The 454811-nt window shown below is 61.8% G+C and carries 409 protein-coding genes, 8 tRNA genes, 1 other RNA gene, 3 pseudogenes and 1 riboswitch (2 of these 422 running past the window's edge); of the genes and pseudogenes, 204 read left to right on the plus strand and 217 right to left on the minus strand.

The features are described from left to right. Nucleotides 1-301 carry the 5' end (the start) of a LysR family transcriptional regulator gene (locus AC1DS5_RS03120; RefSeq protein WP_477716799.1) on the minus strand. Its footprint begins 611 nt before the window's first position, so the window shows 301 of its 912 coding nt (coding positions 1-301); it begins with the start codon at nt 299-301; its stop codon lies beyond the left edge, outside the window. Between the two features lie 149 nt (nt 302-450). Here AC1DS5_RS03120 and AC1DS5_RS03125 point away from each other — a divergent pair, with 149 nt between their 5' ends. Genes AC1DS5_RS03125 through AC1DS5_RS03135 form a run of 3 tightly spaced genes read left to right on the plus strand, consistent with a single transcriptional unit; the run spans nt 451 to nt 3772 of the window. Next, on the plus strand, nt 451-1440 hold the full coding sequence (locus tag AC1DS5_RS03125) for a hydroxymethylglutaryl-CoA lyase (protein ID WP_477717218.1): 990 nt from the start codon (nt 451-453) through the stop codon (nt 1438-1440). Between the two features lie 57 nt (nt 1441-1497). Continuing rightward, nucleotides 1498-2706, plus strand: a complete 1209-nt coding sequence (locus AC1DS5_RS03130) for a CaiB/BaiF CoA transferase family protein (protein WP_477716800.1) — start codon at nt 1498-1500, stop codon at nt 2704-2706. Between the two features lie 46 nt (nt 2707-2752). Next, on the plus strand, nt 2753-3772 hold the full coding sequence (locus tag AC1DS5_RS03135) for a Bug family tripartite tricarboxylate transporter substrate binding protein (RefSeq protein ID WP_477716801.1): 1020 nt from the start codon (nt 2753-2755) through the stop codon (nt 3770-3772). A 4-nt stretch (nt 3773-3776) separates the two neighbouring features. On the opposite strand, the gene AC1DS5_RS03140 is transcribed toward AC1DS5_RS03135, so the two are convergent. The 8 genes from AC1DS5_RS03140 to AC1DS5_RS03175 all read right to left on the minus strand — a co-directional run bounded on the left by AC1DS5_RS03140 (nt 3777) and on the right by AC1DS5_RS03175 (nt 11217). Next, on the minus strand, nt 3777-3992 hold the full coding sequence (locus AC1DS5_RS03140; protein ID WP_477716802.1) for a TOBE domain-containing protein: 216 nt from the start codon (nt 3990-3992) through the stop codon (nt 3777-3779). 125 nt (nt 3993-4117) lie between these two features. Then, nucleotides 4118-4930 carry an ATP-binding cassette domain-containing protein gene (locus AC1DS5_RS03145; protein WP_477716803.1) on the minus strand — a complete coding sequence of 271 codons (813 nt, stop codon included), beginning with the start codon at nt 4928-4930 and terminating at the stop codon, nt 4118-4120. Between the two features lie 11 nt (nt 4931-4941). Further along, nucleotides 4942-5853, minus strand: a complete 912-nt coding sequence (ssuC, locus tag AC1DS5_RS03150; protein WP_477716804.1) for an aliphatic sulfonate ABC transporter permease SsuC — start codon at nt 5851-5853, stop codon at nt 4942-4944. A 16-nt stretch (nt 5854-5869) separates the two neighbouring features. Beyond that, nucleotides 5870-7117 carry an FMNH2-dependent alkanesulfonate monooxygenase gene (locus tag AC1DS5_RS03155; protein WP_477716805.1) on the minus strand — a complete coding sequence of 416 codons (1248 nt, stop codon included), beginning with the start codon at nt 7115-7117 and terminating at the stop codon, nt 5870-5872. Next, nucleotides 7117-8244 carry a sulfonate ABC transporter substrate-binding protein gene (locus tag AC1DS5_RS03160; RefSeq protein WP_477716806.1) on the minus strand — a complete coding sequence of 376 codons (1128 nt, stop codon included), beginning with the start codon at nt 8242-8244 and terminating at the stop codon, nt 7117-7119. Before AC1DS5_RS03160 ends, AC1DS5_RS03155 begins: the two co-directional genes overlap by 1 nt. Nucleotides 8245-8292: 48 nt before the next feature. Further along, nucleotides 8293-9330, minus strand: coding sequence for a sulfonate ABC transporter substrate-binding protein (locus tag AC1DS5_RS03165; RefSeq protein WP_477716807.1), 1038 nt, complete (start codon nt 9328-9330; stop codon nt 8293-8295). Between the two features lie 127 nt (nt 9331-9457). Further along, entirely contained in the window at nt 9458-10057 is a 600-nt protein-coding gene (ssuE, locus tag AC1DS5_RS03170; protein WP_477716808.1) for an NADPH-dependent FMN reductase, read from the minus strand. A 131-nt stretch (nt 10058-10188) separates the two neighbouring features. Further along, nucleotides 10189-11217, minus strand: coding sequence for a sulfate ABC transporter substrate-binding protein (locus AC1DS5_RS03175; RefSeq protein ID WP_477716809.1), 1029 nt, complete (start codon nt 11215-11217; stop codon nt 10189-10191). 132 nt (nt 11218-11349) lie between these two features. Here AC1DS5_RS03175 and AC1DS5_RS03180 point away from each other — a divergent pair, with 132 nt between their 5' ends. Then, nucleotides 11350-11625, plus strand: coding sequence for an oxidative damage protection protein (locus tag AC1DS5_RS03180; RefSeq protein WP_477716810.1), 276 nt, complete (start codon nt 11350-11352; stop codon nt 11623-11625). Nucleotides 11626-11666: 41 nt separating this feature from the next. Then, nucleotides 11667-13583, plus strand: coding sequence for a bifunctional tRNA (5-methylaminomethyl-2-thiouridine)(34)-methyltransferase MnmC2/FAD-dependent 5-carboxymethylaminomethyl-2-thiouridine(34) oxidoreductase MnmC1 (mnmC, locus tag AC1DS5_RS03185; protein ID WP_477716811.1), 1917 nt, complete (start codon nt 11667-11669; stop codon nt 13581-13583). 67 nt (nt 13584-13650) lie between these two features. Here the strand turns inward: mnmC and AC1DS5_RS03190 are convergent, their stop codons facing one another. Together AC1DS5_RS03190 and AC1DS5_RS03195 are read right to left on the minus strand one after the other, a co-directional pair. Beyond that, nucleotides 13651-14523 carry a response regulator gene (locus tag AC1DS5_RS03190; RefSeq protein ID WP_477716812.1) on the minus strand — a complete coding sequence of 291 codons (873 nt, stop codon included), beginning with the start codon at nt 14521-14523 and terminating at the stop codon, nt 13651-13653. Nucleotides 14524-14605: 82 nt separating this feature from the next. Next, nucleotides 14606-15823: an ABC transporter substrate-binding protein gene (locus AC1DS5_RS03195; protein WP_477716813.1), complete on the minus strand. Its 1218-nt coding sequence runs from the start codon at nt 15821-15823 to the stop codon at nt 14606-14608. A 289-nt stretch (nt 15824-16112) separates the two neighbouring features. Here AC1DS5_RS03195 and AC1DS5_RS03200 point away from each other — a divergent pair, with 289 nt between their 5' ends. The 9 genes from AC1DS5_RS03200 to AC1DS5_RS03240 all read left to right on the plus strand — a co-directional run bounded on the left by AC1DS5_RS03200 (nt 16113) and on the right by AC1DS5_RS03240 (nt 25582). Next, a complete protein-coding gene (locus AC1DS5_RS03200) occupies nt 16113-16904 on the plus strand; it encodes a sulfite exporter TauE/SafE family protein (protein WP_477716814.1) in 792 nt (263 codons plus the stop codon). An 81-nt stretch (nt 16905-16985) separates the two neighbouring features. Further along, entirely contained in the window at nt 16986-18812 is a 1827-nt protein-coding gene (locus AC1DS5_RS03205; RefSeq protein ID WP_477716815.1) for a nitrite/sulfite reductase, read from the plus strand. Between the two features lie 39 nt (nt 18813-18851). After that, nucleotides 18852-19259, plus strand: a complete 408-nt coding sequence (locus AC1DS5_RS03210; protein ID WP_477716816.1) for a DUF934 domain-containing protein — start codon at nt 18852-18854, stop codon at nt 19257-19259. Nucleotides 19260-19269: 10 nt separating this feature from the next. Beyond that, nucleotides 19270-20055 carry a phosphoadenylyl-sulfate reductase gene (locus AC1DS5_RS03215; protein ID WP_477716817.1) on the plus strand — a complete coding sequence of 262 codons (786 nt, stop codon included), beginning with the start codon at nt 19270-19272 and terminating at the stop codon, nt 20053-20055. After that, nucleotides 20052-21008, plus strand: a complete 957-nt coding sequence (cysD, locus tag AC1DS5_RS03220) for a sulfate adenylyltransferase subunit CysD (RefSeq protein ID WP_477716818.1) — start codon at nt 20052-20054, stop codon at nt 21006-21008. Before AC1DS5_RS03215 ends, cysD begins: the two co-directional genes overlap by 4 nt. Beyond that, nucleotides 21008-22324 carry a sulfate adenylyltransferase subunit 1 gene (locus AC1DS5_RS03225; protein ID WP_477716819.1) on the plus strand — a complete coding sequence of 439 codons (1317 nt, stop codon included), beginning with the start codon at nt 21008-21010 and terminating at the stop codon, nt 22322-22324. The genes cysD and AC1DS5_RS03225 overlap by 1 nt, the downstream gene beginning before the upstream one ends. Nucleotides 22325-22412: 88 nt before the next feature. Beyond that, entirely contained in the window at nt 22413-22742 is a 330-nt protein-coding gene (gene fdxA / locus AC1DS5_RS03230) for a ferredoxin FdxA (protein ID WP_477716820.1), read from the plus strand. A 68-nt stretch (nt 22743-22810) separates the two neighbouring features. After that, entirely contained in the window at nt 22811-23911 is a 1101-nt protein-coding gene (locus tag AC1DS5_RS03235) for an NAD(P)/FAD-dependent oxidoreductase (protein WP_477716821.1), read from the plus strand. A gap of 363 nt (nt 23912-24274) precedes the next feature. Continuing rightward, complete coding sequence (locus AC1DS5_RS03240; protein ID WP_477716822.1) at nt 24275-25582, plus strand: purine-cytosine permease family protein; 1308 nt, start codon at nt 24275-24277, stop codon at nt 25580-25582. Here the strand turns inward: AC1DS5_RS03240 and thiD are convergent. Next, on the minus strand, nt 25566-26411 hold the full coding sequence (gene thiD, locus AC1DS5_RS03245; RefSeq protein WP_477716823.1) for a bifunctional hydroxymethylpyrimidine kinase/phosphomethylpyrimidine kinase: 846 nt from the start codon (nt 26409-26411) through the stop codon (nt 25566-25568). The two genes, AC1DS5_RS03240 and thiD, sit on opposite strands and share 17 nt — an antisense overlap. 252 nt (nt 26412-26663) lie before the next feature. Between thiD and AC1DS5_RS03250 the strand changes: the two genes are divergently transcribed. From AC1DS5_RS03250 to AC1DS5_RS03265, 4 genes are all read left to right on the plus strand, one after another. Then, nucleotides 26664-27029 (plus strand): SPW repeat protein, encoded by a 366-nt coding sequence (locus tag AC1DS5_RS03250; RefSeq protein ID WP_477716824.1) that lies wholly within the window; start codon nt 26664-26666, stop codon nt 27027-27029. Between the two features lie 226 nt (nt 27030-27255). Then, nucleotides 27256-29643 carry a penicillin-binding protein 1A gene (locus tag AC1DS5_RS03255; protein ID WP_477716825.1) on the plus strand — a complete coding sequence of 796 codons (2388 nt, stop codon included), beginning with the start codon at nt 27256-27258 and terminating at the stop codon, nt 29641-29643. Between the two features lie 118 nt (nt 29644-29761). After that, a complete protein-coding gene (locus AC1DS5_RS03260) occupies nt 29762-30982 on the plus strand; it encodes an MFS transporter (RefSeq protein WP_477716826.1) in 1221 nt (406 codons plus the stop codon). A gap of 301 nt (nt 30983-31283) precedes the next feature. Further along, the gene (locus tag AC1DS5_RS03265) at nt 31284-32381 is read left to right on the plus strand and encodes a DUF2279 domain-containing protein (protein WP_477716827.1); all 1098 of its coding nucleotides are present in this window, start codon (nt 31284-31286) and stop codon (nt 32379-32381) included. Between the two features lie 188 nt (nt 32382-32569). Here the strand turns inward: AC1DS5_RS03265 and AC1DS5_RS03270 are convergent. Both AC1DS5_RS03270 and AC1DS5_RS03275 read right to left on the minus strand, forming a co-directional pair. Next, nucleotides 32570-32645, minus strand: a tRNA-Asn gene (locus AC1DS5_RS03270). Nucleotides 32646-32726: 81 nt separating this feature from the next. Then, complete coding sequence (locus tag AC1DS5_RS03275; protein WP_477716828.1) at nt 32727-32915, minus strand: hypothetical protein; 189 nt, start codon at nt 32913-32915, stop codon at nt 32727-32729. Here AC1DS5_RS03275 and aat point away from each other — a divergent pair. The 3 genes from aat (at nt 32914) to AC1DS5_RS03290 (ending at nt 35316) form a co-directional block, all read left to right on the plus strand. Next, nucleotides 32914-33681, plus strand: coding sequence for a leucyl/phenylalanyl-tRNA--protein transferase (gene aat / locus AC1DS5_RS03280; protein ID WP_477716829.1), 768 nt, complete (start codon nt 32914-32916; stop codon nt 33679-33681). The two genes, AC1DS5_RS03275 and aat, sit on opposite strands and share 2 nt — an antisense overlap. Then, a complete protein-coding gene (locus AC1DS5_RS03285; protein ID WP_477716830.1) occupies nt 33678-34445 on the plus strand; it encodes an arginyltransferase in 768 nt (255 codons plus the stop codon). Before aat ends, AC1DS5_RS03285 begins: the two co-directional genes overlap by 4 nt. 91 nt (nt 34446-34536) lie before the next feature. Further along, nucleotides 34537-35316 (plus strand): IclR family transcriptional regulator, encoded by a 780-nt coding sequence (locus tag AC1DS5_RS03290; RefSeq protein WP_477716831.1) that lies wholly within the window; start codon nt 34537-34539, stop codon nt 35314-35316. A 67-nt stretch (nt 35317-35383) separates the two neighbouring features. Here AC1DS5_RS03290 and pbpG read toward each other — a convergent pair whose 3' ends face one another. From pbpG to AC1DS5_RS03325, 7 genes are all read right to left on the minus strand, one after another. Next, nucleotides 35384-36445 (minus strand): D-alanyl-D-alanine endopeptidase, encoded by a 1062-nt coding sequence (gene pbpG, locus AC1DS5_RS03295; protein WP_477716832.1) that lies wholly within the window; start codon nt 36443-36445, stop codon nt 35384-35386. A gap of 208 nt (nt 36446-36653) precedes the next feature. Then, nucleotides 36654-38195, minus strand: a complete 1542-nt coding sequence (locus AC1DS5_RS03300) for a 2-isopropylmalate synthase (RefSeq protein WP_477716833.1) — start codon at nt 38193-38195, stop codon at nt 36654-36656. 38 nt (nt 38196-38233) lie between these two features. After that, on the minus strand, nt 38234-39928 hold the full coding sequence (gene leuA, locus AC1DS5_RS03305; RefSeq protein WP_477716834.1) for a 2-isopropylmalate synthase: 1695 nt from the start codon (nt 39926-39928) through the stop codon (nt 38234-38236). Nucleotides 39929-40104: 176 nt separating this feature from the next. Next, nucleotides 40105-40917 (minus strand): CDP-diacylglycerol--serine O-phosphatidyltransferase, encoded by an 813-nt coding sequence (gene pssA, locus AC1DS5_RS03310; RefSeq protein WP_477716835.1) that lies wholly within the window; start codon nt 40915-40917, stop codon nt 40105-40107. 305 nt (nt 40918-41222) lie between these two features. Next, nucleotides 41223-42239, minus strand: coding sequence for a ketol-acid reductoisomerase (gene ilvC / locus AC1DS5_RS03315; RefSeq protein ID WP_477716836.1), 1017 nt, complete (start codon nt 42237-42239; stop codon nt 41223-41225). Nucleotides 42240-42316: 77 nt separating this feature from the next. Beyond that, nucleotides 42317-42808, minus strand: coding sequence for an acetolactate synthase small subunit (ilvN, locus tag AC1DS5_RS03320; protein WP_011483239.1), 492 nt, complete (start codon nt 42806-42808; stop codon nt 42317-42319). A 104-nt stretch (nt 42809-42912) separates the two neighbouring features. Then, nucleotides 42913-44697, minus strand: a complete 1785-nt coding sequence (locus AC1DS5_RS03325) for an acetolactate synthase 3 catalytic subunit (protein WP_477716837.1) — start codon at nt 44695-44697, stop codon at nt 42913-42915. A 336-nt stretch (nt 44698-45033) separates the two neighbouring features. Here AC1DS5_RS03325 and AC1DS5_RS03330 point away from each other — a divergent pair, with 336 nt between their 5' ends. The 6 genes from AC1DS5_RS03330 (at nt 45034) to AC1DS5_RS03355 (ending at nt 48574) form a co-directional block, all read left to right on the plus strand. Then, the gene (locus tag AC1DS5_RS03330) at nt 45034-45600 is read left to right on the plus strand and encodes an RNA polymerase sigma factor (RefSeq protein WP_477716838.1); all 567 of its coding nucleotides are present in this window, start codon (nt 45034-45036) and stop codon (nt 45598-45600) included. Then, entirely contained in the window at nt 45597-46028 is a 432-nt protein-coding gene (locus AC1DS5_RS03335) for a DUF3619 family protein (RefSeq protein ID WP_477716839.1), read from the plus strand. The genes AC1DS5_RS03330 and AC1DS5_RS03335 overlap by 4 nt, the downstream gene beginning before the upstream one ends. 120 nt (nt 46029-46148) lie before the next feature. Continuing rightward, nucleotides 46149-46829 carry a DUF3106 domain-containing protein gene (locus AC1DS5_RS03340; RefSeq protein ID WP_477716840.1) on the plus strand — a complete coding sequence of 227 codons (681 nt, stop codon included), beginning with the start codon at nt 46149-46151 and terminating at the stop codon, nt 46827-46829. Between the two features lie 84 nt (nt 46830-46913). Beyond that, on the plus strand, nt 46914-47492 hold the full coding sequence (locus AC1DS5_RS03345; RefSeq protein ID WP_477717219.1) for an RDD family protein: 579 nt from the start codon (nt 46914-46916) through the stop codon (nt 47490-47492). A gap of 36 nt (nt 47493-47528) precedes the next feature. Next, a complete protein-coding gene (locus AC1DS5_RS03350; RefSeq protein WP_477716841.1) occupies nt 47529-47975 on the plus strand; it encodes a diacylglycerol kinase in 447 nt (148 codons plus the stop codon). Next, the gene (locus AC1DS5_RS03355) at nt 47972-48574 is read left to right on the plus strand and encodes an LOG family protein (protein ID WP_477716842.1); all 603 of its coding nucleotides are present in this window, start codon (nt 47972-47974) and stop codon (nt 48572-48574) included. The genes AC1DS5_RS03350 and AC1DS5_RS03355 overlap by 4 nt, the downstream gene beginning before the upstream one ends. 79 nt (nt 48575-48653) lie before the next feature. Here the strand turns inward: AC1DS5_RS03355 and AC1DS5_RS03360 are convergent, their stop codons facing one another. Then, entirely contained in the window at nt 48654-48992 is a 339-nt protein-coding gene (locus AC1DS5_RS03360; protein WP_011483231.1) for a P-II family nitrogen regulator, read from the minus strand. An 81-nt stretch (nt 48993-49073) separates the two neighbouring features. Beyond that, complete coding sequence (locus tag AC1DS5_RS03365) at nt 49074-50762, minus strand: NAD+ synthase (protein WP_477716843.1); 1689 nt, start codon at nt 50760-50762, stop codon at nt 49074-49076. A gap of 107 nt (nt 50763-50869) precedes the next feature. On the opposite strand from AC1DS5_RS03365, the gene AC1DS5_RS03370 reads away from it, so the two are divergent. Next, nucleotides 50870-52255, plus strand: coding sequence for a GNAT family N-acetyltransferase (locus tag AC1DS5_RS03370; protein WP_477716844.1), 1386 nt, complete (start codon nt 50870-50872; stop codon nt 52253-52255). 330 nt (nt 52256-52585) lie between these two features. Beyond that, a complete protein-coding gene (locus tag AC1DS5_RS03375) occupies nt 52586-52948 on the plus strand; it encodes a hypothetical protein (protein ID WP_477716845.1) in 363 nt (120 codons plus the stop codon). Between the two features lie 116 nt (nt 52949-53064). Here AC1DS5_RS03375 and AC1DS5_RS03380 read toward each other — a convergent pair whose 3' ends face one another. After that, complete coding sequence (locus AC1DS5_RS03380; protein WP_477716846.1) at nt 53065-53475, minus strand: low affinity iron permease family protein; 411 nt, start codon at nt 53473-53475, stop codon at nt 53065-53067. Nucleotides 53476-53764: 289 nt separating this feature from the next. On the opposite strand from AC1DS5_RS03380, the gene AC1DS5_RS03385 reads away from it, so the two are divergent. Further along, complete coding sequence (locus AC1DS5_RS03385) at nt 53765-54541, plus strand: hypothetical protein (RefSeq protein ID WP_477716847.1); 777 nt, start codon at nt 53765-53767, stop codon at nt 54539-54541. A 205-nt stretch (nt 54542-54746) separates the two neighbouring features. Here the strand turns inward: AC1DS5_RS03385 and AC1DS5_RS03390 are convergent, their stop codons facing one another. Further along, nucleotides 54747-55292: a phasin family protein gene (locus AC1DS5_RS03390; protein ID WP_477717220.1), complete on the minus strand. Its 546-nt coding sequence runs from the start codon at nt 55290-55292 to the stop codon at nt 54747-54749. 366 nt (nt 55293-55658) lie between these two features. Here AC1DS5_RS03390 and AC1DS5_RS03395 point away from each other — a divergent pair, with 366 nt between their 5' ends. The 3 genes from AC1DS5_RS03395 to AC1DS5_RS03405 all read left to right on the plus strand — a co-directional run bounded on the left by AC1DS5_RS03395 (nt 55659) and on the right by AC1DS5_RS03405 (nt 58652). Then, a complete protein-coding gene (locus AC1DS5_RS03395; RefSeq protein WP_477716848.1) occupies nt 55659-57395 on the plus strand; it encodes a wax ester/triacylglycerol synthase family O-acyltransferase in 1737 nt (578 codons plus the stop codon). Continuing rightward, a complete protein-coding gene (locus AC1DS5_RS03400) occupies nt 57316-58173 on the plus strand; it encodes an alpha/beta hydrolase (RefSeq protein WP_477716849.1) in 858 nt (285 codons plus the stop codon). Before AC1DS5_RS03395 ends, AC1DS5_RS03400 begins: the two co-directional genes overlap by 80 nt. Nucleotides 58174-58316: 143 nt before the next feature. After that, nucleotides 58317-58652, plus strand: a complete 336-nt coding sequence (locus AC1DS5_RS03405) for a four-helix bundle copper-binding protein (RefSeq protein ID WP_477716850.1) — start codon at nt 58317-58319, stop codon at nt 58650-58652. 253 nt (nt 58653-58905) lie between these two features. Here the strand turns inward: AC1DS5_RS03405 and ppa are convergent, their stop codons facing one another. Further along, on the minus strand, nt 58906-59445 hold the full coding sequence (gene ppa, locus AC1DS5_RS03410; protein WP_011483221.1) for an inorganic diphosphatase: 540 nt from the start codon (nt 59443-59445) through the stop codon (nt 58906-58908). Nucleotides 59446-59732: 287 nt separating this feature from the next. Here ppa and AC1DS5_RS03415 point away from each other — a divergent pair, with 287 nt between their 5' ends. The 5 genes from AC1DS5_RS03415 to AC1DS5_RS03435 all read left to right on the plus strand — a co-directional run bounded on the left by AC1DS5_RS03415 (nt 59733) and on the right by AC1DS5_RS03435 (nt 66749). Next, a complete protein-coding gene (locus tag AC1DS5_RS03415) occupies nt 59733-61931 on the plus strand; it encodes a sodium-translocating pyrophosphatase (RefSeq protein ID WP_477716851.1) in 2199 nt (732 codons plus the stop codon). A 516-nt stretch (nt 61932-62447) separates the two neighbouring features. Beyond that, complete coding sequence (locus tag AC1DS5_RS03420) at nt 62448-63920, plus strand: aldehyde dehydrogenase (NADP(+)) (protein ID WP_477716852.1); 1473 nt, start codon at nt 62448-62450, stop codon at nt 63918-63920. Next, nucleotides 63914-64207 carry a Dabb family protein gene (locus AC1DS5_RS03425; RefSeq protein WP_477716853.1) on the plus strand — a complete coding sequence of 98 codons (294 nt, stop codon included), beginning with the start codon at nt 63914-63916 and terminating at the stop codon, nt 64205-64207. Before AC1DS5_RS03420 ends, AC1DS5_RS03425 begins: the two co-directional genes overlap by 7 nt. 31 nt (nt 64208-64238) lie before the next feature. Further along, entirely contained in the window at nt 64239-65978 is a 1740-nt protein-coding gene (gene araD / locus AC1DS5_RS03430) for an L-arabinonate dehydratase (protein WP_477716854.1), read from the plus strand. Nucleotides 65979-66032: 54 nt separating this feature from the next. Further along, nucleotides 66033-66749 (plus strand): ribonuclease activity regulator RraA, encoded by a 717-nt coding sequence (locus AC1DS5_RS03435; protein ID WP_477716855.1) that lies wholly within the window; start codon nt 66033-66035, stop codon nt 66747-66749. A 9-nt stretch (nt 66750-66758) separates the two neighbouring features. On the opposite strand, the gene AC1DS5_RS03440 is transcribed toward AC1DS5_RS03435, so the two are convergent. Further along, a complete protein-coding gene (locus AC1DS5_RS03440) occupies nt 66759-67409 on the minus strand; it encodes a GntR family transcriptional regulator (RefSeq protein ID WP_477716856.1) in 651 nt (216 codons plus the stop codon). Nucleotides 67410-67618: 209 nt separating this feature from the next. Between AC1DS5_RS03440 and AC1DS5_RS03445 the strand changes: the two genes are divergently transcribed. The 9 genes from AC1DS5_RS03445 (at nt 67619) to moeA (ending at nt 77155) form a co-directional block, all read left to right on the plus strand. Continuing rightward, nucleotides 67619-68599, plus strand: a complete 981-nt coding sequence (locus AC1DS5_RS03445; protein WP_477716857.1) for a Bug family tripartite tricarboxylate transporter substrate binding protein — start codon at nt 67619-67621, stop codon at nt 68597-68599. An 80-nt stretch (nt 68600-68679) separates the two neighbouring features. Beyond that, nucleotides 68680-69648: a tripartite tricarboxylate transporter substrate binding protein gene (locus AC1DS5_RS03450; RefSeq protein ID WP_477716858.1), complete on the plus strand. Its 969-nt coding sequence runs from the start codon at nt 68680-68682 to the stop codon at nt 69646-69648. A gap of 44 nt (nt 69649-69692) precedes the next feature. After that, on the plus strand, nt 69693-70136 hold the full coding sequence (locus AC1DS5_RS03455) for a nuclear transport factor 2 family protein (protein WP_477716859.1): 444 nt from the start codon (nt 69693-69695) through the stop codon (nt 70134-70136). Nucleotides 70137-70161: 25 nt separating this feature from the next. Next, nucleotides 70162-71109, plus strand: coding sequence for a 2-hydroxyacid dehydrogenase (locus AC1DS5_RS03460; RefSeq protein ID WP_477716860.1), 948 nt, complete (start codon nt 70162-70164; stop codon nt 71107-71109). A 148-nt stretch (nt 71110-71257) separates the two neighbouring features. Beyond that, on the plus strand, nt 71258-72691 hold the full coding sequence (locus AC1DS5_RS03465) for an aldehyde dehydrogenase family protein (protein WP_477716861.1): 1434 nt from the start codon (nt 71258-71260) through the stop codon (nt 72689-72691). Nucleotides 72692-72760: 69 nt separating this feature from the next. Next, the gene (locus tag AC1DS5_RS03470; protein WP_477716862.1) at nt 72761-73522 is read left to right on the plus strand and encodes an SDR family oxidoreductase; all 762 of its coding nucleotides are present in this window, start codon (nt 72761-72763) and stop codon (nt 73520-73522) included. 369 nt (nt 73523-73891) lie between these two features. Then, entirely contained in the window at nt 73892-75016 is a 1125-nt protein-coding gene (gene moaA, locus AC1DS5_RS03475) for a GTP 3',8-cyclase MoaA (RefSeq protein ID WP_477716863.1), read from the plus strand. 139 nt (nt 75017-75155) lie between these two features. Beyond that, the gene (mobA, locus tag AC1DS5_RS03480; protein ID WP_477716864.1) at nt 75156-75803 is read left to right on the plus strand and encodes a molybdenum cofactor guanylyltransferase MobA; all 648 of its coding nucleotides are present in this window, start codon (nt 75156-75158) and stop codon (nt 75801-75803) included. Continuing rightward, nucleotides 75800-77155 (plus strand): molybdopterin molybdotransferase MoeA, encoded by a 1356-nt coding sequence (moeA, locus tag AC1DS5_RS03485; RefSeq protein WP_477716865.1) that lies wholly within the window; start codon nt 75800-75802, stop codon nt 77153-77155. Before mobA ends, moeA begins: the two co-directional genes overlap by 4 nt. A 16-nt stretch (nt 77156-77171) precedes the next feature. On the opposite strand, the gene AC1DS5_RS03490 is transcribed toward moeA, so the two are convergent. From AC1DS5_RS03490 to AC1DS5_RS03515, 6 genes are all read right to left on the minus strand, one after another. Then, nucleotides 77172-78305 carry a WD40/YVTN/BNR-like repeat-containing protein gene (locus tag AC1DS5_RS03490; RefSeq protein ID WP_477716866.1) on the minus strand — a complete coding sequence of 378 codons (1134 nt, stop codon included), beginning with the start codon at nt 78303-78305 and terminating at the stop codon, nt 77172-77174. A gap of 2 nt (nt 78306-78307) precedes the next feature. Beyond that, nucleotides 78308-78577, minus strand: a complete 270-nt coding sequence (locus tag AC1DS5_RS03495; protein ID WP_477716867.1) for a MoaD/ThiS family protein — start codon at nt 78575-78577, stop codon at nt 78308-78310. A gap of 7 nt (nt 78578-78584) precedes the next feature. After that, nucleotides 78585-81740, minus strand: a complete 3156-nt coding sequence (locus AC1DS5_RS03500; protein ID WP_477716868.1) for an efflux RND transporter permease subunit — start codon at nt 81738-81740, stop codon at nt 78585-78587. A gap of 34 nt (nt 81741-81774) precedes the next feature. Further along, the gene (locus tag AC1DS5_RS03505; RefSeq protein WP_477716869.1) at nt 81775-83127 is read right to left on the minus strand and encodes an efflux RND transporter periplasmic adaptor subunit; all 1353 of its coding nucleotides are present in this window, start codon (nt 83125-83127) and stop codon (nt 81775-81777) included. Between the two features lie 263 nt (nt 83128-83390). Then, a complete protein-coding gene (gene rnhA / locus AC1DS5_RS03510; RefSeq protein ID WP_477716870.1) occupies nt 83391-83870 on the minus strand; it encodes a ribonuclease HI in 480 nt (159 codons plus the stop codon). Between the two features lie 56 nt (nt 83871-83926). Continuing rightward, complete coding sequence (locus AC1DS5_RS03515) at nt 83927-84763, minus strand: class I SAM-dependent methyltransferase (RefSeq protein WP_477716871.1); 837 nt, start codon at nt 84761-84763, stop codon at nt 83927-83929. A 12-nt stretch (nt 84764-84775) separates the two neighbouring features. Here AC1DS5_RS03515 and AC1DS5_RS03520 point away from each other — a divergent pair, with 12 nt between their 5' ends. Together AC1DS5_RS03520 and AC1DS5_RS03525 are read left to right on the plus strand one after the other, a co-directional pair. Further along, nucleotides 84776-85186: a hypothetical protein gene (locus tag AC1DS5_RS03520; protein WP_477716872.1), complete on the plus strand. Its 411-nt coding sequence runs from the start codon at nt 84776-84778 to the stop codon at nt 85184-85186. Between the two features lie 14 nt (nt 85187-85200). Beyond that, nucleotides 85201-86754, plus strand: coding sequence for a transglycosylase SLT domain-containing protein (locus AC1DS5_RS03525; RefSeq protein WP_477716873.1), 1554 nt, complete (start codon nt 85201-85203; stop codon nt 86752-86754). Between the two features lie 35 nt (nt 86755-86789). On the opposite strand, the gene AC1DS5_RS03530 is transcribed toward AC1DS5_RS03525, so the two are convergent. The 3 genes from AC1DS5_RS03530 to AC1DS5_RS03540 all read right to left on the minus strand — a co-directional run bounded on the left by AC1DS5_RS03530 (nt 86790) and on the right by AC1DS5_RS03540 (nt 90314). Continuing rightward, on the minus strand, nt 86790-88409 hold the full coding sequence (locus tag AC1DS5_RS03530) for an AMP-binding protein (RefSeq protein ID WP_477716874.1): 1620 nt from the start codon (nt 88407-88409) through the stop codon (nt 86790-86792). Between the two features lie 4 nt (nt 88410-88413). Further along, nucleotides 88414-89229: a citryl-CoA lyase gene (locus AC1DS5_RS03535; protein ID WP_477716875.1), complete on the minus strand. Its 816-nt coding sequence runs from the start codon at nt 89227-89229 to the stop codon at nt 88414-88416. 107 nt (nt 89230-89336) lie between these two features. Further along, nucleotides 89337-90314, minus strand: a complete 978-nt coding sequence (locus tag AC1DS5_RS03540; protein WP_477716876.1) for a Bug family tripartite tricarboxylate transporter substrate binding protein — start codon at nt 90312-90314, stop codon at nt 89337-89339. Nucleotides 90315-90517: 203 nt separating this feature from the next. On the opposite strand from AC1DS5_RS03540, the gene AC1DS5_RS03545 reads away from it, so the two are divergent. Further along, nucleotides 90518-91321: an IclR family transcriptional regulator gene (locus AC1DS5_RS03545; RefSeq protein ID WP_477716877.1), complete on the plus strand. Its 804-nt coding sequence runs from the start codon at nt 90518-90520 to the stop codon at nt 91319-91321. Between the two features lie 57 nt (nt 91322-91378). On the opposite strand, the gene AC1DS5_RS03550 is transcribed toward AC1DS5_RS03545, so the two are convergent. The 7 genes and pseudogenes from AC1DS5_RS03550 to dnaX all read right to left on the minus strand — a co-directional run bounded on the left by AC1DS5_RS03550 (nt 91379) and on the right by dnaX (nt 96985). Continuing rightward, on the minus strand, nt 91379-91531 hold the full coding sequence (locus AC1DS5_RS03550) for a DUF3096 domain-containing protein (RefSeq protein WP_477716878.1): 153 nt from the start codon (nt 91529-91531) through the stop codon (nt 91379-91381). Between the two features lie 239 nt (nt 91532-91770). After that, nucleotides 91771-92208, minus strand: a pseudogene (locus tag AC1DS5_RS03555) (ATP-binding cassette domain-containing protein); the annotation flags it as partial. Nucleotides 92209-92293: 85 nt separating this feature from the next. Beyond that, entirely contained in the window at nt 92294-93343 is a 1050-nt protein-coding gene (locus AC1DS5_RS03560) for an ABC transporter substrate-binding protein (protein WP_477716879.1), read from the minus strand. Nucleotides 93344-93504: 161 nt separating this feature from the next. Continuing rightward, the gene (locus AC1DS5_RS03565; RefSeq protein ID WP_477716880.1) at nt 93505-93918 is read right to left on the minus strand and encodes an MAPEG family protein; all 414 of its coding nucleotides are present in this window, start codon (nt 93916-93918) and stop codon (nt 93505-93507) included. 140 nt (nt 93919-94058) lie between these two features. Then, entirely contained in the window at nt 94059-94685 is a 627-nt protein-coding gene (recR, locus tag AC1DS5_RS03570) for a recombination mediator RecR (protein WP_477716881.1), read from the minus strand. An 88-nt stretch (nt 94686-94773) separates the two neighbouring features. Next, nucleotides 94774-95106 (minus strand): YbaB/EbfC family nucleoid-associated protein, encoded by a 333-nt coding sequence (locus AC1DS5_RS03575; RefSeq protein WP_477716882.1) that lies wholly within the window; start codon nt 95104-95106, stop codon nt 94774-94776. 40 nt (nt 95107-95146) lie between these two features. Beyond that, nucleotides 95147-96985, minus strand: coding sequence for a DNA polymerase III subunit gamma/tau (gene dnaX, locus AC1DS5_RS03580; protein ID WP_477716883.1), 1839 nt, complete (start codon nt 96983-96985; stop codon nt 95147-95149). A gap of 223 nt (nt 96986-97208) precedes the next feature. Here dnaX and ffs point away from each other — a divergent pair. Continuing rightward, nucleotides 97209-97305: signal recognition particle sRNA small type (gene ffs / locus AC1DS5_RS03585), an RNA gene on the plus strand. A gap of 240 nt (nt 97306-97545) precedes the next feature. Here the strand turns inward: ffs and AC1DS5_RS03590 are convergent. From AC1DS5_RS03590 to AC1DS5_RS03610, 5 genes are all read right to left on the minus strand, one after another. Next, nucleotides 97546-97827 carry a hypothetical protein gene (locus tag AC1DS5_RS03590; protein ID WP_477716884.1) on the minus strand — a complete coding sequence of 94 codons (282 nt, stop codon included), beginning with the start codon at nt 97825-97827 and terminating at the stop codon, nt 97546-97548. Next, nucleotides 97824-98306: a response regulator gene (locus AC1DS5_RS03595; protein WP_477716885.1), complete on the minus strand. Its 483-nt coding sequence runs from the start codon at nt 98304-98306 to the stop codon at nt 97824-97826. The genes AC1DS5_RS03590 and AC1DS5_RS03595 overlap by 4 nt, the downstream gene beginning before the upstream one ends. 216 nt (nt 98307-98522) lie before the next feature. After that, a complete protein-coding gene (locus AC1DS5_RS03600; protein ID WP_477717221.1) occupies nt 98523-99938 on the minus strand; it encodes a TIGR03862 family flavoprotein in 1416 nt (471 codons plus the stop codon). Between the two features lie 301 nt (nt 99939-100239). Beyond that, nucleotides 100240-103533 carry a UvrD-helicase domain-containing protein gene (locus tag AC1DS5_RS03605; RefSeq protein ID WP_477716886.1) on the minus strand — a complete coding sequence of 1098 codons (3294 nt, stop codon included), beginning with the start codon at nt 103531-103533 and terminating at the stop codon, nt 100240-100242. Between the two features lie 201 nt (nt 103534-103734). Continuing rightward, nucleotides 103735-106314, minus strand: a complete 2580-nt coding sequence (locus tag AC1DS5_RS03610) for a PD-(D/E)XK nuclease family protein (RefSeq protein ID WP_477716887.1) — start codon at nt 106312-106314, stop codon at nt 103735-103737. A 174-nt stretch (nt 106315-106488) separates the two neighbouring features. On the opposite strand from AC1DS5_RS03610, the gene trxA reads away from it, so the two are divergent. The 5 genes from trxA (at nt 106489) to AC1DS5_RS03635 (ending at nt 112230) form a co-directional block, all read left to right on the plus strand. After that, nucleotides 106489-106821, plus strand: a complete 333-nt coding sequence (trxA, locus tag AC1DS5_RS03615) for a thioredoxin TrxA (protein ID WP_011483186.1) — start codon at nt 106489-106491, stop codon at nt 106819-106821. A gap of 291 nt (nt 106822-107112) precedes the next feature. Continuing rightward, on the plus strand, nt 107113-108375 hold the full coding sequence (gene rho / locus AC1DS5_RS03620; protein ID WP_477716888.1) for a transcription termination factor Rho: 1263 nt from the start codon (nt 107113-107115) through the stop codon (nt 108373-108375). Nucleotides 108376-108652: 277 nt separating this feature from the next. Continuing rightward, nucleotides 108653-108934, plus strand: coding sequence for a type B 50S ribosomal protein L31 (locus tag AC1DS5_RS03625; RefSeq protein WP_011483184.1), 282 nt, complete (start codon nt 108653-108655; stop codon nt 108932-108934). Between the two features lie 141 nt (nt 108935-109075). Further along, nucleotides 109076-110866 carry a hypothetical protein gene (locus tag AC1DS5_RS03630; protein WP_477716889.1) on the plus strand — a complete coding sequence of 597 codons (1791 nt, stop codon included), beginning with the start codon at nt 109076-109078 and terminating at the stop codon, nt 110864-110866. Continuing rightward, nucleotides 110863-112230, plus strand: a complete 1368-nt coding sequence (locus tag AC1DS5_RS03635) for an MATE family efflux transporter (RefSeq protein WP_477716890.1) — start codon at nt 110863-110865, stop codon at nt 112228-112230. Before AC1DS5_RS03630 ends, AC1DS5_RS03635 begins: the two co-directional genes overlap by 4 nt. On the opposite strand, the gene phoR is transcribed toward AC1DS5_RS03635, so the two are convergent. The 7 genes from phoR to pstS form a co-directional block, all read right to left on the minus strand. Then, nucleotides 112218-113576, minus strand: coding sequence for a phosphate regulon sensor histidine kinase PhoR (gene phoR / locus AC1DS5_RS03640; RefSeq protein ID WP_477716891.1), 1359 nt, complete (start codon nt 113574-113576; stop codon nt 112218-112220). The genes AC1DS5_RS03635 and phoR overlap by 13 nt on opposite strands. Further along, on the minus strand, nt 113573-114301 hold the full coding sequence (phoB, locus tag AC1DS5_RS03645; RefSeq protein ID WP_477716892.1) for a phosphate regulon transcriptional regulator PhoB: 729 nt from the start codon (nt 114299-114301) through the stop codon (nt 113573-113575). The genes phoR and phoB overlap by 4 nt, the downstream gene beginning before the upstream one ends. A 6-nt stretch (nt 114302-114307) precedes the next feature. Continuing rightward, nucleotides 114308-115009 (minus strand): phosphate signaling complex protein PhoU, encoded by a 702-nt coding sequence (phoU, locus tag AC1DS5_RS03650; RefSeq protein ID WP_477716893.1) that lies wholly within the window; start codon nt 115007-115009, stop codon nt 114308-114310. Between the two features lie 166 nt (nt 115010-115175). Further along, nucleotides 115176-115967, minus strand: a complete 792-nt coding sequence (gene pstB, locus AC1DS5_RS03655) for a phosphate ABC transporter ATP-binding protein PstB (RefSeq protein WP_477716894.1) — start codon at nt 115965-115967, stop codon at nt 115176-115178. 44 nt (nt 115968-116011) lie between these two features. Next, a complete protein-coding gene (pstA, locus tag AC1DS5_RS03660; RefSeq protein WP_477716895.1) occupies nt 116012-116872 on the minus strand; it encodes a phosphate ABC transporter permease PstA in 861 nt (286 codons plus the stop codon). Next, a complete protein-coding gene (gene pstC / locus AC1DS5_RS03665; protein ID WP_477716896.1) occupies nt 116869-117900 on the minus strand; it encodes a phosphate ABC transporter permease PstC in 1032 nt (343 codons plus the stop codon). The genes pstA and pstC overlap by 4 nt, the downstream gene beginning before the upstream one ends. 57 nt (nt 117901-117957) lie before the next feature. Beyond that, complete coding sequence (gene pstS / locus AC1DS5_RS03670; RefSeq protein WP_477716897.1) at nt 117958-118977, minus strand: phosphate ABC transporter substrate-binding protein PstS; 1020 nt, start codon at nt 118975-118977, stop codon at nt 117958-117960. A 214-nt stretch (nt 118978-119191) separates the two neighbouring features. Between pstS and AC1DS5_RS03675 the strand changes: the two genes are divergently transcribed. From AC1DS5_RS03675 to ppx, 3 genes are all read left to right on the plus strand, one after another. Next, nucleotides 119192-119674: a fasciclin domain-containing protein gene (locus AC1DS5_RS03675; protein ID WP_477716898.1), complete on the plus strand. Its 483-nt coding sequence runs from the start codon at nt 119192-119194 to the stop codon at nt 119672-119674. Nucleotides 119675-119814: 140 nt separating this feature from the next. Continuing rightward, nucleotides 119815-120960 (plus strand): ABC transporter substrate-binding protein, encoded by a 1146-nt coding sequence (locus tag AC1DS5_RS03680; protein WP_477716899.1) that lies wholly within the window; start codon nt 119815-119817, stop codon nt 120958-120960. Between the two features lie 78 nt (nt 120961-121038). Further along, on the plus strand, nt 121039-122538 hold the full coding sequence (ppx, locus tag AC1DS5_RS03685) for an exopolyphosphatase (protein WP_477716900.1): 1500 nt from the start codon (nt 121039-121041) through the stop codon (nt 122536-122538). Nucleotides 122539-122619: 81 nt separating this feature from the next. Here ppx and AC1DS5_RS03690 read toward each other — a convergent pair whose 3' ends face one another. Further along, nucleotides 122620-122748 (minus strand): hypothetical protein, encoded by a 129-nt coding sequence (locus AC1DS5_RS03690; protein WP_477716901.1) that lies wholly within the window; start codon nt 122746-122748, stop codon nt 122620-122622. A gap of 82 nt (nt 122749-122830) precedes the next feature. On the opposite strand from AC1DS5_RS03690, the gene AC1DS5_RS03695 reads away from it, so the two are divergent. Next, nucleotides 122831-123091, plus strand: a complete 261-nt coding sequence (locus AC1DS5_RS03695; protein ID WP_477716902.1) for a hypothetical protein — start codon at nt 122831-122833, stop codon at nt 123089-123091. Nucleotides 123092-123164: 73 nt separating this feature from the next. Here AC1DS5_RS03695 and AC1DS5_RS03700 read toward each other — a convergent pair whose 3' ends face one another. The 6 genes from AC1DS5_RS03700 to AC1DS5_RS03725 all read right to left on the minus strand — a co-directional run bounded on the left by AC1DS5_RS03700 (nt 123165) and on the right by AC1DS5_RS03725 (nt 129026). Then, on the minus strand, nt 123165-123638 hold the full coding sequence (locus AC1DS5_RS03700; protein ID WP_477716903.1) for a SixA phosphatase family protein: 474 nt from the start codon (nt 123636-123638) through the stop codon (nt 123165-123167). Between the two features lie 2 nt (nt 123639-123640). Next, on the minus strand, nt 123641-125752 hold the full coding sequence (gene ppk1 / locus AC1DS5_RS03705) for a polyphosphate kinase 1 (protein WP_477716904.1): 2112 nt from the start codon (nt 125750-125752) through the stop codon (nt 123641-123643). A gap of 41 nt (nt 125753-125793) precedes the next feature. Next, the gene (locus AC1DS5_RS03710) at nt 125794-126915 is read right to left on the minus strand and encodes a glycosyltransferase family 4 protein (protein ID WP_477716905.1); all 1122 of its coding nucleotides are present in this window, start codon (nt 126913-126915) and stop codon (nt 125794-125796) included. Next, on the minus strand, nt 126912-127772 hold the full coding sequence (locus AC1DS5_RS03715) for a UDP-2,3-diacylglucosamine diphosphatase (protein ID WP_477716906.1): 861 nt from the start codon (nt 127770-127772) through the stop codon (nt 126912-126914). Before AC1DS5_RS03715 ends, AC1DS5_RS03710 begins: the two co-directional genes overlap by 4 nt. Continuing rightward, a complete protein-coding gene (locus AC1DS5_RS03720; protein WP_477716907.1) occupies nt 127772-128638 on the minus strand; it encodes a GNAT family N-acetyltransferase in 867 nt (288 codons plus the stop codon). Before AC1DS5_RS03720 ends, AC1DS5_RS03715 begins: the two co-directional genes overlap by 1 nt. Nucleotides 128639-128735: 97 nt before the next feature. Beyond that, the gene (locus tag AC1DS5_RS03725; protein WP_477716908.1) at nt 128736-129026 is read right to left on the minus strand and encodes a hypothetical protein; all 291 of its coding nucleotides are present in this window, start codon (nt 129024-129026) and stop codon (nt 128736-128738) included. 289 nt (nt 129027-129315) lie between these two features. Here AC1DS5_RS03725 and AC1DS5_RS03730 point away from each other — a divergent pair, with 289 nt between their 5' ends. Beyond that, on the plus strand, nt 129316-129627 hold the full coding sequence (locus AC1DS5_RS03730) for a plasmid stabilization protein (protein ID WP_477716909.1): 312 nt from the start codon (nt 129316-129318) through the stop codon (nt 129625-129627). A 201-nt stretch (nt 129628-129828) separates the two neighbouring features. On the opposite strand, the pseudogene arsC reads toward AC1DS5_RS03730, so the two are convergent. After that, nucleotides 129829-130095, minus strand: a pseudogene (arsC, locus tag AC1DS5_RS03735) (arsenate reductase (glutaredoxin)); the annotation flags it as partial. Between the two features lie 96 nt (nt 130096-130191). Between arsC and AC1DS5_RS03740 the strand changes: the two are divergent. Genes AC1DS5_RS03740 through AC1DS5_RS03755 form a run of 4 tightly spaced genes read left to right on the plus strand, consistent with a single transcriptional unit; the run spans nt 130192 to nt 132380 of the window. Further along, nucleotides 130192-130554, plus strand: a complete 363-nt coding sequence (locus AC1DS5_RS03740; RefSeq protein WP_477716910.1) for an ArsR/SmtB family transcription factor — start codon at nt 130192-130194, stop codon at nt 130552-130554. Between the two features lie 43 nt (nt 130555-130597). After that, on the plus strand, nt 130598-131098 hold the full coding sequence (locus AC1DS5_RS03745) for an ArsI/CadI family heavy metal resistance metalloenzyme (protein ID WP_477716911.1): 501 nt from the start codon (nt 130598-130600) through the stop codon (nt 131096-131098). A gap of 14 nt (nt 131099-131112) precedes the next feature. After that, nucleotides 131113-131625 (plus strand): arsenate reductase ArsC, encoded by a 513-nt coding sequence (locus AC1DS5_RS03750; protein ID WP_477716912.1) that lies wholly within the window; start codon nt 131113-131115, stop codon nt 131623-131625. Then, nucleotides 131622-132380 (plus strand): aquaporin, encoded by a 759-nt coding sequence (locus tag AC1DS5_RS03755; protein WP_477716913.1) that lies wholly within the window; start codon nt 131622-131624, stop codon nt 132378-132380. Before AC1DS5_RS03750 ends, AC1DS5_RS03755 begins: the two co-directional genes overlap by 4 nt. A 51-nt stretch (nt 132381-132431) precedes the next feature. Here AC1DS5_RS03755 and AC1DS5_RS03760 read toward each other — a convergent pair whose 3' ends face one another. Together AC1DS5_RS03760 and AC1DS5_RS03765 are read right to left on the minus strand one after the other, a co-directional pair. Further along, complete coding sequence (locus tag AC1DS5_RS03760; protein ID WP_477716914.1) at nt 132432-132935, minus strand: GNAT family N-acetyltransferase; 504 nt, start codon at nt 132933-132935, stop codon at nt 132432-132434. Further along, nucleotides 132928-133911, minus strand: a complete 984-nt coding sequence (locus AC1DS5_RS03765) for a LysR family transcriptional regulator (RefSeq protein WP_477716915.1) — start codon at nt 133909-133911, stop codon at nt 132928-132930. Before AC1DS5_RS03765 ends, AC1DS5_RS03760 begins: the two co-directional genes overlap by 8 nt. A gap of 126 nt (nt 133912-134037) precedes the next feature. Between AC1DS5_RS03765 and AC1DS5_RS03770 the strand changes: the two genes are divergently transcribed. Further along, nucleotides 134038-135030 carry a Bug family tripartite tricarboxylate transporter substrate binding protein gene (locus AC1DS5_RS03770; RefSeq protein WP_477716916.1) on the plus strand — a complete coding sequence of 331 codons (993 nt, stop codon included), beginning with the start codon at nt 134038-134040 and terminating at the stop codon, nt 135028-135030. Between the two features lie 108 nt (nt 135031-135138). Beyond that, complete coding sequence (locus AC1DS5_RS03775; RefSeq protein ID WP_477716917.1) at nt 135139-136083, plus strand: alpha/beta hydrolase; 945 nt, start codon at nt 135139-135141, stop codon at nt 136081-136083. A 66-nt stretch (nt 136084-136149) separates the two neighbouring features. On the opposite strand, the gene AC1DS5_RS03780 is transcribed toward AC1DS5_RS03775, so the two are convergent. Both AC1DS5_RS03780 and AC1DS5_RS03785 read right to left on the minus strand, forming a co-directional pair. After that, nucleotides 136150-136974 (minus strand): amidohydrolase family protein, encoded by an 825-nt coding sequence (locus tag AC1DS5_RS03780; RefSeq protein WP_477716918.1) that lies wholly within the window; start codon nt 136972-136974, stop codon nt 136150-136152. Beyond that, nucleotides 136971-137975 (minus strand): aldo/keto reductase, encoded by a 1005-nt coding sequence (locus AC1DS5_RS03785; protein ID WP_477716919.1) that lies wholly within the window; start codon nt 137973-137975, stop codon nt 136971-136973. Before AC1DS5_RS03785 ends, AC1DS5_RS03780 begins: the two co-directional genes overlap by 4 nt. A 44-nt stretch (nt 137976-138019) precedes the next feature. Here AC1DS5_RS03785 and AC1DS5_RS03790 point away from each other — a divergent pair, with 44 nt between their 5' ends. The 7 genes from AC1DS5_RS03790 to AC1DS5_RS03820 all read left to right on the plus strand — a co-directional run bounded on the left by AC1DS5_RS03790 (nt 138020) and on the right by AC1DS5_RS03820 (nt 144166). Beyond that, entirely contained in the window at nt 138020-138562 is a 543-nt protein-coding gene (locus AC1DS5_RS03790; protein ID WP_477716920.1) for an RbsD/FucU family protein, read from the plus strand. A 9-nt stretch (nt 138563-138571) separates the two neighbouring features. Next, entirely contained in the window at nt 138572-139279 is a 708-nt protein-coding gene (locus AC1DS5_RS03795; RefSeq protein ID WP_477716921.1) for a GntR family transcriptional regulator, read from the plus strand. Then, the gene (locus AC1DS5_RS03800) at nt 139276-140211 is read left to right on the plus strand and encodes a dihydrodipicolinate synthase family protein (protein WP_477716922.1); all 936 of its coding nucleotides are present in this window, start codon (nt 139276-139278) and stop codon (nt 140209-140211) included. The genes AC1DS5_RS03795 and AC1DS5_RS03800 overlap by 4 nt, the downstream gene beginning before the upstream one ends. 86 nt (nt 140212-140297) lie before the next feature. Next, nucleotides 140298-141305: a sialic acid TRAP transporter substrate-binding protein SiaP gene (locus AC1DS5_RS03805; protein WP_477716923.1), complete on the plus strand. Its 1008-nt coding sequence runs from the start codon at nt 140298-140300 to the stop codon at nt 141303-141305. Between the two features lie 15 nt (nt 141306-141320). Continuing rightward, nucleotides 141321-141800, plus strand: a complete 480-nt coding sequence (locus tag AC1DS5_RS03810; protein WP_477716924.1) for a TRAP transporter small permease — start codon at nt 141321-141323, stop codon at nt 141798-141800. Further along, nucleotides 141797-143095, plus strand: a complete 1299-nt coding sequence (locus AC1DS5_RS03815) for a TRAP transporter large permease (RefSeq protein ID WP_477716925.1) — start codon at nt 141797-141799, stop codon at nt 143093-143095. The genes AC1DS5_RS03810 and AC1DS5_RS03815 overlap by 4 nt, the downstream gene beginning before the upstream one ends. A 132-nt stretch (nt 143096-143227) precedes the next feature. Further along, complete coding sequence (locus AC1DS5_RS03820; RefSeq protein WP_477716926.1) at nt 143228-144166, plus strand: ribokinase; 939 nt, start codon at nt 143228-143230, stop codon at nt 144164-144166. A gap of 279 nt (nt 144167-144445) precedes the next feature. Here the strand turns inward: AC1DS5_RS03820 and AC1DS5_RS03825 are convergent, their stop codons facing one another. Beyond that, nucleotides 144446-145456, minus strand: a complete 1011-nt coding sequence (locus tag AC1DS5_RS03825; protein ID WP_477716927.1) for a class I SAM-dependent methyltransferase — start codon at nt 145454-145456, stop codon at nt 144446-144448. Between the two features lie 602 nt (nt 145457-146058). Further along, a complete protein-coding gene (gene clpB / locus AC1DS5_RS03830) occupies nt 146059-148659 on the minus strand; it encodes an ATP-dependent chaperone ClpB (protein WP_477716928.1) in 2601 nt (866 codons plus the stop codon). A gap of 136 nt (nt 148660-148795) precedes the next feature. On the opposite strand from clpB, the gene AC1DS5_RS03835 reads away from it, so the two are divergent. Together AC1DS5_RS03835 and AC1DS5_RS03840 are read left to right on the plus strand one after the other, a co-directional pair. Beyond that, nucleotides 148796-149392: a hypothetical protein gene (locus AC1DS5_RS03835; protein WP_477716929.1), complete on the plus strand. Its 597-nt coding sequence runs from the start codon at nt 148796-148798 to the stop codon at nt 149390-149392. Nucleotides 149393-149589: 197 nt separating this feature from the next. Further along, nucleotides 149590-150102, plus strand: a complete 513-nt coding sequence (locus tag AC1DS5_RS03840) for a MarR family winged helix-turn-helix transcriptional regulator (RefSeq protein ID WP_477716930.1) — start codon at nt 149590-149592, stop codon at nt 150100-150102. A 3-nt stretch (nt 150103-150105) separates the two neighbouring features. On the opposite strand, the gene moaE is transcribed toward AC1DS5_RS03840, so the two are convergent. Then, nucleotides 150106-150582: a molybdopterin synthase catalytic subunit MoaE gene (gene moaE, locus AC1DS5_RS03845; RefSeq protein ID WP_477716931.1), complete on the minus strand. Its 477-nt coding sequence runs from the start codon at nt 150580-150582 to the stop codon at nt 150106-150108. Nucleotides 150583-150867: 285 nt separating this feature from the next. Here moaE and dapA point away from each other — a divergent pair, with 285 nt between their 5' ends. Next, nucleotides 150868-151770 carry a 4-hydroxy-tetrahydrodipicolinate synthase gene (gene dapA, locus AC1DS5_RS03850; RefSeq protein WP_477716932.1) on the plus strand — a complete coding sequence of 301 codons (903 nt, stop codon included), beginning with the start codon at nt 150868-150870 and terminating at the stop codon, nt 151768-151770. A 1-nt stretch (nt 151771) separates the two neighbouring features. Here dapA and AC1DS5_RS03855 read toward each other — a convergent pair whose 3' ends face one another. The 6 genes from AC1DS5_RS03855 to AC1DS5_RS03880 form a co-directional block, all read right to left on the minus strand. Beyond that, complete coding sequence (locus AC1DS5_RS03855) at nt 151772-152023, minus strand: MoaD/ThiS family protein (protein ID WP_477716933.1); 252 nt, start codon at nt 152021-152023, stop codon at nt 151772-151774. 10 nt (nt 152024-152033) lie between these two features. Then, complete coding sequence (locus tag AC1DS5_RS03860) at nt 152034-153308, minus strand: molybdopterin molybdotransferase MoeA (protein ID WP_477716934.1); 1275 nt, start codon at nt 153306-153308, stop codon at nt 152034-152036. Then, on the minus strand, nt 153305-153838 hold the full coding sequence (gene mobB / locus AC1DS5_RS03865) for a molybdopterin-guanine dinucleotide biosynthesis protein B (protein WP_477716935.1): 534 nt from the start codon (nt 153836-153838) through the stop codon (nt 153305-153307). Before mobB ends, AC1DS5_RS03860 begins: the two co-directional genes overlap by 4 nt. Before the next feature lie 78 nt (nt 153839-153916). Further along, nucleotides 153917-155332 carry a threonine synthase gene (gene thrC / locus AC1DS5_RS03870; RefSeq protein WP_477716936.1) on the minus strand — a complete coding sequence of 472 codons (1416 nt, stop codon included), beginning with the start codon at nt 155330-155332 and terminating at the stop codon, nt 153917-153919. Further along, on the minus strand, nt 155332-156675 hold the full coding sequence (locus AC1DS5_RS03875) for a homoserine dehydrogenase (protein ID WP_477716937.1): 1344 nt from the start codon (nt 156673-156675) through the stop codon (nt 155332-155334). The genes thrC and AC1DS5_RS03875 overlap by 1 nt, the downstream gene beginning before the upstream one ends. A 63-nt stretch (nt 156676-156738) precedes the next feature. Next, on the minus strand, nt 156739-157962 hold the full coding sequence (locus tag AC1DS5_RS03880) for a pyridoxal phosphate-dependent aminotransferase (RefSeq protein ID WP_477716938.1): 1224 nt from the start codon (nt 157960-157962) through the stop codon (nt 156739-156741). Nucleotides 157963-158202: 240 nt separating this feature from the next. On the opposite strand from AC1DS5_RS03880, the gene AC1DS5_RS03885 reads away from it, so the two are divergent. The 4 genes from AC1DS5_RS03885 to AC1DS5_RS03900 all read left to right on the plus strand — a co-directional run bounded on the left by AC1DS5_RS03885 (nt 158203) and on the right by AC1DS5_RS03900 (nt 161943). Continuing rightward, on the plus strand, nt 158203-158604 hold the full coding sequence (locus AC1DS5_RS03885) for an Mth938-like domain-containing protein (RefSeq protein WP_477716939.1): 402 nt from the start codon (nt 158203-158205) through the stop codon (nt 158602-158604). A 136-nt stretch (nt 158605-158740) separates the two neighbouring features. Next, a complete protein-coding gene (locus tag AC1DS5_RS03890; RefSeq protein WP_477716940.1) occupies nt 158741-159217 on the plus strand; it encodes a peroxiredoxin in 477 nt (158 codons plus the stop codon). A 179-nt stretch (nt 159218-159396) separates the two neighbouring features. After that, a complete protein-coding gene (locus AC1DS5_RS03895; RefSeq protein WP_477716941.1) occupies nt 159397-161085 on the plus strand; it encodes a PhoH family protein in 1689 nt (562 codons plus the stop codon). A gap of 348 nt (nt 161086-161433) precedes the next feature. After that, entirely contained in the window at nt 161434-161943 is a 510-nt protein-coding gene (locus AC1DS5_RS03900; RefSeq protein ID WP_477716942.1) for a CBS domain-containing protein, read from the plus strand. A gap of 136 nt (nt 161944-162079) precedes the next feature. Here the strand turns inward: AC1DS5_RS03900 and AC1DS5_RS03905 are convergent. From AC1DS5_RS03905 to uvrB, 10 genes are all read right to left on the minus strand, one after another. Next, nucleotides 162080-162154 (minus strand) — tRNA-Val (locus AC1DS5_RS03905). A gap of 47 nt (nt 162155-162201) precedes the next feature. After that, nucleotides 162202-162906 carry a DNA polymerase III subunit epsilon gene (gene dnaQ / locus AC1DS5_RS03910; protein ID WP_477716943.1) on the minus strand — a complete coding sequence of 235 codons (705 nt, stop codon included), beginning with the start codon at nt 162904-162906 and terminating at the stop codon, nt 162202-162204. A 90-nt stretch (nt 162907-162996) separates the two neighbouring features. Beyond that, entirely contained in the window at nt 162997-163335 is a 339-nt protein-coding gene (fdx, locus tag AC1DS5_RS03915; RefSeq protein WP_477716944.1) for an ISC system 2Fe-2S type ferredoxin, read from the minus strand. A gap of 41 nt (nt 163336-163376) precedes the next feature. Continuing rightward, nucleotides 163377-165239 carry a Fe-S protein assembly chaperone HscA gene (hscA, locus tag AC1DS5_RS03920; RefSeq protein WP_477716945.1) on the minus strand — a complete coding sequence of 621 codons (1863 nt, stop codon included), beginning with the start codon at nt 165237-165239 and terminating at the stop codon, nt 163377-163379. A 20-nt stretch (nt 165240-165259) separates the two neighbouring features. Continuing rightward, nucleotides 165260-165778, minus strand: coding sequence for a Fe-S protein assembly co-chaperone HscB (gene hscB, locus AC1DS5_RS03925; RefSeq protein WP_477716946.1), 519 nt, complete (start codon nt 165776-165778; stop codon nt 165260-165262). Nucleotides 165779-165865: 87 nt separating this feature from the next. Further along, nucleotides 165866-166189, minus strand: a complete 324-nt coding sequence (gene iscA, locus AC1DS5_RS03930; RefSeq protein WP_011483105.1) for an iron-sulfur cluster assembly protein IscA — start codon at nt 166187-166189, stop codon at nt 165866-165868. A gap of 29 nt (nt 166190-166218) precedes the next feature. Continuing rightward, nucleotides 166219-166605 (minus strand): Fe-S cluster assembly scaffold IscU, encoded by a 387-nt coding sequence (gene iscU / locus AC1DS5_RS03935; RefSeq protein WP_477716947.1) that lies wholly within the window; start codon nt 166603-166605, stop codon nt 166219-166221. 46 nt (nt 166606-166651) lie between these two features. Then, nucleotides 166652-167869 carry an IscS subfamily cysteine desulfurase gene (locus AC1DS5_RS03940; RefSeq protein WP_477716948.1) on the minus strand — a complete coding sequence of 406 codons (1218 nt, stop codon included), beginning with the start codon at nt 167867-167869 and terminating at the stop codon, nt 166652-166654. A gap of 99 nt (nt 167870-167968) precedes the next feature. Further along, complete coding sequence (gene iscR / locus AC1DS5_RS03945) at nt 167969-168505, minus strand: Fe-S cluster assembly transcriptional regulator IscR (protein WP_477717222.1); 537 nt, start codon at nt 168503-168505, stop codon at nt 167969-167971. Between the two features lie 278 nt (nt 168506-168783). After that, entirely contained in the window at nt 168784-170904 is a 2121-nt protein-coding gene (gene uvrB, locus AC1DS5_RS03950; protein ID WP_477716949.1) for an excinuclease ABC subunit UvrB, read from the minus strand. 199 nt (nt 170905-171103) lie between these two features. On the opposite strand from uvrB, the gene AC1DS5_RS03955 reads away from it, so the two are divergent. After that, nucleotides 171104-172300, plus strand: coding sequence for an amino acid aminotransferase (locus AC1DS5_RS03955; RefSeq protein WP_477716950.1), 1197 nt, complete (start codon nt 171104-171106; stop codon nt 172298-172300). Then, complete coding sequence (locus AC1DS5_RS03960; protein WP_477716951.1) at nt 172273-172872, plus strand: nucleotidyltransferase family protein; 600 nt, start codon at nt 172273-172275, stop codon at nt 172870-172872. Before AC1DS5_RS03955 ends, AC1DS5_RS03960 begins: the two co-directional genes overlap by 28 nt. Before the next feature lie 136 nt (nt 172873-173008). On the opposite strand, the gene ygiD is transcribed toward AC1DS5_RS03960, so the two are convergent. Next, the gene (gene ygiD / locus AC1DS5_RS03965) at nt 173009-173863 is read right to left on the minus strand and encodes a 4,5-DOPA-extradiol-dioxygenase (protein ID WP_477716952.1); all 855 of its coding nucleotides are present in this window, start codon (nt 173861-173863) and stop codon (nt 173009-173011) included. A 342-nt stretch (nt 173864-174205) separates the two neighbouring features. Between ygiD and AC1DS5_RS03970 the strand changes: the two genes are divergently transcribed. The 4 genes from AC1DS5_RS03970 (at nt 174206) to rsxB (ending at nt 178883) form a co-directional block, all read left to right on the plus strand. Then, a complete protein-coding gene (locus AC1DS5_RS03970) occupies nt 174206-175675 on the plus strand; it encodes a polyhydroxyalkanoate depolymerase (protein WP_477716953.1) in 1470 nt (489 codons plus the stop codon). 221 nt (nt 175676-175896) lie between these two features. Further along, on the plus strand, nt 175897-177534 hold the full coding sequence (locus tag AC1DS5_RS03975) for a hypothetical protein (protein ID WP_477716954.1): 1638 nt from the start codon (nt 175897-175899) through the stop codon (nt 177532-177534). A gap of 29 nt (nt 177535-177563) precedes the next feature. After that, on the plus strand, nt 177564-178145 hold the full coding sequence (locus AC1DS5_RS03980; RefSeq protein ID WP_477716955.1) for a hypothetical protein: 582 nt from the start codon (nt 177564-177566) through the stop codon (nt 178143-178145). Nucleotides 178146-178217: 72 nt separating this feature from the next. Then, a complete protein-coding gene (gene rsxB / locus AC1DS5_RS03985) occupies nt 178218-178883 on the plus strand; it encodes an electron transport complex subunit RsxB (RefSeq protein WP_477716956.1) in 666 nt (221 codons plus the stop codon). 71 nt (nt 178884-178954) lie between these two features. On the opposite strand, the gene cuyA is transcribed toward rsxB, so the two are convergent. The 9 genes from cuyA to scpA form a co-directional block, all read right to left on the minus strand. Then, nucleotides 178955-179992 (minus strand): D-cysteate sulfo-lyase, encoded by a 1038-nt coding sequence (gene cuyA, locus AC1DS5_RS03990; RefSeq protein ID WP_477716957.1) that lies wholly within the window; start codon nt 179990-179992, stop codon nt 178955-178957. 86 nt (nt 179993-180078) lie between these two features. Further along, nucleotides 180079-180549 carry a VOC family protein gene (locus AC1DS5_RS03995; RefSeq protein WP_477716958.1) on the minus strand — a complete coding sequence of 157 codons (471 nt, stop codon included), beginning with the start codon at nt 180547-180549 and terminating at the stop codon, nt 180079-180081. A gap of 167 nt (nt 180550-180716) precedes the next feature. Then, nucleotides 180717-182765 (minus strand): acetyl-CoA carboxylase biotin carboxylase subunit, encoded by a 2049-nt coding sequence (locus AC1DS5_RS04000; protein WP_477716959.1) that lies wholly within the window; start codon nt 182763-182765, stop codon nt 180717-180719. A gap of 2 nt (nt 182766-182767) precedes the next feature. Next, nucleotides 182768-183064 (minus strand): helix-hairpin-helix domain-containing protein, encoded by a 297-nt coding sequence (locus tag AC1DS5_RS04005; protein ID WP_477716960.1) that lies wholly within the window; start codon nt 183062-183064, stop codon nt 182768-182770. A gap of 24 nt (nt 183065-183088) precedes the next feature. Further along, the gene (locus AC1DS5_RS04010) at nt 183089-183991 is read right to left on the minus strand and encodes an alpha/beta fold hydrolase (protein WP_477716961.1); all 903 of its coding nucleotides are present in this window, start codon (nt 183989-183991) and stop codon (nt 183089-183091) included. Between the two features lie 34 nt (nt 183992-184025). Next, the gene (locus AC1DS5_RS04015; protein WP_477716962.1) at nt 184026-185558 is read right to left on the minus strand and encodes an acyl-CoA carboxylase subunit beta; all 1533 of its coding nucleotides are present in this window, start codon (nt 185556-185558) and stop codon (nt 184026-184028) included. Between the two features lie 31 nt (nt 185559-185589). Beyond that, entirely contained in the window at nt 185590-186618 is a 1029-nt protein-coding gene (gene meaB / locus AC1DS5_RS04020; RefSeq protein WP_477716963.1) for a methylmalonyl Co-A mutase-associated GTPase MeaB, read from the minus strand. Beyond that, complete coding sequence (locus AC1DS5_RS04025) at nt 186615-187088, minus strand: GNAT family N-acetyltransferase (RefSeq protein WP_477716964.1); 474 nt, start codon at nt 187086-187088, stop codon at nt 186615-186617. Before AC1DS5_RS04025 ends, meaB begins: the two co-directional genes overlap by 4 nt. Continuing rightward, nucleotides 187085-189256: a methylmalonyl-CoA mutase gene (scpA, locus tag AC1DS5_RS04030; protein WP_477716965.1), complete on the minus strand. Its 2172-nt coding sequence runs from the start codon at nt 189254-189256 to the stop codon at nt 187085-187087. Before scpA ends, AC1DS5_RS04025 begins: the two co-directional genes overlap by 4 nt. Before the next feature lie 178 nt (nt 189257-189434). On the opposite strand from scpA, the gene AC1DS5_RS04035 reads away from it, so the two are divergent. Beyond that, entirely contained in the window at nt 189435-190070 is a 636-nt protein-coding gene (locus AC1DS5_RS04035; protein ID WP_477716966.1) for a GntR family transcriptional regulator, read from the plus strand. Between the two features lie 56 nt (nt 190071-190126). Here the strand turns inward: AC1DS5_RS04035 and AC1DS5_RS04040 are convergent, their stop codons facing one another. The 4 genes from AC1DS5_RS04040 to AC1DS5_RS04055 all read right to left on the minus strand — a co-directional run bounded on the left by AC1DS5_RS04040 (nt 190127) and on the right by AC1DS5_RS04055 (nt 196439). Continuing rightward, complete coding sequence (locus tag AC1DS5_RS04040) at nt 190127-191656, minus strand: SpoVR family protein (RefSeq protein ID WP_477717223.1); 1530 nt, start codon at nt 191654-191656, stop codon at nt 190127-190129. Between the two features lie 29 nt (nt 191657-191685). Next, nucleotides 191686-192963, minus strand: a complete 1278-nt coding sequence (locus AC1DS5_RS04045) for a YeaH/YhbH family protein (RefSeq protein ID WP_477717224.1) — start codon at nt 192961-192963, stop codon at nt 191686-191688. Between the two features lie 47 nt (nt 192964-193010). After that, entirely contained in the window at nt 193011-194933 is a 1923-nt protein-coding gene (locus tag AC1DS5_RS04050) for a PrkA family serine protein kinase (protein ID WP_477716967.1), read from the minus strand. A gap of 402 nt (nt 194934-195335) precedes the next feature. Next, on the minus strand, nt 195336-196439 hold the full coding sequence (locus tag AC1DS5_RS04055; RefSeq protein ID WP_477716968.1) for a saccharopine dehydrogenase family protein: 1104 nt from the start codon (nt 196437-196439) through the stop codon (nt 195336-195338). A 221-nt stretch (nt 196440-196660) separates the two neighbouring features. Here AC1DS5_RS04055 and AC1DS5_RS04060 point away from each other — a divergent pair, with 221 nt between their 5' ends. Next, nucleotides 196661-197125 carry an Lrp/AsnC family transcriptional regulator gene (locus tag AC1DS5_RS04060; protein WP_477716969.1) on the plus strand — a complete coding sequence of 155 codons (465 nt, stop codon included), beginning with the start codon at nt 196661-196663 and terminating at the stop codon, nt 197123-197125. A gap of 214 nt (nt 197126-197339) precedes the next feature. Here the strand turns inward: AC1DS5_RS04060 and dusA are convergent, their stop codons facing one another. Beyond that, entirely contained in the window at nt 197340-198374 is a 1035-nt protein-coding gene (dusA, locus tag AC1DS5_RS04065; protein ID WP_477716970.1) for a tRNA dihydrouridine(20/20a) synthase DusA, read from the minus strand. Between the two features lie 149 nt (nt 198375-198523). On the opposite strand from dusA, the gene AC1DS5_RS04070 reads away from it, so the two are divergent. The 3 genes from AC1DS5_RS04070 to AC1DS5_RS04080 all read left to right on the plus strand — a co-directional run bounded on the left by AC1DS5_RS04070 (nt 198524) and on the right by AC1DS5_RS04080 (nt 201575). Next, complete coding sequence (locus tag AC1DS5_RS04070) at nt 198524-200389, plus strand: M14 family metallopeptidase (protein WP_477716971.1); 1866 nt, start codon at nt 198524-198526, stop codon at nt 200387-200389. A 146-nt stretch (nt 200390-200535) separates the two neighbouring features. Next, nucleotides 200536-200931, plus strand: coding sequence for an RNA-binding protein (locus AC1DS5_RS04075; protein WP_477716972.1), 396 nt, complete (start codon nt 200536-200538; stop codon nt 200929-200931). 80 nt (nt 200932-201011) lie between these two features. Continuing rightward, complete coding sequence (locus tag AC1DS5_RS04080; protein ID WP_477716973.1) at nt 201012-201575, plus strand: cupin domain-containing protein; 564 nt, start codon at nt 201012-201014, stop codon at nt 201573-201575. Between the two features lie 53 nt (nt 201576-201628). On the opposite strand, the gene AC1DS5_RS04085 is transcribed toward AC1DS5_RS04080, so the two are convergent. Together AC1DS5_RS04085 and AC1DS5_RS04090 are read right to left on the minus strand one after the other, a co-directional pair. After that, nucleotides 201629-203332, minus strand: a complete 1704-nt coding sequence (locus tag AC1DS5_RS04085) for a cation:proton antiporter domain-containing protein (protein WP_477716974.1) — start codon at nt 203330-203332, stop codon at nt 201629-201631. Nucleotides 203333-203502: 170 nt separating this feature from the next. Further along, nucleotides 203503-204471, minus strand: a complete 969-nt coding sequence (locus AC1DS5_RS04090; RefSeq protein WP_477716975.1) for a LysR substrate-binding domain-containing protein — start codon at nt 204469-204471, stop codon at nt 203503-203505. On the opposite strand from AC1DS5_RS04090, the gene AC1DS5_RS04095 reads away from it, so the two are divergent. Further along, nucleotides 204437-204919 carry a Bug family tripartite tricarboxylate transporter substrate binding protein gene (locus tag AC1DS5_RS04095; RefSeq protein ID WP_477716976.1) on the plus strand — a complete coding sequence of 161 codons (483 nt, stop codon included), beginning with the start codon at nt 204437-204439 and terminating at the stop codon, nt 204917-204919. The two genes, AC1DS5_RS04090 and AC1DS5_RS04095, sit on opposite strands and share 35 nt — an antisense overlap. A 107-nt stretch (nt 204920-205026) precedes the next feature. Here the strand turns inward: AC1DS5_RS04095 and phbB are convergent, their stop codons facing one another. From phbB to AC1DS5_RS04110, 3 genes are all read right to left on the minus strand, one after another. Then, nucleotides 205027-205764, minus strand: coding sequence for an acetoacetyl-CoA reductase (phbB, locus tag AC1DS5_RS04100; RefSeq protein ID WP_477716977.1), 738 nt, complete (start codon nt 205762-205764; stop codon nt 205027-205029). Nucleotides 205765-205932: 168 nt separating this feature from the next. Beyond that, the gene (locus tag AC1DS5_RS04105) at nt 205933-207111 is read right to left on the minus strand and encodes an acetyl-CoA C-acetyltransferase (protein WP_477716978.1); all 1179 of its coding nucleotides are present in this window, start codon (nt 207109-207111) and stop codon (nt 205933-205935) included. Nucleotides 207112-207284: 173 nt separating this feature from the next. Next, nucleotides 207285-209027, minus strand: coding sequence for a PHA/PHB synthase family protein (locus AC1DS5_RS04110; RefSeq protein ID WP_477716979.1), 1743 nt, complete (start codon nt 209025-209027; stop codon nt 207285-207287). A gap of 111 nt (nt 209028-209138) precedes the next feature. Between AC1DS5_RS04110 and AC1DS5_RS04115 the strand changes: the two genes are divergently transcribed. Then, nucleotides 209139-209501 (plus strand): hypothetical protein, encoded by a 363-nt coding sequence (locus AC1DS5_RS04115; RefSeq protein ID WP_477716980.1) that lies wholly within the window; start codon nt 209139-209141, stop codon nt 209499-209501. Here AC1DS5_RS04115 and pgeF read toward each other — a convergent pair. Together pgeF and maiA are read right to left on the minus strand one after the other, a co-directional pair. Beyond that, nucleotides 209409-210221 carry a peptidoglycan editing factor PgeF gene (gene pgeF, locus AC1DS5_RS04120; protein WP_477716981.1) on the minus strand — a complete coding sequence of 271 codons (813 nt, stop codon included), beginning with the start codon at nt 210219-210221 and terminating at the stop codon, nt 209409-209411. The two genes, AC1DS5_RS04115 and pgeF, sit on opposite strands and share 93 nt — an antisense overlap. A 190-nt stretch (nt 210222-210411) precedes the next feature. Further along, a complete protein-coding gene (gene maiA, locus AC1DS5_RS04125) occupies nt 210412-211050 on the minus strand; it encodes a maleylacetoacetate isomerase (protein ID WP_477716982.1) in 639 nt (212 codons plus the stop codon). Nucleotides 211051-211230: 180 nt separating this feature from the next. Between maiA and AC1DS5_RS04130 the strand changes: the two genes are divergently transcribed. After that, on the plus strand, nt 211231-212265 hold the full coding sequence (locus AC1DS5_RS04130; RefSeq protein WP_477716983.1) for an NADP-dependent oxidoreductase: 1035 nt from the start codon (nt 211231-211233) through the stop codon (nt 212263-212265). Nucleotides 212266-212325: 60 nt separating this feature from the next. Here the strand turns inward: AC1DS5_RS04130 and AC1DS5_RS04135 are convergent. Beyond that, nucleotides 212326-213307 (minus strand): annotated as a pseudogene (locus AC1DS5_RS04135) (LysR family transcriptional regulator). A 228-nt stretch (nt 213308-213535) separates the two neighbouring features. Between AC1DS5_RS04135 and AC1DS5_RS04140 the strand changes: the two are divergent. Continuing rightward, complete coding sequence (locus AC1DS5_RS04140; RefSeq protein WP_477716984.1) at nt 213536-214327, plus strand: aspartate dehydrogenase; 792 nt, start codon at nt 213536-213538, stop codon at nt 214325-214327. Between the two features lie 105 nt (nt 214328-214432). Then, nucleotides 214433-214735 carry an antibiotic biosynthesis monooxygenase family protein gene (locus tag AC1DS5_RS04145; RefSeq protein ID WP_477716985.1) on the plus strand — a complete coding sequence of 101 codons (303 nt, stop codon included), beginning with the start codon at nt 214433-214435 and terminating at the stop codon, nt 214733-214735. Between the two features lie 107 nt (nt 214736-214842). On the opposite strand, the gene AC1DS5_RS04150 is transcribed toward AC1DS5_RS04145, so the two are convergent. After that, on the minus strand, nt 214843-215289 hold the full coding sequence (locus AC1DS5_RS04150; RefSeq protein ID WP_477716986.1) for a MarR family winged helix-turn-helix transcriptional regulator: 447 nt from the start codon (nt 215287-215289) through the stop codon (nt 214843-214845). 138 nt (nt 215290-215427) lie between these two features. On the opposite strand from AC1DS5_RS04150, the gene AC1DS5_RS04155 reads away from it, so the two are divergent. The 8 genes from AC1DS5_RS04155 to AC1DS5_RS04190 all read left to right on the plus strand — a co-directional run bounded on the left by AC1DS5_RS04155 (nt 215428) and on the right by AC1DS5_RS04190 (nt 224529). Next, nucleotides 215428-216621 carry a 3-hydroxybenzoate 6-monooxygenase gene (locus AC1DS5_RS04155; protein WP_477716987.1) on the plus strand — a complete coding sequence of 398 codons (1194 nt, stop codon included), beginning with the start codon at nt 215428-215430 and terminating at the stop codon, nt 216619-216621. 26 nt (nt 216622-216647) lie between these two features. Beyond that, entirely contained in the window at nt 216648-217658 is a 1011-nt protein-coding gene (locus AC1DS5_RS04160; RefSeq protein WP_477716988.1) for a Bug family tripartite tricarboxylate transporter substrate binding protein, read from the plus strand. Between the two features lie 377 nt (nt 217659-218035). After that, entirely contained in the window at nt 218036-219403 is a 1368-nt protein-coding gene (locus AC1DS5_RS04165) for an FAD-dependent oxidoreductase (RefSeq protein ID WP_477716989.1), read from the plus strand. A gap of 52 nt (nt 219404-219455) precedes the next feature. Beyond that, nucleotides 219456-220550, plus strand: a complete 1095-nt coding sequence (gene gtdA, locus AC1DS5_RS04170; RefSeq protein ID WP_477716990.1) for a gentisate 1,2-dioxygenase — start codon at nt 219456-219458, stop codon at nt 220548-220550. Then, a complete protein-coding gene (locus AC1DS5_RS04175) occupies nt 220547-221242 on the plus strand; it encodes a fumarylacetoacetate hydrolase family protein (RefSeq protein ID WP_477716991.1) in 696 nt (231 codons plus the stop codon). The genes gtdA and AC1DS5_RS04175 overlap by 4 nt, the downstream gene beginning before the upstream one ends. 229 nt (nt 221243-221471) lie before the next feature. Further along, nucleotides 221472-221954 carry a TRAP transporter small permease gene (locus AC1DS5_RS04180; RefSeq protein ID WP_477716992.1) on the plus strand — a complete coding sequence of 161 codons (483 nt, stop codon included), beginning with the start codon at nt 221472-221474 and terminating at the stop codon, nt 221952-221954. Between the two features lie 120 nt (nt 221955-222074). Then, nucleotides 222075-223394, plus strand: coding sequence for a TRAP transporter large permease (locus tag AC1DS5_RS04185; protein WP_477716993.1), 1320 nt, complete (start codon nt 222075-222077; stop codon nt 223392-223394). 82 nt (nt 223395-223476) lie between these two features. Next, complete coding sequence (locus AC1DS5_RS04190; protein WP_477716994.1) at nt 223477-224529, plus strand: TRAP transporter substrate-binding protein; 1053 nt, start codon at nt 223477-223479, stop codon at nt 224527-224529. A gap of 128 nt (nt 224530-224657) precedes the next feature. Here the strand turns inward: AC1DS5_RS04190 and AC1DS5_RS04195 are convergent, their stop codons facing one another. After that, complete coding sequence (locus tag AC1DS5_RS04195; RefSeq protein WP_477716995.1) at nt 224658-225629, minus strand: LysR substrate-binding domain-containing protein; 972 nt, start codon at nt 225627-225629, stop codon at nt 224658-224660. Between the two features lie 138 nt (nt 225630-225767). On the opposite strand from AC1DS5_RS04195, the gene AC1DS5_RS04200 reads away from it, so the two are divergent. From AC1DS5_RS04200 to AC1DS5_RS04210, 3 genes are all read left to right on the plus strand, one after another. Then, nucleotides 225768-226577, plus strand: coding sequence for a maleate cis-trans isomerase family protein (locus AC1DS5_RS04200; protein WP_477716996.1), 810 nt, complete (start codon nt 225768-225770; stop codon nt 226575-226577). A gap of 67 nt (nt 226578-226644) precedes the next feature. After that, nucleotides 226645-227640 (plus strand): Bug family tripartite tricarboxylate transporter substrate binding protein, encoded by a 996-nt coding sequence (locus AC1DS5_RS04205; protein WP_477716997.1) that lies wholly within the window; start codon nt 226645-226647, stop codon nt 227638-227640. A gap of 138 nt (nt 227641-227778) precedes the next feature. Then, the gene (locus tag AC1DS5_RS04210) at nt 227779-228333 is read left to right on the plus strand and encodes an NUDIX hydrolase (protein WP_477716998.1); all 555 of its coding nucleotides are present in this window, start codon (nt 227779-227781) and stop codon (nt 228331-228333) included. Between the two features lie 80 nt (nt 228334-228413). On the opposite strand, the gene AC1DS5_RS04215 is transcribed toward AC1DS5_RS04210, so the two are convergent. The 13 genes from AC1DS5_RS04215 to AC1DS5_RS04275 form a co-directional block, all read right to left on the minus strand. Beyond that, complete coding sequence (locus AC1DS5_RS04215; protein WP_477716999.1) at nt 228414-229577, minus strand: DUF1501 domain-containing protein; 1164 nt, start codon at nt 229575-229577, stop codon at nt 228414-228416. Then, nucleotides 229574-231046 (minus strand): DUF1800 family protein, encoded by a 1473-nt coding sequence (locus AC1DS5_RS04220; RefSeq protein ID WP_477717000.1) that lies wholly within the window; start codon nt 231044-231046, stop codon nt 229574-229576. The genes AC1DS5_RS04215 and AC1DS5_RS04220 overlap by 4 nt, the downstream gene beginning before the upstream one ends. 256 nt (nt 231047-231302) lie before the next feature. After that, nucleotides 231303-231379, minus strand: a tRNA-Pro gene (locus tag AC1DS5_RS04225). 35 nt (nt 231380-231414) lie between these two features. Beyond that, entirely contained in the window at nt 231415-231894 is a 480-nt protein-coding gene (locus tag AC1DS5_RS04230; protein WP_477717001.1) for a MerR family transcriptional regulator, read from the minus strand. Between the two features lie 189 nt (nt 231895-232083). Then, a complete protein-coding gene (locus AC1DS5_RS04235; RefSeq protein WP_477717002.1) occupies nt 232084-232419 on the minus strand; it encodes an integration host factor subunit alpha in 336 nt (111 codons plus the stop codon). A gap of 50 nt (nt 232420-232469) precedes the next feature. Next, nucleotides 232470-234896, minus strand: coding sequence for a phenylalanine--tRNA ligase subunit beta (pheT, locus tag AC1DS5_RS04240; RefSeq protein WP_477717003.1), 2427 nt, complete (start codon nt 234894-234896; stop codon nt 232470-232472). A gap of 33 nt (nt 234897-234929) precedes the next feature. After that, entirely contained in the window at nt 234930-235994 is a 1065-nt protein-coding gene (gene pheS / locus AC1DS5_RS04245) for a phenylalanine--tRNA ligase subunit alpha (RefSeq protein ID WP_477717004.1), read from the minus strand. Nucleotides 235995-236202: 208 nt separating this feature from the next. Further along, nucleotides 236203-236562, minus strand: coding sequence for a 50S ribosomal protein L20 (gene rplT, locus AC1DS5_RS04250; protein ID WP_011483030.1), 360 nt, complete (start codon nt 236560-236562; stop codon nt 236203-236205). Between the two features lie 25 nt (nt 236563-236587). Beyond that, on the minus strand, nt 236588-236791 hold the full coding sequence (gene rpmI / locus AC1DS5_RS04255) for a 50S ribosomal protein L35 (RefSeq protein ID WP_007870723.1): 204 nt from the start codon (nt 236789-236791) through the stop codon (nt 236588-236590). Nucleotides 236792-236997: 206 nt separating this feature from the next. Continuing rightward, the gene (gene infC / locus AC1DS5_RS04260; RefSeq protein ID WP_477717225.1) at nt 236998-237597 is read right to left on the minus strand and encodes a translation initiation factor IF-3; all 600 of its coding nucleotides are present in this window, start codon (nt 237595-237597) and stop codon (nt 236998-237000) included. 105 nt (nt 237598-237702) lie between these two features. After that, nucleotides 237703-239610, minus strand: coding sequence for a threonine--tRNA ligase (gene thrS / locus AC1DS5_RS04265; protein ID WP_477717005.1), 1908 nt, complete (start codon nt 239608-239610; stop codon nt 237703-237705). A 383-nt stretch (nt 239611-239993) separates the two neighbouring features. Continuing rightward, nucleotides 239994-241313 carry an isocitrate lyase gene (gene aceA / locus AC1DS5_RS04270; protein WP_477717006.1) on the minus strand — a complete coding sequence of 440 codons (1320 nt, stop codon included), beginning with the start codon at nt 241311-241313 and terminating at the stop codon, nt 239994-239996. Nucleotides 241314-241645: 332 nt separating this feature from the next. Beyond that, nucleotides 241646-242125 (minus strand): gamma-glutamylcyclotransferase family protein, encoded by a 480-nt coding sequence (locus tag AC1DS5_RS04275; protein ID WP_477717007.1) that lies wholly within the window; start codon nt 242123-242125, stop codon nt 241646-241648. A 123-nt stretch (nt 242126-242248) separates the two neighbouring features. Between AC1DS5_RS04275 and AC1DS5_RS04280 the strand changes: the two genes are divergently transcribed. Beyond that, the gene (locus AC1DS5_RS04280) at nt 242249-243196 is read left to right on the plus strand and encodes a DMT family transporter (protein ID WP_477717008.1); all 948 of its coding nucleotides are present in this window, start codon (nt 242249-242251) and stop codon (nt 243194-243196) included. Here the strand turns inward: AC1DS5_RS04280 and AC1DS5_RS04285 are convergent. The 14 genes from AC1DS5_RS04285 to AC1DS5_RS04350 form a co-directional block, all read right to left on the minus strand. Then, nucleotides 243141-244019, minus strand: a complete 879-nt coding sequence (locus AC1DS5_RS04285) for an ABC transporter permease (RefSeq protein WP_477717009.1) — start codon at nt 244017-244019, stop codon at nt 243141-243143. The two genes, AC1DS5_RS04280 and AC1DS5_RS04285, sit on opposite strands and share 56 nt — an antisense overlap. A gap of 1 nt (nt 244020) precedes the next feature. Further along, complete coding sequence (locus tag AC1DS5_RS04290; RefSeq protein ID WP_477717010.1) at nt 244021-244962, minus strand: ABC transporter permease; 942 nt, start codon at nt 244960-244962, stop codon at nt 244021-244023. A gap of 10 nt (nt 244963-244972) precedes the next feature. Continuing rightward, nucleotides 244973-246088 (minus strand): ABC transporter ATP-binding protein, encoded by a 1116-nt coding sequence (locus AC1DS5_RS04295; protein WP_477717011.1) that lies wholly within the window; start codon nt 246086-246088, stop codon nt 244973-244975. Nucleotides 246089-246189: 101 nt separating this feature from the next. Then, a complete protein-coding gene (locus tag AC1DS5_RS04300) occupies nt 246190-247347 on the minus strand; it encodes an extracellular solute-binding protein (protein WP_477717012.1) in 1158 nt (385 codons plus the stop codon). A gap of 335 nt (nt 247348-247682) precedes the next feature. Further along, the gene (locus AC1DS5_RS04305) at nt 247683-249203 is read right to left on the minus strand and encodes a malonate--CoA ligase (protein ID WP_477717013.1); all 1521 of its coding nucleotides are present in this window, start codon (nt 249201-249203) and stop codon (nt 247683-247685) included. A gap of 44 nt (nt 249204-249247) precedes the next feature. Beyond that, a complete protein-coding gene (locus tag AC1DS5_RS04310) occupies nt 249248-250054 on the minus strand; it encodes an enoyl-CoA hydratase/isomerase family protein (protein WP_477717014.1) in 807 nt (268 codons plus the stop codon). Between the two features lie 193 nt (nt 250055-250247). Next, the gene (locus AC1DS5_RS04315) at nt 250248-251246 is read right to left on the minus strand and encodes a Bug family tripartite tricarboxylate transporter substrate binding protein (protein ID WP_477717015.1); all 999 of its coding nucleotides are present in this window, start codon (nt 251244-251246) and stop codon (nt 250248-250250) included. Nucleotides 251247-251303: 57 nt separating this feature from the next. Continuing rightward, a complete protein-coding gene (locus tag AC1DS5_RS04320; RefSeq protein WP_477717016.1) occupies nt 251304-252791 on the minus strand; it encodes a malonyl-CoA decarboxylase in 1488 nt (495 codons plus the stop codon). Further along, a complete protein-coding gene (locus AC1DS5_RS04325; RefSeq protein ID WP_477717017.1) occupies nt 252788-253456 on the minus strand; it encodes a GntR family transcriptional regulator in 669 nt (222 codons plus the stop codon). The genes AC1DS5_RS04320 and AC1DS5_RS04325 overlap by 4 nt, the downstream gene beginning before the upstream one ends. Nucleotides 253457-253675: 219 nt before the next feature. Continuing rightward, complete coding sequence (locus tag AC1DS5_RS04330; protein ID WP_477717018.1) at nt 253676-256168, minus strand: patatin-like protein; 2493 nt, start codon at nt 256166-256168, stop codon at nt 253676-253678. 159 nt (nt 256169-256327) lie between these two features. Continuing rightward, on the minus strand, nt 256328-257170 hold the full coding sequence (gene lgt, locus AC1DS5_RS04335; protein ID WP_477717019.1) for a prolipoprotein diacylglyceryl transferase: 843 nt from the start codon (nt 257168-257170) through the stop codon (nt 256328-256330). A 75-nt stretch (nt 257171-257245) separates the two neighbouring features. Continuing rightward, nucleotides 257246-257785 carry an N-acetyltransferase family protein gene (locus tag AC1DS5_RS04340; RefSeq protein ID WP_477717020.1) on the minus strand — a complete coding sequence of 180 codons (540 nt, stop codon included), beginning with the start codon at nt 257783-257785 and terminating at the stop codon, nt 257246-257248. Between the two features lies 1 nt (nt 257786). Next, nucleotides 257787-258389: a helix-turn-helix domain-containing protein gene (locus AC1DS5_RS04345; protein WP_477717021.1), complete on the minus strand. Its 603-nt coding sequence runs from the start codon at nt 258387-258389 to the stop codon at nt 257787-257789. A 152-nt stretch (nt 258390-258541) separates the two neighbouring features. Next, nucleotides 258542-260569 carry a penicillin-binding protein 1A gene (locus AC1DS5_RS04350; protein WP_477717022.1) on the minus strand — a complete coding sequence of 676 codons (2028 nt, stop codon included), beginning with the start codon at nt 260567-260569 and terminating at the stop codon, nt 258542-258544. Nucleotides 260570-260903: 334 nt separating this feature from the next. On the opposite strand from AC1DS5_RS04350, the gene AC1DS5_RS04355 reads away from it, so the two are divergent. Beyond that, nucleotides 260904-262604: a SpoIIE family protein phosphatase gene (locus AC1DS5_RS04355; protein WP_477717023.1), complete on the plus strand. Its 1701-nt coding sequence runs from the start codon at nt 260904-260906 to the stop codon at nt 262602-262604. 103 nt (nt 262605-262707) lie between these two features. On the opposite strand, the gene AC1DS5_RS04360 is transcribed toward AC1DS5_RS04355, so the two are convergent. After that, entirely contained in the window at nt 262708-263289 is a 582-nt protein-coding gene (locus tag AC1DS5_RS04360; RefSeq protein ID WP_477717024.1) for a DUF2889 domain-containing protein, read from the minus strand. Between the two features lie 107 nt (nt 263290-263396). On the opposite strand from AC1DS5_RS04360, the gene AC1DS5_RS04365 reads away from it, so the two are divergent. From AC1DS5_RS04365 to AC1DS5_RS04410, 10 genes are all read left to right on the plus strand, one after another. Then, nucleotides 263397-263786, plus strand: coding sequence for a tautomerase family protein (locus AC1DS5_RS04365; protein ID WP_477717025.1), 390 nt, complete (start codon nt 263397-263399; stop codon nt 263784-263786). Between the two features lie 425 nt (nt 263787-264211). Beyond that, on the plus strand, nt 264212-264856 hold the full coding sequence (locus tag AC1DS5_RS04370) for a hypothetical protein (RefSeq protein ID WP_477717026.1): 645 nt from the start codon (nt 264212-264214) through the stop codon (nt 264854-264856). A 3-nt stretch (nt 264857-264859) separates the two neighbouring features. Further along, the gene (locus AC1DS5_RS04375; protein WP_477717027.1) at nt 264860-265513 is read left to right on the plus strand and encodes a hypothetical protein; all 654 of its coding nucleotides are present in this window, start codon (nt 264860-264862) and stop codon (nt 265511-265513) included. A 12-nt stretch (nt 265514-265525) separates the two neighbouring features. Continuing rightward, nucleotides 265526-266074, plus strand: coding sequence for a hypothetical protein (locus AC1DS5_RS04380; RefSeq protein WP_477717028.1), 549 nt, complete (start codon nt 265526-265528; stop codon nt 266072-266074). Nucleotides 266075-266350: 276 nt separating this feature from the next. Beyond that, nucleotides 266351-266776: a CopG family transcriptional regulator gene (locus tag AC1DS5_RS04385; protein WP_477717029.1), complete on the plus strand. Its 426-nt coding sequence runs from the start codon at nt 266351-266353 to the stop codon at nt 266774-266776. Between the two features lie 61 nt (nt 266777-266837). Next, nucleotides 266838-267917 (plus strand): extracellular catalytic domain type 1 short-chain-length polyhydroxyalkanoate depolymerase, encoded by a 1080-nt coding sequence (locus AC1DS5_RS04390; RefSeq protein WP_477717030.1) that lies wholly within the window; start codon nt 266838-266840, stop codon nt 267915-267917. A 190-nt stretch (nt 267918-268107) separates the two neighbouring features. Next, entirely contained in the window at nt 268108-269178 is a 1071-nt protein-coding gene (locus AC1DS5_RS04395) for a 3-deoxy-7-phosphoheptulonate synthase (protein ID WP_477717031.1), read from the plus strand. Between the two features lie 37 nt (nt 269179-269215). Then, nucleotides 269216-269917, plus strand: a complete 702-nt coding sequence (locus AC1DS5_RS04400) for a tetratricopeptide repeat protein (RefSeq protein ID WP_477717032.1) — start codon at nt 269216-269218, stop codon at nt 269915-269917. A gap of 98 nt (nt 269918-270015) precedes the next feature. After that, nucleotides 270016-270807 carry a hydroxyacylglutathione hydrolase gene (locus AC1DS5_RS04405; protein WP_477717033.1) on the plus strand — a complete coding sequence of 264 codons (792 nt, stop codon included), beginning with the start codon at nt 270016-270018 and terminating at the stop codon, nt 270805-270807. Nucleotides 270808-270815: 8 nt separating this feature from the next. Then, nucleotides 270816-271514, plus strand: coding sequence for an NUDIX hydrolase (locus tag AC1DS5_RS04410; protein ID WP_477717034.1), 699 nt, complete (start codon nt 270816-270818; stop codon nt 271512-271514). A gap of 93 nt (nt 271515-271607) precedes the next feature. Here AC1DS5_RS04410 and AC1DS5_RS04415 read toward each other — a convergent pair whose 3' ends face one another. After that, a complete protein-coding gene (locus AC1DS5_RS04415; protein ID WP_477717035.1) occupies nt 271608-272576 on the minus strand; it encodes a LysR family transcriptional regulator in 969 nt (322 codons plus the stop codon). 215 nt (nt 272577-272791) lie between these two features. On the opposite strand from AC1DS5_RS04415, the gene ilvD reads away from it, so the two are divergent. Continuing rightward, nucleotides 272792-274486 carry a dihydroxy-acid dehydratase gene (gene ilvD, locus AC1DS5_RS04420; protein ID WP_477717036.1) on the plus strand — a complete coding sequence of 565 codons (1695 nt, stop codon included), beginning with the start codon at nt 272792-272794 and terminating at the stop codon, nt 274484-274486. 112 nt (nt 274487-274598) lie between these two features. Here the strand turns inward: ilvD and AC1DS5_RS04425 are convergent, their stop codons facing one another. Further along, the gene (locus tag AC1DS5_RS04425) at nt 274599-274838 is read right to left on the minus strand and encodes a TIGR04438 family Trp-rich protein (RefSeq protein ID WP_477717037.1); all 240 of its coding nucleotides are present in this window, start codon (nt 274836-274838) and stop codon (nt 274599-274601) included. A 130-nt stretch (nt 274839-274968) separates the two neighbouring features. On the opposite strand from AC1DS5_RS04425, the gene AC1DS5_RS04430 reads away from it, so the two are divergent. Further along, on the plus strand, nt 274969-275283 hold the full coding sequence (locus tag AC1DS5_RS04430; protein WP_477717038.1) for a c-type cytochrome: 315 nt from the start codon (nt 274969-274971) through the stop codon (nt 275281-275283). 217 nt (nt 275284-275500) lie between these two features. Here AC1DS5_RS04430 and acs read toward each other — a convergent pair whose 3' ends face one another. Then, nucleotides 275501-277498: an acetate--CoA ligase gene (acs, locus tag AC1DS5_RS04435; protein ID WP_477717039.1), complete on the minus strand. Its 1998-nt coding sequence runs from the start codon at nt 277496-277498 to the stop codon at nt 275501-275503. Nucleotides 277499-277669: 171 nt separating this feature from the next. Here acs and AC1DS5_RS04440 point away from each other — a divergent pair, with 171 nt between their 5' ends. After that, the gene (locus tag AC1DS5_RS04440; RefSeq protein WP_477717040.1) at nt 277670-278299 is read left to right on the plus strand and encodes a YqhA family protein; all 630 of its coding nucleotides are present in this window, start codon (nt 277670-277672) and stop codon (nt 278297-278299) included. 25 nt (nt 278300-278324) lie between these two features. Here the strand turns inward: AC1DS5_RS04440 and oxlT are convergent, their stop codons facing one another. After that, a complete protein-coding gene (oxlT, locus tag AC1DS5_RS04445; protein ID WP_477717041.1) occupies nt 278325-279659 on the minus strand; it encodes an oxalate/formate MFS antiporter in 1335 nt (444 codons plus the stop codon). 25 nt (nt 279660-279684) lie between these two features. Here oxlT and AC1DS5_RS04450 point away from each other — a divergent pair, with 25 nt between their 5' ends. Next, the gene (locus AC1DS5_RS04450; RefSeq protein ID WP_477717042.1) at nt 279685-280224 is read left to right on the plus strand and encodes a hypothetical protein; all 540 of its coding nucleotides are present in this window, start codon (nt 279685-279687) and stop codon (nt 280222-280224) included. A gap of 68 nt (nt 280225-280292) precedes the next feature. Here the strand turns inward: AC1DS5_RS04450 and fumC are convergent, their stop codons facing one another. After that, the gene (fumC, locus tag AC1DS5_RS04455) at nt 280293-281711 is read right to left on the minus strand and encodes a class II fumarate hydratase (protein WP_477717043.1); all 1419 of its coding nucleotides are present in this window, start codon (nt 281709-281711) and stop codon (nt 280293-280295) included. A 146-nt stretch (nt 281712-281857) separates the two neighbouring features. Between fumC and AC1DS5_RS04460 the strand changes: the two genes are divergently transcribed. Both AC1DS5_RS04460 and murI read left to right on the plus strand, forming a co-directional pair. Beyond that, a complete protein-coding gene (locus AC1DS5_RS04460) occupies nt 281858-283411 on the plus strand; it encodes a fumarate hydratase (RefSeq protein WP_477717044.1) in 1554 nt (517 codons plus the stop codon). A gap of 133 nt (nt 283412-283544) precedes the next feature. After that, entirely contained in the window at nt 283545-284309 is a 765-nt protein-coding gene (gene murI / locus AC1DS5_RS04465) for a glutamate racemase (protein WP_477717045.1), read from the plus strand. Here the strand turns inward: murI and AC1DS5_RS04470 are convergent. Together AC1DS5_RS04470 and AC1DS5_RS04475 are read right to left on the minus strand one after the other, a co-directional pair. After that, nucleotides 284306-285631: an MFS transporter gene (locus tag AC1DS5_RS04470; RefSeq protein ID WP_477717046.1), complete on the minus strand. Its 1326-nt coding sequence runs from the start codon at nt 285629-285631 to the stop codon at nt 284306-284308. The genes murI and AC1DS5_RS04470 overlap by 4 nt on opposite strands. 239 nt (nt 285632-285870) lie before the next feature. Further along, a complete protein-coding gene (locus AC1DS5_RS04475; RefSeq protein WP_477717047.1) occupies nt 285871-286776 on the minus strand; it encodes a LysR substrate-binding domain-containing protein in 906 nt (301 codons plus the stop codon). Between the two features lie 150 nt (nt 286777-286926). Here AC1DS5_RS04475 and AC1DS5_RS04480 point away from each other — a divergent pair, with 150 nt between their 5' ends. Genes AC1DS5_RS04480 through metC form a run of 4 tightly spaced genes read left to right on the plus strand, consistent with a single transcriptional unit; the run spans nt 286927 to nt 291491 of the window. After that, entirely contained in the window at nt 286927-287514 is a 588-nt protein-coding gene (locus AC1DS5_RS04480; protein WP_477717048.1) for a cysteine dioxygenase family protein, read from the plus strand. Nucleotides 287515-287567: 53 nt separating this feature from the next. Continuing rightward, nucleotides 287568-289187 (plus strand): rhodanese-like domain-containing protein, encoded by a 1620-nt coding sequence (locus AC1DS5_RS04485; protein ID WP_477717049.1) that lies wholly within the window; start codon nt 287568-287570, stop codon nt 289185-289187. Nucleotides 289188-289237: 50 nt separating this feature from the next. Beyond that, entirely contained in the window at nt 289238-290233 is a 996-nt protein-coding gene (locus AC1DS5_RS04490; protein ID WP_477717050.1) for a Bug family tripartite tricarboxylate transporter substrate binding protein, read from the plus strand. 49 nt (nt 290234-290282) lie between these two features. Further along, on the plus strand, nt 290283-291491 hold the full coding sequence (metC, locus tag AC1DS5_RS04495; RefSeq protein ID WP_477717051.1) for a cystathionine beta-lyase: 1209 nt from the start codon (nt 290283-290285) through the stop codon (nt 291489-291491). A 65-nt stretch (nt 291492-291556) separates the two neighbouring features. Here metC and oppF read toward each other — a convergent pair whose 3' ends face one another. From oppF to AC1DS5_RS04535, 8 genes are all read right to left on the minus strand, one after another. After that, nucleotides 291557-292546: a murein tripeptide/oligopeptide ABC transporter ATP binding protein OppF gene (gene oppF / locus AC1DS5_RS04500; protein ID WP_477717052.1), complete on the minus strand. Its 990-nt coding sequence runs from the start codon at nt 292544-292546 to the stop codon at nt 291557-291559. Continuing rightward, on the minus strand, nt 292539-293543 hold the full coding sequence (locus AC1DS5_RS04505) for an oligopeptide/dipeptide ABC transporter ATP-binding protein (RefSeq protein WP_477717053.1): 1005 nt from the start codon (nt 293541-293543) through the stop codon (nt 292539-292541). Before AC1DS5_RS04505 ends, oppF begins: the two co-directional genes overlap by 8 nt. A gap of 16 nt (nt 293544-293559) precedes the next feature. Further along, nucleotides 293560-294480: an ABC transporter permease subunit gene (locus AC1DS5_RS04510; RefSeq protein ID WP_477717054.1), complete on the minus strand. Its 921-nt coding sequence runs from the start codon at nt 294478-294480 to the stop codon at nt 293560-293562. A 39-nt stretch (nt 294481-294519) separates the two neighbouring features. Beyond that, nucleotides 294520-295440, minus strand: coding sequence for an oligopeptide ABC transporter permease OppB (gene oppB / locus AC1DS5_RS04515; RefSeq protein ID WP_477717055.1), 921 nt, complete (start codon nt 295438-295440; stop codon nt 294520-294522). A 168-nt stretch (nt 295441-295608) separates the two neighbouring features. After that, the gene (locus AC1DS5_RS04520; RefSeq protein ID WP_477717056.1) at nt 295609-297222 is read right to left on the minus strand and encodes a peptide ABC transporter substrate-binding protein; all 1614 of its coding nucleotides are present in this window, start codon (nt 297220-297222) and stop codon (nt 295609-295611) included. Between the two features lie 548 nt (nt 297223-297770). Then, a complete protein-coding gene (locus AC1DS5_RS04525) occupies nt 297771-299249 on the minus strand; it encodes an efflux transporter outer membrane subunit (RefSeq protein ID WP_477717057.1) in 1479 nt (492 codons plus the stop codon). Continuing rightward, nucleotides 299242-302421 (minus strand): efflux RND transporter permease subunit, encoded by a 3180-nt coding sequence (locus AC1DS5_RS04530; RefSeq protein WP_477717058.1) that lies wholly within the window; start codon nt 302419-302421, stop codon nt 299242-299244. Before AC1DS5_RS04530 ends, AC1DS5_RS04525 begins: the two co-directional genes overlap by 8 nt. Before the next feature lie 12 nt (nt 302422-302433). Continuing rightward, a complete protein-coding gene (locus AC1DS5_RS04535) occupies nt 302434-303729 on the minus strand; it encodes an efflux RND transporter periplasmic adaptor subunit (protein ID WP_477717059.1) in 1296 nt (431 codons plus the stop codon). Between the two features lie 178 nt (nt 303730-303907). On the opposite strand from AC1DS5_RS04535, the gene AC1DS5_RS04540 reads away from it, so the two are divergent. Then, a complete protein-coding gene (locus AC1DS5_RS04540; RefSeq protein ID WP_477717060.1) occupies nt 303908-304591 on the plus strand; it encodes a TetR family transcriptional regulator in 684 nt (227 codons plus the stop codon). Between the two features lie 6 nt (nt 304592-304597). Here AC1DS5_RS04540 and AC1DS5_RS04545 read toward each other — a convergent pair whose 3' ends face one another. The 18 genes from AC1DS5_RS04545 to AC1DS5_RS04630 form a co-directional block, all read right to left on the minus strand. Further along, nucleotides 304598-305233 (minus strand): DUF6806 family protein, encoded by a 636-nt coding sequence (locus AC1DS5_RS04545; RefSeq protein ID WP_477717061.1) that lies wholly within the window; start codon nt 305231-305233, stop codon nt 304598-304600. A 60-nt stretch (nt 305234-305293) separates the two neighbouring features. Further along, nucleotides 305294-305385: transfer RNA gene (locus tag AC1DS5_RS04550), tRNA-Leu, on the minus strand. A gap of 73 nt (nt 305386-305458) precedes the next feature. Beyond that, nucleotides 305459-305532: transfer RNA gene (locus AC1DS5_RS04555), tRNA-Cys, on the minus strand. Between the two features lie 112 nt (nt 305533-305644). Further along, nucleotides 305645-305720, minus strand: a tRNA-Gly gene (locus AC1DS5_RS04560). A gap of 74 nt (nt 305721-305794) precedes the next feature. Further along, the gene (lon, locus tag AC1DS5_RS04565) at nt 305795-308224 is read right to left on the minus strand and encodes an endopeptidase La (RefSeq protein WP_477717062.1); all 2430 of its coding nucleotides are present in this window, start codon (nt 308222-308224) and stop codon (nt 305795-305797) included. A 115-nt stretch (nt 308225-308339) separates the two neighbouring features. Beyond that, nucleotides 308340-309605 (minus strand): ATP-dependent Clp protease ATP-binding subunit ClpX, encoded by a 1266-nt coding sequence (gene clpX, locus AC1DS5_RS04570; protein WP_477717063.1) that lies wholly within the window; start codon nt 309603-309605, stop codon nt 308340-308342. 136 nt (nt 309606-309741) lie between these two features. Then, nucleotides 309742-310398 carry an ATP-dependent Clp endopeptidase proteolytic subunit ClpP gene (clpP, locus tag AC1DS5_RS04575; RefSeq protein ID WP_477717064.1) on the minus strand — a complete coding sequence of 219 codons (657 nt, stop codon included), beginning with the start codon at nt 310396-310398 and terminating at the stop codon, nt 309742-309744. A gap of 103 nt (nt 310399-310501) precedes the next feature. After that, entirely contained in the window at nt 310502-311812 is a 1311-nt protein-coding gene (gene tig / locus AC1DS5_RS04580) for a trigger factor (RefSeq protein WP_477717065.1), read from the minus strand. Nucleotides 311813-311934: 122 nt separating this feature from the next. Further along, nucleotides 311935-312021: transfer RNA gene (locus tag AC1DS5_RS04585), tRNA-Leu, on the minus strand. 118 nt (nt 312022-312139) lie between these two features. Further along, complete coding sequence (locus AC1DS5_RS04590) at nt 312140-315421, minus strand: efflux RND transporter permease subunit (RefSeq protein WP_477717066.1); 3282 nt, start codon at nt 315419-315421, stop codon at nt 312140-312142. A gap of 7 nt (nt 315422-315428) precedes the next feature. Further along, nucleotides 315429-316601 (minus strand): efflux RND transporter periplasmic adaptor subunit, encoded by a 1173-nt coding sequence (locus AC1DS5_RS04595; RefSeq protein ID WP_477717067.1) that lies wholly within the window; start codon nt 316599-316601, stop codon nt 315429-315431. A 535-nt stretch (nt 316602-317136) separates the two neighbouring features. Beyond that, the gene (locus tag AC1DS5_RS04600) at nt 317137-317493 is read right to left on the minus strand and encodes a RidA family protein (RefSeq protein ID WP_477717068.1); all 357 of its coding nucleotides are present in this window, start codon (nt 317491-317493) and stop codon (nt 317137-317139) included. Nucleotides 317494-317557: 64 nt separating this feature from the next. Next, a complete protein-coding gene (speB, locus tag AC1DS5_RS04605; protein ID WP_477717226.1) occupies nt 317558-318619 on the minus strand; it encodes an agmatinase in 1062 nt (353 codons plus the stop codon). Nucleotides 318620-318676: 57 nt separating this feature from the next. Continuing rightward, nucleotides 318677-319675 (minus strand): bifunctional Delta(1)-pyrroline-2-carboxylate/Delta(1)-piperideine-2-carboxylate reductase, encoded by a 999-nt coding sequence (gene lhpI, locus AC1DS5_RS04610; protein ID WP_477717069.1) that lies wholly within the window; start codon nt 319673-319675, stop codon nt 318677-318679. Nucleotides 319676-319689: 14 nt separating this feature from the next. Next, a complete protein-coding gene (locus AC1DS5_RS04615; protein ID WP_477717070.1) occupies nt 319690-320748 on the minus strand; it encodes an ABC transporter ATP-binding protein in 1059 nt (352 codons plus the stop codon). Between the two features lie 41 nt (nt 320749-320789). Then, nucleotides 320790-321593: an ABC transporter permease gene (locus tag AC1DS5_RS04620; RefSeq protein ID WP_477717071.1), complete on the minus strand. Its 804-nt coding sequence runs from the start codon at nt 321591-321593 to the stop codon at nt 320790-320792. Nucleotides 321594-321685: 92 nt separating this feature from the next. Then, on the minus strand, nt 321686-322543 hold the full coding sequence (locus tag AC1DS5_RS04625) for an ABC transporter permease (protein ID WP_477717072.1): 858 nt from the start codon (nt 322541-322543) through the stop codon (nt 321686-321688). 64 nt (nt 322544-322607) lie between these two features. Next, the gene (locus tag AC1DS5_RS04630) at nt 322608-323699 is read right to left on the minus strand and encodes an ABC transporter substrate-binding protein (RefSeq protein WP_477717073.1); all 1092 of its coding nucleotides are present in this window, start codon (nt 323697-323699) and stop codon (nt 322608-322610) included. A 154-nt stretch (nt 323700-323853) separates the two neighbouring features. Here AC1DS5_RS04630 and AC1DS5_RS04635 point away from each other — a divergent pair, with 154 nt between their 5' ends. The 4 genes from AC1DS5_RS04635 to hpnE all read left to right on the plus strand — a co-directional run bounded on the left by AC1DS5_RS04635 (nt 323854) and on the right by hpnE (nt 327932). Further along, nucleotides 323854-324711, plus strand: a complete 858-nt coding sequence (locus AC1DS5_RS04635) for a LysR substrate-binding domain-containing protein (RefSeq protein WP_477717074.1) — start codon at nt 323854-323856, stop codon at nt 324709-324711. A gap of 101 nt (nt 324712-324812) precedes the next feature. Further along, a complete protein-coding gene (gene hpnC, locus AC1DS5_RS04640) occupies nt 324813-325646 on the plus strand; it encodes a squalene synthase HpnC (protein WP_477717075.1) in 834 nt (277 codons plus the stop codon). Nucleotides 325647-325788: 142 nt separating this feature from the next. Further along, complete coding sequence (gene hpnD, locus AC1DS5_RS04645) at nt 325789-326631, plus strand: presqualene diphosphate synthase HpnD (RefSeq protein ID WP_477717076.1); 843 nt, start codon at nt 325789-325791, stop codon at nt 326629-326631. A 20-nt stretch (nt 326632-326651) separates the two neighbouring features. Continuing rightward, nucleotides 326652-327932, plus strand: a complete 1281-nt coding sequence (hpnE, locus tag AC1DS5_RS04650) for a hydroxysqualene dehydroxylase HpnE (RefSeq protein ID WP_477717077.1) — start codon at nt 326652-326654, stop codon at nt 327930-327932. A 99-nt stretch (nt 327933-328031) separates the two neighbouring features. Here the strand turns inward: hpnE and AC1DS5_RS04655 are convergent, their stop codons facing one another. Together AC1DS5_RS04655 and AC1DS5_RS04660 are read right to left on the minus strand one after the other, a co-directional pair. Continuing rightward, nucleotides 328032-328697, minus strand: a complete 666-nt coding sequence (locus AC1DS5_RS04655) for a glutathione S-transferase family protein (protein ID WP_477717078.1) — start codon at nt 328695-328697, stop codon at nt 328032-328034. A gap of 30 nt (nt 328698-328727) precedes the next feature. Next, on the minus strand, nt 328728-329423 hold the full coding sequence (locus AC1DS5_RS04660; RefSeq protein WP_477717079.1) for an HAD family hydrolase: 696 nt from the start codon (nt 329421-329423) through the stop codon (nt 328728-328730). A 49-nt stretch (nt 329424-329472) separates the two neighbouring features. Between AC1DS5_RS04660 and hemH the strand changes: the two genes are divergently transcribed. Continuing rightward, complete coding sequence (hemH, locus tag AC1DS5_RS04665) at nt 329473-330576, plus strand: ferrochelatase (RefSeq protein WP_477717080.1); 1104 nt, start codon at nt 329473-329475, stop codon at nt 330574-330576. 24 nt (nt 330577-330600) lie between these two features. On the opposite strand, the gene AC1DS5_RS04670 is transcribed toward hemH, so the two are convergent. From AC1DS5_RS04670 to AC1DS5_RS04690, 5 genes are all read right to left on the minus strand, one after another. Next, entirely contained in the window at nt 330601-331365 is a 765-nt protein-coding gene (locus AC1DS5_RS04670) for an MHYT domain-containing protein (RefSeq protein ID WP_477717081.1), read from the minus strand. A gap of 461 nt (nt 331366-331826) precedes the next feature. Beyond that, nucleotides 331827-332852: a Bug family tripartite tricarboxylate transporter substrate binding protein gene (locus AC1DS5_RS04675; protein ID WP_477717082.1), complete on the minus strand. Its 1026-nt coding sequence runs from the start codon at nt 332850-332852 to the stop codon at nt 331827-331829. A 49-nt stretch (nt 332853-332901) separates the two neighbouring features. Further along, the gene (locus AC1DS5_RS04680; protein WP_477717083.1) at nt 332902-334407 is read right to left on the minus strand and encodes a tripartite tricarboxylate transporter permease; all 1506 of its coding nucleotides are present in this window, start codon (nt 334405-334407) and stop codon (nt 332902-332904) included. A 1-nt stretch (nt 334408) separates the two neighbouring features. After that, complete coding sequence (locus AC1DS5_RS04685; RefSeq protein ID WP_477717084.1) at nt 334409-334963, minus strand: tripartite tricarboxylate transporter TctB family protein; 555 nt, start codon at nt 334961-334963, stop codon at nt 334409-334411. Nucleotides 334964-335054: 91 nt separating this feature from the next. Then, entirely contained in the window at nt 335055-336014 is a 960-nt protein-coding gene (locus tag AC1DS5_RS04690) for a tripartite tricarboxylate transporter substrate binding protein (protein ID WP_477717085.1), read from the minus strand. Nucleotides 336015-336125: 111 nt separating this feature from the next. Here AC1DS5_RS04690 and AC1DS5_RS04695 point away from each other — a divergent pair, with 111 nt between their 5' ends. From AC1DS5_RS04695 to AC1DS5_RS04705, 3 genes are all read left to right on the plus strand, one after another. Beyond that, nucleotides 336126-336806 carry a response regulator gene (locus AC1DS5_RS04695; protein ID WP_477717086.1) on the plus strand — a complete coding sequence of 227 codons (681 nt, stop codon included), beginning with the start codon at nt 336126-336128 and terminating at the stop codon, nt 336804-336806. A gap of 167 nt (nt 336807-336973) precedes the next feature. Then, nucleotides 336974-338362, plus strand: a complete 1389-nt coding sequence (locus AC1DS5_RS04700; protein ID WP_477717087.1) for a sensor histidine kinase — start codon at nt 336974-336976, stop codon at nt 338360-338362. 141 nt (nt 338363-338503) lie between these two features. After that, entirely contained in the window at nt 338504-338917 is a 414-nt protein-coding gene (locus AC1DS5_RS04705; protein WP_477717088.1) for an RNA-binding S4 domain-containing protein, read from the plus strand. Nucleotides 338918-339138: 221 nt separating this feature from the next. On the opposite strand, the gene AC1DS5_RS04710 is transcribed toward AC1DS5_RS04705, so the two are convergent. Continuing rightward, a complete protein-coding gene (locus AC1DS5_RS04710; protein ID WP_477717089.1) occupies nt 339139-340125 on the minus strand; it encodes a Bug family tripartite tricarboxylate transporter substrate binding protein in 987 nt (328 codons plus the stop codon). Between the two features lie 39 nt (nt 340126-340164). Continuing rightward, the gene (locus AC1DS5_RS04715; protein WP_477717227.1) at nt 340165-341520 is read right to left on the minus strand and encodes an FAD-dependent oxidoreductase; all 1356 of its coding nucleotides are present in this window, start codon (nt 341518-341520) and stop codon (nt 340165-340167) included. A gap of 137 nt (nt 341521-341657) precedes the next feature. Between AC1DS5_RS04715 and AC1DS5_RS04720 the strand changes: the two genes are divergently transcribed. After that, nucleotides 341658-342584, plus strand: coding sequence for a LysR substrate-binding domain-containing protein (locus AC1DS5_RS04720; protein WP_477717090.1), 927 nt, complete (start codon nt 341658-341660; stop codon nt 342582-342584). Between the two features lie 6 nt (nt 342585-342590). On the opposite strand, the gene AC1DS5_RS04725 is transcribed toward AC1DS5_RS04720, so the two are convergent. The 3 genes from AC1DS5_RS04725 to pcaB form a co-directional block, all read right to left on the minus strand. After that, nucleotides 342591-344111 carry a fumarate hydratase gene (locus tag AC1DS5_RS04725; RefSeq protein ID WP_477717091.1) on the minus strand — a complete coding sequence of 507 codons (1521 nt, stop codon included), beginning with the start codon at nt 344109-344111 and terminating at the stop codon, nt 342591-342593. 77 nt (nt 344112-344188) lie between these two features. Further along, entirely contained in the window at nt 344189-345184 is a 996-nt protein-coding gene (locus tag AC1DS5_RS04730) for a tripartite tricarboxylate transporter substrate-binding protein (RefSeq protein ID WP_477717092.1), read from the minus strand. A 66-nt stretch (nt 345185-345250) separates the two neighbouring features. Next, nucleotides 345251-346624, minus strand: coding sequence for a 3-carboxy-cis,cis-muconate cycloisomerase (gene pcaB, locus AC1DS5_RS04735; protein ID WP_477717093.1), 1374 nt, complete (start codon nt 346622-346624; stop codon nt 345251-345253). 146 nt (nt 346625-346770) lie between these two features. Between pcaB and AC1DS5_RS04740 the strand changes: the two genes are divergently transcribed. Then, on the plus strand, nt 346771-347523 hold the full coding sequence (locus AC1DS5_RS04740; protein ID WP_477717094.1) for a GntR family transcriptional regulator: 753 nt from the start codon (nt 346771-346773) through the stop codon (nt 347521-347523). Between the two features lie 126 nt (nt 347524-347649). Here AC1DS5_RS04740 and AC1DS5_RS04745 read toward each other — a convergent pair whose 3' ends face one another. Together AC1DS5_RS04745 and AC1DS5_RS04750 are read right to left on the minus strand one after the other, a co-directional pair. Next, nucleotides 347650-348387 (minus strand): aspartate/glutamate racemase family protein, encoded by a 738-nt coding sequence (locus AC1DS5_RS04745; RefSeq protein WP_477717095.1) that lies wholly within the window; start codon nt 348385-348387, stop codon nt 347650-347652. A gap of 191 nt (nt 348388-348578) precedes the next feature. Further along, nucleotides 348579-349463 (minus strand): transporter substrate-binding domain-containing protein, encoded by an 885-nt coding sequence (locus AC1DS5_RS04750; RefSeq protein ID WP_477717096.1) that lies wholly within the window; start codon nt 349461-349463, stop codon nt 348579-348581. A 252-nt stretch (nt 349464-349715) separates the two neighbouring features. Between AC1DS5_RS04750 and AC1DS5_RS04755 the strand changes: the two genes are divergently transcribed. Then, the gene (locus AC1DS5_RS04755) at nt 349716-350927 is read left to right on the plus strand and encodes a D-amino acid dehydrogenase (protein ID WP_477717097.1); all 1212 of its coding nucleotides are present in this window, start codon (nt 349716-349718) and stop codon (nt 350925-350927) included. Nucleotides 350928-350982: 55 nt separating this feature from the next. Here the strand turns inward: AC1DS5_RS04755 and AC1DS5_RS04760 are convergent, their stop codons facing one another. Then, nucleotides 350983-351882: a LysR family transcriptional regulator gene (locus tag AC1DS5_RS04760; RefSeq protein WP_477717098.1), complete on the minus strand. Its 900-nt coding sequence runs from the start codon at nt 351880-351882 to the stop codon at nt 350983-350985. A gap of 208 nt (nt 351883-352090) precedes the next feature. On the opposite strand from AC1DS5_RS04760, the gene AC1DS5_RS04765 reads away from it, so the two are divergent. After that, nucleotides 352091-352954: a class I SAM-dependent methyltransferase gene (locus AC1DS5_RS04765; RefSeq protein ID WP_477717099.1), complete on the plus strand. Its 864-nt coding sequence runs from the start codon at nt 352091-352093 to the stop codon at nt 352952-352954. A gap of 57 nt (nt 352955-353011) precedes the next feature. Here the strand turns inward: AC1DS5_RS04765 and AC1DS5_RS04770 are convergent. The 7 genes from AC1DS5_RS04770 to cysS form a co-directional block, all read right to left on the minus strand. Then, nucleotides 353012-353104, minus strand: a tRNA-Ser gene (locus AC1DS5_RS04770). A gap of 35 nt (nt 353105-353139) precedes the next feature. Continuing rightward, a complete protein-coding gene (locus tag AC1DS5_RS04775) occupies nt 353140-354408 on the minus strand; it encodes an aspartate kinase (RefSeq protein WP_477717100.1) in 1269 nt (422 codons plus the stop codon). 144 nt (nt 354409-354552) lie between these two features. Continuing rightward, on the minus strand, nt 354553-355554 hold the full coding sequence (gene tilS / locus AC1DS5_RS04780) for a tRNA lysidine(34) synthetase TilS (RefSeq protein ID WP_477717101.1): 1002 nt from the start codon (nt 355552-355554) through the stop codon (nt 354553-354555). After that, complete coding sequence (locus tag AC1DS5_RS04785) at nt 355523-356329, minus strand: phytanoyl-CoA dioxygenase family protein (protein ID WP_477717102.1); 807 nt, start codon at nt 356327-356329, stop codon at nt 355523-355525. The genes tilS and AC1DS5_RS04785 overlap by 32 nt, the downstream gene beginning before the upstream one ends. Before the next feature lie 31 nt (nt 356330-356360). After that, complete coding sequence (locus AC1DS5_RS04790) at nt 356361-357341, minus strand: acetyl-CoA carboxylase carboxyltransferase subunit alpha (protein WP_477717103.1); 981 nt, start codon at nt 357339-357341, stop codon at nt 356361-356363. 43 nt (nt 357342-357384) lie between these two features. Next, nucleotides 357385-358080, minus strand: coding sequence for a DNA-3-methyladenine glycosylase family protein (locus AC1DS5_RS04795; RefSeq protein WP_477717104.1), 696 nt, complete (start codon nt 358078-358080; stop codon nt 357385-357387). Nucleotides 358081-358147: 67 nt separating this feature from the next. Next, a complete protein-coding gene (gene cysS / locus AC1DS5_RS04800) occupies nt 358148-359524 on the minus strand; it encodes a cysteine--tRNA ligase (protein WP_477717105.1) in 1377 nt (458 codons plus the stop codon). 315 nt (nt 359525-359839) lie between these two features. Between cysS and AC1DS5_RS04805 the strand changes: the two genes are divergently transcribed. The 5 genes from AC1DS5_RS04805 to AC1DS5_RS04825 all read left to right on the plus strand — a co-directional run bounded on the left by AC1DS5_RS04805 (nt 359840) and on the right by AC1DS5_RS04825 (nt 363650). Continuing rightward, nucleotides 359840-360475, plus strand: coding sequence for a tetratricopeptide repeat protein (locus AC1DS5_RS04805; protein WP_477717106.1), 636 nt, complete (start codon nt 359840-359842; stop codon nt 360473-360475). A 185-nt stretch (nt 360476-360660) separates the two neighbouring features. Then, nucleotides 360661-361386 (plus strand): peptidylprolyl isomerase, encoded by a 726-nt coding sequence (locus AC1DS5_RS04810; protein WP_477717107.1) that lies wholly within the window; start codon nt 360661-360663, stop codon nt 361384-361386. Between the two features lie 29 nt (nt 361387-361415). Continuing rightward, entirely contained in the window at nt 361416-361925 is a 510-nt protein-coding gene (locus AC1DS5_RS04815) for a peptidylprolyl isomerase (RefSeq protein ID WP_477717108.1), read from the plus strand. Nucleotides 361926-361959: 34 nt separating this feature from the next. Continuing rightward, nucleotides 361960-362814, plus strand: a complete 855-nt coding sequence (locus AC1DS5_RS04820) for a UDP-2,3-diacylglucosamine diphosphatase (RefSeq protein ID WP_477717109.1) — start codon at nt 361960-361962, stop codon at nt 362812-362814. A gap of 50 nt (nt 362815-362864) precedes the next feature. Continuing rightward, on the plus strand, nt 362865-363650 hold the full coding sequence (locus tag AC1DS5_RS04825) for a M90 family metallopeptidase (RefSeq protein WP_477717110.1): 786 nt from the start codon (nt 362865-362867) through the stop codon (nt 363648-363650). Between the two features lie 343 nt (nt 363651-363993). Here the strand turns inward: AC1DS5_RS04825 and AC1DS5_RS04830 are convergent, their stop codons facing one another. Both AC1DS5_RS04830 and AC1DS5_RS04835 read right to left on the minus strand, forming a co-directional pair. Continuing rightward, nucleotides 363994-366870: a DUF349 domain-containing protein gene (locus tag AC1DS5_RS04830; protein ID WP_477717111.1), complete on the minus strand. Its 2877-nt coding sequence runs from the start codon at nt 366868-366870 to the stop codon at nt 363994-363996. 242 nt (nt 366871-367112) lie between these two features. Next, complete coding sequence (locus AC1DS5_RS04835; RefSeq protein ID WP_477717112.1) at nt 367113-371195, minus strand: DUF748 domain-containing protein; 4083 nt, start codon at nt 371193-371195, stop codon at nt 367113-367115. Nucleotides 371196-371935: 740 nt separating this feature from the next. Here AC1DS5_RS04835 and AC1DS5_RS04840 point away from each other — a divergent pair. From AC1DS5_RS04840 to nrdR, 3 genes are all read left to right on the plus strand, one after another. Next, nucleotides 371936-372799: a lytic transglycosylase domain-containing protein gene (locus tag AC1DS5_RS04840; protein WP_477717228.1), complete on the plus strand. Its 864-nt coding sequence runs from the start codon at nt 371936-371938 to the stop codon at nt 372797-372799. 129 nt (nt 372800-372928) lie between these two features. After that, nucleotides 372929-373060, plus strand: a riboswitch (ZMP/ZTP riboswitch). A 47-nt stretch (nt 373061-373107) separates the two neighbouring features. Continuing rightward, on the plus strand, nt 373108-374352 hold the full coding sequence (gene glyA / locus AC1DS5_RS04845) for a serine hydroxymethyltransferase (protein ID WP_477717113.1): 1245 nt from the start codon (nt 373108-373110) through the stop codon (nt 374350-374352). Between the two features lie 27 nt (nt 374353-374379). Then, nucleotides 374380-374829, plus strand: a complete 450-nt coding sequence (gene nrdR / locus AC1DS5_RS04850) for a transcriptional regulator NrdR (protein ID WP_477717114.1) — start codon at nt 374380-374382, stop codon at nt 374827-374829. A gap of 43 nt (nt 374830-374872) precedes the next feature. On the opposite strand, the gene AC1DS5_RS04855 is transcribed toward nrdR, so the two are convergent. The 7 genes from AC1DS5_RS04855 to AC1DS5_RS04885 all read right to left on the minus strand — a co-directional run bounded on the left by AC1DS5_RS04855 (nt 374873) and on the right by AC1DS5_RS04885 (nt 382966). Further along, nucleotides 374873-375430 carry a GspH/FimT family pseudopilin gene (locus AC1DS5_RS04855; RefSeq protein ID WP_477717115.1) on the minus strand — a complete coding sequence of 186 codons (558 nt, stop codon included), beginning with the start codon at nt 375428-375430 and terminating at the stop codon, nt 374873-374875. 181 nt (nt 375431-375611) lie between these two features. Next, nucleotides 375612-379871: a pilus assembly protein gene (locus tag AC1DS5_RS04860; protein WP_477717116.1), complete on the minus strand. Its 4260-nt coding sequence runs from the start codon at nt 379869-379871 to the stop codon at nt 375612-375614. Between the two features lie 18 nt (nt 379872-379889). Then, on the minus strand, nt 379890-380426 hold the full coding sequence (locus AC1DS5_RS04865; RefSeq protein ID WP_477717117.1) for a hypothetical protein: 537 nt from the start codon (nt 380424-380426) through the stop codon (nt 379890-379892). Next, nucleotides 380423-381520, minus strand: a complete 1098-nt coding sequence (locus AC1DS5_RS04870) for a PilW family protein (RefSeq protein ID WP_477717118.1) — start codon at nt 381518-381520, stop codon at nt 380423-380425. Before AC1DS5_RS04870 ends, AC1DS5_RS04865 begins: the two co-directional genes overlap by 4 nt. A gap of 1 nt (nt 381521) precedes the next feature. Next, nucleotides 381522-382100, minus strand: a complete 579-nt coding sequence (pilV, locus tag AC1DS5_RS04875) for a type IV pilus modification protein PilV (protein WP_477717119.1) — start codon at nt 382098-382100, stop codon at nt 381522-381524. Continuing rightward, entirely contained in the window at nt 382100-382552 is a 453-nt protein-coding gene (locus AC1DS5_RS04880) for a GspH/FimT family pseudopilin (RefSeq protein WP_477717120.1), read from the minus strand. The genes pilV and AC1DS5_RS04880 overlap by 1 nt, the downstream gene beginning before the upstream one ends. Nucleotides 382553-382564: 12 nt before the next feature. Then, nucleotides 382565-382966 carry a type IV pilin protein gene (locus AC1DS5_RS04885; protein WP_477717121.1) on the minus strand — a complete coding sequence of 134 codons (402 nt, stop codon included), beginning with the start codon at nt 382964-382966 and terminating at the stop codon, nt 382565-382567. A 147-nt stretch (nt 382967-383113) separates the two neighbouring features. On the opposite strand from AC1DS5_RS04885, the gene ribD reads away from it, so the two are divergent. The 10 genes from ribD (at nt 383114) to tolA (ending at nt 391167) form a co-directional block, all read left to right on the plus strand. Further along, on the plus strand, nt 383114-384253 hold the full coding sequence (gene ribD, locus AC1DS5_RS04890) for a bifunctional diaminohydroxyphosphoribosylaminopyrimidine deaminase/5-amino-6-(5-phosphoribosylamino)uracil reductase RibD (protein ID WP_477717229.1): 1140 nt from the start codon (nt 383114-383116) through the stop codon (nt 384251-384253). Nucleotides 384254-384354: 101 nt separating this feature from the next. Beyond that, on the plus strand, nt 384355-385002 hold the full coding sequence (locus AC1DS5_RS04895; protein WP_477717122.1) for a riboflavin synthase: 648 nt from the start codon (nt 384355-384357) through the stop codon (nt 385000-385002). A gap of 2 nt (nt 385003-385004) precedes the next feature. After that, a complete protein-coding gene (ribBA, locus tag AC1DS5_RS04900) occupies nt 385005-386108 on the plus strand; it encodes a bifunctional 3,4-dihydroxy-2-butanone-4-phosphate synthase/GTP cyclohydrolase II (protein ID WP_477717123.1) in 1104 nt (367 codons plus the stop codon). A gap of 41 nt (nt 386109-386149) precedes the next feature. Then, nucleotides 386150-386614, plus strand: coding sequence for a 6,7-dimethyl-8-ribityllumazine synthase (ribH, locus tag AC1DS5_RS04905; RefSeq protein WP_477717124.1), 465 nt, complete (start codon nt 386150-386152; stop codon nt 386612-386614). Nucleotides 386615-386653: 39 nt separating this feature from the next. Beyond that, on the plus strand, nt 386654-387169 hold the full coding sequence (nusB, locus tag AC1DS5_RS04910) for a transcription antitermination factor NusB (RefSeq protein ID WP_041388839.1): 516 nt from the start codon (nt 386654-386656) through the stop codon (nt 387167-387169). A 24-nt stretch (nt 387170-387193) separates the two neighbouring features. Beyond that, the gene (locus AC1DS5_RS04915) at nt 387194-388390 is read left to right on the plus strand and encodes a pyridoxal phosphate-dependent aminotransferase (RefSeq protein WP_477717125.1); all 1197 of its coding nucleotides are present in this window, start codon (nt 387194-387196) and stop codon (nt 388388-388390) included. Then, nucleotides 388387-388863, plus strand: coding sequence for a tol-pal system-associated acyl-CoA thioesterase (gene ybgC / locus AC1DS5_RS04920; RefSeq protein WP_477717126.1), 477 nt, complete (start codon nt 388387-388389; stop codon nt 388861-388863). The genes AC1DS5_RS04915 and ybgC overlap by 4 nt, the downstream gene beginning before the upstream one ends. Nucleotides 388864-388890: 27 nt before the next feature. Beyond that, entirely contained in the window at nt 388891-389583 is a 693-nt protein-coding gene (gene tolQ / locus AC1DS5_RS04925) for a protein TolQ (RefSeq protein WP_477717127.1), read from the plus strand. A gap of 190 nt (nt 389584-389773) precedes the next feature. Next, complete coding sequence (locus tag AC1DS5_RS04930) at nt 389774-390208, plus strand: ExbD/TolR family protein (protein ID WP_477717128.1); 435 nt, start codon at nt 389774-389776, stop codon at nt 390206-390208. A 68-nt stretch (nt 390209-390276) separates the two neighbouring features. Further along, nucleotides 390277-391167 (plus strand): cell envelope integrity protein TolA, encoded by an 891-nt coding sequence (gene tolA / locus AC1DS5_RS04935; protein ID WP_477717129.1) that lies wholly within the window; start codon nt 390277-390279, stop codon nt 391165-391167. Between the two features lie 103 nt (nt 391168-391270). Here tolA and dnaE read toward each other — a convergent pair whose 3' ends face one another. Next, nucleotides 391271-394753: a DNA polymerase III subunit alpha gene (gene dnaE, locus AC1DS5_RS04940; protein ID WP_477717130.1), complete on the minus strand. Its 3483-nt coding sequence runs from the start codon at nt 394751-394753 to the stop codon at nt 391271-391273. A gap of 85 nt (nt 394754-394838) precedes the next feature. Between dnaE and AC1DS5_RS04945 the strand changes: the two genes are divergently transcribed. After that, nucleotides 394839-395594, plus strand: coding sequence for a sulfurtransferase (locus AC1DS5_RS04945; RefSeq protein ID WP_477717131.1), 756 nt, complete (start codon nt 394839-394841; stop codon nt 395592-395594). A 50-nt stretch (nt 395595-395644) separates the two neighbouring features. Continuing rightward, the gene (egtB, locus tag AC1DS5_RS04950) at nt 395645-396976 is read left to right on the plus strand and encodes an ergothioneine biosynthesis protein EgtB (protein WP_477717132.1); all 1332 of its coding nucleotides are present in this window, start codon (nt 395645-395647) and stop codon (nt 396974-396976) included. A 117-nt stretch (nt 396977-397093) separates the two neighbouring features. Here the strand turns inward: egtB and AC1DS5_RS04955 are convergent, their stop codons facing one another. The 6 genes from AC1DS5_RS04955 to AC1DS5_RS04980 form a co-directional block, all read right to left on the minus strand. Further along, on the minus strand, nt 397094-397789 hold the full coding sequence (locus AC1DS5_RS04955) for a DUF599 domain-containing protein (protein ID WP_477717133.1): 696 nt from the start codon (nt 397787-397789) through the stop codon (nt 397094-397096). A gap of 75 nt (nt 397790-397864) precedes the next feature. Next, nucleotides 397865-398749 (minus strand): pirin family protein, encoded by an 885-nt coding sequence (locus tag AC1DS5_RS04960; RefSeq protein WP_477717134.1) that lies wholly within the window; start codon nt 398747-398749, stop codon nt 397865-397867. Beyond that, the gene (locus AC1DS5_RS04965) at nt 398746-399153 is read right to left on the minus strand and encodes an OsmC family protein (protein ID WP_477717135.1); all 408 of its coding nucleotides are present in this window, start codon (nt 399151-399153) and stop codon (nt 398746-398748) included. The genes AC1DS5_RS04960 and AC1DS5_RS04965 overlap by 4 nt, the downstream gene beginning before the upstream one ends. 75 nt (nt 399154-399228) lie before the next feature. Then, complete coding sequence (locus AC1DS5_RS04970; RefSeq protein ID WP_477717136.1) at nt 399229-399783, minus strand: flavodoxin family protein; 555 nt, start codon at nt 399781-399783, stop codon at nt 399229-399231. A 98-nt stretch (nt 399784-399881) separates the two neighbouring features. Continuing rightward, nucleotides 399882-400292, minus strand: a complete 411-nt coding sequence (locus AC1DS5_RS04975) for a DoxX family protein (protein ID WP_477717137.1) — start codon at nt 400290-400292, stop codon at nt 399882-399884. Between the two features lie 126 nt (nt 400293-400418). After that, nucleotides 400419-401120 carry a pirin family protein gene (locus AC1DS5_RS04980; protein ID WP_477717138.1) on the minus strand — a complete coding sequence of 234 codons (702 nt, stop codon included), beginning with the start codon at nt 401118-401120 and terminating at the stop codon, nt 400419-400421. A gap of 122 nt (nt 401121-401242) precedes the next feature. Between AC1DS5_RS04980 and AC1DS5_RS04985 the strand changes: the two genes are divergently transcribed. The 5 genes from AC1DS5_RS04985 (at nt 401243) to AC1DS5_RS05005 (ending at nt 406122) form a co-directional block, all read left to right on the plus strand. Further along, on the plus strand, nt 401243-402199 hold the full coding sequence (locus AC1DS5_RS04985) for a LysR family transcriptional regulator (RefSeq protein WP_477717139.1): 957 nt from the start codon (nt 401243-401245) through the stop codon (nt 402197-402199). A gap of 157 nt (nt 402200-402356) precedes the next feature. After that, nucleotides 402357-403433, plus strand: a complete 1077-nt coding sequence (locus AC1DS5_RS04990; protein WP_477717140.1) for an NAD(P)/FAD-dependent oxidoreductase — start codon at nt 402357-402359, stop codon at nt 403431-403433. Nucleotides 403434-403478: 45 nt separating this feature from the next. Further along, nucleotides 403479-404447, plus strand: coding sequence for a tRNA glutamyl-Q(34) synthetase GluQRS (gene gluQRS, locus AC1DS5_RS04995; RefSeq protein WP_477717141.1), 969 nt, complete (start codon nt 403479-403481; stop codon nt 404445-404447). A gap of 9 nt (nt 404448-404456) precedes the next feature. Then, nucleotides 404457-405197, plus strand: a complete 741-nt coding sequence (trmB, locus tag AC1DS5_RS05000) for a tRNA (guanosine(46)-N7)-methyltransferase TrmB (RefSeq protein ID WP_477717142.1) — start codon at nt 404457-404459, stop codon at nt 405195-405197. 7 nt (nt 405198-405204) lie between these two features. Then, nucleotides 405205-406122, plus strand: coding sequence for an RluA family pseudouridine synthase (locus AC1DS5_RS05005; protein ID WP_477717143.1), 918 nt, complete (start codon nt 405205-405207; stop codon nt 406120-406122). Between the two features lie 114 nt (nt 406123-406236). On the opposite strand, the gene AC1DS5_RS05010 is transcribed toward AC1DS5_RS05005, so the two are convergent. Continuing rightward, nucleotides 406237-407163, minus strand: coding sequence for a LysR family transcriptional regulator (locus tag AC1DS5_RS05010; RefSeq protein ID WP_477717144.1), 927 nt, complete (start codon nt 407161-407163; stop codon nt 406237-406239). A gap of 144 nt (nt 407164-407307) precedes the next feature. Between AC1DS5_RS05010 and AC1DS5_RS05015 the strand changes: the two genes are divergently transcribed. The 10 genes from AC1DS5_RS05015 to AC1DS5_RS05060 all read left to right on the plus strand — a co-directional run bounded on the left by AC1DS5_RS05015 (nt 407308) and on the right by AC1DS5_RS05060 (nt 418813). After that, entirely contained in the window at nt 407308-408291 is a 984-nt protein-coding gene (locus AC1DS5_RS05015; protein ID WP_477717145.1) for a Bug family tripartite tricarboxylate transporter substrate binding protein, read from the plus strand. A 198-nt stretch (nt 408292-408489) separates the two neighbouring features. Continuing rightward, the gene (gene hpaH, locus AC1DS5_RS05020; RefSeq protein WP_477717146.1) at nt 408490-409293 is read left to right on the plus strand and encodes a 2-oxo-hept-4-ene-1,7-dioate hydratase; all 804 of its coding nucleotides are present in this window, start codon (nt 408490-408492) and stop codon (nt 409291-409293) included. Between the two features lie 11 nt (nt 409294-409304). Further along, nucleotides 409305-410108 carry a 4-hydroxy-2-oxoheptanedioate aldolase gene (gene hpaI, locus AC1DS5_RS05025; protein ID WP_477717147.1) on the plus strand — a complete coding sequence of 268 codons (804 nt, stop codon included), beginning with the start codon at nt 409305-409307 and terminating at the stop codon, nt 410106-410108. Nucleotide 410109: 1 nt separating this feature from the next. After that, nucleotides 410110-411528, plus strand: a complete 1419-nt coding sequence (locus AC1DS5_RS05030) for an FAD-binding oxidoreductase (protein ID WP_477717148.1) — start codon at nt 410110-410112, stop codon at nt 411526-411528. 58 nt (nt 411529-411586) lie between these two features. Next, entirely contained in the window at nt 411587-413062 is a 1476-nt protein-coding gene (locus AC1DS5_RS05035) for an aldehyde dehydrogenase family protein (protein WP_477717149.1), read from the plus strand. A gap of 18 nt (nt 413063-413080) precedes the next feature. Further along, the gene (locus tag AC1DS5_RS05040; protein WP_477717150.1) at nt 413081-413956 is read left to right on the plus strand and encodes a DODA-type extradiol aromatic ring-opening family dioxygenase; all 876 of its coding nucleotides are present in this window, start codon (nt 413081-413083) and stop codon (nt 413954-413956) included. Then, nucleotides 413953-414903 carry a fumarylacetoacetate hydrolase family protein gene (locus AC1DS5_RS05045; RefSeq protein ID WP_477717151.1) on the plus strand — a complete coding sequence of 317 codons (951 nt, stop codon included), beginning with the start codon at nt 413953-413955 and terminating at the stop codon, nt 414901-414903. Before AC1DS5_RS05040 ends, AC1DS5_RS05045 begins: the two co-directional genes overlap by 4 nt. Next, nucleotides 414900-415886 carry a 2-dehydropantoate 2-reductase gene (locus AC1DS5_RS05050; RefSeq protein WP_477717152.1) on the plus strand — a complete coding sequence of 329 codons (987 nt, stop codon included), beginning with the start codon at nt 414900-414902 and terminating at the stop codon, nt 415884-415886. Before AC1DS5_RS05045 ends, AC1DS5_RS05050 begins: the two co-directional genes overlap by 4 nt. Continuing rightward, nucleotides 415883-417331 (plus strand): aldehyde dehydrogenase family protein, encoded by a 1449-nt coding sequence (locus AC1DS5_RS05055; protein WP_477717153.1) that lies wholly within the window; start codon nt 415883-415885, stop codon nt 417329-417331. Before AC1DS5_RS05050 ends, AC1DS5_RS05055 begins: the two co-directional genes overlap by 4 nt. 42 nt (nt 417332-417373) lie before the next feature. Continuing rightward, nucleotides 417374-418813 carry an FAD-binding oxidoreductase gene (locus AC1DS5_RS05060; RefSeq protein ID WP_477717154.1) on the plus strand — a complete coding sequence of 480 codons (1440 nt, stop codon included), beginning with the start codon at nt 417374-417376 and terminating at the stop codon, nt 418811-418813. A 49-nt stretch (nt 418814-418862) separates the two neighbouring features. On the opposite strand, the gene AC1DS5_RS05065 is transcribed toward AC1DS5_RS05060, so the two are convergent. The 4 genes from AC1DS5_RS05065 to AC1DS5_RS05080 form a co-directional block, all read right to left on the minus strand. After that, nucleotides 418863-419975: a transglutaminase-like domain-containing protein gene (locus AC1DS5_RS05065; protein ID WP_477717155.1), complete on the minus strand. Its 1113-nt coding sequence runs from the start codon at nt 419973-419975 to the stop codon at nt 418863-418865. Between the two features lie 165 nt (nt 419976-420140). Further along, the gene (locus tag AC1DS5_RS05070; protein WP_477717156.1) at nt 420141-420689 is read right to left on the minus strand and encodes a TlpA disulfide reductase family protein; all 549 of its coding nucleotides are present in this window, start codon (nt 420687-420689) and stop codon (nt 420141-420143) included. 161 nt (nt 420690-420850) lie between these two features. Beyond that, nucleotides 420851-421765, minus strand: a complete 915-nt coding sequence (locus AC1DS5_RS05075) for an amino acid ABC transporter substrate-binding protein (RefSeq protein ID WP_477717157.1) — start codon at nt 421763-421765, stop codon at nt 420851-420853. Between the two features lie 16 nt (nt 421766-421781). Then, entirely contained in the window at nt 421782-422216 is a 435-nt protein-coding gene (locus tag AC1DS5_RS05080; protein WP_477717158.1) for a VOC family protein, read from the minus strand. Between the two features lie 112 nt (nt 422217-422328). On the opposite strand from AC1DS5_RS05080, the gene AC1DS5_RS05085 reads away from it, so the two are divergent. Next, complete coding sequence (locus AC1DS5_RS05085; RefSeq protein WP_477717159.1) at nt 422329-423219, plus strand: LysR family transcriptional regulator; 891 nt, start codon at nt 422329-422331, stop codon at nt 423217-423219. A 148-nt stretch (nt 423220-423367) separates the two neighbouring features. Further along, nucleotides 423368-424411: an L-histidine N(alpha)-methyltransferase gene (gene egtD, locus AC1DS5_RS05090; RefSeq protein WP_477717160.1), complete on the plus strand. Its 1044-nt coding sequence runs from the start codon at nt 423368-423370 to the stop codon at nt 424409-424411. 106 nt (nt 424412-424517) lie between these two features. Here the strand turns inward: egtD and alaS are convergent, their stop codons facing one another. After that, nucleotides 424518-427142, minus strand: a complete 2625-nt coding sequence (gene alaS, locus AC1DS5_RS05095) for an alanine--tRNA ligase (protein WP_477717161.1) — start codon at nt 427140-427142, stop codon at nt 424518-424520. 658 nt (nt 427143-427800) lie between these two features. Between alaS and AC1DS5_RS05100 the strand changes: the two genes are divergently transcribed. From AC1DS5_RS05100 to AC1DS5_RS05155, 12 genes are all read left to right on the plus strand, one after another. After that, nucleotides 427801-428715 (plus strand): dihydrodipicolinate synthase family protein, encoded by a 915-nt coding sequence (locus tag AC1DS5_RS05100; RefSeq protein ID WP_477717162.1) that lies wholly within the window; start codon nt 427801-427803, stop codon nt 428713-428715. 40 nt (nt 428716-428755) lie between these two features. Further along, complete coding sequence (locus AC1DS5_RS05105) at nt 428756-429889, plus strand: branched-chain amino acid ABC transporter substrate-binding protein (protein WP_477717163.1); 1134 nt, start codon at nt 428756-428758, stop codon at nt 429887-429889. Nucleotides 429890-430011: 122 nt separating this feature from the next. Beyond that, complete coding sequence (locus AC1DS5_RS05110; RefSeq protein WP_477717164.1) at nt 430012-431079, plus strand: proline racemase family protein; 1068 nt, start codon at nt 430012-430014, stop codon at nt 431077-431079. Nucleotides 431080-431081: 2 nt separating this feature from the next. Continuing rightward, a complete protein-coding gene (locus AC1DS5_RS05115) occupies nt 431082-432182 on the plus strand; it encodes an NAD(P)/FAD-dependent oxidoreductase (protein ID WP_477717165.1) in 1101 nt (366 codons plus the stop codon). Between the two features lie 67 nt (nt 432183-432249). Further along, the gene (locus tag AC1DS5_RS05120) at nt 432250-432528 is read left to right on the plus strand and encodes a (2Fe-2S)-binding protein (protein WP_477717166.1); all 279 of its coding nucleotides are present in this window, start codon (nt 432250-432252) and stop codon (nt 432526-432528) included. A 3-nt stretch (nt 432529-432531) separates the two neighbouring features. Then, entirely contained in the window at nt 432532-433803 is a 1272-nt protein-coding gene (locus AC1DS5_RS05125) for an FAD-dependent oxidoreductase (protein WP_477717167.1), read from the plus strand. Between the two features lie 24 nt (nt 433804-433827). Beyond that, entirely contained in the window at nt 433828-434586 is a 759-nt protein-coding gene (locus AC1DS5_RS05130; RefSeq protein ID WP_477717168.1) for an ABC transporter ATP-binding protein, read from the plus strand. Further along, nucleotides 434579-435292: an ABC transporter ATP-binding protein gene (locus AC1DS5_RS05135; protein WP_477717169.1), complete on the plus strand. Its 714-nt coding sequence runs from the start codon at nt 434579-434581 to the stop codon at nt 435290-435292. The genes AC1DS5_RS05130 and AC1DS5_RS05135 overlap by 8 nt, the downstream gene beginning before the upstream one ends. Nucleotides 435293-435367: 75 nt before the next feature. After that, nucleotides 435368-436561, plus strand: a complete 1194-nt coding sequence (locus tag AC1DS5_RS05140) for an ABC transporter substrate-binding protein (RefSeq protein ID WP_477717170.1) — start codon at nt 435368-435370, stop codon at nt 436559-436561. Between the two features lie 81 nt (nt 436562-436642). Next, nucleotides 436643-437545, plus strand: coding sequence for a branched-chain amino acid ABC transporter permease (locus tag AC1DS5_RS05145; RefSeq protein ID WP_477717171.1), 903 nt, complete (start codon nt 436643-436645; stop codon nt 437543-437545). After that, complete coding sequence (locus AC1DS5_RS05150) at nt 437546-438571, plus strand: branched-chain amino acid ABC transporter permease (protein ID WP_477717172.1); 1026 nt, start codon at nt 437546-437548, stop codon at nt 438569-438571. Continuing rightward, entirely contained in the window at nt 438564-439220 is a 657-nt protein-coding gene (locus AC1DS5_RS05155; protein WP_477717173.1) for a GntR family transcriptional regulator, read from the plus strand. Before AC1DS5_RS05150 ends, AC1DS5_RS05155 begins: the two co-directional genes overlap by 8 nt. A gap of 109 nt (nt 439221-439329) precedes the next feature. On the opposite strand, the gene AC1DS5_RS05160 is transcribed toward AC1DS5_RS05155, so the two are convergent. Then, nucleotides 439330-440745, minus strand: coding sequence for an aminotransferase-like domain-containing protein (locus tag AC1DS5_RS05160; RefSeq protein ID WP_477717174.1), 1416 nt, complete (start codon nt 440743-440745; stop codon nt 439330-439332). A 181-nt stretch (nt 440746-440926) separates the two neighbouring features. Between AC1DS5_RS05160 and gabT the strand changes: the two genes are divergently transcribed. The 12 genes from gabT to AC1DS5_RS05220 all read left to right on the plus strand — a co-directional run. Then, a complete protein-coding gene (gene gabT / locus AC1DS5_RS05165) occupies nt 440927-442228 on the plus strand; it encodes a 4-aminobutyrate--2-oxoglutarate transaminase (RefSeq protein ID WP_477717175.1) in 1302 nt (433 codons plus the stop codon). A gap of 30 nt (nt 442229-442258) precedes the next feature. Continuing rightward, on the plus strand, nt 442259-443368 hold the full coding sequence (locus tag AC1DS5_RS05170; RefSeq protein ID WP_477717176.1) for an ABC transporter ATP-binding protein: 1110 nt from the start codon (nt 442259-442261) through the stop codon (nt 443366-443368). 87 nt (nt 443369-443455) lie between these two features. Continuing rightward, nucleotides 443456-444484 carry an ABC transporter substrate-binding protein gene (locus AC1DS5_RS05175; RefSeq protein WP_477717177.1) on the plus strand — a complete coding sequence of 343 codons (1029 nt, stop codon included), beginning with the start codon at nt 443456-443458 and terminating at the stop codon, nt 444482-444484. A gap of 19 nt (nt 444485-444503) precedes the next feature. Beyond that, nucleotides 444504-445754 (plus strand): ABC transporter permease, encoded by a 1251-nt coding sequence (locus AC1DS5_RS05180; RefSeq protein WP_477717178.1) that lies wholly within the window; start codon nt 444504-444506, stop codon nt 445752-445754. Nucleotides 445755-445780: 26 nt separating this feature from the next. Further along, nucleotides 445781-446605, plus strand: a complete 825-nt coding sequence (locus tag AC1DS5_RS05185; protein ID WP_477717179.1) for an ABC transporter permease — start codon at nt 445781-445783, stop codon at nt 446603-446605. A 291-nt stretch (nt 446606-446896) separates the two neighbouring features. Continuing rightward, on the plus strand, nt 446897-448375 hold the full coding sequence (locus AC1DS5_RS05190; RefSeq protein WP_477717180.1) for an NAD-dependent succinate-semialdehyde dehydrogenase: 1479 nt from the start codon (nt 446897-446899) through the stop codon (nt 448373-448375). 23 nt (nt 448376-448398) lie between these two features. Beyond that, entirely contained in the window at nt 448399-449085 is a 687-nt protein-coding gene (locus AC1DS5_RS05195) for a response regulator (protein ID WP_477717181.1), read from the plus strand. Then, nucleotides 449066-450682: a sensor histidine kinase gene (locus tag AC1DS5_RS05200; protein WP_477717182.1), complete on the plus strand. Its 1617-nt coding sequence runs from the start codon at nt 449066-449068 to the stop codon at nt 450680-450682. The genes AC1DS5_RS05195 and AC1DS5_RS05200 overlap by 20 nt, the downstream gene beginning before the upstream one ends. A gap of 347 nt (nt 450683-451029) precedes the next feature. Continuing rightward, complete coding sequence (locus tag AC1DS5_RS05205) at nt 451030-451458, plus strand: tripartite tricarboxylate transporter TctB family protein (RefSeq protein ID WP_477717183.1); 429 nt, start codon at nt 451030-451032, stop codon at nt 451456-451458. Between the two features lies 1 nt (nt 451459). Then, the gene (locus AC1DS5_RS05210; protein WP_477717184.1) at nt 451460-453016 is read left to right on the plus strand and encodes a tripartite tricarboxylate transporter permease; all 1557 of its coding nucleotides are present in this window, start codon (nt 451460-451462) and stop codon (nt 453014-453016) included. Between the two features lie 337 nt (nt 453017-453353). Further along, complete coding sequence (locus AC1DS5_RS05215; protein ID WP_477717185.1) at nt 453354-453794, plus strand: DsrE family protein; 441 nt, start codon at nt 453354-453356, stop codon at nt 453792-453794. Nucleotides 453795-453919: 125 nt separating this feature from the next. Continuing rightward, on the plus strand, nt 453920-454811 hold the 5' portion of the coding sequence (locus AC1DS5_RS05220) for a CYTH and CHAD domain-containing protein (RefSeq protein ID WP_477717186.1). 599 nt of this gene lie beyond the right edge of the window; the window shows 892 of its 1491 coding nt (coding positions 1-892); its start codon is at nt 453920-453922; the stop codon falls past the right edge of the window.

Raw genomic sequence — 454811 nt, forward strand, 5'->3', positions numbered from 1 at the left:
TGGCCAGGATGCGAACCTGGCCGCGCACGCCCAGCGCATAAGCGGCCATGTCGCGCTCGATCTGCTCAGCGCTGGCCAGCATGGTACGCGCGTGTTCCAGCAGGCTCTCACCGGCGGGTGTGGGCTCGACGCCGCGGCGCCGGCGCACCAGCAGCGGCGTGCCGACGGTGTCTTCCAGCTGGGCCAGCCGCTTGCTGATGGCTGAGCCGACAATGTTGGCCTGCTCGGCGGCCCGGGCGATGCTGCGCGTCTCGCACACGGCGGCGAACAGCCGCAAAGTGGTCATGTCCAGGTCTCTCATGGGCAGCTCCGGTTGCGCAGGACTCGCTTGTCTGCTTTAAATATTCCGATACGGAACGCTGGAGGTTCCAAAATTGATAACCATAAGCAATCGGGAAATTCTAAACTGCACCTCTGAATTTCAAAATACCTGGAGACTAGTCAGTGAACATGCTTTCAAGCGCTACGGTGTCCCCCCAAGCCGCCCTGTCCGCCCTGTCCGTCAAGCCGGCCCTGCCCCGGCAGGTCAGCATTCGCGAGGTGGGCCTGCGTGACGGGCTGCAGAGCATCGCTACCGTTATGCCCACTGCCCGCAAGCTGGCCTGGATACGTGGCGCCTACGAGGCTGGCCAGCGCGAAATCGAAGTCGGCTCTTTTGTGCCGGCACGGCTGCTGCCGCAACTGGCCGACACCGCGGAGCTGGTGGCCTATGCCAAAACCCTGCCGGGACTCGTCACCTCGGTGCTGGTGCCCAATCTCAAGGGTGCCGAGCGCGCCATCGACTCAGGCGCCGACCTGATGCTGCTACCGCTTTCAGCCAGCCATGCGCACAGCCTGGCCAATTTGCGCAAGACACCCGATGAAGTGGTGCAGGAGATTGGCCGCATCCGGGCGGCGCGTGATGCCTCGGGCTCAAAAATCCTGATCGAGGTGGGCTTTAGCACGGCGTTTGGCTGCACGCTGCAGGGCCGGGTCGAACCGTCCGAGGTGCTGCGCCTGCTGCAGGCGGTGCTGGACGCGGGGGCGGACCGCGTGGGTCTGGCCGACACGGTGGGTTATGCTGATCCGGCCATGGTGCAAGACCTGTTCGTGGCCGCATTCGCCATAGCCGGCGACCGGCTGGCCTGCGGCCATTTTCATGACACGCGCGGCATGGGGGTGGCCAATGTGTATGCCGCGCTGCAAACCGGGGTGACGCGTTTTGACGCCTGCCTGGCCGGCATTGGCGGCTGCCCGCACGCACCAGGCGCCAGCGGCAACGTGGCCAGCGAAGACCTGGTCTACATGTTTGCCAGCATGGGCATCGGCACCGGCATCGATTTCGACAAGCTTATGGCGCTGCGCACCCAGGTGGCCGGCTGGCTGGAGGGCGAAACCCTGCACGGCACGCTGTGGCGCGCAGGCCTGCCCAAAACCATGCAGGCAGTCGCCACGGCGTAAACATTCCAGATCAACGATCAACGCGATTAACGCGATCAACATATAACGAGTAGCTGCATGCAGAACCATCAAACCTCAGCCGTACCCCAGCCACTGGCCGGCTTGCGTGTCGTCGAATTCACCCACATGGTCATGGGCCCCACCTGCGGCATGGTGCTGGCCGACATGGGGGCCGAGGTCATCAAGGTCGAGCCGATCGACGGCGACCGCACCCGCCGCCTGCTGGGTGCCGGTTCGGGCTTTTTCCCGCTGTTCAACCGCAACAAAAAAAGCATAGGCATTGATTTGCACGATGCCGCGGGCGTGGAAGTGGCGCGCAAGCTCTGCGCCAGCGCCGATGTGGTGGCCGAAAACTTCAAGCCCGGCACCATGGCCAAATACGGGCTCGACTACGCCACCTTGAGCGCCGCCAATCCACGCGTTATTTACGTCAGCCACAAGGGGTTTTTGCCCGGCCCCTACGACCACCGCACCGCGCTGGACGAGGTGGTGCAGATGATGGGCGGCCTGGCCTACATGACAGGCCGCCCCGGCGACCCTCTGCGCGCCGGCACCAGCGTGAACGACATCATGGGCGGCCTGTTTGGCGCCATCGGTGCGCTGGGCGCGCTGATCCAGCGCGGCATCAGCGGCAAGGGCATGGAAGTTCAGTCGGCGCTGTATGAAAACAATGTGTTCCTGATGGGCCAGCATATGTTGCAGTACGCCATGACCGGCAAACACCCTGCCCCCATGCCCGCCCGCGACAACCCCTGGGCGGTGTACGACGTCTTCACTGTGAAAGACGGCGAGCAGATATTCCTGGCCGCCGTGAGTGACGCGCAGTGGCAGACCTTTTGCACCGTGCTGGGTTTTGACGACCTGAAGTGCGATGCCGCGCTGGCGACCAACAACCAGCGCGTTGAGGTGCGCCCGGCGCTGCTGAAGGATTTGGCCGCACGGCTGGCCCCGCGCAGCGCCGCCGAGCTCTCAAGCCTGATGGAAAAAGCCGGCCTGCCCTTTGCGCCGATTCGCCGGCCCGAGGACCTGTTCGACGACGAGCACCTGCTGGCCACCGGCGGCCTGGCCGATGTGCGCCTGCCCGACGGCCCGAAAGCCGGGCAGACCGTTAAAACCACCCTCTTCCCCATCACCATGCAGGGCCAGCGCCTGGGCGTGCGCCTGCACCCACCCACCTTGGGCGAACACACGCAGGAACTGCTCTCGGGACTGGGCTACAGCGCCAGCGCCATCGAGAATTTGCATTCGCAGGCGGCCGTGAGTTGAGCGGCCAAACGATTTCAGCAACCCACCCCAAAGACGGAGACAAAAAATGACAACCCAAACGACCACCCTCAACACGAAACAAACGACCCGGCGCCAGACCCTGCAACGCCTGGGTGCCCTGGCTTTTGGCAGCACGCTCCTGAGCACACCGCTGGCCCTGCTGGCCCAGACCACCGACAAGGTGGTGCGCTTCATCCTGCCGGTAGGCGCAGGCTCCGGAGTGGACACCATTGTTCGCGCCGCCAGCGTTGCGCTGGGCAAGGCGCTGGGTCATCCGTTGGTGATTGAAAACCAGCCCGGCGCCGGCGGCATAGTCGGCACGGCGACCCTGGTCAAGTCGGCGCCCGACGGCATGACGCTGAGCGTGGTGTCCAACAACCATGTGATTTACCCCAGCGTCTACAAATCACTGCCGTTTGACCCGATTGCCGATATCACCCCCATCACCATCATCGGCACCACCCCGATGGTGCTGGTGGTCAACCCGGCCAAGATGCCGGCCACCAACGTCAAGGAACTGGTGGCGCTGCTCAAGGCCAAACCTGATGGCTACAACTACGCCTCATCGGGCAACGGCACCATCCTGCATCTGGCGGCGGAAATGTTTCTTGACGAGGCCCAAGTCAAGGCCAAACATATCCCCTACAAAGGGGTGGGCCCCATGGTGGCTGACCTGATTGGCGGGCAGGTCGAGATGGGCGTGCTGGCGCTGCCGTCGGTGCAGGCGCACCTGAAAAGCGGCGCCCTGCGCGCCATTGGCATCGGTGGCAGCGCCCGCGTGAGCGCCGCACCGGATATTCCCACCATTGCCGAACAGGGCCTGCCCAACTACAACATGGAAGGCTGGTTTGCCGTGATTGGTCCGGCCAAGCTGCCAGCGGCAGAGGCCAGGCGCATCCAGGCAGCCGTGGCCGCCGCCTACGCCACCCCCGAGGTGAAAGAAGCCATGGCCAAACAGGGCAACACCATCAATCCAGGCACACCCGAGGCGGCCGCGCAGTATTTCCGCAGCGAGTTGGTGAAGTACGCGAAGCTGGTCAAAAAGGCGGGCGTTGAACTGCAGTGATGCACTAGAGCTTGGCAATGGAGACTTCGGTCGACTTGACCAGCGCCACCACGTCGCTGCCGGTGGCCAACTCGAGCTGGTCGACCGAGCGTGTGGTGATGACGGAGGTGACGATGCCCCAGGGCGTTTCGATATCGATTTCAGAGACCACGTCGCCGCGGATAATTTCTTTGACTTTGCCGCGGAACTGGTTGCGCACGTTGATGGCCTGGATGGACATGAATAAACTCCTTTGGGTTAAAAAAACACGATTGAAAGCACTATCAAAAACGCTATGAAATCGCTATTGAATAAATAGCTCCCATGCGCCTGTAAATATTGGTCTAGCGCCACTTTCCTTATCACTCAGACAGCCCAGCGCAAACCATGCGCCAGCGCACCCGGCCAGGCCGCCTCGCTCGGTGATATTTCTTCACCCGGTTGCTGCAGCACACGGTCCAGGATCCTCTTTTCAAGGACACCAAACTGCGGGTTGCTGCGCTCCCGGGGGCGGGCCAAAGGGATGCGCTCATCCAGCGCAATGCGGCCGTCTTCAATCAGGATGACGCGGTCGGCCAGTGCCACAGCTTCCTGCACGTCGTGCGTCACCAGCAGGGCTGTGAAGCCGCTTTGCTGCCACAGGCCTTCAATCAGCTGGTGCATTTCGATGCGGGTCAGCGCGTCGAGTGCGCCCAGCGGTTCATCGAGCAGCAGCAGGCGCGGGTTGTGCACCAGGGCTCTGGCCAGCGACACGCGCTGGCGCTGCCCGCCCGAGAGCCGGGCCGGCCAGTCAGGCAGGCGGTCGGCCAGGCCCACCTGGGCCAGCACCTCGGCCGCCGCCGCATGGCCGCCGGGCGGCAAGCCCAGCGCCACGTTGTCCACCACGCGCCGCCAGGGCAGCAGGCGCGAGTCCTGAAACATGATGCGGGTGTCGTTGCTCAGGCTCTTGACGTCCTGCCCACCCTGCCGGATATTGCCTTGCGTGGCTGGCTCCAGCCCGGCCACCAGGCGCAGCAAGGTACTTTTGCCGCAGCCGCTGCGGCCGACGATGGCGACAAACTCGCCGGGTTCAATCGTCAGCTCGGTGTGTTGCAGCACCTGGCGCTTGCCGTAGCGCTTGGACAGGCCGCGCACTTCAAGACGCACGCCACGGGATTCGGTTTTTTTAGCAATGGTCATGGCTTTCCTCCTTAAACGCCAGCGCTCTGGTAGCCGGGGTGCCAGCGCAGCCAGTAGCGCTCCAGCCCGCGGGCAAACACGTCGGCCAGCTTGCCCAGCAGGGCGTAAAGCAGAATGCCGACCAGCACCACATCGGTCTGCAAAAACTCCCGCGCATTCATCGTCAGGTAGCCAATACCGGCCTGTGCCGAAATGGTTTCGGCCACGATGAGAATCACCCACATCAGGCCAAGCGAAAAGCGCAGCCCCACCAGAATGGACGACAGCGCGCCCGGCAGAATGATTTCGCGGTACAGCTGCCAGCGCGACAGGCCATAGGTACGGCCCATTTCGATCAGGCCCGGGTCCACATTGCGGATGCCGTGGAAGGTGTTGATGTAGATCGGGAAGAACACCGACACGGCAATCAAAAAGAGCTTGGCCGTTTCGTCAATGCCAAACCACAGGATCACCAGCGGAATCAGCGCCAGCGCCGGGATGTTGCGCACCATCTGGATGGTGGAGTCGAGCAGGGTTTCAAAAAACCGCACCGAGCCTGTCAGCAAGCCAACAGCCAGGCCCAGCCCGCCGCCAATCGCCAGCCCGGCCAGCGCCCGCCAGGCACTGACCTTCACATGCGTCCACAACTCACCGGACACCGACAGCGCCCAGGCGGCCTTGATCACCTCCAGCGGCGCGGGCAACACGCGGGTAGACAACCACCCCAGTGATGAGGCCACCTGCCAAAGCGCCACCAAGCCGAGGGGTACCGCCCAAGGCAGGAAGCGCTGGGCCAGGTCACGCAAGAAAGCGGCGACAGAAAACTGCGGCCAGGCCAAACCGGCCAGGGACCGAAAGCCCAGCCCCGGCGTATCCACGCCATCAGGAAAATCAGGAAAGCCAGGCACAGGTGTGACCTGCAGTTCACGGATATGGTTGGTCATCAGATCGTCCTTGAGCTCAGCTTTGCGAGACACGCGGCAGGTAGTTGTTGGCCACCACCTCGCCAAACGGGCCATTGAGCGCCGTCCCCGAGAGCTTTTGACGCAACTTGCGCGGCAGCAGCGGAAACACCAGCTCGGCAAAGCGGTAGGCCTCTTCCAGATGCGGATAGCCCGACAACACAAAGGTGTCCAGCCCGAGCGCCGCGTATTCTTCAATGCGCGCCGCCACGGTCTGCGGGTCACCGACCAGCGCGGTGCCGGCACCGCCGCGCACCAGGCCCACGCCGGCCCACAGATTGGGGCTGATTTCCAGGTCGGCGCGTGTGCGACTGAACGCCGACGGGCCGCCCCTAGGCGTGAGCGCCCCCTCGGGGGGCAGCGAGGACACGTTAGTGCCGAGCGTGGGGGCCTTATTCCTTGCCCCCGCGTGAAGCGCCGCCATGCGGCGCTGGCCTTCGGAGTCCATTCTGGAAAACGCCGACTGTGCCCGGATCACGGTGTCGTCATCGAGCCGGCTGATCAGGTTCTCGGCGGCTTTCCAGGCCTCGTCGTCGGTTTCCCGAACGATGACATGCAGGCGGATGCCAAAGTTGACGGTCCGGCCATGCTTCGCGGCACGCTCGCGCACATCGGCCACCTTTTTGGCGACGTCAGCAGGCGGCTCACCCCAGGTCAGATAGGTATCAACCTGCTCGGCAGCCAACGCGTGCGCCGGGGCCGACGAGCCGCCGAAATACACCGGTGGGTAAGGTTTTTGCACCGGCGGATACAGCAGCTTGGCGCCCTTCACGCTCAAGTGCTGGCCTTCGTAGTCAAAGCTCTCGCCATCATGGCTGCGCGCAAGGATCTCACGCCAGATACGAATGAACTCAGCCGATTGCTCGTAGCGCTGGGCATGGTCCAGGTAGACGCCATCGCCTTCCAGCTCGGTCTGGTCGCCGCCCGTCACCAGGTTGATCAACAGGCGGCCGCCCGAGAGCCGGTCAAAGGTGGCGGCCATGCGGGCTGCCAGGCTGGGCTGGTGCAGGCCGGGTCGCACGGCCACCAGGAACTTGAGGTTTTTGGTCACCGGCAGCAGGCTGGAAGCCACGACCCAGGGGTCTTCGCAGGAGCGCCCCGTGGGGATCAACACGCCTTCGTAGCCGAGGTTGTCGGCAGACTGCGCAATCTGCTTGAGATAGTCGTAGTTGACTTCACGGGCGCCTTCGCCCGTGCCCAGGTAACGGCTGTCACCGTGGGTGGGGATGAACCAGAAAACCTGCATCAGAAACTCCTTGTTGATGCGCTGGCGAGGCGCGTTCCAGCGGCCACCGCAGAACCGGCTTTGCCGGGCTGCTGGTGGCGCCCCCCTGGGGGGGAGGCGGCCGCCAGGCCAATTCGGGGGGGATTCCCAGGCTGCCACACGATGTCGGCCACACGGACTGGCTTTGGAATAAGGCCCAACTTCAGGAAGGCGTCGGCCACGCGTTGCTGGTCGGCCACGGCCGTCGCATTGAGCGGGCCGACCGGTGAGGCCGGACGGCGCTGAATGAAAAGACTGACCACGCCCGCATCGAGGCCACTGAAATCGGACACCAGCTTGATGGCCTCTTTGCGCTTGTTCTGCGCGATGGCGTCGGCACGCGTCAACTCGTCAAACAGCACCGCCAGGGTCTTCTCATGCTGCGTGGCAAAAGGCCTTGAGGCGAGGTAGAACGAGTTGTTGCTTGACAGCTCACGCCCCGTAGCCAGCACGCGTGGCTTGATGGCCAGCTCTATCGCCGCATAAAACGGGTCCCAGATGGCCCAGGCGTCCACGCTCTTGCGCTCAAACGCGGCCCGTGCGTCGGCCGGCGCCAGGTAAATCGGCTGGATGTCGTCCCACTTCAGACCGGCCTTGTCGACCGCACGCACCAGCAGGTAGTGCGCGCTGGAGCCTTTTTGCAGGGCGATTTTTTTGCCCTTGAGTTCTGCCAGAGAGCGCACCGGCGAGTCGTTCAACACAAGAATGGCCGAACTGTCGGGTTTGGGAGGCTCGACACCCACATACAGCAGGTCTTTGCCTGCCGCCTGCGCAAATACCGGCGGTGAGTCGCCCGTGAGGCCAAACTCCAGGCTACCGACCGACAGGGCCTCCAGCAACTGCGGGCCGGCCGGGAATTCGGCCCACACCACCTTGGTGCTGGGGAAGCGCTTTTCGAGCACGCCCAACTGTTTGAGAATGACCAGATTGACGGCGGACTTCTGGTAGCCAATCCTTAGCTGCTCGGGTGCTTTCTCAGTGGTAGCAGAGGGCTGTTGCGCCTTGGCGGCCTGGATGCCCAAGCCCCACAGGGCTGCGGTGGTGCCGACAATTTTCAGAAAACGGCGGCGCAAAGAAAAAGAGGCGGGCTTGCTGACGGACTTGCTCATGGTGTGTTTCCTTCTCGTGTTTCTTGTGTTTCTTGTGTTTTTCGTGTCTTAGGGTGCAGGCCGGTAAGCCGCATCACGAACCGCAATGGCTTTGGGGATCAGCTTGAGGTCAAAAAAGGTGTCGGCCAGTTTTTGCTGGTCGGCAATCACGCTGTCGGGCACAGGCCGGACGTTGAACTCATAGCGCTTGAGGCTGAGCTCGACCACTTCGACGGGTAGGCCTTGCAGCGGTGCAATCAGCTCGGCCGCTTTTTTCAGATTGGCCTTGAGCCAGGCGCCCTGCTCCACCGAGTCGTCAAACAGCGCCTGGATCACTCTGGGGTTTTTGGCGACGAAACTGCGCTCGGCCAGGTAGTACTGGTAGTTGTTGACCACGCCCTTGCCGTCTGCCAGCACACGGGCGCCAATGGCTTTTTCTGCGGCCGCCGAGAACGGATCCCAAATCACCCAGGCATCGACGTTTTTGCTTTCAAATGCGGCCCGCGCATCGGCCGGTGGCAGGTAAACCGGCTGAACATCACTGAGCTTGAGGCCATTTTTCTCCAACAGCCTGACCAGCAAGTAATGCACGTTGCTGCCTTTGTTGAGGGCGACTTTCTTGCCCTTCAGCTCAGCCACCGACTTGATGCTGGAATCCTTGGGCACCAGAATCGCTTCGGCTTCCGGCGCCGCCGGGTCGTAGCCGATGTAGGCAAATTTGGCACCGGCAGCTTGCGCAAAAATCGGCGGCGCTTCACCCACATAACCGACATCCACCGAGCCCAGGTTCAGGCCTTCGAGCAGTTGCGGCCCGGCCGGAAACTCCACCCATTTCACGCTGGCGTTCAGCGGTGCCAGGCGCTTTTCAAGCGTTCCCTGGGCTTTTTGCAGCACAAAGAGGCTGGCCGCCTTCTGGTAGCCGATGCGCAGCTCGACTTTCTCCCGGGCACTCTGGGCGCGGGCCACAGGCATCAGCAAAAAACTGACGATCAGGGCGAGCGCTGCCACGGTGAGCGCTGCGATGGCCAGGTCACGCACGGCCCGCAGCACCCAGCCTTGCCGGCTGGGGCTTTCATGGGGCGCGCTCGTGGTTGTATCAGTTGTCATGGTCATGTCCTTTGGGTGGTGCGCAGGCAAGGCTTGGCCCTGCCGGCAGCGCAGCATTCTTGAAAAATTGGAAGAGATTTAAAAATCGGCCTCAAAAGCCGGGGCCGAAAACCGGGGAACGTGCGCGTCAGACGCTACATCGCACCCTGGAGAAATGAACCGGCTCAAAGCCGGTCGTGGCCGGCATTCGAAAGCTCTCGGCCAGCAGGGTCAGGACCGCGTCATCAAGCCGGGCGGCAATGTCGGGGCCGACCGTATAACGCTGGTCGGCTGCCTGCGGGACTTGCGCGTCGGTGGCGTACACACCCGGCAAGATGTGGCGGGCCGACAGGGACTGCAGCACCGGCCGCAGCGTGTAATCAAGGGCCAGCATGTGATGGGGGCTGCCGCCGGTGGCCAGCGGCAGCACAGTTTTTTCTTTCAAGGCGGTTTGCGGCAGCAAGTCCAGCAGCACCTTGAGCAGGCCGCTGTAAGCCGCCTTGTACACCGGCGTGGCCACCACAATGGCACGGGCCCGCGCCACCTGCGCTATCACTGCGGCAATGGCCGGATGCCCCCATTCCGCCAGCAGCAGCGCCTGGGCGGGCAGCTCGCGGATGTTCAGGCGGTCGACCGCCAAGCCGCCCCGCAGGGCCAGCCGGTGGCTGACCGAGTCGAGCAGCGCCGACGAGCGCGACTGTTCGGATGGGCTGCCGGCGATCAGCAGGATGGATTGTTGCGCGGACATTGTTTAAAGTTTTCCCTGATTAATAAGCTCACCCCGAAGCGGCCTGCGGCCGCCTCCCCTCAAGGGGCGCCAGCTGCGGCCCGGCAAAGCCGGTTCCGCGCTGGCACTGGGAAAGAGCTGACACGCGCTACTTATTTCCGGGTGTAAATTTGGTCGAAGGAGCCACCATCGGCGAAGTGTTCCTTGTCTGCCTTGGTCCAGCCACCGAAGGCCTGGTCGATGGTGAACAGGTTCAGCTTGGCGAACTGCTTGGCGTACTTGGCCTTGGCCTTCTCGGAAACCGCCGGGCGGTAGAAATTCTTGCCCGCGATGTCCTGGCCTTCTTCCGAATAGAGGTACTTCAGGTATTCCTCGGCGACGGCACGCGTGCCTTTTTTGTCGACGTTCTTGTCGACGATGGCAACCGCAGGCTCGGCCAGGATGCTGAGCGACGGGGCGATGACATCGAACTTGGTGCCAAATTCCTTTTCCAGCAGGTAGGCTTCGTTCTCCCACGCAATCAGCACATCCCCCTGGGCGCGCTGCGCAAAGGTGATGGTCGATCCACGGGCGCCGGTATCCAGCACCGGCACATTGCCGTACAGCTTGGCCACAAAGTCTTTGGCCTTGGCGTCGCCGCCATATTTGCGCTTGGCAAACTCCCACGCCGCCAGATAGTTCCAGCGGGCGCCACCCGAAGTCTTGGGGTTGGGCGTGATCACGCTGACGCCCGGCTTGACCAGGTCATCCCAGTCCTTGATGCCCTTGGGGTTGCCCTGGCGCACCACCAGCACGATGGTCGAGGTGTAGGGCGAGGAGTTGTGCGCCAGTTTCTTTTGCCAGTTGGGGGCGAGCCATCCGCCGTTTTTCACCAGCGCGTCGGTGTCTCCCGCCAAGGCCAGCGTGGCCACGTCGGCATCCAGGCCATCGATGATGGAGCGGGCCTGCTTGCCGGAGCCGCCATGCGACTGCTTGATGGTCACGTCCTGGCCGGTTTTGGCTTTCCAGTGTTTGGCGAAGGCGGCGTTGTACTCCACATACAGCTCGCGGGTGGGGTCATAGGACACATTAAGAAGCGTCACCGCCGGTTGCTGGGCATGGCTGGCCAGGACTGACCCTGCCAACGCTACGGCCAATGCCGCATGGGTGGAAACATTGATAAAGTGACGGCGTGTACTCATGGTTGCTTTCCGGTCCAAAAATGCATGTTTATGCGGGAAACTGGATTCTGGAAGCAGCCATTGAAAACAGGAACGAATAAGAAATCAGCTTGTTATTCCTAAAACATCTTATAACCACGAAAGAATATTCAAATGGCACGCATGGTCAAATGCATCAAACTGGGCAGGGAAGCCGAAGGCCTCGACTTTCCCCCCTATCCCGGCCCACTGGGCAAGCGCCTCTGGGAAGAAGTCAGCAAGGAGGCCTGGGCCGATTGGATGAAACAGCAAACCATGCTGGTCAATGAAAACCGGCTCAACCTGGCCGATGCCCGCGCCCGCCAATACCTGGCCCGGCAGATGGAAAAGCATTTTTTTGGCGAAGGCGCCGATGCGGTACAGGGCTACGTGCCACCCTCCCAGCCGTGAGCGCGTAAACACCCCGAAGATTTACATCCTGAACATTTCGGATGCCCGAGCGCATTGAGTGGCTGAAAGACGGCACCCCCTACAGCCCGCGTTTTGGCGACCGCTACCGCAGCGAATTGGGTGGGCTGGACCAGGCTCGTGAAGTTTTTCTGAAGGGCTGCGGCCTGCCCGCAGCCTGGGCCGGGCAACCGCAATGGTGTGTTCTTGAAACCGGCTTTGGCCTGGGCCTGAATTTCCTGGTGACTTGGGCAGCCTGGAAAACCGACCCGCAGCGCCCTGGCCTGCTGCATTTCGTATCTACAGAAGCATTCCCGGCCAGCGCGGAAGATGTGCTGCGCAGCGTTCGGGTTCACCCCGAATTGCTGCCTTTTGCGCAGCAACTGCAGGAGCAGCTCTGGGGCCTGTTGCCGGGGTTTCACCGCCTGGCCTTCGAGGAAGGCCGGGTGCTGCTGACGCTGTGCATCGGTGATGCCAAAGCGATGCTGCGCGAACAATCGTTTGAAGCCGATTCGGTCTACCTCGACGGTTTCAGTCCCGGGCTTCAACCGGAAAATTTACCGGATATCTGGGATCTGCATACCTTCAAGGCAGTCGCGCGCTGCTGCAGGCGCGGTACCCGCGTGGCCACCTGGACGGTGGCACGCAGTGTGCGCGATGCGCTGGCGCAGTGCGGATTTGTGGTGCAGAAAACGCCGGGCATTCCGCCCAAACGCGACAACCTGCAGGGAGAATTCAACCCCGCGTGGGAACCCAAAAAATCGACGCAGCCGCTGCTGCGTCACCGGGCGGGCCGTTGCGTCGTGATCGGCGCTGGCCTGGCCGGCGCGGCGGTGGCGGCGAGCCTGGCGCGCCGTGGCTGGCAGGTGGAGGTGCTGGATGCGGCAGACGCACCTGCCGGCGGCGCGTCCGGCCTGCCCGCGGGTGTGCTGGCGCCGCATGTGTCGCCCGACGACAGCCTGCTCTCGCGCCTGTCGCGCAGCGGGGTCAGGGCCACACTGCACCAGGCCCAAACGATGCTGCACGCTGGCAGCGACTGGAACCCCACCGGGGTGCTGGAGCATTGCGTGAACCATGCGCGCAGGATGCCGGCCGCCTGGCAGTCCGATCGGGTCGAGGCCGCGCAAGACTGGACCTGTTCGGCCACACCCGGGCACCTTGCACAATGCCACCTGCCGGCCTCGGCACCTGCCCTGTGGCACGTGCGGGCGGGCTGGATCAAACCCGCCAGTCTTGTTAAAACCTGGCTGGCATCGCCAGGCGTTGAGTTTCATGGGCGCGCAGTCGCGAGCCGGCTCGTCCGCCAGGCGGACTCCTGGCAAGTGCTGGATGCCCGCGGGCAGGTGCTGGCGCGCGCTGAGCTGGTGGTGCTGGCTGCGGGTTATGCCAGTCGTGCACTGGCCGAAGCAGCCTTGCCGCCAACAGCCCCGCCGCTGGCTCTGCAGGCCATTCGTGGCCAGGTCTCCTGGGCATTGCACCCACCGGGCTCCGCTGACGCGCTGCCGGCATTTCCGGTCAACGGCCACGGCAGCCTGATTCCCGCGCTGCCCATCAACGGTATGGCCAACGAGCTTGCGTGGGTCACGGGTTCGACCTTTGAACGGGACAACGTCCTCAATGAGCTTAAGCCTGAAGACGACCGGCACAATCTCGGCCGGCTGCAGACACTGCTTCCCGATGCGGCACACAAACTGACCGCGCAATTTGAGGCGGGACAGGTCAAGGCGTGGGCCGGCGTGCGCTGCGCAACACCCAGCCGCCTGCCCGCGCTGGGACCCTTGGCGGCGGCGCCCGGCCTGTGGCTATGCAGCGGCATGGGATCGCGGGGACTGACCTTTGCCACGCTCTGCGCGGAGCTGCTGGCCGCCAGGCTTCATGCGGAGCCTCTGCCACTGGAGCAGCGCTTGGCCGAGGCCTTGCTACCTCAGTACGGCGAGGCAAAGCCGGTGTCGAAAGACTGAAGGAATTTGTAGCCGGGTCAGCTCACCAGCGTGCGGGGGCGCCGGGGCGCGGGGAGAAGCGACAGCGTCAGGTCAGGCTGAGCAGCAGGTGCTCGAGCTTCCCGGGATGCAAAGGCTTGCACAGGCAGGCGCGGGCGCCCGCCAACCAGCCGCGCGCCGCATCGAATCGCGAAGCCTTGCTTCCGGTCAGTATCAGGAAATCGACTGCCGGGCGTGCCTCGCCCATCTGCTTGACCAACCGCCAGCTGTCCATATCCGGCAGCTCCAGGTCCAGGATGACCAGCTTGTAGAGCCGGTTATTCAGCCATTGCAGCGCTTCTGCGCCGCTGGCGGCTTCGTCAACATGCATCAGCCCGGCCATCGCCAGCCGAGCCCGCATATACAGACGGGCATCATGGCTGGCATCGACCACCAAGGCGTGGGGCCGGCAGATCCCGGACGCTGGCTCCAGTAGTGCCGAGGAGGTGGTGAACTCAAAATCCAGGTCCAGGTCCAGGTTCAGGTTCAGGTTCAGGTTCGTATCCGGCACGGGAGAGGATTCAGGCCCGAGAGGCAAGTCGAGGTCGAACTCAGGAAGGTCATGTTGAATTGCCGGCGACATGTCCAGCGCAAACAGCTCATCCATGCCATCAATCACGGCTGCCCATTGAAGCGGGCGGGCCACGACAAGGCTCGCCCTGGCAGGCGCCCTGTCACCAACCCAAATGAGCTTGAGACTGTCATGGGCGGGGTTGGCCAGCTCCAGCGCGGCTTCCCAGCTGTCTCCATCAATCAGCGCCATCTCTGCAGCCTGGGGAGCCGCCGCCGTCCAGAGCGCATAAGCCGTTGACCGGCTCTCGGAAAGGCGAAACATCGTGTTCAGGGCGTGGCGCTCCACGTCACTGAACCCGAACACCTTGACAAAAATTCGATTGACTGCCTCGCCGCCCATATCGCCCATGCATGCCATTTGGAGGTGATTATGCGGGGATTCAGCCAGCTTTTTCATGTCCCGAAAATTCAGAGTGCGCATCACCAGCAGATCACTTCATGGCATCAGGCGGACGGCGTGCCTTGACATAGGCATCGCTGGGCAAATAAGCCTTGCCATCCGCATAGCGCCACTGCACCATCGTGCCCTTGTGGCCGCGCAGGTCGAGCTTGCCCACGTAGGCCCCCATGGTGGACTGGTGATCCACCGCCCGGAATTCAGCCGGTCCAAATGGCGTGGAGAACTTCAGGCCGCGCAGGGCCGTCACCAGTTTCTCGTTGTCGGTGGAGTTGGCTTTTTTGATCGCTGCAAAAATGGCCTGCATGGTGGCATAGCCCACCACCGAGCCCACCTTGGGGTACTCATTGAAACGTCGGTAGTAATTGGCCGCAAAACTGGCGTGCTCCCGCGAATCGATCTGGTCCCAGGGGTAGCCGGTCACGATCCAGCCCTTGGGTGTTTCATCTTTCAGCACATCCAGGTACTCGGGCTCGCCCGAAAGCAGGGAAACTACAGGCGTTTTGGGGAAAATTCCACGCTGGTTGCCTTCCCGGACCAGCTTGGCCAGATCGGCGCCGAAGGTCACATTGAAGATGGCGTCGGGCTTGCTCTGCATGGTGGCCTGCAGCGTGGTGCCGGCATCCAGCTTGCCCAGCGCCGGCCACTGCTCACCCACAAACTCCACATCCGGCCGCCTGGCCTTGAGCAACTCCTTGAAGCTGGCGACAGCGCTCTGGCCATATTCATAGTTGGGGGCAATGGTGGCCCAGCGCCTGGCGGGCAGCTTGGCCGCCTCCTCGACCAGCATGGCAGCCTGCATATAAGTACTCGGACGCAAGCGGAAGGTGTAGCGGTTGCCCTTATCCCACACAAGGGCGTCGGTCAGCGGCTCGCTGGCCACATACACCCTCTTGTTCTTCTGGGCATGATCGGCCAGCGCCAAGCCTACATTGGACAGAAAGCCGCCGGCCAGGACGTCCACTTTTTCCTTCGATGTGAGCTCGATGGCATGGCGCATCGCTTCCTCGGGTTTGCCGGCGTCATCGCGCGCGATTACCTCCACCTTGCGCCCCAGCAGGCCACCCGTCACATTGATTTCCTCCACGGCGAGCTGCCAGCCCTGGCGATAAGGTTGGGTGAACTGTGGAATGGTCGAATAGCTGTTGATTTCACCGATTTTGATCGGCGGCTTTGAGCCGGCTTGCGCCAGCACCCCAGTCACCGAGGCCAGCAACAGACTGCCCAGCCAGGCGGATTTCGTAAATTTCACGGTTTTCTCCAAAAATAAGCCATTCGGTCCAACTGGCAAGGATGCTGGCCGTGGGTGACAGTGGGGTTGGCAGTGTGTTGGCAGGCGCGGAAGGCCCCGGTCAGGAAGAGGAAGCACGGACTGTACCAGCGCCTGCAGCTCCTTGTTGAGTCCGATCTCCGCAGCCAGGTTCACGCCCCACCCAAACCGGGCAAAGCGTTATAAACACATGCAAATAAGCTTATTCGCATAAAGGTAGAACAAATGTGTAGTTTGTTTTTATAAGCCGCCCACTTACATTTTCCGGCTTATGCATGAATTTGCCTTTGTATTTGCAGGATTTGCCGTGGGCCTGGTCGTCGGCCTGACGGGTGTGGGCGGCGGATCGCTGATGACGCCGCTCTTGATCTTCTTTTTCGGCATCAAGCCCCATCTGGCCATCGGAACAGACCTGCTGTTCGCCGCCTTCACCAAAATGGGCGGCACCGTCAGCCTGGCGCGCGCCCGGGTCGTGGACTGGCGCATTGTCGGCCAGGTTGCCGCCGGCAGCCTGCCCGCGTCGCTGCTCACCCTGTACGTGTTGCAGCGAATGGGGCCGGCCAATCCGACAACCCAGACCATCATGACGACAACGCTAGGCCTGGCGCTGCTGCTGACGGCTATTGCGACGTTCTACAAGGTCTTTCGCGGCAAAGTGGTGCCCAAGAAAATCGCCGCCGAACTGCTGGGCGAGGCGACCCGTGCCCATCACTGGGCGCTGCCCGTACTGTTTGGCGCCGTTATCGGCACTCTGGTCACGATGACTTCTGTGGGCGCGGGCGCCATTGGCGTGATCGTGCTGATGCTGCTTTACCCAACCCTGCCCCTGTCGCGCATTGTGGCTGCCGATATTGCCCATGCGGTGCCGCTCACGCTGGTGGCGGGCCTGGGGCACGCTTCCATAGGCTCAGTAGACTGGTCTTTGCTCATCAAGCTGCTGGCCGGCTCGCTGCCTGGCATCTGGCTGGGCTCGCACCTGATGCATAAAACGCCTGACCGCGTGATCCGCTCCCTGCTGTCCGTCCTGCTGGCCTACGCCGGCGTGAAGCTCATTTCGATATAGTCGGCTACTATTTTTCCTTCCGTAGCTCACGCAGCTCCCTGAAAACCGTTTCATCCTGAACCGTTTGATACCCCGACAGCCATGTACCAATACACAGAATTTGACCGCCAGTTCGTAAAAGCCCGCGCCGACCAGTTCCGCGACCAGCTCACGCGCTGGCAGGCCGGCCAGTTGCCCGAAGACGAATTTCGGCCACTGCGACTGCAAAACGGCTGGTATGTGCAGCGTTATGCGCCCATGTTGCGCGTGGCGGTGCCTTACGGCGAGCTCTCCAGCGCCCAGCTGCGTGTGCTGGCCAAAATTGCCCGCGAATACGACCAGCCCAATGCCGCCCTGCTCGAAGGCGCGCAGGCCACCCAGGACAAGCTGGGCGCCATTCCGCTGAAAAACGGCCAGTCGGTGCATTCAAAACTGACCACGGGCTACGCCCACTTCACCACGCGCCAGAACGTCCAGTACAACTGGATTCCGCTGGACAAATCAGCCGACGTGATGGACCTGCTGGCCAGCGTCAACATGCATGGCATCCAGACCAGCGGCAACTGCATCCGCAACATCACCAGCGACGAACGTGCCGGCATTGCGGTCGACGAGATCGCCGACCCTCGCCCGTTTGGCGAAATCATGCGCCAATGGAGCACGCTGCACCCCGAGTTCTCTTTTTTGCCGCGCAAGTTCAAGATCGCCATCAGCGGCGCCAGGGAAGACCGTGCCGCCATTGGCTGGCACGACGTGGGCTTGCAACTGCTGCGCAACGCCGAGGGCGAGCTGGGCTTCAAGGTGCTGGTCGGCGGCGGCATGGGCCGCACGCCCATCATCGGCACGGTGATCCGCGAGTTCCTGCCCTGGAACCAGATCATGAACTACCTGGAAGCCGTTGTACGCGTGTACAACCGCTATGGCCGCCGTGACAATATTTACAAAGCCCGCATCAAGATTCTGGTGAAGGCTGAAGGGCAGCGCTACATCGACGACGTCGAGGCCGAATACAAGCAGATCATGGAGCACGACGGTGGCCCGCACACCATCACGCAAGCCGAATACGACCGCGTGGCCGCCTGCTTCGTGGAGCCCACCCTCAGCTGCGACCGCAAGGAAGCCGACGCCAAGATCGCCCACATCCTGCGCGCTGCGGCCGAAGACGATGTCGAATTTGGCCGCTGGCTGCAGCAAAACGTCGCGCCGCACCAAAACCCGGACCTGCGCGCCGTGACGCTGTCCTTCAAGCGCCTGGGCCAGGCCCCCGGCGACGCCACGGCGGCCCAGCTTGAGACTGCCGCCGACCTGGCCGAGCGCTTCAGCGCCGGTGAAGTGCGCGTGACGCACGAGCAAAACCTGCTGCTGCCCTGGGTGCGCTGCGACGAGCTGCCCGAGCTCTGGCGCGCCGCCCGCAAGGCAGGCTTTGCCAAGCCCAACATCAAGCTGCTGACCGACATGATTGCCTGCCCCGGCGGCGATTTCTGCGCACTGGCCAATGCACGCTCCATTCCTATTGCCGAAGCCATCACCGAGCGCTACCAGGACCTGGACGAGCTGCATGACCTGGGCGAGATTGACCTGCACATCAGCGGCTGCATCAACTCCTGCGGCCACCACCACAGCGGCCACATCGGCATTCTGGGTGTCGACAAGGACGGCAAGGAGTGGTACCAGGTGTCGCTGGGCGGCTCGGACGGCTCTACGTTGTCTGGCCCTGCCGTGCCCGGCAAGGCCGTTGGCCCCTCTTTCTCGGCGGCGGAAGTGCCTGAAGTGATCGAAGCGGTGCTGGAAACCTACCGCCAGCAGCGCGAAGGGGGCGAGACCTTTATTGCAACGCTGCGCCGCGTCGGTGCCGAGCCCTTCAAGGCTGCTGCGAATGGTGCGCGTTTTAGCGCCACCCGCGCCGAGACGGCCGAAACGGCCGCCTGAGGCGCCCACCTTGCCGCACCTTCCAAGGACAAAATTACCATGAAATTAATAGCTTCTAGCGCCCACTCGACAGGGATGGCAGGCCAAAATGTCATTGAACTGGCAAATGACGCCGATCCATTCCAGGTCTCCCTTGAGGGCGTGGACCGCATTGACCTGAACTTTCCCAAATTCACTGACGGCCGGGCCTTCAGCCAGGCATTCCTGCTGCGTCGCCGGCTCGGCTTCAAGGGCGAGATCCGCGCCACTGGCGATGTGCTGGTCGACCAGCTGGCGCAAATGGAGCGCAGCGGCTTTGACGTGGCCGTGCTGCGCGCCGACCAGGACATGGCCATCGCCCAGCGCGTGCTGGCCGCCTACCCCGGCTACGGCGTGGGCAAGTACCAGGGCGATGCAATCGACATCCAGCCGCATTTTGTGACCGCGGCAATATCCTCTGCAACCTGAAAGTCAGACCATGGGTGCCATTTCCCTTTACGCGAAGGCGTCGCCAGACTTTGCGGAAAAACTCGCGCGCAGCCTGGCCTTGCTGAAGTCATCCGCCGCCAGCCATGCCCCGCTGACCCAGGCCTCCAGCCTGGGCGCGGAAGACATGGTGGTCACGCATTTGCTGCAGGAAGCCGGCATTGACTGCAGCATTTTTGTGCTGGACACCGGCATGCTGCACGCCGAAACCGTGGCGCTGATTGGCCGCATCGAAGAACGCTACCAGCGCAAGGTCGATGTGTATCGCCCGGTCGAGAGCACCGCCTCGGCCTTCGTGCAAACGAACGGCCCGGATGCAATGTACAAAAGCCTGGAATTGCGCAAGGAATGCTGCCACTTTCGCAAGATGGAGCCGCTGGAGCGCGCCCTCGCCGGCAAAAATGGCTGGCTGACCGGCCTGCGCCGTGAGCAGTCCAGCGCCCGCGCCGAAGTGCATGACATCGAACAGCAGGCCGAGCGCGTGAAAATCAATCCGCTGGCCGACTGGACCTGGGGCGATGTATGGCACTACATCGCGCTGAACGCCATTCCCTACAACCCGCTGCACGACCAGTTCTTCCCCAGCATCGGCTGCGCGCCCTGCACTCGCGCCGTCACGCTCGGTGAAGACTTCCGCTCGGGCCGCTGGTGGTGGGAGCAGGAAAGCGCCAAGGAATGCGGCCTGCATGTGGCGGCCGACGGCACCCACGAAGCCCAGGAGCCTGCAGCCTTCGAACCCCTGTCCAGCATCATTCCCATCCGGCAGGTCCCCACATGAACGCCCGCACCGAACCCCATATGCTCAGTAATCCACCCCATGTCCTAAGCAACGCCCATCTTGACGCGCTGGAGGAGGAAGCCATTTTCATCCTGCGTGAAGTGGCCGCCGCTTTCGAGCGCCCCACCCTGCTGTTTTCCGGCGGCAAGGACTCGCTGGTCTTGCTTAAATGCGCCGAGAAGGCATTTATCGACAAAGAACGTGGCGGCAGCATCCCCTACCCGCTGCTCATGATCGATACCGGCCACAACTTCCATGAGGTGACCGACTTCAGGGACTACCGCGCCAAGCAGCTGAGTGCCAACCTGGTGGTGCGCAGTGTCGAAGATTCGATGAAGCGCGGCACGGTGCGCCTGGCACATCCGGGCGAGTCTCGCAACGTGCACCAGTCGGTGACGCTGCTCGAGGCCATTGACGAATTCCGCTTTGACGCGTTGATCGGCGGCGCCCGGCGTGACGAAGAAAAAGCCCGCGCCAAGGAGCGAATTTTTTCGCACCGTGACGCCTTTGGCCAGTGGCAACCCAAGGCGCAGCGCCCCGAACTGTGGACGCTGTTCAACACCCGCCTGCAACCCGGCGAGCATTTCCGCGTGTTTCCGATTTCCAACTGGACGGAACTGGACGTGTGGCAATACATCGAGCGCGAGAAGATCGAGCTGCCGTCGCTGTATTACGCCCACCAGCGCCAGGTGGTGGAGCGCAAGGGCCTGCTGGTGCCCGTGACCGAATTGACGCCATTGCGTGACGGTGAACAGGCCGAAGAAAGAACCGTGCGTTTTCGCACCGTGGGCGACATCACCTGCACCTGCCCGGTGGAAAGCCCGGCAGCCACAGCGGCCGAGATCGTGATTGAAACGCTGGCCGCCGATGTCAGCGAGCGCGGCGCCACCCGCATGGACGACAAAACCTCCGATGCCTCCATGGAAAAGCGGAAAAAAGAAGGATATTTCTGATGAGCACGCCCCTTGTTGAAACCGCCAGCCTGGCCGCCGCAGCGACGGCCCAGGACACGCGTGCCGCCCTGCGTTTTGTCACCTGCGGCAGCGTCGACGATGGCAAGAGCACGCTGATTGGCCGCCTGCTGGTCGACAGCCGCGCCGTGCTGCAGGACCACCTGGCCGGCGTGCAGCGCGGCGGTGAGACCGACCTGGCCCTGCTGACCGATGGCCTGTCTGCCGAGCGCGAACAGGGCATCACCATTGACGTGGCCTACCGGTACTTTTCCACCGAGAGCCGCAAGTTCATCATTGCCGATGCCCCGGGCCACGAACAATACACCCGCAACATGGTCACGGCAGCATCGAGCGCCGACGCCGCTGTGGTGCTGGTTGACGCGACCAAGCTGACCTGGGAGGCGCCTTCGCCCGAACTGCTGCCGCAGACCCGCCGCCATTCGCTGCTGGTCGACCTGCTGCGCGTGCCGTCCATCGTCTTTGCCATCAACAAGCTCGACGCGGTTGCCAATCCGGCCCTGGCCTTCGCCCATATCAGCGCAGCCTTGAGCCAGTTTGCCGATGAGGCGAAAATTCCGGTCAAGGCCATCGTGCCGGTGTCGGCCCTGATTGGCTACAACGTGGTGGATGCGCATCCCGGCTGGTGCGATTACCAGGGCCCCAGTTTGCTGGAGATTCTGGAGCACCTTCCCGCCACGCCGGCCGATACGTCGGAGGCTTTTGCCTTTCCGGTGCAATGGGTGGAGAAGTTTTCATCCAGCGCCGACACCTCGCAGGGACGCCGTATCTTTTGGGGTCGCATTGCCAGCGGCGCGGTACAACCGGGCCAGCAGATTACTGTGCTGCCGGGCGGGAAAACCGCCACCGTGGCCCAGGTCCTGGACCACACGCGCCAGCCCAAGGCGGTATTGGCCGGGCACGGCGCCGGCATCATCCTGGACCGCGAACTGGACGTATCGCGCGGTGACTGGTTGCTGGCCGAGGGTGGATTCGAACCGCCGCTGGGCGTGCGCGAAATCACCGCAGAGGTTGCCTGGATGGATGACGAACCCCTGGTACCGGGCCGCATGTACTGGGCCTTGCAGGGCCACCGCTGGGTCAAGGCCAAAATCAAGCGTATCGTCCACCAGGTGAACATCAATACCCTGGAGACCCACGACGCAACGCACCTGGACGCGAACGCCATCGGCGTCGTCGAGTTGGCCCTGTTGGAGCCGATTCCGGCACGGCCCTACCTGCAGTCCCGCATTCTCGGCTCGCTGGTGCTGGTGGACACGGCGTCACACAAAACATCCGGCGCCGCACTGGTTCTTTAAGCTGCCAAGGCACTTTCAATTCACTGCTTCAACCCTATTACTGGAAACCTCTTAAAATCAAGGGTTTCCACCGATCAGCCAATACAACATGACACACATCGTCTCCGAATCCTGCATCCGCTGCAAATACACCGACTGTGTTGACGTTTGCCCCGTGGACTGCTTCCGCGAAGGCCCCAACATGCTGGTGATTGATCCGGACGAGTGCATTGACTGCGCCGTGTGCATTCCGGAGTGCCCCGTCAACGCCATCTATGCCGAGGAAGATGTGCCGGCTGACCAATTGCAGTTCATCAAGCTCAATGCCGAACTGAGCCGCGCCGCGGGCTGGAAAAGCATCACCAAGCGCAAAGACGCCCTGCCCGACGCGGAAGAGTGGAAAGACAAGACCGCGAAGCTGGACGAGCTGGTGCGCTGAAACTCGCGCGCTGCCGATCCCGCCCGGGCTATTTAGCCCGAGCTATTTAATAAGCAAGTCAAGAAAAAATGGAACCTCAACTGAATCAAGAAGTGATCAATACCGCAGCCCAGCATGATGGCCCCATCGAAACCGATGCCGTCATTGTGGGCGCCGGTCCTGTCGGCCTTTTTCAGGTGTTCGAACTGGGCCTGTTGGAGATCAAGGCCCACGTGATCGACTCCCTCGCCTATCCCGGCGGCCAATGCATTGAGCTCTACCCCGACAAACCGATTTATGACATTCCTGCAGTGCCCATGTGCACTGGCAAAGAGCTGACCGACTCACTGCTCAAGCAGATCGAGCCGTTTGGCGCGACCTTTCACTTTGGCCAAGAAGTCAGCGTTGTCGAAAAACAGGAAGACGGCCGCTTTTTTGTCGAGACATCCAAGGGCACCAAATTCCTGACCAAGACGATTTTTATTGCTGCCGGCGTGGGCGCTTTCCAGCCCAAGCTGCTGCGTGTCGACGGCCTGGAGCAGTTTGACAATACCCAGCTGTTTTATCGCGTCAAAAACCCGGCCGACTTTGCCGGCAAGAATCTGGTGATTGTTGGCGGTGGTGATTCCGCGCTCGACTGGGCATTGAACTTTGTGGCTGAAGGCCCCAACAAGGCTGAAAGCGTGATCCTGGTTCACCGCCGTGACGGGTTCAAGGCGGCGCCTGCCAGCGTAGCCAAAATGAAGGACCTCTGCGACGCTTACGAGATGCAGTTCATCGTGGGCCAGGTGACCGGCTACGACGAAAAGAATGGAAAAATGACCGGTGCCAAGGTGACGGGCGCCGATGGTGTGACCCGCGTCGTACCGCTCGATGTGCTCCTGGTATTTTTTGGCCTCAGCCCCAAGCTGGGACCCATTGCCCACTGGGGGCTGGATATCGAGCGCAAGCAGCTCATGGTGGACACTGAAAAGTTTTCCACCAACATTCCAGGCATCTTTGCCGTGGGTGACATCAACACCTACCCCGGCAAGAAAAAACTGATTCTCAGCGGATTTCACGAATGTGCCCTGGCCGCATTCGGTGCTGCGCCCTTTATTTTCCCGGACAAGAAAATCCATCTGCAATACACGACAACCAGTCCCAAGCTGCACAAGGTGCTGGGTGTCGAGTCGCCGGTGTTTGACTGAGTCCCGGTAGACGCCTCCGAAAAAAGCCCGCCGCGTGCGGGCTTTTTCGTGCCTGCGGATGGTTGCGCGGGACCGGTCTGTCACCGCCATCGGTTTGGCTTATCAGTTGACCCATCCATCACCTTCCGTCGTTTAGCCTGTTGTTTAGCCCCTCTGTGGGGTCATCATCTAGAATCAAAAACCGCATTGTTCGTGCATCCGCTGGGAATGTCGCTGCTTGCCGCCGTGGCGCGCAGCAACTGAGAAAGTCCCTTTGAACCCGTTTGAAGTCATCCTCGCGCAGGCAAGCATGTGTCCAGTTGCTGCCTCGCGGCGCCCACCGTGCCGACCAGTCATGGACGAACGGAGCAGTTGATGGCCACCATGCCGACATCACCCCCCTCTCCCCCCTCCTCCAGCGCAGGCAATACCGCACTCACGCCGCTGGCGGCGCATGAGCGCCTGTTCGGCTGGCGCGATCATGCCGCGCTCTGGCTCAGCCTCGGCGTCGGCCTGCTCGTCATGCAGGTCGGTGCCTACCTGGTGCCCGCACTGGGCGCCAGGGCAGCCCTGGGGGTCATTGTCTGCGGCTCGGTCATTGGCGCGGGTTTGCTGGCCTGGACCGCCAGAATCGGCTGTGACAGCGGTCTCTCAAGTGCCGGCCTGATGCATGCCACTTACGGAAGCAGCTTCGCGCGCCTGCCCGTGCTGCTGAATATCGTGCAGCTCATCGGCTGGACCACATTCGAACTCGTCATCATGCGCGACGGCACAGTGGCCATTGCACGCCAGTCCGGCGGTTTTTCCGGCACCTTCTGGCCCATCCTGGCCACGGCGCTCTGGGGCGGCATACTGCTGGCCCTGCTGTCGGGCTCCATGGTGAAACTGGTGCGCAAATTCATAGGCCGCTACGGTCTGCCGCTGGTGATCGCCTCCTTGTTGTGGCTAAGCTGGCAGTTTCTTGCAAGGGCAAACCATCAGGGCATCGCCGCGCTGTGGAATCGCCCCGGCGAAGGCGGCATGAGCACACTGCAAGCGCTCGATCTGGTGATCGCCATGCCGGTCTCATGGTTGCCCCTGGTCGCAGACTTTGCGCGACACGGGCGTGACGGCAAAAGCGCCCTGCGCGGCACCTGGCTGGGCTATGCCATTGCCAATACCTGGTGCTATGCGCTGGGCGTGCTGGTGGCCCTGACGACGCCCGGCACCGACCTGGTGGCGGCGCTGTTGCTGGCGCAAGGCGGCCTGCTTGCGCTGGGGCTGATTCTGATCGACGAAGTGGACAACGCGTACGGCGATGTTTACTCAGGCTCGGTCGCAGGCCACAGCCTCAAGCCCAACTGGAGCGTGCGGGCCTGGGGCATGGCGCTGGCTCTGCTGTGTACGGCGCTGGCCCTGGTGCTGCCCATGCACAGCCTGGAGCCGTTTTTGCTGATGCTCAGTTCAGTCTTTGTACCGCTGTACGGCGTCATTCTGGCGAGATTGGCCGGGCACCCCGAGGTGGCGCTGCTCGTTACCAGGCGCAAGGTCAACACCAGCGCCGTGCTTATCTGGCTGCTGGGGATTGCCTGTTACCACCTCTGCGCACAACTGGCGCCTGGCTGGGGCGCCGCCCTGCCCACGCTGGTACTGACGTTTGTGCTGGCGGGCCTCACACGTGTGAGCCGTCCAGGGGTCAACCTAGAGGCTTGAGCCGCATGGCTTGGGGTGCGTAACCATGGTTGAGGGGCCCGCTGCCGGCACCGGTGCGCACGTTGGCACCGGCCTCCAACGCCGCGCGCACATAGGCCCGTGCCAGCTGTACAGCGCCCAGCAGTGAGGCCCCCAGCGCCAGGTGCGCGGCAATCGCGGACGACAGGGTACAGCCCGTGCCATGGGTGTTGCGGCTATGAATGCGCGGGGCGCGCATCCAGTGCAGCTCCCCGCTGCTGGTAACCAATAAATCACTCACCACCTCGCCGGCCAAATGCCCCCCTTTAAGCAAAACCGCCCGCGCGCCTTTTGCCAGCAGCTCTTGTGCAGCGATCTGCATTGCCCCCTCGCTGTCCAGCGGCCGGCCAACCAGCAATGAAGCCTCATCCAGATTTGGCGTGACCACGGCTGCACGCCAAAACAGCTCATTGACCAGTACAGCAATAGCCGGGTTGTCGATCAGCATGGCACCGCTGGTGGCAACCATCACCGGGTCCAGCACCACATTTTTGAGCCCATGGCGATCGATGGCCTGAGCCACGGTTTGCACAATATCCGGGGCATGCAACATGCCAATCTTCACCGCGTCCAGACCCACATCCTCGACCACTGCATCAATCTGGTCCCGCAGCATCGCCGGCGGAACGCCGTGAATAGCCCGAACGCCCAAGGTGTTTTGAGCGGTCAGCGCGGTGATCGCCGTCATGCCGTAGCAACCCAGCGCGGCAAAGGTTTTCAAATCCGCCTGAATGCCGGCGCCGCCGCTGCTGTCGGACCCCGCAATCGAAAGTACGCGCGGGTATTCAAATTCAAAAACTTGATTCATCATTCCTGATTCCGGTCCATTTCACGCTTGCAGCCGGCCCACTGTATACGGGATGGCTACCTCCACTGAAGTGTATTGCGCCGGCCTGAACAGATGCCACAGACGCCAGCAAGGCTGCTTTTCCGCCCAAGGCGGCCTTCCCGAACCTTTGTACCCAGGAACCGCGGGGGAAGCGATGAACGGGGGAACAAAGTTGGGGGTGACCGGTCTAAATTCTGTCACTTGGTGATATTTCCAGTGACAGGAGGTGTAATCATGAGGCAACCGAAGCATTGGCAAGACCCCTTAAATGCCCTTGTCGGGGTATGGGTCATTCTTTCACCTTGGGCTCTGGGATTTCAGGACACACAGGTGGCCATGGCGAATGCGGTCGTCTTTGGGCTGGCCCTGCTGGCCGCGGCGCTGGGGGCAACCTTCGTTCCGCGCGCATGGGAGGAATTGACCGAAGGCGCAATCGGGCTGTGGCTGATGGCCTCGCCTTGGGCACTCGGGTTCAGCATGCATCGCAATGCCATGCTGAGTACGCTGATTGCGGGGATAGTTGTCGCCGCGCTGGCTCTGTGGACGCTGTTGATTGACAAAGACTACAACGGCTGGTTGCGCGAGCGAATAGCGCACTGATCCACGTACCGACCGCTGCCCTGGCCGGTGCGGGCGGGCCTTGAACTTCTGGACAGTGCAGCTTATTGCAGCACCGGCTGAGTGCGTACCTGCTGAGCATTGCAATTACCAATAACCCCATGCAGTGGGCGGGGGTGCTGCTGTTTCTGAAAACCATGTCGGACCATGCCGCCAGCACGCCCGGCACGCGGCCCCCGCCAGGCGCTCAGCCCTACACTGGGGGCTGATGAAAAAAATTCTTGTCCGCCTCCAACCCCTTGCTATTGACGTACTTCACCGACTGCGCCACCCTACCCGGCGCGGCGTGGTTTTAGCGCTGGCGGCCTTGCCTGTGCTGTTGCTGCTGTATGTGCTGGTCCTGATTCCTTTTACCCCGAGCATCAAGGACGTCAGAAAAGCCAAATTGCAGCAGCCTGCGGTGGTCCTGTCAGCGGATGGGAAAGAACTGGCCCTGTTCAAGCGCGCCAACCGCGACTGGGTCAAGCTCGCCGACATTTCGCCCAACGTGGTAGCTGCGCTGATCACCACCGAGGACCACCGTTTTTATGAGCACCACGGTGTCGACATCAGGCGAACGGTCTCCTCGGTGTTTCATACTTTTACCGGCGACCTGCAGGGCGGCTCGACCATCACGCAGCAACTCGCGCGCAACCTGTACCCCGAGGAGGTCGGTCGCGCGCGGAGTTTGACGCGCAAGTTCAAGGAGGTCATCACGGCATTGAAAATTGAGGCCGTTTATACCAAGCAGGAGATTCTTGAAACCTACCTGAACACCGTGCCCTTCCTCTACAACGCCTATGGCATTGAAATGGCGGCGCGCACTTATTTCGACAAATCGGCTGACGAGCTGGATGTGCTGGAGAGCGCCACGCTGATCGGCATGTTGAAGGGCACCAGTTATTACAACCCGGTGTTGAACCCTGAGCGCGCCGTGCAGCGCCGCAACACCGTGCTCGGCCAAATGGCCAAGCACCAGAAGCTGGACGCCAACAGGCTGGAGGCACTGAAGAAAAGGCCGTTGAAGATAGATTTCGAGCGGCAGACCGAGCCGTTAGGCATGGCGCCTCACGTTGCGCAGCACCTGCGCAAATGGCTGATCGAATGGGCCGACCGCAACGACTACAACATTTACGCCGATGGCCTGGTGGTACGCACCACCATCGATTCGCGGCTGCAAAGACTGGCCAGCCAGGCGGTGGTGCGCCAGGCCAACAGCCTGCAGGCCTCAGCCAACGCCGAGTGGGGACCACGGGCCTGGGGCACAAGAAAAGAGCTGGTACGCGCCCTTGTGCGGGACACGCGCGACTACAAAACCGCACGTGAGTCAGGACAGACCGACGAGCAGGCGCTAAAGCAGGTACAGGCCGATGCGGCCACGATGCGGGCGCTGCGCGAGGACAAGACCCGCCTGCAGGCCGGCTTTGTGGCCATGGACCCGAGAAACGGACATGTGATGGCCTGGGTCGGCAGCCGTGACTTTGCACAGGACCAGTTCGACCACGTGCAACAGGCGCGCAGGCAGCCCGGCTCGACCTTCAAGCCCTTTGTTTACGGCGCAGCCTTCGAGCAGGGCGCCCAACCCACCGACGCTTTTGTAGACCAGGCGGTGGAGATACCGCTGGGGGGCGGCACCGTCTGGCGACCCACCGACGCCGGCACGCCCAGTGGATTGACGATGACCCTGCGCGACGGGCTGGTGTATTCCAAGAACACCATCACCGCCCAGGTCATGCAGACGGTAGGGCCCGCGAAGGTAGCCAAACTGGCCCATGCCATGGGCGTGCGCCAAAGCAAGCTGGAGGAGGTGCCATCGCTCGCACTCGGAACCAGCCCGGTCACCTTGAAGGAAATGGTCTCGGCCTACAGCACCATCGCCAATAGCGGCAACTACATTGAGCCGATTCTGGTCACCGCTGTAGAAGACCGCCATGGGAAGGTGCTTGAAGCGTTCCAAGCCAAACCGCCGGAGCAGGCCATGTCGCTGGCCCATGCACAAACGCTGGTCGATGTGATGCGCGGCGTCATTGACCAGGGCACCGGTGCCGGCATTCGCAGCCGGTACGGCATTCAGGCCGACGTGGCGGGCAAGACCGGCACCACCCAGGACAACACCGATGGCTGGTTTATCCTGATGCACCCGCAGCTCGTGGCCGGGGCCTGGGTCGGCTTCAACGATAACCGGGTGACGATGGGCGACTACTGGGGGCAAGGCGCCCGCAGCGCACTGCCCATCGTCGGTGACTTCTTTGCGCAGTCGCTGCGTACACGGGTGATAGACCAGCAGGCACGATTTTCCGCACCGCAAAACGGTGGCATGGCGGGTCAGGTAAATGACTGGTTCAGCAGCCTGTTCCCCCCCAGCCCCGCACAGCCACCAGCACCGGTTCCCGACGCCGAGGTTATTCCGGCACCCGAACCAGCCACGCCGCCCACGCCCGCGGCGCCATCAGTCCTTGTTTTGCCTAACGCGCCTTCGCAAGCGGGGGCGCCCCCCGGCGCCACGGATCCGCGGTTCGTGTTCGTCCCCTCCCGACCGACCGCCCCACCCGATCGCGGCGGCGTCCCTATCCTGCGAGAATCCACGGCACCTGAAAACCCCAGCACCGGGCAGTAAGCCCTCAAACACCCCCGGCAGGTACGTTGGCCGGCGCTGCCTACAATCTACCGGCACAGGCGTCCGGCTCCAACCCGTACTGAACTGGCGCACCCGATCTGCCTGACTTCATTCATCAATGAACACCGCTTCTGTCACCCTCTCTGCGGCTACGCGACGTTCCGTCCTGCTGCTGTCGTTTGCCACCTTTGCCAGCATGGCGGTACAGCGTATTTGCGACGCAATGCTGCCCGAGCTGTCGCGCACTTTTTCCGCAAGCCTTGCGCAGGCAGCGCAGGTGGTCTCGGTATTTGCGGTGGTGTACGGCCTGGCCCAGCTGGTTTATGGCCCACTGGGCGACCGGTTGAGCAAGTTCGGCATCGTCACCTTTGCCACGCTGTCGTGTTGCGCTGGTAGCCTTATGTCGGTTTTTGCTGTCAGCCTGGACATGCTGGTGCTGGCGCGTGTCATGGTTGCGCTGGGCGCCGCGGCCATTATTCCGCTATCCATGGCATGGATCGGCGACACAGTCGCCTACGAGCTGCGCCAGGAAACGCTGGCACGTGTCGGCCTTGGCACCACGCTGGGCATTGTGTGTGGCCAGCTGGTAGGTGGCTTGCTGACCGACACGCTGGGTTGGCGCTGGGCGTTCGGTCTCATGACGCTGCTGTTCGGCGTGGTGGGATCGCTTCTCTACGTCGACCGGCGCCGCCAGCAAGCTGCGCACGTACCGGTCACCAGCACCGAACCCATCGTTCGCCCTGGTTTTGTGGCGCAGGCGCTCATCATCGTCACCGGGCCATGGTCGCGCATCGTGCTGGCAGTTGCTTTTGTCGAAGGCGCGGCGGGCTTCGGCGTTCTGGCCATCTGGGCGTCGCATCTGCACCGGGCGCAGGGCCTGTCGCTGTCGGCGGCTGGTGCCATTGTGGCGCTGTTCGGTCTGGGCGGCATGCTTTATATGGCGGTGGCGCGCCACCTGATTCGCCGCCTGGGTGAACAGGGGCTTACCGTGCTGGGGGTCTGCCTGATGGGGCTGTCTGCCCTGGTGCTGGGGTTCACGCCGCACTGGTTGCCCAGCCTTCCGGCGTGCCTGATCGCCGGCTTTGGCTTCTTCATGTTCCACAACACCATGCAGACCAATGCCACGCAGATGGCGCCCAAGGCGCGCGGCACAGGCGTGTCGCTTTTCGCCTCGGCACTCTTCATGGGCCAGTCGGTCGGCGTGTTGCTGGCCGCCGGCCTGGTGGAGCGGATTGGCTCCGGTTCCGTGATCGCGCTGGGAGGTGGCGTGCTGGTAACCATCGGCATTTTCTTCGCGCGGGCCTTGCGCCGGCGTGAGGAGTTGATGCGCCGGCAGTGAATTCAGGGCGCGATCACAGAAAGACAAAGGGCCTGCACTTTACCTTTACGTGCGGGCCCTTGCTTTCTTTATATCGCTCCTCAACCTGGGCTCGAGCCAGGGGCCTACGGTGAAACAGGGGGGATAAAAATCCTTACTTTTCAATAACTTATACCCACCTTCGCTCATCACATTTCGCCAGGAACTGCCAAGCTTGTCACGGCAAAACCGCACCTTTGGAATTAGAGGACCCGCACAGGAGTAGCTGAAAATACACTGCGACTCTCATAATGCCTGCAGGCAATTAACAAGGACCAGCGGCATGTACATCCTCCTTAAGCCTCGAAACCTCTGCGCAGGCTTGCTGATCGCCGCAGTCAGTCTATTTTCTACCTCCAGTATTGCATCGCCGCCGTCCACCATCGACGAAAGACTGATCTTCGCCTCGCAACTTTCAATAGCGCTGCAAGATGACCGGGAAGTTGCTGTACTGAACAACGCCACCGCCGCGGCTATGACACCGGATACCGCCGGGACTCCCGCTGCCCAGCCAGCAGGCGATCAGCCGCGAACGCTTGTAGACGAAGCATCTGCTGCAGCAGAACCTGTACCCGCGCAGCCTGCAGTGCTCAATGAAAGAACCACACGCTTTCGCACTGCTGCGCTGATGGCCACCAGCATCGGCGGAACGCTGGCCTACGGGCGGGCCAAGTGGTGGCGAAACGGGTTCGCCGGCGGCTTTAAGACCGTCAATGAAGGATGGTTCGGCCAGGACACGAATTCTGGGGGCGCCGACAAGCTCGGCCATGCCATGTTTGCCTATACCGGTACCCGGTTGTTGACGCGGGCTTTCGAGTGGGCGGGCAACGATTCAACAACCGCCTTGAAGCTGGGTCTATGGACATCGGTCGGTACCTTGATGGGGGTCGAGCTGATCGATGGCTTTTCCAAGAAATGGCGCTTCTCAAAAGAAGATGCCGTGGCCAATCTTGCAGGCGGCGCACTGGCTTATATGATGGAGCGCAACCCGAAGCTGGACGCGCTGATCGATCTACGACTTCAATACAGCTCGCCGTCAGGAGGGCACAAATTCGATCCGTTTGGCGACTATTCCAGCCAGCGCTACCTGCTGGTGCTCAAGGCCAGCGGCGTGCCGGAATTCAAGCAGCACCCGCTGCTCAAGTACCTTGAGATTAACCTCGGCTACGGAACGCGCAACTTCGACACAAACTCGCGTGCGCTGACTCCGCCGGCCCGCCACGCCTACTTCGGCATATCACTCAACCTGTCGGAACTGCTGCGCAACACGGTTTACAAGGGCAACGCCAGTCCCTCGCGTACCCAGCGCGTGACCGAGACCTTCTTCGAGTTCATACAAATCCCCGCCGCCACAATGCAGGCCGATCACGTCATCCGTTGACTGGTTGACGGCTACCCGGTGGAAACCGAGCCCGACATAAGCCAGTCGCGCCAAGCTGACCACAGCCGCCAACAAAGTTGAGTACCTGTGAAGCACTGGATATTAGACAGCTGCCTAATACTTGTCTAAAAGTAAAAAAGCCCACTACCATTTCGATAGCGGGCTTTTCAATGCCGATGCGGCTTATATGGCTCCTCAACCTGGGCTCGAACCAGGGACCTACGGATTAACAGTCCGGCGCTCTACCAACTGAGCTATTGAGGAATACAGCCTTAGATTATAGCGTCATTTTTCTCCACTTTTCCGTGCGACGCATTCTTATCAACGCACCTCATCGGCAGTCTTTTATTCCACAAACAACAAACAAGGATCGCCGATTTTTATACAGGACACATTTGCTATCGATTTAATAGCAAAAACATCAAGCCCTGCCAATCCACTGCGCCCACTCAAAGCTGCCAGCTCAGCTACCATCTGCAGATGTCTCTCCTGAAACATTTTTAAAGCCCTCATGTTGCCGAGATTCTGAGCCATGGGAAAACTGCCGCGCCCCGTACCCTGGCTTGCCGCCGGGGAGAATTTTCCTCCGCTGGAATTCGCTTGGGGGCGTCACGACCCTGCCCCCGGTCTGTTGGCCGCTGGCGCGGCGCTTGATGTGCCAACGTTGATTCAGGCTTATTCGCGCGGGATTTTCCCCTGGTTTAGTCTGGGCCAGCCGGTGCTCTGGTGGAGTCCAGACCCTCGCATGGTGCTGCATACCGAAAAATTCAAGCTGCATCGATCCCTGCGCAAAAGCCTGAATCGTTTTTTGGACGATCCAGAATGCGAAATACGGTTTGACAGTGCCTTTGACCGCGTTATCAAAGCCTGCGCCAGCCAACCCCGTGCGGGCCAGCCAGGCACCTGGATTGTTCCGGACATGGTGCAAGCCTACTGCGCCCTGCATCGGGCCGGGCACGCCCATAGCGTAGAAACATGGTCACGGGGCGAGTTGGTTGGCGGCCTGTACTGCGTGAAGCTGGGGCGGATGGTCTTTGGAGAATCCATGTTCGCTCATCAGACCGACGCCTCCAAGATTGCACTGGCTGCGCTGGTGGGCTTTTGCCGCGCCCACCAGATCACCATGATCGACTGCCAGCAAAACACCCGGCATTTGGCATCCCTTGGGGCGGCTGAAATTGACCGCACCACTTTCGCGACCCATCTCGGTCAAAACGTGGGGAAAACCACTCCCGCCTGGCAATTTGAAACCGTATACTGGAATCAGATACTGGCGGCTGAAAAGCCGAGGCTACCGTGACGCACCTCAAAGATCTGCCCCTGCAAACCTTGCAGTTTTATGCAACGGCACCCTATCCCTGCAGCTACCTGCCGGGAAGGCAGGCCCGTTCTCAGGTTGCTACCCCGAGTCACCTCATCCACAACGACGCCTATTCGGAGCTTGTGACCAACGGGTTTCGGCGTAGTGGCATGTTTACCTACCGGCCTTATTGCGATGGATGCCAGGCCTGCGTTCCGCTTCGTGTGCCCGTCAAAAGCTTTAAGGCAGATCGCAGCCAGCGACGCGCGTGGAACCGGCATCGCACGATGCAGGCACGCGTACTCAAGCTGTGTTTCATGCCAGAGCACTACCAGCTCTACCTGCGCTACCAGAACGGCCGGCATGCGGGCGGGGGCATGGACCACGACAGCATCGACCAGTACACGCAATTCCTGCTGCAAAGCCGCGTGAATTCGCGTCTGGTGGAGTTTCGGGAAAGCCTGCCCAATGGCGAGGCAGGCGCCCTGAAAATGGTCTCCATTCTCGACGTGCTGGAAGACGGGATCTCGGCGGTTTACACGTTTTACGAACCGGACGCCCGAGCCAGCTATGGCAACTACAGCGTCCTTTGGCAAATAGAGCAGGCCAGGCGGCTTGAGTTGCCTTACGTGTATCTGGGTTACTGGATCGCTCAAAGTCCCAAAATGAGCTACAAGGCCGGATTCAAACCGAACGAAGTACTGCTGAACGGCCAATGGACACTCTCCCACCCCGCTATGGCCCCGGAACATAAAACGGATTGATCTGGCCGAAGGACTCATCACCGAAATAGCCTCGAACAAAATCAATAGGTGCATTGCGATTTCACAGGGTAAAATTTAGTACGTAATACCCATGAAAAAGCCAGACACTGCCCTTGCCTCTACCCCAACCGTTCAGGTGATTGAACGCATGTTCACTTTGCTTGAAATTCTCGCCAATCGCGAAGAGGCGGTCTCCCTCAAGGAGATCAGTGAAAAATCAGGGCTTCACCCCTCCACCGCCCACCGTATCCTGAACGACCTGGCCACCGGGCGTTTTGTGGACCGTCCGGCAGCAGGCAACTATCGGCTGGGCATGCGTCTCCTGGAGCTGGGCAATCTCGTCAAAGCGCGGTTGAACGTACGCGACGCAGCGCTTACGCCGATGCGCGAGCTGCACAAGCTCACTCAACAACCCGTCAACCTGAGCATGCGCCAGGGTGATGAAATTGTGTACGTAGAACGTGCTTACAGTGAGCGATCCGGAATGCAGGTGGTGCGTGCCATCGGTGGGCGGGCACCGCTGCATTTGACTTCGGTCGGCAAGCTGTTTCTGGCTTTTGACGACCCACAACGGCTGCGCGCCTACGCCACTCGTACCGGCCTGTCGGGCCAAACCCGTAACAGCATCACCCAGTTATCGGTACTGGAGCGCGAACTGTCAAAGGCGCGACAATACGGCATTGCGCGCGACAATGAAGAGTTGGAGTTGGGCGTGCGCTGCATGGCAGCCGGTATCTACGACGATCAGAACAGGCTGGTGGCTGGTCTTTCCATTTCGGCCCCCGCCGACAGGCTTGATGAGCACTGGCTACCCAAGCTGCAGGCGACTGCCAACGAAATTTCAGCGGCGCTGGGCTACAAAGCCAAGTAAAAGAGGCTGTCCACCCGGCTCTGCGCATGGGCCGCGATGACACAACGCGGGGCACCCCCGCCAGACATCAACCACCAATTTGCTTGGCTGAAGCGCTGATGTCTATCTTGTTATCGGTCAAAGGAGTTGACTCTACCCAGCGACGCACGCGCTCGGCATCACCCAGGCGACTGAGCTTGCCAGCGGAATCGAGAAACACCATGATCAGCTTGCGGCCCGCAATTTTGGTCTGCATCACGAGACATTGACCCGCTTCAGAGATATAGCCGGTTTTCTGCAGGCCGATATCCCACTCCGGATTCTTCACCAAACGGTTCGTGTTGTTGTACTGCAGCGTACGCTTGCCGACAGCCACCTGATAGCCGGTCGACGTGGACAATTCACGAAGCATCGGGTCTCCATGCGCCGCATTGACCAGCGCGGCCAAATCTTGCGCGCTGGACTGGTTACGGCTGGAAAGGCCCGTTGGTTCGACATAGCTGGTGTCATTCATACCCAGCATCTTTGCCTTGGCGTTCATCAGATTGACGAATGTGGGCATGCCGCCAGGGTAAGTACGGCCCAGGGCATGCGCTGCACGATTCTCGCTGGACATCAGGGCCAGATGGAGTAATTCTCCGCGGGTCAGCGTGGTGCCGACCCTGAGCCGTGAGCTGCTGCCTTTTTCGGTGTCGACGTCATCCTGCGTCACCGTGATCATCTCGTCCATGGGCAGCTTTGCACCGCTGATGATGACGCCGGTCATCAATTTGGTGAGTGAAGCAATCGGCAATACGGCGTGGTCATTTTTACTGAACAGTACTTCACGCGTATCCTGGTCAATGACCAGCGCCACACTAGACTTCAATTCCAGTGGATCCTGGGCCCCATGCAGGCCGGCCATCTGACCGAAAGAAGGTTTGCCGGGAATAGCCGCGCGAACAATGGTTCTACCTTTTGTGCCCGCTGTAAACCGGGCACTCTTGCGGGCCGTGACAGCTTTTTTGGTAACAGTTGTCTTCGCGGCGCGCTGCTTTTTTACAATTTCGGTCTTGTCAGTTGCCGCGTTGGATACCGGCATTGCAAGTCCAGCAAACAAAGCCAGGAATCCAACGATTTTTAATGCGCGATTGAAAATCTGATGAGACATGGTGAATTTTGCCTGCCGTGGATTGCAATGTAAGTAATGGATGCAGTGTATACAAATAGAAAAAGTCACGCAATATCAAAAACTTGCGTGACTTTCCTAAAAACTCATCAGTTTCGGGGGGAAGTTCTACAACTCAGATTGAGATTTTCGCTATGACATCACTCTAAGTCATTGAATATAAACAATATTTAAGCCAACGACTGGGAGATCAACCCTGTGCAGCAACGCGGTCAGCCTTGCTCTGAAGCTTGTTCAACGCGCTAAGGTAGGCTTTCGCCGACGCCACCACAATATCCGGGTCCGCCCCAACGCCATTCACCACGCGTCCATTATTTTGTAACCGCACGGTCACTTCACCCTGGCTCTCGGTGGATCCGCTGATGGCGTTCACGGAATACAGCACCATCTCCGCTCCGCTTTTCACATGCGTTTCGATGGCCTTGAGCGAGGCATCTACCGGGCCGTTACCGTCTGACTCGCCGCGCATTTCCTTGCCAGCCACGGTGAATACAACGACCGCATGCGGCCGCTCACCGGTTTCGCTGTGCTGTGCCAGGGACACGAATCCATATTGCTCCTGGTCATGATGAATGATGCTTTCGTCACTGACCAGCGCCAGGATGTCTTCGTCGAAAATCTCGCTTTTCCGGTCGGCCAGTTCCTTGAACCTGGCAAATGCCGTATTGATGTCGGCTTCGCTTTCCAGCGACACGCCAAGATCCTGCAATCGCTGCTTGAAGGCATTGCGGCCACTGAGCTTGCCCAACACCATTTTGCTGGCACTCCAGCCCACATCTTCGGCACGCATGATCTCGTATGTCTCGCGCGCCTTCAGCATGCCGTCCTGGTGAATACCCGACGCGTGCGCAAAGGCGTTTGCGCCCACCACGGCCTTGTTGGGCTGCACCACGAAGCCGGTGGTCTGGCTGACCATGCGACTTGCAGCCACGATATGCAGCGGATCAATGTTCATGTCGAGCTTGAAATAGTCCTTGCGTGTTTTCACGGCCATGACGATTTCTTCAAGTGAGCAGTTGCCGGCGCGTTCACCGAGTCCGTTGATCGTGCATTCCACTTGCCGCGCACCGCCGATCATCACGCCCGCCAGTGAATTGGCAACCGCCATGCCCAAGTCATTGTGGCAATGAACGGACCAGATGGCCTTGTCACTATTGGGCACGCGTTCACGCAGCGTCTTGATGAAGTGACCGTACAACTCCGGCACGGCATACCCCACGGTGTCCGGAACATTAATGGTCGTGGCGCCCTCGTCAATCACGGCTTCAAGGACGCGGCACAGGTAGTCAACGTCGCTGCGATAGCCGTCCTCGGGACTGAACTCGACATCCGCCACCAGATTGCGCGCAAAACGCACCGAGAGCCTGGCCTGTTCAAGTACCTGCTCCGGTGTCATCCGCAGCTTCTTTTCCATGTGCAACGCACTGGTAGCGATGAAGGTATGAATACGGGCGTTGTTGGCGCCTTTGAGTGCTTCAGCGGCGCGAGAAATATCACGGTCATTGGCGCGCGACAGCGAGCAGATGGTGGAATCCCTGATCGTATTGGCGATCGCCTGCACGGCCTCGAAATCGCCGTTGGAGCTTGCTGCGAATCCGGCCTCGATCACATCAACTTTGAGACGCTCCAGCTGGCGCGCAATGCGCAGTTTTTCATCTTTCGTCATGGACGCGCCGGGCGACTGCTCGCCATCGCGCAAGGTGGTATCAAAAATGATAAGTTTGTCGGTCATGGCAAGCTCCTGATGGGCTGGTCGGTGTACTGTAGGTCTCAATGCGCAATGGTAGCCGTAGCGACGCCCTGTCCGGCCCTGCTGCGCTGCAGGCCCGAAACGATCGCCTTGAGCGACGCCGAAACGATATTGCCGTCCATGCCGATGCCAAAGAGCGTCTGGTCGTTGATGCGCAGTTCCAGGTAAGCCACGGCCTGCGCGCTGGCACCGGAGCCGATGGCGTGCTCGTGGTAATCGAGAACGCGAACCGCATGGCCAGTCGCCGCATTGAGGCCCGCGACAAAGGCATCAATCGGGCCTGTGCCCCTGCCTTCGACCTGGTGGTTGCGGCCGGCGATTCGCACGTCGGCCTTGATGTTGAACGACTTGCCATCGGCGCCGCCCGTTTCCTCGATCACAAGATGCTGAGGTGCGGCGACCGTCTGAACGCCATATTCTTTTTCAAGCAACGCAAAAATATCTTGCGCCGTCAGTTCCTTGCCTGTGGCATCCATCACGCCCTGCACAACCTGACTGAATTCGATCTGCAGGCGACGCGGAAGCTCCAGGCCGAACTCGCTTTCGAGCAGGTAGGCAATACCGCCCTTGCCCGACTGGCTGTTGACGCGAATCACCGCTTCGTAGCTGCGGCCGAGGTCCTTCGGATCGATGGGCAGGTAGGGCATGTCCCAGATATCGCCCTCCTTGCGCGCGGCGAAAGCCTTTTTGATTGCGTCCTGGTGCGAACCAGAAAACGACGTGTAAACCAGGTCGCCCGCATAAGGATGACGCGGATGCACGGGTAACTGGTTGCAGTACTCCACCGTGCGGCGTATCTCGTCGATTTCCGAGAAATCGAGGCCCGGCGATACACCCTGGGTGTAAAGGTTGAGCGCAACGTTGACGAGGTCAAGGTTGCCCGTGCGTTCACCGTTGCCGAAAAGACAGCCTTCGATGCGATCGGCGCCAGCCATCAGGGCAAATTCCCCGGCCGCTGTACCCGTTCCCCTGTCGTTGTGCGGATGAACAGACAAGACAATGGCATCGCGCCGCGCCAGGTGCCGATGCATCCACTCCATCATGTCGGCAAAGATGTTGGGAGTGGAATGCTCCACCGTCGACGGCAGGTTGATGATGCACTTGTGTCCGGGCGTGGGCTGCCATACCTCGGTTACCGCATCGACGACACGCCGGGAAAACTCGAGTTCGGTTCCCGACCACATTTCAGGCGAATACTGGAATGTCCAGTGCGTGCCGGGCTGCTCGGCAGCCAGCTGCATGAAAAGACGCGCGTTATCTGTGGCGAGTTTGACGATTTCGTCCTCGTCCATGCCAAGCACGACCCGGCGCATGACGGGCGCGGTGGCATTGTAGAGATGGACGATCGCTTTTTTGGCGCCCCTGAGCGCCTCGAACGTGCGACGGATCAACGGCTCTCGGGCCTGCGTGAGTACCTGGATGGTGACGTCGTCAGGGATCAGCTTGTCGTCGATCAGGTGGCGGAGAAAGTCGAATTCAGTTTGCGAGGCCGAGGGGAAACCGACTTCAATCTCCTTGAAGCCGATCTTCACGAGTGTCTCGAACATCTTGAGCTTGCGCGGGATATCCATCGGCTCGATCAGCGCTTGATTGCCATCGCGCAGGTCGACGCTGCACCAGATCGGAGCACGTGTCAGCACCGCATCAGGCCAGCTACGGTCGGCCAGGCGAATAGGGGGAAAGGACTTGTATTTGCTCGAAGGTGTTTTCAACATGTTCATCTCGTCAACTCTGAAGATTTCAAAAAAACAGCAACCCAAAGAAAAACGGCCCGTTGCTGTTGCAAACGGGCCGTTGAATTGGGTGTACGCGTGCGCGCTACCGTCTCCGCCCGTGGGGAGATAGCAGTAGTGCCAGCGAAATTTGTTTCATGAAATAAATATACCACACTTTATTTGTGAAGACCGCGCTCGTCAGGCTCATCCGTGGACGTCGAGATCACGCTGGTCTGCAGGCCCTTGGCCCTGCGCCAGCCGTACAAGACATAACCGGACAAACCATAAAGCACAAACAGCGCAAACATCACGGTGGGTGGGTGAATGTTGATCACCGCAATTCCCAGCGCAATCAGCACAATGACGACAAACGGCACACTGCGCTTCAGGCTGAGGTCTTTAAAGCTGTAAAACGGGACATTGGTCACCATGGTCAGACCGGCGTAAAGCGTCAGGCCAAAAGTAATCCAGCGAACCTCCAGTCCCTCGACTCCCGCGTCGGTCATCAGCCAAATAAAACCAGCCACGAGTGCCGCGGCGGCCGGCGAAGGCAGGCCTTGAAAGAAGCGCTTGTCAACCACGGCGGTGTTGACGTTGAAGCGGGCCAGGCGCAATGCCGCGCAGGCACAGTACACAAAGGCACCAATCCAGCCCCAGCGCCCAAGACTGGTCAGCGCCCACACATAGGCAATCAGTGCAGGTGCTGCGCCAAAAGACACCATATCCGACAGGGAGTCCATCTGCTCGCCAAAAGCGCTTTGGGTATTGGTCATGCGTGCCACCCGGCCATCCAGGCTGTCGAGCACCATGGCGCAAAATACACCAATGGCGGCCTGGTCAAAACGCCCGTTCATGGCCATGACGATGGCATAGAAGCCACCAAAGAGCGCAGCCAGCGTAAACAGGTTGGGCAGTATGTAAATGCCTTTACGCCGTTTGCGCACGACTATCTCGTCGGGCACTGAATTCGATTCCTCGCCGTCATGCATAAAAATACTCCTGAAGCACAAGCCTTGTGTGCAATGGTTACATGCTATTCAATTCATAGCATTTATTGGCGTCTGTAGCGCACACCAAATCAATAGCACACCAATATCCGCCAAACGTGGCCCAGAAATCACACCCTGCGTTAAAAGGTGTCCTTTGAAGGTTGACTGTCTGAGGATACCAAATCAATTGCCCGGATAAAGGCAAAGCGACAGGGAACCTTGCCCGAGTTTCGCGCAGCCAATAAAAAGGCCGCGCAAGAAAATTGCGCGGCCCTTTGCAGGACAAGGCCTGATGGATCGTGAAATCAGTTGCGCGTCTGGTCGACGAGCTTGTTTTTGGCGATCCAGGGCATCATGGCGCGGAGTTTTTCGCCCACGATCTCGATCTGGTGCTCGGCGTTCAGGCGACGGCGGCTCAGCAGCGTTGGCGCACCGGCACGGTTTTCGAGCAGGAAGCTCTTGGCGTATTCACCGGTCTGGATGTCCTTCAGGCACTTGCGCATGGCTTCCTTCGTAGCGGAGGTCACGATGTTCGGGCCCGTCACGTACTCGCCATACTCGGCGTTGTTGGAGATTGAGTAGTTCATGTTGGCGATGCCGCCTTCATAAATCAGGTCCACGATCAACTTGAGTTCATGCAGGCACTCGAAATAGGCCATTTCCGGGGCGTAGCCAGCTTCCACCAGCGTCTCAAAGCCGGCCTTGATCAGTTCGACCGTACCACCGCACAGGACAGCCTGTTCGCCGAACAGATCGGTTTCGGTCTCTTCGCGGAAGTTGGTTTCAATGATGCCGGCCTTGCCGCCGCCATTGGCCATCGCGTAGCTGAGCGCCAGATCGCGCGCCTTGCCGCTCTTGTCCTGGTGTACAGCCACCAGGTGAGGCACGCCGCCACCCTGGGTGTAGGTGTTGCGGACGGTGTGGCCTGGCGCCTTGGGAGCGACCATCCAGACGTCGAGGTCGGCGCGCGGAATCACGGCGCCGTAGTGCACATTGAAACCGTGGGCAAACACCAGCGAAGCGCCCTGCTTGATGTTGGGTGCCACGTCGTTGGCATAAACCGCGCCGATCTGTTCGTCGGGCAGCAAAATCATGACCACATCGGCGGCCTTGACGGCATCTGCAACCTCGGCAACTTTCAGGCCGGCTTTTTCGACCTTGGGCCACGAAGCGCCGCCTTTGCGCAGTCCTACGACCACTTTCACGCCGCTGTCGTTCAGATTCTGTGCGTGGGCGTGACCCTGGCTGCCGTAGCCGATGATCGCAACCGTTTTGCCCTTGATCAGGCTCAAATCACAATCCTTGTCGTAAAAAACTTTCATCTCTGGCTCCTAAGTAATCACAAATAAATCAAACAAATCCGGCAAAAGCGCCGCAAGCGATGCCTTTACCGGCAACTTCAAACTCTCAGAATTCGCTCGCCACGGCCGATGCCGCTTGAACCGGTTCGCACCGTTTCCAGGATTGCACTGCGGTCAATCGCCTCCAGAAACGCATCGTTTTTGGACTGGTCGCCCGTCAACTCAATCGTGTAGCTTTTTTCAGTCACGTCAATAATCCGCCCGCGAAATATATCAGCCATGCGTTTCATTTCCTCGCGCTCCTTGCCGACGGCGCGCACCTTGACCATCATCAGTTCCCGCTCTGTGTAGGAGCCTTCGGTCAGGTCGACCACCTTCACCACTTCGATCAACCGGTTCAGGTGCTTGGTGATCTGCTCGATCACGTCATCAGATCCGGTGGTCTGGATGGTCATGCGCGACAGGCTCGGATCCTCGGTGGGGGCGACGGTCAGGCTTTCGATGTTGTAGCCGCGCGCCGAGAACAGGCCGACCACGCGGGAAAGAGCGCCCGGCTCGTTTTCCAGCAAAACTGCAATGATGTGCTTCATAAGAAGATTCCTCTTTTCGTTGCCCTCCCCCGCGCACGGTAATGCGCAGGCTTGGCAGACAATAGATTCGTCAGTTGACGGTTGATAAATAGAACGGTGCGGGTTTACAGGTCTTCAGAGCCCAGCAGCATTTCCGTAATGCCCTTGCCGGCTTGCACCATCGGGAACACGTTCTCAGTGGGATCCGTGCGGAAGTCCATGAACACCGTGCGGTCCTTGAGCTTGCGGGCCTCACGAAGCGCTGGTTCCACATCCTGCGGTTTTTCGATCAGCATGCCGACATGCCCATAGGCTTCGGCCAGCTTCACGAAATTAGGCAGCGCGTCCATGTAGCTGCTGCTGTAACGCCCGGCGTATTCCACTTCCTGCCACTGGCGAACCATGCCCAGATAGCGGTTGTTGAGCGACACGATCTTGATCGGCGTGTTGTACTGCAGGCAGGTGGAAAGTTCCTGAATGCACATTTGCACCGAACCTTCACCGGTGATGCAGAACACTTCCGAGTCGGGTCTGGCCAGCTTGATGCCCATCGCATAGGGAATGCCAACGCCCATGGTCCCCAGGCCACCCGAATTGATCCAGCGCCGCGGCTGGTCAAACTTGTAGTATTGCGCGGCCCACATCTGGTGCTGGCCCACATCCGAAGTGATGTAGGTGTCGGCGTCCTTGGTCATGTTCCAGAGCGTCTCGACCACATGCTGGGGCTTGATCACATCGCCCTTGCCCATGCTGTACTTCATGCAGTCGCGCTTGCGCCAGCCTTCAATCGTCTCCCACCAGCCGCCCAGTGCATTGGCATCGGGCTTGAGACCGGACTCCCGGATCATGCTGATCAGCTCGGTCAGCACGTCCTTGACATCGCCCACGATTGGAATATCGACCTTGACGCGCTTGGAAATGCTCGAGGGATCAATGTCGACATGAATGATCTTGCGTTCGTTTTGCGCAAAGTGCTTTGGGTTCCCAATCACGCGGTCGTCAAAACGGGCCCCTACCGCCAGCAGCACATCGCAATGCTGCATCGCGTTATTGGCTTCAATGGTCCCGTGCATTCCCAGCATGCCGAGAAACTTCTTGTCGCTGGCCGGATAGGCGCCCAACCCCATCAGCGTGTTGGTGCAGGGATAGCCCAGCATGTCCACCAGTGTGCGCAACTCCTGCGAAGCATTGCTGAGCAGCACGCCCCCCCCGGTGTAGATGTACGGCCGCTTGGCAGACATGAGCAGTTGCAGCGCCTTGCGGATCTGCCCGCCATGCCCCTTGCGCACCGGATTGTAGGAGCGCATTTCGACGCTCTGCGGATAGCCGGTGTACGACGTCTTGTTGAACGAAACGTCCTTGGGGATGTCAACCACCACCGGGCCCGGCCGGCCGCTGCGGGCGATATGGAACGCCTTTTTAAGCGTGTCGGCCATCTGGCGCACGTCCTTGACCAGGAAGTTGTGCTTGACGATGGGTCGGGTAATGCCGACGGTGTCGCATTCCTGAAAAGCATCCAGGCCAATAGCGTGGGTTGGCACCTGGCCGGTGATGATCACCATCGGGATGCTGTCCATATAGGCCGTGGCGATGCCGGTCACGGCATTGGTTACGCCCGGGCCGGAGGTGACCAGCGCGACCCCGACATCCCCCGTAGCACGCGCATAACCATCGGCCGCATGCACCGCAGCCTGCTCGTGGCGCACCAGGATATGCTGGATCGAGTCCTGCTTGTAAAAAGCATCGTAGATATGAAGAACTGCGCCGCCCGGATAGCCCCAGATGTACTTGACACCCTCAGCCTGAAGCGACTTCACGAGGATTTCTGCGCCCCGGAGTTCCTGTGAATTTGCGTTTGTGTTGGCAGACGCGGCTGCCGCGGAAGCAATTTCCGCCTTGGAGACTTCCATGATGAACCTTTGTGAATTTCTCTAACGAAATACCTTGGGTGCCTCTTCGCCCACTCTTGTGAAGCGGCGTTGAGACTTGAGGCCAGAACCATAAGCAGAGACATAATCCGCCGAGTCATGACCCGTTTGCCGTTTGAATTGCAAGCCGTATTATGACATTTCGCGTTGCGCAATAGCAGCAATGGCGGAAAAAGTGTCCGGCGAGGGCTATGCGCAGGTACCCTGATGCGATAATTTTGAGGCTGAATCCTTGAGATACATGCTTGGCAGGCATGTTTAGGCGGTATCCGCAAACACAATAATGACAGTGCTGGGACAAACCGGAACCCCAAACCGTTGGCAACTGAACAAGAACTTTCTGATTTCCTGAAAACCGTTGAAAAGCGCGCTTTCAAGCGCAGCGTTTATCACGTACGGGACGAAGAAGCCGCTCTGGATATCGTTCAGGACAGCATGATGAAACTGGCGCAGCACTATGGCGACAAGCCAGCCGCCGAACTCCCCATGCTGTTTCAGCGCATTTTGTCCAACACCACCCTGGACTGGTTTCGCCGCCGCAAGACCCGAAACGCCCTGTTTTCAAACATGAGCGACTTCGAATCGCCGGGTGAAGACGGAGATTTCGATCTTCTGGAAACTTTAGAGGCCCTGACAAACTCTGAAGGTACAGAAAGCGCCCAGGACGCCACAGAACGGGCCCAGGTATTGCGGGAAATCGAACTGGCGGTCAAGGAGCTGCCCGGCCGTCAACGGGAAGCGTTTCTGATGCGTTACTGGGAGGAGATGGATGTGGCTGAAACGGCTGCTGCCATGGGTTGCTCGGAAGGAAGCGTGAAAACGCACTGTTCCCGTGCAGTTCAGGCCCTCAGTAAAGCATTGAGCGCCAAAGGTTTAAAACTATGACTAATTCATTACATAAAAGAAGAGCCGATATCCTGCAGGATCGTTTTGGCCTGAAAACCGTCTCGTACCTGTCCTCTGGAGCAGCGGACCTGCCTTACGACGTCTCCGAACGCCTGCGTGCTGCCCGCGCCCAAGCGATTTCCCAGCGAAAAATCGCAAAAACCGAAACCGCCGGCAGCGTTGTCAATGCCGGCGGCGGCGCTGCGCTCACCTGGGGTTCCGATGACGGCCTGAACTGGTGGTCCCGTATTGCCTCGGTGCTGCCGCTCATCGCGCTGGTGGTCGGCTTGCTGGTCATCAATTCGATTCAAAACGACAACCAGGCCCGGGAACTGGCCGAAGTGGACGTGGCCCTGCTGACCGATGAACTACCGCCCGACGCATTCGCCGACCCTGGCTTCGTCCAGTTTCTCAAGGCTACGCGCTAAGCCCCGACGTTCCTCATTGCTCAAATGATCGCGCAAGCAGCCTTACACGTCCAACCGCTAGCGAACCGTCCACCTTGTTTGATGCGCCAAGCGCCGGGTGGCCGGGTTTTGAGGCTGCGGTTGCTGTCGCTTGGGCTGCTGGTGAGCAGCCTGCTGGCCTTGCCCACCTTCTGTTTCGCCCAGGCAGCCCAGCCTGCAGCCCCCGCCAGCGCACTGGTAACCGGCAAGCCATCCCTGGCGCCGCCGCAGGTCAAGCCCGCCATATCTCGCCCTACCTGGACAGAACTCACGCCCATGCAGCAGCAGGCGCTCAAGCCGCTGGCTTCAAGCTGGAACGCCATCAATGAGGGGCAAAAGCGCAAATGGCTGGAAATCTCCAAAAATTACCCCTCGCTGCCTCCCGAAGGCCAGGCCACCATGCACAGCCGCATGAACGATTGGGTCATGTTGAGCCCCCAGCAACGCGCGCAGGCACGGCTCAACTTTGGCAAAACAAAGGAACTGTCCGGGCAATTGACGCCGGAAGAGAAAAAAGCCAAGTGGGAAACTTACCAGGCCCTGAGCGCCGAAGAAAAACAGAAGCTGGCTGCCAAGGCCAGCCCCAAGCCGACTGGCGCCGCCACGGCTGTCAAGCCGGTGGCTCCGCAGAAACTCGCCGCCGTTCCGCCCCATACCAACAAGCCGGCCCCCAAGCCTGCGCCTAAAATCATGCCTTCACAACCGGCGGAGGCCGGCAACCCATCGGCACCGCGCCCGGGTGAAGCCGCCAACAGCCGACCCGGTACCGCACCCCAGCGCTGAACCCGCCAGTGTGCATACTGGCCGAGGTTATTTAATAAGCAGTGCCGCAGCCATTTGGGGCGCCTACTTGGCGCTATAAAATTGATAGTATCCAACACTCCGGTTAACACACCTACCCCTCTTCCGCCTACACCATCACTTCCCAGGCGCATGGCCTGCTGGGTCTATGAAGGCCTGCTCATGTTCGGGGTGGTCTTCATCGCCGGCTATCTGTTCGGCACCCTTAGCCAGACGCGCAATGCGCTGGACAATCGCCATGCCTTGCAGGCCTTTGTTTTTGTCATTTTCGGCATTTACTTTGTCTGGTTCTGGGCGAAAGGCCAGACACTTGCCATGAAGACCTGGAACATCCGCGTGGTCGATGTAAACGGCGCTCCCATTACCCAGCAACGCGCCCTGCTGCGCTACCTGCTGAGCTGGCTGTGGTTTCTGCCGCCGCTCGGTGCGAGCTGGCTGCTCGGCCTTTCAGGTGCGGAAGGGGGCGTATTGACGCTGGGCTGGGTCGCCATTTGGGCGATTTTGGCGCGCTTTCATCCCGAACGGCAATTCTGGCACGACGCCTGGGCTGGCACGAGGCTGGTGACCTGGGTGGCGCCCGAAAAACAAAAGCGCGAAGGCAAGCGCAAGCCGAAGAACAACCCAGTAGCCCCCGATCCGTCCTAACATCAACATGCCACAAAGCTGCGAGACAATGCCCCCATGTCCGAACAAGCCCCGTTTTCAGCTACCGCAGCAGCCAGCACCATCCCTCGAGTGACCACCAACGACCCCGTCAACCCTCAAAAACACCGCAAGGGCCTCTCCCGCGTCTGGCACGCCTTGGGCTACTCTGTCGCCGGTTTGCGCGCCGGCTGGCACGAAGTGGCTTTTCGCCAGGAAGCCATTGCCTCCATCGTGCTGGTTCCGACCGCCTTCTGGTTGGGTCGAACCTGGGTCGAAACCGTTTTACTGGCCGGCACGGTCATTCTCATCATGATTGTCGAGTTGCTCAATACCGGGATTGAAACCGCGATTGACCGCATTGGTCCCGAGTGGCATGACCTTTCCAAGCGCGCCAAGGACATGGGCAGCGCCGCCGTGCTGCTCAGCCTGCTGCTTTGCGCAGGCACGTGGGCTCTGGCCCTGTTTCAGCGGTTTGCAGCATGAATTCCAGCACCCTGAAACCCGCTTTTTCCGTCTGTGTCTACTGCGGCTCCCGGCCCGGAAATACCCCTGAATTTGCCGCGGTGGCGCGTGAAGTCGGCAGCTGGATAGGCAGACACGGCGGCCAGCTGGTCTACGGCGGTGGCCGCAATGGGCTGATGGGCATCATGGCAGACGCTGCACTGGCAGCGGGTGGGCGCGTGCTGGGCGTGATTCCCAAGGCACTGGTGGAAAAGGAATGGGCCCATACCGGTTGCACAGAGCTGCACATAGTGGACACCATGCACGAGCGCAAGCGCATCATGGCTGAGCATGCCGATGCGTTTTTGGCGCTGCCGGGCGGCATCGGCACACTGGAGGAGTTTTTTGAAGTCTGGACCTGGCGCCAGCTCGGCTACCACGACAAACCCGTGGGCCTGCTCAACATGGCCGGCCATTACGACAGCCTGCTGGCGTTTCTGGGCTCTGCCGTCAAAAGCGGCTTCATGAGCGACTGGCAGATGGAACTGATTTGCACCGGCCAGGACGCGCAGGCGCTGCTGGAGCAACTGGTGCAGGCGGCGGGCATGACGGCGTCCACCGCACGGCTGGACCAGATTTAACGCTGCCCGGCAGAACGCCGTAGCCACCGAACGCAGCGAAGGGCCGCCTCATACACGAAGTGACGGGCGTGGGGGCCGGTTAAACGGCCGCTTCGTCCTCTTCGCCGGTACGGATACGCACCGTGCGCTCGACGGCGGTGATGAAAATCTTGCCGTCGCCGATCTTGCCGGTGCGTGCCGCGCGCACGATGGCGTCCACGCAGCGTTCCACGTCGTCGGTTTTCACGACCACTTCCACCTTGACCTTGGGCAGGAAGTCGACCACGTATTCGGCGCCACGGTAGAGTTCGGTATGGCCTTTCTGGCGACCGAAACCCTTGACTTCGGTCACGGTGAGGCCAGTGACCCCACATTCAGCGAGGGCCTCCCGGACTTCTTCCAGCTTGAAGGGTTTAAGGATCGCGGTAATTTGTTTCACTGAAAGATCTCCGTTGGTTCTGAATTCTGAATATTGGCTACTGCCTTGAATGTAGCGCCAATGCGGCTCCCAAGCCCGGCTCTAGGCGCGAAATTTGCTGGTAATAGGATAGCGCCAATCCTTGCCAAAACTGCGGTGTGTGACCCGGATGCCCACCGGGGCCTGGCGGCGTTTGTACTCGTTGATCTTGATGAGCCTGGCCACGCGCTCAACTACCGCGCGCTCATAGCCGGCGGCAATGATGGCTTCCACGCTCTGGTCGTTTTCCATGTAGCGCTCCAGGATCGCGTCCAGCACCTCGTAGGGCGGCAGGCTGTCCTGGTCGGTCTGGTCGGGGCGCAGCTCGGCACTCGGCGGCCGCGTGATGACACGCTCGGGAATCGGATTGGCACCCGTCCCATACGGATCATTTTCGTTGCGCCAGCGCGCCAGCTTGAACACCGTCGTCTTGGCAAGATCCTTGATGACCGCAAAGCCGCCAGCCATGTCGCCATACAGCGTGCAATACCCGGTGGCCATCTCGCTCTTGTTGCCGGTGGTGAGCACGATGGAGCCAAACTTGTTGCTCAGCGCCATCAGAAACACCCCGCGAATGCGCGCCTGGATGTTTTCTTCGGTTGTGTCTTCCTTCAGGCCCTTGAACTCATGGGCCAGCGAGCCCTTGAAAGCTTCAAACTCGGGAACAATGGAAATCTCGTCATAGCGCACCTTCAGGCGCTGCGCCATCTCACGCGCATCCACCCATGAAATGTCAGCCGTATAAGGGGACGGCATCATGACCGTACGCACCTTGTCGGCGCCCAGCGCGTCCACCGCGATGGCCAGCACCAGAGCTGAGTCGATGCCACCTGACAGGCCCAGAATCGCGCCTGGAAAGCCATTTTTGCCCAGGTAATCGCGCACGCCGAGCACGAGCGCGTCCCACAAGTCGGCTTCGTTGCTGCGATCTGGTTCAATATCAGCTACTAATTTGATAGCATCCGGCGTACGTTCCGCCTGAACTACAAAAAAATTCTCCTTGAAACTTTCAGCCCGTCCGGCCAATGCGCCGTCGGCTTGCAGTGCAAACGAATGGCCTTCGAACACGATCTCGTCCTGACCACCCACCAGATGCGCATAGACCAGCGGCAGGCCGGTGGCCTGCACCCGGCTGCGCATCATCAGCTCGCGCTCGCCTCCCTTGCCCACGTGGAACGGCGAGGCGTTAATGACGGCCAGCAGTTCGGCGCCGGCCGCTTTGGCCAGCCGCGCCGGTTCTTCAAACCAGGCGTCTTCGCAGATCAGCAGGCCGATGCTGATAGCGTCTTCGCCCTCCCCGGCCTGAAACACGCACACGCCTTGCCCGGGTGTGAAGTAGCGGCGCTCGTCAAACACCTGGTAATTGGGCAGCTCACGCTTGGCATAGGTTTCAAGGGTGCGCCCTTCATGCAACACCTTGGCGGCGTTGTAGCGCTGCTGTACTTCCACGCTCTTGGTGCGCAGGCCCTTGCCGTTGTCGCCGCGCGTAGGTGTGCCCACCACCACCGTCAGGCCTTTTAACCCGGCCAGCTCACGGGCCACCAGATTCACGGCATCATCACAGGCTTGGATGAAAGATGGGCGCAAAAACAGGTCTTCGGCCGCGTAGCCGCAAATCGCCATCTCGGGCGTGAGCAGCAAGCGCACACCATCCGCATAGGCAGTGCGGGCCGCATCAATGATTTTTTGCGCGTTACCCGGCATGTCGCCCACGCAGTAGTTCAATTGGGCAACGCAGATTTTGAGGGTCATGAAAACAACAAATTCCGTTCGGGCTGAGCTTGTCGAAGCCTTGGTCAATCAATGCACACAACCCCTGGCCCCGGCGACAAGCTCAGGGCAGGCTGAACTCAGGGTGTATGGGGGATTGCGTGCCTGAAAACAATTATGTCATCCGCGTGCTGGATTCGCCGCTGGCAATCAGCAGCACTGCGTGGAATTCCCTGCTGATGGCGCAAAGTCCGGACAGCGGCATGAACCCCTTCATGCGCCATGAATACCTGGCGGCAATGCATGAGAGCGGCAGCGCCACGCCCGAGACCGGCTGGACGCCCCGCATCATCACCCTCTGGCAGGGCGATGTGCTGGCGGGCGCCTGCGCGCTTTACCTCAAGACCCACTCCTACGGCGAATACGTATTTGATTGGGCCTGGGCCAACGCCTACCAGCAACACGGCCTGGCCTACTACCCCAAAGCCGTGGTTGCCCCGCCCTTCACCCCGGTACCCGGCGCGCGGCTGCTCGCACGCGACGCGGCGACACGCACATTGCTGATCCAGGCGCTCGTGGCCTGGTGCGAAAAAGAAAAGCTGTCGTCACTGCACCTGCTGTTTGCCGCCGACGAGGACGTAGCGGCCTGCGAAGAAGCAGGCTTGATGCTGCGCCACAACGTGCAGTTTCACTGGCAGAACAAAAGCAAAAGCAATAACCTCCCCCCGACCACTGAAACCGGTTCCGGTCGGGCTGAGCCTGCCGGTGCAACTCCCGCCTCGGTCAGCTCTTCCGCCCTTTCGGTGCTGCACAGGACAGGCAGCTCAGGGAGCACCGGAGACACTTCTTGCCAAAACGATAGCGGATGCGGCTACCGCGACTTCGACGACTTCCTGATGACCCTCAGCCAGGAAAAGCGCAAAAAAATCCGTCAGGAGCGACGCAAGGTCGCTGAAGCTGGCGTGACCTTCCGCTGGTCTCTGGGCGAGGGCATCAGCAAAGGGGACTGGGACTTCTTTTACCGGTGCTACGAACGCACCTATTACGAGCATGGCAACGCGCCATATCTCAGCCGCGACTTCTTCGCGCGCATGGCCCGCACCATGCCCGAGAACTGGCTGCTATTTGTAGCGGAACGACGGGGACGCAAAATAGCTACTAGTTTGATAGCTGTCGATCCAGGATCTACAGGGGCTGAGGCTACAGATCAGTCGAACTTAAAAAATTCACCCAAAATAGCCTATGGCCGCTACTGGGGCGCCCTGGAGCGGGTCGACTGCCTGCACTTTGAAGCCTGTTACTACCAGCCGCTGGCCTGGTGCATAGAACACGGCTACCAGCGCTTTGAAGGTGGCGCGCAGGGCGAGCACAAAATGGCCAGAGCCCTGTTGCCTGTCAAAACCACCAGCGCCCACTGGCTGGCACACCCCTCGTTTGCCGACGCCGTCGAGCGCTTCCTCGCCCGCGAAGGCGCAGGAATTGAAAACTACATGGAAGAGCTGGAGCGGCGCAGCCCCTTCAGGCAGGCCACGTAAGGCGCCATCCAGGCAGGGCACCCGTCATTCACTACGTCACTGCGCCTTCGCCTCATCTCCCGGACGCACCATGAATGGCCAGGCATGGGCGGTTTTCCCGGACGGTGCAGGCTGTTTCGCTGCTGAAGCCGAGGTTTGTAACGCTGGAGCTGCCGGGCTGGCAGGTTTGGCGTCGGGTCGGCTGAGGTCTGCATTTTGTATGGCCATGGGCAATCGGAAGTCTGAAGGAGGAGAGGAGATGAGTTAATTTAAAGACTAGCATGCACGCCTGCTGTCAGACACCAGTGATTTCACTGTAGGACGGCGCACCCGCCAGACACAAACTGCCTGATGGCGCCCGGATGGCGTCATTCGCCCGCGACAATTGGCCATGACTACTGCCCCCCCCCCGCCGCCTACACCGTCAAACTGGTCGACGCCCCCGGCCTGAGCGCCGCCCAGCGGAGCGCCGCCGAACTGCGCTTTCGCATGGCCCTTGAATTTGCCTTGGGCGGGCCCGATAGCGTGCTGCCCACGCTGCAGGCCTGCCTGCTCGTGCGCACACTCAACGAAAACTCGCCCCTTGAATCGCTAGCCGAGGCTGAGCAACAGGTCATCGCGCTGTGGGAAAAGGCTGAAGCCGATGCCATCGTGGCCGCGTTCAGGCCATTGGGCAAAAAGATGGGAGATGCGCGGTTTGAGATTCGCGGCTGAGGGCACATTGGTACCGGCTCATACCAATCCTCTCCAATCAGCAACTGCCCGAATGGCCGGTCCGGACCCACCACTCCCGGGTGTTTCAACTGCGGCGCGTTTCAACTACGGGTGCTTCAGGGCTCTGGCGTTCCGGTGTCCTGCAATCCACGCGTTAACTCCGCCCTCGCTACCGCGGCAAGTGCTTCGTACCTGGCCCGGAATGCATCGAGACTCCCCTCCTCCAGTTCCTCCAGATCGAGAAGCGCGTTATGCGCACCCTGGGTTGCACGAATGAGTTCATCGAGTTTCACCTGGATCGCCTCCGTATCCCGGTTCTGGGTGTTCTGAATCAGGAAGACCATCAGGAAGGTAATGATCGTGGTGCCGGTATTGATGACCAATTGCCAGGTGTCACTGAAACCGAACAGAGGTCCGGTCACAACCCAGGCTGCGATGACGGCAACGGCAAGAACAAACACCCTCGGCCGGCCGCAAAAATGCGCCGCCGCCTTCGCAAATCGGGAATACCAAGCGTGGTTATGCATGCTGGACCTCTCTTTCGACGCCGGATGAATACGGCAGGGCTTGCAAGCCGGGGGCTATCGGGCCAACAGGCTGGATAGAGATGCACCTGATGTCTGCATGCTGTGTGGCCATGATCAATGTGAAGAACGGGGACAAATCAGTGTCAAGATTAGCACGCAGGGTGGCCGTCGGGCACGTGTGATTTCATTGCGGCCGGTAGAGCCTGCCCCCTTGCCGCGAATCCTGGCCATGCAGCGACCATGCAGTGCATATGCCCCAGCTGCGAGGCAAAATCGAAACTTCTGAGCCATGACCGACACCCAGCCCGCCACCACCCCCCTGGAAGCATCGTTTACTGCGCCGCTCGGCCGCGCGCACGCCCGGCGCCTGCGCGAGGTCTACCGCTCGGCCGGCTGGCCCTGCCAGGATGTGCTGGAAATTGAACTGCTGGCGGCCGGCCTGCTGCAGCGCATAGCCGGCCCGGCAGGCCATGAAACCCTGCGGGTCACCGATACGGGCGTGGCCTACCTCGCCGCCACCCTGGTACGCAACCGCGCGGCATTGTCGAAGCACGAAGCACTGGTAGAGCGCGTGGCCTGCGAGATGGTGCGCGCAGGTCGCATCACCTGGCGTGGCCTCGGCCTACGTGCGCAATTGCCTGCCGCTGGCGAAGGCGTGCCAGCGCGCTGGTGCATGGCACGCCCTGACGTGTTCTCTATCCGCAATACCTCGGTGCAGGAGTATGTGGACCCCATCGTTCACGAGGTCAAGGTCCATCGCGCCGACTTGCTGGGCGACCTTCGCCGTCCCGAAAAACGTGCCGCCTATCTGGACCTGGGCGGCGAATGCTGGTACGTACTGGGTTGCGACGCCAAAGGCCGGCCCATTGGCACGGCCGATGAGATCCCGCTGGAGTGCGGCGTCATGGTGATGGATGCCGATCGCCTGGCCGTCGCCCGCGCAGCGCCCCGGCGCTCACGACAGCCCTTGCCGCTGGGGGTATGGATGGCACTGGCCAAGGCTACGCCTGTGGCTGGATTAACCGATGATGAACAGGGAATGCTCGCGGATGCCGAGCGGAATTGAGACAGGAATTGAGACAAGTTCCGCTGCCGCTGAAGATCGGCCAGGGGAAAACGCAAAAACAACGGAGCCAGCAACAAAAATGAAAATGCCCCGCGATAGCGAGGCATTTCTTGAGGGACTGTTCCAGAGTTTTCACTGCCGGAAAGCAGTTGCTTATTGATGCCTTTATGCCTTTATGCCGTAAGGCAATCAACCCAATCAACCATTAACGCTTCCTGGAAGCAGCGGCGCCTGCACTGACAGCCTGCTTGGTCACGGCCGTGAAGTTGGCCTCAGCCAGTTCGACGGCCTTCTTTGCCGTTCCCTGGGCGGTTTCGATAGCGTTCTGGCTCACGTTCACAGCGCTCTTGAAAGCAGCAACAGCGGACTCGGTTCCAGCGGGGGCGTTCTTCGTCATATTTTCCACCGCAACGGCAAAAGCTTTTTTTGCTTCGTCCACCTTGGCTTCAAAAGCCTTGGTGAATACGGCTCCGGTTTCAGCGGCAACGCTGTAGACATGGTTGCCATAGGAAGCCGACTTCTCGGCCAGGGGCTGAAGCAAGCCGGTTTGCAGGGCCAGCAGCTGCTGCGCATCTTTGGCGCCCAGAGCGGCTCGCGCGTAGTTGAAAGATTCAGCCAAAGCAGCCTTGGAGGCCGCCAGGTTCAACTCGACCAGTTTTTCGAATCCGGCAAAAGTGTGGGTCGTCAGGCCTTCCAGGGCGTCGACGTTAGCTTGGTTGGTCGCGATGAGTTGTTCAGCTGTGTAGGTCATTGAAAGCTCCTGGGTTGATGGACGTTCTGGGCGTCTGCCCTGCATAAACCCGTTTCCGGTTATTTATGTTGCAGTGCAGCATGGACTCTATTATGGAGAAAACCAGAACATTCGCAAGTAATTTTGTTGCGCCGCAGCAAATTCTAGGGAGACCGGTCTAGCTGTTGAATTGCAACAGCTTGTACTTGCGAAGGCGCAAAGCCACGGCGGGTGTCCTGACGTGCCATGACGCAGTGGCTGGGGGCGATGCGCCACAGCTTCCGGGGTGTCCCTGCGCAGCGGCTCATTGGGTTGGGCTTCTCTACGGCAAACCCTACTGTCGCAACCCTCCCCGCTCGGTTAACGTCCTCCACGGAGACAATAACCATGAAATCGCTCACCGGCCTCGATGCGACCTTCCTCTACCTGGAAACTCCCGAAATGCCCATGCATGTGGGCTCGCTGAACCTGTGTGAACTGCCGGCCGGCTTCAAGGGCAGCTTTCATAAAGAAGTCACCAGGCACATTGCCAAACGCATGCACCTGGCGCCAGTGTTCAGCCGCAAGCTGGTGTTCATGCCGCTGGACCTGGGTCATCCGCTGTGGGTTGAGGCTGACTCGGTGGACATCGGCTTTCACATTCGCCGCGCCGACGCCACGAAAAAAGGCGCTGCACCCATGACGCTGGCCGAGGTGCACAAGCTGTGCGCGCAATTGCATGGGGAGCTGATTGACCGCAACTTTCCGCTCTGGGAGTTTTATATTTTTGACCGCATCAAGCTGCCTGCCAGTCAGGGAGGCAAGATCGTGGCCGGTTTTTTCTCCAAAATCCATCATGCGGCCCTGGACGGAAAAGGCGGCGTGATGCTGGCCAACGCCCTGCTGGACGTCAGCCCGGTGCCACGTGACGTGCCTCCGCCCGACCCCGGCCGCCGCCGCAGGCTGGAGGCTGATCTCAAGGTCGGCAAGATGATCGGCTCGGTGTTTTCCAGCTCGCTGGGCCAGTTGGTCAAGGTGGCCAGGTCATTGCCAGCGGCAGCCGGCACCCTCGGCCGCACGCTGGCCAAACAATCGCTTGGCAGTTCGGCCACCGGCGTGCGGCCGAAGATGCCGATGAAGCTGGCGCCGCCCTCGCCGTTCAATGCGGGCATAGGCTCGGGCAGGGTTTTCGTCACGGCCACCATTCCGCTGGCTGAATGCAAGGCCATGGGCAAGGCAGTGGGCGGCTCGTTTAACGACGTGGTGCTGTGGATCTGCTCGACCGCCCTGCGCGATTACCTCACGCAGCATCACAGCCTGCCCAAAAAATCCCTGGTGGCGGCCATGCCGGTCTCGCTGCGTGAAAATGGCGCCACCGACACGAGCAACCTGGGCAACCAGGTGAGCATGAGCCTGGTGGATCTGGGCACGCACCTGGCGCATCCCCTCAAGCGCCTGAACGCCATCATGGCGTCCACAGGCAAGGTGAAAGATTCCCTGCAAAGCCTGAAAGGCCTGCTGCCGACCGACTACCCTTCGCTGCTGGCGCCGTGGCTGGTGGGCGGCGCGGCCAGGCTGGCGCTCAATGCCTATGGCAAAAGCGGCCTGGCCAGCCGCCTGCCGATGGTGGCAAACCTCGCAATTTCCAATGTACCAGGACCAGCGGTGCCCCTGTACCTGGCCGGTGCCCGCTTTCTGACCTTCCACCCGCTGTCCATCATCATGCATGGCCTGGCACTCAACATCACCATCCAGACCTATGCCGGCCATGTTGATTTCGGCATCATTGGCGACAAGAAAGCGCTGCCGCATACACAGGATCTGGCCAAGGCGATCGAAGCTGCTTTCGAGCAAGCGCAGGCATTGATGGTCGGTACAGCACCCGCTCCCGCTGCAACCCCAAGTGGGCCGCCGGCGGTAAAAACACCCGTAAAAACCCGCAAAACTGCCGTCCTGAACGTGACCAACGCAGCCAGGTTAGAGGAGCCTCCCTCTGGAAAAAGACGCAGACGCCCCGATACTGTTTCCATCCATAACAGCACCAAAACGTCCAATGCTCCGAGCCATGGCAAGCACGTTCCGCAAAAAACCCACACCCCACGCATCCAGCGCACAACAACCCCCAAGCCAGCCAGGCCCGCATGACATTGCGCCGCCCAGCGCCTGGCTGCTGGCGCTGGAGTTGCGTGCTGTCTGGGAATTTGGCGCCCTGCTTCCCTCATGGCCGCTGCTGGCACGCGCGCCCGAGGGTGATGGGCATGCCGTGATGGTGTTTCCGGGCCTTTCTGCCAACGATGTCTCCACCGTGCCGCTGCGCCATTACCTGCAGTCGCTCAGCTACAAGGCCTGGGGCTGGGAGCAGGGTTTCAACCTGGGCCCGCGCGCCGGCGTGATTGACGAAGCCAAGGCCCAGCTCACGCGCACTTTTGAATCCACCGGTCGCAAGGTCAGCCTGGTCGGCTGGAGCCTGGGCGGCGTGTACGCGCGGGAACTGGCCAAGGAATTGCCTCACATGGTGCGCGGCGTGATCACATTGGGAACGCCCTTTTCCGCTTCACACAAATCCACCAACGCCTGGCGTATTTACGAACTGGTGAGCGGCCGCAGCATTGAGCGCGAAGCGGAAAACTACGACCTGCCCACCGCACCGCCGGTGCCAACCACCAGCATCTATTCGCGCACCGATGGCATTGTGGCCTGGCAAGGGAGCATTCAGTCGCCCTGCACGAGCAACCCTTACACCGAGAACATCGAGGTGGTGGCCAGCCACATTGGACTGGGAGTCAATCCCAGCGCCTGGTGGGCCATCGCCGACCGTCTGGCGCAGGCCGAGGGCCAGTGGCGCCCCTTTGCAGCAGAAGACAAAGGCCGCAGAGGCCGAATCCACGGCCTGATTTATCCCGATCCGGCACGCACCGCCTGAGCACCGCCTTGCGGGCAGTCGCTGGCCTCAAACAGGTGGCGGCGTCAGCCCGCGCCTACAACAACAGTTGACACCGTCTGCTAGCCGCGGGATGGCTGCGCGACCCACAATGAATGGCCACGCACTTCATCGCGGAACATTCAATGGACCACACCATCACCAGCATGCAGCCTTGTATCGAGGCCTGTACCCACTGCCACCAGGTGTGCCTGCAGACGGCCATGACGCATTGCCTCCAGGTCGGCGGCAAGCACATCGACCCCGACCATTTCAGCCTGATGCTGACCTGTGCGGATATCTGCCAGACATCGGCCAATTTGCAGCTCAGCGGCTCTGAGTACGTGCCCAAACTTTGCGCCCTGTGCGCCGAAATTTGCGAGGCTTGCGCCACCAGTTGCGAAGCCATTGGCGAGATGGATGACTGCGTGCAGGCCTGCCGGAAATGCGCGGAATCCTGCGCCGGCATGGCCGTGGTGTGAAGTTGCCAGGCATCCTGACATCCCACCCTGGCGCCACGCGCTGAAAAGTCCGCAATGCGCCGGTTCGGACACCCCTGCCACGACCAGGCGCCATAAAAAAGCGCCTGCACAGTTCAGTGCAGGCGCTTTTTGCAAGATGTGTGCGGTGGTTTTTTGCTATCTTTTTTATAGCCATCCTGGATCTATCTGAAGTTGAAGAGGCAAGAGCACCAAAAAAGCGCCAGCCCCTTCAGCAATTTACCAGCCCCTGGCCTCAGGCCTTGTTCGCCTTGGCGTAGTTGGCAATGCCGTCGGTAATTTCCTTCTTCGCAGCCTCCGGGCCTTCCCATCCCTGCACTTTGACCCATTTGCCCTCTTCGAGGTCTTTGTAGTGCTCAAAGAAATGCGCGATGGTTTTCAGGCGCAGCGGGTTCATGTCTTCAGGCTTTTGCCAATGACTGTAGAGCGAGCACTTCTTGTCGATGGGCACGGCCAGCACCTTGCCGTCTTCGCCAGCCTCGTCGGTCATTTTCAAAATGCCGATCACGCGGCAAGTCACCACCACGCCGGGAATCAGCGGAACGGGCGTGATGACCAGCACATCCACCGGGTCGCCATCGCCGCTGATGGTTTTGGGCACATAGCCGTAGTTGGTCGGGTAGTGCATGGACGTGCTCATGAAGCGGTCCACAAAAATCGCGCCCGACTCCTTGTCGACTTCGTATTTCACCGGGTCAGCGTTCATCGGGATTTCGATGATCACATTGAAGGAATCAGGAACGTTTTTTCCAGGAGAAACTTTATCTAGGGACATGGTCGATTGATGTTGATAAAAAAAAGAGGGAAAGACAGGAACACGAAACGTTGCAGCAGGCGGTGTTGGCTGAGGGAGTCAACCGCTGGATTTAGCTACTCAGGATTTACCCTCATTTTACTGATTCATACCTTACGGGTCGTCAATTTGTCATGTTTTGGCAGTAAATTGCGCGAGTTGGCCAATCGTCTCCAAGCATGTTGGAAGCAGCGAGGAAGCAACGCAGCGGGGGTTTCACACCACACTAGCGTTGCTACCCCCTCCAAGCGAAAAACAAGGAGATCTCTATGACAGGCAACTCAGCGCTCATTCTTGCGCTCGTCTGCGGGCTTATTGCCGTGGGGTACGGCATCTGGGCACGCAGCTGGATTCTTTCCCAGGACGCCGGCAATGCACGCATGCAGGAAATTGCGGCCGCCATCCAGACCGGCGCCGCGGCCTACCTGGCCCGGCAGTACAAAACCATCGCGATTGCTGGCGTGGTCCTGGCCCTGCTGATCGGCTTCTTCCTGGATGGAAAAACCGCCATCGGCTTTGTGATCGGAGCCGTGCTGTCAGGGGCCTGCGGCTTCATTGGCATGAATGTATCGGTGCGCGCCAATGTACGCACCGCACAGGCCGCCACCCGCGGCATTGGCCCGGCACTCGACGTCGCCTTTCGCGGCGGCGCCATCACCGGCATGCTGGTGGTCGGTCTCGGCCTGCTGGGTGTGACCTCCTTTTACTGGTTCCTGGTGGGCAACGGCAACTACACGCCCGACCGCAAGCTGGCTGAATTGCTCAACCCGCTGATCGGCCTGGCCTTCGGCGCTTCGCTGATCTCGATCTTCGCCCGTCTGGGCGGCGGCATTTTCACCAAGGGCGCTGACGTCGGCGCCGATCTGGTGGGCAAGGTCGAAGCCGGCATTCCCGAAGATGATCCGCGCAACCCGGCCGTGATCGCCGACAACGTGGGCGACAACGTGGGCGACTGCGCCGGCATGGCGGCCGACCTGTTTGAAACCTACGCGGTGACGCTGATTGCCACCATGGTGCTGGGCGCCCTGCTGGTGGCGGCTGCCCCGCTCAACGCTGTGGTCTACCCGCTGGCACTCGGTGCCGTGTCCATCGTGGCGTCCATCATCGGCTGCTTCTTCGTCAAGGCTTCGCCCGGCATGAAGAACGTGATGCCGGCGCTGTACAGGGGCCTGGCCGTGGCCGGCGTGCTGTCGCTGATCGCCTTCTACTTCGTCACGATGTGGCTGATGCCTGACAACGCGATTGCCGCCTCCGGCACGCAGATACGCCTGTTCGGCGCCTGCGCCGTCGGCCTGATACTCACCGGTGCGCTGGTCTGGATCACCGAGTTCTACACCGGCACTCAGTACTCGCCGGTGCAGCACATCGCGCAAGCTTCCACCACCGGTCATGGCACCAACATCATTGCGGGTCTGGGCGTGTCCATGCGTTCCACCGCGTGGCCGGTGCTCTGCGTCTGTATCGCCATCATGACGGCCTATTCGCTGGCCGGCCTGTACGGCATTGCCACCGCAGCCACCGCCATGCTGAGCATGGCCGGCATTGTGGTGGCGCTGGACGCCTATGGCCCGATCACTGACAACGCCGGCGGCATTGCCGAAATGTCCAAATTGCCCGCCAGCGTACGAGAGATCACCGACCCGCTGGACGCGGTGGGCAACACCACCAAGGCCGTGACCAAGGGCTACGCCATCGGCTCGGCCGGCCTGGCCGCGCTGGTGCTGTTTGCCGACTACACCCACAAGCTGGAAGGCTATGGCAACGCCATCAGCTTTGATCTGAGCGACCCGATGGTGATCGTGGGCCTGTTCATCGGCGGCCTGATCCCCTACCTGTTCGGCGCCATGGCGATGGAGGCCGTGGGCCGCGCCGCCGGCTCGGTGGTGGTGGAAGTGCGCCGCCAGTTCCGCGAGATCAAAGGCATCATGGAAGGCACGGCAAAGCCCGAGTACGGCAAGGCCGTGGACATGCTGACCACCGCGGCGATCAAGGAAATGGTGATCCCGTCGCTGCTGCCGGTGGTGGTGCCTATCCTGGTCGGCCTGGTGCTGGGCCCCAAGGCGCTGGGCGGCATGCTGATGGGCACCATCGTGACCGGCCTGTTCGTGGCGATCTCGATGTGCACCGGTGGCGGTGCCTGGGACAACGCCAAGAAATACATTGAAGACGGCAACCATGGCGGCAAGGGTTCGGAAGCGCACAAGGCCGCCGTGACCGGCGACACCGTGGGCGACCCCTACAAGGACACCGCTGGTCCGGCCGTGAACCCGTTGATCAAGATCATCAACATCGTGGCGCTGCTGATCGTGCCATTGATGATGAAGTTCCATGGCGGACCGGCCAACGCAGCGCCGGTCATGCCGGTGGCGGCGCCTGCAGCAGTGTCTGCGCCAGCTCCGGTGACGCCTGCACCAATGGCGGCCACACCCATGGCTCCGGCAGCACCAGCAACGCCAGCATCCAAATAAGGTGTCTTGCGCATCAGGAGCCCGCTTCGGCGGGCTTTTTTATTGCCCGGTTTCAATAATGAATGACGATTTCTGGCGTCATGACACTTTTGACTCAAAACCAGCGTCGCGAGGATGAAACGGCCAATCGATCCAGCCGTTGGCGGCGCCTGCAGCCCTGCCAGTTCCACGCGCCCGCTATCACCTCTACCTCTGTTAAACGACCAAACACCCCATGCCCAAAAGCAAGCCACCAGCTTCGGCAGTGCTTCGTACAGGGTGCGGTCAATGACCGCAATGCCAGCATGAGCGGACTTGCCTTGGTGGACTTTGCGAGACTTCGCGGGCCGGGACGATTACCACCCGCCCCTCCACCTTTTCAACGCCATTTTTTCTCCAGGGCAAGTGTTTATACTAATGTCCATGCCAATTGTTAGCGCTAACATATAGCACAAACTGCCAGCAATTGAAGCGTCCGCCCGTCCCGATCAGGGCACTTTTTCTTTCAATTTAGCCATCCAAACCATTACCTTGCCCATGAAAACCCTGCAATCTTTTACAGCCCGCACAGGCGAACCCCTTGGCGCGCCTCTGCCCGCAACCACGCCGGAGCAGGTCGATGCCGCCGCGGCCGCTGCCCACGCGGCCTTTGCCAGCTGGTCAGCCAGCACCGGCAACACCCGCGCGGCGCTGCTGCGTGCGCTCGCCGCCGCGCTGGAAGCTGACCGGGAAGACCTGGTCGCCGTGGCCGACGAGGAAACCGCACTGGGCCCGGTGCGGCTCAATGGCGAACTCGACCGCACCGCCTTCCAGTTGCGCCGCTTTGCCGATATCGCCGAGCGCGGCGTGCCCTTTGCCACCACGGATGATCCCGCCGTGGCCGGCCCCCCGCCCGCCGGTCACCCCGCCATGGTCCGCCTGCGCGTGCCGCTGGGCCCTGTCGCCATGTTCTCGGCCAGCAATTTCCCCTTCGCGTTCTCGGTGCTGGGTGGCGACACCGCTTCGGCACTGGCCGCCGGTTGCCCGGTGGTCGTCAAGGCCCACTCGGGCCACCTGCTGTTGTCAAACCGGGTATTTGGCCTGGTCCAGCAAGTCCTCAAGGCCCAAAACCTGCCCGCGGGGCTGATCGGCATGATCCAGGGCGGTGGCTCCGATGTGGGCGTGCGTCTGGTGCGCCACCCGGCGATGGCCGCCGGCGCCTTCACCGGCTCGACGCGCGGCGGCGCGGCCTTGCAGGCCGAGGCCAACGCCCGGCCACGCCCGATTCCGTTTTATGGCGAACTGGGATCGACCAACCCCGTTATCGCTCTGCCCGGCATCCTCGCTGCACGCGGAGCCGAACTGGCCGCCGTGCTCGCCGGATCGATTTCCCTCGGATGCGGCCAGTTCTGTACCAGTCCCGGTGTGATCGTGCTGCTCAAGGACCCTGCGAGCGATGCGTTTATGCAGCAGCTGACCAGCGCCCTGGCCACGCAAAAACCCCATGCCATGCTGACCCCGGGCATGCGCAGCGCCTTCGATGCCGGCGTAGCCCACATGACCGCCGCCGGCGTACATCCCCTGCTGCAAGAAGCCGGCAGCGCCGAGGCGCCGCGGCCTTTCCTGGCCCAGGTGGACGCCGTGAATTTCATCGCCAAAACCGAGTTGCGCGAAGAGCTGTTCGGCCCGTCCAGCCTGATCGTGCGTGCCGATTCCATCGCGCAGGTGCTCGACGTGCTGCACGCCGTGGGTGGCAGCCTGACGGTGACCCTCTGGGGTGCGGAAGACGACAACGCCGACACCCGCGCACTGGTGCGCGGCGCCACAGCCATTGCGGGACGCGTGCTGTTCGCCGGTGTGCCCACGGGTGTGGCCGTCACGGCCGCGCAGCAGCACGGCGGCCCATGGCCTTCGTCGACCCAGCCCATGACCACCTCGGTGGGTGACGCGGCGATGGAGCGCTTTCTGCGCCCTGTGGCCCTGCAGGACGCGCCGGCCTGGCTGCTGGCCCGCAACGGACAGCCATGCTGAACCACATCGTGATGTTCCGCCGCAAGCCGGACGTCACGGCCAATACCGGGCTGGAGACCTCGCTGGTCGAGCGCATGGACGCGCTCGGCACGCAGATTGCCGGCATTCGGGGCTGGAAACTCAGCACCAACGAACTGGACCGGCCCATTTGCTGGGGTTACGTGCTCGAATCGCAATTTGACGACGCAAGCGCGCTGAACGAGTATCTGTTCCACCCCTTGCACCAGGCCCTGATAGCCGATCTCAAGCCCTACTTTGAATGGGCGGCGGTGGATTACACGCTGTGAACCCCGATACCAAAGGACCCCAAGGACTGACATGAGCAAAAAAACCTACGAATCGCTGCGCAGCGCGCGCTGGTTCGCCCCCGACGATGTGCGCTCTTTCGGCCACCGCTCGCGCGTGATGCAGCTGGGCTATGGCCCCGAAGACTGGGTCGGCAAGCCGGTGATCGCCATTGTGAACACCTGGAGCGACATCGGCACCTGTCACGGCCACTTCAAACAGCGCGTGGAAGACGTCAAGCGCGGCGTGCTGCAGGCCGGCGGTTTCCCGATTGAACTCCCGGCAATATCGTTGTCGGAATCCATCGTCAAACCCACCACCATGCTTTACCGCAACATGCTGGCCATGGAGACCGAAGAGCTGCTGCGCAGCCACCCGATCGACGGCGTGGTGCTGATGGGCGGCTGCGACAAGACCACGCCCGGCCTGCTGATGGGTGCCATGAGCGCGGGCATGCCCTGCATCTACCTGCCGGCTGGCCCCATGCTGAGCGGCAACGTCAAGGGCAAGGTGCTGGGCTCGGGCTCAGACACCTGGAAATACTGGGATGACCGGCGCGCCGGCAAGATCAGCGCGGCCCAATGGCTGGAAGTGGAAGGCGGCATTGCCCGCAGCCACGGCCACTGCATGACCATGGGCACGGCCAGCACCATGACGGGCATTGCCGAGGCCTGCGGCTTCACGCTGCCCGGTGCATCGTCCATTCCCGCGGTGGATGCCAACCACATCCGCATGGCGAGCGAATGCGGCCGCCGCGTGGTCAGCATGGTCTGGGAGGATCTGACCCCGGCCAGGATGCTCAGCCGCGCCTCATTTGAAAACGCCATCGTGATCGCCATGGCCATGGGTTGCTCGACCAACGCCATCATTCACCTGGTGGCCATGTCGCGCCGCGCCGGCGAACACTGCGCCGTGGGCCTGGACGACTTCGATGCCGCCAGCCGCAAGGTGCCCGTGATCGCCAATATCCGGCCCAGCGGCGACACCTACCTGATGGAAGATTTCTACTTCGCGGGCGGCATGCGCGGCATGATGAGCCGGTTGACCAGCCATCTGAAGCTGGATGCGATGACGGTCAGCGGCCGCACCCTGGGCGAAACACTGGAAGGTGCCGAGGTCTACAACGACGACGTGATCCGGCCACTGGACAATCCCATTTATGCCGAAGGCGCGCTCGCCGTGCTGCGCGGCAACCTGGCGCCCGGCGGCTGCGTGATCAAGCCCAGCGCGTGCGCCCCGAGGCTCCTGAAGCACACTGGCCCGGCCCTGGTGTTTGACGACTACCCCTCCATGAAGGCAGCCGTTGACGACGAGAACCTTGACGTCACAGAAAACCATGTCATGGTGCTGCGCAATGCCGGCCCGCAGGGCGGCCCGGGCATGCCCGAGTGGGGCATGTTGCCCATTCCGCTCAAGCTGGTGAAGCAAGGTGTGAAGGACATGGTGCGCATTTCAGACGCCCGCATGAGTGGAACGAGCTATGGCGCCTGCATCCTGCATGTGGCGCCTGAAGCCTACATCGGCGGTCCGCTCGCACTGGTCAAAACCGGTGACCTGATTTCGGTGGACGTGCCAGGCCGGCGCATTCACCTGGAAGTCAGCGACGAAGAGCTGGCGCGGCGCCGAGCCGCCTGGACGCCGCTGCCCAAACGCTATGAACGCGGCTACGGCTGGATGGCCGCGCGCCATATCCAGCAGGCCGACCAGGGCTGTGATTTTGACTTTCTGGAAACCTCGTTTGGCGCGCCGGTGGGCGAGCCCGACATTTACTGACACGAACAGACACGACCTGACACAAACCAACACGAAGTGATAGAAAAGACTCCCATGACCCTCAAATCCGAAACCCGCGACAAGCTCAAAACCGTCAGCACCGCCACGCTGTGCACCGCCCTCTTCAAGCGCGGCCTGCGCAACCAGTTCATCCAGGACGTGCACCCGCTCAACGCCAACCTGCCCAACATGGTGGGCGAAGCCTTCACGTTGCGCTACATCCCGGCGCGCGAAGACCTGAATCCCATCACGGTGTTCCAGAACCCCAAACACCCGCAGCGCGTGGCGGTCGAGCAATGCCCCGAAGGCGCGGTGCTGGTGATTGACAGCCGCAAAAACGCCCGCGCCGCATCGGCCGGCTCCATCCTGATCACCCGCCTGATGGTGCGTGGCGCTGCCGGCATCGTTACCGATGGCGGCTTTCGGGATTCGCCCGAGATTGCGGCCATGCCGTTTCCCACCTATCACCACCGCCCGTCGGCGCCGACCAACCTTACGCTGCACCAGGCGCTGGACATCAATGTGCCCATTGGCTGCGGCGATGTGGCGGTGTTTCCCGGCGACGTCATCGTCGGCGACAAGGAAGGCGTCTTTGTGATTCCGGCCCACCTGGCCGACGAAATTGCCGATGAGGCGGTGGAGATGACCGCCTTTGAAGACTTCGTTTCCGAGGAAGTCCTGAAAGGCCGGCCCATCATTGGCCTGTATCCGCCCACCGAGCAGCAATCGAAAGACGACTTCGCCGTCTGGCGCAAGGCCAGGGGACGATAGAACCTCATCTCACTCCTGCACAAAGTACTCCGGGTACCGCTCGCTGATGGCGTCCACAAAACGCAGCGGCGAGCGGATGTGCAGCAGCATCTGTTCACGCGCCTTGGCGCGGTCGCCGCCCACAATAGCACGCACCAGCTGCCGGTGCTGCTCGATGGCGATCCGGTTGCCGCCCAGTTCCGGGATGGCGATGTGGCGGATCCGGTTCATGCCCGTCCGTGCCAGCATCAGCGGATTCCAGGCATGCGGATGGCGCGCCAACACGAGTATCTGGTAATGCAGGTCTTCGTCCGCTTTCAGGTGCCCGCCAAAGTCCTTCTGGTCTGAAGCCGCAATCTGCCGCTCCAGCACGTCATGCAGCTTCTTGCGCTCCGCCAGTGGCGCCTCGCAGGCCAGTTCCGCCGCCAGGCATTCAATGGCCTCGCGCACAAAAATGGCATCTTCAATGCGCGCCCGGCTCAGCCGCGTGACAAAGGTTCCGCGCTGCGGCGTGACCTCCAGCAGGCCTTCGCCCACCAGGCGGCGAAACGCATCGCGCACCGGTGCCCGGCTCACACCCAGTTCCTCCGACACCGCCAGTTCCGACAGCGCCATGCCCGGCGTGAATGAACAGTTGAGGATCGCCGTGCGGATGCTTTCATAGGCTTCCTGGCTGATCATTCCCCGGCCGCCTGACCGGTCAGTCAATGCGGAGTTGGCAGGGATTTCAGGGAGGTGCAGTCGTGAGCGGGCCATGGGGCGAGTTTACTGTTTGGATTTCCGTAGTATTCTGGCATACTAGAATACTACAAAGAAATTTCGGCGCAACAACCCGATAAACCGCCCATCCGCCCAAAACGGACAGGGCCTACCCACCGCGAGGAGACACCATGAAACACTTACTGTCCGCCCTGCTCACCACACTGGTCGCGTGGTCTGCTGCGCCCACCCAGGCGCAAGCGCCTGCTGCGCAGCCCTTTCCCACCCGGCCCGTCACGGTGGTCGTGCCCTTCCCGCCGGGCGGCGGCACCGATGTCGGCGCCCGTCTCGTGGCCCAGAAACTATCGGTCAAATGGGGGCAGCCGGTGCTGGTCGACAACAAGGCCGGCGCCTCCGGCATGGTCGGCGCTGATGTCGTCGCCAAGGCCAAACCGGACGGCTACACACTGCTGGCCGGCAACGTTGGCACGCAGTCGGTCAACCCTTCGCTGTACAAAAAAATGGCCTACGACCCGGACAGGGCGTTCGCCCCCATCAGCATGATTGCCGAGCTGCCGCTGGTGCTGCTGATCACGCCGTCCCTGCCCTACCAGTCGGTCCGGGACCTGATGGCCGCTGCCAAATCGGAGCCCGGAAAGCTCAGCTACGCCAGCTCCGGCAGTGGCGGCGCGCCTCACCTGGCGGCCGAAATCTTCAGGAAGTCCGGCGGCCTCAGCATGCTGCACGTGCCCTACAAAGGCGGTGGCCCCGCCGTGACCGACCTGATGGCCGGCCACGTCGACATCCTGTTTGCCACGGTGCTGGAGTCGATCGGACACCTCAAGTCGGGCAAGCTGCGCGGCTTGGCGGTCAGTTCCGCCAGCCGCTCGCCCGCCCTGCCCGACATGCCCACCGTGGGTGAAAGCCTGCCGGGCTTTGACACCGGATCCTGGATCGGCATGCTGGCCCCGGCAGGCACGCCACCCGCACTCGTGGAAAAAATTTCTGCCGATGTCCGCGAAGTGCTGGCGCAACCCGATGCCCGCCAGACCCTGATCATGCAGGGGGCTACACCCCTGGGGCTCACGCCCGCGGCCTTCCAGGCACGCATCGATGCAGACCGGCAGCGCTACGGTCGCATCATCCGCGACAGCGGCATCTCGATCGAATAGAGCAAAACTCAAAAGCCCAAAAGTTTCAACCCCAATACCCACCCGCAACCCACAACCCATCCATAGGCCGAGAAATCAACATGAACAAGCTTTTTACAGCCATCGCCGTCACCGTCACCGCCCTGTCTGTCAGCGGCGCACTGAATGCGCAAACCTTTCCCAGCAAATCCATCACCATCGTCGTACCGGCTTCCCCCGGAGGCGCCATTGACCTAGCGGCGCGGTTGATCGGCCAGAAGCTGACAGAATCCACCGGCCAGCCGGTGGTGATTGACAACAAGGCCGGCGCCACGGGCATCATCGGCACCGACTTCGTGGCCAAGTCGGCCCCCGACGGCCATACCCTGGCCCTGGTGGCCAGCAGCCATGCCATCAATCCGAGCATGAAGAAAGTGCTGCCGTTTGACACGCTCAAGAGCTTTGAACCGGTGGTGATCACGCACGTCGTGCCCCTGATGCTGGTGGTGTCGCCGACGCTGCCGGTCAAGACCCTGAAGGAACTGGTGGCCTATGGCAAAGCCAACCCCGGCAAGCTGTCTTTTGCATCCAGCGGCTTGGGCGGCGCGCCCCATTTCAGCGGCGAACTGTTCAAGACCATGGCCGGGATCGACATGGTGCACGTGCCTTACAAGGGCAGCACGCTGGCCCATCCGGACCTGATCAGCGGCCGCACGTCCCTGATGTTTGACACGGTGGCAGCCATCAACACCCAGGTCAAGAGCGACAAGGTCCGCGCGCTGGCCGTGACCACGGCCAGGCGGTCCGCTGTTGCCTCCGACGTCCCCACCATGGCCGAGGCGGGCATGTCGGGTTACGAGACCAGCACCTGGGGCGGCATCCTGGCGCCCGCCGGCACGCCCAAGGCAGTCGTCGCCAAACTGAACGCGGAAATCAACAAGGCCCTCAGCGCGCCGGACGTGCGCCAGCGCCTGCAGGAAGCCGGAATTGAAGTGGGCGGCGGTACGCCCCAGCAATTTGGCAGCTTCATCCAGTCTGAAATGGCCAAGTGGGCCAAAGTGGCCAAGGACGCCGACATCCAGCCCGAGTAAGGCCCGAATAGAGATAGCCTGAGGACTGATTTGTGAATCACAGCATGAACCACAACACCGCCCCGGCGAGCACCCAGCTACTGGCCAATGGCTCATGCGAGCCCACGGCTGCTGCGGAAGCGGCCGTGCTGCAAGCCATGCACGCACTGAGCCAGGCTTGCCTGGATGCCAGCCGGGCCGACCTTGCGGAACTCACCATGGCCAGCCTGACCTACAGCCACACCGATGGACGCATCCAGACACGTGAGGCGTTCATTGACGCGCTGGTCAACGGTCAGTCGGTCTTCCGCGGCATCAAGTTGCGCAATGCGTCCGTACAGCTGGCGGGCGAGATTGCGCTGGTGAGTCATCGCGCGCTCTACGACATCTTCAACCGGGGCGAGCCCGGCACGTCTGACGTACAGGTCAGCCAGATCTGGCAATTGGACGCCGGTGCCTGGCGCCTGCGGCTGCGCCAGGCCCGAAAAACCCAACCACTGACTGTTTGACTCCTTGACTCCCTCTTCCAAACCCATGAAACCCAGACTCCTCCAGCACGTAGCCATCCCCCCCCTGCTCGCCACCGAATTCAACACCCGCTACGACGCGCATCCCCTCTGGAAAGAAGCCGACCCCTCGGCCTTCCTCGCCCGACATGGCCATGAATTCACCGGCTACGTGACCAGCGCACGCTTTGGCGTGGACGATGCCACCTTGGCGGCCATGCCCAATCTCCAGGTGATTTCCAGCTTCGGCGTAGGCACTGAAACCCTGCCTCTGGAGGCCGCCCAGGCCCGCGGCATTGCGGTGGGCTACACACCGGATGTCCTGAATGACTGCGTGGCCGACACGGCTTTTGGCCTGGTGATGGATGTGGCGCGCCGCTTCAGCGCATCAGACAGGTTCGTGCGTGCCGGGCGCTGGCTGCAGGGCGCTTATCCGCTGGCCACGCGCGTCAGCGGCAAGCGGCTGGGCATTCTCGGGCTGGGCCGCATTGGCCAGGTCGTCGCGCGCCGTGCCAGCGGTTTTGACATGGAAGTGCGCTATCACAATCGTCGCCCCAATCCGGCGGTGGCCTACACCTATGAACCCTCCATCGAGTCACTGGCCCGTTGGGCGGACTTTCTGGTAGTCGTGAGCGCCGGCGGCCCCGAAACCCGTCACCTGGTATCGGCCAGCGTGCTGCGCGCGCTCGGCCCCGAAGGCTTCCTGATCAATGTGTCGCGCGGTTCGGTGATCGACGAAGACGCGTTGATTGAGGCGCTGGAGGCCGGCACCATCGCCGGCGCCGGTCTGGATGTGTATGCGGATGAGCCGCGCGTGCCAGAGCGATTGCTGGCGTTGGATCAGGTGGTGTTGCTGCCGCATCTCGCAAGCGCCACGAATGAGACACGCCAGGCCATGGCCAAGCTGGTGGTGGACAACCTGGACTCTTTTTACGCGACCGGCAAGCTACGGGCCAGCGTTCCCCTGCATATCTGAATCTGAACTTGCTCCCCGGTTTTCGCATAGCGGTTGCGAACGAGGCCGGCGCAGCGATGTGTACATTTTTGCAACGGGATGCACCGCCCCGGCAATAACCTATTGAGGTTTGACTGGGGGCATGTGCTTTTCACGCAAAATCATGCCCATGCAGCTCAATTACATTGCCAACGCGTCCATCCCTTCGTCCTCCGGTAAAACCATTCCCGTTCTCGACCCGTCCGATGGCCAGGTCTTTGACGTCATCCAGCGCAGCAATGCCTACGATATTGACATGGCTGTCAGCGGCGCACGCAGCTGCCTGGAACTGGTTTGGCGGCGCTTCAGCGCCGCAGAGCGTGGCCGGCTGCTGATGCGCCTGTCGGCCAAGGTGGCGCAGCATGCCGATGAGCTGGCACTGATCGAGCAGCGCGACTGCGGCAAACCCGTCAAACAGGCCAGGGCCGATGCGGCCGCGCTGGTACGCTACTTTGAGTTTTATGCCGGCGCCTGTGACAAGCTGCATGGCGAGACCATTCCCTACCAGGACGGCTACAGCGTGATGACATGGCGCGAGCCGCACGGCGTCACGGGTCACGTCATACCCTGGAACTACCCGATGCAGATTTTTGGGCGCAGTGTGGGCGGCGCATTGGCGGCCGGCAATGTCTGCGTCGTCAAGCCGGCTGAAGACGCCTGCCTGTCGCTCATCCGTGTGGCCCAGCTCGCGGCCGAGGTCGGCTTTCCCGCAGGGGCGATCAACATCGTGACGGGTTACGGCCATGAGGTCGGCGACGCGCTGGCCCGCCACCCCGGCATTGACCACATCAGCTTTACCGGCAGCCCGGCGGTCGGCACGCTGATCCAGCAAGTGGCGGCCGAGCGCCATTGCCCGGTAACACTGGAGCTGGGCGGCAAAAGCCCGCAAATCGTGTTTGCCGATGCCAACCTCGACGAGGCCATTCCCACGATCATCAACGCCATCGTGCAAAACGCCGGGCAAACCTGCTCGGCCGGCTCCCGCCTGCTGGTGGAGCAGGCCATCTACGAGCCCCTGCTGGAGCGGCTGGGGCAGGCCTTCGAAAACCTGCGTGTCGGCCCGGCCTCCATGGACCTGGACGTCGGCCCGCTGATCCGGCAAAGCCAGCAGCAGCGTGTGTGGGATTTTCTAAGCGACGCACAGGTCGCCAACATCCCCATGGTGGCGCAAGGCCAGATCGTGGAAGAAGCACCCGACACCGGTTTTTACCAGGCGCCCACCTTGCTGCGCGACGTGCCGGTAATGCACCGGCTGGCGCAGGAAGAGGTCTTTGGCCCGGTGCTGTGCGCCATGAGCTTCAACAGTGAAGACCATGCAGTTGAACTTGCCAACGCCACCCGCTTTGGCCTGGTGGCCGGCATCTGGACCCGCGACGGCGCCCGCCAGTTCCGCATGGCCAAGCGCGTCAAAAGCGGCCAGGTGTTCATCAACAACTACGGCGCCGGCGGCGGCGTGGAGCTGCCCTTTGGCGGCGTGAAGTCATCGGGTTATGGACGCGAGAAGGGATTTGAGGCGTTATATGGATTTACGACTTTGAAGACGGTGGCGGTGCGGCATGGTTGACATGCCTGCCCGGCCCAGCCTGGCAGATGCACTAAGCTCACGTATCAATAAAAACCTGGAGATCATCCCATGCGGGTCAAAGACAAATCCATCATCGTCACCGGCTCCGGCGGCGGTATTGGCGAAGGCATAGCCAGACGGCTGGCGGCTGAAGGCGCCAAGGTCATCGTCAATGACATCAACGTGGCAATGGGCGAAAAAGTGGTGGCCGCCATTGTCAAGGCCGGTGGTACCGCTTCCTTCTTTGCCGCCGACGTCACGAAATCCGAGGAAGTCAAGGCGCTAGTCGATGCGGCCCTGCAGCGCTACGGCAAGCTCGACGTGATGGTCAACAACGCGGGCTGGACGCACCGCAACCGGCCCGCGCTTGACGTGAGCGAAGAAGAGTTCGACAAGTGCTACGCCATCAATGTCAAAAGCATTTACCTGGCCACCATTCATGCCACGCCGGTGTTTCGCAGCCAGGGTGGCGGCAGCTTCATCAATATCGCCTCCACGGCTGGCGTGCGCCCGCGGCCGGGCCTGACCTGGTACAACGGCTCCAAAGGCGCGGTCATCACCACCTCCAAATCCCTGGCGGCCGAACTCGGGCCTGACAACATCCGGGTGAATTGCATCAACCCGGTGTTCAATCCCGATACCGGCCTGTCGGCCGAGTTTGCCGGGGGGCCGCTGGATGAAGAACGCCGGGAGCGGTTCCGCGCCAGCATCCCGCTGGGCCGCTTTTCCACGGCACTGGATGTGGCCAACGCGGCCCTCTACCTGGCCAGCGACGAGGCCGATTTCATCAGTGGCGTGTGTATCGAGGTGGACGGCGCGCGCTGTGTATAGAGCCCCCACGCTCGTATAAAGCCCCCACGCTCCCCACTGCGTGTGGTTCGCTGCCCCCCGAGGGGGCGCTGCGCCTGCGGCCCGGCTGAGCCGGTTCCGCGGCCCCTGCTGGAATGGACTTGGCCCCCCGCTCCCCACTTGCGCGTGGTTCGCTGCCCCGAAGGGGCGCTGCGCCGGCGGCCCGGCATTTCGACAGGCTCAGGCCCAGCAAAGCCGGTTCCGCGGCCCCTGCTGGGAGGAGAGCCCCATGCAAGGGCGGGACGGCCCGGCGGTCAATAACGCTCAGCGCCTGGGGATAAGGGCGGAACTTTTCCGCTTGGCCGGGCCAATGGAGTAAATTCTCCCTTTAGGCCCTTTATGCCTTTCACCATGACCGACAAAGTAATTCCCCTGGCAGATATCCGCTACGCAAGCCGCGTGCCGCATATCCCTGCCCGGCTGCAGGCCCCCACGGGCCTGCTGAGCGACACGCGGGGCCGGCCGCTGCACGATTTGCGCATCAGCGTGACGGACCGCTGCAACTTCCGCTGCAGCTACTGCATGCCGCGTGAGGTCTTTGACAAGGACTACGCCTTTTTGCCGCAGAGCTCGCTGCTGAGCTTTGAGGAAATTACCCGGCTGGCCAAAATTTTTGTGGCGCATGGGGTGGAGAAAATCCGGTTGACCGGCGGCGAGCCGCTGCTGCGCAAGCACCTCGAGGTGCTGATCGAGATGCTGGCAAAACTGCAAACACCGGACGGCAGGCCGCTGGACATCACGCTGACCACCAACGCATCGTTGCTTGCCAAAAAAGCGCAGTCGCTCAAGGATGCGGGGCTCCAGCGCGTCACGGTGAGCCTGGACGGACTGGACGATGCCACATTCCGCCGCATGAACGATGTGGACTTTCCGGTGGCCGACGTGCTCAAGGGAATTGAAGCGGCCCACAGGGTGGGCCTGGCGCCCCTCAAGATCAATATGGTGGTCAAGCGCGGCACCAACGATGCCGAGATTCTCCCCATGGCGCGGCATTTCCGCAACACGGGTGCGGTGCTGCGTTTTATTGAATACATGGATGTGGGCGCCACCAACGGCTGGCGTATGGACGAAGTGTTGCCGTCGGCGCAGGTGATTGAGCGCCTCCAGGCCGAATTCCCCCTGGTAGCCGTCAACCCGAACTACACCGGCGAGACCGCCGAGCGCTGGCGCTATGTTGACGGCGCGGGCGAAATTGGCGTGATCAGCAGCGTCACCCAGGCCTTTTGCAGCGACTGCAACCGGGCACGGCTGTCGACTGAAGGCAAACTGTTTCTGTGCCTGTTTGCCAGCCAGGGGCATGACCTGCGCGCCCTGCTGCGCGGTGGTTTTGCCGACGACCAGATCGCCGCGGCAGTAGGCCACATCTGGCAGGCCCGCACCGACCATTACTCGGAGTTGCGCGCTGCCATGCCGGCAGACACCAGCCCGTCGGATGGGACACCCAAGCGGGTTGAAATGAGCTACATCGGGGGCTAAAAATATATGACCCCCACGCTTTTCACTTCGTGTAATACGCTGCCCCCCGAGGGGGCTAATTTTCCTTGGAGCGGCCCGGCGGAAAATTGTCGACTGAGGCATGACTGCGCTCATGCTTGGCAGTCCATTGGAGGCAGATTTGGCAAACATTGATATCACCGCCCCGCTCCATGCGGAAGCCATTACCGGCGTGATCCTCGCGGGCGGCCGCGGCTCGCGCATGGGCGGCGTGGACAAGGGCCTGCAAAACTTCAACGGCGTTCCGCTGGCGCTGCACACGCTGCTGCGGCTGAGTCCGCAGGTCGGCGGCATCATGATCAACGCCAATCGCAACCTGGCCGCCTACGAGTCGTTTGGTGTTCCCGTCTGGCCCGACAGCACCGACCTGGGCGACTATGCCGGGCCGCTCGCCGGTTTCCTGACCGGCCTGGAGCGCTGCGAGACACCCTACATGCTCACCGTGCCCTGCGACACCCCCCTGTTTCCGGAAGACCTGGTGGCACGCATGGCAGAGGCGTTTGTGCGGGAGGGTGCCGATTTTGCGGTAGCTTCTGCGCCCGAGGAGGACGGACAGCTGAGACCGCAGCCGGTGTTTTGCCTGATGCACACCGGCATGCTCGAGAGCCTGGTGCGTTTTACCAAGGATGGCGGCCGCAAAATCGACGCCTGGACCGCACAGCACAAAACAGTCCTTGTGCCATTCGACCGGCCCACCGACGACGCGCATGGCTTTTTCAATGCCAATACGCTGGCTGAACTGCACCAGCTGGAATCCCGCCTGCCGTGAAAACACTGGACCAGATTGCCGCGGAACTGCAGGGCTACGACCCCCAGTCCATATCCGCCGCCGATGTGCTGGTCTTCCTGTCCAGGCTTGTCGAGCCTGTTCAGGAAGTCGTTGAGCTGCCTTTGTTCGACGCCTTCGGCCGGGTGCTGGCCGACGACGTGATTTCGCCGTTCGACGTACCGCCTCATGACAACTCGGCCATGGACGGCTATGCCTTTGCCAGCCAGCAACTGACGGTCGATGCCGCACTTGAACTGGAGGTGGTGGGCACGGCGCTGGCGGGCAAGGCGTGGCAAGGCAGCGTTCTGTCGGGCCAGTGCGTCAGGATCATGACGGGCGCCATCATGCCGCCGGGGCTGGACACGGTGGTGCCGCAGGAGTTCGCCACACTGCAGCCTGCCGGGGAATCCGCTGAAAGCACCCGTATCAGCATCCCGCCCGGCCTGTTACGCGCCGGGGACAACCGCCGGCTGCGTGGCGAAGACCTGATGCAGGGCAAGCCGGCGCTGCGAAAAGGTGAGCTGCTGACGCCCGCCCGCCTTGGGCTGGCAGCATCTTTGGGCCTTAAAACCCTGAAGACCTGGCGGCCGCTGCGGGTAGCCTACTTTTCCACCGGCGACGAGATTTTGTCGCTGGGTGAGGCACCCCGCGAAGGCGCCGTGTACGACAGCAACCGCTACACCGTCTTCGGCATGCTGAGCCGCCTGGGGTGCCAGGTGATCGACATGGGTGTGGTGCGCGACGACCCGGCCCTGCTCGAAGCGGCATTTTCCCGCGCAGCGGCACAGGCCGATGCCGTCATTACCTCGGGCGGCGTCAGTGTGGGCGAGGCCGACTTCACCAAGGCCATGATGAAGAAGCTGGGTGATGTGGCCTTCTGGCGCATTGCCATGCGACCAGGCCGTCCCATGGCCGTCGGGCGCATCCTGCCATCAAAACCCGCACTCAGCCCAGGCTCAACCGGGCAAGACGGTTATCAACGACGTGGCAACCCTCACGGCGCAATCCTGTTCGGCCTGCCGGGCAACCCGGTGGCGGTGATGGTCACTTTTCTGGCGTTTGTGCGCCCCGCCTTGCTGCAGATGATGGGCGCGAGCGCACTGCCACCACCGCTGCTCAGGGCGCGCAGCACGGAAGCCATCCGCAAAAAGCCGGGCCGTACCGAATACCAGCGCGGCTGGGTATCCACAGCGCCCGACGGCTCGCTACAGGTCAGGACCACGGGCAACCAGGGCTCCGGCGTGCTCAGCTCCATGGCCGAGGCCAATGGCCTGATCATGTTGCACCACGGTCAGGGGAGCGTGGCGGTGGGTGACGAGGTTGATGTGATGATGTTCGAGGGCGTCCTCTAATCCGCCCAGTAAACCACTAAACCAGCCGCAGCACGGCGATCGGCGGCAAGTCCCGTGACAGGCACTGCCAGGAAACCCCGGCGTCTTCGCTGACCCACAGGCCGCCCGTCGTGGAACCCATGGCCAGCATCTGGCCGTCCTCGCTGGACGCCAGGGCGTGGCGATACACCAGATGGAAAGCAGCCTGCTGCGGCAGTCCTTCACCGTGGCTGGCGAACGTGGCGCCGCCATCGCGGGTTTCGTTCACGACCAGCCGTCCCCCAACGGGTATGCGCTGGGCATCCGAATGCGCGGGCACAAACCACGCGCGTGCGGGATCGAGCGGATGCGCCGCCACGGCAAACCCGAACCCGCTGGGCTGCGGCGCGGCGACCGCGTCCCAGAACTCCCCACCGTTGGTCGAGCGCCAGATGCCGCAATGGTGCTGGCACCACAGCACGTCCGGCTGCCCCGCGCAGTGCACGACGCGGTGCACGTCCTGGATGTTGGGGTCGGCGCGCCGCTCGGGCGGCATGTATCCGGCCTCCAGGCCTTCGGAGGTATTGCGCCAGCTGGCGCCGCCATCACGGCTTTGCCACACCCCGCCGCAGGAGATGGCCACCGTCAGATGCTGGGGGTCGCGCGGGTCGATCAATATCGAATGGATGCCGGCATGGTCATAACCCCCGCCAAGCCACTCCTTGCGCTCAGGCCGCAGCCACAGGTTTTCAGCCAGTTGCCAGCTGGCGCCGCCATCGGCAGAACTGAACAGCCCCGCCGGCAGGCAGCCGGCCCAGAGAATGCCAGGCCCCGCTTCCAGGCCCCACACCATGTCCACGCTCCACGGCGTAGGGTCGTCCTTCCAGAAACCATGGTCGGGTTTGGATGGGAACGCGGGCGCCGCGATGGCCTGCCATTGAACGCCGGCATCGACACTTTTCCAGAGCTTGATACCGAAGTGCCCCAGGCGCAGCGCCACGTACCAGGCCCCGTTGTACGGGTCTATGAGCAGTTGGCTGACCGGCTCACCGGGAAAGTGCGGCTCGCCGATCTGCCAGCCCGCATCGGACCGGCGCACGACAAACAAGCCTTTGCGCGTGCCCACCCAGAGGGTGTGTGCCGCCACAGGAGTCACGGGGGCGGCTTGCGCCGCCGGAGTCGGGGTTGCCATGTCTAACCTCCCGAGAGCGCCTGAATCACCACCACCTTGTCCTGCGGCTGCAGTGCAACGTCCAGTTGCGTCCGGCTGGCTATCTGGTGCGCATTGATGAACACAGCTACATGCTTGCGTATCGCGCCCTGCTCGTCAAGTACGTAGCTGCGCAAGGCGGGTGCCGCAAGGAATGCTGCATCGAGGGCCGCACCCAAGGTGGCCGCAGCCACCTGCTGGGGTGGGCATGCAGCATGGCGTGTGAGGGCCGGGGCGAACTCAACAGTGGGCATGACAGCCCTATTTTGCTACCAGATCGCCCTTGTGGTGTGACACCGCATCCTTGACCACGGCCTTGTTGGCACCCGGAATTTTGGCGCGGGCAAACAGCGAGTACATGGTCGGGACGACAAAAATGGTCAGCAAGGTGCCCAGCGACATGCCGCCCACAATGACCCAGCCAATCTGGATGCGGCTTTCGGCGCCGGCGCCATGCGCCATTGCCAGGGGCATCGCTCCCAGCACCATGGCACCGGTGGTCATCAGGATTGGGCGCAAGCGTTGCGACGATGCCTTCACGAGCGCATCAATCATCTCCATGCCCTGCCCGCGCAGCTGGTTGGTGAACTCGACAATCAGGATGCCGTGCTTGGTGATCAGCCCCACCAGCGTGATCAGCCCGATCTGGGAATAAACGTTGAGCGAGCCGCCGCTCCATTTCAGGGCCAGCAGCGCGCCAATCATGGACAGCGGCACCGACAGCATGATCACCAGCGGGTCCACAAAACTTTCAAACTGCGCAGCCAGCACCAAAAAAATGAACACCAGCGCCAGCACGAACACGATAGCCAGCGCACCCTGGGAGTTCTTGAATTCGCGTGAGGTGCCGTTGAGGTCGGTGCTGTAGCCCGTCTTCAGCACTTTGGTCGCGGTCTGGTCCATGAACTTCAGCGCCTCGCCCAGGGAGTAGTCGGCCGCCAGGCTGGCGGTAATCGACACCGACCGGCGTTGGCCGAAGTGGTTCAGTTCGCGTGGCGACACGCTTTCATGCACCTTCACCAACGCCGACAGCGGTATCACCACGTCGTTGCGGCCGCGCACGTAAATGCGGTCAATGTCTTCGGGTGTGCTGCGCCCGCTGGCCTCGGTTTGCACAATCACATCGTACTGCTCGGCATCGCGCTTGTAGCGCGTCACATTCCGCCCACCCAGCAGGGTTTCAATCGCCTTGGCCACCACTTCGACGCTTACACCCAGGTCCGCCGCCTTGTCGCGCTCCACCTCGATGCGCAACTCGGGCTTGTTCAGGCGCAAGTCCACATCGGGAGAGACGATGCCGGGATTCCTGGCAATCTCATCGAGCATCTGGCGCACGACGGTATTGAGGTTCTGGTAGCTGTCCGAGGTCTGGATCACAAAGTTGAGGGGCCGCTCGCGAAAGCCCTGGCCCAGGGACGGTGGCGTGATCGGAAACGCCGTGACGCCGGGCAACGCGTTGAACTTCGGTTGCAGTTCGCGCGCCATCTCCATGGTGGTGCGCTTGCGGTCATCCCAGTCCACCGTCCGGTACACCACGCTGGCCTGCGCGACCGTCGGATTGCCCACGTTGGCGAAAATGCGGTCGAACTCCTTGAAGGACTGCCCCATTTTCTCAAGCGCCTGGGCATAGCGGTTGGTGTAGTCCAGTGTGGCGCCGTCGGGCGCATTGACGTTGGCCAGGATCACGCCGCGGTCTTCGATTGGCGAGAGCTCCTGTTTCATGGACGGGAAAACCAGCGCGATCGCCAGTCCGCTCAGCAACATCACCGCCACCACCATCCAGCGCGCCTGAAATACCCAGCCCTTGATCCGCTGCCCCATGCCACCGCCAGCCTCTGGCTGGTAGCGTGTGGTGACCAGCCAGCGCAGCACAGCCGCATAGCGGTCCGAGGTGGACGTCAGCACGCGCTCCATGGTGCGGTCAAACAGATTGGGTTTGGGGTTATGCCTGAGCAGCTGGGTACACAGCATTGGCGTCAGCGTCAGCGCCACAAAGCCGGACACCACCACGGCACCGGCCAGCGCCAGCGCAAATTCCACAAACAGGCGCCCGGTGCGCCCCGGCGTGAACGCCAGCGGCGCATACACCGCCACCAGCGTTGCGGTCATGGTGATCACCGCAAAGCCGATTTCACGCGCGCCCTTGATGCCCGCAGAAAACGGGTCCATGCCCTCTTCAATGTGGCGGAAAATATTTTCCAGCATCACGATGGCATCGTCCACCACCAGACCGATCGCCAGCACCAGGGCCAGCAGCGTCAGCGTGTTGATGGTGAACCCGGCCAGCGCCATCAGGGCAAACGTTCCTATCAGGCTGACAGGAATGGTGACGATGGGAATGAGCGAGGCGCGCAGTGTGCGCAAAAACACAAAAATCACCAATGCCACCAGCGCCACCGCTTCGGCAATGGTGCGATAGACGTTCTTGACCGAACGGTCAATGAAGACCGAGTTGTCATTGGCAATATCAATCAGCATGCCCGGCGGCAGATCGGCCTTCAGCCTGGGGATGACGTCCCGTACACCCTTGGACAGGTCGAGCGGGTTGGCCGTGGCCTGGCGAATCACGCCAACCGCCACTGCCGAGCGGCCATTGAGCCTGACAGCAGTGCGCTCGTCAGCCGGGCCTTCTTGCACCCGGGCCACATCGCGGACCTTGACGGAAAACCCGTTGACGTTCTTGATCACAATCTCGCCAAATTGCGAAGGCTTCACGAGGTCGGTTTGCGAGGTCACGCTGAACTCGCGCTGCTGCGATTCGATCCTGCCAGCGGGCAACTCCAGGTTGCTGCGGCGGATCGCATCCTCGACATCCTGGGTGGTCAGCCGGTAAGCGGCCAGCCTGTCGGTGTCCAGCCAGACCCGCATCGCGTACTTGCGTTCGCCAAAAATGCGGACATCGGCCACACCCGTGACGGTCTGCAAACGTGGCTTGACAATGCGGTTGACCAGGTCGTTGATCTGCAGCGGCGTCATCGAATCGCTGGAAAAAGCGATTTGTATGACCGGGAAGGCGTCAGCCTCGACCTTGGCAATGACGGGCTCGTCAATCGCTTGCGGCAGGCGGTTGCGCACACGCGAGGTGCGGTCACGCACCTCGGCGGCGGCTGAGTCGGCATCTTTTTCGAGCCGGAAGCGCACGCTGATCTGCGCCTGGTCGGCCCGGCTGATGGAGGTGATCACGTCCACCGCATCAATACCCGCAATGGAGTCCTCCAGCGGCTTGGTCACTTGCGACTCAATCACCTCGGCGGAGGCCCCGGCGTAGCGCACGCTCACGGTGACCACGGGCTCGTCGATCTTGGGATATTCACGCACCGTGAGGCGGTTAAAGCTCACGGCGCCAATCAACACGATGAGCAGCGACAGCACGGTGGCAAATACCGGGCGGCGTATGGAGACTTCAGCGAGTTGCATAAGTATTTGTTGCGTCAATCACTCGGGTTCGCACTCAGGCAGGGTCGCGGCCCGCCGGGCTGGCGGGTCGACGCTCCGGCGTCGCGGCGTTGCGGGTCGGCGCAGGCGTTGCCGGGACGACTTCGGAGACCAGAACCCCACAGGGGTTGGGGCCCGACAGCACCGCCGGGGCATTGGCAAGCGCGCTATCAGGCCGAGGTGCCGATGCGGCGGATGCTGCGCCGGCCGCCGGGCGAGCCGCGCGGGCACTGGCCAGATCCACCACCGTCACCACGGTGCCATCACGCTGCACGCGCTGCTGACCGGTCGTTACCACGGTTTCGCCGGGCTCAAGTCCGGAGAGAATTTCCACCTTGCCGGGGCTGCGCAAACCCACTTTCACTTCCACGCGCTGGGTTGTTCTCGTCTGCTCGTTCGGGTTGCCCTGCAGCTTGATGACGAACTGCCTGCCGCCCAGCGGCACAATCGCCTCTTCGGGAATCACCCTGGCGTTGTCGCGCACGCCAAAGACCGTGTTGACGCGGGCAAACATGCCGGGACGCAACTGCAGCTGACGGTTGTCAATGCAGCCCCGAACCCCTACAGAGCGGCCATTGGCGTCGATGAGGGGATCAATGGCCTGAATCTGCGCCGTGTAGGGGCGACCTGGTAGCGCATCGATGTCCAGCACCGCCGTCTGGCCGCGCTTGATCTTGCTCTGAAAACGCTCCGGCAGCCGGAAGTCAACATAGATGGCCTCGATGTCTTCAATGTTCACGATGTCGGCACCGTCCTTCAGGTAGTCCCCGACGTTGACCTGCCGGATACCGGCTATGCCGTCAAATGGCGCCACGATCTTCAGGCGCGCCGCGGTGGCCTTGGCCAGCGCAAGCTTGGCTTCGGCGACCTGCAGATTGGCCGCACTTTCATCGAGAGAGCGCTGGCTGATGAAGTTTTGCGCCACCAGTTCCTGGTTGCGCTTCTGGTTGGCCCGGGCAATCGACAGCTCAGCCAGGCTTTGCTGGACTTGCGCCAGCGGCAACTGGTCATCAAACTGCACCAGCACCTGGCCTTTGCGCACACGCTGTCCATCGACGAAATTGAGTTGGGTAATACGCCCGCTGACCTCCGGACGCAACACCACTCCCCTGCGCGAACGCAAACTCCCCACGGCCTGGGTATCGTCCACGAGCCGGGTGAGCTCCACACTGGCAACCTCCACAGTCGGCGGCTTGCCGCCTCCATTTGCGCTGGCAGCGCCCTGAGCCGGCGCAGCCGGCGGTGATGCCGCCGAGGACCCCCCTGCGGAGCCCTCACTGGATTTGGGTTGCTGGTACCACCATGCAACGCCCGAGGCAACCGCAATGCCCGCAACCGCGACCGCCGTGTAAATTGCTTTGGATGCCATGAACGAAGTAACTTGTTAGGAAAAGAAACAAGCTTTCAATGTAGCAGGACGCGGCGCCGGGTGCAGCTTATCCGGGCCCTTGACCACGAAGTTGTGGACAGCTTTACAACGCCTTTACCAAACCGCAGACACACCGGGCCCGGTCGGGCCGGGGCAATGCTATGTACGCATACTTGTGGTGCGCCTTTCCCCCTTTTATTCCCCCCTTTTATTTCCCCTTTTTTCCTCTCCTGCCCGGGATAATCCGTGGCAGCTCAAGGAAGTCAGCGACGGCCGAGGGCACGCTCCACGCCCCGGTTGGCCAACGCATCAGCGCGCTCGTTGCCGGGATCGCCCGCATGGCCCTTGACCCATCGCCAATCAATTTTGTGACCGCTGGACGTCACCAGCGCATCCAGCCGTTGCCACAGATCCACGTTTTTGACGGGCGCCTTGGCGGCGGTACGCCAGCCCCTGGCCTTCCAGCCGTGGATCCACTCGGTGATGCCCTTGCGGACATATTCGCTGTCCAGGTACAGCGTGACACGGCATGGCCGCTTCAATGCGGCCAGCGCCTCGATCACTGCGGTCATTTCCATGCGGTTGTTGGTGGTGACGGCTTCACCGCCAAACAGCTCTTTCTCGGTATCGCCCATCGCCAGCAACACCCCCCAGCCACCGGGCCCGGGATTACCCTTGCATGCGCCATCGGTGTAAATCACTACCTGTGTTTGTGTTGTTGTGCCTGCTTGTGTGTCGGTCATGAGTTGTCGTGAATTCCAGGGGGACTCGAAGGTCTGGCCCACGGGGGTTGAAAAATTCAGGCCTGCGGCCTGGAGCGCGTTGCCGGCTGCTTGTTGGCCACGGCGGTTGGCGCCGCGGCCGGGTTTTTGCGCGCCTTCCAGGCGGGCTCCAGCAAACGGACACCCCGCACGCGCTTGACCGCGACCAGGAAGTAAACGGCCCCAAAGATGGGCCACCAACGCTCTCCCGCCGCATCCATCCACTCAAAACGGTCCAGCCATTTCTGGCTGGTGAGCGCCGGTCGGTAGCAGCCAAAGCGCCCCGACTCTACCTCAAAGTCAAGCAGCCTGAGCCAGTCGCGCAAACGCCAATAGCCAATGAACTCACCGGTTTTTGGCAGAAACAGGTCCTGATAACCCAGGCGCTGGTAAAAGTGGCCGCGCGACTGGCGAAAACCCCAGAGGCTGGTCGGGTTGAACCCGCTGATGACCACGCGCCCTTCGGGCACCAGAACCCGCTCCACTTCACGCAGCGTGGCGTGGGGGTCGCTGCTGAGCTCGAGCGTGTGCGGCAGGACCACCAGGTCCAGGCTGTTTTCCGGAAACGGCAGTGCCGCGGAATCCGTGATCAGGGCGGCACACGGGGAACTTCGAATGGCGGCCGAGGTCGCATCAGGGGCGCCGTCAGCCACAGGTGCCGAAGAAGTCGTTGTCAATGGGGAGTCCAGCGCCAGCCACTTGTGCGGCATGCGATTGGCTTGCAGGGTGTCGAGTTCGGGCAGGCCCAGCTGCAAGGCATGGTAGCCAAAAATATCATTGACCACCTGGTCGAAATGGGTACGTTCCCAGCGCAGCAGGTATCTGCCAGGCGGGGTCGTCAGCCAATCGGTCAATCCTATAATTTCCGAGTTCATCGAAGCCATTGCATGTATTTGATCCCCATTCCCGCGTTGACCGACAACTACCTCGGGTCGTTGCATGACGGCAAGCGCGCCCTGATCGTGGATCCAGGTGATGCCGGGCCGCTACTACACGCACTGAAACAGCACGCATTGCAATTAGAGTCGATTCTAGTCACGCACCACCCTGCGGACTACACGGGACGTGTAGACGCTCTGCCTAGTGCCGCCGGGGCCGCGGTGTTTGGGGGCACGCCGACGCCAATACATTCAGCGCCCGATCAGCGGGCGGCCCCGCCACCCTTGCCGACGTCCGTCGGCCGGGAACTCCTCATTAACCCGTTTCTTGCCAAGCAAACCACTATCATGGCAGCTGCCCGCCGCTTTGCTGCATCGGCCCATGATGACGCCACGGTATTTGCCGCCACAAGGCAGTAGAAAAACCAATTCAAATGATGCCTTCCCCACCAACCGCAGTTGCCCCCCGCTTTTTCATCCCGCACGCCTGCTTCGTGTCTCTTGCGTTCCTTCTCGTGCTCGCAGTGCTGGCGGGCTGCGCCAGCCCGCCGGGCATGCCAGGTGATCCGGTGCTCATGACGGGGCAACAGGGGACGGGACAACAAGGCCCGGCGAAGGATCCCGGCCCCAAGCCGCTGGTCCCCAATGGCCCACTACAGGTCATCACGCCGGGCCAGGCCGGCTCGCACCAGATTGCGTCCACCGAGCCACCCAAGGAGTTGTGGGACCGGATTCGCCGCGGCTTTGCCATGCCCAACCTGCAGAATGAGCTGGTGACTGACCGTGAGCAATGGTATGTCAGCCGGCCCGACTACATCCAGCGCATGACCGAGCGCTCCAGCAAGTATCTCTTTCATATTGTTGAAGAACTCGAGCGCCGCCAGATGCCTACCGAACTGGCCCTCTTGCCCTTCATTGAGAGCGCCTTCAATCCCCAGGCAGTCTCCAGCGCCAAAGCCGCCGGCATGTGGCAGTTCATGCCTGCCACGGGCAAGTACTTCGACCTGAAGCAAAACGCTTTTCGCGATGACCGCCGGGATGTGCTGGCCTCGACCCGGGCGGCGCTGGACTATCTGCAAAAGCTCTATGGCATGTTTGGTGACTGGCACCTGGCGCTGGCCGCCTACAACTGGGGCGAAGGCAGCGTGGGCCGGGCCATCGCCAAAAACCAGCGAGCCGGCCTGGGCACCAGTTACCTTGACCTCAACATGCCGGCGGAGACCCGGCTTTACGTTCCCAAGCTGCAGGCCGTGAAAAACATCGTGGCGAACCCGCAGGCGTTCAGCACGGAATTGCCGCTGATCGAAAACCACCCCTATTTCCAGCAGGTCATGATCACCCGGGACATTGACGTTACCCTGGCCGCGCGGCTGGCGGACGTCAAGCTTGAAGACTTCAAGGCGCTCAATCCCTCGGCCCATCGCCCGGTCATCATCGCGGCAGGCACCCCCCAAATTTTGCTGCCGTGGGACAACGCCATCGTCTTCCTGCGCAATTTTGAAGCCTACAGCCAGGGGCAGTACGCCAGCTGGACGGCGTGGACAGCCCCGAAGACCATGAACCCGGCCGAGGCAGCGCGCCGCACCGGCATGAGTGAGACCGATCTGCGCAGCGTCAACAACATACCGCCGCGCATGCTGATCAAGGCAGGCTCTACCCTGCTGGTGCCGCGCTCGGCAAAAATGGAAGACGATGTGACGGGTCACGTGGTCGACAGTGCCCAGATGTCATTGGCGCCTGAAATCGTCACGCGGCGTACCACCGTCAAGGCGCGCAAGGGTGAATCGGTAGCCACCATCGCCAGGCGCTACAAATTGAGCGCGGCCAACGTGGCCGAATGGAACGGTGTCAGCACCTCTGCCGCCTTCAAGCTGGGGCATCAGGTGGTTGTGTTTTTGCCGGTCAAGAGCACGTCCTCCGGCCGCAACAACGTCAAGGCCGTCAAGCGCAGCACCAGCAAAACCGTGGTCAAAACCAAAAGACGCTGAGCACGCCGACGAAACAGCCACGACGCAATACGGCGTCAGGAGTTGATGGCCTGAAGATCGACCGCCAGGGCCCTGACCGAAGCGTCGTCCCGCAATTTGAATTTGGCCACCCGGTGCGTCGGCGTGTGCGGCAGCGTCTCGACCAGCGCCACATAGCGTGGCACCTTGATGGCAGCGAGCCTTTCACGGCACCACTGGGCAATCTCCTCGTGCCTGAGCGCCATGCCCGGCCGCACCACCACCGCCACCAGAATCTCGTCCTCACCCAACTCCGAGGGGACCGGTATGGCTGCTGACTCAAGTACGGCCGGATGGTTGCCAATCACGCGATCCAGCTCCGCGCCAGAGATGTTTTCACCACGCTTGCGGATGATGTCCTTCTTGCGGGCGACAAACCAGAAATAGTGATCCTCGTCGACATAAGCCAGGTCTCCCGTGAGAAACCAGCCGTCGCGGAATGCCGCGCGGGTTTGCGCCTCGTCCCTGAAATAGCCCTGCATCACCATGGGCGTGCGCACAACCAGTTCACCCACCTGCCCTGCCGACAAAAACTGACCGGCATCGTCGGCAATACGCAGTTCGGCGAGCGATACCGCCGGGTCAGGATGCCGGCTGGGCTTGCCCATGCTGAGTACCTTGTGCGGACCGCAAAACGGGTTGTTCAGGGCGCCCGGGATTTCCGACATGCCGTAGCCCTCAATCAGGGTCGGCACATGAAACTCCTGCTGGAAGACACGAAAGGTTTCCTCGTCAAACGGTGCGCCGTACATTTTTTGCAGACGATGGCCCGGCACGTATTCGGTGCGGGGTCGCCGCATCAGAATGCTGCTGGCCGCCGCGATGGTATTGACCTCGGTCGCGCCGGTGTCCTTCACGGTTGTCCAGAATTTCGATGCAGAAAACCTGGGCTCCAGAATCAGGGTCGCGCCAGCCGCCAGCGAACCCGCCAGCGAATAAAAAATCGCATTGACATGGAACATCGGGAGCACGCACAGCAGTCTGTCATTCGGCTGCAGGTACATGCGCTCCACGAAGCCCTCGCCGGCGGTCAGGAAGCTGCGCTGGCTATGCATCACGCCTTTGGGAAAGCCCGTTGTACCCGAGGTGTAAATGAACACGCTGGTCGCGTCCGGACTCTTCAGCGGCACCGGCGCCACGTCAGGGTAGGCCCTCGCCTCCACCGACAAAACCGGCAGGGCTTGCAGCTCGGAGCCGTTCCCCGCTTCGTTCAGCATCAGCCAGGGCATCGCTTCCAGCCGGTCGCAGGCCGCGCGCACCGTCGGCAACGCCACCGGGGAGCAGATTACGCCGTATACCTCTGCATGGGTGAACACATAACGCGTTTCTTCCACGCCGTAGTCGGGGTTGACCGGCACCATGATGGCCCCCAAGCTGGCCAGCGCAAAAAAAGCAAAAACGGTAGACGGATGGTTGAGCGACATCACACCCACCCGGTCGCCCGCCCTCACCCCTTTGGCTGCGAGCACGGCCGCCGTACGCCCGACCTCGTCCAGGACCTCGGCATAGCTGATGGAACGCCCCTGGTAGACAATGAATTCGTGCGCACCCGCGACGGCAACGCGACTTCGCAGCATCGATGCCATCGTGCCGTCATGCGGCGGATACAGCTTTAAAACATCGAGTGGTGACAGCATGGCTTCAGGCATTCTTGCCACGCAGGTGACCACGCGAATGGGTTGTGGCCTCCTCCTCGGTACGATGCCAAAGCTCCATGGCCATGGGCTGCCGCGCCTCTTCCAGCACATGGCCGACCAGCCCCACCGCCCGGGCCATCACGCCCAGGCCGTGCGAAACCTTCCAGGACAGGCCCATCTCACAGCACAGCGCACCAATGGCGCCGGTGGCATTGATAGGCAGCTGCTTGCCGTAGGAAGCACCTGCAGCGTCGGCCACACCCTGCATCAGTTCAACATAGCGTCCGTGAAAACCGGTCTGCTGCGCAATGGCAAACAGACGCAGCGTGCGGGGATCCACCGGCTTGTGAATCGGATGGCCCAAACCCGGAATGATTTTTTTCTGCTCCCTATGGGTTTGCACGATGTCCTGCGCGAGCTCCTGCAGAGAGGCTACCGGCGGCTCATCCGGCCCGCCCTTTGGCTGCGGCAAAGCGGCGGCCAGCATGCGCGCCGATCCTTCTGTCGAGCCGACAAAGACGCTGCCCAGGCCAAGCAGGCCCGCAGCCACAGCGGCCTGCATGGCCTCCGGTGCGCCGGCGTACGTCATGCGGGCCGCGAGGGTAGACGGGACAATGCCGTGCTCCACCAGCGTGACCAGGATGGCATTGAACATCCTCGATTCGTTGGTGTTGGGCAGGCGCCCCGTCACCTCGAGAAACGCCATGTCGCCGAAATTGACCTCACCCATCAGGTCATTGCACAGGTCATAGCCATGCACACCAATGGCTTCGGGCGTGCTCCAGGCAATGTCCGAACGCAAAGGGGCTCTTTTACTCATATGTGTCCTCATGTCCTCATGTGGTCTATAGCTCTGTAGCTGGATGGCCGGGGTCGGCCCTCCGGCGCCAAAGGGCGAACCCTTTTCCTGCCAACGGTTGCCTTCGGTCAGTCAAGCTTGGCGCCGGACACCTTGACCTTCTGCGCGCCGAGTTCACGGTCGGAGGTGAGAAAGGCCGCGAACTGCTCGGGCGTGTCGCCCACCGCGTCAAAGCCCAGCGGCTGCAGGTATTTGCTTTTGAAGTCCGCGGCGTTGATGATCTTGCTCATGTCGCGGGCAAAGCGGCTGGTGATGTCGGCCGGTGTTCCTTTGGGAGCCACCACGCCGAAATAGTACGAGGCATCAAACGAGGGATAACCGACTTCGGCGAAAGTAGGCACGTTCGGGGCCGCGGGTTGTCGGTTGCGACCCGAAACCGCCAGCGCCTTGATCTTGCCCGACTCCAGGAAAGGCGCCACGCCGCCCGTCACCGCAAACATCACGTCGATGCGGCCGGCCATCAGCTCCTGAACAGCCGCAGGCAAACCCTTGAACGCGACATGCTCCATCTGCAAGCCGTTGATGCTGTTGAACCAGGCCGAGGCCAGGTGGTTCACGCCGCCTGCACCTATCGAGCCGTAGTTGAGCTTGCCCGGGTTGCGCTTGACGTAGTCGATGAACTCCTTGACGTTGGCGGCCGGAAAGTCGGGACGCGTCACCAGCATCAGATTGCCGACGGCCAGCTTGGCGACCGGCACGAAGTCCTTGACCGGGTCATAGGGAATCTTGGGGTAGAGGTTCTGGTTCAGGCTGTAGGCGCCGTCGGAGGCCACCAGGAAGGTATAGCCGTCTCCCGGGCTTTTGGCCACCAGGTCGGCGGCAATGATTTCATTGGCACCCGGCTTGTTGTCGACGATGAAGGGCTGGCCCCAGCTGTCACCAAGCTTCTGGCTGATGGCGCGCACCATCACGTCAGCAGGACCGCCGGCGCTATATGGCAGAACGATGCGAATCGGTTTGGAGGGATAAGTCTGGGCCTGCGCGATACCACCCCACGCCAGCCCCGCCAACACACCCAGCACCATCGAACGACGCAGTAATTTCATGTTTGTCTCCATGTATATGATTAATAAAAAATGAGGTTTCAAAAATAAGTCCTATATATGAACTTATTTTTCAACTTAAATTTTATGAATTTACGAGTTAACACCCTAGGAACAAGATCATTTGTTTCATCGTATTTTTCGATTTCTTATAAAAACGTACGTTATTTGGACTTTTTTTTTGATTTACCCCTATGCTCCAGGACATGAAACATGAACTTGAACCTGAAGCCGAGCTGGTTACCGGCGCGCAGACTGTCGACCGGGCCTGCGAGTTACTGCGCGAAATCGCGCGCACGGGCGGGCGCGGCATACGCCTCCTTGATCTGTGCAACGCCGCGGGACTCAGTCGACCGACGGCGCACCGCATCCTGCGTTCATTACAGATGGCCGGGTTGGTGCAGCAAAGCACCGAGAACCGCCGTTATGCATTGGGTAGCGGGATGTTCGAACTGGGGCTGGCGGCGCCCAACCCGATCACCCAATTTCCGCAGGTGCGCAGCATCGCGGAAGAACTGGCAGCCAGCACCAATGACACGGTCTACCTGATGCTGCGGAGTTACGACGACGTGGTGTGCGCATGGCGAGCCCAGGGGGCCTACCCCATCAAGGCCAATGTGGTGGCACTCGGTGATAGACGCCCGCTCGGCGCGAGCGTGGCCGGACTCGGCATTCTGGCTTGCCTGCCACGGGAAGAATCCGACGCATTGATTGATACCCACGGCGCCAGTCTGGCGGACTTTTGCAGAATGACACCCGCTGACGTGAAGCGTCACGTCGAAGAGGCTCGCCACAAGGGCTACGCGGTCGGGGTGAATGCCGTCATGGAAGGCGTGACAGCGGTCGGGATGGCCGTGCCGGCGAGCTACCAGCGGCCCTATATGGCGTTAAGCGTCTCAGCGATCTCATCGCGGATTCCACCGGAGCGGATCCCCGAACTGGTCACCCTGCTAAAGCACTCCACCGCAAAGATAGCCGCGGTGACGGCAAGCAACCATGCTGCGCGGTAAATGCTGCCGCAGTGCTTCAGGACGGTCAAGCTGCCGCGCACGGAACCCGGCGAGGGGTTAAAGCCGAAGCGTCCCCACCCCAAACAGGCCAATGAGCCCGATGACGATCAGGTAGATCGCCACGATGTAGTTCAAAAGGCGTGGAATGAGCAGAATCAGAATGCCGGCTGTCAGGGAGACGATCGGACCGATGCTGATTGAGGCGTTCATGGTGTCTCCTGTAGTCTTGGGGCGGGCTCTGGAACTGTCTCCGTCTTGTACGAAGGCGATTCCCGGAGAGGCCTACCCTCAACTGTACTGAACCGCGCGAGCCATCGCTGTAGGACGGCAGGATGAGCTTCGAAAACCGGCAGACAGCAGGTGTTTGCTGAAAAATTCAGCGCATTCGGATCAGCGCTTTCCGGCTGCGTTGGTCAGCGGCCCCTTTACCGAGCCAGAACCGCCCCACTTCCCACCAGCTGGTGCGGATAGCAGTCACCGAACTCGCCCAGGCCGACCCGTCCCAGCCAGGCCTGCGCCCGTGTGCGTGCCTCGCTGTCGGGCACACCGCGGTATTGCAGGCCCATCATGACATTGCCGATGGCGCTGCGCCAAGGCATCAGGGCGTCCGTCTGGAACATGTAGCCCGCACGCGTGTTGATGCCTTGCAGCGGCTGGCTAAATACCCTCACTTCACCCGAAGAAGGTTGCAGCAGGCCCGCGCCCATATTGAGCAGCGTGGACTTGCCGCAACCCGTCGGACCAACCACCGAGACAAACTCGCCCGCCTTGAAGCGCAGTGTGGTGTTGCTGACAGCTGTGTAGCGCGGGCCGCCATCATTCTGCGACACGAAGGTGCAGGTGATGTCGTGCAACTCAAGCGCGCAGGCGTCAGCTATGTCTGACATGGCGCGAGCCTGCCCCATGCTTTCCGCCCGGCAGAGGCCAGTAGAGGCCAGTAGAGGCCGGCACCGGGAGCCTACAGGGTATTGCTCAAGCCTTGAACCGCTCTTTGGCCCGGCGCGCGAATTCATTGGTGTAGGTTTTGGCCAGGTCTATCCTGTCGGCTTTGATGCTGGGGTCAAAACTGGCCAGCGCCCTCAGGGCCGTACGCGCACCGTCATCAGGAATGATGCCGTCAAGCGCAATCGACTCGCGCACCTTGTTGAATGAGGCGAGGTACAGCGCACGGTCACCCAGCAGGTAGCTTTCTGGCACGGTCTTGATGATGTCGCCGGGACCAGCCGTCTGCAACCACTTCAGGCCGTGGACGATGGCATTGGCCATCGCCTGGCAGGTATTCGGATTTTTCTGGATGAAGTCCGCGGGCGCGTAGAGGCATGCGGCCGGCATCGGCCCGCCGAATACGTCAAGCGTCCCTTTGAGCGTGCGTGTGTCTGAAATGATTTTGACCTCGCCCTTTTGCTCCAGCATGGTCATGACCGGGTCGGTGTTGCTCATGGCATCAATCTGGCCGGAGCGCAGCGCAGTGAGCGCCCCGGCAGCGGTTCCCACACCGATAAAGCTCACGTCGCTGGCCTTGAGGCCGCCGCGCGACAGCACCAGATTGGCCATCATGTTGGTGGACGAGCCGGGCGCCGACACACCGATCTTCTTGCCCCTCAGGTCGGTAATCGATTTGTAATTGGGGAGGTTTTTGGTAGAAACGCCAAACGCAATTTGCGGCGCCCTGCCCTGCAGCACGAAAGCCCGGAACATCTGGTTCCTGGACTGCAGGTTGATGGTGTGCTCGAAGGCACCCGAACAGACATCGGCCGAACCACCCACCACCGCCTGCAGCGCGCGCGCGCCGCCAGCGAAGTCACTGATCTCGATATCCAGGCCTTCGGCCTTGAAGTAACCAAGCTGCTCGGAGATTGTCAGGGGGAGGTAATAAAACGCGGCCTTGCCGCCGACGGCGAGCGAGATTTTTGTTTTTTCAAGCTTGGGCTGTGCACGCAGGACCGACAATGACAACGTAGCCGCGGCCAGCGCGGCGCCACCGGCAAAGATCCGGCGCGAAATCAAGGGTGGGCGGGTCATGCGAAGTCCTCTCTTTGGTCAAAAAGAAGGATATCGGGACGTTAAAAAACCCGCATCGGGGTCATCCCGTGCGGGTTTTTACCGAAGGGCGGCGCTCGGTTACCAGTGGTTACTAGCCCTTGCCAGACATAACAGATCAGGCGCGCCGGACGCCCCTGGTTTCACCGATAGCCGGAGAAGAGGATGCCGATGTTGACCAGCATCGCCAGGGCCCAGATTGCAGAGCGGGCTTGGGCCAAATCGGCGATGTACATCATGATGTAGGCGATACGCAGCACGATGAACAGCAAGGCCAGAATGTCCAGGCTTGTCTGCCCGGCCTGCAACAGGTGCGCAATGATGACCGCGGCAAAGAAGAAAGGCAGCGCCTCGAAGGTGTTGGCCTGGGCTGCATTGGCCCGACCGCGCCAATCAGTCTGTCGGGCCAGCCAGCCGCGCGGGTTGTTGTTGTCAAAGCCTCCCTGGCGTTTGGGGGTGGTCATCATGCCGTACTTCGCAAGCCCGGCGCAGGCCAGGGGCAGCAAGGCAGCGATCAGTACACACCAATAGGCAATGGTGAAACGTGCAAACGTCATGGTGAATCCCTCGTCCAGTTTTTTTGGGCTTAGTTTTTTTCGCTTTCGCCCTGTTTTTATTCAATGCATCGCGCAGACTATGAAAATGATAGCAGCCTGCCCCTCCACTGTTTCAGTTGCATCTATCGCCATCGCCGCCGTCATCGGCGGTCCACCAGCGCGTGGGCAATCGTGCCCAAATCCACGTACTCCAGTTCACTGCCTACGGGAACACCCCGGGCCAGGCGCGTCACCTGTACGCCGCGGCTTTTCAGCGCCTGGGCAATCACGTGCGCCGTTGCCTCGCCCTCGGCGGTGAAGTTGGTGGCCAGAATGACCTCTTGCACCTCACGCGAGGCCGGCGGCACCGGCTCGCCATGCTCGTCCCGGGGCACGACGCGGTCAAACAGTTTTTGCAGGCCGATGTCGTTCGGTCCAATGCCATCCAGCGGACTGAGCTTGCCCATGAGCACGAAGTAAAGGCCCCTGTAGGCCAGCGTCCGCTCCAGTGCCGCCTGGTCTGCCGGAGTTTCCACCACACACAGCTTGCTCCGGTCGCGTTGCGGATTCGCGCAGGTGGCACAAACCTCCTGCTCGGTCAGGGTGTTGCACAGGGTGCAATGCCTGATGCTGCTCACCGCATGCTCCAGGGCCCGCGCGATCTGCAAAGCGCCGGGCTTGTCGTGCTGCAGCAGATGAAAAGCCATGCGCGCAGCCGATTTGACACCCACCCCCGGCAGCTTGCGCAGCGCCTGGGTCAGGCCTTCGAGAGCGTTGGAGTCAGCCATTGGAAATGCGGGTCCGCCGTGGGTGTCGAGTTCGCACAAATACCCGGCTACAAGCCCGCAACGGCAGCCTCAGCCAGACCGGAGACGATCAGAATGGAAACTTCATGCCCCCAGGCAGTCCCGGCATGCCGGCTGTCAACTTGCCCATTTTTTCCTGGCTGACTTCCTCGGCCTTGCGTACTGCCGCGTTGAAAGCAGCCGCCACCAGGTCTTCGAGCATGTCTTTGTCATCAGCCAGCAAACTGGGGTCAATCTCAATGCGCTTGACGTCGTGCTTGCAGGTCATGGTGACCTTGACGAGGCCGGCGCCGGCTTCCGCCGTCACTTCGACAAAAGCCAGTTCTTCCTGCGCTTTTTTGAGGTTGTCCTGCATCGCCTGCGCCTGTTTCATGAGGCCTGCGAGTTGTCCTTTGTTGAACATGGTTCTTTCCTTTAAATTCCGGCTTTACAACGGGTGTCGATCATATCGGCTTGGGGGCAAGGGGCCTGATGCTGCCCGGAACGATCCTGGCCCCCCAATCGCGAATCATGTCCTGCACAAACGGGTCGTTCTGAATCATCTCTTCGGCAGCCCGCTGGCGCTCGGCCGCCGCGGCAGCGTTGCGGCGTGCCGGGGTGTCACTCACGGGGCCTATTTCCACCGTCAGCCTGATGGCCGTGTCGTCGAGGGCCTGTTGCAATGCAGCCTGCAATTTCTCGCGGGCTGCGGTCTGGTTCAATGACTCCCGCTCCACACGCAAGATCCATGAGCCGTCGTCCCGGCTGCGCAGCTCTGACTGCAGCGCCAGCTCGCGTGTCAGCGCGGCAACCGCCTCGGCCACCACCAGTTGGTTCACGGTCTGGCTCCATACATCGCCGAGCGGCGTGATGGCCAGGGGTACGGCAGCGGGTGCGGTTGGCTGCATCCGCTGTGCGGGCGTCGGCCCGCGAGGCGGCTCCACAGACGCTTCTGAATTGATAGCAACAGGCTCAGCTTTTACTGTAGCGGGAGCCTCGTTGCGTCCTTGACCCTGGCTTGGGAAGCGTTCCGGCGCCATGTCAGGCACTGGCCGGGACATCGGCGCCGCCACAGCCGGCTCAGGCACCGCATGCGCGGCAGCAACGGCCGGCTCAGGCTGCGGCTTTTTTTCGGGCTCGGCGGCGCTCCCCGGCGAGGAGCCTGGTGACCTGGGCTGTGCGGCAGGCACCGGAATGGCCGACGGCTTGAACGCCAGCAAGCGCAACAGCACCATGGTCAGACCCGCATACTCATCGGGCGCCAGGCCCAACTCGCCGCGGCCATGCAGGCACAGGCTGTATAGCAGCTGTGTTTCGTCGGCTGGCAAGGTGCGGGCCAGCCGGGCTGTTTCGGCGATTTCGGGGTCGGCATCATCGCCGGCCCCCCTGTCCGGCACAGCCTGCAGCACCGCCATGCGCTGCAGCACGGTGGTCATTTCTTCGAGCGTGGAAGCGGCGCTCAGGCCATTGAGCCGCAAGGCTTCGGAGGTTTCCACCACCGTTTTCCCGTCGCCGCGCGCCAGCGCATCCAGCAGGCGAAACACATAGCTGCGGTCCACGCTGCCCAGCATGGTGCGCACACTGGCTTCCAGCAATTGGCCAGAACCAAAGGCAATGGCCTGATCAGTCAGCGAGAGCGCATCGCGCATGGAGCCTCGGGCCGCACGCGCCAACAGGCGCAGGGCCTGGGGCTCGGCGGGCACATTTTCGGTGCCCAGCACCAAGGCCAGGTGCTCCAGCACCGTCTCAGGCGCCATGGGGCGCAGATTGAACTGCAGGCAGCGCGACAGCACGGTGGCCGGCACCTTCTGCGGATCGGTTGTGGCGAGCACAAATTTGAGGTACTCGGGGGGTTCTTCAAGCGTCTTGAGCATGGCGTTGAACGCCGTGTTCGTGAGCATGTGAACCTCGTCAATCATGAAGACCTTGAAGCGTCCGACCACCGGCTTGTAAACCGCCTGCTCCAGCAACTGCGCAATTTCATCCACCCCCCGGTTGGACGCCGCGTCCAGTTCGGTGTAGTCGACAAAGCGGCCGCTGTCGATGTCGATGCATGCCTGGCAAACGCCGCAGGGCTCGGCGGTAATGCCGCCCTGCCCGTCAGGTCCTGTGCAATTGAGCGACTTGGCGAGAATGCGTGACACAGTGGTTTTGCCAACGCCCCGCGTGCCGGTGAAGAGATAGGCGTGGTGCAAGCGCCGTGTGCTCAGCGCATTGCCAAGTGCCTGCACCACATGCGACTGACCCACCATTTCAGAGAAATTTCGGGGACGGTATTTGCGGGCAAGAACTAGATAGGACATTCAGCCATTCTAAATTGCCGTGGGATTATGCGGTTGAAACTGCTGAGGCGGCGGGCGCCCGGCATCAGCCCCCGCGAGACGGTGTGGGCGATAGTTTTTTATTCAACACGACACGCCAAGCTCCCTTGGACCATGGGTAAACGACTGGTAAAAATGGTTTGACAGGTGTCGCGGCTTGCAACGCCGCAGCAAGGTCATTCCCAACTCCCTTACAATAACCGGTGACGGGCCTTCCCGCATGATAAAGCGGCCAACCGGGTCAGGTGGGGAACCAAGCAGCCCTAACTGTGGAGTCAGTGCCGGGGTCAAGGCTCGTCACCTTATTCATCAAAAACCGTGTATTCATGCGGTTTCCAAGCCCATCGGGGCTCTCGCTTCGGCTTTTGTATCACTTCGTTGTGTCACTTTCTTAATCTATGACTACGGATAAAGACATGGCACAGATAGAAGGGCTTCCCTCACGCGCGCTGCGCGGCCTGTGCAACCCATGGATTGAACCCCTTGCCCAACGCCGGCGACCATCTGGCGGACGGCCCCAAAGACAAGACGTCGCGCCGCTATCAGCGTAAAAGCTCTTCGATGGCCGCCGTGGTGTTCAGCGCGTGTTCGGCGATCTGCGCCGACATCAGCGCCAGCGAAGCCAGGGGGTAAGTGCCGCTGACAATGCCGCAGTAGGCGACCTCGGCGGCCACCGCATCCTGGCCCAGTCCTTCGGTGGCGGCGGTGATGCACTCCTCGGCACTCGCCAGGCCTGCGTCGCCGAAGAGCTCCTGGCCTTCATGGCTTACGCGGTAGTCAAAACGTCCCGCCCCGTCAGGGTCAATGGAAAAACGAACAATCATGCCAGCAGGTCTTTCTCAGGAAATCCATCGGCCTCGGGCATGACCACCACGGTCAGCCAGTAACCGGCCAACTCGCCGATCACTTTGACAAAGCTCTCAAAATCGACGGGTTTGGTAATGTAGGAGTTGCAGCGCAGACTGTACATTTTCTGGATGTCGGCGGCTTCGTAAGAGGTGGTCAGCACCACCACCGGCAGATGGCGAAGTTTTTCGTCCTTGACGATTTCAGACAGCACTTCATGACCATCCATTATCGGCATGTGCATGTCCAGCAGGATCAGGTCAGGGGTGGGAACATTGGCATAAGGACCTTGCTTGCGCAGAAACTGCATGCATTTTTTGCCGTCGTCGACATGATGCAGATTGACGCGCAGACTGGCCGAGTCAAACGCTTCGCGGGTTAAAAAAACATCGTCCTCGTTGTCTTCAACCAGCAAAATTTCTGCAACGCGGCTGCCGGCGAGGGGTCGGGTCTTCATGAAGGGCTGCTCTTGGAAAGCATATCCGGGATTGTGAAGCAGAAAGTGCTTCCTTCACAGGGGGCTGACTTTATCCAGATTCTGCTACCGTGGCGCTCAATGAGCGCTGCGGCAAACAGCCAGTCCAATGCCAGAGTCAAAAAGCAATTGAAGAAGTTGAAGCAATTGAAGCAATTGAACCGCTATCAAATCTGCGGTCAGATCAACAGCGATGGGTCAATAGCGATTGCCGGCATCCTTCTGCTGGAGATCAAAATGACGCAGGACGCCCTGCCCGGCCACATATCCGCTGGCAAAACAGGCCGTGAGCAGGTAGCCGCCCGTGGGCGCTTCCCAGTCAAGCATTTCGCCGGCGCAAAATACGGGTTGGGCTATACCTTTGGGTGCCTGAAGTTGCAGCTGTGCGTCCATTGCTTCAAAAGGCACGCCACCGGCGCTGCTAATGGCTTCGTCGATCGGCCGGGGAGCGAGCAGCGTCACCGGTAATGCCTTGATGGCGTGGGCAAGCTGGACGGGGTCGTTGATGGCGTCCTTGCCGAGCAGTTCATGGAGGATGGCGGCCTTGATGCCGTCGAGGTTCAGGCGGCTTTTCAGGTGGCTGGACAGCGAGCGCGAGCCACGCGGGTGACGCACCTCAACCAATACCTGCTCTGGCGATTTGTCCGGCAGCAAATCGAGCTTGAAGGTGGCGCTTGCGTGCGTCGCAATCTCATCACGCAACAGGCTTGAAACGGCATAAACGAGGCTGCCCTCGACACCTGTGGCAGTCGCCACGAATTCCCCCTTGCGGTGGAAAGTGCGGTCGCGTGAATCCGTGAAGTGGATGGCGACCGACTTGAAAGGCTGACCGGCAAAGCGGCTGGTGAAATGTTCGGTCCAGCCCACTCGCGGCAGCGGTGCGCTGCCGATCAGCTCCTTCAAAAACTCACGGCGGCTCTCGACAGGCCCCGTCATGACCGGCTCCGCCTCGCCGGCCGGCCGTGCGACCACGTCAAAGCCACAGTTGGAAGGCTTCAGCGGTGCAAGCGCTACGCCGCGCTCGGCCAGCAGCGGCACCCACGCACCGTCCGATCCCAGGCGCGCCCAGCTGGCGCCGCCCAGTGCCAGCACCACGGCGTCCGCCTGTACCAGCACCTCACCGGCGGGTGTTGAAAATTTCAGGGCGCCGCCCAGGTCGCCGTCATCGGCCCAGCCCAGCCAGCGGTGCCGCATGGAAAATTTCACGCCCGCACTGCGCAGGCGGTGCAGCCAGGCGCGCAGCAACGGCGCGGCCTTCATGTCCTTGGGAAACACGCGGCCTGAACTGCCGACAAAGGTTTCCACACCCAGTGTTTCGGCCCAAGCGCGCAGCTGGGTCGGACCAAAAGCGGCGAGCAAAGGCTGCAGTTGGCCGCTGCGCTCGCCGTATCGGCCCAGGAAGGCCGGCGGCTCTTCAGAATGCGTGAGGTTGAGGCCACCCTTGCCGGCCAGCAGGAACTTGCGACCGACCGAAGGCATGGCGTCATAAACGGTGACCGACGCGGCAGCGCCGGCGCCTGCCAGCACCTCCGCGGCCATCAGGCCCGCGGGGCCGCCACCAATGACGGCAACCCGCAACGGACCCTGCCGCGGCGTGTGCTGCGGGGACTGCAGCGATTTATCAGGAGAGGTCAAGTGGTTCAAGTAATTTCCGTCTGCCCTGGGTGAGCATGGTTGTGCGTCAAGGTCAAAAAGCCGCAGTCGCGGCAAACCGGGGCCATTTCGTGCGGCACGAGCTTGTCACGGTTTTACTTTGCTTTCTGCTCTTTGTTCTTGATAGCTGGAAGCCCGTAAATCAGGACAACAGCGTAAAAAGGTTGATAGCCCCAGCCAGGGGCGATACGCCGCCAGCCTGGCCATTGGTTCAATTATTGCAGGCCGGTGCGCGTCGCTCCGCGCAACGCATCGGCCCCGGTCAGGAAAGTTCCACCACCGTTCCCGATCCCGTCAGGAAAGCGGCCTTCACCATGGCCGCCGGGTAAATCTGCTGCACCGCCGCGCGGTAGGCCTGCATCTGTGCCAGCAAGGTCGGCTGCAGTTGTGGCGCGCCGGCCGACTTGTAGTCCAGCACCCACCAATGGCCCTCGTGGCCGGCGTCCTTGCGCTGCACCAGACGGTCCAGCCGCAGGGGCTGGCCTTGGTAGACCAGATCAACCTCGTTGCCCTGCCAAGCCACCATCTCGGGGTTCCAGGCCCAGGCGCCCTCACCCGTCACAATGCGCCGCGCCAGCTCGGCTGCCCGCCCGGCCTGCGCCGGGCTGAGGTGAAATTCACGCGTGACAGCCGCCACCTGCTGAGCGGAAAACGGTGCGCCCCATTCCAGCAGGCGGTGCATGGCCTTGCCGACACGGGCAACGGCACTGTCTTCTTGCTCAGACAGCGCTGCCAATGCCTTGGGGGTCGCCGTGTCAGGCAAGACGGGCAGCTCGGGCAGGTAGAAAATGCGGCCATCCACAGCGCCAGCGGCGACCGAGCCAGCGGATTCAGCCACCGGCGCCGGCAACTCGCCGACCAGCCCGTGCAGGCGCTGCCACCAGCTTTCGCTGGTCTCGCGGTGCGGTTCGATTGACGAGATCACCAGCGTGTGGCGCGCGCGGGTCAGGGCCACGTACAGCGCATTGAGCTCTTCACGCTTGCGCGCCAGCAGCTCTGCGGCCAGCAGCTCTTCCGCGCAGGCCGGCGGCCGGCTTTCACTGACCAAAAACACAAATTTATGCGGCGCGGCAGCTTCGCCGGGCCAGTCGACCAGCACGCCCATGCTGTCGGCATTGCGCTCCACCGTGTCGGTATCCAGCAGCAACACGGCATCGGCCTCCAGTCCTTTCGCGCCGTGAATGGTCAGCAGCCGGACGGCATCGTTGCTGACGGCCGCAGGGGCCAGCGTGCCGCCCGCCTTCAGCGCCCGCACAAAGGCATAAGGCGTGGCATAGCGCCCGCCGTCACGGTCCAGCGCCACACCCAGCAGCGCGCGCAGGTTGGCCAGCACGGTGCTGCGCTGGGCGGCCGGCGCGGCAGCCGCAAAACGCGCCAGGACATCGCCGTCGTCGTAAATGCCTTGTAGCGCATCATGCGGCGGCAGCTGGTCCAGCCAGCCCTTCCATCGGGTAAAAATAGCGCCTAGTCCTTGCAGTTCACCAGTAAGCAGCTCTGTTTCTTGTAGCACCTGGTACCACGGAACCCGCAGCTCACGCTGCAGCAGGGCAAGCTGCACCAGGCTGGTATCGGCCACGCCAAACAGCGGCGAGCGCAAGGCTCGCGCCAGCGACAAGTCGTGCTGCGGCGACACCAGCACATCCAGCAGCGCCACAACGTCCAGCACCTCGCAGCAGTCGATGAGGTCGGTTTTTTCACCAATCTGCGCTGGAATGTGTAGCGCGCGCAACTCGTCCTGCAAGGGCAGCAGGCCGGCGCGCTTGCGCGACAGCACCATGATGCCGGACGGCTTGAGCCCGCTGGCCAACTGCCCGGAGATCCATGCTGCGGCCTGCCGCGCCTCGCGCGTGCGCAGGGTTTCCTCGGGCAGCTCGCGCGGCGTGGTCAGGCTGTCGCGCCAGCCCGAATCCAGACCATCCGGGGCTGCTTCGCCCGTGTCTTTCTGCCTCGGTATCGGCGGCAGGCGTCCCGTCGCGCCGGCGCGGCCAGACGCCGTGGTGTGCTCGCGAAAGCCCTCATACCCGTCTGCCTCGCGAGCCGTCACCATGGCGGCGTTCACCATGTCAATCACCCCCTCGGCATTGCGACGGGTATGGTCGCAGCTCAGCAGGTCGCCGCCGAGGCCCTCAACCACAAAGGCCTGCGCGGCACGGAACACCTGCGGTTCGGCGCGTCGAAAGCGATAAATGCTTTGCTTGGGGTCGCCCACCAGAAACACGCTGGGCGCCGACCCGGCGCCGGAATAACCGATCAGCCAGGAATACAGCGACTGCCACTGGAGCGGGTTGGTGTCCTGGAACTCGTCAATCATCAAATGCTTGATGCGCGCATCCAGCCGCTCCTGCACCCAGCCCGACAGCACCGGGTCGCCCAGCATGACGAGCGCCGCGCGCTCGACATCATTCATGTCGATCCAGCCACGCTCGCGCTTGAGGCCGGTGAACTGCGTGATCAGGGCACGAGTCAGACGGACCATGCGCTGCTGGTGCAGCCAGGCCTCATGCTGCTGGCCGGCCGCCATCGCGCGCAACGCCAGTTCCTGCGCCTGCCGCACGATGTCGATGCCGACGATTTTCTCGCCGAACTTGCGCGGACTTCCCTTCTCGGTCAGCAGCGCACCGAAAACGGCGGACATGTCCATATCCTCCGCCGACAAAGCCTGCATCAACTCCACGCCCTTGGCCGAGAAAGTGGGAGCACTGGCCCGGCCCAGCGCCTTTGCCGCTTCCAGCAAAGTCTGGCGGCGCACGGGATGGACCAGCCATTCCCCGGGCGCATCCAGCCCGCCGAAGTCAGGGTACTGCACGCCAAAGGGCAGCACCGAGGCATCGATCACGCCCTGCTCGTCGGCCAGCGTGAATTCGGTGCGCTTGTCGAGTGCGGTCTGCAGGGCCTTGTCGGTCTGGAAACGGCCATGTGTCAGCACCACCGCCTCAAAGTCCGCCTTCAGCGAGTCATGGGCCGCCACCGCGGCGTAAAACCGCCGCCACACCAGCGCGCGTGCCGGGGCATCGTCCTCCAGCAGTTCGTAATTGACCGGCAGGCCCAGCCTTTGCATCACGGCCACGGGCGCGCTGCGCAGCAAGGCGGCAAACCAGCTGTGGAAGGTACGGATCTGCACCGAGCGCCCACTGGTCAGGATGGAACGGTATAAATTTGACAGCCGCTTGCGCATTTCAAGCGCAGCTTTCAGGCCTTTTCCGCTTGAATCGCCAAACCGGACACCGCGTATTTCCAGCTCGCGCTGCAGCATGGCATCGTCGGCGTGGGTAAAAACCTTGAGCCAGTCGTCCAGCCGTTCACGCATTTCACCAGCGGCCTTTTTGGTGAAGGTGATGGCGAGTATTTCGTGGGGCCGAACTTGCGCATCGGGATCACTCCCTGCACCGTCCAGCAGAGCGCGCACGATGCGCGACACCAGCATCCAGGTTTTGCCAGCGCCGGCGCAGGCCTCGACCGCAACGCTGCGGCGCGGATCGCAAGCGATGGCGTAGAACGCGTCAGCGGAAATCGGCTCACCGTTGCACTCGTAGGCGGCATGATGGACGACCTTCATCGCCCGAACCTCCTGACGGGCGCAGGCATCTCATCCCAGCAGGGACAGCGGAACCGGCCTTGGCCTGCCCTGAGCCCGTCGCAGGGCCGAGCCGCAGGCATTCCATACCAACAGGGGCCGCGGAACCGGCTTTGCCGGGCCGCAGGCGCAGCGGTCCCCTCGGGGGGAAGCGTAGTACACGAAGTGACAAGCGTGGGGGTCCTACTCATTCCAGAAATCCTTGCGGCACAGGCCCCGCGCCGCACAGTACCCGCAGGCCTTGCCCTCGCCCAGTGCAGGTAACGGAGCGCCGCGCGCAATGCGGTCCATGTCGGTCAAAATGCTGTCAATCAGCGCGTCGCGCAGGCCCACGATCTCCGGTTGCCCGTAGGTGCGGGTGGCCTCTTTCTCGCCGAGGTTGACATAAGCGGCCGCCAACGTGTCGTCATCCATCAGCGCGGCATAAAACGCCAACTGGGTGTCTTCCTGCCCATCCTTGATGCGCTCGGCCGTCACTGTGCGCGGCTCGGTCTTGTAGTCAATCAGCAGCGTGTGGCCATCGGCCTGGCGGTCGATGCGGTCCAGCTTGCCGATCAACTGCAGCTTGCCCAGGGGCATTTCACGCTCGGCTTCCGCCTCCTCAAAACGGGCGCCCACCGCCTCGTGATCGGTGAGCCAGGCCAGGTAGCCCTCGCGCACGCGCGGCCAGATCGCGGCGAATGGCAGGAACTCGCTGTCGCTCAGGGCCAGCTCCTGCGTGGCCCGCTCTGCCGCTGCATTGATCATGGCTACCCGCGCAGGTAAATCCTGGGCTGGGGCCGCTTTCAGTGCTTCATGAAAGTGGTGCAGCAGGCTGTGCAGCCAATTGCCGAAGTCGCGCTTGCCCAGTTCGCCCTCCAGTTCCTCGGGCTCCTGCAACCTGAGCTGGCGCAGCGCAAAGAAACGGTAGGGGCAGCGGCGCAAGTCTTCATAGGCGCTGGCCGACAGCCGGGTCACCGGCAGGGCCTCGCCCGTGGGCGCGGGATGCGGCGTGGGTCGCACGGCGACGGCGCGCAAGCTGCGGGAGTCACTCGCCAGGGCCGGGCTTTCGCCATGCCCGGCTTGTGCAAGCAGCAGTTCCTGCACAAACCCACTGGGAATCAGGTGCTCACCACCCTCGCTGGTGCGCCAGAGCAAATCCACATGCGGCAGCTGCAAGGCATAGTGCCAGGCCTGGCGGGCTGCCCCGGCCAGAGTTTCACGCGAGGGCAGGCCGAGCACTTCGCGCTGCCCGGGTGTCCAGAGACCCGCAGGCTCGGGCGAAACCGGCAGGCGGATTTCATCGCAGCCCGGCAACACGACCGCCTGCATGGGCCGCCCCAGGAGCTGCGCCAGCGGCAGGATCACCACCTGCTCGCCCTGTGGGTGCTCGGGGGAAAACTTGCCACCCTCCAGCGCCTGGTTCACCCAGCTGGTGAAGGCAGCCAGCGTCATCGTGGGTGCGCTGTCGAACTCCGCCTCGGCGCCTTCGTGCAGGCGGAGCACGTCGAGCACCGTCTGGCCGGCCTCATCGAGCGCCAGTGCCTCCCACTGCCCCGCTGACTGCAGGGCGGCGCGCAGGTCGCGCAGCCACACGGCCAGCGGACGGGCGCGGGCCGAGGCCTTGCGCAGCCCATCCACCCGTGGGGCAAGCTGCTGGATGGCGGCGAAAGCCGGCTGCGGCGTGGCGGGCAGATCGCGCCAGGCGCGCAGGCCAGCCTTGCGCAATTCGATTTCCGCTGCAGTTACCTCGCCTGGGCTGAATGCGGGCGCGTTCTTCAGCCAGTCCAGCACCGCATCGGTGGAGGCGTCCCAGGGCATGGCGCGCAGCAGGCCCATCAGGCTGGCCGCAGCACGCGTGGTGGACAGCTTCCAGCCCGTTTCATCGCGCATCGCGATGCCGCGCTCGGCCAGCATGGCGCCAACCCGGCGAGTGAGGAGCCGGTCCTGCGCAATCAGCGCGACGGGACTGCGCCCCTCGGCCAGGTGCGTCAGCACACAGGCGGCGGCCCGCCAGGCCTCGTCTTCGGCATCCATCGCGGCGTGTAGCGACGGCAAGGGAAATTCGCCTTGGGCCGGTAGGTCCTCCGGCAGGCAGAGCGCAATGGAGACGGACCGCTCTCCAAAATGAGCCTTCAGTGCGTCGGTCAGCGGTTCAGCCTGAAAGCCTTCGAGTACCGCAAACAGCGCCGGCCGGGCCTGGAACAGGCGATCGGATGCGTAGGCCGAGGTCGCCGCCCAAGCCAGCGCAATCTGTCCCACAGCGGCTTCCAGCGCCAGCACCGGGGAATCCTGGCCAGCCTGCAGCGAGACGGCCAGGCGTTGGCTCCAGGCCTGGCGCTCCGCGGGCAACACGGCCGCCGCCACCCGCGCCAGGCTCCATGCGGCGTCGACGAGTCGCCCGGCGAGTGCGTCCTGTTGCGCCCCCAAACCGGCCCGCTCCAGCAGCGAGGCGGCAGTCAGCATGTCTACCGCCACATCCATGCGCAAATCGTCACCCGATGGCGTGAAAAGCCCCAGCGTGCCACCCAGGCTGCTGGCCCAGTTCATGGTGGTCTCAAACCGGGGCACAAAAAAAGTCTCGCCTGCGGCGGCTGCCCATGCCTGCCGCGCCTGTTGTATCAACTGCACGTAAGGCAGCAGCACCACGGCCTCGGCGGGATGCACATTGCGCGCTTTCAGCGTCGCGGCCAGTTGCGCCACGACGCGCTGCCAGCAGAGCACATCCGGGGAAGTCACGGCGTTCACGGCGATATCAGCGGTCTTTGGGGTCTCTGGCGGCATGGATTGATCAGGGAACTCGGAAACAGGAAAAACGGGCGGCGAGCGATACGCAGGGCATATTTCAGAGGACGGCTATCGGGGCCATAGCGGCTGCATAAGCGACCCGGTTACTTGCTTTCTGACACAATGACTGCAACTTTAGCCGTATCTCGTAACTAGACCAAAGGAGCCGTCATGGCGAGCGAATTGATCAAACATACCACCGATGCCACTTTTGAAGCCGACGTGCTGAAATCCTCGACGCCCGTCCTGGTGGACTATTGGGCCGAGTGGTGCGGTCCCTGCAAGATGATTGCCCCCATTCTTGACGAAGTGGCCACCGGCTATGACGGCAAGCTGCAGATCGCCAAAATGAATGTCGATGAAAACCGCGACATTCCCGCCAAGTTCGGCATTCGCGGCATTCCCACGCTGATGCTGTTCAAGGATGGCCAGCTGGCGGCCACCAAAGTTGGCGCCATGAGCAAGGCCCAGTTGACCGCGTTCATCGACCAGCAACTGGCCTGAACATTTCGCATTGCCATCAGGAAGCCGGGCCTGCCCCGGTTTCCTGATCCGGCACTGGCTTGTTTCTTGCCCAGCGCAAATCCCTTGTCCCTTTGAGCCCGCGCCCCGGGCGCCTGCCGGGGACGCCTCGATACCCCCGATTTACATCCTGATTTTCCTGTCATAATGCGCTTTATTCGCCAGACGGTTGTTACCGGCTGGTTCGAGTTCCCGGTTTGTAAGCCTTTCTCCTCTGCGGCTTCTTTTCAAACCTCCCCCGTTTTTTAAATGAACTCCGCAAGGAGTAATTCCATGCACTTAAACGAACTCAAGGCACTGCACGTGTCTGAAGTCCTCAAGCAGGCCGAAGCCCTGGAGATCGAAAACGTTGGCCGCATGCGCAAGCAGGAGCTGATGTTTGCCATCATCAAGAAGCGGGCAAAAACCGGCGAAACCATCGTCGCCGATGGCGTGCTGGAAGTGCTGCCGGACGGTTTTGGCTTTCTGCGTGCGCCCGACTCGAGCTACACCGCCAGCACCGACGACATCTACATCAGCCCAAGCCAGATCCGCCGCTTCAACCTGCACACCGGCGACATGATCGAAGGCGAAGTGCGCACCCCCAAAGACGGCGAGCGCTACTTTGCACTGAACAAGCTCGACAAGGTCAACGACGGCGCGCCGGAAGACAACAAGCACAAGGTCATGTTCGAGAACCTGACGCCGCTATTCCCGCGCGAGCAGTTCAAGCTCGAGCGCGACATCAAGGCCGAAGAAAACCTGACCAGCCGCATCATCGACATCATTGCCCCCATTGGCAAAGGGCAGCGCGCCCTGCTGGTGGCACCGCCCAAATCCGGCAAGACGGTGATGATGCAGAACATCGCCCACGCCATCACCGCCAATTACCCCGAAGCGGTGATGATGGTGTTGCTGGTGGATGAGCGTCCTGAAGAGGTCACCGAGATGCAGCGCAGTGTGCGCGGCGAAGTGATTTCTTCCACCTTCGACGAACCCGCGGCGCGCCACGTGCATGTGGCCGAAATGGTGATCGAGCGCGCCAAGCGCCTGGTCGAACTCGGCAAGGACGTGGTCATCCTGCTGGACTCCATCACCCGCCTCGCCCGTGCCTACAACAATGTGCTGCCCTCATCGGGCAAGGTGCTGACCGGCGGTGTCGACGCCAATGCACTGCAGCGCCCCAAGCGTTTCTTTGGTGCGGCCCGCAAAATCGAAGAAGGCGGCAGCCTGACCATCATTGGCACGGCGCTGGTCGATACCGGCAGCCGCATGGACGAGGTGATCTTTGAGGAATTCAAGGGCACCGGCAACTGCGAGATTCACCTGGATCGTCGTTTGTACGAAAAACGCGTGTTCCCGGCCATCCACCTCAACCGCAGCGGCACCCGCAAGGAAGAGCTGTTGCTAGCGCCCGAAATTCTCCAAAAGTCGCGCATTTTGCGTCAATTCATGTACAACATGGATGAAATCGAGTCCATGGAGCTCATGCTGAAGAACATGAAAGCGACGAAAAACAACCACGAATTCTTCGACATGATGCGGCGAGGCGGCTAAAGCCGACTCGCCAACTATGGCCCCCACGGCTCACTTCGTGTAGCTTCCTGCCCCCCCCGAGAGGGCCGTTGCGCCTGCGGCCCGGCMAAGCCGGTTCCGCGGCCCCGGCTCGGTTAAATCCAAGCCCTTCGAAGCCCCCGGAGCTGCTTTCGCCACAAAATCACCCCTCATGAGGCCAAAACCGCTGTAAGTGGTTGATTTCATGCCATAATATTAGGCTTAGCGGAAAGTGCCCAGGAATGGCTTGAGTGGCTCCCGCAACGAATAAGGAAAGATCATGAAAGAAGGCATTCACCCCAATTACCGCGAAGTTTGTTTCCTGGACCTGTCCAACAACTTCAAGTTTGTGACCCGCTCCTGCGTGAACACCAAAGAAATGGTGAAGATGGAAGACGGCCGCGAGCTGCCCCTGTACAAGCTCGATACGTCCAGCGAATCGCACCCCTTCTACACCGGTACCCAAAAATCCGTGGACAACATGGGTGGTCGCGTTGAGAAATTCCGCAACCGCTTCGGCAAAACCGCTGCCAAAGAGGCAACGCCACCAGCTGCCGAGTAAGCTGCGAAACATTCTTTCGCCAGCCTGCAAGAAGCAGCCTGAATTTCAGGCTGCTTTTTTTTCGGCTAAAACTGCCCTTGCTTGCCATGAAAATCGCTATCCGGCCCCCCTGCAGACATCTTTCCTGAGCACCAAGCCGTTTTGAACAAACCTTCGCCCGCCATCATTGCCCAGTCTGCCGTGCGCCGCCTGCCGCGGCTGGCGCTGTTGTTGTTTTGCGCGGCCTACGTGCTGCCGGGATTTTTTGGCCGTGGTCCGTGGAAATACGAGGACATCGCCGCCTTCGGCGTCATGCGGGAGTTGACGTCCAGCGCGGCCAACTGGCTGCAGCCTCAGCTGCTCGGACAGGTCACCGATTTTGAAGCACTTGTGCCCTATTGGCTGGGCGCCCTCGCGATCAAATGCCTGCCTTTTCTGGACCCGGCCTTTGCCGTGCGCATTCCGTTCGGCCTGCTGCTGGTCCTGACGCTGCTCACCACCTGGTACGCCATCTACTACCTGGCCCGCAGCCCACAAGCGCAGCCGGTAGCCTTTGCCTTCGGCGGAGAAGCCGGCCCGGTGGACTACGCCCGCGCCATTGCAGACGCCGGTTTGCTGGCGCTGATTGCCAGTCTGGGCCTGGCACAGTTGTCTCACGAGACGACCCCCGCGCTGGCGCAGCTGGGCTTTACGGCCCTGGTGTTTTACGCAATGTCTGCCAGCCCGTACCGCCGGGCGACCAAAATTCGGGGCCCTGCACTGGGCCTGTTGATCGGTCTTGCAGGACTTACCCTGAGCGGCGCGCCCACACTGGCCCTGCTGCTGGGTATGGGCGGTGTACTGGTCGAGGCGGCTCATCTTCGCTGGGGCTACGACCAGGATAGCCAGGGCAGCCAGGCCGACGCTGACAGCAGGCGGCAGTCCTGGCATTGGGTGCTGCTGATTGCCGGCGCCACGCTGCTGGCCGCACTGCTGGCGTACAAGCTGGACCTCTGGCGCTGGCGAATTCAGCTGCCCGGCGCCAGTGATCAACCGGCCTGGAGAGACTGGCGCCGGCTGGGTCGTCTGCTGCTGTGGTTCACCTGGCCGACATGGCCGCTGGCGCTGTGGACACTGTGGCGCTGGCGCAGACAGCTGGCGAGCCGCCACGTGGCCCTTCCCCTGTGGTTCGCGGGCATGGCTGTGGCCGCCACGCTGACCACCACAGCCTCCGACCGTAGTCTGCTGCTGAGCCTGCCACCGCTGGCGGCACTGGCGGCATTTTCCCTGCCAACGCTCAAGCGTAGCTGGACCTCGCTGATTGACTGGTTCACGCTGCTTTTTTTCACGGGCTGCGCCACCATCATCTGGGTGGTCTGGATTGCCATGCAAACCGGCGTGCCGCGGCAACCCGCGGCCAATGTGGCCAAGCTGGCGCCAGGCTTCGAACCCAGCTTTTCGTGGTTTGCTTTTTTGGCAGCAGTGGCAGCCACGCTGGCGTGGACCTGGCTCGTCAAATGGCGGGCCGGTGCACAGCGCGCAGCCATCTGGAAGTCGATGGTCCTGCCTGCCGGCGGCGCCACCCTCTGCTGGTTGCTGCTGATGACACTCTGGATGCCCTTGCTCGACTACGCGCGCAGCTATGCACCGATGTCGCGGCAGATCGCCAGCCTGGTTGACAAAAAAGCCTGCGTCGAGATATATGGGGTGGACAGCGCCCAGGCTGCTGGGCTGCAGTACCACGGCCAGCTGGAGCTGCGCCAGGCGACGCCTCATGCGAGCTGTCCTTACCTCGTCGTGGATGTCGATGCCCAGTCGACCCTCAGCAGCACCGTGAATATGCCGGACTGGGCGTTCCTGGCCACCGTACGCAGACCGACGGACAAAAACGAAAATGTCCTGGTGTTCAAACGGGTCAGCACAGATACGCAGGCCCGGGCGGCCAAGCCAGCCAGCTCGCCTGCCCACCCTTGAGCGAACTCAAAATCATCAGCCAGCACGCGGGAACTGTGCTGGTGGGCCAGCTGGCCGTGATGGCCTTTGGCGTGGCAGACACCGTGATCGCCGGGCGCTACAGCGACGAGGCCCTGGCAGCGCTGTCGGTAGGGTCGGCCATTTACATCAGTGTCTACGTCGGGCTGATTGGCATTGTCCAGGCCCTGCTGCCCATCTGGGCCGAGATGCGGGGCGCCCGCGAATACGAAGCTGTCGGGCGATCCTTGCGGCAAAGTCTTTACTTGTGCAGCTTGATCACTGCCGTCGGCATGGCTGCGCTGCTGTTTCCCGGCCCGCTGCTGCGCTGGGCGCAAGTGCCCGAACTCATGCAGGAGGAAGTGCAGCACTACCTCGCCATTCTGGCCTTCGGCTTTCTTCCCTCGCTGTTGTTCCGGGTTTACAGCACGTTCAACCAGTCGCTGGGCAAACCACTCCTGGTCACCTGGCTTCAGGTCGGTGCCCTGGCGGTCAAAATCCCGCTCTCAGTCTGGCTGGTGGCCGGCGGTGGCGGCGTCGCGCCCATGGGTGCCGCCGGCTGTGCCTGGGCCACGCTGACCGTCAACTACCTGTTGCTGGTACTAGCGCTGGTGATGCTGCGCTCGCAAGCGCTGTACAAGCCGTTTTACCTCTGGCGACGCATGGAGCGGCCCGACTGGCCGCAGATTCGCGGCTTTGCCCGGCTCGGTATTCCGGGTGGACTGGCCTATCTGGTGGAAGTGACCTCCTTTACCTTGATGGCGCTGTTCATCGCGCGATTGGGAACCACGGCCTCGGCAAGCCACCAGATCGCGGCCAGTGTGGCGGCCGTGCTTTACATGATGCCGCTGTCCATGGCCATTGCCTGCAGTGCGCGCGTGTCGTTCTGGTTGGGTGCCGGACGGCCTGACTACGCCGCGCGGGTAGTTGTTCTGGGCCTGAAACTCACAGGCCTGGCGGCCCTCGCGCTGGCCGCTACTATTTCGGTAGCAGGGAAGTTACTGGCAGGCTGGTATTCGGGCAACCCGGCGATCATTTCCCTCGCATCATCCCTGCTGGTATGGGTGGCTTTTTATCATGTGGCCGATGCAACCCAGGCGCTGTGCGCATTTTTGCTGCGTTGCTACCGCATCACGCTCACGCCGCTGGTGCTGTATGGAGTTTTGCTGTGGGGGCTGGGTCTGTTTGGCGGTTACCAGCTCGCCTATGAAGGTGTTGCAGGCCGGGCCGCCACGCAATCGGCCGGCAGTTTTTGGGCTGCCAGCACCATCGCCATCGGACTGGTGGCCACCTGCCTCCTGGGTTTGCTGTGGCACGCCGTTCGGCAGAGCCAGCGGGCAAGCCTTCAGAAAATTCAGGCAGCGTGAGCCCGACGTATGCGTGCCGCCGGAAAAATGATTGAAAAACGCGAACCGTGCCCCGGCTGGCTCTCGATATGCAGTTCAGCGCTGTGGCGCTGGACTACATGCTTCACGATGGCCAGACCCAAGCCCGTTCCGCCGGTTTCACGCGAACGACTGCGGTCAATGCGGTAAAAGCGCTCGGTCAGACGCGGCACGTGTTCGGGCTCAATACCCGGCCCGGTGTCCCTGACCTGAAACTGGCCACGCCCATCCTTGAGCAGCGTCCAGCTGACGCTGACCAGGCCCGTCTCCGGCGTGTAGCGCACGGCATTGGTCACCAGGTTGGACATGGCGCTGTAAAGCTCCGTCTGCACGCCCGCGATCTCACAGGCCGGCCCCGGGTCAAACTCCAGCTGATGCCCCTGCGGCGTAATCACGGCCGACAACGCCCTGGCCTCCTGCTCGCACTGGGCCAGCAGTGCATTGGTGGTGATCCAGTCATTGGCGCCGGGGAACGGGCTTCCTTCCAGGCGCGACAGGGTCAGCAAGTCACTCACCAGCGTTTGCATGCGCTGGGATTGCTGCGCCATCAGCGCCAGGTAACGGGCGCGCTCCGGCTCCTCCAGCGGCAGGGTTTGCAGGGTTTCGATGAAGCCGGACAACACCGTCAGCGGCGTGCGGATCTCATGCGACACATTGGCCACGAAATCCCGGCGCATGGCTTCCGCCAGCTCGACGGCGGTGATGTCCCGCGACAGCAGCAACTTGCGGTCTTTGCCGTAAGCGTGCACATGTACCGACAATTTCACGGGTCGCGCCGGTGTACTCAGGCTGCCAGGGATCACAACGTCATGCGAATAATTGCCCGAGGCCAGGTAAGCCTTGAAGGCAGGCTCGCGAACCAGGTTGGCAATATGCTGCATCACGTCGCGCTGCGCGTCGAAACCGAAATGCTGGGTTGCCATCTGGTTGCACCACTCGATGCGCCCCTGCGCATCCAGCAACACCACCCCGCTCGGGGAAGCCTGCATGGCCGCCAGAAACTCGTCCAGGCGTGCCTGGCTTTCCTGCAACTGCTGATCGCGGTTCTTGAGCAGCCGGCGGGTCCGGTCAACCACCTCCCCCCAGACACCGGGCAAGCGAGGTAGCTCCTGGCTATTCACCACTGCCGGCACTTCCCTGCCCTGTTCGGTACGCAGCCACCGGAGAAGTCGCCCCATGTAGAGGCTGTCGATCATCAACCAGACCAAAGCGCCCAGTGCGAGGCCCCCACCCAGACTCCACGCGAGCCCACCCTTCGCTGCAGTCCACCAACCCAAAGCGCCACCGGCCAACATGCAGGCGGCAAAAGCAATCCAGCGGTTGATCATGTGCCGGATTGTGCCGCAGCAGCGACCCGGCTGGCAGTGGCCGCCGCGGTCAGACGGTAGCCCGCCCCGCGAACGGTTTCGACCATCGCACCGGCAGCGCCCAGCGCTTCCCGCAGGCGCTTCACGTGAACATCCACCGTACGCTCTTCAATGAACACATGGTCACCCCACACCTTGTCCAGCAAGGTACTGCGGCTGTGCACACGCTCCGCATGCTTCATCAGGTAATGCAGCAGCTTGAACTCCGTGGGGCCCAACTTCAGTTCCTGGTTCTGGAACGAAATACGATGGGTGCCGGCATCCAGCACCAGCGCACCCACCGTCACGCTGTCGTTCACCGACTCGGGTGCGCGGCGGCGCAGCACGGCGCGAATACGGGCGAGCAGCTCCTGCGTTGAAAACGGCTTGGTGATGTAGTCGTCGGCACCGGCATCCAGGCCCGCGACCTTGTCAGGCTCATCGCCGCGGGCGGTCAGCATCAGGATGGGAATGGCCTTGGTGCGCGCCTGCTTGCGCCAATGACGCGCCAGCGCCAGGCCGCTCTGCCCTGGCAGCATCCAGTCGAGCAGGATGGCATCGGGCAGCACGGCGTCGAGTTCGCGCTGGGCCGCCACACTGTCCTGCACGACAACAGGTTCAAACCCACCATGCCTCAAGTTGACCGCAATCAGTTCGGCAATCGCTGGCTCATCTTCAACAATCAGTATGCGGGCTTGATGTTTCATGCGGCCTTACTTGACGGCGGACTCGATCTGGTCCATGGAGGTATGCCTGACATCCGCACCTTTGACGATATAGATGATGAACTCGGCGATATTCTTGGCATGGTCGCCCACACGCTCGATGGCCTTGGCGACAAACAGCAAATCCAGGCTGGCTGAAATGGTGCGCGGATCTTCCATCATGTAGGTGATCAGCTTGCGCACAAAACCGTCAAACTCCTGGTCAATCAAGTCGTCCTCCTTGAGGATGGATACCGCCGCAGCGGTATCAAGCCGGGCAAAGGCGTCCAGCGCCTTGCGCAGCAAGCCGGAAGCCAGTTCGGCGGCAACGCGAAGATCGGACGACGGCAGGACGCGTGCCGAACCGCTGCCGATGATCGAATTGACCATGCGCGCGATTTTTTCGGCTTCGTCGCCGGCACGCTCCAGGTTGGCCGTGGTCTTTGAAATGGCGATCAGCAGGCGCAAATCGCGGGCAGTAGGCTGGCGGCGGGCAATGATGGAAGACAGCTCGCGGTCAATGTCGATTTCCATCGCGTTGACACGCGCCTCAGCCTCTATCACCTGGTTGGCGCTCTCGGTGCTGAATTGCGACAGCGCATAGATGGCCAGACGGATCTGGGATTCAACCAGGCCGCCGAGCTCCATCACACGCGAGGACACGCCGTTGAGTTCGCTGTCAAACTGGGTCGATAGGTGTTTATCAGGCATATTTTCCCTTTGAATTATTCGCCGCTGCGATCGAAACTGCAACGCATGGAGCACCGAGTACGAGGCCAGCAGGCGCCGCGGAACCGGCTTTGCCGGGCCGCAGGCGCCGTCCCCCTGAGGGGGATTCCGGCTACACGCAGTGAGCCGAGACAGGGGGCAACTTTGTTCATCCGAAACGGCCGGTGATGTAGTCTTCCGTCTCTTTACGCTTGGGTTTGAAGAAGAGGTCTTCCGTGGCACCAAATTCAACAAGATCGCCCAGGTACATATAGGCCGTGTAATCACTGCAGCGGGCGGCCTGCTGCATGTTGTGCGTGACGATCACCACCGTGTAGTCGTTTTTCAACTCGGCAATCAACTCCTCCACCTTGGCCGTGGAAATAGGGTCCAGCGCCGAGCAAGGCTCATCGAGCAGCAGCACCTCGGGCTTGATGGCAATACCGCGGGCAATGCACAACCGTTGCTGCTGGCCTCCGGACAGGCTGGAACCGCTCTGGTTCAGCTTGTCCTTGACTTCCCCCCAGAGAGCCGCCTTGCGCAATGCCCACTCGACCCGCTCGTCCATATCCGAGGCGTTGAGGCTTTCAAACAGCTTGACCCCAAAAGCAATATTGTCATAAATCGACATGGGAAATGGCGTGGGCTTCTGAAAGACCATACCGACCTTGGAGCGAATCAGTGCCACGTCCTTTTTGGAGGTCAGCAGGTTTTCCCCGTCAAACGTAACGTCCCCCTCCGCACGCTGCTCGGGATACAGTTCATACATGCGGTTGAAGATCCGCAGCAGGGTGGATTTTCCGCAGCCCGAGGGGCCAATGAAGGCCGTGACTTTTTTCTCGGGAATTTCCAGGTTGATGCCTTTGAGGGCATGAAATTTCCCGTAATAAAAGTCGAGGTTTTTGACCGATATTTTCGATTTCTCGGCCAGCTTTTCGCGTGAGGCAGTGAGGGTATCCATCTTTGACCTTGTCTTGGTATGTGGGTCGACCGTCGGTCAGCCCATCAATGTTTGGTGCGCGTCAATACACGCGCCAGAATGTTCAAGCCGAGTACCGCGAGCGTGATCAGGAACACGCCAGCCCAGGCAAGTTGCTGCCAGTTCTCGTACGGGCTCATGGCAAACTTGAAAATCGTCACCGGCAAGCTGGCCATGGGCTGGCTCAGATCCGATGTCCAGAACTGGTTGTTGAGCGCCGTGAACAGCAAAGGCGCTGTTTCACCCGCGATACGCGCTACGGCCAGCAGGATGCCGGTCACCACACCCGAGCGGGCCGCCTTGAGCGTAATGCTGGTGATCACCTTCCATTTGGGCGCACCCAGCGCGTAGGCAGCCTCGCGCAGCCCGGCCGGAACCAGCTGAAGCATGTTTTCCGTGGTCCGGATCACCACCGGAATCACAATCAATGCAAGCGCTATCACACCGGCCCATCCTGAAAAGGACTTGAAGCGCGACACCACCACAGCGTACACAAACAGGCCGATCACGATGGAGGGCGCCGAGAGCAAAATATCGTTCACAAAGCGCGTGACCGATGCCAGCCAACCCTTGGTGTTGTACTCAGCCAGGTAAATGCCGGCCATGATGCCGATCGGTGTGCCGACGCACGTCGCCAGCAGCACCATCAGGAACGAACCATACAGCGCATTCGCAATGCCGCCGGCTTCATTGGGCGCGGGCGTCATTTCGGTGAAGGTCGCCAGCGCTATGCCGCCGATGCCCAGGCGTATCGTTTCCCACAGAATCCAGAACAGCCAGAACAGCCCGAACGACATGGCTGCCAGGGAGAGCACCAGCGCAATCTGGTTGACCCGTTTGCGGCGGGCAAACTTGGCCAGGCGCGCATCATGCATCACGGCACTCATGATTTGGCTCCCTCGTTTTTCCTCAACTGGGCCAACAGGAGCTTGGACAGCGAAAGCACCACAAAAGTGATAAAGAACAGCACCAGGCCCAGGTAGATCAATGCAGCCTGATGCAAACCATCAGCCGCCTCGGCAAACTCATTGGCCAGCGCCGACGTGATGCTGTTGGCTGCCTGAAACAGGCTCAGGGAATCGAGCTGGTTGAAGTTGCCGATCACGAAGGTCACCGCCATGGTCTCGCCCAGCGCACGCCCCAGGCCCAGCATGATGCCGCCCACCACGCCGGCTTTGGTGTAGGGCAGCACCACCTTGAAGACCACTTCCCAGGTTGTGGATCCGAGGCCGTAAGCCGATTCTTTCAGCAGCACCGGCGTGACCTCGAACACATCGCGCATCACCGAAGCGATGAACGGAATGATCATGATCGCGAGAATGATGCCGGCCGACAATATGCCAATACCCACCGGCGGCCCCGAAAATAGTGCCCCCAAATAAGGCACATTGCTGAAAAGACTTTGCAGCGGCTGCTGCACGTAGGTAGCGAGGATGGGCCCGAACACCAGCAAGCCCCACATGCCGTACACGATGGAAGGCACGGCGGCCAGCAGTTCAATAGCGGTGCCCAAAGGCCTTTTGAGCCAGGCGGGCGACAGCTCGGTCAGGAACAGCGCGATGCCAAAACTCACGGGCACGGCGATCACCAAAGCGATCAATGACGTGGCGAGCGTGCCATAGATCATGATCAGTCCGCCGTACTCGTCTTTGACAGGGTCCCAGACGCTGCTGGTCAAAAAACCGAGCCCGTACTTGCTGATGGCTGGCCACGCTCCGACGATCAGCGACAGCAAAATACCGATCAGCAAACCGAGCGTCAGCAGTGCTGCCCCCTGGGCGGCCCAGCCGAAAAGCCGGTCAGCCAGGGAGCTTCTGCGCATAGCCTTTACAGGAGGAGGATTGGTCATGTCACGTCCGGTCGCATTCGCCGGGTGATCAAAAGCGGCCCGGCTAGCCGGAAGTGTAGAGGACACTTAAAAAAACCCCATGATTCGTCGTCACTTTCAGGGAAAACAGGCTATGCAGCAGGCTTACTTGTAAGCAACAACCTTGCCCGACGTGTCCTTGATGTCAGCCCATGATTTTTCGATGATCGCCTTCACGCTGGCGGGCATAGGCACATAGTCCAGGTCATCGGCGATCTTGTCGCCATTTTTGTAAGCCCACTCAAAGAATTTGAGCGAGGCAGCAGCCTGCGCGGGCTTGTCCTGCGCCTTCTGCATCAGGATAAAGGTGGCGCCCGTGATGGGCCATGCATCCTTGCCAGGCTGCTCAGTCAGGATCTGGTAAAAACTCTTGGACCAGTCAGCGCCCGCAGCAGCAGCCTTGAATGCCGCATCATCCGGCGACACGAAATTGCCGGCAGCATTCTTCAGCTGGGCAAACGTCATCTTGTTCTGCTTGACATAGGCGTATTCCACATAGCCAATCGAGTTGGGCAGACGGCCGACGAATGCAGCGACGCCCTCGTTACCCTTGCCGCCAGCACCCACCGGCCAGTTCACCGCCGTGCCTTCACCCACTTTGGCCTTCCACTCGGCGTTGGCCTTGCTCAAATAATTGGTGAAAATAAAGCTGGTACCCGAACCATCAGCGCGGCGGACCGGCGCGATGGCCGCATCCGGCAAGGCCAGTGCAGGATTCATCGCCTTGATGGCGGGGTCGGTCCACTTGGTGATCTTGCCCAGGTAGATGTCACCCAGGACCTGACCGCTCAGCTTCAGTTGGCCCGGAGCGATGCCCTTGATATTGACCACGGGAACCACGCCACCAATCACGGTCGGAAACTGCACCAGTCCTTTTTTGGCGAGCTCTTCATCCTTCAGGGGCGCGTCTGATGCGCCAAAATCCACGGTTTTGGCCTCAATCTGGCGCAAACCCGCGCCAGAGCCGACCGACTGGTAATTAATCTTGATGCTGGTGGCCTTGTTGTAGTCAGCAGCCCATTTGGAATAAAGCGGAGCGGGGAAACTGGCTCCAGCGCCCGTGACATCCTGTGCAGCCGACAGCGTGGCAAACGACATGACGGCAACACCCATCACAGCAGTCATGGAAGCTTTGAAACTCAATTTCATCGAAACACCTTTTGGGTTGGTAGGAAAGATGCACGAACTGTAAAAAACTTGTGTGACAACGATGTGACAGACACTTTCCCGGGTCAACGCATGGCAATCCACGGGGTTGTCACAAAACCTTCAAATTTTCGTCACGGATCTGTCATCGACTCCTCCTACGCTTGGCCCTGTCTTAATCAGGAGAATTTCCATGCCCAATTTCCGCATTCTGCTCGTCGCCGCAACCGTTGCCGCCCTCGCCGGCTGCGCTACTTCCAGCGCCCCGGTATCGGTAGCGGACACTATCGCCGCCAAACCGCAATTGAGCACCCTCACCAGCCTGGTCACCAAATCAGGACTGACGGACACCCTCAAGGGTACGGGCCCCTTTACCGTCTTCGCGCCTACCAACGAGGCCTTCGCCAAGGTTCCGGCAAAAACCATGGACGATCTTGCCAAGGATCCAGCCAAACTCAAGGCCGTGCTGACCTACCATGTACTGCCCGTCAAGGTCATGGCCGCCGACGTCAAAAATGGCAACAGCAAAACCGTCAATGGCGCCAATGTCGCGATCTCCAAAGCGGGTGATTTCGTCACGGTGGAAGAAGCCATGGTTCAAACCGCCGATATTTCTGCGACCAACGGTATGGTGCATATCGTCGACAGCGTTTTGATTCCTCCTGCGACCCGCTAACGCCAAGTCACCACAAGGCCCAAGGGCCTTGTCTTCTGGCTGTTTCAGGCCAATGCCCGCGCTGTAACTGCGCTGGCCGCTCCAAATTCCATAGCTTTTCAAACCGGACGGCGGGGACTGCCCCGCTTGGGGATTCACTCATGCCTTCACAAAATCCAGTCATCAGCCGTCGCCAACTGCTGCAGCGTGCCAGCATGCTGACGGCGGGTGCGGCCACGACGGGCTGGGCACAGCCTGGCAAACCGGCCGCTTCACGCGGCGTCGTCGTTGCACAGGTGGTGGACTTCTCGCCCGCGCAACAGGACGTGTCCAAAGACTTCCTGATCGGGTCACGCGCCGCCTGGCAGGACATCAACGCTCGCGGGGGCATACGCGGCCGGCAGGTGCAGCACCTTGCGCTCGAAACGGACGGCACGCCAGCCAGCCTGCGCGCGGCACTCGACTCCGTCCGGGACAATCCATCCTGCGTCGTCCTCTCCGGCAGTGTCGGCGACCAGATTGCCAGCCAAATTGCTACCCCATCGCGCCAGGGAAGTCTGGATATTGCTCACGCAGCGCCCTGGCTGCAAAACTCCAGCCTCGAAATCGATGACAAGACGTTCCCGATTTTCGCGGCGCGCCAGGAACAGATTGCCTATGCACTCAAAACCCTGTCGGTCATGGGTCTGAAGGAACTGGGCGCGATTTATGCGACTGCCAAGGACCACGCGGCCTACCGCGTCGAGGTCGAACGCATTGCTGCCGGCATGCAGCTCACGCTGCAGTCGTTTCAGGGCGACGGGGACTTGCGCGTGCTCGGCCAGAAGCTGACGCCCAGCACGCCGGCTGTGCTTCTCTTTGTGGGAGGCACACCCGAACTTGCCGCGTTCACGCAAGGCCTGGAAAAGCAGGCACGCCAACGCTACGTCGTCGCGCTGGCCGACGTCAACCTGCAGACCATGCTGCAAATGGGCGCGGCGCGCAACACGCCGGTGATTGCGACCCAGCCGGTGCCGCTGGTCAATGCCAGTCTCCCCGTGGTCAGAAGCTACCGCGATACGCTCGCACGCCTGTTTGACGAGCCCCCCGCCCCATTGAGCCTGGCCGGCTTCATTGCCGCCAGGTACACCTATGAAGTGCTCCATGACATTGATGGTCCGCTGACACGCCAGAGCACGTTGGCCGCCTTTCAGCGACGCTCCAGCATAGACATAGGAGGATTTCGCATCAGTTTCAACCCGCAGCGCAGAAGCGGCAGCTACGTCACGCAGAGCATGATGACGGTCGACGGCCGGCTGATCGGGTAAGCAGCCCGAATACCGAGGTAAGTGCCGATGAGAGTGCCGCGTGAATGCTATGCTGAGCCCGGAAAAAGAAACTCAGACATGCAAAATGGAACACTGCTCGCGGCTGTGGATCTGGGATCCAACAGCTTTCGCCTTGAAATTGGCCGCTTTGACCACGGCCGGGTGCACCGCACTGAATACATCAAGGAAACGGTCCGCCAGGGCAACGGACTGGATGGCGACCGCAACCTGACGCTGGACGCCATGCAGCGCGGCTGGGACTGCCTGGCCCGCTTCGCCGAGCGGCTGGCCGGGTTCAAGAAGACGCAGGTCAGGGCCGTAGCCACGCAAACCTTGCGGGAGGCACGCAACCGGGAAGAATTTCTGACCCGAGCCCACCAGATCCTGGGCTTCCCCATTGATGTCATCTCAGGCCACGAAGAAGCCCGATTGATTTACCAGGGCGTAGCCCATCTGCTGCCGCAGTCGGATGAGCGCAGGCTGGTCGTGGACATTGGCGGTCGCTCCACCGAGATGATCCTGGGCAAGGACCTGGAGGCACTCACAATGGAGTCTTACCGTGTGGGCAGCGTGGCCTGGTCCATGAAATACTTTCCGCACGGGCAGTTCACACCGCGTGCCTTCGAAATGGCCGAAATTGCGGCCAAAGCGGTGCTCGACGAAGCGGTCAATGCCTACCAGCCTGGGTTCTGGGATGTCGCTTATGGTTCGTCCGGCACCATAGGCGCCGTCAGCGATGTACTGACCGCCTCAGGCTGGCCTGCCGGCTTGGTCACGCGCGATGGCCTCGACTGGTTGCTGGATCGCCTGGTCAAGGCGCAAAGTGCCGACCGCCTGAAGCTCGACGGCATGAGGGATGACCGGCGCGCCGTCATCGGTGGTGGCGTCAGCGTGCTGCGGGCTGTGTTCGGGCTGCTGGGCATTGAGCAGATGGCAACAGCCCAGGGCGCCCTGCGCCATGGCGTGCTCTATGACCTACTCGACCGGGAGCAGGATTTAACCGACTTGCGTTCCACCAGCGTCCAGCGCCTGGCCAGCAAATTCGATACAGACGCTGTACAGGCCCAGCGCGTCAGCAGAGTTTCGCAGCATCTGTTCCTGAAGGCTGGTGCGGGCCTGCCCGATGCAGCATTGGAACGCTTCCAGCGCAAGCTGCAGTGGGCCGCACAGCTTCATGAGATTGGCAGCCAGATCTCGCACAGCGACTACCACAAGCATGGCGCCTATATTCTGGACAACGCCGACGCGGCCGGTTTTGCGCTGCCCGAACTGCACCGGCTGAGCCTGCTCGTGCTGGGCCATCGCGGGAAATTGCGCAAACTGGAAGTCGACTTTGAAGACCGCGTGTTTGTCCAGCAGCTGCTTTGCCTGCGCGTGGCCGTCATTTTGTGTCATGCCCGGCGAGACCCAGACCTCAAGGGCCTGCAGCTCGAATGCGGTGCAGAGCCCGGCCGGATTTTTGTGTTGAACTGCAGACCGGGTTGGGCTGAAGCCTTTCCCCAATCGGCGCATTTGCTGCGCGAGGAAGTGCTGGCCTGGCAAAAAACGCCGTGGACCCTGATCGTCTCCGGCCTGTAGACCGCGCAAGCCCTGACGGCAGGGGTCTTGACGGTTCTTTTTTAAACGGTATAAACTGTATATACGGTTTATATCGTTTATTCAAAAGGACAAACTCATGGCAACCTCGAAAAGAGCTTTTGCATCACCGGCGACCAGGAGCCCGGCCCAGCCAAAGATGGCGAAGCCTGCACTGAAAAAATCGCCCATCCGCAAAGCCGCCACGGGCAAGCCCCTCTCCTCCGCTCCCCTTGCCAAAAAGGCTGGTGCAAAAGCTGGCGCTAAAGCTGCGAAAACGCCGCGGTCCAAGGTGTTGACGACAGCAAAGCCTGACAAGGCAGCCAAGCCCAAGAAACCCAAACTGGTACGCGACAGCTTTACCATTCCCAAAGCCGAATACCTGGTGCTTGAGGGCCTCAAACAGCGCGCAGCCCAATTAACCCGCCCAGCCAAAAAAAGCGAAGTGCTGCGCGCCGGCATCAAAGCCTTGGCAGCCCTGTCCGATGCTGCCTTCCTGATGGCGCTGGAGCAGGTTCCGGCCATCAAGACTGGCCGCCCGACCCTGTCCAGTTAAGCAGGGGACGCTGACTGCGGCCGTCGAACGTCGTCAAACGATCTTCCTCCCGGCACGCCCTTAGAGCACCCTTTTAAAGCACTTCAGGCGACTGCACGGTGACCACGACGGTCTGGCTATGGCCGTCACGTTCGCGGTTGCGAAGCCACCAGAGAGAGCCCTTTTTGACGGGACAATCGCTCTCCTGCAGCCCCAGCAGTTGGGCAATCGTCTGTCCCAAGGTGGGTTGATGCCCCACCACCAGGATGGGCGACCGACTCAGGGGCCATTGCACCAGCTCCAGCAACTGCGCGGGCGTTGCATCCGGTGCGAGTTCGGTCCGTATCTTGTATTTGCGTCCCAGCGCCAGCACCGTCTGCTCGCAGCGCCGCGCCGGGCTGACCAGGATGCGCGCGCCTTCCGGGAGCTGCCGGTCCAGCCAGCCGGCCATACGGGCCGCCTGCTTCTCTCCTCGCGGCGTGAGCGACCGGCCCAGATCACTGCCTCCCTCGGGATCACCTTCAGGCCAGTCTTCCGCCTCCGCATGACGCCACAAGATGAGGTCCATGGCTATTTTTCCCTTTGGTGGGCTGGCAAATAACGCGCCATCAGGGCCGCTTGAGCACCGTGCCCTCCTGCCTTGGCACGTTGATCCACCCGCAGGTAGGTACCGTCAGGCTGCAAATCCCAGGCATCGCACCCATCATGCAAGTAGGCCACCAGGCATTCATCGATGATGCGCTGGCGAATGACAGGATCGATGACCGGCCAGGCCAGCTCTACCCGGCGCAGCATGTTGCGGTTCATCCAGTCTGCGCTGGAGAGATAGAGAGATTCTTCCGCGGCACAGCGGAAATAAAACACCCGCGAGTGCTCCAGAAACCGGCCAATCACCGAGCGGACCCGGATGTTGTCCGTCACGCCCGGAACCTGGGCGGGCAGCATGCAAGCGCCGCGCACGATCAGGTCTATTTTTACGCCACGCTGCCCGGCCCTGACCAGGGCCAGCATCAAGTCTTCGTCGGTCAGTGCATTCATCTTCGCCACAAGCCGGGCATCCTTGCCCTGCAGGGCCGCTTCGCCCAGTGCATCGATTTTTTCAATCAATTTGCGCTGCAGCTGAAACGGCGCCAACCAGAGGTGATGCAATTTGGGCAGGCGGCTTTGGCTGGCCAGGTGCACAAACACATTGTCAATGTCCAGCGTCAGCAAGGAATCGGCAGTCAGGTAACTGATGTCGGTGTACAGGCGTGCCGTGCGCGGGTTGTAATTTCCGGTAGACAGGTGTGCGTAACGTACGAGATGCCGGCCCTCGCGCCGGGTCACCAGCAGCATCTTGGCGTGGGTCTTCAAGCCCACCACCCCGTAAACCACCTGCGCACCAATCGACTCCAGCATCTCCGCCCAGTTGATGTTGGCCTCCTCGTCGAAGCGTGCCTTGAGCTCCACCACGACGGTGACTTCCTTGCCGCGCCGAACAGCCTCCCGCAGCAGCAGCATCAGTTCGGAATCGGCGCCGGTGCGGTAAATAGTCTGCTTGATGGCCAGGACCTGCGGGTCGTTGACCGCCTCGCGTAAGAAAGCCAGAACACCCTCAAAACTCTCGAAGGGCTGGTGAATGGACACATCACCCTGCTTGAGCCGTTCAAAAAATGATTGCCCGGGTTGCAACTGCGTGGGATAGCTGGCGCTGTAGTGCGGGAACAGCAGCTTGGGATCATTGACCAGGTCCACCAGCTGGGTCAGCCGCACCAGATTGACCGGCCCCTGGACCCTGTAGAGGGAAAGCTCCGGCAAGTCGAACTGCTTGCGCAAAAAGTTCGCCAGGTATTCCGAACATCCAGCCGCGACTTCCAGCCGGACAGCCTGGCCATAATGGCGCTGCTCCAGGCCCTGGCGCAGGGCCGTGCGCAGGTTCTTCACATCGTCTTCATCCACCGCCAGGTCGGAGTGCCGGGTCACGCGGAACTGGGAAAACTGCCCGACCTCCCGGCCTGGAAACAGTTCTGCCAGATGAGCCCGGACCACACTGGACAGCGAGACAAACAGCCTGCCCTTGTTGGCGCCGGGCGTTGGCATCGGGATCATGCGCGGCAATACCCGCGGAATCTTGACGATCGCGATTTCGTTCTGGCGCCCGAAGGCATCATGGCCACCGAGCCGGACGATGAAGTTCAGCGACTTGTTGGCCACCTGCGGAAAAGGATGGGAAGGGTCGAGCCCGACCGGCACCAGCAGCGGCCGGACTTCCCTTTCAAAATAAGCCTTCACCCAGCGGCGCTGGGCGGCGTTGCGCTCGCCGTGCGAGACGACGCGAATGCCCAGCCGCTCAAATTCCGGCATCAAATCGTCGTTGTAGAGGGAGTACTGGCGCGCCACCATGGCATGCGCGGCAGCCGACAGGGCTGCGAAGGACTCGACGGTGTACAGGCCTTTTTGTTCGTTGCCCTGGGCCGCCGTCAGGTGAGGTGCCGCGCGGACCTCAAAAAACTCGTCCAGGTTGGACGACACAATGCACAAAAACCTCAGGCGCTCGAGCAGCGGCACATCCGGGCGCCTGGCCCAGTCCAGCACCCGCTCGTTGAAAGCCAGAATACTGTGGTCACGGTCGAGAAACCTGACAGGTCGCGCAGCATCGTGGATTTGAGCAGGCAAAGTAAATGAAGGGAGCAAATCAGACATCAGCAAGATAAGTCTTTGTAATCAAAGGTAATTCCGAGTGTTTACTGGTTTGATGACAAAGGTGTGACAGTACTTTTAACTGATGCTATGCCCCCGCTGAGCGGCTTGCAAGAACTGCCTTTGGCAGCCAACACCAGATAGCTTTCAAACAGGTGTGCAGCCTGCTCCCAACTGAAGTCGAATGCCCGCCTGCGGGCCTGATGCCGCGGTACCGCCAGCGCGCTGTAGCAGGCTTGCTGCAAATCGGTGTTCATGGCACCGCCGTGACAGCTTCCCCCTTCGCCCTCCTCTCCCTCTTCTTTACCCAGCACCTCCAGCGGGCCATCTACCGGATAGGCCGCCACAGGCGTGCCTGTCGCCATCGCCTCCAGCATCACCAGGCCGAATGTTTCCGATCTGCTGGGAAATACAAATACATCAGCCGCTGCGTACACCTTGGCCAGTTCGTTGCGGGGCATCACACCCATCCATCGCACCTGCGGATAGCGCTCCCTGAGCGCGACTTCCAGCGGCCCCACGCCGCAAACGACTTTGGTGCCGGGAATGTCCAACTTTAAAAATGCCTCGATGTTTTTCTCGTACGACAAGCGCCCCACGAACAGCGAGACCGGGCGAACCAGCGTGCCCATGGGCGGGTACAGCTGCGGTACGGGCTGGAACGCAAACAGTTGGGTGTCCACGCCGTGCGTCCAGCTCCGCAGATTGCAAAAACCCCGTTGCTCCAGCATGCGCAACACGCCTTGCGTGGGCACCATCACGCCGGATGACGGCTTGTGAAAGTAACGAAACAGCGCGTAACCCCACGACAGCGGGATCCTGAGCGCTGCATGGAGGATTTCAGGAAACTTGGTGTGAAATGCTGTCGTGAACTTCAAACCGCGTTTGCCGCAGTAGCTGCGCGCCGCCCAGCCCAGCGGGCCCTCGGTCGCGACGTGAATGGCGTCAGGCTCAAAGGCATCGAGTTTTTCAGTCAGGCCGCGCCGAGGGCGGACCGCCAGGTCAATCCCCGCATAACCTGGGCATGGCCGGGTCTTGAAAAGACCGGGGTGAATCACCTCGACCACGTGCCCCAGTTGCTCCAGTTCGCGCATCAGTTCCACGAGCGTGGTCACCACTCCGTTGACCTGGGGCTGCCAGGCGTCCGTGATCAGGGCGATCTTCATGCGGTCACCGCCTGCACGGCATGGCCACGGCCCTGGGTTTCATGGGCGGGAGCCCAATGCACCAGTTCCAGGCTGCCGTCAAAATTTTCAACCAAAGCCGTGCGGCTTTCGACCCAGTCGCCGTCATTACAGTACAGGACGCCGTTGATGTCGCGCATCTCGGCACGATGAATATGGCCGCACACCACGCCCTGGTGGCCGCGGCGGCGCGCTTCGCTGGCCACGGCCACTTCAAAGTCGGTGACATAGTTCAGCGCGCTCTTGACCTTTTGCTTCAAGTAGGCCGACAGCGACCAGTAGGGCAAACCCATTCGGGCGCGCAGACTGTTGAGATGCCGGTTAAGTTTGAGCGTGAATTCATACAGGTTGTCGCCCACGTAGGCGAGCCATTTGGCGCATTGGACGACCGCATCGAAATAATCACCGTGGATAACCCACAACTGCAAGCCGGCGGCCGTGGTGTGCACCGCTTCTTCCATCACTTCGATGCCGCCAAACTGGTGGCCCATAAATTCACGCGCAAACTCATCATGGTTGCCGGGCACATAAATGACGCGGCAACCTTTGCGGGCGCGCCGCAGCAGCTTTTGCACCACGTCGTTGTGGGACTGCGGCCAGTACCACTTGCGGCGCAGCTGCCAGCCGTCAACGATATCGCCCACCAGGTACAGGTTGTCGCTGGGATGGGCTTTCAGGAAGTCCAGCAGCGCGGCAGCCTGGCAGCCTGGCGTGCCCAGATGTAGGTCGGAGATGAAAATCGTGCGGTAACGCTTGCGCAACGACTCATCGTCGCTGTCGTCTTCGCCCGGCACATTCCCGTTGGCAAATGAACCGATGGCATCGAACATGTGCCGCATCAGGCCTCCGCGGAATTGGCAGGAAGGGGCTTGCCCGAAAAATGCTTCAGGTAGCGCGGCGGCAAATCGGCGATGCGCATCATCATGGGCAGATCGGCCGAGTTGAAGTCCGGATCCCAAGCCGGCGCCCCGAGCACCTTGGCACCCAGGCGCAGGTAACCCTTGATCAGCGCCGGTGGCTCTACATCCAGAGAGTCGTCGAGCTGCTCCACCGGCAAGGCCAGGCGCGGCGTCACGCGGTATTCGATGGCGGCCAGGTGGGTTTGCCGCACCTGGCGCCAGATACTGGCTGCTGCATGCCCACTGGAGACACCGTTGTGCTGCATCGGGATGCTGGCACAACCAATCATGGTGTCGAGTTGATTGCGCGCCATGAATTCGGCCAGCGCGCCCCAGAGTGCCAGGATCACGCCGCCATGCCGGTGGTCGGCATGCACGCAGCTGCGCCCGAGTTCCACCATGCGCTCGCGCAGGGAGCGCAGCCGGGTCAGGTCGAATTCGGTGTCGCTGTAGGTGCTGCCCACGCGCTTGGCCTGGGTCGGGGTGAGCACACGGTAGGTGCCAATCACGTCGCCGCTGGCCTCGTCACGCACCAGCAGGTGTTCACAATAATCATCAAACAGGTCAATGTCGTGACCAGGCAAGGTCCTTGACAGGGTGGCGCCCATTTCGAGGGCAAACACCTGGTACCTCAGGCGTTGCGCCTGCCGGACCTCGTCCTGGTGCCGGGCCCAGCTGACCGAGATTTTCCCCACTGGAGCCCTTTGAACAGGGGCTGGACTGACAGCATGACCGCTTTGATGAAGTGACCCCCGTGGCATTGCGACGGGCGACAATGCAAAGGTGGGATTGGGCAGTTCTTTCATGGCTAACTCCTTGGTTCCTTGTGTCAACAACTTCAGCGACTCCACGACTCAACATCACGCGCGCTGTAAAAAAGCCCCAAAAAAGGGGCTCTGACTCTCAATCGCTGGCGGCCAGCGACACCGCTTTATTCCGTCGCCCCAGACTGGCAATCAGCACTGGCCGTGCATTCGAAAGCCCTTCGAGCCAGGGCCGGGTGCCCGCCTTGAAGCGAAAACCACCAGGACTGTTGGCCAAAGCCTGGGCCGTGCAGCGCAGGATGCGCAGGCACTGCTGGTTGAGGTCATGGATGCCGGCGCTCAAGGCGCTGGCGGCGCCTTGCTCGTGCTTGCCCTGTTCACCGGCGTGGTTCAAATACCGTCCCATCGCGTGCTCCGTCATGCTGGTCATGGCGTGATTCTGAAAGCCGGGGGTGACGTGTTCGTGTCAGTTCGATGGCAGTTGTGTGACAGTGCAAGAAAATCACCTTGGTGCCGCCTTGCGCCGGCAAAACTGCGCGCAAACATTTTTTCTTTGCTATCAAATAGATAGCTTGGCGCCGCATACCCTGCCCGCGGGGGCCGTACGGCGTAGGAAATGGCCGACCTCTGCTTGGGAACGCGGCGCGCAGCATGACGGAGCCCCTAGCGGTAATTTCAGGATCCCAGCATCAAGACTTATGCAGCCAAGGAGAATCGACATGCCAAGAGGCGACAAATCGGCCTACAGCGACAAGCAAAAGCGCCAGGCTGAACACATTGAGGAAGGCTACGAAAACCGCGGCGTCAGGAAGGAAGAAGCCGAACGCCGCGCCTGGGCTACCGTGAACATGGAAACCGGTGGAGGCAAGAAATCCGGCTCGGGGCGCGGCAAGGCTGAAAACCATGCGCCGTCACGCAAGGGCGGGCGGCTGGGCGGCGCCGCTTCAGCGGCGCGCACGGCCGCTGAACGCTCAGCTTCCGCAAAAAAAGCCGCCGCCACCCGCAAGCGCAATGCGGCCGCGGCAAGGTAAAGGCAGGCCGATGCGCCGGTGCAGGCCGCCTGACGCTTCATTCGCTAAAGGGCGTGCTGGTTGACCCGCTTGGCCAGCGCATCCGCGCTCTCTCTGCGCTCGCTGTAGCGGTCCGTCAGCCAGGACGATAGGGAAGGTCCGCAACCCCCACAGAAGATTCAGCGCCCGGCAACACGCTCTCCCCGCTCATTGACGACCTGTGGGGTGGGCCAGCATGGCGTCGATCAACACGTCATCGCCCAGCGCGGGATCGTCCAGGCCGAGGTCCTTGTAGGCGGCTTCCTTTTGCCGGATCACCTCGCGGACGGGCACCGCCATCTGCGCGACCAGCTCCCGCAGCTTGTCCCGCGTGGGTGGCGTTTTGAGGTACTCGATGACTTCGGGTTCGATGCCGGCATTGCGGATCAGCGCCAGCACATTGCGCGAAGTGCCGCATTGGGGGTTGTGGTAAATCGTGACGGGCGGCATGCGTTTCACTCCTGGTAGTAGAAAACTGGCAGTAGAAAAGTTGGGGCAATAAGGCAGGCGGTTGCCTCGATTCAATAATTCAATTATATTTGAACTATGGAATCTTTTACGCAACCCCCCGAACCGGGCACTCTCGATGAAAGCGCCGCCGTCAAGGCGCTGGCCGCCCTGGCCCAGGCCCAGCGCCTGCGGGCTTTCCGCTCCCTCGTCGTGGCCGGCCCCGATGGGTTGACGCCGGGGGCCATGGCCGAACAACTGGGCGTCGCGCCCAGCGCGCTGTCCTTTCACCTCAAGGAGCTGTCGCATTCAGGCCTGGTCAGCAGCGAAGCACGCGGCCGCAACCTGATCTACCGCGCCAACTTCAGCCAGATGAACGCGCTGCTGGGCTACCTGACGGAGCACTGCTGCGAAGGCGGCGCCTGCGAAGTGGGCCCGCGGGCCGATTGCGCTGCCTGCTAACCATCACCACACCCCCACACATCACCACTCCCAGGAGAGCACCATGAAACGCCTCCATGTCCACGTCCACGTGCAAGACCTCGCGCAGAACATCGCCTTTTATTCGGCCATGTTCGACCAGCAGCCCGCGCGCACCGAAGCCGACTATGCGAAGTGGATGCTCAGCGACCCGCCGGTCAACTTTGCCATCTCCACGCGTGGAAGCGCGCCCGGCGTGGACCATCTGGGCATCCAGGTCGACAGGCCCGAGGAACTCGAAGCCCTCAAGGCCAGCGCCACCCGCGCCGACATGACGCTGCTGAATGAAGGCCCCACCACCTGCTGCTACGCCCGCAGCGACAAATACTGGCTGACCGACCCGCAAGGCATCGCCTGGGAGCAGTTCCATACGCTGGACAGCATTCCAGTGTTCAGCGAATCAAAACCCGCATCAAATGAGGCTGACGCCCAATCCTGTTGTGCGCAATCCGCTACAAATAATGTAGCGACCATGCAATTTTCCAACATCCCGCAACAGGTCAAGGGCGCCAAAGCCTGCTGCTGAGAGACATCAAAAACATGATCCCGCAACCCATCAACGTCCCCATCAATGTCCTTTTCCTGTGCACCCACAACTCGGCCCGCAGCATTCTTGCGGAAGCCACGCTGAACCACATCGGCAAGGGCCGGTTCAAGGCCTATTCGGCGGGCAGCAGCCCGCGCGCAAACCAGCAACCCAATCCGCTGGGCCTGCAGGTCCTGCGCGCCGCGGGCATTTCGACGGAAGGCCTGCGCAGCAAAAGCTGGGATGAATTTGCCCAGCCGGATGCACCGCACATGGATCTGGTCATCACGGTTTGCGATAACGCGGCGGGTGAGGCATGCCCGTTCTGGCCGGGTCACCCCGCCACCGCGCATTGGGGTTATCCGGATCCGTCTGAAGGCGACGGCACCGAGGCGCAAAAGCTGGAGGCCTTCCGTAACACCCTGCACGCGATTCGCCGCCGCCTGGATTTTCTGGTCAATCTGCCGCCAGCCGGGCTCGACAAGCTGATGCTGCAGACCCAGGCACGCGATCTGGCTCACTCATGAGCCACGCCCCGTCCCACCCGGCCCCTCAAGTTCTCACCAAAACCCGCGGGCCTCAACTCAAGCACCAACTGCTCGCGGAGTTCCTGGGCACGGCTGCCCTGCTCTGCGCCGTGATTGGCTCGGGCATCATGGCCGAGCGCCTGAGCGCCGGCAACATGGGTGTGGCGCTGCTGGCCAACACGCTCGCTACCGTCTTTGCGCTCTATGTCCTGATTGAAGTGTTCGGCCCGGTGAGCGGCGCCCATTTCAACCCGTTGGTGACCCTGGTCTTATGGTCAAGAGGCATGCTGCCCCAGGAAAGGCGGGCGCAAGTCGCCATGCTTTTCATAGCGACTCAGTTGCTGGGAGCCATGGTGGGCGCCTGGGCTGCGCACGCCATGTTCGACATGAACCTGCTGCAGTTCAGCAGCAAGCTGCGCGGCGGCTGGAGTACCACCGGTGCGTTCAGCGGCTGGGGCCAGTGGCTGGCCGAAGCCGTCGCCACCGCCGGGCTGATCCTGGTGGTGTTGCGCGCGCCTGCACACAAGGCGCCAGCGCTGGTAGCCTGCTACATAGGCGCGGCCTACTGGTTCACCGCCAGTACCTCGTTTGCCAATCCGGCCGCTGTGCTGGGACGCATGCTGTCAGACAGCTTTGCCGGCATTGCACCCGCCAGTGCACCGGGTTTTGCGATGGCTGAAGCCGCCGGGGCGGTGGCGGGTGTGCTGCTCAACCGATGGCTGGGTGCCACGGGTACGCCATCCCACCCGGACTGAATGCAGCACCCTTGATCAATCCTCAGGGACGCCGATGGCCTCAGGTGCGCATCATTCCAGCCACTTCTGGAAAAACTGCGCCCGCCCCATGGCCGGGTCGAGCTGGTAGCCGGCAAAGCCCACGCGCTCATAGAGCCTGATGGCGCTGCGGTTGCCGTGCAGGACTTCCAGCGTGAGCTTGCAGGCACCCCGTTCGCGTGCAATCTGGTCGACCAGTGCCAGCATGCGCTCGCCCACCCGCTGGCCGCGGTGGCTGGGCAGCACGGCCACATCGTGGATGTTGACCAACGGGCGGCAGGCAAAGGTGGAAAAGCCCTCGATGCAGTTGATCAGGCCCACGGGCTGATCTCCATCAAAAGCCAGCACGCTGAACGCCTGGGGACGCGCGGCCAATTCCTTCACGAGGTGGGTTTTCGCATAGTCGCTGAGCGGCTTGGCGCCACCCGCCGCGTCCTGCGCGTAGGCATCCAGCAACTGGACCAGTGCGCTGGCATGCACAGGGTTGGTGTAGTCAGCCCGGCAGATGCGCAGGCAGGATGCTGAAGATTCAGTCACGCGGTCGTGTCTCCATGAAATGAGGACGTGATTTTAGGGCTGCACCGGTGTCGCCGCGCAAGAGCGTTACTTCGTCAGGATCGAAAGCCTCGAACGACTCCCGCACGAAGTCGAGAAAGGCATTGATTCGCGGCGCAACACTTGCACCTCGCCGGTGCAGCGCATAGACGTTGAAGCCATCGGTGCATTCCCAGTCGGGCAGCAAGCGGCGCAACCTGCCGCTCTCGATCAGAGCAGGGTCGAAGCAGGCCATCCGAATGACGCCTGCGCCACCCATCGCGGCAACAATCAGCCCTTCGCGGTCTGGCGTGACGACCCGCGGCGTGACGCGTACTGTGCTGGTGGCGCCGTCGCGCCTGAAGCTCCACTCGTAGGCGGGAACCTGCATCCACGGCCCGTGGAAGACCAGGCAGCGATGCGCGGCGAGATCCGCAGGTTCTTTGGGCTCCCCGAACCGGCGCAGATACTCAGGTGCTGCGTAAATGCCGGGCCGACCGAGTGCGAGGTGCCGCGCAACCAGGCGACTCGGCGGTGGCTCGCCGGCCATCAGCATCACATCGAAGTTTTCTGTCTGCATGGCCTTGGGATCCTGGATCGGTTTGCAGTCCAGTTGCACCTCCGGGTACCGGCTCAGGAACAGTGCCAACCGCGGCCACAGGATATAGCGGCCAATGGGTACCGGCATGCCGACCCGCAGTTTGCCGCTGACCCTCTGCGTCCGGCTTGCAACGGCTGACTCCAACTCCTGAAGGCGCGCCAGGATGTCGAGCGCGCGCTCGTACACCTGTACCCCGTCTTCCGTGAGTTGGATGCGCCGCGTGCTGCGGTGTAGCAATGTGACACCCAGCGTTTTCTCCAGGTCGGCCAGGCCGCGACTCACGGCAGAAGACGTCAGGCCCAGACTGCGGCCAGCGGCCACGAGGCTGCCTTGATCCACCACCCGCACCAGCATCTCAAGTCGGCCGCTCTTGTCCATGCAAACTCCTTGTTTCGTGGGCTTACCAGATTATTGAGAATATCTCACGATCGGTTTGCGCCAAGTTGGCTCGACAGGCGCGGCATCAGTGCCTACAGTGGCGCTAATACTCATTGCTGTACCACCATGGATACCTGCCGAACACCTCCAGTGCAGTCGCGCCGCCAGGCGATGGTTGCCGTCGCGGGCACGTTTGCCAGCCTGTGGGCACCGTGCCAGGCACAGACTGGCAAGCCCCCGCCGCTGCGCATCCTGGTCGGCGCGGCGCCGGGCACGGTGATGGATGTCGCGGCCCGCCAGATCGGCGATGCCCTGGAGCAGCAAACCGGTCAGGCCGTCGTGATCGACAACCGGGTTTCTGCCGGTGGCATCCAGGCCCTTATCGCACTGCGACAGGCACCTGCCGATGGCCTGACGCTCAGTTTGGTTCATGCGGTGCAGATGACCGCCGCGCCTAGCCTGTTCACGACGCTGCCCTACGACACGCTACGGGACTTCACGCATCTGGGAATCCTGTTCACCGGCCCTCAAGTCCTGGTCGTGCATCCTGCCGTGCCGGCGAAGTCCTGGCAAGAACTGCTCAACCTGCTGAAGGCGCACCCCGACAGGTACCGCTACGCGACACCGGGCAACGGCTCACCCGGGCATGTGACGATGGAGCAAATCAAGGCCACGGTGGGCGCCGAGGTACAGCACATCCCTTATCGCGGAGCAGCTGCGACCACGGCCGTGCTCGCCGGCGAGGTGGAACTGATGCTCGAAGGCGTCATGCCGTTGCTGCCGCACATCCGGGCCGGCAAGCTGCGACCGCTGGTCATCGGTGGCGCGCACCGGGTGCCGGCGCTACCCGACGTCCCGACGTTCGCGGAACAGGGGGTGGCGGGCATAGGCACCGTGTGGGTGGGCATGGTCGGGCCGCCGAACATGGCACCAGCCCTGGTGCGGCGCCTGAACGGCGCTTTGGCGCGCGCCGTGCTGTCGCCTGCGCTGCGCGACGCCTTCGAATCCACGGGCCGGGTGGTTGCGCCCGGTTCACCCGAAGCGATGGCGGACGCGATCCGCAGCGAGACCCCCATTTGGCGCGACGTGGTTCAGCGCGCACACATCAAGCCCGGCTGACGTCGCCCGACAGTCACAACTGCCCCTTCACTGTGCAGCCCCCTGAATGCAGCGGGTCGGGCTGCTGCATGCCTGCAAACCCCGCTGCGAAAGCGAAAGGACCAACGCATGTATGCCATCACGAGAGTTACCCTGGCCACGGCCCTTGCCGCCGCGGCCGGTCTGGCACCGGCCCAAGTGCCGCCGGACCTGGCCGAAAGGCTCAAAACCATGGGTCCGGTGGTGAACCCGGCCGCAACCGCCCAGCTGTATGCGGCCCGCAGCCTTGCGAAGGAGCCCTATGTGGAAACGCTGGTCGAACGCGACATCGCCTACGGCCCGGACGAGCGTCATCTACTGGACGTCTTCAGGTCATCGGTCGGCACCAATGCCGCCAAGCCGGTGCTTGTGTTCGTGCACGGCGGCTCCTTTGTCGGTGGCAATCGGCGCACGGGCCCGGGCAGTCCGTTCTATGACAACGTCATGCTCTGGGCCCTGCGCAACGGGATGGTGGGGGTGAACATGACCTACCGGCTGGCGCCAAAGAACCCCTGGCCGGCGGGCGCCGAAGACATCGGCCAAGCCATCCGCTGGGTGCATGAGAACATTGCTCACCGAGGCGGCGACCCGGCGCGCGTCTTCCTTTTCGGCCATTCCGCGGGCGCGTCACACGTCGCTGCCTATGTCGCCAAGCCGGAGTTTCATCGCGTGCCGGGATCCGGCCTGGCCGGCGCAATGCTCCTGTCGGGCGTCTATCGCATCACCCCCGAGCTGGTGGCGCAATCCCCAACCTATCCGCGCTACTTTGGCACCGATACCGACAAGTACGCCGAGCGCTCCTCGCTCGAGGGCTTGCGGGCCACGCCTGTGCCCTTGTGGGTAGGCAGTGCGGAGCTTGATCCACCGCCATTCCGGGAGCAGGGCGAACTGCTTCGCGACAGTTTGCGCAAGGCGGGGAAAAGCTTCCGCTCTGTCGAATTTGCAGCCCACAGCCATATGTCGGAGGCGTACTCGATTCACAGCGACGACCACTCAGTGGGTGATGCGCTGTTGGGTTTTGTTCGGGGGCAATAAGCGGCTATCGACCCGAGCGTCGTATGCGCGCACGGCAGGGGCAAGAACCTGGGCTTCCTGCGGCCCTTAAAGCCGGTAAAGCCGTTTGGCGTTTCCCCCCAGGATGGCGGCCTGCTCCTCCGCGCTCAACCCGGCCAGGAGCTGCCGTGTTTCGCTTCGCCACTGGCTGTAGCTGCCGGCGAGTTCGAGCACCGGCCAGTCGCTGCCCCATACCAGCCGCGAGGCACCGAAGCAAGCCAGCACATGCGCAGCCCAAGGCCGCACCGTGCCGGGCAGAGGTGACGGGCCGGCCTCGGTCATCAGCCCGGAAAGCTTGCACATCGCCTGCGTTTCAGCAGCGATGTGTGCGATGCCGTCGGCCCAGGGCTGCCACTCGCCCGCCGCAATGGCGGGCTTGGCCGCATGGTCAATCACCAGGCGCAAATCCGGGTAGCGCAGGGCCAGCGTGAGGATGTGCGGCAGATGGGCCGACTTGACCAGGGCATCAAACACCAGGCCGCAATCCGACATGGCACGCAATGCGGGTGCCAGCGCGGGCTGCAGTATCCATTCGGCGTCATCGATGTCCTGCAGCATGGGTCGCAAACCTTTAAGGCGCGGATGCCGCGCCAGCGCCTCAATGCGGGCTGGCGCATCGGCAGCCAGCAAATCCACCCAGCCCACCACGCCCAGCACCGCCGGATGGGCATCGGCCTGCGCCAGCAGGAAATGCGTTTCAGCTTCTGTTGGTGCGGCCTGCACCAGCACGCCGCCGGTCACACCATGCGGGGTGGCTTGGGCCTGCCAGTCGCTCACGGCCACGTCACGGTAGATCGGCGCCAGGGCGGGATTCAGCCAGCCGTAATCGCCGCGGGCCAGTTGCCAGCAATGAAAGTGCGCGTCGATGCTCATGGGGTGGGTGCCTCGGCGGGTAGCAGGCCCTGCTCACGCAGCGCCGTCCAGAAGCCGGGCTGAATCCGGTGCTGCAGCATGGCCAGCGCGTCGTCCCACTCGGCAACCTGCCGAGCGCCCAGCATCACGATTTCCACCGCGGGATGCCCCAGCGGAAATTGCAGCGCTGCTGCGCGCAGCGGCACGCCGTGGGCCTCGCACACCGCTTCGATCTGCGCCGTGCGCTCCAACCACGCCCGTGCGGCCGGCGCGTAATTGAACGTCGGCGCGCCGCGACGGGTTCCTGTGGCGAGAATGCCCGAGTTGAAAACGCCGCCCAGCGCAATGCGCACGCCGCGCGCCACGCATTGCGGCAGCAGTTCGGGCAGCGCGCTGTGGTCCAGCAGGCTGTAGCGTCCGGCCAGCATCAAGACATCCAGGTCGGCCTCCCGCAGCACCTGCAGCACCACCTCCACGTCGTTGGTGCCCAGGCCGATGGCGCGTACCAGGCCTTCCTGCTGGAGCTGGCGCAGGGCAGGCAGGGTTTCGTCAATGACCTGCCGAAGCACCTCTGGCGCACGCGCGCCGTGGGTCGCGGCATCGGGGTCATGCACATACGCCACGTCCAGCCGGGGCAGGCCGAGGCGCTGCAGACTGTCTTCCACACTGCGTCGGGTGCCCGCCGCACTGAAGTCCCAGGCCTGCCGGAAAGGAAGGATGTCGACATAGCCATGCTGGGCGCGCGGCGCGCTGGCATCCGGCAGCAGCACACGCCCCACCTTGCTGGACAGCACAAATTCGTCACGCGAATGGCGGCGCAGTGCGTCGCCCAGCCGGCGCTCCGACAGGCCGTGCCCATAGTGCGGCGCGGTATCAAAACTGCGACAGCCGCTGGCCCAGGCGGCGTCGACCAGCGTCCGGGCATCGTCATCGGTGACGGCGGTAAACAGGTTGCCCAGGGGCGCACCGCCGAGGCCAAGGCGTAGCCGGCTGGCGGCGCAAGGAGGAAAAAAAGACGACATGGCAGGGTAAATCCTGATAAAAGTTCAGCTATGTTATAGCTAACATGTCAGTCATGAACACGGGGAAATCCCGTGGTTCGACCACTTTATTGATCACAAGCGCCCAACTCACGCAAACCAGCCTCTCCCTGCGCCACCCCATGCTGAAAAACATTCCGCCACTGCTCACACCCGACGCCCTCCACGCGCTGGCCAGCATGGGCCATGGTGATGATGTGGCGATTGTCGATGCCAATTTTCCGGCGGCGCGCGTGGCGCAGCAAAGCGGTGCCCGCCTGGTGCAACTCGCGGGCGCCAGCGCACCGCAAGCCCTCAAGGCCGTGTTGCAGCTGCTCCCGCTGGACGATTTTGTGCCCGATGCCGCCTGGACCATGCAGGTGGTTGGCAACGCCACCGCCATTCCCGAGCCGGTGGCCGAATTTGCGTCGGCGCTGGCCCAGGCTGGCGAGCGTCCTGCGGTTTCCCTGGAACGCTTTGATTTTTACGAACGCGCGCGGTCAGCCTACCTGATCCTGCAAACCGGCGAGCAACGCAAGTACGGCAACATCGTGCTGCGCAAGGGCGTTATCGCCAGCGACAGCGAATAAGCGCGGGACATGAACAGCACGACCCACCCCGCTCCCACCAGCCTGCGCGCGCAAGCCTACGAGAGCTTTCAGCAGCAGATCGTCGACGCCAACATCCGGCCCGGCCAGTTCATCTCGCAGCGCGAGCTGATGCAACTGCTGGGCATGCCACTGGGCGCGGTGCGCGAGCTGATTCCACGCCTGGAGGCTGAAGGCCTGCTCAAGACCGTGCCGCAGCGCGGCCTGCAGGTGGCCCATGTCGACTTGAAGCTGATCAACAACGCCTTCCAGTTGCGCCGGCTGCTGGAGCGCGAGGCGGCGAGCCGCTTTGTCACCACCGTGTCCGATCGCGACCTGGCCGCCATCGAGCAGGCGCACCTGGACATCGTGCGGCGGGCACGCAAGACGGCGATCGACGACGACCTGCTCAAGGACGCCACCGCGGTGGACTGGGGCCTGCACGACCTGATGATTGACGCTCTGGGCAACGAGCTGATTTCCGAGGTCTACCGCATCAACAGCCTGCGCGTGCGCCTCATCAAGCTCGAAGGCTCCACCCTTTCACCCGAAGTGCTGATTCCCGCCATGGAAGAGCACCTCTGGTTTATAGATGCCCTCAAGCGGCGCGACCCGCAAGCCGTGGTCGACCGCCTGAGCCACCACATCGAGAGTGCGCACCGTCGCGTACTCGGACTGCCGCGGCCGGACATGCCGTGGTCTTTGGAGAAACTTGTATGACCGAACCCCAAACTTCCACCAAATCGCTGGCTTTCCGTGGCATCTGGCCCGCCCTGCTCACGCCGCTGCATGCCGACCTGAGCATTGACCATGCCAAATTCGCAGCCCACTGCAAGTCGCTGATCGCCAGTGGCTGCCCCGGCGTCACCGCTTTTGGCACCACCGGCGAAGGGCCTTCGTTTTCCCTGGCCGAGCGCAAGGAAGCGATTGAGCAGCTGATTAAAAATGGCATCCCTGCTGCTCAGATCATGGTCTCCACCAGCTGCGCAGCCCTGCCTGAAACCCTGGAGCTCACGCGCCATGCCGTGAATGCCGGCGTGCACGGTTGCCTGATGCTGCCGCCCTTCTTCCTCAAGGGCGTTTCAGACCAGGGTGTCATCGACTGCTACCGCTATGTGATTGACGGGCTGGCCGACGACAGGCTCAAGCTCTACCTGTACCACATCCCGCAAGTCACCGGCGTCGGCCTGTCGCACCATGTCATTGCCACGCTGAAAAACATGTACCCCAATACAATTCTGGGCATCAAGGACAGCGCCTGCAACACGGCGCATTCCGTGGGCCTGGCCGAGGCTTTCATGAAAGACCTGACGGTGTACGTCGGCTTCGAGCCCGACCTGCCGGAAATGGGGCGGCGTGGCAGCACGGGCGCCATCAGCGGCCTGGCCAACTTCATGCCGCGGGTGGTCAAGCGCCTGGTAACGCAGCCCGACGCTCCGGCCACGCCTGCGGAGCGCGAGCGCATCATCAAGCTGCTCGGCCTGCTCGAGGGCTATTCCCTTATGCCGGCGCTCAAGGGCATCATGGCCATGTTGAGCGGTGACCAGACCTGGCTGCGTGTGCGTGCACCGCTGGTTGCCTTGACGCCCGACGAATTCAAGGCGCTCGAAAAGAGCATCACTGCGTTCGGTATTGATACAAAATCCGACTGACCCGCATCAAACACTGCCTGATCCGCATTCAGCCCGTATTCAACGAGTTTGCAAGCAACTTAACGATTAACGACAAAGGAGACACCATGAAAACTTCCCTGCTTCGCCGCACCCTGCTGGCCACCGCTTCTGCCGTCATGCTGATGGGCGCCCTGCTGCCCGCCGCGCAGGCGCAAAACAAGATGGTGCTGCGCGTCTCCACGCCGGCCGTTCCCGACGACTGGCATGCCAAGATGTGGACCGTTTTCAAGGACAACCTGGAGAAAAGCGCGCCCGGCGAATTCGACGTGCAGATCAATCTGAACGCGTCGCTGTTCAAGCAGGGAACCGAGCCGGCGGCCATGGCCCGCGGAAATCTGGAGCTCTCCTCGATCTCCGCCTTTGACATTGCCAAGCTGATTCCCGAGTTCTCGGTCTTTACCGCCGGCTACATCGTGCGCGACCCGGACCACCAGCAAAAAGTGTTCAACGGCCCCATTGGCACCGAGATGTTCAAGACGGTGTCTGAAAAAATGGATGTGACGCCGCTGTCCACCGTGTACCTCGGCACCCGGCAGGTCAACCTGCGTGAGGCGCGTAATGTCAAGACCCCTGCCGACCTCAAGGGTGTGAAGCTGCGCATGCCCGGCTCCAAGGAATGGCTGTTCCTCGGTGAAGCACTGGGTGCCACCGCCACGCCCCTGGCTTTTGGCGAGGTCTATCTGGGCCTGAAAACCGGCACCATCGATGGTCAGGACAATCCCCTGCCTTCCGTGCGTGCCGCCAAGTTCTATGAAGTGACCAAGCAGATCGTGCTGACCAGCCATCTGGTGGACGGCATCTTCATTGCGATCTCCAACAAGGCGTACAACGCCATGAACGCAACGCAAAAGCAGAAGGTCAAGGCGGCTGCGCAGGCCGCCTCCAGCTACAACAACGAGAACCGCATCAAGGAAGAAGCGCAACTGGTTGACTTCTTCAAGCAGCAGGGTCTGCAGGTCACCACGCCCGATGTGGACGCCTTCCGCAAGTCGGTGCAGGCCACTTACCTGAACTCCGAGTACGGCAAGAGCTGGCCCAAAGGCCTGCTTGAACGCATCAACGCCACCAAGTAAGCACCCCGTCAAAGCATGAAAACCTGGCCAAAAAAAGCCGCCGACCTGATCGGCGGCGGGTTATTCCTGACCCTGTTTATCGTGTTTGTGATCCAGGTCACGGCACGGTTCGGGTTCAACAAGCCGATGGCATGGACCGACGAAGCCGCCGTGATCCTGTATGTCTGGGTCATTCTCTGGGCGGCGGCGTTCGTCGTTCCCGAGCGTGAGCATGTGGTGTTCGATCTGCTCTGGAACAGCGTCAGCCAGCGTGCACGGCAGGTGATGCAGATCGTCGGCAACCTCACGATTGGCGGCCTGGCGCTTTGCGGCATTCCGGCCAGCTGGGACTATGTCCATTTCATGGCCCGCGAAGGAACGCCCGTGCTGGGCCTTTCCTTCATGTGGGTCTTTTTGCCTTTTGTGCTGCTGCTGGCGGCACTGGTTGTTCGCTCTGCGTGGGCCATCTGGAACGCGATTCGGGGTATTGGTCTTGAAGCGGAGCTGCGCATATGACATCCGGAATCCTCGTTCTAGTTCTCGTGCTGGCGGGCGGCATGCTGCTGCGCATGCCCATCGGCTTTTCCATGCTGGCCTCCGGCATTGCCTACCTGATGGTCAAGGGGCAGGACATCGGCCTGGTGGCCGAGCAGGTGGGTAATGGCCTTTACAACAGCTACGTGCTGCTGGCCGTTCCGCTCTTCGTGTTTGCGGCCAACATCATGAACGCCGGCACCGTGAGTGAACGTATTTTTGACTTCTGCCGCATTCTGGTCGGGCGTGTGCGCGGTGGCCTGGCCCAAGTGGATATTCTGGTCAGCGTGGTGTTCTCGGGCATGAGCGGCAGCGCCATTGCCGACGCGGCCGGGCCCGGCCTGGTCACCATTCGCCAGATGCTTAAAAAGCCGGAATACACACGCGGCTTTGCGGGTGCCGTGGTCGTGGCCAGCGCCACGCTGGGCCCCATCATCCCGCCTTCCATTCCCATGGTGATTTACGCACTGGTGTCGGGCGCCTCGGTCGGCGCGCTGTTTCTCGGTGGCGTGGTGCCGGGCTTTTTGATGGCGATACTGATGATGGTGGTAGTGCATTTCATTGCCGTCAAACGCAACATGCCGCGAGAGGACAAAATCCCGCTGAGCGAATGGCCGGCCATCGTGTTTCGCGGCGCCCTGCCGCTGTCCATGCCCATCGTGCTGCTGGGCGGCATTTACTCCGGAATTTTCACCCCCACGGAAGCCGCCGCCGTGGCTGCTTTTCATGCGCTGATTCTGGCCGGCGTGGTCTACCGCGCCCTGACGTGGCGTGCCTTCTGGGGCGTGGTGATGGAGTCCACCCGCGGCAGCGCCGTGATCACCATGATCCTGGCGGGCTCCTTCATGCTCAACTATGCGTTCACGGCCGAAGGCGTGCCGCAGGCCATGGCCATGTGGGTCGACAGCATGCACCTCTCGCAGATCAAGTTTTTGCTGCTGGTCAACGTGATGTTCCTGGTGCTGGGCTGCTTTCTCGACGTGTCTGTGCTGCTGCTGGTGTTTGTGCCCATGCTGCTGCCCGCCGCCAAGCTGCTGGGCGTGGACCTGGTGCACTTTGGCGTGCTGGTGGTGCTCAACATGATGATCGGCCTGATTCACCCGCCCTTTGGCATGCTGCTGTTTGTGACCAAGGCGCTGACCGGCATCCCGATTGGCGAGATGATGAAGGAAGGCTGGCCTTTCCTGGTCATGCTGCTGCTCTTGCTGCTGGCCATGACATGCTTTCCGCAAATTGTGCTGTGGCTGCCGCAAACCATGGGCTACGGAGCGAAATGACTCTCCCCGAAGCGCCTGCGGCACCTCCCCTCAAGGGGCGACTCCAGCGGCCCGGCAAAGCCGGTTCCGCGGCGTCCGCTTGGCGGCATCGGGCACGCCTCACATCTGGCGCTTCACCAAGGATGCCGCGATATGAATGACGACGTGAATGCCGAGGTGGTCTGCGTGGCCAGCTGGAATGCCGACCTGATTTCGCACGTGGCTCGGCCTATTGCCCGCGGTGAGACGCTGATGGCCAGTGCGTTCAACATCAGCCCGGGCGGCAAAGGCAGCAATGCGGCCGTCGCGGCCGCCCGCCAGGGTGCACGCGTGGCGCTCATCGCCCGCATTGGCGATGACGACTTCGGGCGCATGGGCATGGCGCTGTGGCTGGCCGAAGGCATTGCCACCGACCATGTGGAGCGCGCCGCCGGCGAGCGCAGCGGCGTGGCCCAGATCCTGGTCTATGACGATGGCGACAACAGCATTGCGGTGTGCCCCGGTGCGGGTTCTGGACTCGGAGCACCGCAAGTGCAGGCGGCCCAGCGCTTGCTGCGCGGCTGCCGCGTCGTCATGGCATCCTGTGAAGTGCCTGTAGAAGCCACGCTGCAAGCTTTCCGGCTGGCCCGTGAAGCCGGGGCCATCACCCTGCTGAACCCTGCGCCGGCACGTCCGCTGCCAGAAGAGTTGCTGGCATTGGTCGACGTTCTCACCCCGAACGAAAGCGAGCTCTATCAGCTCGCCGGTGCGGCGCATTCAGGGTCGGTGGACGCCGCTGCGAATCACCTGCTGGCAGGCGGTACCCGCGCCGTGCTGGTGACGCTGGGCGCCGCCGGCTGTCGCCTGTATCAAAGCGGGCATGCCCCGACGGGCCTCGCCGGCCGCAGCATGGCCGTGCTTGACACCATAGGCGCCGGCGACACCTTCACCGGTGCGCTGGCAGCGGCCCTGGCACGCGGTGAGCCGCTCGGGAGCGCCATGCAATGGGCCAATGCCGCGGCGGCGCTATCGGTGACCCGACGCGGTGCCATTGACGGCATTCCCGTACGCGCAGATGTTGCGGCCCTGATGAACCAGGTCGCCGGGCAATAATCCGCCCGGCTTCAGGCGCTGAATCCGCCTCCATGCTCCAATCAAACGGCCATGCACATGGCCATATTCGCTATTATTTTTATAGCACAAAGCACCCTGCCTAGTTGCAGCAAGGTCTAGTACTTCGACACAGAGGTATCGGAACACAATGAAAGCGATGGATTCGGGCCCAGGCCTAGGCGCAAACCGCAGACATAGCCGTAGCTATGGCGAGGATTTGCAACGACGGCATGGGCTCGAAGGCGCGCTTTCATGTTTCGATATTTCTGGGTCGGAGTACTAGGCATGCTCAAAGTAGACGAACGTGCTGCGGGGAAAGATGTGCCGATAGAAAGGACGCGCAAGAACACGCGCGAGGTTTTTGGCTGCAAGCAGGCCGGATGCGCTGTTGTACAGCTTGAAGAAATTTGGCCGTACGGGCTTCAGGCCCAGCGTTTTACCGAACGCAACCAGTGAATCGTGATTGAAGGCGTTGACGTGCTCAAGCGGCGCGATGGGCATTTGATGCGCTGGCGACAGGGCATTGAAATCACCATGCCGGGCCAGCTTTTTCAGCGAAGGCCCTGCGTTGGGCACGCTGATTTTGATGAGTCCATCCACAGCCAGAGCCTGCGCCAGGCGCTCAAGAACCGCCCGGGGCTCAGTGAGGTGCTCGAAGACCTGTTCTGTATGGATGAATCGGAATTTTTTAGCGGGTAGATCGGCGAGTTCTACAACCTTGATCCCCACCGATTGGCCATGCCGAAGGCGTTCCTCAGACAGCTCAACACCATACACATCACAGCCATACGCCATGGCCATGCGGGACCAGTGTGCCCATCCGAACCCAAAGTCAAGAACACTCAATTCACCCGGTGGAACGCCGAAGTATTGAATGACATACTGAACCTGCTCGGCCAGGTAGCGGTAGTCGTCAAGACTGTAGTTTCGGTGGGTCCTGTCCAGTTCGGTTCCGGGAACCCAGCCGTTGTAGATTTCGTCCAGCAACCGGTCATCAGGCACCTGTTTTTGAAAAGCCAGGGTACAGCTGTTGCAGCGTACCAGTTCGTAGGAACAGGCATCCGCAGCGTCGCCGGCATTGCCTTCGTAGTGCCTCGCCATGTAGTTCCTGATGCCCGGACCCCCATATGACTCTTCGTAAACGACAGACAGCGAATCCGACAGGCAGCCGGGACAATGGTTTCGGGATTTCATGACAGGGCGATAAGGCATTGACGTTCCGTGTGTAAAAAGGAATACGGTGAACGCCGAGGGGCACGCCGGACGAAGGTCACGGGTGCAGTCGCACATTCAACGCGCATCGGAAAAGCAAGGCAAGCGCACTTGCCAGCCATTGTGCGACCGCGTGAAGAAATGGTCAGGAGCCTGACAAAACCCGGTTGCGCACGCAGCCACTCTATCGCTCATGAGGTGAGCGGTGGTAACCCTCTGTAATGAGGTGCTCGCTTAAGTTTGTGCGGCCTGGGTCGGTACTGCCACAGCTGCTTAGCCTCTGCACAGACTGTGGCGCAGGACTCCGTACGATACGGAAGGACCCTGCTTTGGGCAACCGGCCCCGCAGGCCTCACGCCCGGGTAAAGGATCTCGTCGCCTAAAAGCCCCTTCTCCACAGACGGCGGTATTCGTGCTCAGGGACTCGCGGCTGGTTTGCCCGCATCGGAGTTTGAACGCTGGCAGTCCTGAAGCAGTGCTCGATGCGAGCTGAAGGCTCTTACACAAGCCAGTACTTGGTTACACAAACACCCTGCGCCTTTCATCGATGCCGGCTCACCACACCCGCGTCCTGCCTGCACAAGAGCGGGTTTTATCTTCAGCGAAAAACCTCCACAACCAGCCACTGAATGGCGGTCGCTGGAGACTACAAACTCAATAGCGCCCTGCGGCGCCAGCGCTTAGTGGGCTGTTCGCTCGAACTTGAAAACGCCCGGCTCGCGCACGGGATCCACCTCGACCGGGATCACGCTCTTGGGCGGGAAGCGCCCTTCGAGCAGCAGCTTGGACAGCGGATTCTCGATGCGCTGCTGGATGGCGCGCTTCAGGGGTCGTGCGCCAAACACCGGGTCGAAGCCGACCTTGGCCAGCTCGGCAATCGCCGCTTCCGAGACGTCCATCGTCAGGTCCATTTTCTGCAGGCGCTCCATCAGCACCTTGAGCTGGATACGCGCGATCGACTCGATGTTCTTCGCGTCGAGCGCATGGAAGACCACGGTCTCGTCGATACGGTTCAGGAACTCGGGACGGAAGTAGTTCTTCAGCTCGTCGATCACCGCGTCCTTGATGTCTTCCGAGTCACGGCCAACCATGGACTGGATGATGGGTGAACCGATGTTGCTGGTCATCACAATCACCGTGTTCTTGAAGTCGACAGTACGCCCCTGGCCGTCGGTCAGGCGACCATCGTCCAGCACCTGCAGCAGCACATTGAACACATCGGGATGGGCTTTTTCGACCTCGTCGAGCAACAGCACGCTGTAGGGCTTTCGGCGCACGGCCTCGGTGAGGTGACCGCCTTCCTCGTAGCCCACATAGCCCGGAGGCGCGCCTATCAGTCGGGCGACCGAGTGCTTCTCCATGAACTCGCTCATGTCGACGCGAATCAGGTGGTCTTCGCTGTCAAACAGGAAACCAGCCAGTGCCTTGCACAGCTCGGTTTTGCCCACACCCGTCGGGCCGAGGAACAGGAAGGAGCCTGTTGGGCGGTTCGGATCGCTGAGGCCCGAACGCGAGCGGCGGATCGCATTGGCGACCGCAGCTATGGCCTCGTCCTGGCCGACCACGCGCACATGCAGCTTGCCCTCCATCAGCAGCAGCTTGTCGCGCTCGCCCTGCATCAGTTTGCTGACCGGAATGCCGGTGGAGCGCGCAACGACCTCGGCGATCTCTTCGGCGCCGACCTGGGTGCGCAGCAGCTTGGGCACATCGCTGGTCTCCTTCTGCGCCTCGCTGTCCTGCGCCGCCTTCAGGCGCTTTTCAAGTTCAGGCAGCTTGCCGTATTGCAGCTCGGCAACCTTGTTGAAGTCGCCCTTGCGGGTGAACTCTTCAATCTGGAAGCGGATGCGGTCGATCTCTTCCATGACGTCCTTGGAACCGAGCGCCTGGGCTTTTTCGGCCTGCCAGATTTCATCGAAGTCAGAGATTTCCTTCTGCAGCTTGGCAATCTCTACTTCGATCAATCCAAAGCGCTTTTGCGAAGCTTCGTCTTTTTCGCGGCGCACGGCTTCACGCTCGATCTGCAACTGGATCAGGCGCCGGTCAAGGCGATCCATCACCTCGGGCTTGGAGTCCATCTCGATCTTGATCTTGGCCGCCGCCTCGTCAATCAGGTCGATGGCCTTGTCGGGCAAAAAGCGGTCGGTGATGTAGCGATGGCTGAGTTCGGCCGCAGCGACGATGGCCGGGTCGGTGATCTGCACACCATGGTGGACTTCGTATTTTTCCTGCAGCCCGCGCAGGATGGCGATGGTGGCTTCCACCGTGGGCTCGTCCACCAGGATCTTCTGGAAGCGGCGCTCCAGGGCGGCGTCCTTTTCGATGTACTTGCGGTATTCATCCAGTGTGGTGGCACCCACGCAGTGCAGCTCGCCACGCGCCAGCGCGGGCTTGAGCATGTTGCCGGCGTCCATGGCGCCTTCTGCCTTGCCGGCGCCGACCATGGTGTGCAGCTCGTCGATAAAGACGATGGTCTGGCCTTCATCCTTGGCCAATTCATTGAGCACGGTTTTCAGGCGCTCCTCAAACTCGCCGCGGAACTTGGCCCCGGCCAGCAAGGCAGCCATGTCGAGTGACAGCACGCGCTTGCCTTTCAGCGACTCAGGCACCTCGCCCGCCACGATACGCTGGGCCAGGCCCTCGACGATGGCCGTCTTGCCGACACCGGGTTCCCCTATCAATACCGGGTTGTTTTTGGTGCGGCGCTGCAGTACCTGGATGGCACGCCGAATTTCATCGTCGCGGCCAATCACCGGATCGAGCTTGCCCAGACGCGCGCGCTCTGTCAGGTCCATGCAGTATTTCTTCAGGGCTTCGCGTTGGCCCTCCGCATCGGCGCTGTTCACGCCCTGCCCGCCGCGTACCGCGTCAATCGCGGCTTCCAGCGACTTGCGGCTCAGGCCGTTTTCGCGGGCGATCCTGCCCACGTCGGCCTTGCTGTCGGCCACGGCCAGCAAAAAGAGTTCACCGGCAATAAATTGATCATTGCGCTTGATGGCTTCTTTTTCCGTGGCCTGCAGCAGCCTGGCCAGCTCGGGGCCGACCTGGATCTGGTCCTGGCCCTGCACCTGGGGCAGCTTTTTGACGGCGCTGTCGGCCGCCTGCGTCAGGCCGTTGACGTTGACCCCGGCCCGCTCCAGCAAGGCGCGGGGGCCGTCATCCTGGCGCAGCATGGCCGCCAGCAAATGAGCCGGCTCGATGTAGGCGTTGTCGTTGCCAAGTGCCAGCGACTGTGCATCGCTGAGCGCTTCCTGAAATTTGGTGGTGAGTTTGTCCTGGCGCATGAGGCGTCCCTTCGAATTTGATTGCTGTTGATCTGGGGCTGGAACAAAGCTTTTTCAATAGCGCCGACAACCGGCCGGTCTGGCCTGCGGCTACACCGAGCCCCCACACGCGGGCATGCGGTCTAGAATCATTGGCATGAACATACATCAGGTTTCGGTCAACTACGCGCCGGAACAGGACCGTTTATTGATACGGATCAATGGCAGGGAAGGCGGTGAGTTGCGCGCCTGGCTGACCCGGCGCCTGGCCCTGGCCCTGTGGCCGGTACTCAGCCAGACGGCCGTCGCCCAAATGACAAAACTTGCGGGCCCTGCGGCGCCGGCAGCCAGCCTGGACGAGCAGCGAGGCCAATTGCTCGATGCCTTCCAGAAAGAGGCGTCACTACGCACCGGCGACTTCGAGACGCCTTACGAAGATCGGCGGGGCCAGCCCGCCGATGCAGTACTGGGCCCCGAGCCGCTGCTGCTGACTGAAGTCAAGGTCACGCTGATGGGCACTGGGCAGCTGCGCCTGCAAATGCTTGAAAAACTGCCAGGCGGTGACGCGGTGCGAAATTTTCAGCTCATGATGGATGCGCAACTGACCAACGGCTTGCTGCACCTGCTGCACCAGAGCCTGAATGCGTCGCAGTGGCTGGAGCCGCTGACATCCCCTGCCCTCCAACCAGCCGCCGCCAACGCCGACGTGCCCGAACTGGCCATGGACCCCGCCAAGCCCAGATACCTGAACTGAACTGAATGACTGCAGGGGGTGGCACCTCAGTCCCGGATGGGTATCACGCGGGCCGCAAACAACCTTATTTGGCTTGCATGCCAACCAGCATTTGACAAAATCAACAGGGCACAATCCATGAATTCCCTGAGCCTCCGAATACTTGAATACCGTAGTCTTTCCCTAGCCCCTGAGTTGACCGGCCCTGACCAGATACTGTGCCTGCCTTCCATAATCTTTCCAAACTGTACGCGCGCCCCGGTTTTTTGCTGCGTCGCGCGCACCAGATCTCGGCCGCCGTTTTCGAAGATGAATGCCGCAGTGTCGGGCTGACACCCGCGCAGTTCGGCGTGCTCAGTGTGCTGCGTGCCAGCCCCGGCCTGGACCAGTCCACGTTGGCACGCGCGCTGGGTTTTGACAAGGTGACGGTGCTGCGCGTGTTGCGCGGCCTGGAAACACGGGGACTGATAGAGCGCGTGCCCGCACCTTCGAGCCGGCGCAACTTGTCGATCTCGCTGTCAACCGAGGGGCTCGCCCTGCTGAAACAGGCGCAGGAACCGGCCGAGCGCGCCTACAGCCGCCTGATGGCGCCGCTGGACAATACGCAGCAAAACCAGCTGGTCCACCTGCTGCAGTTGCTGACAGCCGGGCTGGAAGACGAGGCGCGGGCCCCTTTTGTGCCGCCAGCGCAGGATACGGATGAGCCCAGGGGCATGCCGGGAGCCAAGTAATTTCTAGCCATTGGTGGCTTGTATGCCCCATTTGGCCAGCGCTGCATCGTCGCTAACGCGCGCATCGACCCAACGCGCGCCCTCCGGCGTCTGCTCTTTTTTCCAGAACGGCGCCTGGGTCTTCAGGTAGTCCATCAAAAATTCGCAGGCCTTGAAGCTTTCACCGCGGTGAGCGGAAGTCACCGCCACCATGACCACCTGATCCAGCGGCTGCAAAAGTCCGACACGGTGGATCACCCGGACGCCAAAAATATCGAAGCGCACCATCGCCTCGTCGATCATGGCCTCAATGGCTTTTTCGGTCATGCCGGGGTAGTGTTCCAGTTCCATGCTGCTGACGCTCTGGCCGTCATTGCGGTCCCTCACCGTGCCCGTGAAAGTGCATACGGCGCCGACCCGGGTGTCATTCGCGCGCAGAGCGGCCACCTCATCGGCCAGATTGAAGTCTTCGGTCGTGATCAGGACGCGGGATAAAGCCATAGTTGCAATTTTGCCACCACCACCCCAAAAGCCGCATGCATGCCGTAAGATTTGTCGCATGACTGGCTGCACAAACCTCCTCACCGCCTGGATGCCCAACGGCAGCCGTGGCCATGAGGCGTGCGCCAGCAAGTCAAAAAAACCGTTGCTCATTTGACCGGGGCTGCGGTTCCGTCGTCGAATGAGCGATGGAGCCGCCAGCTACTTTCAGGTCTTTCCCGCGTGCACCACCTCTTGTTCTGACGATGGCCTTCCAAGCCGGTCAGTTTTTAAGGATGTGTCTTCATGCAAACAGCGCGCAATGCAAACCAGGTAACCCCGGTAACTCCAGATTTTTCGGGGCTCTGGCTCCCGCTTGTCACCCCCTTTGACCACGGCGAGGTCGACCATGCGTCCTTGAAGCGCCTGGTGGCGCACTACCGCGGCAGCGGCATTGCCGGCCTGGTGGCCTGCGGCTCCACTGGCGAAGCAGCCGCCTTGAGCGACGAAGAGCAGCTGGCCGTGCTGCAGGCCATCATGCGGGAAGCGCCTGAACTGCCGGTGGTCATGGGCCTGTCGGGCTACCACCTGGGAAAAACCGCGGCGCGCATCAGGATGGTGGGCGAGCTGGGCATTGCCGGCATCCTGCTGCCTGCGCCCCACTACATCCGGCCTGCCCAGGCCGGCCTGATCGAGTGGTTTACCCAGCTGGCCGACGCCAGTGCCGTGCCGGTCATCCTGTATGACATACCCTACCGCACCGGCGTGAAGATCGAACTGCAGACCCTGAGGGCGCTGGCCAGCCATCCACGCATCTGCGCCATCAAGGACTGCGGCGGCGACGCGGACAAAACGCGAGCGCTGATCAGCGACGGCCGCCTGCAGGTCTTGTGCGGCGAGGATGTCAATATTTTCTCCACCCTGGCGCAAGGCGGGCATGGTGCGATTGCGGCGGCAGCCCATGTGCACACGCGGCGTTTCGTCCAGGTGATGGATCTCATCAAGACCGGCGATGAGGCGCAAGCCCGCACGCTGTGGGAACCCCTGCCGCCGCTGATTGAAGGCCTGTTTGCCGAACCCAGCCCCGGCCCGCTGAAAGCGCTACTCGCGCGCCGGGGACTGGTTCGCGAAGAACTTCGCAGCCCCATGACCCGGGCTTCCGGCGCGCGGGTTGAGCGCCTGCAGCGGCTGGATGAATTGATCGGGTAAATCAGCCGCCGGTGACGGGCGGGAAGAAGGCGACTTCGCAGCCTTCGCTTAAAACAGCCGACTCGTCACTCATGACCTGATTCAGCGCCATGCGCACAGACTTGCCGCGCGCCAGGCTGCCGGCATGCGCGGGGCTGGCGGCCAGCAGTTCGTCGCGCAGGGCCGCCAGCGTACCGGCGGAGGTTTCGCGCAACTCGCTGCCCTGCCCGATGGCTTCACGGATGGACGCGAAATACTTGACCGTGACTTTCATGCGGAGGCTTTCACGACAGGAGCGCTGAAAACGGGATGAACTGCACGCTGTCGCCGTGCGTGATGGTCTGCCCCGCCGGGTTGTCCACCAGACCGTCGCCCCAGACCGCCGAGGTCAGCACCCCGGAACTCTGATTGGCAAACAGGTCCAGCCCGCCAGCCGCATTGCGTTGCACCCGCAGGAACTCGCGGCGCTTATCGGCGCGGGGCCAATTGAAATGGGCGGGAACAGGGACTGATTTCAGGGCCACCTGGCGCGCACCCTGCAGCGTGAGCAGAAAGGGCCGCACCAGCAGCAGGAAGGTCACAAAGCTGGAGACTGGGTTGCCCGGCAGGCCGATGAAGTGCGCCGGCCCGACCTTGCCATAGGCAAACGGTTTGCCGGGCTTGATCGCGATCTGCCAGAGATCGAGTGAACCGAGCTGCTGCACCGCGGGCTTGATGTGATCTTCTTCACCGACAGATACGCCGCCGCTGGTCAGGATCAAATCGTGCGCCTGGCTGGCGCTGCGCAGCGCGTCCAGCGTGGCGTCGCGCCGGTCCGGCACGATGCCCATGTCCGTCACCTCGCACCCCAGGCGCGACAGCAAGGCACGCAGGAAGAAGCGGTTGGAGTTGTAGATGGCGCCCGGCCGCATCTGCTCCGGGGCAACCTCGCCGGGCATGACCAGCTCATCGCCGGTGGAAAACAGCGCCACCCGCGGCCGGCGCGCCACCTGCAAAACATTCATGCCAACACTGGCCGCCAGCCCAAGTGCGGCTGGCGTGAGCCGCTCACCTTTTGAGAGCACGATGGCGCCACGCGTGACATCCTCGCCGGCGCGGCGAATCCACTGCGCGGGTCTGGGCGGCTGCGTGATCTTGATAAAACCTTGCGGCTCCGCCAGCACTTCGCAGTCTTCCTGCATCATCACCGCGTCGGCCCCGGCCGGAATGGGCGCGCCCGTGAAGATGCGCGCGGCCGTGCCCGGCTCCAGCGCAGGGCCTGCGCTGCCGGCGGGGATGCGCTGCGACACACGCAAAGCGGTACCGGCCTGCTGTACATCGGCAGTACGCACCGCATACCCGTCCATCGAGCTGTTGTCTTCGGGTGGCACCTGCAGCGCGGAGACCACGTCTTGCGCCAGCACGCGGCCGTCGGCCTCAAATGTGGAGACCGTTTCCAGGCCTGCCAACGGGGTGGCTTGGGCCTGCAACTCGGCCAGCGCATCGTCCAGTGGCTTAAGCGCGGGACGGGCAGCTGGTGCGGTGGAGGTGGATGCAGGGGTGATTTGGGAAGTGTTCATGCATACGACTCGGGGCGGTAGGCAAAGCGTTCCTGATTGTCGATCAACCACAGCGCGAGGGCATCGGCGTCATTCAAATCCAGCACCGGCCTGAGGGTAGTTTGCGGCAGCTGCTCCGGCGAGTCGGTGGCAATTGCCACCACAAAATCGTCGTCCGGATAACGTGCCGGCTTGCCGGACGCGGCGCGCCAGACTTCCACCTTCAGCAGGTCGCTGCTCTTGAAGCCCTCCACCAGCACCCAGTCCACACCCTCGTACAGCTCGGCAATCAGGTGGTGCACCGACAGCGTCGTCGGCCGTTCGAACTCACGGATCAGTGCCAGCCTGTTTTCCGACGCGACAACCACCTCGAAGGCCCCGGCCTCCCGGTGACGGTAGGTGTCCTTCCCCGGGTGGTCAATGTCGAATTTGTGGTGTGCATGTTTGACGACCGAGACACGCAGGCCACGCAGCTTAAGCGCGGGAATCAGCCTTTCCACCAGCGTCGTCTTCCCCGAGCCGGAATAGCCGGCAAATGCAACCACGTTCATAAACAGTTTTTCACCGATCCTGGTTTGCTACTGATTCACTGGCTGGCCATGGCCATCCGAAAGGGACTGGAGAGCCACTCAATGCACGTTGTTGGCAATATAGGCCTTGACAAGGTCAACGTCGGCGGGCATGACCTGCACACGCTTGGGCAAGTCCTCTATGCCTTCGAACTTTGCGGGCCGGGTCGGCAAGCGGCCCAGCGCCTCTTCGATGGTTTCGGCGAACTTGATCGGCAGGGCCGTCTCGAGCACGATCATGGGCACACCCACCTGCAGGTGCGCACGCGCCACCTTCAGGCCGTCAGCGGTGTGCGTATCGATCATGGTGCCCAGGCGCTGGAAGGTGTCGCGAATCGTCTGCAGCCGGTCGGCGTGGGTGCTCGTGCCGCTGGCAAACCCGTAGCGCTGCGCGGCTGCCTGGAAGGCGGCATCGCGGCTCAGGTCAAAACTGCCCTGTGCCGACAACCGGTTTCCGAATAGCTCGGCGATGCGCATCGCGTCCCGGCCCAGCAGGTCGAACACAAAACGCTCGAAGTTCGAGGCCTTGGAAATGTCCATTGACGGGCTGGAGGTCTCATGCGTGTCGGCGCCAGCCCGCACACGGTAGACGCCGGTGCGAAAGAATTCGTCGAGCACGTCGTTCTCATTGGTCGCCACCACCAGCTTGTCGATGGGCAGGCCCATCATGCGGGCAACATGGCCGGCGCAGACATTGCCGAAGTTGCCCGACGGCACGGTAAAGCTGACCTTGTCGGCGTTTGATTTGGTGGCCTGGAAGTAGCCGGCGAAGTAATAAACCACCTGCGCCATCAGGCGCGCCCAGTTGATGGAATTGACCGTGCCGATTTTGTACTGGCGCTTGAAATCCAGGTCATTGGACACCGCCTTGACGATGTCCTGGCAGTCGTCAAACACGCCGTCCAGCGCGAGGTTGTGGATGTTTTCGTCCTGCAGGCTGAACATCTGCGCCTGCTGGAACGGGCTCATGCGGCCATTCGGCGATGTCATGAAAACCCGCACGCCCTTTTTGCCGCGCATGGCGTATTCGGCCGCACTGCCGGTATCTCCGCTGGTGGCGCCCAGGATGTTCAGCTCTTCACCGCGGCGCGCCAGTTCGTATTCGAACAGGTTGCCCAGCAATTGCATGGCCATGTCCTTGAAGGCGAGCGTGGGCCCGTTCGACAGAGCCTCGAGGTACAGGCCCTCCTGCAGTTTTTTCAGCGGAACAATCTCTTTCGTTCCAAAAACATCTTCGGTATAGGTCTTCTCGCAGATCGCCTTCAGGTCCGCTGGCGGAATGTCATCTATATACAGTGACAGGACTTCGAACGCGAGATCCGCATAAGGCAGGCTGCGCCATTTCGTCAGCGTCGCATTGTCAACCTGCGGATAGCGCTCCGGCAGGTACAAGCCGCCATCCGGTGCCAGGCCTTCAAGCAGGATTTCACAAAAGCGCTTGCGGTCAACATGACCACGGGTGGAGATGTAGCGCATCAGGCCAATTCCTCCTTGCGGATGCGCGTGATAGGCGCCAGCACCGTGGGCAAGCCCTGCATCTGTGCCAACGCGTCGTTCATCTTCGCTTCCACACAGTCGTGTGTGAGGATGATGAGGTCGGTCTGCGTGGAGCCTTCGCCGCCCACTTCATCGGCCTCGCGCTGCAGCACGGCGTCTATGCTGATGCCCAGCGAGGCGAGAATACCGGTGACCCTGGCCAGCACGCCGGCTTCATCGGCCACCTTCAGGCGCAGGTAATAACTCGTGACCACATCACCCATGGCCAGCACCGGCGTATCACTCATCCAGTCGGGCTGGAACGCCAGATGCGGCACGCGATGCGCGGCGTCAGCCGTGTGCAGGCGGGCAATGTCGACCAGGTCGGCAATCACGGCACTGGCGGTGGGTTCGCTGCCGGCGCCCTTGCCGTAGTACAGCGTGGTGCCGACGGCATCGCCATGCACCATCACGGCGTTCATGGCGCCTTCCACATTGGCAATCAGGCGCTTCATCGGCACCAGGCTGGGATGCACACGCAGCTCGATGCCCTTGGCGGTATTTTTGGTGATGCCCAGCAGCTTGATGCGGTAGCCGAGCTGCTCGGCGTACTTGATGTCCTGCGCATCCAGCCGGGTAATGCCTTCGACATAGGCTTTGTCAAACTGCACCGGAATGCCGAAGGCAATCGCCGACATCAGCGTGACCTTGTGCGCCGCGTCCACGCCCTCGATGTCAAAGGTGGGGTCAGCCTCGGCGTAACCCAGGCGCTGCGCCTCCTTGAGCACCACGTCGAAGTCCAGGCCCTTGTCGCGCATTTCGCTCAAGATGAAATTGGTCGTACCGTTGATGATGCCGGCGATCCATTCGATGCGGTTGGCCGTCAGTCCTTCACGCAGCGACTTGATGATGGGAATGCCACCCGCCACCGCAGCTTCAAAGGCCACCATCACGCCCTTGCGGTGCGCAGCGGCAAAAATTTCGGTGCCGTGCACCGCCAGCAAGGCCTTGTTGGCGGTCACCACATGCTTGCCCGCTTCAATGGCTTCCATCACCAGCTGACGGGCGATGCCGTAGCCGCCGATCAGCTCAATCACGATGTCGATTTCGGGATTCGCGATCACCGCGCGGGCATCGGCGACGACCTGCACGCTGTCACCCACCACAGCCTGCGCGCGGGCGGTGTCGAGGTCCGCCACCATGGTAATTTCAATGCCCCGACCGGCACGGCGCAGGATCTCTTCCTGATTGCGCCGCAATACGTTGAACACACCGCCGCCTACGGTGCCTATGCCCAGCAAGCCGACCTGGATGGATTTGAGATTTGTCGATTTCGGTTTCATGTTGCTCAATAGTCAAAAATGCCTGCGGTACTTTCCGTACTTTCCGTACTTGCCAGTACCGGCTCAGATGTTGTTGTTTCGATAATTCTCGAGGAATTTTGCAATCCGGCCCACGGCCTCGCGCAGGTCTTCCTCGTGCGGCAGGAAGACGATGCGGAAGTGGTCCGGCGCGGCCCAGTTGAAGCCGGTGCCCTGCACCAGCATCACCTTGGTTTCCTTGAGCAGCTCGAGGAAGAACTGCCGGTCGTCCTTGATCGGATAGACCTTGGGATCGAGTTTGGGGAACATGTAGAGCGCCGCGCTGGGCTTGACGCAACTCACACCCGGGATGGCCGTGATCAGCTCGTACGCCAGATCGCGCTGGCGGCGCAAGCGCCCGCCCTCGCCTGTCAGGTCGTTGATGCTCTGGTAGCCGCCCAGGGCCGTCTGGATGGCCCACTGACCCGGCACGTTGGAGCACAGCTTCATGTTGGCCAGCATGTTGAGGCCCTCGATGTAGTCCTCCGCCCGCTTCTTGGGGCCGGACACCACCAGCCAGCCGGCGCGGTAGCCGCACGAGCGGTAACTCTTGGACAGCGAATTGAAAGTCAGCGTGAGCACGTCCGTCGACAGGCTGGCGATGGCGGTATGGTGGGCGCCGTCATACAGCACCTTGTCGTAAACCTCGTCGGCCAGGATAACCAACCCGTGCTCGCGCGCGATCTCCACGATCTGCTTGAGAAGTTCGTCGGAATACAGCGCGCCGGTCGGGTTGTTGGGGTTGATGACCACAATGCCCTTGGTCTTGGGCGTGATCTTGGCGCGAATATCGTCAAGGTTGGGCATCCAGCCGTTGTTTTCATCACAGAGGTAGTGCACCGGTTTGCCGCCCGACAGGCTGGTGGAGGCGGTCCACAGCGGATAGTCAGGTGCTGGCAGCAGCAGTTCGTCGCCGTCGTCGAGCAGCGCGTTGGTGGCCATGGCGATCAATTCGCTGGCGCCGTTGCCCAGGTAAACGTCATCGAGCGTCACGCCCTTGATGCCCTGTTTCTGGGTCTCGTGCATCACCGCCTTGCGTGCCGCAAAAATGCCCTTGCTGTCCGAATAGCCGGCCGACGAAGGCAGGTTGCGAATCATGTCCTGCTGGATTTCTTCGGGCGCATCGAAACCGAACACCGCCAGATTGCCCAGGTTGAGCTTGATGAGATGGTGCCCTTCTTCCTCCATCTGCTTGGCGGCGTCCATGATCGGGCCGCGAATGTCGTAGAGCACATTGGCCAGCTTGGCGGATTTGGTGATCGGTTTCATATGCATTGTCGAATAGGGAGCCAGGACCACACCGTCAAACGCGCTGACAAACCCACTCGTAGGTGGGAGAACGCCAGCATGCCAACGGGAAATTCGGGCGGAATCTATAATTTGACCACATAAAACGCGTATTTCGCCCGCGTTTCACAGGCAAATAGCCCTTGCCCATTGCCCGCTTTCCCGCATGACAGGTCTTCCTGAGCCCCTGAACCCCAAACCCCTGAGTCCTCCAATCCCCGCATGAAACTTCAACCAGACCGCCTCGACGTGCAATCCATCCTCGGCTACGGTCCCGGATGGGTCGGCCTGGGGCACAACGGCGTGGCTGAAAAAATCGAACACAGCATCGTGATCGGCTCACGTGGCGAAAAATTCGACTGGAATTGCGCACGCTTTGACGATCTCACTGCGGAGCATTTCGCGCTGCTTGCCGCAACCCGGCCCGAACTGGTGATTTTCGGCAGCGGCACGCGCTTGCGCTTCCCGCCTCCGGCATTTTTGCGGGCCTTGATGGACCAGCGCATCGGCATTGAAACCATGGACACGCTGGCCGCCTGCCGTACCTACAACATCCTGGCGGGTGAAGGCCGGCAGGTTATTGCGGCCCTGCTGATTGAAAGAGAAGAAGGCCAGGCGAACTGAAAGACCGGCTCTTTCAGGGTAAAATGTAGGGTTGCGTTTGGTCTCACACCTTCAGGACTAGCACCAGGGGTTGCGTATCAAAAAGCATTGCCAATAGCCGGCTAATTACAACTACTTTCGTCAGGGTCTACTCAGTATGGCAGTCGTCGTCAATAAACCACTCCCCGAATTTGAAGCGAACGCCACGGGTGGCATCAAGGTGTCCAACCAGTCCCATCTGGGAAAAGTCGTCGTGCTGTACTTCTACCCCAAGGACAACACGCCCGGTTGCACCACCGAGGCCATGCAGTTCCGCGACCACTACAAGGACTTCGTCAAGGCCGGTGCGACCGTATTTGGCGTCTCGCGCGACAACATGAAGTCGCATGACGAATTCAAGTCCAAGCTCGAGCTCCCCTTCGAGCTGATTGCAGATACCGAAGAAAAAATGTGCCACATGTTCGGCGTGGTCAAGAACAAGATCATGTACGGCAAAAAGGTCAAGGGCATTGAGCGCAGCACCTTCCTGATCGGCGCCGACGGACAGCTGAAAGAAGAATGGCGCGGCCTGAAGGTGCCCGGCCATGTCGAGGATGTCCTCAAGGCCGTCAAGGCCCTCAAAAAGGCTGCCTGAAAGCCTGTTGACGCCAGTGCGCAACAGAGCCCGGCAACACTGGATTGCCCTGTCACCTCAGTTGTGCATAATGAACTCATGCTGTTGACCTTCGCAACTGCGTCAAAACAAAAAGCCGCCCCGGCCTTGAGGCGGCTTTTTTGCTTCTGGAACCACCCTTCAAGAGAGTTTTAAGCACTATGCCTCTGCCCCCCGCCCCGACCAAGCGTGCCGCCCTGCTCTCCACCGACGTCCTGGATGCCCCAGCCCGTTCGCCCTCCAAAGCCGCACGAAAGACGGACAACGCCGAATCAGGCCGCAAGCCCCCTGTACTGGACCTGTTTGACAACCGTACGGTGACGGCCGGCGGTGGTGATCATCCCGTTGCTTACAAGGGAAAAGAGCCTCCCCGCCCAGGAAAAGCCGGCGAAGACAGCTATGAAAAAGAGAGCATTTCGCTGCCCCAGCCAGCCCTGAAGCCGAAAAAAAGCAGGCACCCCGGGCCCGCCAAGCTGTTTGTCCTCGACACCAACGTGCTGATGCACGACCCGATGTGCCTGTTCCGCTTCGAAGAACATGACATCTTTCTGCCGATGATCGTGCTCGAGGAGCTCGACGGGCATAAAAAAGGCATGACCGAGGTGGCCCGCAATGCGCGCCAGACCAGCCGCACGCTGGATGCGCTGGCCGGCGCCCAGGGCGCCGACATTGGCAAGGGCCTCAAACTGGACACCACCGGCCACCCGGAGGCAGGCGGCAGCCTGTTTTTCCAGACCAAACCGATGGACTACACGTTGCCGATGAGCCTGCCGCAGGGCAAGGCCGACAACCAGATCCTGGGCGTGGTCGAGGCCCTGCGCAAGGAATATGCGCCGCGCGAAGTGGTGCTGGTGTCCAAGGACATCAACATGCGGGTCAAGGCGCGCGCGCTGGGTCTGGCCACTGATGACTACCAGAACGACAAAACCCTGGAAGACGGGGATCTGCTGTATGCCGGCTCGCTGGCCCTGCCCCCTGACTTCTGGACGCGGCAGAGCAAAACCGTTGAAAGCTGGCAACAAGGCAGTCACACCTTTTACCGCATCACCGGCCCTATCGTGGCCAGCCTGCTGATCAACCAGTTTGTGTTTTTCGAAGCCCCGGGCGAACCTCCGCTGTATGCCCGTGTCACGGAAATCCGGGCCAAAACCGCCGTGCTGAAGACCCTGAAGGATTACAACCACCTGAAAAATGCGGTATGGGGTGTGACCACGCGTAACCGCGAGCAAAATTTTGCGATGAACCTGCTGATGGACCCGGAAGTGGATTTCGTGACGCTGGCGGGTACGGCGGGTACCGGAAAAACACTGATGGCTCTGGCCAGCGGTCTCACGCAGGTGCTTGACGACCGCCGCTACACCGAGATCATCATGACGCGAGCGACCGTTTCGGTCGGTGAAGACATTGGCTTTTTGCCGGGCACCGAAGAGGAAAAAATGGGTCCATGGATGGGCGCGCTTGACGACAACCTGGAAGTACTGGGCAAAACCGACAGTGGTTCCGGCGAGTGGGGACGCGCAGCCACCAATGAGCTGATCCGTTCGCGCATCAAGGTCAAGAGCATGAACTTCATGCGCGGCCGCACCTTCCTCAACAAGTACGTCATCATCGACGAGGCGCAAAACCTGACGCCCAAGCAGATGAAGACCCTCATCACCCGAGCCGGCCCCGGTACCAAGATCATCTGCATGGGCAACCTGGCGCAGATCGACACCCCCTACCTCACCGAAGGCTCCTCGGGAATGACCTTCGCGGTCGATCGCTTCAAGGGCTGGCCGCATGGCGGGCACATCACGCTGGCGCGGGGGGAACGCTCACGGCTGGCCGACTTTGCCAGTGAGGTGCTGTAGCCGCCGGAGCAACGCGACAGCGAATCGGGAAACGTAAAAAGTAAAAAGTAAAAAGTAAAAAGTAAAAAGGCCAGGTTGCATGACCTGGCCTTTTTTACGCCCGAAATTCAGTCCTGAAAATACGACCCCGGTTAATCCTGAATTCCCCGGAACGCCAGTTCCCGTCGTACAACACGATGCCGCGATGCCGCATTGGAACCCTCAGGCTCCTCGCCTAAAGACAGGCCCCTTGCCTTCTTAGCGCCAGTCCTACGCCGGTTTGCGAGCTTGCCGACAGGCTCGACTGATAGTCCTATTAGGCTTGAATCACGCGCTGACGCTGTGCCGGCGCAACTCAAGGAGTTTGAGATGACAACAGTTTCCGAGCTTATGACTCGCGGTGTGCGGACCTTGATGCCCGCCGATACCGTGACATCCGCGGCGCGAGCCATGGATGAACTCAATGTGGGCGTCATTCCTGTCTGCGACGGTGAAAAGCTGGTCGGCATGGTGACCGACCGCGATATTGTCGTGCGCGGCTTGGCGCAGGAACTCGACGCAAAGACCACCGTCCTGGCGGATGTGATGAGCACAAACGTGCGCACGGCGCGCGAGGACGAGGACGTGGACGAAGTTCTCAGCGAGATGGCTGAGAGCCAGATTCGCCGGTTGCCGGTGGTTGATGGTCAGGATCGGCTGGTCGGAATTATTTCCCTGGGCGATATTGCAGCCAAGGACCCCGATGAGGATGCAGATGTCGCCGCGTCCTTGGGAAATATCTCCATGCCTGCGGAGCCGGACCGTTCAAACCAGCCGCAAGCGAGCGGTGCGGCAGGTGGCAGCTCTGCATCAGGAAAAAAGCGCAGGCAGCCCGGCTGATCCATTAACACCATTGGCAGGCCTTCGGACGGGGGAATCCCGGGGCTGTAAGGCGACCATCGACCAAATGATGGCACCATCACACGGGCAAAAAAAAGACCTGCGGAATCCCGCAAGTCATTTGAGTTCAAAATTCTGGTGGGCGGTGCAGGCTTCGAACCTGCGACCCCTGCAGTGTGAATGCAGTGCTCTACCCCTGAGCTAACCGCCCTATTGGTCAGCCTTCGATTATAGGCTGTTTTTGAGTGATTTTTCGGCCTAGACCGTGGCGGCACGCCAAACTGTTTTCCCCTTGCTGGCCTTGTCAATATCGGCCAGCAATACTTCATGCGCGGCAATTTCCTGGTCATTGGCCAACAGCAGTGGCAAATCAAAACCGCTCAGGTCAATCAATGGGGCCATGTCGCCGTCCTGCGCCGGACCGCCCACGTCCATCATCAAGGAGTTTTGCCCCCGCGTGAGATTGATGTACACGTCGGCCAGCAGTTCGGCATCGAGTAACGCCCCGTGCAGCGTTCGGCCCGAATTGTCAACGTCCAGCCGGTCGCACAGTGCGTCGAGCGAGTTGCGCTTGCCCGGGAACAGCTCCTTGGCCATCATCAGGCTGTCCGTCACCTTGGCCACGCAGTGCCGGATCGGGTCCCTGCCGATGAGCTCCAGTTCCTTGTTGAGGAAGCTCACATCGAAGGGCGCGTTGTGGATGATGATCTCGGCGCCCCGCAGGTACTCCAGCAGATCTTCTGCCACGGCAGCGAACTTGGGCTTGTCCTTCAAAAACTCATTGCTGATGCCGTGCACCTTGAGCGCATCCTCATGGCTGTCGCGCTCGGGGTTCAAGTAAAAATGCCTGTTGTTGCCTGTGAGCTTGCGACCCACCAGCTCCACGCAGCCAATTTCAATGATGCGGTCGCCGTTTTCAGCGGAAAGACCCGTAGTTTCTGTGTCTAGAACGATTTGGCGCATGACCTGGATTATCGCTCTCTGCCGCAGCCGCCTGCGGATCCGGATGAGCCGGTTTTCCGCTTCAGGCCAGCCGCACTGCCAGCCGCACTGTCAGTGGTTTTCCTTGGCGTGATTGATGGAGTATTTCGGTATTTCAACCGTCACATCGGTCTGCGCCAGAAACGCCTGGCAGCTCAGGCGGGAATTGGGCTCCAGTCCCCAGGCGCGATCGAGCAGGTCTTCTTCGCTTTCGTCGAGCCCGTTCAGGGAGTTGAAGCCTTGGCGCACGATCACATGGCAGGTGGTGCAGGCGCAACTCATGTCGCAGGCGTGCTCAATATTGATCTTGTTGTCGAGCAAGGCCTCGCAGATGGACGTGCCTGCAGGCGCCGAGATTTCAGCGCCCTGCGGGCAGTATTCGGAATGGGGCAGTATTTTGATGATGGGCATGGTGTCAATCTGACTTGTTGGGGCTTGGCGCAAACGCTCGCTCAGACCGCCTCGATGTTTTTCCCCGCCAGGGCTTGTCGAATGCCGCGGTTCATGCGTTGCGCCGCGAAGGACTCGGTGCCTTTGGCCAGCGCCTGGGTGGCGGCTTCAATGGTGGCGACGTCGCCATGGGCACGCGCATCGGTGAGTCCGACGACCAGGTTGTCAACCTGCGCCCGTTCATTGGGGCTCAGCAGGTCCGCGTCCGCCGCCAGCGCGCTTTGCGTGGCAAGAATCATGCGGTCGGCGTCGACCTGCGCCTCGGCCAGGGCACGCGCCTGCATGTCCTGCTGGGCGGTGGAAAAACTCTCCTGCAGCATGCGGGCAATCTCGTCATCAGACAGGCCGTAGGAGGGCTTCACGTCAATACGTGCCTCCACCCCGCTGCCCTGCTCTTTGGCATTGACGCTGAGCAGGCCGTCCGCATCCACGGTGAAAGTCACCCGGATGCGCGCAGCGCCAGCGGCCATGGGCGGTATGCCGCGCAACTCGAAGCGGGCAAGGCTGCGGCAATCGGCCACCAGATCACGCTCGCCCTGCACCACATGCAGGGCGAGCGCCGTCTGGCCGTCCTGGTAGGTGGTGAAGTCTTGCGCCATGGCCGTCGGGATGGTCTGGTTGCGCGGCACAATGCGCTCAACCAGTCCGCCCATGGTCTCGATACCCAGCGAGAGCGGAATCACATCGAGAAGCAACAAGTCGCTCCCGCCATGGTTGCCAGCCAGCTGGTTGGCAGAAATGGCAGCGCCGAGGGCCACCACCTCGTCGGGATTGAGGTTGGTCAACGGCTCACGGCCGAAGAAACTGGCCACCGCCTTGCGCACCTGAGGCATGCGCGTGGAGCCGCCCACCAGCACAACGCCGTGAATCTCATCCTTGGCCAGTTTGGCATCGCGCAAGGCCTTGCGCACGGCCGACAGTGTGCGCTGGGTCAGATGAGCGGTTGCGGCCTCAAAATCTTCCGCCTTCATCTCCAGATTGACCAGCGCCTTGGCCAGCTGCACGGAAAACGGGGCCGAATCTGCGGCAGACAAGGCCTCCTTGCAGGCGCGCGCTGCCCGTTGCAGGGCCGCCTTGTCCGAGGGCGTGAGGACATCGGCCGCCAGGCCGGCTTTGGCCAGCACCCAGTCCACCAACGCGCGGTCGTAATCGTCGCCTCCGAGCGCGGAGTCGCCACCGGTGGACACCACCTCAAACACGCCCTGCGTGAGGCGCAGGATGGAAATATCAAACGTCCCCCCGCCCATGTCGTAGACGGCATAGACGCCTTCGCTGGCATTGTCCAGGCCGTAAGCGATTGCAGCCGCCGTGGGCTCATTGATCAGACGCAGCACGTTCAGGCCGGCCAGTTGCGCCGCGTCCTTGGTCGCCTGGCGCTGGGCCTCGTCGAAATACGCGGGTACCGTGATCACGGCACCGTAAATATCATCATTGAAGGTGTCTTCAGCGCGATAACGCAGCGTGGCCAGAATTTCCGCGCTGATCTCGACCGGGCTCTTTTCTCCCGCAACAGTCTGCAGCGTGACCATGCCCGGCTTGTCGTTGAGCTGGTAGGGCAACTGCGCGCGGCTGCCAATGTCGTCAATGCCCCGCCCCATCAGGCGCTTGACCGACGAAATGGTGTTGCCGGGGTCTTCGACCTGTGCCGCCAGCGCCTCAAAACCGATCTGGCGTCGATTGGCGTCCAGATAGCGCACCACGCTGGGCAAAATCACGCGGCCTTCGCTGTCAGGCAGGCACTCGGAGACGCCGTTGCGCACGCTGGCAACCAGGGAATGCGTCGTGCCCAGGTCGATGCCGACGGCAATGCGCCGCTGGTGCGGATCTGGCGTCTGGCCGGGTTCGGATATCTGCAGGAGTGCCATGTCGTTCTTCGGATGATTCTTCATTGTCCCAGCTGGTCGATGCGCGCATCCACCTCGCTGGCAAAACGCTCAATAAACATAAGGCTTCTGACCTGCTGCGCCGCAGCGGAAAAGTCCTTGTTGATGTCAAGAGCGTGCTCTATTTTTGATAGCTGCTTTTCCGCAGTCAATAAGGACTCGGAGGCAATATCCTCCAGGTCTTCAATGGTTTGGGCTTCATCCAGCGCTTCTCGCAACTGCATTTGCTGGACCAGGAAATCGTGCGGCATGGCCGTGTTTTTCTCGGCGTGGATCGGAGCCCCATGCAACTCGCACAGGTAGCCGGCGCGCTTCAAGGGGTCCTTGAGTCGCTGGTAAGCCTCATTAATGCGTACCGACCATTGCATGGCCACACGCTGGGCGGCCGCGCCTTGGGCTGCGAACTTGTCGGGATGGGCCTCGCGCTGCAGCTCTTTCCAGCGGGCATCAAGCGCGGCACGGTCCTGCGCAAAGCGCACGGGCACGCCAAACAATTCGAAATCGGTGGATTGGAGGTTCATGTCAAGAAAAAGCCGCCAGCACAGTCAGTGAAGGCGGCTCTGCGAAAACGGCTGTACTGGATGTCTGGGCTGGCGCAAGTGCGCCCGTCAAACCCGAAAGCTTTCACCACACCCACAGCGATCACGCTCGTTGGGATTGATGAACTTGAAGCCTTCGTTCAGCCCCTCACGCACAAAGTCGAGCTGGGTCCCGTCGATGTAGGCCATGCTTTTGGGATCCACCAGCACCTTGACGCCGTTGTCTTCGAACACCACATCTTCAGGCGCGATCTCGTCGGCATATTCAAGCTTGTACGCCAGGCCCGAACAGCCTGTGGTCTTGACGCCCAAACGCACGCCCACACCCTTCCCGCGTTTGGCCATATAGCGGGTCACGTGGCGGGCAGCAGCATCGGTGAGAGTAACGGACATTTCAATGACTCAAAAATTAGGCAGGGCTATCAGTGCGTGTGCTTTTGCTTGTAGTCGTTCACGGCAGCCTTGATGGCGTCTTCCGCCAGAATGGAGCAGTGGATCTTGACCGGCGGCAAAGCCAGTTCTTCGGCAATGGCACTGTTCTTGATACTTGCCGCTTCGTCCAGCGTTTTGCCCTTGACCCACTCGGTCACGAGTGAGCTGGAAGCAATCGCCGAGCCGCAGCCATAGGTCTTGAAACGCGCATCTTCAATCACGCCCGTGACCGGGTTGACCTTGATCTGCAGTTTCATGACGTCGCCGCACGCGGGGGCGCCCACCATGCCGGTACCTACCGTTTCGTCACCCTTTTCAAAAGAGCCGACATTGCGGGGATGTTCATAGTGGTCTACCACTTTTTCGCTGTATGCCATTTGTTTACCTCTTTAGCTGTCTGATCTGCTGATTTGGCGGGCCGATTCAGTGGGCTGCCCACTGGATGGTGGACAGGTCAACCCCGTCCTTGAACATCTCCCACAGGGGGGACAGTTCACGCAACTTGGCCACGTTTTCCTTGATGGTGGCGACCGCATAATCGATTTCTTCCTGGGTGCTCCAGCGGCCAATCGTCATGCGCAGGCTGCTGTGCGCCAGCTCGTCGCTGCGACCCAGGGCACGCAACACATAGCTGGGCTCCAGACTGGCTGAGGTACAGGCCGAGCCACTCGATACAGCCAGACCCTTGATGCCCATGATCAGCGATTCGCCCTCAACATAGTTGAAACTCATGTTCAGGTTGTGCGGCACGCGCTTTTCAGCATGTCCATTGAGGAACACTTCCTCCACATCCTTGAGACCGTTGAGCATGCGCTCGTGCAGGGCGGCGATGCGCTTGTTCTCTTCGTGCATCTCTGCTTTGGCAATGCGGTAAGCCTCGCCCATGCCCACGCACTGATGCGTAGGCAAGGTGCCGGAGCGCATGCCGCGCTCGTGGCCTCCACCGTGCATCTGGGCCTCCAGGCGCACGCGGGGCTTGCGGCGCACATACAGCGCCCCAATGCCTTTGGGGCCGTAGGTCTTGTGCGAGGTCAGGCTCATCAGGTCCACCGGCAGCGTCGCCAGGTCGATGTCCACGCGGCCAGTCGCCTGCGCAGCATCTACATGGAAAATAATTCCCCGTTCGCGGCACAGGGCGCCAATCGCAGGGATGTCCTGGATCACGCCAATTTCGTTGTTGACGTACATGACGCTGACCACAATGGTGTCGGGCCGCATGGCGGCCTTGAGGGCCTCCAGGTCAAGCAGGCCATCGGCCTGCACATCCATATAGGTGACTTCAAAACCCTGACGCTCCAGCTCACGGCAGGTGTCAAGCACAGCCTTGTGCTCGGTCTTGACCGTGATGAGGTGCTTGCCCTTGGTCTTGTAGAAATGGGCGGCACCTTTAAGCGCCAGATTGTTGGACTCGGTCGCACCACTGGTCCAGACGATCTCGCGCGGATCGGCGCCAATCAGTGCGGCAACCTGCTCGCGCGCTTTTTCAACGGCAGCTTCTGCTTCCCAACCCCAGGCATGGCTGCGGGAAGCCGGATTGCCGAAATGCTCGCGCAACCAGGGAATCATGGCATCCACCACTCGCGGATCGCACGGGTTGGTAGCGCTGTAGTCCATATAAATAGGAAAGTGTGGGGTATCCATTTAGCTAGCTTTTTTAATTCACAAGGTTGGCTGGCAGCTCAAAACGACGACCTCAGTTCATCCGCAGGTCGACACCGGCAAAATACCGCGTTAAGGCCCTCAGGATTTGGAAAATGCGTTCCCCAGGGCGAATACGGAGTTGGGCGCATTGACGCGGATGGGTTTGACCACCGGTGCAGCAAAAACGGCCTTTTTCACCTGAGGAGTATTCTCGACCACCACGCCTTTGGCCAACTGGTCTTCCACCAGTTTTTGCAAAGTCACGGAATCAAGGAATTCCACCATGCGGCTGTTCAGGGAGGCCCACAGCTCATGCGTCATGCAGCGCCCGCCGTCACCCAGGCAATTCTCCTTGCCACCGCACTGGGTCGCGTCGATCGGCTCGTCCACCGACACAATAATGTCGGCAACGGTGATCTCCGAGGCCTTGCGGCCCAAGGTATAGCCACCACCAGGACCCCGGGTGGACTCCACCAGCTCATGCCGGCGCAATTTGCCAAAGAGTTGCTCAAGATAGGACAGGGAAATCTGTTGACGCTGGCTGATGGCAGCCAAGGTGACCGGGCCACTATTCTGGCGCAGTCCCAAATCAATCATCGCAGTGACCGCAAAACGGCCTTTGGTTGTGAGGCGCATAACAAGCTCCTTTAAGTTGGCTTGACTGTCGTTTTCACCCTGAAAGCTTGTGACCCTCAGAGAACTCGTCCTCCAGCAGCCCAGGTCAGTCAACGGGGTGTCGCAGGGGCTCTTTTTGTTGCCAGGTTGTTCTTGACTGTTTTCGTCAAGTATAACATAGGCGCGATTTCTGCATGGGTATGCCCCCTGGGACGGGTAGTAACCCGTAGCAGGCGGCATTTTTGCACCATTTAGGTGCAAAATAATCACGCAAGTGCTGACGCGACGGCGCAGACAAACTACCGCTGGCCTGAGCCTGCAGCGGCAATAACCGCGACATTGTCCACGCCCGGCGCGCCAAAAGCCTGCTCTTTCAGTATGTGCAACTGGTCGCGGATCCTGGCGGCTTTCTCGAACTCCAGGTTTTTGGCGTGCTCGATCATCTGCTTTTCCAGACGCTTGATTTCCCGCGCGATGTCTTTCTCGCTCATGTCCTCCACCAGCGCTTTTTGCATTTCGAGCTTTTCCGCTTCCTTGCCGGATTTTTCGCTGTATACGCCGTCAATCAGGTCTTTGATGCGCTTGACCACGCTGCGCGGGGTGATGCCGTGCTCGAGGTTGAAGGCGATCTGCTTGTTGCGGCGTCTTTCCGTCTCATCCATGGCCTTTTTCATGGAGTCCGTGATGCGGTCGGCGTACAAAATGGCGCGGCCGTTCAGGTTTCGGGCGGCTCGGCCAATGGTTTGAATCAGGCTGCGTTCGGCCCGTAAAAAGCCCTCCTTGTCGGCATCCAGGATGGCAACCAGCGAAACCTCGGGAATATCCAGCCCCTCGCGCAGCAGGTTGATGCCGACCAGCACGTCAAACGCGCCCAGCCGCAGGTCGCGCAGGATTTCCACCCGCTCCACCGTATCCACGTCGCTGTGCAGATAACGCACTTTCACCCCGTTGTCGCCAAGGTAATCGGTGAGCTGCTCGGCCATGCGCTTGGTCAGCGTGGTGATCAGCACCCGTTCGTTCCGCTCGACCCGGATGCGGATCTCCTGCAGAACGTCATCAACCTGGTGGGTTGCCGGCCGCACTTCAACCTCGGGATCCACCAGGCCCGTGGGCCGCACCACCTGCTCGACCACGTTGCCGGCATGCGCCTGCTCGTAAGCCGCGGGTGTGGCCGATACAAATATGGCCTGCCGCATCTTGGACTCGAACTCTTCAAACTTGAGCGGCCGGTTGTCCAGCGCGCTGGGCAACCGAAAACCATACTCCACCAGCGTGGTCTTGCGCGCCCGGTCGCCGTTGTACATGGCGTTGAGCTGCCCGATCATGACGTGGCTCTCGTCAAGAAACATCAGCGCATCCTTGGGCAGGTAGTCACACAGCGTCGACGGCGGCGAGCCCGGCGCGGCGCCGCTCAGGTGGCGGGTGTAGTTTTCAATCCCCTTGCAGTGCCCGATCTCGCTGAGCATTTCGAGGTCAAACCGGGTGCGCTGCTCGATCCGCTGGGCCTCGACCAGCTTGCCGTCCGCAATAAACTGGCCCACCCGTTCTGACAGCTCCAGCTTGATGGTTTCCACCGCCGTCATGACCTTGTCGCGCGGCGTCACGTAGTGGCTCTTGGGATACACCACAAAACGCGGAATTTTCTGCCGGATACGCCCGGTGAGCGGATCAAACAGCTGCAGGGATTCAATCTCGTCGTCAAACAGCTCGATGCGGATGGCCAGCTCGGAATGCTCGGCCGGAAAAATGTCGATCACATCGCCGCGCACCCGGAAAGTGCCGCGCGCGAAATCCTGCTCGTTGCGGGTGTACTGCATGCGGATCAGGCGGGCAATGACGTCGCGCTGCCCCATCTTGTCGCCAATACGCGCAATGAAGCGCATCTGGGTGTAGTCCTCAGGCGCCCCAATGCCATAAATGGCGCTCACCGTGCCGACGATGATGGTGTCGCGGCGCTCCAGCACGCTCTTGGTGGCTGAAAGGCGCATCTGCTCGATGTGCTCGTTGATGGCCGAGTCTTTTTCAATAAAGAGATCGCGCTGCGGCACGTAGGCTTCGGGCTGGTAGTAATCGTAATAACTGACAAAATATTCCACCGCGTTCTTCGGGAAAAACTCCCGGAACTCGCTGTAAAGCTGTGCCGCCAGGGTCTTGTTCGGCGCAAACACGATCGCGGGGCGCCCCAGGCGTGCAATGACATTGGCCATCGTGAACGTCTTGCCGGAACCCGTCACGCCCAGCAGGGTCTGAAACACCTCGCCATCGTTGATACCCTCCACCAGTTGGGCAATCGCGGTCGGCTGGTCGCCCGCCGGCGGGTAAGGCATGAACAACTCAAAGGGCGAATCAGGAAAGCTGACAAATTCTCCGGCAGGGGATAAATCAGGCAAATCCGTAATGACTTCAGTGACTTCTGGCATAGAACCTCAATCTGGGCCCGTTAAAATCAAGGGCAACTAAACAGAATACGACATTCGGACGAAATCTGAAATAACAAGCTCAAAACCCCCGAAATGCCCGCTCCGCAGTAAACCCAGTAAAACCGGCCTGCCTGCATTGATTGCTTCTTCCGCTCTCTTCCGCTGATTCTTTCTTTCATTACTTCCTGAGGATTTTTTCATGTCTTTGTTTACCGCTGTCGAAATGGCCCCGCGTGACCCGATTCTGGGCCTGAACGAGCAGTTCAACGCAGACACCAACCCGGCCAAAGTCAACCTCGGGGTAGGTGTTTATTTCGACGACAACGGCAAGCTGCCGCTGCTGCAATGCGTGCAAGCCGCTGAAAAAACCATGATGGCCACGCCAACGGCCCGGGGTTACCTGCCGATTGACGGTATTGCCGCTTATGACGCGGCCGTCAAGGGCCTGGTATTTGGCGCCGACAGCGAACCTGTGACCTCCGGCCGTATTGCCACGGTCCAGGGCATCGGCGGCACCGGCGGCCTGAAGATCGGCGCAGACTTTCTCAAGCACCTCAACCCCGATGCCAAGGTGCTGATCAGCGACCCCAGCTGGGAAAACCACCGCGCCCTGTTCACCAATGCAGGCTTCACGGTCGACACCTACGCCTACTACGATGCGGCCAAACGCGGCGTGAACTTTGAAGGCATGCTGGCCAGCCTGAACGCCGCCGCACCCGGCACCATCGTCGTGCTGCACGCCTGCTGCCACAACCCGACCGGCTATGACATCACACCCGCCCAGTGGGACCAGGTGATTGCCACGGTCAAGGCCAAAGACCTTGTGACCTTTCTTGACATGGCCTACCAGGGCTTTGGCTACGGTATTGCCGAAGACGGCGCCGTCATCGGAAAATTCGTGGCTTCCGGCCTGGATTTCTTCGTCTCCACGTCCTTCTCCAAGAGCTTCAGCCTCTATGGTGAGCGCGTCGGCGCCCTGAGCGTGCTGTGCAAGAGCAAGGAAGAAGCCGCCCGCGTGCTGAGCCAGCTCAAGATCGTGATCCGCACCAATTACTCCAACCCGCCCATCCATGGCGGCGCGGTGGTCGCTGCGGTGCTGAACAACCCCGAATTGCGTGCGCTGTGGGAAAAGGAACTCGGCGAGATGCGGGTTCGCATCAAGGCCATGCGCCAGAAACTGGTCGACGGCCTGAAGGCCGCTGGCGTCAAGCAGGACATGAGCTTTATCACCACCCAGATCGGCATGTTCAGCTACTCCGGCCTGTCCAAAGACCAAATGGTGCGCCTGCGCAACGAGTTTGGCGTGTACGGCACCGACACCGGCCGCATGTGCGTGGCCGCGCTCAACAGCAAGAACATCGACTACGTTTGCGCGTCCATCGCCAAGGTCATCTAAGCGCCGTGCCGGCCGACGGCGAACAGTTCGCCCGGGACGTGCTTGAGAACCCGCACAACCGCGCGATCCTGGATCGCCTTCCCCGCCTGAACCTGCCCGATGCCTGGCTGGTGGCGGGCTGTCTGTTCCAGACCGCCTGGAACCTGCGTTCAGGCCGCGAACCCGGGATCGGCATCAAAGACTATGACCTGTTCTATTTCGACGCCACCGACCTGTCGGAGTCGGCCGAAACCCGGGTCAACCAACAGGTTCAGGCCTGCTTTTCCGACCTTGGCGTGCTGATCGAGGCTAAAAACCAGGCCCGCGTCCATACCTGGTACGAAGCGTATTTCGGTTTCCCCTACCCGGCCCTGCGCAGCTCGCGCGAGGGCATAGACCGTTTTCTGGTGCGCTGCACCTGCGTGGGCTTGAAGCCGGGCCCTTCAGGCCTCGAGCTTTATGCGCCAAACGGCCTGGACGGACTGTACCAAGGGCTTTTGAGCCCCAACCCGCTGTGCAACCATCGCCCGCTGTTCGAGCAAAAGGCGCTGGACTATCAGGCACGCTGGAGTTGGCTCGAAATCCGCCACTAGACAGCTTGCTGGCCGCCTTGAGATTTTCTTGACGAAAAAACGGCTGCAACCCCCTGAATAGATACACATCATGCTGTCGAATTAATAGCAAATTCAGGACAGCCTGAGCACTGGGCATGAAGGCCCTTTGCACTAATTACCCCCAAATGGCCGAGCGCATCGAGATCGAGCCGGCCTGAAAACTCGTGTTGAAAAAACGCATCGGCTCCCGGGCCTCGACGGCTCCCGCCGCGTATAACAGCGGCAGATAGTGCTCGTGGGTCGGGTGGGCCATTTTGGCCACCTGCCCGAGCTTCTGGAAACCCTGCAGGGCGGCGAGGTTACCCTGCTGCAGGTAGCCGCCAATCGTCTGGTCAAATTCCAGGGCCCAATCGTAGGCTTGGCTGCCAGTGGCACCCCGCTGCATCTGGCGCAGGTTATGGACGATGTTGCCGCTGCCCACGATCAGCACGCCCCGGTCGCGCAGTGGCTTAAGCTGCTGCGCCAGCGCATAGTGGTCCTCGGGCGCCCGGCTGTAATCCATGCTGAGCTGAATGACCGGGATGCCCGCATCGGGAAACATGGGCTTGAGTACCGACCAACTTCCGTGGTCCAGTCCCCATTCACCCACGTCCAGCCCCAGCGGTGCCGAGGCGCGCTGCCGCACCAGCAGGCTGATGGCCTGCGCCGCCGCGGGGTCGCCCGGTGCAGGGTATTGCTGGTCAAAGAGCTCCTGCGGAAAACCGCCAAAGTCATGGATGGTCTTGGGCTGCGCCATGGCCGTCAGCCACCAGCCTTCGGTCAGCCAGTGCGCGGAAATGCACAGAATCAGTTGCGGACGGGGCCACCTGGAGCCGAATTCGCCGCCCAGAGCCTGCCAGCTACGCCGGTATTCGTTGTCGCCAAGCACGTTCATGGGACTGCCATGGCCCAGAAAAAACACCGGCATTCTTTCTGATTTCTTCAGGGCTGCGAGCCGGTCCAGCGTGGCGGCGTCAGGGATGGGAAGCATGGGTGTTTTCCTGTAGCGGGGTGTTGCAGCACCGGGGACATTACCGGTTCGCAAACATGTTCAGATATTAAGCCTTGCAAACAGGGACTTGTTGCCAGCGGGACAAGGCGGCAAGTTCTTTTTGGGGAATAGGGAGGACCGGAGGCCGAAGACGAACCACCAAATGAAGTCAGCAGCCCCACACAAGTGGCACTTTGGCCGAATCCCTGTTAAAAACGGCCCCAAATGGGTAGTACCCCTCAGGCCTGAAGGGGTCAACGCCTGTTATATTGCACTGCAACATGCACCGATTTCGCACAGATTTCGCCCCAGATTAATCCAGAAATTACGAAGGTTTGTCCCATGCTCTACCAAGTCTATGAAGCCCAGCGCACGTTGATGGAGCCCTTTGTTGATTTTGCGCAAGCGGCTGCGAAGCTCTACAGCAACCCCTTGTCGCCGATGGGGCAAAACCCTTTTGCGCAGCGTGTGGCCGCCGGCTACAGCCTGATTTACCGCTTGGGCAAAGACTACGAAAAGCCGGCATTCGACATCAAGACCGTCGATGTGAACGGCACGGATGTGACCATCCACGAACGGGTGGAAATCAACAAGCCGTTTTGCGAGCTGCGCCGCTTCAAGCGCTTCACCGACGACCCTGCCACGCTGACCGGCCTGAAGGGCGAGCCGGCGGTGCTGATCGTCGCGCCGCTGTCGGGCCACTACGCCACCTTGCTGCGCGACACCGTCAAAACCATGCTCAAGGACCACAAGGTCTACGTCACCGACTGGAAAAACGCCCGCACAGTCCCCCTGTCCGAGGGTTCTTTCCACCTCGATGACTATGTCAATTACGTGCAGGAATTCATTCGCCATCTCCAGGGCATTTACGGCAACTGCCATGTCATCAGCGTCTGCCAGCCCACCGTGCCGGTGCTGGCGGCCATTTCGCTGATGGCGTCGCGCGGCGAGCTGACCCCCCTGAGCATGACGATGATGGGCGGGCCGATTGACGCGCGCAAGTCGCCGACCGCGGTCAACAACCTGGCAATGAACAAGAGCTTTGAGTGGTTCGAAAACAACGTGATCTACCGGGTGCCCAGCAACTTCCCGGGTGCGGGACGGCGGGTCTACCCCGGCTTTTTGCAGCATACCGGGTTTGTAGCCATGAACCCCGACCGCCACGCCAGCAGCCACTACGACTATTTCAAGGATCTGCTCAAGGGCGACGATGCCAGCGCGGAAGCCCATCGCAAGTTTTACGACGAATACAACGCGGTGCTCGACATGGACGCCGATTACTACCTTGAGACCATCAACACCGTATTCCAGGAGTTCAAGCTGGTCAACGGTACCTGGGATGTCGTGGGTGTGGACGGCAAGATCGAACGCGTACGCCCCGAAGACATCAAAACGACAGCCCACTTCACCATTGAAGGTGAACTGGACGACATTTCCGGCTCTGGCCAGACCGAAGCCGCCCATGACCTCTGCTACAACATTCCGAAGGCCCGCCAGAAACACCTGGAAGTCAAAGGCGCCGGGCACTATGGCATCTTCAGCGGCCGCCGCTGGCGCGAGATCGTTTACCCGCAGGTCAAAGCCTTTATTTTTGAGCAACACGGCCAGCGCAAGGCCGCCAACACATCACCTCCTCTGGCTGCACAACCGGCAAAGCCAGCCGCGCCATCGGGCGGCACGGCGAAACGCCATACCGGCAAAGTGGCCGCAGTAGCTGCCTCAAAGGCAAAACCAACGGCAAAACCAACCGCAAAAGCGGCGGCAAAACCGTCAGGCCGTGGAGCCACAAAGACGGTGCGCAGAACAAGCTGATCAAAACAAGCTGCTCTGGTGTTTGAACTTTACGAAGCCGCTTCACCCTAAACCTGGATAGCTGCTGCCGGTGCGGGCACGGGTTCAGGATTGAGTTCAAGCAATGCACCGCCGGGCCGGGTAACCAATGAATGGCATGAGGCCCTGGCATGAAGGGGCCGCGCCGTGACGGCGAACCTTGTCGTGGCGCCTGTTGATACTTCGTTCGAGGATAAGCAAAAATGCGACAACTGGCGGGTGCCTGTGTGCTGTGTTTCCTGCTGGCAGCCTGCGGTGGCGGTGGCGGCGGGTCCTCCAGTTCCGGCACAGGCGGCCCGACGGTGGTCAGCGGCAAGGTCACCTTCGATTTCGTGCCCGTCGCACTCACAGGCGCGCTTCCGCGGCTCGACTATGACCACACGGCCCGCCGGCCTGCGCGTTCAGTCGTCGTTGAGGCGGTCGATGCGGGCGCCCAGTCGATCCTGGCCACGGCCAGCACCAATGCCGCAGGCGACTACACCTTTACCCTGGCAGCTGGACGAACCGTGTTTATTCGCGCAAAAGCCACCATGAAGGCGATTGGCGGCAATGCAGCCGACATATCGGTGATCGACAATACCAGTGCCGGTGCGCAGTGGGCCATTGACGGCGCCCCCTTTGCAACCGGCGTCAGCCCCGCCTTGACCCAGAACCTCCACGCCGCCTCGGGCTGGAACGGCAACGCCTACATCGATGCCGAGCGTGCCGCGGGCCCGTTCGCGATTCTGGATACGATTTACCAGGCCGCCCAGAAAATCATCTCGGTAGATCCGGCCGTCAGCTTTCCCAAACTGACTGTGAACTGGAGTCCCAACAATGTTGCGTCAAATGGCGATGTTGCATTGGGACAAATAGGGACATCGTCTTACCAGCGTTCGACAAGCGGCAACACCGTGCTCCGCAACCTCTACTTCCTGGGATTTGCCGACAACGACACCGACGAGTACGACACGCATGTGGTGGCGCATGAACTCGGGCACTACCTGCAGGAAGCCTTCGCACGCGACGACTCGGTGGGTGGCCTGCATGGGGGGCCCGACGACCCCCTTGACCTGCGCGTGGCGTTCTCGGAAGGCTGGAGCAACGGCTGGTCGGGCATTGCGCTCAACAACCCGATTTACTCAGACACGATTGGGCCCAGCCAGGCCAGCGGCGGCAGTTTCAATGTGTCCGTCGGCGAAAGCACAAACCCGGGCTGGTTCAAGGAACACAGCGTGGAAAAGATGTTCTGGGATTTCAGCAACCACGCGTCGATTGGCTTCAGCCAGGTCTGGAGCACCCTGAAGACGGGGCTGAAGGTTTCAGCCGCTCTCTCCAGCATCCACTCATTTGCCCGGGTGCTTGCAAATGACACGTCCAACAATGCTCTCGTCGCCAGCATTCTGGCCACGCAGAGCATCGCTCTACCCACGACACCCTATGCCGACAATGAGACCAACTTCGGCAGCCCGGTGATTGCCAACATCAATCCGATCTACCTCACCTATGGTTCGCTCAATACCGTCCTCGCCAATGTGTGCGTGGGCAATGCGGTCGATCCCTACCTTGACGCCAACAAGGCGGGGGAATATCGCCACGTCCGCCTGACGCTGCCGGCGGGCAACCGCACCGTCGTTGTCGCGCAAAGCAGCAGCACCACCAATGTGAGCGATCCCGACTTCGTCCTGTACAACAGCGCGGGCCGGCTGCTGGAGGCCAACGGGACCGTGTCCAATTCAGAAACGGCGAACTGGAATCTGCCGGCTGGTGACTATGTGCTGGCCATCACCGATTTCAGGCTTTTCCGCCCGACGTCCAGCGGCGGCAATACCAGCGCCTGCTTCAGCCTGACGGTGCAGTAACCAGGACGCCGTGGGCCCAGGAGTTCGCCATGAAAAATAGCCAGGTTCTTTCCCCCTTCCCTCCTCGTTCCCCTCTTTCCCCCCTCATCCCGGTCTGTGTGCTGGCCTGCATGCTGTCCTCACCTGCCCTTGCCGGGGGCAGCATGGTAGCCGGCCAGCTCGTACCGGCCGAACAGCAAGTCGCCGGGAAGCCGGTACAGGCCACCACCGGGCTGGCGCGTACGGCCAAGACCAACATGGGCGTTCGCATCCGTTATGCCGTCGACAGTCCCACCGTGGGCGGTCGAAGCCAGGTGCGCCTGAAGGTGCAGCGCCCTGCCTCCGGACAGCCACTGACCATCGAACTGGCTCCCAGCGGCGGCCTGCGCCTGGACAGCAACCTGCCGGCGAGCAATGCGGTGCAAACGGCGGCGTCAGTGGACTATGTGCTGAGCCTGGTGCCGCAAAGCGAAGGACTGCATTACATTCATGTGTACCTTCGGTCCGGGGAAATGGCCGAAGCGCTGGCTATCCCGGTGCAGGTCGGAAAAACGAAAAAGAACACCAAGGCGGCAGACATAAAAACAATGCCCGACGGCCAACGCGTGATTTCCATTCCGGCCCAGCAATAAGCCGACCCGATCAAACAATTCCCCACACCGGCCTGAACAAGGGCTTATCATCTCCGGCCGCCGCACACCCCCATGAACGACTTGACTGCCCGACTCCATGCCGCATTGCCGCAAACGCAGTGCACCCGCTGCGGCTATCCCGACTGCGCGGCCTATGCGCAGGCTATTGCCAGCGGCGAAGCCGCCATCAACCAGTGCCCGCCCGGCGGCGCCGAGGGTATCCAGCGGCTGGCAAGCATCACCGGGCTGCCCGTTCTGCCACTGAACCCCGTGCACGGCACCGAAGCCCCGCGGGGGGTTGCCATCATCGACGAAGCCTGGTGCATAGGCTGCACGCTGTGCATCAAGGCCTGCCCGACCGATGCCATTGTGGGCAGCAACAAAATGATGCACACCGTGATTGAGCCTTATTGCACTGGCTGCGAGCTCTGCATCCCGGTGTGCCCGGTCGACTGCATCAGCCTGGAAAATGTCACGGGCACGCGTACCGGCTGGGGTGCCTGGTCGCAGGAAGCGGCCGACACCGCCCTCGCACGCTACTCTTTTCACAGCAAAAGACTGGGGAAAGACGAGGTTGAGGTCGCCCAAAAACCTGAAAGTGCGGAGAAAAAACCAGAGCTTCCGGCTGCGGGCCTGCCTGCACGGCCAGAGTCGGATACCGCTATCGTGGAGCGCAAGCGTGCGGTGATTGAAGCGGCGCTGGCCCGGGCCCGGGCACAGCGACAAAATAAACCATAGCCGAAAAATTCGGGCAGGCCACGACACAAGCTCGGGCCAAGCCCTTCACCTGCTCCGGCTACTCAGGCCACTCAAGCCCGCAATTCAGTCAGGCCCAAAACCTCGGCCTCATAGGCATGCAGCGAAGGTGCCCCGCCGGTGTGGATGAACAGCACGTTTTCATCCTGCCGGAAATAGCCCTTGCGGGCCAGTCCGATCAGCCCTGCCATGATCTTGCCGGTGTACACCGGGTCCAGCAAAATTGCCTCGGTGCGCGCCAGCATTTGCACGGCCTCGACCATGGCCTGGTTGGGCACCGAATACTTGGGCCGCCACCAATCGCCAAAACTCACGACCGCTTCGCGCGGAATGGTCATGTTCAGGCCCAACAGGTCAGCCACGGCCTGGGCTTCCTTGTGCACGAGAGGATCCTGGTCCGCCGGGTCGCGGCTCACGCCAATGCCGATAAGAGGAATGTGGATGTGGTTACCCAGGAAGCCGGCCAGCAGGCCGCCGTGCGTACCCGAGCTGCCGGAGCCCACGACGATCTTGTCGATCTGCACGCCCTGCTCGAAAAACTGTTGTTGCAGTTCCTGCGCGCAGGCCACGTAGCCCAGGCCGCCAACCGCGTTGGAACCACCACCCGGCACGATATAGCCCTTGCGGCCTTCTTTGGCCAGGTCGGCGGCGACTTTTTGCATGGCCTCCATCATGTTGGTACCCGCAGGCACGACGGTAATGGCCTCGACGCCCAGCAGGCGGAAGAGAAAGTTGTTTCCGCTGGCCTCTGGCTTGTAGCTATTGGGCACCCGTTCTTCAATCACGAAGCGGCATTTGAGCCCTTCCTTGATGGCGGCGCACAGCGTGGCGCGGCAATGGTTGGACTGTGGCGCGCCGCAGGTAATCAACGTGTCGGCTCCCTGGGCCAGTGCGTCGGCAGCCAGGAACTCCAGCTTGCGCGTCTTGTTGCCGCCGGGCGTCAGGCCCAGCATGTCGTCGCGCTTGATCCAGATATTGGGGCCACTGCCGGAGGGGCAAGTGGCGCGGAGTGCTTCAGTGAAGCGGGGCAGAAACTCCAGCGGCGTTGGCCCCTGAGTGTAACGACGGCGAGGGAAACGGCTCAAATCCATGAAACGATGCTCCAGACGAATCGGTTTTATAAAAAAGCAGCCTGTATTGTGCCGCCTGCCCGATTCGCCCACCGGTGCGGGGCCGTTCAGCCCATGGCGGCAAATGCCTTGATCACTTCCGGCGGCGCCTGCACCATCTCGATCAGCACACCTTCTCCCGAAATTGGAAACTCGTCATTTGATTTCGGGTGCAGGAAGCAGATGTCAAAGCCGGCGGCCCCCTTGCGTATGCCGCCTGGGGCAAAACGCACGCCCTGCGCCGTCAGCCATTCCACCGCCTTGGGCAGGTCGTCAATCCAGAGCCCGACATGATTGAGCGGCGTGGTGTGCACGGCCGGCTTTTTCGCCGCGTCCAGCGGCTGCATCAGATCCACCTCGACCTTGAAGGGGCCGCTGCCCATGGCGCAAATGTCTTCATCGACATTCTCGCGCTCGCTGACAAAATTGCCGGTGACTTCCAGGCCCAGCATGTCGACCCACAAGGTACGCAGACGCTCCTTGCTGGTTGCACCTATGGCGATCTGCTGGATGCCCAGCACTTTAAAGGGACGCGTCATATTATTTTCCTCAACGAACAATCATCGCCGCCGATCAACCCGAGGTGACAGGCGCGGGCTGTCTTATCCAAGCAAGGGCCGCGGAACCGGCTTCGCCGGGCCGCAGGCGCAGTGGCCCCCTCGGGGGGCAGGAAGCTACGCAAAGCGAGCGACCGTGGGGGCCACATTCATGCGAACTCCACAATAGGCTGGTCCACTGCCAACGACTCACCCTTCGCTGCAAGCACCTTGCCGACCACGCCGTCAGCCACGGCAAACAGCACGTTTTCCATTTTCATGGCTTCAATCACCGCGACCCGTTCCCCGGCCTGCACCTTCTGCCCCGGTTGCACGGCCACTTCGACGAGCAGGCCTGGCATCGGCGACAGCACATAGCGGCTCATGTCTGGAGGCGCCTTGTAGGGCATCAGGGCATGAAGCTGTGCGGCACGAGGCGACAGCACCAGGGCATCCAGCCGTGTGCCGTTGTGCGCAATGCGGATGGCCAACGGGTTTTTGCCCACGCCGCGCTCAACCTGGGCCGCGAAGGGCTGGCCGTTCGCCGTGCCACGGATGCGGGCGCCGCCCAGATGCCAACCGCTACATATTTCATAGCACTTGTCACCTGTTTCCACGACGCTGGAGCCAGACTCCGCTTGATAATCCCGAACCAGCGCCGGACGCGGGCTGTTCTGCCCGTCCGCCCCCAGGCTGATGACCACAAACTCTTCCCCCACCGTCAAGCCGTGGCCCGGCAGCTGGCCGCTGATGCCCGCAGCCCGGCCCAGCAAGCGGCGATTCACATAGGCTGCCAGCGCCACCAGGAAGTCCGGGTCGTCATGTGGCACATCCTCGGCACGAAAACCCTTGCCATAGTTTTCCGCGATAAATCCGGTATTGAAATCCCCCGCGACAAACTTCGGGTGCGCCAGCAGCGCCGCCTGGAACGGGATGTTGCTGCTGATACCGCGGATCACAAATGCATTGAGCGCCTCGCGCATTTTGGCAATCGCATCGTGGCGGTCCTTGCCATGCACGATGAGCTTGGCAATCATCGAGTCATAGAACATCGGGATTTCGCCGCCATCCTGCACGCCGGTGTCGACCCGCACGCCAAAGAGTTGCGAGGGGTCGGCTGAAAACATGGTTTGTTTGGGCGGCTGGAAGCGCACCAGGCGCCCGGTGCTCGGAAGGAAACTGCGGAATGGGTCTTCCGCGTTGATGCGGCATTCGATGGCCCAGCCATTGCGCTGAACGTCTTTTTGTTCGATCGGCAGTTTCTCGCCGGCCGCCACGCGAATCATCAGCTCCACGAGGTCCAGCCCGGTGATGCACTCCGTTACCGGATGCTCCACCTGCAGGCGAGTGTTCATTTCCAGAAAGTAAAAGCTCTGGTCCTTGCCAACGACGAACTCCACGGTGCCGGCGCTCTGGTATTTCACCGCCTTGGCCAGCGCCACCGCCTGCTCGCCCATGGCCCGGCGCGTGGCGTCGCTGATGAAGGGCGACGGCGCCTCTTCAATGACCTTCTGGTGGCGGCGCTGGATCGAGCATTCTCGCTCGTTGAGGTACACCACATTGCCGTGGCTGTCGCCCAGCAACTGGATTTCAATGTGCCGCGGCTCTTCAACAAACTTTTCAATAAAAACGCGGTCGTCGCCAAAGCTGCTGCGCGCCTCGTTTCGGCAAGAGGTAAAGCCCTCCAGCGCCTCCTTGTCATTAAAGGCCACCCGCAGGCCCTTGCCGCCACCGCCTGCGCTGGCCTTGATCATCACCGGGTAACCAATCCCCCTGGCAATCTCCACCGCTTTTTCGGCGGTTTCAATGGCATCGTTCACACCGGGGATACAGTTCACGCCTGCTGCACCCGCCAGTTTTTTCGATTCGATCTTGTCGCCCATCGCGGCAATCGAATAGTGCTTGGGCCCAATGAAGATGATGCCCTCTTCCTCCACCCGCTTCGAAAACTCGGCGTTTTCGCTCAGAAAGCCGTAGCCGGGATGTATGGCCTGCGCACCCGTCTGCTTGCAGGCAGCAATGATTTTGTCGGCCTGCAAATAGCTCTCGCGGCTGGGCGCCGGGCCGATGTTGACAGCTTCGTCGGCGAGCTCCACATGGCGCGCGTCCTTGTCAGCGTCGGAATAGACGGCAACCGTCTTGATGCCCATCTTGCGGGCGGTCTGGATGACGCGGCAGGCGATCTCTCCCCTGTTAGCAATCAGTATTTTCGTAAACATGTTTATCTCCTATCGTGTTTTGCCAGCAGCGCCTTGCGCTCTGCCGTGAAGTCCCACCAAGGTTGGCGTGGACCACCATTCATGAATTTCTTGGCTGCCATAAAAGTATCGAGTACACAGGGGTCATGGCGATGGCCCATGGGGGTGCGCAGGGCTTCAAACACCGCCAGCGGGTCCATGTGTGCCACATCCGCCGGCGTGTTGATGCCAACCGATTGCAGGTCTTGTGCAATCGACGCGCCGATGTTCGGAATGTCCGTCAAGACTTTGGCGCGGGCGGCGGTTTCGGCTTTGGGCATGGTGAGTCGTTGAGCTGGGCAATCTCAAGCGTGCTTGTAGCGGGCCATCTGTGACAAGAGCGTCTGAACGAACAGTTGCGGGTTTTCCAGATCAGGGAAATGACCGCAATCGTCAAACCGGACGACCTCGGCATGCGGGACATCGCGCAGGATAGCCAGCGGGTCGGTCAGCCGATGCGAGCGGTCTTGACTGCCCCACAGCACGGTGCAGGGTGTGCCGATACCTTGGGTGGCATCGACGGACTCGCCTATCAAACCTTGCACCACACCAGCCAGACTGAAGCAGCCGCCGCAGCGCAAGGCGTGGCGTGCTGTTTGTTGAAATGGCGCGCCGTCGGTCGTCTTGGGCAATGCAATGCGGTACCAGGACACCGCCATTTTTTGCCGAAATACCCGACTCACCAGCTGCCCCAGCACGGGCACCGTCAAAGGCCGTGGCACGACCCGCTCAGTCCAGCGGTGCATGGCCTCGACCGATGGCGTTTGTGACAGCAAAAGACTGGCGACGCGATGCGGCGCGCGCTGTGCCACCCGCATTGCGTAGAACCCATTGGCGCAGCTCAAAGCCAGCGTCGCTTTGGCGATATTCAGCTGATCCAGAACCGAGAGGATGGCCGCTGCGCCTTGTTCCAGCGAGTGGTCATACGCTGCACTCGGCGCTGAAAATCCAAAGCCCGGCATGTCAAAACACACCACGCGCACCTGCGGCGCCAACAAGGCGAACAAGCCCTGGTAATGCTCAAGCACGTTCGGGCCGTCGGGGGCCATGACAACGCAAGGCTTGTCACCCCCAGAGTCAAATACGCGCATCGTGCCGGCGGGTGTCTGCAGCCACCGCGTGTTGAGCGCAGGTGATTGAATTTGACGATGTTGCTTGACGGACCCTGCGGCCAGTTTGGCGTCAAGCCAGATGCTCAGGCTGGCCATGTCAAAGGAACGCTCATGGGTTTGGCGATTTGCATCACAGCGGAATATTCCCGTGCTTGCGCCACGGGTTCTCGATCTTCTTGTCACGCAACATGACCAGCGAACGGCAAATGCGTTTGCGCGTTTCGTGCGGCAGGATCACGTCGTCGATAAAGCCGCGTGCACCGGCGACAAACGGATTGGCAAAGCGGGCTTTGTATTCCGCCTCTTTGGCCGCCAGCTTGGCCGGGTCGCCCTTGTCTTCGCGAAAAATGATTTCCACCGCGCCCTTGGCGCCCATCACGGCGATCTCGGCGTTGGGCCAGGCAAAGTTCACGTCGCCGCGCAAATGCTTGGAACTCATCACGTCGTAGGCACCGCCGTAGGCCTTGCGGGTGATGACCGTGATCTTGGGCACGGTGCACTCAGCATAGGCGTAAAGCAGCTTGGCGCCGTGCTTGATGATGCCGCCGTATTCCTGGCTGGTGCCGGGCATGAAACCTGGCACGTCGACAAACGTAATGACCGGGATGTTGAATGCATCGCAAAACCGCACAAAGCGCGCGGCCTTGATCGAGCTCTTGATATCCAGGCAGCCTGCCAGCACAAGCGGCTGGTTGGCCACGATGCCGACCGACTGGCCCTCCATGCGCGCAAAGCCGATGACGATATTTTTGGCGTACTCGGGCTGGATCTCGAAGAAGTCGCCATCGTCCACAGTCTTGACGATCAGCTCCTTCATGTCGTAGGGCTTGTTGGGGTTCTCGGGCACCAGCGTGTCCAGGCTCAGGTCCATCCGCCCGGCCGGGTCGGCGCTGGGGCGCACCGGGGCTTTCTCGCGGTTGTTCAGCGGCAGATAGTTGTAGAGGCGGCGCAGCATCAACAGTGCTTCGACGTCGTTCTCGAAGGCCAGGTCGGCCACGCCACTGCGGGTGGTGTGCGTGATGGCACCCCCCAGTTCCTCGGCGCTCACCTCTTCGTGCGTGACGGTCTTCACCACTTCGGGGCCGGTGACGAACATGTAGGAACTGTCCTTGACCATGAAGATGAAGTCGGTCATGGCCGGTGAGTACACCGCGCCGCCCGCGCTGGGCCCCATGATCATACTGATCTGCGGGATCACGCCGCTGGCCATCACGTTGCGCTGGAACACGTCGGCATAGCCGCCCAACGAGGCTACGCCTTCCTGGATGCGCGCGCCGCCCGAGTCGTTCAGGCCAATCACCGGCGCGCCGACCTTCATGGCCTGGTCCATCACCTTGCAGATTTTCTCGGCATGGGCTTCGCTGAGTGCACCGCCGAATACCGTGAAGTCCTGGCTGAAGACAAACACCAGCCGGCCGTTGATCATCCCGTAGCCGGTGACCACGCCGTCGCCGGGAATCTTGTTGTCGGCCATGCCGAAGTCAGTGCAGCGGTGCTCGACAAACATGTCCCATTCTTCAAAGGTGCCTTCATCGAGCAGCAGCTCCAGGCGCTCACGCGCGGTGAGCTTGCCCTTGCCATGCTGGGCGTCAATGCGCTTCTGACCACCGCCGAGGCGGGCTGCAGCACGTTTTTTTTCGAGTTGTTCGAGGATGTCTTGCATGGTTTACTTTCTGTACCTTTTGAGATGCTCTTTATTTGATGGCTGCCGACGCACATCCCAATTGGGCTGCAAGCAGATTCCGTGCTGCGGTTGAGGCGGGGATGCTGCCGTTCTCCACCTGGGCCACCAGTGCGGGCAGCATCGCGCTGACGGCCGGGTCGTGCCTGAAAGCCTGCTTGAGCCCAGCATCGATGCGCTCCCACATCCACGACAGCGACTGGTGACGGCGGCGCTCCGCGAGCCTGCCATCGCTGGTTTGCAGGTTCTTGAACTGCGTCACCGCTGCCCAGAAGGCGTCGACGCCCTTGTTGTGCAGCGCACTGAGCTGGACGACCCGGGCATGCCAGTGTTTGTCGAACTCACCGGCCTGTGCGCTTCCCATGGCGTTGTTGACCAGGCCAAACAGGCGCATGGCCGAGGTGATTTGCGCCTCGGCACGCATGGCGGCATCGGCATCAAGGTCGGCCTTGTTGATGATCACCAGGTCGGCCAGCTCCATCACGCCCTTCTTGATGGCCTGCAGGTCATCGCCGGCATTGGGCAGCTGCATCAGCACGAACATGTCGGTCATGTTGGCGACGGCGGTTTCGCTTTGGCCGACACCCACGGTTTCGACAATCACCACGTCATAGCCGGCCGCTTCGCAAACCAGCATGGCCTCGCGCGTCTTCTCCGCCACGCCGCCCAGCGTGCCGCTGGACGGACTGGGGCGGATGTAGGCGCGCTCGTGGACCGACAGTTTTTCCATGCGGGTCTTGTCTCCGAGGATGGAGCCGCCGGAGACGGTAGAAGACGGATCGATGGTGAGTACGGCGACGCGGTGGCCCTGCGCTATCAAATACAGGCCCAGCACCTCAATAAAGGTGGACTTTCCCACGCCAGGCACGCCGCTGATGCCAAGGCGGAATGATTTGCCGGTGTAAGGCAGCAGGCTGGTGAGCAATTCATCGGCCTGGGCGCGATGGTCGGCGCGCGTCGACTCCAGCAAGGTAATAGCTTTGGCGATGGCGCGGCGCTGGGCCAGCGCCGCGCCGTGAATGATCGATTCAAGCGTGCTCACGCCGGCACTCCGCGTGATTGGGACCAGCGGTAATCCAGATCAAACTCGCTTTCGCCAACCTGAATGAATCCGTGACGCAGATAAAAGCGATTGGCTGCGCTTTGTTTCAGTGCAGACAATGTAATGTCACAGTCTTGCAGTCCAGCCTGCGCCTTGGCCCAATCCAGCGCCCATGCGCCTATGCCACCGCTTTGGAAAATGGGCCGGATGTACAAGTGATCCAGCTGCAAAGTGGGCGGCACCTGCCCGGATGCCGGACGCAGCGTGATGTAGCCCACACGCTGGCCGTCCTGCACAATGTGTCGCATGTATTCTGGCGCAAATCCAGCCTCCAGGCGCTCGCGCGCACGGGCCGGATCAAAGCGCCCCAAGCGCTCAAGACTTTCGCGCAGGGTCTCCATGCGAATTGCCAGCATCTCCTCGAAATCGCAGGCAGCAACGGGGGCAAGAGAGAGCATGACCTGGATCAAGCCTTCACCGCAGCCTTGATCTGCTCCAGCACATCCTTGGCACTGGCCGGAATCGGTGTACCCGGGCCGTAAATGCCCTTGACGCCTGCCTCGTAAAGCATTTCGTAGTCCTGCCGCGGAATCACGCCGCCGACAAACACGATGATGTCGTCGGCGCCCTGCTTCTTGAGTTCGGCGATGATGGCCGGCACCAGCGTCTTGTGCCCTGCAGCCAGCGTCGAGACGCCCACCGCGTGCACATCGTTTTCAATCGCCTGGCGGGCACATTCCTCGGGCGTCTGGAACAGCGGCCCCATATCGACGTCAAAACCCAGGTCGGCAAAGGCAGTAGCCACCACCTTGGCGCCGCGGTCGTGGCCGTCCTGGCCCAGTTTTGAAATCATCACGCGGGGCCGGCGGCCTTGCGCCTCGGCAAAGGCGTTGATTTCAGATTTGAGGGTTTCCCAGCCTTCGGCTGAGTCATAGGCAGCTGCATACACACCGGTCACCTTTTGCGTATCGGCGCGGTGGCGCCCGTAAACCTTCTCCAGTGCATCACTGACCTCGCCCACGGTGGCGCGCAGACGTACGGCCTTGATGCTCAGGTCCAGCAGGTTGCCGTGGTTATTTTCAGCCGCAGCGGTCAATGCGTCCAGCGCGGCCTGCACGGCGGCCCCGTCGCGGCTGGCCTTGATGGCCTTCAGGCGCTCAATCTGCCCGTCGCGCACAGCCACGTTGTCGATGTCGCGCGACTCAATCGCGTCTTCGGTTTTGAGTTTGTATTTGTTGACGCCGACAATCACGTCCTTGCCGCTGTCGATGCGTGCCTGCTTCTCAGCCGCGGCCGCCTCAATCTTGAGCTTGGCCCAGCCGCTGTCCACCGCCTTGGTCATGCCGCCCATGGCTTCGACTTCCTCAATGATGGCCCAGGCCGCATCAGCCATGTCCTGGGTGAGTTTTTCCATCATGTAGCTGCCGGCCCAGGGGTCGATCACGTGCGGAATGTGGGTTTCTTCCTGGATGATGAGCTGGGTATTGCGGGCGATACGGGCGCTGAACTCGGTCGGCAGCGCAATCGCCTCGTCAAACGAATTGGTGTGCAGGCTCTGCGTGCCGCCAAACACGGCGGCCATGGCCTCGATGGTGGTGCGCACCACGTTGTTGTAGGGGTCCTGCTCGGTCAGGCTCCAGCCGGAGGTCTGGCAGTGCGTGCGCAGCATGAGCGATTTGGGGCTCCTGGCGTTGAAGCCCTTCATGATGCGGCACCACAGCAGGCGCGCGGCCCGCATCTTGGCGACCTCGAGGTAGAAATTCATGCCGATGGCCCAGAAGAAGCTCAGGCGCCCGGCGAAATCATCCACGTCCAGGCCCTTGCCCAGCGCGGTTTTCACGTACTCTTTTCCGTCGGCCAGCGTGAAGGCCAGCTCCAGCGCCTGGTTGGCGCCGGCTTCCTGCATGTGGTAGCCCGAGATTGAAATCGAATTGAACTTCGGCATGTTCTGTGCCGTGTACTCGATGATGTCGCCGATGATGCGGATGCTGGGCTGGGGCGGGTAAATATAGGTATTGCGGACCATGAACTCCTTGAGGATGTCGTTCTGGATGGTTCCGCTCAATTGATCCTGCGAGACGCCCTGCTCTTCGGCGGCCACCACATAGCCGGCCAGCACCGGCAGCACCGCGCCGTTCATCGTCATCGAGACACTGACCTTGTCCAGCGGGATATGGTCGAACAGGATCTTCATGTCCTCCACACTGTCGATCGCCACGCCGGCCTTGCCGACATCGCCGGTTACCCGCGGATGGTCGCTGTCATAGCCGCGGTGCGTGGCCAGGTCAAAGGCGACCGAGACCCCCTGCCCGCCGGCAGCCAGCGCCTTGCGGTAGAACGCATTGGATTCTTCCGCAGTGGAAAACCCGGCGTACTGGCGGATCGTCCAGGGACGCACGGCATACATGGTGGCCTGCGGACCGCGGATGAAGGGCTCAAAGCCCGGCAAGGTGTTGGTGTAGGGCAGGCCCTCGATGTCCTCAGCGGTGTAAAGCGGCTTGACGCTGATGCCATCAGGTGTGTGCCAGTTCAGCGCACTCACATCACCGCCAGGCGCTGATTTGGCAGCCGATTTGGCCCATGCTTCGAGGCTGGCGGGATTGAAATCGGGCTGGGGGAAAGGTTTTTTGGAGCTCATGACGGGTGTGCGGCAAGAGGATCGAAGCACTCTATCGAACCACTTTACCTGTTTACCTTGCGTTTTAACAATTCGGCAAGTTTACATTATTTATAATTATTGATGCAAAATTCAGTTTGACGTAAGATACAACATCCGACGCCACCAGGCGTCACGTCAGCACCAACCAGTCACCCCTATGGCCGCAACGTCCCTCACCCCCCGAGCGCTTTATGAAGAAGTCGCTGAACTTTTGCGTCAGCGTATTTTCAACCGCGAACTGGCCCCGGGCAGCTGGATTGACGAGCTCAAGCTGGCGGAGGAATACGGCATCAGCCGCACCCCCCTGCGTGAAGCCCTGAAGGTGCTGGCCACCGAAGGGCTGGTCACCATGAAAGTGCGGCGCGGCGCCTACGTCACCGAGGTCTCCGAGCGTGACCTCGCGGACGTCTACCACCTGCTGGCCCTGCTGGAAAGCGATGCCGCAGGCGTCGTGGCCGCAGCCGCCACTGCGGCCCAGCTCAAGGAATTGCAGGGCCTGCACCAGGAACTGGAAAAAGCAGTGGTCGACCGCGAACGCTTTTTTCAGATCAATGAAGCGTTTCACATGCGCCTGCTCGAAATTGCCAACAACCGCTGGCGCGATCAGATGGTCGCCGACCTGCGCAAGGTGATGAAGCTCAATCGCCACAATTCCCTGCTCAAAACCGGGCGCATTGAAGAATCGCTGCAGGAGCACCGGGCCATCATGCAGGCGCTGGCGGCGCGCGACGCCGAGGGCACGGCGCAACGCATGCGCGAACATTTCAAAAATGGACTGGAAGCGGCAGCTTAGGAAAGAGAAAGTCCTGCCGGGCGGCCTCTCGCTCCCGACCACACATTCCCAGCCGTTCAGACGTGTGGCAGCGCCTCCCAGTGCTGCAGCACCTTCCCGTGCTTGTCCACACTCTCGAGCAGCACCCGAAAACCCCACAGGCGGGCAACATGCTTCAACACTTCCTGGGCTTCGTCAATAAGCGGGCGGTCATTGTTGCGAGAATGGCGCAAGGTGAGGGAGCGGTCGCCACGAACGTCCACGTTCCAGACCTGGATGTTGGGCTCGCGATGATTCAGGTCGTGCTGGCGCGACAGCGCTTCACGCACCCGCCGGTAACCCGCTTCGTCGTGGATCGCCGACACTTCCAGCTCTGTCTCGGCGGCATCGTCCAATATGGAGAAAAGCCGGAACTCGCGCATTAAATGAGGCGAGAGGTATTGCCCGATGAAACTTTCGTCCCGGAAGTGCCGCATGGCGTGATCCAGCGTCTTGAGCCAGTCGGTTCCGGCGATGTCGGGGAACCATTGACGGTCTTCCTCGGTCGGCGCAACGCAAATCCGCTTGAGGTCGCTGAACATGGCAAAGCCCAGCGCATAGGGGTTGATCCCGCTGTAGGCCGGGTGTGTGACCGGCGGCTGGTAAATGACGTTGGTGTGCGACCGCAGGCACTCGATCATGAAGCCATCGGTCAGCAAGCCCTCGTCGTACAGGGAATTGAGCAGCGTGTAGTGCCAGAACGTGGCCCAGCCTTCGTTCATGATCTGGGTCTGCCGCTGCGGGTAAAAATACTGGCCGATCTTGCGCACGATGCGAACCACCTCGCGCTGCCAGGGCTCCAGCAGCGGCGCGTTCTTCTCGATGAAATAAAGAATATTTTCTTCCGGCTCTATCGGAAAGCGGCGGCTGGTTTTTTCAACCTGCTTGTCCGCTGACTTGGGCACGGTGCGCCACAGATCATTGAGCTGCTGCTGCAAATAGGCCTCGCGGTCCTTGCGCCGCGCCTCCTCCTCCGCCAGCGAGAGCTTCTGTGAACGCCGGTAACGGTCCACACCGTGGCTCATCAGGGCATGGCAGGAGTCCAGCAGCTCCTCAACCGCTTCCCACCCATGGTGTTCCTCGCACTCGGCGATGTAGCTACGGGCATACACGAGGTAGTCAATGATCGAGCTGGCGTCCGTCCACATGCGGAACAGGTAGTTTCCCTTGAAGAAGGAGTTGTGGCCATAGCAGGCGTGAGCCATCACCAGCGCCTGCATCGGCATGGTGTTTTCTTCCATCAGGTAGGCGATGCAAGGGTCGGAATTGATCACGATTTCGTAGGCCAGCCCCATCTGGCCCCGACGGTAATTTTTCTCGGTGGCAATGAACTGCTTCCCAAACGACCAGTGCCGGTAGTTCACCGGCATGCCGACGGATGCATAGGCGTCGATCATCTGCTCGGCCGTGATCACCTCGAGCTGTACCGGGTAAGTGTCCAGGCCGAACTTCCGGGCTGCCCGCGCGATCTCGGTGTGATAGGTCTCTATCAGCTCGAAAGACCAGTCCGGCGGGCTGGGCAGGCGCTCAGGCCGGCGTTCGATAGCCGGCAGTTCCGCCTGCGGCATTCCGGAGCGCACGCGCGGCTTTGTTCTGCTCATGTGCTGGCGCCCTTCTTGAACAGTTCCCTGAACACCGGGTAAATCTCCGCGGCATCGCTGATCTTGCGCATGGCGAAGTTCTGGCTGGTATCTTGCACCTGGGTGTACTCTTCCCACAGGTTCTGGTCTTCCTCGCCCACCTGCACATAAGCGAAGTACCGCGACACCGGAAGCAGCTTGCCCATCAGCAACTCGCGGCACCTGGCCGAGTCCTGATGCCAGTTGTCGCCATCCGAAGCCTGGGCTCCGTAGATGTTCCATTCGCCCGGCGGGTAGCGGGCCTGGATAATCTGGTGCATCAGCGTCAAGGCACTGGACACCACCGTGCCACCGGTTTCAGTCGACTGGAAGAATTCTTCTTCGGAAACCTCGGTGGCCTGCGTGTGGTGGCGAATGAAGATGACGTCGGTCCTCTCGTAATGGCGTTTCAGGAACAGGTACAGCAAAATAAAAAACCGCTTGGCAATATCCTTGCGCGCCTCGTCCATCGAGCCCGAAACATCCATCAGACAGAACATCGCCGCCTTGGCAGTCGGCAGAGGCACCCTGACCCGGTTACGGTAACGCAGGTCAAACGGATCAAAAAACGGGATCTTCCCAATCCGTCGACGTAGCGCCTCAATTTGCACGGTCAGCGCATGAATCTCTCCAGGCAATGCCGGCGTCTGGCGCATGGCTTCTGCCAGCTGCGCTTCCAGCTCCAGCAGCCGCCGCCGGGTATCCCCGCCCAAGGCAATACGCCGGCTCAGCGCGACCCGCATCGAACGCACCACATGCAGGTTGGTCGGCGTTCCCTCGGAGATGAAGCCCGCACGCCGGAACTTCCACTCGGGTGCATCGGGCAAGAGCTGGGTCCGCACCAGATGAGGCAGCGCAAGATCGTCAAAGAAGTACTGCATGAACTCTTCGCGTGTGATGCGGAACACGAAGTCGTCTTCGCCGGTGGCGTCCTGGCTGGCACCCGGACCTGGCCCGCCGGCTCCACCGCCCGACGGACGCTCGATCCGGTCGCCGCGCACATAGTCACGGTTACCGGGGTGGACGGTCTCGCGAATGCCGCCGGATCCATGTCCAAACACCGGCTCGGACACGTCGCGCCGCGGCAGTGTGATGTCCTCGCCCTGCTCGATGTCGTGAATACTGCGGCCAGCCACGGCACGGCGAACGGCTTCCCGGATCTGCGCGCGAAAGCGGCGCAGGAAGCGTTCGCGGTTGCCGATCGATTTGTTCTTCCCCGACAACCGCCGATCAATGACTTGCTGGAGCACTGTGATCTCCGGTCTGATGCAAAATGGCGCGCCCGTGCGACAGGCTGCGAACTTCAGGAGCTTTTGCGAACGCGCAGGTACCAGTCACACAACAACCGGACCTGGCGGGTGGTATACCCCTTGGCGACCATCCGGTTGACAAAGTCCTCGTGTTTTTGCTGCTCGTCCGCACTCGCCTTGGCATTGAATGAAATCACGGGCAGCAAGTCTTCGGTGTTCGAGAACATCTTCTTCTCAATCACGCTGCGCAGCTTCTCATAGCTTGTCCACATCGGGTTCTTGCCCGCATTGTTGGCCCGCGCGCGCAGCACGAAGTTGACGATTTCGTTGCGAAAATCCTTCGGGTTGCTGATGCCTGCCGGTTTTTCAATTTTCTCAAGCTCGGCATTGAGCGCAGAACGGTCGAAGATTTCCCCGGTATCGGTATCCCGGTATTCCTGGTCCTGAATCCAGAAGTCGGCGTAGGTGACGTAGCGGTCGAAAATGTTCTGGCCATATTCCGAATACGACTCCAGATAGGCCGTTTGAATTTCCTTGCCGATGAACTCGGCATAACGCACCGCCAGGGTTTCCTTGATGTAGGCCAGGTATTGCTGCTCGGTCTCGGGCGAAAACTGTTCGCGCTCGATCTGCTGCTCCAGCACGTACATCAGGTGCACCGGATTGGCCGCGATTTCGGTGGAATCGAAATTGAACACCTTGGACAGGATCTTGAAGGCAAAACGCGTCGAGATGCCGCTCATGCCCTCATCCACACCCGCGTAGTCGCGGTATTCCTGGTAGCTCTTGGCTTTGGGATCGGTGTCCTTCAGGTTCTCACCGTCATACACCTGCAGCTTGCTGAACAAGCTCGAGTTTTCCGGCTCTTTCAGACGCGTCAGCACCGCAAACTGCGCCATCATCTTCAGCGTTCCGGGGGCACAGATCGCGTTGATCAGGGAAGAGTTGCGGATCAGCTTTTCGTATATCTTGACTTCTTCCGACACGCGCAGGCAGTACGGCACCTTGACGATGTAGATGCGGTCGAGGAAAGCTTCGTTGTTCTTGTTGTTTTTGAAAGCCTTCCACTCGCTTTCGTTGGAGTGAGCCATCACAATGCCATCGAACGGGATGGCGCCAAAGCCCTCGGTACCCTTGAAGTTGCCCTCCTGGGTCGCAGTGAGCAGCGGATGCAGCACCTTGATGGGGGCCTTGAACATCTCGACAAATTCAAGCAGACCCTGGTTGGCCAGGCACAGCCCACCGGAATAGCTGTAGGCATCCGGGTCGTCCTGGGCGTAGGTTTCCAGCTTGCGGATATCGATCTTGCCCACCAGCGAAGAAATGTCCTGGTTGTTTTCGTCGCCAGGCTCGGTCTTGGAAATGGCACATTGCTTCAGGATGGAGGGGAAACGTTTGACCACACGGAACTGGCGGATGTCCCCCCCGTACTCGTCAAGCCGTTTGACCGCCCATGGCGACATCACCCGCTGCAGATAGCGCGGCGCAATGCCGTACTGGGATTCGAGCACCGGGGCGTCTTCGGCATTGTTGAACAGGCTGAGCGGTGACTCATTGACGGGCGAGCCTTTCAATGCATAGAAAGGCACTTGCTCCATCAGTTGTTTGAGCCGCTCGGCGATCGACGATTTGCCGCCGCCCACAGGCCCCAGCAAATACAGGATCTGCTTTTTCTCCTCCAGGCCCTGTGCGGCATGGCGGAAGTAGGACACCACCTGCTCGATCGGATCTTCCAGCCCGTAGAAGTCCCGGAATGCCGGGTAGATCTTGATGACCTTGTTACCGAAAAGGCGTGACAGCCGCTGATCATGCCGGGTGTCCAGCAGCTCAGGTTCACCAACGGCTGCGAGAATTCGCTCAGCCGCCGTTGCATAGACAAGAGGGTTGTGCTTGCACGCCTCGAGGTATTCCTCGATGGACAACTCCTCCTCCCGCGTTTGCTCATACCGCGCCAGGAAATTGCGAACGACATCCATAGGGCCTCCTATGTATGCGGCAAATGAAGGTTCTCGACCCGTGGCAAAGAATCTCTTCAATTACCGCTTATGACTCGAATGTATACCTCAAGTCTTGGTGCTAGGTAGATTTTAAGGTCAGATAAAAGTTCCGGTAAAGGAGCATTGCACGCCACTCCTTCTTTTTTTCAAATACGCAACGGTTGACGCGCACACCGAACCTCCAGCGTAATGCCAAATGGCGCCGTCCTCCGGCAAAACACCTCGGAAAGAGTTTCACGTTGTTTCGCAGAGCCGCTCGAAGATGCTTCGCCAGCAGCAGCGCAACAGCAAGGCAGCGCCACCCTGACACGACTGCCAGCATGCTGCATTTACCGTAGCATGTCCTCACGGGAGCCTCGATGCGGAGCTTGAAGCAGGTCGTCATACGGATTTTGCCTCCGCAAAATTTTCGATGCAGGCGCGGCCAAACCGGTTCTGCAAAAACTCGTCGAGCGCTATCTGCTCCTGCCCGATAAAGCCGGCTTGAGGCAAGGTGCCCTTCGCCACCAGGTCGAGCGCGGTGCAAATTCCGGCGGCTGTCGTCAACTGTATGGCGCTCAGGGAGTTCCCGTCAATCTCGGTACCCACCATGCGCGCGAAATACGACTCCTCAACCAGACGCTGATTGCGGTAGCCAGAAGCGGAGGCAAACACCACAATGACGTCCTGCCCCGTCACCGGGATCGCTGCCTCCAGAATATCCTTGAGCAAGTCCCGGCGTTCACGCAGCCGCAAGTCGTTCAGCAATAACTTCATGACGGCGCAGTGCCCGGGGTAGCGGGCCGATTTGTAGTCGACGTTGCGCGCCTTTCCGCGCAGGGTCTCCGCGAGGGTACCCAGCCCGCCCGATGTATTGAAGGCCTCATATTCCACGCCGTCCAGTACAAAGGTCTCGTAACCTTCGAGTGCCGTGACCTGCGTGGGCTCGCCATCCACGATGGCGTTGCACGGATTGCAGTATTCATTAATGAGTCCCTCGGTGCTCCACGTCAGGTTGTAGCGCAACCCGTTGAGGCAATAGCGCGGCAGCGCGCCGACGCGCAGATGCAGGTCCAGCAGACGGTCAAACCGGCGCGCAAGATCATGCCCCACGACGCCAATGAAGCCGGGTGCCAGCCCGCACTGGGGCATCAGCACGCTGGCGGCATCCACCGCCAGTGCGCGAATGGCCTGGGCACTTCCTACGTCCTCGGTCAGGTCGAAGTAATGGACACGCGCCTTGGCGCACATGCCGGCAACGGTAAGGGCGCAATGAAAGGGCAGCGCGTTCAGCGTGGCGTAGCGCCCAGACAGGGCGCGGGCCAGCGAGGCCTCGTCATTTACCACCATCACATCAACACCCAGGGCGGCCAGCGGTTTCAGCCGGTTGCTGTCCTGGTCGGCCACCAGAATCTCATAATCGCCGGCCTGCTTGAGCAACACGGCCATGGCAAAACCGATTTGCCCGGCACCCAGTATGGTGATGGGCTTGACAGTGGTGGCCATACCCTTTCCTTTCATGCTGTTTTTCGTGCTGTTCTCGTACTGTTGCGGCTATGGAGGACTAAACACCTGCTTCAGCCCACTTCATCACTGCTCCATCTCGAAGCTCCATCCAGGCCTCATTCACCTTCATCGTACGACTCATCACTGTCAATGTGTATTGACAATTCCGTCGAAAACGTGTTTTATATTGGTCATAACGACTTTATTAACAGTCAATTTGTATGAGCATGCATCTGGATGACACTGACCGGCGCTTGCTGAGCCTCCTGCAGGCGAATGCGCGCGAGCCTGCCGCCACCCTGGCGCGCAAACTGAAGCTGGCGCGGACCACGGTGGTGGCGCGCCTGGCACGGCTTGAACGCGACGGCGTGGTGGCGGGGTACGGCGTGCGACTGGGCCAAAGACTGGACAGTGCCGCTGTGCGCGCCTACTGCAGTCTGAGCATCCTGCCCAAGACAGCAGCCTCCGTCCTCAAAGCACTGGCGCAGATGCCCGAGATTGAAGAGGTGTCGGCCGTCAGCGGACAGTTCGACTACCTGGTTTTCCTGCGCTGTGAAACCCATGAGCAGCTCAACACGCTGCTGGACCGCATCGGCCTGATTGAGGGCGTCAACCACACACAGACGTCCATCGTGCTCAGCCGCAAGATCGACCGGCGCAGCGCCGTCGGGCTCTCACAGACCTGAGGGAATCAAGGGGAGTACAGAAGCAAGGGAGGCTGCGCACGCCGCATCAGCAATTTGCTCCCGGCGCACCAGGCCATCCTGGCCGCCCTCCCCGGCGCTTCCAAAAGCTGCAACCAGCTCCAGGCAGCGCCAACTGCTACATTTTTAATAGCTGATTGCCCTACATTAACCAAGGGCTAATGGTCAATTTAGTCTCAAACAAGGGGTAACCGGCTTATGCAGCCTCCTGCACAGCTCCATGCGCCAGCGCCATCACATCGCGCGGATGCAGAGCCTTGAGCTTGTGGTCGCTCCATACCTGCCGCCAGCGGCGTGCACCGGGCAGGCCATGGCGAAGGCCCAGCATATGGCGTGCGATGCCGCTCCAGGGCGTGCCGTGCTCGGCGGCTTCGCGTGCCATGTAGTCCACCATCTGCGCTTCAACGGATTCTCGCGTCCGCCCGACATCAGTCGCACCGTAGAACGCCGCATCCCAGACGCTGAGCCACCAGGGGTTGTGATACGCCTCGCGGCCAATCATCACCCCGTCGAGTTGCTGCAGCTGCTCGGCCACCTGGGTGCTGGTGGTGATGCCGCCGTTGATGGCGATGGTGAGTTGCGGAAACTCGGCCTTGAGCCGGTGCACCAGTTCATAGCGCAGCGGCGGCACTTCGCGGTTTTCCTTCGGGGAAAGGCCCTTGAGCCAGGCATTGCGCGCATGGATGATGAAGGTGCTGCAGCCCGCCTCGCTGACCGCGCCCACAAAATCACGCACGAAACCGTAGCTTTCGCCCTTGTCGATGCCAATACGGTGCTTCACCGTCACGGGAACGGACACCACGTCGACCATGGCCTTGACGCAATCGGCCACCAGTTGCGGCTCGGCCATCAGGCAGGCGCCGAAGGAGCCGCGCTGTACCCGCTCGCTGGGGCAGCCGCAGTTCAGGTTGATCTCGTCATAGCCCCACTGCTCGCCCAGCGTGGCGCACTGGGCCAGTTCGGCCGGCTCGCTGCCGCCCAGCTGCAAGGCCACCGGGTGCTCCTCCACGCCAAACCGCAGATGCCGCGGCACGTCGCCATGAACCAGGGCGCCCGTTGTCACCATCTCGGTGTACAGCAAGGCGTGGCCCGTCAGCAGGCGGTGAAAGTAGCGGCAATGCCGGTCCGTCCAGTCCATCATCGGGGCAACGCTCAAACGCCACGGCGAATGCGCGCGGCTATCGGTAATTGAAGGCAAAGAATCGGCTAAGCCGGGAACAGGCGTTGACATGGGTCCAATTATCCCAGCAGAGTAAAAAGCCTACAGTTACCCCCGTTGTCTCTGGGCAAGACGGGGGCACGCCAGCGAGGCAGACCGCGTCCCCAAGCCGGGTAACATGTCCTGAAACGGCTGGCGCACAACACGAAGGAATTGACAGCATGAGCAAACCCGCGGTACCCCCCCATGCATCCGGCACCCGGTCGCCAGACCAGCGGCCCTGGGCCGGACGAATCGGGTTGGCGGCGGTGCCGCTGGCCTTGCTGGCGGCGTGCGCGTCGGTACACCTGCCACCCTGGACACCTTCCTCGCCAGCTCCGGTCGCAAGCGCACCGGCAAGTCCCCGGCCCATTGCTGCCACCGTGGCACGACCGGCTGCGCCCTCTGCGGCCGTGCAGATATCGCCGGTCGCCCCACCCTCATCCCTATCGCCGTCTGCCGCCGCTGCTGCAACGCCCTCCACAGCGCCCGCCGATCCGCCAGCACCGTACAGCGCCGCTGTCGCTGCCCGCTTTCCGGCACCCTCGGTGATTTACAACACACCCGGCCTGCAAGCCGGCCGCACCAGCTTCACCACCCAGACTGAAATCCAGACCTGGCTGCGCGATCAGGCGATGGCCGCGTCGCGTGCGCCGGGCGTCACGGCGGCCGTTTTGCCCATCGGGCGGTCCCAGCGTGGCGAACCCCTTGAGGCGCTGGTCCTGACCCATGCCGGCGGTACAGACCCGTCCGCCCTCCAGACGGCAGGCCGGCCCACGGTATTGCTGGTGGGGCAGCAGCATGGCGACGAACCCGCCGGCAGCGAGGCGCTGCTGATCATTGCCACGGAGCTTGCACAGGGCCGTTTGCGGCCTGTGCTGGAACACATCAATGTTGTCATTGTTCCGCGTGCCAATCCCGATGGCTCGGCCAGTGACCAGCGGGTGACCACCGGTGGGCTGGACATGAATCGCGACCATTTGCTGCTCAACACGCCTGAAGCCCAGGCACTGGCCCAGCTTACGCGTGACTACCGCCCCATGGTGGTCGTGGATGCACACGAATACACCGTGGTCGGCCGCTTCCAGCAAAAGTTTGGCACGGTGCAGAAGTTCGACGCGCTGCTGCAATACGCCACCACTGCCAATATCCCCGAGTTTTTGACCAAAGCCGCCGAGGAGTGGTACCGCCGCCCCCTGCTGGCAGCCCTTAAAACCCAGGGCCTGAGCACCGAGTGGTACTACACCACATCCACCGACCTGGCCGATAAAAAGATCTCCATGGGCGGCACACAGCCTGATACGGGCCGCAATGTGAACGGCCTGAAGAATGCCGTGAGCCTGCTGATCGAAACACGCGGTGTGGGCATCGGGCGGCTGCACATACAGCGGCGCGTGCATACCCACGTGACGGCCATCAGCAGCGTGCTCGCCAGCACTGCTCAGCGCGCCAGCGACCTGAACCAGCTCCGCCCCTACCTCGACAAGGAAGTCAGCGCCCAGGCATGCAAGGACGAAGCCATTGTGGAAGCGGCAGCTACGCCCGCCCAGTACGAGCTGCTCATGCTGGATCCCGTGAGCGGTGCCGACAAGGCTGTCACAGTGGACTGGGACTCGGCGCTCGCGCTGCGCAAGGTCAAGGTGCGCGCTCGTCCCTGCGGGTACTGGCTGTCCGCAGACTCGGGCAAAGCCGTGGACCGGCTGCGCCTGCACGGCGTACAGGTGTTGCGCGTGGCAGAGCCCGGCTCCCTGCTGGGCGACAGCTACCGGGAAAGCTCGCGCACGACAGGCGAGCGGCAGGACGTGCGCGGCACGATCGCAGGCGGCGCACCGGTCATCAAGACGCAAGTGAGCCTGCTGCGCGGTGTGGTCGATGTGCCGCGCGGAAGCTACTACGTGCCGCTCAACCAGCCTCTGGGCAACCTCGTGCTTGCCGCGCTGGAGCCCGACACACAGAGCAGCTATTTTGCCAACCAGATCGTGGACAGCCTGCAAAGCACCGTGCGCGTGATGGCCGAGCCGGCCATCAAATTCGAAGACTTGCCTTGAGCCATTCTCTTGAGCCGTTCTGCGGTCCACCAACTGGTGGGCGATGGTCTTGACGCCTGAGTCTGACAGGAAGAGGATGTCATGGCTGACCGGGCGCAGAGGATTTTCGCGCCTTAATGATCAGGTTGATGCAAAAAGGACAGGCCATGAAAAACTTTGAATTGACCAAAAAAATACTGAATATGGGCGGTGTTTTTTACCCGACGGGCTACGCGGTCATCATGTTTCCGGATGCCGCAGACGCCCGCAAGGTTGCCAGTGAACTTGAGGCAGGCAACGACGGCGTCATGCTTCTGAGCCCGGAAACCATCCTCAAGGAAATCAGCCCGGCCGATGGACATTCAGATGTACATCTGCCGTCTGTGGGTACCGAAGGGGCGACCGTCCATAAATTCGGCGATCTGGCACGGGAAGGCCACTATGGACTGATGATTCCCGTGCACTCCGGGGAGGACACCGAGCGCGTGATGGCGGTGGTGCGCAAGGTGCCGTTTTCCTATGCCCAGAGATACCACTCGCTGGCCATGGAGGACCTGGAGTAGCCTCTGGCCTCATCCCGAGAAGCCTCTCTCTCTGCGAGATGGGGGTGAAGGATCATCGGACTTGAGGCAAACTGCGCCCCATGACCCAGACCCAGCCTCGCCTTACCGGTGAACAGCGCGCCCGGCAACTGGTTGCCTGCCTGCAACTGCAGCCCCATCCCGAGGGCGGCTGGTACCGCGAAGTCTTCCGCTCGGACCTGCAGGTACAGCCTGCGGATGGGCGGCCGGCGCGCCAAGCCCTCACGTCCATTTACTTCCTGCTGGAGGCCGGGCAGCATTCCCGTTGGCACAAGGTGCTTTCAGATGAGGTCTGGGTATACCTCGAAGGCGGGCCGCTTGAACTCTGGGCGTGGGATGCGACCCGCCACCAGGCAAGCTGTATCCCGCTCGGTCGCGTCAGCGCCTCGGAGGACATGGCCGGGCCACTCTCGCATCAACCCCAGCACGTCATTGCGGCGGGCCTCTGGCAAGCCGCCCGGCCCCTGGCCGGTCATCCCGACGGATTCACCCTCGTGGCCTGCATGGTTGGCCCCGGATTCGATTTTTCCGATTTCCAGATGATGCATACCGATGGCCACGAAGCGCAGTTGATCAGGCGTGAGCACCCTCACCTCTCGGTCTTCATTGAAAACGCTGCTTCATGAGCAACCCCACGTGTCCGCCGCGCTTCGTTCGTGTGCGGGCTTAAAAGCCTCCGCTAATGCACAACACTGGCGGCCGAGCGCTCAAGCACATGGCGCGTCATCGCCTGTGCCAACTCATGCTCCCTCAGAAACACCTTGCCGGCATTCTCCTGATCCAGCAGCTTGGCCTCCGCCTCGTTGTGTGTGCGCACCACGGTTTCAATCGCCGGGTTAAGCGCCCGGGCCGTCGCAATCATCTGCCGCACATCCAGCGTGTCGGGTGTGGCGATCACCAGCATGCGGGCTTGCGCAATATGCGCCTGAATCAGCACATCAGGCTCCGACGCGTCACCTGACACCGCAGGCAAACCCTGCTCCCGCAGCCGTTCAACCGCCTCGCGGTTTTGCTCGGCCACGACAAAAGGGATGTGGTGGGCCCCAAGCGCCTCCGCGATGCGCCGCCCTACCCGCCCATAACCGACCAGCACCACATGGTGCGAGAGATACTTCGCTTCAGTGCTGGCCGGCAGCTGGGCCGTCGGGTCGTCACGTGCTTCCAGTTTGCGTGCCAGTGCGGACTTGCCCAGTATCCATTGCTGAAAAGGTTCAACGGCCTTGAAGACCAGTTGGTTCAGCGCAATCGAGATCAGCGCTCCGGCCAGCACCAGGCTTTGCCCCTCCGGTGGCAACAGTCCAAGCGACGCACCCAGGGCTACCAGAATGAAAGAAAATTCGCCGATCTGCGCCAGGCTGGCAGACACCGTGAGCGCGGTATTGAGCGGGTAGCGAAACGCCATGACGAGCAGCCCGGCCGCCAGCGATTTGCCCACGATGATGATGCCCACCACTGCCAGCACCTGCAGCGGGCGCTCAAGAAGCACCCAGGGGTCAAACAGCATGCCGACTGAAACAAAGAACAGCACCGCAAAAGCGTCACGTAGCGGCAGCGACTCTTCTGCGGCACGGTGACTGAACTCGGACTCGCGCATCACCATGCCGGCAAAAAATGCGCCCAGCGCAAACGACACACCAAACAGCGCCGTCGCACCAAACGCAATGCTGACGGCTGCCGCCACCACGCACAAGGTAAAGAGCTCACGCGAACCCGTGCGCTGCACATGCCACAGCACCCACGGAAAAAACCGCCGCCCTACGACCAGCATCAGCGCGACAAAGCCGCCAACCTGCAACAGCGTCATGCCCAGCGTTTTCCACAGCATGTTGACATCGGCGGAGGCATCGGTTTTACCAGATAGCCAGCTGCCCAGCGGCGGCAACAAGACCAGTACCAGCACCATGGCCAGGTCTTCCACCACGAGCCAGCCCACGGCAATGCGCCCGTTGACGGAATCAAGAATCCCCCGACTCTCAAGCGCGCGGAGCAACACCACCGTACTGGCCACCGACAGCGAAAGCCCGAACACCAGCGCGCCGCCCAGGTTCCAGCCCCACCAGTGCGCCAGCCCCATACCCAGCGCAGTCGCCACAGTCATCTGCACCACAGCGCCAGGCACGGCAATCTTGCGTACCGCCAGCAAATCATCCAGCGAGAAATGCAGACCGACACCAAACATCAGCAGCATCACGCCAATCTCGGCAAGCTGGCTGGCAATCCCGGCATCGGCCACAAAGCCCGGCGTGAAGGGCCCGATGATCACGCCCGCCAGCAGATAGCCAACGATGGCGGGCAAGCGAAACCGTGCAGCCGCAAAGCCAAAGATCAAAGCCAGACCCAGGCCGGCGGCGATGGTGCTGATGAGGGAGACGCTATGGGGCATGCGGGAGGGGTTCCTTCAACAAGAGGCGGAGAGAGGCGGGCGCGAACGAAAGCCGCGCAAGGCAGTGCGCCGATCTAATTTACTACAGTCAGAAGGAAACAAGGCGAAGCAAAAATAGTACGCGATAGTCCGGGACAGTGCGTGGTAGTGCGCGTTCTGAAGCACCGGGTTCACGGCTTTCGCTGGTGCGCAGCATCGCCGTAATATTGTTCGCACAGCTCCCGCGTCAGGCTCACGAGAAACCGGCTCAGGCGGGTAGCCGGGCGCGCCTTGGGAACCGCAATACATAGGCGGTTGCGAATCACGGGTGCGTGGATGGCAGCCATGAAAGGCGGTGTGTCATGCGTCCACTCCCGTATGGCGCTGGCCGGTAGCACGGTTGCGGCCACGCCGCGCGCAACCAGCGACAGCACGGTTTTGATCGAATCCACCTCCGCCACCACCTTGAGCAGGTAACCTCGGGGCTTGACCTCGTTTTCAAGCAGTTGTCGCAAGGAATTGGGCTTGCTGGGCAGGACCAATGACAGTGCCGCCACCTCGGCCAGCCGGATGCGTGGTGGCAGGGAGGTTGAGGCCATCAGCACCAACGGCTCACGCACGATGGTTTCAATATTCAGCAGCGGCGACGCGGGTGGGTCAAACAGCACCGCCACATCGAGGCGGCCGGCCACCAGCCATTCACGCAGACGAATGCTGAGCCCCTCTTCCACGCTGATGGCGGCATCAGGGAACTCGGCGCGAAAGCGCTCCACCAAATCCGCCGTCATGGCGTGGGCGACGCGCGGCGGCAGGCCGATGGTGATGCGACCGCTGGGGATGAGCTTGCGCTCCTGCATGTCAGCCCGGGCCCGTTCCGCCAGCTCAAAAATCGCCCGCGCATGCGTCAGCAGCGCCAGCCCCGCGTCGGTAGGCTCGGCGCCACGCCCTGTGCGGTCGAGCAGGCGTTGACCGATTTCCTGTTCGAGCAGGGCCACCTGCTGGCTAAGCGCGGGCTGCGACATCACCAGCACCGCTGCAGCCTTGCTGAAGCTGCCGGCCTCGGCAACGGCCACAAAATATTCAAGACGGCGTAAATCGATGATGGGCTCCTGCTGAACAGTCGAAATGGATCCACATGGCCGGTCGATCCTGCTGGTCACCGGCACCTTCATGACACATATTCCCTACCGCGGCACCGGACCGGCGCTGACCGACCTGCTGGCAGGGCGGACGCAGGTTTTCTCTGCCGGAACACCAGCGCTTCTGCCGCACATCCGCAGTGGCCGCCTGCGCGCGATTGCCGTGGGCACGCCGGCCAGACTGCCAGCCCTGCCGGACGTCCCCACCGTGGCCGAGATGGGCTACCGCAACTTCGAGTCTGTGCAGTGGTACGGCATTCTGGCCCCGGCCGGCACACCCGTCGAGATTGTCCAGCGCCTGCAGCAGGAGTCGGCCAAGGCGCTGCAATCACCCGCAACGGCTGAGCGCTTTGCGGGCGACAGCGCAACCATTGGCGGGCAGCCGCCGGCAGAATTCGCAGCCTTCATTCGCGGTGAACAGGCCATCTGGAAGGACATCGTGCGGCAGGCGCGCATCAAGCCTGATTGAACCTCCGCTAAAAATTTGGCCGTGACCGGTACGATCTGCAGTCATCAAGTCAAGTGCCCAATAAAAAAACCCGCCGAAGCGGGTTTTTTTATCCTGCATGCGGGCACTCAGCCCATGTGCAAACCGCCATTGAGCGAGAAGTCCGCGCCGGTAGCATAACCACCTTCTTCAGACGCAATCCAGGCAATGATGGAGGCAATCTCTTCTGGCTGGCCCAGGCGCTTGGCGGGGACGCCAGCCACAATTTTCTCCAGCACATCAGGGCGTATGGCCTTGACCATGTCCGTGCCGATATAGCCCGGGCTGACGGTGTTCACCGTCACGCCTTTGCTCGCCACCTCTTGCGCCAGCGCCATGGTAAAGCCGTGCAGGCCGGCCTTGGCGGTAGAGTAGTTCACCTGGCCAAACTGGCCTTTCTGGCCATTGACCGATGAAATGTTGACGATGCGGCCGAAGCCCGCCTCAATCATGCCTTCAATGACCTGCTTGGTCACATTGAACATGCTGTCGAGGTTGGTCGAAATCACCGCATCCCAGTCGGCCTTGCTCATCTTGCGGAACTGGCCGTCGCGCGTGATGCCGGCATTGTTCACCAGCACACTCACCAGGCCATGCTCTGCCTTGACTTTGTCAAAGGCGGCCACCGTGGAATCCCAGTCGCCCACATTGCCGACGGAGGCGTAGAAGGTGTAACCCAGCGCCTTCTGCTCGTCGAGCCATTTGGTGAAATCACGCGTGGGTCCGCAACCTGCGATCACCGTGAAGCCATCTTTGGCCAGCCGCTGGCAAATGGCGGTTCCAATACCACCCATGCCGCCGGTCACATACGCTACTTTTTTGCTCATGTCGTTCTCTCCTTGATATGCAATTTTGCGAAATTGTTCTGCTTTGCTCTGAGTTGCTCTGCGTTGCTCTTGTTTACCCTAATCTACTCTGCTCCATTCCGATCGGCTATCTATTCAATAGCCTTCAGCGGGGTAATTGCGCGGGCATCGGGCTGTTTTACCTGAGGTTCAGCGCTCCAGCGTGAGCGCCACGCCCATGCCGCCGCCAATGCACAGGCTGGCAATACCTTTTTTGGCATCGCGTCGCGCCATCTCGTGCAGCAGCGTCACCAGGATGCGGCAACCGGACGCACCAATCGGGTGGCCGATGGCAATTGCGCCCCCATTGACGTTGACCTTGCTGGTGTCCCAGCCCATTTCCTTGTTCACCGCGCAGGCCTGCGCGGCAAAAGCCTCATTGATCTCCAGCAAGTCCAGATCCTGCGCCTTCCAGCCGGCGCGTTGCAGCGCCTTGGTCGATGCCGGAACCGGGCCCATGCCCATGTAGGCCGGGTCCAGGCCGGTCGTGGCGTAGCTTGCAATGCGTGCTAGCGGCTTGAGGCCGAGCGCAGCAGCCTTTTTGGCCGTCATGACCATCACCGCCGCCGCACCATCGTTCAGGCCCGAGGCATTTCCGGCCGTAACGCCACCGGCCTTGTCAAAGGCGGGGCGCAGGCCGGCCAGGCCCTCTGCATTGGTTTTTCGGTTGATGAACTCATCGGCCGCAAACACCAGCGGGTCGCCTTTTTTCTGCGGAATGGAAATCGGAATAATCTCGTCCTTGAATTTACCGGCGTCCTGAGCAGCGGCGGCCTTGGTCTGACTGGCCAGCGCCAGGGCGTCTTGCGCCTCACGGCCAATGCCGTATTTTTTGGCAACATTCTCGGCGGTGATGCCCATGTGGTACTGGTTGTAGACGTCCCACAGGCCGTCCACAATCATCGAGTCAATCATTTTCCAGTCGCCCATGCGCTGGCCGTCACGCGAGCCGTTCAGCACGTGCGGCGCCGCACTCATGTTCTCCTGACCGCCGGCAATCACAATTTCGCTGTCGCCTGTCGCCACGGACTGCGCCGCCAGCATGACGGCCTTGAGGCCGGAGCCGCAAACGGCATTGATGGTCAGTCCGGGAATGCCGTTCGGGAAGCCCGCCTTGATCACGGCTTGGCGCGCCGGATTCTGGCCCACCCCAGCCGTCAAAACCTGGCCGAGGATGACTTCGCCCACCTGCTCGGAACTCAAGCCTGAACGCTCGAGCACCGCCTTGATCACGGCTGCGCCAAGTTCGGTTGCAGGTGTTTTCGCCAGGGAACCGCCAAATTTTCCAACGGCCGTGCGGCCTGCTGAAACGATAACAATGTCTTCCATGATGTCTATCCTTGGTGTGAAGTCGTGTTGCAAAGTCTTGTCGTGACATTCTCCCGGAGGTACCCGTCGGTTGAACGTCTGCCATGGGCTTTTTTGATACCTGAGCCCTGTAAATTATTGGATACTTTCCATGTTTTTATGGAGGTTTGAGATGAAGATTGAGACGGTCATCCTCAGGCCTTCACCTTGACGTACCGGCCCGGCGCGGGCTCGATCTTCTTGTGCTGGCGACCGCCGTAGCCCTTGGGCGCGGCAATTTGCTTGCCGGCATAGCCCTTAAGCCAGTCGGACCAGTCCGTCCACCAGCTGCCGGGGTGTTCCGTGGCATTTTTCTGCCACTCAGCCTGCTCCGCGGGAAACTTGCCCTGCGGCAGCTTGTCGTTGGTCCAGTAGCTGCGTTTTTTCTTGGCCGGTGGATTGATCACGCCAGCAATATGGCCCGAAGCGCCCATCACAAAACGCTTTTTGCCCGGCAGCTGCTGCGTTGACGCATAGGCCCCGCCAATTGGCACGATATGGTCCTCGCGCGAGCCGTAGATATAAACCGGCATGTCGAGCTTGCCCAGATCGACCTTTTGGCCGCACACCACGGTTTTGCCTGGCTTGATCAGGTTGTTCTCAAAATAGGTGTTGCGCAGGTACCAGGCGTAAAACGGGCCCGGCAGGTTTGTGGAGTCGCTGTTCCAGTACAGCAGGTCAAACGGCGGCGGCGTTTCGCCTTTCAGGTAGTTGCCCACCACGTAGTTCCAGACCAGGTCATTGGGTCGCAGGAAGCTGAAAGTAGCCGCCAGGTCCTGCCCCTTGAGCAGCCCCCCTTTTCCCATCTCCGCCTCACGGTACTTGACGGAATTTTCGTCGATGAAGATATCCAGGATTCCGGTGTCGGTGAAGTCAAGAAGCGAGGTCAGCAACGTGACGCTGGTCACCGGCTTTTCACCGCGTGCGGCGAGCACGGCGAGCGCCGTTCCCAAAATCGTGCCTCCAACGCAAAATCCCAGCGCATTGATGGTCTTGGCGCCGGTGATCTCCTGCACCACCTCAATAGCTTTGATGGCGGCGTGCTCGATGTAGTCATCCCATGTGTTGCCGGACATGGACTCGTCGGGGTTACGCCAGCTCACCACGAAAGTCCGGTGGCCCTGGCTGACTGCATAGCGGATCAGCGAGTTTTCGGGCTGCAGATCCAGAATATAAAACTTGTTGATGCAGGGCGGAACAAGCAGAAAGGGCTTTTCATAGACCTTCTCCGTCAGTGGTTTGTACTCCAGCAGCTGGAAGAATTCATTTTCGAATACCACCGCGCCTTCGGTCGTGGCAACATTTTTGCCCACCTCGAAAACACTTTCGTCCGTCATTGACAGATGGCCCTGCTTCATGTCGTGCAGCAGGTTCTGGATACCCCGGGCAATGCTCTCGCCCTTGCTGGCAATGGCTTTTTGCTGGGCTTCGGCGTTCAGGGCCAAAAAGTTGCTGGGCGCCGTTGCCGCCATCCACTGCTCAACGGCAAATCGGAGGCGCGCCCTGGTTTTTTCATCGCCCTCCACCGCCTCGGCCAGTCCCATCAAGGTGCGGGCATTGAGCAGGTAGGCGGAGGCCGAGAACCTGGAGACAGGGTTGGCATTCCAGGCTTCACCGGAAAAGCGCCGGTCAGAGACGGCGGCGGCGGCGGTACCGGTCTGAACGCCCTGGTTCCAGAGCGCTGAGGCGTCTTGGACGTATTGCTGCTGCAGTTCTTGCAGCTTGACAGGATCGAAGCGGAGGGACGGGAGAGCCTGCTGGAATGTGGACAGATCGATTTGCGGCAAACCGGCTGGTGGGTGCGCTGTGCCGAATGCGCCCAGCACCTGCTGGAAGCCCGCGCCAAAAGTTTCTTGCATCTGTCGGGCCGCCTGGGACCACTGCGCGTCAGAATTCATCTTGCCTCCTTGATGAGATGGAGTCCTGAAGACCCTTTTTTCGCCTTTTTACACAGGCTTTCAGTATCGTAGGGTTTTCTTCGAAATTTCTGACCGAACTCAGAGTTTTATATGTATTTGATTGTCATCGCCTGGATCTACGTCGTGCTCATGATGAGCGTTGCTGAAGCCACCAACAGCAACGGAACGGTGTTGGGAGCGCTTATTACCTTTGTACTCTATGGCGCGGGTCCTGCGGCATTGGTGGTTTACCTAATGGGTGCCCCGGCACGCAGCAGGGCGATCAAGAAACGCGAGGCCGAAGAGTTCGCGCAGCGAACGCGCGCCGATGCAGGTGATGATGTTGACGCCGCCGGTGCGATCTCGGACACGGCAACCCCGTCATTCCATCCAGATGCAGGCAGCCATGCGCCCCGTAGTGCCGAAACCGTTGCCGCCAACGCCCGCGTCCCGCCGGTGGGAAAAGAACCTTGAAGGATTGCTCACGGTGCACCAGGGAGCACTGCCGTCATTGCCATAAATTTGCGTGACACCCAAGGCCAGCAACCGGAGGCGGGCCAGCGCGGGCAGATCGGCCAGGTACTTGCCAGCCCCGGCCAGCGCAAACAGGCTACCGGCTTCAGGCTGTGCAGCTTCAAATGCCGCCTTGACTTCAGGGCCCACCTCAAACGCCGAGGGCCCAATGCACGGACCCAGCCAAGCTACTATTTTGATAGTATCCTGCGCCCGCCTCTTCCTGGCGAGCGCGGTAAAAGAGCTGTAAACCGTCTCCAGAACACCTCGCCCACCCTGAGTTCCACTACCCGCCAGCCCCCGCCAGCCGGCATGCGCCGCGGCTACCACGGCCCCGTCTTCAGTGGCCAGCAGCACAGGCAGGCAATCGGCGACCATGATGGTGCAGGCCAGCCCGGACTGCACCGTGACGCAGGCATCGGCCTGCTGGCCATCGGCGGTGTCCGGGCCAAGCTCCAGCACCTCGCTGCCATGAACCTGCTTGAGGAATACGGAGCGGGTGCCGGTTGCACCCTGCAAAAGCGAGCGGTTGGTGGCCACGCGCTCAGGCAAGTCGCCCACATGGTCACCCAGATTCATGCTGTCGTAGGGCGCGGCAGACACGCCTCCTGAACGGGTTGTGAACACAGCCCGAACACCTTTGGGCGCAGGCCAGTCGGGAATCAGCCAGCGTGCATCCATAGCGACCTGGTCTGCAGAGCAATTTTCCGACGGGCCGCCCCTAGGAAAATTAGCCCCCGAGGGGCTGGAGCCTGCGGCTCCGAACCTGCTTGAGCAGGTTTGGACAGGCGACGGAGGCGACGCGTCCCGCGAGCCGCGGCCTGCAAGGCCTCGCGAACCACACGGAGTGGGGAGCGTGGGGGCCACATTTTCAGGCTTCGTTATCGGGGCAGGCCGAAGGCTGGGCCTTCTGGAACGCCGGGAGCGCCATGCAGGCGTCATACGCCGCCATGGTGCGCGGCAAACCGTCGAAGTTCACATTGAAGCGTTTGGCGTTGAAAATCTGCGGCACCAGGCAACAGTCGGCCAGCGTGGGGGTGTTGCCGTAGCAATAAGTGGAGGCCGGCAACTGGGCCAGCTGCCGCTCGAAGGCTTCCAGCCCTTCGCGGCACCAGTGGCGGTACCAGGTGTTTTTGGCCTCTTCCTCCACCTTGAGCTCCCGCACCAGATACTTGAGCACGCGCAGATTGTTGAGCGGATGAATTTCGCAGGCAATCGACTGGGCCAGCGCACGCACCTTGGCGCGGCCTGCCGCATCGGCGGGCAGGAGTGGTGGCAACGGATGCTTCTCGTCCAGGTATTCGATGATGGCCATCGACTGCGACAGCTTTTCACCGTCCACCTCCAGCAGCGGCACCAAAGTGTCGGCAGAAAGGGCTGCATAGGGTTCTTTTTTATGGTCACCCCGGGCAATGTGCACGGCAATGTACTCATAGTCCAGGGCCTTGAGTTCCAGCGCAATCCGGACGCGGAAGGAGGCGGAGGAGCGGAAATAGTTGTGAAGCTTCATCCTGAAAGCATAAACTGAAATGCTGGGTGCCAGCCATCCGCGCAGCCTGTAAAAGTGTTGCCGACCTGTACAGGTTCCGCCGAATCACCTGCGCGACTCGCGGCCGGGCCTGGCGCGGCTACCATGCGCAGCTGCCGCAAAAAGCGGTCACCTGCAACCTGCCCTCCATGGAGACACCTCATGAGCGCCATCACCGAATTAGTTAACCGCCAGATCCGCCTGGCCAGCCGCCCGGCGGGCCTGCCCACCCGCGCCAACTGGGACTTCACCACCGAACCGGTGGCGGAACCCGGCCCAGGTGGCGTGCTGGTTAAAACCCTTTGCCTCTCCCTCGACCCGGCCATGCGCGGCTGGATGAACGACGCCAAAAGCTATATCCCGCCGGTCGAGCTGGGCGCGGTCATGCGCGCCGGCGGCGTGGGCAAGGTCATCGCCTCCCAAAACCCGGCATTTGCCGTGGGAGACTATGTCAATGCCGGGCTGAATGTGCAGGAGTACTGCCTGATTCCGGCGGACCAGGTCAAGCGCAGCGGCATGTTCAAGATCGATCCGCGCCTGGGACTTACCCAGTGGCTCAATGTGCTGGGCATGCCGGGCATGACGGGCTACTTTGGCCTGATGGACGTCGGCCAGCCCAAGGCGGGCGAGACTGTGGTGGTCTCTGGCGCGGCCGGGGCCGTGGGGCAAACCGTGGGCCAACTCGCCCGGCTCAAGGGCTGCCGCGTGGTCGGCATTGCCGGTGGCAAGGCCAAGTGCGACTGGGTGGTTAACGAGTTGGGCTTCGACGCCTGCATCGACTACAAGAACGGCGACGTGCGGGCCGGCCTGAAGGAGCACTGTCCCAAAGGCGTTGATATCTACTTCGACAACGTGGGCGGCGAGATTCTCGACCTGGTGCTGGCCAAACTCGCACGCGGCGCGCGCATCATCATCTGCGGCGCGATCAGCCAGTACAACAACACCACGCCCGTCAAGGGTCCGGCCAACTACCTCTCGCTATTGGTGAACCGGGCGCGCATGGAAGGGATTGTCGTGTTTGACTACGCCGACCGCTACCACCTGGCCGTGGCTGAGCTGGCGGGTTACCTGAGGGCCGGCACCATGAAAAGCAAGGAAGACGTGGTGGTCGGCCTGGACACCTTTCCCGAGACGCTGCTCAAGCTTTTCAACGGGGAAAACTTTGGCAAACTGGTGCTGCAGGTGGCCCAGGACTGAAACGGTCTTGCTGACACTGCCATCCGTCTGGGGTGTCCCCAAAGGACAGGGCACCTGCGCTCATTTGCCGATTTTCACACCCGTCAGTGAAGCCCATGGCCGACCGGCCAGGATGAGGTCAACGAACGCCTGCGCGGCCGGGGACAGCGAGCGCCCCTTCAGGGTTGCGATGTAAACACCATCGGTGACCGCAGGGCCGACCATTGGAACAAACCGCGCCAGCGTGCTGTCAAGCGACCGCGCAATATGCAAGGGGCAGATGGCGATCCCCAGCCCCTCCTGCGCCAAGCCGATGGCTGTGCCCATGTAGGCCACTTCGTAGGCGGGCTCCTGCATCACCTCGGCCCGCGACAAGGCTTGCTCGACCACCCGGCGGAAGGCACTCTCCTTGTTCAACAGGTATCAAGGGCTCTCCGACGAGCTGCGCCCAGTTCACGCCACGCTGGGCGGCGAAACGGTGCCCGCGGGGAACGACAACGCCAACCCGGCTGCCTTCAATCAATGTCAGCGCGATGTCGTCACTCACCGGGCCGAAGTTCCCTATCGCCAGATCGGCTTCGCCCGAGCGTACGCCATGGATGTTGTTTGCCGCCAGCCGGTCGTGAACCACCACACGCAGTTCGGGGAACCGTCGGCCGAGCGCCGCGCACAGCGATGGCACGAAGCTGGCCGCCAGCAGCGGCGTCACGGCAACTGTGACGCGGCCCCTGCGCTTGAGGTTCAGGTCACGCAGCACCTCCAGGCCACCGTTCAGGTCGTGCAGGACGCGTTGTGCCACAGGCAGCAACTCCAACCCGGCGACCGTGAACTCGACGCTGCGTGTGGTCCGGTCGAACAGACGAGAGCCGACTTCCTCCTCGAGCTCCCGGACCAGCGCGCTTAGCGCGGACTGGGTGATGTGAATCTGTTTCGCCGCAGCCGTAAAGCTCTTGGCCTGCGCCAGGGCAACAAAGGCGCGAAGCTGTCTCAAGGTCACATTGGCCCGTGCCAATGGCGACGCTGTAAAAAGGCTGTCGATCAACCCCGACTTGTTGCTGGCCATGTGAATATAAATTTGCGCGCAGTTAAATCCGATGGCAACGATACCCGATCGTTCGGATTCGACGCAGCCGTTAACCGCAGTTTTGACATTCAGCGCGCCAGGTGATCAATCCAGCAAAAAAATCCGTTTGTATGGAGACAGGCCTCCCACTTCTAATTCGGCATCAGCGGAAACAAGGCCACAAAATCACCATGTCACAGGAAATCCCCACCACCCCTGCGGGTCGCATTGATCGGTTTTGGCGCGATCGGCGCCGAGTTGTACCGGGTGCTTCAAACGTCGCCGGACCTGGTCGATGTGCAAGGCGCGCTGGTCATGGGCGGCACAGCCATCACCCCCCCTCCCCCAGGCTCGGATCCCGGCCCACCGCGATGGAACTCGCTTGCGGACCTGCTGCACAGCGCGCCGGACATCGTTGTTGAATGCGCGGGCCACCAGGCCGTGGATGCCTACGGTGAACAGGTCCTGCGCGCGGGATGCGACTTGCTGCTGGTTTCGGCCGGCTCATTGGCGGATGCCGCGCGCCACAACAGGCTCTGTCGGGCCGCTGAGAACAGTGGCCGCCAGCTGTTGCTGGCCTCTGGTGCCGTCGGCGGCATAGACATCCTCGGCGCGGCGCGGCGGGCCGGACTCAGTTTCGTCCAATACCGCTCACGCAAGCCCCCTGCCGCTTGGCGCGACACGGCCGCCGAATCCTGCATCGACCTCGACGCGCTGACCGGGCCCACGGTGTTCTTCAGCGGCAGCGCTCGCATGGCGGCGCTGGCCTATCCGAAAAATGCCAATGTCGCAGCAACCATTGCACTGGCGGGCCTGGGTTTCGACGAAACCCAGGTCGAACTGATCGCAGACCCACAGGTGGACGGTAATGTCCATGAAATCGAGGCCGATGGCGCGAGCGGGCGCATCTCTATCCGCATCGATGGCCGAGCTTCTTCGACCAACCCGAAGACCTCGATGGTGACAGCCTACAGCCTGGCCAACGCGTTGCTGAACCGGCGTGCGGCTGTGGTGATTTGACAGCTGCCAGATCAGGCTGACCGCAGCGCTCGATAGTTTGGCGCTAGAGTTACCCCCTACGCAGTATTGACCCCGATAGTGCGCAACATCAACACAGGACCGTTCATGATTCTCGAACTCGCCGACATCCGCATCCACCCCGGCCAGCAAGCCGCTTTTGACGAAGCCATCCAGCGTGGCGTCAGCACCGTGATTTCCAAGGCCAAGGGATTTCAGGGTTTCAAAGTCAACAAAGGCATTGAGAGCCCCGAGCGCTACATCCTGCAAATCTTCTGGGAGACGCTGGAAAATCACACCGTGGACTTCCGCCAGTCACCAGCCTTTGCCGATTGGCGCGCCATTGTCGGGCCGTTTTTTGCCGGCCCGCCCACCGTGGAGCATTTCGACCTGCTGGCCAAATCGGCCTGAGCCAACCGTTCGACCAAAAGAAAAGCGGGGTTTTTTAGCCCCGCTTTTCTTTGTTTTTCTTTGTTTTTCTTATTTACTGCCTTCAGGATGCCATCATTGAGATGCCATCATTGCCTGGCAGCTTTTTCGTGCCCGGCGATCATCTTGCCGAGCAGCGCGCCCAGTTGCGCCCGCTCGTCAGGATCCAGCGGACCCACAATGCGCTGCTGGGCCCGGCTCACCGCGCGTTTCATCTGCAGCGCAACCTTCTCCCCTTCCGGCGTGATCCAGAGCAGTTTGCGGCGCTTGTCGCCCGGATCTGCCTCACGCTTGACCCAGCCTTTGGCCTCCAGCCGCCCGATCACCGAACCGAAAGTGGCTGGGTCGAACGCCACCCGCCCTGACAGCGTGATCTGATCTTCGCCAGGGTCATCCATCAGCGCGTTCAGGATGGCAAACTGCACCGGCGTCGCGTCAAAACCCGCCGTCTCCTCCATGAAGATCGCCACTGCAAGCTGTTGTGCCCGGCGAATGAGGTGCCCCGGAGCGTCACTGAAATTAAAGCTTTTTGCCATGTGCGGAGTTTAAACGCTCAGGGTAAGTACTAAGTCAATAAATGATATGTATACTTATCATTTATGGGCGCCCTGGTATTTCCCGGGCTATTCCCGAACCTCTCCCGAACCCTTCCCGATTTTCATCCTGTAAAAATCATGGCACAAACATCTCCCCTCATCATCTCGGGCGGCGGCATTGGCGGCCTGGCGGCGGCCCTGGTGCTGGCGCAGGACGGCCATCCCGTCACCGTGCTGGAGCAGGCCGCCGCTTTTGGTGAAATCGGCGCCGGCATCCAGCTCGGTCCCAACATCTTCCGAATGTTCGACTATCTGGGGTTGACCGAAGTCGTTAATCGCGTGGCATTTTTCCCGGCGGGTCTGGGCATGAACGATGTGCGTACCGGCGAGAAAGTCGTTCGCGTGGCGCTGGGCGACATGGCCCGGGCCACCTATGGTTTTCCGTATGGCGTCATTTACCGCGCCGACCTGCATCAGGTGTTCCTGGATGCCTGCCGGGCGCAGCCCCATGTAACCTTGCGCACCCATGCCAAGGTCGAGTCGTTCGACCAATCCGAAGGGGGTGTCAGCGTTCGCCTGGCCGATGGCGAAACCGTGCAGGGCAGCGCGTTGATTGGCGCCGACGGCCTCTGGAGCAGGATACGGGAAGTCGTTGTGGGTGACGGCAAGCCGCGCGTGTCGGGCCACATCGCCTACCGCGCGGTGCTCAAGCGCGAAGACGTGCCCGCCCATTTGTGGAGTGACGACGTGCTGCTGTGGGGCGGCGAAAAAACACACCTGGTGCACTACCCGCTTCGCCGGGGCGAGCTGTTCAACCTGGTGGCGGTGTTCCACAGCAACAAGTACGACGAAGGCTGGAACACCTTTGGCGACACGGCCGAGCTGAACGAGCGTTTTGCCGAGGCATGCCCGCAGGTCAAGGAACTGCTGGGCAAGATCGAAACCTGGAAAATGTGGGTGTTGTGCGACCGTGAACCCGTGAAGAACTGGACGGACCGGCGCGTGACGCTGCTCGGCGATGCGGCGCACCCCATGATGCAGTACCTGGCCCAGGGCGCCGGCCAGGCCATCGAAGATGCCGTGGTGCTGCGCGAAGCACTGCGCTTTACCCGCGGCGACATCCAGAAGGCCTTTTTGAAGTACCAGCAGGCCCGCTACCTGCGCACCGGCCGCGTGCAGCTGACAGCCCGCTTTTATGGTGACATTTACCATGCGGCGGGGGTGCAGCGCGAGCTGCGCAACCAGTTGTTCCAGAGCGGAACGGAGAGTGCCGGGTTTGCCGGGCTGAAGTGGATGTACGACGGAATCGAGCCCTCAAAACTGTTCCAATAAAAGTTTTACAGTTTCCGGAGAATCCCATGAAAACGCTTGCCGCGCTCTCCAACGCCGCAATCCGCGCCACACTTTTGATAGCCGCCTGCACCATTCCCGCCTGGGTTGGAGCACAAAATAGCTCAAAAAAAGCAGAGATTGCCAGCCCTTGGCCAACCCGGCCGGTCCGTATTCTGGTCGGTTTTCCCGGTGGTTCGACGCCCGACATGGCCGCGCGCACCCTTGCCGAGCCCTTGGCCAAAGTACTGGGCCAGCCGGTCATTGTTGAAAACAAGCCCGGCGCCTCCGGCAACATTGCCGCCGACCAGGTAGCCAAGGCCACCGACGACCATACGCTGGGCGTTGTCATCAACGGCAACCTGACCTCGGCCAAGCTGCTGTACCCCAAGCTGCCCTACGACCCGGCCAAAGACTTTGCCCCCATCTCGCTACTGACCACCGCACCGCTGGTGCTGGTGGCGCCGGCCGGCCAGCCTGGCGGAGCCGCATTCTTCACAGCCGCCCGCGAGGGTGGCGGGCAGTGGAACTACGGCTCGGTGGGTAACGGCTCGGTCGCCCATCTGGGCATGGAACTGCTCAAGAGCCGTGCGCCGGGCGTGCTGCCGGTGCATGTGCCGTTTCCGGGCAACCCGCAGGTGGTGACCGCCATGCTGGGCGGGCAAATCCAGATGGCGCTGATCCCGCCGGGTGTGGCCATGCCGCATGTGCGTTCCGGCAAGCTCAGGGCCATTGGTCTGGCGGGTGGGCGCTCCTCGCTGGTGCCCGACGTGCCCCCGCTCTCGGAGGCCGGCTTGCAGAATGTCAACCTGGAAGTCTGGACAGCACTGATCGGCCCGGCCAGCCTTTCCAAAGCCGCCCAGGCGCGGCTGGCGCAGGAAGTGCCACGCATCATCCGCGACGCGGACACGCGGCAAAAACTCTTCAACCAGGGCTGGCAAGCCGTGGGCACCTCGCCCGACGGCTTGAAGAGCCGCGTCAAGGATGAGGCCGCCATTTTGGGCAACATCATCCAGACGCGCGGCATCAGGATCGAATAAATGATGCCCCCACGTTCGCTCACAGCGTGTAGCTCTCTGCCCCCCGAGGGGGCCGCTGCGCCTGCGGCCCGGCAAAGCCGGTTCCGCGGCCCCTGCTGGGTTGGAGAGCCCCCACGTTCGCTCACTGCGTGTAGCTCTCGAGGCCTTGCAGGCCGCGGCTCGCGAGACGCTTCGCCTCTGTCGCCTGTCCATGCTGGGTTAAAGACTTCAGGGAGCACAACCAGGGTGCCGCGGGACTGGCTTTGCCAGACCGCAGGCGCCGCCCCCTTGAGGGGGGAACAAGCTACACGCAGTGAGCTTGGACAGGGGTGGGCTAATTCACCGCCCTCTCGAGGGAGGAACAGGCTACACGCAGTGAGCCTGGACGGGGGTCCAACTTGAACTTCATCACCGAACCCGCCCGCACCTTGCCCGTCTATGGCGAATTTGACGTGGTCGTGGTGGGCGGCGGCCCTGCCGGCCTGGCGGCCAGCGTGAGTGCCGCAAAGCATGGCGCACGCACCCTGCTGGTAGAGCGCTACGGCTTCCTGGGCGGCATGGGCACGGCGGGCGGCGTCACCAACTTTGCCGGCCTGTATGGCCGAAAAAACGGCGAGATGCAGCAGGTGGTGCACGGCGTGGTCGATGACCTGCTGGCGCGCATCGACGCGCTGGGCGGCCTCAACGCGCCGCAGGATGGCATGCAGGGCCGCATTCGCGTTCGCTCCTACGATGTATCGGCCTACAAATGCGCGGCCGACCAGTTGCTCCTGGCCTCGGGTGTGCAGTTGCTGTTTCACGCCTGGGCCGCGGCTGTGGTCATGCAAGACCGGCAGATCAGCGCACTCGTGGTGGAAACCAAATCCGGCCGCCAGGCGATTCGCGCGCGGTGCTTTATCGACTGCTCGGGCGACGCCGACGTGGCGCACTTTGCCGGCGTGCCGTTTGAACTCGGCGACGGGCATGGCAGCGCGCTGTTTCCCTCGACCATGTTTCGCGTTGGCCATGTGGATGCAGCACGCGCACTGGCAGCCGTGGGTGACTTCAAGGCCATCAACGCGCTGATGGCGCAAAGCCAGGCCCGTGAACCGGGCCGCTACCAATTCCCGCGCGAAGGCGCCATTCTTCGCCCCCAGAAAAACCCGGCCGAATGGCGTGCCAACGTCACGCAAATCCGCAATGCCCAGGGCACGGCCATGGACGCCACCGATGCGCGCCAGCTCAGCGACGGCGAACTGGAGGGCCGGCGCCAGATCACGGAATATTTCCGCTTCCTGCGTAACGAAGTGCCGGGCTTTGAACGATCAGCCATCGTCGACATCGCGCCACAAGTGGGTATACGCGAAACACGGCGGATTCAGGGCCAGTACGCGCTGAGCGGCGAAGACATCCTTTCGTCGGCCCGCTTCGACGACACCATCGGCATCAATGCCTGGCCCATGGAACTGCATGCCGACGGCCGCATCGACTGGCAGTTCCCGCGCAACGTGGATGCAGCCGAAGGACGCGCCTACAACGACCTGCCCTGGCGCATGCTGGTGCCCACCACCACGGGCAACCTGCTGGTGGCCGGACGCTGCGCCTCCATGACCCACGAAGGCCAGTCGGCGGCCCGCGCCAGCGGTGGCTGCTTTGTGATGGGCCAGGCGGCGGGCACGGCGGCAGCGCTGCTGAATAAAGACCAGACTTTTGCCGACATCGACATCCGGCAACTTCAGCAACTGCTCAGGCAGGACGGCGTTTACCTCGACGAAAGCGCCGACTGAGCAGCCACCGGCGAGCAAGTCAACAGGATTTAACCAGCGGCGGAACACCCTCATGGACATGACACCTCCCCCCAACCCAGGCCAGCCGGCCCGCGCCGACAACCCGGCACGCAAGGCCTTCTATGACGCCATCTCGTTCCACAGCATGACGCCGCTGTGGGAGGTGCTGCACGCGCTGGTGCCCCCATCCCCCACGACGCCGTGCCAGCCCGCGCTCTGGAAGTACGCCGAGGTACACCCTTTCCTGATGCAGGCGGGCCAGCTCATCACCGCCGAAGAGGCGGTGCGCCGGGTGCTGATCCTGGAAAACCCCGGCATGCGCGGGCAGTCCTGCGTGACCCAGTCGCTCTATGCCGGCCTGCAGGTCATCATGCCGGGCGAAATCGCACCCAGCCACCGGCACACGCAAAGCGCACTGCGCTTTGTCGTCGAAGGCCAGGGCGCCTACACCGCGGTGGACGGCGAGCGCACACAGATGAAGCCAGGCGATTTCATCATCACCCCGAGTTGGACCTGGCACGACCACGGCCACCCCGGCCGTGTGGAATCAGATGCGCCCGTGGTCTGGCTGGATGGCCTGGACATCCCCATGCTGCGCTTCTTCGACGCCGGCTTTGCAGAAAACGGCAGCGCCCAACAGCAAGCCGTGACCAAGGCCGAAGGCATCAGCTACCAGCGCTACGGCGCCAACATGCTGCCGGTGCGCTACGACGCGCCCTTTGGCCAGACCTCTCCGATCTTCAGCTACCCCTACGAGCGCACGCGCGAGGCCCTGCACCAGCTGGAAGCCCATGCCGAGATCGATGCCTGGGACGGCACCAAGCTGCGCTATGTCAATCCGGCCATGGGCGGCTCGCCCATGCCAACCATGGCCACCTTCATGCAGCGCCTGCCGGCGGGCTTTGCGGGCAAGCCCTGGCGCCAGACCGACGGAGCGGTGTTCAGCGTGGTGGAAGGCCACGGCAGCGTCACCATCGAGCGCAATGGCCAGTCCTGGACATTCGACTTTGGCCCGCACGACCATTTTGTGATTCCGTCGTGGCACACTGCCCAACTGCACTCGCAGCAAGGTTGTGTGCTGTTCAGTTTTTCAGACCGCCCGGTGCATCAGGCCCTGGGCATACACAAAGAGGAAAGGTTGTCATGAGTTATGTATTTACCCCACCCGCCACGGTTTCCGTACCCGTCGTGGGAGTCAAAGAACGCTTCCCCGTCCACCGCATTTACTGCGTGGGCCGCAACTACGAAGAGCATGCCAAGGAGATGGGTTTCACTGGCCGCGAACCCCCCTTCTTCTTCCTGAAACCGGCAGACGCCCTTGTGGTGGTTGACGCCGGCAGCACGGGCACCATTCCCTACCCGAGCCTGACCAACAACCTGCACCATGAAATTGAACTGGTCGCGGCGATTGGCACGGGCGGCAAAAACATCAAGGCCGCCGATGCCCACAAGCACATCTACGGCTATGCCGTCGGCCTGGACATGACGCGCCGGGACTTGCAAGGCGAGATGAAAAAACAGGGCCGTCCCTGGTGCATCGGCAAGGCCTATGACCACTCCGCGCCCATCGGCCCCATCACGCCCGTCGCCCAGGCCGGCGATGTGAGCAACGCCGAGATCTACCTGCAGGTCGGCGGAAAAGACCGCCAGCGCAGCAATGTCTCCAAACTGATCTGGAACATCGCCGAAACCATAGAACACCTGTCCGTGGCCTGGGAGTTGCAGCCCGGCGACCTGATTTACACCGGCACACCAGAGGGTGTGGCTGCCGTGGTGTCGGGTGACACCATGGTGGGCGGCGTGGCCGGCCTCGGCACGCTGACGGTGCGCGTCGCCTGAAGTGGCGCGCCGGCCGCGGTGCCAGGCTCCCGCCCCGGCGCGGGCGACCTGATGCCGCAGCCTGCTTGCGCGATGGACGCACACCCACTCCGATCATCGCGCAAATACCCGTTGCGCTGCGGGTAAGCCACCTGCCCGCAGCGTGCAGGTATTTGCATAATCGGCCGGACAAATTGCGGGGCCCTCTCCTGTCACATGGCCCGCAGACGCTTACTTCGGGAGACCTCGCTTGAATCTACTGCAACACCTGGCAAAGCTCTGCGCTGTGCTGGCCGGCCTCTTGCTCACGGTGATCACGCTCATGACCTGTGTCAGCCTGATTGGCCGCAATGTCGCCGGAGCCACACTGGCCGGCGATTTTGAGCTGACCGGCGTCGCCGCTGGCGCTGCCATTGCGCTGTTCATGCCTTTTTGTCAGATCAGGCGCGGCAACATCATTGTTGATTTCTTCACGGCAAAACTCAGTGATGCGAGCAACGACAGGCTGGACCGTTTCGGCGCCCTGTTGCTGGCATTGCTGTTTGCCTTGCTGGCCTGGCGCACCACGCTCGGAGGCCTCAACTCCTGGCGCACTCATTCCGAAACCCAGATCCTGGGGTTTCCGGAATGGGTGGTATATGCCGCCATGGTGCCGCCCTTTGTGCTGACCAGTGTCATCGGCCTGTACCAAACGATATTCGGATTTGGCAAGGATGTGGAGGCGCACCCATGAGCCGCCGGGCCGCTCCCAAGGCGAATAACACCGCAGCGCGTAGCGCGGAGGGTAACCCATGAGCCGCCGGGCCGCTCCCAAGGCGAATAGCACCGCAGCGCGTGGCGCGGAGGTTAGCCCATGAGCTCCATCACGCTTGCCCTGATCATTTTCGGCGTCATGCTGGTCTTCATGGCCGTGCGGGTCCCAATTGCGGTGGCCATGTTCGCGGCCGGCAGCATTGGCTATGTCATGCAGACGGGCTGGGCTCCGTTTTCAAATTTCATCAACACCCAGGCGTTTGCGCGCTTTGCCAGCTATGACCTGTCGGTGATTCCGCTGTTCATCCTGATGGGGCACTTCGCGACACAGGGTGGCATCAGCAAGTCGCTGTTCCAGTTCGCGGCGGCCGTGATGGGTCGTTTCAAGGGTGGGCTGGCGATGGCCTCGGTGCTCGCCTGCGCCGCATTTGGGGCGATCTGCGGTTCTTCGGTGGCCACCGCCGCCACCATCACCGGCGTGGCCCTGCCCGAAATGAAGCGCCATGGCTATTCGGGCCGGCTCGCCACCGGTACGCTGGCTGCGGGCGGCACGCTGGGCATCCTGATTCCGCCTTCCGTGCCGCTGGTGATTTACGCCATTTTGACCGAACAGAACATTGCCAAGCTGTTTGCGGCGGCCATGGTGCCGGGCATCATCGCGATGTTCGGTTACATGGTGGCCATCGCCATTTACGTCAGGCTGGTACCCGGTCAGGCCCCCGAAGTGGACGAGGAGCGCACGGCCCTGACTCTTGCGACCATGGTGGGCGTCCTGCCGATTGCCATCATTTTCGTGATTGTTTTTGGCGGCATTTATGGTGGCTACTTCACGCCGACGGAAGGCGCTGCCGTGGGTGCGGCGGCGACTTTTGTGGCCGCGCTGCTCAAGCGCGAAATGACCTGGGCCAAGTTCAAGCAATGCTTTTATGCCACGGCCGAGAGCTCAGCGATGATTTTCCTGATCTTCATTGGTGCCGACCTGATGAACTCCGCACTGGCACTGACCCAGGTGCCGGGCCAACTCGCAGGGGTCGTCGGCGGTTGGGGCCTGTCCCCAATCATGGTGGTCACGGCCATCCTGCTGTTTTACGTCGTGCTGGGAGCAGTCATGGACGAGCTGTCCATGCTGCTGCTGACCATTCCGATCTTTTTTCCAATGGTGATTGGGCTGGACTTCGGCATGCCTCGGGAATCCGTGGCGATCTGGTTCGGCATCATGGTGCTGATGACGGTGGGATTCGGCCTGTTGGCACCGCCCGTCGGGCTCAATGTCTACATCGTCAACGGCCTGGCCAAAGACGTGCCGATCAGCGAGAGCTACCGGGGCGTCATGCCGTTTCTTATCAGCGACACCCTCCGCACCATCGTCTTGCTGCTGTTCCCGGCCATCTCGCTCTGGCTGGTGCAGTACATCGGTTAGCGGCGCCCCCCTCAGGGCATTCACGGCTTCTCAAACCAGCCTCGTTCCATTAAGTTAAGACCATCAAAACCGGAGACAACCCATGATTCAGCGACGCACCCTTCTCAAATCCGGCGCAGCTGCGGCCCTTGGGGCACCGACGCTGTCGGCGCTGGCCCAGCAACCCGTGACCCTGAAGTTCCATACCTTCATGTCACCCCAATCGAACGTCTGGCTGGGCATGCACAAGCCCTGGATGGAGAAGGTCGAAAAGGAATCCGGTGGCCGCATCAAGTTTGAAGCTTATCCCGCCATGCAACTGGGTGGCACGCCGGTCCAGCTGTACGACCAGGTCAAGGACGGGGTGGTCGATGTGGTGTGGACCTTGCCCGGCAACACCGCGGGCCGGTTCCCGCGCATCGAGGTGTTTGAACTGCCCTTCATCATGAGCAACGCCGAAGCCACATCCAAGGCCTACTGGGAGTATGTGCAGACCATGGCGGCCGACGAATTCAAGGACACCCAGGTCCTCGCCCTTCATGTGCATGGCCCGGGCGTGATCCACACCGTCGACAAACCCGTGAAGTCGATTGCCGACATGCGCGGCCTCAAGCTGCGCGCCCCCACACGCCAGGTCACCAAGCTGCTGGGCATTCTGGGCGCGACGCCAGTGGGCATGCCGTTGCCGGGCATTCCGGACGCGCTGAGCAAAGGCACCATCACCGGCTGCGTCATCCCCTGGGAAGTGGTGCCCTCGGTCAAGGTCAACGAACTCACCAAGTTTCACGCCGAGTTTGACCCCGCCGGTGGCAGCCTCTACACCACCACCTTCGTGATGGCCATGAACAAGGCCAAGTACAACTCGCTGCCACCCGACCTGAAAAAAGTCATTGACAACAACTCCGGCATGGCCACCTCGGCCTGGCTGGGCAAGGTACAGCAGGGCAATGACGTGCCCGGCCGCAAGAGCGCCAGCGACCGCGGCAACACCATCTACACCGTGAGCGCAGCCGAGGCTCAGGATTTCCGCCGCAAGTCGCGTACGGTGGAAGTCGAGTGGGTCGAGGACATGAACAAGAAAGGCTTTGACGGCAAAAAACTGCTGGACACGGCGCGCAGCCTGATTGAAAAGCACACCAAGGCCACCAAGGCCTGACCCCCTGCCCTTGGGGGCGACAAGAGAAAAACCGGGCTGTGGCCCGGTTTTTTTTATGGTTTTTGCCGTCCAGCCCAAAAAAGACGAGGCAAGTGGCTATCAACCTGGCATCAAATCAGCGCAGGCCATCAGCGCCCCGTCTGCGGTGGCAAGGCGCGTGCCCAGTCCAGCAGCTGCGTCCTGAACGTCGTCACCGCAGGCGCTGCGTCCTCGCGACGCCACAGCACGTACACGTCACCATTGATAGTGCCCGGACCGTTCCCGTTCAGGCCGCCCGTCATTTTCGTCTTGCCCTCCGCCTGCGCGCGCTTGGGCATGGATGGACTGAGGCTGCATATGCCCACCGCATCGGCACGCAGCTGCGCCAATGAACCCGGCACCAGGGCCACGCCCAGGCCCGCCGCCACCAGGTTGAGCGCGGCCGGCACCTCGACCACCTGCTGCGCGATGTGCGGAGCAAATCCCGCCTGCACACAAGCCTCAAACAAGCGCGCGGCAAAGGGCGAGGAGTCCAGGCGCAGAAATACAAATTCTTCATCCTTCAGCTCGGCCAGCCGCAGGCGGCTGCGCGCCGCCAGCCGGTGACCCGGCGGCAGGGCCACCACGACCGGATCACGCCATAACAGCGCGGCGCTGATCTGCGCGTCTTCCAGCGGATTGCGCGAGACGCACAGGTCCAGCCGGCCATCGCGCAAGGCTTGCAGATGGTCCGACGGTTTCATCTCGTGCAGGGCGATCTCCACGGCGGGACGCTGCAGGCGAAACTGCTGGATAAATTGCGGAAATGGCCCCAGAAAGTGCGAACCCGCCAGGCCCACCTGCACCCGTCCCTGCAGGCCGCTGGCCACACGCTGCACGTGGCCGCGGGCCTCCTCCAGGCGCGCCAGCACGGCTTGCGCATGCGGCAAAAAGGCTTTGCCCGCCTCGCTCAGCGCGACGCTGCGGCTGGTACGGTTAAACAGGCGCGCACCGAGTTCGGCCTCCAGGCTGGCAATCTGAAAGCTCAGGGGCGGCTGCGACACGTGCAGCCGGCGCGCCGCCCGCGTGAAGCTCAGCTCATCGGCGAGAACGGTGAAGTAGCGAATCTGGCGCAGTTCCATGGTCTGGATTGATCAGTGATTGATCCGTTGAATGTGATTGATCTGGTTTAAGTATGGATTTATCTTGATTATGTATTTGCCAGTATGGATCAAACCACCAAGAATAGGCAAATTCACAGCCATTCAGGAGACAAGCCCATGCCATCCGCCGCACAACAAGCCACACTTCCCGACACACGGCTCGACACACTGCCCGTCGCCAGAAATTACCGTGTCGGCCTGATCGTGCCGAGCTCCAACACCACCATGGAGACGGAAATCCCGGCCATGCTGCGCGCCCGCGAACAGGTGCTGCCCGAACGTTTCACGTTTCACTCCAGCCGCATGCGCATGAAATCAGTCACCAAGGAAGAACTGGAAGCCATGGACCGCGACTCGGACCGCTGCGCGCTCGAGCTGTCAGACGCGCGCATGGATGCCATGGGCTACGCCTGCCTGGTGGCCATCATGAGCATGGGCAAGGGCTACCACCGCGAATCCCAGCGCCGCCTGCACGAAGTCACCGTGACCAACGGCGCATCCACACCGGTGATCACCAGCGCAGGCGCGCTGGTCGAGGGCCTGCAGGCCATGGGCGCCAAGCGCGTGGCCATCATCGCGCCGTACATGAAACCGCTGACCCGCCTCGTCATCGACTACATCGAAAACGAAGGGATTGAAGTGATTGACAGCATTTCGCTGGAAATCCACGACAACCTCGCGGTCGGTGCGCGCGACCCGAAGGCACCGGCCGAGTTGTGGAAGCAGCTCAATGTCAAGGGCGCCGATGCCATCGTCGCCTCGGCCTGCGTGCAGATGCCCTCGCTCGCTTCCGTGCCACTCATCGAGGCTGCGAGCGGCCTGCCCGTGGTGTCCAGCGCCGTGTGCACGACTTATGCCATTCTCAAGAGCCTCGGGCTGGAGCGCCGCGTGCCCGGCGCCGGCGCATTGCTGTCGGGTCGCTACTAAGCAGCACCCCGCGCACAACACCTCGAGTAACAATACAAGCACACAACTAATACAGGAGACTTTCCCCATGATCACGCTTACCCAACACCTGCCGCTACACCGCATGCTGGCAGGCGCAGCCACCGCCGTGCTCGGCACCCTGCTCGCGGGCGCAGCCCTCGCCCAGGGCTACCCTTCCAGGCCGGTGACCCTGGTGGTGCCCAACCCGCCCGGCGGCTTTGTCGACGCTTCGGCCCGCATCCTGTCTGATTCGCTGGCCAAGGTCACGGGGCAGGCAGTGGTGGTTGACAACCGCGGCGGCGGCAGCGGCAACGTGGCCTACCAGTTCGTGGCGCGCGCCAATCCCGATGGCTACACGCTGCTCAACTCCTATTCGGCCTACCACGTTGGCAACCCCAACCTCACACCCAAACTGCCCTGGGCGCAAAAGGATTTTTTGCCCGTGGCGCTGATCACGGTCGCCACCAACGTCATCACGGTTCACCCGTCGGTACCGGCGAACAATCTTGGTGAATTCATCAAGTACCTCAAGGCCAACCCGGGAAAGCTCAGCTATGCCAGCCAGGGCAACGGCTCGCTCTCGCACATTGGCACCGAAATGTTCAAGCTGCAAACCCAGACCAGCATGGTGCACATTCCCTACCGCGGCTCCGGCCCTGCCCTTCAGGATGTGCTCTCGGGCCAGGTGCAGGTGTTCATCACCACACCGCCGTCGGTGATGGGGCAGGTGCAGGTCGGCAAGCTCAAGGGGCTGGCCGTGGCCGGCAAGAGCCGCCATCCCGGCCTTCCTGCCGTGCCGACCACGGCGGAGGCGGGCCTCAAGGGCTTTGAACTGGAGGCCTGGGTCGGCATCTTCGCGCCGGCCGGCACACCCGCCGATGTTGTGGGCAAACTCAGTGGCCAGATCAAGGCTGCGCTTGAGCTGCCGGAAACCAGGACCCGCGCCGATGGCGCCGGCGTTGAATTGCGCTACCTCCCGCCGGCGGCGCTGGAAGCCCTGGTCAAAAAGGACACCGACTTCTGGGCCAAAACCATCCAGACCGCAGGCATCAAGCCGGAGTGATCTCGGCGGTGCTGTGGGGTTTTGCGTTTCTCAAGCAAACAGGTCGGCCGCCGTGCGCTATTTTTTTAATAGCAAACACTTCGGCCGGTAGGGTTGCGGGCGGTGCCCGTCAGAGGCAAAGCCGCTACACTTATTTGCATGCACCGCCCTCCCCTGAAACACTGCCGCGTTTGCGGTACCGCTGTCGCTTACCGCCTCCCCGATGATGGTGATACCAAGGAACGGGCCGTCTGCCCGGCCTGCCACACCGTGCACTATGAAAACCCGCTCAATGTGGTGGGCACCGTGCCCATCTGGGGCGAAGACGGCGGGCAGGTGCTGCTGTGCAAGCGCAATATCGAACCCCGCTGGGGCAAATGGACGCTGCCTGCGGGCTTCATGGAACTGGGCGAAACCACTTCGGAAGGCGCTGCGCGCGAAACCCATGAGGAGGCAGGTGCACAGTTTGAACTGCAATCGCTCTTCACCGTGATGAATGTAGTGCGCGTCGGACAGGTCCACCTGTTTTACCGTGCGCGGCTGCTGAGCCCTGACTTCAACCCAGGCCATGAAACCATAGAGGCCAGGCTGTTCATGGAGTCGGAAATCCCCTGGGAAGAAATCGCCTTCAGAACGGTCCGGGAAACGCTGGAATGCTACTTCGCCGATCGCCGGGCCGGCACGTTCGGTGTGCACACCCTGGACATCACCTGACAACAGGATTACTCACCATCCAGCACCGCCGGGGCGGCCGACTCACCTCGTTACGCTGCGGGGGCTGCGGATTCAGCTGCTCAGGTCTTGAACAGGTTTCGAGCCAGGGGCGCTGCGGCATGGGCGAGAACCCCGTCCCTGATCTGCCCTGACGTCAAGCCAAAGACACTGCTCAGCGCTTCGGCATAGACAGCGTTGGCATCCACCGTGGCGGCCAGGTCCCGCCCCTCGAAGAGCCTGGCTTTCGCCAACCCCGGCCAATCCGCCACAATCCCCGCCGTCTTGACTAGGCCACCCGCCGCCAGGATGCAGCTGGCCCAGCCATGGTCTGTACCTGTCGTTCCGTTCTGCGCGGCCGTGCGGCCAAACTCGGTCACGGTCAACACCAGCGCATCGTTCCAGCGCTCTCCCAAGGTGGTCTTGAATGTGCCCAGCACGTCGTCGACCATCTTCAGGCGGTTGGCATGCTCGCCCTCCGTCGCGCCCTGGCTGGCGTGCGTATCGAATCCCACGAAGTCGATGAGGCCCACCATCGGCCCGTCATCACGAGACATCCTGAGCCCGGCCTGATGCGCAAGGCTCTTGGGCGAACGCATAAGCTGATTGCTTTCGGGTGTGCTCATTGGGCTCATTGATGCCGAAGCAGACAAGCCTTGGCCTCCTGCAATCCGTTGGCTGATCGATGAAAGATCGGCATCCCGGCCCCACAGCTCCTGCACGGCCGAATAGGTCGCTGGCGGAGGCTTTTCCAGCCACGTCGGAAATTCGGTTTCAGCCGAAGGGTCGCCACGCAAGATCAGCGGCATCGGGATTGAAATGGCGACGCCGGTGCCGACACTGGCTTTTTGCAGCGCCCGCCCCAGCCAGCCCGATGGCGAAGTGAAGGGTTTGACAAGCCCGCTTTGCATGATGTCCTGGCCTTCGAAGTGCGATCGCCCCCGGTAGCCGAAGCCCGCGGCGTGAATGGCCAGGGCCTGCTTGTCCGCCATCAGCCCCGCGAAAGTCGGCAAGGCGGGATGCACGCCGAAAAAGCCGTTGCCAGGCAATGCATCGGGTGGCACCAGGCTGCCCCGGATGCCCTGAAGCTCGGGATCACCCAGCGGGGGGACCGCTGACAGACCATCCATTGCGCCGCGCAACAGCAAAACCAGCAGACGTCTCTGGCTTTGACCATTGGCCGCGAGCGCCCCGGCGCCAACCAGCGACAGGCTTGCCCCACAGCCGAGAAAGGTACGACGCTTCATGCTTGGCTCCACAAGAATGCAGGTGACGTAAGGTAGGCGGTCCACAGATCCTTGGCATCCAGGCCCTTGGCCTTGAGGCCGTTCAGCTGCTTGACCAGGTCGCTGTCAGGACCATGCTGGCGCGCCAGAACCTGAGGCAACAACTCGGCAGGCTGTGCGATGCGCCGGGTCAGGTGATAGCCATAGCGCAAGCGCCGTTCCATCATCTCGCGGGAGATCCAGTCCTGGCTCTGCAAAGACCAGCCATTGGGTTGAGGGCAGTCATGAACCGCCTGCCCCAATTCATCCAGCGTGCCGTGAATGCGCTCGCCCGCCACGCCTCGTTGCGGCGGCGCCGTCGGCAAGCGGGCACCGCTGACACGATGCGCGGTCCAAAGCCAGGTCTGGGGATCGACGAACTTGCGCAATGTGGGACTCGACTCGGCGACCTCCCGCACGACAGCTTTATGCAACGCGGGAAGATTGCCCTTGGTGCTGCTGAAAACCGTGACCAGCCTGGCAATGCTTGACGGATGCGGCTTGTCGGCCAGGAACGCGGTGGCAATCTTGGTGCAAATGTGCTGCGCCGTTAACGGATGGGCAGCCAGATCGTCAATGAGATCGTTCAGTTTCCCGTCGTGCCTGATGACGGCGCTGTAGCTCTTGCCCATGAAAGTCTGGTTGCCCGGCTCGTGGCGATCGTAATTGAAGTAGCTGCCCAGGGGTATGCCCGGGCGGGCGGCCCTGTTAGGGAGCTGCACACCCCACCCCGTCAGGATGTGCGTCACCGCATCAACATCCTGCTGGCTGTAACCCGCTGCCGTGCTGACGGTGAACAGTTCCAGCAGCTCCCTGCCGAGGTTTTCATTGATCTCGTCCGTGGTGGCCCGGGACCGCCGGGCAATCGAATTGGCTCCGGTCGATCTCGCATTGTCCAGGTAAAGGACCATGGCCGGGTGCGTGACCGCCTCGAACAGCATGTCGCGAAAGCTGCCGGTCATGTGCCTGCGCAGCATGCGCATGTACGGCCCTACCGCCGTATGGCTGTTGTTGTTGGCGGACGGCGCCACTGTGAAATGATTGGTCCAGAAATGCCAGAACCTCTCAAAGACCGGTGCCGGGCCATTCACGGCCATGCAGCCGCGTGCCAGCCCTTCCTGCCATCCGGTCAGGTTGAGAAACGGTTGCATCGTCTGGAACCGCAGGGCCTCCCACTGCGGCTTGGGCATCGTGCGAGAGGCCGCAAGCACCGCCAGCCGGCTATCAATGTGGCGCTGAAGCGCGTGGGCAACCTCTTCCTGACTCTCCAGCAACCGGATCTCGGGGGGCATAGCTAACTCGTCCCCTGCCCGGCTGGCCAGAAACTTCACCTTCGGCGCAGAGTCAAGCTGCCCACTGGCCCATCCCACGGCGTCCGGGGGTGTTGCTTCGTCGGGGCCCAGACCAAACCCCACCTGCCTGGCAAACCGCGCGGTCGCTAACTCATTCATATTCGGACCCCGGAATTGATTCGTTACCTGTCCCGGCCTAGTGTTACAGACGCAGCGCTCCCGTCAAGGACTTTCGGAATGAGAGGGCCGGGCACGGGCCGCCGGTTATCAACAACCACGCCCACTGTTCCGCTGCCGGGGTGGAGTCAATGGTGGTTGGTGGGGCTCGCGGCTGTGTGAGCCTGCAATCCCGATGAAAATTCCCAATGAAAAAGGCCTCCAGGAATTTCTCCCCGAAGGCCTCTGTCAGAACTAATGGTCGGTGTGAAAGGATTCGAACCTTCGACCCCTTGCACCCCATGCAAGTGCGCTACCAGGCTGCGCCACACACCGACAAGCCTTAAATTATAACGCGGCCCAGACGGGTTCTAACTGTTCGAGCTAAGTAGATCGCGTATTTCGAAGAGTTCGCGTCGCACCAGTTGCAGTCTTTGCAGCGCAGCGCTGGCGGTGGACAGATCGGCGTTCTCGGCTTCGCTGTCCTGAAAGTCAATAGAGTCGCCAAAATCCTCCAGCACGGAGTCGCTCACTTCGAGAACTTCCAGGCCCTCCAGCATGACTTCGCCATTGCGTCGCTTGTCACGTTCGGCTTGTACGATTTCCTGCAATTTGTTGCGGGCACCGCTGATCGTGAAGCCCTGGTCATACAGCAGATCGCGGATTCTGCGGATCATCAGCACTTCATGGTGCTGGTAATAACGGCGGTTACCGCGTCTTTTCATCGGACGCAGCTGCGTAAACTCCTGCTCCCAATAACGGAGAACATGAGGCTTGACGCCGCACAAGTCGCTAACCTCGCCAATGGTGAAGTAACGCTTTGCGGGGATGGGGGGAAGGGTTTTCTCCAATTAAATCAATGCGCTAAGGAGGAAACTTTCAAATCTACTCTAAGTGGAAAGTAAGCGCAAAGGGTTATGGCGGTTTTTTGAAATGTGTTGTTATGTCACAAACATGACATTCAGTTACAGCCCGCCTCTGTCGGCATTCTCTCCCGGAATACCGGAGTTGGCGGGACACTGACGGGGCCGTTGCCCTGACTACTCGGCAGAATCGGCAGCGCTGTCGCCCTGGATTTGGTCTTTAAGCTTGTGGCTGGCGTGAAAAGTCACTACCCGGCGGGCCTGGATGGGAATCGCCTCGCCTGTCCGCGGGTTGCGGCCGGGACGCGGCGCCTTGGTGCGGATCTGGAAATTGCCGAACCCGGAAATCTTCACATCATTGCCGTCGACCAGGCTGTCGGAAATCAGGTCAAAAAACGCGTCAATCATGTCTTTCGATTCGCGCTTGTTGAGCCCGATCTGCTCAAACAGCAACTCAGCCAGATGCGCTTTGGTCAGCGCCGGGGTTTCCAGGCTTTCAACAGAAAATTCCATGAGGCGATCCTCCAGTCGGCTATTGTTTTTGTGGCGGCTGCATGCACGCTTCAAGCACGAAGACGGGCCTGCAGTTGTTGCTGCAGATTGGCAAGCACTGCCTGGACGGCTGCTTCAATATCGTCGTCGGTCAGTGTAGCGGCATCGCTGGAAAGCACCAAGCGCACAGCGAGGCTCTTCTCGCCCAGATGCATGCCGGCACTGGCCTGCTGCGGCCGATAGACGTCAAACAGGGTCGCGCCCTTGAGCAAGCCTCGCGTGTCAGCGCCATGGACAGCGGCCATGAGGGCACTATGCGTCACACTCTCCTGCACAATGACAGCGATGTCGCGCTCTACCGGCTGCAGCTTGCTGACCGGTTTGAACGATGGCACCTGGCGCTGCAGCACGGCGTCGAGCTCCAGCTCAAACAGCAGCGGTGCCTGGGCCAACTCGTACCCTTGCCGCCATTGCGGATGGAGTTCGCCGACGAAGCCGATTTGCCGGCCCGCCACCGACACGCTGGCACAACGGCCAGGGTGCATGGCGGGGTGCACTGCAGGCGCAAAAACGGCCTGCAATGGCGCCAGCAAAGCCTCGACATCGCCCTTGATGTCGAAGAAGTCCGCCGCCTTGTCAGGTTGACCCCAATGCAGCGCGGCGCGCGGGCCATAAGCCAGGCCGGCCACTCGCATGGGCTGATGGAAGCCGGCCACCGTCGTATCGGTGTTCAGGCTTTGTGCATCGCGCAAAAACACCCGGCCCACCTCGAACACATTCACCCGGGGTGCCTTGCGGTCCAGGTTGAACTTGAGTACCTGCAACAGGGATCCCAGCAGCGAGGAGCGCATCACGCTCATCTGGCTGGCAATGGGATTGAGCAACTTGATGGGGTTGGGGTTGCCCGCCAGTTCATGCTCCCAACGCTCTTCCACAAAACTGAAATTGATCGTTTCCTGGTAGCCCAGCGAAGCCAGCGCGCGACGCACGGCAAACGGGCTGCGTTCGGCTTCCGGCCGGATCCTCGCCGTGATGGGCGCCAGCGGCGGCGTCTCGGGCAGCGCGTTGTAGCCCACCATGCGCACCACCTCTTCAATCAGGTCTTCTTCGATCTGCATGTCAAAGCGATAGCTGGGCGGCGTCACCGTCAGCGTACCCTCGCCTTGCGCCACCGGCAGGCCGAGGCGCTGAAGGGCATCGAGGCATTGCGCCTGCGTCAGCGGCATGCCGATCACCTTGGCCGCGCGCGCCACGCGCATGGTGACGGGCGCGGCCTGGGGCATGTTGACCTGCGCATCGTTCATGGGTCCGCACACCGTATCGGGCGTGCCGCAAATGTCGATGATCAGCTGGGTGATGCGCTCGATGTGTTCCACGGTCTGGCCCGGGTCCACCCCGCGCTCAAAGCGATGGCCGGCATCGGTGGAAAAGTTGTAGCGGCGTGAACGGCCGGCGATGGCCTTGGGCCACCAGAATGCGGCCTCGACATAAACATGCCGGGTGTCGTCCGACACAGCGGTCGCGTCGCCGCCCATGATGCCGGCCAGGGATTCGACCTGCGCGTCATCGGCAATCACGCCTACTTTTTCATCGACCGTGACCGTGTTGCCGTTGAGCAGCTTCAGCGTTTCGCCGGCTTTGCCCCAGCGGACGTCGAGCCCGCCATGGATCTTGTCGAGGTCAAAAATATGCGACGGCCGGCCCAACTCGAACATCACATAGTTGGAAATGTCCACCAGCGCCGTCACGCTGCGCTGGCCGCAGCGCGCCAGACGGTCCACCATCCAGGACGGGGTGGCCGCCTGGGTGTTGACGTTGCGCACGACGCGGCCCGAGAAACGGCCGCACAAATCCGGCGCACTGATTTTGACGGGTACTTGAGTCGCGTCGGCTACCGGCACGGGAGGAAATGAGGGCGCCTTGAGGGGTGCCCCCGTCAATGCCGCGACCTCACGCGCCACCCCATAGACACTCAGGCAATGGGCCAGATTGGGTGTGAGCTTGAGGGTGAACAGGGTGTCGTCGAGCCGCAGGTGCTCGCGGATGTCCTGGCCCAGCGGCGCGTCCGCGGACAGCTCGAGTAAGCCACCATGGTCTTCCGAGAGCTTGAGCTCGCGCGCGGAGCACAACATGCCCTGGCTCTCTACGCCACGCAGCTTGCCCACCTGGATCAGGAAGGGCTTGCCGTCTTCGCCGGGCGGCAATTCTGCACCGACCAGCGCGCAGGGCACCTTGATGCCTGCACGAGCATTGGGCGCACCGCAGACGATGTTCAGCAGGTTGCCCTGCCCCACATCGACCTGACAGACGCGCAGGCGGTCCGCGTTGGGATGCTGGGCGGCTTCCCTGATTTCACCCACGACGATTTTGGTGAAAGGCGGCGCCACCGGCTTGAGCTCTTCAACTTCAAGCCCGGCCATGGTCAGGGTTTCAGCGAGTTGCTGCGTATTGAGCGGCGGATTGCAAAATTCGCGCAACCAGGATTCTGGAAATTGCATGGTCTTACCTTGATTTTTTCTTGTTCTTGTATTTCAGGACTGGAACTGGGACAGGAAGCGGATATCGCCGTCAAAGAACAGGCGCAGGTCATTCACACCGTAGCGCAGCATGGTCAGGCGGTCCGGGCCCATGCCGAAGGCAAAGCCGATGTATTTTTCGGGGTCCAGCCCCATGTTTCGCACCACGTTCGGATGCACCTGGCCGGATCCGGCCACTTCCAGCCAGCGGCCGGCCAGCGGGCCGGTCTGGAACTGGATGTCGATTTCGGCGCTGGGTTCGGTGAACGGGAAAAAGCTGGGGCGAAAGCGCAGCACGAGGTCGTCGCTTTCAAAGAAGGTGCGGCAAAAATCGGTGAAGACGAACTTCAGATCCTTGAAGCTCACGTTTTCGCCTATCCACAGGCCTTCACACTGGTGGAACATCGGCGAGTGGGTAGCATCGCTGTCCACGCGGTAGGTGCGCCCCGGTGCAATGACGCGAATCTCGGGCATCCGGCCGCCCGCGTCGATGAGCGCACGGTGCTTTTTGACATGCTGGACCGCATAGCGGATCTGCATGGGGCTGGTGTGGGTGCGCAGCAAATTGGGCGCAGTTTCGGTGCCGCCTTCGACATAAAACGTGTCGTGCATGGAGCGCGCCGGATGGTCTTCCGGCGTGTTGAGCGCGGTGAAATTGAACCAGTCGGTCTCTATCTCCGGGCCCTGCGCCACGTCAAACCCCATGGAGCCGAAAATGGCCTCGATGCGCTCAAGCGTGAGTGACACCGGATGCAGCCCGCCCTGTGCGCGCTGGCGACCCGGCAGGCTCACATCCAGGGCCTCAGCCTTGAGCTGCTTTTCGAGTTCGGCATCGGCCAGAGCCTGCCGTCTATCGTTGAGCGCCGCCTCAATCGCCTGCTTGGCCAGGTTGATGGCCGCACCGCGGGATTTTTTTTCGTCCACGCTGAGGGCGGCCATGCCTTTCATCAACTCGGTGACACGGCCCGATTTACCCAGAAACTGCGCCTTGGCGTTTTCCAGGTCGGCAGGCGTGGTGGCCTGCGCAAAACTGGCTTTGGCGCTGCTGACCAGGTCGTTGAGGGCATCAGGTTGATTCATACATTCTCTTGTTCGACATAAGGAAACAGCTCAGGCGTTTTCAACAACACTCTCACCATTCAGGCAACCCGGTGAGCAAACAGGTCAGCAGGTCAGCAAGTGAGCGCTGTAGAAAAGGCCATGAAAAAGGGCCAGAGCCTTTTCAAGCTCCAGCCCTTTATTTTCGTGCGCAAGCAGCTATTTATTCAATAGCATACTGCCCTGAAAATCAGGCAGCCAGCTTGGCTTTCACCTGCTCGACGATGGCGCCGAAAGCGGCGCTGTCGTGAATGGCCATATCGGACAGAACCTTACGGTCAATCTCGATGCCGGCTTTTTTCAGGCCATTGGCGAATTGGCTGTACGTCATGCCGAATGAACGGCTGGCAGCATTGATACGGGCGATCCACAACTGGCGGAACACGCGCTTTTTGGTACGGCGGTCACGGTAGGCATATTGCCCGGCCTTCATCACCGCTTCTTTGGCGATGCGGAAGACATTACCGCGGCGGCCGCGGAAACCTTTTGCAAGGGCTAAAACTTTTTTGTGGCGGGCGCGAGCCGTTACACCACGTTTGACGCGAGGCATGTGTGTACTCCTTGTTCGTCGTTAATTAAATGCCCTGGCCTGGCAGCATCTGTGCCATGTGACCCATATTGGTCTCATGAACAGTCACCGCACCACGCAGATGGCGTTTGTTTTTGGTGGTCTTCTTGGTCAGGATGTGACGTTTGAAGGCTTGGCCGCGCTTGACGGTGCCACCAGGACGAACGCGGAAACGCTTTTTAGCGCCGCTCTTGGTCTTCATTTTGGGCATGTAAATGCTCCTTTTCATTTGTGCTCGTGAGGCGCTGCGAACCTTCCGCAGACTTGATGGCCCCGAGACACTTGTTAAGTGAAAAATCTTTCGACTTTTCACTGGCCGCAAAAGGTTTGACCCCTTCACTTTCGGAAAGCCGGCTTGCGCCTGCTTTCACCGGAACGCCACAAAGCGCCCCTTATCCTTATCTTCTGTCCGCCACCTCAGGCTGCGGACGGTGCCGGAGCCGTTTCGGCTGCCGGTTTTCCCGCACCTGGCTTCTTGCGGCCCGGCGCGATCATCATGACCATCTGCCTGCCTTCAAGCTTGGGGAACTGCTCCACCACAATCAAATCCGCCAGCTCATCGCGGATACGCGCCAACAGGGCCAAGCCCAGTTCCTGGTGCGTGATTTCCCGACCACGAAAGCGCAGGGTAATCTTGCACTTGTCGCCCTCTTCCAAAAAGCGCTTGATGTTGCGCAATTTGATGTTGTAGTCGCCATCGTCAGTGCCGGGCCGGAATTTGATTTCCTTGATCTCGATCACTTTTTGCTTGGACTTCGCTTCGGCCGCCTTCTTCTGCTCGGCGTACTTGAACTTGCCGTAATCCATCAACCTGCACACCGGCGGAACCGCCGTGGGGGAGATTTCAACAAGGTCCACGTCGGCCTCACCTGCCAGGCGCAAGGCCTCCATGATGCTGACAATGCCCAAAGGCTCGTTGTCTGGCCCGGTCAGACGCACTTCAGGGGCCATGATTTCACGGTTCAAGCGGTGCTTGCGTTCTTCACGGTGACGGCGGTCACGAAATTCAGTAGCGATGGTTCTATCCTTTAACTCTTGCTATAAAAGCTATAGCGGCTTGCGCCCGTCCTGCAATGACGAGAAGCTTTAGTGCCGGTAAATTCTGGTGAATTTTCCAGCGGCTCAGGCTTTTTGTGCGATGTCAGAGGCAATTTGCTGGGCAAACGCATCGAGAGGCATCACTCCAAGGTCTTTGTTACCCCGGGCGCGCACAGCAACGGCTCCGGCGGCCTTCTCTTTGTCACCCACGACAAGGATATAAGGCAGCTTTTGCAATGAGTGCTCCCGTATTTTATACGTAATTTTCTCATTGCGCAGATCCAGGTTGACCCTAAGCCCTTGATTTTGCAGCATTTTGGCAACTTCTCGGGCATATTCAGCCTGGGAATCGGTGATATTGAGCACTGAAACCTGAATGGGCGCCAACCAGGTTGGCAGCGCGCCGGCGTGTTCTTCGATCAAAATCCCGATAAATCGCTCCAGACTGCCCACAATCGCGCGGTGCAGCATCACCGGGCGATGGCGGGCACCATCTTCGCCCACATATTCGGCATCCAGGCGCTCCGGCATGGAGAAATCGACCTGCATGGTGCCGCACTGCCACTGGCGGCCAATCGCGTCTTTCAGCGTGTACTCAATCTTGGGACCGTAAAACGCACCCTCGCCCGGGGAAATTTCAAATTCACAGCCTGAAGCGCGCAGGCTTTCGATCAAGGCCTGCTCGGCCTTGTCCCAGCTTTCGTCGGAGCCAATACGGGCGTCGGGCCGGGTAGCGACCTTGTAGATGATGTTTTTAAAGCCGAAGTCGGTGTAGACCTTTTGCAGCAAGGTCGTGTAGTCCACGCACTCCTTGAGAATCTGCTCTTCCGTGCAGAAAATATGGCCGTCATCCTGCGTGAAGCCGCGCACCCGCATGATGCCGTGCAGCCCGCCCGAGGGTTCATTGCGGTGGCATTGGCCGAATTCACCGTAGCGCAGCGGCAGGTCGCGGTAGCTCTTGATGCCCTGCTTGAAAATCAGGATGTGGCCGGGGCAGTTCATCGGCTTGAGCGCGTACTCGCGTTTCTCGCTCTCCGTCGTGAACATGTTGTCGCGGTACTTGTCCCAGTGGCCGGTCTTCTCCCACAAGGTCTTGTCGATGACCTGCGGGCCCTTGACCTCCTGGTAGCCATTGTTCTGGTAGACCTTGCGCATGTACTGCTCCACGCCCTGCCAGACCGTCCAGCCCTTGGGATGCCAGAACACGAGGCCAGGCGCATGGTCGTCAATGTGGAACAGGTCCAGCTCCTTGCCCAGCTTGCGGTGGTCGCGCTTTTCGGCTTCCTCCAGCATGGTCAGGTACTGCTGCAGTTCGTCCTTCGTGGCCCAGGCCGTTCCGTAGACACGCTGCAGCATCTCGTTGCGATGGTCGCCGCGCCAGTAGGCGCCAGCCACCTTCATGAGCTTGAAAAATTTCAGCTTGCCGGTGCTGGGCACGTGGGGGCCGCGGCACAGGTCTTCAAACGCGCCTTCCCGGTACAGCGACACATCTTCATTGGCGGGGATGCTGGCAATGATCTCGGCCTTGTAATGCTCGCCAATGCTCTTGAAGTGCGCCACGGCTTCGTCGCGCGGCAGCACACGGCGCGTCACCTGCTCGTCTTTGGCCGCCAGCTCGGTCATGCGCTTTTCAATGGTCGCCAGGTCTTCCGGCGTGAAAGGACGCTTGTAGGCAAAGTCGTAGTAAAACCCGTTTTCAATCACCGGCCCGATCGTGACCTGCGCCTCGGGAAACAGCTCCTTGACCGCATAGGCCAGCAAGTGCGCCGTGGAATGGCGGATCAGCTCCAGCCCATCGGCATCCTTGGCGGTGATGATGGACACCGAACTGTCTTTTTCAATCAGGTAGCTTGTGTCGACCACCTTGCCATCGACCTTGCCGCCCAGGGCGGCCTTGGCCAGGCCGGTACCGATGGATGCCGCGACTTCGGCTACCGTGACGGCTTGCGGGTATTCGCGCCTGGAGGCATCGGGGAGCGTGATTTGAATCATCGGATGGGCTTTTAAAGTTAAGCGGTCAAACAAAAAGCGCGGAACTTGCCGCGCTTTGATCTGGGAGTGTGTGGATTGATGCTAATTTAATTTTTAGCTATCACTATCAGTCAGCCAGGGATGCGGGCTAGCGCCCTGGATGACTCCAGAAACAGGACGCTGTACTAGTTCGCGGTGTCATAACCCGAACTGTCCTTTCTGTTTCTTGATTGGTTAATTGCATGGCCCTATTTTACGGCAGGTCGAGCAGGCCGGTTGCGGGTCTTAAGTGCCGTCCCAGGCAAGCCGCGCCACAAAAAAGCCCGGACAGGCGGGTAAGCACTGTCCGGGCTGAAAGCTGCGCGCCAACTCCGGCAGGAGCTGTGCGCTTTTGAAGGCGTGATTTAGTGGAACTGCTCTTCTTCGGTAGAGCCGGTCAATGCGGTCACGCTGGACTTGCCGCCCTGGATCGCCGTGGTCACTTCATCGAAATAACCGGTGCCCACTTCCTGCTGGTGCGACACAAAGGTGTAGCCGCGGTCGCGCGCTGCGAACTCGGGTTCCTGCACCTTCTCGATGTAGGCCGTCATGCCGCGCTTGACGTAGTCTTGCGACAGGTCGTACATGTTGTACCACATGGAGTGAATGCCAGCCAGCGTGATGAACTGGTACTTGTAGCCCATCGCGCCGAGTTCGCGCTGGAACTTGGCGATGGTGGCATCGTCCAGGTTTTTCTTCCAGTTGAACGAAGGCGAGCAGTTGTAGGCCAGCATCTTGCCAGGGTGGACCTTGTGCACGGCATCGGCAAACTTCCTGGCGAAGTCGAGGTCTGGCGTGCCGGTTTCACACCACACCAGATCGGCGTAATGCGCATAGGCATTGGCACGGGCCACAGCCTGCTCCAGGCCCTTGCGGGTCTTGTAGAAACCTTCTGCGGTGCGCTCACCCGTCAGGAAAGGCTTGTCGATCTCGTCATAGTCGGAGGTCAGCAAGTCGGCCGCCTCGGCATCGGTGCGTGCAATCACCAGGGTAGGCACGCCGCACACGTCGGCCGCCATGCGCGCGGCGATCAGTTTCTGGCAGGACTCGCGGGTCGGCAGCAACACCTTGCCGCCCATGTGGCCGCACTTCTTGACCGAGGCAAGCTGGTCTTCCCAATGCACGCCGCCGGCACCCGCCTTGATCATGGCCTTCATCAGTTCGAAGGCATTGAGCACGCCGCCAAAGCCGGCTTCAGCGTCCGCCACGATGGGGGCGAAGTAGTCAATGTAGTCTTTCTCGCCGGCGTCAATGCCCTTGGAGTGCTGGATCTCGTCGGCACGGCGGAAGGTGTTGTTGATGGTCTCCACCACCTTGGGCACCGAGTCCACCGGGTACAGCGACTGGTCCGGGTACATCGACGAGTAGGTGTTGTTGTCAGCGGCCACCTGCCAGCCCGACAGGTAGATGGCCTTCACGCCGGCCTTGACCTGCTGCATGGCCTGGCCACCGGTGAGCGCGCCGAGGCAGTTCACGTAAGGCTCGGTGTGCAGGAGGTTCCACAGCTTTTCAGCGCCGCGCCGGGCCAGCGTGTGCTCAATCGGAAAGGACCCACGCAGGCGCACCACGTCGGCGGCGCTGTAGCCGCGCTTGATACCTTTCCAGCGCGGGTTGGTGGCCCAGTCTTTTTCCAGGGCAGATATCTGCTGGTCGCGGCTCAGTTGTTCAGTGAAGGTCTGTGGCATGGTGGGCTCCGTAGGTTGAAGAAAAGTGACTGATGACGTGGATCTACTTTAAGTCTTCTACAAGACCTTTGGAAGCTCTTATGTCTTATATAAGACAAAAATTAACTTCAATAAAATCAATGGCCTTCAGTTATTTTTCCGTATTATGAAATTTAATTTCTTGTATTGAGAAATTTTTTTGCACTGCACCAATTCAGTATTTCACATTGAAAAATGCATTTACCGGATTATGAAATTCAGCGCGCCATCGGCGATGCAAAGGCAAGAGGTATGCACCGGAGATGATTCGCCGGCCTGGCTGCCTGCCGGGCGCACCGGTCCACCGCCGTGATTCAGCGGCTGTGCCCAGCCCGATACCGCGTCCAGTCGCCACCCACAATCACCGGTTTGCCCCTGGCATGCCCGGGCGCAATTTCATAAAGAAGGCAGATCACTGTTCCGGCTACTTCCTGCTGCGACGAGGCTGGTTCATGGGTTGGTTCATGGGCAGGTTGATGGGTCGGCGGGTGGTCAAGCACCACCAGAACTTCGCGCCGGATGTACTCACCACTCTGCTGGGGCCACACTTCCTCGATTTCATCGAGTTGCCGCTCCAGCTCAGGACTGATTTCATACACCTCCCCCCACACCACGCCCTCCCCGCCCAACACCAGGCCAGGGTAGGCGCCCAGATGGTGCAGTGTGCCGGCCACGCTCGCCTGCCCGACCCATCGCGGCGCAGGCATCAGACGGTTGATATCGCGCTCTTCACCCCGGCGCAGGGTGCCGTAAACGAAGACGTGACGGACATGATGTACAGGCTGTGGCGACATGGTTGACGGATCAGGGCGGCTCAAAGTAAGGCATCATTTCAACCTGCGCATGGCCGCCAGGTCCGCGACTTAACCCGACTCGCCGCAAGGCCGGTGCAACATGCAACAGGAACCCCCAGTTTAATGAATCGCCTTGTGGCCTACACCTGCCTCGCGCTCAGCATGTCTCTCGTGGGCAGCTATGTAGCGCTTTCCAAACCCCTGGTCGCCGCCTTGCCGGTCTTCCTGCTGGCCTGGCTGCGCTTTGGCATCGGCGGTACCGCCATGCTGCACTGGCTCAAAAAACCAGCGGAAGAAACACCCATGAGCAGCCAGACCCGGCGCCTGCTCTTTCTGGAGTCTTTTCTGGGTAATTTCCTGTTTTCGATCTGCATGCTGTTTGGCGTCAGCATGACCAGCGCGGTCGCGGCAGGCGTCATCATGGCTTCCATCCCCGCTGCCGTCGCCTTGATGAGCTGGCTGTTCCTGCGTGAGCGCATTGGCCTGCGGGTGTGGAGCGCCATTGCCTGCGCGGTGATCGGCATCGGCCTGGTTTCGCTATCGAGAAATGAGCTGCCCGCGTCCGGGCATATGGGGCCAGCGGGTGATCTTTCCTCCAGAGTCTCGTGGCTGGGCAACCTGCTGCTGGTGGGTGCCGTGCTGTGCGAGGCGGCCTATGCCGTGATTGGGAAAAAACTCACCGGTGTGCTCAGCCCCAAGCGCATCACCGCGCTCATCAATCTGTGGGGCTTTGCCCTGATCACGCCGCTGGGGCTATGGATGGCCTGGAGCTTTGACTTTGCGCGCGTGGAAACGTCAAGCTGGTTGCTGCTGCTGTTTTATTCGCTGGCGGCCAGCGTGTGGACGGTGTGGTTGTGGATGACCGGGCTGAAGACCATCCCCGCCAACCAGGCCGGGGTGTTTACCGTGCTGTTGCCCGTCAGCGCTGCTGCAGTCGGCGTCGTGGTGCTGGGGGAAACACTGAACGGCCCCCAGATCGGCGCATTCGCCATCGCGCTGGCCGGCGTGGTGCTCGCTACCCTGCCCGGGCGGGGTCGGGGAAGTTCTGTTCCGGTCGAGCCGCCGCACTGATTTCACGGTCCAGCCGTTTCTGCCAGCGCATCACATAGATGCTGTACGTGATGATGCCCAGCGAAACCACGGCAATCAGGATGGTCGCTGCCGCATAGATGGACGGGTTCACGCCACGGCGCGCGTAGCTGAAAATCACCTGGGGCAAGGTCGTCACGCCCGGGCCTGACAAAAACTCCGAGATCACCACATCGTCAAATGACAGGGTGAAGGTCAACAGCCAGGCCGAGACCAGGGCCGGTGCAATATTGGGCAGGGTCACCAGGAAAAAAACCTGCATGGGCCGACATCCCAGGTCCATGGCCGCCTCCTCCAGCGAGCGGTCCATCTCGCTCAGGCGCGACTGGATCACGACCGTGGCATAAGCCATGCCGAGCAGCGTGTGGCCGGTCACGATGGTGATGAAGCCGCGGTCGGGCCAGCCCACCGTGCGCTGCACAGCCACCATCAGCAGCAGCAAAGACAGTCCAATGATGACTTCGGGCATCACCAGCGGTGCATTCACCATGCCGTAAAACAGCGTGCGCCCCGTGAAGCGCAGGTAGCGCACCAGCACAAATGCGGCAAAGCTGCCCAGCACCACCGACAGCGTGCCGGTGATCAACGCCACCTTGAGCGACAGAAAAAACCCCTCGACCAGCCGGGAGTCCGCCAGCAGGGCCTGATACCAGCGCAGTGAAAAGCCGGTGAACACGCCATCCTGCCGGGTGCTGTTGAAGGAAAAGACGATCAGGAAAAACAGCGGTATGTAAAGGAAAAGATAGACCACGCCAAGCCAGAGCCAGCCGATCTGCTTTTCCGCAAAACGCCACAGCTTTTTCATGTCAGTGCTCCCTGCCGTCACCGCGACCGCTGTTTGCGCGGTAGTAAAAGGCCAGAGGCACCAGGATGAGCAGAATCATCACGACCGCCAGGGCCGCCGCGCGCGGCCAGTTGTTGCTGCTGAACATTTCGTCCCAGACCACGCGGCCGATCATGATGTTTTCGGCGCCGCCCAGCAGCGAAGGAATGACGAACTCACCCACACTGGGAATGAAGACGAGCATGGAGCCGGCGATGATGCCGGATTTGCTCAGCGGCACGGTCACCAGCCAAAATGCCTTCCACGCGCTGGCCCCCAGGTCGTGGGCCGCTTCCAGCAGGCGGAAATCCATCTTCACCAGATTGGCATACAGCGGCAGGATCATGAACGGGCAATACACATAGGTCATGCCGACCAGCATGGACACATTGGTGTAGAGCATCACCACGGGTTCATCGATGATGCCCAACGCCAGCAGCAGGTTGTTGAGCACGCCCTGGTCCGCCAGGATGCCCTTCCAGGCATAGACACGCAGCAGGAACGAGGTCCAGAAGGGCAGCATGACCAACATCAGCAAGGCCGGGCGAATGGACGGCCGCGACCGGGCAATGAAATAGGCAAACGGATAACCGATCACCAGGCACGACAGTGTGGTGAACAAGGCGTATTTCAGGGAGGTTTCGTAGGCCTCCATGTAGATGGTGTTGCCCCATCCGGCATCGGCCCCCTGCCCTGCATCATGAAAAATGGAAACATAGTTGGTGTAGCGCAGCATGACGCGCCAGGAACCCGAGACGGCCTCCACCAACGGCGCAAAAGGATCCACGCCATTGCCCATGTCCGTCACGCTGATGCGCAGCAGGATCAGGAAAGGCAGGACAAAAAACAGCAGCAGCCAAATGTAGGGCACGCCGATGACAAAGCGCCGCCCGGGATTGAACTGGAGCCAGGAAGGGATTTTCATCGCAGCGGCTTTATTGGGTCAGCACCACCGGTGCATCGCCGTCCCACCAGAAAAAGACCGGGTCATCCCAGGTGATCGCGCTGCCTTCATGCCGCGTGGTGTTGGCTTCCGTGATCTTGACGGTGCGGCTTTGGCCGCCCTCCCCCTTCACTTCCACAATGAACGTGTTGTAGCTGCCGAAATAGGCGATTTCGCGCACCTTGCCGCTGAACAGGTTGACGGTGACGTCAGGCCGGGTTTTGGAGATGTGGACCTTCTCGGGGCGCACAGCAACGGCAACCGACATGCCCTGGGTGCCGCTGATGCCATGCCCCACGTGCACCACGCCGTACCCGGTGGTGACCTCGCAACGGTCCGCCTCGTCCAGCGTGAGCTCACCCTCCATCAAATTGACGTTGCCAATGAAGTCGGCCACAAAGCGGCAATTCGGGTGCTCGTAAATTTCCTTCGGCGTGCCCACCTGCAGCACCCGGCCGTGGCTCATGACGGCAATGCGGGAAGCCATGGCCATGGCTTCTTCCTGGTCATGGGTCACCATGACACAGGTGACGCCCACCGATTCCAGGATGTTGACGAGTTCAAACTGCGTGCGCTCCCGCAGTTTCTTGTCGAGCGCACCCAGCGGCTCATCGAGCAGCAGCAATTGAGGTTTCTTGGCCAGGCTGCGCGCCAGGGCCACGCGCTGCTGCTGGCCGCCCGAGAGCTGGTGCGGCTTGCGCTTGGCAAAAGTCTCCAGTTGCACCAGCTTGAGCATCTCCTGCACACGCGTTTCAATCTGTGCCTTGGGCATTCCCTCGCGCTTCAGGCCAAAGGCAATGTTGTCCCAGATGTTGAGGTGCGGAAACAGTGCATACGACTGGAACATCATGTTGATGGGCCGCTCGTAGGGCGGAAACGAGGCGATGTCCACCCCATCGAGGATGACCGAGCCGGAGGTCGGCTTCTCAAGGCCGGCCAGCATGCGCAGCAGCGTTGATTTTCCGCAGCCGGAACTGCCGAGCAGGGCAAAAATTTCGCCTTTATGGATGGACAGCGAGACATCGTCCACGGCCGCCACGCCGTCAAAGCGCTTGACCAGCTGGTCGGTTCTCAGATAACCGTCGCCAGGCGACGCAGATAAATTCATGAGGCGTAGTTCCGAGGTTGCAAAACCACATCAAAAAGGCTGTGCATGCTGGGTCGCATACACAGCCTGATCAGCCAGCCCAAGGGGCGTGGCCCGAAAACTCAACTACCCTTTTTGAACAGGGTGAAGACGTTGCTCATGGATTCGCGCGCTTCGTTGCTGAAGCTTGCGGGAGAGACCATTTTCTGCAGGTTGGCGGCATCGGGGAACACCGCTTTGTCCTGGGCGATTTCCGGCTTGACGTTCGCCAGGCTGGCCTTGTTGGCCGTGGCGTAGCCCAGCTCATTGGTCAGCGAAGCAGACACTTCGGGGCGCAGCGAATAGTTGATGAACGCCAACGCGTTGTTGGGGTGCTTGGCATCCTTGGGAATGGCCAGGGTGTCAAAGAAAATCAGGCCGCCGGTGCTCGGCAGCAGCGCCTGGACCTCGTTGCCGCTCTTGTTTTCAAGCGCGCGGCCGCGGGCGATGTTGATGTCCCCCGCCCAGGCCAGCGCCACACAGGCTTTGCCGCCGGCCAGGTCATCAATCATGGTGCTGGAGAACATGCGGATGTGCGGACGTACCTTGGCCAGCATGGCGGCTGCGGCCTTGTGGTCGGCCGCATCGTTCGAATAGGCGTTCTTGCCCAAATAGTGCATGGCCGGGGGAATCACCTCGGTCGGCGAATCCAGAAAGGCGATGCCGCAGGACTTGAGCTTGGCCGTATAGACCGGGTTGAACACCAATTCCCAGGCGTTTTCAGGCATGGGCGTTGAGCCCAGCGCCTTGGCAACCTTGGCTTTGTTGATGCCCACGGTGGTGAAGCTCCAGGCCCAGGGCACCAGGTAGGCGTTGCCCGGGTCAATGGTGTTCAGCTTTTCCATGATGGACGAGTCGAGGTTGCCATAGTTGCCGATCTTGGACTTGTCCAGCTTCATCAGCAGCCCGCCATCAATTTGCGGCTTGGCAAACACGGCGCCAGGCACGACGATGTCGTAACCGGTATTGCCGGCCACCAGCTTGGCGTGCAGGGCTTCGTTGTTTTCAAAGGTCTGGTAGTTGACCTTGATGCCCGTTTCCTTCTCGAAGTTCGCCACCATGTCCTTGGCGACGTAGTCCGGCCAGTTGTAGACGTTGAGTACCTTCTCCTCGGTGTTCACCGCCACAGCCGCGCTGGCCGGGGCGGCCGGCGTTGCCACTGCAGGGGCCTCCTCCTTTTTGCCGCAGGCACTCAGTGCCACTGCGGAAAAGGCAAAAATCCACAAATGCTTTCTTATCATGTCCGGGCTCCGTCAGGAAAGGTAACAACAGAAGGTAAACACACGCGGCGCTGGCGCCACAGGATGCACAGGCCAGCCAGCCGCAGATTGTATAAGAGCGGTTTGTCGGGTAAACCGCATCCGGGCCGTTCCTGGCAGCGCCGGCCCCGCTCCGGATGCCTCCGGCGTGATGCAAAAGCCGTACCAGTTGCAGCATGCCATAGCCGTCCCCCAAATACTCCACCTTCCGGTCTTCATTGCCCGGCTCAGGCTCCGCCAGTCGGGCTCACCGGCCCGCTGCACCGACCTGCCGCTGCGGCGCGACCCTCCCAATGCGGCAGCCTGAACGGGCAGTCTCAGGAAAACAGGCCTTTTTGCTGGTCGCGCAATACGTTCTTCTGGACTTTCCCCATGGTGTTGCGGGGCAGTTCGCTGGCGATGAAGCAGCGCTTGGGAATCTTGAAGTTGGCCAGCCGGGATTTCAGGCCGGCGATGATCTGGCCGGCGTCCAGCGAGACGCCAGGCTTGGGAACGACGATGGCGACACCGACCTCCCCGAAATCAGGGTGCGGCACGCCGACCAGCGCACTCTCGGCCACGCCCGGCATGTCGTTGATGTAGCCTTCAATCTCGGCCGGGTAGACGTTGTAGCCCCCACTGATGATCAGGTCCTTGCTGCGCCCGACGATGGTGATGTAGCCGCGCTCGTCAATTTTCCCCACATCGCCGGTTTTGAAGTAGCCGTCGGGCGTGAACTCTTCCTTCGTTTTCTCGGGCATGCGCCAGTAGCCCTGGAAAACATTCGGCCCCTTGACCTGAATGGCACCGATTTCGCCAACCGGCACCGGCCTGTCATCTTCGCCCTGCACCCGCAGGCTCACGCCCGGCAGCGCCAGCCCCACGGTGCCGCCGCGCCTCTCGCCGCCCTCGTACGGATTCGAGGTGAGCATGGCCGTTTCGGACATGCCGTAGCGCTCGAGAATGGTATGCCCGGTGCGCTGCTGCCACGCGTTGAAAGTTTCAATGAGCAGCGGCGCCGAACCCGCCACGAAGAGGCGCATGTTGCGGCAAGCCTCGCGATCGAGTCCCGGCTCGGCGAGCAGGCGTACATAGAGCGTGGGAACCCCCATGAACACAGTGGCCTCGGGAAGTTTTTTCACGACCAGCCGGGGGTCGAATTTGGACAGCCAGATCATCTTGCTACCGTTGATCAGCGCGCCGTGGACGGCCACAAAAAGGCCGTGCACGTGAAAGATGGGCAAGGCATGAATCAGCACATCGCCCTTCTTCCAGCCCCAGTAGTCCTTCAGGACCAGCGCATTGCTGAGCATGTTGCCATGCGACAGCATGGCACCCTTGCTGCGCCCGGTGGTGCCGCTGGTGTAGAGAATGGCCGCCAGGTCGCCCGGCTTTTTCACGGCGATGTCGTGCCGGTCGCTGCAATGCGCGGCGCGCTCCAGCAGGGAACCGGTGCGGTCGTCGTCCAGCGTGAAGACATTTTGCGTGCCCGCCTTGAAAGCGATTTTGCTGACCCAGCCGAAATTCTTGCTGCTGCACACCACGACAGCCGGCTCCGCATTGCCGATGAAGTACTCGATTTCTGCGCTCTGGTAGGCCGTGTTGAGCGGCAAAAACACATAGCCGGCACGCAGCGTCGCCAGGTAAAGCATCAGCGCTTCGACGGATTTTTCAACCTGCACCGCCACCCGGGCGCCGTCCGGCAGGCCCAGCGACTGGAGAAGGTTGGCCATCATCGCCGTGGCGCGCTCCAGGTCACGCCACGAGTAGGTCAGGCCGTTGTCGGTTTCAAGGGCCACTTCATCCAGCGAGGCGGGAAACGCGGCGCGCAGCGCAGCAAACAGGTTATGGTTTTTCATGGATCAGGCTGTCGAAGGTTGAGGATTCAAAAAGTTCAGAAAGTTCAGCAAGCGAATCGGGGCTGGCGCTTTTCAACAAAGGCCATCACGCCCTCGCGGTGTTCGGCCGCGGCCGCGTAAGCATAGGCACTCGCTATTAAATTTGCAGCAACCGATGGATCAGCGGCAGGCACCAACGCCCTGAAAGTCTGCTTGTTCAGACGCGCCGCCTGAGGTGCCAGCTGGCTGATACGAGCCGCATACGCCAGAGCCGCCCGGGCGACTTCACCCGCCGGCACGACCTGGCTGAGGAAACCGCGCTGCTTCATCTCGGCCGCGTCCAGCACGGCTGCCGACAGCAGCATTTCGCGAGCCGTCAGCTCGCCGGCAGCGCGCATCACCAGCGCCGCCTCGCGCGGGGCCATGGGAAAACCCAGTTTGGCAATCGGCGCGCCAAAGCGGGCCGTCTCGCTGGCGATGCGGATGTCGCAGCAACTGGCAATTTCCATTCCGGCCCCCATGCAGTTGCCCTCGATCTGGGCAACGATGGGAATGTCGCAGTCAAGCATGGCACGCAGGCCGCCCCATACGTCGTTTTCATGGAAGTCGCGCAGGCTGGCTTCATCGAACCGGAAATCAGCATATTCAGAGATATCGCCCCCCGCGCAAAAGTGGCCGGCGTCTTCTGAGCTGGCTGGCACACGTTGGCCGCATATCAGCACGCAAGTCACATCATGGCCGCGCTGGAGCTGCTCGAACGCAGCCCGCAACTCGCCCCACATGGCTCGCGACATGGCATTGAGCTTGCCGGGGTGCGACAGGGTCACTGTCGCAACCGGGCCCTGCCTCTCCAGAAAAATGGCGCCGCTCATCGTATGAAAAGTGTGGGAAACATGCAATTTTCCGACGGGCCGCCCCTAGGAAAATTAGCCCCCAAGGGGCTGGAGCCTGCGGCTCCGAACCTGCTTGAGCAGGTTTGGACAGGCGACAGAGGCGAAGCGTCTGGCGAGCCGCGGCCTGCAAGGCCTCGCGCATTACACGAAGTGAAAAGCGTGGGGGTCATACCTATTCGAGCTTGGCGCCCGAGGTTTTCACCACATCCGCCCAACGCTTGATTTCCGAGTGGACAAAAGCACCAAACTGCTGCGGCGTCAGGTTGCCAAACTCCGCACCGTTGCTGGCCCAGATGGCCTTGAGTTCGTCGGTCGCTGCAGCCTTGCGCAGGTCTTCCACGATGCGTGCCTGGATATCGGGAGGCGTCCCTTTCGGCGCCCACATGCCGTACCACGTGGTCACGGTGTAGTCCGGCAGGCCCACCTCGGCGGCGCAGGGAACATCCGGAAAAGCCGGATTGCGCTTGCTGCCCGACACCATCAAGGCCTTGATGCGGCCGCCCTTGATGTGGGCTGCAGACGAACCCAGGCCGTCGAACATCATGTCCACATTGCCGGAAATCAGGTCCTGCAAGGCCGGGCCGGCACCCCGGTAAGGAATGTGCGTGATGAAGGTCTTGGTCTGCTGCTTGAACAGCTCGCCGGCCAGGTGATGGGAGGTGCCGGCGCCGGCGGAGCCGTAGTTGAGCTTGCCGGGATTCTTGCGGGCGTACTCGATGAAGGCCTTGATGTTTTGCGCCTCTGCCCGCTTTGGATTGACCACCACCACCTGCGGCACGTTGGCCATCAGGGCAAGCGGCACAAAATCCTTCTCGAGGTCGTAGTCCAGCTTGGGATACATGGAAGGCGCAATGGTGTGGTGCACTGCGCCCATGAACAGGGTGTAACCATCAGGCTGTGCTTTCGCTGCAATGCTGGCGCCCAGCGTGCCGCCGGCGCCACCGCGGTTGTCGATGATGAGCTGCTTGCCGGTGAGCTTGGAAAACTGACCCGACAGCGGCCGGGCAAACGCATCGGTACCGCCACCGGCCGGGAAAGGCACGATCACCGTGACCGGTTTGGTCGGCCAGCCCGACTGGGCACGGCTGTTGATGGCAAATAAGGCAACGCTGGCAGCCGTGGCGCGCAGCACGTCGCGCCGCGAACCCTTTAGCCCAAGGCTGAATGTCATTTTTTGTCTCCTGTCGTTGTTGAAATCAGAAATCCGGAATCAATGTTAAGTACACATTCAAATATACAAATCTTCCACGTCACCTGATACGGGGATTTTCCCCTGCGCAAGCATGGCGCGGTGCTTGTCCAGGCGCTTGAGATCGTAGAGGTAATTCACCATGAGACCATAGGACTGCTTGAGCCCTTTGGGCGATGGATCACCGGCCCAGTTGAGCCGCTCAACGCGGGCACCGTTGCCGAGGTGAAAGCGCGCTACCGCATCGATCGATTTGCCGTCGTCCAGCGCGCGGCCCAGGTAATGCGCCGCGCAGTGCAGCAGCATCTGGCGTACCGGCGATTTTTCATGCAGAGCCAGTGCGCCCTCTGCAGCGCTGAGAAAATGCCCTGCCCCCGGCGGTTCAAACCCGACAGCACGGCCCAGTGCCACACGCTCCTTCTCGCCCAGACTCTCCAGCATGGCCGCAGCGTTCTTGCCCAGCCAGCTTCTAAAGCCCGGAATCGGCGAGAGCGTGGCAAACGTCCTGAGCCGCGGAAATTCTTCCTTCAGGGTCTCAACGACACGCTTGATCAGCGAGTCCCCAAAGCTCACGCCACGCAGGCCGACCTGCGTGTTGCTGATGGAATAAAAAATCGCCGTGGTTGCCGTGTTCACGTCCACTGCGTCGGCCGACTCGTCAAGCAGCGGCGTGATGCTATGGGCCATCGCATCGACCAGCGCGACTTCCACAAAAATCAACGGATCGTCGGGCAGGCGGGGATGGAAAAAACCGTAGCAACGGCGGTCCGAATCAAGCCGGTTCTTCACATCGGCCCAGCTCTTGATGTCGTGCACCGCCTCGTACTTGATCAGCTTTTCAATCAGGGATGCCGGTGAATCCCAGCTGATGCGGCGCAAGTCCAGGAACCCCACGTCAAACCACGTGGAGAACATGTATTCCATCTCGACGTCCAGGGCGTGCAGGCGCTTGTCGGCCTTCAGGTAGGGCAGCATGTCGGCGCGCAAATCCACCAAAAACCGGATCCCCTCGGGGAACGCGCTGAAACGCTGAAGCAGGCGCCTGCGCGGCGACACCGTGGCACGCCGATAGCGCACCTCGGCCACGGCCTCGTCAGGGGTTCCGACAGCTGCGGCAAACTGGGCTTGCGCGAGTTTGACTTTTTGCCCGTCGGCGACGAACTGCTCGCTCATCAGGAGCCACATGTCGCGCCGCTCATTCAGGGCGGCGCTGGCGTACCACCCCGCAACGCCCTTGGCCCGGCGCCCACCTTCGACCTCGCTGACCTGCGGATCCACAATCGCCTTCAACTCCTCCAGCGTACGGCGCAAGACGCGCGGCGACAGGGCTTCCTCCTTTTGCCGCAGCGTGGCCTTGAGCCGCTCGCGGGTCGAGCGTCCTGCCGGCAAGGCCTCGGCCAAGGTTGCAGCCGCTATCTTTTTAGGAGCAGCCTGCGGGTTAGGTACGGCTACTTCGGGTGCTTTTGATGCTTTTTTCTCGCCCGCAAGACGCGACACACTACGGTTAAGCCAATCTGCCGCGCTCATGAGGCCACCCGCGAACGCTGGTTGCGGGCCAACTCGCGCAAGGCTTCGCGCTGGCGCGTCAAATGGGTGCGCATGGCGGCCTCGGCGCCTTCGCTGTCGCGGCTTTTCAGCGCGGCAAACACGGTCATGTGCTCGGACAGGCTTTGCGCCAGCCGGCCCGGCGCCTGCAGCGACTGCAAGCGTGCCAGCTTCAAAATCTTGCGCAAATCGGCAATCGCCTGCGCCAGCCAGCGGTTGTTGGCCAGCAAAATAATGGCCTCGTGAATCGCGAAGTTCGCCGCGTAATAGTCAGTGATGCGGCCGGCCTGCGCGTGGCTGGCCAGCCGCTCATGCAGCGTCGTGAGTGCCGCCAGATCGGCATCGCTGGCATTGCGCGCCGCCTCATAGGCACAGCGCCCTTCGAGCAGCGCGATCACCGGGAAAATATCGTCCAGATCCTGCTCGGTCACTTCATTGACGAAGCAGCCGCGCCGCGGCTCATGGCGCAGCAACCCTTCGGCGGTCAAGACCTTGAGAGCCTCGCGCAGCGGCGTGCGGGAGATTTCCAGCCGCTCGCACAGGGCAACCTCATCCAGAAAGCTGCCCGGCGCGAACTGGCCCGCAAATATCTGCTCGCGCAAGGTGGCGGCGACCTCCTGGTGCAATGAACTTTGGACAAGACGCATGGCAAGGGTTCCTCTGGGCTGAGTTGATATGAACACTGCAAATCACGGCTGTAATTTCATGTAATTACGCGTAATTATGAACAGGTCGACGCGTGACCGCAAGTCTTGTTTCATCCGGACAAACCCTCACCTCACCTCACTCCGGCGCCAGAAAATAGGATGGGAATGGTCGACAACCGGTGGCGATGGCGCCCATGGATAGCGACCGGGTCAAAGGGATCAAAGGCGAGCAACGGCCTCCCCGAGTTGGGCCAGCAGCTCCGGGACGAACCTGAGCCGCTTGGCCTCCTCCTCAAGCACCTTCCCGAACGCACGTTTTTTCAGGGCGGCGATATCGAAATCGCCGCGCCTGTTCGCCGGAACCGTGCCGTCCAGAATATCGAAGAGCCGGTCCACCGCATGGAGCCGGCCCCACAAATAGTCATTTTCACGGATCGACCGGCTGAGAAAACCGCCAAAGCCGGCGAATGACCCGCCTTGCAGAACACTCTTCTGATCATGGAGCCCGAAGGTGGTCGAATCTTCGGGGCTGATGCGGTCGATCAGAATCTCGTCGATCGGGCCCGCATCCAGTGACAGGGCACTGGCCGTTGGGCGCAGGATGATGTCCCAGTAAAGGTAGCCAAGATAGCCGGTGAGTATGGCAACACGCCACCGCTCAGCCATACGCAGGAGCAAGGGAGATGCCAGCACGGCATCCGTATTGTCCATTGTCCGCTCCATGTCGCACTCCTGGCCCAGCCTTTCAACCAGCTTTGAGATTTCATCAAGGTCTTCTTTGCCAAGAAAATCAACCGCGCCAGAATCAATGTTCAATTTTTCATGGGCAAACCTGCCGACGAACAACCTTCGGCACATGGAAACGGCCTGGCGACTCAAAAAATTCATGTCGTCATAAACCGACAACTCGTCAATGCATTTTTGTACTTTTATTTTCAACAGATCGAGCGACTGCGGATCGGTCGCACCGGAGCCATCCGCTGCAATGTTTTGGTAGAGGTCGTTGATTTCATGCAAGACAAAATTCAATCGCCTTTTTTTGTAGATGACACCAAAATTCCCGATGATTTTTCCGAAGCTCGGCAACTCGGAATACTCATGAACATGTTCCGGCATGGAGTAGGAAGCGGCGATGACCCCCTGATTTCTGGCCCACTCCTCGACAATCTCCTGGATCTGGCGCGCGTCCCGCGAATCGGCAGCGTACTGACAGGCGCTGACAATGAGCTGAACGAGAAAGTCCAGCCCCTCAAGGACCAGAGAACGCACCCAGGCGTCATAGACAATCGCTGTACCGGACAGGAGGTTCATGGATGAGAGCCGCCAGTGCCGCAAATCATCGGCCGTGAAGTTGCCTTTGAGACCGCCCGCGGTCATCTGCTCGATCATCCTCGCGACATGGGAGCGCGCGTCCAGGATGGCAGCCTTCAAGCGCCGGGCCTGCCGGTTGTACCGGCTGATCACGGCCAGTTCGTTGTAAACGGGATCGTGACGAGGCAGGTCCGAGAGCGCCGCGCGCAACGTGGCGAAAAAACCCGGAACGCCATTGCCGGACGCCGCTTTCTCGCGCCTGATGTGAGGGTCTATGAAGACGAGGCGGCGATCCACTTCACGGAAAGCGCCATGGGTGCGGATGGCCTCCACACAGGCCATGATGGGCTTGTTGTCGAGAACGCTGCCATCGACCAGTACCGCGTCTTCGGGATTTTCTCCCTGCTCAAGGTACCTGCGGAAATTGCGCGCCAGGAAGTGCGTGCGCGCCGGCCACGGCCTGCGGCGTTCTGCCAGAATGTCGTCGATCTCGCGGATCTGCGCTGGCGGAAAGGCCCCGGGGTACGAAGCCGACGCCCGGGCGGCAAAGGCAAGAGACGGGAGATTATCAACATCGAAATCGCTCTGCAGATGGCCGGTTCTGCGATGGTCCAGGCTGAAGCGAAGAACGTGGCGATGCTCCCTTTCATGCGCAACCGGCGGATCATGGATGAAGATGGGCCGGTCCAGCCCTCTGAAATCGGTCACGGTGACCAGAAGGTCAAGCCTGGCTCCCGTGGGCAACAGCGACTCCGAAGCCGAGCCGGTTTTCCCCATCGCCACCAGGCCATCCAGCATCAGCGCGGTCATGCGGCGACCGTCAAGCGGAGGCTTGAACCAGCGAGAGCGCAGGAAAATCGAGACCCGCTCCTTCATTTCAGCGTCGGCCTTCCCGGGTAGCAAGCCCTCGCGGTCGAGCCGGGTAAGCAGGGGACGCATGAGCGGCCAAAAATACCACTTACTCCAGAGTCGCGCCCTGGCCTCAGGCGCCAACAGATTGAGCATGTCGGCATCGGTCAGCCACATGTCCGTGATAGGCGCCAGACTCAGGTCATGGGCCAGCGCCGTAGCCAGGGCCACGCCGTTGATGCCTCCCGCGGAGGCTCCCGCTATGACGTCGACGATGACCCGAAGATCAATCTCCCGCCCAAGGGTTTCCAGAAATTCAAGGTAAATGTCTCCGGTCGAGCTTTCCGGCTCATCAGGGTAATAGTCGTGAAAGCCAGACGCTGCAGACGCTGCAGATGCTGATGTCTCGTCGCTTTCATAGGATTTATCCCTGTGGCAGATTTTTGACGCTCTGACCAGATTGAGGATTTCGCGATTAATACCGTGCTGGTAAATCGCCAGCGATACGCCGCCGAAGAAAACGACGGCCAACCGAAGTTCTTTTTCTTTCATCGCTGCGCTCGCTTTCAGCCCCCTGGCAACGGGCGGCGAAATCGGTACCCCGCATATCAGTCTGCCCCCCTGCGACCCAAAAAGCAACAGCCGGCGCAAACCGGCTGACCGGTCGCGCCGGCCTTCTCGCGCGAGGCGGGAGACTAGGGCCCGTTCACCCTACTCAGGCCACTCAGACCGTGCCGCCGGCGCCGAAGCAGCCCGCTGCGAAGCCCACCACCACAGCCAGGCGCCAGCAGCGATCATGGGCACACAAAGCCACTGGCCCATGCTCATGCCGAGGGCCAGAATGCCGAGAAAGTCGTCCGGCTCGCGGAAAAACTCGGCGATAAAGCGGAACACGCCATAGCCCACCAGGAAGGCCCCGGAGACCTGCCCCATCTTGCGCGGTTTGCGCGCATACAGCCACAGCAGCACAAACAGCAACAGCCCTTCCAGCAGGAACTGGTAGACCTGCGACGGGTGGCGCGGCAGCATGGAGCCGCTATTCCTGAACACCATGCCCCACGGTAAATCAGGCGAGCTGAAACGCCCCCACAACTCGCCATTGATGAAGTTACCCACCCTCCCCGCCGCCAGCCCCGTGGGCACGCAGGGCGCTACGAAGTCCATGACCTGCAGCCAGGGCCGCTGGCGCGTGCGCGCAAACCAGAGCTGCGACACCAGCACGCCCAGCATGCCGCCATGAAAGCTCATGCCGCCCTGCCAGACCGCCAGAATTTCGAGCGGGTGCGCCAGGTAGTAGCCCGGCTTGTAGAAAAGACAGTAGCCCAGGCGCCCCCCGACGACGACACCCATGACGCCCAGGAACAGGATGTCTTCGATGTCCTTGCGCGACCAGGCGCCGGGGCCGGTGATGGAGGCATAGGGTTCATGCCGGAGACGCCGGGTCGCCAGGAAAAAAAACAGGCCAAAAGCCGCCAGGTAAGTCAGGCCATACCAGTGAATCGCCAGTGGGCCGAGTTGCAGGGCAACGGGATTGATTTGAGGGTGAATCAGCATGGGTTGCCATTGTGCACGCAAGCAGGCTGCAAGTCGGGCATGTCGGGCAAGCGGGTGATTGGCACCAGCCGAGGCTCAGCTGTCCAACACCCGATAGAAGTAGGTGGTGTCGCACAGCCCCCCGTGCGGCAGCAGCGCGTAGCCGGGAATCACGCCGCAACGCTGCCAGCCGAGCCGGGCATAAAGCCGCTCGGCATCGCCGCTCGCGGTGTCGAGCACCAGCAGTGACTTGCCGCACTCGCGCCCCAGTTGCTCGGCCGCTTGCATCAACAGCGCACCCAGCCCCTGGCGCCGGGCCCGGCGGTACACCAGCATCTTCGACACATCAGCGCGGTGCGGTTGATTTTCGGGTTGGTCCAGCACCAGTTGCACAGTCCCCACGATGCCGTCGGCATCTTCGGCCACCAACAGGCCGCGTTCGCCCTGCGCTACGCCATCCGCCACGCGGCGCCAGAACGCCAGCGCCTTGGGCATGGACAAGGGGAGCATGTAGCTCACCGATGCGCCACCGTCGACACAGTCGATCAGCAGTTCGGCCAGCGCCTGCACCTGTGCGTCGGTCACGGCCAACAGCCGGCGAATGCGGGGGGTGGGGACTGGGGTGTTCATTGACATGTCATTTCCAGAAGGCGGCAACGGATGAAGGCAAAGTGGTGATCACGACGGCATAGCGCGCGGTCTTGCGAGTGGGGTTGTGGTAGCTCACAGGGCGGTCCAGCACCAGCGCCAGGCAGTCGCCGGTGCCAAGCCGATGCTGGTCGTCACCCACAGTGACTTCGATGGAGCCCTCGAGCACCCACACCTGCTGGTGAATCTGTGGCTCCCGGGCGCCGGTTTCGTAGGCCACACGCGCTTTGGCGGGAAACGACACCTCAACGATCTGGATGGGCGAGGCAACGCCGCTGGGAGATACGTTTCTTCGTACATAGCCGGAATGGGGATCCCGCCACGACAGCTGGTCGGCCAAACGCGCCACGGGATCTTGGGTGGGCTGGGGTGCCTCGAACAGTGATGCCAGCGGAACGTTCAGACCCGTCGCCAGTTTCTCAAGCAGCACGGCGGTTGGACTGCTTTCGCCCCGCTCAATCAGCGAGATCATGGAGCGGCTAACCCCACAGTGCGTGGCCAGGGCATCAAGCGAGAGGCTGCGAGCTGCCCGCAAATCCCGCACGCGCTGCGCAATGCGGTCGTTCAAGCTGGCTGACTTTTGTTCTTTCATGATGGAATTATTTTCCATCATATTGGATTTCAGGTCAACCGAATCGAACTACTGCTTCACTGCGCAATAACGCGGCGTTGTTCGTTGTTGAGTGTGCAGTTCGAAGGCGTTGCTTACTTGTTAGCCAGCTACATTTTTGGTAGCAATTTTGGTCAATTCCCCTGCAACTGCCGGAAAATCCTGCCAAACAAGCCATTCATGATCTCCACGATCGGCGCCTGCGCCGGCGGAGCGGGCCGCGGGCGCGGAATGTCGAATTCGGCGTTCTGGTCTAGCCAGCGGTTGCGAAACCCTTGCTGAAAAACTTCGCCCACCATGGGCAGCGCGCTGCGGGCGCCCTGCCCCCAGGCGCCCATCGTCACGCTGTTGTCGTTAAAGCCGACCCGGGCGCCCGCCACCAGTTGCGGGTTCATCATGATGAACCAGCCGTCGGTGTTGTCTTGCGTGGTGCCGGTCTTGCCGGCCACGTCGGCCTGGATGCCATAGCGCTGGCGAATGGCCACGCCCGTGCCCTCGTCAATCACTCCCCGCATGGCGTTCACCAGGGTCAGCGCCTGCGCACGCGGCATGGCCAACTCGCGCTCCCTGACGGGCTCGAACTGTTCGAGTAGCCGGCCGTTGCGGTCTTCCACCCGCAGCACCAGCACCGGCGACATGTAGCTGCCGCCATTGGCAATGGTGCCGTAGGCGGTAACCATCTCCAGCAGCGTGACGGGGCTGGTGCCCAGCGCGAGTGACGGCACCAGGTCCAGCTTGCTCTGCCGCACCCCCATGGCCTGCGCCAGCGCCCCTACTTTGGCGGGCCCCACTTTCTGCATCAGCTGGGCCGTGATGGTGTTTTTGGAATACACCAGCCCGTCGCGCAGGGTGGTGGGCAGGCCGGTGGGCGGCGTCGCATCGCTGGGCGTCCACACCTCGCCGCCTTGCTGCGAGATGGCCACAGGCTGGTCAATCAGGGTGTCCAGCGGGTCCAGCCCCAGCATGAAGGCCGCGCCATAGACAAAGGGCTTGAAGGTCGAGCCCGGCTGGCGCCGCGCCTGGCTCACATGGTCAAACTGCTCCTGCGCAAAGTCGCGGCTGCCCACCCAGGCCCGCACGGCGCCGTTGCGCGGGTCGAGCGCGAGGAAGCCGGCCTGCAGCACGGGACGCTCCTGCCCCGCCTTGCGCCGGCCGTCTGCCAGCGTTTGCAGTTGCGCCATCTGCCGCGCCACCGCCTGGTTGGCCGCCTTCTGGATCTTGGCGTCAAGCGTGGTGCGCACCCGCAGGCCGTCTGCATGAATGTCGAAACCCCTGTGGTCGGCCCAGGCAATCAGCCATTTGCGCAAATGCTGGGCCACGTGCGGCGCCGGGCCCAGCGCCTCGGTCTGCCGCTCAAAGTCCAGCCGCAGCGGCCGCCTGGCCAGCGCTTCAACCCGGGCCGGGTCGAGCTTGCCGTGTTTGGCCATCTGCGCCAGCACCAGGTTGCGGCGCTGCACGGCGCGCTCCGGATTCAACACCGGGTTGTAGTAACTCGTGCCCTTGAGCATGCCGATCAGCGTCGCGCTCTCCAGCACGTCGAGCTTGTCGGCCGACTTGTCGAAATAAGTGCGCGCGGCCATTTCGATGCCGAAGGCGTTGTAGAGAAATGGCACGGTGTTGAGATAGGTCTCGAGGATCTCGCGCTTGGAATACACCGCCTCGATCTTCAGCGCGGTGATCGCCTCCTTGACCTTGCGCGTGATGCTGGCGGCGCGGCCGATTTCTTCAGGGTAAAGGTTGCGCGCCAGCTGCTGCGTGATGGTCGAGCCACCCTGCAGGTTGCCCGACAAAGTGCTGAGCACCGCCCCAGCCGTGCGGCGAAAGTCAATGCCGTGGTGCTCATAAAAGCGGTGGTCTTCGGTGGCGATCAAKGCGTTCACCACATAGGGCGAAATCTTGTCCAGGGTGACCCACTGCCGGTTGATGCGTTTGTATTCGGCCAGCACCGTGCCGTCAGATGCCAGCAGCACCGAGGGAGCTTCAGACTTGGCCTTGCGCAGGTCGCCAATGCCGGGCGTGAACGGAATCAACACCAGCACGTACAGCAGCATGAGTACGGGCAGCACCAAAGCCGCCCGCACGGGATGCCGCCTGACGGCACCCATCAGGCGGCGGGCCTGTTCAGTGGCGAAAGTGGCTGCGCGGTGGAGGGCCGGGGTCATGGACCAAGTTTAAGGTGACAGTCAACCCAGTTTGTAACTTTGCCGACCCTCCGGGGTTACATCTGGCTGCAGTCTCGTGGGATGGTCGCCATAAGCTACTTTTAATAGCGAGAAGAACTCACCGGCGCATCAATCTGCAGTTGCCGCCAGGCAGTGCAGAGACAATAATACGGCGCGGGACCTCCAATCCCAATACGGCAGCGGCAACTCGATCAACGAGGAGGAAACCGATGATGCGTATAGAAGAAAAAGAAGAACAACAGGGCGCCGCACGGCATGTGCGACACACGGCCTGCGCCCCCTACCCCCGTTACCCCCGTTATCCCCGTATCCCATGACTCCCGACGCCGCCCCCCTCGCGCTGGTGGTGGACGACCTGCCGGTGACCCGCCTCCTGATGAAGCGGGCGCTGGAGCGCCTCGGCTGCGCTCCGGTACTGGAGGCCGCCGACGGGATCGCGGCGCAAGCGATTTTGCGCGAGCACCCGGATGTTGCGCTGGTTCTGACGGACATCATGATGCCCAGGATGAACGGGCTGGAGCTGCTGCGCTGGGGGCGCGAGGCGGCGCCGGGCACCATCTGGATCGTCCTCTCCGGGCTGGACACCTTCGACTCGGCGGTGGCGGCGATCCGGCTCGGGGCGTTCGACTTCCTGGCGAAGCCGCCGCGGATGGAAGAGCTGGAGGTCTCGGTGCGCAACGCGCTGGAGCGGCGGCGGCTGCTGGCGGAGCAGGCGCGGCTGCACGCGGAGCTGCAGCGAAAGGTGCAAGAGCTGGAGGAAAAGTCGGAGCTGCTGCGGCGCGACCTGGAGCGGGCGGAGGTGATCCAGCGTGCGCTTCTGCCGGGCAGCCCGCCGCTGGTGGAGAGCTACTGCGTCCAGGCAGTCTACCGGCCGGGACAGCACGTGGGCGGCGACCTCTATGACGTGGTCCGTCTCGGCGAGCGGCACCTGGCCTTCTACCTGGCGGACGCCACCGGTCACGGCGTCACCTCGGCGATGCTCTCGGTGCTGTTCAAGCAGCGGCTGGTACTGGTGGACCCGGAAACGGGCCGCGCACTGGCGCCGGCGGCGGTGCTGGACGCGGTGAACCGCGCGCTCTGCCAGTCGATCGAGGCGCCGGGGCTCTTTGTGACCGCCGTCTTTGGCCTGCTCGACACGGTGGAGGGTAGCGTGACGCTGGCCTCCGCGGGGCACCCGCCCGTGCTGCACGTGCGCGAGGGCCGGGAGACGCGCCTGATCCGGCGCACGGGGCCGGCGCTGGGGCTGGCGCTGGATGCGCGCTTCCAGGAGGAGCGGCTCCAGCTGGCGCCGGGCGATCGAATGCTCCTCTACACCGATGGGCTCCTCCCGTCGGGGACGGAGCAGGAGCTGGAACGGCTCAAGCGGGTGCTCTCCATGCCGCTCTCCGGCGCGCAGGAGATGCTGGGAGAGCTGCGCGGTGGCGCCGCCGCGGACCCGGACCCGGACGACGTGACCCTCCTCCTGATCGACGCGCACGCCGGCCTCTCCTCGTTCGACAACGGCGCCGCGAGCCCCAACCTGGCCGGCTCGGGCGCGGCGCGGCCGGGCGGCGAGGTCGTCTTCTACGGGGAGACGGAGGACGCCGTGCACCTCGCGCTGCGCGGCCGGGCCACCTGGATGCACTGCGACGCCTTCTACGAAACCGCGCGTGCCGTACTGGAGGAGGGGCGGCCGCTGGTGCTGGACCTCTCCGGCTGCGACTACCTGGACAGCACCTGCCTCGGCACGGTGCACGAGTTGGTCGGCCGGGGCCGCGTGGTGCTCGCGGGGGTGACGCCTGCGGTGCGCGCGCTCTTCGAAGAGCTGAGCATGGATAGGGTGCTGGCCGGCATCCGCGAGGACATTACCGCCGTGCCCGAGCTCTACGCGCTGAGCACCCGGCACGACGACCCGGCGGCGTGGCGTGAGCGGATTCTGCACGCGCACGAGGCGCTCTCGGGGCTGAGCGAGCACAACCGCGAGGAGTTCCGGGGGGTGGTCGAGTCGCTGCGCGGGGAATTGGGCGGCGGATGATCGCCTACGCAGATCCCCGCCTGGTCCGCGCGCCGATGAACCCGCTCCTCAAGCAAGGTGCGGCCGGCACCGCGACTTCAACAAAACCCGAGCCGGCGGCCCCTCAGCCCTGCCGCTTCAGCGGCTGCCAGCCCGCGAACTTGGGGTAGTGCCGCTGCACCACCGGGCCGTCGAAATCCCAGGCGATGCATTTGCCCAGGTGGTAAGGCGGCGCAGCGTTTTCAGGCTCGGGCAGGCCGGCTTGCCTGCGCAGGCGGTCGCGGTAAGCGGGAATGGTCTGGTAGGCCGCGGTCGCCATGTTGAACAGCAACTCGCGCAGGTGCGTGCAACCCTTGATGCCGCCCAGCGCCCGCTCGATGGCCTGGCGCCAGCCCGGCCCCATGGTCACACCCACCATCTGCTGCATCGGGTCATTGCCCTGCTGGCATTCGCCAAAGGGCGTGTGGTCCATCGAACTGGCGATCTCGCGGATCGTCAGGGTGTCATCCACCGTCGCCCTAATCGCCATGCCGTGAAGTGGCGTGCCCGGCGGCAGTTCGCCCTGTTCAAAGCGGTCCAGCGCATAGGTCTTGGTGTCGGTCAATTCAGCCTCGATGTCCCACAGGCCGTCCTCGCGGTGATAGCCGCGAAAGACGACGGCGCGCGTGTGCAGGTGGGATCGGGCTTGGGGTGCGGGGAGTGGCATAAGAGACTTCGTTGGACGGGAAAGTATGATTTTCCCAGAATGCCCGCACTGGTGCAGCCAGCCGCCAGGTTCCCGGGCTGATCGATCAGTGAGAGAGGAAAACCGCCATGCCTTACCTGCAACTTGACGTCAACGGCCGTTACCCCGTGGACCAGAAGAAGGCCCTGGCCCGCAAGCTGTGCGACAGCTACGCCGCCATGATGAAGGTGGACATCCGCCGCATCAGCATTGCCATCCGCGAATGCGGCGACGGCGGCGTGTGGCGCACCATCGACGGCGAGCCCACGCCGGTCTCGGTGCTGATGTGCGACATCCGCAAGGGCCGCCCGCCCGAGTTGCGGATGGAGCTGGCCAAGCAGCTGATCAACGACTGCGTCGAAGTACTGGGCCTGCGCGAAGACCGGCTGAACGTGGAGTTCACCCAGCACACGGGCGACGAGATGTACCACCCGACGCTGGGCGGCTACAGCCCGGAGTGGTCGGCGGACGAGGGATAGTGCGTTTCGATACAAGCTGCACCGAGCGGGGTGGGTCTGGCCTTCGTTTTCCTGTGGTTCTGTTCGCCCTGACACTGGCGGTAAGCCCGGCGCACATCTACATGCTGCTGCAGCCCGGGGGGTTTCCTTCTGTGCCGTACTGGCGCTGGTATTACGGCTGCCAGTAGAGGTGGCGTTGCTGACGCTGATTGCATGAAAAACTTACACGGCTCGGCTATTGGAGATCAATTGGAATTTGACCCCGAATACTTAGGTTTCAACGATCACTGGAGTCGGTGAGGTAGCGGTAAAACCGGCAGTGAGGGCGTTGTCCCCCGATCGAGGGATGGGCCTGCTGGCAAATTTCTTCTAGACTCACCTAATCGCGACTGCCAGGGATCAGGCTGTGCTCCCACCACCTGGAGCGCGAACGCGGAGTCATATCAATGAGAAGGCCACCGTACTTAAACCACATATCCATGCAGCATGGGGGGAAAGGTATCCCCTATGGAGGTTCTGGTATTCTGCGAGAGGACGGAGACGCAAACTATGGCTTCAAAGACCTAAAGTCGAAGCCCGAGCTGCTAGTCTCAATTCCAGAACTCTCACGCGACCGCGCACTGATGGACTTAGTCTGCGCGATCAACCTCGAGGAAACTGGCCTATTCTCCGTTGGCTGTGTAAGCGATCAGACAAAAGATGAGAGCGGCTTTCGCGATTCGGGCTATGTTGAGATTTGCATCAACTCAGCGTCCGCAATCTCTGATGCTCGTTCGTATTTCACACTTTGGTTCCACTTCGAGAACCTGCTTCACCAAAGCGCATTCAATGCGCGAGTGGCGTTTGACTGGGAACTCGAACTGGCTACGTTCTATGAGATCGACGTGACTGGCTTCACCTGTTCGATCTTTGTCAATACGGACTACTCGAAGACCAAGGAAGAGGCCGATGCCAATTGGTCCGCCGCTTTAGCGATCTTGGCAAAGTTCTTGAGTAGCGTCCCGCAAGCACGCACAGATCAGCTCTTTAGGCCACCTAGCCCGTCGCAGCGGGGCGCAGATCCATTGAAGTCGCCCCCACCCCTTAATTGAGAGATGGCATTCATGAACGCCGCTGAAACTGTCCTTGCCGCCCTGGGCGGGGCCACCATCTTGGTCGGTGCTGCGGCTTGGCTGGCCCGATCGCTGATTGGTCAACTCTTGTCGAGGGATCTGGAGAGCTTTAAGTCTGAGCTCTCCTCAGCTACCGCCGTCTCCGTTGAGAGAACGAAACACGAGCTGCAGCTCGCCGCACAAGAGCGAAACCTCTTGCTGACGAAGCTGCATGAAAAACGGGCGCAGGTGATTGCGGAACTGTATGGGCTTCTGGTGGAGGCACAGTGGGCCGCGCAGGACTTCGCATCTCCTATGGAATGGGCAGGCGAGCCGAACAAGCGCGAAAAGTACGCTACTGCTCTGACCAGGGCTACCGACTTCTATCGATTTTTTGATAAGAATCGGATATACCTGCCGAAGGATTTGTGCTCGAATCTCGACGAGTTCCTGAGGGCGATGCGATCGAAGGTTATTGGGTTCGGCGTTTACCTATCGCGAGAGGAAGAGCACATGGCCGACGCCGCTATAGAGAAGAAGCACGACGCTTGGGGCAAAGCATCCACCTACTTCGACGAAGAAGCGCCAAAGACACGTGAGGCGCTTGAAGCAGCACTCCGCCATCTCATTGGCGTTGTGGAGCGCGGTAACACGTAAGGCTGGTAAGCAATGAACTCCGACGAACTCACAGTCCGGCACTACCTGAAGTCTCGCTTCGAGACAACGTTTGAAGAAAGAGTGCAACGTGCGCTTGAAGTCCGTCAGCAATCCATCGTTCCTCATCATCACTTCACTTGGGCGTCAACCGAGTGCATCTATCTTTACCGGGACGGCTACTTCATGGCTACTGCGATGGCAACGCAAGCGCTGAATGAAGGGCTCATTCGCTTCATCACTGAACGAAACGGTATCCCTCCGAATCAAGAGCCCGGTGTGCTCGTCGATCTATTCGCTAGCAAGAACATCATTTCGACTGCTTGCGCCGACGCTATGCGCCGCATTCTGCGAAGCTTTCGCAACGACTTCCACCACCTCAACCCGTCCATTTCGAAGGTTCCAGTCCAAGCGATTGCGAAGCGCAATATCGAAGACATTGCCTCCATTGAAAAAGAGATATTTGAGCACTCTTACCAAGACGGGAAGATCAACCCTAGGCACGAGAAATACTGGGACGTCACGCCTCAAGGCACGATGCTGGTTAACTTACGCCCTGGATGACATGACGCCCAACCCATCAATCCACCGGAGCTGCGCAAGAAGCCGCGCAGCCCGGTGATTTCAGACGTTGAACGACTGCTACCCCCGGCAATATCTCCGTGGAACGTAATACCTTTTTGGGAGCGGTACTTACCGTTCTGGGTGGCAGGGCCGACCTCTACCGGTAGCGGTCGCACTCATGCTTTCGTCTAAAAGGCTTAGATCCGTTAAGACAGTCCGCCGCGCCGTCATTTACCATCCAATAAACATCCACTTGGATGGTGTTAAGATGGCCAAATGCCAAAACCCAGCAAAACATCGCAAATTGCAACGCCCAAGCCGGTCGACGAAAAGATCACGATCAACCTCGGCTGTGTTGACCTTGGCCAGATTGACTTGCTGGTGCAGGAAGGGTTTTACGCGAACCGGACCGACCTGATCCGCACGGCAATTCGCAACCAGCTCACCACGCACAGCGAGGTCGTGCGCCAGGTCGTTTCGCGCAAGACGCTGGTGCTGGGAATCCAGCACTACACCGAGGCGGACCTGCTGGCCGTGCAGGCGGCCGGGGAGAAGTTGCAGATCCGCGTGCTGGGGCTGGCCACGATCGCGCCCGAGGTATCGCCCGCGCTGGCGCTCGCCACCATCGAATCGCTGACCGTGCTGGGCGCCCTGCATGCAAGCCCCGCCGTCAAAGCCGCGCTCGTGCAGCGTATCCGCTAATACAGCGAATACAGCGAATACAGCGAGTCAACGAATCCACGAATCGAACCGAAAGAAGCTGATGACCCCTGATTTTCAACGCCTGATGAAGGATGCCGCCCAGCTCACCCGTGCGGGCGACCTGCAAGCCGCCACTGCCGCAATCCAGGCCGCGCTGGGCGGCGGTGTGGCAGCAGCAACAGCAGCCGCACAAGACCTGCGCGACGTGATCGACGTTGCGGCGCGCGAGGTGACCGACTCCGCGCGGGCATTTGACGACGAGGCGCCACTGGCGCCGGTCCGCGACGCACTCGACGCAGGCCGCTTCATTGCCGGCAGCCATGGCGACGCGTCGGGTCACCGGGACTTCAAGCTCTACATTCCGCCGGGCGCCGGCGAGCGCCCGTTGCCGCTGGTCGTGATGCTGCACGGCTGCACCCAGAACCCGGACGATTTTGCGGCGGGCACCGCCATGAACGATGCGGCGCTGGCGCAGGGCTTTTTTGTACTGTACCCGGCGCAGTCGCAGCAGATGAATCCGCAGCGATGCTGGAACTGGTTCAAACACAGCCACCAGGCCCGCGGGCGCGGTGAGCCGGCGCTGCTGGCCGGCATGACGCGCGAGGTGATGGCGCGCCATGCGATTGACCCGAACCGCGTCTATGTGGCGGGCCTGTCTGCGGGCGGCGCCATGGCCGCCATCCTGGGCGACGCCTACCCTGACCTGTATGCCGCGGTGGGCGTGCACTCGGGGCTGGCGGCCGGCATCGCAACAGACCTGTCGTCGGCGCTGGGCGCGATGAGGGGTGGCGGCACCCAAGTGCGCGCCGATGCAAGCGGCGTGGCGACCATCGTTTTTCACGGCGATGCCGATACCACAGTGCACCCAGGCAACGGCGAGCAGGTCATCACGGCCAGTGTTGGCACGGCGGCCGCTGTCGAAGTCGAACAACTGAAAGGAACTGACGGCCGCGCGACCACGCGCCGCGTGCACCGCGCAGACGATGGCTCGGTGGTGGCCGAGCACTGGCTGGTGCACGGCGCGGCGCACGCCTGGTCCGGCGGCAGCGCAGAGGGTTCATATACCGATGCCCGTGGGCCGGATGCCAGCGCCGAGATGGTGCGGTTTTTTCTGGAGCATCCGCACCGCCAGGCACATTAAGGGCCCGTTCAGTTCATAACCTGCATAAGCCTGTCCTGACCTTGTCGAAGGGTCGAAGTGACGAAGCCCTTCGACCAGGCTCAGGGCGAACGGTAGCGAAGTGCCTTCAAGATTTATGAAAATCTCAATGACGCAAGTGGGCTATAAAGTGAAGGGCTGAAGAACGCAGCCTGCGAATCACGGAGACACCATGCCCACCAAAATCTCGGACATCCACATCGCCCAGGCCGATCCGCTGCCGGAGCCCCGGCTGCTGCGTGACGAACTGCCGACGGGCGACACCGAAGCCGAATTCATCGCCGCGTCGCGCGCCGCCACCCGCAACATATTGCGCGGACTCGATGACCGGCTGCTGGTGGTCGTGGGCCCCTGCTCTATCCACGAGCCCGAGTCGGCGCTCGAGTACGCTGCGCGGCTGCGCCAGGAAGCAGCGCGCCTTGGCGAATCGCTGCTGCTGGTGATGCGCGTTTACTTCGAAAAGCCGCGCACGCGCATGGGCTGGAAGGGCCTGATCTATGACCCGGGGCTAGACGGCCAGGGCGACATTGGCGAAGGCCTGCGCCATGCGCGGCGCATTTTGCTCGAATGCGCGCAGCTGGGCGTACCCGCGGCCTCTGAAATCCTGGACCTGGTGACGCCGCAGTATTACGCCGAGCTGCTGACCTGGGGCGCGATTGGCGCCCGCACGGTAGAAAGCCCGCTGCACCGGCAGATGGCTTCGGCCCTGTCGGCGCCCGTGGGTTTCAAGAACGCCACCAACGGCAGCGTGGGCGCGGCCATTGATGCCATCCACGTCGCCGCCCAGCCGCACCGCTTTCCGACCATCTCGCTCGAAGGCCGGGCCATGGTCATCACGACCACCGGCAACCCCGATGGGCACCTGGTGTTGCGCGGCGCCAGTGATGGACCGAACTACGATGCCGCCAGCGTCCAGCGCGCCACCGAAGCCCTTGAGAAATCCGGCCTGCCGCCCCGTCTGGTGATTGACTGCAGCCACGGCAACAGCAACAAGGACTATTCCCGGCAGCCCGCCGTGGCGGCCGACATTGCGCAGCAGGTGGCCGGCGGCTCGACCGGCATCTGCGGCCTGATGATTGAAAGCCACCTGGTCGAGGGCCGGCAGGACATCGTCGATGGCCGCAAGGGCCTGCACTATGGGCAAAGCGTGACCGACGCCTGCATCGGCTGGGAGGCGACCGTGGCCGTGCTGGAGCAGCTGGCGGCGGCCGTGCGCCAGCGCCGGGCGGGCGCCATCAAGTAATTTGCCGGCGCGCCTCCCGGCGTATAGGATGAGCAGCATGAGCCTCATGTTGCGCGCGCTGACCCTTTGCGTCGCCCTGGCCACCCTGGCCGCCCCGGGCACGATGATGGCTGCGCAGCCGCTGCCTGTGGCCGGGCCGCCTACGCCACTAACTCCACCTACTATTACGCGGCTGCAGGCGCGCAAGGCGATCGAGCACTCCGAGCCCGCCGTCCGGCGCGCTGCCGTCGTGCGCCTGGGCGAAGTCGGCGTCATGGCCGATGCCGACCGGCTCGTTGCCCACCTGGGAGATGATGACGCGCCGGTGCGCGAACTCGCCGAAGCTGCGCTGTGGCAGATCTGGAGCCGCTCGGGCGACCGCGCGATCGATGCCCTGCTCCTGCGCGGCGTCCAGCAGATGGAAGCGCACCAACTGGTCGAGGCGGTGGCCACGTTTTCAGAGGTCATCCGCAGAAAGCCCGCCTTTGCCGAGGGCTGGAACAAACGTGCCACCGCTTACTACTTGCTTGGCCAGTACGAGCTGTCGATCAAAGACTGCGACGAAGTCATGAAACGCAACCGCCACCATTTCGGGGCGCTCTCGGGCTATGGGCAGATCTACCTGGCGCTGGGTGACCCCGACCGCGCCCAGCCCTACCTTGAGCGCGCGCTGAAGGTGAACCCGAACATGGCTGCGGTGGCGGCGACCATCCTGATGATCGAGCGGCACCGCGAGGCAAGGCTGCGCCGCACGATCTGAATCCAGCCCCTTTGCGGCTACTTCGCAAGCAGGCCATCCATTGCAGGCATGCGCCCTAAAATGGTCCGCTCACCGTCAACAAGCCCCTGGAGCCCGCGATGATCGTCGAACGCATCTGGACCGGTAACGCCTACCGCAACTTCAATTACCTGATCGCCTGCCCCGAAACCGGCGAGGCACTGGCCATCGACCCGCTGGACCATGAAAAGACGCTGGCCACCGCCAAGGTCAAGGGCTGGCAGATCACGCAGATTCTCAACACCCACGAGCACCACGACCACACCGGCGGCAACGCGGCCGTGATTGCGGCCACCGGCGCCAAATTGATCGCCCACCACAAGGCCGGCGGGCGTATTGCGGGCGTGGACCGGGGCGTGAAGGCCGGCGACGTGATCAAGGTCGGCAAGACCGTCGAGCTGGAATGCCTGGACACGCCCGGCCACACGATGTGCCACATCTGCCTGCGCTCGCACACCGACCAGCCGGCGCTGTTTTCGGGCGACACGCTGTTCAATGCGGGCGCCGGCAATGTGCACAACGGCGGCGACGTCAACGCGCTGTATGCCACCTTTGAGGAACAGCTGGCCCGGCTGCCGGACAACACCCTGGTCTATCCGGGCCACGACTACATCGAGAACAACCTCCGGTTCACCCTGGCGCGCGAGCCCGACAACACCACCGCGAAAGCCCTGTTGCCCAGCGTGACTGACCATGAGCCCGCGAAGTCGGCCGTTACCACGCTCGCGCAGGAAAAGCTGATCAACACCTTCTTGCGCCTGAACAGCCCCAGCCTCATTGCCAAACTGCGCGAGAGCTTTCCCGACCTGCCGGACGAACCCGATGCGAAGACGGTGTTTACCAGGCTGCGGGAGCTGCGCAACCAGTGGTGACCGGAGGAATGACAGACACGCCAGGCACAACAGACACGAGCCGCAACATGCAGCAGGACCAGCATCTCAGGACACGCATCGAGGAGACGCTGCGCGCCTTCACGCTGCAGGTGGCCGCGCGCGACCAGCAGCATGCGGCGGCGGTGGCCGTGGTCATCACGGACGAAGGCCATGGCGCCGAACTGCCGGGTTTCCCGCAGCATGCGGCGTGGAGCACCCAGGCGGCCCTGCTGCTGACGCGGCGCACCCGCCACCTGCGCAAGCATGCGGGGCAATGGGCGCTGCCCGGAGGGCGCATCGACGCCGGCGAAACAGCAGAGCAGGCGGCCCTGCGCGAATTGGCCGAAGAGGTGCACCTGGAACTCGATGCCAGCTCCATCCTGGGCCGGCTCGATGATTTTGTGACCCGCTCGGGTTTTGTGATCACGCCGGTCGTCGTCTGGGCCGGCGCGGCGCAGCACATTCGGCCCAATCCGGCCGAGGTGGCCAGCATTCACCGCATTCCCATCGCGGAGTTTCTGCGCGCGGACGCACCCATGCTGGCCGATGAAGGACACGGCGCGCATCCGGTGCTGCGCATGCCGGTCGGCGACCACTGGATTGCGGCGCCGACGGCGGCGATCATCTACCAGTTTCGCGAGGTCTGCATCGAGGAGCGGCCCACCCGTGTGGCGCATTTCGAGCAGCCGGCGTTTGCCTGGAAATAGGCGCCGACACTCCGCCGACAACCCGCCCACAGCCCACCGACAGCCGCGCCCTCACAGCGCGAGCCGTCCGCGCTGCCCGCCCGGCGAACGCTTTCAACCCGGCGCAAACGCCATGAACCGCTGCAATGCAGGACTGGCCGCCCCGGCAGCCCACACCAGGCTCGTCTCACAGCCCGGCACCACCTGCCCCTTGCCCCTTTTGAGTTCCCGGTACACCACGCCCGGCCGCTGGAACTGCCGCACACTGTCGGGCACCCAGGCCACGCCCAGGCCTGCGGATACGAGATTGACGATGGTTTGCATCTGGATGGCCTCCTGGGCCACGCGCGGCAGATGGCCAGCCGCGTGGTACAGGGCAAAAATCGCGTCGTAGAGCGAAGGCAGGATGTGCCGCGGAAAAATCACCAGCGGCTGCTCCAGCAAGTCCTGCAGTACCAGCCCGGGCTTGCCAGCCAGCACGCTTTGTTCCGGCACGGCCAGCACCAGCGGATCCTGCGAGATGCGCCGGCAAACCAGGCCGGGGGGTGCAAAGCCGGGCGAGTGCAGCATGAAGCCGGCGTCGATCTCGCCGCGCTCCAGGGCCTGAAGCTGCACATCGCCGGTGGCCTCAATCAGCTCCAGCTGCACCTTGGGATAGCGCTCGCGAAAGGTCCGCACCCAGCGCGGCAGCAAATCAAAACCCACCGTTGACACAAAGGCCAGCCGCAAGCGCCCTGCTTCGCCATCGGCCGTGGCGCGCGCATACACGGGCAAGGCCTGGGCACGCGCGAGCAGGTCGCGCGCCTCGGGCAGCAGCGCGGCCCCCGCCGCGGTCAGCCGCACGCTGCGCTTGGTGCGGTCGAACAGCTTCAGGCCCAGCATCGCCTCAAGATGGGCAATGGCCTGCGTCAGCGGCGGCTGGGTCATGTTCAGGCGCAGGGCGGCACGGCCGAAATGAAGCTCGTCGGCAACGGCTGCAAACTGGCGCCACAGGCGAAGCTCGATCAAGGGAGGGTTGCGGGATTCGCCACCTACGGCAGGAACGGAATGAGCTGAATGAGCGAAATGGGCTGAATCTGTCATATGCCATACATATTAATACAGCACAAATAATGGATTGGAAAGAATCAATCAAAACACGCATACTCGGCTTTCCGGTAGAAATATCCTCGCGTATATCCTCGCGTATATCCTCGCGTATATCCTCACGTATATCCTCACGTATAGCCCCACGTACTCCGCCCTGCCCGCATGTGACATCCGGCGCGGCAACAACCTCACAACCTCACGAGACATCCATGGAAACCAAGACCATTCAGCTCAATCCCCGCAGCAAAAACATCACCGAAGGCAAATCGCGCGCGCCCAACCGCTCGATGTACTACGCCATGGGCTATGAAGAGGCCGATTTCAAGAAGCCCATGGTTGGCGTGGCCAACGGCCACAGCACCATCACCCCCTGCAACAGCGGCCTGCAAAAGCTGGCAGATGCGGCCATTGCCGGCATCGAAGAAGCCGGCGGCAACGCCCAGGTGTTCGGCACGCCCACCATTTCCGACGGCATGGCCATGGGCACCGAGGGCATGAAGTACTCGCTGGTGAGCCGCGAAGTGATCTCCGACTGCATCGAAACCTGCGTGCAGGGCCAGTGGATGGACGGCGTGCTGGTGGTTGGCGGCTGCGACAAGAACATGCCCGGCGGCCTGATGGGCATGCTGCGCGCCAACGTGCCGGCCATTTATGTCTACGGCGGCACCATTTTGCCGGGCAGCTACAAGGGCAAGGACCTTAACATCGTCAGCGTGTTTGAAGCCGTCGGCGAAAACGCAGCGGGCCGCATGAGCGATGAAGACCTGCTGCAAATCGAGCGCCGCGCCATTCCCGGTACCGGCAGCTGCGGCGGCATGTACACGGCCAACACCATGTCCAGCGCTTTTGAGGCGCTCGGCATTTCGCTGCCCTACTCCAGCACCATGGCCAATCCGCACGACGAGAAAATGAACTCGGCCAAAGAGTCCGCCAAGGTCCTGGTCGAGGCCATCAAGAAAGACATCAAGCCGCGCGATATCGTCACGAAAAAAGCCATTGAAAACGCGGTCGCCGTGATCATGGCCACGGGCGGCTCGACCAATGCCGTGCTGCACTTTCTGGCGATTGCGCATGCCGCCGGGGTGGACTGGACAATCGACGACTTCGAACGCGTGCGTCAGAAAACGCCGGTGCTGTGCGACCTGAAGCCGTCCGGCAAATACCTGGCCGTGGACCTGCACCGCGCCGGCGGCATTCCTCAGGTCATGAAGATCCTGCTGGCGGCCGGCCTGCTGCATGGCGACTGCCTGACGATCACCGGCCAAACCATTGCCGAGGTGCTGAAGGATGTGCCCGACGCGCCGCGCGCCGACCAGGACGTGATTCGCCCCATCAGCAACCCCATGTATGCCCAGGGCCATCTGGCCATCCTGAAGGGCAACCTCTCGCCTGAAGGCTGCGTGGCCAAAATCACCGGTCTGAAAAACCCGGTCATGACGGGCCCGGCCCGCGTATTTGACGACGAGCAGTCGGCGCTGGCCGCCATCCTGGCCGGCAAAATCAAGGCGGGCGACGTGATGGTGCTGCGCTACCTCGGCCCCAAGGGCGGTCCGGGCATGCCTGAAATGCTGGCGCCCACCGGTGCGCTGATTGGTGCCGGGCTCGGCGAAAGCGTGGGCCTGATCACCGACGGCCGCTTCTCCGGCGGCACCTGGGGCATGGTGGTTGGCCATGTGGCCCCCGAAGCCGCCGCGGGAGGCAACATCGCCTTCATCAACGAGGGCGACTCCATCACCATTGACTCAAAACAGTTGCTGCTGCAACTGAACATCAGCGACGCGGAGCTGGAAAAACGCAAGGTCGGCTGGAAGGCGCCGGCACCGCGCTACAACCGCGGCGTGCAGGCCAAGTTTGCCTTCAATGCCTCGAGTGCCAGCAAGGGCGCGGTGCTGGACGACTATTGATGCCAGCTGACCTGTAAAACAAAAAAAGAGCCCGTAAGTCACAGACTTCACGGGCTCTTTACTTTGGTAACAGGGCAACGCTTAGGGGAACTCCTGGCGGCCCGAAATACAGTTATTTTCGTTTTTTGAGCATGCCCATGGCATCGCGCTGCTTGTCAATGCGGTCCTGCTTGCGCTTGGCCATCTTGTCAACTTCCTTCTGCTTGGTATAGCCCGAAGCGTCCGCCCAGGCCCACCAGGCCACCGCCAGCGCAAACGGCGACAGCACGATCCACCAGCTCCAGGCTGCGACCGGGTCTATTTCCAGGTACTTCATCACCAGGCCAACAATGCCGATCAATAACAAATACATGGGTAACTCCTGAGGATTTTGAGGGGAAAGCGGCCGGGTATTCCCCTGCAACACGGGGTCAACCGGCATCACTACAATCGCGTTAGTTGACTGTAACTGAATCTATAACTCTCCCTCACGAGGACAATCCATGAAACGCATTCTTTTGGCAATCGCTTCCGTGGCTACCGGCTTTGCCGTATCGACTCCCGCGCTGGCAGACCTGCAGCTGGCAACCGCCAAGAATTGCATGGCGTGCCACGCTGTCGACAAAAAACTGGTGGGCCCTTCGTACAAGGATGTGGCCGCCAAATACGCCGGCCAGAAAGACGCGGCCGACAAGCTCGCAGCCAAAGTCATCAAGGGCGGCTCGGGCGTGTGGGGCCCCGTGCCCATGCCGGCCAATGCGCAGGTCACCCCTGACGAGGCCAAAAAGCTGGTGGCCTGGATCCTGGCACAAAAGTAATTCTGGCTCACGACCTGCCCCGCATTGGCGGGTACCGGCAAATGAAAATGAAAAAGGCCCGTCAAATGACGGGCCTTTTTTGTGGGCGCTACGGGGTGACCGTACGGCCGACCAGCCCGATGGGCATTGGTCAGTCTCATTAGTCAGTAGTGAGTGGTCAGTGGTCGGCCGGTACCGACCCCTCTCAAGGATCTCTCAAAGCCTCCTCAGAAACCTCTCAAAGGTTTTCAGACAGCTGATCGAGAATGGCGGGGTTTTCCAGCGTCGAGGTGTCCTGCGTGAGGGCCTCACCCTTGGCAATGCCACGCAGCAGGCGGCGCATGATTTTGCCGCTGCGCGTCTTGGGCAGGTTATCGCCAAACCGGATGTCCTTGGGCTTGGCAATCGGGCCAATCTCCTTGCCGACCCAGTCGCGCAGCTCCTTGGCAATCGCCTTGGCTTCATCGCCCGTGGGCCGCGAGCGCTTGAGCACCACAAACGCCACGATCGCCTCGCCGGTCAGGTCATCAGGACGGCCCACCACGGCAGCCTCTGCCACCAGGGTTGAGTGCGCCACCAGTGCCGATTCGATTTCCATGGTGCCCATGCGATGGCCCGACACATTGAGCACATCGTCAATCCGGCCGGTGATGCGGAAGTAGCCGTTGTCGGCATTGCGCACCGCGCCGTCGCCGGCCAGGTACATCGTGCCGCCCATCTCCTCCGGAAAGTAGCTCTTCTTGAAACGCTCGGGGTCGTTCCAGATGCCGCGAATCATGGACGGCCATGGGCGTTTGACCACCAGCAGGCCACCCGAGCCGTTGGGCAAGTCCTTGCCGGTTTCATCGACGATGGCAGCCATGATGCCGGGCAGCGGCAAGGTGCAGCTTCCGGGCACCAGCGGCGTCGCGCCAGGCAGCGGCGTGATCATGTGCCCGCCCGACTCGGTTTGCCAGAAGGTATCCACGATCGGGCAGCGCTCGCCACCAATGTTTTTGTAGTACCACATCCAGGCCTCGGGGTTGATGGGTTCGCCCACCGTGCCCAGAATGCGCAGGCTGCTCAGATCCGAGCGGGCCGGGTGTATTTTTTCATCGCCTTCAGCGGCCTTGATCAGCGAACGGATGGCGGTGGGCGCGGTGTAGAAAATCGTGACCTTGTGCTTCTCGATCATCTGCCAGAACCGGCCGGCGTTCGGGTAAGTCGGAATGCCTTCAAAGATGACCTGCGTCGCACCAGCCGCCAGCGGACCATATGCCACATAGGTGTGGCCGGTGATCCAGCCGATGTCGGCGGTGCACCAGAACACATCAGCGGGCTGGATGTCGAAGGTCCAATCCATGGTGAGCTTGGCCCATAGCAGGTAGCCGCCAGTGCTGTGCTGCACGCCCTTGGGCTTGCCGGTGGAGCCCGACGTATAGAGGATAAACAGCGGGTGCTCGGCGCCCACAAATTCCGGTTCGCAGGTGGCTGCGGCCTTGGCCGTGATCTCGTGCATCAGGCTGTCGCGCCCGGCCACCATGTTGCAGGCCGTGGCGGTGCGCTGGTAGACCACCACGTTCTTGATCGACTCGCAGCCGCCCATGGCAATGCCTTCGTCCACAATCGCCTTGAGCGGCAACTCCTTGCCGCCGCGCAACTGGTAGTTGGCCGTAATGACAGCGGCAGCACCAGCGTCCTGGATACGCTCCTGCAGGCTCTTGGCCGAAAAACCACCGAACACCACCGAGTGCGTGGCGCCAATGCGGGCGCAGGCCTGCATGGCCACCACGCCTTCAATGGTCATCGGCATGTAAATAATGACGCGGTCGCCCTTTTTCAGCCCCAGGTCCTTGAGCGCACTGGCAAACTGGCTGACTTTCGCATGCAGCTCCTTGTAGGTGACATGGGTCGCCTTGCCATCGTCGCTCTCGAAAATAATGGCCTTCTTGTTCTCCGTCGGGGTGCCAAGATGGCGGTCCAGGCAGTTGTAGGAGGCGTTCAGTTCGCCATCGGCAAACCATTGGTAAAACGGTGCATTGGACTCGTCCAGAACCTGGGTGAAAGGTTTTTTCCAGCTGAGATTGTCCTTGGCCAGCCTGGCCCAGAAGCCGTCAAAATCCTCGTCGGCCTCCCGGCACATCGCGTTGTAAGCCTCCATGCCGGAAATGCGGGCGGCCTTGACGATGGCTGGGCTGGGCGGGAACACGCGGTTTTCAACCAGCACGGACTCGATGTTGGACGGGGCGGAACTCATTGCTTTTGTCTCCTGTTTGTCATTGGGATGCGTGATACTGTCGATACTGTCATATCTCGCACTTACAAGCCACTGACTGGCTTGAACCTTACAACATTCCGCAAAGCGGAGGGTCTTCGCTGCACCCCTCCCGCTACCTTACAATTTTCCAACCTTTCAGTCACGCGCCCCATGTCAGAACCCGCACAAACAAAACCAATTTCGCTTCGTCCGCTTCCTAATTCAACGCCGCTTCGTCCCCTTCCCAACCTGATTTTCGCAAGCCGCTGGCTGCAATTGCCGCTTTACCTGGGCCTGATTGCGGCTCAAGCCGTCTATGTGGTTCACTTCCTGGTGGAGCTCGCGCACCTGATCGAGGCTGCGTTTGGCAGCGAGACGGCCCTGCAGGCGCTGATCACCAGCATTGGCTACAAGACGGCCACCCCGATTGCCGCCCTGAACGAGACAGTCATCATGCTGGTGGTGCTGGCCCTGATTGACGTGGTCATGATCTCCAACCTGCTGATCATGGTGATTGTGGGCGGCTATGAAACCTTTGTGAGCCGCATGAACCTGGAAGGCCATCGCGACCAGCCTGAATGGCTGAGCCATGTGAATGCGTCCGTGCTCAAGGTCAAGCTGGCCACGGCCATCATCGGCATCAGCTCGATTCACCTGCTCAAGACCTTCATCAATGCGGACAACTACAGCGACCGCGTGCTGATTGCACAGACCGCCATCCACATCACCTTCCTGCTGTCAGCGTTGGCCATTGCCTACACCGACAAGGTGATGTCGGCCATTGCGGCCCAGCGCCACTGAAGACGCAGGGCCGCAAGGCCTTGCCTCATTCCGCCGACGGGGCAATCCGGCCGAAGCTGGCAACGCGGCTCGGTGTGGTTGCCGGCAGCACGGCCTTTTCCATCTCGGCACGCCGCATCGGGCGCAGCACATACCAGGCCATCAGCGCCGCGATCGCGTTCATGACGCTGCCAACAATGAACACGGCGTGCCAGTTGCCCGTCATTGCGGTGAGCACGCTGGACAGCGGAACCAGCAGCGACGCCGTGCCTTTGGCGGTGTAAAGCAAGCCGGCGTTGGAAGCGGCGTACTTGGAGCCAAAGGTATCGGCACAGGTCGAGGGAAAGAGGCTGTAGATCTCGCCCCAGGCGAAGAACACCATGCCCGTCAGGATCACGAAGGCGATCGGGTTGTGGCCGAACTGGTACAGCGCCAGGATGCCGATCGATTCGATGCCAAAGGCGATCAGCATGGTCTTTTCACGGCCGATCTGGTCCGACACCCAACCGAAGAAAGGACGGGTGAGCCCGTTGAGCACGCGGTCGATGGCCAGGGCGAACGTGAGCGCAGGCAGCACCAGGCCCATGATGCTGACGGGCACGTCACCGACGTGGAAATCCTTGGCGATGGGGCCGAGCTGGGCCGTAGCCATCAGGCCACCGGCCGCCACCATCACGAACATGACGTACATCACCCAGAACACCGGTGAGCGCAGGACTTCGGACGGCTTGTAGTCGCGCCGGCTCTGCTGCACATTGATCGTGGAGATCGAACTGCTCTTGGCCAGATTCTCCGGTGCCCGCGTCAGCAGGAACGACACAACAAATACGACCGCCCCCTGGATGATGCCGAAATAGAGGAATGCGGCTTCATAGCCACTGCCCTTGATCATGGCCGAAATCGGGAGAATGGTGAGCGCGGAACCCGCACCGAAACCCGCGGCCGTCAGGCCGGCAGCCAAGCCGCGGCGGTCCGGAAACCACTTCAGGGCATTGCCGACGCAAGTGCCATACACCGCCCCGGCGCCAATGCCGCTGACCGCGGCGGCGACGTAGAGCAGCATCAACGAATCGGCGAACGAATTGAGCACCCAGCCCACGCCGCAAAGAATGCCACCGACCATGACCACCGGGCGCGGCCCGAAGCGGTCGACCAGGTAGCCTTCAATCGGCACGAGCCAGGTTTCAGTCAAAACGAAAATCGTGAAGGCAACCTGGATGGCGGCCTTGCTCCAGCCGTGCTTGTCGGCTATCGGGTTCACAAAAAGGGTCCAGCCGTATTGCAGGTTCGCGATCATCGCCATGCAGACGATGCCCATGAGAAGCTGCATCCAGCGATGTGCGCTGGACGGCGCGGTAAGTGCCTTGTTGGCGTATGTCATTCATGTCTCCTGTCGCTTTTGTACCGTGGAAATTGCAATCGGAATTGCAATGGCTAATGGTGTTGTTGTTGTCGGCCGATTGTCAGAGCGTGATTTCAAAAGCCCCTTGACCACGATCAATTTTGGAAAATTTTTACGCGATGTTGCATGCGATACGAATACGGCAGGGCCGAACAAGGCACAGTCCATTGCAGTGGACTTCATTGCAGTGAACCTGATTCGTGAAATTGGAGGGCGTAACAAACGCGGAGCCGAGCCTGGCGCGCAATGCGTGGATCAGCAAACGCCCGGCGTTGCACCGGGCCTGGGAAGCACTTGGAAAAAGAAGCCGCGCAACGCAGCCTGCCGCCGCTGGCGCAGACCGGCCGACAGGAGGCAGTACTTAGCGGCTACGCAGTGCGCAGATGAAGATGTACAGCGGCGTGGCGGCGATCAACTCACGCAGCAAGTTGCGTACGCGTGCACCAAATGCGGGCTGGACAATCTTCGAATACAGGGCGAAGGTGATCATGATGTTCCCTTGGTGGTCAGAAGATTCCTGACCGTCAGCGCAATCATAGGGTAAACCCTATGACCCTGTCAATTGATCAAATGAGTCAAGGGGGCAACTGCCGAACCGGGTTGCCGCCAGCCTCAGCCCACCATGTTCTCAGGCCGCACCCAGGCGTCAAACTGCTCGCCCGTGACATAACCCGAGGCGAGCGCGGCATCGCGCAGCGTGCTCCCCTCCTTGTGCGCTTTTTTGGCAATGAACGCCGCCTTGTCATAGCCAATGTGAGGGTTGAGCGCTGTCACCAGCATCAATGACCGCTCCACCAGTTCGGTGATGCGCGCCCGGTTGGGCTCAATGCCGGCGGCGCAATGGTCGTTAAAGCTCACCATGCCGTCGGCCAGCAGGCGCACGCTCTGCAAAAAATTGTGCGCAATCATGGGCCGGAACACATTCAGTTCGAAGTTGCCCGATGCCCCGCCAAAGTTGATGGCCACGTCGTTGCCGAACACCTGCGCGGCCAGCATGGTGACCGCCTCGCTTTGCGTCGGGTTGACCTTGCCCGGCATGATGGATGAGCCGGGCTCGTTTTCCGGAATGCTCAGCTCCCCAATGCCGCTGCGCGGCCCGCTGGCCAGCCAGCGCACGTCATTGGCAATCTTCATCAGGCTGGCGGCCAGCGTCTTGAGCGCACCGTGCGCATGCACCAGCGCATCGGCAGCAGCCATCGCCTCGAATTTGTTGGGTGCCGTCACAAACGGCAGCCCGGTCAGGCTGGCCAGCTCGGCCGCTACCTTCTCGGCATAACCCTTGGGTGCATTCAGGCCGGTGCCCACCGCCGTGCCGCCCAGTGCCAGTTCATAGAGGTGCGGCAGTGCCGCGCCCACATGCCTTTCACCCTGCTCCAGTTGCGCCGCATAGCCCGAGAATTCCTGGCCCAGCGTCAGCGGGGTGGCGTCCTGCAGATGGGTTCGTCCAATCTTGACAATGTCACCAAAGTCGCTGGCCTTCTGGGCCAGCGTGGCGCGCAGCTTTGCGATGGCCGGCAACAGCCGGCGCGTGATGGCCTCGACCGCCGAGACATGCATGGCCGTGGGAAACACGTCGTTGGAGGACTGGCTGCGATTCACGTCGTCATTGGGGTGCACCAGCCGGCTTTCGCCACGCTCGCCGCCCAGCAGCTCGCTGGCGCGGTTGGCCAGCACTTCATTGACGTTCATATTGGTCTGGGTGCCCGAGCCGGTCTGCCAGACCACGAGCGGGAATTCGTCGGGATGCCGGCCTGCGATCACCTCATCGGCGGCGGCCACAATCGCCTCCGTCTTTTTTTCGCCCTGCAAACCCAACGCGTGGTTCACCCTTGCGGACGAACGCTTGATTTCCGCCAGCGCCCGGATAATTTCGCGCGGCTGCTGCTCGCCGGAGATGTCGAAATTCTGCAGGGAGCGCTGGGTTTGTGCCCCCCACAGCCGCTCGGACGCGACTTCAATCGGCCCAAAGGTGTCGTGTTCAGTACGTGTTTTGCTATGTGTGCTGCTATGTGTGCCGGTACGGGTTTTCATGGTCATTTCCTCATGGCGCAGGGCCACCTGTTCACACCTGTCAAAATACGGGGTTGCGGCTACCGTAGCACAGAGTGACCGCCCCGAAAAGACCGCCCCGAAAAAGCAACCCGGAAAAAGCCATTCCCCCACCCAAGCACCTGACCATGACGACCATCATCAAACAAGCCGACCTGATTGAATCCGTTGCCGCCGCCCTGCAGTACATCAGCTACTACCACCCCACCGACTACATCGCCCATCTGGCCCGTGCCTACGAGCGCGAACAGAGCCCGGCGGCCAAGGACGCGATTGCGCAAATCCTGACCAACAGCAAGATGAGCGCCACGGGCCAACGGCCGATCTGCCAGGACACCGGCATCGTCAATGTGTTTTTGAAGGTTGGCATGGACGTACGCTGGGAGGGTTTTACCGGCAGCGTGGACGACGCCATCAACGAAGGCGTGCGCCGCGGCTACAACCACCCCGACAACACTTTGCGCGCCTCCGTGGTGGCCGATCCCCAGTTCGACCGCAAGAACACCAAGGACAACACGCCCGCCGTGATCTTCACCGAGCTGGTGACCGGCAACACGGTTGAAGTCACGGTGGCAGCCAAAGGCGGCGGCAGTGAAAACAAGAGCAAGATGGTCATGCTCAACCCCGGCGACTCGGTGGTCGACTGGGTGCTGAAAACCGTGCCCACCATGGGCGCCGGCTGGTGCCCGCCCGGCATGCTGGGCATCGGCATCGGCGGCACCGCCGAAAAAGCCGTGCTGATGGCCAAGGAAAGCCTGATGGACGACCTGGACATGTATGAGCTGCAGGCCAAATCGTCTTCGGGTGCCAAACTGACCAAAACCGAAGAGCTGCGCCTCGAACTGTTCGAGAAAGTCAACGCGCTCGGCATTGGCGCGCAGGGCCTGGGTGGTCTCACCACCGTGCTCGACATCAAGATCAAGATGTACCCCACGCACGCGGCCAGCAAGCCCGTCGCCATGATCCCGAACTGCGCGGCCACGCGCCACGCGCATTTTGTGCTCGACGGCAGCGGCCCGGTTTACCTGGACCCGCCGTCGCTGGACCTCTGGCCCAATGTGAACTGGGAACCCGACTACAACAAGAGCAAAAAGGTCAACCTCAACACACTCACGAAGGAAGAAGTCGCCAGCTGGAAGCCCGGCGACACGCTGCTGCTGAACGGCAAGATGCTGACGGGCCGCGACGCCGCGCACAAGCGCATCGCCGACATGCTGCTCAAGGGCGAAAAGCTCCCGGTCGATTTCACCAACCGCGTGATTTACTACGTCGGCCCGGTGGACCCGGTCAAGGGTGAAGCGGTCGGCCCCGCCGGCCCGACCACCGCGACCCGCATGGACGGCTTCACCGAAATGATGCTGGCGCAAACCGGTTTGATTTCGATGGTGGGCAAGGCTGAGCGCGGCCCCGTCGCGATTGAGGCCATCAAGAAGCACCAGAGCGCTTACCTGATGGCCGTGGGCGGCGCCGCCTACCTGGTGTCCAAGGCCATCAAGCATGCCGAAGTGGTGGGCTTTGCCGACCTGGGCATGGAGGCGATTTACGAGTTTGACGTCGTGGACATGCCGGTTACCGTGGCTGTGGATGCCGGCGGCACCAGCGCGCACATCACCGGCCCAGCCGAGTGGCAGAAGAAAATCGCCACCGGCGAGTTCAAGCAGATTCCGGTCACCAGCGTTTGAGCATCGGCAAGATGCGTGAGTCCCTTCTTCACTTCAAGCCGGGGCCGCGGAACCGGCTTTGCCGGGCCGCAGGCGCAGCGGCCCCCTCGGGGGGCAGGGCGCTACACGCAGTGAGCAACCGTGGGGGCTCTTCTTGATCGGCGTTTTCGACAGCGGCGTCGGCGGCCTGAGCGTCCTCGGGGCGCTGCGCGCCGAGTTGCCGGCCGAGGACTTCATCTATCTTGCCGACGCCGGCTTTGCGCCGTACGGCGAGCGTGGCGACAGCTACGTGATCGAGCGGACGCGCACCGTGGTGCGGCGCCTGGTACAGGAGGATCGCGTCAAGGCCCTGGTGATCGCCTGCAACACAGCAACCGCTGCCGCCATTCACCTGGTGCGCGCAGAGTATCCGCAGCTGCCGCTGGTAGGCGTCGAGCCCGCGCTGAAGCCGGCGGTGGCGTTGAGCAAGACCCGGCGCGTCGGCGTCATCGGCACGCGCGGCACGCTGGCCAGCACCAAAGTCCGCATGCTGCACGACTCGCTGAAAGACCAGGCCGAGTTTGTATTCCAGCCCTGCGACGGCCTGGCCGATGCCATCCAGAACGACGACATGGCGCAGATCACAACGCTTTGCGCGCGGTACATGGAGGCCCTGGGGCCCTTCGGCACGCAAAGCGGACAGATCGACACGCTGGTGCTGGGCTGCACGCACTACCCTTTCGCCCAACACGTTCTTCGGTCGCTGGTAGGCGAGACAGTCCAACTCATCGAAACCGGTGAGCCCGTCGCACGGCAGACAAGGCGACTGCTGGAAGCCGGGATGCTTTTGAGGAACGAGGGGATGGGCAGCGTGACGCTGCTGACGACCGGCGAGCCTGGGCAGCTAAGATCTGCCGCCGCACGCTGGCTCTCGCTTTAAGGGATGGCGTTGGCCTGGATGGCGTTGGCCTGCAGCGCCGCTTCGCGCCCGCGCCGCATGTTCACCGGGATCAGCAGCACCAGCCCCACGACAAACAGCGCGGCCGTCGACAGAATGGCCATGCGCTGGTTACCACCGGTCATCCAGGTGATGGCGCCATAGCTTAACGGCCCGATGATGCTGGCCAGGCGGATCGCGAAGGTCCACAACCCGTAGAACTCCGCCAGTTGCCTCTCGGGCGCGAACATGCCGGCCATGGCGCGGCCGGCCGACTGGCTCGAGCCCATGCACAGGCCCGCGATCGCGGCTGCGTACCAGAAGCCGCCCTTGGTCGTTGTGATAGCAGCGATCACGCAAGTGGCGATCCAGCCCACCAGCGTGATGCCTAGCGCAAGCTTGTGGCCGATGCGATCCTGGAAATAACCAAAGGCGAACGCGCCGCCGGCGGCTGCAAGGTTGAGCACGAAGATCAGCACCATGGTTTCCTGCGGCTGGAAGCCGATCACCTGCTCGGCGTAAATCGCAGCCAGCGCGATGGCCACGGCCACGCCCCCCTGGTAAAACACCGCGCAGGCTAGCAGCCACATGAAATCCTGGTAACGCCTGGCCTGGCGAAAAGTCTGGCGCAGTTGCGCAAGCGAAGCCTTCATGCCGCTCTGACGCAAGGCAGCCGGGTTGGGCTGGGCCCGTTCATTGAGCAGGCGAAACGTGACCAGCGATGCCAGGCCGTAGATCACCGCCGTGATCAGCATGGTGACGGGAACAAACTGGTCGGCCTTGATGCCCTGGCCTTGGGCCCAGATCACGTAGCCCAGGCAAAGCCCCAGCGCCAGCATGCCGCCAAAATAGCCAAAACTCCAGCCCCAGCCACTGACCTTGCCCAAGGCCTCGGCCCTGGCCAGCTCCGGCAGGAAGGCGGCGGTCAACGATTCGCCATACGAAAAGAAGGTGTTCGACAGGATGATCAACAACATGGCGAACGCCACGCTGCCAGGCCCTGCAAACGCGAGCGCTGCGGTGGTCACCACACAACCCACCGTCGTCAGCATCAGCAGCCGTTTCTTGGCTGCGCGCAGGTCGGCATAGGCACCGATGCTGGGCATGGTGAGCATGACAATCGCGTAGGACACGCTGAGCGCCACCGTCCAGGCAAAGGTGGCCCACTCGGCCTTCTGCGCAATGCCGCCCACGAAATAGGCGGCAAACACTGCCGTGATCACAACGGTGGTGTAGCCCGAGTTCGCAAAATCGTACATGGCCCAGCCAAACACCTCGCGTTTGCGTACGCCGGGGTTGAGGGCATCCTGGGAAAAAAGGGCCATGATTCAGCTCCTGAAGAGGGGCCAAGCATAGTTCACGGAGATGTCAGTGCCGATGGCGCGGTCGCCGGCCACCGCCGTTGCCGGTACTGCCCGGACCGCATCGAGCGCGGCATTGACGCTGCGGCCGACGCTGGAATCGCCACAAAAATAATAGCAACCATCACCCACCACGCAAGGGCTAGAGCCTTAAAACGTCATTAACCCTGGGCCAACGGGCGTTCCGGCGCCGCCGGCAGCGCTCACGCCTCCGCCACGGGCTGCGCGGCCGAAGGGCCCGGGTCCGCCGCGCTGCGGATCAAACCCAGGTTGGCCTTGAGCATGTCGAACACCTTGCGCGTGACCGGGTTGATAACGTTCCTGCGAATGAACAGGTAGTAGTCCAGGTCGGGCAGACGCGGCAGGCCGTCGTTTTCGCCCAGCACGCGCAGGTCGGCGCCGGCCATCTCGATGCCGCGCGCGGTCACGCCCAGGCCCGCCCGCAGCGCGGCCTTGATGCCGATCAGGCTGGAGGCGGTGTAGTTGGGCGACCACGGAATGCCGGCGGCGTCCAGCGCCTCGCGCGCCAGCCGGTAAAACACGCTGGGCCCTTCCACCAGGATCAGCGGCACCGGCTTGGCGCGGTCATGCACGTAGCTGGCCGAACACAGCCACACCGTGGGCGAAGTGCGCAACACCACACCGTCCAGCGCCGGGTCGTTGCGGTTGGAGATGGTCATGTCGAGCTCGCCGCGCTTGAGCGACTCCATGAGGAAGGGGCTGCGCCCCACCTGGATGTCGAGCTGCAGCAGGGGTGAGGCGCGCGCCACCTGCGCCAGCAGCGTCGGCAGCATGGTGTCGGCCACGTCGTGCGGCGCGCCTATGCGCAGCACGCCCTCCAGGTTGCCCTGCTGCAGGCTGCGCAAGGCATCGTCATTGATGGCCAGCAGGTGGCGCGCGTAATCCAGCAGCTTTTGCCCGTGCGGCGTCAGGCGCTTGTGGCGCCCCTGCTTTTCAAACAGCGGGTGGCCGATCTGGTCTTCCAGGCGCTGCATCTGCTGCGTCACCGCCGACTGGGTTTTGCCCAGCTGGATGGCGGCGCCGGCAAAGCTGTTCCGTTCTTCAATGGCCACCAGGGTCCTCAGCAATTCCAGGTCAAGCGTGTTCATTCAAGGTCACCAGCAAGTCATCAGCAAAGCCATCAGCAAGATTTACATATTACAAATACTAATGTATTTATCTCTATTTTTGAGTTGTTTCAGAAATATGACTTGACTATATTAGGTCCATCAAATCGAAATTTCACTAGGAAAACACCCATGAACGCAGCAGCAGAGCGCAACCAGGTGGTTGGTGCCGCCATTAAAAACATTAAAAATATTGTTGGAAACGGCGAGGCGACGCGCCAGTCCCTGGCCGGGGTGCTGGCCGTGCTGAACCAGCTGGCCGGCCGCAAGGACCTGTGGAGCGCCGCAGATTTCGCGCCGCCTGAAAGCCCCGAGCTGCAGGCGCGCTACCTGATCGCCGAAGACGCTGACCAGAGCTTCGCGCTCTACCTCAACGTGATGCGCCCCGGCAAACGCATCGTGCCGCACAACCACACCACCTGGGCCTGCATCAGCGCCGTGGAAGGGACCGAGCTCAACCGCGTGTACGAACGCCAGGACGACGCCTCGGTGCCGGGCAAGGCACAGCTCAAGGAAGTCAGCTCGGTCGTGGTCGAGCCCGGCACCGGCATCGCGCTGATGCCGGAAGACATCCATTCGGTGGAGATCCCGGCCGGTCAGGTGATACGCCACCTGCACATGTATGGCCGCGCGCTTGAAACGCTGAACACACGCACCGGCTACGACCTGGAAAAGGGCACGTACGAAACCATGGGGATCGGCGTGCAGACCCGCCGCTGATGACCTTGCCCTCCCACTCCACGCACTCCACACATTCCACGCGCTCCCTATCCATGACACGTTTTATAGACGCCGCCACGCTGAAAACCTGGCTGCACGACGGCGAGGAAATCGCCCTGTTTGATGTGCGCGAGCACGGCCAGTACGGCCAGTCCCATTTGTTTTACGGCATTCCCCTGCCCTATAGCCGGCTGGAACTGGACGCGCCACGCCTGGCGCCGCGCCAAAGCGTGCGGCTGGTGGTGTATGACGGCGATGGCTGCGGCGCAGCGCCCCTGGCCGCGCGCCGCCTCACCGCGCTCGGCTACAGCGATGTGCAGGTGCTGCAGGGCGGCACGGCTGGCTGGCAGGCCGCCGGTTTTCCGCTGTTTGCCGGCGTCAACGTGCCATCCAAGACCTTTGGCGAGCTGGCCGAGCAGGTCTACCACACGCCCCGGGTGAGCGCGACCGAGTTGGCGGCCATGCTGGCGCGGCAGGACGACGTCGTGGTGCTGGACGGGCGGCCGTTTTCGGAATTCCGCAAGATGAACATCCCGACGGCGATCAGCTGCCCGAATGGCGAACTGGCCTTGCGCATCCGCGAGCTGGTGCCCAGCGAGCAGACCCACATCGTGATCAACTGCGCCGGGCGCACGCGCAGCATCATCGGTGCGCAGACGCTGATCAACCTGGGCCTGCGCAATCCCGTGTCCGCGCTCGAAAACGGCACCCAGGGCTGGTACCTGGCCGACCTGAAACTCGAACACGGCGGCACGCGCCGCTACAAGGAAGCGGAGGAACCGGCCCAGCCCGGCGAGTCCGCCGGCATGCGCGCGGCGGCCCAGGCGCTGGCAAAGCGTTTCGGCGTGCCCGTTGTCGATGCGCAGACCGTGCGCGGCTGGGCTGGCGATGCACAGCGCACGCTCTTTTTGTGCGATGTCCGCAGCCCCGAAGAATACGCACGCGGCAGCTTGCCCGGCGCGCAGCACACACCCGGCGGCCAACTGATCCAGGCCACCGACCAGTACGTGGGCGTGCGCCAGGCCCGGCTGGTGCTGTTCGATGCGGACGGCATCCGTGCGCTGACGGTGGCCAGCTGGCTGCGCCAGTTGGGCCACGACGCCAGCGTGCTGGACCAGGGCCTGGTCAGCGGCCTGGCCTTGCCTGAAGCGCAGCCGGCGCTCTTGCCTGTGTTGCCTGTGTTACCCGTCACCAGCGCCAAAGCCCTGGCCGCCGGGCTGACAAGCGGTGCGGCGCTTGCCATCGATCTGCGCCCCAGCATGCAGTTTCGCCAAAGCCATATTCCCGGTGCGCGCTGGGCCATCCGGCCGCGCCTGGCGGCGGCACTGGCCGGCGACAGCCGCCCCGTGGTACTGGTTGCCGACGAGCCCGCCGTGGCGGCCTGCGCCGCCGTCGACCTTCAAGCGCTGGGTCTGGAGGTCAGCCTGCTGGCAGGCGGCCTGGCCGCCTGGCGCGCCGCCGGTTTGCCGCTGCAGGCCACTGAACACATTCCGGCCGACAGCGACTGCATCGACTACCTGTTCTTTGTGCATGACCGGCACGACGGCAACAAGGAGGCGGCACGCCAATACCTGGCCTGGGAAGTCAACCTGATTGCTCAGCTTGATGCGCAGGAGCTGCAGGCCTTCCGGCTGCCGGATGCCGCACCTGGGCTTGCCCACGCAAGCGCCTAGCCTTTCGCTTTTTCACCTGCTTTTTATTCACTTTTCTTCAGGAGCCCGCCATGCTTGCCACGCTGAAATTCACTGCCGCCTCACTTTGCTGGGCCGTGCTTGCCGTGCACGGCACCGCCTCGGCGCAGCCCATGCCGCAGGTCGGCGGTTTCCCGAACCAGGCCATCAAGTTCGTGTCGCCCTTCCCGGCCGGCGGCGGCAATGACGCCACGACACGCTTTGTGACCAGCCGCCTGTCCGACATCACCGGCCAGAGCGCCGTGGTCGACAACCGCGGCGGCGCCGGCGGCAACATAGGCGCCAAGACCGTGGCCGACGCCAAGCCCGACGGCTACACGGTGCTCACGGGCCAGGTCTCGCTGATGGCGGTCAATCCCACGCTGTATGCCTCGCCGGGCTTTGACCCGTTGAAAAATTTCCTGCCCATCACCCAGATCAACGCGGCGCCGCTGGTGCTAGTGGTGGCCAGCAACTCGCCCCTGAAAAGCTTTGCCGACCTGGCCACGCAGACCAAGACCCAGCCCGGCCGCGTCACCTATGCCACGCCGGGCAACGGCACGCTGTCGCACCTGGTCGGCGTGGTGCTGGAAAAAGACAGCGCCCTGAGCATGACCCATGTGCCCTACAAGGGCGCGGCCCCGGCCATCACCGACCTGCTGGGCGGCCAGGTGGACATCCTGATCACCTCCACCGCCTCGGTGTCCAGCTTCATACAGAACGGCAAGATGCGCGCCCTGGCCGTCACCAGCCCGCGCCGCATCGGCGTGTTCGCCAAGGTCCCGACACTGGAAGAGCTGGGCTACCGCAACTCCACCTTTGAAGACTGGTACGGGTTTTTCGCGCCGGCCGGCACGCCGCCCGAGCGCGTAGCCTACCTGCACGACAGCATCGTGCGCTCCCTCAAGTCGCCGGAAGTCAGCAAGCTGATCACCGACGGCGGCAGCGAAGTGGTGGGCAACACGCCGGCGGCCTTTGCCGCGCAGCTCAAGGAAGACATCGCCCGCTGGTCGCGCGTCGTCAAGCTGTCAGGTGCAAAACTGGACTGACGTGTCCCCGATGTGTCCCTGATCTGTCGTTCACCAAGGCGCTCCCTGCATGAATAAAAAATCGCCGCCGGCTACCTCACCATCCGGTGCGTCGCCCCTGACCCGTCTGGTCCACGCCGGCAAGCAGCCCGCCTTCGACGGCGGCCGGCCGGTCAACCCGCCCGTGGTGCGCGCCAGCACCGTGCTGTTTGACAACACGGCGCAGCAGCGCGAGATGCGCATGCGGCGCGGCGATGAGCGCCTGTTCACCTACGGGGCCCGCGGCAACCCGACGAATTTCGCGCTGGAAGACCTGGTGAGCGAACTAGAAGGCGCTCACCGCACGCGGCTTTTCCCCACCGGCCTGGCCGCCATCGCGATGACGCTGCTGTCCTACCTCAAGCCCGGCGACCACCTGCTGATGTCGGACAGCGTCTACGAGCCGGCGCGCAAGCTAGTGCATTCCTTCCTCACGCCTTACAACATCCGCTGCACTTTCTTTGCGGCCGACGGCAGCGATGTGGAAGAAAAAATCGAGGCCGGCACGCGCATGATCTACGCCGAATGCCCGGGCTCGCTCGTCTATGAAATGTGCGACCTGCCGCGCCTGGCCGACATCGCGCACGCCAGGGGCCTGCTGCTGGTGGCCGACAACACCTGGGGCTCCGGCTGCCAATACCGGCCGCTGGCGCTGGGCGCCGACGTGTCCATCATGGCCGCCACCAAATACCTGTCGGGCCATTCCGACGTGATGATGGGCACCGTAGCCACCACGCAGGACGCCTGGCAGGCGCTGGCCGAGCGCAGCGACGCCTTCGGCATGACGGTGAGCCCTGACGACGCCTACCTGGTGCTGCGCGGTGCGCGCAGCCTGGCCGCGCGCCTGGCCCTGCATGAAAGCAGCGCCCTGCAGGTGGCGGCATGGCTGCAAACCCGCGGCGAAGTAGCCACGGTGTTCTGCCCGGCCCTGCCCGGACACCCGGGCCACGCCTTGTGGCAACGGGACTGCTCGGGCACCAACGGCCTGCTGTCTTTCGAGCTGCAGCATGCATTCGACCAGGCCGCCGCCGAGCGGTTGATCGACAGCCTGCAGCTGTTCGGCATAGGTGCTTCGTGGGGCGGCTATGAAAGCCTGGTCACGCTGACCGACATGCGCCGCGCCCGCAGCGTGGCCGACTGGTCGGGCCGCGGCCAGGTCATCCGGCTGCACATCGGGCTGGAAGACCCGGCCGATCTGCTGCGTGATTTGCAGCAAGGGTTTGCCGCGCTCGCCGACTGATCAGCGGCGCCGCCCCGCCCGCCGGCGCTTCTTCGCTTCTTCGCTTCTTCAGATTCCAAGACCCTTCAGGCCAGCAAACAGGCCGCTTCCGTTTGGTCATCGAGGCGGCGAAATGCCGGCACCTCCTGCGCACAACGTGCGATGGCCAGGGGGCAGCGGGTCCGAAACACACATCCCGAAGACGGGGCCATGGGCGAAGGCAGGTCGCCCTGCAGCAACTGGATCACCTTTTTTCGCTCCAGCTTCGGGTCTGGGATCGGAATGGCTGAAAGTAGCGCCCTCGTGTAGGGATGGCGGGGCGTCGCATACAGCGCTTTCTTCCCGGCCAGTTCCATCTCGTGCCCTAGGTACATCACCAAAATACGATCACTGATGTGTTTGACCACGGCCAGGTCGTGGGCAATGAAAATCAGCGCCAGGCCCATGGACTTTTGCAGCTCCTTCAGCAGATTGATGATCTGCGCCTGGATCGAGACATCGAGCGCCGACACTGGCTCGTCGCAGATGATGAGTTTGGGCTCCAGAATCAGGGCCCGGGCAATGCCGATGCGCTGGCATTGGCCGCCAGAAAACTCGTGCGGGTAGCGGTTGATTTGCTGCGCCGTCAGGCCGACGCGGGTCATCATCGCCTTGACGCGCTTCATCACCTGATCGTCGGGCAGGTCGGCGTGGTGCGTGCGCAAGGGTTCGGCAATGATTTGCGCGATGGTCATGCGCGGATCCAGCGAAGCCAGCGGGTCCTGAAAAATCATCTGAATGTCTTTTCGCACGCTCAACCAGACCTGGCTGGAGGCTCCGGTCATTTCCTGACCCATCCAGACGATGCTGCCGGCGGTGACAGGAATCAGGTTCAGCACAGCACGGGCCAAAGTCGACTTGCCGCAACCCGACTCGCCCACCACGCCCAGCGTCTCACCCGCATGAATGTCAAAAGAAATGCCATCCACGGCCTTCAGGGTACGGGCCGGCGACCAGGGCCAGGCGCTGCCCGTTTTGACCTTGAAATGCACTTTCAAATCGCGCACCGACAGAATCGGCGGAGCCGCCTCAGACATGGCTCACCCCTTTCGCCGCGAGTTCGGACACGGCCTGAATCGATCTGTGGCAGGCTCTGTGCACGGCCGGATTGTTCTCGGCCGCCTGCAATGGGGGAAGCACGTCGCGGCACTCGGCGTCGGCCAGTGCGCAACGCTCGCTGAACGGGCAGCCCCTGGGCAACCGGGCCATGTTGGGCGGCGCACCGGGAATGGCGACCAGCAGGTCATCCTCCGCGTCCAGACGCGGTATGGCGCCGAGCAGGCCCACGGTATAGGGATGGGACGCGCGGTAATAAATGCTGTTGGCGTCACCCTGCTCCATCACACGCCCGCCGTACAGCACCATCACTTCGTCGCACAGGCCGGCCACCAGGCCCAGGTCGTGCGTGATCATGACAATGGCGGTACCGAAGTCGCGCTGCAGGTCACGCAACAAGGCAACGATCTGCGCCTGCACCGTGACGTCCAGCGCCGTCGTGGGTTCGTCGGCAATCAACACCTCGGGCTCGCACAGCAAGGCCATGGCGATCATGACACGCTGGCGCATGCCCCCGGAAAACTCATGCGGGTACATCGCGATGCGGCGCGCGGCGTCGGGTATCTTGACGGCATCGAGCAGTTCGACGGACCTGGCGCGCGCGGACTTGCGATCCATGCCTTTGTGAAACTGCAGCACCTCGGTCATCTGCCGCTCCACCGTCAGGTAAGGGTTGAGCGAGGTCATCGGGTCCTGAAAAATCATGGCCACGCGGTTGCCGCGTATCTTGTTGAGCTCGGCCGGCTTCATGGCCAGCAGATCCTGGCCCTGGTATAAGGCCTGGCCGCTGGCTTTGCCGTTCTTGGCCAACAGGCCCATCATGGCCAGCACGCTCTGGCTTTTGCCGGAGCCGCTTTCGCCCACTATGCCCAGGGTTTGACCCCGGTCCAGCGCAAAGTTGATGCCGTTGACGGCGTAGATCATCCCGTCCTGGGTTTGAAACCGGACCCCGAGGTTTTTGACTTCAATCAGGCTCATGGCGTATTCATGCGAATCAGCGGTCTTTGGGATCCAGCGCATCGCGCAGGCCGTCCCCGATGTAGTTAAAGCAGTACAGGGTCGTGGACAGCAGGCCGGCCGGAAACAGCAGCATCCACACAGACACTTCCATGACGGACGCACCATCGTGAATCAGCACGCCCCAGCTCGTCATCGGCTCCTGAATCCCCAGTCCCAGAAAGGACAGCACGGACTCGGTCAGGATCACGGCCGGCACGGTGACCGTGGTGTAAATCACCACCACGCCCAAAAGATTCGGAACGATGTGCTGAAAGATGATGCGGCGCGTCGGCACGCCCAGCGCTCGGGCTGCCTCAATAAACTCCTTGGAGCGCAGCGACAGGGTCTGGCCGCGCACCACACGGGCCATGTCCATCCAGGAGAACATCGTGATGGTGATCACCACCAGGTAAAACGCCCGTCCCAGCATGGTCACCATCAAGATGGCAATCAGCAAATAGGGCACGGCATACATCATGTCCACGATGCGCATCATGAAGGCATCCACCTTGCCGCCCATGAAACCCGACGTCGCCCCCCAGACGATGCCCAGGGTGACGGAAGACAAGGTGGCCAGAAAGCCCACCATGAGGGAGACGCGGCCGCCAACCAGACTGCGAACAGCCAGGTCCCGGCCAGACTCGTCGGTGCCAAAAAAGTGCCAGTTCTTGAGCATGGGCGGCATGCTCATGGCATCCCAGTCGGCGGCGTCAAAGGCGTGCGGCAGCAACCATGGCCCGGCGATGCAGGTCAGCGTGATGAAGGCCAGCAGGCACAGGCTGAACACCGCTGCCCTGTTGCGCAAAAAACGTCCACGCGCATCGGCCCAGGGACTGCGCCCCGAGATATCGGCCACTTCCAGCGTATCCAGGGCCGCGACCAGAGCATCTTTCTCCTGTTTGTTCCTGAATAACATACTGATTTTCAATCAACGTAGGTAATACGGTCAGTACGGTCAGTACCGGATCTTCGGGTCAAGCAGGGCATAAGCCAGATCGACCAGCAGATTGAACGTCACGGCAATCACCGTCACCAGCACCACCAGGCCCAGCACCAGGGTGTAGTCACGATTGGCGGCGCCGTTCACAATCAGTTTTCCCAGTCCCGGCAGCGAAAACACCGACTCGGTCACGATGGCCGAGGTGATCGATGAAATAGCCAGGGGCCCGATGATGGAGACCACCGGCAAAAGCGCGGGCTTGAAAGCGTGGCGCAGGATGATGGTGCGCATGGGCAGGCCCTTGGCACGCGCCGTGCGGATGAAGTTGCTGTGCAGCACTTCAATCAGGCTGCCGCGCATGACGCGCCCAATGGTGGCGACGTTGATGAAAACCAGCAACATCATCGGCAAGACCATGAACCGCGGCGAGAAATCGTTCCAGCCCCCGGCCGGCGCGACCTTGAGCCAGACGGCAAAAACCAGAATCAGCACGGGGCCAATCACAAACGAGGGAAAGGCGTGCCCGGCATTGCCAAGCAACATCACGAGGTAGTCGACCACACTGTTCTGGCGCAAGGCGGCAATGGTGCCGAGCAGCACCCCCACAAACAAGGCGATCACAATGGCGCCTCCGCCGATCACCGCGGACACCGGCAACGCCTTGGCCACCAACTCGTTGACCGACCAGTCGGCATAGCGAAATGAGGCGCCCAGATCACCGTGCAGCAGGCTGTTGAGGTAGTGCAGGTATTGCTGCCACAGCGGCAAGTCCAGGTGGTATTTAGCCTGCAGATTGGCCAGAACCGCTGCGGACACCTTACGTTCGTCGTCAAACGGCCCACCCGGTGTGGCATGGAGCAGGAGGTAGCAGACGGTGACAACAGCCAGCAAGGTCGGAATCGTCGCCAGGATGCGCCTGAGGGTGTAAGACCACATGAGGAATATCTCCGGTCGATGTCAGTGTGAGAGCGAAAGCGAAAGCGAGAACCGACCACAGCTTGGCCCTGAACGACTCATGGGGCGTCAGGAAACGTCAGAAAAAGCAGGTCACCGATGGGCAGGCATCGTGGTGACGTCTGCCCCATCTTTAGCTCAGCCCGGACATCAATGCTTGATGATGTACAGGTCCTTGGCGCGGTAGCGGTCCAGGGCATTGGTCGTCGAATAACCGCCTACATAGGGCTTGACCAGTCGCGGCACGGTGTACTGCAGCAAGGGAATCATGGGGTAGTCGTCCATGATCATCTTCGCCGCCTGGGTCAGCAATGTCTTGCGCTTGGCGGGGTCCAGCGACTGGTTGCCTTCATCGATCAGCGCGGAGGCCTTGCGGTTGCAGCTGTTGTGGTAGTTTTGGTCCGAATCGCATTGCACCAGCGTCAAAAAGGTGGTCGCGTCGTTGTAGTCTGCAACCCAGCCATTGCGGGCCATCTGATAGTCTTTATCCGTGCGTTTCTTGATCAGGACCTTGAACTCCATCGCTTCCAGTTCAACGTCTACGCCCAGCTTGGTTTTCCACTCGGAGGCCGCAAAAATGGCCATTTTCTTGTGGTAATCGCTGGTGTTGTAGGAAAACTTGATTTTGGTGCCAGGCGCAACGCCAGCGGCCGCCATCAGCTTCTTGGCCTCCTCCACGCGTTTGGCCATGGGCCACTTGGCCCAGTCGTAGGCGGTGACATCCGCACCCGCCGTGCCCTTCACGATCACGCCATAGGCAGGGGTCTGCCCATCGGCCGTCACACGCTGCGCCAGTATGTCGCGGTCAATCACCATGGACAGCGCCTGGCGCATGCGAATGTCCTTGAGGACCGGATCCGCATTGTTCAGGGAGTAATAGCGCAAACCCAGCATGTCCGTGTTGCGAATTTCCTTCGGGTACTGTGCCTTGTACTTGTCAAAAGTACCCGGGGGGAGCTGATACACCCAGTCGTTCTCGCCCGACTCGTACAGCTTGACATCGGCGTTGCCGTCTTCGACCGACAGGTAGGTCATTTTGTTCAGCTGGACATTTTTGGCATCCCAGTAGGTGGGGCTTTTGGCCAGCGTGATCTTGCTGTTGACCTGCCAGTCTTTCAGGACGAAAGCGCCATTGCTCACCATGTTGGCAGGTTTGGTCCAGTCTTTGCCAAACTTTTCCACCGTCGCTTTGTGGACCGGACCCAGCTGGAGGTTGGAAACGACATCAGGCAAAAATCCGACAGGAAAGGGAGTCTTGATTTCCAGCGTGTACGGATCCACGGCCCTGACGCCCAACTCGGTGCCGGGCTTCTTGCCCTCAATGATTTCCTTGGCGTTGAGCAGGAAGATACCGTAGGTGGCGGCATATTTCGAGGCAGTCGCCGGGTCCACAAAGCGCCGCATGCCGTAAACAAAGTCATCTGCGGTCACTGCATCGCCGTTGGACCACCGGGCGTTCTTGCGCAGTTTGAAGACCCAGGTTTTCTCATCGGTCTGCTTCCAGCTCTCCGCGACTGCGGGTACAACCTTGCCGTTCGCATCGGTTGCCGTCAGCCCCTCAAACATGTCACGGATGACGTTATTGGCCGGCACGCCCGACGCCAGCGCGGGGTCCAGGGTTTCGGGCTCAGAGCCATTGTTGCGAACCAGTTCCTGCGTTTCATGCAGCTTCACGCCCGCAGGCACCGTGGCCGCAGAAACCAGGCCAGCGCAGGCCAGCAACACAGCGCCTGCCAGCGCCTTCATCGTTCGATTTGACTTCATGCTTGTAGCACTCCTGAATAAAAAACTGGCGAACTTTTGGCCCGCTGTGCTTCATGGTTCGGCGGGTCTCCAATGGGGAGAGGCCGCGCTTGCGTGTCTTTCGGCTGCGAATATACAGCCGCCCCAACAGCTCCTTCGTAGGGGCTAACCCTTCAGCAAGGACTTCAAGCCCTTTCATCATGGGTTACGCGGCGCGCGCCTTTATCCGCAAAAATTTAATCGCAAAAAGTGTGCCCGAGGTGGCAGCCATCGCCGAGTACCAGCCGTTTGCAAGCACAACCGGATACGGCTGGCGCGCTCAATGCAGCCCTCCTGGCAGAACCCTTGCGCGGTGAAGCGGAAAACACAAAACGCCTTGATGGCTCCGAACCCGGTGGGGCGGGCCGCGCGAAACCGGTCTGGATGGCATTGCAATGTTTGAATAGGCATCCGGCCCATAAATGCCATGCGCAAGATGCTATTCAATTGAGAGCAACTTCGCTCACATTCGCTCACAAATACCTGTGGGCGCGGCGGCAAAATCGCCCTACCCAACGCTCAGGATGTGCTCAGGGCGCTGCGGAGGCTGCCGGCTCTTTCCAGCCACCACCCAGCGTTTTGTAAAGCGTGACCTGGCTCTGAAGCTGGGCCAGGCGGGTCTGCACCACGGCCTGCCGCGCGGCGAACAGCGAGCGCTGGGCATCGAGCAGGTCAAGGTAGCTGGCCACCCCGTTCTGGTAGCGCAGGTCAGCCAGCTTGAAGCGCGTGGCTTCGGCGTTGGCCTGTGCCTGCTGCGCGCGCAACTGCTCGCCCAGCGTGGCGCGGCCTGCCAGCGCATCGGAAACTTCGCGGAAGGCCGTCTGGATCGATTTCTCGTACTGGGCCACGGCGATGTCGCGCCCGGCATTGGCCGAATCCAGCCCCGCACGATTGCGCCCCGCATCAAAAATAGGCAGGAGCAACTGCGGCGCCAGCGTCCAGCCGTAAGAGCCGCTCTTGAAGAGGCCCGAAAGGTGCGAACTGGCGCTGCCGGCGCTGGTCGTGAGCGAAATGCGTGGGAAAAATGCGGCGCGGGCTGCGCCGATATCCGCATTGGCGGCAAGCAGCTGCTGCTCGGCCTGGCGAATGTCGGGGCGGCGGGTCAGCAGGTCGGAGGGCAGTCCGGCAGGCACATCGACCAGCATGGGCGTGTCAGCCAGCCCCTTGCCCGCCGGCGGCGCCACTGCCAACTCGCCCGCGAGGGGCTGGCCCAGCAAAAGCGTCAGGGCATTCTGATCCAGGGCACGCTGGCGGACCAGCTGGGCCAGGGAGACACGGGCCGCTTCCGTCAGCGACTCGGCCTGCCGGAAATCCAGCTCGGACGTCACGCCATTGTCAAAGCGCAGCTTGCTCAGCTTGAAGGATTCTTCGCGCGTCGCCAGCGTTTGCTGCGTGATGGCCAGCAGCTCTTCATCGGCCAGCAGACTGAGGTAGGTGTTGGCCACGGCCGCGATCAGGCTGATCTGGGTGGTCTTGCGGCCCTCTTCAGTCGCCAGGTACTGCGCCAGCGCGGCTTCCTTCAGGCTGGCCACGCGGCCAAAGAAATCGAGCTCATACGACGTCACCAGCAAGCCGGCGGAGTAGGTGCTGGTGATACTGCTGTCGCCGTTGCCATCGGCCTTGGGCTGGCGCGAGCCCGAGAGCCCGGCATTGACGGTCGGAAACTGGTCGGCGCGCCGGATCTGGAACTGGGCCCGGGCCTGCTCGATATTGAGCACCGCAATCCGCAGGTCGCGGTTGTTGCGCAGCGCCGCCTCTATCAGTTGCCTGAGCTTGGGGTCACTGAAAAAACCCTGCCATTCGATGTCGGCCGCCGGCACGGCGGGTGCCGTTGCCACGGCAGGGCTCGCACCGGTGGTCGCCTGGGCCGATTCAGCCATCCAGCTCGAGGCCGGCCACTCTGCGGCAATCGGCGCGGCCGGCCGCTCGTATTTGGGAATCATCGAGCACCCCGCCAGCAGCGCCGCGGCGCCCACCGTCAGGAGTTGGGGGAGCCTGGATTTACGCATGGGCTTTACCTTCATTTCCTTCATCTCCCGAGATGCCTGCCGCTTTGGCATGCTCCGAATAGATCCTGTTTTGCCGCGCACTGCCTTTGAAAAAGCCGCGCACCACGACAAAGAACACCGGGACAAAAATCACCGCGAGCGCCGTGCCGGTCACCATGCCGCCGATCACGGCGGTACCGATGGCACGCTGGCTAGCAGAGCCGGCGCCCGAAGCCAGCACGAGAGGCATCACGCCGAGGCCGAAAGCCAGCGAGGTCATGATGATGGGGCGAAAACGCAGATGGGCCGCGGCCAGCGCCGACTCGATCACGCCCTTGCCCTGCGCCTGAAGGTCTTTCGCAAACTCGATGATCAAAATGGCGTTCTTCGCCGACAGGCCGATGATGGTGATCAGGCCCACCTGAAAGTACACGTCGTTCGAATAGCTGCGCAGCAGGGTCGCCAGCAACACGCCGATCACGCCCAGCGGCACCACCAGAATCACCGCCAGTGGAATGGTCCAGCTCTCGTATAGCGCAGCGAGACACAGGAACACCGCGAGGATCGCGAAGCCATAGAGAAGGGTCGCCTGGGAGCCGGCGAGTTTTTCCTCTCGCGACTGGCCGGTCCACTCATAGCCGAAGCCCTGCGGCAGCTGCGCCGCCAGCTTCTCCATCTCGGCCATCGCGGCGCCGGTGCTGTAGCCCGGTGCGGCGCTGCCGCCGATGCGGATCGCCGGATAGCCGTTGTAGCGCACCGTCTGCATCGCGCCCTTGGCCCAGCGCGTCGTGGCAAATGCCGAGAGCGGCACCGATTGCCCCTTGCTGTTGCTGGCGTTCAGTTTTAGCAGGTCATCGGGCTGCATGCGCGCCGGTGCATCGGCCTGCACCACCACACGCTGCAAGCGCCCCTGGTTCGGGAAGTCGTTCACGTAGCTGGAGCCCAGCGAGGTCGACAACACCGAATTGATCGCGTCGAACGGTACGCCCAGCGCATTGGCCTTGTCCCGGTCAATATCGATCTGCAGTTGCGGCGCGTCTTCCAGGCCATCGGGACGCACCTGCGCGAGGACCGGGCTCTTGGATGCCAGACCCAGCAACTGGTTGCGCGCATTGACGAGCGCCTCATGGCCCGCGCCGCCGCGATCCTGCAAACGGAAGCTGAATCCCGACGCCGTACCCAGTTCGGGAATTGGCGGCGGGCTCAGCGGAAAGATGAACGCATCACGCACACCCATGAGCGCACCGAAGGCCCGTCCCGCAACCGCTCCGGCCGAATGCTGCTCACCCGCGCGCTCTTTCCAGTCCTTGAGCGTCACGAACGCGAGCGCGGCGTTCTGACCCTGGCCGGAGAAGCTGAAACCCAGCACGCCGACCATGCTTTCCACTTCAGGCTGCTTGAGGATGAACGCTTCGACGGTCTGCATCACCGAGAGCGTGCGCTCGTACGTCGCGCCCGGAGGCAGCTGCACATTCACCAGCAGGTTGCCCTGGTCTTCGTTGGGCAAGAACGAGGTGGGCAGGCGCAGGAAGACCACGGCGATCGCGCCGATGATCGCTGCGTAGATCACCAGATAGCGCGCCGCACGCTTGAGGATGCGCGCAACCACGCTTTCATAGCCCTTGGCCGTGCGTGTGAAGCCCCGATTGAACCAGCCGAAGAAACCGGTCTTTTCGTGGTGGTGCCCGGCCTCTACCGGTTTGAGCAGCGTGGCGCAGAGCGCCGGTGTGAGCGACAGCGCCATGAATGCCGAGAAGCCGATTGACGACACCATCACCGCCGAAAACTGCCGATAGATATTGCCGGTCGAGCCCGCGAAGAAGGCCAGCGGCACGAACACGGAGATCAGCACCACGGTCACGCCGATGATGGCGCCGGAGATCTGCTTCATCGCCTTGCGCGTGGCCTCGAGCGGCGGCAGGCCCTCTTCGGTCATGATGCGCTCGACGTTCTCGACCACCACGATCGCATCGTCCACCACGATACCAATCACCAGCACCATGCCGAACATGGTGAGCACGTTGATTGAAAACCCGAGCGCCAGCAGCGTGGCGAAAGTGCCCAGCAGCGAGATCGGCACCACGATGGTCGGGATGATGGTGTAGCGCCAGTTCTGCAGGAACAGAAACATCACCAGGAACACCAGCGCCACCGCCTCGAACAGCGTCTCGGCCACCTGCGAAATCGATATCCTGACGAAGCGCGAGCTGTCGTAGGGGATGTCCCATTTCATGCCCTGCGGGAAGTAGCGCTCAAGCTCGGCCATCTTCGCGCGCACGGCCTTGGCGGATGCGAGCGCATTGCCGCTGGGCGCGAGCTGCACGCCGATACCGACGGCGGGCTGGCCATTAAGACGCGCCGACGTCGCATAGGACTGTCCGCCCAGTTCGATACGTGCCACATCCTTCAGGCGCACCGACGAGCCATCGGGGTTGGCGCGCAGCACGATATTGCCAAACTGCCCGACGTTGGCGAGCTGCCCATTGACCACCACGGTGGCTGCAATGCCCTGGCCTGCCACGTTGGGCCGGTCGCCGATGCTGCCGGCGGCCACCTGGGCATTTTGCGCACGAATCGCTGTATTGACATCGTTCGCCGAAAGGCTGAAGCCCGTCAGCTTGGCCGGGTCGAGCCAGATGCGCATGGCGCGTTCGCTGCCGAACAGCTGGGCCTGCCCAATGCCGGGCAGGCGCTGGAGTTCGGGCACGATGTTGCGCGAGGCATAGTCGCCGAGCGCGACCGGGTCATGCGCCGGGTTGTCGGACGACAGCATGGTGAACAACAGGAAGTTGGCACGCGACTTGTCTACGCGTACGCCCTGCTGCGTCACAGCGGCTGGCAGCCGCGGCGAGGCGCGCGACAGGCGGTTCTGCACGTCCACCTGCGCCAGCTCGGCATTGGTGCCGGGCTGGAAGCTCAGCGTGATGCTGCCGGAACCGTCGGCCTGCGCGACCGACTCCATGTAGATCAGGCCGGGCGAGCCGTTCATTTCACGCTCAATCACCGACAGCACGCTGTCCTCGAGCGTCTGGGCCGACGCGCCGGGGTAGGCCGTATTGATGACGATCGCGGGCGGGGCCACGGGCGGGTACTGGGCAATCGGCAGCTGCGTGATCGACACGCCGCCGACCACCAGGATGAACAAGGCAATCACCCAGGCAAAGATCGGCCGATCAATAAAAAATTTGGCCATGTGCCGGGCTCCTTATTTTGTCGCGGCTGCGGATGCAGCCGATGCCGCCGGTTGGGCAGCGCCCGCCGACGATGCCGCAGCAGCCGGAGCAGAAGCCGCGCCAGCCGGATTGGCACCCGGCGGCTGCCACGGCACAGGCTTGACCAATGCGCCGGGCTGCAGTTTCTGGAAACCATCCACCATGACCTGTTCACCTGTTTTCAGCCCGTCAAGCACCACCCATTGCGAGCCCTTGGCGGAGCCAATCTTGACCGGGCGCGATGCGACTTTTCCAGTGGCATCCACCACCATGACGCTGTCACCCTGCGCCGTACGCGTCACGGCCTGCTGCGGCAAGGTGACGGCATTGGTCGCTTGCGCCTGCTCCAGGCGCACCCGCACATACAGACCCGGCAGCAGCTGGCCGCCCGGATTGGGAACCTCCGCGCGCAAGGTCACCTGGCCCGTGGTGGCATCGACGGTCAGGTCTGAAAACAGCAAGCGGCCGGGACGCGGGTATTCGGTGCCATCTTCCAGCACAATGCGCACGCTGGCCGCATCTTCCCCGCTGGCGCGCTTGAACTGGCCGCTTTCCATGGCCGCACGCAGCTTCATGACCTCGGAGGCGGATTGCGTGAAGTTGACGTACACGGGGTTGATCTGCTGGATCACGGCGAGTTGGGTGGCGTCGCCCTGCCCGACCAGCGCGCCTTCAGTGACCAGCGCGCGGCCTATGCGGCCCGAGATAGGAGCCGTCACCGATGCATAGCCCAGATTGATGCCGGCCGTCTGCACATTGGCCTTGCCTACCGCCACATCGGCTTCGGCCTGTTTTTGCGCCGCCACGGCGTTGGCGTATTCCTGCTTGCTGATCGCATTGGCTTCAACCAGCGGCTTGTAGCGCTCGGCCAGGGCGCTCGCCTGCGCCAGATTGGCTTCAGCGCGCGCCTGGCCGGCTTTGGCACTGGCAGTTGCCGCAGCGTAGGGCGCTGGGTCAATGCTGAACAGCGGCTGACCGGCCTTGACGTCACTGCCTTCCCGAAACAGCCGCTTTTGCAAAATGCCGGCCGCCCGCGCCCGGACCTGCGCGACGCGCGAGGCTTCAAGACGCCCGGGCAACTCGGTCACCAGGCCCACATCGCCCTGGGTTACCGTCACCACACCCACCTGCGCGGGAGGTGGGGTGGCCCCGCCTTGCGCGGTTCCCCCATTGCCGCAACCGGCCAAAAAAACTGAGACCGCAGCAATTAGCGCCAACGGCTGAAGCCCCATAAACGACGAGGGCAGGAAATAAGACTGGGAAGACTGGGCAACGCGGGACGTAGGCATGCTGTTCCTCGGATGTTGGAAAAAGCGCGAAAGTGGCGCAGCGTCGGCGAATAGTGCAGAGCATACGCAAGCACATTCACCGAAAAGGGAAAGGGTAAGGGTTTTTACGAGTGTTATAGTTTACATACATTTATGAATGTATATAGACACCCCGAAAATTGATTTCAGGAGACACCCATTGGCCCGCCGAACCAAAGAAGAGGCACTGGCGACTCGCCACAAGCTGCTTGATGCCGCCGAACACCTGTTTCAGGCGCAGGGCGTGTCGCGCACCAGCCTGCAGGACATCGCCCGGCGCGCCGGCGCCACGCGCGGAGCCATCTACTGGCACTTCAAGGACAAGGCCGACCTCTTCAACGCCATGATGGAGCGGGTGACGCTGCCCATGGAAGAATCTTTCGACCAGGAGGGGGCTGATCAGCAAGAAGCCGCTGACACCAGCGCCAACGCGCTTGACCGCATCCGGCGCGCCACCGTCAACGCTCTCAAGCAGATCGTTAACGACACACAGACCCGTCGGGTTTTTGAAGTGGCGACACAAAAGGTGGAATATGTAGAGGAGCTTCAAGCCGTCCGCCTTCGGCATCTGGCGGTGCGCAACGGGTTCTTGAACCGTTGTGAACAGAGCATTGACCTCGCCTCCCGCCAGACGGCATTGAAGCTTTCGATGCCCGCTTCTGTTGCCGCACAGGGGTTTCACGCCCTGATAGACGGCCTGATACAAAACTGGCTGCTGGACCCGGAGGCTTTTGACCTTCTCGAGGTAGGCCAGAGCGTCATGAACGTCTACCTTGGCGGGCTCGGCTTTAACGGTGGACCATCCCCCGCCACACCAGCAGGGACTGCGCCAACGCCTTCCTAGTGCAAATTAGTGCAAATGCCTGGGCTTGCGCCCGCCGCCCCCGTGGCCCGACCCACCCTGCGGCCCGCCAAGCCCGCGCGGTGGCTTGCCGAGCTGCATGGAATTGACCAGCGCATCGAAGCGCTGCTCGAATAATTTATCAACCGCCGCCACGACCTCGCCCAACTCCGAGGCGTCGAAATGCCGCTCCATGAGGCCTATCATGTCCTGCACGAGCAAATCGCGCTGTACCTGCATGATGGCGGCCGGCGTGGGGCCCACAAAGTACATGGCAAAGTCATCACGCGCCTCGTCATCCTCGGCGCCCTCTTCTTCGTCGAAGTCAGAGTCGTAAAAAGTCACTTCAATGGGCGCCCCCATCTCGGCAAGATCGTTCAACCCCATGCACATTTCGTCGAGCGCCTGGCGAAAATCCTCGTCACCGGGCACGGTCCAGCACATCTGGAGCAGGTGCTTGTGAACATCAAACTGTATGCCGGGCTCCTCCTCGTAGGCACTTGCAGCGCCCGCCGCCAGGGACTTTGAGCCCGCGTACTTCCACAAGGGCTTGAGGGCCTCCTGCAGCTGCTCAAAGGTGACGTCCGCGCGCAAAGGTACTTCGCCGTGAACGTGAATTTCAAATGGTGTGTTGTAGCGGGCCATGGATTTAATCTTACCCAGTTTTCGGGGGCGCAACCGGCACATGGGTGGTTGGCCCGATGGTGGTGCCTGAGACCGGAATCGAACCGGTACGCCCCTGTTAGGGAAGCGGCGGATTTTAAGTCCGCTGTGTCTACCTATTTCACCACTCAGGCCGAAACGTATCGTCGCAGTTCTGTATTGTCAAACAAAAAAGCCCCGTGACGGGGCTCAATGTTGATGACTGGATGGAGGCGCGGGCCGGAGTCGAACCGACCTACTCGGATTTGCAATCCGGTACATAACCGCTTTGTTACCGCGCCGTGTTTCTATCTGATTCACTCAATCGCCAAAGCCCGGAAGCTTTACCGACTATCGATTACCGAATGTCCCAAAGAAAAAGGACAGCATTTTTAAAGTGCTGCCCTTTTGAATTGGAGCGGGAGAAGAGTCTCGAACTCTCGACCTCAACCTTGGCAAGGTTGCGCTCTACCAACTGAGCTACTCCCGCGATAACAGCCTCAAATTATAGCGTAACTTTTCAGGCTTTTCAATAAATCGAAAAAAGTTTGCTTCTGTTTTGCTTCAATGCTTCACTGTGCCTGCAACTTCGGCAGGTGTAGCGACAGCAGCCGCAGCGGCAACAGCGACTTCTTCATCACTCAGCGGAATGGGCTGACGCTCCAGTGCAACCTGCAGCACCTGGTCTATCCACTTCACGGGCACGATGTTCAGGCCGCTTTTTACATTGTCCGGAATTTCCTGCAGATCCTTGGCATTTTCCTCCGGGATCAATACCGTCTTGATGCCACCGCGCAAGGCGGCAAGCAACTTTTCTTTCAGGCCGCCAATGGCGGTCACCTCACCACGCAAAGTGATCTCACCCGTCATCGCGACATCGCCGCGCACCGGAATACCTGTGAGGGCCGACACAAAGGCGGTTGTCATGGCAGCTCCGGCACTCGGCCCGTCCTTGGGCGTCGCACCGTCCGGCACGTGAATATGGATGTCCCGCTTCTCAAACATCTCATCTTTGATACCCAGCACCCTGGAGCGGCTGCGAACCACCGTACGCGCGGCCTCCACCGATTCCTTCATCACGTCGCCCAACAAGCCAGTACGCGTGATCACGCCTTTGCCGGGCATGAGGGCCGCCTCAATCGTCAGCAAATCGCCACCGACTTCCGTCCAGGCCAGGCCAACCACCTGGCCGACCTGATTCTGCTGTTCGGCACGGCCATAGTCGAATTTGCGCACGCCCAGGAAGTCGTTCAGGTTATCCGGTCCGACCACTACTTTGGCCACCATTTTCTTGAGCTGAATGCCCTTGACCACCTTGCGGCAGATTTTGGAGAGCTCCCGCTCCAGCGAACGCACACCGGCCTCCCGCGTGTAGTAACGCACGATGTCGCGTATGGCCTGCTCCTGCACTTCCAGCTCGCCTTCCTTGACGCCATTGTTCTTGAGCTGCTTGGGCAGCAGATAGCGCATTGCAATGCTGGTTTTCTCGTCTTCCGTGTAGCCCGCAAGCCGGATCACTTCCATGCGGTCCAGCAGGGCCGGAGGAATATTCATCGAGTTCGACGTTGCCACAAACATCACGTCGCTCAGGTCGAAATCGACCTCGACGTAATGATCACCGAAAGTGTGGTTTTGTTCGGGATCGAGCACCTCCAGCAAGGCGCTCGACGGATCACCGCGAAAGTCGGTGCCCAGCTTGTCGATCTCATCCAGCAGAAACAGGGGATTGCGGGTACCCGCCTTGGTCAGGCTTTGCAGCACCTTGCCGGGCAAGGCGCCAATATAGGTACGGCGGTGGCCACGAATCTCCGCCTCATCACGCATGCCGCCCAGAGCCATGCGTACGTATTTGCGCCCCGTCGCTTTGGCGATCGACTGGCCCAGAGAAGTCTTGCCCACGCCAGGAGGGCCCACCAGGCAAAGAATCGGGGCCTTGAGCTTGTCAACCCGCTGCTGCACCGCGAGGTATTCCACAATGCGGTCCTTGACTTTTTCAAGGCCATAGTGGTCTTCATTGAGCACATTCTCGGCGTTGACCAGATCGTGTTTGATCTTGGTCTTTTTGCTCCACGGCAAGCCGGTCAGTACATCGATGTAGGTGCGCACCACCGTCGCTTCAGCCGACATGGGAGACATCAGCTTGAGTTTTTTGAGTTCGCTTTCGGCTTTTTTGCGCGCATCCTGCGGCATCTTGGCCGACTTGATCTTCTTCTCGATCTCTTCGATGTCCGCGCCCTCTTCACCCTCACCCAGTTCTTTCTGGATGGCTTTCACCTGCTCATTGAGGTAAAAATCCCGCTGGTTCTTTTCCATCTGGCGCTTGACACGGCCACGGATTTTTTTGTCCACATTGAGGATGTCCACCTCGCGCTCAAGCTGCTCGTAAAGGTTTTCGAGCCGGGACTTGACGTTGTCGAGATCCAGAATGACCTGCTTGGCATCGAGTTTGAGCGGCAGGTGAGCGGCGATCGTATCGGCCAGCCGACCCGCATCGTCGATGCTGGAAATCGAGGTGAGGATTTCCGGCGGAATTTTCTTGTTGAGTTTGACGTAATGATCAAACTGCTGCATCACGGCGCGGCGCAAGGCTTCAATCTCGCTGCCCTTGTCGCCTACCACCACCACGGTGGGCTCAACAGGGGTGATATTGGCCGTGAAGTGCTGTTCGCCTTCCTCGATCTTATTGACCTTGGCGCGCTGCTGCCCCTCTACCAGGACCTTGACAGTGCCATCTGGCAGCTTGAGCAACTGCAGGATCGTGGCCACACAGCCCACCTCGAACATGTCCTCAACCGAGGGCTCATCCTTGGCTGCGGCCTTTTGGGCCACCAGCATGATGCGGCGTTCAGCTTCCATGGCCGATTCAAGCGCCTTGATGCTCTTGGGCCGACCCACAAACAGCGGAATGACCATGTGGGGAAAGACCACCACGTCCCGCAGAGGCAGAAGTGGCAAATCGATGGGTGTGGAAGGCAATGAAGTTTGTCCGGACATATAAAACCTTAAACGTAAGCCGTGGCGACCAGTTTCATGGCCAGGAGTAGCGTAGTCAACCCAGAAGTGGGGCGCAAGAATTGCTTTTCAAGCCTTGCACCCGCCCCTTTCCGGATCAGGCTTTCTTGGCAGTTTCGCGGTACACGAGCAAGGGTGCCTTGTTTTCCTCGATTGTGGACTCGTCCACCACAACCTTGTCGACATTGCTGGCATTGGGCAAGTCAAACATCGTGTCAATCAGTGACTGTTCAAGGATGGAGCGCAGGCCCCGTGCGCCCGTCTTGCGGGCCAGGGCCTTGCGGGCGATGGCCTTGAGCGCGGAAGGCCGGATTTCCAGGTCCACCCCTTCCATGGAAAGCAGCTTGCTGAACTGCTTGACCACCGCATTTTTCGGTTCGGTCAGGATCTGCACGAGGGCATCTTCAGTGAGTTCCGCCAGAGTCGCCACGACCGGCATGCGGCCCACCAGTTCGGGAATCAGGCCGAACTTGATCAGGTCTTCCGGCTCGACCTCCTTGAACGACTCCGTCAGCGAACGGGCCTTTTTGCTTTTCACGGAGGCGCCAAAGCCAATGCCCGAGGCTTCGGTGCGGTTTTCGATGACCTTTTCCAGGCCGGAGAACGCACCCCCACAGATAAACAGGATATTGGTCGTGTCGACCTGCAGGAAGTCCTGGTTGGGATGCTTGCGCCCGCCCTGTGGTGGCACCGATGCCATGGTGCCTTCAATCAGCTTGAGCAAAGCCTGTTGCACCCCCTCGCCCGACACGTCACGGGTAATGGAAGGGTTGTCGGATTTGCGCGATATCTTGTCGATTTCGTCGATGTAGACGATGCCCTGCTGGGCGCGCTCAACCTCGTAATTGCAGCTCTGCAGCAATTTCTGGATGATGTTTTCAACGTCTTCACCGACATAGCCCGCTTCCGTCAGCGTGGTGGCATCGGCCATGACGAAAGGAACGTTGAGCGTACGTGCCAGCGTTTGGGCCAGCAGGGTCTTGCCTGAACCTGTGGGCCCGATCAGCAAAATATTGCTCTTGGTCAGCTCCACATCGTCTTTTTTGGCCTTGTCCTTGTGGCGCAGGCGTTTGTAGTGGTTGTAGACAGCCACAGCCAGCGTACGCTTGGCGGGCTCCTGGCCAATCACATAGCCGTCCAGTGTCGCCTTGATTTCTGCCGGTGTCGGCAAATCGCTGCGCGTCTCGTGGACATCTTCGCCGGCAGGCAATTCGTCACGGATGATCTCGTTGCAAAGATCGATGCACTCGTCACAGATAAAGACCGAGGGACCAGCGATCAGTTTCTTAACTTCGTGCTGACTCTTGCCGCAGAAAGAGCAGTAAAGAGTCTTTTCGCCGGAGGAGCCTTTTTTCTCGGCCATTGGTGGGTTGCCTTTAAGGATGGCTAGAGGAGCTAGAGGAGTTGGAGGAAGTGTTACCTAATGATAACCAATAAAAAACGGCGTTTTCAGTTACAGAAAACGCCGTTGCTGCAGGGCAGCCTGAAGCTTTCCGGATTCAGGGGCGCTTGGAGATCACCTGGTCAACCAGGCCGTACGCCTTGGCGTCTTCCGCAAACAGGAAATAGTCGCGCTCGGTGTCGCGTTCAATTTTCTCGATCGGCTGGCCGGTGTTGTCCGCCAGGATGCGATTGAGCTGGTCGCGCGTTTTCAGAATGTCACGGGCGTGGATTTCAATGTCGGTCGCCTGGCCCTGCGCACCGCCCGAGGGCTGGTGAATCATCACACGCGAATTGGGCAGCGAAAAGCGCTTGCCCTTGGCACCCGCCGACAGGAGAAATGCCCCCATGCTGGCGGCCATGCCCACGCAGAGCGTCGAGACATCCGGCTTGATGAACTGCATGGTGTCGTAAATGGCCATGCCCGCCGTCACCGAACCACCCGGGGAGTTGATGTAGAAGGAAATGTCCTTGTCAGGATTTTCGCTTTCTAGGAACAGCAGCTGCGCCACCACAAGGTTGGCGGTCTGGTCATTGACCGGACCAACCAGGAAAATGACGCGCTCCTTGAGCAGGCGGGAGTAAATATCGTACGAACGCTCGCCACGCCCGGACTGCTCAATCACCATGGGCACCATGCCCAGGCCTTGCACATCCTGCGCGCCGGCTTGCGGGCCACCATAGGCGCCGCCATAAATGCTGTTTGGGACCATCATGTTTTCTCCAGAGATGTTTGTACTGTACCTAAAATAAATTGGGGCCTGTGCCCCCAACTTCAAGTCAGGCACAAGCCCCAGCTTCAGGAGAAATTTCGCCTTATCAGTTCTGACCCATCAGGTCGTCGAACGAAATGGCTTTTTCATTGACCTTGGCTTTCCCAAGGACAAACTCCGTCACGTTGTTTTCAATGACAACGGCTTCCACTTCAGCCATGCGGCGGTTGTCGCCAAGGTACCAGCGCACCACATCCTGGGGTTTTTCATAGCTGGCAGCCAACTCTTCAATGTGGGCCTTGAGTTGCTCGGGTTTGGCCTGCAGGCTGTTGGCGCGAACCAGTTCGGCCACCACCAGGCCCAGGCGCACGCGTTTTTCAGCCTGGGGGCGGAAGACGTCGTCAGGAATCGGCGCCTTGTCAGCATCCTTGATGCCGCGCTGCTTCAGGTCGGCGCGCGCGCCTTCGATCATGCGGTCGACTTCGGCCTGCACGCTGGACTTTGGCAGCTCGAGTTCGGCATTGGCCACCAGCGCGTCCATCACGGCGTTTTTGTTGCGGGCCAGCAAGCGGAACTTGACTTCACGCTCGAGGTTTTTCTTGATGTCGGCGCGCAGGGCTTCCACAGTCCCATCCGCGATGCCCAGCGACTTGGCCAGTGCCTCGTTGACCTCAGGCAGGTGAGCTGCTTCGATTTTCTTGACAGTCACCAGAAAGTCAGCCTGCTTGCCGGCAACATCCTTGCCGTGGTAGTCAGCCGGGAAGTTCAGCGGGAAAGTCTTGCTCTCGCCGCTTTTCATGCCGCGCACGGCATCTTCAAACTCCTTGAGCATCTGGCCTTCACCGACCAGGAACTGGAAATCTTCGGCCTTGCCGCCGGCAAAGGTTTCGCCGTCGATCTTGCCTTCAAAGTCGATGGTGGCGCGATCGCCATCCTGGGCCGGCGCATCGGCTGCGCGCTGGGCAAAGGTGCGGCGCTGCTTGCGCAGGATGTCCACGGTCTTGTCGATAGCCGCATCGCTCACTTCAGCGCTGACCTTTTCGACTTCCGCCTGGGTCAGGTCGGCAATCTTGACGTCGGGATAGACCTCGAATACGGCGTCAAATACCAGTTCGCCTTCGGGGGCGCCTTCTTTTTCGCTGATGCGCGGCTGGCCCGCAACACGCAGCTTGGCTTCGTTGGCAGCCACGGCAAACGCTTCGCCCACCTTGTCGTTCATGACTTCGTAATGCACCGAGTAGCCGTAGCGCTGGGCCACCACATTCATGGGCACCTTGCCGGGACGGAAACCGTCCATCTTCACCGTGCGGGCCAGGCGCTTGAGGCGCGTATCGACTTCCGACTGGATGGTATTGAGGGGCAGCGTCAGCGTCATTTTGCGCTCGAGCTTTTCAAGGGTTTCAACAGTCACGGCCATGATGGTTTCCTAAAATCAAAAAATATTCAAAACAGGGCTTGCACCTGACATGCTGCGGCAATACCGCAATGCCTGAAGGCCCGGAAGCAGCACTTCACCTGCTTCCCGTAAACCCTCAAGGATGGTGCGCGGGGGGGGACTCGAACCCCCACACTGTTGCCAGCGTCAGGACCTAAACCTGGTGCGTCTACCAATTTCGCCACCCGCGCGCCTGAAATAAAAACGGGAATCCGAAAAACCTCCGAATCCCCGCTTGAAATCGGTCAACTCTCTATTTTAGCCGTTATCGCAGCCCGATTTCACGGGCATCGACCCGCCCGGTGCCATTCAGGGGACTGCCAGGGGGTTCTCCGGCTCGCGCTTGACGCGAAACCACGCCGCATACATGGCCGGCAACGCCAGCAACGTCAGCACCGTCGCCACCACCAGTCCCCCCATGATGGCCACGGCCATGGGACCCCAGAACACGCTGCGCGACAGCGGAATCATGGCCAGCACCGCCGCTGCGGCCGTCAGCACGATAGGCCGCAACCGGCGCACAGCTGACTCGACAATCGCATCCCAGGCGGGTACGCCCCGGGCACGATCCTGCTCGATCTGATCGATGAGGATCACGGAATTGCGCTGGATCATGCCCATGAGCGCGATCACGCCGAGCAAAGCGACAAAACCGAACGGCCGCCCCAATAAAATCAGCGCCCCGGCCACCCCTGCGATGCCAAGCGGGCCGGTCAAAAATACCAGCATGGCGCGGCTGAAGCTGTGCAATTGCAGCATCAGCAGCGTGAAGGTCAGGAAGAGCATGACGGGAATGCCCGCAGCGATGGACGCCGAGCCCTTGCTGCTTTCTTCCACCGCGCCCGCTACCTCGATGCGGTAGCCCGTCATGCCGCTGCCGTGCCATTGGGTCTCCAGCGCCTTGAGCCTGGGCATCAGCTCCTGGGTCACCGTTGCACCCTGAAGCCCTTCGACAATGTCACTTTGCACCGTGATGGCGTAATCGCGGTTTTCGCGCCACATCACCCCCGGCTCCCAAGTGAAGACCGGCTTGGCGATTTGCGTCAGCGGAATCGAACGCCCGGAAGCCGTGGGCAGGTAAGCATTGGCAATGTCGGTGATGGCGTTGCGCTCGTCCAGCGGCTGGCGCAGCACGATGTCGATCAGCTTGTCGCCTTCGCGGAACTGGCCCACCGGGGTGCCCGCCAGAATGGTCCGGGAGGCCTGGGCAATGGACTGGCTGCTCACGCCCAGCGCGCGTGCTTTCGACTGGTCCACCTCCAGGCGCAACACCTTGACCGATTCGTTCCAGTTGTCATTGACGCCGCGCGTGTTCGCACTTTCCCGCATCACCGCTTTGACCTCATCGGCGCGCTCACGCAGGACCAGCGGGTCAATACCCACGACCCGGAACTGCACCGGGTAAGGCACCGGAGGTCCGTTGGGCAGCAACTTGACGCGGCCCCGCACCTCGGGGAACTCGGTCGCCAGCAGGGCCGGCAGCTTGATGCGCAGGGTCTCGCGCACCTTCAGGTCCTTGGCCAGCACAATCATCTGCGACACGTTGGTCTGCGGGAACACCTGGTCCAGCGGCAAATAAAAGCGCGGCACACCCGAACCCACCCAGGTGCTGACCGAAGTCACGCCCGCTTCCCGCATCAGGCGCTGCTCGACGCGCCTGGCGGTGAACTCATTGGCCGCAAAAGAGGTGCCCTCGGGGAACCAGATGTCCACCATGATTTCGGGGCGGCTGGAGTCGGGGAAAAACTGCTGCTGCACCTTGCCCATGCCCACAATGCCCAAAGCAAAGATCAACACCGTGGCGCCGATCGTGATCCAGCGATGCTGCACGCACCAGTTCACGGTTTTGCGAAAGGTGTTGTAGAAGGGGCTGTTGAACATCTCGTGCGGGCTGTCCAGGCCGGCAGCGACCTCCTTGACGTGCGGTGGCACCCTGAGCAGCAGCGTGCCCAGGTAAGGGACAAAATACACCGACACAACCCAGCTGAGCACGAGCGCAATCACGGTCACCGCAAAAATTGCAAAGGTGTATTCACCCGTGGTCGATTTGGCCAGGCCAATGGGCAAAAACCCGACGGCGGTGATGAGCGTGCCCGTCAGCATGGGCATCGCGGTGATTTCATACGCAAAGGTGGCGGCGCGCACCTTGTCGTAGCCCTCTTCCATCTTGCGCACCATCATTTCCACGGCAATGATGGCGTCGTCCACCAGCAGGCCCAGCGCAATAATCAGGGATCCCAGTGATATCTTGTGCAGGCCGATACCGTAGTACCACATGGCCAGAAAGGTCATGCCCAGCACCAGCGGAATGGTGATGCCCACGACCAGTCCGGGCCGCATGTCGATGTAATAGCGCCGCCACAGCGGCAGGCGGCCAAGCCCCTCATGCGGGCGTTTATGCAGACCCAGGCTGATGAAGCTGACCGCCAGCACAATTACCACAGCCTCGATCAACACCCCGACAAATTCATTCACAGACCTCGACACTGCCTTGGGCTGATCCTGCACATGGACCAGCTTGATACCGGCAGGCAAGGCGCCGGCGATGCTTTCGGACAATTTTTCCAGCGACTTGCCCAGCCCGATGATGTCGCCGCCCTTGACCATGGACACGCCCAGCGCAATCACTTCCTTGCCCTGGTGGTGAACCTTGACGGACGGGGGATCGACATAGCCCCGCCTGATTTCCGCGATGTCACCCAGGCGCAGCTGGCTGCCCCCGGCACTGGTTCCCGCCCCGTAACCTGCCCCGCGAATTGGCATGGCGCGCAGCTGTTCCACCGCTTCGAACTGGCCGGCTACCCGTACCTGCACCACATCCAGCGGGGTCTGCACGGCACCCGCCGATTCGATGGCATTTTGCTGGCCCAGTTGCGACAGCACCTGGTTGAAATCCAGCCCCAGCTGCGCCAGGCGTTTCTGGGAAATTTCAATGAAAACCTTTTCGTCCTGTACGCCGAACAGTTCAACCTTGTTGACATCCGGCACACGCAGCAGGCGCTGGCGCACATCGTCCGCAAAGGTCTTGAGCTCAGCATAGTTGAACCCATCGGATTCCAGGGCGTAAATCACGCCATAGACATCACCAAAATCGTCGTTGAAAAAGGGGCCCTGAATACCGCCCGGCAGGGTGCCACGCATATCGCCGACCTTCTTGCGCACCGAATACCAGACGTTGGCCACGTCGCCGGGTTTGGAGGAATCCTTGATCTGGAAAATGATTTGCGACTCGCCAGGCTTCGAATAGCTGCGTATCTTGTCGGCGTAGGGCACTTCCTGCAGCGTGCGCTCTATCTTGTCAGTCACCTGCTCTGCCACCTGTTGCGCGGTGGCGCCGGGCCAATAGGTGCGCACCACCATGGCTCTGAAGGTGAACGGCGGATCTTCGTCCTGCCCGAGCTGAAAATAGGATGCAAAACCCAGCGCCATCAGCACGACCAGCAGGTAGCGCGTCAGCGCCGCATGCTCCAGCGCCCAGCGGGATAGATTGAACCGGGGAGAAGGAAGAGCGCTGTCAATAGCGCTGTCGGCGAAGTTGTTGCCAAGGTTGTTGCCGGCCTGGCTGCCGGTGCCGTTGCCTGCCTGCGTCATGCCGGCCTCACTTCGCAACCGACGCTGATGCGCTGGAAGCCAAAGCAGCCGTCGCAGGTTTTGCTATCGAATCAGGACCTGTTTGCGCCGGACTGGCGGTCGTCACCGCCACGCTGGGCCGGTAAATAGTGACTTTCTGTCCGGGCGACAGCACATGCACGCCGGCGCTGACCACCAGCATGCCCGGCTGCAGGCCCGACGCCACCACCACATCGTTGCCGTCGGCGGTGGCGACCTGGATCACCTGCGGCTTGACGGTCATGCTGCCTTTGTCGAGCACCCACACCGCCGTGGCATTGCCTTCCTGGCGCAAGGCCGTGGTCGGCAGCTTGATGACTGGCATACCGACGGCGTCGCCCACTTCAGGCACCACGGACACCGTGGCACCCAGGACGGGCGGCTCCTTGGCGTCGATGGAAACCTTGACGGGGTAAGTCCGCGTCACCGGATCGCTGCTCGCAGCCACCTCACGCACCTTGCCGGGTAAATCGGTGTGTTGCGCCCAAAGGCGAATCCTGACGGGTGCACCGACCTTGATGCCGGCCACTTTGTCCTCAGGCACCGAGAACACCACGTCGCGAACGCCGTCGGCCGCAATGCGCACCACCGGCACCCCCGCTGCCACCACCTGACCCGGCTCCGCCTCTATCGCCGTCACCACACCCGAGACATCAGCCACCAGCGCGGCATAACCCGCCTGGTTGCTCTGCACGGCCAGCTGCGACTGGGCCTGCTCCAGTTGTGCCTGGGCCGCCTTGAAGGTCGTTTCGCGGCGCTCCAGTTCCGCGCCGCTGATGAAATTCTGGTCTTTCAGCTCTTTGTAGCGCTTGAAATCAGCCGCGGCGAGATCCCGGTTGGTCGTTGCCGTTGCAACTTGGGCGCGGGCTGCATCGGCGGCCAGCTTGTAATCCTGCGGGTCCAGTTGGGCCAGCACCTGGCCGGCCTTGACGCGTTGGCCCAGCTCGGCCTGCCGCTTGATGATCTTGCCCCCAACCCTGAAGCCCAGGCGGGACTCGACTTGGGCCCTGACCTCCCCCGCATACTCGTGGCTGGAAGAAAACGCATCAGTCCCTACAGTCATGACCTTCACGGCACGTACCGGCTCCTCAGGTGGAGCGGATGGAGAACAGGCGGCCAGTACGACGGCAATGCTCACCAGCGAAAAGACGGTTTTTTTCATGGTCTGGTTCAGATGAAGAGTCGGGACAGGAGATCGAATCAGGAAATCAGCAGGAGGTCAGGCCAGGCAATTACTGACTGACTGGTTAGTAATCTAGGATAAATGGGGAGGCTTGTCAAGCACTTGGCCTCGGCATAAATCACCCGAATACCGGGGAAAATTTACCCGCGGCAGTACCGATGGGACATGGGGGACACCGAGACACGGCTGAACGCCGCCGCCTGTACGAGGACGACAAGGACGAGTGCGGCCTCGAAATTGCTCAAACGATGGGGCGATGGGGCCCCGCGCGCCGAATCAATGGTCAAGTTGACCGGGCATGGGGCAGAGCGGCAGCAAGGTGCCCCGGTTGGGGCGCAGGTTTCAGCGCCCGGGCGGGGCGGGCCACCCTGCCGTCAGCTCACCACGCATGCGCACCTGCACGTCACTGCACACATCCGCACGCATGGGCGGACAGCGCGCCGCCGCCGTGAGGCCCTGGAGCCGTCGCCAGGGCGAGCCAACCCGGCATGGCGCCGGCAGTGCAGACGAAGGATCAGGCCTGCGCCGCAATCACGCCGATCTCCACCCGGTATTCGGTTGCGGCCAGACGGGCGCTGAGCACGGTGGCGCGTGCCGGGGTGCTGCCGGGCACTACCCAGGCCTCCCAGGCACGGTTCATGTCGGCAAAGGTGTCCATGTCGGTCAGCCAGATGGTCGCACTCAGTATGCGGGTCTTGTCGCTGCCGGCAGCGGCCAGCAGGCGGTCGATGCTCGCCAGGACTTGCTGCGTCTGCGTGAAGACGCTGGGCCCGGCATCGTGGTCGGCTACCTGGCCGGCCAGGTAAATGGTTTTCTGGTGCACGACTGCTTGCGACATGCGGGGGCCGGTTTCAATGCGCTGGATGGACATAGGGGTCTTCCTCGTAGGTGTTGTAAGGTGAAAATAAAAAAACAGAGGGAATGATTCCCGCCGGTTATCGGTTCGCCATGGCCGGCGACAACGCAACCAGGCACAGTATCTCGAATAACATCTGCGCGCCCACCAGAGCCGTGTTGCCGGAGGGGTCATTCTGTGGGGCGACCTCCATCACGTCGCCGCCGACGATATTCAGGCCCGCCAGGCCGCGCAGCAAGGTGAGCACTTCGCGCGGGCTCAGGCCACCGACCTCGGGCGTGCCCGTGCCCGGCGCATACGCGGGGTCCAGGCTGTCCACGTCAAACGTCACATAGGTCGGGCCGTCGCCCACCACTTCGCGGGTGCGCCGGATCACGGCTTCCACCCCCATTTTCGAGAACTCTTCAGCATGGATGACGGTCATGCCGGAGTCAAACGAAAACTCCCACAAATACTCGGCCCCGCCCCGAATGCCGATCTGGACGCAGCGGCGCGGATCCAGCACGCCCGCCAGCACGGCCTCCCGGAAGGGGCCGCCGTGGTGAAATTTGGAACCCTCGTAGGTTCCGGCGGTGTCGCAGTGGGCATCAATATGCACCATGCCCACCGGCCGGTCGCGTCCCACCGCTTTCAGGATGGAGCCCGTGATCGAATGGTCACCGCCCACAGCCAGCGGAATCACACCCGCTTTCACAACCTGGTTGAAGCAGGCCTCGATGTCGGCATGGCATTCGTCCAGGCTGAAACGGCTGCGCATGGGCACATCGCCCATGTCGGCCATCTTCAGGCGGGTCACCGGCGCCAGGCCCAGCGCATGCTCGTAAGGTCCGATACGCTCCACATTGCGCACGGCGCGCGGCCCCAGGCGGGCCCCGGCGCGGTTGGTCACGCCCAGGTCCATCGGCACGCCGATCAAGGCCACATCCAGGCCCGCCAGATTCGGCTCAGGCTGGGCCAGGCCATCCGCGCGGTAAGGGGCATCGAGAAATGTGGGGACGTCGGCAAACGGCCACTTGCGGCGGTCCGAGCTGCTGAAGATCTGTTCAGCGACGGCCTTGAATGCCGGGTCAAACATGTCGGCGCCCGAAGCGCCGGCATAACGGGCCCGCAATCTGGCCAAATGTTCTGCGTTGGTAGTCATGGAATGCATGGAATGGTTCATGTTGGAAAAAATCGGGAGGCTGGCAGCTGCCGCCGCTCACGCCTGCGGCGCCGCGCTGCCGCGCGACAGCCGATCCAGGCACAGCCGCGCAGCGGCAAGGTCTTCCAGTGCCGCTCCGACGGATTTGAAGACAGTGATATCGGTGTCGCGGCGCGCAATGGGTGCGCCCGCCCGGCACAGGTCAGCCAGCTCGCCCCGAATACGGTTGCGCGCCAAGGCACCGGACGCCAACGCCTGGATCAAGTCGCCCGCCTCCGCCAAGCCGCCCGCGGTGGTGTCGCACCAGACTGAAGTGGCGCGTATGAACACTTGGTCATCTGCCTCGCGCATCTGCGGCGTGAAGGCGCCAACCAGGTCCACATGCGTGCCTGGACGCAGCCACTCACCGTGCAACAGCGAGGTTTTCGACAGCGTGGCGCAGCTGATGATGTCGGCCTGGGCGCAAGCCTCTTCCAGCGCGGTGACAGGTTCTGCCTTCACGCCTTGCGCCCGCAAGGCGTCCGCACTCTCCTGCGCCTTGGCTGGCGACCTGCCCCACACCAGCACGCGCTCAATCGGTCGCACCTGGGCATGGGCCAGGGGCAGGTACTGCGACAGCCGCCCTGTCCCGACCATCAGCAGCGTGCGGCTGTCGGGGCGCGAGAGAAACCGGCTGGCCAGGGCCGAGGCCGCCGCCGTGCGACGCGCCGTCAGCTCGCCAGCGTCCAGCACCGCCTGCGGACGGCCGCTGGCGCCCTCCATCAACACGTAAAGCCCGTGAATGGATGGCAGATCCAGCGTATGGTTATCCGGATAGACCGCCACGAGCTTGACCCCCACCCCTAAACCGGGGCTCCAGGCCGGCATGGACAGCAACACCGGTGTGCTGGCGCTGCCCATGCCTTCCATGTGGTAATGCCCCCGCGTGGGCGTGCTCAGGTCGGTGGCGGCAAAGGCGCTGTGCAGGGCCCGCAGCAGCTCCGGCCAGGGTAAATGGCGGGCCACACTCGCGGCATCAATAAAAACCGGGGAAATCGTGGATGGAGAATTTTCCATGGCGCCCTCCCCGCTCAAGCAGCGAACACCGAACAGCGTTCGGCATCAATCAACACATTCACACGCTGCCCGCAGCGCGCGCTTTGAAACTGGGCATCGCCGCCGTGGCAGCGCAGGCGCTCATCGCCACAGCGCAGGATCAGTTCCGACTTGGCACCGAGGTCGCGCAGGAAATCAATCTCCCCTGAAATGCTGTTGGGCCGCGCCGGTGCATCGGCATGGGTCGGCTCGAACCTGAGGTCTTCGGAGCGCACGGCCAGCGTCACGGCGCTGCCGGCCGGCAAACTGGTGGGAAGCGCCAGGGCGCTGCCCAGCACCTCGATCACGCCCGGGCTGCGCACCATGCCGGGCAGCAGGTTGGCGGCCCCGAGGAACTCGGCCACGAACGCATTGGCCGGTTTGCGGTACACCTGCGAGGGCGTATCGCATTGCTGGACGCGCCCGCCCTTGAGCACGACCAGGCGATCCGACAGCATCATGGCTTCGTGCTGGTCGTGCGTCACCACGATGGTGGTCACGCCGAACTGCTGCTGCAGTTGCCTGAGCTCGATCTGCATGCTGTCGCGCAGCTGGGCGTCCAGGGCCGACAACGGCTCGTCCAGCAAAAACAGCTTGGGCGGAACGGCCAGCGCACGCGCAATGGCCACGCGCTGGCGCTGCCCGCCGGAGAGTGCCGACACCGGGCGATCCGCAATTGCCGGAAGTTGCACCATGTGCAGCAGTTCTTCCACGCGGCTGGCGCGCTGCGCCGTGGCGACTCCCTTGAGCTTCATGCCGTAGGCAATGTTTTCGGCCACCGTCATGTGCGGGAACAGCGCCAGCGACTGAAACACCATGCCAAAGCCGCGCAGATGCGGAGCCACATGGCTGATCTCCTGGCCGTCCAGCAGCAGCTGGCCGCTGCTGGCACTCTCGAAGCCGGAAATGATGCGCAGCAGCGTGGTCTTGCCGCAACCCGAGGGGCCGAGCAAACATACAAATTCCCCGCGGGCGATGGTCAGGTCAACATCGCTGAGGACGTTCGCCGTGCCGAAGCGTTTGCTGACGCCCCGGAGTTCCAGATGCTTGTCCATATGCAACAGTCTTTCGTTAATCAGGTTCTTGGGGGCAGCGCTCAAAACAGGCTGCCCTTGCCGGCCACGAGCTTGTCGACCCAGGCGATCAGCGCCACGTCCAGCGCAATGATCAGGGTCGAAATGGCCAGCGTGGTGGGATCCAGCGACGAGACGGTGCGGCTGTACATCCAGATCGGCAGCGTGCGCACGTCGATCGTGTACATGAAGAAAGTCACCGTGAACTCGTTGAAGGAAATGATGAAGGCGAAGATCAGCCCGGCCATGATTCCCGGCTTCATCAGCGGCACGACGACATGCAGGATGGCGCGCAAAGGCGAGGCCCCCAGCGACATGGCGGCTTCTTCCAGGTCCAGCCCCACGCCATTCATGGCACTCAGGCAATTGCGTAAAACAAAAGGCAGCGCCAGCGTGATGTGCGGAATGGCCAGGCGAAACAGGCCCAGGTCCACGCCGGTCTCGCGGCTGAGTGCTTCGGTCATGAGCAGGTAGGCCACGCCCAGCACCACCAGCGGAAACACGATGGGCAGGGTGAACAGCAGTTCGGCCAGATGGCGCCAGCGCCCCTGGCTGCGCACCACGGCATAAGACAGCGGCACACAGACACTGACGCTGGCCAGCATGGTGATGAGGCCCACGATCAGGCTGCTGGTCATGGCGCTGAAGGCCGACATCGTGCCCTCGCTCTTGTCGCCAAACAGCACATCGAAGGCAGCGCCGTACCAGCGCAGCGACAGGGACTGCGGCGGAAAATCCAGGTTGGTGCCGCCCGAAAACGACATGATCAGGATGATCACCACCGGCAACGCCGCGATGAGCAGGCCCAGCCCGGCCAGGGTGCCCATGACCCAGCCAAACGATCCGCGGCCGGCACGGGAAGTGGTTGAGGACGCAGCTGGAGAAGTCACTGAAGGGGTAATTGAAGTTGCCGTTGCCATCATCGTGCTCCCTGCCATTGGGTGGTGCGTGTGGACAGCCAGGTGGCGGCCATCAGGGTTGCCAGCGTGATGGCGATGAGGGTGACGCCCGCCGCCGCCGCACCTGCCCAGTCAAACATCGGTGAAATCATGTCGCGGATGGCCACGCCCATGGTCTGGACACGGCGGCCGCCGAGCAGCAGCGGCACGGCGAAAGCGCTGGCGTTGAAGGCAAACACAATCGAGGCCGCACCGATCAGCCCGGGCTTGAGCAGCGGCAGCGTGATGTCGCGAAACGAGCGCCAGGGCGCAGCGCCCAGGCTGGCACTGGCCTCCAGGTATTGCGCCGAGATGGCCCGCATCGAGCCGAGGATGGGAAACACGGCCAGCGGCAAGGCGGTTTGCACCAGGCCCACCAGCACACCGATCTCATTGAACAGCAGCTGCACCGGGCGGTCCAGCACACCCAGCTTAAGCAATACGCCATTGATGATGCCGTTGGGCCCCAGCACCATGATCCAGCCATAGGACTGAATCAGCAGGTTCAAAATCATGGGCAGCAGGATGAGACTGGTGACCACGCGTCGCCAGATGGGCTGGGTAATCGCCGCCATCAGCATGGCCACGGGCACCGCCAGCACCAGGCAGATGACCGTGCTCAGCGCCGCCAGCTTGAGCGTCAGAACGACCGAGCGAAGAAAAAACGGGTCGAGCAGGCCCAGGTAACGCTCCAGGCTGAAACCGTCAATAGACTGCGTGTCCGCCGAAAAGGAAAAGCGGAGCACGAAGACAACAGCCAGCAGAAAGGGCAGCAAGAGCACGATGGCCGGCAGGGCCAGCAGGGCCAGCCGGAGGCGGCCAGAATTCAGAGTGGACATGGTCAAAACTTTCCTGACGACCGGGCCGCGGGAAGCGGTCCGGCCGTTTATCAACTGCAGACGATCAGGAGAAGGTCTGCGTGTAGCGCTTGATCCAGCTGTCGCGTACCGAGGCAATCACCGCCTTGTCGTGAATCACCGCCGTGGAGCCGAGCTGCTCGGGCTTGATGATGAAGGGGCTCTTTTGCGCCTCGGGTGAGAGCACGGCCTTGAGGTTGACCGGCCCGTTGAGCACGTCCTCGGCCATTTTTCCCTGCACAACGGGATCCAGCGAATGGTTGATGAAGGCATGGATCAGCGACGATTCGCCGGGGTGGGCCTTGGGCATGATGGTGTACATCAGGTCGGCAAAAAAACCTTCCTTCAGGTTGTACGTGGCGCCCAGGCCGGAGTTGGGATCCTTGAGTTCCTTGGCAAAGAAGGCCGGGGCGTACACCGCACCAATGTCCAGCGAGTTGGAGCGAAACAGTTCGGCGATTTGCGTCGGGTTCTCGCCGAAGGTCAGCACCCGGTCCTTGAGCTCGGCCAGCTTCTTGAAACCACCTTCCACATTGGTCGCGCTGCCGCCGGTCAGCTTGGCTGCGGCCACGATGGTGTCCAGCGAATCCGTCCAGGTCGCCGGCGGCAAAAACACCCGCTTGGCATATTTGGGGTTCCACATTTCCTCGTAGCTGGTCGGTGCCGCCTTGAAGGTGCGAGTGTTGTACAGCATGCCACCGGTCCACAGCAGATAGCCAATGCCGTGGCCATCGGCACCGGTGCGAAAACGCGCGTCCACGCTCTGGAGGTTGGGTAACTGGTTCAGGTCGGGCTTTTCCAGCAGGCCTGCATTGGCCAGGGTGACGGCGCCGACACCTGCCAGCGTGATCACATCGTATTGCGGGCGATTTCCGCCCGCCTTGAGTTTGGCCACCATCTCGGACGTGCTGCCCGTGCGGTCGGCAATGACCTTGGCACCCGTTTGGGCTTCAAAGGTTTGCGCGATGTTGCGTAGCACCGCCAGGCCCGTATCGTCCGACCAGGTCAGGATACGCAGGGTTTTCCCTGAGAACTTGCGATTTTGGGCGAGCGCATTGAGTGCCGGAAAGCCCAGCGCTGTCGAGGCCAGCGCAGCGCCTGCCTTGACCAAGGTGCGCCGTTGGATATCGTGTGTCATATCGGTTTCTCCTGTGTGGGTGTACATATAAGAATAATTTGTTGACTTGCTGAATACCCGTTTCGCAGCCCTCAAAAAATCTCAAAGTCATCGTAATGGCTCTGCTAAAGTAGCGATAGTCACAAAATTGTCGCGTACCTATCAATAAAACTGAATGCAAGACTTGGACCCGCACCTGTTGCGTGCATTCTTGTCGGTGATTGACGTCGGCACCGTCAATGGCGCAGCTGCCGCACTGCATCGCACCCAGGCGGCTGTCAGCATGCAGATCCGGCGCCTGGAAGATATTGCGGGTGCCCCGCTGTTCGAACGCTCGCCCAAGGGCCTGACGGCCAACGCCGAGGGGCGGGTCTTGGAGCCCTATGCGCGTGAAATCCTGACCCTCAATGAAGAAGCCCGGCAACGCATCAGCGGCCAGCGCATGGAAGGCCGCGTCAAGCTGGGGGTGGTGGAAGACTTCGCCGCAACGCGACTGATTGAGATTTTGAAGTCCTTTCGCGACCAGAACCCCAAGGTGCATCTGGACCTGATCATCGCGGGCAACCGGCAGCTGGCCGCGCTGTTTGAGCAGGACAAACTCGATTTGCTGATCTGCGACACCCAGGAGGTGGCACACAAGCCCCTGGTCGAATGGCCCGAGCAACTGCTGTGGGTGGTGCGCTCCGACCTGACGCTGCCGCCGGACGATGCCTTGCCGGTGGTTCTGTTCACCGACGCCTGCCCCTGGCGCACCCGGGTCATGGAGTCGCTGGCCGACGCCCAGTTGCGCTGGAGCATGGTGTGCGAGGCCTCCACGCTGGTGGCCATGGCTACCGCTGTGCAGGTGGGCATCGGCATCGGGCCCATGATTTCAGCCACCATTCCGCCCGGCTGCCGCGTGCTCGCGGCAACGCCTGAATTCCCGAACCCGATTCAAATCGGGATTGGCCTGTATGCCCGCACCGGGGCCTCGGAGGAAGCGACTTACCTCGCCGATTTCATGACCCGCATGCCAGGCAGGCTGGCGGTTTGACGGGCATGCCAGTGACATCAAGACCTTTGCCGCAAGACCCGGCCGGCACGGACGCGCCCACAACCTCCCCGGTCGCTTCCCCAACCAGGACCACGACCTCTATGACCACGCGCAAGGCGGGCGTTGACCATTACGAGAACTTCCCGGTCGCCTCTGTCCTGTGCCCGCCGCACCTGCGACCCGCCATCGCCGCCATCTACTGGTTCGCCCGCACCGCAGACGACATCGCCGACGAGGGTGACGCCCTGCCCCAGACCCGTCTGGACGACCTGGCCGCCTACCACGCCGATCTCATGGCGACCGCTGCTGGCCTCTCGCCCTCCCCGCGCTGGGCCGCCGTGTTTGACCCGCTGGGCCCCGTGATCACGCAATTTGCCCTGCCGGTGCATTTGCTGGCCGATCTGCTCAGCGCCTTTGAGCAGGACGTGGTGAAACAGCGCTACGCCAGTCAGGCCGAACTGCTCGACTACTGCAACCGTTCAGCCAACCCAGTGGGCCGTTTGCTGCTGCACCTGTATGGTGTGCACGACGGCGACTCGCTGCAGATGAGTGACAACATCTGCAGCGCCCTGCAACTCATCAACTTCTGGCAGGACCTGAGCGTGGACATTCCACGCGGACGCATCTACCTGCCGGCCGATGCCTGGGCGCGCCATGGCGTCGATGAAGCGCAACTACTGGCTTTGGACAGCAACCCAGCCACTACTAAATTAATAGCTGACTGCGTCCAATCCGCAAGGGCTGCCATGCTCAAAGGCTCCCCGCTGGTGAAAAGGATACCAGGGCGCGGCGGCTGGGAGCTGCGGCTGGTGGTGCAAGGCGGCCTGCGCATCCTGGACAAAATCGAAGCGCTGGGCTTCAACACGCTGCAGCAACGCCCCAAGCTCGGGCCCTGGGATGTGGCGGTGATGGGCTGGCGTGCTTTATGGATGTAGGCACGACACTCACAGGCGGCCCATAACAGGAACCAAGCATTTTTCCGACGGGCCGCCCCTAGAAAAAATAGCCCCCTCGGGGGGCAGCGCATTACACAAAGTGAAAAGCGTGGGGGTCATTTCCACGTGCAACAATCGCCGCATGAATCCCGAGCAGTATGTCCAGCAAAAAGCCGCCGCATCCGGTAGCAGTTTCTATTACGCCTTCCTGTTTTTACCCCCCGAGCGGCGTGCCGCCATCACCGCGTTTTACGCTTTCTGCCGCGAAATAGACGATGTGGTCGATGAAGTGACCGACCCCGGCGTGGCGCAAACCAAGCTGGCCTGGTGGCAGGCCGAGGTGGCCAAGTCGTATGCCGGCAATCCGACGCATCCGGTCATGCAGGCGCTGATGCCCCTGGCCGGGAGCTACGGCATTGAAGCGCGCCATTTACAGGCGGTCATCGAGGGCTGCCAGATGGACCTGGAGCAAAACCGCTACCTCGACTTCCCCGGCCTCATGCAGTATTGCCACCTGGTGGCGGGCATCGTGGGCGAGGTAGCCGCGCGCATTTTTGGCCAGACGGACGAAGCCACCACCACCTACGCACACAAGCTGGGCCTGGCGTTCCAGCTCACCAATATCATTCGCGATGTGGGTGAAGATGCGATGCGCGGCCGCATCTACCTGCCCATCAACGAGCTGCAGCAGTTTGATGTGAAGGCGCACGAAATCCTGAAACGCCAGTATTCCGAGCGCTTTACCGCGCTCATGCAGTTCCAGACCCAGCGCGCACTGGCGCTGTATGACGAGGCGCTGGCCCTGCTGCCCCCGGCTGACCGCCGGGCCCAGAAGCCCGGCCTCATGATGGCCAGCATTTACCGCACGCTGCTGCGCGAGATCGCCGCCGACGGCTATCAGGTGCTGCACCAGCGGGTCAGCCTCACACCCTTGCGAAAATTCTGGCTGGCCTGGAAAACGCAGGCCTTTGGGCGGGTGGTTTAACACGTGTGGTTGGTGGGAACATGAGAGTCGCCGTCGTGGGTGCCGGGTGGGCGGGCTGCGCCGCAGCCGTCGAGGCCACGCGCCTGGGTTATCAGGTCACCCTTTTTGAAGCGTCCCGCACCGCTGGCGGGCGGGCCCGCCGCTTGGGCGGCACGGTGGCGGGCCGGTCTGTCCCGCTCGACAATGGCCAGCACATCCTGATCGGCGCCTATGCCGAAACCCTGCGCCTGATGGAAGACCTGGGCGTTGACGTGAATGCTGCCATGCTGCGTCTGCCCTTGAGCATGCGCTTCCCCAATGGCAGCGGCCTGCAGTTGCCCCGGTGGCCGGCGCCGCTGGATGCGCTCGCCGGCATCCTCGTGGCCCGTGGCTGGTCATGGGCGGACAAGCTGTCGCTGCTTAAGGTGGCGCTGGGCTGGAAACTCAAGGGATTTCAGTGCGATCCGGGCCAGTCGGTGACCGATATATGCCAGGGCCTGACACCAGGCGCCATGGCTTCGCTGATCGAGCCTTTGTGCGTGTCGGCGCTGAACACGCCGGCGCAATGCGCCAGTGGCCAGGTGTTCCTGCGCGTGATCCGTGATGCGCTGTTTCTGCAGAGCGGCGGCTCCAACCTGCTCTTGCCCCGCAAGGACCTGAGCGCCCTGCTGCCGGATGCCACGCTGGCCTGGCTCCATGAGCAGGGCAGCCCCGCACAGCTGGGCGCTCGTGTGCTCACCATCGCCCCTCTCGGTTCAAGCTGGGTCGTGACCACCGATAGCAGCGTCGCCTTTGATTGCGTGGTGCTTGCCTGCCCGCCCCACGAGGCAGCGCGCCTTGTCGAAGGCAGTGGCGTGCCGGCTGACGAATGGCTCATGCAGACGCGCGGCTTGCAGCACGAGGCCCTCACCACCGTTTATGCCCACGCGTCCGATGCACGCCTGGCCCAGCCCATGCTGGCGCTGCCTTCAAGTGCCACGGAGCCGGCCCAATTCGTGTTCGACCGCGGACAACTCGGCGGCCCCGCGGGCTTGCTGGCGTTCGTGATCAGTGCCAGTTCGGGCGACAACGCCACACTGACGCAGCAGGTGCTGGCGCAAGCCGCGCGGCAGTTGGGGCTGAATTCGCTGAACCCGCTGCAGCCGGTGCAGACCATTGTGGAAAAGCGTGCGACCTTTGCCTGCACCCCCGGCGTACAGCGGCCCGGCGCCGCCGTCGCTCCGGGCCTGATGGCGTGTGGGGACTACATTGCCGGGCCGTATCCAGCCACCCTGGAAGGTGCCGTGCGCTCCGGCCTGGAGGTGGCCAGGCGCCTGCATTGAACAATCCCGATCAATCCTGGCTAATCCCGGCTAATCCTGATGAATCCCGACGCTATTGCTACCCATTAAATAGCAATAAGGCCCCCCGGATCATCGAGGTCATGCACCTTGTGCCATGGCCCTGACGGCCTTATAAGCGGGGCGCGCCAGACAGGCGCGCAGCCATTGAGCCGTGCGCGGGCACTGCGCCATCAATTCGATGGCACTCTGCGCCCATGTCAGCACGGAAGCCACACAGATATCGGCCACGGTAAAACGCTCGCCGGCCAGATAACTGCGCGTTTGCAAATGCTGCTCCAGCACGCCCAGCGGACCGGCCAGCCGCCGCTCGGCTTCATCGGCCAGTTGCGGCTTGCGCCGTTCTGCCGGCATCAGCACCCGGTGCATCAGGATGGTCAGCGCATCCTTTTCGCACTCGGTCACCACCCAGAAGCTCCAGCGCAAAATCTCGGCCAGCTCGGCATGGCTCCGCGCCGCCAGCATGGGGGTGTTGACATCATTTTGTGCCGCCAGCGATCGCGCGCCAGGGGGCTTGAACCGCTCGGCCAGGTACAGCGCGCACGCCATGGACTCCCAGACCAGCACACCGTCATCATCCACCACGGGAATGCGGCCATTCGGGTTGATCGCCAGAAATTCCGGCGTGCGCGTGGCACCGCTCAGATAAGGCAGGGGAATGTGTTCATAGGCCAGGCCCAGCTCCTGGGCCACCCACAGCGGCCGTGCCGCACGCGAGGCTGCTGTGCCGTAGATTTTGAGGGTCATGTCAATCAGCTCCAGGACAGCCCGTCCCCTTCATTGAGGAAAAAGGTCACACAATTCGGTGAGCGAGGCCACCGTTTCATGGGGTTCACCTGTGTGCGTCCATAAATGCTCTGTCCGGTTTACCCACACCGTCTGCATGCCGCAGTTAAGGGCCCCCAGCACATCCAGCGTGGCGTCGTCACCCACATGCAGCACATGAGCAGGCTCCACCTCGACGGACCCCGCAGCCGCGTGAAAAATCCGGGGATCAGGCTTGCCCACGCCAAACTGCTGGGCACTGATGCTGGTGCGGAAATAGTTGCCGATACCAATGCGCTGAATATCCGCATTGCCGTTGGACAGGGCCACCAGCGGAAAGCGGCTGGACAAAAATTCGAGGGCCAGCAAGGCATCTTCAAACAGCGTGACCCGGTTGCGCTCGGCATAAAAAACCGCGAACGCATCTTCAGCCAGCAGGGGATTTTCCCGGGAGCGATAGAGCGCCAGCCGGATAGCCTCGCGCCGGATGGCACTCAGGTTGTGCTTGAGTTCGGGACGCGAACGCATCACGTGCTCACGAATCTCATGCCGAGCCGCGGGATTGGCAAACAGCGCAGCGGTCATGGGCGCATGCTGGCTGAGCCAGTCGTCAAGCACCTTTTCGGCCCGTTCAATGGCGGGCCAGATCGGCCACAGGGTATCGTCGAGGTCCAGCGAGATGGCTTTGATGATGGTCAGGTCAAGCATAGGTAAGTTCATGGATACGGTGTTGCGCCACCCCGCACTAGAATAACCCATGTCTTTTGCCTCAGAGCCGTCCTTCGTTCATGGCAAGCCACCGGCTGCATCCTCCACCACCGCCATCCTGCTCTGCAACCTCGGTACACCCGATGCACCCACCGCACCCGCGCTGCGCCGCTACCTCGCCGAATTTTTAAGCGACCCGCGCGTGGTCGAAATCCCCAGGCCTGTCTGGTGGCTGATCCTGCACGGCATCATCCTGCGCCTGCGCCCCAAAAAATCCGCCGCCAAATACGCCAGCATCTGGACGCCGGAGGGCTCACCGCTGAAGGTCTGGACGCAAAAGCAGGCCCTGATGCTGCGTGGCTACCTGGCGACGCGCGGGCACACCGTGGAGGTGCGTTACGCCATGCGTTACGGCAACCCATCGATTGCCTCGCAGCTGGACCAGCTCAAGGCGGACGGCGCCACCCGCATCCTCATCCTGCCGGCCTATCCGCAGTACAGCGGCACCACGACCGCCAGCGTGTTCGACGCGGTTTACAGCTGGGCCGCGCGGATACGCCGGATTCCCGAGTTTCGCTTCGTCAACAACTACCACGATGACCCCGGCTACATCAACGCGCTGGCCGACCGGATTCGCACGCACTGGCGGCACTATGGCCAGGCCGGGCAACTGGTCATGAGCTTTCACGGCGTGCCCGAGCGCACGCTCACGCTGGGTGACCCTTACCACTGCGAATGCCACAAGACAGCGCGCCTACTGGCCGAGAAGCTGGGGCTGGGAAAGGACCGCTACAAGGTCACCTTCCAGTCACGCTTTGGCAAGGCCAAATGGCTGGAACCCTATACCGAACCCACGCTGATCAAGATGGCGCAGGCCGGTGTCCAGCGGGTCGATGTGGTGTGCCCGGGTTTTACCGGCGACTGTCTGGAAACCCTGGAAGAAATCGCAATGGAAGCGCGCCACGCCTTTTTACAGGCGGGCGGCAAGGAGTTTTACTACATCGAGTGCCTGAACGACAGCCCCGTGTGGATGGCTGCGCTGGCAGAGTTCAGCGCGCAGCAACTGGCGGGCTGGCCAACCGGGACACCAACGGAGGCCGAAGCCCTGCACCGTTCACGCGAACGGGCAGTGGCCCTGGGCGCGCCACGCTAGTGCGGCATTACATGCCCGGATTTTTCAGCCCTGTTTAAGTGGCTTTCTCACAGGCTCGACCAGTCGTCCCATCAAATTCCAGAGCAGCACCACCAGCACCAACCCGACGGTGCCAAAAACCAGCGAAGGCAGCAAGCTGCCGCCAATGGTCCAGCCCGGTGATGCCTTGCTGGCAACACACACAAAATCCGCAGCGGCCATGCCGGTGTAGTGCATGGCGCACACCGCCAGGCCCATGATCAAGGCAGCCACAAAACGGTAGCTCGCCTTGCGGATATTGAACGCAATCCAGAGAGCCGCCGCCGCCGCACAGATGGCGATCACGACACTGCCGGCCACCATCGACCAGTTGAACACCATCTCAGCGCGCAAATGCATGGCATACATGCCGCCGTAATGCATCACGCAAACTCCCAACCCTGCCAGCACGCTTCCCGCCAACCAGCCCCCGATGCTGAACTGGCTTCTGCCGCCTGCCAGCCGCAGTGCGATGCCGGAAATAAGCACGGCCGCCAGCAACGACGCGAAGGTCAGCGTGCCGTCATAAACTACGGTCATGGGCAAGCGGTAGCCCAGCATGCCGATGAAGTGCATGGACCAGATACCGACGCCGCCCAAAGACACCGCGGCACCGATCACCATGTCGTTGTCAATGGACCCATCGCTACGGCGAATATGCCCTGCGTGGTAAAGCGCCATCAAGGACCCCATCACCGCCACGACGTAAGACCCCAGCACATACATCAGGTTGTATTGCGCGGGCAAGATATCGCCAGGATTGAAAGCCATATTTCCTCCTCGAAATTTAACATCACCAGTTTTATAGGCACCAGCTTGCAAGCTCGTTTTGATGCATCAAACCGCATCCGCGGGCCCCGCGTGATGCTATCAGTGAGCACATGGCGCGTCACAGGTGGATGGGTGTTGTTTCAGGGAAATAGTGACAATTTCGAGGGCATGAAATTCGCTTGACAACCTGCACCCGCGAACTTTTGTGCGGTGCAAGCCAGACAAATTCAAGCATGTTGTCAAAAATATTATGCTTTTTACTTACATGCCTAATGATTTTCGACGCTTATGCAAAAGTGACTGCTTGGCCACGCTGATTAAATTTTTGTGGCGAGTGCGCCATGATTTTTGAAGACGCGGCAAAAAGCTTTACGACAACGACTTTTAGCCGACAGACCGCATCAGTGGGTCGCTGGATGAAGCAGACGCTTTCCATGCGCAGGTGGCCCCGCGCAGATATCTCAGGCTTTCAGCTTGAGCAAATGCACCATCACACGCGAAGTCGTCAAGTCAAAGTCGATAAAGCTGCCAAAGGCGGGGCCGGCAAGCCAGGAGGACTCCCAGTGGTTCTGTTTCAGGGTTTTCAGCCACGAGTCATGCAAGGTGGCGGCCTTCACAGCTTCAATCATCTCTGCCTGGCGTGCGGCCGTCACGCCCTGTCCGGTGAACACACCCCGCCAGTTGGCCATGTCCACACCCACTCCCTGCTCGCGAATCGCGGGAATACCAAACACCGAGCGTTTGGACGACACCCCAATGGCGCGCAATTTCCCGCTGGCCAGCTGTTCACTGAATTCGCTGAAGCCTGAAATGCCGGCCACCGCCTTGCCACTCAGCACCGCCTGCACCACCTCGGTACCCCCCGCAAATGGCAGGTAGACGAGTTCCTCCGGTTTGCTCTGCGAGCCCCGCATGAACACGCCGGCAAACACATGGTCCACGCCGCCGGCCGAGCCACCGGCAATCGGCACTTCTTTGGGGTTGGCGCGTATACGCGCCGCCAGGTCGCTCGCTGTGCGAATCGGGGAATTGGCGTCCACGACCACCACCAGGTAGTCACTGGTCAGCCGGGCAATGGGCTGGATGCGGGTCATGTCCACAGCGGGCTTCTGCAGCGCCACCGCCCCGACCATCACCATGCCCCCCATCAGCAGGGTGTTGGGGTCGTTGCTGTACTTTTCAGCGTAATGGGCCAGGCCAATCGTGCCGCCCTTGCCACCCTTGTTTTCATACTCGATCTCGTCCGTTGCACCCGCGCCCAGCAGCGCCGTACCGAGGGCGCGGCCGGTCTGGTCCCAGCCTCCGCCGGCGTTGGCCGGGATGACGATGCGCAGCTTGGGCGCCAATTTGACCACCCTGCCCTTGGTGGAAGCCGCTCCCGCGCTGGCCGCGCCGGGTTTGGGCGATTGGGCCCAGAGCGACCCCGTGCCGCCCAGTGCGGCAATGGCCAGTCCACCCAAAGCCGCGCGTCGTTGAATTTTCAGCATGTTTTGCTCCAGTGATCCAGTGAACTTGATGGCTTTCTCAACGCAAAAATCATATCGCCGCCTTGCGCATCGACCAGAACTTTGCCAGCCGCGGCAGTACCAGCACGGCCACGATGATCACGATGAGGGTGATCGACATGGGGCGCTGGAAAAACACCACCGCGCTGCCCTCGCCGATGGACATGGCATTGCGCAACTGCGCTTCCGCCAGTGGCCCGAGGATCATGCCAACGACCACCGGTGCGGTCGGAAAGTCAAAGCGGCGCATCAACACACCCAGCACGCCGATGCCATACAGCAGGAACAGGTCAAACGCACTTTGGCGCATGCCATAAGCTCCCACCGTTGCAAAGATCAGGATGCCGGCATACAGCTGCGGCTTGGGAATCTTGAGCAGCTTGACCCAGAACCCGACCATCGGCAGGTTCAGCACCAGCAGCATCACGTTGCCAATGTAGAGGGAGGCGATCAGCGCCCACACCAGAGCCGCCGAGGTGGTGAACAGCTGCGGGCCGGGCTGGATGCCGTAGTTCTGGAAAGCGCCCAACAGGATGGCCGTGGTATTGGAGGTGGGAATGCCGAGCGTCAGCAGCGGAATCAGCGCGGCAGTCACGGTGGCATTGTTGGCGGCCTCGGGTCCAGCCACACCTTCAATGGCGCCAGTGCTGCCAAACTCCGCCCTGTCCTTCGGGTCCTTGGCCAGCTTTTTTTCCATCGCATAGCTCAGGAACGTGGGTATCTCGGTCCCGCCGGCCGGAATGCAGCCGAACGGCGTACCAATGGCCGTGCCGCGCAGCCAGGCCGGGATCGAACGCTTCCAGTCGCGCGCCGTCATGTGCACGCGGCTCAGCCGGTTCTGCTCCTCCACGACCCGGCCCTCGTACAGCACGGCGTACAGCACTTCCGCCACGGCGAACAGCCCAACCGCCACCAGCACGATTTCAATGCCGTCCAGAAACTCGGGAATGCCGCCGGTGTAGCGGCTCTGGCCTGAAATCTGGTCGAGACCGACACAACCCGCAGCCAGGCCGATGAACAGCGCCGTAATGCCGCGCAGCGTGCTCTTGCCGAGCACCGCGCTCACGGTGGTAAAGGCCAGCAGCATCAGCAGAAAATATTCCGGTGGGCCGAGCTTGACCGCGAAGTCCGCCACAAAGGGTGCGAACAGCGTGACGATGACGGTGGCGATGGTGCCGGCGACAAAGGAGCCTATGGCGGCCGTGGCAAGCGCAGCACCCGCACGGCCGCTCTTGGCCATCTTGTTGCCCTCCATGGCCGTGACCATGCTCGCCGTTTCACCGGGCGTGTTCAGCAGGATGGAGGTGGTGGAGCCGCCGTACATGGCTCCGTAATAAATACCCGAGAAGAAAATCATCGAAGCCGTGACATCGACCTTGGCGGTGATGGGCAACAGCATGGCCACAGCCACGGCCGGGCCGATGCCAGGCAGTACGCCGACGGCTGTGCCCAGGGCACAGCCCACCAGGCACCAGAGAAGATTGGCAGGGGTAATCGCGAGCGCGAAGCCATGCATCAATGCGTTGAAGATATCCATGTCAGAGCCACCCGGTTGCTGTCAGGCCCGGCAGGTTGATGGCCAGGAATTGCGTGAACATCCAGAACACTGGCGCTGAAATGAGCAGACCGGTCACGATGTCGATGACCCAGGTGCGCGCCGCGCCCGACGGCTGACCGCTGGCGCGCCGCAGGCCCTGCACCGCCAGCAGGTAGCACAGCGTGCAGCTCAGGATGAAGCCGATCGTGGTGAGCAGCGCCGCATTGAGCAGCAAGCCGGCGGAGACCCAGACAAAGCCTGGCCAGTAAGCTCGCGGGGCACCGGCGGGAAGATCCAGCTCACGAAAGCCCCCGGTGCGCGCTTCCCAGATGATCCACCCGCCGCAGACGGTGAGCATGATAGACACCAGCCACGGCAGAAAATTCGGTCCGACACCACCGTAACCTGCCACAGAAGAAATACTGATGGCGCCGAAGGCCAGCGCCAGCCCGGTGAGCAGCACACCGGCACCCACCAGGGTTTGCGGCCAGACGGCCTCGGCGGCTCGCGCGGCCTGATCGGATGGCCCGTCGGCCAAGGCATCTAAAGTTGTCATTGTTACGGTTCTCCAACACGTCGAACTAAATATGAAAACGGCACGCCGCCTGGGTCAGGCGACGCGCCGTGGGAAGGTGGAGGCCGCAGCCTCAGACCATGCCGGACTTGACCATGGTGGCACGCAGGCTGGCAAAGTCGTCATCGACGAACTTGTCAAAGGCCGGGCCCGTCAGCACTGCGGGGGTCCAGTTGTTCTTCTCAGAAGCCTCGATCCAGCTCTTGGACTTGACGGCCTTGAGAATCATCTCGGTGAGCACCTTGCGCTGCTCGGCCGAAATGCCGGGGGCGCCATAAACGCCGCGCCAGTTGCCGATCACCACGTTCACGCCCTGCTCCTTGAGCGTGGGCACATTGACGCCCTTCAGGCGCGTTTCGGAGGTGACCGCCAGCGCCCTCATCTTGCCGGAATTGATGTACTCCGAGAATTCGCTGTAGCCGCTGCCGCCTATGGTCACATTGCCGCCCAGAATGGCAGCCGTGGCCTCTCCGCCTCCGCGGAAAGCCACGTAATTGATTTTGGAAGGGTCCACGCCCGCTTCACGCGCAATCATGGCCGCCGCAATGTGCTCGGTGGAGCCGCGCGAGCCGCCGCCCCATTTCACGCTGCCGGGGTCTTTCTTGAGCTGTTCAATGACGTCTTTCATCGATTTGAACGGCGAGTTGGCGGGCAGCACAAACACGTTGTATTCGCTGGTCAAGCGAGCGATCGGTGTGGCCTGCGACAGGCTGACCGGCGGCTTGCCGGTTATCAGGCCACCCAGCATCACGGCGCCCATGACCATCATTGCATTGCCATCGCCCTTGCTGCCGTTGACAAACTGGGCCAGGCCCAGCGCGCCGGCGGCGCCGCCCTTGTTTTCGTAGGTCACGGTCGCTGCTGCACCGGAATCCATCAAGGCCTTGCCCAGGGCACGGCCGGTGGTGTCCCAGCCGCCGCCGGGATTGGCCGGAATCATCATTTTCACGTTGGTTGCAGCCAAGGCCGGCATGGGCAAGGCCCCCGCTGCGGCCAGCGCGGCCATGGATTTCAAAAAGGTATCGCGACGCATGGATTGTCTCCTTGGATGGGTAGTAACCTCGCCATCATGCGCCTCCTTCCTGTCAAACGGCTGTCCGGAAGCATTGGGGAAAGTGCTAATGTCCTGCCCATGATGCCAACCATGAAATTGCTGCTGATCGAGGACGATGCCTCCATGCAGACCGCCCTGCAGCGCGCGCTGAGCCGGCGCGGCATCGAGGTCGCGGGCTGTACCGACGGCCGGCAGGCGATCGCTCAATGGACCACCGTGCAGCCCGACGTGGTCGTGCTCGACCTCAGCCTGCCGGGGATGGACGGCCTGCAGGTGCTGGAACAGGCACGCCGGCAGGGGCTGGCCACACCCGTGCTCATCCTGACGGCCCGCGGCACCGTGGGTGACCGCATCATCGGCCTGAATACGGGTGCGGACGACTACCTGCCCAAACCGTTTGACCTGGACGAGCTGGAAGCCCGCCTGCGCGCCCTCAGCCGCAGGCGCCCTGCTTCGGGCACTGAATCAGGCCCTGCCCCACAATTCGTGGGCAATCTTCGCTATGAAAAAGACAGCGGTGCGATTTACTATCGCGACCAGGTCCTGGAGCTCACCCCGCGCGAACTGGCCTTGCTGCAGACCCTGATCGTCAAGCCCGGCCATGCGGTGTCCAAGGAACGGTTATTTGAACTGGTGTTTCCGGGCGAAGCCGATGTGCAGTACGAAGCGGTGGAAGTGGTGGTCTACCGCCTGCGCAAGAAACTCGCCCATACCGGCGTCACGCTGGTCACCCTGCGCGGCCTGGGTTATTTGCTGAAGGTGGATGCGTGAGTACCGGCGAGCCAACCCCTTCCGACAGCAGCACAAGGCAAGGCGCGGCAACGCTGGGGGCGCCGCATTTCGGCGCCGGGCCGCCCCAAGCCGAAATAGCCCCCTCGGGGGGCAGCGAAGCACACGCAGTGGCGAGCGTGGGGGCTACATCCTCAAGCGCGGGGGCCATGTCCCTGCGTCGGTATCTGCTGATGGGCATCCTGCTGCCTGTCGGCCTGCTGGTGGTGGTCAACACCGTAAGCCTTTACCAGCAGGCGCTGGCTGCCGTCAACACAGCCTACGACCGTACCCTGCTGGCATCTGCCAAATCGATTGGCGAGCAGCTTGATGTGTCGGGTTACGACGAGCATTCCGAGTTGCGCGTGACGGTGCCCTATGCAGCGCTTGAAGCGTTCGAGGCCGACAACCAGAGCCGCCTCTTTTACCGCGTATCCAGCCTGAAAGGCGAAATGGTTTCGGGCTTTGCACAGCTTCCCTTCTGGCGAGGCCGCATCCCGCCCAGGCCGCCCTACTCCGCGCTGGTGGATTTTTATGACGACGTTTTTCTGGAAGAGCCTGTGCGTGTGGCGGTGCTGCTTCAGCCGGTGGCGAGCCCCACGGGGCGCGCCATGGCCGTCATCCAGGTGGCGGAAACACTGGAGTTGCGCAAGACGCTGGCCCGCAAGATCCTGATCGATACGCTCTGGCGACAGGCCGTGCTGCTGGCCGTGATTGCCCTGGTGGCGGTGATCGTGGTGCAGCGCGCCACCCGGCCGGTGCGCCGGCTCAGCGCCCAATTGCAGGCCCGGCGCGAAGGCGACCTGACAGCCATCGCCGCGCCCGATGCGCCGCGCGAACTGCAACCGCTGGTCGACGCCACCAACGAGGTGATGGGCCGCCTGCAACACCTGCTGGAACACCAGAAACGCTTTGTGCGCGACGCGGCGCACCAGTTGCGCACGCCGCTGGCCGTGCTCAAGGTGCAGGTGCAGTCCGCGTTGCGCGGCGACATCGATGCACGCGAAGCCCTGGGCGAAATCAACCAGACAGTGGACCGCGCCACCACGCTGGCCAACCAGATGCTGGCGCTGGCCAAGGTCGAGCAGTTGCGCCAGCAGGCCGACCTGCAGGTCATCGACCTGGCGCAGGTCGTGCGTTCAGTGGCGCTGGACATTTCCCCCCTGATTGCCGAAAAAGACATCGACTTTGAAATCGAGACAGTCCCCGCCCCCATCCTGTCGCATGAGTGGATGCTGGGCGAGCTGTCACGCAACCTGCTGCACAACGCCATCAAGCACACGCCGGCCGGCGGCACGCTGGCGGTGCGCATCGTGCGCGATGCCGTGTATGTCGCCCTGACCATCAGCGACGGCGGCCCCGGCATTTCAGCCGAGCTGTCGACGCGCCTGTACCAGCCTTTTTCAGCAGGCAATGTGCGCCACGGCTCCGGGCTGGGCCTGGCCATTTGCCGGGAAATCACCGAGGCGCTGGGCGGCACCATCTCCCTGGAAAATCGCGTGGTGCATGGCCAGGTGACGGGGCTGGATGCCACGGTTCGACTGCCGCTGGCCGCGTAGGCGCCCAACGCTTCGGTCCATGGAAGACACGGACCCAACGGGTTTTCCCGGTTTAGACGATCCAATGGGCGACCCCATGGAAAACCCGGAGTTGAATTTGAACCCTTGAAAACCGGTCGACCTGATCCAAAATGCCTATCGATGGACAAATTACGCATCGACAAGTGGTTGTGGGCCGCGCGTTTCTACAAAACCCGCTCCCTGGCGGTTGAAGAAATCGACAAGGGCCGCGTTCGCATCAACGACCAGGAAGCCAAGCCTGCCCGAGAGGTCAAGGTGGGCGATACCCTGAGCTTGCGGCAAGGCCCGGTCATGCGCACGCTGGTGGTACGCGGCATCAGCAGCCAGCGCGGCCCGGCGCCGGTGGCGCAACAGCTGTATGAAGAAACCGCGGAAAGTCAGGCGCTGCGGACGCAGGCGGCCGAAGAGCGCCGCCTGAACAGCGACCCGGCCAGCACCCTGGAACACGGCCGCCCCACCAAACGCGACCGCCGCGAGATGGACAAGACCCGTGACAAGGCCTGGAACAGCCGCTGGAGCGCGTCGACGGATTAACCGCGCGGCGCTTGTCTGCTACTTTTTTAATAGCTGCTTGCGTCCGCCCTGATTGGGCCGAAAGCCGGTTTTATTCACTATTCAGGTTTTTTTCAAGCTATTCAGGCTGCGCGTAAGACGCAAACCAATATGCCGATGAATCGAACGCCCCGTCGCATCCACCGCCACGGTGACCGGGACCGGGACCGGGACCGGGAAATCCTTGCGCTCAAATCTGGCAACTACTCCAGCTTGATCCCCCGCGCAGAAATGATGCCGTTCATGATGCTGGCCTCTTCTTTAACCCGGCTCTTCAGACCCTCCGGTGAAGTTCCCACGGCTTGCCAGCCTTGGTTGAACAGCTTTTGCCGTGTGTCGGCATTGCGGATGATATTGGGCACTTCGGCATTCAGCCGGTCCTGCGCTGCTTTGGAGAGACTGGCCGGTCCGACCAGCGCGGTCCACACTTCCAGGTTGAAATCGCGCACACCGGCATCGGCCAAGGGGGCCACTTCTGGCACCAGGGCGCTGCGCCCGCTGGTGAGGCCTATGGCTTTGAGCTTGCCTGCTTTGACTTGCGGCATGGCAATGCCTGGCGGCACCAAGGCCATCTGAATCTGGCCCCCCAGCAGCGCCGTGATGACGGCAGGGTTGCCCTGAAAGGGCACATGCATGGGCGTCAGGCCCTTGGTCTTCGATTTGAGTAACTCCATGCCCAAATGCGCCACCGAGCCGTTGCCGACCGAGCCGTAGCTCCACCGGTCGCCGTTTTGGCTGGCTGCAGCCATAAAGGCAGCACCGTCGGGCACGCTGGTGGGGGCCACCAGCAGCAAGGGCGCGGTTGCCAGCAGCGAGATGTAGCTGAAATCCCTGGCCGGGTCATACGGCAGCTTCGGATAGAGCATCTTGGCGGAGGTCAGGTTGCCGTTGATCACCACGCCCAGCGTGTGGTCGTCCGTGGCCTTGGCCACCTGGTCGGCGGCGATATTGCCCGACGCGCCAGCCTTGTTCTCCACGATCACGGGCTGCCCGAGTACTTTGGAGAGTGCTTCAGCCAAGGTGCGCGCCGCAATATCAGGGGTGGAACCGCCGGGAAAACCCACCAGAATGCGCACTGGTTTGGTCGGCCATGGCGGCACGACAGGGGCATTGGCTTGCGCTTGTGCCAGCGGGGCCATGGCGATCAGGGTGGCGGCCAATGCCGCGATGTTCAGACTGCGTTTTTTCATGAAAGTCTCCAGTTGATTTATGGATCGGGAATGCGGTGCTCAGGACTTGTCTCGCCCCAGGTAAGCACCATCGGCCTCCAGCCTGGCTTGCAGGGTTTTCACATTCAAATCACGGGGACGCACATTCGCCTGGATCGCCAGCGCAGCGGCCGTGCCCGCAGCCTGGCCCATCACAAAGCAACCACCCGAGACCCGTGCGGCGGATTGGCCCATGTGCGTCATGGAAGCACAACGGCCCGCCACCAGCAGGTTGTCCACCTGAAGCGGCAACAGCATGCGGTACGGCAGGTGGTTAAAGCCACGGCAGTTGGGAATGTCTTGCCATTTGAAGGCGATGTTGCCCGCCACATGCTCTTCAATCATCCAGCCGTTGACACCCACGGTGTCGTCAAAGCTGGCGCATTGCAGCACGTCGCTTTCATTCAGCTGGTATTGGCCCACCATACGGCGCGTTTCACGCACGCCCACCTGGGGGGCGATTTCCAGGATGTAGGACTGCTCGAAGCCCGGCGCGGATTCACGCAGAAACTGAAAGAAATCCACAATTTGCCTGCGCCCCTGCACCTCGGCATCGCTCAGTTGTGCGGCATTGGTGCCGTCCACCGGGCTGCCATCGGCATTGGCCAGTTGCGTCACGTTGGCGCGCCACTCGGCAGGGTTCTTTTGCGGGCGGATGATGGGGCTTTTGCGAGGGAACTCGCGGCCCAGCTTTTCGGCCTCGTCCATCAGATGGCCAAAGTGATTCCAGGCGTCGCCAGCCCGTACCGGGTCCACGCCGTTCACGCGGAACATGGTGGAGGGGTACATCATGTCGTGGCCCTGACCGTTCGGCCCCTTGCCTTTCTCGAACGGCGCACCGGCATGGGTCGCCAGGTCGCCATCGCCCGAGCAGTCAATAAAGGTTTTGGCTACCACGGCGTAGCGGCCTGATTTGGTCTCGATCAGCACCGCACCAATTTCGTTGGGCTTGTTCATGATGACCCCGACCGCCTGGGCGTGGAACAACAGCTGGGCGCCGCTGGCCAGCACCAGGGCATCGGCCGCGACCTTGAAGGCTGCGTTGTCATAGGCCTGGGCGGCAATCCTGTTGCCAAAGATGACATGCGGCTCGTTCAGGCCACCCAAGGCGCGCATGCGGGCCAACAAGTCGCCCGCCACGCCATGCACCACTTGCTCAATGGTGCCGTGCACATTGGCATGCAGGCCGCAAAAATTGGTCACCCCGGCCGCCGTACCCATGCCGCCCAGGAAGCCATAAGCCTCGATCAGCAAGGTGGATTGTCCGGTTTGTGCCGCAGCGGTCGCAGCTGCAATGCCTGCCGGGCCGCCCCCCAGCACCACCACGTCATAGCTACCCCAAACCGGGGTTTGGCGGCTGGGTTCCATCAAGGTCATTGGCTTGGCTGTGGTCTGCATGTTTTGGTCTCCTGCCCGGTCGGGCATTTATTGCTGAGGCTTTGATCCTAGTTTCGATAGAATTTGAGAACAATAGATCAAGATAAGAACAGTGAATTTTCTAATCGAGAATAATCATGGATACTCTGGCCAATCTCAAAGCCTTCCTGGCGGTGTCACGCACGGGTAGCTTTGTCGGCGCTGCGCGCGAGTTGAAGGTGGCCCCCTCGGTCGTCACCAAGCGCATCAGCCAGATCGAGTGGCGCCTGAAAAGCCCGCTGTTCGAGCGCAGCACACGTCGCGTCAGCCTGACGCCGACAGGCCAGCGCTACCTGCCCACGGTGCAACGCCTGCTGGCCGACGTGGATGACCTGTTCAGCGAGGTGCAAGGTTCGGCCCACAGCCTTCAAGGCAGTATTCGGCTGAAAGTGCCGAGCACGGTTGCAGCCGTGTTGATTGGTCCCTTGCTCGATGCTTTTGCGCAGCAGTTCCCGCTGATTCGTCTGGAAGTTATTGCGCTGGACCGCGCCGTCAATCCGATAGACGAGGGCTTTGACATGGCCCTCACCCTGATGCCCTACGCCTTTGGTGGTGTGGTCGATGTGCCGCTATGTGCCATGCCACGCATCCTCTGTGCTTCACCCCCTTATCTGACGCGCAAAGGCATTCCTGCGCATCCGCGTGAGCTGGCGCAGCATGACACGCTGAATTTTTTGCCCACCGGCAACACCTGGGAGTTTGGCAGCGGCACCGGCCCGTTGCGGGTGGAGTTAGAGCCCCGTCTCAGTACCAACGAGGCGCAACTGTTGCTGTCTGCCGCCCTCGCAGGCAATGGCATTGCGATTCTGGGGGCCTACCTTGCCGCCCCGGCACTGCGTACCGTGGCCTTGGTGCCGGTATTAAGTGACTACCCGATAACGGACCTGTGGCTCAAGGCCCTGGTGCCGGAAAGCCGCATTCAGGTTGCCAGGGTGCAGGCTTTGCTGCGCTGGCTGCAAACCAAGCTGTCAGCCGGGCAGCCTGAAGAACACCTGCCGCGCCATGAAACCCGGATCACACCATGACCGCGTTCAATCCACCAGGTCGTTTATCTCGATATGCCGATGGATCGACCGCCCCGTCGCATCCACCGCCACCGTGACCGGAAAATCCTTGAGTTCAAACTCGTGAATCGCTTCCATGCCCAGGTCGTCGAAGGCCAGCACTTTGGCGTGAATGATGGCCCTGGACAGCAGGTAGGCGGCGCCGCCCACGGCCATCAGGTAGGCGGCGCCGTGCTTCTGGATGGCAGCGATGGCGGCCGGGCCGCGTTCGGCCTTGCCGATCATCGCCAGTAGCCCGGTTTGGGCCAGCAGCGTGTCCACAAACTTATCCATGCGCGTGGCGGTGGTCGGGCCTGCCGGGCCCACGGCCTCACCGGGTACCGCATCCACGGGGCCCACGTAGTAGATGACGCGGCCTTTCAGGTCGACCGGCAGGGGCCGCCCCGCATGCAACAGGTCAACCAGGCGCTTGTGCGCCGCGTCGCGCCCGGTCAGCACGCGGCCGCTGAGCAGCAGGGTCTGGCCGCTGCACCAGCGGGCCACCTGGGCCGCGTCCAGGGTGTCGAGGTTGACGCGCGTGGCCTGCGGTGATTCAAATCGCTCGGGAATGCCGTCCCACAGTTCCGGCGGGGGCAAGGTCAGTGTGGCCGGGCCGCTGCCGTCCAGCGTGAAACGGGTGTAGCGGGTGGCGGCGCAGTTGGGCACCAGGGCGATCGGTAGCGTGGCGGCGTGGCAGGCAGCGGTGACCACCTTCACGTCCAGCACGGTGGTCAAGCCCCCCAGGCCCTGCGCGCCTATGCCCAGGGCGTTGATGCGCTGGTGCAGTTCCAGCCGCAGCGCCTCTTCGGCGGTCAGTTCGAGCGCGTTGCCAGCGCGTTCGCGCAGCAAGTCAATGTCGATGGGGCTGAATAGGCTTTGTTTGGCCAGCAGCATGGCCTGCTCGGGGCTGCCGCCTATGCCTATGCCCAGCACGCCCGGCGGACACCAGCCGGCGCCCATGCCCGGCAGCTGCGCCAGCACCCAGTCCACCACGCTGTCGCTGGGGTTCAGGGTGGCAAAGCGCGCCTTCACGTCGCCACCGCCGCCCTTGGCCACCACCAGCACTTCCAGCGCATCGCCTTCCGTCAATTCGACCTGCACGATGCCGGGCGTGTTGTCACGGGTGTTGCTGCGCGTGCCCAGCGGGTCGCACACCATGGACGCCCGCAGCGGGTTGGCCGGGTCGGTGTAAGCCTGGTGCACGGCCTCGTTGACCAGCGCTTGCAGGCTGCGCAGGCGCTGGCCGTCAACGCGCGTGAACTGCACCTCGGCGCCCAGACGCACAAACACCTGCACCACACCCGTGTCCTGGCACAGCGGCCGTTTGCCGAAATAACTCAGACGGCTGTTGATCAACAACTGCGCCATGGCATCCCGTGCCGGAGCATGGGTCTCGGCATCATGGGCGCGGCGCAAGGCCTGCACAAAATCAGCCGGATGGCAGTGGCTGATGACTTGCAGTGCGTCGGCAATGCTTTGAACCAGGTCTTCCTGGGTGATGGGGCGCATAGCGGTGGTTTCTGGAATAAAAAGGCCGCTTGCTCCTGTGCGATGGTCGCAAGCAGCTATCAAAATAGTAGCAGCCGTCAGTCCAGGGCCAGGTTCGACTTGGCGGCCACGGCTCGCCAGCGGGCCACTTCGGTTTCTGTATGCCGGGCCAGCGCCGCGCCGGTGTATTGCTCGGGCGGCAGCATCTGGATCGCTTGCTCGGCCATCTTGCCGGTGAAGACGGTGTCCTTCATCACCTTCAGGTAGGCGTTCTGCACCTTGTCCAGCGCGGCTTTAGGCGTGCCCCTGGGAGCGTAAATGCCGTACCAGGTACTGGCCTCGAAGCCGGGCAGTACGGTCTCGCTGAGCGTCGGCACATTCTTGAACTGGGGCAGTCGCACCTTGGAGGTCACAGCCAGCGCGCGCACCTTGCCCGAGCTGATCTGCGGCATGGCAGTATTGGTCTGGTCGAACATGCCGTCAACCTGCCCGCCAATCACATCCACCAGTGCGGGGCCGGCCCCTTTGTAAGGCACCATGGTGACCTTGATGCCGGCGGAGTTGGCGACCAGTGCCGCGATCAGGTGCGAACTGGAACCTGCGCCTGCATTGCTGATGAACAGCTTGTCCGGGTTCTTCTTGCCAAATTCGATCAGGCCTGCAATGTCCTTGACGGGGTGCCCTGCGCGCACCATCAGCACCAGCGGCGTGTCAGGGAAACGAAACACCGCGTCAAAGTCCTTGACCGGGTCGTAGCCGAGTTTTCGGTAAAGCGCCGGCGCTGCGCCCATATAGCCCATGTGGCCGACCAGGAAGGTGTAGCCGTCGGCCGTGGCCTTGGCCACCTTGGCCGCACCTACCGTGCCGCCGGCACCTGGAGAATTGTCAATGATGATGGGCTGCCCCAGTTCACGCGCGACGCGCTCGGCAATGTGACGGGCGAGCGCGTCGGTGGGGCCCCCTGCCGCAAACGGCACCACCCAGCTGATGGGTTTTTGCGGATAGTCCTGGGCATGAACCAGCAAGCTGCAGGCGGCAGCGGCGAGCGCGATGAGAGCGAGGCGAATGGGGCGAACAAAAGGGCTGGGACGCATGAAAGTCTCCGTGATGAATGCAAAAGCGGGGGAGGAAAGAAGGGAGGGAGAAAGAGAAAAGAACAGTCAAACCCCGGCCGACAGCGCCAGCGCCCTGTCCACCATTTGCGGCGCCAGGCCCAGGTAATTGGCGGGGTCGCACAGATGATCAATGGCGCTGCGGTCCAGGTACTGCGTGACGACAGGCAAGGCGGCCAGCGCTTCGGCCAGAGTGCCACCTTGTTCGTTGACGGTACGGCAGGCGTCATACACCACGTCGTGCGCCTGCTGGCGCCCCATGTGCGGGGCCAGCCCCATCATCACCGCCTCGGCCACGATCAGGCCGCGGGTGATGCCGAGGTTGTGGCGCATGCGGTCGGCATCCACCACCAGGCCGCCCAAGGCAAACCGGGCCTGGTGCAGCGCCCCGGCGGTGAGGATGAAACTCTCGGGAATGGCAATCCACTCCGCATGCCAGGGGCCGGTGGCGCGTTCAAAGTCCTGCACCATGGCATCCACCATCAAACCCGCATGCTGGCGCACGGCCTTGGAGGCTGCCAGCATCAACTCGCTGGAGATCGGGTTGCGCTTTTGCGGCATGGTGCTGCTGGCGCCGCGCCCCTTGACGAAGGGCTCGTAGACCTCGGCAAACTCGGTCGAGGCCATGATCATGATGTCCAGCGCGATCTTGCCCAGCGAGCCGGTGACCAGGGCCAGCAGGTTCACGGCCTCGGCAAAACCGTCGCGCGCCACATGCCACGTGGTGGCCGGCACACCCAGGCCCAGTTCGTCGGCCATGGCTTTTTGCACCGCAAACCCCTTGTCGCCCAGTGACGCCAGCGTGCCCGCCGCACCAGCAAACTCCACCACCGCCACGCGCGGGCGCAGTTGCGCCAGACGCTGCTGATGGCGGTCAAACATCGCCAGCCAGATGGCGGCCTTGTAGCCAAAGGTGATGGGCAGGGCCTGCTGCAAGTGGGTGCGGCCCGCCATGGGCGTGTCGCGGTGTTTCTTCGCCAGGTTGGCGAGGATTTGGCGCAACGCACGGATGTCCGCGTCGATGCTGTCCAGCGCATCGCGCACCTGCAGGGCCACGGCAGTGTCCATGATGTCCTGCGTCGTGGCGCCCCAGTGCACATAGCGCCCGGCTTCGCCGCACATGGCCACCAGCTGGTGCACCAGCGGCAGGATGGGATAGCCCACGATGTCGGTCTCTTCGCGCATGTGGTCGAAGTCGATGCGGTCCAGGCGGGATTCGCGCGCAATCACTTCGGCGGCTTCAGCCGGAATCACGCCACAGCGCGCCTCGGCGCGCGCCAGCGCCACCTCGGCATCGATGTAGCGCTGAACCAGTGCCTGGTCTGAAAAGAGGTTGCGCATGGCCTGGGTGCCGAAGGCATCACGAAACAGGATGGAATCCATCACGGTGCTGGCGCTGAAGAGGGGTGGCGGTGTTTTCATGGTTTAGGTTCAAGCAGAAATGGCTTTATATGTTCGGACATATTGAATGTTAATAAGTCCGGACATAAATAAAATCAGTAGTTACCCGTACAGCCCTGCTCGTCACGCCAAGACCATGGCAAGCCGCGCACCCTACACTTGATGCCATGACTGCCAAGCCCCGTTTTTCCGACATTGCGCACCACCTGCGCGAGGCCATCCGCACTGGTCATTTCGCCGTGGGCAGCGTGTTGCCCACCGAGCTGGAGTTGTGCGCCCACTACCAGACCAGCCGCCACACGGTACGCGCCGCCCTGCAGGAATTGCAGCAACAGGGGCTGGTGTCGCGCCGCAAGAATGCGGGAACGCGGGTGGAGTCAGTCACCCCCAGCGTGGGCTTTCATCAGTCGCTGGCGTCCATTGACGATCTGGTGCAATTTGGGGCCACCCACTCGCGCGTGGTGCAACAGATTGACCGCATTGCCACCCCGGCGGCGCTGGCGCGCCTGCTGCACTGTGCCGAGGGCACGCCCTGGCTGCGCATTGCCAGCCTGCGCCTGGACGGCCAGGGGCCCGGCTCCAAAAAGCCGCAGGGTGAACCGATTGGCTGGACCGAGGTCTATGTCGCACCCGACTACGACGGGCTGGAAGGACGCGTGCGCGAGTCCCCCGGCACACTGGTGAGTACGCTGCTGGAGACGCACTACGGCCAGCACATCAAGGAGATGACGCAAGACCTGTGTGCCGTCCCCCTGCCCGATTCCGTGGCCCGCCGCCTTGGCGTGGAGCCGCAAGCGCCGGGACTGCGCATCGTGCGCCACTACCTCAACCAGCAGGGTGAAGTCGTTGAGATCAGCGTGACGCACCACCCGGCAGAGCGCTTTTCATTGCGTACCCGGCTGACGCGCGCAGGGTTTTGATGGTGCAGCGGGTGAAATGACACGCCGTGGTGGCGGCGGGTAATTTGCTATTTTTTTATAGCACGTTGCATAAACCCTGACTCACCCGGAACCCGTTTTATCCAATATCCGGTTTTTCCAAGCCCTTCAGGCGGCGTAAGCCCGTCTGGCCAGCGCCCGCGCCAGCAAAGCCGCCGGGTCCACCAGAACCAGCTCATCCATTTCCGGAACAGCGCCGAGCGCCAGCGGAATTTCCGTACACCCCAGCACCAGCGTGGACAGCCCGTGCCGCCGGGCCAGCGCCTGGGCCACACCGGCAAAGCAGTCTCGGGCCAGCGCCATGTTGCCGACCTTGACGCCGTGGTAGATACCGTCCATCAAGCGTTCGCGTTCTTCGGCCAGCGGAATGTGGCATTGCAGTCCGGCCTGGCGCAGCGCCTGGTCATACAACCCGGCGCGGTAGGTGCCTTCTGTGGCCAGCAAGCCCACTTCACGCACACCGCGGCCGGCCAGCGCGCGGGCCACTTCACGTGCCACATGCAGCACTTCGAGCTGCGGAAAGCGCTCTTGCAGTTCAGCATGCCAGGCGTGCGCCGTGTTGCAGGCCACCGCCACCGTGGTGGCTCCCAGCGCGGCCAGCTTGCCCATGGCCTGCAGCATTGGGTCCAGCGGCTGGTGCCCGCCCGGGCCGGGCGACCCAAGGGCCGTGCTGCGGTCCGGCACCGGCACCTGCGCCAGCCAGTGCTCGGGAAACGCCTGGTCCGATACGGGGATATTCTGCTCGCGCATGCGGTCTGCGCAGGCCTGTACAAACAGCCGGACAAAGTCCGCGCCTGCGGCCGGCCCCATGCCGCCCAGAATGCCTACAACCCTTGTCTTGTGCATAAGCCCATTCATGATGTGGTGCCGCTCCTGTAAAACCGGCGCGCATGCTCGCGCCAAGGCCCATCTCCCGGCTTGGCCGGAAGGGGCTGAAACCCGTCTTTTTTTTAAGTGAGAGCTGTGCGGCCTTGCGCGAGGCCAGCACGGCGCGGTCAGCAAGGCGTGAGCGAACCCCGCCTCGCTGGAATTCGGAATTAAGTGGCGGGCTTGTCGCTCATCGCCTTCAGGTTGTCCTTGAGCTGCTGACTCATGGGCAAGCCCAGGTTCGTGCCTTTTGGCGGCATGGGCGACTCGAACCATTTGGTGTACAGCTTCGTGAATTCGCCGGACTTCATCAGGCGCGCAATGGTTCCATCCACCAGCTTCTTGAACTCCGGGTCATCCTTGCGCAGCATGCAGGCATAGGGCTCAACCTGCAGCGAGTCACCCACCACTTGCAGGGAAGCCGGATTCTTGGAGTTGGCCATCAGACCGAACAGCAGGATGTCGTCCATGGCAAAGGCCACGGCGCGATCGCTTTCCACCAGCAGCAGCGAGTCGTCATGGTCCTTACCGAGGATCAGCTGCATGTCCAGGTTCTTTTCAGTGTTGTACTTGCGAATCACCTGGGCGTTCGTGGTGCCTGTGGTACTCGCAACGGTTTTCTTGGCCAGGTCTGCGTAGTTCTTGACGCCGGAGGTCTTCTTGGTCAGCAGGCGCGTGCCGGTGTAAAACATGTTGATGGAGAAAGCCACGTCCTTGCCGCGCACCGAGTTGTTCGTCGTCGAGCCGCACTCCAGGTCGTACGTCCCGTTGACCAGCAGCGGGATGCGGTTCTGGGACGTCACGGGCATGTAGGCCACTTCCAGATTGGGTTTTTTGGTCTTCTTGCGCACGTCATCAATGATGGCTTCGGTCAGCTCGACCGAAAAACCCACCGCCTTGGTCGATCCGATCAGGTAGCTGAAAGGCACCGACGCCTCGCGGTAAGACACGGTGATCTTGTTGCTGTCGGCCACTTTTTTCAGCGTCTGCGCGCTGGCGGTGGCGGCCAAGCCTGTTGTCAGCAGCACGGCGGTCATGAGGGTCGAGAATTTCATGCGAGTCCTTTCGGGGGCAGGGAGTTGGGAATTTCAGGAAGAAGGCATTGCCAGTGTAGGAACATGAGCAGGATGCGTGCCATTCATTTTCACGGCAAACCCATGCCAAAAACTCATGGTTTACCCATTCCGGGGCGTCAGGCCCGCGGGCATAACCACAGGTCATGGGCGGTGCCGAATTCAGCATTGTTCAAACCTGCCAGCGCTGCGTAAAGTGGCCCTCTTTCAAGAACAAAAGACGAAAGGACTTTCATGCATGTCTGTGTACTCGGCGCGGGAATTGTGGGGCTGGCCACGGCCTACAGCTTGCGCCGTGCCGGCCACGAGGTCACGGTGCTTGACCGCGCCAGTCCCGGCAGCGGCGCCAGTGGCGGCAACGGTGCACAGCTGAGTTACTCCTATGTTCAGCCGCTGGCTGATCCGGGCATCTGGCGGCAACTCCCCAAACTGCTGCTCTCGCCCTCATCGCCGCTGAAACTGCGTCCGCGCCTGGACCCCCGACAGTGGTTGTGGGGCGCACAGTTTCTGGCCGCATGCAAGGGCAGCACGTCGCGCAGCACCACGGCCCGGCTGCTCGAACTGGCGGCGCTCAGCCGGCAGACCTTCGACGCCATGATGAACGAGGAACAACTGGACTGCGATTTTTCCACCACCGGCAAGCTGGTACTGTATCCGGACCAGCCGTCATTCACGGCCGCGCGCCGGCAAATGCTGCTGCAGCGTGAACTGGGCAGCAGACAGGAAGCGGTCGGTGCCGACCGTTGCGTGGAGATTGAGCCTGCGCTGACAAGCCGCCATCGCCACATTGCCGGCGCCATCTACACGCCCAGTGAATGCGCCGCCGACTGCCTGAAAACCTGCCGTGCGCTGATGGCTGTGCTGCGCCGCCAGGGTGTGCGGTTTTTACTCGCCTCGCCCATTGAGCAACTGGTGGTGCGCGGCGGATTGGTGGTGGCGGCAGCCACGCCGCAAGGCCTCGTCGAAGCCGACCAGTATGTGATGTCGCTGGGCGCCCACTCCCCCCGCCTGGCCCGCACGCTCGGCGTGCACCTTCCCGTCTACCCGCTCAAGGGCTACAGCATCACGGTGGAGGTGGGCGAGGCGCCACGCGCGGCGCCGTCCGTGAGCGTGACGGACAGCGCCCGCAAAGTGGTGTTTGCGCGCATCGGCTCGCGCCTGCGGGTGGCGGGCATGGCTGAGCTCTCGGGGTATGACACCGCTGTTTGCCCCGCACAGATCGCCTCACTGAAGGCCACGACCCAAATGCTTTTCCCGCAATGCAATGCGTTGGCGGACCTGAGCCCCTGGGCCGGCATGCGCCCGGCGACGCCCACCGGCTTGCCCATCATCGGCAAGCACGCCAAAGGCCCTCGCAACCTGCTGTTCAACACAGGCCATGGCGCACTGGGCTTTACGCTGGCATTTGGTTCGGCACAACGCATCAGCCGCTTGCTGAGCCCCTGACTCCTACCCCCCGAGCACGACCAAGCACGATACCGCACGGACCACGGGAGCCCGTTCAGACTGTCCGTGCCAGCGCCTGTTGAAAGCATCGCACAAACGCCCGCACCACGACCGAGCCCGGCTTGCCCGCGGGCAACACAGCCTTGATGGGCACCGGAATCAGGGGCTCCAACGCCAACACATCCACGCGCGACAGATCGGCGGATACCGCCGTGCAGGTATCCACCACGGCAATGCCGAGCCCGTGGTGCGCCAGTGCTAACGCCGAATGGTAGGTCTGCACGGTAATGGAAAACTCCAGCCCCACCCCGGCCTCACGACAAGCCTGGTTCAGGCTGCGGCCCACCGGATCCAGGACGTCGAGCCCGATGACGGGCACCTTGGTTAAATCCGTCAGCGTGACGCTGCCGCGTTTGGTCAGGCGCGCGGCCAGCATGCCTTTGGGCGCGATACAGACCATGCGGCCGTCGGCCAGATGCTCCTGCGCCAGCGCTGAATGCACTACCGGGCTGAACAAAAAGCCGACATCCCCTTCCTGCAACGCCAATGCCGAGACAATTTGCGGCGAATGCAGCGCCTTGACCGTGATGGCCACATCAGGATGCCTGACGCGAAACAGCTTGATGGTGTGCGGCAGGATTTCGTAGCTCAGCGCCAGCACGGTCAGGACGCGCAACTCCCTGGCACTCTCGCCCGTCTTGAGGTTGGCCGCCAGACGCTGCACCTCATCGAGCTGGGCAAACAGCCGCTCGATGTGCGGATACAGGGTGAGCGCTTCAGAAGTTGGCGTGAGTCGGCCCTTGCCGCGCTGAAAGAGCGCGAAACCAAGCTGCAGCTCCGCATGCTGCAGGACACGGCTGACAGCCGGCTGGGTGACATTGATCAGGCGCGCCGCACCGCTGACACTGCCAGTGAGCATGACGGCATTGAAAACTTCGATGTGGCGAAGGCGCATGGGTGTCCTGTTGACTCGGTTTTTCGAACAATTCCGGATTATGGTGTGCGGCGACGTCAACCGGGCGCACGGGCACCCGATAGCCAGCGAACGTTTGCGAGCTGTGTCCTGAAATTGTGTATCGGGATGGCAGGGGAAACGCTTACGCTTGCGTTCGCAACTGGTTCGGATCAAACTGGCTGCCGCGCGTTTCTCCCAGGGAGCTTTCATGAACGCATTGAGCCCGGAACAGTTCAAGGCGGCCGCCAGGCAAGCCTGGGATAAGTCTGCCAGCGGGTGGAACGCTCAAACACAGCATATCCATGGCTGGCTCGCACAAGCCACACCGGCCATGCTGGATGCTGCCCGCATCACAGTCGGCATGCGGGTGCTCGACATCGCCGCAGGCGCCGGGGACCAGACGCTGGACATCGCCCGGCGGGTCGGGCCCGGCGGTTATGTGCTGGCCACCGACATTTCCCCAGGGATTTTGCAGTTCGCACAAGACAACGCGCGCGATGCCGGTTTGCCCAATGTCGAAACCCGTGTCTGCGATGCGGAACATCTGGGCGTTGATGCTGCGAGCTTCGATGCGGCCGTGTCCCGGCTCGGCCTCATGTTCTGCCCCGATCCCCTGCAGGCCCTGCAGCAGGTTCACCACGCCCTGAGACCCGATGGGCATGCCGCTGTGCTGGTGTTCTCCGAGCCGCAACACAACCCCTGCATCGGCATCCTGATGTCAACGGCGCTCAAGCATGCAGGCCTGCCGCCGAGAGATCCATACCAACCCGGCAGTCTGATGAGTCTGGGCAAGCCGGGCCTGCTTGACGAGCTGTTCCACGCCGCGGGATTCACAGACGTGACAAGCACCCGGGTTTCTGCGCCCTTTCGCCTGCCCTCGACCCAGGACTATTTGACTTTCATACGCACGTCGGCCTCGCCGATCGTGCAGATTCTGGGCAACTTGAGCCAGGAAGCACAGGACGCCGCCTGGGCTGAGATGGAAAGCAGGCTCAGCGCATTTCAGTCGCCAGGCGGCTGGGAAGGGCCAAATGAGCTGCTGGTGGCCCGTGGAACCCGGCTGTCCAGTTGATCTGTCGGCCAGCCTGGGATAGACGTAAAAAAGCCGCCCGAAGGCGGCTTTTTGTACTGGCGGAAACGGAGGGATTCGAACCCTCGATGAGGCTCTACACCCCATACTCCCTTAGCAGGGGAGCACCTTCGGCCACTCGGTCACGTTTCCAATAAAGCGATTATCTCACGACTTAACGCCGGTTTTCAGGCGGCGGGCTGGTCCAGGTCAAAAGCCTTGTGCAAGGCACGAACGGCCAGCTCCATGTATTTTTCATCAATGACCACGGAGGTCTTGATTTCGCTGGTCGAGATCATCTGAATGTTGATGCCCTCTTCGCTGAGCACGCGGAACATCTTGCTGGCAACGCCCACATGGCTGCGCATGCCGATACCCACGATGCTGACCTTGCAGATCTTGGCGTCGCCGGTGACTTCCTGTGCGCCCAGCGCCGGCAGCACCTTGGTTTTCAGCAGGTCAACGGCTTTGGAATAGTCGTTGCGGTGCACGGTAAAGCTGAAGTCCGTCTTGCCGTCCTTGCTGATGTTCTGGATGATCACATCGACTTCGATGTTGGCGTCGGCCACGGCGCCAAGGATCTGGTAGGCAATGCCCGGGGTGTCTGGCACGCCGAGGACGGAGATTTTGGCTTCATCGCGGTTGAAAGCGATGCCCGATACGATGGCTTGTTCCATGTTTTCGTCTTCCTCAAAACTGATCAAAGTGCCTGATTTGGCTTCTTCGTTGATGTCGATGTCCCAGTCGGTGAAGCTGGACAGCACGCGCAGCGGCACCTTGTACTTGCCGGCAAATTCCACCGAGCGGATCTGCAGCACCTTGGAGCCCATGGAGGCCATCTCCAGCATTTCCTCGAAACTCACGGTGTGCAGGCGGCGTGCCTCGGGCACCACGCGCGGGTCGGTCGTGTATACGCCGTCCACGTCGGTGTAAATCAGGCACTCGTGGGCTTTCAGGGCTGCCGCGATCGCCACGGCCGAGGTGTCCGAGCCGCCGCGACCCAACGTGGTGACGTTGCCGCCCTCGTCCACGCCCTGGAAGCCGGTGATGATCACGACCTTGCCGGCGTCCAGGTCGGCGCGCACGCGCTCGTCGTCAATCGATTCGATGCGGGCCTTGGTGTAGGCGTTGTTGGTCTTGATGGTGACCTGCCAGCCGGCGTAGCTCACGGCCTGCATGCCTTCTGACTGCAGCGCAATGGCCAGCAGCGCACTGGAGGCCTGCTCGCCGGTCGCGGCCAGCGCGTCGAGTTCACGGTGATAGTCGTCACCGGGCCGTCCGGGGGCCAGCTCTTTGGCCAGGCCCAGCAAACGATTGGTTTCGCCACTCATGGCGCTGGGAACCACGACCATCTGGTGGCCGGCCCGCGCCCACTTGGCGACGCGCTTGGCCACATTGCGGATGCGCTCGGTTGAGCCCATCGATGTGCCGCCGTATTTATGAACGATCAAAGCCATTGCAGGATGTCAATTCAGGAGTTGGTTGCGAACATTGCGTGCTGCTTTTTGCAGGCCCCTGACGCCCTTCCCGCATTCTGAGAAGAAGGTGAGAAGAAGGCTTTGGCAGCCAGCAAAGCCCTCAATTATACCCAGGGCTATTACCTAATCGTCCGTCTGGCCCGCCCCGGCGGTGTAGTGCAGCACCGCACCGGCGCGCGTCACGTGGCCTGTCGCCACCTTGAGGTGAATCTTGTGCCCGCGGGTGGTGCAGGAGGCCACTTGCACCAGCAACTGATCGAGTTGCGCCGCGCTGGGCGTTGCCTGTTGCAGCTGCAGCCAATGGCGCAGCACATTGGCCTGGCGCGCCTGCGAAAACGCCTGCAGGGCCGTGATGGCAGGCGGCAAGCCGACCGCGGCCAGATCCTGCTGCGCCACCTCCACCAGCAGCGCCTGGGCCTGGGCCGCATGCCGGGCACTGCGCGCAAAGGTCTCGCGGAACTGCGGAAAGGCGTCCGCCAGCGCGGGCAACAGCCGGGCCCGAATGCGGTTACGCGTGAACTGCTCGTCGACATTGGTCGGATCTTCCACCCAGGGCACGCCCCGTTCGACCAGCCAGGCGCGCAGCAGCGCCCCGGGCACCGCCAGCAGCGGGCGATGGTAGGTGATGCCGTCTCGCTCCCACCGCGCCGGCATGGCTGCCAGTCCCGGCAGCCCCGCACCGCGCGACAGCGCCAGCAGCATGGTTTCAACCTGGTCATCGGCGTGCTGGGCAATTGCTATGTCTCTGATACCAATCTGCGCCCATTCCTCATTAGCTACAGCACCAAAAGCCGCATAGCGGGCCTTGCGGGCCGCGTCTTCGGGGCTTTCGCCGGATGCATGGCGGGCCTGCACGCGTTTCACGGCAAGCGGCACGTTCAACTGCGCACACAGGGCCTGGCAGTGCCGTTCAAAGTCGTCGGCCGCAGCCTGCAGGCCGTGATGGATATGAACGGCCCGGACCTGACCGGGCCATTTCTCGGCGCAGCCCACCAGCAAGGCGGTTGAATCGGCGCCGCCGCTGAGCGCTACAGCGAAAGGCAGGCCCGGAGAGAAAGAAGCCAGCGCTTCGGATAAGCCGTGCGCCGGTCCGCTACGAGCCACGGTGGCCCACCGAAAAATCATTGCGTCCCGTTCGGTCCTCGCCCCGCAGCAGCCACAAAGGCCGCGTGGCGAAGCTGACCGGGACGCCGGTTTCGCCGTCCGACGGGCGCAGGCTGCGGTCGAACAGTGAGGTGCCCGGCATGTAGCGCAACGCCACGCCGGTGCGCCTGGTGCCAGAGGTATTGGCCTGGGCGCCGTGGATCATGTAAATGTCGTGCAAAGACATCTGGCCGGGCTCAAGTTCCAGATCGACCGCCTCATTCACGTCAAAGCTGCCTTCGGCCATGCGCTGGTTCAGGGTCAGGTCGGTGCGGTCTTCATGCAGGTGAGGATAGAGCACTTTGGCGGCGTGCGAGCCGGGGATCACGCGCAGGCAGCCGTTCTCACGCGTGCTCGGCTCCAGCGCCACCCAGACGGTACAGTTGGCCAGCGGGCGGATGGGCCAGTAATGGCCGTCCTGATGCCAGGGCGTTTCAAAACCTTCGCTGGCCGGCTTGCAGAATACGTGGCAGCCCCACAGGATGACGTCGGGCCCGATCACCTGCGTGACCAGGTCAACGATATCCGGGTTCATGGCGAGATCGAAAAAATCCCGGCTGCCCCGCACACCCTCATCGTTCTGGCCCTCGATATGGGCGCTCACCAGCTTTTCCGGGCGCACGCCCGGGTTGTTGCGGATCAACGTGTTCAGCGCATCCTGCATCCGGAGGACCCAGGCATCGCTGAGCCGGAACTGCGGAATAACGTAGCCCTGCTCCCGGTAGTGCCGGATTTCCTGATCGGACAGGCTGGCCATGGCCTTGTTCGCTTGAGCTTGCCGTGGCGCCCTATTTCCCGGCGTCGGCTTTGGTATCGGTAAAACGGCCGTAGCTTTGCAGCCGTTCGTAGCGGCGGTCCAGCAGCTCCTTGACCTTCAGGTCGCTGACCTGCCGGAACGCGTCGTTGAGTGCCCGCTTCAAAAATGCCGCCATCTGCTTGTGGTCGCGATGGGCGCCGCCCACGGGCTCGTTGACGATCTTGTCGATCACGCCCAGGGCCTTGAGCCGGTGCGCCGTGATGCCCAGCGCATCGGCGGCCTCCTGCGACTTCTCCGAGGTTTTCCAGAGAATGGATGCACAGCCTTCCGGGCTGATCACGGAGTAAATCGAATACTGCAGCATCACCACCTGGTCGGCCACCGAAATGGCCAGCGCGCCGCCGGAGCCGCCCTCGCCGATGATGGTGGTGATGATGGGCACTTCGAGCTGCGCCATTTCAAAAATATTGCGGCCGATGGCCTCCGACTGGCCGCGCTCTTCGGCATCGATGCCGGGGTAGGCGCCGGGGGTATCCACAAAGGTGAACACCGGCAGCTTGAACTTCTCGGCGGTCTTCATGAGGCGCAAGGCCTTGCGGTAGCCCTCGGGCTTGCTCATGCCGAAGTTGCGCAGGCCGCGCTCCCGGGTGTCGCGCCCTTTCTGGTGGCCCAGCACCATGCAGGCGGTGCCGTTGAAGCGGGCCAGGCCGCCCACAATGCTCAGGTCATCCGAGAAATGCCGGTCGCCGTGCAGCTCCACAAAATCGGTGAAGATGTCGTTGACGTAATCCAGCGTGTAAGGCCGCTCCGGATGGCGGGCGATCTTGGTGATCTGCCAGGGGTTCAGGTCGCTGTAGATGTCTTTGGTCAGCTGCTGGCTTTTCTTGGCCAGCTGGTCGATTTCTTCCGAGATATCTACAGCCGACTCGGTCTGCACGTAGCGCAGCTCTTCAATTTTCCCTTCAAGCTCCGCAATGGGCTGCTCAAAATCGAGAAAGGTTTTTTTCGCCATGTAATGCTCCTCAAGGCTTCTTAAAACTTAAGGCCTGTTACCGTTATTTTTGCTCGGTACCCAGAACCGGTAATGGGTCCAGCGAGCGCCAAATATACCAAGTTGCGACACTGCAATACGGCGCCCAGGCCGCAGCCACCTCGCGCGCATCGCTGCGGCTGACGGATTCACCCGAAAAATAGTTCTGGCTGATGCCGCTGATCAGGCCGAGATCGTCCAGCGGCAGCACGTTGGGACGCATCAGGTAAAAAATCAGGAACATCTCGGCCGTCCAGCGGCCAATGCCGCGGATGGCCACCAGCTCGGCAATGATGGCTTCGTCGTCCATTGCCTGCCAGTCTTTCACATGGACCGCGCCGGTATCGAAGTGTATCGACAGGTCTACCAGGTACTCCACCTTGCGTGCACTCAGGCCCGCAGCCCGCATGTCGTTAACCTTGAGCCTGAGCACGTTGGCGGGCGTGATTTTCTTGGGCAGGGCCGAGAACTTTGTCCAGACGCTCTGGGCCGCTTTCACGGAGATCTGCTGCCCCACGATGCTGCGCGCCAGCGTGCTGAAGGCATCGCCTCTTGCATGAAGACAGGCATCACCAAACTGGGGAATCAGCCGCTTCATCACCCGGTCTTTCTTGACCAGGTGCTTGCAGGCGTCGCCCCAGTACTCTGGCACCGTGGTGGCGGGCTCGGGAACATCGGCCAGTTCAACGCTGGCGGGGCCGGTTTTTACTATCTTTTTCATGGTTGCCCGCGCCCGCACTGCGCCGACGGGTAGCCAGAATGCGCAAAAAAATGATTACGCCCTGAACTCACGATTGCACCTCCCAGGTAGTGCCTGCAGGTGAATCCTTGAGGACAATGCCCTGGGCCAGCAAATCGTTGCGGATGCGGTCTGCCTCGGCGAAGTTTTTCGCTTTCTTGGCATCGGCACGCTGAGCGATCAGTTTCTGGATGCTGGCGTCATCCAGCCCCGCGCCGGCCTGAAGGTAGCGACCGGGGGCGCCCTGCAGCAAGCCCAGGCAGCCGCCCAGGCTCTTCAGCAAACCGGCCAGTTCGGCGGAACGGGTTTTGTTGACTTCACCGGCCAGATCAAACAGCACCGCCACGGCTTCGGGTGTGCCGAAGTCCTCGTCCATGGCAGCCTTGAAGCGCGCTGCAAACGGATTGGCCCAGTCAATCGACACGTCGGCCGGGCTGACGAGATCCAGCGCCGTGTAGAGGCGCTTGAGCGAATTGCGGGCGTCGTCGAGGTGGGCGTCGCTGTAATTCAGCGGGCTTCGGTAGTGCGCACGAACGATGAAAAACCGCACCGTTTCGGCGTCGTATTTCTGCAGCACTTCACGGATGGTAAAAAAGTTGCCCAGCGACTTGGACATCTTCTCGTTATCAACCCGCACAAAGCCGTTGTGCACCCAGAAGCGTGCCAGCGGCTTGCCGTTGGCGCCTTCGCTCTGCGCAATTTCGTTTTCATGGTGCGGAAACTGCAGGTCGGCCCCGCCGCCGTGAATGTCAAAAGTTTCGCCCAGCGTCTGGCAGCTCATGGCAGAGCATTCGATATGCCAGCCTGGCCGGCCGGACCCATAGTCACTATCCCATTTAGCTTCCGGTGGCTCGGCAGGCTTGGCGCGTTTCCAGAGCACGAAGTCCAGCGGGTCTTCCTTGCCGTCCAGCACCGCCACGCGCTCGCCCGCCCGCAGCTCGTCGAGTGATTTGCCGGAAAGCCTGCCGTAGCCCGGAAATTTGCGCACCGCATAGTTCACGTCCCCATTCGAAGAACGGTAGGCCAGGCCCTTGGCCTCCAGCGTGCCGATCAATGAAAGCATCTGCGGCACGTATTCCGTCGCGCGCGGCTCCAGGGTGGGCGGCTCGATGCCCAGGGCTCCGATGTCCTGGTGCATGGCGACGATCATCTCGTCGGTCAGTGCGCGAATGGTGATGCCGCGCTCGACCGCCCGTTTGATGATCTTGTCATCGATGTCGGTGATGTTGCGCACATAAGTCACCTGCAGGCCGCTGGCCTTGAGCCAGCGCTGCACCACGTCAAACGCCATCATCATGCGCGCATGGCCGATGTGGCACAGGTCGTAAATCGTCATGCCGCACACATACATGCGGACATGACCGGGGACCAGGGGAGAAAAATCTTCCACGTCACGCGACAGCGTGTTGTAAATGCGAAGGCTCATGGAGTATCTGGATGCGTGGCCTGACTGGAATCGGTCGATCGGTCAGAGGGGAGACAGGAAACGGAATCTGGCGGACAGTTTTGGGCGCAGAAAAATATAAAAACGGAATGCAAAAGAAGCTGCCATAAAGGGGAAAGCACGATTTTCGGGCGGCAACGAACTATACCCCCTCAGCTACAATTGGTCAGTATATCCAGCCGACCTGACAGCATGCAGCATGCGGCAAATCCAGGGGCCACTGAAAAGCCGGACTGTTTCATGGCGATTTTCTGCCCGACGGGTAACCAACGCTTCCAAACAATTGCGAGATTTCTCATGCCCACGCGCGCACCGTTCTCAAGCAACTCACGCAACCCCTTGCCGGCGGCCCTGCGCATGCTGTTGCTGGCCGCCATGCTGTCGGTATCCGCAGCCCATGCCGACGACTACGCCGATGTCAGCCACCTGATACGGGCCGGCCAATACCCCGAAGCGCTGGCCAAGGCCGACCAGTACATCGCCGGAAAGCCACGCGACCCCCAGATGCGTTTCTTCAAGGGTGTCATCCAGACCGAAACCGGCAAGACCGGCGACGCGATTGCCACCTTCACCAAAATCACGGAAGAATATCCCGAGCTGCCGGAGCCTTACAACAACCTGGCAGTGCTCTACGCCGGCCAGAACCAGTTTGACAAGGCCAGGGCTGCGCTTGAAATGGCGATCCGCACCAACCCCAGCTACGCCACCGCCCACGAAAACCTGGGCGACGTCTACGCCAAGCTCGCCAGCCAGGCCTACAGCAAAGCCCTGCAGCTTGACGGTGGCAACACCAGCGTGCCGTCCAAGCTGGCGCTGATCCGCACCTTGTTGTCAGCCGACCCCAAAGGCCAAAAGCCGGCCGCCGCTGGCGCGCAGGCATCCAGCCCGACGGTTGCCAGGCCCGCCCCTGCATCCGGGGCATCGCCCCGGTAGCACGTGCTTCGCATTGCATGAGCCGCTGCCCTGAGACCTGCGCTGGACCGACAGCAGCGACACGATGGTGGTAACCTTTAGCAAACTGGTCTGGGACGTTGGAACAGGCCGGGCCAGCCACCCGCAGTGGTAGTAGCCCTCGCCGGGGTAGCCAGTGAAAAATATTTTTTTGAAGAGGTAATTCAATGGCATTTGCCAAGCTCACCATGTCCGCCACGTTGACCCCATTCAGCGCAGCTCGCCGCGCAGCGCTTGCAGCAATGGCTGCATCTGCCGTCATCACCTGCCTTGCCGGCCCGGCCCTGGCGCAAAGTGCCCCCAAGGTGAAGTTTGTGACCAGCGAAGGCGAGTTCGTGGTCGAGGTCTACCCCGACAAAGCGCCCAAAACAGTTGAAAACTTTTTGCAGTACGTCAAGGACAAACACTACGACGGCACCATTTTTCACCGCGTGATCGGCAACTTCATGGTGCAGGGCGGTGGCTACGATGCGAAATATGCCGAGAAAAAGACCCGTCCGCCGGTGGTCCATGAAGGCCGCGAAGCCCTGGCCAAAGGCGGCACCAAAAACGTGGTGGGCACACTGGCCATGGCCCGCACCAACGACCCCCATTCGGCGTCATCGCAGTTTTTCATCAACGTCAAGGACAACGACTTTTTGAACCCGACGCCGATCCCGCCGGGCGACCCGGTGCCACGGTTTGAGTACCAGGGCCAGGTCTATGAAAACACGCCACGCGCGCAACTCGTCAACGCTCCCCAGCTCTACGGCTACACGGTGTTTGGCAAGGTCATCAGCGGCATGGACGTGGTGAACAAAATCAAATCGGTGCCCACCGGCCCCGGCGGCCCCTTCCCCACGGACGTGCCTAAAACGCCCGTTCTCATCCAATCTGCAACCCTCGTCAATTAATCAATTGACTCACTGATACAGGAACCACCATGAGCAATCCAAAAGTCGAACTCCACATCAAGAACTACGGCGTGATCACGCTGGAGCTGGATGCCGCCAAGGCACCCAAGACCGTCGCCAACTTCCTGAGCTACGTCAACAAGGGCCACTACGCCAACACCGTTTTTCACCGGGTGATTCCCGGCTTCATGGTGCAGGGCGGCGGCTTTGAAGTCGGCATGAAACAAAAGCCCACCGACGCCGAGATCGAGAACGAAGCCACCAACGGCCTGAAGAACGACAACTACACCGTCGCCATGGCCCGCACCAATGCGCCGCACTCGGCCAGCTCACAGTTTTTCATCAACGTGGCTGACAACGGCTTTTTGAACCACACCGCACCCAGCGCATCGGGTTGGGGCTATGCCGTGTTTGGCAAGGTGGTGGCGGGCACCGAGGTCGTTGACAAGATCAAGGCTGTCAAGACCGGCCGCAAAGGCTTTCATGACGACGTGCCGCTCGAAGACGTGGTGATCGAAAAAGCGGTAGCGCTGGCCTGAAGCCCTTCGGACTGAGCCTGCCCAAGTCCAGCCCGTGACATCCTCCTTGACCGTGCCCCAGATCGCGGAGTTCCATGCACCGCCTTCCTGGCGCACGGTCGATTTCATTGCTGACCTGCATTTGCAGGCCGGGGAGCCTGCCACCTTCACGGCCTGGAGGCATTACCTTGAGAGCACGCCTGCCGATGCGGTGTTCATTTTGGGCGACCTGTTTGAAGTCTGGGTCGGCGACGACGCGGTAAGTGCTGATCTGTCGGCCCCAGCGACTGGCCTGGAGACCAAACCGGAAACCAGCTTTGAAGACCGCTGCGCCCGCCTGCTGGGCGAGACGGCTGGCCGGCTGGCTGTTTTTTTCATGCACGGCAACCGCGACTTCCTGGTGGGCCAGACCCCGACCGGCCCGACGCTGATGGACCTGTGCAACATCACCCTGCTGGCCGACCCGACTGTGCTGGTGTTTCCAGGCCAGTCCGCCCACCGCTGGCTGCTGTCGCATGGCGACGCGCTGTGCCTGGGTGATGTGGACTACCTGAAGTTTCGCCAGCAGGTACGCAGCCCCGACTGGCAGAGGGCCTTCCTGGCCAGACCACTGGCCGAACGCCAGGCCATTGCGCGCGGGCTGCGCCAGCAAAGCCAGCAGCAGCATGAACGCCGCCGGCAATCGGGGGCCGGCTATGCCGATGTGGACGCCCAGGCCGCCCGCCAGTGGCTGGAGGCTGCGGGGGCACGCACCCTGATTCACGGCCACACCCACCAACCGGCGGTGCATGACCTCGGCCAGGGTTTTGCACGTGTGGTCCTCAGCGACTGGCACGCAGAGGCCAAACCGCCGCGCGCCGAAGTGCTGCGCCTTTCTGCCGGCGGCCTGCGGCGCATTCCCCTGCTGTAGGTCCGGCTGCCGGCCTGCTCACAAAAGCCTGCAATCGACACACCCGCTTCATGCTGAACTGGTTGCGAACACTGCTGGGGCTCGTCCGCGCCGATCCTGGCGCCATTCCCGAGACCCTGTGGCTGGACACGCTGGCCCACTACCCTTTTCTGGCCCGGCGCCCCGCGGCCGAGCAGTTACACCTGCGGACCCTGGTCAGCCAGTTTCTGACCCAAAAGGAATTCAGCGGTGCGCACGGCCTCGTCGTGACGGACAAGATGGCGGTTGCGATTGCTGCGCAGGCCTGCCTGCCCGTGCTGCACTTGGGCCTCGACTATTACGACGACTTCAAAGGCATCGTGGTGCACCCGGGGGCCATGCTGGCGCGCCGCGAGGTCACGGACGGCAGCGGCGTGGTGCACCGCTACAGCGAAGTCCTGCTGGGCGAAGCGATGGATCGGGGCCCCGTCACCCTGAGCTGGCAGGATGTCGCTGCCGCTGGTGAATCGGCCAGCCACGGCTACAACGTCGTGGTTCACGAATTCATCCACAAGATCGACATGCGTGACGGCGCCGCGAACGGTTGCCCACCCCTGCCCTCGCGTGCTGCACGCGAGGCCTGGCAAGCCGTGATGCAACCGGCCTACGACGACTTTTGCGAACAGGTGGCCATGGCCGAACGTTTTGGCGGTGCGCCGCCCTGGCTGGACCGCTACGGCGCCACGTCACCGGCCGAATTCTTCGCCGTGACCTGCGAAGCGTATTTTGTGAACCGTTCCCGCTTTGCGCAGGACTTTGCGGCCCTGGCTGGGCTGTTTGATGAGTACTTCAAGAGAAACAGGGCCTCAGCCCATTAAGGACAGGGAAGCACAGGGAAGAGAAGAGCAGAGAAGTGCAGGAGAAAGAAGCTATCTATTTAATAGCATCCTGACCGCATGCACGGGAAATTCGCAGCTGGCAGGTGCTTGAGTATTTCCTCGTACGGCATGTCGACGCGATAGCCGGCCAGCCATGAGCGACTGCACCGCCCATTTCCTGCCCAGTGATGTCAGGCCGCTGGCACCGACATCCTTGAGATGAACACTCCCGGCTGCCTCATGCATCCATGCCGCACCAGAACGCAACACGAAGAACGCAGACCGGGAGCGTGAAAGCCCAACTCAAACCCATGCGGGGCGGGAGGTCAGCTTAAAGTTCAGCTCAACGCTTGAGCAACACCTTCAACACGTTCTGCACACGCCTGGCGTTGCCGGCATCGAAGTCGGCTGCCAGCACCTGGGCGGCGTCTTCACCCCAGGTTTCAGCGGGCGCGGGCGCGTTGCGCCGGGTCAGCAGCTGCAGTTGCAACATGCGACGGGCGCTGAGGTGCTCGGCAGGCGTGGGCAGTTCGGCGGCAATCTCCAGGCGCAGCAAGGCCTCGGACGCATCCTTGCCCGAGGGCGCGCCAACCGCCTGAACCCAGCGGTTGCGCACGGCGGGCGCGACCTGCTTGCCCAGCTCCTGCGCGCCGGGCAGCAGCGACGGATCGCGCTTTTCCCAGGCGGTGATCAAGTGGGTCAGCACTTCACCATGGGCCTGCATGGCGAGCTTTTTCAGCGCGTGGTTGGCGGCCTCAAAGGCTTCGCGCTGGGCGCGGAAAGCGGCATCGCCCAGGCGCGGACCACGGTCTTCGAAGGCCGGGCGGTCATTGCCGCGAGGGCCCCGGTCGTCACGGCCGGGACGGCTGCCATCGCGGTCGGGGCGGTAAGGCTCGAACTTGTTGTCCGTGCTTTGGCGCGGGCCGCCTGGGCGCGAATCCTTGCGGTCACCGAATTTGCCGCCTCGTCCTGCGGGCGCTGCTTCAGCCTTGCGCATGCCTGGGCGGTCGTCACCGCGCATGGCCACGATAGGCCTGGGTGCGGCTTTGGGCGGCGGCGGGGGTTCAGCGGGTGCAGAGGCAGGCTCGCCGGCTTGCGCAAACTCGGCGGCGGCCGCTTCAGAAGCGGCTTCCATGACGGGCGATTGGTCTGCTGCTGTTTCTGTAGCTTCCTGCGCAGGTTCAACAATGGCTTCAGCATCATCTCCTGCTGCAACATGCGTTTCATTGGCGGCGGCAAGCACAGCCTCGACCGAAAGAGCCGACGGCACGTCGGACTCCGATGTAGCCGCAGGTGCAGGCACGGGCACAGGGGCTGGCACGGGAACCTGGCCGCGAACAATCGCCTCAAGCGCCTTGGCGGCGGCGTGGATTTTTTGCGCATCGCCGCTGGCCGTGGCGGCTTCCACCGCTTTGGAGGCCTCGAGCACCATGCGGTCGAACTCGCCAAGCGCAGCCGCTGCTTTTTCGCGCTCGGCGGTTTTGCGCTGGAAGGCGTCATCAATCGGCTTGCGAAAAGCATCCCACAGTTTTTGCTCCTGCTTGCGCTCAATCGGCACACTTTGCGCCTCATGCTGCCAACGCTGCTGCAGGGTCTTGACGGCATCAATGCGCAACTGGGGCTCAGCCCCCAGAACTTGCGCCTCTTCAATCATGGCTTTGCGGTGCGCCAGGCTCTCGTTGCGGGCGGCCGTCAGCGGTGCATCAGCCGCATCCATGGCGGCTTTCCAGACAGGCTGGATTTCGGCAAAGGCCTTTTCACCCAGGTGCCCGGCTTCGCGCCATTTCTCCACAAACCCGTTAAGGCTGCGAATGTGGTGCTTCCAGTCGGTGTTGGTCTTGTTGGCTTCGGCCCAGGCCAGCACTTCATCAATCAGTGCGCGGCGCTGAGCCTTGCTGGCCTCTGTCTGCTCCTTGACTTTTTCGAGCCAGGTCTCGACCACTTTATGGGCTTCATTGCAGGCGTCGTCAAAGCGCTTCCACAGCGCATGGTTGGGCGTGCCGCCCTGATCGCTGGTCTTCCATTGCTCGCGCATGGCGCGCAAGGCTTCCTGTTGCTTGCGGCCGCCCATGGGGTGCGCCACCAGCGCTTCGGCTTTCACCACCAGCTCTTCACGGATCTGGTCGGCGCGCCAGCGCTGCCAGCCTTCCAGTTCACCGGCAGCGGTCAACGCGGCGTGGGCGGCGGCTTCGAGCTTGCTGTCGATGTGGCGGACATGCTCTTTCAGTGCATGGCGCAGGTCAGCGGCGACTTTGGGCGTGGACTTGCCATGGCCTTCAGTGACTTCGTGCTCCAGCCTGGCAAGCGCCTCCTGCACGGCCGCCGTCGCCTTCTCGCGCATGTCCTGCAACACGGCGGGGTCGATTTTGGCCTTGGGCGCGCGCGCCGGCTGCTCGCCCGCGGGCGCCGGCACACCGCGCGCGGCACGCAGTTCGTCGGCCCACACCGGCACGGCGGGCAGCGGCGCCGCCACGTCCTCCGCGGCTTTCACAGCCACGGCCAGGGCCCCCTGGAACGCGTCCCACACAGCGAGCAACTGGCCACGCGAGGCATCCAGCAGCGGTGGAAACTTGGCATCGACACTGGCCCAGTTGGCGTCGTGCATGATCTCGTCGGCCTGGTTCTGCCAGTGCGTCACGTCGGTGCGCAGCGTATCGAGCGCCGCTTCCGCATCGCGCCAGGGTTTGATCGACAGCACCTCGATGCGCTGCGCAATCAGCACGGCGGCTTCGCGCTGCACCTGGGTGCGATGCTGCAGGTCCTCGATGGTTTTGACGCGCTCGGCCAGTTGTACCTTCAGGCTGGCCAGGGGATCCCGGGACAAGGGGGCGCCGGCTTTGGCGGCATCGCGCTGCCAGGCCAGGGCATCGGCCAGATTGAGCTTGGGCAAGGCAAGCAGGCCCTGCGCTTTTTCCGCCCATTCAGCCGCCACGGCTTCCTGGCCTTTGCTGCGTTTGACTTCGTCGAGCTTTTCCTTGAGGGGTTTGGCGGCGCCCTTGTCGCGGTTGGCCAGGTCCTTGTAGACCTCGGCCATCTGCTCTGCCGTGGGTTCCGTCGCCAGCCACTGACGGATGCGCGCCGTGCGCTCGCCCGAGGTGGGCGCTGAAAACGCGCCGCCCGTCAGGCCGTCCAGCGGATGGGCTTCAGCCGATTTGGCCGGGCCGGTTTTCACGGCGGATGCATGTGCCGGGGTGGCGTCGGCTTTGGAAGATTTGGACATGGGAAAACGCAGCATAAAAAATTAATAACACTCGGTTCGAGAAAAACAGCCGAAGACGGCACGCGAGCCGGGGCGCCCTGTGCTCCGGGATGCTTGCGCCTGCCAGCACTTGCTGCCACAGGTAGGGCAATGGGTGGTGAACCGTCAGCGGGGAAAGCGGGTCGCGGCGTACAAGGCCTTTGCCTCCTGCGCCCCACCCTCACGCTTTAAAAAATAAAGCACTGCGCGTATTTTCGCTGTTTTTAGGGCATCGCCAAATTAAGTTCGGCGCGTGGCGTCCATTTGGCCTCTGGCGGCACCGCTTTGGCGGCCCCCAGAAAGAGGCGATCAGGTGGCAGGTTTCGGGTGGCGAGGTAGTCCTTGACTGCCATGCCGCGCTGCACCGCCAGCTCGCGCATGGCGTCATCGCTCACATTGATGGCGGCCAGCAGCAGTTTTTCCATCTCGGGCACAGGCAGCTCTTTGGCCAGGCCAATGAGGTTGCGCGGTTTGGGCATGTCCGCGCGTTTGTACACCTCCTTGAGCAAGGCGGGGTACTCGGCGGCGCTGATGCTGACCGCGGCCCCGGCGGTACCGCCCTCTTTGACTGTGCTGCGGCGCTTTTCGGCCCCTACCAGTTCATCAAGCCGCTCGCGCTTGAAACCCTCACGTTCGGCCTCCAAACTGCTGGTGCCAACTACCGTGAGCTTGAGGGCGGGTCTATCCGCCAGCGCCTTGGCCACCTTGTCGAGCCCTGCCCTGGCTTCTGGCCCCAGCTGGGCGCTGCCGGCCTTGAAACTGACGGTACTCAACTCGTCCCCGCCACCACCCAGCGCACTGGCCAGCAGGCTGAACGGTGCGGTAATCGCCTTGACGATCACATTGACAATGACCTTGACGATGATGGGGCCGAGGCTGAACTGCGGGTCGTTCAACGAGCCGCTGATGGGCAAGTCCAGGTCAATCACGCCATTGCGGTCGGCCAGCAGCGCTACCGCCAGCTTGACCGGCAGGCTGGCGGTGGAACCCTCGACCTTGTCACCAAAACTGAGCTGGTTGAGGATGAGCTTGTTGGTGGCGATGAGCCGCCCGTCAGGCAGCACCACGTAGTTCACGTCCATACTGAGCTTGCCGCGGTTGATGCCGTAACCGGCGTATTTGACGGCATAGGGCGAGAGCGGCGGCAGTTCCAGGTCGCGCACCTTGCCGGTGATGTCAAGCGCGAGCGGCTTGGCCAGCGGATTGAGCTTACCCAAAATCTCCAGCGACGCCGTGCCCTCGGCCCGACCTCGCAACTCCAGGTCGGCCATGTTGGGCGTCGTAGCTGTGCCGCTGCCCGGCGTGGATGGCACCGCCGGGGATACCGAGGAGAACGCGCTGAGCTTGCCGGTCAGGTCGCTCAGGTTGGCCGAATAGTTGGGTTTGACAAAACGGTCCGAAAACAGCACCTTGCCGTTGACCAGGCTCATGGGGCCAAAACTCACTGCCGGAGGCGGGCCGGGGCTGGCTACGGGAGGGGTCGAAGCAGGCGATTGCGCTACGGTTTGCAAGCCTTTTGGCGCTACAGCCTCTGTTTGACGGACACCACCAGCTATGGTTTTGGTAGCCGCTTGAGATGCAGGCGTGAAAGCAGCGACCGTTGCCGTGCCCCCCGCGGTGCTGGCAGACGTGGCCGGCTTGAGCAGGTCCTGCAGGTTGATGCGGCCCTCGGAGGTGACGATCACGCGGGCGAAGAAGTCGGTCAACACGGTTTCCTTCACGTCCACCCGCGTGGCCTTGGCCGGATCCAGCGCCACATTCAGGCCGCGCAGGTTCAGCGCCTTCCAGGCCAGCAAGTCTTCACTGGGTGCCAGCGTATTGGCCTTGAACTCTTCCAGCGCCACATCGCCGGCAATCTGGGCCTGCGGCCCGGCCGGGGTCTGGCGGTAGGCCACGCGGCCCTTGAAGCTGGCGTCGGCGCGCAGCAGTTCGATGTTGAGCGTGTCGGCAAAGTAAGGTTCAAACGCCTGCGCCGGCAGCCGGTCCACCACCAGCTGGCCCTGTGCCTGCAGCGGCACGAGACCCACACTGCCCTTGAAGTCAAGCTTGCCGGGTTCAAAATGCCCGGCAGCCAGACGCAAAGAGGCGGTGAGCGGCATGGGCTTGGCCGCTTGCGCCCTGGCCGAAGGCCGGTCATCAAGCACCAGCCCGCCCAGCTGAGCCCTGGCCGCCGAAACCTCAAACGCGACCGGTTTGGCGCCGGCCTTGTCGGAAAACGATATGGCGCCACCATCGAGCAGCACCTCGTTAATGGCCACCGCCCAGGAAGGCGCGTCTGCTTTGGTGGCGACAGGCGCTGACGGCGACGATGGCGATGGCGTGCTGTGGCTCACCATCCAGCGCTCGTACATCCAGCGTTTGTCGCTGTCGCGGTCGATCTTCGCCCTGGGTTGGGTCAGCTGCATTTTGGCGGATTTGAAGGTCTGGCCGGCCACATCGATGCCCACCTCAAACAGGTCCACACGCTTGATGGACACCAGCGAAGTTTTGCCTTGCGCCAGCACCACGTCGCTGACGGCGATCTGCGGGGCCGTGACCTGCAGCGCCTGGCCCTTGTCGCCGCTAGCGGCCTGCCACGTCACGCCCAGTTGGGCATCGAGTTGACCATTCAACGCCGGAAGCAAAAACTCGCCAACGTACTTGGCTGCCATGTTGAGCGGCCAGGCAGCCACTGTGGACGTGACTTGGGCCGCCTGGTCAGTGGCCGTTCCGCTGAAGGTCAACAACGCCGGGGTGGCGGCCGGCTCGGGCGCGGTGGCTTTCGCAGAAACCCCGGCCGCCTTCGCCTTTGTCTGTGCGCTTGCGTTGGCACCTGCCGCTGCAGCGGGCGGCTCCTGGACGGACTGATCCAGCCCTATCGATCCGTTGAACTGCAAGGGTGCGCCGGCAGCAAACGGCACGGCAATGGCCGACGCGTCCAGTGCGATGCCAGCCAGCCGGATCTGGGCAGGCGAGCTCAGGGTTTCATCCAGCCAGTTCAGTGCACCACCGCGCACGGTGACCTTGCCCACCTGCACTTTCCAGGGCGTCGCCGCCGTGGAAACCGCTGCAGCGGGCGGGATCACCGGTGCGCTGACCGCGGCCTTTGGTTGGACATCGTTTGGCGGGTTTGCTCCCGGTTTTTGGCCGTCGGCAGCTATGTTTTTTGTAGCGCTTTGTCCACTGGAAGGCAGCACATTCAGGCGCCCAGCCCGGTCCCGCGTGATCTGCAGCGTAGGCGCGGCGAGCTCCACCGCAGAGAGTTTGACGAATTGCTCCAGCGGGCGCACGTCGTCCATGCTGATCTGCAGCCGATCGAAGGACAGGAAGTCCCGGCTTGACGATGAAGCCTCCGGCAGGGCGGGGCTTGGAACAGTCAGCAGGCGAACTTTCTCTGCCGTGGCCGTTCCTGATATCCTGACTACGGCATCCGGCGTCTGCTCGAACGCCACCTTGGCATCGGCATGCAGCACCGCGCTTTGCAGCCGGAACGGCAGGCTGGCTGGCCAGTAAGCCAGGTAGGGGCTCAGGTCAAAGCCGCTAAGCGTGACGCTGGCGTCGGTCTTGCGGGTCTGTGCAAAGGGCGTACCGACGGCCGCCGTGTCGAAACTGCTGCCATTGAGCCGGAAAGCCAGGTGCGGCGTGGTTTTGATCTCGCGCTGGGACTTCAGGTTGCTCAAAAAAGGCACGGTGAGTTGCAGGTCCCGCAGCACGTGGGTCTTGCTCACCGACTGGTCGATAAAGTCCAGTTGACCGCCATTGAGCTCCAGGTTGTAGAGGGCAAACCGCGGCGGCTCGCCAGGCACCTCGCCTGCGGAGGCCTTGAAACGGTCCAGGATGTCGTCAATGTCGTAACGCCCTTCCCCAAGATAAGTCAGCGAAGCCACGGGTTCCTGCACCACGATCGCATCGGCCACCGGTGCCAGCCGCAGCAGGGACTCGAGTTCCGCATCTATATAGATACGCTTGATCGTGAGCTGAGCCGCTGCGCCGGCCTGGGCGCTCCCGGCTGCACCCGGTGTAGTGGCGCCGGCGCGGCTGGTTTTTGCGATGACGAGGTCATTGAGTGTCAGCTCCAGCGACCACGGCTTGAAGTCCACTTGTCCCACGGTCACCCGGCGACCCAGCTTTTCAGAGGCAATTTTTTCCAGTTGCGATGTCAGGATGACGGGGACCACCGCATAGGCCAGCACCCACAACAGCAACAGCCCCCCGAAAGCCCAGCTCGCACGGCGCCGCCACGACGGTGACCGGACCCAAACGCCGACCTTGGCCTGAAATTTCCGTCCCCTCTCCCACCACTTGTTCTTCAATTCATTGCTTGGCATAAGACCCGAGTTTTTTATGGCCGGGCCAAAAGGTCAATGATTTATTTGAAAAAAGTGGTGATTCAAAACGAAAAACCCCGACCAGCTTGACTGACCGGGGTTGACGGCGGGCGTAATGCTCATGCCGTCGGTCTTCGCAAAAGGAGAGAGTAATCGTCTCACAGTGCGATAGAAGCAAGTGATTGCTTCCAGTTTTACCGGGGTTGGTTACCCAGCGGGAGCCTGAATTAATCAGGCAATTAGAGGTTAAACCCTCGACAGGCCGGGGGCAAGTCCAAATTTTCAATCGTCGGCACAGGAGTGATTGCCGTTTTCTTGAGGCAGCGCCGGGGGAGCCCTGCGCCTGCAATGAGAAGCTATCTGGCAGACACACGGGATTTTGGATGACAGTGAAATTTGAGTAAGTAAATTTAACTGGGGCGGTTCTTTAAAAGGCAGCGCTACAGCTCGCTCTTTGGCCATTTTTCGATAAAAAGCAGGGTCTAATCTCACAAAAATGCATATCAAACCACTTTGTTATTCTTGACAGGTTATTAAAGCGGCCACTAAAATTCGGCTTGCTCCCAAAACCACCTAGGGGCAACCCGAATCCGCTGCCGATCCCGGCAACGTCAAACGAGGGTCAACACCCGCAAGGCCAAGCCTTGGTTTGATGGCGACCCAATCAAAGTCTGCATGGCCCCCGCGCCTTTGCAGGCGTAGAAAGGAGTGCTATGACAGCGCTAGGAAACCATGGCTTGATGCCGTACCTTGAGGCGCACTTCAAAAGTGCACGCAGCAGTGTTTCAAATATTGCTGACGACATTGCCCAAGGCTTTTTCGAGATCATCCACAACAGCTTTGCCCTGCTGGGGCTGGCCGTTGTGTTCGCGGTGATTACGCTTGTTGCCCGGCCCGATCTGCGTCAGGCCGGTGAATCCGAACTCATCACCTGGCTGCAGGAGCGCCAGGAGGAAGCGATCGGCTTTACCGAGCCCGCCGCCATTGACCGGGCCACCGCATCCAACCCGAAAGACCTGCCGTCCCAACAGGCGGCAGTGGCTTACTGGTTGAGTAAAAAATACGGCGTGGCGGCGGAGCCCCTGAGCGTTCTGGTGTCGGAGGCGTTTGAGATTGGCCAGAAGGCCAAGCTTGACCCCACCCTGATTCTGGCCATCATGGCGATCGAGTCGGGTTTCAACCCTTTTGCCCAAAGCCCGGTCGGCGCACAGGGTTTGATGCAGGTGATGACCAAGGTGCATCACGACAAGTATGAAAACTTTGGCGGCAAACTGGCGGCGTTTGACCCGGTTACCAACCTTCGCGTCGGGGTCAAGGTGCTGCAGGAGTGCATTGCCAGGGCCGGCTCGATCGAGGGTGGCCTGAAGTATTACGTGGGTGCGGCGAACATGGAAGATGACGGCGGTTACGCCGGGAAAGTCATGGCCGAGCACGCCCGCCTGCTGGCGGTGGTGGGGAGCAAGCGCCTTTTGCCCTCGCCGTTCTTTGCTTCCCCGGCGCCTGCGCGCCCCATGCCAGCCTCGTTGCCGGCAAAACCCGGCGCGGTAGATGCTGGCGACGGCAGCAAAACGCCTGAGAAAGTAGCGCTCCTCAGCCGGTCCTGAGCCCCTCTTCTTGCTGGCCGCCAGACCTTTGCGGGTGGTTCGGCGCACGCTCCTTCCATGCCGGGCTTCTCCCCGGCTTTTTACTTTTGAACCCACGCCTGCCCCCGAACGCCCGGCCTCAGTTACACTAGCGAGGTGCGCGACTGGCGATAGGTATCATGGTCTTGCCGGCCATTGATGCTGACGTGGGGACACCACTGGGAAGCGCACCGCTCAAAGCCGTTTGGCCACAGCGTTCAGCCGTTCGCCTGGGCAGCCCTTGTTTCCTTGCTACCCAAGGACAAGGATCAAAGTCTTGAAGGACTGCCATGTACCATCGCAATATTCTGGTCGAACAGACCGACCCCGAAATTTTCGCTGCCATCCAGGCTGAAAACGCCCGGCAGGAACACCACATCGAGCTGATTGCCAGCGAGAACTACGCCTCGCCCGCCGTCATGGCCGCCCAAGGCTCGCAGCTCACCAATAAATACGCCGAAGGCTACCCCGGCCGCCGTTATTACGGTGGTTGCGAGTATGTGGACGTGGCGGAGCAGCTGGCGATTGACCGCATCAAGCAGATTTTTGGCGCGGATGCCGCCAATGTGCAGCCGCATTGCGGTGCCTCCGCCAATGAGGCGGTGTTTCTTGCCTTTCTGAAGCCCGGCGACACCATCATGGGAATGAGCCTGGCCGAAGGCGGTCACCTGACCCACGGCATGGCACTCAACATGAGCGGCAAGTGGTTTAACGTTGTCTCATACGGACTCAACGACAAGGAAGAGATCGACTACGACGCGATGGAGCGCAAGGCGCACGAGACCCGCCCCAAGCTCATCATCGCCGGCGCCTCGGCCTACAGCCTGCGCATCGATTTCGAGCGTTTTGCCAAAGTCGCCAAAGCCGTAGGCGCCATCTTCATGGTCGACATTGCGCACTACGCGGGCCTGGTTGCTGCAGGCGTATACCCGAACCCGGTGCCGCACGCCGACGTCGTGACGTCCACCACGCACAAGAGCCTGCGCGGCCCGCGCGGCGGCATCATCCTGATGAAAGCCGAGCACGAGAAAGCCATCAACAGCGCGATCTTCCCCGGCCTGCAGGGTGGCCCGCTGATGCACGTGATTGCCGCCAAGGCGGTGGCTTTCAAGGAAGCGCTTTCCCCCGAATTCAAGACGTATCAGCAGCAGGTGCTGACGAACGCGCGCATCGTGGCCGAAACGCTAACGCAACGCGGTTTGCGTATTGTCAGCGGCAGAACAGAGAGCCACGTGATGCTGGTCGACCTGCGCGCCAAGGGAATCACCGGCAAGGAAGCTGAAGCCGTACTGGGAAGCGCCCACATGACCATCAATAAAAACGCGATTCCGAATGACCCGGAAAAGCCGATGGTCACCAGTGGCGTGCGCATCGGTACGCCAGCGATGACCACGCGCGGCTTCAAGGACGAAGAGGCGCGCATCACGGCCAACCTGATTGCAGATGTGCTGGACAACCCCCGCGATGCCGCCAATATCGAAGCGGTTCGCGCCAAGGTCAATGCCCTGACCAGCCGCTTCCCTGTTTACCGCTGAAGCGCACGTCGACGTCTTGGCAAACCGATGAAATGCCCCTTCTGCGGCAACCTTGAGACCCAGGTGGTGGAAACGCGGGTGTCGGAAGATGCAGATTTCATACGCCGCCGCCGCCAGTGCGGCGCGTGTGAAAAGCGCTTCACGACCTACGAGCGGCCAGACGTCAATTTTCCGGCGATTGTCAAAAAAGATGGACGCCGCATTGAATACAAGCGCGGCAAAATCCTGGGCTCCATGAACCTGGCGCTGCGCAAGCGGCCGGTGAGCACAGAGCAAATCGACTCAGCCATCGAGCGGATTGAAGAAAAACTTCTCAGCCTGGGCGTTCGGGAAGTCGCCTCCAACCGCCTCGGCGAGCTGGTCATGCGGGAGCTGAAGAAACTCGACAAGGTAGCCTACATCCGCTTTGCCAGCGTGTACCGCAGCTTTGAAGACATTGATGAATTCAAGACACTGGTGGATGAGGTGAGGCGCTAGGCGCAAGGTGTTTCTGCCTTGGATGACCTGAGGTCTAATGGACTCAAAGGCACTGACTCACCATTGCCTTCGTTGTACGGGATCGCCCTGCACTGCTGATAACCATCTGCCGGGCTTCCACAGGAGTAGATGACTGCAGGCAAAGTGTGAAGGTACCGGCCTGAAATGCGCCCGACGTGAGGCCTGTAGTCCCCGCGGAGGTGTAGGACACATAACTGGCGACCTGGCTGTTGCCTGCGAGCCGTAATCGGTGAGGCAAGGCCTGCTCCCATAACAGCCGTATTTCTCCCGCATCCAGCGAGGCGTTGTTGTTGGCATCGTGGAAAACGATCCACCCCTGCTCCCATCCACCCGTGCTGGTACAGCCGTTACCCGTGGCCGACTTGCATAGTACAACCCGGGCACTACGCTTGACCGCCTCACTGCGTGCGAAGTGAACACTGGAGAACAGTGTATTGATCCCCGCAGTTAACCTCATGGAATCGACAAACCCCGACAGGGCCGGAGCCGCCAACGTTTGAACTATCGCCACAATCGTCAGCAGCACCAGCAACTCGATCAAAGTGACGCCGCCAGACCTGGAACGTCCATGCTTGCTCAAACCCGCCTCCACCCGATAGTTGAGACCGGTCTTGAGCCGGCCAGTTCCTACCTCAAGGGCGAGACAGGGTATGGCCGAAATCGTATCTAAAGTATCAAGAAGTTACCATCCTGCATTTGGAGGATAAGTCCGGGGCATTAACCACAACCCAACAACAAGCGTGGCACCAATCAGGCAGGCCTTATTGCTTGTACCAGTAGGTCCGGCGCGCGTTCTTGGGTACTGGCTTGGTCTGATCGCACACCCCCAGTGCTGATTTGCAATCCCCACCGCCGCCGCCGCCGCCTCCGCCGCCACCACCGCCGCCGCAGCCCACGCAAAAGGTCTTCTTCACGGGTCCATTGGCAGTCTGAATCGTGACGATGCCCGTCGTCGGACTGGGCGGCAAGCCGCCACCGTCGTACTCCGTGAAACTGAGTGCCCCGGTAAATGGATTCAAGGCATAACCCCTGGCGACGCCCAAGTTCGACACGCATGATGTTGCACTCGGCAACTTGGGTGCGTTGGTCCCAAAAAATGTCGTTCCCCTGACCGTGGTGGGCGCATTCACGGACTTCTCACCCCGTAGCAAATTGCCATCTTCATCCGTGAAAAGAAGGGTAACAAAAAAGCCTTTGTCGGTGCCCGCATAAGCCACGGAGCTCGCATCGAACAAAGCCGCCTCCGTAATGACGGTACTTGCAGGTGAGGCATTGGCATCCTTGCCAGTCTTGGTGTCCTTGAGCATGTAAAAACGGTTCACCACGTTGTAGGCAGAGCCTGTCGCCGTGCTTATGAGCGGATGCTCCCGGTCCCCCGATCCCAAGAGGATTTCATCGTAAGAACCGGTCGCTCCTGTGGCGCCGATTGACACAACATTGGGAGGAAAGAAAAATTTACGCGGCGTTGTGCCAATCGCGCAGGTGCCCGTGGCGCAACCCAGAGCGGCGAGCTTGGTGACCTGCCACTTGTCAGGGGTTCTGCCCGCCGCAGGTTCCAGGTCCACACGCCAAACATTGCCGCCCACATCCGCAGCGTAAAAACGATCCGTCTTTCCGTCGTTATCGCGGTCTACAAAACTGATGTCCGCCGGAATGGCCCAGTTCATGCCGGACACTGCGCATGTTGCCTGGGTGCTGGTACCGCTGCAGGACGATGCGCCCGCTGTGTAGACCGCTTTCCACACCCGCACGCCGGTAACCGCATCCACCACGAAAATACCACGCCCCATCGTGTCGGCAGTAGGTGGCTCGGCATCCTCGGCCGGGTCATAGCCGGCGCCAAACACCAGCACGGGGTTTGCATAACCATTGACCAGCGTCACCCGGGGGCGCGACCAAGTCTGCCCAAGCTCATCAAACCCGGCATCCGTAGAGCTGATTTTCCACATGAATTTCGGGTTGGTCGGCTCCGTCACATCCAGGGCATAAATGAAACGCCCGCCCCTGCGCATGGTCAGGTAAATGTAGGCCTTGTCGATGGTTCCGTCAGCCTTGAGCTGCTGAAAAACACCCATTGAGCCGTCAACAAAATAATCTTTGGGCTGGGCACTGGGAAGCACGGTAGATGGCAGCTTCAACTCCGGACTGTTGACCCGCTGGCGATTGAGTTTGCCGAAAAAATCAGGCAATACCAAACCCCACAATTCGCCGCCGGCAGGAACGGAACCTATGGAGCCCGTCTGGCTGCCATTCACGGCACGGAACACGCCATCATTGGCCCCGTAATAAACCACAATGCCTCGGGTGTCTCCATAATTGATCACGACCGGTCGTGAATGCAACACGTCGCCGTGAATGGACGGGCGGACCGTGTACCCGCTGCCGGGACTGGCTTCGTCACCGAAATTGTCTTCACCGCGCACCCAGTTGATCAGGGCCGTGCGGTCGCTGATGCCACTCTTTTGGACGATGATCGTTCCCGTCGCTGGTGAGGCAGGTGTTGTCACCACGCTGTAATTAAAGGTGTTGGCCGTAACACCGGATATTACAAAGCTGCCAATGTAGCCTCCTTCATTGGTGCCCGCCGTGCCGCCGATGCTTACCGTCTCGCCATTGACGAAACCATGCCCGGCAGCCGTCGCGGTGACCACTGTTCCGCTGCGTGTCAGGCTGGAAATCGTTTTCGGCGATGTGCTGCCGTCGGCTTTGATGGTTCCGGTTGCCGGAGTCGTAGGAGTCGTAGCTGAAATCGTATAGGTGAACGATTTATTTCCTGTTTTCGTCAAGCTCACCGGACCGATGTTGTATTCCGGAATCAGTGCGCCCGTCGTGTCACGCACTTCGGCGATGGTCACAACGTTTCCAGTCGAAAAACCATGGTTCGACGTGGTGGTCACCGTGACCGTGGTGCTGCCTGCGACACGCACCACGCCCGGGGTTGGATTGCTGTTGTAAGCCTCGATCGTGCGGCTGGTGCTTCCGACCGTCGCTGTGCCGCCTCCCGCAGGCGATGCAGGCCCCTCCACGACAGGGTAGGAAAAAGAATTCGCATCGATCAGCGTGATCGCGAAGGTTCCGTTGTACTGGGTCTGCGCAGCCCCGGTGATGGTCACGGATTGCCCCTGGAAATAACCGTGCCCCGGCAGGGTCACGGTTGCCACGGTACCGGTGCGTGTGATGGAACTCACCGCCTGCGGAGTGCCCGGGGTTGAGGCCGTGAAGGCGCCAGTTGCCGGGCTGGGCGGGTATTCCGCGACGGTGAAACTAAAGGAGGTGGGGCTCAGTACGGTAATCAGGTCCTTCTTGCCGTTGTATTCCGTCTGGTTGGCGCCGCTGATGGTGACGGAATCGCCCGTGGTGAAACCATGATTCGAGCCGGTTGTGACCGTAGCAACCGTGCCGCCTCTCACAATGGAGGACACAGCAAAACCCGAAGATGAACTCAACATGACGTCGGTAATGGCGCTGTTGGTCGTTGCAAATGCGTTGCTGCTGTCTGACAAGCTCACATTGCATCCCGAACCGGCAGGGCAGTACGTGTAAAGCTTGCGGGGGGAAGACGGTGTGCTGTTGTAATTCACCGTCAGGTTGCTCAGGCGCGATTGCTGCGCCGCGCCTCCCTTTTCGACCAGTTCACCATCAGGCGAATCGAAGGCCAGACCAGCGCCACGCTGATCATTGATGAAGAAGCCACCCGTCGAATCGGGTGCTGTTGCGGTATTTTTTTGAGTCCAGTAACTGACCGCGTCCGACGTGATGAAGCCGGTTCCCGCCGCGCTGATAGCGGGATTACCATTGGCGTCGCCCAGCCTGAGTGTGGCCTTGTTCGGATCGGGATTGCTGGGATCCGGGTACTCCAGTATGAACTGGTACTGCTTCAGATTGCCCAGCCAGCGCGGACTGGCGCTCGCGTCAGGACGGAACATGCCCAGAAAGATCTGGTTCAGATACGTGCCTTGTGCATTAACGCTGACCGGCAGGCTGGCTGCCGAGAACACGCTGTTGACTGCCTGAACTTCATTGAGGATTTTCTGGATGGCGGTTGTGATTTCGTCATAGCTCGACGTGGCAAAGTACTTCCCGCCACCATACTTGGCCATGCTGCTCAGGAGGGCCGGAAAATCGGGCTTGCAGCTCGATCCAAGCAGTCCCACGGTGTAGGTCGTGATGCCCTGATTGCCGGAAAATCCGCCGTAAATATCGGTCTGGTACATGTAGCGCGCCCACTCGTCCGCGTACAGGCCTGACGAATCCGAGTGCGTACCCATGGTGTAGTTGCCACAGCTGAAAGCGCTGGTTCCGTAGGACCCCGAAGGAATGGTGATGTTTACCTTCTGGGCTGCCGTGACACCAGGCGCGGTATTCAAAGCACTCATGGGGCTGGTGCTGCCACCGTCGCCCGGCGTGCCCGCGGTAGTGAACGCATTGCCAATGAAGATGACGAAGTTCTTCTGGCAACCCGCCGTTGGCTGGATGCCCGCGTAAGATCGCCCGGACAGGCCGGTGTTGCCGGCATAGTAGGCCCAGGCTTCCTGCATGGTGGCCCCGGTGGCCTCGCCGTTAGCCTTGATATAACCATCGCCCGCCCCTCCCGAGGTTTTCCAGGTCTTGATCCAGGCCAGGAAATTTGACTTGGCAGTGCCGGTCATGGGCGTGATCGGCTGGACCAGACATCCCCCATTCGAGCCACCGCAATTGGCGTTGTTAATGTCGTGAATATTGTTGGCGTTATAGACCATCAGGCCGATATTGACCGAGCCCGCCGGCAAGCTTGATATCACGTTGTAAATCGCGCACTGCTCAATACCACCTGCCGTCCCGTTGAGAGATGGCGCCGTACCATCTACATAGGTGCAATTACCGGCACTGGCTGAAAAATTGGCCGCATTGTCCAGCACCAGCAGTACGTTAGGCGCCCCTGTCGTGCCGGCATTGTCGCTGTAGATATCAATGTCTTCGGCTTGGGTGAATAAGGACATGCCAAGCAACAGGCAAAGGAGGAGAATTCGGAAAGTTTTCATGGCATAACCCGTGCAAATTTATGGACAATCCACCGTTGCCGGCACCCGGACGGCGATTCCCTGAACCTGGGTGACTTTCGTGCCCGTAGCACCATCTGTCACACCCGCCTGGATGTCCCACTGCTGCAACTTGCAAGCCGAGGGCTTGGTCGCCAGCGTGCCATCGACCTTGATCGGTTTGTCCTCATCCAGGCTTTCAAAGCAGGGGATGTCATTCGCGATGGTCGGATCCAATGATGAATTAAGCACGGGAATCTCCACAGCACACTTGGTGATGGGTTCGACCTTTACCGTATAAGTTGTTGCTCCCATGGGAACCACCACCGACTGCCCGGGGATCAGGGCGATGTTTTCAGTGCCCTTGATCTGCTCGATCACCTGTTCTATGACTTGCTGGGTCGCAGCAGCGGCTTCCGCCTGGGACTGCATATTGCCGGCAATGCGAAGATTGATATTGCCGGACCGGATGCTGAACACCACCAGCAGGGTGAGCACCACCAGCATGATCATGCTCACCAGCAAGGTGGCCCCCCTCTCGTTTTTCGGGGAATTCATTGATCCCTCCGTGAACTCGGGTTGACCACCCGGATCAACTGACTGAATACCCGGCGCTTGAAACCGTCATTGGTCGCAGCCGTCGTGCCTTCCAGGCCCAGGTTGTAGGTTTTCGTATCCTGATGACCGGCTGAGCGTTCATTGTTGCGCGCCAGCAGGTTAAGCCTCACAGCCATCACATTGGCCCAATCCGCCACCGCCGCCGCATCCTTCGCATAACTATCGGGGGCACCGTCACCGGTCGAGTCGAACCCATAATCAACCTGCATCGTCTCGATACCTTCAACCAGCGAAGTCGTCAGGAATTTCGAAACACCTCCCTGCACGGATAGCTCCAGACGTTTGAGCGTCGGCACGGACACACCGCCATCATCCGTATTGGCGGCTGAACAATTCGAACCCGAAGCCGGTACGCTGCAGGGACTTACGAAATAAATATGCACCAGGTACTTGCGAAGGGGGGCGGTTGAAATGCCGTCTTTCAGTTTCAGGTTGAAGACCCCGGTATCGACCGATGTGGTGGTTGCCTTGTCCACCACATAGCCGAATTCAAGCCCGGACGCGGTCAAGCCGCCCTGCAGATAAACCTGCCCCGGCACCAGCGCCCCCGTGACCACTTCAGGATCGGCGCGCCGCAGAACCAGGATATCGGTTCCACTTAAGTGATTCGCTGCATTCAACGGGCAGTCGGCAAATGCCGCGGGCAAAGAAGCCCCCGGGGAATCGTAGCCCTGGATTGCAAACGGCACGGCACTGGTCAGGTCGGCAGGCGCAACCAGACAGGGATTGGGCAGGGAGGCCGGGACGGCCAGGGTAGACACAGCGGAAAACGCTCCATAGTAGCCAGCGAGCTGAATGTCATCCTGCAAAAGCTGCATGGCATAACGTCCGTTCTCGATCTGCCGGCTCGATTTTTCAAGTTCCGCCTGGGTGCCGCTTTGCCGGGCGATCAAGGCCGCCAAGCCCGTGAGCAGGATAAGACCGATGGTGATGGAGACCATCCACTCCATCAGTGTCATGCCCCGCTGATGGCGCCGCCCTTGCAAGGGACGGGGACGCGGATTCGGGAATGGGGTCGGTTTCATGTGCGGCATCTCAACTCAAACTGGTAATTTGAAGGGGGACAGTGACCGCTCTGCGCTGTGCCTCATCCCCATAGAGACCCGTACCACAGGTCACGCCCGCAGGCGCCACTGTTTTACCGTTACCTTGCCACACGACACTGACCTGGTACACCCCGGGAGATACAACACTGACACACCCGCGTGCACCCAGCATGGCACCCACATCACTTGTACCGGACTTCTCGGCGCTTCCCAGCAACAGGTTATTCCACTCCGTCAAATCCTGAACAGCTCGACTCTGTTGTTCTGCCGTTCCTACGGTACACGTAGGCGTCACAGCAGAGTCTGTCCCCAAGAAAGGGGCCCCATTCGCCGCCGTGGTGACCGCATAGCAAACCGCGGCCTTGCGGTTGGTATTCATGCGATTCACCATGTCCTGGATCACCACGAGCGCCTGCACACGCTGATAGGACTCCATCTGGGACCGCTGGCTCTGCACCATGAGGCCGACCAGCCCCAGCAGACCCAGCATCAGGATGACCAGCGTCACAAGCACCTCTATAAGGGCGAATCCCCGCTGGGATTGGCGTTGCCTGAAGGTAGGATTCATCAGCAATTTCCCAGTCTGCTTTTGGGTAAGCCGCTCAGATCGAACGACACACAGCGCGCCGGGCTGCCGCCCTCGCCCGCGACTTGCAGGCTCGACGCGAGCGCCTGCTCCTTCAGCCTGCCGCTGCCGAGATAAACGATCTCGGTGACAGCGCTCGTCATCGTCAGCGCTGGATAGGCCGCCTGCACATTCAGCGTGACGGTACCGGTTTTGACGCTCCAGCCGTCCTTCCAGCCGCCTGCAGCAGCCAGCACGCCGACCTCTGCGTTGCGCTTGATGGCCTCGGAACGCGCATAGACCGCGGCACTTGAAAAATCCGAAGCCGCCGTCTTCACACGCTGCCCGGCAACAAAGTTCTTGAACGAAGGCATGCCCAAGCCCAACATCACGGCCGCGATGGTGACCACCACCAGCAACTCGATCAGGGTAAAGCCACGGGACCTGGATTGCATTGCGAGTTCCTCTTACCAGCAACCGGAAGTGCCAGGCGTTTTGGCGCCCAACTGGTTGAGGGTCAGGGTGCCGCACTTGGTATCGTTGGTCAACTGCGCGCCAATCGGTGTACCGGTGATGACATAAGTCGGTATGCCTGCCAATGCCGTGCAATTTCCGACGGCCGTGGGCATGGTGCAGATGGCAGTGATGGTGTATTTGCTTGACACATCCGCAGGCACCGTCATGCTCAAGTCCGTCACCGCAGTAGCTCCCCCCGCGTAGTAACGGCGATCCAGCATGTACTGCTCCTGCTTGTTGGCCACAGCGAACATGAAGCTCTGCGCCGCAGAGCGGTTGGCCCTGACGATGTACTGGGTGTACGAAGGATAGGCCACAGCAGCCAGAATGCCGATCACGGCCACAGTGATCATGAGCTCTATCAGGGTAAAGCCCCTTTGCCGGAAGCATCGCATCAAAAGTTTTTCCTTCATGCCCGGATTATTCGCAGCCCCACCATCGCCCGCCAGCAGCAGCAGACAAATGGTCGGTCCATCCGGACAAATGGTAAAAACAGGTTTATGCCCACTCCTTTTCCTTCAGAGACTGCCATGCAGCAAGCCGCCGCGCAAGCCGTGCAAGCCACCCTGGCATGCGATCCAAACCCCCGCGTCGGCTGCATCATCGTGGATACCAACGGCCGCACACTGGGACAGGGCCATACCCAGCGCGTGGGGGAGGCGCATGCAGAAATCATGGCATTGCGGGCCGCGCGTGCGGCGGGCTTCGATGTGCGCGGCGCTACCGCTTACGTCACGCTGGAGCCATGCTCCCACCACGGCCGCACCCCCCCATGCTGCGATGCATTGATTGAAGCCGGCATTGCCAGGGTAGCGGTGGCGCAGAAGGATCCTAATCCCCTGGTGGCGGGACAGGGTATCGCGCGCATGCAGAAGGCGGGAATCGAAGTGAGCGTGCTCAACCCGGATAATCCCGTGGCTTTGGCAGCGCGGGAACTCAACATCGGATTTTTCAGCCGCATGATCCGCAAAACCCCCTGGGTACGCATGAAGATTGCGGCATCGCTGGATGGCAAAACAGCGCTGGAAAATGGCGCAAGCCAGTGGATTACCTCGGAAGTGGCACGCACGGACGGGCATGCCTGGCGCGCACGTGCCAGCGCCGTCCTCACCGGCATCGGCACGGTCCTTGAAGACAACCCGCGCCTGGATGTCAGATTGGCTGCCACGCCTCGCCAGCCCCATCTGGTGGTGGTGGACAGCCGGCTTCAACTGCCATTGAACGCCAATCTTTTCACAGGTAACCGCACGATTTATGTCTATGCTGCCGTGCCGGATGATGCCAGGAAGACTGCATTGGAAGAGCGCGGAGCCACCGTGATCTATTTGCCCGGCCGGCAAACCGGAACGCCGGACAAAGTGGACTTGGCCGCCATGTTGCGCGATCTGGCGCAGCGTGAAGTCAACGAGGTGCACGTTGAGGCAGGTCACAAGCTCAACGGCTCCCTGCTCCGGGAAGGGCTGATCGACGAATTCCTGGTCTACCTGGCCCCGAAACTGCTCGGCGCTGGCCATGGCATGGCTTCTTTTGGCCCCTTGCAACAACTTTCTGACGGAATCCCGCTGGAATTTCTTTCCACCGAGAGGGTAGGTGTCGATTTGCGTGTACTCGCCCGCGTCGCGGGACGGGACCGGTTCTAACGCCGCGCAGATACCCGGGAATCTGGTGTTCAGGCGCTCTTTTCCAGGCCTTTAGTGCCCTTTCGGGGCGCAATGGCTCGATTCCCTGCGAAAATGGCGGGATGTTTACCGGAATCATCACCGGCATGGGGCGCATCGTCGCCATCCATAGCCTGGGCAGCTCTTCAGACCATGGCAAGCAACTGACCATTGAAACACCCGCGGGTTATCTCGACGATGTGGGTCTGGGCGACAGCATTGCCCTCAACGGCGCCTGCATGACCGCGACTTCACTGGACAGCGCCAACAACCGCTTCTGCGTCGACGTCTCCGCCGAATCCCTTGCCAAAACCAGCGGCCTGACCCAAACCGGCATCATCAACCTGGAAAAAGCCCTTCGCGCAAATGACCGCCTCGGTGGGCATATTGTTTCCGGCCATGTCGATGGCATTGGCCGTGTGACGCACTTTGCCCAGGTCGGCGAAAGCTGGGAACTGCGCATCCGCACGCCCCGGGAACTGAGCAAATACCTGGCCTACAAAGGCTCCATCACCGTCAATGGAGCAAGCCTGACGGTGAACCGTGTCGTGGACCTGACGGACGACGATGCCGGCGGCAGCGAAATCAGCATCAACCTCATCCCCCACACCGTTCAAAACACGGCACTGGGCCAACTGGCGCCGGGCTCCCAAGTCAATCTGGAAATCGACCTGATCGCGCGCTATGTTGAACGCATGCTCAAAGACACCCATTCACCCCGAAAAAGCTGACCATGACCACTGTAATTTCCCCTGTTGAAGACATCGTTGCCGACATGCGCGCCGGCCGCATGGTGATCCTGATCGATGAAGAAGACCGCGAAAACGAAGGCGACCTCGTTCTGGCAGCAGACCACGTCAGCGCAGAGGCCATCAACTTCATGGCCCGCTTCGGTCGTGGCCTGATTTGCCTGACACTGACGCGCGAACGCTGCGAGTTACTGCAATTACCCCCCATGGCTACCCGTAACGGCACCAAGCATTCGACGGCCTTTACCGTGTCCATTGAAGCGGCCGAAGGCGTCACCACGGGTATTTCTGCCGCTGACCGGGCTCGCACGGTACAGGCCGCCGTAGCCAAAAACGCCAAGGTCAGCGATTTGGTGCAGCCCGGCCACATCTTTCCGCTCCAGGCTGTCGATGGCGGCGTTCTGATGCGCGCTGGCCACACCGAGGCGGGCTGTGACCTGGCGAGCATGGCCGACTGCTCACCGGCCGCCGTGATTTGCGAGATCATGAAGGACGACGGCACCATGGCCCGCCTGCCGGACCTGCTGTTATTTGCCGCTGAACACGGGCTGAAGATTGGCACCATTGCCGACCTGATCGAGCACCGCAGCCGCAACGAGTCGCTGATCGAGAAAATTGGCAACCGCACGCTGCAAACCGCGTTCGGCGAATTTACCGTACATGCGTTCAAGGATAAACCCAGCCAGGGCCTGCACCTGGCACTTGTCCGGGGTCAGTGGTCGGCGGACGATACCGTCGCCGCGCGGGTGCATGAGCCACTGTCAGTCCTCGACGCGCTGGAGGTCCAGCGTTCCATGCATTCGTGGAGCCTGGACCAGAGCCTGAGCCATATCGCCAGGGAAGGCAAAGGTGTGGCCGTGCTGTTGAACTGCGGTGAAAGCGCGGCGCAGCTGCTGGCCCAGTTTGAAGGCACCGCCCGTGCCAGCCAGGCACCCGAACGCGGCCGCATGGACTTGCGCACCTACGGCATCGGCGCGCAGATCTTGCGCGAATGCGGCGTGCACAAAATGAACCTCATGGGCAACCCGCGCCGCATGCCCAGCATGACCGGCTATGGCCTGGAGATCGTCGGCTACATCACTCAGTAATTCAATAACTTCATTCAATAATTCAATCAAGGGAGCTCATTGTGTTTGGTGCAGAAAAAGGTTCGATTGACAAGCTTGACGGCAGGAAATTTTCCATTGGCATTGTGCAGGCGCGCTTCAATGAAAGCGTCACCGATGCCCTCGCCAAAGCCTGCAAACAGGAGCTTGCAGCCCTGGGCGTGGAAGAAAAAAACATCAAGCATGTCAAGGTTCCCGGCGCGCTCGAAGTGCCTTGCGCGCTGCAGGCCATGGCCGAAAGTGACAAATACGATGCCCTGATCGCCCTGGGCTGCATCATTCGCGGTGAGACCTATCACTTTGAATTGGTGGCCAACGAAAGCGGCTCGGCCGTGACACGCCTGGCGCTTGACTACCAGTTACCGATTGCCAACGCGATTTTGACAACCGAGAACCTGGCGCAGGCCGAGGTGCGCCAGGTTGAAAAAGGACGTGATGCGGCGCGCGTTGCCGTCGAAATGGCCAATCTGCTGGACGAGCTTGCGTAAGCCCAGTTCCAGAAAACATTTATTACCAACCGGCGCTTCATGGCTGAACCCCTCAACAAACCCAAACGACCACCCCAAATCCGCACCGGCCTGACCGACACGGGTGTCAAAAAAGCAGCCGACAAATCGGCCCGCACCCGAGCGCGCGAGTTCGCCCTGCAGGCGCTGTACCAGCACCTGGTGGGCCGTAACGACGCCGACTCGATTGATGCCTTTACCCGCGACCTGGTCGGTTTCCACAAGGCAGACTCGGCGCACTACGATGCGCTGCTGCATGGCTGCATTGAGGGCGCCAGCGCCCTTGACGCGGTCATTACCCCCCTGCTGGATCGGCCCATGGCCGAAATTTCACCGGTTGAACATGCCGTGCTCTGGATGGGTGCTTACGAATTCAGGCAGTGCCTGGACGTTCCCTACCGCGTCGTGATCAACGAGTGCATCGAACTTGCCAAGGCGTTTGGCGGCACCGACGGGCACAAATACGTCAACGGGGTTCTGCATAAAATGGCGCCCTCCCTGCGCGCCGCCGAAGTCGCCGCTGACCAGACAAAATAAATTGCTGACCATGAAAGGCTTGCCGTGAAAATCGCCCAGCGGGCTCAGCGGATTGAGCCGTTTTACGTCATGGAGGTTGCCAAGGCAGCCTCGGCGCTGGCCCAGGAATTTGCCGGCAGCGGCAAACCCATGATCTTCCTGAACATCGGCGAGCCGGACTTCACGGCCCCGCCGCTGGTGCAGGAAGCAGCCGCACGCGCCATCGCCCGGGGCACCACGCAGTACACGCAGGCGACGGGCTTGCCGGCTTTGCGCGAACGCATCAGCGGCTGGTACGCCTCGCGCTTTGGTGTCCAGGTGGCGCCCAGCCGCATCATCGTTACGGCGGGTGCGTCGGCGGCGCTGCAGCTGGCGTGCCTGGCACTCATCGAGGTAGGGGATGAAATCCTGATGCCCGATCCGAGCTATCCGTGCAACCGGCATTTCGTCAGCGCGGCGGAAGGCAATGCGGTGTTGATTCCAACCACAGCCGAGGAGCGATTTCAGCTCACGCGCGAGAAGGTACAGGCGGCGTGGAATGACAAGACCCGCGGCGTGCTGCTGGCCTCGCCTTCCAACCCGACGGGCACCTCCATTGCCCCTGAAGAACTGCAGCGCATCCATGAGTTTGTGCATGGCCAGGGCGGCGTGACCCTGATTGACGAGATCTATCTGGGCCTCAGTTATGAAGAACACTTCGGGCATTCCGCGCTGGCCATGCCCGGCGAGCTGGGGCAAAGTGTGGTCAGCATCAACAGCTTCAGCAAATACTTCAACATGACGGGCTGGCGGCTGGGCTGGCTGGTGGTGCCCGAGGCACTGGCGCCCGTCGTGGAGCGCATTGCGCAAAACCTCTTTATCTGCGCCAGCACCGTGGCGCAACATGCCGCGCTGGCCTGCTTTGAGCCCGACAGCCTGCTGGAATACGAGCGCCGCCGCGCCGAATTCAAGGCGCGCCGTGACTACTTCATTCCAGAACTCAACGGGCTGGGCCTGCGCGTTCCGGTCATGCCGGACGGGGCGTTCTATGCGTATGCCGATTGCACGGAAACCGCCGCGCGACTGGGCGTCAGCGGCAGCTGGGACCTCGCGTTCGAGCTGATGAAGCGCGCGCATCTGGCCGTCACGCCCGGACGCGACTTCGGACAGGCAGCACCGGAAAAGTTTGTGCGTTTCTCAACCGCCAACTCCATGGAGCAATTGCGGGAAGCAGTGGCGCGGCTCAGGACCTTGCTGGCATGAGCGCATTCGTTCGTCCCGAGCCTGTCGAGGGGTTGCGGCAACCGCAGCTCCGACAGGTCTTCGAATGGCCGCTCAGGGTGTACTGGGAAGACACCGACGCCGGCGGCATCGTTTTTTACGCCAACTACCTGAAATTTTTTGAACGTTCGCGCACGGAATGGCTCAGATCACTGGGCATTGAACAGCAGCGCCTGAAGGACAGCACGGGGGGCATGTTTGTGGTGAGCGACACCCAGATCCGCTACCACCGCCCTGCCCGGCTCGACGATGAACTGATTGTTACGGCATGCATGGTCGAAACAGGCCGCGCGTCTTTGATAATCAGACAGCAGGCGCTATTGAAAACAGAGCAGGCGGCCGGGCAATCGCCCCTCTTGCTTTGTGAAGGCACGATCAGGATTGGCTGGGTCGAGGCCGCCAGCCTCAAGCCCGCGCGCATACCCGAATCGATAATTTCCTGCTTCCTTTCCTGACAGCTTAAAACCGGGCAAAGCTTCAACATGAACCAAGACCTCTCCATTGTCAGCCTCATCCTCAACGCCAGCTGGGTCGTCCAGCTGGTAGTGGCGCTGCTGGTTGGCGTTTCCATAGCCAGCTGGGCCGCGATTTTCAGGAAAATTGTGGCGCTTAAAAAGGTTCAGAAACTCAACGACGACTTCGACCGTGAGTTCTGGTCCGGCACCAGCCTGAATGATTTGTTTGCAGGGGCCGCGCAAAACGCCAAGCACTCGGGTGCCATGGAGCGTATTTTTGCCAGCGGCATGCGTGAATACCAGAAACTGCGCGAGCGCCGCATCGCCGACACGGGCACGCTGCTGGATGGCGCGCGCCGGGCAATGCGCGCCAGCTACCAGCGCGAACTCGATGCCATCGAAGTCAACCTGTCGTTTCTGGCAACTGTCGGCTCGGTCTCCCCTTATGTCGGCCTCTTCGGCACGGTCTGGGGCATCATGCACGCCTTCACCGGACTGGCGGCCCTGGAGCATGTCACGCTGGCCACGGTAGCCCCCGGCATCGCCGAAGCACTGGTGGCCACCGCCATCGGCCTTTTTGCTGCCATTCCAGCCGTGGTGGCCTACAACCGATTCGCCCATGACATTGACCGCGTAGCGAACCGGCTGGAAACCTTCATCGAGGAGTTTTCCAACATCCTGCAGCGCAACCTGGGCGCCCAGTCGCCTTCGGGCCACTGAAATGTTGACCCCCACGCTTTTCACTTCGTGTAATGCGCGAGGCCTTGCAGGCCGCGGCTCGCCAGACGCTTCGCCTCTGTCGCCTGTCCAATCCTGCTCAAGCAGGATTGGAGCCGCAGGCTCCAGCCCCTCGGGGGCCAATTTATCTCGGGGCGGCCCTTCGCGGCGGCCGTCCGCCTAGGAGATCGCCATGCCAGCTGTCACTTCCCGCGGCCGCGGCCGACGCACCATCAGCGAGATCAACATGGTGCCGTTTATCGACGTCATGCTGGTGCTGCTCATCATCTTCATGGTGACCGCACCGCTGATCACGCCCAGCATGATTGCCTTGCCCAAGGTTGGCAAGGCCAGCAGCAAACCGCCCAATCCGGTGCAGATCGAGATCGGCAAGGACGAGAAGGTCCAGATCAGGATCAAGACGGACGCCCTGCCCAGCAACGTGCGCAACGTGGCCGCCGACATCGTGAAGCGGGAGCCGGCCGTCCAGGCGGCAGGCGCAGACGCGGTCCCGGTCGTCATCAGTGCCGACAAGTCCATCAAGTACGAAACCGTGGTCCAGGTCATGGACAACCTGCAGAAGGCCGGTGTGTCGCGGGTTGGCCTGTCGGTACAAACCAGCAACTGACCCCAAGCCGGCTCAAACCTACCCTCCTCACCATATCCACCATCTCCACTATCCTCACCAACTTCACCATGCCCAGCGCTGCAGACCGCCTTGAGTTTGGCCCGCCTCGCGATGCGGGCTACTTGCGCGCTTTCGCCCTGGCACTGCTTGCCCACATCCTGTTGATGGCCGCACTGACCTGGGGCGTTCACTGGAAACGCAGTGACCGGGCCGCCTCGTTTGAAGCCGAGTTGTGGTCCAGTGTGCCGCAGGAGGCGGCGCCCAAGCTGGTCGAAACACCGCCACCACCTCCGCCGCCACCGGAGCCCAAAGCGCCGGAAGCCAGGGTGGCTCCACCCACACCGAATGTGGACATTGCCCTGGAGCAAGAGAAAAAACGCAAGTTGCTACAGCAGCAAAAAGAAGCCGAGATGCTGAAGGCGCAGAAGCTGCAGGAAAAACTGAAAGCCGAGCTGCAGGCCAAAAAAGAAAAAGAGCAAAAGGCCAAGGAAGAACTGGCCAAGCGCAAAGCCGCTGAAGAAGCCCAGAAAACTGAAGCCAAAAAGCAGGATGCCAAAGACCTGGAGAAGAAAAAACAGGCTGAAGCCCTGGCACAAAAGCAACGGCAGGATGCACTGAACCGCATGATGGGACTGGCTGGCGCCACGGGTGACGCCAACGCCAAAGGTTCAGGCCAAAAATCCAGCGGACCGTCTGCCGGGTACGCCGGAAAGGTCAGGGCCAGGGTCCTGCCCAATGTGGTGTTCACCGAAGATATTGCCGGCAACCCCACGGCCGAAGTTGAAGTGCGCAGCACACCCGACGGCGTCATCCTCGGTCAGCGGCTGGTCAAGTCAAGCGGCAACAAGGCTTGGGATGAGGCGGTGATCAAAGCCATCATTCGTACCGGCACCCTGCCGCGCGACGACGACGGGCGGGTTCCCACTCCGATGATTCTGGAATTCAGGCCCAAGGGCTAGCATGCGCTGGCCTGGCACAGGCCCGCATGTCGGTACGACGACCGACGACCGCTATCAATACAGTAGCTTACTGTCCTTGCATCGGTTCGGCTCAGGCCTTTTTTCACTCATAAACAATCTGCACCAACCCCCGGTCGGCCTGCGCCATCCAGCTGGCCAGCGCGGCATCGGTCGGAAAGAACCGGGCGGCTTCACCCAGATGAAGTTCGGCGGTGGCGCCCACCCTGCCGTCTTGCCGGCGCAGGCTCAGGCGCACCGGTAAACCGCGCTTCAGTTCCCCCTGCTCCGTCATTTCGGGGCGCGGTGGAAAGTCTCGAACCAGCCTCGAAATATCGGGCGCTGCGCCATTGACCGCCACGCGCAAATATTTGCCGAACTTGCAGCGCGCCGTCTCAAGGTCCCAGACCTGTGTGACCTTGAAGCGCCGCCCGAAACGCTCGGAAGCGCCCTGCAGCGTGCCTTGCACAATCACCAGTTCGTCGTCTTTCAGCAGGTTGCGGTTGGCGTTGAAGACAGTCTCGTCCACCGAGGCTTCCAGCACATCGGTCTTGTCGTCGAGCTTGAAAATTATCAGCTTGCCCCGGTTGCCGTTAATCACCCGCAAATCACTGAGAATGGCGGCCAGCAGCTGTGGCTCTCGGGAGTCAATCAGGTCTTCAATCTTGCGCTTGGCAAACTGCCGCACTTCGGTCTCGACCTCGTCAAACAGGTGGCCTGAAAGGTAAAAGCCGATGGCGGTTTTTTCAAGCACCAGGCGCGCTTTCACGCCGAACGGAACCGCCTCGACCAGCGCCGGCTCCTGGGTGCTGGCGGCATGCGAGTCGGACATGTCAAACAGTCCGCCCTGGTTGGCATTGGCTTCAGTGGCGGCGGCAAACTCGAAGGCACGGTCGACCGACGCGAGCAGCTCGGCACGGTTCAGATGCAGGTTGTCAAACGCCCCCCCCTTGATGAGCGCTTCCACGGTGCGCTTGTTCAACTTGCTGCGGTCCACGCGAACGCAGAAGTCGTACAGCGAAGTGAAGGGGCCGCCTTCCTTGCGGGCCACCACGATCGCCGCAATCGCCTGCTGGCCGGTGCCCTTGACAGCGCCCAGGCCATAGCGCACCGATGTGGCGCTGATCGGCTCGAACCGGTAGTCGCCGCGGTTGATGTCGGGGGACTCAAACTGGATGCCCATTTTCTGGGCATCGCCGAACAACACCTTGAGCTTGTCGGTGTCGTCCATCTCCACGGTCATATTGGCCGCAAAGAATTCGGCGGTGTAGTGCACCTTGAGCCAGGCCGTATGGTAGGCCAGCAGCGCGTAGGCGGCAGAGTGCGACTTGTTGAAGCCGTACCCTGCAAACTTTTCCATCAGGTCAAAGACTTCGTCGGCTTTTTCCAGCGTCAGGCCGTTCTCGCCGGCGCCCTTGCGGAACACCTCGCGCTGGGCATCCATCTCCTCTTTCTTCTTCTTGCCCATCGCACGGCGCAACAGGTCGGCGCCGCCGAGTGAATAGCCGCCCAGGATCTGCGCGGTCTGCATCACCTGCTCCTGGTAGACCATGATGCCGTAGGTCTCTTCCAGGATGGGCTTGACGCGTGGGTCGGGGTATTCCGGTTCTTCCTTGCCCTGCTTGCGCGCAATGTAAGTCGGGATCAGCTCCATCGGCCCGGGGCGGTAGAGCGCGTTCATCGCGATCAGGTCTTCCAGCCGGTTGGGTTTGGCATCCTTGAGCATGCGCTGCATGCCGATACTTTCAAACTGGAACACGGCTTCGGTCTGACCGCTGCCAAACAGGGCATACACCTTCTGGTCGTTCAGCGGCAGGTCCTCGAACCTGAAATTCTTTTGCGCCGGATGGCGCTGGATGATGAATTCCCGCGCTATTTCCAGAATGGTGAGGGTGGCCAGACCCAAGAAGTCGAACTTCACGAGGCCAATGGCCTCCACGTCGTCCTTGTCAAACTGGCTCACCGCGGAGTCGCTGCCGGGCTGGGCGTAGAGCGGGCAAAAATCGGTCAGCTTGCTCGGCGCAATCAGTACGCCCCCGGCGTGCATGCCGACGTTGCGGGTCAGGCCTTCCAGCTTTTGCGCCAGTTCCAGCAGGGTGCGTACGTCTTCTTCCTTGCGCTCGCGCTCGGCCAGGATCGGCTCGGCCTCCTTGGCCTTTTCAATCGTGATGTGCTGGCCCGGCTTGTTGGGAATCAGCTTGGAAATGCCGTCGCAAAACCCGTACGGGAAATCCAGCACACGCCCCACGTCCCGAATGGCGGCGCGCGCCGCCATGGTGCCGAAGGTCACGATCTGGCTCACCGCCTCCTTGCCGTATTTGTCCTTCACGTAGTCAATCACGCGATCGCGGTTGGTTTGGCAAAAGTCAATATCGAAGTCGGGCATGGAAACCCGCTCAGGATTCAGGAAACGCTCGAACAGCAGGTTGTACTGCAGCGGGTCGAGGTCGGTGATCTTCAGGGCATAGGCCACCAGCGAGCCCGCACCCGAGCCGCGGCCAGGCCCCACCGGGCAGCCGTTGTTCTTGGCCCAGTTGATGAAATCGCCCACGATCAGGAAGTAGCCCGGAAACCCCATCTTCAGGATGGTGTTGATCTCGAACTCCAGCCGCTCGACATAGCCCGGCCGCTTCTGGTCGCGCAAGGCCGCATCAGGGTACAGGTGCGCCAGGCGCTCTTCCAGCCCTTCGAACGAGGCATGGCGAAAGTAGGCATCAATGGGCAGGCGCACACCATCGACTTCCGGCGTCGGATAGTCGGGCAGCATGGGCTTGCCCAGCTCGAGCTTGAGGTTGCAGCGCCTGGCAATTTCCAGCGTATTGGCCAGCGCCGATGGCACATCGGCAAAGAGCTGCGTCATTTGCGCTGCCGACTTGAAATATTGCTCGCGCGTGAACTTGCGCACACGGCGTGTGTTCCCCAGTATTTCACCTTCGGCAATGCAGACACGCGCCTCGTGCGCCTCGTAGTCGTCGTAGGTGAGGAACTGCACGGGATGCGTGGCCACCACCGGCAGCTTAAGCCGGGCAGCCAGCTGGACGGCCGCCGCCACATGGCGCTCGTCATCCGGACGCTGGGCGCGCTGCAGCTCCAGGTAAAAGCGGTGGGGAAACAGACCCGCCAGGTGCAGGGCGCACTCCAGCGCCCGTGCGTCGTCCCCCTGAAGCAAGGCCTGGCCCACGGCGCCACCCTGGGCGCCCGACAGCGCAATCAGGCCCTCGTTCAGTTCTTCAAGCCACTCCAGCTTGATCACGGCCTGGTCGCGCACCACGTTTTTGGTCCAGGCGCGCGTGAGCAGCTCCGACAGATTGAGGTAACCCCTGTGGCTTTGCACCAGCAGCAGCAGGCGGGCCGCAGGCGTCGCAGCATCTTTTCCCGGAACCTGCACCCAGACGTCGGCACCTATCAAAGGCTTCACCCCGGCGCCACGGGCTTCCTTGTAGAACTTGACCGTGCCGAACAGGTTGCTCAGGTCGGTAATGGCCAGTGCCGGCTGCTGGTCGGCCGCGGTGGCCTGAACAATCTCATCAATGCGGTTGGTCCCGTCGACGACTGAAAACTCGGTGTGGATACGTAAATGGACAAACATGTGCTTCATTTTAGGGCTGGGGCCACCGCCCATTTCGCCAATACCCCCATTGCCCGCCCGCGCCTTGCCTACAATTAGCCGCATCATGCAAATTCTGAACATTGCAGCGTATAAATTTGTCGCGCTGGACGGCCTGCCCGAGCTGCAGGCAGGGGTGCTGGCGGCCGCGCAATCGCGCGGCATCAAGGGCACCGTGCTGCTCGCGGAAGAAGGCATCAACCTCTTTCTGGCCGCCGGCCGCACCGACATTCATGATTTTTTGGCATGGCTGCGAACCGACGCCCGTTTTCATGGCCTGGAAACCAAGGAAAGCTGGTCCGCAGGACAGCCCTTTCGCAAGTTGCTGATCAAGATCAAGCCTGAAATCATCCGCACGAATCACCCGGCTATCCGGCCTTCTGCCGGCCGGGCACCAGCCGTTGGCGCCGCCACGCTCAAGCGCTGGCTGGACAGCGGGCACGATGACCAGGGTCGCCCCGTGGTGACACTGGACACGCGCAACGCGTTTGAGGTCGATGTCGGCACCTTCAGGAATGCCATCGACTGGCGCATCGACAAGTTCACCGAGTTTCCGCAAGCCTTGCTGGATCACCGTGAAGAGTTGCAAGACAAAACCGTTGTAAGTTTTTGCACGGGCGGGATTCGCTGTGAAAAAGCCGCGATTCTCATGCAGGAGGCAGGCGTGGCGCATGTTTACCAGCTCGACGGCGGCATCCTGAAGTATTTTGAGGAAAGCGGCCACGCCCACTTTGAGGGCGAGTGTTTTGTCTTTGACGAACGCCGGGCCCTGGATCCGGCGCTCAATCCCCGGGTGCAGGTCGGCGCTTTGTCTGACAGCTGACGGGGGCAAGCTATGGAAAGCTGCGGAAATCACCCCCAAGGCGATAACCCATGACTCCCTCACAACCCGTGCTTCGCACCGTCACGCCGGCTTCCGATCTGGAAAAGCGCTTTCAGCAGGTCCGCGCCCAGACCGAGGCTCTCATACAGCCGCTAAGCGCTGAAGACTGCCAGCTCCAGTCCATGCCGGAGGCAAGCCCGGCCAAGTGGCATCTGGCGCACCTCACCTGGTTTTTTGAGACCTTCGTCCTGGAGAGGTTCGAGCCGGGCTTCACACCTTTCAATCCTGGCTTCCGCGTGCTGTTCAACAGCTATTACAACGGCGTTGGGGCTAAATACCCGCGGCCACAGCGCGGCCTGATCAGCCGCCCTTCGCTTGAGGAAGTACTGGCTTACCGTGCACAGGTCAATGAACGTGTGCTGAACGTGCTGGCTGCAGGCCGGCGGGCCGGCCAGGGCGAACTCGCGCAACTCGTCACGCTGGGCCTGCATCACGAGCAACAGCATCAGGAGCTGCTGCTCACCGACATCAAGCATGCCCTGTCCTTCAATCCGCAGCGGCCCGCCTATGCCAGACGCTGGCCGCTGGCCGGCATCCATCCCCAGCCGCTGCGCTGGCATGGCTACGCCGGCGGCCTGACAGAGCACGGCTTTGACACCGGACGGGATGGCGGGTTTGCGTTTGACAACGAAATACCGCGTCACCGCGTCCATGTTGCCCCCTTTGAGCTGGCGAGCAGGCTGGTGACCAATGGGGAAATGATGGCCTTCATCGCCGATGGCGGCTATCAGCGGCCCGAGTTATGGCTGTCCATGGGATGGGACTGGGTGGAAGCCGGTCAGCGCCGTTTACCGCTTTACTGGCAGGGCGATCTCCCCGATACCCACGCGGATGCCAACTACCGCAACTTCACGCTGCAAGGGCTGGTGGAAGTAGACTCGAATACCCCCGCGTGCCATCTGAGCTACTTTGAGGCCGATGCGTTTGCGCGCTGGGCTGGCGCGCGGCTTCCCACCGAGTTTGAATGGGAAGCGGCGGCCCGCGCCCTCCCCGCGCCGCCAGGCGAACGGCCGGGGAACTTTGTCGAGAATGCGGCCTACCACCCCTTGCCACTGCAGCAGCCCAGCCAGGGCGCTCCCGCGCAGATGTTTGGCGATGTCTGGGAGTGGACGCAGTCCAACTACAACCCCTACCCCGGCTACAAACCCTGGGAGGGGCTGGTGGGCGAATACAACGGCAAGTTCATGTGCAACCAGTTTGTGCTGCGCGGCGGCTCGTGCGCCACGCCGCAAAGCCATATTCGCGCGAGCTACCGCAACTTTTTCCCGCCCGATGCCCAATGGCAGTTCAGCGGCCTGCGGCTGGCGCGCGACATCACCTGAGAGTTTCAACGAAGAGAAAATTCTCCGCCGGGCCGTGCGCCGCGCAGGGCCGCCCCAAGCAAGCACAGCCCCCTCGGGGGGCAGCGCAGCACACGAAGTGGCAAGCGTGGGGGCTACTTATTCCCGCAAAACGCCCAGCACGTCGGAGTCAAATTCACGGTTGTAGAGAATCAGCAGCACCACAGCCGTGGCCAATGCAAAGGCAATGGTGGAGAAAAACCACGCCATGATGGCAAAGCTGAGGTAATAGGCGCGCAGCCCGTCGTTGAAGGTCTCGGCGGCCAGCCCCACCAGGCGACTGGCCCGCAGGGCAAACATTTCACGGTCAAACTTGCCCTGTTCAAACTCCTGCGGCGACGGCATGGAGCCAATCACCAGCGCGACAAAGGTGTACTGGCGCATGGACCAGCTGAAGCGGAAAAAAGCGTACACAAACACGCCCACCATCATGATGACCTTGAGGTCAAAAATCAGCACAGAGGTCCGGACCGCAAACGGGATCTCCCGCACCAGCTCCGTCGCCTTGTCGGTCGTACCCAGCAGCGCGAACAGGCCGCCGATGATGATGATGGTGGTTGAGGAAAAAAAGGCCGGCGTGCTCGACAGGTTTTGCGTGATGATTCCGTCGATGACCCGCGGGTCGCGGGCGGTGGCCTGCAACAGCCAGTAGTGCCGGTAGCGGTTGGTGGTCTGCAGCAGCGAAGGCCGTTGCACGCCGTAATGCCGGGCAAACCAGGCATAGCCTATCCAGCCCGAGAAAAACCAGACGATGGCCAGCCAGTCACCCCAGGGAAGCAGCGCGAAGATTTTCATCGCGCCATCTTACGTGCAAGATACGCGCAAAGTACGTGCAAGGTACATGCAAAAAAAGCCGCGAAAAGGCAGCGCCTAACTGGCGGCGAATTTTCGTTCAGGCAGGGGAATGAATTCGGTTTCCCCGCCCACATGACCCATGGCTTGAGCCTCCCAGTCATCACTGGCTTGCACAATGCGCGCCTTCTGGCTGGAGACAAAGTTCCACCAGATAAACCGGGGGGCATCGAGCGGCTCCCCGCCTATCACGACCAACCTCGCCGGCGCGCCGCTGCTGATGGTCGCGCCAGCACCCGCCGCCAGCGTGGCCAGAGTACCCGCCGCAACCGGCTCGCCGTCCACCGTCACATCACCATCCACAGGATAAATCGCAAGCTCCTCGGCCAGCGCCGGCAATTGCAGTGTCGCATTTGCCGCGAGCTGGATATCCAGGTAAATGGTTTTGGAAAATGTCCTGACCGGCGATGTTGCACCAAACGCCTCGCCAATCAGCACCCGCACGTCAGCCCCATCGACCGACACCGCAGGAATGGCCGACGCAGGCGTGTGCGAGAAGTCCGGGGCCGCTTCTTCATACGCCTGGGGCAAGGCGGCCCACAGCTGCAGGCCGTGGTTCACGTAGGTCTTGCTCCGCAAATCCTCGGGAGCGCGCTCGGAGTGCACAATGCCGCGACCGGCCGTCATCCAGTTGATCGCACCCGGCTCAATGCGCTGAACAGAGCCCACGCTGTCGCGGTGCATCATCGCGCCTTCAAACAGGTAAGTGACCGTGGCCAGCCCGATATGCGGATGCGGCCGCACATCATGGCCGGCGCCCGGCTGTACCGTGACCGGGCCGAAGTGATCAAAAAAGATGAACGGTCCCACGGACTGCCGCCGCCCCGCGGGCAGCAGGCGCCGCACCAGGAAGCCTCCGCCCAGGTCCTTGTTGTGCCCGGTCAGCTTGAGTTGCACGCTCATGACAGTCTCTCCACAGCGGTTGTGATTTCAGTGGTGACGGTGGTCATGAGTTTATGGACGGGACATTTTTGCGCAACGGCCTGCAACTCCTGCAACTGGGCTTCCGTCAGATCACCCCGGATCCGCAAGGTGGTCGCCAGGCGGTACACACCGCTGCGTTCACCGGAGTCGTCGCGCTCTACCAGCGTATGGATGTCGTCGACCGGAATCCCTTTCTTGCGGGCGTACCACATGAGGGTAACGGATTTGCAGGCGCCCAGCGCTGCATCGTACAAATCGTGCGGGCTGGGGCCGATGTCGGCGCCGCCTTCGGCCACGCTCCCATCGACCATCAGCGCATGGCTGCGGATGCTGAGTTTCTGGGCCATTGCCGCCGAGCGGTCGCGTTGCAGTTCGATGGACATGAGGAATTCCTGTACGAATGAAAGGTAAGCTGAAAACGAAAGGCCAGCGCCAAAAAAGCTGATGCGTACCTGACTTTAACGCTGAAACTTTAGCGCCACCTCGGCCACGCGCCTGCCCAGGCTCCGGGCCGTTTCCAGGTCACCCGGAAACATCTCGCCGGCGCCGGCATCCGACGGTGTCTGGGCAATGGCGCCGCTGTAGGAGCCCAGGTAATTGGCATCGTTGCGCTGTGCGGCCTTGCCGGTACTGGGCAAGATGCCATGGCTCACCCAGATACCCCCATGCTGCATGGCCAGGGTAAAGAGGTAATGGAGTGTCGACATCTTGTCACCATCGAGGGCTGCGCTGTTGGTGAAGCCGGCAAACAGCTTGTCTTTCCAGGCCTGCGTGTACCAGGGCCTGGAAGAAGCATCAGCAAATTTCTTGAACTGCCAGCTGACACTTCCCATGTAGGTGGGAGAGCCCATGATGATGGCATCTGCCGCATCGAGGATTTCCCAGCCACCGTCGGGCAGGTTGCCATCGGCGTCGATGGCCAGGAGTTCAGCCCCGGCACCTTCCGCCACCGACTGCGCCATGCGCTGGGTATGGCCATACCCGGAGTGGTAGAGCACTACGACTTTCGGCATTCTTGTCCTCGTTGAAGAAAGCAGGTGAATAAATCAGGAAGAATCCGGAAATCAACTGCCATGGCGGGGCTCTACACCCGCCGTGGCAGGGGCCATGACTAGTCCGCGCGCTTGGCGTCCAGGCTCCAGGCACCCGCACCCCATGCTGCCACCGTGAGCAAGCCACCCACCACGGCAATATTCTTGAAGAAGGCTTGCTGCTGCATCATGACCTGATCAGCCGGCACCGCCCAGTACTTGTGAAAGACAAAGGTGATCACGACCGTGAACAGGGCCATGCCAAGCGCCGCCCAGCGGGTTTGCAGGCCCACCAGCAGCAGCAGCCCCAGGCCCAGCTCGACACCAATCGCTGCCGCGGTGGCCACTTCGGGAAAAGGAACGCCCTGGGATGCGATGAAGCCAGTCGTGCCGGCGAAGCCGCCGATTTTGCTGAAACCCGCAGGCACGAACAGCAACGCCAGCAAGACGCGGCCAATCAGCGACAAAGGATTTTGGAGAGATGCAAACATGGTGAGTCCTTATTTAATTAGAAAAGCAAATGAAGAAAAATGAAGAAAATGATGGATCAAAAAATCATGATAGGCAAGCGCTATCACATTGAACCTTGCCTTTGATACTTTTAGTCTTGCAGCGTCTCAAGGCGCCAAATCAAAGACCAGAACTTCGGCCGATTGCCCCCGGCCCAGCCGCAACTGGCTTTCCGATTGCAGGGCGGCAGCATCACCCGAGCGAAGCAGCTGGCCGTTCACCTCAAGCTGCCCCCGGATCAGGTGCACATAGGTTTTACGCGACGGATCCAGCGCCAGTGTGGCAGCTTCGTCACCGTCAAACAGGCCCGCACGAATGCTGGCATCTGCATGGATCATGACAGAGCCCTGCGCGCCGTCCGGCGAGGCCACCAGGCGCAGTGCGCCGCGCTTCTCGGCCTCCGGGAAAGTTTTTTGCTCATAGCTGGGGACAATCCCTGTCACGTTCGGTTCGATCCAGATTTGCAGGAAGTGCGTGGTCTGGCCTTCGGCATGGTTGAATTCGCTGTGCTGCACGCCGGTGCCGGCACTCATGCGCTGCACATCACCGGGCGGGATGCCCTTCACGTTACCGATGCTGTCCTTGTGCGCCAGCTCGCCGCTCAGCACATAGCTGATGATTTCCATGTCCTTGTGGCCGTGCGTGCCAAAGCCCCTGCCCGCCGCAATGCGGTCCTCATTGATGACGCGCAGGTTGCCAAAACCCATGTGGGCCGGGTCGTAGTAGCCGGCAAACGAAAAGGAATGAAACGATTTAAGCCATCCGTGGTCGGCATAGCCTCGTTCGCTGGAAGTTCTTAAGGTCATCATCCCGTGCTCCTTTCAAGGTGCGTTGAGTGCGTTGCAATGACTCCAATGTAAGAGCCAGAACCCTCCTGGCAATTGCTTTCATTTGATGGCATCATTCAAATTATTTGAACCTTTAGAGCCCAATGATTAACACTGCGGTCCGTGATGCCCTCACCCCCGAAGCCATCGGACTGATCGGTGCCGTGCACCGCACCGGAAGCATGGCCGCCGCCGCCCGGGAGTTGGGCGTGGTGCCCAGCGCCCTGACCTACCGGATTCGCCAGGTGGAAGATGCGCTCGATGTGCTGCTGTTTGACCGCTCGTCGCGACAGGCCAGACTGACCGAAGCCGGCAAGGAACTGCTGCGCGAAGGCAACCGCCTGCTGGCTGAACTCGATGCGGTGGCCAATCGCGTCAAGCGCGTGGCAACGGGCTGGGAACCGGAGCTCACGCTGGCTGTCGATAGCGTGATTTCGCGCACCACCGTGATGGAGCTGTGCGAGGCATTTTTTGCGCTGGACCCGCCCACCCGCTTGCGGATACGTGAAGAGGCTTTGTCCGGCACACTGGAAGCCCTGACCTCAGGCCAGGCCGACCTGGCCATCGGTGTCGCGATCAACGTGGATACCAAGCCGGCGCCGAGCAAGGCGCTGCAGAGCAGGCCACTGGGCACCATCCATTTCGTCTACGCCGTGGCACCCCATCATCCGCTGGCCCAGGCCGCGGAACCCATCACGGACGCGATGCTCATGCCGCACCGCGCCGTGGCTGTCGCCGACTCGGTGCAGCGGGGCAGCGGCGTGACAATGGGCCTGCTAGGCGGCCAGGACATATTTACCGTGCCGGGCATGCAGGAAAAACTCGACGCACAGCTGCGCGGCCTGGGCGGAGGGTTTTTGCCGGAATACCTGGCGCGGCCCCACATCGCCACGGGCCGGCTGGTGGAAAAGAGGATGCAGCGGGCGGCGCGCCTGGTGCCTGTGAGCTACGCCTGGCGCCGCACCACCGGCAGCGAAGGACGTGCCCTGCAGTGGTGGCTGGGGCAACTGGACCATCCCACCACCCGCAAAGCATTGCTGGAACGCGAGCAATCCATTTAAAACCGTTGTAAAACCGTGCCCTGCAGGCCGGCTGGCCGCGCCTGCGTGTAGAGTGCGCTTATGGATTTCGTTTATGGTTGCGCTGTAAATGAATTTTTGAACCGATGGATGGACGAGTCAAACACCCCTTTCACCCAACCAGAAAAAGTAGAGAGACATGACAAAGAAATCCCGCACTGCTTCACCTGAAAAATTCAAACAGCGCCACATCGCCGTGGTGGGTGCCGGCATCGCCGGCATCGCCTGTGCGCGCACGCTGACACAAGCCGGGCACCAGGTTACTGTCTTCGAGAAAAGCAAGGGGGCGGGTGGACGCATGGCCACCCGGGACAGCGAGTTTGGTGGATTCGACCACGGCACCCAGTACTTCACGGTGCGTGACGCGCGCTTTGAAAAAGCATTGGCCACAGTCCCCGGGCTGGTACGCCCCTGGAGCGCCAATACCGTTCGCATTCTCGATGAGCTGGGCCGCGTCGTGGCCTCTTCGCTGCCGCCCAAGGAAGCCCACTGGGTTGCCACCCCCGGCATGAACGCGCTGGTTCGCCGGTGGGCCGAGCCCCTGGCAGCGGCCGGTAAACTGGTGCTTGAAACCGAAGTGGTCCGGCTGGAAGCCGACAGGCTGCACCCGGAGCGCTGGCAGCTGCAGACCGACGGCCCTGGCGCCAGCAACCGGGTTCACTCGGGCTTTGACGCTGTGGTTTTGGCCGTGCCCTCATCGCAGGCCGATGGCTTGCTGCTGAACTCACAACAGGGCAAACCGCTGAGGGCGGCGATGGCCGACGTCAGCGTGGCGCCCTGCTGGAGCCTGATGCTGGCTTTTCCGCAAGCCCTCCAGCCCACACTGTCGCATCTGGGCCCGCACTGGAATGCGGCGCGCAGCACCCACCACCGCATCGCCTGGCTGGCCCGCGAGTCCTCCAAGCCCGGGCGCAGCCCGATCGAACGCTGGACCGTCCAGGCCAGCCCGGAATGGTCGGAACGCCATCTGGAAGACGACGCCGAACGCGTGAAAGCCAAACTGCTCAAGGCCTTCACGGAAGTCACCGGCATACGGGCGCAGCCGCCACACGCCGTGGTGCACCGCTGGCGCCATGCCCAAACCATCGAGCCCCTGGGAAAGAGCCATGCCTGGGACCCGAAATCCCGCATTGGCGCCTGCGGCGACTGGTGCCTGGGCCACCGGGTTGAAGACGGCTTCCTGTCAGGCCTGGAAATGGCCCTGGCTATCGCCTAGCCGATACCCATGGCCGGCACAGCGCAGCACGCGGAGTGACCCGGCGTGGGAGCCCCCTACATTGGCCGGTTCGCGCCTTCGCCAACCGGCCCGCTGCATGCAGGTTCGCTCGTAGCGGCATTGGCGAGCTGGCTCGATGCCCGCGCTCACCACGGGCAGTGGCTGGTGCGCATCGAAGATGTCGATACGCCCCGTTGTGTGCCGGGTGCGGACCAGACCATTCTTGCGCAGCTCGCAACCTGCGGGCTGCTGCCCGATGAAGCACCGGTATACCAGTCACAGCGCAGCGCCTTGTACCAAAGCGCGCTGGATCAGCTCGTGGCACGGCGCCTGGCCTACCCCTGCGCCTGCACGCGGCAGGACATTGCACGCGCACTTGCGGCCAGCGGACAAGCGCGGGCACGCCACGGCGAGCTGGTTTATCCGGGCACCTGCCGACAGGGCCTGAACGGCCGTCCTGCCCGCGCCTGGCGCTTCCTCACGGAAACACCTCGGGAAAACATGCCGCTGGCAGGATCCCCTCAGACACAACGCGCTGTTCCATCAATAGCCATCGCAAAAGAAGGTGGCGACGTGGTGTGGCAAGACCGGCTGCTGGGCAGCCAGGCGCAAAACGTGAGCCGCGAAGTCGGCGATTTTGTGCTCAAGCGCGCAGATGGCCTCTGGGCCTACCAGTTGGCCGTGGTGGTGGACGACGCAGCCCAGGGCGTGACCGACATCGTGCGCGGCCAGGATCTGGCCGACAACACGGCGCGGCAAATCCTGTTGCAACGCGCACTCGCCCTGCCCCAGCCGCGTTATCTGCACACCCCCCTGGTGCTGGGGCGCAACGGCGAAAAGCTGTCCAAACAAAACGGCGCCCAGCCGCTGGACACCAGCCACCCGCTTGCCGTGCTTCAGCAGGCCGGTCAATTGCTGGGCCTGCAGGGCAATGCCGCAGCCGGCACACCGGCAGCATGGCTGCAGCAGGCGGTGCCCCAATGGGCAAGCCGTCATCCAGACGCGGCGCACTAAAATCGCGTTGTGATTGAAAACCCCGCCCCCAACGCCACCGACTTCCCCGAGGGCCCGTCCACCGACGCGAGCCATCCCCGCAACATCCGGAGTTTTGTCCGGCGCACCGGCCGCACGACCGCCGGCCAGGCCAAGGCGTTTACAGACGTGGGCCCCCGGTTTTTACTGCCCTACACGCCTGCGCCCCTGAATTTCGCCGCCGCCTTTGAACGGGTGGCTCCCACCATCCTGGAGATCGGCTTCGGCATGGGCGAGGCCACGGCGCACATTGCGGCACTGAGTCCCGACAAAAATTTCCTCTGCTGCGAAGTGCACACCCCCGGCGTCGGCGCGCTGCTCAAGCGTATCCAGGAGCAGGCCCTGGGCAACATCCGCATCCTTCAGCACGATGCCGTCGAAGTCATTGACAACATGTTGCCAGCCGGCAGCCTGGACGGCGTTCACATCTTCTTTCCAGACCCCTGGCATAAAAAGAAACACAACAAGCGCCGCCTGATCCAGGCGCCCCTGATTGCCAAGCTGGCGGCCAGGCTGAAACCCGGTGGCTACCTGCACTGCGCCACCGACTGGCAGCCCTATGCCGAGCAGATTCTCGAAGTGCTGAGCGCCGAAGCCCTGCTGAAAAACACGGCTGACACGTCGGGTGACGGTTACGCCCCCAAGCCCGACTACCGCCCCCTGACCAAGTTTGAAAACCGCGGCATCAAGCTCGGGCATGGTGTCTGGGATGTGGTGTTCACGCGTATTTGAGCCCTCTGTGTCCGACGATGTAAACAGACTGCCCCCGCATGGACTGCCAACCCGCGATGGTGTCAGCCCAAGTTGTGTCGGTTTGCCTGCGGGTCACTGGCCGACCATCACTGATTTTCTGCTTGAGCGCTTCCCCGCCATCACGCGCGAGGTCTGGCTTCAGCGCATGCGGGATGGCCTGGTCGTCGATGAATTTGGCGTTGCCGTCACGCCCGGGCGCCCCTACCGCGGCCACATGCGGCTGTACTATTACCGCGCCCTGGACGACGAGCCCCGCATTCCGTTTGAAGAAATCCTGCTCTACCAGGACGAACACCTGGTGGTCGCCGACAAGCCGCATTTCTTGCCTGTCACACCTTCGGGCCCCTACCTGCAAGAAACACTGCTGGTGCGGCTTAAAAACAGCTTGGGCATTGACAGCCTGATCCCGATTCACCGCATTGACCGGGAAACCGCGGGCCTGGTGCTGTTTTCAGTTCAGCCCGCCGAGCGCAATGCCTACCAGGCCTTGTTCAGGCATCGCAGCGTCAGCAAACACTACGAAGCCATTGCGCCGTGGCGCGATGATTTGTCATTCCCCATCACCCGCAAAAGCCGCATCGTGGAGGACGAGCCGTTCTTTCGCCAGCGCGAAGTGCCGGGCGAGCCCAACAGCGAAACCTGTATTGATGTGCTGGAAATCAAAGGCGACAAGGCGCGTTATGCGCTCAGCCCGGTCACCGGCAAAAAGCATCAGTTGCGTGTGCACATGAACGCGCTGGGTCTGCCCATCATGAACGACCGGATGTACCCGCCCGTCGAAACCACACCCGAGGACGACTACGGCCTGCCCCTGCAACTGCTGGCCAAATCGATTGCCTTTACCGACCCGGTGACCGGGCAGGCCAGGCAGTTTCAGAGCAGGCTCTGTTTGTCATTGGCCTGAACCGGGTTCTGGGCCTGCCGGACCAGGAAGGCGTCGGCTGCAAATCGGCGGCGGCAGTTCAATGCTGCCAAGTTAAACCATAACTTGTTAGAGCCTAATACGTAAACACACAAGTTACGAAACATGGGTCGCGGCCTGGCGTACCTTCATGAGCCGTTCCATCAGGTATTCCGCAAAGCTTTCGGTCGCGGGCGACGCTATCCGATAGGCGGGCCGGTACAGGCAGACCTGGCGCATGACTTCGGGCTCCACGATGCGGCGCATCACCAGGCCCTGCCGTTTGGCCCAGGGCGCCACGTAGGCGGGCGACACCGTGGCGGCCAGGCCTGCTGCAGCCAGGCCGAGCGCGGTGGAGATGTTGTCCACCACATCGTGCGGGCTGATGCGCTCATCCTCTGGCAAAGCCGCGCCCATTTGCGCCACGCTAAGTTCGTGGTCACGCCCCGCCGTTACCAATGCGTGAGAACGTAAATCGCTCCATTGCAGCACCCGTTTGGCCGCCAGCGCATGGTCTTTGGCGCACCACAACACCCAGGGGCTGCTGAACAGGCTGATGCGCAGCACGTTGTCGCTGCTCTGGCGGTCGGGGCCGACGGCCAGATCGACCTCGCCGCTGGCCACCATGTCGGTGAGTTGCTCCACCGCCGCGTCCCGAATGCGCACAACGAGCTTGGGGCGGTCCTGGCTGTGGGCCCGAATGATGGGCGGCAGGATGGCGCTGGCGATCACCATGGGGGCCGCCACCCGCACCAGCCCGGCTGCCCGGTTGCGCAGGTCGGTAGCGGCCACTTCGGCCAGGCGCAGGTGTTTGAGCACGGTCTGGGCCGAACTGAAAAACTCCTTGCCAGCCGCCGACAGGGCCACTTTGCGCGTGCTGCGCTCGAACAGCCTGAAGTCCAGGCTGGACTCCAGCTCGACCACCAGTTGGCTCACCGCCGAAGGGCTCAGCGCCAGCCGGTCAGCGGCGGCGGTGAAGCTCAGCAGCTCGGCCACGGTCACGAAGGCATCGAGCTGGCGCAGGGTATAGCGGGGCAAGGACATGGGTTGATTATGAAGAAAACCTAAGCAATACACCAATATTTATCGTTTGTTGTTGCGCGTTCACTCTTGCAAACTGCCTGCCTCTGAAGTTGATCTCTCGCCAGATCCTTCACTTTGTTCCACCAACCAGACAGGAGACCTCCCATGAAAACTTCTCGCCGCGAACTGTTGCACCTCGCCCTGGCCACCGCCGCCGGCAGCCTGCCCCTGGTCAGCCGGGCGCAAACCATCGAAACCGCGAAAATCCTGACAGGCTTCGCGGCCGGCGGCACGGTGGACACGCTGGCCCGCCGGGCCGCCACCCAACTGAACGGCAGCTACGCCAAGGCGGCGGTCGTCGACACCCGCACCGGTGCGGGCGGGCAGATCGCCATATTGGCGCTGAAAGCCTCGGCTCCGGACGGCGCCACCTTGCTGGCGACGCCGATGTCGATGCTGGGCATCTACCCGCACACCTACAGAAAGCTGCAGTACGACCCGGTGGCTGACTTGACGCCCGTATCGCTGGGCGTGGTGTTCGACATGGGTTTCGCCGTGGGCCCCCAAGTTCCGGCATCGGTCAAGACCGTCCCCGAATTCCTGGAGTGGTGCAAAGCCCACCCCGCCAGCGCCAACTTCGGCTCGCCGGCGCCGGGCTCCGTACCGCATTTTGTTGGCGAGCTGATCGGCCGGGCCGGCAAGGTCAACTTGCAGCACATCGGTTTCCGCGGTTCTCAGCCCGCCATCCTGGACATGATGGGTGGGCAGATCGCCGCCGTGTCGGCGCCGGTGGGCGAGTTCTTGCCGCATTTGAGCGGTGGCAAGGTCCGCCTGCTGGCCACCTCGGGGGCCAGCCGCAATAGATTCACCCCCGGCACCAGCACCTTGGTGGAACAAGGGCTCAAGGACCTGGTCTTCGGTGAATGGTTTGGTTTTTACCTGCCGGGAAAAGCGCCTGCGGACGTGGTGTCAAAAGCCAACGCCGCCATTCGCACCGCCCTGGCCAACAAGGAAGTGATCGAGGGCCTGGCCGCCATGGGCCTGGAAGCCCGATCGTCCAGTCCGGCGGAACTGGCCGCCATGCTCAAGGCCGACACCGAGAAGTGGGGCCCGATCGTGAAAGCGATTGGTTTCACCGCCGAATCCTAGTGTGCTGCATCGCTCTTGATGGAACAAATAAAACCGATGGATTTTTGCCCAGGATTAGGCGCAAACCACAGCAATAGCTCCGCTATTGCGCGGATTTGTAACGACATCCTGGGTGAAAAGACGCGGTTTTATGTTCCAGATAGAGCGAGGCAGCACACCAGGCCCAGACTCACCCAAGACAAGCAAGGAGACACCGGCATGCTGACCCCCGACATCCACCAGGCCCTGGCGCGCGAACTGCACCAGGCGGAAAAAACCCGCGTGCAGGTCGAGCATTTCTCCAAACGCTACCCCGGCATGGAGATGGCCGACAGCTACGCCATCCAGCGTGCCTGGGTGCAGATCAAGCTGGACGAGGGCCGCAGCATCCTGGGCCACAAGATCGGCCTGACCTCGCGCGCCATGCAAATTTCGTCGCAGATCACCGAGCCGGACTACGGTGCCATGCTTGATGACATGCTGTTCCCCGAGGGCGCCGACATCCCGGTGCAGCGTTTCATCCTGCCGCGCGTCGAGGTCGAGCTGGCCTTCATCCTGGGTAAGGACCTGCACGGCCCGAACGTGACGATTTTTGACGTGCTGGCCGCCACGGACTACGTTGTGCCCGCGCTGGAGATCATCGACGCCCGCATCGAGCAGCTCGACCGCGTCACCAAGGCGCCGCGCAAGGTGCTGGACACCATTGCCGACAACGCCGCCAATGCCGGCATCGTGATGGGCGGCCGTCCGGTCAAACCCGATGCGGTCGACCTGCGCTGGAGCGGCGCCCTGCTCTACAAAAACGGCGTGATCGAAGAAAGCGGCCTGGCCGCCGCCGTGCTGAACCACCCGGCCAACGGCGTCGCCTGGCTGGCCAACAAACTGGCGCTTCATGGCGAAGGCCTGGCCGCCGGCGAGGTGGTGCTGGGCGGCTCCTTCACCCGCCCGGTGGCCGGCGCGGCGGGCGATACCTTTCACGCCGATTACGGCCCTTTGGGTGCGATCTCCTTTCGCTTCATGTGAGGCTTTGGTCCATGCAAACTCCTGACAATCTATTCAAACAAGCCCTGGCCTGGGGCGAAGTTCAAATCGGCCTGTGGCAGGCCCTGGCCGACCCGTATGCCGCTGAACTCTGCGCCGGCAGCGGCTTCGACTGGCTGCTGCTCGACGGCGAGCACGCGCCCAATGACTTACGCACTTTGCTGGGCGCCTTGCAAAGCGTGGCGGCCTACCCGACGCATCCGGTGGTGCGTGTGCCGCACGGCGACGCGGCCCTCATCAAGCAGGTGCTGGACATCGGCGCGACCACCGTGCTGGTGCCCATGGTCGAGTCGGCCGAGCAGGCCGCCGCGCTGGTGCGCGCCATGCGCTACCCGCCGCAGGGCGTGCGCGGCGTCGGCAGTGCCATCGCCCGCTCGGCGCGCTGGTCGCGCTACCCCAACTATCTGCAGGAAGCCAATGAGCGCGTCTGCCTGCTGGTGCAGGTCGAGTCGCTGGCCGCTTTGCAGAACATCGAGGCGATTGCGGCGGTAGACGGGGTGGACGGCGTGTTCATCGGCCCGGCGGATTTGTCGGCCTCCATGGGCTACCTGGGCCAGCCCGCGCACCCCGAGGTGCGGGCTGCCATCGACCAGGCCATTGGCTGCATCCTGCGCGCCGGCAAGGCGCCCGGCATTCTGTGTGCCGACGAAACCCTGGCCCGGCACTACCTCGACGTGGGGGCGCGCTTTATCGCAGTCGGCGTGGACACCACGCTCCTGGTGCGCGCCACCGCAGCGCTGGCGGCGCAATTCAAAACCGCGGTGTCCGCACCGGCCTCCAGTAGCGGGGTGTACTGACATGCTGCTCGATTCCCTTCGCGCCGCCTTTCGTGGCCGCCTGCTCACCGGTGTTGACGCTGCGCCCTTTTTGACCGACTTTCGCGGCAAGTGGACCGGCCAGGCGCTGGCCGTGGCGCAGCCCGACAATGCCGCAGAGGTGGCGAACATCGTCGCCTGGTGCCATGCGCACGGCGTGCCGGTGGTGCCGCAGGGCGGCAACACGGGCTTGTCCGGCGGCTCGGTTCCGGAGGCCCTGCCCCAGGCCTTGCCGGTGTTGCTATCGCTCACGCGCCTCAACAAAATCCGCGCCATTGATCCGCTGAACAACACCATGCTGGTCGAGGCCGGCGTGACCCTGCTGCAGGTGCAAGAGGCGGCGAAAGAAGCCGGGCGTCTGTTCCCTTTGAGTCTGGCCGCCGAGGGCACTTGCACCATTGGCGGCAACCTGGCCACCAATGCCGGCGGCGTGCAAGTGCTGCGCTACGGCAATGCGCGCGAGCTGTGCCTGGGGCTGGAAGTGGTCACGGCGGAAGGCGAACTGTGGAGCGGCCTGCGCCCCCTGCGCAAGGACAACACCGGCTACGACCTGCGCGACCTCTACATCGGCTCGGAGGGCACGCTGGGCGTGATCACCGCCGCCGCGCTCAAGCTGTTCCCGTTGCCTGCCGCGCAGGTGGTGGCGTTGGTGGCCGTACCCAGTCCGCAGGAAGCCTTGAATCTGCTGACCCTGGCGCAAGCGCGCCTCGGCGCGGGCCTGACGGCCTTTGAAATCCTCAGCGACACCTGCGTTGAGCTGGTGCTGCAGCACATCCCCGGCACGCGCCGCCCGCTGGCAGAGGCTTCGCCCTGGTATGCGCTGCTGGAGCTGTCTGCCACCACGGACGAAACACAGGCGGCACAAGCCATGGAAGGCCTGTTAGAGGCCGCCATGGAAAGCGAATGGGTGCTGGATGCCGCGCTTTCCACCAGCCTGGCTCAGTTCGAGGCGCTGTGGGCGCTGCGCGAGAACATCTCCGAAGCGCAAGGGGCAGAAGGCAAAACCATCAAGCACGACATTTCGCTGCCGATTTCCAGCATCCCGGCCTTCATCTCCAGCACCGACGCGCTGATCGCCGCCCGGTACCCGCAGGTGCGCCAGGTCACTTTCGGCCATCTGGGCGACGGCAACCTGCACTACAACGCCTCGCCGCTGCCTGGCAGCGGACCGCAACAGGTAGCCGAATTTCTGGCGCTCGAAGGCCCATTGAACCAGCTGGTGCATGACGCGGTACACGCGTTCGACGGATCAATTTCGGCCGAGCACGGCCTGGGCGTGCTGCGCCGCGACGAGTCGGCGCGTTACAAGTCGCCGCTGGAGCTGCAGCTGATGCGCCGCGTCAAACAGGCGCTGGACCCGCAAGGGCTGATGAACCCCGGCAAGGTCCTGAAATTTCAATGAAATTAGCCTCTAGCCCTCATACCGCCTGCACAAGCAGCTATTAATTCAGGAGTAAACCGTGTCTACAGAAACCCTCACCGTAGCGGGCCACAGCGTCTCGCCGCATCACTACATCAATGGCCAGCGCGTCGCGTCCGACCTGCTGTTCGACCTGCACAGCCCAATCGACCAAAGCCTGCTGGGGCAAATATCGGAAGGCAGGCCGGCGCATGTGGACGCCGCAATTCAGGCCGCGCAAAACGCCTTCCCGGCCTGGGCGGCCCTGACGGCGGCCGAGCGCAAGCCCTATCTGGACCGCTTTGCTGCCGAGATCGGCCAGCGTGCCGAGGCCTTTTGCCAGCTTGAATCGACCGACGCCGGCGTACTGCTGTCGCGCATGCAGCACGGCGTGGTGCCGCGCGCCATGCTCAACATCAGCTGGTTTGCCGAGCACGCGCTCACCTTGCAAGACCATCCGATTGACACCGAGCAGGCACACCACATCGTGCGCCACGACCCGGCCGGCGTGGTCGTCATCATCACGCCCTGGAACGCACCGCTGATGCTGGCCACCTGGAAGCTCGGCCCGGCGCTGGCAGCCGGCAACACGGTGATCGTCAAGCCGCCCGAGTGGGCGCCGCTGACCAGCAGCCTGCTGGCCGATTGCGCCCACGCCGCCGGCCTGCCGCCGGGCGTGTTCAACATCGTGCAAGGCAGCGGCGCGAGCACCGGCGCCGCGCTGGTCAGCGACCCGCGCCTGGCGCGCGTGTCCTTCACCGGCTCGGTGCCCACCGCCAAACGGATTGCCCAGGCCGCCGGCGCGAATCTCGTGCCCTGCAGCCTGGAGCTGGGCGGCAAGTCGCCCTTCATCGTGCTGGCAGACGCCGACATCGACAACGCCGCCGCCACCGGCGCGCTGATGTACCGCAACGCCGGCCAGGTCTGCCTGGCGGGCACGCGTTTTCTGGTGCACAGCAAGATTCGCGATGCCTTTGTCGCCGCCATGCGCGGCTATGTGGACAAGCTCACGGTGGGCGACCCGCGCGACGCCGCCACCGAGGTCGGCCCCATCATCCACCCGCGCCAGGTCGAGCGCGTGCAAGGCTTTGTCGAACGCGCGCTGGCCGACGGCGCCGAGCTGCTGTGGGGCGGCGCGCCGCATCCCTTCGGTGCCCAGTACTACCAGCCCACCATGCTGACGAATGTGCGCCAGGACAGCGAGATCGTGCAGAACGAGGTGTTCGGCCCGGTGCTGACCTTGCAGACCTTCGACAGCGACGAGGAACTGATCGAGCTGGCCAACGGCACCGACTACGGCCTGGGCGGCGTCTGCTACGGCGAGACCGAACACGCCACGGCGATTGCGCAGCAGGTGCGCACCGGCTTCATCTGGGTCAACAGCTTCGGCATCCGCGACCTGGCCGCGCCCTTTGGCGGCATCAAGCGCTCAGGCATTGGCCGCGAAGGCGGCAACTGGAGCTTTGAATTCTTCTGCGACATCAAGGACGTGGTGGTGCCGAAAAAGCCCTTCCGCGCCAGCTTCAGCCACCGTTAATTTCAAAGGAAACATACCATGGGACATATCGTGGGCGCCGCCCTCGTCTCGCACCACCCCGGCCTGATGCAGTGCGAAGAGTTTCGCGTGCTGCAGGGCGCGGGCTCGGATTCAGACCTCATCCCCGGCTATGCCCGGCTACGCGAGAAGATCACTGCAGCCAAGCCTGATGTGGTGGTGGTCTTTGACAGCCACTGGTTCACCACCGGCTACCACATGGTGGACGGCGCGGCGCGCTACCAGGGCAACTACATCTCGGACGAAATGCCCTGGTATTTGCACGGCGTGCCCTACGACTACCGCGGCCACCCCGAACTGGCGCTCGCGATTGAAGCCGTGTCGCGCGAGCAAGGCGGCTACAACCGCGTCATCAACCACCCCGAGCTGGGCAAGCAATATGCCACCATCAACCTGGTCAAGCACCTGCGGCTGGAGCTGGCCGATATTCCGGTGGTGACCGTCAGTTCCTGCCAGAACTGCGACTGGAAGCACTTCCTGAAATCGGGCGAGGCGATTGGCGAGGCCGTGCGTCGCAGCGACCTGAAGGTGGTCTTGCTGGCCTCCGGCGCCCTCAGCCACAAGTTCAACCCGATTGACTGGAAGCCGAACCATCCGCGCATCTTCCACGAGAGCAATGTCTCGCGGCCCGAGAACATCGCCAGCGACAAGGGGGCCATCGCATTGATGGAGCAAGGCCGCCACGACAGCGTGCTGGAGCGCTGGGACGACGAGTACCGCAAAAAACCGTGGGAGGCTTTTGGTGCGCACTACCTGCAGATGCTGGGCGCCATGGGCGGGGCGGCCTGCCGGGCCAAGGGCGAGCCTTTGTCGGCCTATGAAAACGCCCGCGGCACAGGGAATATCCATATGTGGTTTGACCAGGAGGCAGCATGAACTTTGAATTCCCCTTAAAAGAACTCCCTGCCGTGATGCGCGGCCCGCGCGTGGAGCGCCGCCGCGTGCTGGTGGGCGGCAGCGCCTACTGGGGCACCATCATCGAAGACGGCCCCGGGCAAGGCCTGCTGCGCCTGGACGACAGCCGCGTGGTCGACCCCGCCACGGTGCAGCACCTGCCGCCGGTCGCGCCCAGCAAGATCATCGCCGTGCACATCTCCTACAGCTCGCGCAGCTTCGAGACGCGCAAGCAGCCCAAACCGACCGAGACCCCCACCTACTTCACCAAGCCGCCGACCTCGATCAACGGCCATGGCTGCGAAATTCTGAAGCCCGCCGACAGCCTGTACCTGAACTACGAGGGCGAGTACGCCGTGGTGATCGGCAAGACCTGCCGCAACGTGCTGCCCGACGAGGCCTGGGACTATATTGAAGGCTTTTGCCCGGCGCTGGACATGGGCCTGCAAAACTACCGCGATACCGACCAGGGCAGCATGCTGCGCGTCAAGGGCGCCGACACCCTGCTGCCGATCGGCCCCGGCATCGTCAAGGGCGTGAACCTGTTCGAGCAGACCCTGCGCACCTACCGCAACGGCCTGGTGGTGCAGGAAGCCCACATCGGCGACGAGACCATCTGGGGTCCGCACTACGTGATTGCCGACATTGCCCGCCACATCACCCTGCTGCCGGGCGACGTCATCCTGATGGGTACACCCTGCCACTCGCGCTCGGTCGATCCCGGCGATCTGGTGGAGTGCGAGATCACCGGGCTGGGCCGCCTGGCCGGCACGGTGGTGGCCATCCCCGCGCCACGCGCATCGGCCCTGGGTGTGGGGCATCAGCCCACCGACAGCCCCGAGGTACGACGCGTGGCCTTTGGTTTTGATGAACGGGTGCCGGAACGCTTCAAGGACAACTACCGGATCGCTGCCGAGAAAAACACATGAAAGTCACCATCGTGGGCGCCGGCGCCATAGGCGGCTTCATCGGTGCGCGTCTGGCCGCCGCCGGGCAATGCGATGTCAGCGCCCTCGCGCAGGGCGCCACACTCGCAGCCCTGCGCGAGCACGGCTGGCGCCTGAATCAGGGCGGAAAATTGCTGCAAACGCCGGCCAGGGCGTCAGACCAGGCGGGCGAGCTGGGTCCGCAGGATCTGGTGATCGTTGCGCTCAAGGGGCCGGTTCTATCGAGCGTCGCGCCCTCCATTGCGGCGCTGATCGGTCCTGACACCGTGGTGCTGCCCGCCATGAACGGCGTGCCGTGGTGGTTTGGCATGGGCACGGCCATCGGCGACGCGCCGCTGCAAAGCGTAGACCCCGGCGGCACCATTGCCAGTTTCATTCCCTTGCAACACGTGCTGGGCTGTGTGGTCCATGCCAGCGCCAGCCGCGGCGCCCCCGGCATCGTGAAGCACATCATGGGCCAGGGCCTGATCCTGGGCGAGGCGGCCGGCGGCGAATCGACGCGGGCCACGCGCGTGGGCGCGTTGCTCAGCGGCGCGGGCTTCGATGTGACCGTGTCCCCGAACGTGCGCTACGACATCTGGTACAAGCTCTGGGGCAACCTGACCATGAACCCGGTGTCAGCCATCACCGGGGCCAGCATCGACCGCCTGCTGGCCGACCCGCTGGTTCGCGAGTTCTGCTCCAGCGCCATGCGCGAGGCCGCCGCGATCGGTCGGCACATCGGCTGCGACATCACGCAAAACCCGGAGGACCGCCACGCGATCACGGCCAGGCTGGGAGCATTCAAAACCTCCATGCTGCAAGACGCAGAAGCCGGGCGTGCCATCGAGCTCGACAGCATCGTCACCGCGGTGCACGAGATAGGCCTGCGCCTGAACGTCCCCACGCCGAGTATCGATGCGCTGCTGGGGCTGGCACGGCTGTTTGGCCGCGTTCACAAACTCTATCCCGAGGAACCGGCATGAAACTCAACTTCATCGCGGGCGAATGGCTGGCGGGCGACGGCGCCGGGGACAACATCAACCCCAGCGACACGCGCGACCTGATCGGCCGCTACACCCGCGCCACCACCGCACAGGCCGAAATGGCGATTGCGGCCGCCCATGCGGCCGCCCCCGCCTGGGCCGCCTTTCCCGTGCAACAGCGTGCCGAGGCGCTGGAGGCCGTGGGCATTGAAATCCTGGCGCGCCGCGCCGAGCTGGGCGAACTGCTGGCCCGCGAGGAAGGCAAGACCCTGGCCGAAGCCGTCGGCGAGGTGGTGCGCGCCGGCCACATCTTCAAGTTCTTCGCCGGTGAAGTGCTGCGCCCCGGCGGCGAACTGCTGCCCTCGGTGCGGCCGGGCATGAGCGTTGAGATCACGCGCGAACCGGTCGGCGTGATCAGCATCATCACGCCGTGGAACTTCCCGATGGCGATTCCGGCCTGGAAGATTGCGCCGGCCCTGGCCTATGGCAACACGGTGGTGTTCAAACCGGCGGATCTGGTGCCAGGCAGCGCCTGGGCGCTGGCCGAGATACTGAGCAGGGCCGGGCTGCCCGCCGGCACCTTCAACCTGGTCATGGGCCGCGGCCGCGACGTCGGCAACACCTTGCTCAACGATGCACGCGTGGCAGCCGTGACCTTCACCGGATCCGACGCCACCGGGCGCAAGGTGGCCCAGGCCTGTGTGGGCCGCAAAGGCCCCATGGCCAAGTTCCAGCTGGAAATGGGCGGCAAGAATCCGCTGGTGGTGCTGGACGATGCCGATCTGGACGTGGCGGTGAACGTCGCCATCAACGGCGCCTTCTACGGCACCGGACAACGCTGCACCGCGTCCTCGCGCCTGGTGGTGACCCAGGGCATTCACGACCGCTTCGTCAGCGCCATGGTGGACAGGCTGCACGGCCTGGTGGTGGGCAACGCACGCCACAGCGCCACGCACATCGGCCCCGTGGTCGATGCCAGCCAGTTGGCGCAGGACCTGGCCTATATCGCCATCGGCCAGGACGAAGGCGCGCGGCTCGCTTTTGGCGGCGCGGCGTTTGAAGTCAATGCCCAGGGCGAGCCCGGGCATTACCTGCAACCCACGCTGTTCACCGAAACCAGCAACGCGATGCGCCTGAACCGCGAAGAGATATTTGGCCCGGTGGCCAGTGTCATCCGGGTCAAGGACGCCGAAGAAGCCCTGGCGGTGGCCAACGACACCGAGTTCGGCCTGTCCGCCGGGGTATGTACCACCTCGCTGCGCCATGCCGCGCACTTCAAGCGTCAGCTGCAGGCTGGCATGGTGATGGTGAATGCCCCGACCGCTGGCGTCGATCCCCATGTGCCCTTTGGCGGGCGCAAGGGGTCCAGCCATGGTTCGCGCGAGCAGGGGCGCTACGCGGCGGAGTTCTACACAACGGTCAAGACCGCCTACGTTCAGCCCTGACAACACCCCCTGACAACACCCCCCAGCAACGCCCTTAAAGCCATGAACACACCCACAAATATCCACGCGCAACAAGGACATCGCCAGCAGCTTGCGGGCGGTGATGCCATTGCCGCGCTGATCGCCGAACTCGGTGCAGACTGCGTGCTGACGGGCGCTGCGGTGCTTGAGCGCCAGACTGCGGACTGGAGTGGTGCAGCATCGGCGTTGACGCCGGCTGCGCTGCTGCTGCCCCGCACACCTGCACAAGTGGCTCAAGCGGTGCGCATGTGCATGCGCTTGGGTCAGCCGCTCTGCGTCCAGGGTGGCTTGACGGGGCTGGCCGGCGGTGCAAACCCGCAACACGGCGAGATCATCCTGTCACTGCAACGCCTGAACGCCATCGAGGATTTCGATTCGGTGGGCGGTACCGTGGTGGTTCAGGCAGGCGTCACGCTTGAGCAGCTGCAAACAGCCGCCACTCAACAAGGCTGGTTCTTTCCGCTCGACCTGGGTGCCCGCGGCTCTTGCCAGCTCGGTGGCAATGCGGCCACCAATGCAGGCGGCAATCGCGTCCTGCGCTACGGCATGATGCGCGAATCAGTGCTGGGACTGGAAGTTGTACTGGCCGATGGAACCCTGCTGACCATGCTCGACCGGGTGATCAAGAACAACGCGGGCTTTGATTTGAAGCATCTGTTCGTCGGAACAGAAGGAACGCTCGGCATCATCACCCGCTTGTCTCTCAAGCTGGCGCCGGCGCCGCTGTCCAGTTGCACGGTGCTGTGCGCGGTCAAGGATTTCACGGCCGCAACGCAGCTGCTGCGAGAGGCCAGGCGCAAACTTCCAGAGCTGTCGGCGTTCGAACTCATGTGGAGCGATTTCTTCGAGGCCAGCGCGAAGGCCATCCACAGGACGTCGCCCTTCACCCAGCCGTATCCGCTCTATGTACTGATCGAAACACTGGGCGGCGACCCTGACGCGAGCACTGCTGCCATCGAGCGCTTCCTGGAAACGGAGATGGAGAACGGGCTGGTGGCCGATGCAGTCGTGGCGCAATCCGTCGAGCAGGCGACGCAGCTCTGGGCATTTCGCGAAGGAATCAGTGAACTGCTATCGCATTTGCGCCCGTGTGCCGCATTTGACGTCAGCGTTGCCGTCCCCAAAATGGACGACCTGGTCTGCCAGTTGCGCGCGTTGCTGGAGCAGAAGTACCCGACTCAGCAGCATCTCTTTTTCGGACATCTCGGCGACGGCAACCTGCATTTGATCAGTGGGCCGATCCCGGACGCGACGCAACTCGAAGCACTCGAGGAATTGGTCTATCAGGCTGTAGGGCTCGCGGACGGCAGCATCTCTGCAGAGCATGGCATCGGTGTGGTGAAGAAGCCTTTTCTTCACCACAGTCGCGACGCAGCAGAGCTCCATGTCATGCGGCAACTCAAGCAACTGCTCGATCCGGGACAGATACTCAATCCGGGGCGCGTCGTCGACGCCGTGTGAGCAGCCATTTGAGCGATTTCGGGCTACAAGCCAGTTCGCAGTATCAGCCTCAAGCCCTGATTTCCTTGGCCGTGATCTGGTACTTGAAATCATCCGGTGCATACGAGTCAAAGCGCCCGGCTGGGTTTTCTGCTGTCGGGTACATGAAAAAGCCGAGCTTCTCACCCGTGGAATGGGGCAAAGCCAGATCATGGGCGGTGTTGTAGGCCATCCAGTTGCCTTCCCAACCGCCAAACAGCGCCTTGTTGACCGGGGCCACCACCGGGTTGACCGTGGTTTTGATCCAGTCGGCGGTTTCCAGACGCATGACCTTGGCCACGTCGGCCGGGTCCATCGCCACCCAGCCGTAGCCTTTCAGGTAAGCCTCGGAGCGGCAGTGCTGCGCGCCCTTCAGGCTGGCCGGGTTGCCTGACAGCTCCTTGTAGCCAAAGGCCGACGGCACCAGGCGGATGCCATACACGTCGCGTGCGGGGATGCCCACCGAGCGGCAGAGGCCGACAAACAGCGCGTTCAGGTCGGCGCATTTGCCGCCCAGGTTGCCGGTTTCCAGCATGGTCTTGATGTCGCCTTCGCCGCAGCCGCGCACCTTGGGGTCGCGGTAGGTGTTGGCCACGATCCAGTCGTAAATCAGCCGGGTTTTTTCCACATCGGTTTTGGCGCCCTTGGTGGCGTCGAGTGCCGTCTTGCGCACGATGCCGTCGGTCGGCAGGAATTTGGTGGGGCGTGTGAAATAACGCAGCGTGTCGGCGTCTTCTGGCCTGGCGGTTTTTTGCGACCAGTCCACGGCGCGGCCCTGGGTCTGCACGCGGCTGGTCAGCTCGATGAAGGGCCTGGCTTCGCCTTCTGCAAACTCGGCATAAAGCATCTTGGCGCCGTCCTTGCCGTCGTCGGTCAGGTCGGTCGTGCCGTTGCTTGAAAAGCTGCTTTCAAAGCTACGCTGGTAGTCGCTGTTGACCGAGGGAATCGGCAGCCAGACCTTGGTCACCCCCTGGGGTTTGAGGATGTCCACCCGGGTGGTCACTTCAAAGGTGCGCCAGGCACCGCTTTGTGGCGCAAAGTGGCTGCGCTGCGCAGGCGTTTGCGCAAAATTGAGGCTGGGCAGCGCTGCGGCCATGGCGGCAGCCGCGGTGTTTTTGAGGAAGGTACGGCGTACGGTGGTCATGAAGAGATCTCCGGATGAAAAAGGGTAACGTGCATCGGGGCAGGTAAAGGTGCCCCGAGATGTTCAGGGTCGAGCCCTGGCCAGTTTGGCAAGCGGCGCGAGCAGCCCGCCAATTATCGCTGGCGCGAAAGACAAGGCAACCCACAAGAGTCACCCCGGACAGCATCAGGGTTTCATCAGCCCGGCAATCAGCTTCTCGGCTGCGCTGCTGGTCCAGTCCACCTCGCCCCGCACGCGCAGCCGGGGCTGCCCCCGGCTGTCCAGCATCAGGGTGGTGGGAAACACTTTCACGCCCCACTGGCGCGCCGTCCGGCCGTCGCTGTCCAGCAAAACCGGCATGGTCACCCCCGTGGTTTTGGCAAACTGAATCGCGCGTGCGGCGGGTTCCTTGAAGTTGATGGCCAGCACCAGCAGCTTGTCAGGGCCATAGAGGTCTGCCACCTGCTGCAGCGTGGGCATTTCGGCACGGCAAGGCTCGCACCAGCTGGCCCAGAAATTCAGCAGCACCGCCCGGCCGCGCAAATCGGCCAATTGCCAGGTTTTGCCGGTGGTGTCCAGCAGGCCGAACGCAGACACCGGGCCGGCCCATGTGCTGACCTCATAGGCCGGTCCAGTGAGGCCCTGGGCATCGGCCACAGGCACAAGGGCTGCGCCGGCGGCGGCCACTAGCGTACTTCGCAGAAAAACGCGGCGGGAAAAGATGGCTGTGGACATGGCAGACTGGGTCACGAAAAATCGGGTACCAAATTTGGCAGAAAAGCGCCAAAAAAGAAGGTTGCGTCCCCAGAGCGTAACAAAACCGATCACCACTTGCCTTCAAGACCATTAACTCCCACAAACGCGGCAGCCAATGGCCGCATGAGGTTTTGCCTGCCTCATTTCTTCACATAGTCCTCAAGCGGCTTGTCGCTCGGATTGGCCCAGGCCGCCTTGGTCAACGTGGATGCCGGCAGCCCGACCCGGGTATTGTTGGGCGGAATCGCCTGCACAAACCATTTGTCGTACAGCGCCGCAACCTCGCCGCTTTTGGCCAGGGCCCTGATGCTGGCATCGACCGCCTGTTTAAAAAGTGGGTCATCCTTGGGCAGCATGATGGCAATCGGCTCGACGCTCAGCACTTCGTTCAGGATGCGGTAGTTGCCCGGCTGCTTGGACTGCGAAATCAGGGTCGCGAGTATCTGGCCGTCGGCAACAAAAGCGTCGGCACGGCCGCTCTCGAGCAGCAGGAAGCCCTCACTGTTGTCCTTGCCAAACAACTCCCTGAAATCAATGCCTGAGGTGCGCTCATGTTTGCGCAGCAACTGGACGGAAGTAGCCCCCGACGTTGTCGAGACCGATTTATTCGCCAGCTGGGCAATGCTGGTGATGCCTGAACTGCTTTTTACCGCGATGCGTACTTCCTCGATGTAAAGCGTGGGTGCGAACGCGACATCTTTTTGCCTGGTGGCGTTGTTGGTCGTTGTCCCGCACTCGATATCGACGGTGCCGTTTTGCACCAGCGGAATACGGTTTTGCGCCGTGACGAGCTGGTACTTGATGTCAAGCTTTTTCAAGCCAGCCTGTTTCTGGATATCGGCAAGAACCTTTTTGCAGACATCATGGTGAAAGCCGGCGTACTGGCCGTCGCCCAGCGAGTAAGACATCGCACCCGAGGCCTCGCGCACCCCCATGGTGATGGTTCCGGTTTCCCTGATCTTTTTGAGGATGTTCACCGGTTCGGCATGAGCGCAAGCGATCGCGAGCGTCGCTGCGGCCAGGGCAGCGGCTTTGAGAGACATGGTTTTGTTCATCAATGGCTCCTGTATCTTATTTGGCGAACAGGTTGTCGAGCGTCGCGAAGGCCTTGAACTCCAGGGCATTGCCGGACGGGTCGAGAAAGAACATGGTGGCCTGCTCGCCAGGCTCGCCCTTGAAGCGGATATTGGGCTCGATCACGAAGCGGGTGGCCGCGGCGGTGAGTTTGTCGGCCAGCGCCTGCCATTGCGACATCGACAGCACCGCGCCGAAGTGACGCACGGGAACCTCATGACCGTCGACCGCGCTCGTTTGTTTGTGGCCGCACTCATCCGGTGCGAGATGAGCCACGATCTGGTGGCCATAAAAGTTGAAGTCCACCCATTCCGTCGAGCTGCGGCCTTCGGGACAGCCTAGCAAGTCGCCATAGAACTGGCGCGCCACGGCGATGTCATGGACGGGAAATGCAAGATGAAACGGTGGATTGGCAGCGTGGGGTGTCGTCATGTTGGGGCCTTTAAGGCGGGTTTGAAAAGATGTCTGCACTGTAGAAGCGTTAACTGATCATGAAAAGCGATATATATTTGCACTGAGAAACAAAATAATCGATGATTCGAACGTGATCACAGAACTACGCACCTTTATCGCGGTTGTCCGCCACGGTACGTTTGCTGCGGCGGGCGAGCGTATTGGCCTGACCCAGTCCGCCGTCAGCAGCCAGATCAAGCGCCTCGAGGAATCGCTAGGCTTTGAGCTTTTTGACCGCACCCGGCGCGCTGCGACGCTCAACGCGGCCGGAGCCATGACGCTGGCGCGAGCCGAAGAAATCGTTGCCCTGTTCTCGAAACTCGGTGACCTGCCGGACGATGACAGCGCCGATGGCCTGCTGCGCATCGGGGCCATCGCTTCGGTTCAATCTTCGCTGTTGCCTCGCGCGCTTGCGCCGATGCGGCAGAAGTATCCCAAGCTGCGCCTGAACCTGGCGCCGGGTGTGTCCATGCATCTGATGGACCAGCTCGACGCCGGGGAGATCGATGTGGCCATTACGATCCGGCCGCCGTTCGGCATGTTGCCCGAATTGACCTGGGAGGCGCTGATCCATGAGCCTTTCATGCTGGTCGTGCCTGCCGCCCTCAGAGGCAATGACTGGCGCAAGCTGATACAGAAACACCCCTTTCTCCGTTATGAACGAAAGTCTTTCGGGGGGCGCATGGTTGAGCGGTTTTTGCGCGACATGCAGCTGCCCGTACACGAATCGATCGAACTCGACGAAATTCAGGGCCTGATCCAGCTGGTATCCAATGGCCTGGGGGTGGCATTGATACCGATGGTCGAAGCCCATCTTCCGCTGCCCGGGAATGTGCGGGCCATTTCACTCGGAGAACACACGTTTTATCGTGAGGTCGGCATACTCCAGCGAACCGCAAAAGCCAGCCAGCCGATGGTCAGCCAGCTGGCGCAATGCCTGCGCGATGCTGCCGCAGTTGCCGCAGCTGCCCCTGGTGTTTGACCCTTTGCGCACTGAACAGCACGCTCACGGGCTGATAAAAGGGGGCGTGGAGCGGCCCGCCCTCTTGCGCTCAAAGCGATTAAGTCCTACAAACGCAGCAGCCAAACCGCTTTCAAATCTATAGTCATTTTCAGCTTCGAAGTCGATTTTGAAACTCCCACTCAACACTCCCGACCTGTCGCTTGCACTGCAGCCAGCGTCCCCGCAGTTCATCGACCTCTACAGCCTCTATGGCCGTCAAGCCGAACTGCAGCCGGGGCGAAGCCTCAGCACGGCGCAAGAATTGACCTCAGGGCTGTGTGCGGCAGCGGCCAGTATTGCGCCAAAATTTTTCTACAACGCGCTGGGCTCCAAACTGTTTGAAGCCATCACCGAGCTGGACGAGTACTACCCCACCCGTACCGAGGCGGGTATTTTTGAAGTGTCTTACACGCTGATGGCCAACGCCCTTGCTGAGGCTGGCATCACCAAGCCGTGCTTGATTGACCTGGGCGCGGGCAACTGCGCCAAGGCGATGGCACTGATTCCGCATCTGACGCCAAATCAATACGTGCCGGTGGATATTTCGGTGGATTTTTTACGGATTTCGGCCGAACGGGTGCAAACCAGTTTCCCCACGCTGGACATCGTCGGGCTGGGCATGGACTTTTCAGCCGACCTGGCTTTGCCCGACACCATTCAAAGCCACGACCGGGTATTTTTCTACCCGGGCTCCAGCCTGGGCAACTTCTCGCCGGATCAGGCTTTGCAGTTTTTACAGCACATGGCCGACCCCGCACGGGGCAAGGCACGCGGCCTGCTGCTGGGGATTGACCTGGTCAAGGACATCGCCACACTGGAAGCTGCTTACGACGATGCGCTGGGCGTGACGGCGGCTTTCAATAAAAACCTGCTGCTCAACGTCAACACACTGCTGCAGTCGGATTTTGAGGTGCGCCAATGGCGGCATGTGGCGCTGTTCAATGTGGCCCAATCACGCATTGAAATGCATCTGAAAGCAAGCTGCGACCTGACCGTTCGCTGGCCGGGTCATGAGCGCCGGTTCAGCGCCGGTGAGCGCATCCACACCGAAAACTCCTACAAATACACGCTGGAGGGCATGACGGCACTGCTGCACCAGGCCGGGTTCAGGCATGTGGAGCACTGGAGCGACCCGAAGCACTGGTTTGCCGTGTTCTGGGCAGCGGTTTAAGGCTTGGCTCGTTATTGGCCTGTAAGCCATTCATGACAAGGGGAGCAAGCTACCCATAAGATAGCGAGCCACCCCGCTGCCTGAACCCGGTCCTGGCCAGGTGCGCTCAGACGCGCTCAGTCACCCAGGCTTGCACCGATTTGAGCGCATCACCCAGCTTGGACGCGTCCGTGCCGCCTGCCATGGCCATGTCAGCCTTGCCGCCGCCCTTGCCGCCCACTTGCTGGGCCACAAAGTTGACGAGCTCACCGGCCTTGACTTTGCCCACGCTGTCAGGCGTGACGCCCGCAGCGATCTGGACCTTGTCGCCCTCTACCGCGGCCAGCACGATAACGGCCGTTTTGAGTTTGTCCTTGAGCTTGTCCATGGTCTCGCGCAGCGTCCTGGCATCGGCGCCCTCCAGCCGGGCCGCCAGAACCTTCAGGCCCTTGACGTCGATCGCCTGCGCCATCAGCTCATCGCCCTGCGATGACGCCAGCTTGCCCTTGAGGGCGGCGATTTCTTTCTCCAGCGACTTGACCTGGTCCAGCACCTGGCCAACGCGGTTTTGCAGCTCGGACGGGCTGGCCTTCAGCGAGCTAGCGGCGGCCTGAACCGTGGATTCGAGCGACTGCAGGTAAGCCAGCGCGTTCTCGCCGGTGACGGCCTCGACACGGCGCACCCCGGCGGCCACGCCGCCCTCGGCCACAATTTTGAACAGGCCGATGTCACCGGTACGCGTCACGTGGGTGCCGCCGCACAGCTCCTTGCTCGAGCCAATGCTCAGCACACGCACCTTGTCGCCGTATTTCTCGCCAAACAGCATCATGGCGCCGCTTTTCTGCGCGGCTTCCATATCCATCACGGTGGCGTCGGTCGCCACGTTGGACAGGATCTCGGCATTGACGCGCGCTTCGATCTCGCGAATCTGCTCGTCGGTCACGGGTGCGTTGTGCGCAAAGTCGAAGCGCGTGCGCTCGGCATTCACCAGGCTGCCCTTTTGCTGCACATGCTCGCCCAGCACTTCGCGCAAGGCCTTGTGCATCAGGTGGGTGGCGCTGTGGTTGCGCACGGTGGCGGCGCGCACGGCCAGATTGACACGCGCGTTGACATGATCACCCACATTCAGTGTGCCCTGCTCCACCGTGCCATGGTGACCGTACACGTCCGACTTGATCTTGAGCGTGTCGCCCACGGCAAAATGCGCCGAGCCGCTGATCAGCTCGCCCTCATCACCGACCTGACCGCCGCTTTCCGCATAGAACGGGGTGGTGTCCAGCACCACCACGCCGCTTTGCCCTGCTGTCAGGGCCGCGACGGGCACGCCGTCTGCGTACAGCGCCACGATTTTTGCGGTTTCTTCCAGACGCTCGTAACCGGTGAAGGTATTGCCGCTGCCGGTGTACTCGAGCGCGCGGTCCATCTTGAACTTGCCGGCGGCGCGCGCCTGGTTTTTCTGCCTGTCCATTGCCGCGTTGAAGCCGGCCTCGTCCACGTCCACGCCGCGCTCGCGGCAAACGTCGGCCGACAAGTCAAGCGGGAAGCCATAGGTGTCATGCAGCTTGAAGGCGACATCGCCGGGCAATACCTTGGCGCCTCCGGCGAGCGCCGTGTCCAGAATCTGCATGCCGATTTCCAGCGTCTCGAAGAAGCGCTCTTCCTCGGCCTTGAGAACGGCAGTGATGCGCGCCTCATCGGTCTTGAGCTTGGGATAGGCATCGCCCATCAGCCTGGCCAGGTCGGCCACCAGCTTGTGGAAAAACGGCGTCTTATTGCCCAGCTTGTAGCCATGGCGGATCGCGCGGCGCACGATGCGGCGCTGCACATAGCCGCGGCCTTCGTTGGAAGGGTTGACGCCGTCGCTCACCAGAAACGCCGTGGCCCGGATGTGGTCGGCAATCACGCGCAGCGACTTGTTGTTCAGGTCTTTCTCACCCGTTTCGCGGGCGGCGGCCTTGATCAGCGCATCGAAAACATCGATCTCATAGTTGCTGTGCACATGCTGCAGGATGGCGGCAAGGCGCTCCAGCCCCATGCCCGTGTCCACGCAGGGTGCGGGCAGAGGTTTGACCGAGCCGTCGGGCTGCATGTCGAACTGCATGAACACGTTGTTCCAGATCTCGATATAGCGGTCGCCGTCCTGCTCGGGCGAGCCCGGCGGGCCTCCGGCAATCTCGGGGCCGTGGTCGTAAAAGATCTCGCTGCAGGGCCCGCAGGGGCCGGTGTCGGCCATCATCCAGAAATTGTCGCTGGCGTACTTGGCGCCCTTGTTGTCGCCGATGCGCACCACGCGTTCGGGCGGCAGGCCAATCTCCTTGGTCCAGATGTCGTAAGCCTCGTCGTCATCAATGTAGACGGTAGCCCACAGCTTGTCGGCCGGCAGCTTGTAGACGTCGGTCAGCAGTTCCCAGGCCCATTTCAGCGACTCGCGCTTGAAGTAGTCGCCAAAGCTCCAGTTACCCAGCATCTCGAAGAAAGTATGGTGGCGCGCGGTGTAGCCGACGTTTTCCAGGTCGTTGTGCTTGCCGCCGGCGCGCAGGCAGGCCTGCACGCTCGCGGCACGCACGTAGCTGCGCTTGTCGGTGCCCAGGAACACGTCCTTGAACTGCACCATGCCCGAGTTGGTGAACATCAGCGTCGGGTCGTTGCCCGGCACCAGCGAGCTGGACGGCACCACGGTGTGGCCCTTGGACGCGAAGAAGTCAAGAAAGCTTTTGCGGATGTCGGCAACGGTGAAATGAGGCGTGGTCATAGGCGAGGTGTGGACTCAATGGCTGAAAGGTATCCGGCTCCCCCTTGATCGGACTTGATCGGGCTTGCGCGCAGTCAGCGCTGGCGCTGTTGCATCGGACCGTTGATTATAAGTTTGCACCACCTGCAAGCGGCAGGCCTGGCGCGGAGGCCGCTTTTCAGCAGGGTCCAGCACCCGGGCCGCGTTGCTGGCAGCGCCTGCAGCGAGCTCATTCCAGATGTCGTGAGCCTCGTCGTCATCAATGTAGACGGGTAGCCCACCGCTTGCTGGCCGGCGTAGACATCGGCCAGCAGTTCCCTGGCCACCGGCGACCTCGGTCGTACCCATTGCGTCGAACCCTAAATGCCTGATTTGCCTGAACATTCAATTTATGGACTTGGGTCCCACCGGCTTGCCCCGCCCCCGACGGCCCTCTAGCATGGCCTCCGTGGGCGGCATGCGCGCCACTGAGGTGCCTGATGCGCCCCATTGGCACCAAACCGGACTGTGCGCTGCATTCTGACGCTGCAAATCCCTTCCATTACCGTAAAAAAGGCTGGCACGCAATCTGCTTAATACCCTAATAAGATATTTTAAATATCTTATTAATATATTTACCAGTTGCTAATTTCAACCAACTGCCCCATTCGGTTTCAACCCTCTCACTTAGGAGTCACCCTTGAAAAACCCCCTCTGGCAAGGTATTTTTCCCGCCATCACCACCAAATTCCACGCCGACGAAAGCATTGACGCCGAAGGCACGGCCAAGCATATCGACTTCCAGATCCGCAACGGCATTCACGGCCTCGTAACCTGCGGTTCGCTGGGCGAAGCCAGCACGCTGACGCTCGAAGAAAAACTCCAGGTCGCCAACATCGCCATCAAAGCCAGCAAGGGCCGCGTCCCGGTGCTCGCCAACGTGTCGGAAACCAGCACCCGCGAAGCGCTGCGCTACATCCATGGCGCCAACGAACTTGGCGTGGACGGGTTTATGGTCATGCCCTCGGTCATCTACGTGGCCGACGCTCGCGAGGCGATGCTGAATGTGCGCACCATGGCCGAGGCCGCTAAAAAGCCCATCATGGTCTACAACAACCCGGTCGCCTACCGCGTGGACCTCAAGCCCGAACACATGGTCGAGCTGGCCGATTGCGAATGGATTGTCGCCATCAAGGAAAGCTCCGACAACATACGCCGCATCACCGACCTGCGCAACACGGTGGGCAACCGCTATCAGCTCTTCCTGGGCGTGGATGACCTGGCTTACGAAGGCCTGGCGCTGGGCTGCGACGGCCTGCTCGCCGGCGTCGGCTGCACCTTCCCGCGCGAAACCGTGGCGCTGTACGACTTGATGAAAGCCGGCAAGTTCGCCGAGGCACTCAAGCTCTACCAGTGGATGACGCCGATGCTGCACCTGGACGTGTCCACCAAGCTGGTGCAGAACCTCAAATTGATCGACGTACTGGCCGGCGTGAGCACCGAGCACATGCGCCGTCCGCGCCTGCCCCTGATAGGTGCGGAGCGCGAAGCCATTGAAACGATCGTGAACAAAGCGCTGGCGACACGACCGGCTCAATACCAGTCGGTTGCCTGACGGCAGCCCTTTTAACGACCCGAAACTTTAGGAGACAGGTATGACAATCAACCCAAGCATGATTCCGCTTCTTGGCGTGATGGCGATTGCACTTGCAGGCCATGCGAATGCCCAGGAGCAGGTGGTAAAAATAGGCCACACCGGTCCGCTGTCAGGCGCCAACGCGTTTGCAGGGAAAGACAATGAAAATGGCGTGCGCCTGGCGATTGAAGAACTCAATGCCAGGAAAATCATGGTTGCGGGCAAAGCGCTCAAATTTGAACTGCACTCCGAAGATGACCAGTGCGACGCCAAGTCAGGCGTTAGCGCCGCCCAGAAACTGGTGGACAGCGGCGTCAAATTTGTCATGGGCCCCTATTGTTCAGGCGTTGCCATTCCTGCGTCGCGAGTCTATAGCGAGGGTGGCGCCATGATGTCCACGGTCGGCACCAATCCCAAAGTCACCCAGGGCGGCTACAAAAACCTGTTCCGCATCGTTGCCGCTGACAACCAAATTGGCTCCAGCATGGCGGTCTATGCGGCCAAAGTGCTCAAGGCCAAAAAAGTTGGCGTGATTGATGACCGCACCGCGTTTGGCCAGGGTGTGGCGGATGAATTCGTCAAGGAAGCCAAGAATCTGGGCCTCACCGTCGTGGGGCAAGAGTTCACCACGGACAAATCGGTTGACTTCTCATCGATATTGACCAACCTGAAATCCAAACAGCCCGAAGTTATTTTCTTTGGTGGCTATGCACCGCAAGCTGCACCGCTAACGCGGCAAATGAAGCAACTGGCGATGCCCGCAAAGTTATTGGGCGGCGATACGCTGTGCAGCCCGGAAATGGGAAAACTTGCAGCGGACGCTGTCAACGATACCGTTTTCTGCGCGCAAGGCGGTTCGATTCTTGAAAAAGCCACGGATGGCCCCGCATTCAAAGCGAAATACAAAAAACGTTTCAATCTTGATGCGGATGCCTATGCGGCTTCGTTTTACGACCAGACCTTGTTCATTGGCGAGGCCATGCAAAAAGCCAACTCGACAGACCCGAACAAAGTCGGCGCAGAAATCTATAAATCAAGTTACAAGGGAGTCGCCGGCACGTATGCCTACGACGAAAAAGGCAATATGAAACAGGCTCCTGTAACGGTTTTCACCTTCAAGAATGCTTTGCCGGTTCCACTGGCAAGTTATTGATGCGGCCTGTTTTCTTGAGCCGCTGAATTGAAGCAATAGGGCAATCTCACCTGCCCTGTTGTTTTCAATGTTTTCTTATGCATCTCACGGCACGAATCTTCAACGGCATGACTGAAACACCCATGAAACGCATCCAGATCATCGACTCCCACACGGGCGGCGAACCCACGCGCCTGGTCATTGATGGCTTCCCCGATTTGGGAAGCGGCAGCATGGCCGAGCGCCGCACCGTGCTGGCGCAGCAGCATGATGCCTGGCGCGCCGCCACGGTGCTGGAGCCGCGCGGCAGCGATGTCATCGTGGGTGCCTTGCTGTGTACGCCGGTCGCCGCCGATGCCAGTGCCGGCGTGATTTTTTTCAACAACACCGGCTATCTGGGCATGTGCGGCCACGGCACCATCGGGCTGGTGGCCACGCTGGCCCACATGGGCCGCATTCAGCCGGGCGTACACCGCATCGAGACGCCAGTGGGCACGGTCGAAGCCACGCTGCATGCGGACCGCTCGGTCAGCGTGCGCAACGTGCCCGCCTGGCGCCATCTGCACCAGGTCGCCGTGACCGTGCCGGGCCACGGAACAGTGCGCGGCGACGTGGCCTGGGGCGGCAACTGGTTCTTCCTGGTCAGCGAACATGGCCAGCGCGTGGCCAGCGACAACCTCGACGCCCTCACCGCCTACAGCTGGGCGCTGCGCGAAGCATTGGCGGCGCAGGGCATCACCGGTGCGGAGGGTGCCGAGATCGACCACATCGAACTGTTTGCAGAAGGGTCGCCCTCCGCCGGCAACCCATCGCCGAAGGCCAGCGTGGGTAGCAGCCAATTTTCCGACGGGCCGCCCCTAGGAAAATTAGCCCCCTCGGGGGGCAGCGCAGTACGCGAAGCGACAAGCGTGGGGGCCCAAATTCCGGATAGCCGCAATTTCGTGTTGTGCCCCGGCAAGGCCTACGACCGCTCACCCTGCGGCACCGGCACCAGCGCCAAGATCGCCTGCCTGGCGGCCGACGGCAAGCTCGCGCCGGGTGAAATCTGGCGCCAGGCCAGCGTGATCGGCAGCCAATTCGAAGCCAGCTTTGAGCGCGATGGCGACCACATCATCCCTACGCTGCGCGGGCGCGCCCATATGAGCGCAGAAGCCACGCTGCTGATCGAGGCCGACGACCCCTTTGGCTGGGGCATCCGGCTTCAAACTTGACCATGGATGCGGACGTCATCGTCATTGGTGCCGGCATCGTCGGCGCGGCCTGCGCGCACGAGCTGGCGCGTGCCGGACTGGACGTGCTGGTGCTCGACGACCACCGGGGCGGCGCCACGGCGGCGGGCATGGGCCATCTGGTGATCATGGACGACAACCCCGCCGAACTCGCACTCAGCCGCCATTCGCTTGGCGTGTGGCGGCAGTGGGCCGACGCGATGGCCGCGGACTGTGCCTGGCACCCCTGCGGCACGCTGTGGCTGGCCGCGAACGACGAGGAAATGGCGGCGGCTCACGACAAGCAGGAGCGGCTGCGCGCACACGGCGTGGCCTGTGATCTCATTGATGCGCAAACACTGCAGGCCCTGGAGCCGGCTCTGCGCCCCGGCCTGTGTGGTGCCCTGCAGGTGCCAGGCGACAGCGTGGTCTATGCGCCCAACGCAGCGCGTTGGCTGCTGGCGCAATACCCGAAGCAGATCCGCATGCAACACGCCGAAGTGCTGGAAATTGAGGGCCCGCGCGTGCGGCTGGCCGGCAACAGCTGGCTTGACGCCAACGCCGTGCTGCTGGCCAACGGCATCCATGCCACACAACTGTGCCCCGAACTGCCGATCCGACCGAAGAAGGGCCATCTGCTGATTACCGACCGCTACCCGGGCCAGGTCCGTCACCAGCTGGTGGAACTGGGCTATGTCACCAGCGCACACCACAGCACTGGCCCCTCGGTGGCATTCAACCTGCAGCCGCGCCCGACCGGGCAACTGCTGATCGGCTCATCGCGCCAGTTCGATGACAGCACCCCCGAAGTGGATGCCGACATGCTGGCGCAGATGCTGGAGCGCGCGGTGAGCTATATGCCCGCCCTGGCCGATCTCAACGCCATCCGCTGCTGGACCGGCCTGCGCGCCGCCACCCCCGACAGCCTGCCGCTGCTGGGGCCGCATCCGCAGCGCCCCGGGCTCTGGCTGGCCGTGGGCCACGAAGGCCTGGGCGTGACGACGGCCCCGGCCAGCGCCCGCCTGCTGGCCGCACAGATCACCGGGAGCCGGGCCGAACTCGACCTAACGCCCTACCTGCCGCAGCGCTTTGGAATGGCCGCATGAGCAGCATGAGCCGCAGGGCCGCTCCCAAGGCTCATAGCACCGCAGCGCATCGCGCGAAGGTTACCCAATGAACAGCCTCAACAGCTCGATTGAATTCAGCCTTAACGGCCAGCCACAACGTGTGCCCGCGGGTGTCACCGTGGCCGCAGCGCTGTACATCGCGGGCGACGGCATCACGCGCATTTCCGTCAGCGGCGAGCGGCGCGCAGCGTTCTGCGGCATGGGCATCTGCCAGGAGTGCCGGGTGCTGATTAACGGCCAGCGCCGCCTGGCCTGCCAGACGTTGTGCGTTGAGGGCATGGCGGTACAGACCGCAGCCGCAGCTGAAGCCTTGACGGGAGCCTGAACCATGGCCACCACATCCCCGGAGCATTGCGATCTGTTGATCGTAGGCGCCGGCCCGGCGGGCATGGCTGCGGCGCTGGCTGCGGCCCCCACGGGCGCGGCCATCACGTTGATCGACGACAACCCAGCCCCCGGCGGCCAGATCTGGCGCGACGGCCCAGGCGCCCATCTGCCCCGGGCCGCCTTGCAGCGGCGTGAAGCCCTGGCCCGTCACCCCAATGTGCGGCTGCTGTCCGGCACCCGCATCGTGGCGGTGCCGCAGCCCAAGCAGTTGCTGCTGGAAGACGCCGATCGAGGCTGGCAGTTGGGTTACCACAAGCTGATTGTGTGCACTGGCGCGCGCGAACTGCTGCTGCCGTTTCCGGGCTGGACCTTGCCCGGCGTCACCGGTGCTGGCGGACTGCAGGCCCTGATCAAGGGTGGCCTACCGGTGCGTGGCGAGCGCATCGTGGTGGCGGGCAGCGGCCCGCTGTTGCTGGCAGTTGCGGCCGCGGCCCAGGCCGCCGGTGCGCAGGTGCTGCGGGTGGCCGAACAGGCGTCCATCAGCGCGGTGGCCGCTTTTGCCGCTTCGCTGGTGCGCTGGCCCGGCAAGGCCCTGCAGGCCTTGACGCTCCTGCATCCGGGCTACCGCCTGTCCAGCCACGTCGTGGCGGCTTCGGGCCAGGGCCGCGTGGAATCGGTGCGCCTTCAGCAAGGCTCTCGCACACTGGACATCACCTGCGACCGCCTGGCCTGCGGCTTCGGCCTGATTCCCAACACCCAGCTCGGCCAGGCCCTGGGCTGCAGCCTGAATGCGCAACATGCCATTGCGGTCGACCCCTGGCAGACCACCAGCCTGCCCGACCATTACGCCGCCGGTGAATGCACCGGCTTCGGCGGCAGCGAGCGCGCACTGGTGCAAGGAGCCATTGCCGGCCACGCGGCCATGGGGCAGCTGGATCTGGCCCGGCGGCTGTGGCCCCAGCGGCAGCGCTGGGAGGCCTTTGCTGCGGCTTTGCACAACCGCTTCGCGCTCCATCCAGGCTTGAAACAACTGGCCATGCCCGACACGCTGGTGTGCCGCTGTGAAGACGTGAGCCATGAGCAATTGTGCGGCTTCGATAGCTGGACCGCCGCGAAACTGCACAGCCGCTGCGGCATGGGCGCCTGCCAGGGCCGCGTCTGTGGCGGCGCCACGCAATTCCTGTTTGGCTGGCCACAGCCCGCACCACGCATGCCGATCTCGCCTGCGCGCATTGCCACGCTGACGCGTCACGCCTCCACGCAACCTCACTAACGCGCCAGAACTTCAACCATCCACATGAACAAAGACATCATTCTTGAAACCAGGGGACTGACCAAGGAGTTCCGCGGCTTCGTCGCCGTGCGCAACGTCAACCTGCGCGTCAGACGCGGAACCATTCATGCGCTGATCGGGCCGAACGGCGCCGGCAAGACGACCGTCTTTAACCTGCTGACCAAGTTCCACATCCCGACCGAAGGACACATCCTGTTCAACGACACGAACATCACGCAGGAAAAGCCGGCACAGACCGCGCGCCGCGGCATCGTGCGATCGTTCCAGATATCGGCTGTTTTTCCGCAGTTCACTGCGCTGGAAAACGTGAAAATCGCCTTGCAGCGCAAGCTGGGGGTTGACTACCGGTTCTGGCAGTCCAGCGCCTCGCTGCATAGACTCGATGCGCCCGCGATGGCCTTGCTGGAGCAGGTGGGGCTCGCATCCTTCGCCTCATTTCTGGCCGGCGACCTGCCCTATGGGCGCAAGCGCACGCTGGAGATCGCCACCACGCTGGCGCTCGACCCCGAGCTGCTGCTGCTTGACGAACCCACGCAAGGCATGGGGCATGAGGACGTGGACCGGGTGAAGGACCTGATCAGACAAGTGTCGGCACACCGCACCATCCTCATGGTCGAACACAACATGAAAGTCGTGGCCGACATCAGCGACACGATCACCGTGCTGCAACGCGGCGAAATCCTGGCCGAAGGACCGTATGCCGCTGTGTCGGTCGATCCTGCGGTGCGGGAAGCCTATATGGGGACCGAAGAAGATGTCTGATTCAAGTCAAACCATGCTGTCCATCCGCGACCTGCATGCGTGGTACGGGGAGTCGCATGTGCTGCAAGGCATCAACCTGGAAGTCCGCGCCGGTGAATGCGTGACACTGCTGGGCCGCAACGGCGCCGGACGCACCTCGACACTGCGCGCGATCCTGGGCCTGATTGACAAGCGCGCGGGCTCTATCCATGTGGCAGGCAAGGAAGTCATCGCCCTGCCGCCGCACCGCATCGCACGCCTCGGGATCGGCTACTGCCCGGAAGAGCGCGGCATCTACGCATCACTGACTGCCGAGGAGAACCTGACGCTGCTGCCCAAGGTCGGCGACAACGGCATGACGCTCGAACAGATCTACGCCATGTTTCCCAACCTCAAGGAACGCGCCCACAGCCCCGGGACACGCCTGTCGGGCGGCGAGCAGCAGATGCTCGCCATGGCCCGCATTCTGCGCACCGGCGCCAAGCTCTTGCTGCTGGACGAAATCACCGAAGGGCTCGCACCCGTGATCGTGCAAAAGCTCGGCCAGGTCATCCGCGACCTCAAGGCGCAAGGTTTCACGGTGGTGCTGGTCGAGCAGAACTTTCGCTTCGCCAAACACCTGGCCGACCGCCACTACGTGATCGAACACGGCCGGGTTGTCGAGATGATCGAGCGCAGCGAAGTCGATGCCAAGCAGGACCGTCTCAATGAGTTGCTGGGCATTTGACCTGGCCCATTTCTCCCATTTCCTTCCCAGTTCCCTCCCCCACCCCTCTCCTTTCAATCCTCAATGGAGTTCCTCATGAATCTCAACAAACTCACCACCTGCCTCGTCGCCTGCATGGGCTTCGCGGCACACGCCCAGGTCAGCGACGACGTGGTCAAGATCGGCGTGCTCAACGATCTGTCGGGCGTCTACTCCGACCTCTCGGGCCAGGGCTCGGTCGTTGCCGCTCGTCTGGCCATCGAGGAAATGGGCGGCAAGGTGCTCGGCAAGCCCGTCGAACTCGTCTTCGCCGACCACCAGAACAAGCCGGACGTGGCAGCCAACCTTGCGCGCGGCTGGTTCGACCAGGGCAAGGTGGACATGGTGACCGATTTCCCGACCTCTTCGACCGCGCTGGCGGTCATGGAAATTGCCAAGCAGAAAAATCGTGTGAGCATGCCCTCCTCGGGGCTCGCCACGGCGATTCTGGGTGAGAAATGCTCGCCACTCAACGCACAGTGGACCACCAACACCTATGCGCTTGCGGCAGGCACGGCGCGCGCGCTGGTCAAGGAAGGCAAGAAGTCGTGGTACTTCATCACCGCCGACTACACCTTCGGGCACTCGCTGGAGAAGGACGCCACCGAGGTCATCAAAGCCAGTGGTGGCAGCGTCGTCGGCAGCTCGCGCCATCCCTTCCCGGGCAATGATTTCTCCTCCTTCCTGCTCAAGGCGCAGGCATCCAAGGCAGATGTGATTGCATTGGCCAATGCCGGCAACGACACGATCAACGCCATCAAACAGGCCAACGAATACGGCATCACGCGCAAGCAGGTCGTGGCGCCGCTGCTGACCTACATTTCAGATGTGCACAGCATCGGCCTGGACAAGGCCCAGGGCATGTACCTGAGCGAAGCCTTTTACTGGGACCTGGACGACAAATCGCGCGCCTGGTCGCGCAAGTTCTTCGACAAACACAAGCGCATGCCGACGGCCGCCCAGGCTGGCGTCTACTCGGCCACACTCAACTACCTGAAGGCCGTACAGGCCGCCGGCACCGACGAAGCCAAGGCGGTGATGACGCAACTGCGCAAAATGACGATCAACGACGCCGTGATTCGCAACGGCAAACTGCGTGAAGACGGCGCGCTGGTGCACGACATGCTGCTGCTGCAGGTGAAGAGTCCGGCCGAATCCAAGGCACCCTGGGACTACTACAAGGTCAAGGCGGTGCTCAAAGGCGCTGATGTATTTCCGCCCGTCAATCCGGCCTGCGCTATCAGCCACTAACCAAGCACTACCAGGCACTGCGTGCAGCCGCCCCTCCAACAAGAGTGCGGCTGCCGCGCCTCCAGCTCTAACGCACACACCATGTTTGATATTTCCTCACAAGCCCTTCTGGCCCAATTGCTGGTCGGGCTCATCAACGGCTGCTTTTACGCACTGCTCAGCATGGGGCTGGCCATCATCTTCGGCCTGCTCAACATCATCAACTTCGCGCATGGCGCGCAGTTCATGGTGGCTGCGTTCCTGGCGTGGATGGGGTTCTCGCAACTGCCCCTGTTGCTCGGTCCGGAATTCAGGATCAACTTCTGGGCGGCGCTGATCCTGGCGCCGCTGATCGTCGGGGCGCTGGGCGTGCTGCTGGAAAAGACGCTGCTCAAACGCCTGTATCACCTTGACCATCTTTACGGGCTGCTGCTGACCTTTGGCGTGGCGCTGGTGCTCGAAGGTGCGCTGCGCCATTTCTACGGCATCTCGGGCGCCAGCTATGACCCGCCGGACCTGCTCAAGGGGGGCGTGGATCTCGGTTTCATGTATCTGCCGGTCTACCGCGGCTTCGTGGTCGTGGCTTCACTCGTGATCTGCGCGGTGACCTGGTACCTGTTCGAGAAAACCAAGCTCGGCGCGCTGCTGCGCGCCGGCACCGAAAACCCCAAGCTACTGCAGGCGTTTGGCGTGAACATTCCCCTGATGATCACGCTGACCTACGGATTCGGCGTGGCGCTGGCGGGCATTGCAGGGGTGATGGCTGCGCCCATCATGCAGGTGAATCCGCTGATGGGCGCCAACCTCCTCAACATCGTGTTCGCGGTGGTGGTCATCGGCGGGCTGGGCTCGATCTTCGGTGCGATCTTCACCGGGCTCGGCCTGGGCCTGCTGGAAGGACTGACCAAGGTGTTCTACCCGGAAGCCGCCACCGTGGTGGTGTTCGTCATCATGGCGCTGGTGTTGCTCAGCCGGCCCGCCGGCCTTTTCGGCAAGGAGAACTGAATGAACCCATCGACTCCATCCACACTCTTCGCCTCACGCCTCCGGACGATTCCCACCTCCATCCGCTTCCTGCTCGTGTTGCTGGTACCGGCCTTGCTGGTGCCGGCCTTCCCGGAGATCGCCTACCCGGTCTTCATCATGAAAGTGCTGTGCTATGCGCTGTTCGCACTGGCCTTCAACCTGCTGATCGGTTTCACCGGCCTGGTGTCGTTCGGTCATGCCGCCTTTTTCGGCTGGGCGGGCTACACCACCGGCATCCTCATGATCCGATTTGCGGACAAAGGCTTTCCGGTCGAACTCGCAATCCTTGCAGGTGTGGTGGTCGCCACCGGCATCGGCTGGGTGATTGGCAAGCTGGCCATCCGGCGCACCGGCATCTATTTCTCGATGATCACGCTCGCGCTCTCGCAAGTGGCCTACTTTCTCGCCGTGCAAATTCCCTGGACCGGCGGCGAAGACGGCATGCAGGGCATCCCGCGCGGCAAGCTGCTCGGGCTCGTCGATCTGTCCGCCGACAACCACATGTACTACTTCACGCTCGGCGTATTCGTGCTGGCATTCCTGCTGATTCACCGCATCGTGCATTCCCCGTTCGGCCAGGTGCTGAAGGCCTTGCGCGACAACGCGCCGCGCGCCATCTCGCTAGGCTACGACACCGACCGCTGCAAGCTCTACGCCTTCATGCTGTCGGCCGCGCTCGCCGGTCTGGCGGGTTCGCTCAAGGCCCTGGTACTCCAGCTCTCGGCGCTCAACGATGTCATGCTCTCGACTTCGACCGAAGTACTGCTGATGACGCTGCTCGGCGGCCTTGCCACGGGTTGGGGGCCGGTGGTCGGCGCCACGCTGGTCGTCAGCCTGCAAAACCACCTGGCCCAGCTCGGTGGTGTCGTTACAATTATCATAGGCCTGACCTTCATCGTATGCGTCTCGTTCTTCCGAAGAGGCTTGGTCGGTGAGTGGCAAGCTCTGCTGCAGCGCCGCCAATTCAAACGCAAACGCCACCATGTCATAGCCCTCGATGCCTAGACTCCTTTCTCCGCCAAAGCGTCGCGCCGCTGATCTCGCCTACGATGCGATCGAGGCGCTGATCTCCACGCTCCGGCTCGAGCCGGGCAGCCCGGTGGTCGAAGCGGAACTGGTAGAGCTGACCCAACTCGGCCGCACGCCAGTGCGCGAGGCGCTGCTGCGCATGGTGTCGATCGGACTCATCGACCAGCAGCCGCGACGTGGACTGCTGGTCTCTCACATCGATCTGGCGGACCATCTGGATGTGATCCAGACGCGACGCGCGCTCGAACGCCTCATCGCCGCGTGTTCTGCGCGCCGCGCAACGGCCCCGCAGCGCCTGGCGATCGTGCGCTGCGCCGAAAAAATGGTGAAGGCGGCGGCACGCGGCCACCTCGAAGACTACATGCGGGCCGACCATGAACTCGACGAGGTCAATCACCATGCCAGCCAGAATCATTCGGCGGTCAAATGCGTGGTGCCGCTAGTCGTGCAATGCCGGCGATTCTGGTATGCCTACCAGCACGAAGGGGAAATTACCGAAGGCGCCCGCTATCACATGGAACTGGCCCAGGGTATCGCCACGGGCGACGAGACAGCGGCCATGCGCGGCGCCGACCAACTGATGGACTACCTTGAACGGTTTGCCCGGCGCGTGATTGACAACTGAAAACCACAGTTGCGGCAGTTCCGGGGTGACGCCTTATTCGAAAACCGGTGAAACTACTGGCATGGTGGACGACCACCTGGCTGGCCGCGCTTTGGCTCGGCCCCAGCAGTTACTGGGCAGCTTGCCGGCCCAGATCAATTCGTCGGGACAAAAACCGCCATAAACGCTCGTCGTCGCTGAAAGCCACGTTAAAGCGAAGCCAGCCCGTGGGATGGGGTTCAAGCAAAAACAGTTGCCCCGGCCCGAGCATGATGCCCTCGGTCGTCGCGTCCTGGGAAAGCACGGCGCTATCGGGGAGATCAGGGTGCCGGGCCCACAGGTACATGCCGGCCCCCGGCTCATGAAAGAGCTCAAACCCAAGACCGGTCAGGCTTTTCTCTGTCTTTCGGTGTGCCTGGGCCAGGCGCTCGCGAAGCGACTTGAGGTGCTTGCGCCAGCGGCCATCGGTGACCACCCCAAAAGTGAGCCGCTCGGCGATGTCCGAGGATGTGAGCCCCGAAATCATCTTGAGCTGGGCCAGGTCCTCGATCAGGTCGCCTCGCGCAAGCAGGTAGCCCACACGCAAATTGGGCGAAATGGTTTTGGAATAGCTGCCGATGTAGACCACGCGCCGCAGCTGGTCCAGGCTGGCCAGCGTGGACCGCGACACCGGGTCCATGTCGGCGTAAATATCGTTCTCCACCAGCGTGAACCCGTGCGTCTCGGCCAGCTGCAGCAAGCGGTGCAGATGGGCCGCCGAGGCAATCGAGCAGGTCGGGCTTTGCAGACGGGGCTGTGTAAAGAAAGCCTTGGGCTTGTGCACGGCCAGCAGCGCCTCCAGTGCAGCCAGGTCGTACCCGGTGGGGGTACGCGGCACACCGACAAGGTTGGCGCCCAGAAAACGCAGCATGAACATCAGGTTGGGATAACCGGGGCTGTCCACCAGCACGGTGTCACCCGGCTTGATCAATTGCCGGGCCACCAGGTCCAGTGCCTGGCTGGACCCTTGCGTCAGCAGCACCTGGTCCACCTCGACCGATATCTGGTTTTCGGCCAGCGCCTCCGCAATGACCATGCGCAGAGCCATATGCCCACAGGGCAGGCCGTAACCCTCGAGGGAGGAGCCGTCTGCCGACAGGTGCCGCATGCTACGGCGAAGCGCGTCCCCGAACAGGAAATCATGCGGCAACCAGCCGCAACCAGGCTTCATCGGCAGGTTGCGGTTCTCGAAAATCTGCTTGAGGTACCAGCGCGCGTCAAATTTCGGCTGCGGGGGCTGCGCATATGGCGCACCGGATGCACCATCATCGCCCCTGCGTTTGACGAAAAACCCGGCATTGGCCCGGGAAACCAACCAGCCCTGGGCCACAAGGCGGTCGTAAGCCTCCACCACCGTGAAGACACTGACGCCATGCATCGCGGCAAAACCGCGGATGGAAGGCAGCTTGACGCCCGGTTTCAGCGCCTGCCCGGCAATCATGCCCCGCAGGCCGTCAACGATCTGGCTCACCAGTGGGGTCTGTAGTTCCGGGCGAAGTGTGAGCATCAAAAAATCAAAAAAGGCAGATTGTGCATCGCGAACCTCATGCACCGGGTTGGGGAATCCATGTACAGGATTCTAGACCCGCACAGTGTGTTGAAAACAGCGCGGCGGTGTACATGGACGGGCCTGCCCTCGACTTCTAAAGTCCACCCATCTCCTTCCTACAACCTGAAATCACCTGAACATGCAGCCAACCCAGACCCCCAGCAATGCCGCCCTGATGGCGCGCCGCCTAGCCGCCGTGACCCGTGGCGTAGGCCAGGCACACGAGATTTTTGTCAGCCGGGCGAAAAATGCCGAACTGTGGGACGTCGAAGGCCGCCGCTACATCGACTTCGCCGGCGGCATCGCCGTACTCAACACCGGCCACCGGCATGCCGAAGTCATTGCCGCGGTCAAGGCCCAGCTCGACCTCTACACGCACACCTGCTTTCAGGTGGTCGCCTATGAGCCCTACGTTGAACTGGCGGAAAAGCTCAATGCCCTGGCGCCCGGCAATTTCGCCAAAAAGACCCTGCTGCTGACCACCGGCGCCGAGGCGGTCGAGAACGCGGTCAAGGTGGCGCGGGCCTACACCAAGCGCCCCGGAATCATCGCCTTCACGGGTGGCTACCACGGCCGGACCAACATGACGCTGGGCATGACCGGCAAGGTCGCGCCCTATAAGCTGGGGTTCGGCCCCTTCCCCGGCGAAGTGTTTCATGCGGAATACCCCAACGCGCTGCACGGCGTGAGCATCGACCAAGCGCTGCATTCGGTCGAGCAGATCCTCAAAAACGACGTCGAACCCGAGCGCGTGGCGGCCTTCATCATTGAACCGGTGCAGGGCGAAGGAGGCTTTTACATTGCCCCGCCCGAATTCATCAGCCGCCTGAAGGCGCTGGCCGACCGGCACGGCATCCTGCTGATCGCCGACGAGGTCCAGACCGGCGCAGGCCGCACAGGCACCTGGTTTGCCAGCGAACAGTGGCCCGTGGCGCCCGACCTGATTGCCATCGCCAAATCCATGGCGGGTGGTTTCCCCCTATCAGGCCTGGTCGGCCGCGCCGAGGTCATGGATGCACCCGGCCCCGGCGGGCTGGGCGGCACCTACGCAGGCAGCCCCATTGGCTGCGCGGCAGCCTTGGCCGTGCTCAAGGTTTTCAAGGATGAAAAACTCCTGGAGCGCAGCAAGACCCTTGGTGCCCATCTGGTCAGAGGTCTGCTCGCCATCGCGGAGAAAGAAGCGGCCATTGGCGACGTGCGCGGCCTGGGCGCCATGGTGGCCATAGAGCTCTTCGAAAACGGGGACCCCACCCGTCCCGACGCGGCACTGACCAAACGCGTGGTGACCGAGGCAGCGCGGCGCGGGCTGATCCTGTTGTCGTGCGGCATCTACGGCAATGTGATCCGGATTCTGGTTCCCCTCACCGCAACCGACGCCTTGCTGGACGAGGGCCTGGACATTCTGGCGGACAGCTTTTCCGCATTGCGCTCATGTGCATGACCGGCGTGCATGGCCAGCCCGGGAACGACGATGACTAAAAACGATTTCCTCGTACGCTTTTCAAGCGTGCAAAAAACCTATGACGGCGAGCAGCTTGTTGTGCAGCAGCTCGATCTCGACATTCATCGCGGGGAATTCCTGAGCCTGCTTGGGCCATCCGGCTCCGGAAAAACCACTACGCTGATGATGCTGGCCGGTTTTGAATCCCCGACGGCGGGCGAGATTTTCCTGAACGGCTCGCAGATCACGGGCACGCCACCCCACAAACGCAATTTCGGCATGGTGTTCCAGAACTATGCGCTGTTCCCGCATCTCACGGTGGGGCAGAACGTGGCCTACCCGCTCACGGTGCGCAAGGTATCCCGGGCCGATCAGGATCGTCGTGTGCAGCGCGCCCTGGACATGGTTCGCCTCGCCGGGATGTCAGACCGGCTGCCCGGACAGCTTTCCGGCGGCCAGCAGCAGCGGGTCGCACTGGCACGGGCACTGGTATTTGAACCCCAGCTGGTGCTGATGGATGAGCCGCTGGGTGCGCTGGACAAGCAGTTGCGCGAGCACATGCAGATTGAGCTGAAGGAACTGCACCGGCAGCTGGGCGTGACTTTTGTCTATGTCACCCACGACCAGGGCGAGGCCCTGACGATGAGCGACCGGGTGGCCGTCTTCAACGACGGCGCGATCCAGCAACTGGCCCCCGTGGAAGAACTGTATGAAGCACCCTCAAACCGTTTCGTCGCCGGTTTCGTGGGCGACAGCACCCTGCTCAAAGGAAAACTTTTTGGCGGGCAGCCCGGCCGCGAGAGCCGGGCCGGCATTGAATTGCCGGATGGCCGCGTGCTCCACGGCATCAACGTCAATCACCCGAACGCCGGTGCGCAGGTAGAAGCTTACATCCGGCCGGAGCGCATTGTGCTGCACCGCCAGACGCCCGCCTCATCTGCCGATGTGCTGCCTGCACGCGTGGCACGCGTGATTTACTTTGGCGATCACCTGCGCCTGCTGTGCGAAGTCGGCCCCGGCCAGGCAGAAGCCACGGTCAAGCTGCCCCTGACCCTCCTGAACGGTTTGGCGCCACCGCAGTCCGGCGATGCCGTTCATCTCGAATTTCCGGCTGCGTTTACGCGGATCTATGCGGTGTAACCGCTTTCTCCCTTCACGGGTTTTCGACCTTCACGTTCTCGCTCACCTTCACTTTCACTTTTCATCAACCACCGAGGAAATAGCACCATGAAGAAACACATCATTGTCGTCAGCGCGGCTTTGTGCCTGGCGCTGCCCGCATTGGCGCAGCAGCAAATTACCGTCGTCAACTTTGGCGGCGCCAACGCCAATGCGCAGAAAAAAGCCTACTACGAGCCCTATGAAAAAGCAGGCACCAAAGTTGTTGCCGTCGAATACAACGGTGAACAGGCCAAGATCAAGGCCATGGTCGAGACAAAGAAAGTCACCTGGGACGTTGTCGAGGTCGAAGCTCCTGATGCTCAGAGGGGCTGTGACGAAGGTTTGTTTGAAAAGATGGATTTCAGCAAAATCGGCCCCAAGGCTGACTTTTTGCCCGCCGCCGTGACGGAATGTGGCGTGGGCGTGTTTGTCTGGTCCACCGTGATGGCCTGGAATGCTGAAAAAACCAAAACCGCCCCCACCAGTTGGGCCGATTTCTGGGATGTCAAAAAGATTCCGGGCAAGCGCGGTATGCGCAAGGGAGCCCGCTACAACCTGGAGTTCGCCCTGATGGCCGATGGTGTCAAACCCGCTGACGTCTACAAGGTCCTGGCTACCAAGGACGGCGCCGACCGCGCATTTCGCAAGCTGACCGAGCTCAAGCCCAACATCCAGTGGTGGGAAGCCGGCGCCCAACCCGCGCAATTTCTGGTGGCTGGCGACGTGGCACTCAGCACCGTGTACAACGGCCGCATTGACGCCGCCAACCGGGAAGGCCGCAACCTGAAGATTTACTGGCCAGGCGGCATTTATGACCTGGATTACTGGGTCATCCCCAAAGGCACGCCAAACAAGGACGCTGCCATGAAGTTCATCGCTTTTGCCAGCCAGCCCGCCACGCAGGCCGTGTATGCCCAGAACATTGCCTATGGCCCGGTCAACACCAAGGCCCTGAGCAAGCTCGACAAAAAGGTGCTGGACGACTTGCCTACATCACCGGCCAATGCGAAAGAGGCCATCCAGATGAATGTCGGCTTCTGGGCCGATCAGGGTGAGGCGCTTGAAAAACGCTTTGCCGCCTGGGCCACGCAATAAGCCGCAGGAGCAACACCCCATGAGCAGTATCACCAGCACCGTCCTTCAGGTTGGCGACCCCTGGGCGTTGCGCCGGGCACTGTCGCGCGCCGATGCCCGCCGAAAATGGCGCGCCTTTGCGCTTACGATGCCCTTGCTGGTGTTTCTGCTGCTGACCTTGCTGATTCCGATTGCCGCCCTGCTGCAGCGCGCCGTTGAAAACCCCGAGGTCGTGGCAGCCCTGCCGCGGACGGTGCAAAGCCTCCAGGGCTGGAACCCTCAGACTCCACCGGCACCGGCAAGTTACGCGGCGCTGGTGGAAGACCTCGGCCACCTTTCAGACAGCGCGGATGCCGGTGCGCTGGCGCGGCGGCTCAACTCCGAAGTGGCGGGAGCGCGCTCCCTGGTGATGGGGGCGTACCGTGCGCTGCCCGTCACGGGTTCTCCGGAGGAGATTCAGGCAAAACTTCTCCAGCTCGATCAGCGCTGGGGAGAACAACCCTTCTGGCAGGCCATCGCCAAAAACAGCTCGCGCTGGACGCCCGATTATTTGCTCGCTTCGGTCGACCTGCGACGCGGCAGCCAGGGTGCGGTGGAACGCATGCCCGAAGACCAGCGCGCGTTTGGCACCATCTTGCTACGCACTTTTTACATCAGCTTTGTCGTCACGCTGTTTTGCCTGGTGCTGGCTTACCCGCTGGCCTGGTGGCTGGCGTCATTGCCGGCACGCAAAGCGAACCTGCTGATGATCCTCGTGCTGGTGCCCTTCTGGACATCAATCCTGGTTCGTGTCGCGGCCTGGATCGTTCTCCTGCAATCCGAAGGTCTGGTGAACCGCGGGCTGATGGGCATAGGCCTCATCGACAGCCCACTGCCCCTGCTGTTCAATCGCGCCGGCGTGGTGATTGCCATGGTGCACATCCTGCTCCCCTTCATGATTTTGCCGCTTTACAGCGTGATGAAGAACGTGCCCGCGACCTACATTCGCGCCGCGGTGTCATTGGGAAGCGCGCCCCTGTCAGCGTTCTTTCGTGTGTACGTGCCGCAAACCTATCCCGGCATCAGCGCCGGCGCCTTGCTGGTCTTCATTTTGTCGATTGGCTACTACGTCACCCCCGCGCTGCTGGGCGGCGCCGACGACCAGATGCTGAGCTACTACATCGCCCGCTACACCAACGTGGAAGTCAACTGGGGCATGGCCTGCGCCCTGGGGGCACTGCTGTTGACGGCCACCATGATTCTTTACGGCGTTTACCGGCGCATCGGCAAATCCGAACTCAACCTCGGTTGATATCCTCTTACAGGCGTCAATACATCATGTTCAAAATCAAAGGGCCCGTGTTCCCGCGCTATGCCACCTTGCCGGACAAGGCCGGCTGGTGGCTGCTGCGCGCCGCCTGCGTTGCCACACTCGCCTTCCTGCTGGCACCCGTGCTGGTCATGGTGCCGCTGTCATTTTCCGACAGCTCTTTTTTGACTTACCCCATACCGGGCTGGTCATTGAAGTGGTATCGCAACCTGTTGGAGTCACCGGAGTGGGTAAGGGCCGCCAAAAACAGTTTCATCGTGGCACCCGCGGCAACCGTGATTGCCACTGCGCTGGGCACGCTGGCCGCCGTGGGTCTGTCCAGAACCAACTTCCGCTTTAAAAGCCTGCTCATGGGCATTCTCATCGCGCCCATGGTGGTTCCGATTGTGGTGGTGGGCGTCGCGACCTACCTGTACTTTGCACCGCTCGGACTCACAGACAGCTACATCGGACTGATCGCCGTACACGCCGCGCTGGGAGCCCCTTTTGTCTTGACCACGGTGCTGGCGACCCTGTCGGGCTTCAACCATAACCTGGTGCGCGCCTCACTGAGCCTGGGTGAGACGCCGGTCAATACATTTTTCAGGATCACCTTGCCGGTCATTGCGCCCGGTGTCATCTCGGGTGCGCTGTTCGCGTTTGCCACCTCGTTTGATGAAGTGGTCGTCACACTTTTTCTGGCCGGCGCCGAACAGGCAACCCTGCCCAGGCAAATGTTCACCGGCATCCGGGAAAATATCTCGCCCACGATCGCGGCCGTGGCCACCCTGCTTATTTTGTTTACCACCACCTTGCTCGTGCTGCTGGAATGGCTGCGCGGACGCCGGAGCTGAGACGACTCTCCGTGCAGGCTTACTTCTCGCTGCGGCAGGGCAAATGGCAAGGCACAGAAAGAGGCATTTCTCAAACTTTTCCCCCACCAACAGCGAACGCAGGTCTGCGGCGTAGAGTACCCAGGTGATCTGGCACTAGTGCGCAACATGGTGCTCGATCGCAAGGTCGCACGGATTGTGAATTGGGAAGAACAAAACACCCCTGGGCCGTCGAAAAGCCCCTGAAAACAACCCGACCTGAAAACAGTCAAAATCGTCCCATCACCCGCCCCTTTTTGCAGGAATTTACCCATGGACATGAAAACCTCTCCCATCTCCCTTCTCAAAGACCCGAGCCTCTTCAAGACCGACGCACTGATCAACGGCCAATGGGTGGCAGGCACCTCGCGTTTCGACGTCAGCGACCCGTCCAACGGGCGAAAACTCGCCGACGTGGCGAACCTGGGGCCAAAAGACGCCGAGGCCGCCATTGCCGCAGCCAACGCTGCCTGGCCCGCCTGGCGCAGCAAAACCGGCAAGGAGCGCCACGCCATTTTGCTGAAGTGGTACCAGCTGCTGATGGCCAACCAGGAAGACCTGGGTCGCATCATGACGGCCGAGCAGGGCAAGCCTTTTGCCGAGGCCAAAGGCGAAGTAGCCTATGGTGCGAGCTTTGTCGAGTGGTTTGCCGAAGAAGCCAAGCGCGTCAACGGCGAAACCCTGCCCCAGTTTGACAACAACCGCCGCCTGATGGTCATCAAGCAGCCCATCGGCGTGTGCGCCGCCATCACACCCTGGAACTTTCCGCTGGCCATGATCACGCGCAAAGTCGCCCCGGCCCTGGCCGCAGGCTGCCCGGTGGTCATCAAACCCGCCGAACTCACGCCGCTGACCGCACTGGCGGCTGCCGAGCTGGCCGTGCGCGCCGGCATTCCGGCGGGTGTGCTCAACGTGCTGACTGCCGACAGCGCCAATTCAATTGCCGTCGGCAAGGTGTTCTGCGCCAGCGATGTGGTGCGTCACATCAGCTTCACCGGCTCCACCGAAGTCGGCCGCATCCTGATGGCCCAAAGCGCCCCGTCCGTCAAAAAACTCTCCCTCGAACTGGGCGGCAACGCGCCCTTCATCGTGTTTGACGATGCCGACGTGGACTCGGCTGTCGAAGGCGCCATTGCCAGCAAGTACCGCAACGCCGGCCAGACCTGCGTCTGCGCCAACCGCATCTATGTGCAGGATGGCGTGTATGACCAGTTTGTTGAAAAATTCTCTGCCAAAGTCAAAACCCTCAAAGTCGGCAACGGCTTTGAAGACGGTGTGGTTCAGGGCCCGCTGATTGAGGACTCTGCCGTAGACAAGGTGCAACGCCATGTGGCCGACGCGATAGCCAAGGGCGGCAAGCTGCAGGTGGGCGGCCACAAGCTGGAAGGCCAGTTTTTCGAACCGACGGTGATTTCGGAAGCCACCGCCGACATGCTGTGCGCCCGGGAAGAAACCTTTGGGCCGTTTGCACCGGTGTTCCGCTTCAAGACCGAGCAGGAAGCCATTGACGCGGCCAACAACACCGAATTTGGCCTGGCCAGCTATTTCTACAGCCGCGACATCGGCCGCATCTACCGTGTGGCCGAAGCGCTGGAGTACGGCATGGTCGGCATCAACGTGGGTGTGATCGCCTCCGAACACGTGCCTTTCGGCGGCGTGAAGCAGTCGGGCCTGGGCCGCGAGGGCTCCAGCCACGGCATGGAAGAGTATGTGGAAATGAAGTACCTGTGCCTTGGGGATATTCTGCGCTGAGTTCCCCGCAAACCTGCACTGACATGCGTCTGCTGCTTATTGAAGACGAAGCCGAGATGGCGTCCTGGCTGGTGCGTGCATTCAAGCAGACCGGCTTCGTGCCGGATCATGCGCCGGATGCCGCCACAGCCGAGTCGCTGCTGGCCGGTAACGACTATGACGCTGTGGTGCTCGACCTGCGACTGCCCGACAAACACGGGCTGGCCCTGCTGGCAGACATGCGCAAAGCCGGCAATCGCACACCCGTGCTGGTGCTGACCGCACAGGGCTCGCTGCAGGACCGGGTGAAAGGCCTGAACGTCGGGGCAGACGACTTTCTGACCAAGCCCTTCGCGATCGAAGAACTGGAAGCCCGCCTCGCTGCGCTGGTTCGGCGCAGCCGGGGGCGCTCCCATACGCCGCTGCAGTGCGGCTCGTTGTCATGCGCCCATGACAGCCGGGCCTTCACCCTGGCCGGCTCGCTGCTTCAGCTCACACCACGCGAGAGCGCGGCCCTGTCGGTATTGCTGGCACGCAGCGGTTCGCCGGTAGAGAAGTCACAGCTCTCGGGCAAGGTCTTTCCGACAGACAGCAACGCGGGTCCGGATGCCATCGAACTGGTACTTCACCGGCTGCGCCGCAAGCTGGCCGGTGGCGACGTGCGCATTGTCACCGTGCGCGGCCTTGGCTATATGCTGGAAAGCACCGTGCATGAAGACGCTGCGGACTGACCCCGACCGATTCGGTATTCGCGCGCGCCTGCTGACGCTGCTGCTCCCGGGAATCCTGGGCCTGCTGGCCCTTGACAGCTGGAACGACTACCGTGCATTGAGAAACCTGGTACAGGACGCCTACGACCAGCCCATGTTCGAGGCAGTGACCGCCCTGCGAAGCAGCCTGTCACTTGCGCAGGACGGCTCGCTCCGGTTGAATGCACCGTCTGTGGTGCAAACGATGTTCGACGCCACCAGTCCACTGCACAAGCACCTGCACGTTGGTCTGACACCCCGTGGGACTGCACAGGTCGACACGGCAGCGCCCCTGCGCAAACTGACTTTGCTGGGCGAAGCAGACCTGCCTGCGCCGCCTGACTCCTCCCCTGCCGGGTCCTCATCCACAGTCTGGTACGACAGTTACTACCGGAGCTACCCGGTCCGTGTGGTGGCACTCCAAAGCCAGGTCGTTGACGGGCGTGGCCAGCCCTTTGACTTGCTGATTCAGGCGGCGGAAAGCACCGGGCCGCGGGATCAGGCGCAAGCGGCGTCTCTGCGGCAGGAGCTGATACGCGATGCGCGAATGGTGCTGGTGGTGATTCTGCTGGTCTGGCTGGGAGTGATCTGGTCTCTGCAGCCGCTGGAGCGGCTCCGCAAGTCTGTGCTGCACAGCAAGGGCAATGATCTCAAGCCGCTGGACACCAGCAGTGTTCCCCATGAAGTGGCGCCGCTGGTCGATGCCGTCAACCAGCACATTGCCAGCTACCGGGACTTGCTGGACCAGCAGTCACAGTTTCTGGCCGATGCATCGCACCAGTTGCGCACGCCGCTGGCCATCATGCTGACCCAGGCAGGCGTCGCGCTGCGCGAAAAAGATCCCGCACAGCTTCACGAGACCTTGCGAGCCATCGTCACCCAAATCTCGCGCAGCAGGCGCCTGTGTGAGCAGCTGCTGTCGCTGGCCCATGCGAGTGACTACACACCGCCCACCGACGCGCCGGGTATTGTGGACCTCAACGCCATTGCAAGAGACGTCGTGCTGCAGTACCTGACACTGGCCCACGAGAAAAATCAGGATCTGGGCTGGGTGGACGCCCGGGAAGAACTGCCGGCCACGCCAATGCCGGCCGAGGACGTCCTGGATCATGCATTTTCTCCAGCCGGGCTGCCTGCGGCGGCGCCCGCGGTTCCGGTGCTGGCCAGGAGCCCCGAGTTGCACGAGGCGCTTGCCAACCTGGTGCACAACGCGATTGTGTACACGCCACCAGGCGGACACATTACCGTGATGGTGAGCACCCAGGATGACATGGCTCTGGCCGAAGTTCGCGACGACGGCCCAGGCATTGCCAGGACGCGGCGGGTAGAGGTCTTCGAACGCTTCCACCAAGCCGGCCCGGGCCCTGACAAAGGCCCGCGCGGGGCCGGACTGGGCCTGGCCATCGCACGCGCTTATGCCAGGCGTAACGGCGGCGATATCGAGCTTGCAGACCTTCCTGCCCTCCCTGCCCTCCCTGCCATCCCTGCCATCCCTGCCAATAGCGCGGGCACAGCCTCAAGCACCACCGGCTTGCGTGCCATCCTGCGCCTGCCACTGGCATCCAACCGCCAGAGCTGAGCGCTCGCGGCTGGACCACTGAGGCCTGCCTCACGGGTGCCGCCCGGTACCACACAGCACCTGCACGCAGCAATCGCAAACCTGCCCGCCAAGCCATGGCGGGCTGCAGGATGGCGGCTTGCAGCACCGTCGCTGCCCGTTAGTGATAACACGTATTTTGAGGTGTGGCGCGCAAAACGAAAGCCGATTGGAAGCCTCGCTCCCTAACATCCCCCTCCAACCCAAACGCCTCGCCGGCTGCGCAGTTGCATGACCGGACAGCACGGGACAAACCACAAGGAGACCTGGATGACGCATCCCCAGTTAATGACAACGCCCCACCCGGCGCAGCCCCGGAGTCGCTTGATATGAACATCAATAACCGAAATTTCGTCAGAGGCCTGTGCCTCATGGCGGTTGCCCTGCTCTTTGGCCTGGTATCGCTGAATTACACGATGGGCGAATTAAGCAGGTCCGGGCCCGGCCTGTTTCCCCTGATGGTGAGCTCCTGTCTTTTTGTGATCGGCCTGCTCTCGGTGGTGCGTTCGCACTTCGTCGATCCCGTCCCCCTGGACTACAGCGTCAAAAACATCGCCCTCATTTTGCTGAGCCTTGTCGGATTTGCGGTGATATCCCTGTACATCAACATGATTCTGGCCATCGTATTTTTGGTGTTTTGCTCCACCTTGGCCGGTACCTCGTATTCCGTGGTCCGCAATATCAAGATCTCCGCCGGCCTGATCGCCGTGGCCTTTGCCTTTAAATACCTGCTCGGCCTTAGCCTGCCGCTCTACTGATATGGAACTCCTTCACAACCTCTCGCTTGGTTTCGATCAGGCACTGACGCTGCAGAACCTCCTTTATTGCGCTCTTGGCTGCACGGTGGGCACGCTCATCGGACTGCTGCCTGGACTGGGCCCTTTGTCCACCATCAGCTTGTTGCTGCCCTTGACCTATTCCATTCCCACCGGTGGCGCGCTCATCATGCTGGCCGGGATTTATTACGGGGCGCAATACGGCGATAGCGTGAGCGCCATCACCATGAAGATTCCGCACGCGAGCAGCATCGTCGCCTGCATCGATGGCTATCAGATGACCCTCAAGGGTAAAACAGGCCTTGCACTCTTTACCGCGGGCATTTCCAGCTTCATTGGCGGCACCGTGGCCATTGTGGTCCTGTCGACGATGGCGCCAGCACTGGGGGAGGTGGGCTTCCTGTTTGGACCGGCCGACTACTGTGCCCTCATGCTGCTGGGTTTTTTCTGTGTGAGCTTTGTCAGCAGCGGCAGCTTGCTCAACGGCCTGGCCATGGCCATGATCGGCGTGCTGCTTGGGATGGTCGGTACCGACGTGAACAGCGGTGTGGCACGCTATACGATGAACCTGCCGTTTCTGATGGACGGGATTGGCCTGATCAGTATCGCCCTGGGGTGCTTCGGCATTGCCGAGGTCGTGAAAAATCTCGACAACAAAAACGTGCTCACCCCGTTCAACGGCAAGATCAAGCTCATGCCAACCTGGCCCGAGTTCAAGCGCATCATTCCCAGTGCCTTGCGCGGCAGCGTGATTGGCTCGATCCTCGGCATCCTGCCCGGCGGCGGCCCCACGATCGCCCAGTTCGCAGCCTATGCAGCTGACAAGAAATTCAGCAAATACAAGCACGAGATCGGCACCGGATGCATCGAGGGCGTGGCCGGACAAGCGGCTGCCGACGAGGCGGCGGCACGTACCAGCTTCATCCCGCTCATGGCCATTGGCATCCCCGAAAACGCAGTCATGGCCCTGATGATGGCCGCCTTCGTCGTCAAGGGCATCCAGCCCGGCCCCAACATGATCGCCAGCCACCCCGATTTGTTCTGGGGTCTGGTGGCCAGCATGTGGGTGGGCAATTGCTTCCTGGTCGTCCTCAACGTGCCCCTGGTGCGCTACTGGCTTTCGATATTCAAGATTCCCTACACCGTACTGTTTCCGGCGATTCTCTTTTTCTGCTGCATCGGTACTTACAGCATCAACAACAGCCTGGATGACATCTTTATCACAGCCGTTTTTGGCCTGGTTGGCTATCTGTTTTTGCGCCTGGATATGGAGGCCGCGCCACTTCTGCTGGGCTTCATTCTGGGCCCCATGCTGGAGGAAAATTTCCGCCGCGCCATGCTTCTGAGCCGGGGTAGCTTCAACGTATTCGTCAACCGCCCCATCAGCGGCACCTTGCTCACCGTGATCGGAGCCCTGGTCGTGTGGCAGGTGGTGACATTTGCCCGGAAGTTGATAAAGTCACCTGATCATGTTATTCATGGACGTACACATACACCCGCGGCCGCAGCCACAGCCGCAGCTGTGGTTCAAGTTGAATAATCCCGCTTCGGTGAAGCCCCCGGTTTCCTGAACCACTCATCAGCTGAGTTCAGGGAATTGCTGCACGCGGCACTCAACCGACAGAAATCGGCCCCGTGATTCATGGGGCCGGTGGCGGTTGTAGCGTTGCAGTCAGTCCTGCGTCGTATCCCTGATCTTCTGCCGCCCCCTAACGCGTGGCAAGTCGGATAACTCGTTTGAATCGCTCCAGCCCTGATCGGGCTGATCAGCGGCCACCTTGGGGTGTCTGATGCGTGCAGGCAAGGGCGATGCGCGCCGGCAGCAACAAAGACGGTAATTGTGTTGAAATAAGTCTTCCTTCAGGAGACATTCAAAAATGAACCGCAGACTCTTCGTACAAGCTGGCGCCACGGTAGCCTTTGCTCCGTCCTTAATAGCTTCTCACGCACAATCCGCGGGGCCTGCAGGCACAAAACACCACAAAATCGTGATCCAGGTCAGCGACAACGACCCGGCCAAATGGAACCTGGCGCTCAACAACGCCAAAAACCTGCAGGACGACGTGGGCGCAGCCAATGTCGACATCGAAATCGTTGCTTACGGCCCCGGCATTGGCATGCTCAAGCTCGAATCTCCCACAGGCGCACGCATTACCGAAGCGATGAAAGGCAATGTCAAAGTGCTGGCCTGCGAAAACACCATGCGCGGCCAGAAGCTTACGAAAGACGACATGCTGGGCGGCATCAGTTACGTACCAGCCGGCGTGACCGAAATCATGAAAAAGCAAAGCGAAGGCTGGGCCTACCTGCGGCCTTGATCCCCGGATTGCGCCTCCAGCCAAGGCCCTTGCAAGGGCCTTTTTCTTTGGGGCCTCGTCATCCTCAAGGTAGCGCAGTACCATGGATTCATCCGTCGCCCCCGCCCGATGCCACGGAAATCGCCATGGAAATCGAACTCAAGCTTCGCCTGCCCCCGTCTGCGCTCGATGCGCTGCGCGCCGACCCGCTATTGGCGGCCGTCCGCACAACCCGCAAGCAGCTCGACAACATCTACTTCGACACACCGCAGCGCGCCCTGGCGCGTACCGGTATCGCCCTGCGCCTGCGCCGCGACGGCAGGCGCTGGCTGCAGACCGTCAAGGGGAGCAACAAAAGCCAGGCCGGCTTGCACCAGCGCGAAGAAATCGAGTTTGCAGTGACCGGCCCGGCCCTGGAATGGCCACCGCTGGCAGGCACGGTTTTTGAGCGCGTGCTCAAACCGCTCAAAAATAAACTGGGTCCGCAATTCCGAACCCTCTTCAAGCGTGAGATCCGGCGGCTGCGCGGGGCCACGGGCGCGGAGATCGAGCTGGCCATTGACCACGGTGAAATTCTTGCCGGTGACCACCGTGAGCCCCTGTGCGAAGTGGAGATGGAACTGCTCAACGGCCCAGTGGACGACCTGTTCGCACTGGCCCTGCTGCTGGCCGGGCGCCACCCGCTGGTGCTGGATAACCGCAGCAAGGCCGAGCGCGGCAACCGGCTGGCCCAAGGCACGCCGCTGGCACCGCCCGCCAAGGCAAACATGCCGCGGCTGCCCCCCGATGCCGACGCACGGACCGTGGCGCGCCTGGCCATCGAAGAATGCCTCGCCCACTGGCAGGCCAACGAGGCAGGCTTTCTGGGCGAGCCCGACAACAGCGAATACCTGCACCAGGTGCGCGTCGCGGTGCGGCGGCTGCGTGTGGCCTGCGGTCCGCTGGCCCGTGCGGCCCACTGGCGCAATGAAGCGTTGACTCCTTTAAGAAGCAGCCTGCGCGCGCTGGGCCAGCGGCTGGGTGCGGCACGTGATTGGG

This window comes from Polaromonas sp. P4_H1, from assembly GCF_056400945.1.

Bases quoted from the DNA above. Each gene is read 5' to 3' on its own strand.
- AC1DS5_RS03125 (WP_477717218.1), top strand. From the start codon at position 451: ATGCTTTCAAGCGCTACGGTGTCCCCCCAAGCCGCCCTGTCCGCCCTG.
- AC1DS5_RS03130 (WP_477716800.1), top strand. From the start codon at position 1,498: ATGCAGAACCATCAAACCTCAGCCGTACCCCAGCCACTGGCCGGCTTG.
- AC1DS5_RS03135 (WP_477716801.1), top strand. From the start codon at position 2,753: ATGACAACCCAAACGACCACCCTCAACACGAAACAAACGACCCGGCGC.
- AC1DS5_RS03140 (WP_477716802.1), bottom strand. From the start codon at position 3,992: ATGTCCATCCAGGCCATCAACGTGCGCAACCAGTTCCGCGGCAAAGTC.
- AC1DS5_RS03145 (WP_477716803.1), bottom strand. From the start codon at position 4,930: ATGACCATTGCTAAAAAAACCGAATCCCGTGGCGTGCGTCTTGAAGTG.
- ssuC (WP_477716804.1), bottom strand. From the start codon at position 5,853: ATGACCAACCATATCCGTGAACTGCAGGTCACACCTGTGCCTGGCTTT.
- AC1DS5_RS03155 (WP_477716805.1), bottom strand. From the start codon at position 7,117: ATGCAGGTTTTCTGGTTCATCCCCACCCACGGTGACAGCCGTTACCTG.
- AC1DS5_RS03160 (WP_477716806.1), bottom strand. From the start codon at position 8,244: ATGAGCAAGTCCGTCAGCAAGCCCGCCTCTTTTTCTTTGCGCCGCCGT.
- AC1DS5_RS03165 (WP_477716807.1), bottom strand. From the start codon at position 9,330: ATGACAACTGATACAACCACGAGCGCGCCCCATGAAAGCCCCAGCCGG.
- ssuE (WP_477716808.1), bottom strand. From the start codon at position 10,057: ATGTCCGCGCAACAATCCATCCTGCTGATCGCCGGCAGCCCATCCGAA.
- AC1DS5_RS03175 (WP_477716809.1), bottom strand. From the start codon at position 11,217: ATGAGTACACGCCGTCACTTTATCAATGTTTCCACCCATGCGGCATTG.
- AC1DS5_RS03180 (WP_477716810.1), top strand. From the start codon at position 11,350: ATGGCACGCATGGTCAAATGCATCAAACTGGGCAGGGAAGCCGAAGGC.
- mnmC (WP_477716811.1), top strand. From the start codon at position 11,667: ATGCCCGAGCGCATTGAGTGGCTGAAAGACGGCACCCCCTACAGCCCG.
- AC1DS5_RS03190 (WP_477716812.1), bottom strand. From the start codon at position 14,523: ATGGGCGATATGGGCGGCGAGGCAGTCAATCGAATTTTTGTCAAGGTG.
- AC1DS5_RS03200 (WP_477716814.1), top strand. From the start codon at position 16,113: ATGCATGAATTTGCCTTTGTATTTGCAGGATTTGCCGTGGGCCTGGTC.
- AC1DS5_RS03205 (WP_477716815.1), top strand. From the start codon at position 16,986: ATGTACCAATACACAGAATTTGACCGCCAGTTCGTAAAAGCCCGCGCC.
- AC1DS5_RS03210 (WP_477716816.1), top strand. From the start codon at position 18,852: ATGAAATTAATAGCTTCTAGCGCCCACTCGACAGGGATGGCAGGCCAA.
- AC1DS5_RS03215 (WP_477716817.1), top strand. From the start codon at position 19,270: ATGGGTGCCATTTCCCTTTACGCGAAGGCGTCGCCAGACTTTGCGGAA.
- cysD (WP_477716818.1), top strand. From the start codon at position 20,052: ATGAACGCCCGCACCGAACCCCATATGCTCAGTAATCCACCCCATGTC.
- AC1DS5_RS03225 (WP_477716819.1), top strand. From the start codon at position 21,008: ATGAGCACGCCCCTTGTTGAAACCGCCAGCCTGGCCGCCGCAGCGACG.
- fdxA (WP_477716820.1), top strand. From the start codon at position 22,413: ATGACACACATCGTCTCCGAATCCTGCATCCGCTGCAAATACACCGAC.
- AC1DS5_RS03235 (WP_477716821.1), top strand. From the start codon at position 22,811: ATGGAACCTCAACTGAATCAAGAAGTGATCAATACCGCAGCCCAGCAT.
- AC1DS5_RS03240 (WP_477716822.1), top strand. From the start codon at position 24,275: ATGCCGACATCACCCCCCTCTCCCCCCTCCTCCAGCGCAGGCAATACC.
- thiD (WP_477716823.1), bottom strand. From the start codon at position 26,411: ATGATGAATCAAGTTTTTGAATTTGAATACCCGCGCGTACTTTCGATT.
- AC1DS5_RS03250 (WP_477716824.1), top strand. From the start codon at position 26,664: ATGAGGCAACCGAAGCATTGGCAAGACCCCTTAAATGCCCTTGTCGGG.
- AC1DS5_RS03255 (WP_477716825.1), top strand. From the start codon at position 27,256: ATGAAAAAAATTCTTGTCCGCCTCCAACCCCTTGCTATTGACGTACTT.
- AC1DS5_RS03260 (WP_477716826.1), top strand. From the start codon at position 29,762: ATGAACACCGCTTCTGTCACCCTCTCTGCGGCTACGCGACGTTCCGTC.
- AC1DS5_RS03265 (WP_477716827.1), top strand. From the start codon at position 31,284: ATGTACATCCTCCTTAAGCCTCGAAACCTCTGCGCAGGCTTGCTGATC.
- aat (WP_477716829.1), top strand. From the start codon at position 32,914: ATGGGAAAACTGCCGCGCCCCGTACCCTGGCTTGCCGCCGGGGAGAAT.
- AC1DS5_RS03275 (WP_477716828.1), bottom strand. From the start codon at position 32,915: ATGGCTCAGAATCTCGGCAACATGAGGGCTTTAAAAATGTTTCAGGAG.
- AC1DS5_RS03290 (WP_477716831.1), top strand. From the start codon at position 34,537: ATGAAAAAGCCAGACACTGCCCTTGCCTCTACCCCAACCGTTCAGGTG.
- pbpG (WP_477716832.1), bottom strand. From the start codon at position 36,445: ATGTCTCATCAGATTTTCAATCGCGCATTAAAAATCGTTGGATTCCTG.
- AC1DS5_RS03300 (WP_477716833.1), bottom strand. From the start codon at position 38,195: ATGACCGACAAACTTATCATTTTTGATACCACCTTGCGCGATGGCGAG.
- leuA (WP_477716834.1), bottom strand. From the start codon at position 39,928: ATGTTGAAAACACCTTCGAGCAAATACAAGTCCTTTCCCCCTATTCGC.
- pssA (WP_477716835.1), bottom strand. From the start codon at position 40,917: ATGCATGACGGCGAGGAATCGAATTCAGTGCCCGACGAGATAGTCGTG.
- ilvC (WP_477716836.1), bottom strand. From the start codon at position 42,239: ATGAAAGTTTTTTACGACAAGGATTGTGATTTGAGCCTGATCAAGGGC.
- ilvN (WP_011483239.1), bottom strand. From the start codon at position 42,808: ATGAAGCACATCATTGCAGTTTTGCTGGAAAACGAGCCGGGCGCTCTT.
- AC1DS5_RS03325 (WP_477716837.1), bottom strand. From the start codon at position 44,697: ATGGAAGTCTCCAAGGCGGAAATTGCTTCCGCGGCAGCCGCGTCTGCC.
- AC1DS5_RS03335 (WP_477716839.1), top strand. From the start codon at position 45,597: ATGACTAATTCATTACATAAAAGAAGAGCCGATATCCTGCAGGATCGT.
- AC1DS5_RS03350 (WP_477716841.1), top strand. From the start codon at position 47,529: ATGTCCGAACAAGCCCCGTTTTCAGCTACCGCAGCAGCCAGCACCATC.
- AC1DS5_RS03355 (WP_477716842.1), top strand. From the start codon at position 47,972: ATGAATTCCAGCACCCTGAAACCCGCTTTTTCCGTCTGTGTCTACTGC.
- AC1DS5_RS03365 (WP_477716843.1), bottom strand. From the start codon at position 50,762: ATGACCCTCAAAATCTGCGTTGCCCAATTGAACTACTGCGTGGGCGAC.
- AC1DS5_RS03370 (WP_477716844.1), top strand. From the start codon at position 50,870: ATGGGGGATTGCGTGCCTGAAAACAATTATGTCATCCGCGTGCTGGAT.
- AC1DS5_RS03375 (WP_477716845.1), top strand. From the start codon at position 52,586: ATGGCGCCCGGATGGCGTCATTCGCCCGCGACAATTGGCCATGACTAC.
- AC1DS5_RS03380 (WP_477716846.1), bottom strand. From the start codon at position 53,475: ATGCATAACCACGCTTGGTATTCCCGATTTGCGAAGGCGGCGGCGCAT.
- AC1DS5_RS03385 (WP_477716847.1), top strand. From the start codon at position 53,765: ATGACCGACACCCAGCCCGCCACCACCCCCCTGGAAGCATCGTTTACT.
- AC1DS5_RS03390 (WP_477717220.1), bottom strand. From the start codon at position 55,292: ATGACCTACACAGCTGAACAACTCATCGCGACCAACCAAGCTAACGTC.
- AC1DS5_RS03395 (WP_477716848.1), top strand. From the start codon at position 55,659: ATGAAATCGCTCACCGGCCTCGATGCGACCTTCCTCTACCTGGAAACT.
- AC1DS5_RS03400 (WP_477716849.1), top strand. From the start codon at position 57,316: ATGGCAAGCACGTTCCGCAAAAAACCCACACCCCACGCATCCAGCGCA.
- AC1DS5_RS03405 (WP_477716850.1), top strand. From the start codon at position 58,317: ATGGACCACACCATCACCAGCATGCAGCCTTGTATCGAGGCCTGTACC.
- ppa (WP_011483221.1), bottom strand. From the start codon at position 59,445: ATGTCCCTAGATAAAGTTTCTCCTGGAAAAAACGTTCCTGATTCCTTC.
- AC1DS5_RS03415 (WP_477716851.1), top strand. From the start codon at position 59,733: ATGACAGGCAACTCAGCGCTCATTCTTGCGCTCGTCTGCGGGCTTATT.
- AC1DS5_RS03420 (WP_477716852.1), top strand. From the start codon at position 62,448: ATGAAAACCCTGCAATCTTTTACAGCCCGCACAGGCGAACCCCTTGGC.
- AC1DS5_RS03425 (WP_477716853.1), top strand. From the start codon at position 63,914: ATGCTGAACCACATCGTGATGTTCCGCCGCAAGCCGGACGTCACGGCC.
- araD (WP_477716854.1), top strand. From the start codon at position 64,239: ATGAGCAAAAAAACCTACGAATCGCTGCGCAGCGCGCGCTGGTTCGCC.
- AC1DS5_RS03435 (WP_477716855.1), top strand. From the start codon at position 66,033: ATGACCCTCAAATCCGAAACCCGCGACAAGCTCAAAACCGTCAGCACC.
- AC1DS5_RS03440 (WP_477716856.1), bottom strand. From the start codon at position 67,409: ATGATCAGCCAGGAAGCCTATGAAAGCATCCGCACGGCGATCCTCAAC.
- AC1DS5_RS03445 (WP_477716857.1), top strand. From the start codon at position 67,619: ATGAAACACTTACTGTCCGCCCTGCTCACCACACTGGTCGCGTGGTCT.
- AC1DS5_RS03450 (WP_477716858.1), top strand. From the start codon at position 68,680: ATGAACAAGCTTTTTACAGCCATCGCCGTCACCGTCACCGCCCTGTCT.
- AC1DS5_RS03455 (WP_477716859.1), top strand. From the start codon at position 69,693: ATGAACCACAACACCGCCCCGGCGAGCACCCAGCTACTGGCCAATGGC.
- AC1DS5_RS03460 (WP_477716860.1), top strand. From the start codon at position 70,162: ATGAAACCCAGACTCCTCCAGCACGTAGCCATCCCCCCCCTGCTCGCC.
- AC1DS5_RS03465 (WP_477716861.1), top strand. From the start codon at position 71,258: ATGCAGCTCAATTACATTGCCAACGCGTCCATCCCTTCGTCCTCCGGT.
- AC1DS5_RS03470 (WP_477716862.1), top strand. From the start codon at position 72,761: ATGCGGGTCAAAGACAAATCCATCATCGTCACCGGCTCCGGCGGCGGT.
- moaA (WP_477716863.1), top strand. From the start codon at position 73,892: ATGACCGACAAAGTAATTCCCCTGGCAGATATCCGCTACGCAAGCCGC.
- AC1DS5_RS03490 (WP_477716866.1), bottom strand. From the start codon at position 78,305: ATGGCAACCCCGACTCCGGCGGCGCAAGCCGCCCCCGTGACTCCTGTG.
- AC1DS5_RS03495 (WP_477716867.1), bottom strand. From the start codon at position 78,577: ATGCCCACTGTTGAGTTCGCCCCGGCCCTCACACGCCATGCTGCATGC.
- AC1DS5_RS03500 (WP_477716868.1), bottom strand. From the start codon at position 81,740: ATGCAACTCGCTGAAGTCTCCATACGCCGCCCGGTATTTGCCACCGTG.
- AC1DS5_RS03505 (WP_477716869.1), bottom strand. From the start codon at position 83,127: ATGGCATCCAAAGCAATTTACACGGCGGTCGCGGTTGCGGGCATTGCG.
- rnhA (WP_477716870.1), bottom strand. From the start codon at position 83,870: ATGACCGACACACAAGCAGGCACAACAACACAAACACAGGTAGTGATT.
- AC1DS5_RS03515 (WP_477716871.1), bottom strand. From the start codon at position 84,763: ATGAACTCGGAAATTATAGGATTGACCGATTGGCTGACGACCCCGCCT.
- AC1DS5_RS03520 (WP_477716872.1), top strand. From the start codon at position 84,776: ATGTATTTGATCCCCATTCCCGCGTTGACCGACAACTACCTCGGGTCG.
- AC1DS5_RS03525 (WP_477716873.1), top strand. From the start codon at position 85,201: ATGATGCCTTCCCCACCAACCGCAGTTGCCCCCCGCTTTTTCATCCCG.
- AC1DS5_RS03530 (WP_477716874.1), bottom strand. From the start codon at position 88,409: ATGCTGTCACCACTCGATGTTTTAAAGCTGTATCCGCCGCATGACGGC.
- AC1DS5_RS03535 (WP_477716875.1), bottom strand. From the start codon at position 89,229: ATGAGTAAAAGAGCCCCTTTGCGTTCGGACATTGCCTGGAGCACGCCC.
- AC1DS5_RS03540 (WP_477716876.1), bottom strand. From the start codon at position 90,314: ATGAAATTACTGCGTCGTTCGATGGTGCTGGGTGTGTTGGCGGGGCTG.
- AC1DS5_RS03545 (WP_477716877.1), top strand. From the start codon at position 90,518: ATGAAACATGAACTTGAACCTGAAGCCGAGCTGGTTACCGGCGCGCAG.
- AC1DS5_RS03550 (WP_477716878.1), bottom strand. From the start codon at position 91,531: ATGAACGCCTCAATCAGCATCGGTCCGATCGTCTCCCTGACAGCCGGC.
- AC1DS5_RS03560 (WP_477716879.1), bottom strand. From the start codon at position 93,343: ATGACCCGCCCACCCTTGATTTCGCGCCGGATCTTTGCCGGTGGCGCC.
- AC1DS5_RS03565 (WP_477716880.1), bottom strand. From the start codon at position 93,918: ATGACGTTTGCACGTTTCACCATTGCCTATTGGTGTGTACTGATCGCT.
- recR (WP_477716881.1), bottom strand. From the start codon at position 94,685: ATGGCTGACTCCAACGCTCTCGAAGGCCTGACCCAGGCGCTGCGCAAG.
- AC1DS5_RS03575 (WP_477716882.1), bottom strand. From the start codon at position 95,106: ATGTTCAACAAAGGACAACTCGCAGGCCTCATGAAACAGGCGCAGGCG.
- dnaX (WP_477716883.1), bottom strand. From the start codon at position 96,985: ATGTCCTATCTAGTTCTTGCCCGCAAATACCGTCCCCGAAATTTCTCT.
- AC1DS5_RS03590 (WP_477716884.1), bottom strand. From the start codon at position 97,827: ATGATTGTTCGTTTTTCCATTGACCCTGACGGGGCGGGACGTTTTGAC.
- AC1DS5_RS03595 (WP_477716885.1), bottom strand. From the start codon at position 98,306: ATGAAGACCCGACCCCTCGCCGGCAGCCGCGTTGCAGAAATTTTGCTG.
- AC1DS5_RS03605 (WP_477716886.1), bottom strand. From the start codon at position 103,533: ATGAAGGTCGTCCATCATGCCGCCTACGAGTGCAACGGTGAGCCGATT.
- AC1DS5_RS03610 (WP_477716887.1), bottom strand. From the start codon at position 106,314: ATGCCGCCAGAGACCCCAAAGACCGCTGATATCGCCGTGAACGCCGTG.
- trxA (WP_011483186.1), top strand. From the start codon at position 106,489: ATGGCGAGCGAATTGATCAAACATACCACCGATGCCACTTTTGAAGCC.
- rho (WP_477716888.1), top strand. From the start codon at position 107,113: ATGCACTTAAACGAACTCAAGGCACTGCACGTGTCTGAAGTCCTCAAG.
- AC1DS5_RS03625 (WP_011483184.1), top strand. From the start codon at position 108,653: ATGAAAGAAGGCATTCACCCCAATTACCGCGAAGTTTGTTTCCTGGAC.
- phoR (WP_477716891.1), bottom strand. From the start codon at position 113,576: ATGATCAACCGCTGGATTGCTTTTGCCGCCTGCATGTTGGCCGGTGGC.
- phoB (WP_477716892.1), bottom strand. From the start codon at position 114,301: ATGAAACATCAAGCCCGCATACTGATTGTTGAAGATGAGCCAGCGATT.
- phoU (WP_477716893.1), bottom strand. From the start codon at position 115,009: ATGCCTGATAAACACCTATCGACCCAGTTTGACAGCGAACTCAACGGC.
- pstB (WP_477716894.1), bottom strand. From the start codon at position 115,967: ATGGATACCCTCACTGCCTCACGCGAAAAGCTGGCCGAGAAATCGAAA.
- pstA (WP_477716895.1), bottom strand. From the start codon at position 116,872: ATGAGTGCCGTGATGCATGATGCGCGCCTGGCCAAGTTTGCCCGCCGC.
- pstS (WP_477716897.1), bottom strand. From the start codon at position 118,977: ATGACTGCTGTGATGGGTGTTGCCGTCATGTCGTTTGCCACGCTGTCG.
- AC1DS5_RS03675 (WP_477716898.1), top strand. From the start codon at position 119,192: ATGCCCAATTTCCGCATTCTGCTCGTCGCCGCAACCGTTGCCGCCCTC.
- AC1DS5_RS03680 (WP_477716899.1), top strand. From the start codon at position 119,815: ATGCCTTCACAAAATCCAGTCATCAGCCGTCGCCAACTGCTGCAGCGT.
- ppx (WP_477716900.1), top strand. From the start codon at position 121,039: ATGCAAAATGGAACACTGCTCGCGGCTGTGGATCTGGGATCCAACAGC.
- AC1DS5_RS03700 (WP_477716903.1), bottom strand. From the start codon at position 123,638: ATGGACCTCATCTTGTGGCGTCATGCGGAGGCGGAAGACTGGCCTGAA.
- ppk1 (WP_477716904.1), bottom strand. From the start codon at position 125,752: ATGTCTGATTTGCTCCCTTCATTTACTTTGCCTGCTCAAATCCACGAT.
- AC1DS5_RS03710 (WP_477716905.1), bottom strand. From the start codon at position 126,915: ATGAAGATCGCCCTGATCACGGACGCCTGGCAGCCCCAGGTCAACGGA.
- AC1DS5_RS03715 (WP_477716906.1), bottom strand. From the start codon at position 127,772: ATGCGGCACATGTTCGATGCCATCGGTTCATTTGCCAACGGGAATGTG.
- AC1DS5_RS03720 (WP_477716907.1), bottom strand. From the start codon at position 128,638: ATGAAAGAACTGCCCAATCCCACCTTTGCATTGTCGCCCGTCGCAATG.
- AC1DS5_RS03725 (WP_477716908.1), bottom strand. From the start codon at position 129,026: ATGACCAGCATGACGGAGCACGCGATGGGACGGTATTTGAACCACGCC.
- AC1DS5_RS03730 (WP_477716909.1), top strand. From the start codon at position 129,316: ATGCCAAGAGGCGACAAATCGGCCTACAGCGACAAGCAAAAGCGCCAG.
- AC1DS5_RS03740 (WP_477716910.1), top strand. From the start codon at position 130,192: ATGGAATCTTTTACGCAACCCCCCGAACCGGGCACTCTCGATGAAAGC.
- AC1DS5_RS03745 (WP_477716911.1), top strand. From the start codon at position 130,598: ATGAAACGCCTCCATGTCCACGTCCACGTGCAAGACCTCGCGCAGAAC.
- AC1DS5_RS03750 (WP_477716912.1), top strand. From the start codon at position 131,113: ATGATCCCGCAACCCATCAACGTCCCCATCAATGTCCTTTTCCTGTGC.
- AC1DS5_RS03755 (WP_477716913.1), top strand. From the start codon at position 131,622: ATGAGCCACGCCCCGTCCCACCCGGCCCCTCAAGTTCTCACCAAAACC.
- AC1DS5_RS03765 (WP_477716915.1), bottom strand. From the start codon at position 133,911: ATGGACAAGAGCGGCCGACTTGAGATGCTGGTGCGGGTGGTGGATCAA.
- AC1DS5_RS03770 (WP_477716916.1), top strand. From the start codon at position 134,038: ATGGATACCTGCCGAACACCTCCAGTGCAGTCGCGCCGCCAGGCGATG.
- AC1DS5_RS03775 (WP_477716917.1), top strand. From the start codon at position 135,139: ATGTATGCCATCACGAGAGTTACCCTGGCCACGGCCCTTGCCGCCGCG.
- AC1DS5_RS03780 (WP_477716918.1), bottom strand. From the start codon at position 136,974: ATGAGCATCGACGCGCACTTTCATTGCTGGCAACTGGCCCGCGGCGAT.
- AC1DS5_RS03785 (WP_477716919.1), bottom strand. From the start codon at position 137,975: ATGTCGTCTTTTTTTCCTCCTTGCGCCGCCAGCCGGCTACGCCTTGGC.
- AC1DS5_RS03790 (WP_477716920.1), top strand. From the start codon at position 138,020: ATGTCAGTCATGAACACGGGGAAATCCCGTGGTTCGACCACTTTATTG.
- AC1DS5_RS03795 (WP_477716921.1), top strand. From the start codon at position 138,572: ATGAACAGCACGACCCACCCCGCTCCCACCAGCCTGCGCGCGCAAGCC.
- AC1DS5_RS03800 (WP_477716922.1), top strand. From the start codon at position 139,276: ATGACCGAACCCCAAACTTCCACCAAATCGCTGGCTTTCCGTGGCATC.
- AC1DS5_RS03805 (WP_477716923.1), top strand. From the start codon at position 140,298: ATGAAAACTTCCCTGCTTCGCCGCACCCTGCTGGCCACCGCTTCTGCC.
- AC1DS5_RS03810 (WP_477716924.1), top strand. From the start codon at position 141,321: ATGAAAACCTGGCCAAAAAAAGCCGCCGACCTGATCGGCGGCGGGTTA.
- AC1DS5_RS03815 (WP_477716925.1), top strand. From the start codon at position 141,797: ATGACATCCGGAATCCTCGTTCTAGTTCTCGTGCTGGCGGGCGGCATG.
- AC1DS5_RS03820 (WP_477716926.1), top strand. From the start codon at position 143,228: ATGAATGACGACGTGAATGCCGAGGTGGTCTGCGTGGCCAGCTGGAAT.
- AC1DS5_RS03825 (WP_477716927.1), bottom strand. From the start codon at position 145,456: ATGTGCGACTGCACCCGTGACCTTCGTCCGGCGTGCCCCTCGGCGTTC.
- clpB (WP_477716928.1), bottom strand. From the start codon at position 148,659: ATGCGCCAGGACAAACTCACCACCAAATTTCAGGAAGCGCTCAGCGAT.
- AC1DS5_RS03835 (WP_477716929.1), top strand. From the start codon at position 148,796: ATGAACATACATCAGGTTTCGGTCAACTACGCGCCGGAACAGGACCGT.
- moaE (WP_477716931.1), bottom strand. From the start codon at position 150,582: ATGGCTTTATCCCGCGTCCTGATCACGACCGAAGACTTCAATCTGGCC.
- dapA (WP_477716932.1), top strand. From the start codon at position 150,868: ATGCAAACAGCGCGCAATGCAAACCAGGTAACCCCGGTAACTCCAGAT.
- AC1DS5_RS03855 (WP_477716933.1), bottom strand. From the start codon at position 152,023: ATGAAAGTCACGGTCAAGTATTTCGCGTCCATCCGTGAAGCCATCGGG.
- AC1DS5_RS03860 (WP_477716934.1), bottom strand. From the start codon at position 153,308: ATGAACACTTCCCAAATCACCCCTGCATCCACCTCCACCGCACCAGCT.
- mobB (WP_477716935.1), bottom strand. From the start codon at position 153,838: ATGAACGTGGTTGCATTTGCCGGCTATTCCGGCTCGGGGAAGACGACG.
- thrC (WP_477716936.1), bottom strand. From the start codon at position 155,332: ATGCGCTACATCTCCACCCGTGGTCATGTTGACCGCAAGCGCTTTTGT.
- AC1DS5_RS03875 (WP_477716937.1), bottom strand. From the start codon at position 156,675: ATGAAACCGAAATCGACAAATCTCAAATCCATCCAGGTCGGCTTGCTG.
- AC1DS5_RS03880 (WP_477716938.1), bottom strand. From the start codon at position 157,962: ATGAAACCGATCACCAAATCCGCCAAGCTGGCCAATGTGCTCTACGAC.
- AC1DS5_RS03885 (WP_477716939.1), top strand. From the start codon at position 158,203: ATGAAACTTCAACCAGACCGCCTCGACGTGCAATCCATCCTCGGCTAC.
- AC1DS5_RS03890 (WP_477716940.1), top strand. From the start codon at position 158,741: ATGGCAGTCGTCGTCAATAAACCACTCCCCGAATTTGAAGCGAACGCC.
- AC1DS5_RS03895 (WP_477716941.1), top strand. From the start codon at position 159,397: ATGCCTCTGCCCCCCGCCCCGACCAAGCGTGCCGCCCTGCTCTCCACC.
- AC1DS5_RS03900 (WP_477716942.1), top strand. From the start codon at position 161,434: ATGACAACAGTTTCCGAGCTTATGACTCGCGGTGTGCGGACCTTGATG.
- dnaQ (WP_477716943.1), bottom strand. From the start codon at position 162,906: ATGCGCCAAATCGTTCTAGACACAGAAACTACGGGTCTTTCCGCTGAA.
- fdx (WP_477716944.1), bottom strand. From the start codon at position 163,335: ATGCCCATCATCAAAATACTGCCCCATTCCGAATACTGCCCGCAGGGC.
- hscA (WP_477716945.1), bottom strand. From the start codon at position 165,239: ATGGCACTCCTGCAGATATCCGAACCCGGCCAGACGCCAGATCCGCAC.
- hscB (WP_477716946.1), bottom strand. From the start codon at position 165,778: ATGAACCTCCAATCCACCGATTTCGAATTGTTTGGCGTGCCCGTGCGC.
- iscA (WP_011483105.1), bottom strand. From the start codon at position 166,189: ATGTCCGTTACTCTCACCGATGCTGCTGCCCGCCACGTGACCCGCTAT.
- iscU (WP_477716947.1), bottom strand. From the start codon at position 166,605: ATGGCATACAGCGAAAAAGTGGTAGACCACTATGAACATCCCCGCAAT.
- AC1DS5_RS03940 (WP_477716948.1), bottom strand. From the start codon at position 167,869: ATGGATACCCCACACTTTCCTATTTATATGGACTACAGCGCTACCAAC.
- iscR (WP_477717222.1), bottom strand. From the start codon at position 168,505: ATGCGCCTCACAACCAAAGGCCGTTTTGCGGTCACTGCGATGATTGAT.
- uvrB (WP_477716949.1), bottom strand. From the start codon at position 170,904: ATGCCAGAAGTCACTGAAGTCATTACGGATTTGCCTGATTTATCCCCT.
- AC1DS5_RS03955 (WP_477716950.1), top strand. From the start codon at position 171,104: ATGTCTTTGTTTACCGCTGTCGAAATGGCCCCGCGTGACCCGATTCTG.
- ygiD (WP_477716952.1), bottom strand. From the start codon at position 173,863: ATGCTTCCCATCCCTGACGCCGCCACGCTGGACCGGCTCGCAGCCCTG.
- AC1DS5_RS03970 (WP_477716953.1), top strand. From the start codon at position 174,206: ATGCTCTACCAAGTCTATGAAGCCCAGCGCACGTTGATGGAGCCCTTT.
- AC1DS5_RS03975 (WP_477716954.1), top strand. From the start codon at position 175,897: ATGCGACAACTGGCGGGTGCCTGTGTGCTGTGTTTCCTGCTGGCAGCC.
- AC1DS5_RS03980 (WP_477716955.1), top strand. From the start codon at position 177,564: ATGAAAAATAGCCAGGTTCTTTCCCCCTTCCCTCCTCGTTCCCCTCTT.
- rsxB (WP_477716956.1), top strand. From the start codon at position 178,218: ATGAACGACTTGACTGCCCGACTCCATGCCGCATTGCCGCAAACGCAG.
- cuyA (WP_477716957.1), bottom strand. From the start codon at position 179,992: ATGGATTTGAGCCGTTTCCCTCGCCGTCGTTACACTCAGGGGCCAACG.
- AC1DS5_RS03995 (WP_477716958.1), bottom strand. From the start codon at position 180,549: ATGACGCGTCCCTTTAAAGTGCTGGGCATCCAGCAGATCGCCATAGGT.
- AC1DS5_RS04000 (WP_477716959.1), bottom strand. From the start codon at position 182,765: ATGTTTACGAAAATACTGATTGCTAACAGGGGAGAGATCGCCTGCCGC.
- AC1DS5_RS04005 (WP_477716960.1), bottom strand. From the start codon at position 183,064: ATGCCCAAAGCCGAAACCGCCGCCCGCGCCAAAGTCTTGACGGACATT.
- AC1DS5_RS04010 (WP_477716961.1), bottom strand. From the start codon at position 183,991: ATGGCCAGCCTGAGCATCTGGCTTGACGCCAAACTGGCCGCAGGGTCC.
- AC1DS5_RS04015 (WP_477716962.1), bottom strand. From the start codon at position 185,558: ATGCAAGACATCCTCGAACAACTCGAAAAAAAACGTGCTGCAGCCCGC.
- scpA (WP_477716965.1), bottom strand. From the start codon at position 189,256: ATGAGCTCCAAAAAACCTTTCCCCCAGCCCGATTTCAATCCCGCCAGC.
- AC1DS5_RS04035 (WP_477716966.1), top strand. From the start codon at position 189,435: ATGGCCGCAACGTCCCTCACCCCCCGAGCGCTTTATGAAGAAGTCGCT.
- AC1DS5_RS04040 (WP_477717223.1), bottom strand. From the start codon at position 191,656: ATGCCGCAGGCGGAACTGCCGGCTATCGAACGCCGGCCTGAGCGCCTG.
- AC1DS5_RS04050 (WP_477716967.1), bottom strand. From the start codon at position 194,933: ATGGATGTCGTTCGCAATTTCCTGGCGCGGTATGAGCAAACGCGGGAG.
- AC1DS5_RS04055 (WP_477716968.1), bottom strand. From the start codon at position 196,439: ATGGCCACCACTGTCAAGCCCATCACCATACTGGGTGCCGGGCAAATC.
- AC1DS5_RS04060 (WP_477716969.1), top strand. From the start codon at position 196,661: ATGAGCATGCATCTGGATGACACTGACCGGCGCTTGCTGAGCCTCCTG.
- dusA (WP_477716970.1), bottom strand. From the start codon at position 198,374: ATGTCAACGCCTGTTCCCGGCTTAGCCGATTCTTTGCCTTCAATTACC.
- AC1DS5_RS04070 (WP_477716971.1), top strand. From the start codon at position 198,524: ATGAGCAAACCCGCGGTACCCCCCCATGCATCCGGCACCCGGTCGCCA.
- AC1DS5_RS04075 (WP_477716972.1), top strand. From the start codon at position 200,536: ATGAAAAACTTTGAATTGACCAAAAAAATACTGAATATGGGCGGTGTT.
- AC1DS5_RS04080 (WP_477716973.1), top strand. From the start codon at position 201,012: ATGACCCAGACCCAGCCTCGCCTTACCGGTGAACAGCGCGCCCGGCAA.
- AC1DS5_RS04085 (WP_477716974.1), bottom strand. From the start codon at position 203,332: ATGCCCCATAGCGTCTCCCTCATCAGCACCATCGCCGCCGGCCTGGGT.
- AC1DS5_RS04095 (WP_477716976.1), top strand. From the start codon at position 204,437: ATGGATCCACATGGCCGGTCGATCCTGCTGGTCACCGGCACCTTCATG.
- phbB (WP_477716977.1), bottom strand. From the start codon at position 205,764: ATGAGCAAAAAAGTAGCGTATGTGACCGGCGGCATGGGTGGTATTGGA.
- AC1DS5_RS04105 (WP_477716978.1), bottom strand. From the start codon at position 207,111: ATGGAAGACATTGTTATCGTTTCAGCAGGCCGCACGGCCGTTGGAAAA.
- AC1DS5_RS04110 (WP_477716979.1), bottom strand. From the start codon at position 209,027: ATGAATTCTGACGCGCAGTGGTCCCAGGCGGCCCGACAGATGCAAGAA.
- AC1DS5_RS04115 (WP_477716980.1), top strand. From the start codon at position 209,139: ATGTATTTGATTGTCATCGCCTGGATCTACGTCGTGCTCATGATGAGC.
- pgeF (WP_477716981.1), bottom strand. From the start codon at position 210,221: ATGGATGCACGCTGGCTGATTCCCGACTGGCCTGCGCCCAAAGGTGTT.
- maiA (WP_477716982.1), bottom strand. From the start codon at position 211,050: ATGAAGCTTCACAACTATTTCCGCTCCTCCGCCTCCTTCCGCGTCCGG.
- AC1DS5_RS04130 (WP_477716983.1), top strand. From the start codon at position 211,231: ATGAGCGCCATCACCGAATTAGTTAACCGCCAGATCCGCCTGGCCAGC.
- AC1DS5_RS04145 (WP_477716985.1), top strand. From the start codon at position 214,433: ATGATTCTCGAACTCGCCGACATCCGCATCCACCCCGGCCAGCAAGCC.
- AC1DS5_RS04150 (WP_477716986.1), bottom strand. From the start codon at position 215,289: ATGGCAAAAAGCTTTAATTTCAGTGACGCTCCGGGGCACCTCATTCGC.
- AC1DS5_RS04155 (WP_477716987.1), top strand. From the start codon at position 215,428: ATGGCACAAACATCTCCCCTCATCATCTCGGGCGGCGGCATTGGCGGC.
- AC1DS5_RS04160 (WP_477716988.1), top strand. From the start codon at position 216,648: ATGAAAACGCTTGCCGCGCTCTCCAACGCCGCAATCCGCGCCACACTT.
- gtdA (WP_477716990.1), top strand. From the start codon at position 219,456: ATGGACATGACACCTCCCCCCAACCCAGGCCAGCCGGCCCGCGCCGAC.
- AC1DS5_RS04175 (WP_477716991.1), top strand. From the start codon at position 220,547: ATGAGTTATGTATTTACCCCACCCGCCACGGTTTCCGTACCCGTCGTG.
- AC1DS5_RS04185 (WP_477716993.1), top strand. From the start codon at position 222,075: ATGAGCTCCATCACGCTTGCCCTGATCATTTTCGGCGTCATGCTGGTC.
- AC1DS5_RS04190 (WP_477716994.1), top strand. From the start codon at position 223,477: ATGATTCAGCGACGCACCCTTCTCAAATCCGGCGCAGCTGCGGCCCTT.
- AC1DS5_RS04195 (WP_477716995.1), bottom strand. From the start codon at position 225,629: ATGGAACTGCGCCAGATTCGCTACTTCACCGTTCTCGCCGATGAGCTG.
- AC1DS5_RS04200 (WP_477716996.1), top strand. From the start codon at position 225,768: ATGCCATCCGCCGCACAACAAGCCACACTTCCCGACACACGGCTCGAC.
- AC1DS5_RS04205 (WP_477716997.1), top strand. From the start codon at position 226,645: ATGATCACGCTTACCCAACACCTGCCGCTACACCGCATGCTGGCAGGC.
- AC1DS5_RS04210 (WP_477716998.1), top strand. From the start codon at position 227,779: ATGCACCGCCCTCCCCTGAAACACTGCCGCGTTTGCGGTACCGCTGTC.
- AC1DS5_RS04215 (WP_477716999.1), bottom strand. From the start codon at position 229,577: ATGAAGCGTCGTACCTTTCTCGGCTGTGGGGCAAGCCTGTCGCTGGTT.
- AC1DS5_RS04220 (WP_477717000.1), bottom strand. From the start codon at position 231,046: ATGAATGAGTTAGCGACCGCGCGGTTTGCCAGGCAGGTGGGGTTTGGT.
- AC1DS5_RS04235 (WP_477717002.1), bottom strand. From the start codon at position 232,419: ATGGAATTTTCTGTTGAAAGCCTGGAAACCCCGGCGCTGACCAAAGCG.
- pheT (WP_477717003.1), bottom strand. From the start codon at position 234,896: ATGCAATTTCCAGAATCCTGGTTGCGCGAATTTTGCAATCCGCCGCTC.
- pheS (WP_477717004.1), bottom strand. From the start codon at position 235,994: ATGAATCAACCTGATGCCCTCAACGACCTGGTCAGCAGCGCCAAAGCC.
- rplT (WP_011483030.1), bottom strand. From the start codon at position 236,562: ATGCCTCGCGTCAAACGTGGTGTAACGGCTCGCGCCCGCCACAAAAAA.
- rpmI (WP_007870723.1), bottom strand. From the start codon at position 236,791: ATGCCCAAAATGAAGACCAAGAGCGGCGCTAAAAAGCGTTTCCGCGTT.
- thrS (WP_477717005.1), bottom strand. From the start codon at position 239,610: ATGATTCAAATCACGCTCCCCGATGCCTCCAGGCGCGAATACCCGCAA.
- aceA (WP_477717006.1), bottom strand. From the start codon at position 241,313: ATGCCACAGACCTTCACTGAACAACTGAGCCGCGACCAGCAGATATCT.
- AC1DS5_RS04275 (WP_477717007.1), bottom strand. From the start codon at position 242,125: ATGTCGCCACAGCCTGTACATCATGTCCGTCACGTCTTCGTTTACGGC.
- AC1DS5_RS04280 (WP_477717008.1), top strand. From the start codon at position 242,249: ATGAATCGCCTTGTGGCCTACACCTGCCTCGCGCTCAGCATGTCTCTC.
- AC1DS5_RS04285 (WP_477717009.1), bottom strand. From the start codon at position 244,019: ATGAAAAAGCTGTGGCGTTTTGCGGAAAAGCAGATCGGCTGGCTCTGG.
- AC1DS5_RS04290 (WP_477717010.1), bottom strand. From the start codon at position 244,962: ATGAAAATCCCTTCCTGGCTCCAGTTCAATCCCGGGCGGCGCTTTGTC.
- AC1DS5_RS04295 (WP_477717011.1), bottom strand. From the start codon at position 246,088: ATGAATTTATCTGCGTCGCCTGGCGACGGTTATCTGAGAACCGACCAG.
- AC1DS5_RS04300 (WP_477717012.1), bottom strand. From the start codon at position 247,347: ATGATAAGAAAGCATTTGTGGATTTTTGCCTTTTCCGCAGTGGCACTG.
- AC1DS5_RS04305 (WP_477717013.1), bottom strand. From the start codon at position 249,203: ATGAAAAACCATAACCTGTTTGCTGCGCTGCGCGCCGCGTTTCCCGCC.
- AC1DS5_RS04310 (WP_477717014.1), bottom strand. From the start codon at position 250,054: ATGAGCGGCGCCATTTTTCTGGAGAGGCAGGGCCCGGTTGCGACAGTG.
- AC1DS5_RS04315 (WP_477717015.1), bottom strand. From the start codon at position 251,246: ATGACATTCAGCCTTGGGCTAAAGGGTTCGCGGCGCGACGTGCTGCGC.
- AC1DS5_RS04320 (WP_477717016.1), bottom strand. From the start codon at position 252,791: ATGAGCGCGGCAGATTGGCTTAACCGTAGTGTGTCGCGTCTTGCGGGC.
- AC1DS5_RS04325 (WP_477717017.1), bottom strand. From the start codon at position 253,456: ATGCGTCTTGTCCAAAGTTCATTGCACCAGGAGGTCGCCGCCACCTTG.
- AC1DS5_RS04330 (WP_477717018.1), bottom strand. From the start codon at position 256,168: ATGAAAGAAAAAGAACTTCGGTTGGCCGTCGTTTTCTTCGGCGGCGTA.
- lgt (WP_477717019.1), bottom strand. From the start codon at position 257,170: ATGCTGATTCACCCTCAAATCAATCCCGTTGCCCTGCAACTCGGCCCA.
- AC1DS5_RS04340 (WP_477717020.1), bottom strand. From the start codon at position 257,785: ATGTCAATGAACACCCCAGTCCCCACCCCCCGCATTCGCCGGCTGTTG.
- AC1DS5_RS04345 (WP_477717021.1), bottom strand. From the start codon at position 258,389: ATGAAAGAACAAAAGTCAGCCAGCTTGAACGACCGCATTGCGCAGCGC.
- AC1DS5_RS04355 (WP_477717023.1), top strand. From the start codon at position 260,904: ATGACTCCCGACGCCGCCCCCCTCGCGCTGGTGGTGGACGACCTGCCG.
- AC1DS5_RS04360 (WP_477717024.1), bottom strand. From the start codon at position 263,289: ATGCCACTCCCCGCACCCCAAGCCCGATCCCACCTGCACACGCGCGCC.
- AC1DS5_RS04365 (WP_477717025.1), top strand. From the start codon at position 263,397: ATGCCTTACCTGCAACTTGACGTCAACGGCCGTTACCCCGTGGACCAG.
- AC1DS5_RS04370 (WP_477717026.1), top strand. From the start codon at position 264,212: ATGAGAAGGCCACCGTACTTAAACCACATATCCATGCAGCATGGGGGG.
- AC1DS5_RS04375 (WP_477717027.1), top strand. From the start codon at position 264,860: ATGGCATTCATGAACGCCGCTGAAACTGTCCTTGCCGCCCTGGGCGGG.
- AC1DS5_RS04380 (WP_477717028.1), top strand. From the start codon at position 265,526: ATGAACTCCGACGAACTCACAGTCCGGCACTACCTGAAGTCTCGCTTC.
- AC1DS5_RS04385 (WP_477717029.1), top strand. From the start codon at position 266,351: ATGCCAAAACCCAGCAAAACATCGCAAATTGCAACGCCCAAGCCGGTC.
- AC1DS5_RS04390 (WP_477717030.1), top strand. From the start codon at position 266,838: ATGACCCCTGATTTTCAACGCCTGATGAAGGATGCCGCCCAGCTCACC.
- AC1DS5_RS04395 (WP_477717031.1), top strand. From the start codon at position 268,108: ATGCCCACCAAAATCTCGGACATCCACATCGCCCAGGCCGATCCGCTG.
- AC1DS5_RS04400 (WP_477717032.1), top strand. From the start codon at position 269,216: ATGAGCCTCATGTTGCGCGCGCTGACCCTTTGCGTCGCCCTGGCCACC.
- AC1DS5_RS04405 (WP_477717033.1), top strand. From the start codon at position 270,016: ATGATCGTCGAACGCATCTGGACCGGTAACGCCTACCGCAACTTCAAT.
- AC1DS5_RS04410 (WP_477717034.1), top strand. From the start codon at position 270,816: ATGACAGACACGCCAGGCACAACAGACACGAGCCGCAACATGCAGCAG.
- AC1DS5_RS04415 (WP_477717035.1), bottom strand. From the start codon at position 272,576: ATGACAGATTCAGCCCATTTCGCTCATTCAGCTCATTCCGTTCCTGCC.
- ilvD (WP_477717036.1), top strand. From the start codon at position 272,792: ATGGAAACCAAGACCATTCAGCTCAATCCCCGCAGCAAAAACATCACC.
- AC1DS5_RS04425 (WP_477717037.1), bottom strand. From the start codon at position 274,838: ATGTATTTGTTATTGATCGGCATTGTTGGCCTGGTGATGAAGTACCTG.
- AC1DS5_RS04430 (WP_477717038.1), top strand. From the start codon at position 274,969: ATGAAACGCATTCTTTTGGCAATCGCTTCCGTGGCTACCGGCTTTGCC.
- acs (WP_477717039.1), bottom strand. From the start codon at position 277,498: ATGAGTTCCGCCCCGTCCAACATCGAGTCCGTGCTGGTTGAAAACCGC.
- AC1DS5_RS04440 (WP_477717040.1), top strand. From the start codon at position 277,670: ATGTCAGAACCCGCACAAACAAAACCAATTTCGCTTCGTCCGCTTCCT.
- oxlT (WP_477717041.1), bottom strand. From the start codon at position 279,659: ATGACATACGCCAACAAGGCACTTACCGCGCCGTCCAGCGCACATCGC.
- fumC (WP_477717043.1), bottom strand. From the start codon at position 281,711: ATGAAAACCCGTACCGGCACACATAGCAGCACACATAGCAAAACACGT.
- AC1DS5_RS04460 (WP_477717044.1), top strand. From the start codon at position 281,858: ATGACGACCATCATCAAACAAGCCGACCTGATTGAATCCGTTGCCGCC.
- AC1DS5_RS04470 (WP_477717046.1), bottom strand. From the start codon at position 285,631: ATGGCCCTTTTTTCCCAGGATGCCCTCAACCCCGGCGTACGCAAACGC.
- AC1DS5_RS04475 (WP_477717047.1), bottom strand. From the start codon at position 286,776: ATGAACACGCTTGACCTGGAATTGCTGAGGACCCTGGTGGCCATTGAA.
- AC1DS5_RS04480 (WP_477717048.1), top strand. From the start codon at position 286,927: ATGAACGCAGCAGCAGAGCGCAACCAGGTGGTTGGTGCCGCCATTAAA.
- AC1DS5_RS04485 (WP_477717049.1), top strand. From the start codon at position 287,568: ATGACACGTTTTATAGACGCCGCCACGCTGAAAACCTGGCTGCACGAC.
- AC1DS5_RS04490 (WP_477717050.1), top strand. From the start codon at position 289,238: ATGCTTGCCACGCTGAAATTCACTGCCGCCTCACTTTGCTGGGCCGTG.
- metC (WP_477717051.1), top strand. From the start codon at position 290,283: ATGAATAAAAAATCGCCGCCGGCTACCTCACCATCCGGTGCGTCGCCC.
- oppF (WP_477717052.1), bottom strand. From the start codon at position 292,546: ATGTCTGAGGCGGCTCCGCCGATTCTGTCGGTGCGCGATTTGAAAGTG.
- AC1DS5_RS04505 (WP_477717053.1), bottom strand. From the start codon at position 293,543: ATGAGCCTGATTGAAGTCAAAAACCTCGGGGTCCGGTTTCAAACCCAG.
- AC1DS5_RS04510 (WP_477717054.1), bottom strand. From the start codon at position 294,480: ATGTTATTCAGGAACAAACAGGAGAAAGATGCTCTGGTCGCGGCCCTG.
- oppB (WP_477717055.1), bottom strand. From the start codon at position 295,440: ATGTGGTCTTACACCCTCAGGCGCATCCTGGCGACGATTCCGACCTTG.
- AC1DS5_RS04520 (WP_477717056.1), bottom strand. From the start codon at position 297,222: ATGAAGTCAAATCGAACGATGAAGGCGCTGGCAGGCGCTGTGTTGCTG.
- AC1DS5_RS04525 (WP_477717057.1), bottom strand. From the start codon at position 299,249: ATGCGTAAATCCAGGCTCCCCCAACTCCTGACGGTGGGCGCCGCGGCG.
- AC1DS5_RS04530 (WP_477717058.1), bottom strand. From the start codon at position 302,421: ATGGCCAAATTTTTTATTGATCGGCCGATCTTTGCCTGGGTGATTGCC.
- AC1DS5_RS04535 (WP_477717059.1), bottom strand. From the start codon at position 303,729: ATGCCTACGTCCCGCGTTGCCCAGTCTTCCCAGTCTTATTTCCTGCCC.
- AC1DS5_RS04545 (WP_477717061.1), bottom strand. From the start codon at position 305,233: ATGGCCCGCTACAACACACCATTTGAAATTCACGTTCACGGCGAAGTA.
- lon (WP_477717062.1), bottom strand. From the start codon at position 308,224: ATGTCCGGACAAACTTCATTGCCTTCCACACCCATCGATTTGCCACTT.
- clpX (WP_477717063.1), bottom strand. From the start codon at position 309,605: ATGGCCGAGAAAAAAGGCTCCTCCGGCGAAAAGACTCTTTACTGCTCT.
- clpP (WP_477717064.1), bottom strand. From the start codon at position 310,398: ATGATGGTCCCAAACAGCATTTATGGCGGCGCCTATGGTGGCCCGCAA.
- tig (WP_477717065.1), bottom strand. From the start codon at position 311,812: ATGGCCGTGACTGTTGAAACCCTTGAAAAGCTCGAGCGCAAAATGACG.
- AC1DS5_RS04590 (WP_477717066.1), bottom strand. From the start codon at position 315,421: ATGACGCAGGCAGGCAACGGCACCGGCAGCCAGGCCGGCAACAACCTT.
- AC1DS5_RS04595 (WP_477717067.1), bottom strand. From the start codon at position 316,601: ATGAAAAAAACCGTCTTTTCGCTGGTGAGCATTGCCGTCGTACTGGCC.
- AC1DS5_RS04600 (WP_477717068.1), bottom strand. From the start codon at position 317,493: ATGTCCATCCAGCGCATTGAAACCGGCCCCCGCATGTCGCAAGCAGTC.
- speB (WP_477717226.1), bottom strand. From the start codon at position 318,619: ATGACTACCAACGCAGAACATTTGGCCAGATTGCGGGCCCGTTATGCC.
- lhpI (WP_477717069.1), bottom strand. From the start codon at position 319,675: ATGGAAAATTCTCCATCCACGATTTCCCCGGTTTTTATTGATGCCGCG.
- AC1DS5_RS04615 (WP_477717070.1), bottom strand. From the start codon at position 320,748: ATGGACAAGCATCTGGAACTCCGGGGCGTCAGCAAACGCTTCGGCACG.
- AC1DS5_RS04620 (WP_477717071.1), bottom strand. From the start codon at position 321,593: ATGGGCACCCTGGCCGGGCTGGGCCTGCTCATCGCGGCGTTGCCGGTG.
- AC1DS5_RS04625 (WP_477717072.1), bottom strand. From the start codon at position 322,543: ATGTCCACTCTGAATTCTGGCCGCCTCCGGCTGGCCCTGCTGGCCCTG.
- AC1DS5_RS04630 (WP_477717073.1), bottom strand. From the start codon at position 323,699: ATGACACACGATATCCAACGGCGCACCTTGGTCAAGGCAGGCGCTGCG.
- AC1DS5_RS04635 (WP_477717074.1), top strand. From the start codon at position 323,854: ATGCAAGACTTGGACCCGCACCTGTTGCGTGCATTCTTGTCGGTGATT.
- hpnC (WP_477717075.1), top strand. From the start codon at position 324,813: ATGACCACGCGCAAGGCGGGCGTTGACCATTACGAGAACTTCCCGGTC.
- hpnD (WP_477717076.1), top strand. From the start codon at position 325,789: ATGAATCCCGAGCAGTATGTCCAGCAAAAAGCCGCCGCATCCGGTAGC.
- hpnE (WP_477717077.1), top strand. From the start codon at position 326,652: ATGAGAGTCGCCGTCGTGGGTGCCGGGTGGGCGGGCTGCGCCGCAGCC.
- AC1DS5_RS04655 (WP_477717078.1), bottom strand. From the start codon at position 328,697: ATGACCCTCAAAATCTACGGCACAGCAGCCTCGCGTGCGGCACGGCCG.
- AC1DS5_RS04660 (WP_477717079.1), bottom strand. From the start codon at position 329,423: ATGCTTGACCTGACCATCATCAAAGCCATCTCGCTGGACCTCGACGAT.
- hemH (WP_477717080.1), top strand. From the start codon at position 329,473: ATGTCTTTTGCCTCAGAGCCGTCCTTCGTTCATGGCAAGCCACCGGCT.
- AC1DS5_RS04670 (WP_477717081.1), bottom strand. From the start codon at position 331,365: ATGGCTTTCAATCCTGGCGATATCTTGCCCGCGCAATACAACCTGATG.
- AC1DS5_RS04675 (WP_477717082.1), bottom strand. From the start codon at position 332,852: ATGCTGAAAATTCAACGACGCGCGGCTTTGGGTGGACTGGCCATTGCC.
- AC1DS5_RS04680 (WP_477717083.1), bottom strand. From the start codon at position 334,407: ATGGATATCTTCAACGCATTGATGCATGGCTTCGCGCTCGCGATTACC.
- AC1DS5_RS04685 (WP_477717084.1), bottom strand. From the start codon at position 334,963: ATGACAACTTTAGATGCCTTGGCCGACGGGCCATCCGATCAGGCCGCG.
- AC1DS5_RS04690 (WP_477717085.1), bottom strand. From the start codon at position 336,014: ATGCGTCGCGATACCTTTTTGAAATCCATGGCCGCGCTGGCCGCAGCG.
- AC1DS5_RS04695 (WP_477717086.1), top strand. From the start codon at position 336,126: ATGAAATTGCTGCTGATCGAGGACGATGCCTCCATGCAGACCGCCCTG.
- AC1DS5_RS04700 (WP_477717087.1), top strand. From the start codon at position 336,974: ATGTCCCTGCGTCGGTATCTGCTGATGGGCATCCTGCTGCCTGTCGGC.
- AC1DS5_RS04705 (WP_477717088.1), top strand. From the start codon at position 338,504: ATGGACAAATTACGCATCGACAAGTGGTTGTGGGCCGCGCGTTTCTAC.
- AC1DS5_RS04710 (WP_477717089.1), bottom strand. From the start codon at position 340,125: ATGAAAAAACGCAGTCTGAACATCGCGGCATTGGCCGCCACCCTGATC.
- AC1DS5_RS04715 (WP_477717227.1), bottom strand. From the start codon at position 341,520: ATGACCTTGATGGAACCCAGCCGCCAAACCCCGGTTTGGGGTAGCTAT.
- AC1DS5_RS04720 (WP_477717090.1), top strand. From the start codon at position 341,658: ATGGATACTCTGGCCAATCTCAAAGCCTTCCTGGCGGTGTCACGCACG.
- AC1DS5_RS04725 (WP_477717091.1), bottom strand. From the start codon at position 344,111: ATGCGCCCCATCACCCAGGAAGACCTGGTTCAAAGCATTGCCGACGCA.
- AC1DS5_RS04730 (WP_477717092.1), bottom strand. From the start codon at position 345,184: ATGCGTCCCAGCCCTTTTGTTCGCCCCATTCGCCTCGCTCTCATCGCG.
- pcaB (WP_477717093.1), bottom strand. From the start codon at position 346,624: ATGAAAACACCGCCACCCCTCTTCAGCGCCAGCACCGTGATGGATTCC.
- AC1DS5_RS04740 (WP_477717094.1), top strand. From the start codon at position 346,771: ATGACTGCCAAGCCCCGTTTTTCCGACATTGCGCACCACCTGCGCGAG.
- AC1DS5_RS04745 (WP_477717095.1), bottom strand. From the start codon at position 348,387: ATGCACAAGACAAGGGTTGTAGGCATTCTGGGCGGCATGGGGCCGGCC.
- AC1DS5_RS04750 (WP_477717096.1), bottom strand. From the start codon at position 349,463: ATGAAATTCTCGACCCTCATGACCGCCGTGCTGCTGACAACAGGCTTG.
- AC1DS5_RS04755 (WP_477717097.1), top strand. From the start codon at position 349,716: ATGCATGTCTGTGTACTCGGCGCGGGAATTGTGGGGCTGGCCACGGCC.
- AC1DS5_RS04760 (WP_477717098.1), bottom strand. From the start codon at position 351,882: ATGCGCCTTCGCCACATCGAAGTTTTCAATGCCGTCATGCTCACTGGC.
- AC1DS5_RS04765 (WP_477717099.1), top strand. From the start codon at position 352,091: ATGAACGCATTGAGCCCGGAACAGTTCAAGGCGGCCGCCAGGCAAGCC.
- AC1DS5_RS04775 (WP_477717100.1), bottom strand. From the start codon at position 354,408: ATGGCTTTGATCGTTCATAAATACGGCGGCACATCGATGGGCTCAACC.
- tilS (WP_477717101.1), bottom strand. From the start codon at position 355,554: ATGATTTTTCGGTGGGCCACCGTGGCTCGTAGCGGACCGGCGCACGGC.
- AC1DS5_RS04785 (WP_477717102.1), bottom strand. From the start codon at position 356,329: ATGGCCAGCCTGTCCGATCAGGAAATCCGGCACTACCGGGAGCAGGGC.
- AC1DS5_RS04790 (WP_477717103.1), bottom strand. From the start codon at position 357,341: ATGGCGAAAAAAACCTTTCTCGATTTTGAGCAGCCCATTGCGGAGCTT.
- AC1DS5_RS04795 (WP_477717104.1), bottom strand. From the start codon at position 358,080: ATGAAAAAGATAGTAAAAACCGGCCCCGCCAGCGTTGAACTGGCCGAT.
- cysS (WP_477717105.1), bottom strand. From the start codon at position 359,524: ATGAGCCTTCGCATTTACAACACGCTGTCGCGTGACGTGGAAGATTTT.
- AC1DS5_RS04805 (WP_477717106.1), top strand. From the start codon at position 359,840: ATGCCCACGCGCGCACCGTTCTCAAGCAACTCACGCAACCCCTTGCCG.
- AC1DS5_RS04810 (WP_477717107.1), top strand. From the start codon at position 360,661: ATGGCATTTGCCAAGCTCACCATGTCCGCCACGTTGACCCCATTCAGC.
- AC1DS5_RS04815 (WP_477717108.1), top strand. From the start codon at position 361,416: ATGAGCAATCCAAAAGTCGAACTCCACATCAAGAACTACGGCGTGATC.
- AC1DS5_RS04825 (WP_477717110.1), top strand. From the start codon at position 362,865: ATGCTGAACTGGTTGCGAACACTGCTGGGGCTCGTCCGCGCCGATCCT.
- AC1DS5_RS04830 (WP_477717111.1), bottom strand. From the start codon at position 366,870: ATGTCCAAATCTTCCAAAGCCGACGCCACCCCGGCACATGCATCCGCC.
- AC1DS5_RS04835 (WP_477717112.1), bottom strand. From the start codon at position 371,195: ATGCCAAGCAATGAATTGAAGAACAAGTGGTGGGAGAGGGGACGGAAA.
- AC1DS5_RS04840 (WP_477717228.1), top strand. From the start codon at position 371,936: ATGCCGTACCTTGAGGCGCACTTCAAAAGTGCACGCAGCAGTGTTTCA.
- glyA (WP_477717113.1), top strand. From the start codon at position 373,108: ATGTACCATCGCAATATTCTGGTCGAACAGACCGACCCCGAAATTTTC.
- nrdR (WP_477717114.1), top strand. From the start codon at position 374,380: ATGAAATGCCCCTTCTGCGGCAACCTTGAGACCCAGGTGGTGGAAACG.
- AC1DS5_RS04860 (WP_477717116.1), bottom strand. From the start codon at position 379,871: ATGAAAACTTTCCGAATTCTCCTCCTTTGCCTGTTGCTTGGCATGTCC.
- AC1DS5_RS04865 (WP_477717117.1), bottom strand. From the start codon at position 380,426: ATGAATTCCCCGAAAAACGAGAGGGGGGCCACCTTGCTGGTGAGCATG.
- AC1DS5_RS04870 (WP_477717118.1), bottom strand. From the start codon at position 381,520: ATGCCGCACATGAAACCGACCCCATTCCCGAATCCGCGTCCCCGTCCC.
- pilV (WP_477717119.1), bottom strand. From the start codon at position 382,100: ATGAATCCTACCTTCAGGCAACGCCAATCCCAGCGGGGATTCGCCCTT.
- AC1DS5_RS04880 (WP_477717120.1), bottom strand. From the start codon at position 382,552: ATGCAATCCAGGTCCCGTGGCTTTACCCTGATCGAGTTGCTGGTGGTG.
- AC1DS5_RS04885 (WP_477717121.1), bottom strand. From the start codon at position 382,966: ATGATCACTGTGGCCGTGATCGGCATTCTGGCTGCTGTGGCCTATCCT.
- ribD (WP_477717229.1), top strand. From the start codon at position 383,114: ATGCCCACTCCTTTTCCTTCAGAGACTGCCATGCAGCAAGCCGCCGCG.
- AC1DS5_RS04895 (WP_477717122.1), top strand. From the start codon at position 384,355: ATGTTTACCGGAATCATCACCGGCATGGGGCGCATCGTCGCCATCCAT.
- ribBA (WP_477717123.1), top strand. From the start codon at position 385,005: ATGACCACTGTAATTTCCCCTGTTGAAGACATCGTTGCCGACATGCGC.
- nusB (WP_041388839.1), top strand. From the start codon at position 386,654: ATGGCTGAACCCCTCAACAAACCCAAACGACCACCCCAAATCCGCACC.
- ybgC (WP_477717126.1), top strand. From the start codon at position 388,387: ATGAGCGCATTCGTTCGTCCCGAGCCTGTCGAGGGGTTGCGGCAACCG.
- tolQ (WP_477717127.1), top strand. From the start codon at position 388,891: ATGAACCAAGACCTCTCCATTGTCAGCCTCATCCTCAACGCCAGCTGG.
- AC1DS5_RS04930 (WP_477717128.1), top strand. From the start codon at position 389,774: ATGCCAGCTGTCACTTCCCGCGGCCGCGGCCGACGCACCATCAGCGAG.
- tolA (WP_477717129.1), top strand. From the start codon at position 390,277: ATGCCCAGCGCTGCAGACCGCCTTGAGTTTGGCCCGCCTCGCGATGCG.
- dnaE (WP_477717130.1), bottom strand. From the start codon at position 394,753: ATGTTTGTCCATTTACGTATCCACACCGAGTTTTCAGTCGTCGACGGG.
- AC1DS5_RS04945 (WP_477717131.1), top strand. From the start codon at position 394,839: ATGCAAATTCTGAACATTGCAGCGTATAAATTTGTCGCGCTGGACGGC.
- egtB (WP_477717132.1), top strand. From the start codon at position 395,645: ATGACTCCCTCACAACCCGTGCTTCGCACCGTCACGCCGGCTTCCGAT.
- AC1DS5_RS04955 (WP_477717133.1), bottom strand. From the start codon at position 397,789: ATGAAAATCTTCGCGCTGCTTCCCTGGGGTGACTGGCTGGCCATCGTC.
- AC1DS5_RS04960 (WP_477717134.1), bottom strand. From the start codon at position 398,749: ATGAGCGTGCAACTCAAGCTGACCGGGCACAACAAGGACCTGGGCGGA.
- AC1DS5_RS04965 (WP_477717135.1), bottom strand. From the start codon at position 399,153: ATGTCCATCGAACTGCAACGCGACCGCTCGGCGGCAATGGCCCAGAAA.
- AC1DS5_RS04970 (WP_477717136.1), bottom strand. From the start codon at position 399,783: ATGCCGAAAGTCGTAGTGCTCTACCACTCCGGGTATGGCCATACCCAG.
- AC1DS5_RS04975 (WP_477717137.1), bottom strand. From the start codon at position 400,292: ATGTTTGCATCTCTCCAAAATCCTTTGTCGCTGATTGGCCGCGTCTTG.
- AC1DS5_RS04980 (WP_477717138.1), bottom strand. From the start codon at position 401,120: ATGATGACCTTAAGAACTTCCAGCGAACGAGGCTATGCCGACCACGGA.
- AC1DS5_RS04985 (WP_477717139.1), top strand. From the start codon at position 401,243: ATGATTAACACTGCGGTCCGTGATGCCCTCACCCCCGAAGCCATCGGA.
- AC1DS5_RS04990 (WP_477717140.1), top strand. From the start codon at position 402,357: ATGACAAAGAAATCCCGCACTGCTTCACCTGAAAAATTCAAACAGCGC.
- AC1DS5_RS05010 (WP_477717144.1), bottom strand. From the start codon at position 407,163: ATGTCCTTGCCCCGCTATACCCTGCGCCAGCTCGATGCCTTCGTGACC.
- AC1DS5_RS05015 (WP_477717145.1), top strand. From the start codon at position 407,308: ATGAAAACTTCTCGCCGCGAACTGTTGCACCTCGCCCTGGCCACCGCC.
- hpaH (WP_477717146.1), top strand. From the start codon at position 408,490: ATGCTGACCCCCGACATCCACCAGGCCCTGGCGCGCGAACTGCACCAG.
- hpaI (WP_477717147.1), top strand. From the start codon at position 409,305: ATGCAAACTCCTGACAATCTATTCAAACAAGCCCTGGCCTGGGGCGAA.
- AC1DS5_RS05030 (WP_477717148.1), top strand. From the start codon at position 410,110: ATGCTGCTCGATTCCCTTCGCGCCGCCTTTCGTGGCCGCCTGCTCACC.
- AC1DS5_RS05040 (WP_477717150.1), top strand. From the start codon at position 413,081: ATGGGACATATCGTGGGCGCCGCCCTCGTCTCGCACCACCCCGGCCTG.
- AC1DS5_RS05045 (WP_477717151.1), top strand. From the start codon at position 413,953: ATGAACTTTGAATTCCCCTTAAAAGAACTCCCTGCCGTGATGCGCGGC.
- AC1DS5_RS05050 (WP_477717152.1), top strand. From the start codon at position 414,900: ATGAAAGTCACCATCGTGGGCGCCGGCGCCATAGGCGGCTTCATCGGT.
- AC1DS5_RS05055 (WP_477717153.1), top strand. From the start codon at position 415,883: ATGAAACTCAACTTCATCGCGGGCGAATGGCTGGCGGGCGACGGCGCC.
- AC1DS5_RS05060 (WP_477717154.1), top strand. From the start codon at position 417,374: ATGAACACACCCACAAATATCCACGCGCAACAAGGACATCGCCAGCAG.
- AC1DS5_RS05065 (WP_477717155.1), bottom strand. From the start codon at position 419,975: ATGACCACCGTACGCCGTACCTTCCTCAAAAACACCGCGGCTGCCGCC.
- AC1DS5_RS05070 (WP_477717156.1), bottom strand. From the start codon at position 420,689: ATGTCCACAGCCATCTTTTCCCGCCGCGTTTTTCTGCGAAGTACGCTA.
- AC1DS5_RS05075 (WP_477717157.1), bottom strand. From the start codon at position 421,765: ATGAACAAAACCATGTCTCTCAAAGCCGCTGCCCTGGCCGCAGCGACG.
- AC1DS5_RS05080 (WP_477717158.1), bottom strand. From the start codon at position 422,216: ATGACGACACCCCACGCTGCCAATCCACCGTTTCATCTTGCATTTCCC.
- alaS (WP_477717161.1), bottom strand. From the start codon at position 427,142: ATGACCACGCCTCATTTCACCGTTGCCGACATCCGCAAAAGCTTTCTT.
- AC1DS5_RS05105 (WP_477717163.1), top strand. From the start codon at position 428,756: ATGACAATCAACCCAAGCATGATTCCGCTTCTTGGCGTGATGGCGATT.
- AC1DS5_RS05110 (WP_477717164.1), top strand. From the start codon at position 430,012: ATGAAACGCATCCAGATCATCGACTCCCACACGGGCGGCGAACCCACG.
- AC1DS5_RS05115 (WP_477717165.1), top strand. From the start codon at position 431,082: ATGGATGCGGACGTCATCGTCATTGGTGCCGGCATCGTCGGCGCGGCC.
- AC1DS5_RS05120 (WP_477717166.1), top strand. From the start codon at position 432,250: ATGAACAGCCTCAACAGCTCGATTGAATTCAGCCTTAACGGCCAGCCA.
- AC1DS5_RS05125 (WP_477717167.1), top strand. From the start codon at position 432,532: ATGGCCACCACATCCCCGGAGCATTGCGATCTGTTGATCGTAGGCGCC.
- AC1DS5_RS05130 (WP_477717168.1), top strand. From the start codon at position 433,828: ATGAACAAAGACATCATTCTTGAAACCAGGGGACTGACCAAGGAGTTC.
- AC1DS5_RS05135 (WP_477717169.1), top strand. From the start codon at position 434,579: ATGTCTGATTCAAGTCAAACCATGCTGTCCATCCGCGACCTGCATGCG.
- AC1DS5_RS05140 (WP_477717170.1), top strand. From the start codon at position 435,368: ATGAATCTCAACAAACTCACCACCTGCCTCGTCGCCTGCATGGGCTTC.
- AC1DS5_RS05145 (WP_477717171.1), top strand. From the start codon at position 436,643: ATGTTTGATATTTCCTCACAAGCCCTTCTGGCCCAATTGCTGGTCGGG.
- AC1DS5_RS05150 (WP_477717172.1), top strand. From the start codon at position 437,546: ATGAACCCATCGACTCCATCCACACTCTTCGCCTCACGCCTCCGGACG.
- AC1DS5_RS05155 (WP_477717173.1), top strand. From the start codon at position 438,564: ATGCCTAGACTCCTTTCTCCGCCAAAGCGTCGCGCCGCTGATCTCGCC.
- AC1DS5_RS05160 (WP_477717174.1), bottom strand. From the start codon at position 440,745: ATGCTCACACTTCGCCCGGAACTACAGACCCCACTGGTGAGCCAGATC.
- gabT (WP_477717175.1), top strand. From the start codon at position 440,927: ATGCAGCCAACCCAGACCCCCAGCAATGCCGCCCTGATGGCGCGCCGC.
- AC1DS5_RS05170 (WP_477717176.1), top strand. From the start codon at position 442,259: ATGACTAAAAACGATTTCCTCGTACGCTTTTCAAGCGTGCAAAAAACC.
- AC1DS5_RS05175 (WP_477717177.1), top strand. From the start codon at position 443,456: ATGAAGAAACACATCATTGTCGTCAGCGCGGCTTTGTGCCTGGCGCTG.
- AC1DS5_RS05180 (WP_477717178.1), top strand. From the start codon at position 444,504: ATGAGCAGTATCACCAGCACCGTCCTTCAGGTTGGCGACCCCTGGGCG.
- AC1DS5_RS05185 (WP_477717179.1), top strand. From the start codon at position 445,781: ATGTTCAAAATCAAAGGGCCCGTGTTCCCGCGCTATGCCACCTTGCCG.
- AC1DS5_RS05190 (WP_477717180.1), top strand. From the start codon at position 446,897: ATGGACATGAAAACCTCTCCCATCTCCCTTCTCAAAGACCCGAGCCTC.
- AC1DS5_RS05195 (WP_477717181.1), top strand. From the start codon at position 448,399: ATGCGTCTGCTGCTTATTGAAGACGAAGCCGAGATGGCGTCCTGGCTG.
- AC1DS5_RS05200 (WP_477717182.1), top strand. From the start codon at position 449,066: ATGAAGACGCTGCGGACTGACCCCGACCGATTCGGTATTCGCGCGCGC.
- AC1DS5_RS05205 (WP_477717183.1), top strand. From the start codon at position 451,030: ATGAACATCAATAACCGAAATTTCGTCAGAGGCCTGTGCCTCATGGCG.
- AC1DS5_RS05210 (WP_477717184.1), top strand. From the start codon at position 451,460: ATGGAACTCCTTCACAACCTCTCGCTTGGTTTCGATCAGGCACTGACG.
- AC1DS5_RS05215 (WP_477717185.1), top strand. From the start codon at position 453,354: ATGAACCGCAGACTCTTCGTACAAGCTGGCGCCACGGTAGCCTTTGCT.